The 338501-nt window shown below is 71.6% G+C and carries 295 protein-coding genes and 1 tRNA gene (1 of these 296 cut by a window edge); 109 read left to right on the plus strand and 187 right to left on the minus strand.

The window, feature by feature from the left end; all coding sequences use genetic code 11:
- The 3 genes in view from MTP10_RS07360 to MTP10_RS07370 are tightly spaced (at most 1 nt apart) and all read right to left on the minus strand, a layout consistent with a single transcriptional unit that may run on beyond the window.
- Positions 1-213, minus strand: the start of a protein-coding gene (locus tag MTP10_RS07360; protein WP_310708264.1) for an ATPase, T2SS/T4P/T4SS family. Its footprint begins 1083 nt before the window's first position; 213 of the gene's 1296 nt are visible here — the first part of the coding sequence; its start codon is at positions 211-213; its stop codon lies beyond the left edge, outside the window.
- On the minus strand, positions 210-926 hold the full coding sequence (locus MTP10_RS07365) for a hypothetical protein (RefSeq protein ID WP_310708265.1): 717 nt from the start codon (positions 924-926) through the stop codon (positions 210-212). The genes MTP10_RS07360 and MTP10_RS07365 overlap by 4 nt, the downstream gene beginning before the upstream one ends.
- A 1-nt stretch (position 927) precedes the next feature.
- On the minus strand, positions 928-1593 hold the full coding sequence (locus tag MTP10_RS07370) for a hypothetical protein (RefSeq protein WP_310708266.1): 666 nt from the start codon (positions 1591-1593) through the stop codon (positions 928-930).
- A gap of 569 nt (positions 1594-2162) precedes the next feature.
- On the opposite strand from MTP10_RS07370, the gene MTP10_RS07375 reads away from it, so the two are divergent.
- The gene (locus MTP10_RS07375) at positions 2163-8450 is read left to right on the plus strand and encodes an FtsK/SpoIIIE domain-containing protein (protein ID WP_310708267.1); all 6288 of its coding nucleotides are present in this window, start codon (positions 2163-2165) and stop codon (positions 8448-8450) included.
- A 268-nt stretch (positions 8451-8718) separates the two neighbouring features.
- Here the strand turns inward: MTP10_RS07375 and MTP10_RS07380 are convergent, their stop codons facing one another.
- Positions 8719-10095, minus strand: coding sequence for a hypothetical protein (locus MTP10_RS07380; RefSeq protein WP_310708268.1), 1377 nt, complete (start codon positions 10093-10095; stop codon positions 8719-8721).
- Entirely contained in the window at positions 10095-10391 is a 297-nt protein-coding gene (locus tag MTP10_RS07385; RefSeq protein ID WP_310708269.1) for a hypothetical protein, read from the minus strand. The genes MTP10_RS07380 and MTP10_RS07385 overlap by 1 nt, the downstream gene beginning before the upstream one ends.
- Before the next feature lie 228 nt (positions 10392-10619).
- Between MTP10_RS07385 and eccB the strand changes: the two genes are divergently transcribed.
- Positions 10620-12023 carry a type VII secretion protein EccB gene (gene eccB / locus MTP10_RS07390; protein WP_310708270.1) on the plus strand — a complete coding sequence of 468 codons (1404 nt, stop codon included), beginning with the start codon at positions 10620-10622 and terminating at the stop codon, positions 12021-12023.
- On the opposite strand, the gene MTP10_RS07395 is transcribed toward eccB, so the two are convergent.
- Positions 12013-12516 (minus strand): hypothetical protein, encoded by a 504-nt coding sequence (locus tag MTP10_RS07395; RefSeq protein WP_310708271.1) that lies wholly within the window; start codon positions 12514-12516, stop codon positions 12013-12015. The two genes, eccB and MTP10_RS07395, sit on opposite strands and share 11 nt — an antisense overlap.
- Positions 12509-13015, minus strand: a complete 507-nt coding sequence (locus MTP10_RS07400) for a hypothetical protein (protein WP_310708272.1) — start codon at positions 13013-13015, stop codon at positions 12509-12511. Before MTP10_RS07400 ends, MTP10_RS07395 begins: the two co-directional genes overlap by 8 nt.
- Before the next feature lie 26 nt (positions 13016-13041).
- Here MTP10_RS07400 and MTP10_RS07405 point away from each other — a divergent pair, with 26 nt between their 5' ends.
- From MTP10_RS07405 to MTP10_RS07430, 6 genes are all read left to right on the plus strand, one after another.
- Positions 13042-13905 carry an SseB family protein gene (locus MTP10_RS07405; RefSeq protein WP_310708273.1) on the plus strand — a complete coding sequence of 288 codons (864 nt, stop codon included), beginning with the start codon at positions 13042-13044 and terminating at the stop codon, positions 13903-13905.
- The gene (locus tag MTP10_RS07410; RefSeq protein WP_310708274.1) at positions 13902-14285 is read left to right on the plus strand and encodes a hypothetical protein; all 384 of its coding nucleotides are present in this window, start codon (positions 13902-13904) and stop codon (positions 14283-14285) included. Before MTP10_RS07405 ends, MTP10_RS07410 begins: the two co-directional genes overlap by 4 nt.
- Before the next feature lie 81 nt (positions 14286-14366).
- Positions 14367-14768, plus strand: a complete 402-nt coding sequence (locus tag MTP10_RS07415) for a YbaB/EbfC family nucleoid-associated protein (RefSeq protein ID WP_310708275.1) — start codon at positions 14367-14369, stop codon at positions 14766-14768.
- Positions 14765-15106 (plus strand): hypothetical protein, encoded by a 342-nt coding sequence (locus MTP10_RS07420; RefSeq protein WP_310708276.1) that lies wholly within the window; start codon positions 14765-14767, stop codon positions 15104-15106. Before MTP10_RS07415 ends, MTP10_RS07420 begins: the two co-directional genes overlap by 4 nt.
- 132 nt (positions 15107-15238) lie before the next feature.
- On the plus strand, positions 15239-46537 hold the full coding sequence (locus MTP10_RS07425) for a hypothetical protein (protein ID WP_310708277.1): 31299 nt from the start codon (positions 15239-15241) through the stop codon (positions 46535-46537).
- A gap of 17 nt (positions 46538-46554) precedes the next feature.
- Positions 46555-47115, plus strand: a complete 561-nt coding sequence (locus MTP10_RS07430; protein ID WP_310708278.1) for a hypothetical protein — start codon at positions 46555-46557, stop codon at positions 47113-47115.
- 9 nt (positions 47116-47124) lie between these two features.
- Here MTP10_RS07430 and MTP10_RS07435 read toward each other — a convergent pair whose 3' ends face one another.
- The 8 genes from MTP10_RS07435 to eccD all read right to left on the minus strand — a co-directional run bounded on the left by MTP10_RS07435 (position 47125) and on the right by eccD (position 53563).
- Entirely contained in the window at positions 47125-47916 is a 792-nt protein-coding gene (locus MTP10_RS07435; RefSeq protein ID WP_310708279.1) for a hypothetical protein, read from the minus strand.
- Between the two features lies 1 nt (position 47917).
- Positions 47918-49042, minus strand: a complete 1125-nt coding sequence (locus MTP10_RS07440; protein WP_310708280.1) for a hypothetical protein — start codon at positions 49040-49042, stop codon at positions 47918-47920.
- Positions 49043-50437, minus strand: coding sequence for a hypothetical protein (locus tag MTP10_RS07445; RefSeq protein ID WP_310708281.1), 1395 nt, complete (start codon positions 50435-50437; stop codon positions 49043-49045).
- 14 nt (positions 50438-50451) lie between these two features.
- Positions 50452-50862, minus strand: a complete 411-nt coding sequence (locus MTP10_RS07450; protein ID WP_310708282.1) for a hypothetical protein — start codon at positions 50860-50862, stop codon at positions 50452-50454.
- Between the two features lie 61 nt (positions 50863-50923).
- Positions 50924-51217 (minus strand): WXG100 family type VII secretion target, encoded by a 294-nt coding sequence (locus MTP10_RS07455; RefSeq protein ID WP_310708283.1) that lies wholly within the window; start codon positions 51215-51217, stop codon positions 50924-50926.
- 10 nt (positions 51218-51227) lie between these two features.
- Positions 51228-51575: a WXG100 family type VII secretion target gene (locus MTP10_RS07460; RefSeq protein ID WP_310708284.1), complete on the minus strand. Its 348-nt coding sequence runs from the start codon at positions 51573-51575 to the stop codon at positions 51228-51230.
- A 124-nt stretch (positions 51576-51699) separates the two neighbouring features.
- Positions 51700-52143: a YbaB/EbfC family nucleoid-associated protein gene (locus tag MTP10_RS07465; RefSeq protein WP_310708285.1), complete on the minus strand. Its 444-nt coding sequence runs from the start codon at positions 52141-52143 to the stop codon at positions 51700-51702.
- Between the two features lie 25 nt (positions 52144-52168).
- On the minus strand, positions 52169-53563 hold the full coding sequence (gene eccD / locus MTP10_RS07470) for a type VII secretion integral membrane protein EccD (RefSeq protein ID WP_310708286.1): 1395 nt from the start codon (positions 53561-53563) through the stop codon (positions 52169-52171).
- 408 nt (positions 53564-53971) lie between these two features.
- On the opposite strand from eccD, the gene eccCa reads away from it, so the two are divergent.
- On the plus strand, positions 53972-57949 hold the full coding sequence (gene eccCa / locus MTP10_RS07475; protein ID WP_310708287.1) for a type VII secretion protein EccCa: 3978 nt from the start codon (positions 53972-53974) through the stop codon (positions 57947-57949).
- Here eccCa and MTP10_RS07480 read toward each other — a convergent pair.
- The 5 genes from MTP10_RS07480 to MTP10_RS07500 form a co-directional block, all read right to left on the minus strand.
- Positions 57943-59106: a transglycosylase SLT domain-containing protein gene (locus MTP10_RS07480; protein ID WP_310708288.1), complete on the minus strand. Its 1164-nt coding sequence runs from the start codon at positions 59104-59106 to the stop codon at positions 57943-57945. The two genes, eccCa and MTP10_RS07480, sit on opposite strands and share 7 nt — an antisense overlap.
- On the minus strand, positions 59103-59393 hold the full coding sequence (locus tag MTP10_RS07485; RefSeq protein WP_310708289.1) for a hypothetical protein: 291 nt from the start codon (positions 59391-59393) through the stop codon (positions 59103-59105). Before MTP10_RS07485 ends, MTP10_RS07480 begins: the two co-directional genes overlap by 4 nt.
- A 47-nt stretch (positions 59394-59440) precedes the next feature.
- The gene (gene mycP, locus MTP10_RS07490; RefSeq protein ID WP_310708290.1) at positions 59441-60601 is read right to left on the minus strand and encodes a type VII secretion-associated serine protease mycosin; all 1161 of its coding nucleotides are present in this window, start codon (positions 60599-60601) and stop codon (positions 59441-59443) included.
- A gap of 63 nt (positions 60602-60664) precedes the next feature.
- The gene (locus MTP10_RS07495) at positions 60665-61459 is read right to left on the minus strand and encodes a hypothetical protein (RefSeq protein ID WP_310708291.1); all 795 of its coding nucleotides are present in this window, start codon (positions 61457-61459) and stop codon (positions 60665-60667) included.
- Position 61460: 1 nt separating this feature from the next.
- Positions 61461-61769, minus strand: coding sequence for a hypothetical protein (locus tag MTP10_RS07500; RefSeq protein ID WP_310708292.1), 309 nt, complete (start codon positions 61767-61769; stop codon positions 61461-61463).
- A 141-nt stretch (positions 61770-61910) separates the two neighbouring features.
- Here MTP10_RS07500 and MTP10_RS07505 point away from each other — a divergent pair, with 141 nt between their 5' ends.
- Entirely contained in the window at positions 61911-62489 is a 579-nt protein-coding gene (locus MTP10_RS07505; RefSeq protein WP_310708293.1) for a YbaB/EbfC family nucleoid-associated protein, read from the plus strand.
- Here the strand turns inward: MTP10_RS07505 and MTP10_RS07510 are convergent.
- Positions 62387-64570: a protein kinase domain-containing protein gene (locus MTP10_RS07510; protein ID WP_310708294.1), complete on the minus strand. Its 2184-nt coding sequence runs from the start codon at positions 64568-64570 to the stop codon at positions 62387-62389. The genes MTP10_RS07505 and MTP10_RS07510 overlap by 103 nt on opposite strands.
- 353 nt (positions 64571-64923) lie before the next feature.
- Entirely contained in the window at positions 64924-65196 is a 273-nt protein-coding gene (locus tag MTP10_RS07515) for a WXG100 family type VII secretion target (RefSeq protein WP_310708295.1), read from the minus strand.
- 195 nt (positions 65197-65391) lie between these two features.
- On the opposite strand from MTP10_RS07515, the gene MTP10_RS07520 reads away from it, so the two are divergent.
- A complete protein-coding gene (locus tag MTP10_RS07520; RefSeq protein WP_310708296.1) occupies positions 65392-67140 on the plus strand; it encodes a biotin carboxylase N-terminal domain-containing protein in 1749 nt (582 codons plus the stop codon).
- Between the two features lie 139 nt (positions 67141-67279).
- Positions 67280-68662, plus strand: coding sequence for a hypothetical protein (locus MTP10_RS07525; protein WP_310708297.1), 1383 nt, complete (start codon positions 67280-67282; stop codon positions 68660-68662).
- A gap of 79 nt (positions 68663-68741) precedes the next feature.
- Here the strand turns inward: MTP10_RS07525 and MTP10_RS07530 are convergent, their stop codons facing one another.
- Positions 68742-70397, minus strand: a complete 1656-nt coding sequence (locus tag MTP10_RS07530) for a histidine kinase (RefSeq protein WP_310708298.1) — start codon at positions 70395-70397, stop codon at positions 68742-68744.
- 347 nt (positions 70398-70744) lie between these two features.
- Positions 70745-71341, minus strand: a complete 597-nt coding sequence (locus tag MTP10_RS07535; protein ID WP_310708299.1) for a TetR/AcrR family transcriptional regulator — start codon at positions 71339-71341, stop codon at positions 70745-70747.
- Positions 71342-71458: 117 nt separating this feature from the next.
- On the opposite strand from MTP10_RS07535, the gene MTP10_RS07540 reads away from it, so the two are divergent.
- Complete coding sequence (locus tag MTP10_RS07540; RefSeq protein ID WP_310708300.1) at positions 71459-72280, plus strand: SDR family NAD(P)-dependent oxidoreductase; 822 nt, start codon at positions 71459-71461, stop codon at positions 72278-72280.
- A gap of 74 nt (positions 72281-72354) precedes the next feature.
- Positions 72355-74091, plus strand: a complete 1737-nt coding sequence (locus tag MTP10_RS07545) for an ABC-F family ATP-binding cassette domain-containing protein (protein ID WP_310708301.1) — start codon at positions 72355-72357, stop codon at positions 74089-74091.
- A 66-nt stretch (positions 74092-74157) separates the two neighbouring features.
- On the opposite strand, the gene MTP10_RS07550 is transcribed toward MTP10_RS07545, so the two are convergent.
- The 3 genes from MTP10_RS07550 to MTP10_RS07560 all read right to left on the minus strand — a co-directional run bounded on the left by MTP10_RS07550 (position 74158) and on the right by MTP10_RS07560 (position 79347).
- Positions 74158-75162 carry a LacI family DNA-binding transcriptional regulator gene (locus MTP10_RS07550; RefSeq protein ID WP_310708302.1) on the minus strand — a complete coding sequence of 335 codons (1005 nt, stop codon included), beginning with the start codon at positions 75160-75162 and terminating at the stop codon, positions 74158-74160.
- Positions 75159-78020, minus strand: a complete 2862-nt coding sequence (locus MTP10_RS07555; RefSeq protein WP_310708303.1) for a glycoside hydrolase family 3 C-terminal domain-containing protein — start codon at positions 78018-78020, stop codon at positions 75159-75161. The genes MTP10_RS07550 and MTP10_RS07555 overlap by 4 nt, the downstream gene beginning before the upstream one ends.
- 115 nt (positions 78021-78135) lie before the next feature.
- Positions 78136-79347: an ROK family transcriptional regulator gene (locus tag MTP10_RS07560; protein WP_310708304.1), complete on the minus strand. Its 1212-nt coding sequence runs from the start codon at positions 79345-79347 to the stop codon at positions 78136-78138.
- Between the two features lie 192 nt (positions 79348-79539).
- Here MTP10_RS07560 and MTP10_RS07565 point away from each other — a divergent pair, with 192 nt between their 5' ends.
- Genes MTP10_RS07565 through MTP10_RS07575 form a run of 3 tightly spaced genes read left to right on the plus strand, consistent with a single transcriptional unit; the run spans position 79540 to position 83112 of the window.
- Positions 79540-81219: an extracellular solute-binding protein gene (locus MTP10_RS07565; protein ID WP_310708305.1), complete on the plus strand. Its 1680-nt coding sequence runs from the start codon at positions 79540-79542 to the stop codon at positions 81217-81219.
- Positions 81212-82219 (plus strand): ABC transporter permease subunit, encoded by a 1008-nt coding sequence (locus MTP10_RS07570; protein WP_310708306.1) that lies wholly within the window; start codon positions 81212-81214, stop codon positions 82217-82219. Before MTP10_RS07565 ends, MTP10_RS07570 begins: the two co-directional genes overlap by 8 nt.
- Entirely contained in the window at positions 82216-83112 is an 897-nt protein-coding gene (locus MTP10_RS07575) for a carbohydrate ABC transporter permease (RefSeq protein ID WP_310708307.1), read from the plus strand. The genes MTP10_RS07570 and MTP10_RS07575 overlap by 4 nt, the downstream gene beginning before the upstream one ends.
- A gap of 28 nt (positions 83113-83140) precedes the next feature.
- On the opposite strand, the gene MTP10_RS07580 is transcribed toward MTP10_RS07575, so the two are convergent.
- The 7 genes from MTP10_RS07580 to MTP10_RS07610 all read right to left on the minus strand — a co-directional run bounded on the left by MTP10_RS07580 (position 83141) and on the right by MTP10_RS07610 (position 94873).
- Positions 83141-85813, minus strand: a complete 2673-nt coding sequence (locus tag MTP10_RS07580) for a cellulose binding domain-containing protein (protein WP_310708308.1) — start codon at positions 85811-85813, stop codon at positions 83141-83143.
- Between the two features lie 173 nt (positions 85814-85986).
- A complete protein-coding gene (locus MTP10_RS07585; protein WP_310708309.1) occupies positions 85987-88878 on the minus strand; it encodes a glycoside hydrolase family 3 C-terminal domain-containing protein in 2892 nt (963 codons plus the stop codon).
- A 21-nt stretch (positions 88879-88899) separates the two neighbouring features.
- Positions 88900-89724 (minus strand): carbohydrate ABC transporter permease, encoded by an 825-nt coding sequence (locus MTP10_RS07590; RefSeq protein WP_310708310.1) that lies wholly within the window; start codon positions 89722-89724, stop codon positions 88900-88902.
- Positions 89721-90584 (minus strand): sugar ABC transporter permease, encoded by an 864-nt coding sequence (locus tag MTP10_RS07595; RefSeq protein ID WP_310708311.1) that lies wholly within the window; start codon positions 90582-90584, stop codon positions 89721-89723. The genes MTP10_RS07590 and MTP10_RS07595 overlap by 4 nt, the downstream gene beginning before the upstream one ends.
- Complete coding sequence (locus MTP10_RS07600) at positions 90585-91898, minus strand: extracellular solute-binding protein (protein ID WP_310708312.1); 1314 nt, start codon at positions 91896-91898, stop codon at positions 90585-90587.
- Positions 91895-94192 (minus strand): TIM-barrel domain-containing protein, encoded by a 2298-nt coding sequence (locus tag MTP10_RS07605; RefSeq protein ID WP_310708313.1) that lies wholly within the window; start codon positions 94190-94192, stop codon positions 91895-91897. The genes MTP10_RS07600 and MTP10_RS07605 overlap by 4 nt, the downstream gene beginning before the upstream one ends.
- 129 nt (positions 94193-94321) lie before the next feature.
- Positions 94322-94873: an ABATE domain-containing protein gene (locus tag MTP10_RS07610; protein ID WP_310708314.1), complete on the minus strand. Its 552-nt coding sequence runs from the start codon at positions 94871-94873 to the stop codon at positions 94322-94324.
- 83 nt (positions 94874-94956) lie between these two features.
- Between MTP10_RS07610 and MTP10_RS07615 the strand changes: the two genes are divergently transcribed.
- Positions 94957-95436, plus strand: a complete 480-nt coding sequence (locus MTP10_RS07615; RefSeq protein WP_310708315.1) for a DinB family protein — start codon at positions 94957-94959, stop codon at positions 95434-95436.
- Positions 95433-96608 carry an aminotransferase class I/II-fold pyridoxal phosphate-dependent enzyme gene (locus tag MTP10_RS07620; RefSeq protein ID WP_310708316.1) on the plus strand — a complete coding sequence of 392 codons (1176 nt, stop codon included), beginning with the start codon at positions 95433-95435 and terminating at the stop codon, positions 96606-96608. Before MTP10_RS07615 ends, MTP10_RS07620 begins: the two co-directional genes overlap by 4 nt.
- On the opposite strand, the gene MTP10_RS07625 is transcribed toward MTP10_RS07620, so the two are convergent.
- On the minus strand, positions 96605-97999 hold the full coding sequence (locus MTP10_RS07625; RefSeq protein ID WP_310708317.1) for an NAD(P)H-quinone dehydrogenase: 1395 nt from the start codon (positions 97997-97999) through the stop codon (positions 96605-96607). The genes MTP10_RS07620 and MTP10_RS07625 overlap by 4 nt on opposite strands.
- 72 nt (positions 98000-98071) lie before the next feature.
- Between MTP10_RS07625 and MTP10_RS07630 the strand changes: the two genes are divergently transcribed.
- Positions 98072-98524 (plus strand): gamma-glutamylcyclotransferase, encoded by a 453-nt coding sequence (locus tag MTP10_RS07630; protein ID WP_310708318.1) that lies wholly within the window; start codon positions 98072-98074, stop codon positions 98522-98524.
- A gap of 1 nt (position 98525) precedes the next feature.
- On the opposite strand, the gene MTP10_RS07635 is transcribed toward MTP10_RS07630, so the two are convergent.
- Positions 98526-99827, minus strand: a complete 1302-nt coding sequence (locus MTP10_RS07635; RefSeq protein ID WP_310708319.1) for an MFS transporter — start codon at positions 99825-99827, stop codon at positions 98526-98528.
- Between the two features lie 109 nt (positions 99828-99936).
- Between MTP10_RS07635 and MTP10_RS07640 the strand changes: the two genes are divergently transcribed.
- The 5 genes from MTP10_RS07640 (at position 99937) to MTP10_RS07660 (ending at position 106314) form a co-directional block, all read left to right on the plus strand.
- A complete protein-coding gene (locus MTP10_RS07640; RefSeq protein WP_310708320.1) occupies positions 99937-100917 on the plus strand; it encodes an Lrp/AsnC family transcriptional regulator in 981 nt (326 codons plus the stop codon).
- Complete coding sequence (locus tag MTP10_RS07645) at positions 100914-102254, plus strand: M20/M25/M40 family metallo-hydrolase (RefSeq protein WP_310708321.1); 1341 nt, start codon at positions 100914-100916, stop codon at positions 102252-102254. The genes MTP10_RS07640 and MTP10_RS07645 overlap by 4 nt, the downstream gene beginning before the upstream one ends.
- Position 102255: 1 nt before the next feature.
- The gene (locus MTP10_RS07650; RefSeq protein WP_310708322.1) at positions 102256-103059 is read left to right on the plus strand and encodes a purine-nucleoside phosphorylase; all 804 of its coding nucleotides are present in this window, start codon (positions 102256-102258) and stop codon (positions 103057-103059) included.
- A gap of 14 nt (positions 103060-103073) precedes the next feature.
- Positions 103074-104810, plus strand: coding sequence for a phospho-sugar mutase (locus MTP10_RS07655; protein WP_310708323.1), 1737 nt, complete (start codon positions 103074-103076; stop codon positions 104808-104810).
- A 94-nt stretch (positions 104811-104904) separates the two neighbouring features.
- A complete protein-coding gene (locus tag MTP10_RS07660; RefSeq protein ID WP_310708324.1) occupies positions 104905-106314 on the plus strand; it encodes a DUF234 domain-containing protein in 1410 nt (469 codons plus the stop codon).
- Between the two features lie 38 nt (positions 106315-106352).
- On the opposite strand, the gene MTP10_RS07665 is transcribed toward MTP10_RS07660, so the two are convergent.
- The 8 genes from MTP10_RS07665 to MTP10_RS07700 all read right to left on the minus strand — a co-directional run bounded on the left by MTP10_RS07665 (position 106353) and on the right by MTP10_RS07700 (position 113045).
- Complete coding sequence (locus tag MTP10_RS07665) at positions 106353-106847, minus strand: GyrI-like domain-containing protein (RefSeq protein ID WP_310708325.1); 495 nt, start codon at positions 106845-106847, stop codon at positions 106353-106355.
- Between the two features lie 29 nt (positions 106848-106876).
- Positions 106877-107863 carry a sigma-70 family RNA polymerase sigma factor gene (locus MTP10_RS07670; RefSeq protein ID WP_310708326.1) on the minus strand — a complete coding sequence of 329 codons (987 nt, stop codon included), beginning with the start codon at positions 107861-107863 and terminating at the stop codon, positions 106877-106879.
- Positions 107785-108642, minus strand: coding sequence for a MerR family transcriptional regulator (locus MTP10_RS07675; protein WP_310708327.1), 858 nt, complete (start codon positions 108640-108642; stop codon positions 107785-107787). The genes MTP10_RS07670 and MTP10_RS07675 overlap by 79 nt, the downstream gene beginning before the upstream one ends.
- 67 nt (positions 108643-108709) lie before the next feature.
- Complete coding sequence (locus MTP10_RS07680; RefSeq protein WP_310708328.1) at positions 108710-109318, minus strand: hypothetical protein; 609 nt, start codon at positions 109316-109318, stop codon at positions 108710-108712.
- A complete protein-coding gene (locus MTP10_RS07685) occupies positions 109315-110388 on the minus strand; it encodes an adenosine deaminase (protein WP_310708329.1) in 1074 nt (357 codons plus the stop codon). The genes MTP10_RS07680 and MTP10_RS07685 overlap by 4 nt, the downstream gene beginning before the upstream one ends.
- Before the next feature lie 78 nt (positions 110389-110466).
- On the minus strand, positions 110467-110817 hold the full coding sequence (locus MTP10_RS07690) for a cupin (protein WP_310708330.1): 351 nt from the start codon (positions 110815-110817) through the stop codon (positions 110467-110469).
- A 4-nt stretch (positions 110818-110821) separates the two neighbouring features.
- Entirely contained in the window at positions 110822-111628 is an 807-nt protein-coding gene (locus tag MTP10_RS07695) for a hypothetical protein (RefSeq protein ID WP_310708331.1), read from the minus strand.
- A gap of 55 nt (positions 111629-111683) precedes the next feature.
- Entirely contained in the window at positions 111684-113045 is a 1362-nt protein-coding gene (locus MTP10_RS07700) for an MFS transporter (RefSeq protein ID WP_310708332.1), read from the minus strand.
- 135 nt (positions 113046-113180) lie between these two features.
- On the opposite strand from MTP10_RS07700, the gene MTP10_RS07705 reads away from it, so the two are divergent.
- The gene (locus tag MTP10_RS07705; protein WP_310708333.1) at positions 113181-113567 is read left to right on the plus strand and encodes a MarR family transcriptional regulator; all 387 of its coding nucleotides are present in this window, start codon (positions 113181-113183) and stop codon (positions 113565-113567) included.
- A gap of 43 nt (positions 113568-113610) precedes the next feature.
- Here MTP10_RS07705 and MTP10_RS07710 read toward each other — a convergent pair whose 3' ends face one another.
- The 6 genes from MTP10_RS07710 to MTP10_RS07735 form a co-directional block, all read right to left on the minus strand.
- Positions 113611-114885 (minus strand): thymidine phosphorylase, encoded by a 1275-nt coding sequence (locus MTP10_RS07710; protein ID WP_310708334.1) that lies wholly within the window; start codon positions 114883-114885, stop codon positions 113611-113613.
- Positions 114885-115292, minus strand: a complete 408-nt coding sequence (locus MTP10_RS07715) for a cytidine deaminase (RefSeq protein WP_310708335.1) — start codon at positions 115290-115292, stop codon at positions 114885-114887. Before MTP10_RS07715 ends, MTP10_RS07710 begins: the two co-directional genes overlap by 1 nt.
- Positions 115292-116590 carry an ABC transporter permease gene (locus MTP10_RS07720; protein WP_310708336.1) on the minus strand — a complete coding sequence of 433 codons (1299 nt, stop codon included), beginning with the start codon at positions 116588-116590 and terminating at the stop codon, positions 115292-115294. The genes MTP10_RS07715 and MTP10_RS07720 overlap by 1 nt, the downstream gene beginning before the upstream one ends.
- A complete protein-coding gene (locus MTP10_RS07725) occupies positions 116587-117726 on the minus strand; it encodes an ABC transporter permease (RefSeq protein ID WP_310708337.1) in 1140 nt (379 codons plus the stop codon). The genes MTP10_RS07720 and MTP10_RS07725 overlap by 4 nt, the downstream gene beginning before the upstream one ends.
- Positions 117726-119411 (minus strand): ABC transporter ATP-binding protein, encoded by a 1686-nt coding sequence (locus MTP10_RS07730; protein ID WP_310708338.1) that lies wholly within the window; start codon positions 119409-119411, stop codon positions 117726-117728. Before MTP10_RS07730 ends, MTP10_RS07725 begins: the two co-directional genes overlap by 1 nt.
- Before the next feature lie 140 nt (positions 119412-119551).
- Entirely contained in the window at positions 119552-120625 is a 1074-nt protein-coding gene (locus tag MTP10_RS07735) for a BMP family ABC transporter substrate-binding protein (protein WP_310708339.1), read from the minus strand.
- Positions 120626-120914: 289 nt separating this feature from the next.
- On the opposite strand from MTP10_RS07735, the gene MTP10_RS07740 reads away from it, so the two are divergent.
- Positions 120915-122810 carry a Xaa-Pro dipeptidyl-peptidase gene (locus MTP10_RS07740; protein WP_310708340.1) on the plus strand — a complete coding sequence of 632 codons (1896 nt, stop codon included), beginning with the start codon at positions 120915-120917 and terminating at the stop codon, positions 122808-122810.
- 18 nt (positions 122811-122828) lie between these two features.
- Here the strand turns inward: MTP10_RS07740 and MTP10_RS07745 are convergent, their stop codons facing one another.
- Positions 122829-124058: a M20 family metallopeptidase gene (locus MTP10_RS07745; RefSeq protein ID WP_310708341.1), complete on the minus strand. Its 1230-nt coding sequence runs from the start codon at positions 124056-124058 to the stop codon at positions 122829-122831.
- A gap of 557 nt (positions 124059-124615) precedes the next feature.
- On the opposite strand from MTP10_RS07745, the gene MTP10_RS07750 reads away from it, so the two are divergent.
- The gene (locus tag MTP10_RS07750; protein ID WP_310708342.1) at positions 124616-125998 is read left to right on the plus strand and encodes a peptide ligase PGM1-related protein; all 1383 of its coding nucleotides are present in this window, start codon (positions 124616-124618) and stop codon (positions 125996-125998) included.
- On the opposite strand, the gene MTP10_RS41915 is transcribed toward MTP10_RS07750, so the two are convergent.
- Positions 125910-126161 carry an SCO4848 family membrane protein gene (locus MTP10_RS41915; RefSeq protein WP_397334430.1) on the minus strand — a complete coding sequence of 84 codons (252 nt, stop codon included), beginning with the start codon at positions 126159-126161 and terminating at the stop codon, positions 125910-125912. The genes MTP10_RS07750 and MTP10_RS41915 overlap by 89 nt on opposite strands.
- Before the next feature lie 84 nt (positions 126162-126245).
- Here MTP10_RS41915 and MTP10_RS07755 point away from each other — a divergent pair, with 84 nt between their 5' ends.
- Positions 126246-127364 (plus strand): D-alanyl-D-alanine carboxypeptidase, encoded by a 1119-nt coding sequence (locus MTP10_RS07755; protein WP_310708343.1) that lies wholly within the window; start codon positions 126246-126248, stop codon positions 127362-127364.
- Here MTP10_RS07755 and MTP10_RS07760 read toward each other — a convergent pair.
- Both MTP10_RS07760 and MTP10_RS07765 read right to left on the minus strand, forming a co-directional pair.
- Positions 127353-128300 carry a YihY/virulence factor BrkB family protein gene (locus MTP10_RS07760; protein WP_310708344.1) on the minus strand — a complete coding sequence of 316 codons (948 nt, stop codon included), beginning with the start codon at positions 128298-128300 and terminating at the stop codon, positions 127353-127355. The two genes, MTP10_RS07755 and MTP10_RS07760, sit on opposite strands and share 12 nt — an antisense overlap.
- Before the next feature lie 127 nt (positions 128301-128427).
- Entirely contained in the window at positions 128428-129708 is a 1281-nt protein-coding gene (locus MTP10_RS07765; RefSeq protein WP_310708345.1) for an amidohydrolase family protein, read from the minus strand.
- 60 nt (positions 129709-129768) lie between these two features.
- Between MTP10_RS07765 and MTP10_RS07770 the strand changes: the two genes are divergently transcribed.
- On the plus strand, positions 129769-130275 hold the full coding sequence (locus MTP10_RS07770; RefSeq protein ID WP_310708346.1) for a MarR family transcriptional regulator: 507 nt from the start codon (positions 129769-129771) through the stop codon (positions 130273-130275).
- 78 nt (positions 130276-130353) lie between these two features.
- On the opposite strand, the gene trpS is transcribed toward MTP10_RS07770, so the two are convergent.
- Both trpS and MTP10_RS07780 read right to left on the minus strand, forming a co-directional pair.
- A complete protein-coding gene (gene trpS, locus MTP10_RS07775) occupies positions 130354-131358 on the minus strand; it encodes a tryptophan--tRNA ligase (protein ID WP_310708347.1) in 1005 nt (334 codons plus the stop codon).
- A 14-nt stretch (positions 131359-131372) separates the two neighbouring features.
- Positions 131373-132686: a hemolysin family protein gene (locus tag MTP10_RS07780; protein ID WP_310708348.1), complete on the minus strand. Its 1314-nt coding sequence runs from the start codon at positions 132684-132686 to the stop codon at positions 131373-131375.
- Between the two features lie 89 nt (positions 132687-132775).
- On the opposite strand from MTP10_RS07780, the gene galE (MTP10_RS07785) reads away from it, so the two are divergent.
- The gene (gene galE, locus MTP10_RS07785; protein ID WP_310708349.1) at positions 132776-133723 is read left to right on the plus strand and encodes a UDP-glucose 4-epimerase GalE; all 948 of its coding nucleotides are present in this window, start codon (positions 132776-132778) and stop codon (positions 133721-133723) included.
- A gap of 80 nt (positions 133724-133803) precedes the next feature.
- The gene (locus tag MTP10_RS07790; RefSeq protein WP_310708350.1) at positions 133804-133971 is read left to right on the plus strand and encodes a hypothetical protein; all 168 of its coding nucleotides are present in this window, start codon (positions 133804-133806) and stop codon (positions 133969-133971) included.
- A gap of 103 nt (positions 133972-134074) precedes the next feature.
- On the opposite strand, the gene MTP10_RS07795 is transcribed toward MTP10_RS07790, so the two are convergent.
- The 3 genes from MTP10_RS07795 to MTP10_RS07805 form a co-directional block, all read right to left on the minus strand.
- Positions 134075-135049: a malate dehydrogenase gene (locus MTP10_RS07795; protein ID WP_310708351.1), complete on the minus strand. Its 975-nt coding sequence runs from the start codon at positions 135047-135049 to the stop codon at positions 134075-134077.
- Positions 135050-135103: 54 nt separating this feature from the next.
- Positions 135104-137299 (minus strand): serine/threonine-protein kinase, encoded by a 2196-nt coding sequence (locus tag MTP10_RS07800; RefSeq protein ID WP_310708352.1) that lies wholly within the window; start codon positions 137297-137299, stop codon positions 135104-135106.
- A 144-nt stretch (positions 137300-137443) separates the two neighbouring features.
- Complete coding sequence (locus MTP10_RS07805; protein WP_310708353.1) at positions 137444-137941, minus strand: hypothetical protein; 498 nt, start codon at positions 137939-137941, stop codon at positions 137444-137446.
- Positions 137942-138036: 95 nt separating this feature from the next.
- On the opposite strand from MTP10_RS07805, the gene MTP10_RS07810 reads away from it, so the two are divergent.
- Positions 138037-139872 carry a hypothetical protein gene (locus tag MTP10_RS07810; protein ID WP_310708354.1) on the plus strand — a complete coding sequence of 612 codons (1836 nt, stop codon included), beginning with the start codon at positions 138037-138039 and terminating at the stop codon, positions 139870-139872.
- Entirely contained in the window at positions 139869-140903 is a 1035-nt protein-coding gene (locus tag MTP10_RS07815) for a hypothetical protein (RefSeq protein WP_310708355.1), read from the plus strand. Before MTP10_RS07810 ends, MTP10_RS07815 begins: the two co-directional genes overlap by 4 nt.
- A 7-nt stretch (positions 140904-140910) precedes the next feature.
- Here MTP10_RS07815 and MTP10_RS07820 read toward each other — a convergent pair whose 3' ends face one another.
- The 4 genes from MTP10_RS07820 to MTP10_RS07835 form a co-directional block, all read right to left on the minus strand.
- Entirely contained in the window at positions 140911-141948 is a 1038-nt protein-coding gene (locus MTP10_RS07820) for a polysaccharide deacetylase family protein (protein WP_310708356.1), read from the minus strand.
- 141 nt (positions 141949-142089) lie between these two features.
- Positions 142090-143304, minus strand: a complete 1215-nt coding sequence (locus tag MTP10_RS07825; protein WP_310708357.1) for an NADP-dependent isocitrate dehydrogenase — start codon at positions 143302-143304, stop codon at positions 142090-142092.
- 53 nt (positions 143305-143357) lie between these two features.
- A complete protein-coding gene (locus MTP10_RS07830) occupies positions 143358-143651 on the minus strand; it encodes a DUF3017 domain-containing protein (protein WP_310708358.1) in 294 nt (97 codons plus the stop codon).
- Positions 143648-144769 carry a citrate/2-methylcitrate synthase gene (locus tag MTP10_RS07835; protein ID WP_310708359.1) on the minus strand — a complete coding sequence of 374 codons (1122 nt, stop codon included), beginning with the start codon at positions 144767-144769 and terminating at the stop codon, positions 143648-143650. The genes MTP10_RS07830 and MTP10_RS07835 overlap by 4 nt, the downstream gene beginning before the upstream one ends.
- Positions 144770-144950: 181 nt before the next feature.
- Here MTP10_RS07835 and MTP10_RS07840 point away from each other — a divergent pair, with 181 nt between their 5' ends.
- Complete coding sequence (locus MTP10_RS07840) at positions 144951-145595, plus strand: FHA domain-containing protein (RefSeq protein WP_310708360.1); 645 nt, start codon at positions 144951-144953, stop codon at positions 145593-145595.
- Positions 145596-145600: 5 nt separating this feature from the next.
- Here MTP10_RS07840 and MTP10_RS07845 read toward each other — a convergent pair whose 3' ends face one another.
- Together MTP10_RS07845 and MTP10_RS07850 are read right to left on the minus strand one after the other, a co-directional pair.
- Positions 145601-146701, minus strand: coding sequence for an anhydro-N-acetylmuramic acid kinase (locus MTP10_RS07845; RefSeq protein ID WP_310708361.1), 1101 nt, complete (start codon positions 146699-146701; stop codon positions 145601-145603).
- 19 nt (positions 146702-146720) lie between these two features.
- Positions 146721-148289, minus strand: coding sequence for a family 10 glycosylhydrolase (locus tag MTP10_RS07850; RefSeq protein WP_310708362.1), 1569 nt, complete (start codon positions 148287-148289; stop codon positions 146721-146723).
- Positions 148290-148454: 165 nt separating this feature from the next.
- Between MTP10_RS07850 and MTP10_RS07855 the strand changes: the two genes are divergently transcribed.
- Both MTP10_RS07855 and MTP10_RS07860 read left to right on the plus strand, forming a co-directional pair.
- Positions 148455-149885 carry a glycoside hydrolase family 3 protein gene (locus tag MTP10_RS07855; protein WP_310708363.1) on the plus strand — a complete coding sequence of 477 codons (1431 nt, stop codon included), beginning with the start codon at positions 148455-148457 and terminating at the stop codon, positions 149883-149885.
- Positions 149882-150778, plus strand: coding sequence for a MurR/RpiR family transcriptional regulator (locus MTP10_RS07860; protein WP_310708364.1), 897 nt, complete (start codon positions 149882-149884; stop codon positions 150776-150778). Before MTP10_RS07855 ends, MTP10_RS07860 begins: the two co-directional genes overlap by 4 nt.
- Before the next feature lie 732 nt (positions 150779-151510).
- Here MTP10_RS07860 and MTP10_RS07865 read toward each other — a convergent pair.
- Together MTP10_RS07865 and MTP10_RS07870 are read right to left on the minus strand one after the other, a co-directional pair.
- Positions 151511-152170, minus strand: a complete 660-nt coding sequence (locus MTP10_RS07865) for a Pr6Pr family membrane protein (protein WP_310708365.1) — start codon at positions 152168-152170, stop codon at positions 151511-151513.
- 182 nt (positions 152171-152352) lie between these two features.
- Complete coding sequence (locus MTP10_RS07870) at positions 152353-152700, minus strand: DoxX family protein (protein WP_310708366.1); 348 nt, start codon at positions 152698-152700, stop codon at positions 152353-152355.
- 167 nt (positions 152701-152867) lie between these two features.
- Between MTP10_RS07870 and MTP10_RS07875 the strand changes: the two genes are divergently transcribed.
- The 4 genes from MTP10_RS07875 to MTP10_RS07890 all read left to right on the plus strand — a co-directional run bounded on the left by MTP10_RS07875 (position 152868) and on the right by MTP10_RS07890 (position 157804).
- Positions 152868-153647 carry a MerR family transcriptional regulator gene (locus MTP10_RS07875; protein ID WP_310708549.1) on the plus strand — a complete coding sequence of 260 codons (780 nt, stop codon included), beginning with the start codon at positions 152868-152870 and terminating at the stop codon, positions 153645-153647.
- A gap of 111 nt (positions 153648-153758) precedes the next feature.
- Positions 153759-155381: a thiamine pyrophosphate-dependent enzyme gene (locus tag MTP10_RS07880; RefSeq protein WP_310708367.1), complete on the plus strand. Its 1623-nt coding sequence runs from the start codon at positions 153759-153761 to the stop codon at positions 155379-155381.
- A gap of 56 nt (positions 155382-155437) precedes the next feature.
- On the plus strand, positions 155438-156667 hold the full coding sequence (locus MTP10_RS07885) for an MFS transporter (protein WP_310708368.1): 1230 nt from the start codon (positions 155438-155440) through the stop codon (positions 156665-156667).
- Between the two features lie 93 nt (positions 156668-156760).
- Positions 156761-157804: a zinc-dependent alcohol dehydrogenase family protein gene (locus MTP10_RS07890; protein WP_310708369.1), complete on the plus strand. Its 1044-nt coding sequence runs from the start codon at positions 156761-156763 to the stop codon at positions 157802-157804.
- Here MTP10_RS07890 and MTP10_RS07895 read toward each other — a convergent pair.
- Entirely contained in the window at positions 157794-158954 is a 1161-nt protein-coding gene (locus MTP10_RS07895) for an MFS transporter (RefSeq protein ID WP_310708370.1), read from the minus strand. The two genes, MTP10_RS07890 and MTP10_RS07895, sit on opposite strands and share 11 nt — an antisense overlap.
- Before the next feature lie 54 nt (positions 158955-159008).
- Between MTP10_RS07895 and MTP10_RS07900 the strand changes: the two genes are divergently transcribed.
- From MTP10_RS07900 to MTP10_RS07910, 3 genes are all read left to right on the plus strand, one after another.
- Positions 159009-159749 carry a helix-turn-helix transcriptional regulator gene (locus MTP10_RS07900; RefSeq protein WP_310708371.1) on the plus strand — a complete coding sequence of 247 codons (741 nt, stop codon included), beginning with the start codon at positions 159009-159011 and terminating at the stop codon, positions 159747-159749.
- Positions 159750-159786: 37 nt separating this feature from the next.
- Entirely contained in the window at positions 159787-160344 is a 558-nt protein-coding gene (locus MTP10_RS07905) for a TetR/AcrR family transcriptional regulator (RefSeq protein ID WP_310708372.1), read from the plus strand.
- Between the two features lie 70 nt (positions 160345-160414).
- On the plus strand, positions 160415-162100 hold the full coding sequence (locus tag MTP10_RS07910) for an alpha/beta fold hydrolase (RefSeq protein ID WP_310708373.1): 1686 nt from the start codon (positions 160415-160417) through the stop codon (positions 162098-162100).
- Positions 162101-162198: 98 nt separating this feature from the next.
- Here the strand turns inward: MTP10_RS07910 and MTP10_RS07915 are convergent, their stop codons facing one another.
- Together MTP10_RS07915 and MTP10_RS07920 are read right to left on the minus strand one after the other, a co-directional pair.
- The gene (locus MTP10_RS07915; RefSeq protein WP_310708374.1) at positions 162199-162519 is read right to left on the minus strand and encodes a hypothetical protein; all 321 of its coding nucleotides are present in this window, start codon (positions 162517-162519) and stop codon (positions 162199-162201) included.
- Positions 162520-162626: 107 nt separating this feature from the next.
- On the minus strand, positions 162627-163037 hold the full coding sequence (locus MTP10_RS07920; RefSeq protein WP_310708375.1) for a helix-turn-helix domain-containing protein: 411 nt from the start codon (positions 163035-163037) through the stop codon (positions 162627-162629).
- A gap of 110 nt (positions 163038-163147) precedes the next feature.
- Between MTP10_RS07920 and MTP10_RS07925 the strand changes: the two genes are divergently transcribed.
- Positions 163148-163774 carry an NAD(P)H-binding protein gene (locus tag MTP10_RS07925; RefSeq protein WP_310708376.1) on the plus strand — a complete coding sequence of 209 codons (627 nt, stop codon included), beginning with the start codon at positions 163148-163150 and terminating at the stop codon, positions 163772-163774.
- Here MTP10_RS07925 and MTP10_RS07930 read toward each other — a convergent pair.
- Positions 163769-163963 carry a hypothetical protein gene (locus MTP10_RS07930; RefSeq protein ID WP_310708377.1) on the minus strand — a complete coding sequence of 65 codons (195 nt, stop codon included), beginning with the start codon at positions 163961-163963 and terminating at the stop codon, positions 163769-163771. The two genes, MTP10_RS07925 and MTP10_RS07930, sit on opposite strands and share 6 nt — an antisense overlap.
- Before the next feature lie 305 nt (positions 163964-164268).
- Positions 164269-165189, minus strand: a complete 921-nt coding sequence (locus MTP10_RS07935; protein ID WP_310708378.1) for an RNA polymerase sigma-70 factor — start codon at positions 165187-165189, stop codon at positions 164269-164271.
- Positions 165190-165307: 118 nt separating this feature from the next.
- On the opposite strand from MTP10_RS07935, the gene MTP10_RS07940 reads away from it, so the two are divergent.
- Positions 165308-166051 (plus strand): SDR family oxidoreductase, encoded by a 744-nt coding sequence (locus MTP10_RS07940; RefSeq protein ID WP_310708379.1) that lies wholly within the window; start codon positions 165308-165310, stop codon positions 166049-166051.
- Between the two features lie 27 nt (positions 166052-166078).
- On the opposite strand, the gene MTP10_RS07945 is transcribed toward MTP10_RS07940, so the two are convergent.
- Positions 166079-166936, minus strand: a complete 858-nt coding sequence (locus tag MTP10_RS07945) for a bifunctional methylenetetrahydrofolate dehydrogenase/methenyltetrahydrofolate cyclohydrolase (RefSeq protein WP_310708380.1) — start codon at positions 166934-166936, stop codon at positions 166079-166081.
- Positions 166937-167215: 279 nt separating this feature from the next.
- Here MTP10_RS07945 and MTP10_RS07950 point away from each other — a divergent pair, with 279 nt between their 5' ends.
- The gene (locus MTP10_RS07950; protein WP_310708381.1) at positions 167216-168130 is read left to right on the plus strand and encodes an ROK family protein; all 915 of its coding nucleotides are present in this window, start codon (positions 167216-167218) and stop codon (positions 168128-168130) included.
- A gap of 33 nt (positions 168131-168163) precedes the next feature.
- Here the strand turns inward: MTP10_RS07950 and MTP10_RS07955 are convergent, their stop codons facing one another.
- The 3 genes from MTP10_RS07955 to purN form a co-directional block, all read right to left on the minus strand.
- Complete coding sequence (locus tag MTP10_RS07955; RefSeq protein ID WP_310708382.1) at positions 168164-168346, minus strand: hypothetical protein; 183 nt, start codon at positions 168344-168346, stop codon at positions 168164-168166.
- 82 nt (positions 168347-168428) lie between these two features.
- Positions 168429-169973 carry a bifunctional phosphoribosylaminoimidazolecarboxamide formyltransferase/IMP cyclohydrolase gene (purH, locus tag MTP10_RS07960; protein ID WP_310708383.1) on the minus strand — a complete coding sequence of 515 codons (1545 nt, stop codon included), beginning with the start codon at positions 169971-169973 and terminating at the stop codon, positions 168429-168431.
- Complete coding sequence (purN, locus tag MTP10_RS07965) at positions 169970-170599, minus strand: phosphoribosylglycinamide formyltransferase (protein WP_310708384.1); 630 nt, start codon at positions 170597-170599, stop codon at positions 169970-169972. Before purN ends, purH begins: the two co-directional genes overlap by 4 nt.
- Before the next feature lie 76 nt (positions 170600-170675).
- On the opposite strand from purN, the gene MTP10_RS07970 reads away from it, so the two are divergent.
- Positions 170676-171095, plus strand: a complete 420-nt coding sequence (locus MTP10_RS07970) for a hypothetical protein (protein ID WP_310708385.1) — start codon at positions 170676-170678, stop codon at positions 171093-171095.
- 37 nt (positions 171096-171132) lie between these two features.
- On the opposite strand, the gene MTP10_RS07975 is transcribed toward MTP10_RS07970, so the two are convergent.
- From MTP10_RS07975 to sucC, 3 genes are all read right to left on the minus strand, one after another.
- Entirely contained in the window at positions 171133-172776 is a 1644-nt protein-coding gene (locus tag MTP10_RS07975) for a DUF6350 family protein (protein ID WP_310708386.1), read from the minus strand.
- 172 nt (positions 172777-172948) lie between these two features.
- A complete protein-coding gene (gene sucD / locus MTP10_RS07980; protein WP_310708387.1) occupies positions 172949-173824 on the minus strand; it encodes a succinate--CoA ligase subunit alpha in 876 nt (291 codons plus the stop codon).
- Between the two features lie 3 nt (positions 173825-173827).
- Entirely contained in the window at positions 173828-175009 is a 1182-nt protein-coding gene (gene sucC, locus MTP10_RS07985) for an ADP-forming succinate--CoA ligase subunit beta (protein WP_310708388.1), read from the minus strand.
- A 598-nt stretch (positions 175010-175607) separates the two neighbouring features.
- Here sucC and MTP10_RS07990 point away from each other — a divergent pair.
- Positions 175608-176492, plus strand: coding sequence for a hypothetical protein (locus MTP10_RS07990; RefSeq protein ID WP_310708389.1), 885 nt, complete (start codon positions 175608-175610; stop codon positions 176490-176492).
- Between the two features lie 122 nt (positions 176493-176614).
- Here MTP10_RS07990 and galE (MTP10_RS07995) read toward each other — a convergent pair whose 3' ends face one another.
- A complete protein-coding gene (gene galE / locus MTP10_RS07995) occupies positions 176615-177598 on the minus strand; it encodes a UDP-glucose 4-epimerase GalE (protein WP_310708390.1) in 984 nt (327 codons plus the stop codon).
- A 303-nt stretch (positions 177599-177901) separates the two neighbouring features.
- Between galE (MTP10_RS07995) and MTP10_RS08000 the strand changes: the two genes are divergently transcribed.
- Positions 177902-178909: a L,D-transpeptidase gene (locus MTP10_RS08000; RefSeq protein WP_310708391.1), complete on the plus strand. Its 1008-nt coding sequence runs from the start codon at positions 177902-177904 to the stop codon at positions 178907-178909.
- A 153-nt stretch (positions 178910-179062) separates the two neighbouring features.
- Entirely contained in the window at positions 179063-179989 is a 927-nt protein-coding gene (locus MTP10_RS08005) for a hypothetical protein (RefSeq protein WP_310708392.1), read from the plus strand.
- On the opposite strand, the gene MTP10_RS08010 is transcribed toward MTP10_RS08005, so the two are convergent.
- The 3 genes from MTP10_RS08010 to pcrA form a co-directional block, all read right to left on the minus strand.
- Positions 179990-180343 (minus strand): YbaB/EbfC family nucleoid-associated protein, encoded by a 354-nt coding sequence (locus tag MTP10_RS08010; protein WP_310708393.1) that lies wholly within the window; start codon positions 180341-180343, stop codon positions 179990-179992.
- A gap of 17 nt (positions 180344-180360) precedes the next feature.
- A complete protein-coding gene (locus tag MTP10_RS08015) occupies positions 180361-180714 on the minus strand; it encodes a hypothetical protein (RefSeq protein ID WP_310708394.1) in 354 nt (117 codons plus the stop codon).
- Positions 180715-181371: 657 nt separating this feature from the next.
- Positions 181372-183591 carry a DNA helicase PcrA gene (gene pcrA / locus MTP10_RS08020; RefSeq protein WP_310708550.1) on the minus strand — a complete coding sequence of 740 codons (2220 nt, stop codon included), beginning with the start codon at positions 183589-183591 and terminating at the stop codon, positions 181372-181374.
- 204 nt (positions 183592-183795) lie between these two features.
- Here pcrA and MTP10_RS08025 point away from each other — a divergent pair, with 204 nt between their 5' ends.
- Positions 183796-184515 carry a PIG-L deacetylase family protein gene (locus MTP10_RS08025; RefSeq protein WP_310708395.1) on the plus strand — a complete coding sequence of 240 codons (720 nt, stop codon included), beginning with the start codon at positions 183796-183798 and terminating at the stop codon, positions 184513-184515.
- An 83-nt stretch (positions 184516-184598) separates the two neighbouring features.
- Here MTP10_RS08025 and MTP10_RS08030 read toward each other — a convergent pair whose 3' ends face one another.
- From MTP10_RS08030 to MTP10_RS08065, 8 genes are all read right to left on the minus strand, one after another.
- Positions 184599-185027: a PIN domain nuclease gene (locus MTP10_RS08030; protein ID WP_310708396.1), complete on the minus strand. Its 429-nt coding sequence runs from the start codon at positions 185025-185027 to the stop codon at positions 184599-184601.
- Positions 185021-185212 (minus strand): type II toxin-antitoxin system VapB family antitoxin, encoded by a 192-nt coding sequence (locus tag MTP10_RS08035; protein ID WP_310708551.1) that lies wholly within the window; start codon positions 185210-185212, stop codon positions 185021-185023. The genes MTP10_RS08030 and MTP10_RS08035 overlap by 7 nt, the downstream gene beginning before the upstream one ends.
- Before the next feature lie 163 nt (positions 185213-185375).
- Positions 185376-186080 (minus strand): CPBP family intramembrane glutamic endopeptidase, encoded by a 705-nt coding sequence (locus MTP10_RS08040; protein WP_310708397.1) that lies wholly within the window; start codon positions 186078-186080, stop codon positions 185376-185378.
- Between the two features lie 115 nt (positions 186081-186195).
- Positions 186196-186453, minus strand: coding sequence for a WhiB family transcriptional regulator (locus MTP10_RS08045; protein ID WP_310708398.1), 258 nt, complete (start codon positions 186451-186453; stop codon positions 186196-186198).
- Between the two features lie 67 nt (positions 186454-186520).
- Positions 186521-187171 carry a neutral zinc metallopeptidase gene (locus MTP10_RS08050; RefSeq protein ID WP_310708399.1) on the minus strand — a complete coding sequence of 217 codons (651 nt, stop codon included), beginning with the start codon at positions 187169-187171 and terminating at the stop codon, positions 186521-186523.
- Between the two features lie 39 nt (positions 187172-187210).
- The gene (locus MTP10_RS08055; protein ID WP_310708552.1) at positions 187211-188581 is read right to left on the minus strand and encodes a glutamate--cysteine ligase; all 1371 of its coding nucleotides are present in this window, start codon (positions 188579-188581) and stop codon (positions 187211-187213) included.
- Positions 188582-188734: 153 nt separating this feature from the next.
- Positions 188735-189367 carry a response regulator transcription factor gene (locus tag MTP10_RS08060; protein ID WP_253768218.1) on the minus strand — a complete coding sequence of 211 codons (633 nt, stop codon included), beginning with the start codon at positions 189365-189367 and terminating at the stop codon, positions 188735-188737.
- A gap of 39 nt (positions 189368-189406) precedes the next feature.
- Positions 189407-190615 (minus strand): PspC domain-containing protein, encoded by a 1209-nt coding sequence (locus MTP10_RS08065; protein ID WP_310708400.1) that lies wholly within the window; start codon positions 190613-190615, stop codon positions 189407-189409.
- Positions 190616-190727: 112 nt separating this feature from the next.
- On the opposite strand from MTP10_RS08065, the gene MTP10_RS08070 reads away from it, so the two are divergent.
- The 8 genes from MTP10_RS08070 to MTP10_RS08105 all read left to right on the plus strand — a co-directional run bounded on the left by MTP10_RS08070 (position 190728) and on the right by MTP10_RS08105 (position 200938).
- The gene (locus MTP10_RS08070; RefSeq protein ID WP_310708401.1) at positions 190728-192284 is read left to right on the plus strand and encodes a PspC domain-containing protein; all 1557 of its coding nucleotides are present in this window, start codon (positions 190728-190730) and stop codon (positions 192282-192284) included.
- Positions 192274-192495, plus strand: coding sequence for a hypothetical protein (locus MTP10_RS08075; protein ID WP_310708402.1), 222 nt, complete (start codon positions 192274-192276; stop codon positions 192493-192495). The genes MTP10_RS08070 and MTP10_RS08075 overlap by 11 nt, the downstream gene beginning before the upstream one ends.
- A 112-nt stretch (positions 192496-192607) precedes the next feature.
- Positions 192608-193090: a 2Fe-2S iron-sulfur cluster-binding protein gene (locus MTP10_RS08080; RefSeq protein WP_310708403.1), complete on the plus strand. Its 483-nt coding sequence runs from the start codon at positions 192608-192610 to the stop codon at positions 193088-193090.
- Entirely contained in the window at positions 193087-195498 is a 2412-nt protein-coding gene (locus MTP10_RS08085) for a xanthine dehydrogenase family protein molybdopterin-binding subunit (RefSeq protein WP_310708404.1), read from the plus strand. The genes MTP10_RS08080 and MTP10_RS08085 overlap by 4 nt, the downstream gene beginning before the upstream one ends.
- Positions 195495-196349 carry a xanthine dehydrogenase family protein subunit M gene (locus MTP10_RS08090; RefSeq protein ID WP_310708405.1) on the plus strand — a complete coding sequence of 285 codons (855 nt, stop codon included), beginning with the start codon at positions 195495-195497 and terminating at the stop codon, positions 196347-196349. The genes MTP10_RS08085 and MTP10_RS08090 overlap by 4 nt, the downstream gene beginning before the upstream one ends.
- Positions 196350-196414: 65 nt before the next feature.
- Positions 196415-197107 (plus strand): SRPBCC family protein, encoded by a 693-nt coding sequence (locus MTP10_RS08095; RefSeq protein ID WP_310708407.1) that lies wholly within the window; start codon positions 196415-196417, stop codon positions 197105-197107.
- Between the two features lie 88 nt (positions 197108-197195).
- The gene (locus MTP10_RS08100) at positions 197196-199877 is read left to right on the plus strand and encodes a CDP-glycerol glycerophosphotransferase family protein (RefSeq protein WP_310708408.1); all 2682 of its coding nucleotides are present in this window, start codon (positions 197196-197198) and stop codon (positions 199875-199877) included.
- Positions 199874-200938 (plus strand): glycosyltransferase, encoded by a 1065-nt coding sequence (locus MTP10_RS08105; RefSeq protein ID WP_310708409.1) that lies wholly within the window; start codon positions 199874-199876, stop codon positions 200936-200938. The genes MTP10_RS08100 and MTP10_RS08105 overlap by 4 nt, the downstream gene beginning before the upstream one ends.
- On the opposite strand, the gene MTP10_RS08110 is transcribed toward MTP10_RS08105, so the two are convergent.
- The 3 genes from MTP10_RS08110 to MTP10_RS08120 are packed head-to-tail and all read right to left on the minus strand — an operon-like array spanning position 200928 to position 204431.
- Complete coding sequence (locus MTP10_RS08110; protein ID WP_310708410.1) at positions 200928-201986, minus strand: sulfotransferase; 1059 nt, start codon at positions 201984-201986, stop codon at positions 200928-200930. The two genes, MTP10_RS08105 and MTP10_RS08110, sit on opposite strands and share 11 nt — an antisense overlap.
- Positions 201987-202007: 21 nt before the next feature.
- Positions 202008-202934, minus strand: a complete 927-nt coding sequence (locus MTP10_RS08115) for a CDP-alcohol phosphatidyltransferase family protein (protein WP_310708411.1) — start codon at positions 202932-202934, stop codon at positions 202008-202010.
- 48 nt (positions 202935-202982) lie between these two features.
- Entirely contained in the window at positions 202983-204431 is a 1449-nt protein-coding gene (locus tag MTP10_RS08120; RefSeq protein ID WP_310708412.1) for a glycosyltransferase family 2 protein, read from the minus strand.
- A gap of 154 nt (positions 204432-204585) precedes the next feature.
- Here MTP10_RS08120 and MTP10_RS08125 point away from each other — a divergent pair, with 154 nt between their 5' ends.
- Positions 204586-205095: a GNAT family N-acetyltransferase gene (locus tag MTP10_RS08125; protein ID WP_310708413.1), complete on the plus strand. Its 510-nt coding sequence runs from the start codon at positions 204586-204588 to the stop codon at positions 205093-205095.
- Positions 205092-206141, plus strand: coding sequence for a pseudaminic acid synthase (gene pseI, locus MTP10_RS08130; RefSeq protein WP_310708414.1), 1050 nt, complete (start codon positions 205092-205094; stop codon positions 206139-206141). Before MTP10_RS08125 ends, pseI begins: the two co-directional genes overlap by 4 nt.
- A 24-nt stretch (positions 206142-206165) precedes the next feature.
- On the opposite strand, the gene MTP10_RS08135 is transcribed toward pseI, so the two are convergent.
- Positions 206166-207131, minus strand: a complete 966-nt coding sequence (locus tag MTP10_RS08135; protein ID WP_310708415.1) for a hypothetical protein — start codon at positions 207129-207131, stop codon at positions 206166-206168.
- Positions 207128-207856 carry a glycosyltransferase family protein gene (locus MTP10_RS08140; RefSeq protein ID WP_310708416.1) on the minus strand — a complete coding sequence of 243 codons (729 nt, stop codon included), beginning with the start codon at positions 207854-207856 and terminating at the stop codon, positions 207128-207130. Before MTP10_RS08140 ends, MTP10_RS08135 begins: the two co-directional genes overlap by 4 nt.
- A gap of 104 nt (positions 207857-207960) precedes the next feature.
- Between MTP10_RS08140 and pseB the strand changes: the two genes are divergently transcribed.
- Both pseB and MTP10_RS08150 read left to right on the plus strand, forming a co-directional pair.
- Positions 207961-208947, plus strand: coding sequence for a UDP-N-acetylglucosamine 4,6-dehydratase (inverting) (gene pseB, locus MTP10_RS08145; protein WP_310708418.1), 987 nt, complete (start codon positions 207961-207963; stop codon positions 208945-208947).
- Positions 208944-210068, plus strand: coding sequence for a DegT/DnrJ/EryC1/StrS family aminotransferase (locus MTP10_RS08150; RefSeq protein ID WP_310708419.1), 1125 nt, complete (start codon positions 208944-208946; stop codon positions 210066-210068). The genes pseB and MTP10_RS08150 overlap by 4 nt, the downstream gene beginning before the upstream one ends.
- Positions 210069-210090: 22 nt before the next feature.
- Here the strand turns inward: MTP10_RS08150 and MTP10_RS08155 are convergent, their stop codons facing one another.
- The 3 genes from MTP10_RS08155 to MTP10_RS08165 form a co-directional block, all read right to left on the minus strand.
- On the minus strand, positions 210091-211998 hold the full coding sequence (locus MTP10_RS08155) for a glycosyltransferase family 2 protein (RefSeq protein WP_310708420.1): 1908 nt from the start codon (positions 211996-211998) through the stop codon (positions 210091-210093).
- A 153-nt stretch (positions 211999-212151) separates the two neighbouring features.
- Positions 212152-213843: a hypothetical protein gene (locus MTP10_RS08160; protein WP_310708421.1), complete on the minus strand. Its 1692-nt coding sequence runs from the start codon at positions 213841-213843 to the stop codon at positions 212152-212154.
- Positions 213840-214475, minus strand: coding sequence for a hypothetical protein (locus MTP10_RS08165; RefSeq protein WP_310708422.1), 636 nt, complete (start codon positions 214473-214475; stop codon positions 213840-213842). Before MTP10_RS08165 ends, MTP10_RS08160 begins: the two co-directional genes overlap by 4 nt.
- A gap of 367 nt (positions 214476-214842) precedes the next feature.
- Here MTP10_RS08165 and MTP10_RS08170 point away from each other — a divergent pair, with 367 nt between their 5' ends.
- Genes MTP10_RS08170 through MTP10_RS08190 form a run of 5 tightly spaced genes read left to right on the plus strand, consistent with a single transcriptional unit; the run spans position 214843 to position 219713 of the window.
- Positions 214843-215088 carry an acyl carrier protein gene (locus MTP10_RS08170; protein WP_310708423.1) on the plus strand — a complete coding sequence of 82 codons (246 nt, stop codon included), beginning with the start codon at positions 214843-214845 and terminating at the stop codon, positions 215086-215088.
- The gene (locus MTP10_RS08175; protein ID WP_310708424.1) at positions 215069-215962 is read left to right on the plus strand and encodes an SDR family oxidoreductase; all 894 of its coding nucleotides are present in this window, start codon (positions 215069-215071) and stop codon (positions 215960-215962) included. The genes MTP10_RS08170 and MTP10_RS08175 overlap by 20 nt, the downstream gene beginning before the upstream one ends.
- Before the next feature lie 27 nt (positions 215963-215989).
- Positions 215990-217303, plus strand: coding sequence for an AMP-binding protein (locus MTP10_RS08180; RefSeq protein WP_310708425.1), 1314 nt, complete (start codon positions 215990-215992; stop codon positions 217301-217303).
- Positions 217300-218385, plus strand: a complete 1086-nt coding sequence (locus MTP10_RS08185; protein ID WP_310708426.1) for an acyl-protein synthetase — start codon at positions 217300-217302, stop codon at positions 218383-218385. The genes MTP10_RS08180 and MTP10_RS08185 overlap by 4 nt, the downstream gene beginning before the upstream one ends.
- On the plus strand, positions 218382-219713 hold the full coding sequence (locus MTP10_RS08190) for an acyl-CoA reductase (protein ID WP_310708427.1): 1332 nt from the start codon (positions 218382-218384) through the stop codon (positions 219711-219713). Before MTP10_RS08185 ends, MTP10_RS08190 begins: the two co-directional genes overlap by 4 nt.
- Before the next feature lie 58 nt (positions 219714-219771).
- Here MTP10_RS08190 and MTP10_RS08195 read toward each other — a convergent pair whose 3' ends face one another.
- Positions 219772-220083 carry a helix-turn-helix domain-containing protein gene (locus tag MTP10_RS08195; protein ID WP_310708428.1) on the minus strand — a complete coding sequence of 104 codons (312 nt, stop codon included), beginning with the start codon at positions 220081-220083 and terminating at the stop codon, positions 219772-219774.
- A 57-nt stretch (positions 220084-220140) separates the two neighbouring features.
- Here MTP10_RS08195 and MTP10_RS08200 point away from each other — a divergent pair, with 57 nt between their 5' ends.
- On the plus strand, positions 220141-220467 hold the full coding sequence (locus tag MTP10_RS08200) for a putative quinol monooxygenase (RefSeq protein WP_310708429.1): 327 nt from the start codon (positions 220141-220143) through the stop codon (positions 220465-220467).
- Positions 220468-220656: 189 nt separating this feature from the next.
- Here the strand turns inward: MTP10_RS08200 and MTP10_RS08205 are convergent, their stop codons facing one another.
- A complete protein-coding gene (locus MTP10_RS08205; protein ID WP_310708430.1) occupies positions 220657-221253 on the minus strand; it encodes a CGNR zinc finger domain-containing protein in 597 nt (198 codons plus the stop codon).
- Positions 221254-221343: 90 nt separating this feature from the next.
- On the opposite strand from MTP10_RS08205, the gene MTP10_RS08210 reads away from it, so the two are divergent.
- From MTP10_RS08210 to MTP10_RS08235, 6 genes are all read left to right on the plus strand, one after another.
- Positions 221344-221769: a carboxymuconolactone decarboxylase family protein gene (locus tag MTP10_RS08210; RefSeq protein ID WP_310708431.1), complete on the plus strand. Its 426-nt coding sequence runs from the start codon at positions 221344-221346 to the stop codon at positions 221767-221769.
- A 5-nt stretch (positions 221770-221774) separates the two neighbouring features.
- The gene (locus tag MTP10_RS08215; protein ID WP_310708432.1) at positions 221775-222671 is read left to right on the plus strand and encodes a hypothetical protein; all 897 of its coding nucleotides are present in this window, start codon (positions 221775-221777) and stop codon (positions 222669-222671) included.
- 97 nt (positions 222672-222768) lie between these two features.
- On the plus strand, positions 222769-223470 hold the full coding sequence (locus tag MTP10_RS08220; protein WP_310708433.1) for a polysaccharide deacetylase family protein: 702 nt from the start codon (positions 222769-222771) through the stop codon (positions 223468-223470).
- Positions 223471-223525: 55 nt separating this feature from the next.
- The gene (locus tag MTP10_RS08225) at positions 223526-224971 is read left to right on the plus strand and encodes a hypothetical protein (protein ID WP_310708434.1); all 1446 of its coding nucleotides are present in this window, start codon (positions 223526-223528) and stop codon (positions 224969-224971) included.
- 55 nt (positions 224972-225026) lie between these two features.
- Complete coding sequence (locus tag MTP10_RS08230) at positions 225027-225650, plus strand: TetR family transcriptional regulator (protein WP_310708435.1); 624 nt, start codon at positions 225027-225029, stop codon at positions 225648-225650.
- Positions 225651-225719: 69 nt separating this feature from the next.
- A complete protein-coding gene (locus MTP10_RS08235; protein ID WP_310708436.1) occupies positions 225720-227345 on the plus strand; it encodes an FAD-dependent monooxygenase in 1626 nt (541 codons plus the stop codon).
- Between the two features lie 110 nt (positions 227346-227455).
- On the opposite strand, the gene guaA is transcribed toward MTP10_RS08235, so the two are convergent.
- Both guaA and MTP10_RS08245 read right to left on the minus strand, forming a co-directional pair.
- Positions 227456-229003, minus strand: a complete 1548-nt coding sequence (gene guaA, locus MTP10_RS08240; RefSeq protein WP_310708438.1) for a glutamine-hydrolyzing GMP synthase — start codon at positions 229001-229003, stop codon at positions 227456-227458.
- A gap of 82 nt (positions 229004-229085) precedes the next feature.
- Positions 229086-229928: an SDR family NAD(P)-dependent oxidoreductase gene (locus MTP10_RS08245; RefSeq protein ID WP_310708439.1), complete on the minus strand. Its 843-nt coding sequence runs from the start codon at positions 229926-229928 to the stop codon at positions 229086-229088.
- A gap of 349 nt (positions 229929-230277) precedes the next feature.
- Between MTP10_RS08245 and MTP10_RS08250 the strand changes: the two genes are divergently transcribed.
- The 3 genes from MTP10_RS08250 to MTP10_RS08260 are packed head-to-tail and all read left to right on the plus strand — an operon-like array spanning position 230278 to position 232416.
- On the plus strand, positions 230278-230754 hold the full coding sequence (locus MTP10_RS08250) for an Lrp/AsnC family transcriptional regulator (protein ID WP_310708440.1): 477 nt from the start codon (positions 230278-230280) through the stop codon (positions 230752-230754).
- An 11-nt stretch (positions 230755-230765) separates the two neighbouring features.
- Positions 230766-231509 carry an N-acetyltransferase gene (locus tag MTP10_RS08255; protein WP_310708441.1) on the plus strand — a complete coding sequence of 248 codons (744 nt, stop codon included), beginning with the start codon at positions 230766-230768 and terminating at the stop codon, positions 231507-231509.
- A 43-nt stretch (positions 231510-231552) separates the two neighbouring features.
- A complete protein-coding gene (locus MTP10_RS08260) occupies positions 231553-232416 on the plus strand; it encodes an SDR family oxidoreductase (RefSeq protein WP_310708442.1) in 864 nt (287 codons plus the stop codon).
- A 12-nt stretch (positions 232417-232428) separates the two neighbouring features.
- On the opposite strand, the gene MTP10_RS08265 is transcribed toward MTP10_RS08260, so the two are convergent.
- From MTP10_RS08265 to MTP10_RS08275, 3 genes are read right to left on the minus strand one after another with little or no spacing between them, the layout of a single operon-like run.
- The gene (locus MTP10_RS08265; RefSeq protein ID WP_310708443.1) at positions 232429-233418 is read right to left on the minus strand and encodes a pyridoxal-phosphate dependent enzyme; all 990 of its coding nucleotides are present in this window, start codon (positions 233416-233418) and stop codon (positions 232429-232431) included.
- An 18-nt stretch (positions 233419-233436) separates the two neighbouring features.
- The gene (locus MTP10_RS08270) at positions 233437-234195 is read right to left on the minus strand and encodes an MBL fold metallo-hydrolase (RefSeq protein WP_310708444.1); all 759 of its coding nucleotides are present in this window, start codon (positions 234193-234195) and stop codon (positions 233437-233439) included.
- Positions 234196-234239: 44 nt separating this feature from the next.
- On the minus strand, positions 234240-235778 hold the full coding sequence (locus MTP10_RS08275; RefSeq protein ID WP_310708445.1) for a succinic semialdehyde dehydrogenase: 1539 nt from the start codon (positions 235776-235778) through the stop codon (positions 234240-234242).
- A 75-nt stretch (positions 235779-235853) separates the two neighbouring features.
- Between MTP10_RS08275 and MTP10_RS08280 the strand changes: the two genes are divergently transcribed.
- Together MTP10_RS08280 and MTP10_RS08285 are read left to right on the plus strand one after the other, a co-directional pair.
- Positions 235854-237935: a serine/threonine-protein kinase gene (locus MTP10_RS08280; RefSeq protein WP_310708446.1), complete on the plus strand. Its 2082-nt coding sequence runs from the start codon at positions 235854-235856 to the stop codon at positions 237933-237935.
- A 32-nt stretch (positions 237936-237967) separates the two neighbouring features.
- Entirely contained in the window at positions 237968-239998 is a 2031-nt protein-coding gene (locus tag MTP10_RS08285) for a beta-propeller domain-containing protein (RefSeq protein WP_310708447.1), read from the plus strand.
- A gap of 8 nt (positions 239999-240006) precedes the next feature.
- Here the strand turns inward: MTP10_RS08285 and MTP10_RS08290 are convergent, their stop codons facing one another.
- Positions 240007-240924, minus strand: coding sequence for a TIGR03619 family F420-dependent LLM class oxidoreductase (locus MTP10_RS08290; protein ID WP_310708448.1), 918 nt, complete (start codon positions 240922-240924; stop codon positions 240007-240009).
- Positions 240925-241172: 248 nt separating this feature from the next.
- Complete coding sequence (locus tag MTP10_RS08295) at positions 241173-241481, minus strand: MiAMP1 family antimicrobial peptide (protein WP_310708449.1); 309 nt, start codon at positions 241479-241481, stop codon at positions 241173-241175.
- A gap of 256 nt (positions 241482-241737) precedes the next feature.
- Here MTP10_RS08295 and MTP10_RS08300 point away from each other — a divergent pair, with 256 nt between their 5' ends.
- Genes MTP10_RS08300 through MTP10_RS08310 form a run of 3 tightly spaced genes read left to right on the plus strand, consistent with a single transcriptional unit; the run spans position 241738 to position 245138 of the window.
- Positions 241738-243012, plus strand: a complete 1275-nt coding sequence (locus tag MTP10_RS08300) for an arginine deiminase (protein ID WP_310708450.1) — start codon at positions 241738-241740, stop codon at positions 243010-243012.
- 42 nt (positions 243013-243054) lie between these two features.
- The gene (locus tag MTP10_RS08305) at positions 243055-243720 is read left to right on the plus strand and encodes a MarC family protein (RefSeq protein WP_310708451.1); all 666 of its coding nucleotides are present in this window, start codon (positions 243055-243057) and stop codon (positions 243718-243720) included.
- Between the two features lie 5 nt (positions 243721-243725).
- A complete protein-coding gene (locus MTP10_RS08310) occupies positions 243726-245138 on the plus strand; it encodes a basic amino acid/polyamine antiporter (RefSeq protein ID WP_310708452.1) in 1413 nt (470 codons plus the stop codon).
- Between the two features lie 15 nt (positions 245139-245153).
- Here the strand turns inward: MTP10_RS08310 and MTP10_RS08315 are convergent, their stop codons facing one another.
- Together MTP10_RS08315 and MTP10_RS08320 are read right to left on the minus strand one after the other, a co-directional pair.
- Positions 245154-246890, minus strand: coding sequence for a glycerol-3-phosphate dehydrogenase/oxidase (locus MTP10_RS08315; RefSeq protein WP_310708453.1), 1737 nt, complete (start codon positions 246888-246890; stop codon positions 245154-245156).
- 116 nt (positions 246891-247006) lie between these two features.
- On the minus strand, positions 247007-247777 hold the full coding sequence (locus tag MTP10_RS08320) for a DeoR/GlpR family DNA-binding transcription regulator (protein WP_310708454.1): 771 nt from the start codon (positions 247775-247777) through the stop codon (positions 247007-247009).
- A gap of 133 nt (positions 247778-247910) precedes the next feature.
- Here MTP10_RS08320 and MTP10_RS08325 point away from each other — a divergent pair, with 133 nt between their 5' ends.
- From MTP10_RS08325 to MTP10_RS08340, 4 genes are all read left to right on the plus strand, one after another.
- Positions 247911-248783 (plus strand): SIS domain-containing protein, encoded by an 873-nt coding sequence (locus MTP10_RS08325; protein WP_310708455.1) that lies wholly within the window; start codon positions 247911-247913, stop codon positions 248781-248783.
- Positions 248780-249916, plus strand: a complete 1137-nt coding sequence (gene nagA, locus MTP10_RS08330; protein WP_310708456.1) for an N-acetylglucosamine-6-phosphate deacetylase — start codon at positions 248780-248782, stop codon at positions 249914-249916. Before MTP10_RS08325 ends, nagA begins: the two co-directional genes overlap by 4 nt.
- Entirely contained in the window at positions 249913-250821 is a 909-nt protein-coding gene (locus MTP10_RS08335; protein WP_310708457.1) for a 1-phosphofructokinase family hexose kinase, read from the plus strand. The genes nagA and MTP10_RS08335 overlap by 4 nt, the downstream gene beginning before the upstream one ends.
- A 67-nt stretch (positions 250822-250888) precedes the next feature.
- Complete coding sequence (locus MTP10_RS08340) at positions 250889-251713, plus strand: class II fructose-bisphosphate aldolase (RefSeq protein ID WP_310708458.1); 825 nt, start codon at positions 250889-250891, stop codon at positions 251711-251713.
- A 9-nt stretch (positions 251714-251722) separates the two neighbouring features.
- Here the strand turns inward: MTP10_RS08340 and MTP10_RS08345 are convergent, their stop codons facing one another.
- On the minus strand, positions 251723-252496 hold the full coding sequence (locus tag MTP10_RS08345) for an aminoglycoside phosphotransferase family protein (protein ID WP_310708459.1): 774 nt from the start codon (positions 252494-252496) through the stop codon (positions 251723-251725).
- A 104-nt stretch (positions 252497-252600) separates the two neighbouring features.
- Between MTP10_RS08345 and MTP10_RS08350 the strand changes: the two genes are divergently transcribed.
- The gene (locus MTP10_RS08350; protein ID WP_310708461.1) at positions 252601-253167 is read left to right on the plus strand and encodes a hypothetical protein; all 567 of its coding nucleotides are present in this window, start codon (positions 252601-252603) and stop codon (positions 253165-253167) included.
- Positions 253168-253177: 10 nt separating this feature from the next.
- Here MTP10_RS08350 and MTP10_RS08355 read toward each other — a convergent pair whose 3' ends face one another.
- Complete coding sequence (locus MTP10_RS08355; protein ID WP_310708462.1) at positions 253178-254359, minus strand: alpha/beta hydrolase; 1182 nt, start codon at positions 254357-254359, stop codon at positions 253178-253180.
- Between the two features lie 179 nt (positions 254360-254538).
- On the opposite strand from MTP10_RS08355, the gene MTP10_RS08360 reads away from it, so the two are divergent.
- A complete protein-coding gene (locus tag MTP10_RS08360) occupies positions 254539-255972 on the plus strand; it encodes an MFS transporter (RefSeq protein WP_310708464.1) in 1434 nt (477 codons plus the stop codon).
- 11 nt (positions 255973-255983) lie between these two features.
- Positions 255984-256469, plus strand: coding sequence for a pyridoxamine 5'-phosphate oxidase family protein (locus MTP10_RS08365; protein WP_310708466.1), 486 nt, complete (start codon positions 255984-255986; stop codon positions 256467-256469).
- Between the two features lie 65 nt (positions 256470-256534).
- Here MTP10_RS08365 and MTP10_RS08370 read toward each other — a convergent pair whose 3' ends face one another.
- A complete protein-coding gene (locus tag MTP10_RS08370) occupies positions 256535-257656 on the minus strand; it encodes a GuaB3 family IMP dehydrogenase-related protein (RefSeq protein ID WP_310708467.1) in 1122 nt (373 codons plus the stop codon).
- Between the two features lie 3 nt (positions 257657-257659).
- On the minus strand, positions 257660-259141 hold the full coding sequence (guaB, locus tag MTP10_RS08375) for an IMP dehydrogenase (protein ID WP_310708468.1): 1482 nt from the start codon (positions 259139-259141) through the stop codon (positions 257660-257662).
- A gap of 419 nt (positions 259142-259560) precedes the next feature.
- On the opposite strand from guaB, the gene MTP10_RS08380 reads away from it, so the two are divergent.
- Together MTP10_RS08380 and MTP10_RS08385 are read left to right on the plus strand one after the other, a co-directional pair.
- Positions 259561-260589 (plus strand): helix-turn-helix domain-containing protein, encoded by a 1029-nt coding sequence (locus tag MTP10_RS08380; protein ID WP_310708470.1) that lies wholly within the window; start codon positions 259561-259563, stop codon positions 260587-260589.
- Positions 260590-260625: 36 nt separating this feature from the next.
- Entirely contained in the window at positions 260626-261003 is a 378-nt protein-coding gene (locus MTP10_RS08385; protein WP_175587859.1) for a DUF5319 domain-containing protein, read from the plus strand.
- Here the strand turns inward: MTP10_RS08385 and MTP10_RS08390 are convergent.
- From MTP10_RS08390 to groES, 4 genes are all read right to left on the minus strand, one after another.
- The gene (locus tag MTP10_RS08390) at positions 260964-261206 is read right to left on the minus strand and encodes a hypothetical protein (protein ID WP_310708471.1); all 243 of its coding nucleotides are present in this window, start codon (positions 261204-261206) and stop codon (positions 260964-260966) included. The two genes, MTP10_RS08385 and MTP10_RS08390, sit on opposite strands and share 40 nt — an antisense overlap.
- Positions 261203-261838 carry a sigma-70 family RNA polymerase sigma factor gene (locus MTP10_RS08395; RefSeq protein WP_310708553.1) on the minus strand — a complete coding sequence of 212 codons (636 nt, stop codon included), beginning with the start codon at positions 261836-261838 and terminating at the stop codon, positions 261203-261205. Before MTP10_RS08395 ends, MTP10_RS08390 begins: the two co-directional genes overlap by 4 nt.
- A 634-nt stretch (positions 261839-262472) precedes the next feature.
- A complete protein-coding gene (gene groL, locus MTP10_RS08400) occupies positions 262473-264092 on the minus strand; it encodes a chaperonin GroEL (protein WP_310708472.1) in 1620 nt (539 codons plus the stop codon).
- A 70-nt stretch (positions 264093-264162) separates the two neighbouring features.
- Positions 264163-264477, minus strand: coding sequence for a co-chaperone GroES (gene groES / locus MTP10_RS08405; RefSeq protein WP_253781127.1), 315 nt, complete (start codon positions 264475-264477; stop codon positions 264163-264165).
- Positions 264478-264719: 242 nt separating this feature from the next.
- Between groES and MTP10_RS08410 the strand changes: the two genes are divergently transcribed.
- The 3 genes from MTP10_RS08410 to MTP10_RS08420 all read left to right on the plus strand — a co-directional run bounded on the left by MTP10_RS08410 (position 264720) and on the right by MTP10_RS08420 (position 269591).
- On the plus strand, positions 264720-266165 hold the full coding sequence (locus tag MTP10_RS08410) for a THUMP-like domain-containing protein (RefSeq protein WP_310708473.1): 1446 nt from the start codon (positions 264720-264722) through the stop codon (positions 266163-266165).
- Positions 266166-266359: 194 nt separating this feature from the next.
- Positions 266360-268345, plus strand: a complete 1986-nt coding sequence (locus MTP10_RS08415) for a hypothetical protein (protein ID WP_310708474.1) — start codon at positions 266360-266362, stop codon at positions 268343-268345.
- Between the two features lie 169 nt (positions 268346-268514).
- On the plus strand, positions 268515-269591 hold the full coding sequence (locus MTP10_RS08420) for a serine hydrolase domain-containing protein (protein ID WP_310708475.1): 1077 nt from the start codon (positions 268515-268517) through the stop codon (positions 269589-269591).
- Positions 269592-269644: 53 nt separating this feature from the next.
- Here the strand turns inward: MTP10_RS08420 and tsaD are convergent, their stop codons facing one another.
- The 12 genes from tsaD to MTP10_RS08480 all read right to left on the minus strand — a co-directional run bounded on the left by tsaD (position 269645) and on the right by MTP10_RS08480 (position 280255).
- A complete protein-coding gene (gene tsaD, locus MTP10_RS08425; protein ID WP_310708476.1) occupies positions 269645-270676 on the minus strand; it encodes a tRNA (adenosine(37)-N6)-threonylcarbamoyltransferase complex transferase subunit TsaD in 1032 nt (343 codons plus the stop codon).
- A complete protein-coding gene (rimI, locus tag MTP10_RS08430) occupies positions 270669-271100 on the minus strand; it encodes a ribosomal protein S18-alanine N-acetyltransferase (protein ID WP_310708554.1) in 432 nt (143 codons plus the stop codon). The genes tsaD and rimI overlap by 8 nt, the downstream gene beginning before the upstream one ends.
- An 11-nt stretch (positions 271101-271111) precedes the next feature.
- Complete coding sequence (tsaB, locus tag MTP10_RS08435) at positions 271112-271756, minus strand: tRNA (adenosine(37)-N6)-threonylcarbamoyltransferase complex dimerization subunit type 1 TsaB (protein WP_310708477.1); 645 nt, start codon at positions 271754-271756, stop codon at positions 271112-271114.
- A 44-nt stretch (positions 271757-271800) separates the two neighbouring features.
- Positions 271801-272730: a phosphotransferase gene (locus MTP10_RS08440; protein WP_310708478.1), complete on the minus strand. Its 930-nt coding sequence runs from the start codon at positions 272728-272730 to the stop codon at positions 271801-271803.
- Between the two features lie 56 nt (positions 272731-272786).
- Positions 272787-273320, minus strand: coding sequence for a class F sortase (locus tag MTP10_RS08445; protein ID WP_310708479.1), 534 nt, complete (start codon positions 273318-273320; stop codon positions 272787-272789).
- 13 nt (positions 273321-273333) lie between these two features.
- A complete protein-coding gene (locus MTP10_RS08450) occupies positions 273334-274035 on the minus strand; it encodes a hypothetical protein (RefSeq protein WP_310708480.1) in 702 nt (233 codons plus the stop codon).
- Positions 274036-274217: 182 nt separating this feature from the next.
- Positions 274218-274661 carry a tRNA (adenosine(37)-N6)-threonylcarbamoyltransferase complex ATPase subunit type 1 TsaE gene (gene tsaE, locus MTP10_RS08455; RefSeq protein WP_310708481.1) on the minus strand — a complete coding sequence of 148 codons (444 nt, stop codon included), beginning with the start codon at positions 274659-274661 and terminating at the stop codon, positions 274218-274220.
- 17 nt (positions 274662-274678) lie between these two features.
- Positions 274679-275737 (minus strand): alpha/beta hydrolase, encoded by a 1059-nt coding sequence (locus tag MTP10_RS08460; protein ID WP_310708482.1) that lies wholly within the window; start codon positions 275735-275737, stop codon positions 274679-274681.
- A gap of 16 nt (positions 275738-275753) precedes the next feature.
- Entirely contained in the window at positions 275754-276887 is a 1134-nt protein-coding gene (alr, locus tag MTP10_RS08465; protein ID WP_310708555.1) for an alanine racemase, read from the minus strand.
- 94 nt (positions 276888-276981) lie between these two features.
- Complete coding sequence (locus tag MTP10_RS08470; RefSeq protein ID WP_310708483.1) at positions 276982-278442, minus strand: NAD(P)H-hydrate dehydratase; 1461 nt, start codon at positions 278440-278442, stop codon at positions 276982-276984.
- A 9-nt stretch (positions 278443-278451) separates the two neighbouring features.
- Positions 278452-278802, minus strand: a complete 351-nt coding sequence (locus MTP10_RS08475; protein WP_310708484.1) for a holo-ACP synthase — start codon at positions 278800-278802, stop codon at positions 278452-278454.
- Between the two features lie 34 nt (positions 278803-278836).
- Positions 278837-280255 (minus strand): alkaline phosphatase PhoX, encoded by a 1419-nt coding sequence (locus MTP10_RS08480; RefSeq protein ID WP_310708485.1) that lies wholly within the window; start codon positions 280253-280255, stop codon positions 278837-278839.
- Between the two features lie 227 nt (positions 280256-280482).
- On the opposite strand from MTP10_RS08480, the gene coaA reads away from it, so the two are divergent.
- The 6 genes from coaA to MTP10_RS08510 all read left to right on the plus strand — a co-directional run bounded on the left by coaA (position 280483) and on the right by MTP10_RS08510 (position 286060).
- Positions 280483-281385 (plus strand): type I pantothenate kinase, encoded by a 903-nt coding sequence (gene coaA / locus MTP10_RS08485; protein WP_310708556.1) that lies wholly within the window; start codon positions 280483-280485, stop codon positions 281383-281385.
- Positions 281386-281432: 47 nt separating this feature from the next.
- Entirely contained in the window at positions 281433-282389 is a 957-nt protein-coding gene (locus MTP10_RS08490) for a DUF389 domain-containing protein (RefSeq protein ID WP_310708486.1), read from the plus strand.
- Between the two features lie 10 nt (positions 282390-282399).
- Positions 282400-283305, plus strand: a complete 906-nt coding sequence (locus tag MTP10_RS08495; protein ID WP_310708487.1) for an ABC transporter ATP-binding protein — start codon at positions 282400-282402, stop codon at positions 283303-283305.
- The gene (locus MTP10_RS08500) at positions 283298-284152 is read left to right on the plus strand and encodes an ABC transporter permease (RefSeq protein ID WP_310708488.1); all 855 of its coding nucleotides are present in this window, start codon (positions 283298-283300) and stop codon (positions 284150-284152) included. The genes MTP10_RS08495 and MTP10_RS08500 overlap by 8 nt, the downstream gene beginning before the upstream one ends.
- The gene (locus MTP10_RS08505; RefSeq protein ID WP_310708489.1) at positions 284149-285063 is read left to right on the plus strand and encodes an ABC transporter ATP-binding protein; all 915 of its coding nucleotides are present in this window, start codon (positions 284149-284151) and stop codon (positions 285061-285063) included. Before MTP10_RS08500 ends, MTP10_RS08505 begins: the two co-directional genes overlap by 4 nt.
- A 280-nt stretch (positions 285064-285343) precedes the next feature.
- Positions 285344-286060 (plus strand): ABC transporter permease subunit, encoded by a 717-nt coding sequence (locus tag MTP10_RS08510; RefSeq protein ID WP_310708490.1) that lies wholly within the window; start codon positions 285344-285346, stop codon positions 286058-286060.
- A gap of 76 nt (positions 286061-286136) precedes the next feature.
- Here MTP10_RS08510 and glmM read toward each other — a convergent pair whose 3' ends face one another.
- Genes glmM through rplM form a run of 3 tightly spaced genes read right to left on the minus strand, consistent with a single transcriptional unit; the run spans position 286137 to position 288476 of the window.
- Positions 286137-287483: a phosphoglucosamine mutase gene (gene glmM / locus MTP10_RS08515; RefSeq protein WP_310708491.1), complete on the minus strand. Its 1347-nt coding sequence runs from the start codon at positions 287481-287483 to the stop codon at positions 286137-286139.
- 1 nt (position 287484) lies between these two features.
- The gene (gene rpsI / locus MTP10_RS08520) at positions 287485-288006 is read right to left on the minus strand and encodes a 30S ribosomal protein S9 (protein WP_310708492.1); all 522 of its coding nucleotides are present in this window, start codon (positions 288004-288006) and stop codon (positions 287485-287487) included.
- 26 nt (positions 288007-288032) lie between these two features.
- Complete coding sequence (gene rplM, locus MTP10_RS08525; protein ID WP_310708493.1) at positions 288033-288476, minus strand: 50S ribosomal protein L13; 444 nt, start codon at positions 288474-288476, stop codon at positions 288033-288035.
- A gap of 310 nt (positions 288477-288786) precedes the next feature.
- On the opposite strand from rplM, the gene MTP10_RS08530 reads away from it, so the two are divergent.
- The 3 genes from MTP10_RS08530 to MTP10_RS08540 all read left to right on the plus strand — a co-directional run bounded on the left by MTP10_RS08530 (position 288787) and on the right by MTP10_RS08540 (position 293703).
- Positions 288787-289539, plus strand: coding sequence for a CAP domain-containing protein (locus MTP10_RS08530; protein WP_310708494.1), 753 nt, complete (start codon positions 288787-288789; stop codon positions 289537-289539).
- A gap of 24 nt (positions 289540-289563) precedes the next feature.
- Positions 289564-290481, plus strand: a complete 918-nt coding sequence (locus MTP10_RS08535; RefSeq protein ID WP_310708495.1) for a hypothetical protein — start codon at positions 289564-289566, stop codon at positions 290479-290481.
- A gap of 249 nt (positions 290482-290730) precedes the next feature.
- Positions 290731-293703 (plus strand): hypothetical protein, encoded by a 2973-nt coding sequence (locus MTP10_RS08540; protein WP_310708496.1) that lies wholly within the window; start codon positions 290731-290733, stop codon positions 293701-293703.
- 48 nt (positions 293704-293751) lie between these two features.
- On the opposite strand, the gene truA is transcribed toward MTP10_RS08540, so the two are convergent.
- The 38 genes from truA to rpsL form a co-directional block, all read right to left on the minus strand.
- A complete protein-coding gene (gene truA / locus MTP10_RS08545) occupies positions 293752-294651 on the minus strand; it encodes a tRNA pseudouridine(38-40) synthase TruA (RefSeq protein ID WP_310708497.1) in 900 nt (299 codons plus the stop codon).
- Positions 294652-294791: 140 nt separating this feature from the next.
- A complete protein-coding gene (gene rplQ, locus MTP10_RS08550; RefSeq protein WP_310708498.1) occupies positions 294792-295340 on the minus strand; it encodes a 50S ribosomal protein L17 in 549 nt (182 codons plus the stop codon).
- A 152-nt stretch (positions 295341-295492) separates the two neighbouring features.
- The gene (locus tag MTP10_RS08555; RefSeq protein ID WP_310708499.1) at positions 295493-296509 is read right to left on the minus strand and encodes a DNA-directed RNA polymerase subunit alpha; all 1017 of its coding nucleotides are present in this window, start codon (positions 296507-296509) and stop codon (positions 295493-295495) included.
- Between the two features lie 103 nt (positions 296510-296612).
- Positions 296613-297239, minus strand: coding sequence for a 30S ribosomal protein S4 (gene rpsD / locus MTP10_RS08560; RefSeq protein ID WP_310708500.1), 627 nt, complete (start codon positions 297237-297239; stop codon positions 296613-296615).
- 20 nt (positions 297240-297259) lie between these two features.
- Positions 297260-297664: a 30S ribosomal protein S11 gene (gene rpsK / locus MTP10_RS08565; protein WP_020542285.1), complete on the minus strand. Its 405-nt coding sequence runs from the start codon at positions 297662-297664 to the stop codon at positions 297260-297262.
- 45 nt (positions 297665-297709) lie between these two features.
- On the minus strand, positions 297710-298090 hold the full coding sequence (gene rpsM, locus MTP10_RS08570) for a 30S ribosomal protein S13 (RefSeq protein ID WP_310708501.1): 381 nt from the start codon (positions 298088-298090) through the stop codon (positions 297710-297712).
- Positions 298091-298340: 250 nt separating this feature from the next.
- The gene (gene rpmJ / locus MTP10_RS08575) at positions 298341-298454 is read right to left on the minus strand and encodes a 50S ribosomal protein L36 (protein ID WP_003956441.1); all 114 of its coding nucleotides are present in this window, start codon (positions 298452-298454) and stop codon (positions 298341-298343) included.
- A gap of 25 nt (positions 298455-298479) precedes the next feature.
- Positions 298480-298701 carry a translation initiation factor IF-1 gene (infA, locus tag MTP10_RS08580; RefSeq protein ID WP_012887858.1) on the minus strand — a complete coding sequence of 74 codons (222 nt, stop codon included), beginning with the start codon at positions 298699-298701 and terminating at the stop codon, positions 298480-298482.
- A 452-nt stretch (positions 298702-299153) separates the two neighbouring features.
- Entirely contained in the window at positions 299154-299570 is a 417-nt protein-coding gene (locus MTP10_RS08585) for a hypothetical protein (RefSeq protein WP_310708504.1), read from the minus strand.
- A gap of 100 nt (positions 299571-299670) precedes the next feature.
- On the minus strand, positions 299671-300090 hold the full coding sequence (locus MTP10_RS08590; RefSeq protein ID WP_310708505.1) for a DUF1707 domain-containing protein: 420 nt from the start codon (positions 300088-300090) through the stop codon (positions 299671-299673).
- A 32-nt stretch (positions 300091-300122) separates the two neighbouring features.
- Positions 300123-300932, minus strand: coding sequence for a type I methionyl aminopeptidase (map, locus tag MTP10_RS08595; RefSeq protein WP_310708507.1), 810 nt, complete (start codon positions 300930-300932; stop codon positions 300123-300125).
- Positions 300933-301046: 114 nt separating this feature from the next.
- Positions 301047-301697 carry an adenylate kinase gene (locus MTP10_RS08600; RefSeq protein WP_310708508.1) on the minus strand — a complete coding sequence of 217 codons (651 nt, stop codon included), beginning with the start codon at positions 301695-301697 and terminating at the stop codon, positions 301047-301049.
- On the minus strand, positions 301697-303007 hold the full coding sequence (gene secY, locus MTP10_RS08605; protein ID WP_310708509.1) for a preprotein translocase subunit SecY: 1311 nt from the start codon (positions 303005-303007) through the stop codon (positions 301697-301699). The genes MTP10_RS08600 and secY overlap by 1 nt, the downstream gene beginning before the upstream one ends.
- Before the next feature lie 170 nt (positions 303008-303177).
- A complete protein-coding gene (rplO, locus tag MTP10_RS08610; RefSeq protein ID WP_310708510.1) occupies positions 303178-303633 on the minus strand; it encodes a 50S ribosomal protein L15 in 456 nt (151 codons plus the stop codon).
- A gap of 2 nt (positions 303634-303635) precedes the next feature.
- Positions 303636-303818 (minus strand): 50S ribosomal protein L30, encoded by a 183-nt coding sequence (rpmD, locus tag MTP10_RS08615; protein ID WP_080043226.1) that lies wholly within the window; start codon positions 303816-303818, stop codon positions 303636-303638.
- Positions 303819-303820: 2 nt separating this feature from the next.
- Positions 303821-304450, minus strand: a complete 630-nt coding sequence (gene rpsE, locus MTP10_RS08620; protein WP_049572667.1) for a 30S ribosomal protein S5 — start codon at positions 304448-304450, stop codon at positions 303821-303823.
- Positions 304451-304477: 27 nt separating this feature from the next.
- Positions 304478-304861, minus strand: coding sequence for a 50S ribosomal protein L18 (rplR, locus tag MTP10_RS08625; protein WP_310708513.1), 384 nt, complete (start codon positions 304859-304861; stop codon positions 304478-304480).
- 2 nt (positions 304862-304863) lie between these two features.
- A complete protein-coding gene (gene rplF, locus MTP10_RS08630; RefSeq protein WP_310708514.1) occupies positions 304864-305406 on the minus strand; it encodes a 50S ribosomal protein L6 in 543 nt (180 codons plus the stop codon).
- Positions 305407-305422: 16 nt separating this feature from the next.
- Entirely contained in the window at positions 305423-305821 is a 399-nt protein-coding gene (gene rpsH / locus MTP10_RS08635; RefSeq protein ID WP_310708515.1) for a 30S ribosomal protein S8, read from the minus strand.
- A 189-nt stretch (positions 305822-306010) separates the two neighbouring features.
- The gene (locus tag MTP10_RS08640; protein ID WP_310708516.1) at positions 306011-306196 is read right to left on the minus strand and encodes a type Z 30S ribosomal protein S14; all 186 of its coding nucleotides are present in this window, start codon (positions 306194-306196) and stop codon (positions 306011-306013) included.
- Positions 306197-306198: 2 nt separating this feature from the next.
- Entirely contained in the window at positions 306199-306774 is a 576-nt protein-coding gene (gene rplE, locus MTP10_RS08645; protein WP_310708517.1) for a 50S ribosomal protein L5, read from the minus strand.
- Positions 306774-307067 carry a 50S ribosomal protein L24 gene (gene rplX / locus MTP10_RS08650; protein ID WP_310708557.1) on the minus strand — a complete coding sequence of 98 codons (294 nt, stop codon included), beginning with the start codon at positions 307065-307067 and terminating at the stop codon, positions 306774-306776. Before rplX ends, rplE begins: the two co-directional genes overlap by 1 nt.
- An 11-nt stretch (positions 307068-307078) precedes the next feature.
- Complete coding sequence (gene rplN / locus MTP10_RS08655) at positions 307079-307450, minus strand: 50S ribosomal protein L14 (RefSeq protein ID WP_026214151.1); 372 nt, start codon at positions 307448-307450, stop codon at positions 307079-307081.
- A gap of 183 nt (positions 307451-307633) precedes the next feature.
- Positions 307634-307930 carry a 30S ribosomal protein S17 gene (rpsQ, locus tag MTP10_RS08660; RefSeq protein WP_310708519.1) on the minus strand — a complete coding sequence of 99 codons (297 nt, stop codon included), beginning with the start codon at positions 307928-307930 and terminating at the stop codon, positions 307634-307636.
- Positions 307923-308159 (minus strand): 50S ribosomal protein L29, encoded by a 237-nt coding sequence (gene rpmC / locus MTP10_RS08665; protein WP_080047279.1) that lies wholly within the window; start codon positions 308157-308159, stop codon positions 307923-307925. Before rpmC ends, rpsQ begins: the two co-directional genes overlap by 8 nt.
- The gene (rplP, locus tag MTP10_RS08670; RefSeq protein WP_253768403.1) at positions 308159-308578 is read right to left on the minus strand and encodes a 50S ribosomal protein L16; all 420 of its coding nucleotides are present in this window, start codon (positions 308576-308578) and stop codon (positions 308159-308161) included. Before rplP ends, rpmC begins: the two co-directional genes overlap by 1 nt.
- 2 nt (positions 308579-308580) lie before the next feature.
- Positions 308581-309432 carry a 30S ribosomal protein S3 gene (gene rpsC, locus MTP10_RS08675; RefSeq protein WP_310708521.1) on the minus strand — a complete coding sequence of 284 codons (852 nt, stop codon included), beginning with the start codon at positions 309430-309432 and terminating at the stop codon, positions 308581-308583.
- The gene (gene rplV, locus MTP10_RS08680) at positions 309432-309785 is read right to left on the minus strand and encodes a 50S ribosomal protein L22 (protein ID WP_148036781.1); all 354 of its coding nucleotides are present in this window, start codon (positions 309783-309785) and stop codon (positions 309432-309434) included. Before rplV ends, rpsC begins: the two co-directional genes overlap by 1 nt.
- Before the next feature lie 28 nt (positions 309786-309813).
- Positions 309814-310092: a 30S ribosomal protein S19 gene (gene rpsS, locus MTP10_RS08685; RefSeq protein WP_310708523.1), complete on the minus strand. Its 279-nt coding sequence runs from the start codon at positions 310090-310092 to the stop codon at positions 309814-309816.
- 11 nt (positions 310093-310103) lie between these two features.
- The gene (gene rplB / locus MTP10_RS08690; RefSeq protein ID WP_310708524.1) at positions 310104-310940 is read right to left on the minus strand and encodes a 50S ribosomal protein L2; all 837 of its coding nucleotides are present in this window, start codon (positions 310938-310940) and stop codon (positions 310104-310106) included.
- 106 nt (positions 310941-311046) lie between these two features.
- On the minus strand, positions 311047-311349 hold the full coding sequence (rplW, locus tag MTP10_RS08695; RefSeq protein ID WP_020542309.1) for a 50S ribosomal protein L23: 303 nt from the start codon (positions 311347-311349) through the stop codon (positions 311047-311049).
- Positions 311349-312011: a 50S ribosomal protein L4 gene (rplD, locus tag MTP10_RS08700; RefSeq protein WP_310708525.1), complete on the minus strand. Its 663-nt coding sequence runs from the start codon at positions 312009-312011 to the stop codon at positions 311349-311351. The genes rplW and rplD overlap by 1 nt, the downstream gene beginning before the upstream one ends.
- A complete protein-coding gene (gene rplC / locus MTP10_RS08705) occupies positions 312008-312661 on the minus strand; it encodes a 50S ribosomal protein L3 (protein ID WP_148439698.1) in 654 nt (217 codons plus the stop codon). The genes rplD and rplC overlap by 4 nt, the downstream gene beginning before the upstream one ends.
- A 14-nt stretch (positions 312662-312675) precedes the next feature.
- On the minus strand, positions 312676-312984 hold the full coding sequence (gene rpsJ, locus MTP10_RS08710; RefSeq protein WP_030912931.1) for a 30S ribosomal protein S10: 309 nt from the start codon (positions 312982-312984) through the stop codon (positions 312676-312678).
- Between the two features lie 271 nt (positions 312985-313255).
- Positions 313256-314449: an elongation factor Tu gene (tuf, locus tag MTP10_RS08715; RefSeq protein ID WP_175587904.1), complete on the minus strand. Its 1194-nt coding sequence runs from the start codon at positions 314447-314449 to the stop codon at positions 313256-313258.
- A gap of 166 nt (positions 314450-314615) precedes the next feature.
- A complete protein-coding gene (gene fusA, locus MTP10_RS08720) occupies positions 314616-316664 on the minus strand; it encodes an elongation factor G (RefSeq protein WP_397206438.1) in 2049 nt (682 codons plus the stop codon).
- Positions 316665-316754: 90 nt separating this feature from the next.
- On the minus strand, positions 316755-317225 hold the full coding sequence (gene rpsG, locus MTP10_RS08725; RefSeq protein ID WP_055505082.1) for a 30S ribosomal protein S7: 471 nt from the start codon (positions 317223-317225) through the stop codon (positions 316755-316757).
- 2 nt (positions 317226-317227) lie between these two features.
- Positions 317228-317602, minus strand: coding sequence for a 30S ribosomal protein S12 (gene rpsL, locus MTP10_RS08730; RefSeq protein ID WP_020542315.1), 375 nt, complete (start codon positions 317600-317602; stop codon positions 317228-317230).
- A 467-nt stretch (positions 317603-318069) separates the two neighbouring features.
- On the opposite strand from rpsL, the gene MTP10_RS08735 reads away from it, so the two are divergent.
- The gene (locus MTP10_RS08735; RefSeq protein WP_310708528.1) at positions 318070-318558 is read left to right on the plus strand and encodes a DUF2975 domain-containing protein; all 489 of its coding nucleotides are present in this window, start codon (positions 318070-318072) and stop codon (positions 318556-318558) included.
- Positions 318558-318791 carry a helix-turn-helix transcriptional regulator gene (locus MTP10_RS08740; RefSeq protein ID WP_310708529.1) on the plus strand — a complete coding sequence of 78 codons (234 nt, stop codon included), beginning with the start codon at positions 318558-318560 and terminating at the stop codon, positions 318789-318791. The genes MTP10_RS08735 and MTP10_RS08740 overlap by 1 nt, the downstream gene beginning before the upstream one ends.
- A 129-nt stretch (positions 318792-318920) precedes the next feature.
- Here the strand turns inward: MTP10_RS08740 and MTP10_RS08745 are convergent, their stop codons facing one another.
- The 5 genes from MTP10_RS08745 to MTP10_RS08765 all read right to left on the minus strand — a co-directional run bounded on the left by MTP10_RS08745 (position 318921) and on the right by MTP10_RS08765 (position 328461).
- Complete coding sequence (locus tag MTP10_RS08745) at positions 318921-322796, minus strand: DNA-directed RNA polymerase subunit beta' (RefSeq protein ID WP_310708531.1); 3876 nt, start codon at positions 322794-322796, stop codon at positions 318921-318923.
- A gap of 17 nt (positions 322797-322813) precedes the next feature.
- Positions 322814-326293, minus strand: a complete 3480-nt coding sequence (gene rpoB, locus MTP10_RS08750; protein WP_310708532.1) for a DNA-directed RNA polymerase subunit beta — start codon at positions 326291-326293, stop codon at positions 322814-322816.
- Between the two features lie 437 nt (positions 326294-326730).
- Complete coding sequence (locus MTP10_RS08755; protein ID WP_310708533.1) at positions 326731-327228, minus strand: hypothetical protein; 498 nt, start codon at positions 327226-327228, stop codon at positions 326731-326733.
- 74 nt (positions 327229-327302) lie between these two features.
- Positions 327303-327800, minus strand: coding sequence for a hypothetical protein (locus tag MTP10_RS08760; RefSeq protein WP_310708534.1), 498 nt, complete (start codon positions 327798-327800; stop codon positions 327303-327305).
- Between the two features lie 97 nt (positions 327801-327897).
- The gene (locus MTP10_RS08765; protein WP_310708535.1) at positions 327898-328461 is read right to left on the minus strand and encodes a TetR family transcriptional regulator; all 564 of its coding nucleotides are present in this window, start codon (positions 328459-328461) and stop codon (positions 327898-327900) included.
- Between the two features lie 87 nt (positions 328462-328548).
- Between MTP10_RS08765 and MTP10_RS08770 the strand changes: the two genes are divergently transcribed.
- Complete coding sequence (locus MTP10_RS08770; protein WP_310708536.1) at positions 328549-328941, plus strand: nuclear transport factor 2 family protein; 393 nt, start codon at positions 328549-328551, stop codon at positions 328939-328941.
- 28 nt (positions 328942-328969) lie between these two features.
- Here the strand turns inward: MTP10_RS08770 and MTP10_RS08775 are convergent, their stop codons facing one another.
- The 9 genes from MTP10_RS08775 to MTP10_RS08815 all read right to left on the minus strand — a co-directional run bounded on the left by MTP10_RS08775 (position 328970) and on the right by MTP10_RS08815 (position 336050).
- Positions 328970-330961 carry a glycosyltransferase family 39 protein gene (locus MTP10_RS08775; RefSeq protein ID WP_310708537.1) on the minus strand — a complete coding sequence of 664 codons (1992 nt, stop codon included), beginning with the start codon at positions 330959-330961 and terminating at the stop codon, positions 328970-328972.
- Positions 330962-331153: 192 nt separating this feature from the next.
- The gene (gene rplL, locus MTP10_RS08780; RefSeq protein ID WP_253768422.1) at positions 331154-331546 is read right to left on the minus strand and encodes a 50S ribosomal protein L7/L12; all 393 of its coding nucleotides are present in this window, start codon (positions 331544-331546) and stop codon (positions 331154-331156) included.
- Between the two features lie 69 nt (positions 331547-331615).
- The gene (gene rplJ, locus MTP10_RS08785) at positions 331616-332140 is read right to left on the minus strand and encodes a 50S ribosomal protein L10 (protein WP_310708538.1); all 525 of its coding nucleotides are present in this window, start codon (positions 332138-332140) and stop codon (positions 331616-331618) included.
- Positions 332141-332391: 251 nt separating this feature from the next.
- A complete protein-coding gene (locus MTP10_RS08790; RefSeq protein WP_310708539.1) occupies positions 332392-333216 on the minus strand; it encodes an LppX_LprAFG lipoprotein in 825 nt (274 codons plus the stop codon).
- A 205-nt stretch (positions 333217-333421) separates the two neighbouring features.
- A complete protein-coding gene (gene rplA / locus MTP10_RS08795; RefSeq protein ID WP_310708540.1) occupies positions 333422-334141 on the minus strand; it encodes a 50S ribosomal protein L1 in 720 nt (239 codons plus the stop codon).
- Between the two features lie 59 nt (positions 334142-334200).
- Positions 334201-334632, minus strand: a complete 432-nt coding sequence (rplK, locus tag MTP10_RS08800) for a 50S ribosomal protein L11 (protein WP_310708541.1) — start codon at positions 334630-334632, stop codon at positions 334201-334203.
- A 117-nt stretch (positions 334633-334749) separates the two neighbouring features.
- Positions 334750-335580, minus strand: a complete 831-nt coding sequence (nusG, locus tag MTP10_RS08805; RefSeq protein ID WP_310708542.1) for a transcription termination/antitermination protein NusG — start codon at positions 335578-335580, stop codon at positions 334750-334752.
- Between the two features lie 73 nt (positions 335581-335653).
- On the minus strand, positions 335654-335899 hold the full coding sequence (gene secE, locus MTP10_RS08810) for a preprotein translocase subunit SecE (protein WP_310708543.1): 246 nt from the start codon (positions 335897-335899) through the stop codon (positions 335654-335656).
- Between the two features lie 78 nt (positions 335900-335977).
- A tRNA-Trp gene (locus tag MTP10_RS08815) sits at positions 335978-336050 on the minus strand.
- A gap of 181 nt (positions 336051-336231) precedes the next feature.
- On the opposite strand from MTP10_RS08815, the gene MTP10_RS08820 reads away from it, so the two are divergent.
- The gene (locus MTP10_RS08820; RefSeq protein WP_310708544.1) at positions 336232-337440 is read left to right on the plus strand and encodes a pyridoxal phosphate-dependent aminotransferase; all 1209 of its coding nucleotides are present in this window, start codon (positions 336232-336234) and stop codon (positions 337438-337440) included.
- A gap of 28 nt (positions 337441-337468) precedes the next feature.
- On the opposite strand, the gene MTP10_RS08825 is transcribed toward MTP10_RS08820, so the two are convergent.
- Both MTP10_RS08825 and MTP10_RS08830 read right to left on the minus strand, forming a co-directional pair.
- Positions 337469-337972, minus strand: a complete 504-nt coding sequence (locus MTP10_RS08825; RefSeq protein ID WP_310708545.1) for a hypothetical protein — start codon at positions 337970-337972, stop codon at positions 337469-337471.
- Positions 337973-337999: 27 nt separating this feature from the next.
- On the minus strand, positions 338000-338501 hold a 502-nt coding region (locus MTP10_RS08830), incomplete at its 5' end, for a hypothetical protein (protein ID WP_310708546.1).

The following is a 338501-nucleotide window of genomic DNA, read 5'->3' on the forward strand; positions in this document are numbered from 1 at the left end:
CTCCTCCTCCTCGACGGTGGGCGGGGTGCGGCCGAGGCCGATCTCGCTGCGGGCGTGCTCCTCCAGCACCTGGGAGATGAGGGCGCGGGCGAACTGGCGCTCGTCCTCGCCGGTCATCGGGGTCAGGCCGTTGGCCTGGTCGAGTCGGCGTTGGTGGGCCAGCCGGTCGCCGACGTCCTGCCGGAACCGCTTGACGAGGGTGTGGTCGATCACGGCCGGCTCACCAGCCGTCCCGCGAGGTCGCGTGCCGTACGGATGAGCAGAGAGCGGTCGAGGCGGCCGCCCCACTGGCCGCGCAGCAGCTCGGCGCCCTTGGGGTCGTGGGCGAGGCCGTGCACGAACGCCACGCTCGGGCCGACGATGCGGCGCACGTCCTCGATCGAGGATCGGTAGTTGCGCGGGTCGGCGATCACGACCACGCCGTGGGCCTTGGTGACGGTCAGGCGTTCGCGCAGGTGGGCGACGTGGTCGAGGGTGGCCCTGGTGAGCAGCAGCACGGTCTCCGCCTCGGCGAGCAGGTCCCCGAGCTGGGGATGGCCCCCCAGGCGGCCGCAGTCGGCGATCACGTCGGCCTCGGGTATGGCGGCCAGCGCCCGGCCCAGCGGTCCCCAGAGCCAGGTGAGGCCGGCGGCCTGCTCGCCGTGGGTGAGCCCGGCCAGGACGTCCAGGCCGCCGACGATCTTCTGGGTGTGCTGGTGGATCTGCGCGGGCTCCAGGCCGCGCCGCGCGCCGGCGGCGAGGGTGAGCAGGCCCTTGCCGGGGTTGAGCACGCCGCCGTCGGACGCGGGGAGCCGGTAGGCGATGTCGCCGCCCGCCGGGTCGCACTCGGCCAGCAGTACGGGCCTGGGCCAGACGGCGGCCAGGGCCGTCGAGGCGGTGGTGACTCCGGGCGCGCCCTTGTCGGCGGCCAGCACGATGAGCGCCACGTCAGCGCGCTCCCGGCAGCTCGGCCACCGCGATCTCGCCGCTGGAGGCGTAACGGAGGATCTCCGGCGAGGCCGTGGCGTCGACGATGACGGTGATCAAACCGGTTCCGCCGGTCCTGCCGGGGGCGCCGACGCTGAAGACGAGCGCCTTCTCGGCGAGCACCTGGCTCTCCGTCTGGCTGGTCCGGGCCGGGACGTGGACGACCTGCACCCGGTCGCCCTTCTGTAGCCCGGCCGGCGCCTGGCCGGACTTGAGCGCGAGACCCACCTTGGCCTTGCCCGGGACCAGCTCCGAGCTGGCCCTGACGCCCATGCCGTTGGTGAGCAGCGTGCCGGGCAGGATCGTCACCGCGGCGAAGCTGTCGAGGACCTGCTGCCGCTGTGACCAGCTCACGTAGTCGAGGCCGCTGTCGGCGATCTGCACCTCTTCGAGCGCCTCCGCCGTGAACTGCTGGCCCGCGCCGAGCTGCTGGGTGACGCGGATGGCGGAGATCCGGTCGCCGCTGCGCATGACGAGCAGCGTCGTCGCGAGCGCCCCGCCCAGGATCAGGAGCACCGCGAGGGCGGCCAGCGCAGGCTTCCGCTCGCGTGGAGGGACGGGCAGCTTGCGCGAGGCCGGGCCGGACAACCCCGCCGTGTTGACGGCGGGCTTTTCGCTGGTCCTCATGGGTGGGGGGCTCCCATTAAGTGGAATTGTGGAATTCACGCCATTATGTGCAGCCCGGCCTCGGGGTGGGGCGGGAATGCGAGGAACCATGCTCGTTTCGCAGGTGGGAAGCTGTCAACTCGACGTATTCGATACTCATTGTTTCTACCGAGTTGACGGCATTGCCTTTTTGGAGCTATGTGTCACGACTGTCACATGGGTCCCGTTATGCACGAGCCTTTATGCCACTTCTCAGCGGGCCGGGTGGTGGGCGGCCTGTCACCGGTGCGGGCGGCCGCTGGGCGGATCGCCTCTCGGCCACCGCTCGTGGCATGATCGAGCGGCGCACACGGGCATGGCCCCGGCGAAAAATACGCATCACCCGGCAAGCCGGATAACTGCCCGAAAACCCCCAATAGGACAGAACCCGAATCCCTCGCAACAGAAAACCCGGCGTGTCGTCCACAGGCCATATTCCGAACCACGCGTTATCCACAGCCGGCCGCTTCCATGCCATTGGCGTCAACCCGGAAGCCTAATCTCGCTGCGGGCGCTACCTTGGCGCCGAGATCCGACCGAGGAGACGGCACATGCGGATCATGCTCACCGTGCTCGGCGAACGGGGCGACCGTGACATCGTTCTGGAAGGCGACGACGAGGCCACTGTCGGCGCGGTGAGCGAGGCGCTCGACGGGCGGCAGCCGCTCGCGCAGGTCGTCCGTCTGCCCCGCTCGCGAGCCCCGTACGGCCTCCCCGGCGCGGAGCCTCAGGAAGCGTCTCGCCCGTCATGGGGGCCGGGGCATCCGGCCGAGCCCGGCGGCACGCTGTGGCGCAACGGGCGTGCCCTGGACCCCCGGGCTCCCGCCAGGGCCGTGCTGCGCGACGGCGACAAGGTGACGCTCGAACCGCGCCTGGCGCGGCTGACGATCATCGAGGAGCCCGGCGGGGTGGCCGAGGTCCGCGTGGTGGGCGGACCGGCCGCCGGTGCCGTGCACCGGCTGGGCCTGGGCGTCCACGTCATCGGCTCCGATCCCATGTGCGCGCTCGCCGTGGCCGACCCGGCGCTCGCGCCCGAGGCCGTCGTCCTGCGCGTCACGCCCGGCGCGATCACGGCCGAGCCGATCCGCCGCGCCGCCCCCGGCCAGGCTCCCCGGCCCAAGCTCAAGGGCCGATGGGCCGACGAGGTCGCCGAGATGACCGCGCGGGTGGCGGAGCGGGAGGCCGCGGCGGCTGATCCCGGGTCGTGGCAGCCGCCCGAGCTCGACGGCCGCCCGCTGGCCGGTCCGGCCGACTGGCCTGAGCACGCGGTGCTGACATGCGGGTCCTCCGTGTTCGCGCTGACGGCGATCGAGCCTCAGGACGCACACCTCGATCCCCGGCCCGAGGGTGGCGTCGCCTACAACCGGCCGCCACGGCTGCGCCGCACCGACGGCGAGCGCGCGTTCGAGCGGCCCGCGGAGCCGCGCCGGGCGGAGGGCATGCGGCTGCAGCTGCTCGCCGCGTTCCTGCCTGCCGTCCTCGGCTGCACGCTGGCGTACGTCCTGCACCAGTGGTACTTCCTGCTCATGGCCCTGATGACCCCCGTCATCATGATCGGCCAGTGGTGGAGCGACCGGCGGCACGGCCGCAAACAGCATCGCAAGGCGCTCAAGGAGTTCCAGCAGCGGCTCAGGGAGTACGAAGAGGTCGTGGAGCGGGCCAGGGCCCGCGACGAGGTGACGCGCAGGTCCGACGCGCCCGACCCGGCCGAGGTGCTGCTCACGGCGACGGGCCCGCGCCGGCGGCTGTGGGAGCGGCGCGTCCACGACCCCGACGCGCTCCGTCTGCGGATCGGCCTGGCCGATCTGCCCGCCGACCTCGACCTCACCGAGGAGCAGGGCGGCCCGATCGACCCGCCCATCTGCCGCGCCGTGCCCGTGGCGCTGGCCATGCGCCGGCTCGGCGTCGCCGGCATCACCGGACCCCGCGACGCGGCGACGGGCCTGGCCGGATGGCTGGTCGGCCAGGCCGCGACCCTGCACAGTCCGCGTGACCTGGCGATCGTGGTGCTGTCCGCCCGGGCCGACGGCGAGCGCCGCTGGGGGTGGGTGCGCTGGCTCCCCCACTGCGCGCCCCGCGGCGGCGAGGACTGCGTGGCCCTGGTCGGCACCGACCCGGAGTCCGCCGCCCGGCGCGTCACCGAGCTGGCCACCCTCATCGACGAGCGGCAGAACGCCACGGCCCCCGAGCTGGGCAAGATCCCCACCGGCTGGGGCGACGCCGGCGGCTCGGAGAAGCCGGTCTTCTCCACCTACGACGAGCGTCCGTACGACGTGCTGGTCCTGCTCGACGGCGCCCAGGCCCTGCGCGGCCTGCCCGGCATGCCGCAGGTCCTGCGCCAGGGCCCGCGGGCCGGCGTCTACACCCTGGCCATCGACGAGGACCAGCGGCTGCTCCCCGAGGAGTGCGCGACGGCGGCCGCGTGCGGCACCGACGGGTACGTCCGGCTGCGAGGTGGGGGCCTCGACGTCATCGGGCCGGTTCTGGCCGACCTCGTGTCGCTGATCTGGTGCGATCGGCTCGCCCGCGCCCTGTCCCCCATCCGCGACGTGAGCAGGGACGACCCGTCGGGCAACCTGCCCAGCGCGGCGCGCCTGCTTGATCTGCTCGGCCTCGCCAAGCCCACCGGCCAGGCGGTGGCCGCCCGATGGCGCGGGCGCGGCTCCACCAAGGCGACGATCGGCATCGGGCCGGACGGGCCGTTCGCGGTCGACCTCGCCCTCGACGGTCCCCACGGGCTCATCGCCGGCACCACGGGTGCGGGCAAGTCGGAGCTGCTGCAGACCCTGATCTGCTCGCTCGCCGTGGTCAACCGCCCCGACCAGCTGACGTTCGTGCTCATCGACTACAAGGGCGGGGCCGCGTTCAAGGAGTGCGTACGGCTGCCGCACACCGTCGGCATGGTCAGCGACCTCGACGGCCACCTGACGCAGCGGGCGCTCGACTCGCTGGCGGCGGAGCTCAGGCGGCGCGAGCGCCTGCTCCTCGCCGCCGGGGCCAAGGACATCGAGGACTACACCGGCGATCCGCTGCCGCGGCTGGTGCTGATCATCGACGAGTTCGCGGCGCTGGTGGCGGAGCTGCCCGACTTCGTCACCGGCCTGGTCGACATCGCGCGCAGGGGCCGCTCGCTGGGCATCCATCTGATCCTCGCCACCCAGCGCCCCGCCGGCGTGGTGACGGCCGACATCCAGGCCAACACCTCCCTTCGGATCGCACTCCGGGTCACGGAGCCGATGGAGTCGTCGGACATCATCGACATGCCGGACGCGGCACACATCTCGAAGACGACTCCCGGGCGCTGTTACGTCAAGTCGGGCGCGAGCGCGGCGACGGCCGTGCAGACGGCCAGAGTGGGCGGCCGGAGCCCCCTGCCCCGCCCTCGCCGGCCCCGCCACCTCCTCTCGGCCCCGTCACCCGGCCTTCTCCCGGACCCGACAGCGGATGACGATCATCCAATCCCCGGTGTCCAGCCGGAGAGCGGGACGCGGGCCGAGCCCCAGGCCCCCCACACCCGGCGAGGCCCCGCCTCCGCCCCCCACTCCCCCGGCACCACGAGCTCGCAGCCCTCTCACGCCAGCCCGGACGCCGGTGGACAACCGAACACCCGCTCCCCCCACCCGCGACCCGACGGCCGCCCCTACGACGCCACCGGCTCACCGACGAGTGCCACCCCCACCAACCCCCCACCGGTCAGACCGCACACCGACGGCCGCCACCACGCCCCGTACACCACCCGCACCCCAGACGACCGCCACCATCCCCCCCACACCACCCGAACTCCAGACGACCGCCGCCATGCCCCCCACACCTCACAGAGCCCAGACGGTCGCCCCACCGGCGCAGACGCCGTGCCGACCACTGACGGCTACGGCAGCGGACCACACCCCCTGCCGGACGACTTCGGAGGCGGCATGCCGAAGGGCTCGTCGGCCGCCGGTGGCCCGGCAGACCCGCACGCTCACACGGCTCTGCCCGGCTCCAGCCGGACAGGCGGCGCGGCCCCCGGCACAAGCGGAGCAGGCAGCACTCCGACCGGCACATTCGGCGCAGGCGGTGCTCCGACCAGCACGCCCGCCTCAGGCAGCGCTTCTCACGACCCAACAGCACCAGGCGGCGCATCTCACGGCCTGACGCGACCCGGCGATGCGTCTCGCGGTGCAAGCGGGTCGGGCGGCCCCTCGCCGGGTGACCGGTTCCCGGGCCTGGCCTCGCTGCCCCGTACCGACGGCTTGTCCGTGCGCCGTGGAAAGGCACCCGCTTCAGGAGGCCGCCCGCCCAGAACCGAGAGCTCGCCACCAGACCGGAGCGGCAGCGGCATCCCCGGTTCCCCGCCCCCGCCACTGACTTCCGCGCCTGGGCGGACACCTCCCCATCAGGACCCCGACTACCTCGGCGCCCCTGTTTTCCCCTACGACGGCGGTTCGGCCTTCCCGCACGACCCCCGTTCCGGGGACGACATGCCCCCGCTCTCCCCTCGCCACCCGCTTGCGCCCGACGACGGCTTCCCGGGAGAGCTGGTGTCATCTGGCGACCCCGCTTCGGCTGGAGTGGCCGGCCGTCTCCCCGGTGAAGGTCTCGGGCGGGACGGACTCCATGAGATCTTGAACATTCTCGGCCCCGCCGACCGGGGAGGACCGGCGAGGGGCGGCGACGGCTTCGGGCCCGATGGCACGGGCGGTGGCTCCGTGGTCGATGGCACGGGCGGTGGGTCCGTGGTCGATGGCGGTGGCGGCGGGTTCGGGGCTGCCGACGATGGCCGAGGGAGCATACGGGTCGTCAACGTGGACTGGCGGTCGCTCGGCAAACCCTTGCCCGCGCCTCCGGAGCCTCCGGAGGAGTCGACCGTCACCGACCTGTCCATCCTGGCCGACGCCGTTGTGGAGGCCACCCGGCTGACCGGGGTCCGTCGACAGCCGAGCCCGTGGCTGGAGCCCCTGCCGACACACCTGGTCCTCGACCAGGTCCACCCCATGACCGGCCGTGCGGCACCGTACACCGGACTGAGTCCTCTGCCCGGCTCTCCGGAGACGGACACAGGACAGAGACCCCTGACCGGCCCCCCGCAGACGCACACGGGACGGAAACCTCTGACCGGCCGTGCGGATGCGGAAGCCGGTTCGTACCGGTCCGGTGTGACGGAGGTGGAGCCGATCGCGTTTGGTGTGGTGGACCGGCCGTGGGCGCAGGACCGCCGGGCCCTCGCGCTCGACCTGCGTCAGGGCGGCCATCTGCTCATCGCGGGCTCTCCGCGCACCGGCCGCTCCACCGCGCTCCGGACGATCGCGGGTGCCATCGCCGCCCAGGCGTCTCCGTCCGACGTCCACGTGCACGCGATCGACTGCGGCTCCGGCGCGCTGCTGCCCTTGATGGCGATGCCGCATTGCGGTGCGGTGGTGACACGCGACCAGCTCGACCGCGTCGAACGTCTTCTCGGCCGCCTCCGCGCCGAGGTGGGCCGCCGGCAGCAGTTGCTCGCGGAGGCCGGGCATGCCTCCCTGGCGGAGTTCCGGCTGGCGGGTCATCGTCTTCCGTGGCTGGTGTTCATGCTGGATCGCTGGGAGGGGTTCGTCGCCGCGTTCGAGAGCTATGACTACGGGCGGCTGATCGACGCGGTCCTGCAACTGCTGCGGGAAGGGTCGGCGGTCGGCCTGCGAGCGGTCGTGACGGGTGACCGGTCCTGCCTCATGGGGCAGGTGTCCACGGTGTTCGACGACCGCCTGATCCTGCGGCTCGCCGATCCAGCCGACTACGGGCTGGCCGGGCTGCCGCTCAAGGGGTTGCCGTCGTCCATGCCGCCCGGACGGACCCTGTCGATCGGCGAGCACGGCATCGTCGAAAGCCAGATCGCTCTCCTGACGGCCGACGCCTCGGGCCCGGCTCAGGTGGGAGCCCTGCAGGATCTCGCGCGAGCGGTGTCGGCCGGTGTTCAAGACTCGCCGGAAGCGATGACACTCCACGACCTGCGGCCGGCGAGACCTGGCCAACCGGCGGTACCTGGCCAACCGGGGGCGGGACACGGTCAGCCTGGGAGCGTTGATGGGTTGTCCGGGACGGTCGAGCCGTCGGACGACGGAGGCAGACGCCGCCTGCGGAACGCTGGGCAGGCCGCGTTCGCCCGAGGTGCGTGGCTGTGGGAGGGAGAGCCGCCGCTACGGGTCGACGCGCTCCCCATGCGCATCACCGCCGGCGAGGCCGAAGCCCTCGATCCCGGCTTCAGTCCCCCGTCTCCGCTGTGGGCCCTCGTCGGTGCGGGCGGCGACGCGCTGGCGCCGCTCGGCATCGACCTGTACGCGCAGGGACCGGGCGCGGTGATCGCCGGCCCCTCCCGCTCGGGCCGTTCCTCGGTGCTGGTGACCGCCGCTCACTCGCTCATCGCGTACGGCACACCGGTGGTCGCGATCGCGCCCAGGCGCAGCCCGTTGCGCGACCTGCGGGGCGCCGTGGCGGTCTTGGACGGCAACGCCACCGATCTCCAGGAGCTACTGGCCGAGCACGAGGAGTACGTGGTCCTCGTGGACGACGCGGAGCTGATCAGCCCGGACGGGCCGCTGGGCATGGCGCTGGAGGAGGTGTTGCGGTCCGGACGCGACGGGGATCACGGGCTGATCATCGCGGGATCCACCGGTGATCTGACACAGGCCTACCGGGGGTTCGTGGCGGAGACACGCAAGTCGAGGACCGGGGTGTTGTTGTCGGTGCAGAGTCCGGCGGATGGGGACCTGCTGTCGGTACGGCTGCCGCGTGGCGCCGTAGGAGGGCCGCCAGGGCGAGGGCTTCTCGTCACGATGGGGACCATGACCCCCATCCAGGCAGCCCTCCCGGAGGGGGAGGTGTAAGGCAAGGCACCCGCGCAGGAGCGCCCGTTGACGGCCGCGTGGTCACACCGGCCACCGCCGGGACGGCCGCGTGGTCACACCGGCCACCGCCGGCACACACCCCGGGACACACCACCCCAGGGCACACCACCCCGCGGACCAACCAACCCCGGGGCACACCACCCCGCGGACCTACCACCCCCGGGGCACACCACCCCGGGGACCTAGCGCCCCCGGCACACCACCCCGCGGTCGTCGCTGGAGTGACCCGCCGCTGGACGGCGGACGGTCATGCCTGGTCGTGGCGGAGGGTGTGGCCGGTGGTGTCGTCGGCAGGACCTCCCCATACGTCGTCGACCTCGTGCAGCCAGGTCCCCGCCCCGTCGTTGCTCTCCTCGGGTTGGTGTCCGCTCCCATGCATAGGCGGGTACATCGGCATGCCCGATCCGGCGGCGTCGCCGGCCCTGACACCGGGTGAGAGAAGGCCGGCGTAGCGGCCGTCTCCCGCTCCCGTCGATGCTCCTGGCACCACGGTCGGGGTTGCGAGGCTGCGGATCTCCGCCGGGGACTGGACGTTGGCCGGGGTGTACGGGGTGGCGTTCGGGCTGGTGGGCGTGTCGAACTTGGGCTGCTGGAAGTCCGCGAGCGAGGTGTCGCGCGAGCCCGGGGTGGACGAGCCCGGGTCCTTGCCGGCATCGGCGTTGGGGTCGGGCACCTGCGGCTGCGGCGGCAGGTTCGGTTGGTTCGCGTCAGGGGTGCTCCCGACGGGACTGTTGGGCGTGGTCTGAGGTGGGGTGGCCGGGGTCGGGGACGGGGTGACCCCGCCCGGGTCCTGGACACCCGCCCCGCCGGGACCGCCGGCGCCGACGCCGCCCGGGCCGCCGTCCTGGCCGGAGCCGGGCACCGTGGGGCTGCCGGCAGTGGGCCCTCCGACGCCGGACGGAGAGACCGCGCCAGGGATGGGGCCGACCCCGGCGCCATTAGGGCTGCCCCCTCCGGCGGTCGGGTCGAAGCCGGCGGGGTAGGTGCCGCCGTTCGGGCCGCCGGGCCCTTTGAGGGGATCCGGCTTCCCGAGGCCGAGGTCGGTGGCCGTGCTGGCGTCGATCTTCGGCAGTGTCCTGCTGACGTCGGGGGGAAGCAGGTTGTACCACGTCTCAAGGTCGTGGTTGAGCCTTTGGAGATGCTTCGTGGCGACATCGTTGGCGGAGGCGAACCAACTGGTCCCGCCACCCGAGCCGTTGTCGTACCAGAGGAATTTCATGCCTTGGATGGGGGTCGCGTGGCCCCCCCACCCGTCCCAGCCGCCGGAGTCGCCGTATTTCGGCAGGACGTCACGCCCCAACGACTCCAGGGGGCGGCCCATCATGTTGAAGCGGCCCGACACCTGGTCGATCGACTCGTGCAGGGATTTGAGGGCGAGCTGGGCCTCGACCGAGGCCTTGTCCCCCCAGACGTCCGCCATGCGACGCGCCGCGTCCTCGATCCGCTGCAAGCACGTGGCCAGCACCGATCCCGCGTTGACGTAGGTGTTGCCTGCCTTCTCGATTTCGGGGGCGGCGTCGCGCAGGGCCTTGGAGATCCGCTCCACCTTGTCGGCGGGCTGGGTGCCGTGCACGTAGAAGTCCGCCTTGGCCCGGACCGGGAAGGTCTTCTTGTCGTACTCCATCAGATGCTCGCCGTAAGCCCGGTGTTGCTGGTCTCGACTTCCTTCTGCACGCCCGCGCCGGCGTAGATCAGCTCGATGGCCGTCGCGTACTTCTCGATGATCTCTTGGTAGACGAGACCGAAATACTGCTGGCCGTTCTGGAGCGTCTCGATGAACGCCGCGCCGGGCGCGTAGTCCGGATCAACCATCAAGGTCATCGGGAGGGCATGCTTCGCGAAATCCGTCGGCGTCCCGGCGCCCGTGCCGAGCATTCGCTTCAGGTCGGCTTCCAGGTCTTTCGCGATGCCCTCGAGCACCTTGGCCTCAAATGTGACCTCGTCTGGCTTGGGCTCCAAGCCCGGCCACGGCCTCTGGGGCCCCTCGCCCGGTGGGTAAGCCATCGTGCACCTCCCATAAGATCCACTAAGCCTGCAACTTACCGGAAAAGGTGAGGTTCAGGGGAGAAGTGGACACATCTGGGGCTGCTTCTATGCTGTCCTGATCGCGGGCGAAACGCGGCGGGACGCCGGAGCAACGGGGGTGGCATGCAGACCAGGAAGGATCTGTACCAGGCGCATCGGCTGATGACCCAACGTCTCGGCATGGCGCTGCTACAGGCTCAACCGGACGTGCCCGAATCCCCGATGCGCAGGCAGAACGTGGCCACGTTCGCGGGTGTGCTCATCGCGGTGCTGCTGCTGGCCGGTTTCGGCATCTGGGGGATGCTCAAGAGCGGCGGCGCGACCAAGCTGACGGACCCGGGGCAGCTGCTCGTGGAGGACGAGACCGGGGCCGCTTATGTCTACAGCCAGAAGGAGCGCAAGCTCCTGCCGGTCGCCAACTACGTCTCGGGCAGGCTTCTGCTCGACGTCGCCGACGTGAAGGTACGCAACGTGTCGGCCGCCTCGCTGGCCGACTTCCAGCGGGCCCCCCTCGTGGGCATCCCGGGAGCGCCGAACTCCCTGCCGGCCAAGGACAAGATGGTCCACGGGCCGTGGGCGGCGTGCGTGACCGAGGGCAAGGACGCCGCCGGCGGATCCAAGCCGTACGTCACGCTCGTGGGCGGCGCGGACGTCGGCGGGCGACCGCTCGGCGGCGACGCCATGGCCGTCCTCGACGAGCAGATGCGCGCCTGGATCATCTGGGCGGACCGGCGCATGCGGATCTCCGCCGAGGGGTTGCGGGCGCTGGGCGCGGGCACGCCGCGCAAGGTGCCGGCGCCCTGGCTCAACGCGATACCGCAGGCTCCCGTGGACTTCCGCGCACCCACGATCGAGAACAGGGGCCGGGCGGTGAGCGGCGGCAGGATCGGCCAGGTGTTCACCACCTCCGCGGTCGCGGGCGGCCAGCCCAGGTGGTACGTGCTCGTCGCGGACGGGTACGCGCAGATCACCAGCACACAGGCGACGCTGCTGCTGAGCGACCCGGAGACCAAGAAGGCGTACGGCAGGCGCCGGGCCGACCCCATCCAGACGGACGCGGCGACGGTGAACGCGTCGCCGTCGAAGGCACAGATGATGGGGGGCAACCTGCCGGAGAACCTGCCGAAGGTGGTGCCGATGCCCGTCGGGGCGCCGGTGTGCGCCGTCTACGCCGACACGGCGAAGGGATCGGCGCGGGCCAGGCTGACGGTGGGCGCGACGATCGCCATCCAGACGCCCAGGACGAGTGGCGGGCAGGACAGCTTCGACCAGGTACTGCTGCCGCCCGGCAGTGCGGTGCTGGCGGGGCTGCTGCCCGGGGAGGGGCAGATGGCGGCGATCGGCACGTATTACCTGGTCACCGATCAGGGGCGGAAGTTCGAGCTCAAGTCGGCCGACCTGATCGAGAAGCTGGGGTACGACTCGTCGGTGGTCGCCCCGCTGCCGGCGAACCTGGTGCACCTGATCCCGGACGGCCCCATGCTGGATCCACAGGCGGCCCTGGCCCCGCTCAAGGTCATGCGCTGAGTTCGTCCAGGTTCTCCTGGTAGAAGGCGACGTCGTCCGCCAGCCGCTCCCCCGTGAACCGCGCCGGGTCCTCCTGCCACGCCTGCCTGCCCTCGCTGGTCCAGAACGCCCCCGCCGGGACCTCACCAGCTCCCGGCGGCAGGAACTTGACCACCTCCATGGTGGCGTCCCTGGCGTACTCCCAGTTGAGCCTGGCGTCGTCGGCCCGGTCGTCCTCGCCGGCGGCGACCCCGAGGTCGTCGTGGACGGCCCGGCGCGCGTACTCGAGGGCGATGAGGTACCACTGCCCGGCGTCGATCAGCTCGGACAGGCCGAACCCGAATCGCTCACCGGTCCGGCGGGCCTCCGCCTCGCCGGCGTACGGGATCTCGACCTCGATCTCGCCCGCGGTCATCGTCCACGCCTCGGCGCCCTCCGTCAGCTCCGGCTCCACGTCGCCCGCGGAGAGGTTGACGAAGAGCGCGGCCTCCGTCAGCGTCCTGGCCCTACGCATCGCGGTAGGTGTCCCTCACCACGAGCAGCCGCTCGACCCGGAACCTGCCGGGCTCGGCGGCGTGCACCCGGAGCCCACGGTCGGTCCAGAACGCCTGCTCGGGGACCCTGTCCCGGCCTTCGGGAACGAACTTGAGCACCTCCTCGACCGCGGCGCGCGCCATCGCCAGCGCCCGAGCGCCTTCCTCCGGGTCGGGCGGCACGCTGCTCCCCACCTGATCGGCGACCCACAGCCACTCACCGGCGTCGATGAGCTGGGAGGGCTCCGCCCCGCCGAACGTGGGCCAGCCGTGGGGCGCCGTCTCCTGCTCCGGCAGCCCGAACACGTACTCCCGCTCGGCGCCGCAGTCGGCGCAGATGCCCGCGTAGGCGACGGCGAGCTCCTCCGCGACCCCGACCACGCCGCTCTCCCAGGGGGTCTCCACCGATCCGCATGCGCAGGGGGTGAGGTCGAGGTGGAGCAGGGCCTCGTCCCGGGTGCGCGCCACTGGCAAAGTCACATGGATCAACCTACTAGGGTGACGCCATGCACGTCGCGAGCTCGTTCGAGGAGGAACTCGGCCGGGCACACGCCCGCGGCGATCTGGCCACGTGCTTGTCCCTGCTGCGCACGACCGCCTTCGCCTGCCCGGTCAGCGATGAGCCGGCGGCGGGCGAGACGCCGGTGCCCTGGCCCACGTTCAGCGACGCCGAGCGCACGTGGGTGGTCGCCTTCACCTCACCGGAGGCGATGGGTGAGTCGGCCGGACGGTTCTTCGTCGTGACCCTGCTGGACCTGGTGGCCGGCTGGCCGGACCCGTCCTGGGGGCTGGCCGTCAATCCGGGCCGGCCGGTCTGCTTCTACCTGGAGCCCGGCACCGTGGCGCGACTCGCCGTGCCGTCTCTGCTGGAGGACGTGGCCCTGGGGCGGGCGTCCCGGGTGCCGGTCATGCAGAAGCTGCTCCGGCCGTTCGACGTCCTCGAACTGCTCACCACGGGAAAGCCGAGGGTGTCCGGTTACTGCCACATCGCGGCGGACGTGGCGCACCTCACGACTCCCACGGCACTGACGGAGGCGCTGTTCAGGGACGAGGCGCTGACGCGCGACGGCACGGTGAACATCCTGCGCTGGCCGGCCGTGGGGCTTTCGCTGTATCGCACCCCGTACGGCGGGACGGACGAGGAGAGCATGAAGGCCGTCGCCGGTTGGGTCGTCGAGGAGCCGCCGTTCGGTGGGATGGGGCTCGTGCCCAACGCGCACGAGATGATCCGGGAGTACAAGATCGACGGCATCCTGCTCCCGTACGGGGCGGAGATCGTGGAGCTGGACGCGGACGGCGAGGAGCGGCTGCGCGCCCAGTTCGACGCCGATCGCGGCAAGTGGCTCGTGCACGAAGAGGATCCCGCGTGACCTACCTGGCGTGCTGGGCGGGAGCCGTCTTCGAGGCGGCGCCGCAGCTCGGCGAGGGTGGCCTGTGGATGCGGCTGCGGAGCACGTCGCCCGCCGACGGGTTCGAGCGGCTGGAGGACGACCTGTACGTCCACGCCGTCCCGGCGGCGGAGTGCGCGTGGGTGCGCCACGTCATCACCGTCTGCATGTGGCGGGGAGCGCCCTTCCTGGTGTGCGCGGAGCGGGAGGACGAGTTGCTCGTCGAGTACGTCGGTGCGCATGTCACCGTGGCGAGGGAGCTTGACCTGGACCGGATCGACCGCGGGGTCCACCGGCTGTGGGTGCGCCGGGCCGAGGTTTCGGAGCTGCAGGAGCTGGCTGTGGAGATTGATAACAAGTAACACCCATGTTAAATCTGCCCCTTTTGTGCAGAGTGGTGTTCTTGGTACGTTCACCGAAAGACGCTCTTGGGGGATGTGTCGATGGACGTTGACGCAGCTGGCCTGCAGGCTTACGCCGACGAGCTCCAGGCCCGATTCATGGCGCTGCAGAGCGAAGCGTTGGATCTGCACGAACGGACCCGCGCGGTCGAGGTCACGGAGAAGTCCGCCAACGGCCTCGTCTCCGCCACCGTGGGGGCCGGCGGCGAGCTGATCAGGCTCGACCTCGACCCTCGCGTGTTCCGCGACCCCGACGCCCGAGGGCTGGCCGACACGATCACGGACACCATCCACCGGGCCGCGGCGAAGGCCCAGGACAAAGTGGTGGAGATCTTCGAGTCTGTGGTTCCCGCCGACCAGATGCGCGCTCACCTCGACGGTGACATCGAGACCGTGATGAAGCAGCTGGCCGGGCAGATGGTCGAAGGGGACGAGCGCCGGTGAGGGACGAGGAGGGCGTCGAGATCGCCGAACCCATCTCGACCGGCATCGGGCAGCTCGAAACCATGGCCGGCGACCTGGACACCGACTTCCGGTCGGACGAGGCGACGCTGCGCGGGCTGCTGGCGTCGCGAGTCTGGGGCACCGGGCCGGCCGGCACCGCTTTCTTCCAGGCCCTGCAGGTGTTCGGCGGCCCGGAACGGCTGCTGGACGACACCAAGGAGCTCGTGCGGGAGATCGGCAAGACGCCGCAGAAGTTCCGCAAGGCGATCACCCACTCCCTGAGCACCAACGAGGCTGTGGCGCGGCAGCTTGCCCATACCCTTCTCGGCCGCGACTGACGGGAACTGCGGCAGATGGCTGGCAAAAGGCCGGTAAATCCCAACTACGTGCCCAGCGAGGGCACGTCGGTCAGGCGGGTTCCCACGACCGAGGTCCGTCCCGCATGGGAGAGCTCGGCGTTACCTGGCTGGGTGAACTACACGTTCATCCCGCTGTTCATGGCGGGCGAGCCGTGGCCCGACTCCAAGTCGGTGGAGACGGGCCAGGCGGCCCTCATCCTCGACTCCATCGTGGCCAGCATGGGCGGGGCGGTGGAACGGACCGGCTCGGCCATCAGCACCATCGACGCCGGATACACCACTCCGGCCAAGCCGCCGGCGTTCACCCACATCGCCCAGCAGTTCGGCGACCAGACCGGCGTGGTCGCCAAGGCGAACCTCGCCGCGCAGTTCGCCGAGCGCTTCGGCTACTTCTCGGTGGAGGACGACTACACCAAGCGGTCGATCAACATCGCCTTCTGGGTGTCGGTCATCGCGGCCGCGATCGGCGTCGTGGCGGTCAGCGCCCCGTTCGCCGCGCTGGTCATCCGTCTCGCGGCCAAGATGGGCAACGCCCGGGCCCACCTGCTGATGCAGCGGCTCATGCTCGCGGCCACCCGCATGGGGCCGGTCGTCAACAACGCCCGGAAGACCGAGCTGGCGGCCAACGCCGCCACCCGCTACCTCCACTGGCAGCTCATGACGGAGCTGCCCGAAGAGATCCTCGAAGAGCTGGCCAGCGAGAAAGCCCAGTACGACCAGATCAAAGAGGGCCTGAAGGACAAGTGGGACTGGCAGAAGACCAAGGCCATCCTCGTCGGCACCGTCGTCGGCACCGTGGGCGGTGTCTGGCTCGGCAAGCACATGGGCAAGATCGTCGACGACATGCCGGGCATCCGCTCGCTGAACCGGATGGCGGGCGACCGCACCGGAGTGCTCGCCGCGTTCCAGCGCTATCCGGGGCGCATGATGATGACCGGCCTGCCGAACATGTTCGCCTCGCCCCTCGGCAGCGTCATCGCCAACAAGGCGGTGTACGGCCAGTGGGGTGACTTCACCCTGCAGTCGATGGTGGGCGGCTTCGCTGCCGGCGCCGCCAGGACGGGCACGATCAGCCCGTTCAACGTGGACCATCTGGGCGCGGCGGCGGTGCGCCCGATCACCACGCTGTCGAACTACGCCCGGAGCGTGGGGAGCCACCTGGCGGGCGCCGGGACCACCACCATCGCCTCGAACACCACCGCGGGCGGCGGACCCAACGGATCCGGTCCGACCACGGCCGGCGACCGGCCGTCCACCGGCGGGCCCGGACCGACCGGCCCCGACTCCACATCCGCGCAGCAGCCTGCGCCGCAGCCCGTCATCCCGCACCAGCGGGCGACCTCCGACGTTTCGGCCCCGCCGGCGACGAGCACCCGCGCTGACGCGAGCCAGCAGCGGACCCCCACGGGCGACCAGCAGCGCACGCCCACGGGCGACCAGCAGCGGGCACCGGCAGGCGACCAGCCGGGGGCGCGCCGGCAGACCGCGCCCGACCAGCCGGCCGTCACGGCGCAGGCCGACCGGAGCGGCACGACGCCGGGATCGCACGCGGCGCCGGACCGCGCCACGCCGTCCACCGCGCAGCAGTCGAGCGCCCCGGACCAGCGGACCAACGACCAGCGGACCAACGGCCAGCGGAACCCCGACCAGACGCAGGCCCCAGATCCCGCGGACGCGCACGACCAGCGTCAGGCGGCGCCCCAGGCCCAGGCCGCGCAGCCGCACACGCAGGCCCAGCCGCAGGCCCCGCAGCAGCCGAGCCAGGCGCAGGACACGCAGCAGGGGCCCACCCAGGCGCGGGACACGCAGAACCCGGCACAGGCGGCGCAGCCGCAGAACGCCCAGGACCAGAACGCCCAGCCGCAGACGCAGCCGCAGGCCCAGACCGCCCAGCCGCAGAACGCCCAGACGCAGCCGCAGGTTCAGGCCGCCCAGTCGCCGAACGGGCAGGTTCAGGGCCAGGCCGCCGCGCAGGCGGACACCGTCACCACTCCCGCCGCGTACATCCAAGCCGTGCAGAACGGCCAGGTCGCGCCGGACGCCCGTGCCGCGGCCACCGCCGCCGTCACCGCCGCCACGGCTCCCGCGGACTCCGCGACGCCCAACGGCGCGCCCGCCCAGGCCACCCCCGGCGGGCTCACCGCGACGGGCCCGATCGCGCCGATCCGGGCCGAGTCCGGACGGCGTGCCGACTACACCCTGGTGACGGCCAGGCCCGTGCGCCGGTCGCAGGAGGAGCGGTCGCGGTTCGTGGTCAGGCGGCGGCCCGCCGGCACGCCGAGGATGACCACGGGCGAGGTCCGCGCCCAGTTCCTCACCAACGCGGACCCCTCCGACATCACCGGCGTGCGCGGATGGACGTGGAGCGCCGACGACACCGATCTCGTCGTCCACCACACCACCCTCGGCGACATCCACTTCCGCGTCGAGCGGCCCGGCCGGCTCATGGTCCGCCGCCACGGCATGCGCCTGTTCCGGCCGCTGGCCCGCACCAGGGTCTTCGCCGGCACCGCCGAGCAGCCCCACGCGCTGCGCCCCAACCGGAACGTCGCCTCCGACCAGCTCGCCCGGCTGGTCGTCCACGAGATCTCCGACAGCCTCCAGGCCCAGCAGGCCCGCCAGGCCGGCGCCCACACCCAGCGCCGCCTGCTCGCCCCGCGTACCGGCGGCCACGACTTCTGCCTCGACACCCGCCACAGCGAGTACAGGCTCCTCAGCCGGCAGCTCGCCGAGGCCACCGGCGACGCCCGCCGCGCCGAGCTCCAGCGGGAGATCGACCTTCTTGTGGCCGAGCTCCGCGACCACGGCCACCCCCTGCCCGATGACCGGCAGGACCGGGACGCCATCACGGCCCCGCGCGCGTCACAGCCGGAGCCCGGGGCCGCGCTCGCGGAGCTGCGGTCCCATCTGGAGGGGCAGCAGGCGGCCGTCACCACGGCCTTGTCCGAGCTCATGCAGTCGATGACGGACCGGGCGTCCGCTCTGGACCAGGCCGACATCGATCTGAACAGGATCGGCATCCGCCATTACGAGGCGTCCGTCCAGCTGTCCGAGCAGGCCACGGCAGCCTTCAGGAACGGCGACCTCAGCACGGCCAACGCCCTGATCGCCGCCGCGCGGCAGCGACAGGGGACCGCCGACGCCTACCAGGCGGCGCGGGCCGCCGCGGCGACTGCCCGGGCCGCGCACCGGGCGGCGGCGGACCTGATGACCACCCGCCCGCTCCGCAGCGTGGATCTCGCCGACGCCGTCAGCAAGGCCCAGCAGGCGTACGCCGGCTACCGGCAGGCACTGCAGGACTCGTTGCCGTTCTCGGCACCGTTGCTGGACGTCGCCTCCGGCAACCTGCGGTCGGCCGTGGCCACGCGAGCCGCCACGCTGACCGTGCCCGCGATCGACCTGTACACGGCCGCCAGGGAGAACTCCGACGCGGCGGACCGCGCCTTCGAGCAGGAGCGGACCGCCCGCACCGCCGGCGACACCGCCGCCGCGGAGGCCGCGCACGCGTCCGGGATGCGGTTCCGGCAGGCGGCGACGGCATACGGCGACGCCGCGGCCTCGGCCTACCGGGCCCGCGCGGTGTACCAGTCGCTGCTCAACCGGTTGGGGGTCTCCAACTCCGAGATCGCCCAGGCGCTCCAGCTCGGTCAGACCCTTGAGCGGTTCGCCCTGATGACGGTCGACCTGACCGCCACCACGCCGGACCCCGCGGCATCGCTGGCCGACCTGCGCGCCGCGCTGGAAAGCCGGACCAGGGCGATCGCGGAGCTGCGGCAGACGCTCGGGCGGCACGTCACCGCGCTCGACCTGGCCGCCGCCGACATGCAGGAGGAGTCCGGCCGCTGGACGGACGAGTCGCTGGCGGCCTTCGGCCGGGCCCGCGACGCGATCGCCCGGCAGGAGCTCGCCGAAGCCCTGCCGTGGCAGACGGCCGGCACCGAGCTGCAGCAGGCGGCCGAGGCCCATGACGAGGCCCGCCGGCTGGCTGACCGGGCGCGCAGGGCCTATCAGGCCGCCGCCGACGTCCTGCCGTACGTCAGGGACGAGGGCACGCTCGACGTCGGCGTGCTCGCCGAGCGCATGCGGGAGGCGGAGGAGGAGCACCGGCGTTACCAGGAGGCGGTCGACGCGCTTCCGTCGCCGCAGACTCTCCCCGTAGCACCGGAGCAGCCGGTCGTCAGGGAGTTCGGCGAGCTGGCCGAGCGCCGGGCCGCGGTGCGGGAGCAGATCGCCACGCTCACCCAGGAGGCCGAGCGGCTCGGCCGGCTCGGCACCCTGTACGTGCAGCGGGGCGCGGAGGCCACCCAGGACATGCAGAAGGCCTACGAGGAGGCCGAGAAGGCGGTCGAGCAGCGCGACGACGGGGCCGCCGGACGGCGTGCCGACGCGGAGGCCGAGGCCGAGGGTCAGGCCGAGGTCGCCCGCCGGCAGTTCCGGATCGCCCAGCGCTACCAGGCGGCCGCCGAGGCGGCGCGGGCCGCCGCGCTGGCCCAGACGACGCTGCTGGCCCTGCTGAACGAGGCGACCTCCGCGGGGTCGCTGTCGCCGGAGCTCTCCCGTGGCGTCGCGGACGCCAACAAGGCCTACGAGGACTATCTGAAGGCGGAGGAGACCGCGCTTCCGCCGCGGGCGGGGATGTCCGCCTGGCTGCCGGTGAACGGCCCGATCGCCAATCAGGACAGGCTGGCCGCCGTCCTCAACCGCGAAGGGGATGCCGACTTCAGCCCGGAGGACGCCGCACAGTTGCTGCGCCGCGACTTCGGCGACGTGCTCTCCCCGGACGGGGTCGTGCTGAAGCTGGACAACGGCCGGGAGATCCTGGTCCGGGGACGTGTGGGCCACCTGGCGGAGATCCCCGGGGGCCACACGGAGGCCTCGGAGCTCATGGTCGGCAACTTCGCGGAGGACGGCGCGTCGGTCTCGGCCACGGCGCGCGGCTCCGAAGACGTCACGCCGAAATGGGACGCCGCGGCCGCGGCCAAGCAGTTGCCGTCGGAGCGCGCCCAGGCGGTGGCCGAATTCGTCGTGGCCGAAGGCTCCTACGGGCGGGGCACCAGCGACAGCCAGCGGGCCTCGGCCGGCAACTACGCCCAGCGGGGCTCCGTGATGGACAACCGGGGCCCGTCGACCAGGTACCAGGGCGCCTTGGTCCTGGAGGTGAGCCACCGGACGGCCACGGGCGACTGGGCGCCTCCCACCCGGGTGACGGGCGACGATCTGCAGGACTTCTGGGTACCCGCCCCCCTGACGGAGCCCGCCCCGGACAACCGCGTACGGCTGGACGAGAACGCGGGTCTGGACGGCGCCTTGCCGGGGCACGTCGCGATCGGCTCGACCGGCCTCGCCGAAACGGCGGACGACATGGTCGCCCACCTGGTGGACGCCGGCTACGGGCAGGCGGCCCAGGACCACGTGCGCACCATCATGACCGGGCAGGTCCCGGTGCACTGGTCGGAGGTCACGGGCGCGAACGGCTTCGCACGTCACTTCTCCGACGGCCGCCGGGAGGGCACCCTCCGGGTCCACGGCAAGGTGGTCCTGGAAGAGGTGGTGGGCCCGCCCAGCAACAAGCTGCACCTTGAGCAGGACCTGCCGATCGGTTTCAGCTCGGCCTGGCAGGGCCGCTCGGCGGGCACGTCCGGGCACTTCAACGTCACAGTCGGGGGGAAGCTCCCGCTGTGGAAGTGGGTTCCCAGGCTGACGTTCGGATTCTCGCGGGCCCGGTCGCACTCCGAATCGACGAACGTGGGCGGCACCGCCGTCATGCCCAACGTTCCGCGCTGGGCGGGCCAGGTGCAGTCGTACCGCTTGCGGGTGGTGTACACGGCCGTCCTGGAGCTGCAGGACGCGCCCCGGAAGGGCTTCTCCGGTGAGAGCAGGGCACTGTTCCTGCTCCCGGAGTCGCAGGCGTACCACTACAACCTGCCGGTGGACGCGGCGGCGATCGTGGGGCGGCGGCCCGACGGCACCCCCATCCTGCGCGACGACCCCTCGCCCGAGCCGCCGCCCGGCCGCAAGCTCGAACTGCCCGACCATATGAAGACCGGCAGGGTCCGCGGCGCCGGCCATGCCCGGATCGACGACGTCGCGGGCGCCGACCGGGTGTGGCAGCAGACCATCGAGGAGCTCCGCGACAAGGGGCTGCTGCCCAGACTCGTGAACGGCGTCCGCGTGTACTCCCGCGACGCGCGCACGGAGGCCAGCCAGCGCCGCAACGAGACCCTCATCGAGCAGCAGCTCACCACTCACCGGCTGAAGGAGGGCTACAACCGGGCCTCCCAGCACGGCTACGGCATCCGCCTCACGCTGCAGCGGACCGGCATGGCCACCGAGCACTTCCGGCTGCGCGTCCACGTGGACCAGGACATGGACGACGTGACGCCCGAGGGCGTGGTCCGGGCCCAGCCGGGGGTGAAACTGCCCATCGGCTCGCTCGGCGCCTCACGGACGGAGAGCACTGGCCAGTCCTGGGACGGCTCCGTCGGGGCGGGTCTCGCGGCTCCGGACGACGATGGCGTCGACACCAGCGGTGGCGGGGCGGGGTTCAAGCGCGCCTCCAGCCACGACCTGAGCGTGAAGCAGGGCGTCCAGATCAACGAGGTGGGCCTGGACGAGACCGACTCCGCGGCGTTCCTGATCGGAGGCAGGCTGCGCACCACCCTCGACGGTGAGCGGCTCGCTGAGGACGAGGTCAGCGCCCGCGTGCTCATACCCGTCGCCGAGCTGCCCTACGCCGACGACCGCCCGGACGGGCCGGAGCACCGGACGTCGGTGGAGGCGCTCAAGCGCGGCAGGACCGTCGCCCTGGACCTGGGCGACATAGCGGGCATCGTGGCAGCGGAACTGAAGGTGCCCAGGGAGGCCGTGTCCCTGGACCAGGTGGACGAGCTGTTCAGCGAGCCGGGCATGCTGGCCCATCCGGAGGCGTTCTTCAGCGACCTGCGGGTCGAGGTGATCGTCGACCTGCCCGGGCACGGGAACGTGCGCGTCCCGGTGTCGCTCCGGCTGGAGGCCGGCAAGTCCCGGGTCTTCTCGGCCGGCAAGTGGGTCGGCGGCAACATCCTCATGTCGATGATCGTCTCGGGTACGTCGTCCTCCGCGTCGACCACGTCCAACGTCGACGGCTCGACCGGTCTGCAGCTCCCGGGCACGCCGAGCGGCGAAGCCGGCCTGTCGGGGTCGCGCACCGTCTCGCAGGGACGGGAGCAGACGGTCATCCTCGCGGGCGAGGACCTGGACATCGACACCGGCGTGCAGTACCTGTCGGAGACGGACGTCGTCGCCCACATCAGCATCGGCGCGTCCTCCCTCGGTGCGGCACGCGAGCTTACCGGCGGCGGCACGGCCGTCCGCCGCAACGCCGAGCGTGACGCCCTGGAGCTCTACAGCCAGGGCGAGATGCCGCTCTCCCTGCACCATGCGGCCGACGCGGCCGAGCGGCTGCTGAACGGCACCCTCGAGCTGAACCGCCGCGTCGCGCTCCCGTTCGTGCGCCGCTACCTCAAGGACCTGAAGCAGGCCCGCGGCGAGCTGAGCGTCCGCGAGCGGCTCATGAGCTCGGTCGGCGTGCCGCACGTCCCGCTGACCAGTGAGCACACCAAGCGGCGCTTCGCCGAGCGCATCGAGGAGCTGATCGACAAGAAGGCCACCGCGGAGCTGACCCCGCCCGGCGAGCAGCCGAGCGGCTCGCGCAAGGCGAAGCCGCACCGCAGGCTGCGCGAGATGCTGTCGGACGCGCGTCTGCTGGAGCGGCGGGCGGAGCGCGTGGTGAAGCCCGACGGCTACGACGACGCCATCGGCATGAGCCTCCTCGGCCGCACGCGGCTGCACGCCCCCGGAGAACCCGAGCAGGAGATCGAGCTGCTCGAAGGCGTCACGACGGCCATCGACAAGGTCCTCCCCGGCGTTGTGGAGGGGGACATCGGCCTGTACCGGGAGCTGTTCGCCAGGTACGCCGGCGAGCGCTGGAAGGGCGGCCTGGACGACATGCTCGCCCCGGAGCCGCCGCCCGAGATCCTTGCGGTCAGCATCGGGGGCCGCGCCCAGCAGCTCGCCGTCACCATACGCGCGAGCTTCGGTGAGACCGCCGACCACGGGGAGGTCTACGACAAGGGCTCCATCAAGCAGAGATACCTCTACGGGGAGCTCAACGAGTCCACGTCCGTGAGCTGGAGCGCCGGCGGGAACGTCAAGGGCGCCGACGACGGCAGCATGGCGCTGTCGACCGACCGGGACCATTCCGGCTCCGCCAGCCGGAACAACCAGACCACGCGCATCAACGGCGCGGCCCGCTTCAAGGGCGCGGAGCCCAGCGTCCTGGAGCACCCGACGTTCGTCATCGAGGTCCAGCCCATCATCGACGGCAAGCCCGGGCCGGTGGCGAAGGTGGCGTTGCAGGGCACGATGGAGCGTGTCCTGCTGTCCGGTCTGGCCACCCGCGAGGAGAACGCGCCTTCCCGGGCGCCGGCGCTGCCCGACCCGCGGCCGGTGTCCCTGCCGTCCCTGTCCGGCGGCATGCACGTCGAGTGGGCGCGGGTCGACGGGCTGGCCGAGGCCGTCATCGCGCGGGCGCAGCAGAAGGACGTCTTCGGCAGAGAGCTGACCTTCGCCGAGAAGGCCAAGGTGCGCAAGATGCTCGGTCGCGTAGCCGTCAGGGACAGCCTGGAGGCGATGGCCGGCTCGCGCGGGCATTTCGCCTTCAGCCTCCAACTCGACCCGAACCGGGCGGACCAGGTGGTGGACGTCTGGGTGCAGGCCACCCTGACGGACCAGGACGTCGTGGTCGGCGACCTGGACGACACCGAGATCAGGACCGTGGACCGGCGGCGGGAGAAGTGGGAGGTCTCGGCCACCCGGGGACATCTCGTCCCGGTGGGCGTCTCCCTCAGCGAGGATCACAAGGCATCCGGGGCCGCCGTCAACGTGGCGCTGCACCAGCAGTCCGTCGACAACGCCTCCGTCAGCGGCGGACGCCGCAAGGAGAACAGCGTCTTCGAGAAGGGCGTCGCCTCGTTGGTCGACTTCCGGGTCGACGCCGATGTGCGGCTGGAGGTCCGGAACGTCAGGCGAGACGAGACCGAGCGCACGGTGGAGATGCCGTACGCCGCGACGGGCAGCGCCCGCATCATGCTGTTCAGCCAGTCGCTGGCCGACAACCGGGCCGAGGCGGAACGCGAGCAGGCGCATGCGGCGCGGCCGGCACCGGCTCCCGCCGCCGCCCCGATGTCGCTGGAGCGGCTGCTCAACTCTCCCGCCCCGATGTCGCTGGAGCGGCTGTTCGACCAGGCCGCCCGGCACGCCGGCTTCGACCCGGCCCGGCCGTACGTGGCGGCCGCGCGGACGCTCGAGCCCGGGCGTCCGGTTCGCCTGGTCGCCGACGCCGACCCGACGCGGCCGTACGGGCAGCTCCAGCAGGCTCGGCTGCTCGCCCGGGAGATCGGCGCCGACGTCACGATCGACGTCACGGCACCGGACGGGACCAGGCACACCTACGTCGCCGAGCCGGGCGGCGCGCTGAACGGCGACACGTTCGCCCCCCGGTTCGCCGCCCTGCCGTCCGAGCTGATCCTGGTCGCCGACCAGCAAGGGCTCGACCTGCACGCGCTGCACGATCGGACGGCCGGCCGGGACGGCACGCTGGCCGACCACATCCGGTCGGAGCTGCGCAGGCGCGGCATCCCCGAGCTCACGCCGCCCGCCCCCGCCTGGCCGGTCAAGAGCATCCCCGACGCGGGCGACGAATCGGTGCACAGCGTGCAGCCCGTCACGGTGACCGCCCGGCCCGTGCGCGGGTCGCGGGGTCAGCGGTCGCAGTTCGTGGTCAAGCGGCGTCCCGCCGGCACACCCAGGATGACCGTGGAGGAGGTGATCACGGAGTTCATGAACGGGGCGAAGTCCTCCGACATCGCCGGCGTGGACGGGCGGGTGTGGAAGGGCAGCGGCTTCATCACCCTGCACCACCAGGAGCTGGGCGACGTCCATTTCCAGGTGGTGCCGCCCGGCCGGCTCATGCTGCGCCGCCACGGTCTGCGCCTGTTCCGGCCGCTGGCCCGCACCAAGGTGCGCGCCGGCACCGCCACGCAGCCTCACCTGCTGCAGCCCAACAAGAACGTCGCGCGCGACCAGCTCGCCCGCGTCCTCGTCCACGACCTCTCCGACGCCCTGCAGGTCCAGGAGGCGCGCCAGAACAAGGTCCACACCCAGCGCCGTCTGCCCTTCCGCCGCGAAGACGCTCACGACGTCTGTCTGCAGTCCCGCCACGCCGAGCTGCGCCTCCTCACCCACCAGCTCGCCGAGGCCGACACCGACGCCCGCCGCGCCGACCTCCAGAACGAGATCGACCTGCTCCGGGCCGAACTCCACAGCCACGGCCATCTGGCGCCCGGCGACCAGATCCCGGTCAGGGTGCTCGGCGACGTGCTGGTCGCCGACGACGAGCAGCCCAGGCTGTTCGATCTCACCGTCGATGAGGCCCTCGACGCCTTCAACGCCCGGGTCAGGCCGAGCGACTTCGGCAACCGCGCCTCGGACTGGAGCTGGACCGACGCCACCACCCTGCTCGTCGGCAAGCAGCACATCCGCTTCGAGGTCGGCCCGGTCGACGGCGGCGCGCCCGCCGTGACCCGCCTCGGCACGGGCACCGCCCAGGACCCCCACCTGGCGAGGCTGGCTCCCAGCATGACCCCCGACCAGGCCGCCCTCGCCGTCCTGGGCGCCGCCTCCAACGCCCTCCGGCCCTCCACCGGACACCCCAACGCCACCGACCGCAGCATCTTCCGTCTGCTGTCCCGCGAGTTCCGCTCCACGCAGAGCCCCGTCCTGCGCGCCCAGCTCGACGCCTTCTACACGGCTCTCGCCGAAGTCATGCCCGACGTCGAGCCGGCACGGCCACGCAGCATCGACCTCAACCCCGACACCCGACCGCCGCTGCTGCCGCAGTACGACAACCACACCCTGGCCGCACTGCGCGACCGCAACGCCTACGACATCGACCCGCAGAAGGCGGGCAGAGCGTCACAGTGGGCCAGACTGCGCAACGGAGTCCCAGGGGTCCGCGAACCACTCCGAGGCGACAAGGTCGACACGCGGACCACCTGGAACAAGAACCACTCCACGCTCGAGGTGCGCTCGGTGTGGTTCAACGAGGGCCGCAAGAACCACCGCATCACCGAGTTCACGTTGCGGGTGCGGTACCGCCGCCATCCTGAGCTGAGCGAGGCGCGCCTGCTCACGGAGCTGTCGAACGCCTTCGACGCGGTGGACCTCTACTACAACCACCAGCACCGCCTGCGCGACGGCACCCAGCTGCACGTCCGGCTGGAGTTCGTGGAAGCCAAGAGGGACGAGCCCGCGGTCATGATCCACCCGGACACGGGGGGACGGGCCAACGCCACGAACATCCATGCGGGCGACGGACTCTCCGTCTGGGCCCACGAGCTGGGCCACCATCTGGGCTTCGCCGACGAGTACGCCGAGGCGGCGAAGAGCGATCGGCGCACTCTCGCCGACGCCCTGGTGCAGCGGGACGACTCCATCATGGTGATGGAAGAGCTCCTGTGGACCGATGGGACCGTCCGCGACCTCGGGGGACATCCCTTGCCCGCCCGGGTCGGCCTGCGCGACCGTCACCTCCTGCAGCTGTCCGACCTGGCGGAGAAAAAGCTCGTTGCCGTCCCCGGGCGGCCCGACGACCCGGATCCCCAGGCACGGGTGGACCAGGAGCAGTGGCGGCCACGTCTCCTCTCGACCGTCATGGGTTCGGCGGCACCCGCCGTTCCGTCCGACATCTACCGCCCGGTCATGCCCACGGCGGACAACACGCGACTGCCCGAGCACGTGCGCAGGCTGCTGAAGAGGTTCCCCGTCAGCGGGCCGGAGTTCTTCGAGCACGCGCTGCGCCTCGACCGGATGACCGCCGTGTACAAGGGCACCCCGGTCTCGCGTCTGACCCAGGGTCATCTGGATTACACCGACGCGCTGGTCTCCACCGTGGCCACCGTCTACAGCGCGTCGCCCGACTACCCCTTCACCGGCGCCGATCTCAGACGGATCAAGTCCCTGGTCGACCTGCTCGCCGGCCAGGACGGCCGTCTCCCCACCCCGCATGCCTTCCTCCGCCAGGTGGCGGAAGCCATGGACCAGCACCCCGAGCTGACCGATGTGGAGGGGCTGGCCCGGTTCGCCGAGTGGTACCAGGCGACACGCGGCCGGCGCTTCCCCGGTGAGCAGGGCGTGCCCGCCCTCCAGCGCGCGGCCGCTGAGCTGTTCGGCGATGTGGAAAGCACCGAGGCCGTGGCCAGGGTCGCCCTGCTGTTCGCGAACGCGGCGCACAATTCCGAGCACATCGCGCTCGGGCCCGCGGGTGAGCGGTGGACCTTCGTGGCGGAGAAGATCGCAGAGGCGCTCGCGTCGGGGACCCGCGGGAGCCAGGATTTGACCGACGCGGTGGAGAACGCGTTGAAAGCCGCGAGCGCCGTCGACGTGGACGAGAGCGGCGCCCACTCCGCGCATGAACGCGTCCAGCCCGTCACGGTGACCGCCCGGCCCGTGCGCTCGTCGGGGGGGCGGCAGTCGCAGTTCGTGGTCAAGCGGCGCCCTCCGGGCACGCCCAAGATGACCCCGAACGAGGTCACCAAGGCGTTCTTCGACAACGCGGACACCTTAGACATGCCCGGCCTGACGGGGTGGAGACAGACGCCGGGTGACACCATCGTGCTGTTCACCCTCGCGCACGGCGACGTCCACTTCCGCGTGGAGAAGCCGGGCCGGCTGATGGTGCGCCGCCACGGCCTGCGCCTGTTCCGCCCGCTGGCCCGCACCAAGGTGCGCGCCGGCACCGCCGAAGACCCCCACCTGCTGCGCCCCAACAAGAACGTCGCGCACGACCAGCTCGCCCGCGTCGTCGTCCACGACGTCACCGACACGCTCCAGGTCCAGGAGGCCCGCAAGAACGGCGTTCAGACCCGGCGCCGCCTGCTCTCCCACCAGGAAGACGGTCACGATTACTGCGCGCAGTCCCGCCACGCCGAGCTGAGCCTCCTCAGGCGCCAGCTCGCCAAGGCCGACACAGACGCGCGCCGCGCCGACCTCCAGGGCGAGATCGACCTGGTGGTAGCCGAACTCCGCCCCCACGGCCGCCCCCTGCCCGGCGATCAGGTCCCGGTCAGGGCGCTCGGCGACGTGCTGGCCACCGAGGGGCGGCGGACCGGGCAGGACGACCTCACGGTCGCCGCGGCACGCGCCGCCTTCCAGTCGCGGGTCAAGCGGAGCGACTTCGGCAGCTGGCCCACGCGCTGGACCGACGTCGGCAGGTGGTCCGCGGCGCGGCACTGGAGCGGCGCCGACACCCTGCTCATCCAGCGCCAATGGGTCCGCTTCGAGGTGGGCCCGATCGACGGCGACGCACCCGCCGTGACCCTGTTCGGCACGGGCAAACCGCATGATCCGCACGTGGTACGCCTGTCCCCCCACCTTGCCCCGGACCAGGCCGCCCTTGTCATGCTGGCCGCCGTCTCCGACACCCTCTGGCCCTCCGGCGGCCGCCCCACCACCGCCCACCAGGACGTCTTCCGCCTGCTGGCCCGGGAGTACCTCGCCACGCGGGACCCCGTCCTGCGCACCCAACTCGACGCCATGTGGACCGCGCTCGCCGACGCCTCCCCCGACGCTGAGCGGCGGCCACGCAGCATCGACTTCAACCCCGACACCCGGCCGCCACTGCTGGCGCAGCACGACCACAGATCCCTGGCCGTGCTGCGCGACGGCAACGCCTACGACATCACCCCGCGGAAGGCGCTCACAGCGGCGCAGTGGGCCGGGCTGCGCGCCGAGCTCGAAGGCGACGAGGTCGACACGCGGAAGGCCTGGAACACGGGCAGCTCCACGGTCGAGGTGCGCAAGCTGTCGGCCGCCGAGGTCGACGCGACGGGCGACAGCACGAACCACCAGATCACCGAGTTCACGCTGCGGGTGCGGTACCGGCGCCATCCGGAGTTGAGCGAGGCGGCCCTGCTCGTGGAGCTGTCGAACGCCTTCGACGCGGTGGACGTCTACTTCAACCACCAGCACCGCCTGAGCGACGGCTCCCAGCTGCACGTCCGGCTGGAGATGGTCGAGGCCGCCGAGCACGAGCCCGCGGTCACGCTGCACCCGAACGAAGGGAAGCGGTCCGACTCCCTGAACATCTACGCGGGCCAGGGAATCACCCTCTGGGCCCACGAGCTCGGCCACCACCTGGGCCTCGCCGACGAGTACGCCGAGGAGGCGAAGCGCGATCGGCGCACTCTCGCCGACGCCGTGGTGCATCGGGACGACACCATCATGGCGCGGCGCACGCTTCTGTGGACTGACAGGCTCGTCACCGACCCCCAGGGACGCTTCTTCCCCTCCCTGGTGGGCCTGCGCAACCGTCACCTCATGCAGTTGTCCGACCTGGCGGAGCCGAAACTCGTCTCCATTCCCGGGCGGCCCGACGACTCAGATCCGCAGGCACGGGTGGACCGGAAGCAGTGGCGGCCGGGTCTCTCGAGGATCATGGGGACGGCGGAACCCGCCGTTCCGCATGACACCTACCGCCCGGCCGTGCCCACCGCGGAGAACACGCAACTGCCCGAGCACGTGCGCAAGCTGCTGAAGAGGTTCCCCGTCAGCGGTCCGGAGTTCTTCGAGCACGCGCTGCGCCTCGACCGCATGGCCGCCCTGTTCCAGTACCGCCCCACCTTCCTCATGACCCAGCGTCATCTGGACTACACCGACGCGCTGGTCTCCACCGCGGCCGCCATGTACGAGGCGTCGCCCGACCACCCGTTCACCGGGCACGAACTCAGACGGATCAAGTCCCTGATCGACCTGCTCGCCGGCCAGGACCGCCGTCTCCCCACCCCGCATGCCTTCCTCCGCCAGGTGGCGGAAGCCATGGACCAGCACCCCGAGCTGACCGATGTGGAGGGGCTGGCCCGGTTCGTCGAGTGGTACCAGGCGACACGTGGCCGGCGATTCCCCGGCGAGCAGGGCGTGCCCGCGCTCCAGCGCGCGGCCGCTGAGCTGTTCGGCGACGTGGAAAGCACCGAGGCCGTGGCCAGGGTCGCCCTGCTGTTCGCGAACGCGGCGAGCAATTCCGAGCACATCGCGCTCGGGCCCGCGGGTGCGCGGTGGACCCTCGTGGCGGAGAAGATCGCAGAGGCGCTCGCGTCGGGGACCCGCGGCGGCCAGGATCTGGTCAAGGCCGTGGAGGACGCGTTGACGGCCGCGGGCGCCGTCGACGTGGACGAGAGCGGCGAGCGCGCCGCCGAGTCCGCGCCCCACAGCCCCGCCGACCCGCGGCCTGCGCACACGCCGGCACCGGCGCCGGCACCGGAGCCGGGCGGACGGCAGATCCCGGTCAGGCTGCTCGGGGACGCGCTGCCCGCCGGCGGCCGGCAGGCCGCCCTGGACGACCTCACCGTCGCCGAGGCACGCGACGCCTTCAACGCCCGGGTCAGACCGAGCGACTTCGGCAACCGCCCCGTCACCTGGAGCTGGACCGACGACACCACCCTGCTCATCGACGGCCAGCACGTCCGCTACACAGTCGGGCCCGTCGACGGCGGCGCGCCCGCACTGACCCGCCTCGGCGCAGGCACCGCCCAGAACCCCCACCACGTGACGCTGGCCCCCCGCATCGCCCCCGACCAGGCCGCCCTCGCCGTCCTGGCCGCCGCCTCCGACGCCGTCCAACCCCCCACCGGACACCCCAACGTCTCAGACGAGACCGTCTTCCGCCTGCTGTCCCGCGAGTTCCGCTCCACCCAGGACCCCGCCCTACGCACCCAGCTCGACGCCATCCTGAACGCCCTCGGCTACGGCACCCCCCACCAGGCAGGCGAACAAGCGACACAACAGCTCGGCATCCGCGGCAGGAAGCCCAAGCCCTCCGTGCCGGTCCACGGCGAGCCGGAACAGCCGCGCAGCGCCGACCTCAACCCCGACACCCGGCCGCCCCTGCTGCCACAGCCCGACGCCGAGGCCCGCCAGGCACTGCGGGACGACCACGCCTTCGGCATCGAGCCGCACCAGGCGATCAGAGCATCGCAGTGGGCGCACCTGCGCACGCCGGACGCGGGACTGGAGATCCGCAAGCACGTCGGATCCAGGATCGAGGCGCGCTCGATCCACGTGGTCGACGAAGAGGGCACGACGCACCGGATCACCGAGCTCACGCTCCAGGTGCGGTACCGCCGCCACCCAGCCCTGAGCAAGGCGGGCCTGCTGGTCGAGCAGTCGAACACCCTCGACGCGATGGACGTCTACTTCAACCACCAGCACCGCCTGCGCGACGGCTCCCAGCTGCACGTCCGGGTGGAGTTCGTGGAGGCCAGGAAGAACGAGCCCGCGGTCACGTTCCACCCGAGGATGCCGGGACGGGCCGATCACATCAACATCTACGCGGGCTTGGGACTCTCCCTCTACGCACACGAGTTCGGCCACCACCACGGCTTCGCCGACGAGTACGTCGAGGCGGCGAGGAGTGCTCGGCGCACTCTCACCGGCATGCTGGTCAAGCGCGACGCGCAGAGCGTCATGGCGCTGGACAGGCTTGTGTGGGCCACGACCGGCGACGTACTCGACCTGCAGGGACTGCCTTTCCTCGCTCCGACGGGCCTGCGCGACCGTCATCTCATGGAGCTGTCCGACCTGGTGGAGAGCCGGGCGGCGCACCTGCCGATCACCAGTGGCGCAGCACGGCCCGCCGTGCCGCACGAGATCCACCGCCCGGTCGTGCCCACGGCGGACAACACGCGACTGCCCGATCACGTGCGGGAGCTGCTGAAGACGTTCCCCGTCAGCGGGCCGGAGTTCTTCCAGCACGCCCTGCGCCTCGACCGCATGACCGCCGTGTACAAGGGCACGCCGATCTCGGACCTGACCCGGCAGCACCTGGACTACACCGACGCGCTGGTCTCCACCGCGGCCGCCATGTACGCGACGTCGCCCGAGTACCCGTTCTCCGACGTCGACCTCAGGCGGGTCCGTGACCTGGTCGAGGTGGTCGCCGGCCTGGACGGCGGAGTGCCCAGCCCGCATGTCTTCCTCCGGCAGGTGGCGGAGGCGATGGGCGATCATGACTACTCCGTGCGCGATGTGGACGGGCTGGCACGGTTCGTGGAGTGGCACCGTGCCACGAACGGTCAGCGCTTCCCCGGCGAGCAGGGCGTGCCCGCCCTCCGGCAGGCAGCCGCCGCCCTGTTCGGTGACGCGGAAAGCGCCAGAGCCGTGGTCCAGGTCGCGCAGCTGTTCGCCAACGCGGCCCAGGATTCGGAGCAGATCGCGCTCGGGCAGGCGGGTGAGCGGTTCTCCTTCGTGGCCGACAAGATTGCCCAGGTGCTCGCCTGGCGGTCCCGCGGAAACACGACGCTGAGCGTCGATCTCGCCAGGGAGGTGGAGCGCGCGTTCGAGATCGCGCGCCCCACCGGCCTGCATCAGAGTGCCCCCGACCGTTCGGAGTCCCGCCAGGCCGCCCCGCGACGCGCCGTCCGGCCGATCGGGGACTGGTTCGTCGCCGGCGGCCGGCAGCCCGGCCTGGACGACCTCACCGTCGCCGAGGCGCGGGCCGCGTTCGACGCCGAGGTCAGGCCGAGCGACTTCGGCAGCCCGTCGATGACGTGGAGCTGGGCCGACGACACCACCCTGCTCATCGACGGGCGGCACATCCGCTTCGAAGCCGGGCCGATCGACGGCGACGCGCCCGCCCTCACCCGGCCGGCCTCGGGCACCGCCCAGGACCCCCACCACGTGACACTGGCCCCCCGCATCGCCCCTGACCAGGCGGCCACCGCGGTCCTGGCCGCCGTCTCCGACATCCTCCAGCCGGCCGCCGGACACCCCAGCGCCACCGACCAGAACGTCTTCCGCCTGCTGTCCCGCAAGTACCGCTCCGCGCAGGCGACCGAGGCCGGGGCCGCCCTCCGTACCCGGCTGGACACCGTCCTCACCGGCTTCGCCGCCCCGGAGGGCGAGCAGGCACCGGAGCCGAAATCGCCCGCGCCGGTCGCCGGTGAACCGGCGCGGCCGCGCAACAGCGACCTCAACCCCGACACCCGGCCGCCGCTGCTGCCCCTGCACGACGACAAGACCCTGGAAGCGCTGCGCGACCGCCCGGCGAACGAGCGCCGGCGGGACAACGCCTACGCCATCAAGCCGGAGCAGGCGATCAGGGCATCGCAGTGGGCGCGGCTGCGCCAGTTCGCGGGCGAGGAGGTCACGGAGCGCGATCCGTGGGCGCGGAGCAGGTCACGCTTGGAGGTGCGCTCACTGGGCGTGGTCGACGAGGCCGGCGCGACGCACCGCATCACCGAGTTCACCCTCATCCTGCGGTACGCGGCCCATCCCACGATGAGCCAGGCGGAGCTGCTGGCGGAGCAGTCGCACCTGCTGGACGCGGTGGACGTCTACTACAACCACCAGCACCGCCTCCGCGACGGCTCGCAGCTGCATGTCCGGCTGCGATTCGTAGAAGCCCAGGGGAACGAGCCCAGGGTCACCCTGCACCCCAGGACCCCCGGCTCCCGTCCCAACGCCGAGAACCTCTACGCGGGCTGGGGACTGTCCGTCTACGCCCACGAGCTCGGCCACCATCTGGGCTTCCGCGACGAGTACAACGAGGCTGCGAGGCCGGACCGGCGCACGCTGGCCGGCCAGCTGGTGAAGCTGGACCCGACCCTGATGGGCACGGAAAGACTCCGGTGGGACGGAGACCTCGTCACCGATCTGGACGGGATCCCGTTCCCCGCGCGGGTCGGCCTGCGTCACCGTCACCTCATGCTCCTGTCGGACCTGGCCGAGACCACCGAGGTCCCCGTCCGCCGGCGGGCCGGCGGCACCCCGGATCTCTTCGCGCCGCTGGTGGAGAGGCGACCCCGCCGCCTGCCGGTCGTCACAGGCCCGGCGGAGCCCGCCGGGCCGTACGAGACCATGCGTCCGGCCGCGCCCACGGCGGACAACATCCGGCTGCCCGAGCACGTGCGCGAGCTGCTGGCGAAGTTCCCCGCCCACGGCCCGGAGTTCTTCCGCCACGCGCTGACTCTCGACCGCATGGCCGAGACGCACCGGGAGATCGCGATCCCGGACTTCACCCGCCGGCACCTGCTCTACACCGACGCTCTGGTCTCCACCGCGGCCGCCATGTACGGGACCTCGACGGACTTCCCGTTCAGGAGCGCCGACCTCAGGCGGTTCCGCGCGCTGGTCGAACTCGTCGCGGGCCAGGACGGCGCGGTCCCCAGCCCGCATGCTCTCCTCCGTCAGGTGGCGCAGGCCATGGGCCGTGACCGCCTCACCGTCGGAGACGTGGACGGGCTCGCGCGGTTCGTGGAGTGGTACCGCTTCACCGGCGGCCAGCGCTTCCCCGGCGAGCAGGGCGTGCACGCGCTGCGGCGCGCCGCCGCGGAGCTGTTCGGCGACGTGCGGACCACCAGGGCCGTGGTCGAGGTGGCGGCGCTGTTCTCGGCCGCGGCCGAGAAGTCGGAGAACATCGCGCTGGGGCACGTGGGCGACCGGTTCGCCGAGGTGGCGGAGAAGATCGCGGAGGTGCTCGCCGGACGGGCGCCCGGGGAGTTCGTCTCGGGCTACGACCTCGCACAGGCGGTGGAGAAGGCGCTCGCGGCCGCCTCCACCGACGGTGAAACGCGTGGACAGGAGCCGGCCGCGGGCCGTACCGGCTCGGAGGACGCCACCACCCGGCCGGCCGGCCGGGCCCGGCCGGCCCCGGACACCACCGCGTTCGCGCCCGAGACCCCGATCGACCCGCTCACCGGGACGCGCGTGCGCGGCGCCGCGGGGCGGGCCGGGATCGCCGGGCTGCCGGACGGAGGGGTGACGTTCCACAACGCCCCGGACGCGCCCAACCCGCGCGGGTGGGAGGCCGGCGACGAGGGGTTGCGGCGGGGCCGCCGGGTCGCCGCCGACATGGGCTGGAGCGCGCTGCCGGATCTGCGGCTGCGGCAGGTGGGCCAGATCGACAGCATGTTCGAAGCCTCCCGCGAGGGTTTCCGGGCCGAGCAGAGCGCCCAGTCCCGGCTGGGCGGCAGTCGCGGCGTGTGGGAGACCGCGCTGGAGGCGCTGAACACGGGTGACCCGTCGCTCAGAGCGGCCTTGACCACGGGCGACGTCGACGTGGTGACCGCCGCGCTGGTGAACTACGCCACCGCTGCGGAGCTCCACGCCAGGGAGGGGCACGCGCTGGCCTTCCAGGCGGGGATGGGCGAGCTGTCCGTGCAGGAGCTGCGCTCGATCGGCCTTCTCGCCATGCGGTCCGGACTGCGGACGTGGCGATCGGCGGCCGACCCGATCATTCATCAGCTGGTCCAGCAGCGGGGGCTGCGGGCCACGCTCGAAGCGTTCCTCGATCTGGAGCGCAAGGGCGCGTACGCCGCCATGGACATGGTCCACCAGTCCGCGGACCGGCTCAGGCAGTACATGGACCTGACCGGAGACGATCGGCTCCGGTGGGTGGGGCAGGCCGTGAGCCGCCTCGCCGAGTACCCGAGCGGGGTCTGGCCGGTGCTGGGCCGGCTGGCGGAGGTCGGCGGGCCGGAGCTGTTCGGCGGCCGGCTCGCTCCCGAAGGAGCCACCCCGCTCGCCCGCCTGGTCACCGACAGAGGGCTCAAGCCGTTGGTCGACCTGTACCTCGCCGCGGTCCGCGACGGCTTCCGTCCGGTCATCGACGCGGCCACCCCTGACGAGCTCGCCATCGCGCTGCAGCAGGCGGACGGGCGGGGGGACGCGACGACCGCACGAGGCAGGAAGATCGCGGACCGGCTGGGATGGCGAGGGCTGCCGGAGAGCTCGGCGCGCCGGCTGGGCGAGATGGCGGAGATCTACCACACGACCGGCACGGCCCTGACCACGGAGGGCCATCGTGCGCGGTTGGCCTGGGAACGGGCCGGATACAGCCTCGGCAGTGAACGGGGTGTCTACGCGACCGCGCTGCGCGCGCTGGGCCAGGGCGATGAGGCGGTCCAGGAGGCGCTGGACGGAGGCGACCCCGACACGCTGACCGCCGAGCTGGTGCAGTACGTGGAAGACGTCGACCTCCACCTGGACGCCGGGCGGAGCCTCACCGCCCGCGCGGGGATGCACGGCCTGACCGACCAGGAGCTGCGGGCCGTCGGCCGGCTGCACATGTGGGTCGAGTTCGGTCAGGAGGGCGCCACCGAGCCCGCCATGGACGGGCTGGTCCGGGAGCACGGCCTCCGGTCGACGCTTGAGGCGTACCTGGACCTGGAGCACAAGGGCTCGTATACCTCCGTCGACCGGACCTACGAGCCGGGATTGCGGCTCAAGGAGTACATGGACCGGACCGGAGAGGATCGCCGTCTCTGGCTGGGCGAAACGGTGAGCCGCGCCGTTTTCCTCAACAACCGCAGCTGGGCGGAGCTCGGCCGCCTGACCGAGGTCGCCGGGGCCGACCTGCTCGGCGGCCGGCTCGCCCCCGAGGAGACCACCCCGCTCTCCGCCCTGGCCGCCGCCAAGGGACGTCTGCAGCTGATCGAGCTGTACCTGGAGGCGGTCCAGGACGGCTTCCGGCCGGTCATCGACGCGACCACTCCCGACCAGCTCGCCGCCGCCCTGGAGCAGGCCGAAAGGCGCCACGAGGCACCCGCCGTCGCCCGCTCCGAGAAGACGGCCGATGTCGCCCGCCCCGAGGAGAGGACCGGCGAGCCGGTGGCGCAGGTCGCGACGGCGCCCCGGAGCGCGACCGCGTACGACATCGAGACGCTGCTGACCGAGGGCTACCGCGTGACCGGCTGGCTGGTCAGCGAGCTGTCACTGGCCCATGACCTCATCGAGCCGTTGCTCTGGGAGGCGCACGAACAGGGACAGCTCGTCTGGGAGCCCGAGCCTGGGCAGTCCGACAGGTTCACCAAGGAAGTCGCGCGTGACCTGCTGAAGGGAGTCATAGCGCAGGACCCGGACCGCTGGCTGGGCGAAGCCCTCGCACTCGGGCTCGACCTCCACGGCCTCGAACCCGCCCAGGCCCGCGCCCTGGCATGGGTGCAGCAGGCGTACGGCGGCGGTTTCCAGACGATGGAGGAACTGTCCCGGCAGCTGTTCGACCTCGCCGACACCGCCGGTCTGTACTATCCGCCGAACGTCTCGCGCCAGATTCTCGACGTGATCGCCGACGGGCACCGGCTGGGGCTCATCCCGTCCCGCCCGTCGCGGGACGAGCTCGAAGGGGGCCTGGGTCTCCTCGCGGAGAACGTGGAGCAGCCGGAGAGCACGGACACCGCCCGGACGGCACAGACCGCCCAGACCGCCGAGCGCTCCGAGAGCGCCGACGTCGTCGTGAGCGAGCGTTCCCCGTTCGAGACCGGCCACGCCTGGGTGGACGGGCAGCCGCCGGCCACCAGCGCGAGCACGCGACAGGACGTGCACGAGTGGCTGTCCGTCACCGAGTACGACAAGCTCCGGCGCGAACTGCAGGACATCCAGGCCGCGGACCCCGAGCTGATCCGGCGGCACGCGGCCGGCTTCGACACCCGGCCCGAGGGCGTCGTCATGCTGCGCGCCTTCACCGCCGGACACGACGCGGAGATCAACGAGGCGATCCGTCAGGGGCTCCGCTCCGAGCCGCTGGGCGGCGCGGTCGCGGAGATGTGGGCCGCGTGGCAGGACCTGCCGCGCCCTGCCGCCCCGGTCTCGTACTGGTCGGACCTGACCCCGCAGGAGCTCCGCGCGCAAGTCGCGACGCCGGAGCTCGTGCTGTCGGAGTTCACCCTCGTGACCCCGGAGACGGCGCCTCCCGCGAGCGCCGTGCCCGAGGGCAAGGTGCGCGTCCGGTTCGACTTCGACGTGGCGGAGGCGCGCGAACTCGGGCCCATCACCCACCAGGCGGGCACCCGCCAGGTGCTGGCCGCGCCGGGCACGAGGCTGCGCGTCACCTACGTCGCCGAGGAACGGCGGGTCGTCCTGTCCGACGGCCCCGCCGCGCCTGCGGACGGCCCCGTGGCCGCGCCATCGGTGGCGCCGGAGCAGCCGGACACGCTTCCGGCGGCGCGGAGCGAGACGTCAGGCGACGACCGGCCCGTCCTCACCCCCTTCGACCCTTCCTCGTACGCGCCGATGAGGGAGGACGCGTGGAAGGAAGGCGACGGCTGGGTGGCGTCGACGGAGGGGCGAGGGGAGACGCTCCGGCTCTACCGCCGGCTGACCACCGGCGCCGTCCTCGACATGCACATCGCCGACGGCGTCCTGCACGTGCTCCAGAGCAACGGATGGTCCCGGGTCGAGCAGACGGCCGACGGCCCGCAGCTGCGCAGAGTCGAAGACGCCCACCTCCTCCCGGAGATGTCGGAGATGGCCGCCAGGGCGCAACGATCCGGGTCGCACAGGTACTTCGGAAGCCTTCACAACTTCAACGTGACGGTGCACCAGGAGCCGGGCCTGACCAGCCGGCGCAATGCCGACGCGGACGTCATCGTCACCTTCTCCGGGGGGCACCTCGTCGGCCTCCACGTCCCGGTACGCGACGAACAGCTGACGACACTGCTGACGCCCGCCACCGCCTTGGGCACGCTCACCCACCCGGCGACCGGGCTCAAGGGCGTCAGGGTCGTCAACGGCTGGATGGAGTTCACCGTTCTGGAGGACGGGTCGGTCGTGGGCGCCGAGATCCGGCCCGTGGACCTCGCTCCGGAGCTCGTGGGGCTGGAGCGCACGAAGGTCGTCAGCGAGCCGACCGGGTTCACCGTCGGAGGGACCAACGACGAGGTGACCATCGCACGGCTCCAGGAGTTCGGCGGCGTGCCGAGGACCGAGATCGAGCAGCGGCTGCGTGAGGCCGGGCTGCTCGGCCGCACCGAGGACGTGCGGGACGCGCTGGTCAGGGACAACACCTGGGTGCAGGCCGGGGGGCTGACGCACCACGACGTGGCCCAGCCGCTCCGCCTCGTCGCCCATGTGCTGCGCCACGTCGACCAGGCCCGGATCAGGCTCGGCGGCCACGAGTACGACCTACGGGTGCTGAGCCGGTCCGGCCTGGCGGGTAACCCGTTCGGCGGCGCCGCGCCGGCCACCTCGATCGAGGTGGTCAACGTGGCGACCGGCGAGCGGCTGATCTTCGACGCGGCGATCGCCGAGACGGCCGCCTCGCACGGCTTCTACGGCGGCAGGAGGTCTCCGGCCCGCGTCTCGCCGGAACAGATCGTCGGCGTATTCACGCACCTGAACGAACGCATGCCGGACGATCGGCTGGTGGGGCTCACCGGCTACGCCGACAGGGACCAGGAGCGTCCCGCCGGCGAGGTCGCCGTCGTCGCGGTGCACACGGTGCCGGGCACCCGCGCGCCGGAGCTCCCGGCCCTGCCGGAGGCGGTCGCCGCCCCGCCCGCGGGACTGACCCTCATGGCCGGCAGGTTCGCCGGTAACGACGACGTACTGGTCGAGTCCGGCGACAGCGGGATCCGCTACTACGCCCGGCTGGACAACAAGGGCGGCATCGCCCGCGTCGGTGTCGACGCTCAGGCCGCGGACGAGGTCCTCATCACCGTGGAGGACGACACGCGGCACGTGGCGCGGTGGTCCGTCGGCACGCGCGGAAGGGTGAGCCTGGCCACGGACCCCCACGCGAAGCCCGTGGCCGCCCGGCCGACCGAGAAGCAGCTGCTCCAGTTCGGTTTCACGCTGGTGGCCGAGGACGGCCGGCAGCGGATCATGCGGTTCACGCACGGCGCCACGACGGTCATCGCCGTGCTGGACGGCAAGCGGCGGCTCACCAGCATGTACTGGAACTTCCCCTTCAGCCCCGCCCAGCAGCGGCTGGTCGACGTGGCGACGCTCCGGGCCGACACCAGGAACAACGAATCCGTGCTGGAGGTCAACGGGCTGAGCTTCTCGGTCAGACTGAAAAAAGACCACTACTCAGGGCCCGGCGTGCCGTTCGCGGCCGAGCTCTGCAACACCGACTTGTCGTCGTACGGCGGCGCGGTGTTCGTCGAGCTGCCGCCGGCCTCGTCCGCGGCAACCCGCCACCAGGTGCCCGATGAAGCGGCGCAGCCCGCGCAGTCGCTCCGCCGGTTGACCGCCTCGCCCGCCGCCCTGTCGGGGTTCGGGCAGCTTGGCGCCACGCCGTTCTGGCGGGGCGGGCCGTTCGTGATCCACCAGTCGGCCGACTCGAGCGACGTCCTGTACCGGCAGGTCACCGACGCCACCGCCCAGCCGGAAGAACTCCACGTGGCCCACGACGACGGCGCCGGCATGCGGATCAGGTCGGACGACCAGGCCACCACCCTGGCGATCACGACGGACGGGCAGGCCGAGACCCTGTACCGGATCGCCGCCCCGCGGGGCGCGCACCTGCTCGGCGGTTCCGCCGAGGGCGTGCGGGTGAGCGACACGTGGCTGGAGTGGACGGTCCGGCCGGACGACGCCCACGTCCGCCACGTGCTCGTCCACGCCGACACCGCCACGATCCACGCCATGCTGGACGCCGCGTCGCCCGGCCGGCTCGACGACGTGCGGGCTCTGGAGAAGCAGCTCCCGCACCAGGTCACGGAGGGCTGGCAGGGTGACGTCGCCGGGGTGGTCAGGCACGACGACCACCTCGCGCAGATCGAGGGGACGGGGCACACGGATCTCGCCATGCCGCTGCGCCTCATCAGGATGCTGGACGACCGGTTGCCCGGCTTCGACCGGATCACCATCGGCGGCCAGGAGTTCGAGGTCCGGCGGGAGATGCCGCTGTTCCCCATCCGCTCACCCTTCGGCGACATGCTCGACTACAGCCCCGACTACGTGGTCGTGCACAAGGCGTCCCGGAAGGAGCTGCGCTTCCCCGGCCGGGCAGGCGAGCTGATCGCCGCGCACGGCTTCTACGGCGACAACATCCACATGCCGCGCGTCGACCCGCAGGACATCAAGGTCTTCTTCTCGTCGGTGCTGTCTTCGGACGCGGGCATCTCCGGACTGCTGCCGGGCACGACCACGGGTGCCGTGCCGCGCCACCCCGGCGGAGGCGGCTGGCTCGGCACCAGCCCGTACTGGAGAGGCGTCTCGCGGCTCGTCAGGCGCACCAGCACCGGCGACCCCGTCCTGTACCTGAAGAGGGAGCCCCGGCACTACCGCGGCGTGCGCATCGTCGACGTGGACGCCAACGCTGAAGGCGGCCCCGCGCTGCTGGTGGGCTTCGACGAGGACGACATGCAGGCGTTGCCCATGGGCGACGTGCGGATGCCCGGCAGGTCGGTGGGGGAACATCGCCGTTACCCGTACGGGCGCTGGGAGCAACCTCTGCGGGAGCAGCTGGAGGAGTCGGGTTTCCACCCGGTCCACGACGACGGCGACGTGCGCATCCTGCGCTACGCCTGGTCCGGCGGTGAGATGCTGGCCGTCTTCGTGGGCGACGAGCTCGACGGTTTCTTCAGCCGCGAGGAGAACGACGAGACCGAGCAGGAACTCCCGGCCCTCCAGGCAGCCGAATCCGACGAGACCGAGCAGGACGTGCCTGCCACCCAGGCCGCCGAGGCCGGCGACACCACGCGGACGGCAGCCGCGGCCGACACCGGCAAGCCCCGCCGGTGGTGGCGTCCGGGCACCACCGCGTTCGCCCCGGAGAACCCGATCGACCCGCTCGCCGGGACGCCTGTCCGCGGCGCCGCGGGGCAGCCCGGGTTCGCCGGGCTGCCGGACGGAGCGGTGAGCTTCCATCACCCTGACCAGTCCGACCCCCGAAGCATGCAGTCCTGGCACCCGGAGGTGCAGCGCGGCTCCGAGATCGCGGGCGACGTGGGCCTGCGCGGCCTGACGGACGGCGAACTACGGCAGCTGGCCACGATCGCGGAGGTCTTCGGCGGCTCGGAGACCGCGGCCCCCGCCGCGGAACGGGCCGCCCACGAGCTCGGTGGCCGCAGAGGCGTGTACGGCACGGCGCTGCGCGCGCTGGAGGCCGGACACGCCGGGGTCGCGGAGGCCCTGTCCCAGCGCGACGCCGACGCGTTGACCGCCGCGCTGGGGGACTTCGCCACCACGACCGACCTGCACCTTCGCGAAGGCCGCGCCGTCGCGGCCACGGCCGGGATGGACGGGCTGACCGAGCAGGAGCTGCGCGCCATCGGCCGCCTGCACCTGTGGGTCGACTTCCAGCCGGAGGGGGCGACGGCCGACGCGCACATGCGCGACCTGGTCCGGGAGCGCGGACTCGACGCGACGCTCAGAGCGTTCCTCGACCTGGAACGCAAGGGCGCCTACACCTCCGTCGACCTGGCCGACGCCCCGGGACGGCACCTCCGGCAGTATGTGAGCCTGACCGGGGACGAGCGCCTCCAGTGGCTGGGCGAGGCGGTCAGCCACATCGGGCGCCACCCGCAGGAGACCTGGGCGGATCTCGGCCGGCTGGTGGAACTCGCCGGGCATGAGATGTTCGGCGGCCGGCTCGCTCCCACCGGGCGGACCGCCCTGACGGCGCTGGTCGCCGCGCGGGGGCCGGCACCGCTGCTCGACCTGTACGTCGATGCCGTCCGTGACGGCTTCCAGCCGGTCGTCGCGGCGGCCACCCCCGACCAACTCGCCACCGCTCTGGAGCAGGCCGAGCTGGTCAAGAACGCGTCCCGTCCCGGCCGCAGCGTGGACGAGCTGATCAACAGGCCCGCTGCCCCGAGCCGCGAGGCCGAGCAAACAGCGGAGGATCGTGGCCGGCCGAGCCATGGGCGGCCCGACCCCGGCGCCACCAGCCTGTCGGCGCCGGCCCCGCGGCCCTGGCACGCGCAGGACGGCTTCCGTGAGCCGACGCGGATCGGCCACTGGACCTTCCCCGGCGAACTGGTCCTCGGCCTGCTGTCCGGCGTGAAGGAGAGCGTGCGGCTCAGCGGCGGCCGGATGAACGAGGGAAACGTGTGGAAGCTCGCCTTCCACGACGGCACGGCCGCGGTCCTCAAGGATCTGGCGGAGATCGGGACCTTCAGTCGCGAGGCGTGGCTCGCTCGGCGGCGCGCCGACTCGGAGGAACTCGCCTCACTGGTCTACGAGGTCGTCGGCGCACGGGTCCCCCGCGTCTACCGGATGGGCCCCACTCGTCTGCTCATCGAGCACCTCGACGGGTTCGCGCAGCCGAAAAGGCTCAACAACCAGCGGGACGTGCTGCTGATCGGCCTCGGTGACGCTCTGGTGCTGAACACCGACAGGTGGGGGCCCAACTTCATGGCGGCGCAGGACGGCCGGGTCGCGGGAATCGACCACGAGTTCTGCTTCGCCGAGCCGCACGACAAGCTCGTACCGAGGGGCGCTTCCCTGTGGGCGTCGCCCTTCATCGACCGGACGGAGGTGCTCGGCGAGGGCGACACCTCGTCGTTCGCCTACCACTGGACGGACGGCAACCCGCTGACCGCCGCCGACGTGGCGCGGATCACCTCCAGGCTGCAGGACCTGGAGCAGAACTTCGCGGCCAGAGGCCGGCAGGACTGGTACGCGGCGCTGATGGAGCGCTGGGCGGGCATCGCCGCGCACGCCACCGGGGGCGCCGGGTCGATCGTCGACTCCGCGGCGGGCCACGCCGATCTGGCGGCCACTCCTCTGGCGCAGCTGGCGCCCGAGCTGACAGCCAGGCATCGGGAGCTGATCCTGAAGTTCAGGCACCAGGTGGCGGCGGGCGTGTGGTACCGGGACCCGTCCGTGCCCGTCCTGCCGACGGCCGACCCGCGGCTCCTGCGGCCCACCGCCGGCGTCATCGACGTCGGCATCACGGCCGACGGCACCCACTTCCGCATCGGCGATCATCGGCTCACCGTCGCCGACCTGGCCACCATGCTCGCCCACGACCCGCTCGTGATCGCCTCCCCGGATGCCGTCCTGCGCGTGCTGGGGTGCGATTTCGCCCAGAACCGTGCCCTGCTGCAGGCACTCGCCGACATGACGGGGCACGAGGTGATCGCCGGTGACCGGCTGGTCTACATCGGCGCGGACCGCCAGGCGCACACCGCGTCCGTCCAGGAGTACACCGCCGACGGCCGGCCGGTCTTCCCGGCGAGTGACGACGGCGGCTGGCACCGTGCCGTGCCGAGGGCACGCGTCGCACCGCCCGAAGGCCCGGCCCAGGTTCCCGTCGCCTGGCCGGAGCCGAGACGCGGGCTCACGGACGACGTCATCGCCGCGGCCACGGCCGCTGCCGAGAGCAGCTGGACCACCATCGGCGAAGGCGAGGACGGCAGGGTCGACCTGCTCGTGCTGGACGAGGAGACCAGCGTGGTCAGGAAGGTCATGTGGGCGGGACACGCCCGCCCCCTCCACGCCGAGCTGCTCGCCGCGCTGGTGGGCGAGCGGCTCGGGGCGAACGTCGCGCACGCCCGGCCCCACCCGGCCATGCCCGACGCCGTTCTGATGGAGTACCTGCCGGGGCGGCTGATCATAGGGACGGACGGCCAGTCCAAGAGCGGAGCGCTGCTGATCGAGCTGCTCGACATCCTCGTCATCAACCACGACAGGCTGGGGAACCTGCTGGAGGACGGCGACGACCTCTACGCGATCGACCAAGCGCGGGCGTTCGACATGACGCGCCTCGACCTCGCCTACCATGGTGAACCTTTCGGCGGTAACTTCCTGGACTACGGATCGGACGGCCGGTTCGGCTGGGTCGACAACCCTCTGACCAGGACTGACGTCGACCTCCTCACGGAGCGCCTGCACGCCCTTCGTCCCGAGTTCGCACGGCGTCGCATGCTGGCCGAGTACGACGTGATGATGGACCGGCTCTACCACGTGGGCCTGCACGCGAAGGGCGACACCCCGCTCATCACCTCGGCCCCCGATCCGACCGTCGCCGCCCAGCACCACTTCGGCCCCGGAACCCAGGTGACGGGCACCGTCTACCGCGAGCTGGACCTCCCTGCGCAGCGGACCCGGCCGGGCAGCGAGTCCGAGGCGCCCGACACGATGCTCAGCATGCACGAGTACTTCCCCTTCCATGTAGCGCCCATGGAAGTCGTCATGTACTCGAGGACGGGCACCGACCTCGGCGACGGCCGGGTCAGTCACGCGCCCGGCACCAGGTTCAAGATCCTGGGCGTCCACCAGGGCGCCTACATCGCCCCGAACGGCGTAGGAGGGGACAGGCTCTACACGGTGGAGCTCCCCGCCGAGCCCCTGGCGGTACGGCAGGCACCCGCCCTCGAACCCCGGCACCAGGAGCTCATCCGGCAGTTCAGGCATGAGGTCGCGGCCGGCGTGTGGTATCGCGACGCGGACACCGCGGTGATGCCCACCGCCGACGCGCGGCTGCTGCGGCCCACGACCGGCATCCTCGACGTGGCGATCGCGAGCGACGGCACCCACTTCCTCATCGGAACCCACCGGCTCACCGCCAGGGACCTGGGCATCATGCTCGTGCACGACCCCCGGCTCATCGCGGCCCCGGACGCGGCCCTCAGGGTGCTGAGTGGCGGGATCGGCGCGAATCCGGCACTGCTGCAGGGGCTCGCCGACACGACCGGCCGTGAGATCATCGGGAGTGACGGGCACGTCTTCATCGGCGACTACCTCCAGGTGCACGCGACCACGTCACAGCGCTACACGGACGACGGCCGGCCCAGGTTCCCCGGCCGCGGCGACAGCGCCTGGCGCATCGCCGTCCCCGAGGCCAGGGTGGCACCACCGACGGTCGCCGCCGAGGTCAGCGCGCCCCGGCATGAACCGGCGCCCGTTCCCGAGGCGCTGCGGTCGCTGTTCGGCGCGGAGAACGTCACCTTCGACGATCTCGGCGGCGGCGAGGACGGTGTGGTGGACCTCATCAGGGTGGACGGCCGGCCGCGGGGCGTCAGGAAGACGATGCACCGGTTCGCGCGGCGCGCCGCGCCGCTGGAGGTCGTGGCCTCCCTGGTGGGGCAGGCGATCGAGGCCAACGTGCCCCGGGCGGTCCTGGACCCGGACGACCCCGGCACCGTGATCATGGATTACATCGAGGGCTCCGCCATGCCGGACGACGATTCCGTGCTGCGCGGCCACCGCGGCAGGCGGGATGCGATCCTCATCGGGTTGCTCGACCTACTGACCGGGAACGTCGACCGGCACTTCGGCAACCTCCTGAAGACCGAGGACGGCAGGATCTTCGGCATCGACCACGCCCGTGTGTTCAACCACGACCGGCTCAAGGTCCATCGGATGCAGCCGTTCACATCCGCCTTCGTCGGGCGCCTGCCTGACGGCTCGTTCGGCTGGCTCGCCGCGAACCCGCTCACCAGGCAGGACGTCGAGCTGATCACCGAACGCCTGCACGCCTTGCAGCCCGAGTTCGATCGTCACGGTTTGCAGAGGGAGTTCTCGTTCATGATGGGACGGCTGTACCACGTGGGGCTGCACGCGAAGGGCGAGACATCCCTGATCGCCACGGAGTCCGGCCCGGTGGCGGGCGTCCGTCATCACTTCGGCGCGGGATCGGTCGTCCGGTGACGGGAGGGCACGGGAAGATGAGCACGCTGAAGGTACGGGAAGTCAGGTCGGGCGAGGTGCTCGGCACGATCAGCCGGCATCCTGACGGGAAGCTGGAGTTCAGCTCCGCCGAGATCCGGTCGATGCTGGAGAGGAGGGCCTCCGCCCGCGGCTGGACGATGGAGGAAGCGTTCGACGGGGTGCGCGGGTGGAGCAACGGCTACCTGCAGATCATGCCCGCGATGTCGGTGGCCAGGGTGTTCGACGGCGCGCGTGACGGGGTGCCGTACTTCCTGCCCGACCACCCGCGGGTGGTAGATCCGCGCCTGGCCGCCTACCTGCGGGCGGGCACCCCGGTCCTGTCGACCACCGGCACGGACATCGACCGGATCGACCCCTCGCGAGGCCAGGTGGTGCCGCTCAGCTTCCGCACCGACGGCACCTGGATCTGGACCGACACCGTCACCTACTACCTCGAGGAGCACCAGATCCGCCCCGACGAGGAGTTGTGCGCGCATGTCATCGCCCAGGGCTACAGCTGTCCCGAGGTGGACGCCGCCACCGCCCGTCACGCCGTCGAGGAGCTGCGCGCCGTGTGAGGACCGGGCTCAGGTGGCCACACCGGCGCCGGCGCCGGTCCCGGTCCCGGTCCCGCTGCCGCCCATCATCTTCTTCATCTGGTCGCCCATGATGACCTTGGGCGTCAGCATGCCGGTCGCCTTGTCGTTGCCCAGGCCCAGCTGCGAGAAGTCCGCCGACGCCTGAAGCTGCTGGAGCTTGGCCTGCTGTTTGGCGCTGAGCTGCGTGACGCCCATGAACAGCATGCTGAGCGCGCCCGCGAACATCAGCGCCTTGGTCATGGCGCCGCGGGTGGTGTTGGCTGTCTGGCCCAGCGCCGGTGTCACCGCCACCTCGGCGGCGGCTCGGCCCCACAGCGACACGGTGGCCACCCCCATGAAAGCCGCCCAGGCCACCATGAGAGCACCCACGGCAGCGGCGACGTAGGACAGCGCGTTGTAGAGGTCCTTGGCGGAACGGCATCCGTCGCCGACGCCGTCACGCTGCTTGGCGTCGTTCTCGCACTCCGTCAGGAAGTCGCCCATGACCTTCTCGACCATCCGGAAGGTTTCGCCCTCCCACTTGACCTCTTTCTTGAGGTAGTCGAGCAGCTTGGGGATGTCCTCCTTGACCTTGTCCAGCTCGTCCGTGACGCCACCGGCCACCCTCGTCTTCCACGCGTTGACGGCCTTCGCGAAGTCGTCGGGGTCGCAGATCATCGCGGCGAGCATCGCGGCGATCGAGAAGGCCAGCGGGCGGCGAATGATCAACGAGGCGCCCGCCGCGACGGTCGCGGCGGTGATGTACCGCTCCTTGGCTCCGGTGCTCTCCTCCTCGGCCATGTCACACGTCCTCGTGGCTCAGCACGGCGGGCGCGATGTCCTCGTCGCCCTCCCACACGGCCTCGTCCGCGCGCAGCGCCGTGGAGTCGGACTTCTCCTTCTCGTCCGCCCGGCCGCCCGCCATGCCGCCCGGCATCATGGGCATCATCGGCATGCCGCCGGCACCGGACCCCGCGAGGGCCCGGGCGACGTTGTTCACCCCGGCGGCGCCCGCTCCGACGCCGGCGGACCCGGTGCCGGTGTATCCGGCGCCCGGTGTGCCGTATCCGACGGTGGCCCTGCCTGGGTCGGTCACCCCGCCACCGGGCGGCTGTGTCGTGGGGATCGACGGTACGGACGGCTGGTAGTCCGCGAGCGAGGTCTTGCTCGGGTCCAGCCCGTTCTGGTCGAGGCCCGGGGTGGTGAGCTCGGGACTCTTCAGGTCCGGCTGGTCGAGGTCCGGCTGCTGGAGATCCGGGGTCTTCAGGTCGGGCTGGTTGAGGCCGGGGTTGTTCAGGTCCGGCTGGTTGAGATCGGGCTGCTGCAGATCCGGCGTCTTCAGGTCCGGGGTCTTCAGGTCCGGCTGCTTGAGGTCGGGGCTGTTCAGGTCCGGCTGCTTGATGTCGGGCGTTCCCAAACCCGGATCGTTCAGCCGCGGATCCACGCCGCCCGGCATGCCGAGGCCCGGCGTCTTCAGACCCGCCGTGTCGATCCCCGGCATACCGCCCGCACCGAGTCCGCCCGCGCCGAGCCCGCCCAGCTTAGGAGCGCCCATCTGCGGGATGTCGCTGTCCAGCCCGCCGGCGGCCTTCTTGCTCTCGTCCTCGGCGGCCACGTACCGGGCATCGGCGACCTGGAACGCGTCGTACCAGGACTTCAGCACCTGGCGGGCGACGTTGTAGGTGTCGGTCTTCTGGTCGCGCATCGTGTCGTGCGAATTGTTCAGGCCGTAGCCGCTGGCGCCTGTGAACCCGAGCGTGATGGTGCCGGTGCGATGCAGGAGACCGGACATGTGCTCGCGGTCGCCTTCGATCCTGCCCCCGCTCTTGGCGATCTCGTCCTCGGTGAACGACACCATGGAAGACGGCTGCGGCATGCCCTGCCGCAAGAGCTGCTGGCTGAGCTGCTGCGACGGGTCGGTCCCCATCTAGGCCCTCTCCCCCACCGTCGGCGTGGTCACGTCGAGCTGGACCGCGAACGGGTTGCGGTCCTCGCGCAGGTCCGTGGTGTACTCCTCACCGCCGCCGTCGGCGCCCGCTCCGCCCAGCACCGGCGGGATCATGCCCATGCCGCTCGCCGTCCCGCGCGGGACGGCCGAGGAGGCGGACGCCGCCGCGCCGTACTGGGGACCGCCGAGCACGGACGGCACGCCGTATCCGGGCTGCAGCGCCTGCGGCTGCCCGCCCACGAGGAGGTTGGGCGAGTACTGGGTGGTGGGCGTGGTGACCGGGGTCGTGATGGGGGTGCTGATGGCCGTGAGCGGCTGGTGCTGCGGGAAGTACGAGGCGGAGTCCGTGCTGCGCGGGTCCGGATCCTTGCCGATCACCGCGGGAGTGGTCTCCCTGTCCCCTCGCGCGTCACCCTGCCCGTCCCGGCCGGAGGACTGCTGGTCCTGGCCGGTGCCCGGCGTGTCCGTTCCGGGCGTGCCGTCCGTGCCGTCGCCGCGGTCGCCCGGCTGCGAGCCGTCCTGCCCGTTCGGGCTGTCCTGGCCGTTCCCGGGGTTCTGCCCGTCCTGCCCGGTTCCGGGGTTCTGCGGGTCGCGGGCGTCGGGGGAGCCGCCCGGGTCGCGGGCGTCCGGCGAACCGCCGACCGTGGAGCCGGGGCCGCCGGAGCCGTCGTGCCCGGCCGAGGTCCCGCCGCCGTCGAACCCGCCTCCGCTGTACGAGCCGCCGCCCCCTGACGATCCGCCGAGGCCCGCGCCGAACGGCGTGATGGTCAGATCAGGGCCCTGCTTCGGTCCCCCGGTGTCCGAGGGGATGTCCACCTCAGGCACCTCGTAGAACACGTGCTGGGGGATGTACATCGCCCACAGATCGACGATGCGCTTGTTGAGGTCCTGCAGGACCTTCTGCGCCTCCTTGTCGGGGTCGCGGTCCTCCCCGGTCTCGGAGCGCGGAATCCCGGTGGTCCCGCCGCCGGTGTTCTCCTCCGTGCCAGCGGGCTTCTCGGCAGGTATCGCGGCGATCTTCTGGCGCGCCTGGGGGAGGTATTCGTTCCCGTACAGGCTCAGCGACGTGGACATCAGCCCCATGGCGGAGGCGAGCTCGAGCCCGGTGGCGTTGAGCATCTGCAGGGCCTTCTGCACGTGCGGCGACGTCTCGCCGCCCCACTCGGCCGCGAGCCGCTTGGCGATCTTGGGCAGTTCCTCGGCGGCCTTGCGCACCGCCTGCTCCGCGTCCGCGAAGGTCTGCCCCGCCTTCGTCACCTCGCCAGGCGAGGTGCTCTCCAGCCACGCCTTGATCTGCTCGCGTGGAGCGGCGACCGGCCCGTCCTCGGGGATGCGCGACGCGTCCCTGATGAGGAGCAACTCCGACTTGGCCACGACTTGCCTTCCCCTCAGGACTTAGGCCGGACCCCGTCCGGGTCGTACTTCTCGTAGGTGTCGGCATGCGAGCGCAGCGCTTTCGCGACGTCCTCGATGCCCTTGACCATGAGTCCGTAGACGTGGGCGAGCCCGGCGGCTCCTCGGGGAGCCTGACCGCCTCCGGTGTTGCCGACGCTGTGCGCCAGGTCGCTGGCGGCCTTCCACTTGCCGATCTCGGCCTCGCCGAGCTGGATGCCCCGCACCGTCTCGACCGTGCCCGATCCGCTCTTGAGCGTGGTGAGCAGCGTTTCGAGTTCGCCGGCGAATCCGCGCAGCTTCTCGACGTCGTAGAAGAGGACGTCCTTGTCGACCTTGAGCCCGGGCCAGTCAGGATCGACGTAGAGCTCGTCCTGGCCGCCCTCCATGGCGTCTTTGCTGGTCATGCTCCTCCCCGAAAAGCGCCGGCGGGCCCTGCCCGGCAGTCGGCCCGCCCGTCACGATGTGCTACCTGGTCCAGCTCGCCCGGTTCCTGGCTTCGGCGGCCATGTAGTTCTCCTTGGCGGTCTGCACCGCTGCGGCCGCCTCGCCGAGCTGCCGGCGCATTTCAGCCTCGGACTTGTTCCACATCTCCTGGTTGTCGATGAAGTCGCCCTTGGCGCCACCCTCCCACGCCTCACCGAGGATCTTGGAGAGGTCCGTGATCATCTGGTCGGTCTCCGTGCTGAGGTCGGTGACCACCTTGGCGAGCTGGCCCACCGCCGCTTCCATCAGCGGCCAGTTGGCGTACACCTGCGACATGACGGTCTCCTTACTGCGCGTAGCGGTCGCCGGAGGCGCCCGTGTTGATGAGCATGTCCACCCGGTTCATGGCCTGCTCGACCTCACCGCGCACCTGCGCGTAGGTCTGCGCGTTGGCCCCCATGGCGTCGGCGATGCGCCGCAGGTCGGCCTCGATCTTGCCCGCCTGCGCGTCCCAGTTGTCCATCGCCGTCTTGAACTTGCCTGACGCGGCGCCCCGCCAGGCCGCCACGGTCAGCTCGTCCACCTCCTGCTTGACGCCCTTCCGCATGCCCATGATCCATTCAATGGTCTGGACGACACGGATCTGCGCCTGTTGGATCTGCTCGTCGTTTGCCCCGTAGCCCTGGAGATCCATCGCGTTCCTCCGCGTTCTCTAGCTTCACCACAGCCGCAACAGAGGCGGGCAATCGCGGTGTTCTGACACAAGAGCTTCACCGGGCAATTTAGCACCGTTGACCCCATTGAGGGCAGGTTTACGGTCAAAGATCCAGACGACGGCTGATTGCCGTTAACTCGCCCATAACGCTGTCGAAAGTTCGGTTATAGGCCGCTTCCGCGCTCCGCAGCCGGTCCAGGGCGGCGTCCGGGTCCTTGACGAGGCGCATCGGATTGTCCTCCTCGCCGTAGACCTCCACCATCGCCTCCTCGACGCGTGCCTGGTGGTCGGCGACGGCCGCCTGGATGGTGGCCTTGATCTTCTCGGCCAACTCCTCGGAGCCCAGCCGCATCGCCTTGGGTCGCAGCTCCAGCTCCCGCAGTCCTTGGCCGCCGAACTCGACGTGCACCAGGTTGTCCGCGTCGCTGGCCCGCCCGACGACGGCGGACAGCGCCTTCTGCGCCTCCTCGGCCTGCGCCACCTGCTGCTCAGCGATCTTCAGCAGCCTGTCGACGTCGATCCCGGGGAAGTTCTGGTATTCGTCCACTGACCCTCCTTCGACAACGGGCACCTCAGCCGGACAGGCCGCGGACCCACGCGTACACCTCGAGAACCCCCAGCGCCAGCGGGAACAGGCCGCCGATCAGGATGAGGTCCACGATGTCGCCCGCCCTCCCCCAGAACGGCGAGGGCTTGCTCGTCTGCAGCCAGACGCCGATGCCGGCCGCCATCAGCGCGAGCCACAGCAACCCGGTGGCCACGAGCGCCCCGGTGACTCCGCCGGTGCCCAGGCTCATCGAGACCGCCAGCACGGTCAGCCCGGCCAGGCCCGCGATGTTGAGCCACAGCCGGGCGCCGAAACCGCTGAAGACCCGGGCGCGCATCAGCAGCGTCAGCGAGATCACCACCGACATGATCCTCGCCAGGATCCCGCCGTCCACCACGAGGAAGATCTGGGCGATCACCGCCGTCAGCGTGATGCCCGCCACCATCCCCGTCACGTAGCGCCTGGCCCGGCCGGTGCGCTCCCTGACGCCCACCGCGTCGAGCTGCTGGTTGTCGCTGCGCAGCTCGTCCGCCGTCGTCGGCATGCTCGGCAGCGGCACCCCCGCCAGGCGGAACGCCAGCGTCGGGATGAGCGGGGTGCAGGCCAGCAGCACGGTGACGGTCATCGCCGCGACCCCGGCGGCGGGCAGGGCCGAGAACATCAGGACGGCGGTCATCACCACGCCGGCGACCGCGGCGATGGCCACCCCGAGGAAGCCCGGGCTGCCGTCGGCGATCAGCGTGCCGCCGAACGTGGCGACCAGCGCCGTGCACGCGAAGGCCGCCAGCAGGCTCGGGACCCCGGCGGCGCCGAACCCGGCATCGCCGACCGGGAACAGCAGGCCGGTGAGGAACGCGTACGGCAGCGCGGCGTAGCCCATGGGGGCACCGGAGCCCGCCTGGCCCATCGCCCGCGACATGATCGTGCCCGTCGCGACGAGCAGCAGCGCGAAAACCCCCGCCACGATGACGGTCAGCGGCCACGGCGCCCGCGAGAGCATCAGGGCCAGTGCCCCCGCCGCCAGGAGGGTGCAGGCCGCGCCGAGGCCGAACCGCCGGGTGTGGGACGACAGCCACTCGCCGCCGCCATCCTTCACGCCGGTGGCGACCACGTCGGCCACGTCGTCGAACAGCGCGGGCGGCAGGATCGCGTCGCGCGGCCGCAGGTACAGCACCTCACCGTCGAGCACGCCCACGGCGCCGAGGCTCTGGCCGAGGTCGAAGGGCTGCCCTCCGAGCCGCTGCAGCACCCAGCCGGGCCCCGAAGCCGCGTCGCCGTCCACCTCACCGACCGCGCGCAGCAGGCCGGGCAGGACGTTGGGCAGCGGGATGTCCGCGGGCAGCGCGAGGTCGGCCCGCTTGCGCGGCGCGACGACGGTGACATGGCACAGCGGCGGCAGCGGCGCCGAGACCTGCGGCAACGCTCCCTGCCGCGCCGGTCCGGACGGGGGATGGCCCAGGCCCATGGGTCCCTGCGGGGGCAGGGGGACGGGACCGTGCGGTCCCTGCCCCGGCGGGAGCCCTCCCGGCGGCAGCGCTCCAGGGGGAACGCCTCCGGGAGGAACGGCTCCGGGGGGAACGCCTCCGGGTGGGACGGCTCCAGGGGGAACGGCTCCGGGCGGCACCGGACCAGGGGGCATCGGCCCCGCGTGCGTCGGCCTGGGCATGAAGGGGCCCTGCACCGCCCCCTGCGCGCCCGGTCCCGGCTGTTGCCTCACTGCTCCCCTTTCCCACAACCCCGTGTGGTCACTTATGGAAACATATCGGGCGCACCTCATTCTCGAGTGCCAGGCGAGAAAGTCATCGCGGAACACCAGGAGGCCCGTCCGGTGGGAATCGTCATCGTGCGCCGTCCCGAACGCCGCCCACCGCCCAAGCCGCCGCGCGGCGAGGTGCTGCTGGAGTCTCCACCGGAGATCCCCGAGGTGCAGAGCCAGGGCTTCATGGGGGTCCTCACCTACCTGCCGATGGTCGCGGGCGGCGCCGCCATGGGGCTGATGTTCACCGCGGGCGGCAACGGCAACCCCCTCATGTACGTGGCGAGCGGCCTGTTCGCCTTCTCGATGGTGGGCATGACGCTCGGTCAGATGGGCCGCCAGTCGAGCGACCGCAAGAACCGGCTCAACAACCAGCGGCGCGACTTCTTCCGCTATCTGGGGCAGATCCGCAGGAAGGCCCGCAGCGCCGCGAAGCAGCAGCGCGAGGCCCTGGAGTGGAGTGGGCCCGCCCCCGACTCGCTGTGGTGGGTGGCGATGGGCCCGCGCCTGTGGGAGCGCAGGCCGCGCGACGAGGACTTCAGCACCGCTCGGCTGGGCACCGGCGTGCAGAAGCTGGCCGTCCAGCTGGTGCCGCCGGACTCCAAACCGGTCGAGGACCTGGACGCGCTGACGGCAGGAGCGTTGCGCAGATTCGTCAGGGCCCACTCGACGGTGTCACGGCTGCCCGTCGCGGTGGCCCTCGGCTCGTTCGCCCGCATCAAGCTGAGCGGTGATCTCGCGGCCATGCGGTCGCTCGTCAGGGCGATGGTCTGCCAGCTCGCGGTGTTCCACTCGCCGGACGACATGCGGATCATGGTGTGCGCCGGCGAGGACTCGATGCCCCACTGGGACTGGGTCAAGTGGCTGCCGCACGCCCTGCATCCGGAGGAGGTCGACGCGGCAGGCCCGGTGCGCCTGCTGTCGGACGACCTCTCGGCCCTCGACAGGCTGGTCGGCGGCGAACTCAAGGAACGGGCCCGGTTCAAGCCGGGCGCGCCCGCGGACGCGCTGCCGTACCACGTCGTGATCATCGACGGCGGGCACGTGCCGCACGAGTCGCAGATCGGCGGGGACGCCATCCAGGGACTCACCGTGATCGACCTGTCCGATGCCGCGGGGCACGTCGAGGAACGGATCATGCTGCGGCTCGACATCCAGCACGACGGCTTCCACATGGTCAAGATCGACCACGCGGGCAAGGAGCAGCGGACGCGGCTGGGCGACCCCGACGTGCTCGACTACGCGCGGGCCGAGGGCCTGGCCAGGCAGCTCGCGCCGCTGCGGCTGTCCACGGCGGGCGGCGAGACCCAAGACGTGCTCGCCGTCAACACCACTCTGACGGACCTGCTCGGCGTCGGCGACCCGACCAGGCTCGACCCGGCCGTGACCTGGCGGTCCAGGGCGGGGCGCAACCGGCTGCGCGTGCCCATCGGGCTCGGCGCCGACGGCCGCGTGGTCGAGCTGGACATCAAGGAGTCGGCGCAGGGCGGCATGGGACCGCACGGCCTGGTCATCGGCGCGACCGGCTCGGGCAAGAGCGAGCTGCTGCGCACCCTGGTCCTCGGGCTGGCCGTCACCCACTCCTCGGAGATTCTCAACTTCGTCCTCGTCGACTTCAAGGGCGGCGCGACGTTCCTCGGCCTGGATGCGCTCCCGCACGTCTCGGCGGTCATCACCAACCTGGCCGACGAGCTTCCCCTGGTCGACCGCATGCACGACGCCCTGCACGGCGAGATGGTCAGGAGGCAGGAGCTGCTGCGCGCGGCGGGCAACTACGCCTCGCTGCGCGACTACGAGCGGGCCCGGGAGCAGGGCGTCGATCTGGCCCCGATGCCGACGCTGTTCGTCGTCCTCGACGAGTTCAGCGAGCTGCTGACCGCGAAACCCGAGTTCATCGAGCTGTTCGTGATGATCGGCCGGCTGGGCCGATCGCTCGGGGTGCACCTGCTGCTGGCCTCGCAGCGTCTGGAGGAGGGCCGGCTGCGCGGCCTGGACACGCACCTGTCCTACCGGATCGGCCTGCGCACCTTCTCGGCCATGGAGAGCCGCGTGGTGCTGGGTGTGGCGGACGCCTACGAGCTGCCCTCCGCGCCGGGCAACGCGTTCCTGAAGTTCGACACCACGGGTATGACCAGGTTCAAGGCAGCCTACGTGTCCGGGCCGTACGCGCCCGCCCAGCACCTCACAGCCGGCAGCGGCGGCGGGGGTCCGAGCGACAACATCGTGGAGTACGGCCCGGCGTACGTCCCCCTGCCCGCCGTGGAGGAGACCCCCGAGGAGAAGACCCCGGCCGAGGAGGCCTCCTCTCAGACGAGCCTCCTCGACGTCGTGGTCGGCCGGCTGCAGGGCCAGGGACCGCCCGCGCACCCCATCTGGCTGCCGCCGCTGGGCGAGCCGCCCCTGGTCGGTCACCTGCTGCCCCCGCTGTCGGTCACGCCCGAGCACGGCCTGTCCACCACCGGCTGGGAGGGCCGCGGCCGGATGTGCGCGGTCGTCGGCATCATCGACAAGCCGTTCGAGCAGCGCCGCGACCCCTACTGGGTGGACCTGTCCGGAGCGGCCGGGCACGTCGGCGTCGCGGGCGGCACACAGAGCGGCAAGAGCACCGTGCTGCGCACTCTGATCACCAGCATGGCGCTCCTCCACACACCCCGCCAGGTGCAGTTCTACTGCCTGGACTTCGGCGGCGGGTCGCTGGCGGCGCTGGAGGGCCTGCCGCACGTGGGAGGCGTGGCCAGCCGCCTCGACGGCGACCGGGTGCGGCGCACCGTGGCCGAGATCGCCGGCATCCTCCAGGACCGCGAGCGGGCCTTCACCGAGCTGGGCGTCGACTCGATCGCCTCCTACCGCCGGCTGCTGGCGAGCGGGCAGATCGATGGCGACGGCTGGGGTGACGTCTTCCTGGTCGTGGACGGCTGGCTGACGATCCGGCAGGAGTTCGAGGCGCTGGAGCCGGTGATCACCGATCTGGCGGCCCGTGGCCTCGGCTACGGCATCCACGTGATGGCCGCCACGAACAAGTGGTCGGAGTTCCGGGCGAGCATCCGCGACCTGTTCGGCACCAGGGTCGAGCTGAAGCTCGGCGACGCCTACGAGTCCGAGGTCAACAGGAAGGCCGCGCTCGCCGTGCCCGAGGGCGCTCCCGGCCGGGGACTGACCAAGGAGGGGATGCACTTCCTGACGGCGCTGCCGCGCATCGACGGCGTGCAGAGCGCCGACGACCTGGCCGACGGCCTGCGCGCGCTGGCCGACGCGGTCAGGGAGGCCTGGACGGGGCCGGTGGCTCCGCCCGTGCGGCTGCTGCCGGCCATCCTGCCGGCCGCGCAGCTGCCCGGACCCGACCAGACGGGCAAGCGGATTCCCATCGGGATCGACGAGAACACCCTGTCGCCGGTGCTGCTCGACTTCGACGTGGACCCGCACTTCGTGGTGGTGGGCGACACGGAGAGCGGCAAGTCCAACCTGCTGCGCCTCATCTGCGAGGGCCTGGTGGCCCGGCAGACACCGCACGAGGCCATGATGATCGTGATCGACTACCGCAGGTCATTGCTGGACTCGGCCGTCACCGACCACCGCATCGGCTACGCCGCGTCGAGCACGGCCGCCGCGGGGCTGATCAACGACGCCAAGGCGGCTCTGCTCAAGCGACTGCCCCCGGCCGACCTGACCCCGGAACAGCTCAGGTCGCGCAACTGGTGGCAGGGGTCGGACCTGTACATCGTGGTCGACGACTACGACCTCGTGGCCACCTCCTCCAACCCGCTGCAGCCGCTGGCCGAGCTGCTTCCGCAGGCCCGCGACATCGGGCTGCACCTGGTGCTGGCCCGGCAGATGGGCGGGCTGGGCCGGGCCATGTTCGACCCGGTCATCACGAAGCTGAAGGACATGGCGAGCCCGGCCCTGGTCATGTCGGGCAACAAGGACGAGGGCCAGGTGTTCGGCAACATCAGGCCACACCCGCTGCCCGCGGGCCGCGGGTACTTCGTGGAGAGGCGGACGGGCACCCGGCTCACCCAGAGCGCCTTCCACACGACCGAGGAGGCTCAGTAGGGACGGTAGGGACCGCCGTGCTCCACGGACTCGATGCCGGGGTGGTTCGCCAGGTTGCCGTAGCGGCTGTAGGTGTAGAGCACCCCGGCGATGATGTTGTCCACAGGGTTGAGGATCTCGTTGTGGCCGGGCAGCTTGTGGGCGTTGAACGTGGGCGGGATCGTCTGCATCAGCCCCTGTGACGGCACGCCGTTCTTGGCGTTGATGTCCCAGTTGTTGATGGCGTTGGGGTTGCCCCCCGACTCGTGATGGATGACGGTCCAGATCCGCTGGATGTCCGTGGGATCGTTCGGGTCGAGATCGCTGACGTCGATGCCGCGCTGGGCGAGGACACCAGCCATCTCGGGCGACGTGATGATCTTCAGCGCCTCCTTGATCCAGTCGACGACCTGCGCCTTGGGCGCGGGGGTGCCGCCTCCCGAGGAGGTGCCGCCGTACTCGTAGCCCGGCTCGCCCTTCACGCCCGCCGAGCCGGCGCCGCCCTGGCCTCCGCCGGAGCCGCCGCTGCCGCCGGAGCCGCCGCCCGACGCCTGGTAGCCGGGCGTGCGCAGCCAGCCGTTCGCGGTCGCGGCGAACTGCTCCGGCGTCGGCGCCTTGAAGTCGGAGAAGCTGTAGATCTTCGCGTCGCCGATCCTGGCCCCGATGGTCGTGGCCGCTCTGGAGATCTCGTCGTGGACCGGCTTGAGCTTCGGTTCGGCCTCGTCGGCGGCGTCATTGGCGAGCTTGGCGATGGCCTTGTCGAGCTGTGCCTGGGTGCCGTCGGGATTCTGCTTGTAGAACCGCCGCTGGTAGGCGCCCGCGTCGTCCAGGAGGCGGCCCGCGATGGCGTCGATCTCGCGCTGGGCCGTACGCAGGTCGTCGGCCACCTTCTCCAGGGCGGACGCGCACGCGACGAGCCCGTCGTCGACTCCCTCCCCCGCCCGGCGGAACTTGCCCATGTACGACACGAACGCCTCGGAGGAAGGGCCCTGCCAGGCGTTGTCGACCTTCGTCACCGCGTTGCCGACCCCGCCGACGTAGTCGAGGGCCGTGGCACCGGCGTTGCGCCAGCGGTTGGCGACGTTCTGGATGGCCGTGGGGTCGCCGTCCACCTTGTCGATGATGTCGGCCAGCCTGGCGCCGCCGGACAACTCTCGGATGACCGAACTGGCGATCATGGCGTGTCCGCTTCCTTGACGTTCTGCTCGACCTTGTCCAGCGCCTTCTCCACCGCCCGCAACCGCTCGGCGGCCTCGCCGAACTCCTTCTTGATGGTCTCTTCGTCGACCTTCTTGATCTGGCCGACGAGGGCCCCGGCGCCGTCGAGCTTGCCGAAGAGCTTGGCGGCGTCGGTCTCCGCGGCCGGCTTCAACTCGCCGTAGGCCCGGTCGAAGTCCTTGGCCAGCCTGTAGGCGGCTCTGCCGCAGTCCTCCAGGGCTTTGTAGTGAACATCGAGCACCACCACCGAGCGGCTCCTTCCCTCAGATCGTGATCATGGTGTCATGGCCGGCGCTAGCCCGCGCGCCATCCGCGTCTCCTGCCCCTGGGGCCGAACACCCGCCCCGCCACGGTGAGACCCGCCAGCACGAGGGCGCCGACGGCCACGGAGCTCGCCATCGTGATGGCCCGCTGGTCGACCGGTGGCGCCTTGGTCACCACGTCCGCCGGCAGCGGCGCGGGCTCGGGCGGAGCCAGCGCGATCTGCTCCGACACCAGCACCTGAGTGACCGCGAGCCATGGGTTGACCACCCCGGCCCCGGTGCCGTTGCCGAGAGCGCCGTCCGCCGTCCGCTCGATGCGCCAGCGCACCTGCTGCTGGGTCAGCCGCGGGTGCCGGGCGCGCACCAGGGCCGCGACCCCGGCCACGTACGGTGCGGCGAAGCTGGTGCCCTCCTGCTCCGTCCTGTAGAGGCCGCCCGTCCACGTGGTGACCAGGTTCTGGCCCGGGGCCAGCACCGAGACCTTGCCCTGGGCGTTGGAGAAGTCCGACCGCCTGCCGTCCTCGGTGACCGAACCGACCGACAGCACTCCCTCGTACGCCGCGGGGTAGATGCGCGGTGACTTCTCGCCCGGGTTGACGTTGCCCGCGGCCGCCACCACGACGATGTCCTGGGACAGCGCGTACTGCACCGCCGCCTTCAGGTCCGGCTGGTCGGACGTCTGCATGGAGATGTTGATCACGTCGACGCCCAGCTCGACGGCCTTGACGATGCCCTTGGCCAGGAGCCCCACGTCGCCGGTGGTGCTGTTGGCCTGCTTGATCGAGATGAGCCGGACGCCGGGTGCTATGCCGTAGAACGGGACGCCGGTCCTGGGCCGGGCCGCGATGATCCCGGCGACGGCCGTGCCGTGCCCGACGCAGTCACGGTGTCCCGTGCCGGTCAGGTCGATCTGCTTGCTGACGGCCAGTTGCCGGTGACGTATGTCCACGCCGCTGTCGATGACCGCGACCGTGACGCCCTCGCCCCTCGTCAGCCCCCACACCCTGGTGAAGTCCAGTCGCCGGAGGGCCCATGACTGGCTGATCTTGCCGGTTCCGGCCTCCGGTGTGCATCGCTCAGGGGCTGCGTCCTGTCGCACGACCGCTTTGGCCTGCGGGAGCGGCGCCGCCACCGCGGGGGCGGCGGCGCTGCCCAGGAGGAAGAGGGCAGCCAACCCCACTCGTACGATCATGGCATTTCAGAGTAGCTGCACCATTTGCCCGATGCCACCGAAGGTCGCACTCCAAGACTGCGACTACTTCCCGGGCGCCACCCAGTCGAAGTTCTGGTAACCAGGGGGCAGCTCGCCCGGCCTGGTCGGTTCCTGGTACGACGGGTAGAGCTTGGTGTCGATGGTGGCCTGCTTGAAGTTCACAGCCGCGCCGGCGCCGGGAAAGACGTAGCCGAACTGGTGGTCCTTCTTCATCATGGTGCCGAGGATGTCGCCCGCCGCCTGCATCCCCCCTCGCAGGAGAAGGGTGAACACGGCCACCGCCCCGTTGGTGGCCGTGGCGATGATCTTCTCGTACAGCATGCCGGCGGCCGCCGTGTGCGGCATCCGCTGGAGGAGTTTGGCGGTCAGCAGGGCGGTGACGCAGCCTCCAGCCGTGGCGGCCAGTTTGAGCCAGTAGCCCCGGTAGCCCGCCGCCACCTCGTCGATCATGCCGCCGATCTGCGTGAAGGCACTGCGGAGCGCCTCCATCTCCGTGTCGAACATCCACAGGACCCGCTCGTACTCCCCCCTGTCGGCGGCTATCCAGCTGTTCTTCTGCGCGCTGGCCAGCTGCGACAGCAGCTGCTTCACGCCGCCGTCCATGCGGGCGGCCATCCCGCTCTTCCAGTTGGCCGCCGCCTGCGCCATGCCGGGTTCGTTGGCGATGGCGGTGCTCGCGATGGCGACGCCGGGCAGCAGCCAGAGGGAGATCTTGCCGAGCGCCTTCAGCGCCTCCAGCACCCTGGGCCCGACCGGCTCGACCGGGGGCCGCGGGTACGGGCTGTACTCGCCCAGAATGGGCAGAGGACCGTAGGCGGAGCCGGCGAAGGGTCCCATGTCAGCGGGACTTCACGATGCTGTGGTCCTCGGCCGCCTGCCAGTTCCGCTCGCACACGGTCAGCGCCTCCACCCAGCTCTCGACCGCCTGCTCGGCCTGCAGCAGCACCTCGTCGGCCTGGCGGCACACGCCGCGGTAGGTGTCGCCCAACACCCACTCACCGCAGAGGCCGAAGCCGGCCCCGTCGACGTCGAGCGTTCCGGCCAGGCTCCGGAGGAACTCCACGTGCCCCTTCAGCTCTTTGTCGACCCGTCCACGGATGTAGGAGATCGCCTCTGAGGTGACGTGGATCTGCGTTCCGGGCGCCATGGGTGCTTGTACTGTCACATGTACGAATTCTTCCTGTTTCGCCGCCCGAGATCACCGCCTCGCGGCAAACTTAATGATCAGTTGGCGGATCGGTCAGCCGCCGGTCCCCGCTCGTTAACCGTAGGTCGATGGCGTGATGCCATGGACCACAACCAGCCTCCGTTCGGCGACCCCCGCTTCCAGGAACTCGACCGGCTCGTGCGGGAGAGCGAGCGCTCGATGCGCGAGCTCGAGCTGGCCATGCGCGATCTGCGCGGGCTGACGGGACAGGGGGAGAACCGGGCGGGGACGGTGTCCGCCCGGGTGGACGCCGACAGCCGGCCGGTCGAGGTGAGGATCAGCGCCCGGGCCATGCGGCTGGACCCGGAGGAGCTGGGCCGCGAGGTCGTGGCGGCCGTACGGGCCGCGCAGGAGGACCACGAGCGGCAGACCCAGGAGCGGCTGGCGGGCGTGGCCACCCCCGACGAGTCGCTGCTGAGCACGTTCAAGCGGGATCTGGAGGAGCTGCAGGACTCCTACTCCAGGGAATGGGACGAACGACTCGACGACATGCGCCGCGGGCGGCGCGGCCGGGGGCGATCCCCCGCCGCGCCGCCCGGCGTGCCCGGACGGGCGACTCAGCCGCAGTTGGCCCAGCCGGCGCTGGTGCTGCCGCCGCCGGCGCTGCCGGAGTACTTCACGCACTTGCCCTTGGCCGGGAGATACACCGGGCCGGCGTAGTAGTCGAAGTTGCCGCTGTCGCTCTTGCTGCCGCCGCCCTGCACCTCCAAGGTGGCGCTGACGGGGGTCTTCTTGCCGATGTCCGTGGTCTTGAGCGTGACCACACAGTTCTGCCCGCTGCTGTTGTTGTAGAGCTGGTACGTCGTACCGCCCGCGAACGAGCTGGACCGCTGGACGTAATACCCGGAGCCGCACACCGAGGTGGGGCTGTGGGGGTTCGTCCTCGGAGCCTCGGTGGTCTTGGTCGGCGTCGGCTTCGGAGCCTGGGTCGTCCTCGTCGGCGTCGGCTTCGGAGCCTGGGTCGTCTTCGTGGGCGTCGGCTTCGGAGCCTGGGTCGTCCTCGTCGGCGTCGGCTCGGGCTCCCTCGTCGGCTCCTTGGTGGGCTCCTTCGTCGGTTCCTTCGTCGGCTCCTTGCTCGGCTCGGGCTCCTTGGTGGGCTCCTTGCTCGGCTCCGGCTCCTTCGTCGGCTCCTTGGTGGGCTCCTTGGTGGGCTCCTTCGTCGGCTGGGGGTCCTTGCTGCGCTCGGGCTCCTTGGTCGGCGACTGCTCCTGAGTGGGCCTGGCGGACCGCGACCTGGTCTGCTCCGCGCTCGCCGTGGGCTGGCTGACCGTGGGCTGGCTGACCGTGGGCTGGCCCGTCGGCGGCGTGACCGGCTGCGTGACGACAGGCGCGGGCGTCGGCACCGAGCTCAGCTCCGGCGTGGGCGCGCCGTCCGACGGCCAGTCCGTCGTCAGCTCGATGGGCGCGATCCCCGTCGGATCGGCACTCGGCGTGTCGGCCCAGGGGACCGTCACCTCCGGCTGCGACTGCTGCGGCTCGGGCTGCCCCGGCTGCCCGGGCTGTCCCACCTCCTGCTGCGGCCCCAGCGCCTTGCCCAGGCCGCTCAGCACGTTCTTGTCGCCGGTCGGCGTGGCGGAGCCCGCGGCGACCGTCTGAAGGCGCACGTCCGCGTACTGGCTGGCCCCCCACAGGCCCACACCCGACACGAGCACGACGGCGGCGACCGCCGCGGCGAGCCCGACCGGGAACGGCCTGCGCCGGACGGTCGTCCTCTCCCCCTGCTGCGGGACGCGCCACACCTGCTGCTGGTCCTGCGGCGGCCCCCACGAGGGTCCGGCCTGCTGCTCGGGCGGCGGACCCCAGGCGCCCGGCTGCTGGACGGGCACGCCCTCCAGCGGCGGCTGATGCGCGGAGGGCGGACCCCACGCGCCGGGCTGCTGGACGGGCACCCCTTCGAGCGGCAGCTGCGCGGGCGGCAGGAGCTCGGTCCGCTCCTGCGGCGGCACCGGCGCGACCGGGGCGATGCCGCCCGCCTGCACGGCGGCGCCGTCCTCGCTCCCCTTGTCGCCGAGGAGCTGCAGCAGCGCGGTGTAGGTGGTCGGGCGCTGCGCCACTTCCTTGGACAGCGCCGTCAGCACCACCCGGCGCAGCGGCTCCGGCAGGCCGTCGAGGTCCGGCGCGCCGTTGAGCACCGCCTCCTCCTCGTGGCCGAAGGGAGGCCGGCCGGTGGCCGCGAAGGCGACGACGGCCGCCCAGGCGAACACGTCGGCGTACGGGCCGTACCCCAGGCCCCTGATCTGCTCGGGCGCGCGGTAATCGATGTCACCGGCGGCCTCGCCGAGGTCGACGTCGGTCACCGCCGGGCCGTCCGTGCCGAGGATCACGTTGTGCGGGGTGAGGCCGCGGTGCGTGATGCCGGCCAGGTGGACGGCGGTCAGGGCGGTGAGCACGCCCACCGCGATGCGCTCCAGGGCGTCGCCGGTGATCGGGCCGTCGGCCGCGACGGCCTCGGCGAGGCTGCGGCCCTCGATGTGCTCCCGGACGACGTACGGTCGGTCCTCGTGCAGGCCGGCGTCCAGCACCTTGGCCACGGACGCGGAGGAAATACGCCGGACGGCGGTGAACCGCTGCGCCTGTTCCGGTCCCGCCCCCGGCACGGGGGGCAGCAGCTTGATCACCCGCAGGGACGCGTCGTCGGCCTCCTGGCCGAGGAAGGTGGTACCTCGCGGGCTCCCGTCGAGCCGCCCGATGACGGCGTACTCGCCCAACCGCTCAGGGTCCCCCGGCCGCAGAGGGTGCATCTTACTTCCCTTCAGGTCAAAGCATGACGTGAGGCATATTTAGCCGAATTCTGTCACTTTTGTATCAGTAGTTTCGGTCCGGCGTCCGGCAATCGCCCGCCGACGCTCCCGTCGGCGAGAAGCCCTTCGCGAGGCCACGCGCGGGCGACCTTTCACGGACATCCAGGTGACGGGCCCGGCGGTGCCCGGGTCCGTCACCCTCCCGCGAGATCCAGTGCCCGGCGTTGATGAATTCGTGATCCAGCGGCATCGGGTTCGTTACCGCAGATTCACGGCGGCGCCCCATTCACGCATGCTTCCGTACACAACGAAAAGGCCCCGGCTCGCGCCGGGGCCTTCGCGAAGCTCTTCGTTCAGCGGGTCGCGGACTCGATGTTGCCGCGGTAGGTGTTGATGACCCGGGCGGCCTCCTGCAGCTCCTCGGTCATCCGCTGGAAGGCGGTCCGGTAGTTCTGCCAGGCTCCCTGGAAATGGATGGCACCCTGGCCGGTCCAGGCCGTGCCGACCTTCGCCGCCTCGCGGTCGAGAGCGGTCATCGTGGTGCGCACCGCCTCCGACTGCTGGGTGAACTGCGTCGCCATCGACTGCATTTCCGCGGGGTCGCCACCGAGCAGGTTCTGGCCCATGCATACCTCCTGGATCGTCGTGATAGCGCACTCACCATAGGCGCGCCGCGGGGGCCCATCGCCCCTGTTATGCCGAGCGGCTATGGTCGTCCAGAGGATCATTCGGTTTCCCCGTGCGGCTCGGGGCACCTGGGGGGGAGCCGGTGGCCGGCACCTAGACTCCGTTGAGTGCCCGTCGAGGAAGGACGAACGTCGGTGCAGAAGGTTCTCATCGCCAACCGCGGCGAGATCGCCGTGCGCGTGGCCCGCGCCTGCAAGGACGCCGGCATCGCCGGCGTGGCCGTCTACGCCGACCAGGACCTCGACTCCCTGCACGCCAGAACGGCCGACGAGGCGTACGCGCTGGGCGGCCGGTCCCCCGCCGAGACCTACCTCGACATCGGCAAGCTGCTGGACGTCGCGCGCCGCTCCGGCGCCGACGCCGTCCACCCCGGATACGGCTTCCTGTCCGAGAACGCCGACTTCGCGCAGGCCGTGATCGACGCGGGCCTGACCTGGATCGGCCCGCCGCCCGCCGCCATCGCCGCGCTCGGCGACAAGGTGCGGGCCAGGCACATCGCGCAGAAGGTCGGCGCCCCGCTGGTCGCCGGCACCAAGGACCCCGTCTCCGGCGCCGGCGAGGTCGTCGCGTTCGCCGAGGAGCACGGCCTGCCGATCGCCATCAAGGCCGCGTACGGCGGCGGCGGGCGCGGCATCAAGGTGGCCCGCCGCATCGAGGAGGTCGCCGAGCTGTACGAGTCGGCCGTGCGCGAGGCCGTGGCCGCCTTCGGCCGCGGCGAGTGCTTCGTCGAGCGCTACCTCGACCGGCCCCGCCACGTCGAGACCCAGTGCCTGGCCGACCGGCACGGCGGCGTGGTCGTCGTCAGCACCCGCGACTGCTCCCTCCAGCGCCGGCACCAGAAGCTCGTCGAGGAGGCGCCCGCGCCGTTCCTCAGCGACGAGCAGATGGAGATCCTCCGCTCCAGCTCCAAGGCCATCCTGCGGGAGGCCGGCTACGTCGGCGCGGGCACCTGCGAGTTCCTCGTCGGCCAGGACGGCACGATCTCCTTCCTGGAGGTCAACACCCGCCTCCAGGTGGAGCACCCGGTCACCGAGGAGGTGTCGGGCATCGACCTGGTGCGCGAGATGTTCCGCATCGCCGACGGCGAGCCGCTCGGCTACGACGACCCGGTGCTGCGCGGCCACTCGATCGAGTTCCGCATCAACGCCGAGGACGCCGGCCGCGGCTTCCTGCCCGCCCCCGGCACGCTGACCGTGCTGCGCGCCCCGTCCGGGCCGGGCGTCCGGCTCGACTCCGGCTACGAGGCCGGGATGACCGTGCCCGGCACGTTCGACTCGCTCATCGCCAAGCTGATCATCACGGGACGCACCCGGCGGGAGGCGCTGGAGCGCAGCCGCCGTGCCCTGGCCGAGTTCGAGATCGGCGGCATGCCGACCGTCCTGCCGTTCCACCGGGCGATCGTGTCCGACCCGGCCTTCACCGCCGAGCCGTTCTCCGTCCACACGCGGTGGATCGAGACCGAGTTCGACAACACGATCGCGCCGTACGACGGCGAGCAGGCCGCCGCCGAGCCCGCCGCCCGCGAGAGCGTGACGGTCGAGGTCGGCGGCAAGCGCCTGGAGGTCGTGCTCCCCGCCGGCCTCGGCGCGACCACCACCGCCTCCTCCCCGGCCGCCGGGCGGCGTCCCAAGCGCGGCGGCGGCGCGCAGAAGACGGCGGCGGGCGGCGACGCCCTGGTCAGCCCCATGCAGGGCACGATCGTCAAGGTCGTCGCGAGCGACGGTGACACGGTGGCCGAGGGCGACACCGTCGTGGTGCTGGAGGCCATGAAGATGGAGCAGCCGCTGGCCGCCCACAAGTCCGGCACGATCACCGGCCTCGGCGCCGCAGTCGGCCAGGCGGTCACCTCCGGCGCGACAATCTGCGAGATCAAGGACGCCTGACCTGCGGACCTCCGGGTAGAGGGTCCTGGGAAGGCGCCGTCACGCGGCGCGCCCGTCCGTACGAAACAAGTAACGTGCCCCAGTGAGGAACTTCGCCGATCGCCCGTTCGTCCTCAAGGGCGAAGGAGGCTTGCTGCCCATGACCCATTCGCTGCGCCGAACCGGGGCCGCGATCGCGGCTCTGTTCGCCGGTCTGCTCGTCGTTCTCGCACTCTCCCCCGCGGCAACCGCGGCGGCGGCGCCGCCTGACGCGCAGTCCGTCGTGTCCTACTGGAAGGACAAGAAGGACCCCCTCTACGTGGAGTCCGGCTCGCCGCTGACGTCGGACCAGCAGTCCGCCATCCGCGAGACGCTGAAGGACTCCAAGAGCGACGTCTATGTCGCCGCGCTGCCCGACGGCTCCGTGACCGACCCCAAGGGGTACGTCAGCGGGCTCGGCCAGGCCACCGTTCAGGCCAAGGGCGGCGGCCAGGTGACCGTGGTCGTGCTCGACGGCACCTCGATGTTCGCCATGTCCAACTTCGGCGGGTCCGGCGCCACCGACCGGCTGTCCAAGCTGGCCGTGCGCAACCACAAGGACGACATGGCCGCCGGCATCGACGACTTCGTCTCCCGGGTCAACCTGATGGCCGCGGGCAAGAGGTCCGCACTCGACTCCGGCCCGGTGGGCGGCGACGGCGGCGGCTCCGGCGTGCTCGTCGGCCTCGGCGCGATCGCGCTGGTCGGCGGCGGCGGCTACTTCCTCTACTCCAAGAACAAGAAGAAGAAGCAGGCCATCCAGGACGCCAAGGACCTGGCCGCGGTCAAGCAGACCGTCGAGGAGGACGTCACCAAGTTCGGCGAGGAGATCACCGGGCTCGACACGGACGTCACCCTGGCCGGTCAGGGCGGCGCCAACATCCAGGAGTGGCAGCAGGCGCTCGACGCCTACGAGAAGGCCAAGACGCAGCTCGCCGCGGTCCAGCGGGCCGACCAGGTGCGCGAGGTCACCCAGACGCTGGAGGACGGCCGCTACGCGCTGGCCGTGGTGAAGGCCAGGGTCAACAACCAGCCCGTGCCCGAGCGGCGCGCGCCCTGCTTCTTCAACCCGCAGCACGGCCCGTCGGTGCGCGACGTCCGCTGGGCCCCGGCCGGCGGCGCGGTGCGCGACGTGCCCGCCTGCGCGGCCGACGCCGAGGCCGTCGAGCGCGGCTTCGACCCGCAGATGCGCGAGGTCATGGTCAACGGCGAGCGCCGGCCCTACTACGACGCCGGCCCCGCCTACCAGCCGTACGCCTACGGCTACTACGGCGGCTTCGGCGACATCATGACCGGCATGTTCATCGGCACCATGATGGGCAGCATGTTCCACGGCGGCTTCGGCGGCTACGGCGCCGGCTACTCCGACGGCGGGGGCGACTTCGGCGGCGGTGGTGGCGACTTCGGCGGCGGCGGCGGAGACTTCGGCGGCGGCGGCGGCTTCGGTGACTTCGGCGGCGGCGACTTTGGAGGTGGCGACTTCGGCGGCGGCGGCGACTGGTAAGCCTTCACGTCTCACCGCATGATCGGGCGCGTCCCCTCCGGGGGGCGCGCCCGTCGCGTCTCCACCCTCGCTCCCGCCCTCACTCCCGCCGGCCGACCACGGCCTTGGAACGGAGCCGGTCGCCCGCGAAGCACAGCCGGTAGGCGTCGTCGTCGAAGGCCCGCACGGTGTAGTACACGCAGCTCTCACCGGCCGGGGGCGGCGGGGCGCCGTCGGGTGGGCCGTCCATGGTCACCGCGGGCAGATGTGCCTCCACCTCACCGCGCGTGGCGCCCACCGTCAGCCCGTCGTACGTGCCGCGCGGCAGGACGGACAACGACGAGCTGAGCAGCCAGACGGGGATCATCAGCAGCAGGATGCCGGCCAGCACCGCCAGCGGCACCATCACGGTCTGGGCCAGGCCGCGGCGCACCTCCCGCTCCGCCCGGGCCAGCTCGGTCGCGGACGTGCCGCGGACGGGCTCGGTGGCCGGGCGCGCCGCCGCGTTCGCCTCGGTGGGCAGCTCGGCCACGACCTCGAACCCTCCTCCCGATACGAGACCCGCGCGCAGCGCGCCGCCCGCCAGCCGTACCCGCTCGTCCAGGCCCACCAGCCCGGCACCGCCCGACACGGCGCGCGCCACGGGACCGGAGGCGTCGGCGGGCCCGTTGGCGACGGCCACCAGCAGCGTGCCGCCCTCGCGGGACACCCGGACGCGCACGGGCGCGCCGGGGGCGTGCTTGGCGGCGTTCGTCAGGCCCTCCTGGACGACGCGGTGCGCGGCCAGGGCGGTCATGGGGGGCAGGCCGGCGAGGTCGTCCAGGCGTTCCAGGTCGACGGCGAGGCCGGCGGCGCGGGCCCGTCGGACCAGCGCGAGCGGGCTCCCGGCGGCGGACCGCCCACCTCCGCTCCCGTCGTCCCCCTGCTCGTCGCCCCGCTCGCCGTCGTGCTCGTCGCCCCGCTCGTCGCCCCGTTCGCCGGCGTGCTCGCCGTCGTGCTCGCCGGCGTGAAGCTGATCGTCGCCCGGCCGGTCGTCGTCGGTGCGCAGGACTCCGACGATGTCGCGCAGGCGCTCGGTCGCCTCGGCGGCGGCCGCACGCAGCTCCGCCGCCACGGCCTGGTGCCGGGGGTCCAGCGCGGGGTCGAGCTGGAGCGCGGCGGCCCGCATGGCCATGAGGGTCAGGTCGTGCCCGAGCGAGTCGTGCATGTCGCCCGCGATGCGGGCCCGCTCGCGCATGCGGGCCTGCGCGGCGACGGCCCGCTGCTCGCGCTCCATGCGGTCGGCCAGCCGCCATCCGGCGCGGGCGAGGGCGGCGTACTGCCGGCGGTACCGGCCGAGCTGCCACGGCACCACCACGACAAGCAGCAGGATGATCAGCAGCGATGACCAGCCCCACAGCCGGTCCGGCGACAGGAACGCGCACAGCGGCAGCCCCGCGGCCCCGACGGCGGCGAAGAACCACAGCGCCGGCCGGGCCGCCACCCGGCCGCCGGCCAGGAAGGCGAGGACCGCGAGCGCCGGCCAGTACGGCGCGGCGAGCAGCTCCACGTCGAGCGCCAGCCCGAGCGCGACGGGCACGGCCAGCGCCACGAGCGGCCACCGCCGGCGAACGGTCACGGCGACGCCGAGCAGCGGCAGGCCGGCGGCCGAGACGAGCGCCTCGCGTCCCTCCAGGACGAGGGCACCCGCGAGGGCGGGGACGGCGAGCAGCAGCCACAGGACAACGCCCCGATGCCTTCCGAGCCGGCCCGTCACGCGGCTGACCTGCCGGGACACCAGGCGCCTGACGAGCCGCACCGCCAGGGCGGGCCGCCACGGCCGAGGAGGTTCCGTCCGAGGGAGCCCCGGCTCGGGTTGCCGCGGCTGGGGGAGCACATCACGCACATCAGGCATGCTTGCAGCCCGCCGCCGCCCGCCCGCCATCCGCCCCTCCCCTGGTCATCCCGCTCCCCAGGGACTGTAGAAGGCCGGCCGGCCCGGTGTGACCCTCCCTTCGGCACCCCTTGGCCCTGACCAAAGTCAGGTGCCCGCGCCCCGCGGAAGGACCGGAGTCGCGACCAGAAGGTCGTGCAGGTGGGTCGGTGGCTGCATGGCCGCTCAGGCTACTCGGGGCGGAAGGCGCGAAGGGTGGTCTCCACGAGCGCGTCGGCGTACTCCGGGGTGAGCGGCCCGGAGCGGAGCAGCCAGCGCTGGTAGAGAGGGGCGTACAGCACTTCCAGCACCAGGTCGAGGTCGGCGTCCGCGGCCAGCTGGCCCGCTCGCCGGCCGCTGCGGAGCCGTTCCTTCTTGGCCTCGTCGACGGGGCCGGCCAACTTCTCGCCATACATGGCGGCCAGGGTGGGATCGCCGATGATCTCCATGTTGAGCGCCCTGACGGGTGCTTCGAACGCCGGGTCCGCGAACTCGGCGACGGTCGCCCGCATGACCATCTTGAGGTCGGCCTCGAGGTCGCCCGTGTCGGGCAGCCGCACGCCCTCCCCGCCCTCGCTGAGCGCCAGGAACGAGTCGAAGATCACCGCCCCCTTGGACGGCCACCAGCGGTAGATGGTCTGCTTGCCGACTCCCGCCCGGGCGGCGATGGCCTCGATCGTCACCTTGGCGTAACCGAGCTCGGAGACCAGATCGCGCGCGGCGTCGAGGACGGCCCGCCGGGATCGCTCGTTGCGGCGGGCGGGGTTGGGTGTTCTGGGGTTGGCCACGCCCCAAGCATACCATCGCACGAGACGATACGTTCCGTCTTGACATCGGAGCGTCGCGCCTGCAGACTCTGCTTTCGCGAGGCGAACCGTCTCGTCTCATGAATGCGAGGAGACCACGTGACAACCCCCCGCGTATGGTTCATCACCGGCGCTTCCAGAGGCCTGGGCCGGGCCTTCGCCGAGGCGGCGCTCGCCGCCGGGGACCGCGTCGTGGCCGCCGCGCGCGACCTCGGCCCGCTCGGCGACCTCGCCGCCGCGCACCCCGACAGCCTCGTACGGCTGACGCTGGACGTCTCCGACCGCGCGGCCGTGCGCGACGTGGTGAGCCGGGCGGCGCAGGCGTTCGGACGGCTGGACATCGTGGTCAACAACGCCGGCACGATGCTGTTCGGCATGGTGGAGGAGGCCACCGAGGAGCAGATCCGCGCCCAGTTCGAGGTCAACTTCTTCGGCGCGGTCTGGGTGGCCCAGGCCGTCGTGCCGTACCTGCGGGCGCAAGGATCCGGCCACATCCTGCAGGTCACCTCGATGGGGACCGGCGGCGGGTTCGCGTCCGTCGGTTTCTACGCGGCGAGCAAGAGCGCGCTCGACTCGGTGAGCCAGGCGCTGGCCATGGAGGTGGCGCCGTTCGGGATCAAAGTGACGATCGTGCAGCCGGGCGGGTACGGCACGGACCTGTTCACGCGGGGCACCACGACGACAGAGCCGCTCCCGGAGTACGAGCCGCTGCGCGCCAGGCTGGCCGAGATGTGGGGCGAGGACGCCGGTCCCGACCCGAGCACCGCGGCGCCGGTGGTCATGGAGCTGGCCGGCCTGGCGGAGCCGCCGCTGCGGCTGATCGTCGGCGGCGCCTCCTACGACATGGTCCAGCGGATGGACCAGGCCCGCACGGAGGAGTACCGGGCCTGGGAGCACCTCAGCCGGCAGGCCCCGGGCTGAGGCGGGCGTCAGTCCACGCGTCCGGAACGAGCCGAGCCGTGGACCCGAGGAGTCAACCACGCCGAGAAGAGGAGATGGGCCCCATACGTACCGCCGCCCAACTGGCACTGACCGAGATCACCAAGCGTTACGGCACCCGCGTCGTCCTGGACCGGGTGTCACTCACCATCAAGTCCGGCGAGCGGATCGGGGTGATCGGCGACAACGGTTCGGGAAAGTCCACGCTGATCAGGCTGATGGCGGACGCCGAACGGCCGGACAACGGCGAGCTCGTGGTCGTCGCGCCCGGCGGCGTCGGCCACCTGCCGCAGTCGCTCGCGCTGCCGCCGCACGCGACGGTGGCCGATGCCGTCGACCTGGCGCTGGCCGACCTGCGAGAGCTCGAAGCCCGGATGCGGGCAGCCGAGCGGTCACTCGCGGAGACCGGCACGGAGGCGCGCGCGGACCGGGGTGTCCACGCGGGGGCAGAGGCCCGCTCGGGACTGCCGGCGCTGGACGTCTACGCGCGCCTGGTGGCGGAGTTCGAGGCGCGGGGCGGCTACGAGGCCGACGCCCGTGTGGACGTCGCGCTGCACGGGCTGGGGCTGCCCGGGCTGGACCGGAGCCGCCCGCTGGGCACGCTCTCCGGTGGCGAACGCTCCAGGCTCGCCCTGGCCGCCACGCTGGCATCCGCTCCTGAGCTGCTGCTGCTCGACGAGCCGACCAACGACCTGGACGACCGGGCGGTGGCCTGGCTCGAACAGCGCCTGCGCGCCCACCGGGGCACGATCGTGGCGATCACGCACGACCGGGTGTTCCTGGAGCGGGTGACCACCGCCATTCTGGAGGTCGCCGACGGGCAGGTGCGCCGCTACGGCGACGGCTACACCGGATACCTGGCGGCCAAGGCCGCCGAACGCGCCGCACAGGCGCGGGCCCACGAGGAGTGGAAGACGGAGCTGGACCGGCATGCCACGCTGGTGGCGGCCAACGCGGGGCGACTCGCGGCGATCCCGCGCAGGACGCCCAAGGCGGGCATGGGGACCGGGACCTGGCGGGCACGCTCGCGTACACACGGGGCCGCCGGGCGCATCCGGCAGTCCCAGCAGCGGCTACGGTGGCTCACCGAGCGCCCGGCGCTGCCGCCGCCCGAGCCGCTGCGCTTCACCGCCGCCCTCGCCACCTCGGGAGCCGCTGCCGGGACCGAAGTGGTCACGCTCGACGGCGTGGAAGTGGCGGGGCGGCTCCGCCTGGAGTCCCTGGCCGTCCACGCCGGTGAGCGGCTGCTCGTCACCGGCCCGAACGGGGCGGGCAAGACCACGCTGATGCGCGTACTCGCCGGAGAGCTGCGGCCGGACGCGGGTGAGGTACGGCGGGCCGGCCGGGTCGGGTTCTTCCGGCAGGACGAGCCGGACACCGGCAACGCGCGGCCGGCCGGCCGGGCCAACGGTCTTCGGCAGGACGGGCCGGCCGGGGCGGCGGAGTGGACCGTGCTGCGGGCCTACGCGCATGGACGGCTCGGGAGCCTGGACGAGCACGCGGACGCGCTGCTCGCCCTGGGGTTGTTCCGGCCGTCGGACCTGGGGCTGCGCGTCGGAGAGCTGTCCTACGGGCAGCGGCGCCGGATCGAGCTGGCACGGCTGGTGAGCGAGCCCGTGGACCTGCTGCTGCTGGACGAGCCGACCAACCACCTGTCGCCGATGCTCGTGGAGCAACTGCAGGAGGCGCTCGTCTCTTACGAGGGCGCGCTGGTCGTCGTTACGCACGATCGGCGCCTGCGGGCCTCCTTCACCGGCTCCCGGCTGGAACTGGACGAAGGGGTGGCGGCATAGCCGGCCGGGGCCGTCACGGGGCCGCCGTCCCGGCCGGCCCCCGACCTCGAAGAGCGCCCGGCCTGGTCAGGTGCTGGAGCGGATGGCGAGGTGGGGTGGGAGCAGGGTGGCGTCCGGGACCTCGCGGCCTTCGAGTTTCTCCATCACCAGGCGCACCGCCTCCCTGCCGACCTCCTCCGCCGGGATCAGGACCGAGGTGAGCGGGGGGCTGGCGCGTTCGGCCACGTCGTCCGGGCAGATGGCGACCACGGCGACGTCCTCCGGCACCCGCCGCCCGAGCTGGCGCAGCGCGCCGAGCACGTGGTTGACGGCCGACTCGTTGTGGACGACCAGGCCCGACAGCGCCGGCCGTTCGGTGAGCAGGCGGGTGATGGTCGTGTGGACCTCGTCGAACGTCTCCTCGCACGGCAGCGCGAGCCCGTCCAGCCCGTGCGCGGCGACCGCCTCGGTGAAGCCCTCCCTGGTACGGCGGGCGAAGCCCGTGCCCCGGTCGTAGACGACGTGCGGGGCGCCCAGCAACGCGATCTGCCGGTGTCCCCGGTCCGCGAGGTGGGTGACGCAGCGGGCGCCGGCGGCGGCGAAGTCCAGGTCGACGCAGGTGAGGCCGGCGGGCTCGGCGGGGAAGCCGATGAGCACGCTGGGCTCGGCCAGCTCCCTCAGCAGCGGCGCGCGGCGGTCGTGCAGCTCGACGTCCATGAGGACGAGGGCGTCGACGAGCGCGCTGGCCGCCACCCGCCGGATGCCCTCGGGGCCCTCGTCTGCCGTCAGCAGCAGCACGTCGTGGTCGAAACGGCGGGCGGCCGTCACCACGGCGGTGGCGAAGCGCATGAGGACCGGCACGTGCATGCCGGCTCGTAACGGCAGCACCAGGGCGATCACGTTGGACCGCTTGCTGGCCAGGGAGCGGGCTCCGGCGTGCGGGTGGTAGCCGAGCGTGCTGATGCTGTCGAGCACCCGCCTGCGGGTGTCGGCCGAGATCGTCCGCTTGCCGCTGAGCACGTACGAGACGGTGCTGACGGCGACGCCGGCGTGCCGGGCGACCTCGGCGATGGTGACGGCGCGCCCGCTCAATCGCCCGCTCCGCCGATGGACGGGCCGGCCGGCTCCCAGGTGAGGCCGGCGAGCGTGACGCCGTCGTTCTCGAACACGACATAAACATCGTGGACCCCGCCGGGACCCGCAAGCGGTGCGGTGAGGGTCTGGAGGGCGTGGCGGCCGGTGCGGGGCACGGGGAAGGCGGCCAGCGCCTCGCCGTAGAGGGGGTCACCGAGCCGCAGGGTGATCACTCCGCCCTCGGCCGAGCCGGCCGTCACCGCGCACGAGGCGGCGCCGGCCAGGTCCACCTGCCGGAACGCGATCCAGGCGCCCTCGACCTCCGAGCGGACCGCCTCGCCCTCGACCGGGTCGGCGTCCACGAACGCGACCGCGTCGTACTCGTCGTGGTCCACGGCCCGCAGGGGCCCGGTGCGGGGCGGGACGGTCTCGCCGGGCACCTCGAAGTCGGCGCACAGCCGCAGGTCGGTGGCGCTGCGGCCGACCATGAGCCGGTGCGGCGCGTCCTCCACGACGAGCCGGCCCCGCGTCACGTCCCAGAACGCCAGCTCCTCCACCGGCAGGTGGAGCGTCACGGTGCGGCTCTCGCCGGGCGCGAGCCGCACCTTCTCGAAGCCGCGCAGCCGGCGCAGCGGTTGTTTGACGCGGGAGCGCCGCTGGCGCGTGTAGAACTGGACGACCTCGACGCCCTCGCGGGCGCCGGTGTTGGTGACCGTGACCTCGGCGGTCACCACCCCGTCCACGAGCCGGACGCCCAGGTCGGCGAAGCCGAAGGTGGTGTAGCTGAGGCCGTGCCCGAACGGGTGGAGCGGGGTGCCGCGGAAGTACAGGTAGGTGGCGTCGGCCGTGATGATGTCGTAGTCGAGCAGGTCGGGCAGCTCCTGGGCCGAGCGGTACCACGTCTGGGTGAGCCGGCCCTCGGGGTCGGCGTCGCCGAACAGCACCTCGGCCAGGGCGTGGCCGTACTCCTGGCCGCCGTGGGCCGACCACAGCACGGCGGGCACGTCCGGGGTGGTCCAGGTGAGGGGGTAGCCGCTGGTGACGACCATGACGGTGCGCGGGTTGGCGGCGCGGACGGCGGCGAGGACGGCGTCCTGGGCCGGGGCGAGGGCGAGGCTCGTGCGGTCCTCGGTCTCGCGGCCGTTGACCAGCGGGTGGTCGCCGACCACGACGACGGCGACGTCGGCGCCCGCGGCCAGCTCCGCCGCCTGCCGGGCGCCGCTCCTGATCACGTCCATGGCCAGCCAGGCGGCCCGGTCGGCGTCGTCCACGAGGCGGAGCACGCCGTCGTCGCCGAGGCCGACGTAGCAGCCGGTGGCGATGTGCCGCAGGGCGAGCAGGCCGCGCGGCCGGTCCTCGACGCGGAACGTCTGGCGCACCTCCCAGCCGTTGGGGCCGGGCTGGTCGTTGACGAGCACCCCGTCCTCGGCCGACACGAAGCGGCCGGTGGCGGCGGCCCGCAGCGCGTAGGCGCCGCCGCCCCAGTCGAACACGTCGAACAGGTCCGCCGAGCCTCCGGAGCCGGCCGCGACGCTCAGCGGCCCGCCGGCCGGGTCGGCGGTCACGGGCCCGGCCTCGGCGGTGAGTGTCACCCGGTCCACGCCCTCGCAGAACACGGTCGCGCACCGCTCGGCCAGCCCGGCGCGGGCGGTCACGGAGTACGGCAGCGTGCCGCTGTACCAGTCCTCCATGAGCGTGTCGCCGAGCTGCCCGATGACCGCGACCCTGGTGACGGGTCCGAGGGGCAGCAGCCCGTCGTTGGCCAGCAGCACGATGGAGCGCCGCGCGGCCTCCCGGGCGAGGTCCTGGTGCGCGGGGCAGTTGACGACCTCCTCGGTGACGTCGTCGTACGGCGTGGCGGGGTCGAACTCGCCGAGCCGGAACCGGATCGACAGGACGTGCCGGACGGCCCGGTCCACGTCGGCCTCGGTGAGCAGGCCGCGGCGCACCGCCTCCCGGAGGTGGCCGAGCGTGGCCTCGGGCCGGTCGTCGTCCTGGGTGAAGCTGTCGAGCCCGGCCTTGACGGCGTGCGCGTACGCCTCGGGCAGGGTCTCGTGGTAGCCCTGGACGCCGGTCAGGTTGGCGGGGGCGTAGGCGTCGCTGACCACGAGGAGGTCTTCGGGCGCCCAGGCGCGCAGGACCCGCTCGATCAGTGGGCTGAGGTGCGCGGGCCGGCCGTTGACCAGGTTGTACGACGGCATGACGGCGACGGCGGCGCCGCTCTCGATGGCGGGCCGGAAGGCGGGCAGCTCGTACTCGTGCAGGACGCGCGGCGGCAGGTTGCTGGAGGTGGAGCAGCGGTCGGTCTCGTTGTTGTACGCGAGGAAGTGCTTGAGCGTGGGGGCGGTGCGCAGCACCGTGGGATCGCTCCCACGAAGCCCATGGGCATACGCCTCGCCCATGAGGCCGGTCAGCCAGGGGTCCTCGGAGTAGCCCTCCTCGTTACGGCCCCAGCGCGGGTCGCGCAGCGGGTTGACCACCGGCGCCCAGACGTTGCGCCCGGCGCCGGACGGGTCCTTGTGGTGGAAGGCGAGCACCTCGTCGCCGGTGGCCTCGCCGACCCGGCGCACCAGCTCGGGGTCCCAGGTGGAGGCGAGGCCGATGGCCTGCGGGAAGACGGTGGCGGGGCCGAGCCAGGCGAGCCCGTGCAGCGCCTCGGTGCCGGTGCGGAACGGGCCGAGGCCGAGCCGCTCGACGGGCGCCTGGTACTGGTGCAGCAGGCCGAGCTTCTCGTCGAGGGTGAGCCTGCGGGCCAGGTCGGCGACGCGTTCCGGAAGCGGGGCGCCGGGGTCCCGGAAAACAGAGACATCAGGAGGGAGGTCGTGGGAGACGTCGCGGGGGAGGTCGCGCAAGGGGGCGCGGAAGGGTTCGTGCATGGCCATCCCTCTGAGACTGTCGAAGCGCTTCGACGACCGGCCGGGGAAGTTACGGGGGGATTTCGGTGGGTTCCCTGAAGGGTGCCCGTCCCCGTGACCGAGGTCAAGAGTCAGGTCAGGAGATTCGCGATATTGCGCCGGGCAGCCGGCCCGAGTCGACCGAGTCGAGCACCCGGGCCGCGCCGCCCAGCGCCGCCGCGTCGAGGCCGAGCGTCGAGGCCACGACCTCGCAGCCCCCTCCCCCCGGCGCGATCGCCCGGCCCGACACCTCCTCCCGCACCGCGGGCAGCAGCCACGGCGCGAGCGGCACGTAGTAGCCGCCGAGGACGACGACCTCGGGATTGAGCAGGTTGGCCAGGACGGACACGCCCCGGCCGAGGCCGCGGCCGGCGGCGTCGAGGGCGGCCAGGGTGCCGGGGTGGCCGGCGCGGGCGGAGCGTACGGCGTCCTCGATCTCGACGGGGATCTGGCTCGGCGACAGGTCGCGGCGCAGGATGGCGCCGATGCCGGCGACGGCCTCCAGGCAGCCGCGACGCCCGCAGCGGCACGCGGGGCCGTCGGGGTCGAGCTGCACGTGGCCGATCTCGCCGCTGTAGCCGAGGCCGCCGCGGCGCAGCCGCCCGTCGAGGATGATGCCGGCGCCCACCCCCATCTCGCCGGTCAGGTAGACGAGGTCGGCGGCGCCGGCGCGGGCGCCGAAGCGCTGCTCGGCCAGGGCGGCGAGGTTGGCGTCGTTGTCCACCTGGACGGCGAAGCCGGGATCGCGGAGCGCCTTGGCCAGGTCGCCGGCGAGGTCGGCGTCGCGCCAGCCGAGGTTGGGCGCGATGCGCACGACGCCCTGCACGTCGACCAGGCCGGGCACGGCCACGGCCAGTCCGAGCACCTGCCGCTCCTCGCGGGCCATGCGGGCGACGACGCGCCTGACGATGGCGGCGACGGCGGCCACGTCCTGGCTGGCGGACCCGCCGGCGGCGAAGGCGCGGCGCCAGGTGAGCAGCCGCTCCCCCGCGAGGCCGGTGGCGACCGCGGAGACGTGGTCGACGTTGATCTCGATGCCGATGGCGGCGTACGGCGAGCCGTCGAGGACGAGCATCGTGGCCGGGCGGCCGACGCGGTTCTCGGTGAGGCCGGTCTCCCGCACCAGACGGCGGTCGATGAGGTCGGCGACGAGGCTGGAGACCGTCGCCTTGTTCAGCCCGGTCGAGGCCGCGATGTCGGCGCGCGAGCACGGCGCGTGCTCGCGCACGAAGCGCAGCACCACCGCGAGGTTGGTCGCGCGCACATCGGCGAAGTCGGCCGGCTGAGGGCCGGTCGTGGATGTGATCAAAATCAGCCCCGTTCCCGCCAAGGAGGTGTCCCCAGCATGCCGTATCGCGGGCGCCCTTCACCAACCTGTGACCCGGGCGCTCCCTTGTGGCCGCGGTCACACTCCACTAATTTGTTTGGTCGGAAGACGAACTAATTCTAACCGCGATGTCACCTGCCTCGACAACCCCTGAACAGGCGAAGGGAGCGCGCCGTGACACTTCCCGCTCAAGGCGCTTCGACCACCCGGCGCGGATTCCTCGGACTGGTGGGCCTGACGGCAGCGGGGATGCTGTCGGCCTGCAGCGCGCCCAGCACCCCCCGGCCCGGCTCCGGCGGCGCCACCGCCGCCGCCGGGGACAAGCTCAAGACCCTCACGCCCACCTACGTGCCCTTCGCCGGCGTCAAGCCCGACCTGCCCGGCACCACGTCCAACCTGCCCGGCGTCCCCGACATCAGCGGCGGGGTCAGCTCCTACCCGGCCGACCCGGTGCCCGCGCTCACCCGCAAGGCCGGCAAGGGCGGCAGCTACAAGGCCATGACCCCGCTGTGGGGCCCTCCGCCGCCCGGCCTGGCGAGCAACTCCTACTTCCAGGCGGTCAACGCCGACATCGGCGCCACCGTGGAGTTCCAGATCACCGACGGCGTCACGTACGTCGACAAGGCCATCGCCCGGCTCGCGGCCCGCGACATCCCGGACCTCATGGTCATCCCGAACTGGGAGATCGAGAAGATGGCCGACTTCAACAAGGCCGTCGACCAGGCCTTCGAGGACCTGACGCCGTACCTCCAGGGCGACCGGGTCAAGACGTACGCGCTGCTGGCCAACCTGCCCACGGCCGCCTGGCAGTGGTCGGTGTGGAACGGCAAGCTGATGGCGGTGCCGTACCCCACCGAGCCGTACCCGTACGGGCTGCTCTACCGCAAGGACCTGTTCGACAAGAACGGCTGGAACCAGAATCCCAAGAACGCCGAGGAGCTCTACCAGCTCGGCAAGGAGATCACCGACGCGAAGGCCAAGCGGTGGGCGTTCGGCGACATCCACGAGATGGCCTGGCCGATCTTCAAGGTGCCGCAGGAGTGGCGCTACGAGGGCGGCAAGCTGGTCCACAAGTACGAGACGCCCGAGTTCGAGCTCATGCTCGCCTGGATGCGCAAGCTGTTCGCCGAGGAGCTGATCCACCCGAGCGTCACCAGCAGCAAGGGCGCCAACGAGAAGGAGCTCATCGGCGCGGGCCAGATCGTGATCTACCGGGACGGCTTCGGCGGCTGGAAGGAGCTGCTCCAGCAGCACCGGCCCAAGAACCCCGGCTTCGCGATGGGCGTCTTCCCCCTCTTCTCGCACGACGGCAGCAAGCCGATCATGTACCACAACAACGCGGCCGGCATCTTCACCTTCATCAAGAAGGGCCTGCCCAAGGCGCAGGTGGAGGAGCTGCTGTCGATCCTCGACTGGTGCGCGGCGCCGTACGGCACCAAGGAGTACGAGCTGTCCACCTACGGGGTCAAGGGCAAGCACTTCGAGCTCGGCTCCGACGGCGTGCCCAAGCCGACCGAGCTCGGCACCAAGGAGGTCGCCTACACCTACGGCTTCCTCGGCGGGCGCCCGCTGTACGTGGACTGGCCGTTCCCGGACGCGGTGCGGGCCAACCTGGCCTGGCAGAACGCCTCGTTCCCGTACATCGAGAAGACCCCGTTCGACGGCATCAGGATCCAGCGGCCGGGCAAGTACGCGGGCCTGCAGGTGCCGACGGAGGACAAGTTCACGGACATCATGCGCGGGCGGCGGCCCGTCAGCGACGTCAAGCAGATCGCGGCCGAGTGGCGGCGCGACGGCGGCGACGAGGCCCGCGCGTTCTACCTGAAGGTCCTGCAGGACAACGGTCGTGCTTAGGGACTCCGTAGACTCCGGGGCGGCGGGTGACCTGACCGCGCCCGCCGCCCCGGACAGCACAGCACCGAGCGGCACGGGCGGAGCCCGGCCGGCGACCCTGCGGGCCCGGCTGCGGCGCGACTGGCAGCTCCTGCTGATGACGGTCCCGGCGATCGGGCTGCTGATCGTCTTCCACTACGTGCCGCTGCTCGGCAACGTGATCGCCTTCCAGGACTACTCGCCGTACGTGGGCGTCAAGGACAGCCCGTGGGTGGGGATCGCGAACTTCCAGTGGCTCATGCTGGACGAGAGCTTCTGGGACGCGACGCTCAACACGCTGACCATCACCGCCTTCCAGCTCGTCTTCTACTTCCCGGTGCCGATCATGCTGGCGCTCCTGCTGGACAGCGTCATCCGGCCCCGGCTGCGACTGCTGCTCCAGAGCATCGTGTACATGCCGCACTTCTTCTCGTGGGTGCTGGTCGTGACGCTGTTCCAGCAGATGTTCGGCGGGGCCGGGCTGCTGGCGCAGATCCTGCGCGACCACGGCCGCTCCGGCCTCGACATCATGACAAATCCGGATACGTTCTTGCTGCTCGTCACCAGCGAGACCATCTGGAAGGACGCCGGCTGGGGCGCCATCATCTTCCTGGCCGCGCTCGCCGCGATCGACCAGAACCTGTACGAGGCGGCGGCGGTGGACGGCGCGGGCCGCCTGCGGCGCATGTGGCACGTCACGCTGCCCGGCCTGCGCCCGGTGGTCATCCTGCTGCTCATCCTGCGGCTGGGCGACGCGCTCAACGTCGGCTTCGAGCAGTTCTTCATCCAGCGCGACGCGGTGGGCCGCGACGCGGCCGAGGTGCTCGACACGTTCGTCTACTGGCGCACGCTGCTGACCGGCGAGTGGAGCTACGGCGCGGCGGCGGGCCTGGTCAAGGGCGTGGTCGGGCTCATCCTCATCCTGGTGGCCAACAAGGTCGCCCACCGGTTCGGCGAGCAGGGAATCTACAAGAGATCATGAATGCGGCATCCTGGGCGGAGCGGCCCACCGTGATCGGCCGGACGGGGAAGACGGCCGTGCTGGCCGCGATCGTCGTCGCCGTCGTCTTCCCCGTGTACATGGTGGTGGTGACCAGCCTGTCGACACAGGAGGAGGTCACCCGGGCGGGCGGCCTGGTGACCGTGCCGGGCGAGCTGTCGTTCGCCGCCTACGAGGAGCTGTTCGCGGGCGGCGTGGTGACGCGGGCCGTGCTGGTGAGCCTGGGCGTGACGGTGGTGGGCACGCTGCTCAGCCTGACCGTCACCACGCTCGCCGCGTACGGGCTGTCGCGGCCCGGCTCGCTGCTGCACCGGCCGCTGCTGTTCCTGGTCCTGCTGACGTTCCTGTTCGGGCCGGGGCTGATCCCGAAGTACCTGGTGGTCAGCGGGCTCGGGCTGATCGACTCGTACTGGTCGCTGATCCTGCCGGTGGCGGTCACGGCGTTCAACCTGGTGGTGATGCGGGCGTTCTTCATGAGCATCCCGGGCGAGGTCACCGACAGCGCGCGCATCGACGGGGCGAGCGAGTTCACGATCCTGCGGCGGATCGTGCTGCCGATGTCCCGGGGCGTGATCGCGGTGATCGGGCTGCTGTACGCCGTCGGGTACTGGAACGCGTTCTTCGACGCCGTGCTGTACCTGAACGACACGGCCAAGTGGCCGCTCCAGCTCGTGCTGCGGCAGTACGTCTACCAGGGCCAGTCGATGTTCGTGGGCCAGAGCGCCGACGTGGTGGCCGCCGGGCAGAGCCCGCCGCCGAACCTGGCGATCCAGATGTCGATCGTGGTGATCGCGCTGGTGCCGGTGCTCTTCGTCTACCCGTTCGTGCAGCGGCACTTCACCAAGGGCGTGCTCATCGGAGCGGTCAAGGGGTGACCGGGCCGTCCCGGTCACCCCTGTCAGGTCACGACGCCGCGCAGGCCACGACCGGGTTGGTGTTGGTGCCGGTGAAGGTGGCGTTGAAGCCGAACGAGGTGGTCGCGTTCGGCTGGAGGGCGCCGTTGTAGCCCGCGTTGGTCACGGTGACGGCGGCGCCGGACTGGCTCAGCGTGCCGCTCCACAGCTGGCTGATCTTCTGGTCGCCGCTGTACGTCCAGGTGACCTTCCAGCCGGTGGTGGCCGCGGAGCCGGTGTTCTTGACCGTGACCTCGGCCCCGAAGCCGCCGGGCCACTGGTTGCCGACGGTGTAGGTGGCGGTGCACCCGTTCCCCGTCGTCGGGGTCACGGTCGGGGTGACCGTGGGAGTCACGGTCGGGGTGACGGTGGGGGTGACGGTGGGCGTGGCTGTCGGGGTCGGGCCGGTGCGGTCGCCGTAGATGATCCCGCGGCCGTTCGTGCCCAGGTAGACCCGGCCGTAGATCCTCGGGTCGCCGGTCAGGGCCTCGCCCATGTTGCCGTACTGGTGCTTGTCGTCGTTGATCCGCACCCAGGCCGAGCCCGCGTCGTCCGACCGGAACAGGCCGGCGACGCCGTCGATCGTGGCCACCGCGAACACCGCCGGGTAGCTCTGGCCGGGGGCCGCCTTGCCGAAGCCGACGTTGATCGCGCCGGTGACGTTGCCGAGCCGGGTGAAGGCCGCGCCGCCGTTCGTGGAGTGGAACAGGCCCGTCTCGCCGGCCAGCCACACGTCGCCCTCCTTGCCGGGCAGCGCCTTGACGTGGACCGTGCCGGTGGCGGGCAGGCCGGTCGCGGCCGTGGCGGTGAACGTGGCGCCGCCGTTGGTGCTGAGGTAGAGGCGCCCGCCGCTGTAGCCGTAGAACGTCATCGGGTTGACCCGGTCGGACTCGACGATCGCGCCCGTGGGCAGGCCCTGCGCCTGCTGCCACGAGTTGCCGTAGCCCACCGAGTAGACGGGGGTGACGCCCTTGGGCGCCCACACGAAGCGGGAGCCGTCGGCCGCGGCGGCCACCGTGCCGCCCTCGTCGATCCCGCCGGGCTCGGTGCCCTGGAACCAGTTCGCGCCACCGTCCGTGGAGAAGGCCACGTGGCTGTCGTTGGGACGGTCGGAGTCCTTGAAGTTCCCCGCCCGCACCATGATCGACGGGGACTTCTCCGCGTAGTCCAGGCTGGTGGTCGTGGTGAAGACGGGTGAGGTGAACATCATCGACGGCACGGCGTCCAGGTTGGTGTGCCGGAAGCCGCCGATGTCACCGAGGCCGCTGACCAGTGGGGCGCCGCTGGGCGGGCTGATCAGGTCGAGCACCGCGGTCTCCTCCAGGCCCTTGGCCATGGGCCTGATGGTGAACTGGCCGCCCGAGTCCCACTTGGTGAGGTCCTCGGTGCCGTAGAGCGTCGCGCCGGTGCCGTACATCATGCGGTTGGAGTCGAACGGGTCGATCTCCAGCGACTCGGTCATCCAGCCGAGCTTGGGCGCCACCTCGGGCGGCTGCGGGTTGGCGCCGAAGGTCAGCCACGGATTCTCGGAGATGTCCTGCTTGTAGCGGAAGCTACGACTGGGGTACGAGGTCCAGTCCCACACGCGGGTCCAGGTGGCGCCCGAGTCGGTGGACCGGAAGAAGATCACGTCCGGCCACCAGGAGATCTGGGTGGCGACCATGAGCGTGCCCGGCTTCTGCCGGTCCAGGGTCAGGCCGCTGTAGCCGAAGTAGTCGTCGGAGCTGGACGACGGGATCGGGCTGACCTGGGTCCAGACGCCGGTGGCGGTGGCGTAGCGCCACACGTCGCCCTTGGCCCCGTCGTACGGCCCGCCGGTGTCGCTGGTGGCGATGAACAGGTAGCCGTTGGCGGTGTCGAGCACGCCCTTGTGCGCCAGGTAGCCGGTCGGCTGGCCGGGCACCCGCTGCCAGGTCGCGCCGGCGTCGGTGGTGCGGTAGACGCTGTTGGCCTTGTCGGCCACGCCGACGTAGATCGTCTTGGTGGCGGCGCCCTTGGCGGAGGAGCGCGGGTCGTAGGTCACCCAGACCACGCCCGGCCGGTGGCTCAGGTAGCCGTTGGGGTCGCTCGGGTCCTGGGCGTAGTCGCCGGCGTTGGGGAAGCTCGTCACCTTGGCCCAGGTGGCGCCGTAGTCGGTGCTGCGCCACAGGCCGTTGCCGTTGGGGGTGCCGAGGTAGAGGACGCTGTTCTTGTTCGGGTCGACGGACAGCGCCTCGCCCATGCCGCGGCCCGGCATGTTGCCGCCGAGCTTGAACGGCAGCGGCGTCGCCTGCCAGGTCGCGCCCTTGTCCGCGGAGCGCAGGATCGCGCCGTTGTTCGGGTCCCAGGAGTTGGTGTACATGCCGGCCGCGACGTACACGCGGTTGGTGTCGACGGGGTCGGTGGCGAGGCTGACCACGCCGTTGTAGCCCCACTTGTCCCATCCGGCCCAGTCGAGGAGCGGCGTCCAGGACTTGGTGGACTGGTTCCAGCGGTAGGCGCCGCCGATGTCGGTGCGGGCGTAGAGGAGGTTGCGCTCGGTGGGGTTGAAGACGATGCCGGGGACGAAGCCGCCGCCGTCGATCCTGACGTTCTTGAACGCGTAGGGATCGGCGGCGACGGCGGACACCGGCGCCATCCTGACGACGACCGCCGCGAGGGCGACGGCGACGATCAGGAGCGTGCTGAACAACCGTCTTGGCATGGGGGGTTACCCTTTCCGGGCACGCGTGCCCAAAGGTGCCGCCCGCCCGGATGGCCTCCATGCACGACCAGGTCTGGGGGACCCTGACCGTCGCCTCCGCCTTCGCGCATGAGCCTCGACCTTGAGGCTCACACACGTCTCACGTCAGGTCAATAGTTTGGACTCACAACCAATCATCGGGTGAGGCGCAGGTCCCTGAGCCGCAGGTCGCCCTTGAAGACGACGTACAGGTCGCCCTTGCCGGGCTTCACCGTGGCGCTCGCCGTGCCGTACCGGTAGACGTCGCCGGTCGCCGGCGCCTGGACGGTGCCGAGCAGGGCGCCGGTGGGCGAGCCGAGCCGCAGCTCGACGGAGCCGCCACTCACCGAGGCGACGCCCGCGGTGAGGCGGGACCCCCACGAGGCGCCGGTGAAGGAGATCCAGTCCCCCGCCGAGCCGGCCACGACCTCGCCGCGGACCTTCGACTCGTCGGCGAACTCCACACCGGAGTAGCCGTCGAAGTCCATGGCGCGCGTGGCCTGCGTGAGGTCCCGGACCGGGACGGTCTCGCCGGTCACCTGGAGCGTCGTCCGGGCGCGGACCTGCTCGGACGACGACCCCACGAGCACGTCGTGCGCGGCCGTCTCGACGACCCACCGGCCGCGCGTGTGGTCCCACACGGCCAGGTCGGACCGCTTCAACGGGAACGTCACCGTCCTGCTCTCGCCGGGGCCCAGCGCGACCCGCTGGAAGCCGCGCAACTGCTCGACCGGCTGCGGGAAGCGGGAGCGCCGCTGGTGGGTGTAGAGCTGCACGACCTCCTCGCCCTTCACCTTGCCGGTGTTGGTGACCTTGACGCTGACCTGCTCGCCCTGGACGCGCAGGCCCTGGTAGCCGAAGGTGGTGTAGCTGAGGCCGTGGCCGAAGGGGTAGAGCGGCCGGCCCCGCTGGTACAGGTACGTCATGCCGGTCCTGACCAGGTCGTAGTCGTGGATGCTCGGCAGTTTGTCGGTGGCGTACCACGTCTGGGTGAGCCGCCCGGCCGGGTTGACGTCGCCGAAGAGCACGTCGGCGACCGCGTGGCCGGTCTCGGCGCCGGCGTGGGTGGTCCACAGCAGCGTCGGCGCGTCCACGATGACGGGGTAACTGGTCTCCAGGACGACCACGGTCCTCGGGTTGGCCTTGCGCACCGCCTCGATCAGCCGCCGCTGCCCCTCGCCGAGCTGAAGACTGTCCCGGTCGTGGAACTCGCGGGCCGCCACGAACGGGTGGCTGCCGACCACCACGACCGCCACCTCGGCCTTGCGGGCCTGCTCGGCCGCCGCGGCGACGCCGTCAGAGACGACCTCCTTGGCGAAGCGGGCCGCCTGCGCCTTCGGGGCCAGGCCGGGCGTGCCGTCGGCGTTCACGCTCACGTACGGGTCGGGCAGGCCGTACCAGCTCTCGACGCTCTCGTAGCCGGCGTACCTGATCAGGTAGGAGCCGTCGGCCTGCCGCTCCAGGGCGAACTGCTGCTGGACGTACCAGCCGTCGGGCTCGGCGTCGTCGGTGTCGAGGGAGCGCCAGTCGCCGCCGAGGAGCTTGCCGTTGCCCGCGTTGCGCAGCGTGGACACGCCGCCGGTCCAGTCGGTCAGGTCCCACTGGGAGGCGGGGGTGGGGGCGGTGTCGGTGAGCGCGACGTTGTCGTCCGGGCCGGAGCCGGTGGCGGTGAGGTACCTGCCGGAGCCGAGGTGCTTGAGCGCGATCCGCTCCAGCCCGGCGCCACTCGTGACGTCGGCGACGCGCTCCTTGATCCCGTCGAGCGGGGTCACCTGGTAGGGCGCCTGCCCGCCGTACCAGTCGCGGTAGAGGCGGTCGGCCAGCGGGCCGACGACGGCGGCGCTCTTCGGGCTCGCCAGCGGCAGCACTCCGGAGTTGCGCAGCAGCACGGCCGCCTTGCCGGCGGTCTCGCGGTTCAGCTTCCGGTGCGCGGGGCTGTCGATCACGTCCTTGGTGATCTTCTTGTACGGCCCGCCGTCCGGGTCGAAGTGACCGAGCCGGAACCTGATCGACAGCACGTGCCGTACGGCGTCGTCCACGTCGGCCTGGGTGATGAGGCCGCGGTCCAGAGCGGTCGAGAGGAGCTGGGCGGTCGGCCCCGCGTTGCTGTCGTCCACGGTGTAGCTGTCGAGGCCGGCCTTGAGCACGGCGGCGAACGCCTCGGCCTTGTCGTCGTAGTACTTCTCCTGCTCGGTCAGCGCGTACGGGCCCCAGGCGTCGCTGACGTTGTAGAGCGTCTTGCCCGTCCACGACCTGACGGCCTCGTCCAGGTCGGGGTTGACGTGGTTGGGCCGGCCGTTGACCAGGTTGTAGGAGGCCATCACGCCGGTCGCGGCGTCGGCCGAGATCGCGGCCCGGAACGCCTTCTGGTAGTACTCGTTCCTCAGCTTGGGCGTCAGGTTGGAGGAGGTGACGCCGCGGTTGGTCTCGTTGTTGTAGGCGAGGTAGTGCTTCAGCACCGGCGCGGTCTTCAGGTAGAACGGGTCGTCGCCCTGCAGGCCCTTGCCGTAAGCGGTGGAGATGGCGCCGGTCAGCAGCGGGTCCTCGGAGTAGCCCTCCTCGTTGCGGCCGGCCCGCGGGTCGCGCAGCAGGTCCACGACCGGAGCCCACACCTGGAGCCCCCACAGCGTCGGGTTGACGGCGTTGTAGCCGCGCGCCTCGTCGCCCACGGCCGCGCCGACCCGCTTGACCAGCTCCGGGTCCCACGTGCTGGCCAGCCCGACGGCCTGCGGGAAGACCGTGCCGCTCGCGAACTTCTGCTTCCAGCCGTCGTCGAGGTCGTTGGACCAGCCGACGCCGTGCAGCGCCTCGGTGCCGTTCTTGTGGTACGGGATGCCGAGGCGCGGGATCGCCTGCTGCGACTGGTGCAGCAGGCCCAGCTTCTCGGGCAGGGTGAGCCGGCCGAGCAGGTCGTCGACGCGCTGCTCCAGCGGCAGGGCCGGATCACGGAAGGGCGGCTCGTCTGCCGCCTGCGCGGGCGCGGTGAGGAACGACGCCGCCAGCGCGAGGGCGGCCAGCAGGGGGGTGCGGCGTAAGCGTAGGGGCATGGATTCTCCAGAGCGGGAGGCTCACTTGACGGCGCCGACCGTGACGCCTCGGGTGAGCGTTCGTTGGAAGATCAGGAAGAACGCGACCGCCGGGACGATGCCGAGCAGCGCCGAGGCGCTGGACATGGTGGCGTCCATGTACTTCTCGCCCTGCAGGACGCCGAGGGCGACGGGCACCGTCTGGTTGTCGTTGGAGATGAGGAAGATCAGCGGCAGGAAGAACTCGTTCCACGTCCAGATGAAGAAGAAGATCACCAGAACGCTGAGCGTGGGGCGGCTGATGGGCACCACGATCCGCCACAGGGCCCGGAAGCGGCCCGCGCCGTCGATGGCCGCCGCCTCCAGGATCTCCCTGGGGAACTGGCCGAGCACGGCGCTGAGCAGGTAGGTGCCGAACGCCGCCTGGATCGCGGTGAACACGATGATCACCGCGAGCTTGGAGTCGTAGAGGCCCACCTCCTTCGACAGGTAGTAGAGGGGGTAGGCCAGCGCCTCCTGCGGCAGGGTGTTGCCCACGAGGAACAGCACGAGGATCCACAGCCGGCCGCGCACCCGCCCGATGCCCAGCGCGTACGCGTTGAGCACCGACAGCACGACGGCGAGCACCGCCACCGAGGCACTGATGACGAAGCTGTTCCAGAGCTTGCCGCCGAAGTTCACGCGCTGCCAGAAGTCGGCGATGCCCTGGAGGTACAGCTCGCCCGGCAGGCTCAGCGGCCCCTCCGCGCCGTACTCCGCCGGCGACTTGACCGCGTTGACCGCCACGATGAGGAACGGGAACAGCATGACCGCGGCCAGCAGGACGAGCGCCGCCAGCACGGCCCACCGGCCCGGCCCCGCCCTCATCGCTCACGCTCCTGCACGCGCAGGAACAGGAACGTCACCACGATGATGATCAGGGCCAGCACCGTGGCGATGGCCGAGCCGTACCCGACGTTGCTCTTCTGGAAGAAGTTCAGGTACGAGAAGTACGACGGCACCATCGTGGCGTTGCCCGGACCGCCGCGCGTGAGCACGTAGATCGGCCCGAACACCTTGAGCGCCGCGATCGTGCAGGTCAGCAGAACCACGAACGTCTCCGGCCGGATCTGCGGGATCGTGATGTGCCAGAACCTGCGCCACCACGACGCCCCGTCGATCTGCGCCGCCTCGTGCAGGGCCGGGTCCACCCGCTGGAGCCCGGCCATGAAGATGACCACCGGATAGCCGAGCTGGAACCACACCATGACGGCCATCACCGTGGCCAGCGCGAGGTCGGGGTCGCCGAGCCAGTCCAGCTTGAGGCCGAAGATCTGGTTGACCGCGCCGTACGACGGGTGCAGCATCCACCCCCACACGACTCCGGCCACCGCCACCGGCAGCACCTGCGGCAGGTAGTACGCGGCCCGCAGCGCGGCCGCCGTGCGGGAGCCGAACCTGCGGCCGATGTAGTCGAACAGGACGGCCGCCAGCACCAGGCCGAGCGCCGTCGGGACGATCGCCATGGCCACGATGAGGCCGACGTTGTGCTGGAACGACTGCCAGAAGCGCTCGTCGCCCAGCAGCCGCGTGTAGTTGTCCAGGCCGATCCAGCGCGGCGTGCCCACGCCGGACCAGCGGGTGAAGCTCGTGGCGACGTTCATGAGGAACGGCGCCACGATCACGGCGAGGAACAGGACCAGACTGGGGACCAGGTACCACCAGTAGCCCTTGGTGCGAGCGCGCATCTAGTTGCCGATGTCGGCGAGGTTGTCCTCGTACGGCTTGGCGAGCTCGTCCAGCACCTGGGCGGGCGTCTTGCTGCCGTTGACGAGGTTCTGCACGCCGGCCACCATCACGTCGTAGTAGCCGGGCGCCGGCCAGTCGGGGTAGAAGGCCAGGCCGTCGGCGGAGGTGAGCTTGTTGAAGCTCTCGATCAGCTCCTTGCTCTTCGGGTCGGTGATCGCGGCCGGGTCGGCGGCCACGGGGACGCCGCCGGAGTTGCCGAGCAGGTTCTGGATGTCCTTGCTCATCGTGATGTCGATGAAGTCGTAGGCGAGGTCCTTGTTCTCCGACTTCTCGGGCACGACCCACACGTTGCCGCTGGAGCCGGGCGACATGGTGGCGCCGGGGAACAGGAAGTGGCCCCACTCGAACTTCTTGATCTCGGAGGCGAACCGGCCGTACCACCAGCTCCCGCTGATCATCATGGGGTACGTGCCCTTCATGAAGGCCACGCCCATGTCCTCGGCCTTGAGCCCGGCCGAGTTCTTGTCGAGGTAGCCCTTCTTCACCCAGTCGGCCAGGGTCTGGGCGCCGTAGGTGAGCTCGGGCCCGTGGAAGTCCACCTTGCCCTTGTACGACTGGAAGGCGTCCACCCACGGCCGCTGCGCCTTGGTCAGCGCGAGCTGGTAGAAGATCTGCTGGGCGGGGTACTCGGCGCCGGCCGTGGCGATGGGCGTCACGCCGGCCTTGACGAACGTGTCCAGGGCCGCCGTGAGCTCGTCGAACGTGGTGGGCACCTTGACGCCGTGCTTGTCGAACAGCGCCTTGTTGTAGTAGACCATCACGAACTCGCCGTAGTTCGGCACGCCGTACCACTTGCCGGAGCCCATGACGCCCCGGTCGTCGTACTTCGCGGTCACCTGGAGGCCGCCCGGCAGCAGCTTGTCCCAGCCGCGCTTGGTGGCCTGCTCGCTCAGGTCGGCCAGCAGCCCCTGCTTGGACAGCAGGCCGGCGGTGGCGTTGCCCTTGTTGTACTCCATGACGTCGGGCGCCTCGTCGGAGTTGAGCACCATGCTGGCGGTCTTCTGGATCTGCTCGAAGCCCTTCTCCTCGAACTTCACCGTCACGCCGGGGTGCGACGCCTCGAACCGCTTGACCGCCTCGGCCCACGCCTTGCCCATGGCGCTGTCGGCCGTCTCGTAGTGCCAGAGCTTGAGCACGCGCGGCTGGCCGCTCGCGGCGCTCTTGCCGCCGTCGCCCGAGCCGCCCGAGCCTCCGCAGGCCGCGAGCACCAGCGCCACGGCGGCCAGCGCCGCGACGCCCATCGACTTGTTCATGATCTCTCCTGAGTGATGACGGCCCGACCGGGCGCGCCCTCCACCGGGGCGAACTCGACCGTGGCGATCCGTTTCGGTCCGGTGACGGCAACGCGCAGCGTGTCGCCGTCCCGGGTGGCCACGACGACGGTCTCGCCATCGGTGTCGTGGATCTCTGTACGGCTGTCGCCGCCCCCGAAGGCGACCAGGGTGAGCTCGGCCGGCGTGCCGACCGTGTCACCGGGGACGGTGACCGGGATGAGCGCGCCGTGCCGGACGAACAGCGGGACCTGCTCCAGCGGCTTGGCGACGGGGACGTAGCGGGGGCCGGCCAGCACCTCGCCGGTCCAGTAGTCGACCCACTCGCCACGCGGCAGGTAGACCTGGCGCGTGCCGTCCGGTGAGGTCATGGGGGCGACGAGGAGGTCCCGCCCCAGCAGGTACTCCAGGTCGGCCTGCCAGGCGACCGGGTCGTCCGGGTGGTCCACGCACAGGGCGCGCATCATCGGCGCGCCGGTCCTGGCCGCCTCGACGGCCGCCGAGTACAGGTACGGCATGAGCCGGTAGCGCAGCCGCAGCGCCTCGACCGCGTGCTTCTCGACGGCCGGGAACTCCCACGGCTCGCGGCTGGTCGTGCCGTGCAGGCGCAGCAGCGGAGACAGCGCGCCGAACTGGGTCCAGCGCACGTACAGGTCGTCGGTGGGGCGGCCGGTGAAGCCGCCCGCGTCGTGGCTCCAGAACGGCACGCCCGACAGGCCGTGCGCCAGACCGCCGCGCAGCGTGCTGCCCATGGCCGCGTAGCTGGTGTAGGTGTCGCCGCCCCACTGGGCGCTGTGCCGCTGGCCGCCGAGGAACGACGAGCGCGCCCAGACCAGGCCATGCCCGTGGACCTCGCGGGTGACCTCGGCGACGGCGTCGTTGAACAGCAGCGTGTAGACGTTGTGCAGGTCGGTGCCGGTCATGCCGTTGAAGGCGACGGCGTCGCGCGGCACGCCCTCGGCGAAGTCGGTCTTGAACGCCTGCACGCCCTGCCGCAGGAGCGGGCGCAGCAGGCCCTGGAACCAGGCGACGGCCTCGGGGTTGGTGAAGTCGACGATGCCGCAGGGCGGGAACGAGCCGTGCCAGCAGTCGGCGACGTACGCCTCCCCCGCCGCCGTTTTCAGGAAATATCCGGCGTTGGCCGCTTCCAGGAAGGCGGGACTGAGGTGGGAGATGTAGGGGTTCATCCAGAGGCAGACCTTGAACCCCATGCCGTCCAGCTCCGCGAGCATCGCCTCCGGGTCCGGGAACGTCTCCGGGTCCCAGCGCAGGTCCGACCAGTGGCCCTCGGCCTGCCAGTACGTGTCCAGGTGGAGCACGTCGCACGGGATGCCCCGCTCCCGGATCGTGCGCGCCCGGGCGAGCACCCGCTCCTGGCTGTCCACGAAGAACCCCGAGGAGATCCAGGTGCCGAACGCCCACTTCGGCGGCAGGGCGGGCCGGCAGGTCAGCCGGTCGTACCGGTCGAGCACCTCCGGCGGGGTCGGCCCGGCCAGCACGTAGTAGTCGAGGACGTCGTCGGGCACGAGGACCTGCACGACGCTGTGGGTGGACTGGCACACGTCGAACTCCGCCGGGGCGCCGCTGTCGAGCAGCACGCCGTACCCCCTGCTCGACACGTACAGGGGCACGTTCTTGTACGCGCGCTGCGACTCGGCGCCGAAGGCGTCGAAGTTCCACATGACCGGGCGCTGCCCGCGCTTGTCCAGCGGCGTGAACGACTCGCCGAACCCGGCGAACGCCTCGTCGGGGGCCGCGCCGAAGCTCTCGTGGTAGGCGGCCGGCACGCCGCCCGCGGCGGAGCGGCCGAACGGCAGCGTGCGCATCCGCCCGCTGATGTCGGTGTGGCCCCGGTCCTGCTCGACGAGGGTCCGGCCGGAGGCGTCGGTGAAGCGCAGGTGCCACGGCGACAGGCTGATCTCGGCCCGCAGCGAGCCGGCGTCCACGACGATCGGGCCGCCGGGAACCGCTTCGGCCCGGGCCCCCTCGTACGTGCCGGGGGTGACGAGCGTGATGGCCCGTTCGGAGCGGGGGCGGGCGTCGGCGTCCTCGCTCAGCCGTACCCGGATCACGCCCTCGCCGGCCACGCCGACCTGCACGACCAGGGTCTCCTCGGCGCTGGTGGTCGCCTTCAGCATGACGCCCGCCTCGCCCACGGCGACCGGCTCGGCGGCGGTCACCGCGGACAGGCCGCCCTCTCCGTGCTCGCGCACCGGTAGCTCGGGCGGGTCGGCGACAAAGTACTCGTGCGCGACCAGCGGGGGGCGGTACGGCATGGAGGCTCCTTCCACGGCTTGCGCCAGCTCGTGGATTAGTTTGCTGTCCATACCAACAAACGTCAACGATTCGGGGGCCCGGAATGTACGGTTCGCCGGATGACTACCGGGCGCGCCGCGCTGCTCGAATCAGCGGGCCGTGGACGCCCGGCTCTTGCGGGAGCGGTAGTTCGCCGCCTTGACGCGGTTGCCGCACTCCTCCATGCCGCACCACTGCCGGTTGCCGGCGCGGGAGCGGTCGACGAAGACCCGGGTGCACGCCTCGCGGCCGCACTCGCGGACCCGCAGCGCGTCGATCCCGCCCAGCAGCCGGACCGCCGAGCGGGCCACGTCGGCGGCGACGGCCCCGGCGTCCCCGGTCCGCGCGACGCCGGAGGGGGTCAGCGACATCCGGGCCGGCGCGCCGCCCGCCTCCTCGTTGACCAGGCGCAGGTCGTCGCCGGGCCAGGGCAGCCCCTGCATGCCGTGGGTGGCGAGCCGGTAGACCGCCTCGCGCAGCGCGCGCAGCCGCCGCAGGTCCGCGACGTCGAGGGCGGGCTCCTCGGTGAGCACGCCCGCCTCGACGGCCCATCGCGCCAGGTCGGCGGGGGTCCGCAGGAGCTCCTCGGGCTCGCTCCGCCGCCACTTCAGCGTGCCGGCGAGGTCGAGCGCGAGGTCGCCGCTGACGAAGACGAAGCTCACGTCACCATCTTGACAGGTGACGGCCGAGGGGCGCAATGTTTGCGTCACCTGTCAAGCAGGTGACGCACGGACGAGGAGCCACTTTGATCACCGATGACGACTACCTGTACTTCGCCGACCGGGCCCTCGACGGCATGACCGGCATCGTGGCCGGCCTGGGCGACGAGCTGGCCAACACCAGGCCGGCCCTCCTGGGGGCCAACTCGCCGTACGCGCTGCTCACCCACTGCCTCGGAGTGGTCTCCTACTGGGCCGGCGCGCTGGTCGCGGGGCGTGCGGTCGACCGCGACCGCGACGCCGAGTTCGGCAGCGCGGGCCCGGTGCGCCCGCTGCTCGACCGGGCGGCGGCGGTGCGCGCGCAGCTCGCCGAGGACGTGCGCTGCGCCGAGCCGGACGCGCCGCTGCGGGCCGCCCCGCCGGCCGCCTTCCTCGGCCCCGACCGGGAGCTCACCCAGGGCGCGGCCCTGCTCCACGTCTACGAGGAGCTGGCGCAGCACCACGGCCAGATGGAGATCCTGCGCGACGCCCTCCTGGCCGGCGAGCCGGCGGGACTCCCCCGATGAGCGGGCCGTTCGAGACCGTCGACGTCGCCCGCCTGCGCTCGGGGCACGGCGTGAAGTGGGGATCGCTGCCCGCCGCCACCATCGGCGCGTGGGTGGCCGACATGGACTTCGGGGTCCCGCCCGCCGTGCGCGAGAGCATCGTCCGCGTCACCGAGCGCGAGGACTTCGGGTATCCGTTCTGGCCCGGACAGGATCCGGTGGTCGAGGCGTTCGAGGAGCGGATGGCCGGCCGGCACGGATGGACCCCGCGGCCCGGCCGGACCCGCGTGTTCACCGACCTCATCCAGATCCTCCAGGTCATGATCGAGCACGCCACCGAGCCGGGCGACGGCGTCGCGATCCACGTGCCGTCCTACCCGCCGTTCCTGGCGAGCATCGCCCGCTCGGGCCGCCGGATCGTGCCCCTGCCGATGGTGTGGAGCGAGACGGGCTGGGGCTTCGCGGCCGAGGGGCTGACCGCCCGGCTGCGCGAGCAGGGCTGCAGGATGATCGTCCTGGTCGATCCGCACAACCCGACCGGCCGCGTGTTCACGCGCGCGGAGCTCGCCCCGCTGGCCGAGGCGGCCGAGGAGCTGGACCTGGTGGTCCTGGCCGACGAGATCCACGCCGACCTGGTCTTCTCGCCGCACCGCCATGTGCCGTTCGCCTCGCTCGGCGCGGACGCCGCGGCGCGGACGATCACCGCGACGTCGGCCACCAAGGCGTTCAACATCGCCGGCCTGCGGTGCGCCGTCGCCCACATCGGGCCGGACCGCGTCTGGAAGTCGCTGGCCGAGGCCCCGCTGGACTACTTCGGCACGCCGAGCGTCCTCAGCCGGGTCGCCACCGTGGCCGCCTGGCGGGAGGGGGAGGCCTGGCTGGAGCAGCTCATGCTGACCCTCGACGACAACCGGCGCGCGGTCGCGCGGTGGGCGGCGGCCTCGCCGTGGGACCTGCGCCACCACACCCCGGAGGCGACGTACCTCGCCTGGCTCGACTTCGCCGGCACGCCGCCGGCCGACGGCGGCCCCGCCGCCCTGCTGGAGCGCCGGGCCGGGGTGAAGCTCAGCGAGGGGGCCGAGTTCTCCGAGCACACCGGGGTCGACACGGCCTCGTTCGCCCGGCTCAACTTCGCGACCAGCCCCGCCAACCTCCAGGAGATCCTGTCCCGCGTCGCCTCGCTGTGGGCCTAGATGCCGATGGCGGCCTCGGGCTGCATGAGCCGGCGGGCCGCCTCCGTGATCGACCCCGACAGCGACGGGTAGACCGCGAACGTGTGCGCGAGCTGGTCCACGGTCAGCCGCTGCTGGACCGCCACCGACACGGCGAGGATCAGCTCCGACGCGCGCGGCGCCACCACCACGCCGCCCAGCACGATGCCGGTGTGCGGCCGGCAGAACAGCTTGACGAAGCCGTCGTTGAAGCCCGACATCTTGGCCCGCGCGTTGGTCGCGAGCGGCAGCTTGACGACGTTGGCCTCGATCTCGCCGGCCTCGATGGCCCGCTGCGCCACGCCGACGGCCGCGATCTCTGGGTCGGTGAAGATGTTGGAGGCCACGGTGGCCAGCCGCAGCGGCTGGACGGCCTCGCCGAGCGCGTGCCAGACGGCGATGCGGCCCTGCATGGCCGCCACCGAGGCGAGCATGAGCACGCCGGTGCAGTCGCCCGCGGCGTAGACGCCGGGCGCGGAGGTGCGCGAGACCTTGTCGACCTTGACGAAGCCGCCCCGGTCGAGCTGCACCCCGGCCTCCTCCAGGCCCATGCCGCCCGTGTTGGGCACCATGCCGACCGTCATGAGCGCGTGGGAGCCCTCGGCGGTGCGGCCGTCCTCCAGCGTCACCACGACGCCGTCGGCCGTGCGCTTGACGGAGGCGGCGCGCGAGCGGCCCATGACGTTCATGCCGCGGCGGCGGTAGACCTCTTCGAGCACCTCGGCGCCGTCGGCGTCCTCGTTGGGCATCATGCGGTCGCGGCTGGAGACGAGCGTGACCTCGGCGCCGAGCGAGCGGTAGGCGCCCGCGAACTCCGCGCCGGTGACGCCGGAGCCGACCACGATGAGGTGCTCGGGCAGCTCCTCCAGGTCGTAGAGCTGGCGCCAGGTGAGAATGCGCTCACCGTCGGGCTCGGCGCCCGGCAGGACGCGCGGGGTGGCGCCGGTGGCGACGAGCACCACGTCGGCCCGGATCGTGCGGTCGCCCGCCTTGACCACCTGCGGGTCGACGAGCCTGCCGCGCGCCTTGACGATCTCGACGCCCTCGGCGGCGACGCGTGCCGCGATGTCGGCCGACTGCGCCTGGGCCAGCTCCTTGACGCGTTTGTTGACCAGTGGCAGGTCCACGGTCGCCGCGCCGATGTCGCCGTCGCCGCCGCCGGAGAAGCCGACGCCCAGCGACGGGGCGTCGAGCAGGGCCTGTTTGCGGACGGAGGTCGCGATCAGCGTCTTGGACGGCACGCAGTCGGTCAGCACGCAGGCGCCGCCCGGGCCGTCCTGCTCGACCATCGTGACCTGCGCGCCTAGTTGCGCGGCCACGAGGGCCGACTCGTATCCGCCTGGACCGCCGCCGATGATCACGATCTTCGTCACGTGTACCATTCTCCCGCATCGTCCGGCCCGCCGACGAACGGGGCGGTCCTCACCGCGCTACCCTTGTCAGCTGTGCCTGTCTACGCCGCCTACGGCAGCAACATGGACCCCGAGCAGATGGCCATGCGCGCCCCGCACTCTCCGATCCGGGGCGTCGGCTGGCTGCAGGGCTGGCGACTGACGTTCGGCGGTGAGGACATCGGCTGGGAAGGCGCGCTGTCCACCATCGTCGAGGACCCCGACGAGCACGTCTTCGTCGTCCTGTACGACGTGCCCGAGGTGGACGAGACCTCGCTCGACCAGTGGGAGGGCGCGGTCCGTGGCCTGTACCACAAGGTACGGCTGCGGGTGCAGACCCTGGACGGCGACCTGGTGCCCTGGTTCTACGTCCTCAACGGCTACGAGGGCGGCCTGCCCTCCGCCCGCTACCTCGGCATCCTGGCCGACGCGGCGGAGCGGGCGGGCGCCCCCGACGACTACGTCAAGGGGCTCCGCGGCCGCCCTTGCAAGTCCCTCGGCACCTGAGCTAGGCGAGCGGCTGGTCCTTCGTCTCCTTCAGCGCGAACACGTACACGCAGGTGGAGACCAGCGCCAGCGCCGAGACGTACCACGGGAAGAGGTACATCGCCTTGGCGTCCTGCAGCGCCGTGCCGATCAGCGGCGCCGTGCCGCCGAAGATCGCGACGGTCAGCGAGTACGGGAAGCCCACGCCGGCCGCGCGCACCCGGGTCGGGAAGAGCTCGGAGTTGATCGCGGCCGCGATCGACGTGTAGCAGGCGAGGAAGACCATCCCGAGGCACTGGATGAGCAGCAGGCTGGCGAACGAGTTCGACAGCATGCCGAGCAGCGGCACCGGCAGGATGAGGAATCCCAGGCCGAAGGTGATGAGCATCGGCCTGCGGCCGACCTTGTCCGACAGCATGCCGAGCAGCGGCTGCAGGATCATGAAGAAGAGCAGCGAGATCGTGCCGACCTCCAGCGATGCCGCCTTGTCGAACTTCACGGTGAGCTGCGCGTAGGTGGGCAGGAACGTCGTCCAGGTGTAGTAGGAGACGGTGCCCGCGACCGTGATGCCGACGATCAGCGCCGCCTTGGTCGGGTAACGGAGCAGGAACTCGAACATCTTCGGCCGCTCGACCCTGCCCTGGCGGATGTCCTCGGCGACCGTGCTGGTCTCCTCGGCTCCCTTGCGGATCCACAGGCCCACGAGGCTGATGACGGCGCCGATCACGAACGGGATGCGCCAGCCGTACGAGTTCATGTCGCCGTCGCTGAGCACGTTGGCGAGCACGGCGGCCAGACCTGAGGCCAGGAGCTGGCCGATCGTGGTGCTGACGTACTGGAAGCTGGAGAACAGGCCGCGGCGGCCGGGAGGCGCCGACTCCACGAGGAACGTGGTGGCGGCGGCGAACTCGCCGCCGACCGACAGGCCCTGGATGAGCCGCGCGAGCACCAGGATGATCGGCGCGAGCAGTCCGGCCGCGGCGTACGTCGGCGTGACCGCCAGCAGCAGCGACCCGGCGCCCATCAGGATGATCGTGAACGTCATGGCCGCCTTGCGGCCGAACCGGTCGGCGAAGGCGCCGACGACCAGCCCGCCCAGCGGGCGCATGAAGAAGCCGACGGCGAAGACGGCGAAGCTGCTGAGCAGGGGGACGAGCGAGTCGCCCGTGTCCGGGAAGATCTGCTTGGAGAAGTAGATCGCCAGGAAGCTGTAGGTGTACCAGTCGAACCACTCGACGACGTTCCCGACGCTGGCCGCCATGAGCTGACGGACGCGGCTTCGGGGGATGCCGACAGGGGACGGCGCAACGGGGGAGGTCGCCACAGGGGCTCCTTTGCTGAAAGGTGCGGTATGGCTTACTGTGCAATTGGACGACCGAAACAGTCAAATAGCTAGGCATATATTTACAAACCCGACACAGAAACGGCTCTGAGTGGACGTTCTCGACCGAAGGCTGGTCGCCGCCCTCCAGGTCAGCCCGCGCGCCACGTGGGGTGAGATCGGCAGGGCGGTCGGCGAGCACGAGCGCACGGTCGCGCGCCGGCTGCAACGCCTGATCTCCGACGGCGCGATACGCGTCACCGCGATCTACGACGACCTCCGCTCCGGCCACGGGCGCCCCGTCCACCTGCACGTCCAGGTCCGTCCCGGCACCGCCGCGTCCGTCGCCAAGTCGCTGGCCGACCGGCCCGACACCCGCTCGGTCTACTCGCTCACCGGCGTCGCCGACATCGGCTGCGAGCTCGTGTCGCCGTCGCGCGAGGCGCTGCACGACATCATCTCCGCGCAGGTGCCCGAGATCGACGGCGTCCTCCAGACGCAGACCCAGGTCGTGCTGCACACGTTCCGGACCGTGGCCGAGTGGCACGCGCCGTACCTCACCGAGCAGGAGGTGGCCGAGCTGCGCCCGGCCGCCGCGACCCACCCCCTGCCCGACGAGGACGGCATGTCGCCCCTGGAGCAGGAGATCGCCGCGCTGCTCGTCACCGACGGCCGCATCGCCTTCACCGCCATCGCCGAACGGCTCGACGTCTCCGTCCCCACCGCCCGGCGGCGCGTCGCCTCGCTCCTCGAACGCCGGCTCCTGCTGCTGCGCGCCGAGGCCGAGCCGGCCCTGCTCGACCTGGAGGTGGAGGCCCAGCTCTGGCTCAAGGTCCGCCCCGGCGGGCTGGACGCGGTCGGCCGCACCCTGGCCGCCCACCCCCACGTGCGTTACTGCGCCGCGACGGCGGGCACCCACTCCCTCATCGTGCAGGTGGCGGTGGCCCACGAGGCCGCCCTCTACCGTCTGCTCACGGGTGTCGTCGGCGGCCTCGACGAGGTCACCGGCACCGACGTCACCCTCATCACCCGCGCCTACAAGCGCGGCCACCTCCGCAAGTCCGGCCTTCTCACCCTGGAAAGGACACCATGACTCCCGCCGAGACTCCCGCCGCCACTCCTGCCGCCACTCCCGCCGAGAACGAGGTCGCCGAGCTCTGCTCCGAGCTGATCCGGATCGACAGCAGCAACTACGGCGACGGCAGCGGTCCCGGCGAGCGCGCGGCCGCCGAGGCGGTCATGGCCCGGCTGGCCGAGGTCGGCATCGAGGCCGCCTACATCGAGAGCGAGCCCGGCCGCGGCAACGTGATCACCCGCGTGGAGGGCACCGACCCGTCGCTGCCCGCGCTGCTCGTGCACGGCCACCTCGACGTGGTGCCCGCCAACGCGGCCGACTGGTCCGTGGACCCCTTCGGCGGCGAGGTCCGCGACGGCTACATCTGGGGCCGCGGCGCCGTGGACATGAAGGACATGGACGCGATGATGCTCGCCGTCCTGCGCCAGCTCACCCGCGACGGCCGCCGCCCGCGCCGCGACCTGGTCTTCGCCTGGGTCGCCGACGAGGAGGCCGGCGGCGTGTACGGCGCCAAGCACCTCACCAAGCACCACCCCGAGCTGTTCGAGGGCGTCACCGAGGCCATCAGCGAGGTCGGCGGCTACTCCCTGGAAGTGGACCCGTCGCTGCGGCTCTACCTCATCGAGACGGCCCAGAAGGGCCTCGGCTGGATGCGGCTGATCGCCGACGGCACCGCCGGGCACGGCTCCATGCTCAACTCCGACAACGCCGTCACCGAGATCGCCAAGGCCGTCGCCCGGGTCGGCGCCCACGAGTGGCCCATCACGCTCACCCCGACCGTCCGCACGTTCCTCACCGAGGTCGCCGCCGCCTTCGGCATCCCCTTCGACGAGAACGACCCCGCGCCCGTCCTCGACAAGATCGGGCCACTGGTCCGCTTCGTCGGCGCCACGCTCAACCACACCGCCAACCCCACCCAGCTCGACGCCGGCTACAAGTCCAACGTGATCCCCGGCCAGGCGAGCGCCGTCATCGACGGCCGCTTCCTGCCCGGCCACGAGGACGAGTTCTTCAAGACCATCGACGAGCTCATCGGCCCGAAGGTGCGCCGGGAGTTCGTCCACCACGACATCGCGCTGGAGACGTCGTTCGACGGCGCCCTGGTCGAGTCGATGATCGCGGCCCTGAAGGCCGAGGACCCGACGGCGCGGGCGGTGCCGTACTGCATGTCGGGCGGCACCGACAACAAGACCTTCTTCGCCGACCTGGGGGTGCGCGGGTTCGGCTTCGTGCCGCTGCGGCTGCCCGGTGACATGGACTTCGCGTCGATGTTCCACGGCGTGGACGAGCGGGTGCCGGTGGACGCGCTCCAGTTCGGCGTGCGGGTGCTCGACAGGCTGCTCCTAAACTACTGAGGTGACCAACGACCCGTACAAACTGGCCGGTGAGGCCGCCGCGGCGCTGAAGGCGGCGAGCGGCCTCGACAGCTTCGACGTGGCCCTCGTGATGGGCTCCGGCTGGGTCCCGGCCGCCGACGCGCTCGGGGAGGTCGTGGCGGAGATCCCGCTCACCGACCTGCCCGGTTTCGCGGCCCCGGCCGTGGCCGGACACGGCGGCAGGATCCGCGTCGTCCGCACCGGCGCCGGCCGGCACGCGCTCGTCCTCCTCGGCCGCACCCACCTCTACGAGGGGCGGCCGGTCGACGCGGTGGTCCACGGCGTGCGCACCGCCGCCGCGGCGGGCGTCCGGACGGTCGTCCTCACCAACGCCGCCGGCGGCCTGCGCCCCGAGACGCAGCAGGTGGGCGACCCGGTGCTGATCAGCGACCACATCAACCTGACCGGCGCCAACCCGATCACCGGCACCACCTTCATCGACCTGTCCGAGGTCTACTCCAGGCGGCTGCGGGCGCTCGTCCACGAGGTGGACCCGTCCATCGCGGAGGGCGTCTACGTCGCCTTCCGCGGCCCCACCTACGAGACGCCGGCCGAGATCCGCATGCTGCGCACGCTCGGTGGCGACCTCATCGGCATGTCCACGGTGCTGGAGGCCATCGCCGCGCGGGAGGCCGGGCTGGAGGTGCTCGGCGTCTCCCTGGTCACCAACCCGGCCGCGGGCCTGTCGGACCAGGTGCTCGACCACAAGGAGGTCCTGGAGGTCGGCCGCGCCACGGCCGCCCGCATGGGCGTCCTGCTCGCCAAGGTCGTCGACCGGCTATGACATCGGACCCGCGCATGACACCAGGCCCCCGCCCCACCCCGGAGCCGGGCACGACCCCGGAGCCGGGCACGGCCCCGGGTCCCGCCGCCGGGCCGGATCCGGTCGCCGGCCAGGACCTCGTGGCGGCCGCCCGCGCGTGGCTGCTCCAGGACCCCGACCCCGAGACCCGGGCCGAGCTGTCGGCCCTCCTCGACTCGGGCGACTCCGAGGCGCTGCTCGACCGGTTCGGGCGCAAGCTGGAGTTCGGCACGGCGGGGCTGCGGGGCGAGCTCGGCGCAGGCCCCAACCGCATGAACCGGGTCACCGTCATGCGCGCCGCCGCCGGCCTGGCCGCCGTGCTCGGCCCCGGCAGGCACGTGGTCATCGGCTACGACGCCCGGCACAACTCCGACGTGTTCGCCCGCGACACGGCGGCCGTGCTGACCGGCGCGGGCGTGCACGCCTCGATCCTGCCCTGCCCGCTGCCCACCCCGGTGCTCGCCTTCTCCGTGCTCCACCTGGAGGCCGACGCCGGCGTCATGGTCACGGCCAGCCACAACCCGCCCCGCGACAACGGCTACAAGGTCTACTGGGGCGACGGCTCGCAGATCACCCCGCCGATCGACAGCGAGATCTCCGCCGCGATCGACGCCGTGGGCCGCGTCGACGAGCTGCCGCTCGGCTCGCCGGGCACGCTGACGGAGCTGGGCGAGGACATCGTCGACGACTACATCGACGCGATCACCGCCCTGCCCCTCGGCGACGCCCGTGAGCTGCGGGTGGCGTACACGCCGCTGCACGGGGTCGGCGGCGGCACGCTGACCGACGCTTTCCTGCGGGCGGGGTTCGAGAGCCCGACGGCCGTCGAGGAGCAGCGCAACCCCGACCCCGGCTTCCCCACGGTCGCCTTCCCCAACCCGGAGGAGCCCGGCGCGATGGACCTCGCGTCCGCGCTGGCGGCGCGCATGGAGGCCGACCTGGTGCTGGCCAACGACCCCGACGCCGACCGGTGCGCGGTGGGCGTCCCGCTGCCCGGCGGCTCGGCGCGCATGCTGACGGGCGACGAGGTGGGCGGGCTGCTGGCCGAACACGTGATCACCCACACCACGGGCGACCGCATGGTGGCCACCACGATCGTCTCCTCCACCCTGCTGAGCAAGATCGCCCGTGCCCACGGCGTCCGCTACGGCGAGACCCTGACCGGCTTCAAGTGGATCATCAAGGCGGGGCCGGGGCTGGTCTTCGGCTACGAGGAGGCCCTCGGCTACAGCGTCGGGTCCGGCGCGGGGCTTCCGGTGCGCGACAAGGACGGCATCGGCGCCGCGCTCACGGTCGCGGCCATCGCCGCGGCGGCCCGGCGCGACGGCCGCACGCTCCTCGACCTCCTGGACGACCAGGCCCGCCGCTACGGCCTGCACGCCACGGCCCAGCTCTCGGCCCGGGTCGAGGACCTGTCGCTGATCGCCGGCGCCATGGCCCGCCTGCGGACCCACCCTCCGGCCACGCTGGGCGGACGCACGGTCGAGCGGGCCGACGACCTGAGCCGCGGCGACGGCGGCCTGCCGCCGACCGACGGCCTGCGCTACACGCTGTCGGGCGGCGCCCGCGTCGTGGTGCGCCCCTCCGGCACGGAGCCCAAGCTCAAGTGCTACCTGGAGGTGGTGGTCCCGGTCACGGACGACGTACCGACGGCCCGCACCGAAGCCGCCCACGCCCTCGACGCCCTCAAGTCCGACCTCACCAAGGCATTGGACCTCCCCCGGCACCCGTGAACTCCGGCCCGTCCGCCACTGGACCGGCTACGGTGGGTCCAGATGCGGTTGGCCCAGAATTGACAGGGCCAGATCTGGTCCCATGGGAGGCGGCGTGGATGGATTCATCGGCCGGGAGCGCGAGCTGGCGTCTCTCGGCCGGTTCTTCTCCCGCGTAGGAGCCGGCGACCGCCCTGGCCGCGCGATCCTGATGCGCGGGCGGCGGCGAGTCGGCAAGTCACGGCTGGCCGAGGAGTTCGTCCTCCGGTCAGGCGTACCGAGTCTGTTCTACACCGCCGCGACCGAGCCGCTCACCGCACAGCTCGACCGCTTCGTGGCGGACGCGGCAGCCTCCGACCTTCCTGGCGCCGCCCTGTTCCGCGACGCGAGGCCGGAGTCGTGGGACGGCGCCCTTCGTCTGCTGGCCGAGGCTGTCCCTGGCGAGTCGCCGAGCATCGTCGTCATCGACGAGTTGCCTTTCATGATCGCCCAGGACCCGCACCTGGAAGGCAGGCTGCAACGCCTGTTCGACCGGGAGTTCTCCCGCCGGCCGATGCTCCTGATACTGATCGGCTCGGATTTGTCGATCATGGAAGCGATCAACCGGTACGACCGGCCGTTCTACATGCGCGCCTCGGAGATGGTGGTCGACCCGCTCACGCCCGCGGACGTCGCCCAGCGGCTGAACCTGCCCGCCGCCGAGGCCATCGACGCCTATCTGATCACGGGCGGCCTGCCCATGATCTTGGACGAGTGGCCGGTCGGCGCCACCATGCGCGACTACCTCGCCGAGGCCGTGCCGGAGTCCACGTCGGCCCTCATCGTGAGTGGCGAGCGCGTGATGGCGGCGGAGTTCCCGCCGGACGCCCATGCCCGGGTTCTTCTGACGGCCATCGGCTCGGGGCAGCGCACCTTCTCGTCGATCGCGCGAGCCGCCGGCGGCATGCCGGGTACGTCGCTCAAGCGAGGTCTGCAGATCCTGCTGGACAAGCGGATGGTCACTGCCGAGCAGCCGCTGTCGACACGGCCGTCGCGGGAGACCAGATACCACATCGCGGACACACACCTGCGGTTCTGGATGTCCTTCGTCGCCCCCGGGATGCCGGAGATCTATCGCGGTCGTGGAGATCTCGCCCTCCGGCGCATCGAGCGCTCTTGGACAGCGTGGCGGGGCGCGGCCGTCGAGCCAGTCGTCCGGGAGTCGCTGCGAAGGATGGACGGGCTGCCCGAGGGCACGGGCGCGATCGGCGGCTACTGGACGCGGAGCAACGACCCGGAGATCGACCTCGTGGGCGCCGACCGCGAACCGGTGGCCAAGGAGGTCACCATGGTGGGCTCGATCAAGTGGCTGGAGAGCCGGCCGTTCGACCACCACGACTTGAGCGAGCTCATCGTCCACCGGTCCAGGATGCCGGGGGCCGGTACCTCCACGCCGCTCTACGCGGTGTCCCGCAGCGGGTGCGACGTGGAGGGGGTCAGACACATCACTCCTGAGGAGCTGCTCGACGTCTGGCGGCGCGCGTGACCGCCGGCGCGGCACGTCAGGCCGGGCTTCGTGGCGCGTCAGGCCAGGCGGAACTCCAGGTCGATGTCCCAGTTGTTCGGGTCGGGCTCGATCCGGGGGTCGGTCGGGTAGTGCTCCAGGCGGCAGCCCCAGAGCTCGGCGCCGTCCCGCTCCGTGAGGTCCCACGTCAGGTTCTGCTTGGCCGCCCAGGCCAGCAGGTCGTCGATGACGCCGGCCAGGCGGTCGGGGTGGCCGTGGTGGGAGACGGTGGCGTAACGGCCGGCGGGGAGCACGGCGGCGAAGATCTCCCCCTCCGTCCCGTCGGCCGCCGGCGGCCGGGCCACCGGGACCCCGGCCTCGACCTCCAGGCGGTCCGCGGCCAGGTCGATGGCGCGGTACCTGAGGAACGGGCCGCCGGCCGGCGCGACGCCGCGACGCTCCAGCCAGGCGAACAGCCCCGGGATGCGGTCGGCCACCTCGCCGAAGGTCGTCATGGTGATGGTCTTGCGCACGCCGACGTAGGGACGGTCGGGGTGTTCCACGACACGGGGCATGGTCGCTCCTTATCAGCTGTTCGTCGCTCTCACCCACTGGTACGGAGCGGAGGCGCCGAACTCATCGGCAGCGCGAAAAGCGGGAACAGCCTGTCCCCGAGGTAGGTGGTCGTGCCCGTGACCAGGCCGCCCGACGTCTCGACGAGGAGGAGCGCGAACGGCCGCCCCTCCTGGTACTGGCCGAAGGCCGCCGCCCCGTTCGCCCGTCCCGCCGGGACCAGCCAGGAGCCGCCGCAGGGGGCGCCCGCGGCCAGCATGACCGCCCGGACGCTCTCCCGGCCGCGCAGCCACCACGTGTACGGCGGCATCGACATCGTGGCGTCCTCGTGCAGCAGCGCGACGAGGGTCTCGACGTCGTACCGCTCGAACGCGTCCACGTACCGGCCGAGCAGCTCCTCGTCCACCTCCCCGCCCGCCTCCCCGGACGAGCCGTCCGGCGGGGCGGGCAGGACGGCCCTGGCGCGTTGCAGCGCGCTGTTGACCGCGGCGACGCTCACGCCGAGCAGGACGGACACCTCCGCGGCGCGCCAACGCAGCACGTCGCGCAGGATCAGCACGGCCCGCTGCCGCGGCGGCAGGCGCTGCAGCGCGGCCACGAACGCCAGCCGCACCGTCTCCCTGGCGACGGCCTGCTCGGCCGGGTCGGCGGGCAGCACGCGGCCGTCCGGGACGGGCAGGACCCACCGCTCCTCGGGCAGCGGCGCGCCCAGGCCCGTGCCGGGCGCGGCCGCCGGGGCGAGGTCCATGGCGCGAGCCCGCCGCTGGGGGCCGCGGAGCATGTCGAGGCAGACGTTCGTGGCGATGCCAAACAGCCAGGTCCGGAGGGAGGCGCGGCCCGGGTCGTAGCGGTCGAGGCTTCGCCACGCCTTGACCAGGGTCTCCTGCACCGCGTCCTCGGCCTCGAACCCGGAGCCGAGCATGCGGTAGCAGTGGCCGGTCAGCTCGGCGCGGTGGCGTTCGAGGTCCGCGGGGCCGTGCCCGCCGCCGTCACCTCGATCTGGAGCTCCGTCACCCACGCGTCCTCCTCCTCCGGGCAGTCCAGGTACACCTCCCTGCCGAGCGACAGGGACCGGTAGCCGTTCTCCTCGATCCAGTGCGCCAGCGCCTGGAACGTCGCTCCCACGCCGTCCATGGACCCGTGGTGGATGACCGTGGCCGCCGTCCCGACGCCCGGGAGGGTGACGACCCGCAGATCATGACCGGTCGGGGTCCCGGCCGCGACGGGCACCGTGGCGTGGACCCACACCGTGCCGTCCTCCTCCGGGAGGTAGTACGCGATGCCCGGGCCGGCCGCCGGGACGCCCGCCGCCTCCAGCCGCGCGCCCAGCTCGCGGTAGAGCGGCTTGATGACCGGCCCGATGTGCTCCGGCTCGTAGCTCGCGGCGATCGCGCTCAGCTCCGCCACCCTGGTCGCGGGCACCTTCTTGACCACCACGTCGACGGCTCCCATGCCGCCCTCCTTCTCGATCGCGCGGAGCCTCGCCTCGACGCCGCGCAGCCGGGCCCGGTCGGCGCTGATGCGCGCCTCCAGCTCGGCGCGGCGCAGCCGCACCATGCCGTGCAGCTCCTCCGAGCTCACCGCGTCGTCGAGGATCGCCCTGACCTGCTCCAGCGTGAAGCCGAGGTCCTTGAGCGCGACGACGCGGTTGAGGCGGGAGAGCTGGACCGCCTCGTAGGAGCGGTAGCCCGTGACCGGGTCCACGTGCGCGGGCCGCAGCAGGCCGAGGGCGTCGTAGTGGCGCAGCATGCGCACCGACACGAGCCCGAGCCTGGCGAAGTCTCCGATGCCGAACATGACCTCCCCAGGTGTAGGGCCTCACACGGTGTCAGGGTCAACGCCGGGGCGGCCGTGGGGCGGTCCGTCAGCCCGCGACCACGGCGACGACCACCATGACCAGGGCGACGGCGAGGGCCGCGAACGAGTCGAACGCCCACGACACGCGCACCTGCCCCGCGTCCTGCTCGCGCCGCCTGGCGGACTCGGCGCGCTCGGCGATCTGCTCCCCCACCCAGTCGGCGTGGGTCTTGCCGGCCAACGCCTGCGCCGCGGCCTGCTCCGCCGGGCTCAGCACCGGCTCGGTGTTGAAGCGGCCGCGCCGCGGCGGCGCCGCGCCCCGGCGCTGCGCCTTGGCCCGCTCGCGGGCGCCGCTGATCGGCGTCCACAGGCGCAGCAGCCGGCCGTCGTAGCGGACGTTGATGGAGTGGGAGACGGTGGCCTCCTCGATCGACGCCCACGGCAGGGTGGTCGTGCGCAGCGGGTTGCGGCCGACGAGCGCGGCCTCGGTGAAGAGGGTGACCGGCCTGAGCGCGGCCAGGTACACGAGCGCCGTCAGCACCGCGAGCACGGCCAGCGCGACCAGCGACGCCTTGCCGTTGTAGCGGACGATCAGATCGAAGACGTTCAGCGCGGCGAACGCCACCCACACCCACCCGAGGATGAACGCGGACCTCGACCGGTACGCCTGCCTCACGGCTGCCACTTCAGCCGCGCGAAGCCGGGCTTGATGACGCCGTTGATCAGCGCCAGCCGCTCGTCGAACGGCAGGAACGCCGACTTCATGGCGTTGACCGTGAACCACTGGAGGTCGTCCCAGCCGTAGCCGAACGCCTCGGCCAGCTTGGCGAACTCCTGGGACAGGCAGGTCGAGCTCATCAGCCGGTTGTCGGTGTTGACGGTGACGCGGAAGTAGAGGCGGCGCAGCAGCCCGATGGGGTGCTCGGCGATCGAGCGGGCGGCGCCGGTCTGGAGGTTGGAGGTGGGGCACATCTCCAGCGGGATGCGCTTGTCGCGCACGTACGCGGCGAGGCGGCCCAGCTTGGCGGTGCCGTCCTCGGCCACGGAGATGTCGTCGATGATCCGCACGCCGTGCCCCAGCCGGTCGGCGCCGCACCACTGGATGGCCTGCCAGATCGAGGGCAGCCCGAACGCCTCGCCGGCGTGGATGGTGAAGTGGGCGTTCTCCCGCTGGAGGTACTCGAAGGCGTCGAGGTGGCGGGTGGGCGGGTAGCCGGCCTCGGCGCCGGCGATGTCGAAGCCGACCACGCCGACGTCGCGGTAGCGCACGGCCAGCTCGGCGATCTCCATCGAGCGGGCGGCGTGGCGCATCGCGGTCAGCAGCGTGCCGACGCGGATGCCGCGGCCCCGCGAGCCCTCCCGGAACCCCTCCAGCACCGCCTCCACCACCTGGTCGAGGCTGAGCCCGGCGGTGGTGTGCTGCTCGGGCGCGAAGCGCACCTCGGCGTAGACGACGCCGTCGGCGGCCAGGTCCTCGGCGCACTCGGCGGCCACGCGGACCAGCGCCTCGCGGGTCTGCATGACGCCCACCGTGTGGTCGAACGTCGTGAGGTAACGCTCCAGCGAACCGGAGTCGGACGCCTCCTCGAACCACTGCCGCAGCTCGCCGGGGTCGGTCGTGGGCAGCCCGCCGTAACCGGCCTCGCGCGCCAGCTCCACGATCGTCTCGGCCCGCAGGCCGCCGTCGAGGTGGTCGTGGAGCAGCACCTTGGGCGCCCGGCGGATCTCGTCAATCGTGGGGCTCATCAGGCCATGATATGTGGCCTCTCCCCCGCCTCAGGGAGCACGTACGGCGTGCCCCGCCACGCGGGCGGGACACGGGCCTCAGTCGCGGCCGGCCGTCTCGGGGCTGAAGGCGGGCAGGCAGACCGCGATGTACTCCGCGCCCTCGGGCCCGGCGCTGTAGCGGATCTTCTCGCCCGGCTCCGACACCACGCTCTGCCCGGCCGCCACCTCGATGACGCCCTCGGCGTGCTCGACGAGGACGGTGCCGCGCAGCACGACGGTGTACTCGGTGAACGACGGGGTCTGCGCGGGCTCCTCCCAGCCGGGCGGGGCGACCATGTGGGCGATGGAGACCGCCTCGTCGCCGCTGTTGACCCGGCCGACGTGCTCGTCGATGAGCTTGCCGCCGGGCACCGGGATCCGCGTGGGTCCTTCGATCCTTCTCACCACCGTGTCAGTGTGCCACGTCGATGACCAGGCGGTCGGGACGGGTGTACTCGCGTACCCGGAAGGGGGTCTTCGACGCGGCGACGATCCCGATGCTCACCCGGCCCTCGAAGTCGCCCGCCTTGAGGATGCCGGTGACGTTGCCGAGCGGCTGGTCGATCGGGGTGCCGGTCCAGGTGGGGGTGCCGTCCTCGGTGTGCGCCTCGGCGGGGGTGAGCAGGACGTACAGGCAGGGGTGGCCGCGCAGGGCGAGCGGCTTGCCGGAGCCGTCCTGCTGCAGCTCGTCCACCCAGCGGACGGTGTAGCCGGGCAGGCCGCCCTTGACGTCCACCACGACGCGGTCGAACCCGTCGTGGCGCCCGGTGCGGACGCCGGTCACCAGGGTGGGCTCGCCCCGGTCGCGCTCGACCTCCACGGGGGCGGTGCCGGTCGGGCGGGCCGTGGCGGCGAGCTCGTCGGGGCGCGCGGAGGCGGCGGACGCGCCGGGGGTGGCCGCCGCCGGGCCACCGGTGGTGGGCCGGCCGGGGATCGTGGTGGTCCCACCGGGCCGTACGGGGGCGCCGGGCTCGGGCGAGACGGTCGCGGTCGCGACGCCTCCGGGGCCGGCGCCGCAGGCGGCCGAGGATGCCACGGCGGCCAGGACCGCGAGCCCCCCGAGGACCCGCAGGAGGGGCCGTGGGGAGGACCGCGGGAGGAGCCGCGGCAGGGGCTGCCGGAGGAGCCGCAGGACGGGGTGCGGGAGGAGCCGCCCGGTGACACCCGGCAGGCGGCGGTCTCCCGCCGGGCGCGGCCGGGCCGGGGATGACGTGCTCATACCGTGGGGATTCCCGGCCCGCGCCCCCGCGAAGCCCACCGGGCCACTTCGGCCGTCAGACCGTCTCGTACGCCTTGACCTCGGGCTCCTCCACCAGGGCCGGCCTGGCGGGGCGCAGTCCGAAGGCGGAGATCCCGAGCCCGATCACGGCCAGGACCAGCGACACCACGATCGCGGACCGCAGCGCCCCGATCGACAGGCCGCCGGCCGGGCCGGAGGTGAGGACAGCGGTGACCACGGCCAGCACGATGGCGCCGCCGACCTGGCCGGAGGTGTTGAGCAGGCCGGAGGCCAGGCCCTGCTCGTCGTCGTCCACGCCGTTGGTGGCCTGGATGTTCAGCGACGGGAACGACAGCGCGAACGCCACGCCCAGCAGCAGCATGCCCGGGATGACCAGGCCGCCCAGGCTGGGCCGCTCGTCGATGCCGAGGAACATCGCGTAGCCGCCGGCCAGCGCCGCGGCGCCGATGACGATGAGCTTGCCGGTGCCGAACCGGTCGGCGAAGTCCCCCATCTTGGTGGAGGTCACCGCGACCAGCAGCCCGGCGGGCAGGAAGGCGAGGGCCGTGCCGAGGGCGGACCAGCCGAGCAGGTTCTGGAAGTACTGCATGGCGACGAACTGGAAGGCCACGTACGAGCCCATGAGGATGAGCAGGCCGAGGTTGGCGCGGACGAGCGAGCCGGAGCGCAGGATGCCGAGACGCACCAGCGGGTGGCGCATCCGCAGCTCGGCGAGGACGAACAGGCCGAGCAGCGCGGCGCTGGCCACGAGCGAGCCGATGGTGCGGACGGAGGCCCAGCCGGCCTCGGGCGCCTGCACGACGGTGAAGACGAGCAGCAGCATCGAGGCGGTGATCAGCACGGCGCCGACCAGGTCGTGGCCGCCCTCGGCGCGGTCCTCGGCGACGCGGGGCAGCAGCTTCAACGCCGCGACGAGCGCGATGATCGCGATCGGCACGGGCATCAGCAGGGTCCAGCGCCAGCCGATCTCCGTGAGCAGGCCGGAGATCACCAGTCCGAGGGAGTAGCCGCTGGCGCCGCAGGCGGTGAAGATGCTCAACGCCCTGTTGCGCTCCGGTCCCTCGGGGAACGTCGTCGTGATGATCGACAAGGCGGCCGGGGCGGTGAAGGCGGCGGCCACGCCCTTCACGAACCGGGCCGCGATCAGCAAGGTCCCGTCGTCCACGAGTCCGCCGAGCAGCGAGGCCACGGCGAAGACGCCCAAGGCGACCAGGAACACCCTGCGCCGCCCGAGCAGGTCGGCGGTCCTGCCGCCGAGCAGCAGCAAACCGCCGTAGCCGAGGACGTAGCCGCTGACCACCCACTGCAGCGAGGACGTGGACAAGTTCAGATCGTGCTGGATGGAGGGCAACGCCACGCCGACCATCGACACGTCAAGGGCGTCAAGGAAGATCACAGCACAGAGCACGGCGAGCGCGCCCCAACGAGATGAGGAAGACGACATGAGCCAGAACATTACATGCATCCGCATCTAATGCAAGGGAATTTAATTCCGTTGCATACGATTTCGCGAGGTGGTAACCTCCGCGTCATGGACGAGGAGTTCGTCGTCGGGATCTGGCATGACGTCCTGGCCAAGCACGCCAGGACCATGTGCATGCTGGAGCGCGCGCTGGGCGACAAGCACGGGCTCGGCGCCAGCGAGTTCGAGGTGCTCGACCGGCTCGCCGGTCACGAGCACAAGCTGCGGCTCCAGGAGCTGTGCGACGAGGTCCACCTCAGCCAGAGCGCGCTGTCACGCGTGGTCGCCCGGCTGGAGAAGGCCGGGCTCGTCCTGCGCGGCGCCTGCGACATCGACCGGCGCGGCGTGTTCGTGTGCCTGACCGACGAGGGGCGCACCCGCCACGCGGCGGCGCTGCCGACCCACCGCGCGGTCCTCGCCGAGGTCTTCGCCGGCACGGCCGTCCCCGTCGCCTGAGCCGCCGGGGCTCTGACGGGGCCGACCCCGTGCGGGCGGCGCGTCAGGCCGTGATGCGGTCGATGACCAGCGGCAGGTGCTCCCCCGCCGCCGGCCCGACCGCGTAGCCGCCCTCCAGGGCCGCCAGGGCCCGCTCGAAGCGGGCGGTCTCGTCCGCGTGCAGGGTCATGAGCGGCTGCCCCTCACGGACCACGTCGCCCGGCTTGGCGTGCAGGGTGACGCCGGCGCCGGCCGACACCGGGTCCTCCTTGCGGGCCCGGCCCGCCCCGAGGCGCCAGGCGGCCAGGCCCACCGCGTAGGCGTCGAGGCCGGCCAGCACGCCTGACGCGGGGGCCGCGACGGTCATGGTCTCGGCCGCCCGGGGCAGCGGCGCGTCGGGGTCGCCGCCCTGGGCGACGATCATGCGGCGCCAGTGGTCCATCGCCGAGCCGTCCTTGAGCGCCTGCTCGGGGTCCTTGCCGGCGATCCCGGCGGCCTCCAGCATCTCCCGCGCCAGCCGTACGGTGAGCTCGACGACGTCGGCCGGCCCGCCCCCGGCGAGCACCTCGACCGACTCCTCGACCTCCAGCGCGTTGCCCACGGCCAGGCCGAGCGGCCGATCCATGGCGGTCAGCAGCGCCACCGTGCGCACGCCCGCGCCGGTGCCGAGCGCGACCATCGTCTCGGCCAGCTCGCGGGCCCGCTCCGTGGTCTTCATGAACGCCCCGGAGCCGACCTTCACGTCGAGCACCAGCGAGCCCGTGCCCTCGGCGATCTTTTTGGACATGATGGACGAGGCGATGAGCGGGATCGACTCGACCGTGCCGGTGACGTCGCGCAGCGCGTACAGCTTCTTGTCGGCGGGCGCCAGGCCGGAGCCCGCCGCGCACACCACCGCGCCGGCGGAGCGCAGGACCGCCAGCATCTCGTCGTTGGACAGCGAGGCCCGCCAGCCGGGGATCGACTCCAGCTTGTCGAGCGTGCCGCCGGTGTGGCCGAGGCCGCGGCCCGAGAGCTGCGGCACGTACGCGCCGCACGCGGCCACGAGCGGCGCCAGCGGCAGCGTGATCTTGTCGCCGACGCCGCCGGTCGAGTGCTTGTCGGCGGTCGGCCGGTCGAGCCCGGACCAGTCCATGCGCTCGCCGGAGCGGATCATGGCCTGGGTCCAGGCGGCGATCTCCCCGCGGTCCATGCCGTTGAGCAGGATCGCCATGGCCAGCGCCGACATCTGCTCGTCGGCGACCTCGCCCCGGGTGTAGGCGTCGATCACCCAGTCGATCTGCGCGGTCGTCAGCTCGCGGCCGTCCCGCTTGGCGACGATGACCTCGATGGCGTCCATCAGGAGCTGCGCGACAGGTCGTCGGGGCCGAACGCGTAGGGCAGGATCTCGTCCATCCGCTTCGGTCCGTCCACGGTCTCCACCAGCAGGCCGGCGCCGCCGAACTCGAACAGCAGTTGCCGGCAGCGCCCGCACGGCATCAGCAGCTCGCCGTGCCCGTCCACGCAGGTGAAGGCCACCAGCCTGCCGCCGCCCGAGGCGTGCAGCGCCGACACCAGGCCGCACTCGGCGCACAGGCCGACCCCGTACGAGGCGTTCTCCACGTTGCACCCCGTCACGACGCGGCCGTCGTCCACCAGGGCCGCGGCCCCGACGGGGAACTTGGAGTACGGGGCGTAGGCCCGGTGCATGGCCTCCGTGGCGGCGGCCCGCAGCCCGTCCCAGTCGAAACTCGTGTCGGTACCCATCAGTGTTGCTCCCCCCGGCGGTAGCGCACGCCGTCGGCCTTGGGCATCCGCAGGCGCTGCGAGGCGACCAGGAGCACGAGCAGCGTGAGCACGTGTGGCGTGATGAAGACGAACTCGTTCGGCAGCTTGTCGACCACGATCCAGAGCCACAGGAGCACGACCGCGGCCACCGCGGCACCGGCCAGCACCGTGTAGTCCTTGGGCGTCCGGGTGACGACCACCTCGGCCTGGACCGGTGCGAGCATGGCCCGGATCCGCATGCCGATGTAGATCAGCAGCAGGATGGCGCCGAACAGCAGGATCGAGGTGACGGCATCCGAGCTGCGCAGCTTCAGGCCCTCGGCGTAGCCGAACAGCGCGGCGCCGGCCGCGAGCCCGCCGGGCCGCCAGTTGCCGAAGATCATGGCGGCCAGGCCGATGAAGCCGCGGCCCTGGGTCTGCCCCTCGACGTACTTGGTGCTGATGAAGACCAGGAACACGCCGCCGAGCCCGGCGAAGGCGCCGGAGATGACGACCGCGACGTACTTGATCAGGTAGACGTTCACGCCCAGCGACTCGGCGGCCCACGGGTTCTCGCCCGCCGAGCGCAGGCGCAGGCCGAACGCCGTGTGCCAGAGCACGAAGAACGTCAGCGGCAGCAGCAGCACGGCCAGGATGACCAGCACGTTCACATTGTGCGTCAGACCGCGCAGGATCCCCGCCACGTCCGACACGAGGAACCAGTGGGTGCGCTCCAGACCGCCCAGCCAGTCGGGGCCGGAGGACAGCAGCGGCAGGCTCGGAGTGGGCGCCTGCGACGACAGCGGCGGCGAGGTGGTGATGCCGGCACCCGCCGCGGCCGCCGAGGTGCCCTCCTTGAAGAAGACCTCCGACAGGAAGCGGGTGATGCCGGGGCCGAGCAGGTTGATGGCGACGCCGCTGATGATGTGGTCGACGCCGAAGGTCACGGTCGCGACCGCGTGGATGAGCCCGCCGAGCGCGCCCGCGAGCAGACCGGCGACCAGTGCGGCCCACGGCCCCCACTGGTAGCCCGCCCAGCCGGCGAACCAGGTGCCGAGCACCATCATGCCTTCGAGGCCGATGTTGACCACGCCGGCCCGCTCGGCCCACAGCCCGCCGAGGCCGGCCAGCCCGATCGGCACCGCCAGCATCAGCGCGGCGGCGAACGTGCCGGAGGAGGTGAGGTCGTTCTGCCCGGAGATCACCCGGACGAGCGACATGAGCAGGACGAGGACGGCGACGCCGATGAGCGCCAGGTGGTACTTGCGGATCCGGGTCGAGCCCGCGACGGTCGTCATGCTGCCACCTCAACCGGAGTGTCCCTGCCGAGCTGCCGCGCGGCCCGCCGTTCCTCGCGCCGCAGCGCCATCCTGCTGGTGATCTCGTTGGCGACGACCACCAGGAGCACGATCGCGCCCTGCATGATCGCGATGACCGAGGGCGGCACGTCGGCGAACTGCAGCGGCCCCTGCGCCCGGTCGAGGAAGCCGAACAGCAGCGCGGCGACCGCGATGCCCACGGGCCGGTTACGGCCGAGCAGGGCGACGGCGATGCCGAGGAAGCCGAGGCCGGGGGTGAAGTTCGAGCCGAAGTTGTGCTTGTCGCCGAGGATCTCCGGCAGCCCGATCAGGCCCGCGATCGCGCCGGACAGCACCATCGCGGCGATGACCATCTTCTTCGGATTGACGCCCGAGGCCAGCGCGGCCGACGGGTTGAGGCCGCTCGCCTTGACGTCGAAGCCGAACCCGGTCCGCTCCAGCACCACCCAGACGGCCACGCCGAGCAGGATCGCCACGATCAGGAAGCCCCACAGGCCGCCGCCGCGCGGCGCAGGCAGCCCGAGCAGCTCGAAGATCCCGTTGAGGTTGGGGAACCAGGCCGATTCCGGCAGCGTGGGCGTGCTCGTCGTGAGCTGTCCCTTGGCGCGCTCGCCGGTGAACGGGCCGCGGACGAGGAACGCCGCCAGGTTGATGGCGATGTAGTTGAGCATGATGGTCGAGATGACCTCGTTCACGCCGCGGGTGACCTTCATCACGGCCGGGATCAGCGCGTACAGGCCGCCGACGGCCGCCGCGACCACGATGATCACGAGGATCTGGATCGGGGCGGGCGCGGCGAACTGGGAGCCGACGAACGCGGCGCAGATGGCCGCGATCCGGTACTGGCCCTCGACGCCGATGTTGAAGAGGTTCATCCGGAAGCCGACCGCCACGGCCAGGCCGGCGATGAACAGCGGCACCGAGCGGTTGATCATGGTGGTGATGCCGTTCACCACCGCGCGCTCGGTCTCGCCGAAGTTGAAGAACGCCGCGAACGCCGCCTCCGGGCTCGCGCCCGCCGCGATGATCGCGACGCTGGAGATGGCCACCGCCAGCACGATCGCGGCGACGGCGCCGACGACGGTGAGCAGCGCCCGGTAGAGCCCCGCGGGCATCACGCCTCCTCAGCGCCGGTAAGGGTGCCGGCGTCAGTACGCGCGTCGGTACGCGTCTCATTGTCGTTCTCGGCCCCGGCGGTCCGCGTTCCACCGCTGATCGCGCCGGTCATGTAGCCGCCCAGCCGCTCGGGGGTGACGTCGGACGGGTCGAGCCGGGCGACGAGCCGCCCGCGGTAGATCACGTGCAGCGTGTCGGACAGGCCGATCAGCTCGTCGAGGTCGGCCGAGATCAGCAGCACGGCCAGCCCGGCGGCGCGGGCGGCGCGCAGGTGGTCCCAGATGGCGGCCTGGGCGCCCACGTCCACGCCCCGCGTGGGGTGCGCGGCGATGAGGAACACCGGCTCGCCGCTCATCTCGCGGCCGACGATCAGCTTCTGCTGGTTGCCGCCCGACAGGGCCAGGGCCAGCGTGTCCACGCCGGGTGTCCGGACGTCGTAGTCGTCGATGATGCGCCGGGTGTCGGCCTTGGCTGCGCGCCGGTCGATCCAGACGCCCCTGCGGGCGGGCTTGCGCGTCTGGTGGCCCAGCACCCGGTTCTCCCACAGCGACGCCTCCAGCAGCAGACCCTGCCGGTGGCGGTCCTCGGGGATGTAGCCGATGCCGGCCTCGCGCCGCTTCAGCGTGCTCCAGGAGCTGATGTCGCGGCCGGTCAGCTCGACCGTGCCGTGCACGGCCCGCATGCCCATGACGGCCTCGATCAGCTCCGTCTGGCCGTTGCCCTCCACGCCCGCGATGCCGAGGATCTCGCCCCGGTGGATGTCGAACGACACGTCGTCGAGGAGCAGCCGGCGGCCCTCCGCGCGAAGGTGCGCGGTGTAGTCGGCGACCGAGGCGCCCTTCGGCAGGGGCCGGAACCCGTCGGCCTCCATGGTCAGCTCCGACACGCTCAGGGCGACGGTGTCGGTCACCGTGGACTCGCGCGTCTCGGGCGTGGGCAGCTCGCTGCCGACCATCAGCTCGGCCAGTTGCCGGGCGGTCACCTCGCGCGGGTCGGCGCTGGCGACCGTGGTGCCGCGCCGGATCACGGTGATCGCGTCGGCGATGCTGAGCACCTCGTCGAGCTTGTGCGAGATGAACAGGACGGTCAGCCCGCCCGCCTTGAGCTCACGCAGGTTCTCGAAGAGCTCGTCCACCTCCTGCGGCACGAGGACCGCGGTGGGCTCGTCGAGGATGAGGATGCGGGCGCCCCGGTAGAGCACCTTGAGGATCTCCACGCGCTGCCGGTCGCCGACGCCGAGGTCCTCGACCAGGCGGTCGGGGTCCACCTGCAGGCCGTGCGTGGAGGACAGCTCCTCGATGCGGGCGCGCGCCCGTGCGGTGTCGAGGGCGCCGGCCCTCTTCGGCTCGGCGCCGAGGACGACGTTCTCCAGCACGGTGAAGTTGTCGGCCAGCATGAAGTGCTGGTGCACCATGCCGATGCCCGCGTCGATCGCGTCGCTGGGCGTGCGGAACGACACCTCCGTGCCGTTGATCTTGATCGTGCCCTCGTCCGGCTTCTGCATGCCGTAGAGGATCTTCATCAGGGTCGACTTGCCCGCGCCGTTCTCCCCGACGATCGCGTGCACCGTGCCGGGTTCGACGGTGATGCGGATGTCGTGGTTGGCGACGACGCCGGGAAAGCGCTTGGTGATGCCCTCCAGCTCGACGGCGGGTGGCGCCGTGTCGCGGGCGTCGGCGTTCATTGGTCGCTCACCGTTCCTCATTCGCTCCGCTCCGGGATGGCTGGTTCGCTCCCGCGCCTCCGGGCCGGGTGGAGCGGGCGGAAGAGACCGAAGGCCCGGGTACGGGGTTCCGGGCCCTCGGTCGTCGTCCCTGTCACGCGTTACGGCTTGGCCGAAACCGTGATCTTGCCGTCGACGATGTCCTTCTTGGCAGCTTCCAGCTTGTCCTTGATGTCGTCGATCTCGCCACCGGTGGTGGCCAGGCCCACGCCGTCGACCTTGAGGTCGTACACGGTGTTGCTGCCACCCTTGGCGCCGCCCTGGAACGCCTTGACGAACTCGAACACGCCGACGTCCACGCGCTTGAGCATCGAGGTCATGATGACCGACTGCAGGTCGGTCTCCTTGATGGTCTGGCGCTGGTCGGAGTCGACGCCGATGGCCTTCTTCTTGGCCGCGGCGGCCGCCTGGAACACGCCGAGGCCGGAGTCGCCGGCGGCGTGGTAGACGATGTCGGCGCCGTCCTGGTACATCTTCTCGGCCGCGACCTTGCCCTTGTCGGGGGCCTTGAAGCCGCTGAAGTCGCCGTCGGGCGTCAGGTACTTGACGTCGATCTTGGCGTCCTTCTTGACCGACTTCACGCCGGCCACGAAGCCCGCCTCGAACTTCTTGATCAGGTCGTTCTCGACGCCGCCGACGAAGCCGACGTGGCCGCTCTTCGCCTTCAGGGCCGCGGCGACGCCCGCCAGGTAGGAGCCCTGCTCCTCGGCGAACTGCAGGCCGGTCACGTTCGGGGCGTTGGAGGCCGAGTCGACGACCGCGAACTGGATGTCGGGGTACTCCTCGGCGGTCTTCTTGATGTCCTCGCCGTAGGCGAAGCCGACGCCGATGATCGGGTTGTAGCCGGCGTCCGCGAGCTGACGGAGCAGCTCACCGCGGTTGGAGCCGTCGGAGGCCGGGCTCAGGTCCTTGATCTCCGCGCCGAGCTCGGACTTGGCCTTCTCCAGGCCCGCGTAGGCGGCGTCGTTGAAGGACTTGTCACCGCGCCCGCCGACGTCGAAGGCGAGACCCACCTTGAGCGCGCCCGCCTTGGGCGCGTCGCTGCTGGCGCCCGCGCTGGGCTGGGCGCTCGACGTGGCGTCCCCACCGGTGTTGCCGCCGCAGGCCGCGGCTGCCATGAGCATGGCGCCGGCCATCGTGCCGATCGCCATCCTGCCGAATCGCTTGCCGAGCAAGTCGACTCCCTTCCAATTCCCCGCCGTCAGACTTCATCGCAGGCGCGAAGAAAAGTACGGCAACCCTGCACGGAAGATAGTTGCTTGACCTGGGCGGTCCAAACCGGCACACAGGGTCGCAACCGCTCCGTTATCGACATCTCTCGCGTCCGTGACCTGATCTGGGCAGACAGGGGCGCCGGAGGGCGCGCGGCAAGCTTTGCCGGACTTTGACCGAGGAGGGGCCCTTGCCGCCGCCCCGATCATGGCAGAGATTCGATCAAAGGTGGAATGGTCCTCTGGAGATCTCATGCGCTTTCGCAAGGTTCTCGCCGCGCCCCTGACCGCGCTGCTCACCCTGCCGCTGTGCGGACCGGCCTGGGGCTCCACACCGTCCGCGGCCGACGGCCCCTCGATCGTGGTCGAGAACGGCGCCACGCAGCCGGTCTTCTCCCGCGCCGACGCCATCGCGCAGACGGTGTACGTGGAGGTGACGGGCACCGACAGCGACGGCGACGGCGCGCCCGACCGCGTGGCGGTGGACATCCTGCGCCCCAGGGAGACCGACCACGGGCTCAAGGTCCCTGTGATCATGGAGGCGAGCCCGTACTACGCGGGCGGCAACGACGTGGCCAACCACGTCGTGGACGTCGACGCGGACGGCCACCCCCTGCCCGCCCTCCGCGCCCGCGCGGACAAGCTGACCGCCGAGCCGTTCGACGGCTACTACGACAACTACTTCCTGCCGCGCGGCTACGCGGTCGCGCTGGTGGAGAACCTCGGCAGCGGACGCGCCACCGGCTGCCCGACCACCGGGGACCGCAACGAGACCGCCGGGCCGAAGGCCGCGATCGACTGGCTGAACGGCCGAGCCAGGGGCTTCACCCCCGAGGGCGAGCCCGTCACCGCCTCCTGGGCCACCGGCAAGGTGGGCATGATCGGCGTCTCCTACAACGGCACGCTGGCCAACGCGGTCGCCTCCACCGGCGTCGAGGGGCTGGAGACGATCGTGCCGATCGCCGCGATCTCCTCCTGGTACGACTACTACCGGTCCGGCGGCGGCGTGGTCGCGCCGGGCGGCTTCCAGGGCGAGGACGCGGACGTGCTCGCGAGGTACGTGCTGACCAGGGCCGACGGTCAGCGCGTCTGCGGCCCGGTCGTCGACCACCTGACGGCCGCGCAGGACCGGATCACCGGTGACTACAGCCGCTTCTGGGACGACCGGAACTACCTCGGCGACGTGGACAAGGTGCGGGCCAGCGTCTTCCTGGTCCACGGGCTCAACGACTGGAACGTCAAGACCGGGCAGTTCGCCCAGTGGTGGCGCGCCCTGGCCAAGCGGGACGTACCACGCAAGATCTGGCTGCACCAGGGGACGCACATGAACCCCTTCAGCCTGCGCACCGCGGAGTGGCTGCGGCAGCTCCACGGCTGGTTCGACCAGTGGCTGTACGGCATCGACAGCGGGATCATGCGGGAGCCCCGGGCCGACGTCGAGACCGCACCGGGAACCTGGCAGAGGCACCGGACCTGGCCCGTGCCCGGCACCGTGCCGGTCCGGCTGCACCTCGGCGCGGACGCCAGGCTCGGCGTGATCCCGAGCCCGAAGGCGCCCCGCGAGACGTTCACGGACCAGAAGTCCCGTACCGCCGAGCAGCTCGCCGAGACGGCGCCCGCGCCCGACCCGAACCGCCTGGCCTACCTCACCGCGGCCCTGCCCGCGGACGTGCGGGTCTCGGGCACGCCGTCCGTGACGGTCACGGCCTCGCTGTCGGACGGGGCGTCGCCGTACCTGACGGCGTTGCTCGTGGACTACGGCACGGACGTGCGGCCCACCGGCACGCTGGTGCCGACCGGGGAGACGCTCTGCTACGGGCAGGGGGTGCCCGGCGACACGGGCTGCACGGCCCTGCGCACGCTCGGCACCGCGACGACGCCGTACACGATCGTCACCCGCGGCTGGCTGGACACCCGCAACCGGCACCGCCCGGACGTGACCGAGCCGCTGCGGCCGGGGCGGGAGTACACCTTCCGGTGGGATCTCCAGGCCACCGACCACGTCTTCAGGAAGGGACACCGGCTGGGGCTGGTGATCCTGTCGACGGACCGCGACTTCACGCTCCGCTACCCGGAGGGGACCCGGGTCACGCTCGCCCCGTCGCGCTCCGCCTTCACCCTCCCGGCCTCGGTCCGGCCCCTGCTGTGACGCGGGTCAGGACGGGGGTCAGGCCAGCGAGGTGATGGGGTCGGTGACGGTGACCGGGCCGGACTCCCACAGGGCCGTCAGCGCCGTGGCGGCCATGACCCGGACGCCCATGCCGATCGCCGACTCGTCCACGTCGAAGGTGCCCTGGTGGATGTCGTACGTCTCACCGCCGACGGAGCGGGTGCCGAGGCGGGCGAACGCGCCGGGGACCGACTCCAGGTACCAGGCGAAGTCCTCGCCGCCGAGCGACTGCTGGGTGGGGGCGACGGAGTGCGGGCCGAGGGCCCGCTGGGTGGCCTCGGCGAGCATCTCGACGCTCATCTCGTCGTTGACCACCGGCGGGACCCCGCGGACGTACTCCATCTGCGCCTCGATCCCGTACGCGCCGGCGACGGAGTCGAGCAGGGACTTGATGAGGTCAGGGGCGGCGTGCCAGGCGTTCTCGTCGAGGCAGCGCACGGTGCCCTCGGCGACGCCGTCGTCGGGGATGGCGTTGGCGGCCGAGCCGGCCTCGACCCGGCCCCAGACGAGGCTGAGGGAGCTGCGCGGGTCGACGCGGCGCGACAGGGCGGCGGGCAGCTCGGTGAGCACCTTGGCCAGCGCGAAGACGAGGTCGGCGGTCAGGTGGGGGCGGGCCGTGTGGCCGCCGGGCCCGGAGACGCGCACGACGAGCCTGTCGCAGGCGGAGGTGATGGGGCCGGGCTTGAGCCCGACGTGGCCGACGTCGAGGCGGGGGTCGCAGTGGAGGCCGAAGATCCGGTCGACGCCGGTGATGCCGCCGTGGGCCATGACCTCCAGGGCGCCGCCGGGAAGCTCCTCGGCGGGCTGGAAGATGAGGCGCACGCGGCCGGGCAGCAGCCCCGCCGCGGCCTGCTGGGCGAGGAACAGGGAGGTGCCGAGCAGGATGGTGGTGTGCACGTCGTGGCCGCACGCGTGGCAGGCGCCCGGGACGGTCGAGCGGTAGGACACGTCCTTCTCGTCCTGGAGGCCGAGCGCGTCGATGTCGGCGCGGAGCGCGACGGTGGGGCCGTCGCCGCTGCCGACGTCGCAGATCAGGCCGGTGCCGCGCGGGAGCACGGACGGGACGAGGCCCGCGGCGCTCAGCCGGTCGGCGATGCGCTGCGTCGTGCGGTACTCGGCGAAGGCGAGCTCGGGGTGCCGGTGGAGGTCGCGACGGAAGCCCACCAGGTCCTGCTCGTGCTCGGCCAGGAACGCGTCGAGTTCTCCCCGCAGCTCACGTCCCCGCATCAGTCACCGTCCCGTCCATGCCGTGGGACGTCTTCTGCCCCACGCCCACGGCGCATATCGTCCAATATCGTTACTATCCCGTCCTGGTCTCACAAAGGCAGCTGTCCGGTCAGGGCAGCGACCCGGCGGATCGAAAGCCCGACCCACCGGGCTGGTGCCAGGGGTCGTCGGCAAACGGGCGCGGCCGGAGGACTCCATGTGGAGGACAACCGCGGCAGCCCGGGGAGCACGGTGGGTGACCGTGAGCCCGAGGGCGATGCTTCGACTTTATCGCTCCCGCGCACCTTCCCGCGGACAACTACCCCAAAAATTAGCCGACGGCATGTCCGTAACCCGGTCCTGTCACGGGTTGTGAGGGGGCAAGTGACCTTGAAATAGTCACAACGGATCATTAGATGGTGACCCGTGGACACCCCGTCCAAACGTGCTGGGCGATTCCGAATCCTGTCACCTTCCGTCATGGTCATGACACTGCCACGACGGCTGCTTTCGCGAAAAATGCGTGCTTCACTCGCATTATGATCACTAAAATCCCGTTCGGGGAGAAGTATGCACGGTTGAGCATCTTCGAGCCGAGCGAGGGGACCCTGGTGGTCGTGCCCTCGCTCTCCCTCCCGCAGGACGAGCTGCGCCGCATCACGGCCGCGAGGTGCTACGAGGAGCGGCTGCTCTTCCTCCTCCTCAGCCTCCGCGAGCCCGGGGTCAAGGTGGTCTACCTCTCCTCCGTGCCCATCGACCAGGAGATCGTCGACTACTACTTCGGCTTCCTGCCGGACCCGGAGGACGCGGCCAAGCGGCTCACGCTCATCAGCCTCGACGACCCCCGCACCCAGCCGCTCACCCGGAGCCTGCTCGCCCGTCCCGAGATGGTCGAGCAGGTCCGCGCGGCCATCGACGGCGAGGACGCCTGGATGGTGCCGTTCGTGCTGAGCGAGCTGGAGGAGGAGCTCGCCTCGTCACTCGGCGTGCCCCTCTACGGACCGGCCACCGCGCTGGCCCACTACGGCTCCAAGAGCGGCTCACGCGAGGTCGGGCAGGAGGCCGGCGTGCCGATGGCGCGCGGCTTCGGCGACCTGCGCACCCAGGCGGAGATCCAGGACGCCATCGACGCGCTGCCCGGCGAGCGCGTCATCGTCAAGCTCAACGACGGCTACTCCGGGCTCGGCAACGCCATCGTGCGCAAGCCCGGCGACGACGTGCCCGACGCCTCCCGGTTCAGCTTCTCGGCGGACGGCGAGACCTGGGACACCTTCTCGGCGAAGATCTACGAACGCGGCGCGGTGGTCGAGGAGTTCATCGAGCACCGGCCGCTGTACTACCCGAGCGCGCTGGCCCGGATCACCCCGGGCGGCCACCACGACGTCGTCGCCACCCACGACCAGGTGCTCGGCGGCGCCAACAACGACGTCTACCAGGGCTGCACGTTCCCCGCCGCCCCGGAGTACCGGGCGGAGGTCGGGGCGTCGGCGGCGAAGATCGCCGCCATCCTGGCCGAACGGGGTGTGGTCGGGCTGTTCGGCATGGACTTCTTCGCGCTCAAGGCCGACGCCGGCTACGCCGCGCTGCTGTGCGAGATCAACCTGCGCATCGGCGGCACGACGCACCCGTTCGGCGCCGCGATCCTGACGACCGGGGCCACGTACGACCCGGCGACCGGACTGCTCATGGCCGACGGCCGGCCCAAGTACTACACCGCCACCGACAACTGCTCGGCGTCCTGCCTGCGGGGACGCTCCCCCGGCGAGGTGATGCGGATGGTGGACCGGCTCGGCCTCGGCTTCGACCACGCGGCCCGCAAGGGGAACGTCTTCCACCTGCTGGGCGCGATCCCCGAGCACGGGAAGCTGGGGTTCACCTCGATCGGCGACTCGCGCGAGGAGGCTGACGAGTTGCATCGGCTGACCCGGCTCGCCCTCTGCGGAGCGACGTCCAGCCGATGACGCCCACGACGGCCCCGAGGACGAGGTTGACGGCGATCAGAATGCCGTGCACCACGTAGAACGCGGTCGGATGGCCATCGGCCAGGTTAAACCCAAGATTCACCCACTCGAAGATCATGAAAATCCCGAGAAGAATGAGGAATCCGGCGATCTTTCGCGACATACCCACCCCTCTAGTATCGAGGTAGGACCTTCGGGGGAATGTGTCGCCACATGCGCAAGAACTCGAAGCTACGCTGAGATCGCCATGTGGACGAAACTGGTGCCTGCCACGGCACTCCTCGCCGCGGTCACGCTCACCGGGACCGCCCACGCCACGCCGGCCGAACCGCCGACGAGCCCTGTCGGCGGCGATCGGCTGGGTCACCACGGCCTGGTGGCGCCCGACGGCGTCAAGGAGCCGCCCAAGACCAAGGCCACCGCGTACGTCATCGCCGACGCCGACACCGGCGAGGTCCTCGCGGCGAAGAACCCGCATGTCCGCTACCTGCCGGCCAGCACGCTCAAGATCCTGACCGCCGTGACGCTGATCCCGCTGCTCGACAAGGACAGGACGGTCAGGCCCAGCGACAACGCCGTCAACCAGGAGGGCAGCGCCGTCGGCCTGACCACCAAGCCGATCTACAAGGTCGACGACCTGTTCAAGGCGCTGCTGATGTCGTCCGGCAACGACGCCGCCATGGCGCTGGCCGAGGCCAACGGCGGCCTGGCCAAGACGCTGCGGGACATGAACGCCGAGGCCCACCAGCTCCAGGCCAACGACACCGTGGCCAAGACCCCGAGCGGCCTCGACCAGCCGGGGCAGAGCAGCTCCGCCTACGACCTCACGCTGATCGCCCGCGCCGGCCTCGCCAACCCCGCGTTCAGGCGGTACGTGAGCACCAAGGTCGCCAAGTTCCCGGCGCCGAAGAACTACTACGAGATCAGCAACCACAACAAGCTGCTGTGGCGCTACCCGGGCATGATCGGCGTCAAGAACGGCTGGACGTCCAAGGCGCTCGGCAGCTTCGTCGGCGCCGCCACGCGGAACGGCCACACGATCATCGTCGCGATCATGCGCCACGACGGCTACTTCTGGGAAGAGGTGGCGGGGCTGCTCGACTGGGGCTTCGCCGAGCGGGGCAAGGTGACGCCGGTCGGGCGGCTGGTGGACCCGCTGCCGGCGGCGGTGCCGGTGCGCGAGCAGCAGGCCGCGCCCGCCCCGGCCGCCTCCGCGAGCGCCCGGCCGAGCTCGCTGCTCGGCACGGCCGCCGCCGCGCAGACCGACTCCAGCCGCCGCACCGGCCTGCTCGTGGTCGGCGGCGCGCTGCTGTTCGGGCTGGCCTGGCTCGGCTTCGGCCTGTACCGCAGGCGGTCACGCCTCTGAGGGCAGCCCCGCGGGTGAGCCGCTCGACGGCACCGGCGAAGGCGTGGGCGGCGGGCTGAGCCCGGCCGTGGCCGTCCACGCGGCGACGTACAGGACGAGCCGGGCCGAGAAGTTGATCCACAGCAGCAGCCCCACGATGACCGCGAACGCCCCGTACAGCGGGTTGTTGAGCGTGTGGCTCAGCAGCAGCCCGGCGAGCTGCTTGAGCAGCCCGAAGCCGATCGCCCCGAGCAGCGCCCCCTTGGCGATCACCCGGAACGGCTGGGTGGGCGGGGCGACCCAGCCGAGCACGACGGCGAACAGCACCCAGTCGGCGACCAGGCCGGCGAACAGGCCCGTCAGGAAGAGCCCGGCCTTGTTCACCGGCGTGTCGTCCAGGCCGAACAGGTGCACCGCCCAGGTCGTGGCCTGGGTGGCGAAGCCGCTCCCCACGACGGAGGCGAGCATCGTCACCCCCAGCAGGACGAGCGAGGCGAGGTCGCGCAGCTTGCCGCGGAAGTAGTCCAGCGGCGGCGTCGTGGTCATCGACATCTCCCGCAGCGCCCCGCGCAGCGCGTCCATCGCGCCGAGCCCCGCGTAGAGCAGGCCCAGCAGGCCGATGATCCCGGCCGTGCCCTTGGCCGCGGCGATGCTGGAGACGTCGAGCCGGCCCGAGATGCCGGGAAGCTGCTCCTCGGCGGCCTTGCGCATCGCCTCCATGGCGGCCTGGTCGTTGGCCAGGACGTAGCCGAGCACGGCGAAGCCCAGCGCCAGCAGCGGGAAGAACGACAGGAACGCGAAGTACGTGACCGCGCCGGCCAGCCGGTCGCCCGACTGGAGCTGGTAGCGCTGCACGGTCCGGATCAGGTGGTCGACGGACGGCCTGCGGACCCGCCAGTGCTCCCTCAGGCGGCGCCCGCGCGCCTTCACCGCCTCGATCCGCTCGGACAGGCCCATCGTTCTCGTGCCACCTTTCGCCCCGGTCAGTGGCTCCTGCCCGGCACCTGCCCGTCAAGTCTGCCATCGGGGACTGTTTTCGCCGCTCAAGGCGGTGCCGCGCGGGACGAGAGGCCCGGCGCGGGTGTCAGGCGAGCGCGGCGGTGACGTGGCGCGCCGCGGCGGCCAGCGCGTCGAGCGCCGCGGGCACGTCGTGGCCCACGAGCCGCCCGCCGCGCTTGACCACCCGCCCGCCGACCAGGACGGTGTCCACGGCGCTGGTGTCGGCGTTGAGGACGATCGCGCCGATCGGGTCGTACGAGGCGGCCATGCCGAGCGTGGCCGTGCTGAGGAGCACGAGGTCGGCCTGCTTGCCCGGCCGCAACGATCCGGTCACGTCGCCGAGCCCGGCCACCCGGGCGCCGTCGATCGTGGCCATGCGCAGCACGTCCCTGGTGGTGAAGCCGAGCCCAGCGCCGCCCGGCCGGCCACGCTCCAGCGTGTACGCGGTGCGCATGAGGCTGAACATGTCGCCGGGCGCGCACGTCACGGTGTCGGCGCTGAGCGAGACGGGCGCGCCGGCGGCCTGTGCCCGCCCGGTCACCGGGTAGCCGATGCCGAGCGTCATCTCGTCGATCGGCGATACCGACACGCCGCCTCCGGCGCCGGCGATGACCTTGAGCTGCTCGTCGTCGTAGTGGTTGGCGTGGACGAACGTCGTGCCGGGCGTGAGGTGCCCGTGGGACTCCAGGAAGGCGAGCCCCCTGGCGGCGCTCTCCGGTCCCTGTCCGCCGAGGTGGGCGGTGACGGGCAGCCCAAGCTCGCGGGCGGTCTCCAGCTCCTCCAGCGCGTGGTCCTCGGGCAGGATCTCCGGCCCGAGCGCGGCCATGACCATGCTGACCAGGCCGGGCGCGGCGAAGTGGGCGTCGCGCACGCGGCGGGTCTCCGCGGCCAGCCCGGAGCGCGGCCCGCCGTGGCAGTAGCCGAGGACGGCGCGGACGCCCGAGGCCCGCAGCGCCTCCACGGCGGCGTCGGTGTGCTCGGGCGTGAACTGGATGTGCGACCAGTCCAGCAGCGTGGTGACGCCCGCGTCGAGGCACTCCAGGGCGCCCGCGAGGTTGCCGGCGTGGACGTCCTCCGGCCGGAAGGCCGGGGCCAGCTCGCCGAGGACACGCCCGAGGTAGTCGCCGAACGTGGCGTCGGGCATCGTCGCCCGGATGGCGGCCTGCCAGGTGTGCCGGTGGGTGTCGACGAAGCCGGGCAGCACGATCTTCCCCGTCGCGTCGATGACCTCGGCCCCGTCGGCGGCGGCCAGCCCGGGGCCGACCTCCGCGATCCTTCCGTCCCGGATCCGGACGTCGGCCGGCCCGATGACGACCGGCTCCGGCTCGGTGTCGACGACGATCCCGTTCCTGATCACTGTTTCCATGCCGAAAAGCATAATGAATAGCTTTCTGAAAAGCAATCAGCCCACAAGTATCCTCGTCTCATGAAGCATGACGAGGTGGACGGGCTCGTCCCGCGCTGGCGCGAGGCCGGCATGCCGTCGGCCCTGATCTCCGCGCTGGAGCTCAGCAAGCGGACGTCCCGCCTCGACATGCTCTTCCAGGAGGCCGTCAAGGCGGAGCTGGCCGACCTCGGGCTCACCTACGCCGAGTTCGACATCCTGGCCGCGCTGTGCCGCACGCCGCCGCCGCACCGCATGAAGCCGAGCGAGCTGTCCAAGGCCCTCTTCCTGACCTCCGGCGGCACGAGCAACGTGCTCCAGCGCCTGACGGCCGCCGGCTACGTCGAGCGCGCCGCGGACCCCGGCGACGCGCGCAGCCGATGGGTGCGGCTGACGCCCGAGGGGCTGCGCGTGGCCGACGCCGCGCTGGCGGCCTCGGGCAAGGCGCACACCGAGGTGATGGCGGGCGTCCCCGAGGAGGCCGTGCGGCGGGCCGCGGACGCCCTGCGCGAGGTCCTGCTCGCGGTGGGCCGGCGCAGGGTCCGCTGACGACGCGAAGAGCGCCCGGCCCCTCGGGGGCCGGGCGCCCGATCCGGGCGGCTCGTGGCCGGGCCGGCGTCCGGTCCGTCAGGACCCGGGCAGGAAGCCGATCCTGTCGCGGACCTGCTCCATCGTCTCCTCGGCCACCTCGCCGGCGCGCCGGGCGCCGATCGCCAGCAGGCGATCGAGCTCCGCCTCGTCGGCGAGCAGCTTCTCGGTACGCTCGCGGATCGGCGTGAACGTGTCGACCACGGCCTCCGCCACGTCCTTCTTGAACGTGCCGTAGCCCTGGCCCTCGTAGCGGGCGACCAGCTCGGGGATGGGCGTGCCGGTCAGCGCCGACTGGATGCGCAGCAGGTTGGACACGCCCGGCTTGTTCTCCTCGTCGAACAGCACCTCCGAGCCCGTGTCGGTGACCGCGCGCATGACCTTCTTGCGCAGCGGGCCGGGCTGGTCGAGCACGTCGAGGATGCCCGCCGGGCTGGAGGACGACTTGGACATCTTGGCCGACGGCTCCTGAAGGTCGGTGATCTTCTCGACCTCCTTGAGGATGTGCGGCTCGGGCAGGGTGAACGTGTCGCCGAAGCGGTGGTTGAAGCGCTGCGCCAGGTCGCGGGTGAGCTCCAGGTGCTGCTTCTGGTCCGCGCCGACCGGGACCCGCTCGGCGTGGTAGAGCAGGATGTCGGCGGCCTGCAGGATCGGGTAGGTGAACAGCCCGACGCTCGCAGCGCTCTCGCCGAACTTGGCGGCCTTGTCCTTGAACTGCGTCATCCGGGCCGCCTCGCCCATGCCGGTCAGGCAGTTGAGCACCCAGGCCAGCTCGCTGTGCTGCCGTACGTGCGACTGCACGAAGACGGTCGAGCGCTCCGGGTCGAGCCCGGCAGCGAAGAGCTGGGCGGCGGCCACGCGGGTGCGGCGGCGCAGGTCGGCCGGGTCGGTCGGCACGGTGATCGCATGCAGATCGACCACGCAGTAGAAGGCGTCGTGGGTCTCCTGCATCGGGACCCACTGACGGACCGCACCCAGGTAGTTGCCCAGGTGGAAGGAGTCCGCGGTGGGCTGGATGCCGGAAAGAACACGAGGTCTGGCCATGGCACACAATTGTGTCAGGAATCCTGGTCGGGCGGCGACTCAACCGCCAGGCCGCGCTTCACCCTCACCCTGGCGATACGGCGTCCGTCCAGCTCCGTGACGGTCAGCTCGAAGCCGGGGATCTCCACCGTCTCGCCCACCTCGGGGACGTGGCCGAGCATCGCCATGACGAAGCCGCCGAGCGTCTCGTACGGCCCGCTGGGCAGCCTGATGCCGGTCTCGGTGGCGAAGTCGTTGAGGTTGGTCAGCCCGTCGATCTCGATCTCGCCGGCCGGGAGGATCACGGTGTCGTCCTCGATGTCGTACTCGTCCCTGATGTCGCCGATGAGCTCTTCGACCAGGTCCTCCAGGGTGACGATGCCGGCGGTGCCGCCGTACTCGTCGACCACGATGGCCAGGTGGTGGCCCTCGCCGCGCATCTCCGACAGCGTGGTGAGGATGCGCTTGGAGGCGGGCACGTACTTGACCGGCCTGATCGGCACCAGCTCGCTGATCGGCTCGATGCGGCCGGTCAGCACGGGGTCGAGCAGGTCGCGGACGTGGACGAAGCCGATGACCTCGTCGTACGACTCACGGTAGACGGGGAAGCGCGAGTGGGGCATCCCGGCGGCGAGCACCGCGGCCTCGGCCAGGGGCGTGTCGGCCTCCATGAACTCCACCTCGGTCCGGGGCAGCATCACCTCGCGCACCTGGCGCTTGCCCGCGGCGAACACCTCGGCGATGAGGTTGCGCTCGTCGGTGGTCAGGTCGGTGTGGCCGACCACCATGTCGCGCAGCTCCTCGGTGGTCACCTCCTCCCTGTCGGCATGCGGGTTGCCGCCGAGCAGCTTGACCACGCCGTCGGTGGACTTCGACAGGGCCCAGATCACCGGCCGCGACAGCGCGGCGATCCGGTCGAGGAACGGCGCCACGAACAGTGACAACCCCTCGGCCCGCTGCCGGGCCAGCCGCTTGGGGGCCAGCTCGCCGAGCACCAGCGACACGTACGAGATGGCCAGGGTGACCAGCACCAGGGCGAGCACGGGCGCGACGGCGACCGGCACGCCCCAGCCCTCCAGCACGGGGACGAGCTGGAGGCCGAGCCGGTCGGCGCCGAACGCGGCCGAGAGCATGGTGGCGACGGTCACGCCGATCTGCACGGCCGACAGGAAGCGGTTGGGGTCGAGGGCCAGTTTGGCCACCCGCTCGCCGCGGCGGCCCTGCTCGGCGAGCTTGCGCACCTGGCTCTCGCGCAGGCTGACCATGGCCATCTCCGCGGCCGCGAAGAAGCCGCCCACGAGGATGAAGACCAGGACGAGGGCGATGTTGGCCACGACAGCGTCAAACATGGTGCTTGGCAGCGTACTCAACGCCTTTCGGGCGTATGCTGAACGGCAAGTCGTACATAATCAAACATATTCGCACAGGAGTAGACATCATGAGGCTTCTGGTCACCGGCGGCGCCGGATACGTGGGAAGTGTCGTGGCTGCCCAGCTCGTCGAGGCGGGGCACGAGGTGACGGTGCTGGACGACCTGTCGACCGGCCACGCGGACGCGGTGCCGGACGGCGCCCGGTTCGTCGAGGGCTCGATCACCGAGGCGCACGACGCGCTCGCCGGCGCGGAGGCGGTGCTGCACTTCGCGGCCAGGTCGCTGGTGGGCGAGTCGGTGGAGAAGCCGGGCCTGTACTGGTCGCACAACCTCGGCGGCACGCTGGCGCTGCTGGAGGCCATGCACGAGCAGGGCGTGCGCCGCATCGTGTTCTCCTCGACCGCCGCCACGTACGGCGAGCCGGAGCGCTCCCCCATCCAGGAGAGCGACCCCACGCGGCCGACCAACCCCTACGGCGCCTCGAAGCTGTCCGTCGACACCGCGCTCACCGCCTACGCCGGCCTGCGCGGCCTCGGCGCGGTGAGCCTGCGCTACTTCAACGTGGCCGGCGCCTACGGCCGCTTCCGCGAGCGGCACGCGATCGAGACCCACCTCATCCCGAACGTGCTCAAGGTCGCCACCGGAGAGCGCGAGTCGGTCAGCGTGTTCGGCACCGACTACCCGACGCCCGACGGCACCTGCGTGCGCGACTACGTCCACGTGAGCGACCTGGCCCGCGCCCACCTGCTGGCGCTCGACGCGGTCCGCGAGGGGCGGCACCAGATCTACAACCTGGGCAGCGGCACCGGCTTCTCCGTGCAGGAGGTCGTCTCGGTCTGCCGCGAGGTCACCGGCCACGACATCCCCGCCGTCGTCGGGCCGCGCCGCGCCGGCGACCCGGCCGTGCTGGTGGCCTCCTCGGAGAAGATCCAGCGCGAGCTGGGCTGGAAGGCCGAGCGGGCGTCGATCCGGGACATCGTCTCCGACGCCTGGACGGCGCTTTCCGGCAAATGACGCATGCGGCGGCGCGATATGTGCTGTGATACCGAAATGTGAGGACCTTTTCACCTAGGGTCACGTCTTCGCCCAGGGTCATGAAGCTGCTCTTCGGCTCAGCCGTCGTGCTGGGCAGCCTCTCGGCCGCCGCCGGAGTCGTGTTCGCCACGGCCTCATCAGCTCCTCATGCCCCCTCGGGGATCTCCTGCCCCGGCACGGGCGAGCGGAACACGCCGTCGCCCTCCGCCTCCGCCGTCCTCCCGTGAGCGTCCGCGCCCGCTGTCCCCGCGCAAAGCGAAGCGCGCGCCCCGCGAACGGGACGCGCGCCGATACGGACGGCTCGATGGGACCGGGGGCCGCCGGGGAGGATCAGATGAGGCCGAGGGACCTGACCGCGTCGCGCTCCTCGACGAGCTCCTGCACGCTGGCGTCGATGCGCTCGCGCGAGAACGCGTCGATCTCCAGGCCCTGGATGATCTCGTACCGGCCGCCGGCCGAGCGGACCGGGAAGGACGAGATGAGCCCCTCCGGCACCCCGTAGGAGCCGTCGGAGACGACCGCCGCCGAGGTCCACTCGGCGCCGTTGACCCAATCGAAGACGTGGTCGATCGCGGCGTTCGCGGCCGAGGCGGCGCTCGACGCGCCCCGCGCCTCGATGATCGCCGCGCCGCGCTTGGCCACGGTCGGGATGAACGTCTCGCGCAGCCACTCGGCGTCGACCTGCTCGGCCGCGACCTTGCCGCCCACCTCGGCGTGGAACAGGTCGGGGTACTGGGTGGCCGAGTGGTTGCCCCAGATGGTCATGTTCCTGATATCGGTGACCGGCACCTGGAGCTTGGCGGCGAGCTGGGAGAGCGCGCGGTTGTGGTCGAGGCGGGTCATCGCGGTGAACCGCTCGGCCGGCACGTCCGGGGCGTTCTGCTGGGCGATGAGCGCGTTGGTGTTGGCCGGGTTGCCCACGACGAGGACCCGGATGTCGTCGGCGGCGTGGTCGTTGATCGCCTTGCCCTGCGGCCCGAAGATGCCGCCGTTGGCGCCGAGCAGGTCGCCCCGCTCCATGCCGGCCTTGCGCGGCATGGCGCCGACCAGCAGGGCCACGTTGGCGCCGTCGAACGCCACGTCGGGGTTGTCGGTGATCTCGATGCCGGACAGCAGCGGGAACGCGCAGTCGTCGAGCTCCATCGCGGTGCCCTCGGCCGCCTTCACGGCCTGCGGGACCTCCAGCAGGCTCAGCTTGACCGGCACGTCCGCGCCCAGCAGCTGGCCCGACGCGATGCGGAACAGCAGCGCGTAGCCGATCTGACCGGCGGCTCCGGTGACGGTGACCTTGACGGGCGTGGCCATGGCCTTCCCCTAACTCACAGGACGAATCATTGACTTTGGGATGCTACCCGTTCGTCATCCGCAGGGTTCCATCGCGGGCGGCTTCAGCTCCAAGGTGAAGTCCACCTTTGCGAAATACCGGGTCAGCAGTTGCTTCATGACGCCCGTCCGGTAGAAGTCGGCGATCACGCTCCTGACCGTCTTGCAGGCCCGCACGTCGCCGCCCCGGATGCCGACCGCGTAACGCTCGTTGCTCAGCTTCGCGCCGAGAATCTTGAAGCGGAGGCTCTCACGGCCGGCGAACCCGGCCAGGATCAGATCGTCACCGGGCACGGCGTCGACGCGGCCGCTGCGCAGCAGGTCCATGCATTCGGCGTAGTTGCCGGCCGTGACGGGCTCCACGTCCACCAGGGCCTGCACCTTGCCGACCGAGGGGCTGTTGACCGCGCACACCTTGCGGCCCTTCAGGTCCTCGACCTTCTCGATGCCGGCGCCGTCGTGCACCAGCACGTCCTGGTGCGCCAGGTAGTACGGGCCGGCGAACTCGACGCCGCTGTCGTCGATGGAGTACGTGGCGAGCACCAGATCGACGGAGCCGTCGGCCAGCATGTCGTCGCGGTTGCCGACGGACACCCGGACGAACGTCGGGTTCGCCGCACCCAGCTCGGCGGCGATCCGCCTGCCCAGCTCCACGTCGAACCCCTCGAACCCGCCGTTGCGCGCCAGGCCGATGCCCGGCAGGTCGCCCTTGACGCCGATCACGAGCCGGCCGGTGCCGGCGACCTTGTCGATGACGCTGGCGAAGGTCCGCGACGGCGTGGGCGTGTCGCCGCCGGACGGGCCCAGGCCCAAGGCGCGCTGCGGCCAGCCGTTGGCCAGGGCGACGACGCTCCCGGCCACGACGAGGGCGAGCACGGTGGCCAGGGCGATCCACCACGCCTTGCGGCGGCGGGTCCTCGCCAGGCCGCCGAGCTGGGTGGGCGGCGCGGGCGGCACCCCGGTGTTGCCGACGAGCGCCTTCAGACCCGCGTGCTGATCGCCCGGATGCTGATCGCCGGCGTGCTGACCGATGGACTGGTGATCGCCGGGCTGCTGGTCGCCCGTGTGCTGGTCGGCGGCGTGCTGGTCGCCGGGGGGCGCCTGCTCACCGGCGGTCGTGGCCCGCGCCTCGGCCGGCAGGGCGGAGGCGTGGAAGAACGAGGTCTCCGCGTCGGCGTCCGCGCCGCGATCGGTCCCGCCGCCCGTGTGCCCGGGAATCCCTCCCTCGCGCACCCCGGAGGTCCCTCCGGTGTACGCGGCGGGCGCGCCGCCCGTCGCACCGGCGTCACGCCCGGAGCCACCCGTCGTCGTGCGGGGATGCCCCTGAGGCGCCAGGGTCGTCGAGACGCGCAGGAACGGCGTGGTGTCGTCGGTGGCCACCTGCGCGCCACGGGTGAGGACCGCCGTGGACGCCCCGGCCGTCTCCGGCTGGCCGAGCAGCCGGAGCAGGATCTGGTCGGCCGAGGGCCGCTCCTCGGGCGACTTGGACAGCGCCGAGCGCACCACGCTCCGCAGCGGCTCCGGCATCATGCTCACGTCGACCTCGTGGTTGAGGATCCGGTTGAGCACGACCGCGATCGAGTTGCCCTCGAAGGCGGCCTGGCCGGAGGCCGCGAAGGCGATCGTCGCGCCCCACGCGAACACGTCGGTGTAGGGGCCCACGTCGTCGCCGGCGATCTGCTCCGGCGCCATGTAGGCGGGGGTGCCGATGGCCCGGCTGGTGATGGTCCCGGTCGAGTCGATGATGCGGGCGATCCCGAAGTCGACCACGCGCGGCCCGTCGGCGGCGATGAGCACGTTGTCGGGCTTGAAGTCGCGGTGGATGATCGAGGCGTGGTGGATGGCGGTCAACGCGGTCGCGGTGCCGATGGCCAGCCGGTCGAGCACCGTGCCCCGCAGCGGCCCGTCCGTGTCGACGATGTCACGCAGGGCGCGCCCGTCGATGTACTCGCTGGCGATGTACGGCGCGTCGCCTTCGAGGTCGGCCTCGATGACCCGGGCGGTGCAGAACGACGCCACCCGCTTGGCGGCCTTGAGCTCCCTGGCGAAGCGCGAGCGCGCGATCGTGTCACCGCTGAACTTGACGTGCAGCAGCTTGATCGCCGCCCGCTCGCCCTGCTCGTCGACGCCCAGGTAGACGATGCCCTGGCCGCCCTCCCCGATCCGTCCGGTCAGCCGGAACGACCCCAGCTCGCCGGGGTCGCCGGTCACCAGCGGCGAGATCTGCGGCATTCGTCTTCCCCACACTGTGCTTACGGCCCGACGAGGCAAACTTTACGACGTGCAGGAAGTTCTCAGGGTGGCGTTAACCGTTCGTGATCCACGCCTGGGTCTTCCTGTCCGCAACGGTGACACGCGACCGCGGCGGCGTCACGCTCAGGGGCCGCACACGTCGTCCAGCGCGGACGGGCTGTCCGGGTCCTGCTCGACGGTCCCGGTGGAGGTCCCCCACCAGTGGCTCACCTCGAAGACCAGCTCGACCGGTTCCGTCCGCACGGCCGGGCAGTCCTGGACCTCCCACATGAGGTCCAGCCGCACCTCCGCACCGGGCGCGAGGACGTGCGGGAAGCGGCCGCCGCCGGTCATCGCCGCCGAGCGCAGGACGAGCCCCTCCGTGCGGACGCCCACCCCGGTCAGCGTGACCGGCGTCCATCCTTCGTTGACGAACCGCCGTGTCTCGTGAGTGGTGGCACTCTCCTCGTACGAGTCCACGAAGAACGTGAGGCCGCCCCCACGTCCTCCGTCCCCGAGGCGCGGCACCACGGCGCCGCTCGCCCACAGCAGCGCCAGGAGGGCAGGCACCAGCGCCACCGCGACGGGCGCCCAGCTGAGCCCGCGCGCCCCGGCTCTTCGCGCTGTGGCGGCTTCGGCCACGAGTCGGTCTGCTATTTCACTAGAAAGCACTAAAAATCCCCCAGGCGTGAGATTCCGGATTCTGCTACTTTCTCCGCCGTGACGAAAGCCGATTCTTGTTAGCGGCGGCGTTCCTCGTCGTGCTGGCGGTGACGATCGGGGCCGTCGTTCCCCTCACCCGCGAGCCGGTGCTCGTCAACGAATCGGTGAGATTCGCCCGGCGGCAGCGCCTGACGATCACCCCGTACAACGCGGCCGGCGTCGCCCGCAGACTGCGCGCGGACCGGCGATTCCGCTATGCGGGAGCAGGCGCCGGAGCCGCGGTCGGCCTGGCCGGGATGGTCCAGGAATCGCTCCCGGCTGCGCCTTACTATCCCGTTATCGGGTGGTTTTTCGGCGTAATAGCAGCAGAAATAGCGGGCAGCCGTTCAGTGCCGGACCGTGTCCGGCCCGCGGGCATGCGCCTGGCCCCAGGCGCGCTCGCCGGCATCTGGCGAGTCGCCGCCGTCCTGGCCTACGGGATCGCCCTGAGCACCGTCGCTCGCTCGTTCCGCATGGAGGTCGGTGTCGCCGAACGCCTCGGCGCGACGCTGGCGCTCGCCTCGGTGCCGGCCGTCCACCTGCTGGTCAGGGACCTGCACCGGCGCGCCCTGCCCGCCGGGCCGGTGGACCTGGTCGCCGCCCAGCTGGCGCTGCGGGCGCGGTCGGCGCGCGCGCTTCTCGCGGGTGGCACCGCCGTCGCCCTGTGGACCGCGTCCAGCGGCGGCCTGCCCGACATCCCGTACGTGCTGCGTGACTCCGCCTTGCTCGTCTGCGACGTCCTGCTGCCCCTCCTCGCCCTGATCCACGCGATCAGGCCGTGGCAGGTCACCCCGGAGCGGGCCGCCGAGCGCCCACGAGGGCCGCTGAAGCGCCTGGTGGGCGCGGCCCTCGCCGTCGCGACGACCGTCGGCCTCCTCGCGGGCTGGACCGTCTGGGGGACCGCGCGAGAGCCCCGGTACGGTCCGTATGACGGGGGCGGACAGGACGCCTGGCTGACCGGCCGGACCGTGACCCCCTGGGACTATGTCACGGGCGCGGACGGCTGGGGCGTGCGGCGGGCCGCCGCCGCGACCGCGCCGAGGCCGCCCCTTTCCCCCATCGGCGAACCGCTCCGGTACGCCCGGCTGAACCGGGAGCGGCAGAGGTGGGAGCTGTCCGTCACGCCCAGCGTCCCCCGTGTCCTCGGCCCGGCCGTCGCCCGTCTGACGAGCGGCGGGCCGCGCGGCCGGCCCGCCCCGCTCGCGCTGAGCCGGGACGGCCACCACGTCGCCTACCTCGACGGCGCCTCACGCCGCCTGGTGCTGCTCGACCTCACCACCATGCGCCTGATCCACCTCACCGGCCCGCTGGACGACGAGAACGTGCCCGAGCCGGCCCTCTCCGCCGACGGCGGTCTGGTGGCGCTGACCTCGGCCACCGGCGTGGAGCTGGTCGAGGCGCGGACCGGAGCCCGGTCACACCTGTCCGGCGTGGGCCGCGTCCTCGGTCTGGGGCCCGACGGTGTGGTGGCGACCGCCGGCCGGCGGGCCCTGCCCGGCGCGCCGGGCACCGAGCTCGTGACCCTCGACCGCCGGGGCGCCGCGCTCACCCGCGTGCCCTTCGACCCCACCCTGGACGCGCTGGCCACCCCCGACGGGCGCGCGCTGGCCGTGATCGCCGGAGACGACCTCGTGACGATGGACCCCCGCACCGGCCAGGTGCTCCGGCGCGTCCCGATGCGCCTGCCCGCCCACTACGGGGCCCCGGAGACCGCCGGCTGGTCGGCCGGCGGCAGGCTGCTCGTCAGCGTCGATACACGGGACCCGGGCCAGGCGAGGCATCACCTGGTCGACCCCGCCACCGGCAGGAGCGGCCCGGCCGATGGCCTGCCCGGCGCCCTGGACGACGCGGTGTTCGGCCGGCTCCGATGAGGGGCCCGTGGACGTACGGCGCGGCCGTGCTGGCCGTCGTGGCGGGAGCCTGGGTGACCGCGCCCGTATGGTCGCAGCCTCCCGTCCGGTTCGTCCGCCCTGACCAGGGCCCGGTCGTGCCCACGCCGGGCCCGCGCGAGCTCAGGGGCCCCGCCCCCGCGCCCGTACGGTACGCGTACCGGCCGGCCTGCGACGACGGGGCGGAGACGTGCAAGCACTGGGTGCTCGTCTCCACCCGCGGGGAGCGGTGGTGGCTGCCCTACGCCTTCGGCAGCGGCCCGCTCACCCTCAGCCGGGACGGCACGCGCGCCGCCTACTGGCACCCGAAGCACCGCCGGTACGTCGTCGCGGACCTGCTCAAGGGCACCACCACGCCCCTGCCGGTGAAGACGGGCGAGCCGCCCGAGCCTGGCCTGGGCGGGCAGGAACCGATGCTCTCCCCCGACGGTCGGCGCCTCCTGGTGGCCGACGACCGGGTCGATGACACGGGTGAGGTCGCCCCGGGCATCACCATGATCGTGGACGTGGCGGGCGGCGGGGTCCGTCGCCTGCCGCGGGGCGAGCGGGCCCTCGGATGGACCGACCGCGGCCCGGCCCTGGTGAGCGTCAAGCCCTCCGGCCGCTTCCCCGGGCACGTCACCTCCGGCTCGTACGTCGTCCGGTCGGCGGACGGTGACGTGGTGAGCCGCGCCGAGCTGCCCGGCCACCAGGCCACGACGGCCGTCCCCTCACCGGCCGGGGACACGCTGGCCACGGTCGCCACCGAGTCCACGCCGGGCGGGCCCGTGCCGCGCGGCGTCGTCCTGACCGACGCGCGCGGGGAGCGGCCCGCGCGCACCGTCGTGCCGCGGCTGCCCACCGGGTGGCGCGTCCGCGCGATCCTGCGCTGGGAGAGCGAAAAGGCGCTCGTCACCGAGACCCGCGGCCCCCACGGCGAGGTCGCCTGCCACCTGCTGAGCCCGGCCGACGGGACCGTGACCCCGCTGCGGCTGGACGCGCCGTCGCCGATCGTGGTGGGCACACTGCGATAGCCGGGAGCTAGTACGGCAGGGCGCGGGTCTTGTACGTGGTGCGCAGGAACGGGTCCTTGAACTTGGGGAACGCCACCGTCGTCACGTCGCCGTCCGAGGTGTAACGCATGTCCGGGTTGTTCTTCAGCCAGTCGAGCCACGCCGTGGAGCAGAACTGCGCGCAGTCGCCCTTCTTGTCCATGGCCCGGATGCGCGGGATGCCGAGCGGGTCGAAGGAGCGGCTGAACGGCGACGGCGCCGGGGTGTAGCCGGCCAGGAAGACGCCGGCGTGCTCGTACGACACGTCGCCCAGCTTGCCCCGGGCCGCCCATTCCTTCCGGCTGGGCTGGTTGCCGTACGGCAGGGCCAGCGTGACGGGCTTGACGTAGGCGAGGGCGCCGATCTGCTGGGCGATCGAGCCGATCTGCTCCTCGACCTCCTTCTTCGACTTGCCGCGCAGGTTGACGTGGTCGCGCGTGTGGTTGCCGATGTCGAAGCCGTTCTGCTTGAGCCAGAGCAGCGTCTCCGCCTGCTCCTCGCGCACGGTCTTGCCGAACATGTCGCGCGTCACGTAGAACGTGGCCACCGGCCGGAACCCGGGGTGCCTGGCCGCCACCTCGCGCAGGATCGCGACCGCGGTGTCCGGCTTGGGATTGCCGACCTCGTCCAGGGAGAGCTGCGACGGCGAGGAGTCGTCGAAGGTCAGCACGGCCGGGTGCGTACCGGCGGGGATGTCCATCTTGCCGGTGACGAACTCGGCCGCGGTGACCGGCACGTAGCCGTCGGCGGCGAGCCGTTCGAGGTCGGAGCGGAACTGCTCCGGGGTCCTGTCGTCCGTCGTCGTCGGGTTCTGGATGACCCGGTGGAACATCAGCACCGGCACCTGGCCGAGCTCGTTCGCCTTGACCTTGGCCGCGGCGGCGACCTTGGCCGCCCGGGTCTGTTTGGTCTGGGCCGCCGTGTCGGCCTTGCCGCTGCTGGACGTGGGAGCGGGCTCGCTGCCGCAGCCACCCGCGATCACGACCACCGCCGCCAGGCCCACTCCGCTCAAGACACGCAGTCGCATCCGAACCCCCCGAGACGCGTACGACTCCTTGGGGAGGCTCATACCCTGGTGATCAACTACGCCACGCCCGCCGGAACCCCAAGAGATGGCCCCGAACAGCGAAAAGGGCCGCCCGGAGGCGGCCCTTCCCCAACGGGACGATCAAGCCATCTTCTTCTTGAGGTTCTCGTCCAGCGCGGCCAGGAAGTCCTGGGTGGTGAGCCACTCGGCGTCGCCGCCGACCAGCAGCGCCAGGTCCTTGGTCATCTGACCGCCTTCGACGGTCTCGATGCAGACCCGCTCCAGCGTGTCGGCGAACTCGGTCACCGCGGGGGTGTTGTCGAGCTTGCCCCGGTGGGCGAGGCCGCGGGTCCACGCGAAGATCGACGCGATCGGGTTCGTGGAGGTCGGCTTGCCCTGCTGGTGCTGGCGGTAGTGCCGGGTCACCGTGCCGTGGGCGGCCTCGGCCTCGACGGTGCGCCCGTCGGGCGTCATCAGGACCGAGGTCATCAGGCCGAGCGAGCCGAAGCCCTGCGCGACCGTGTCGGACTGGACGTCGCCGTCGTAGTTCTTGCACGCCCAGACGTAGCCGCCCTCCCACTTCAGGGCCGCGGCGACCATGTCGTCGATCAGGCGGTGCTCGTACGTCAGGCCGGCCTTCTCGAAGTCGGCCTTGAACTCGCTCTCGTACACCTCGGCGAAGATGTCCTTGAAGCGGCCGTCGTACGCCTTGAGGATCGTGTTCTTCGTCGAGAGGTAGACCGGGAAGTTGCGGGACAGGCCGTACCGCATGGACGCCCGCGCGAAGTCACGGATCGACTCGTCCAGGTTGTACATCGCCAGCGCGACACCCGGGCCGGGGAAGTCGTAGACGTCCAGCTCGATCGGCTCGGAGCCGTCCTTCGGGGTGAACGTCAGGGTCAGCGTGCCCTCGCCGGGGACCTTGAGGTCGGTGGCGCGGTACTGGTCGCCGAACGCGTGACGGCCGACGACGATCGGCTTGGTCCAGCCGGGCACCAGCCGCGGCACGTTCGACATGATGATCGGCTCGCGGAAGATGACGCCGCCGAGGATGTTGCGGATGGTGCCGTTCGGCGACCGCCACATCTTCTTCAGGCCGAACTCCTCCACCCGCGCCTCGTCCGGAGTGATCGTGGCGCACTTCACACCCACGCCGTACTGCTTGATGGCGTTGGCGGCGTCGATCGTGACCTGGTCGTCCGTGGCGTCGCGGTGCTCGATGCCGAGGTCGTAGTACTTCAGGTCGACGTCGAGGTAGGGAAGGATCAGCTGTTCCTTGATGAACTGCCAGATGATCCGGGTCATCTCGTCGCCGTCAAGCTCGACGACCGGACCCTCCACCTTGATCTTGGGCATGCGAATGGTTCCCCTTCAATGAATTGATGCGTCGAGGCTATCGGACGGCCAAGTCAGCGTGCGAAAAGGGACATGATGAGGGCCTTGAGCTCGTTGTTCCCCAGCAACAGGGAGGTCAGCACGAGCACGAAGCCGAACACGCCCAGCGTGACGGCGTCCGTCCTTCTGCTACGCACGGCCAGCACGCCGCCGTACCCCGCGAAGCGCAGGGCGGCGGCCACCATCACCGCGCCGCCCAGCGCGAACCCGCCCCACCGCGGGTCCACGAGCAGGGTCACGGCGACGGCCACGACCGCACCCGCCAGGATCAGCGGGTACGGTCCCCAGCTCTCGTCCGACTGAGTCACCTCTCCTCGATCGGCTTCCACTTCTGGTCCCGCTCTCCGATGTACTCGCTGTCGGGACGGATCAGGCGGTTGTCGGCGTGCTGCTCGATCACGTGGGCCGTCCAGCCCGCCATGCGGCTGATCGAGAAGACCGGCGTGAACAGGTCCGTCGGGATGCCGAGGTAGTGGTAGACCGTCGCGGCGTAGAAGTCGACGTTCGGGTAGAGGCCCTTCGTGTCGAAGACGACCTCCTCCATCTCCTTCGACATCCGGTAGTACGTGTCGTCGCCGGACGCCTCCGCCAGCTCCTGCGACATCCGGCGCAGATGCGTGGCCCGCGGGTCCTCCGTCTTGTAGACGCGGTGGCCGAAGCCCATGATCTTCTCGCCCGCGGCCAGCTTCTCGCGGACCGAGCTCGCCACGTCACCGGGCGAGATCGACTCCAGGGTCTTCATGACCTGCTCGTTCGCGCCGCCGTGCAGCGGGCCCTTGAGCGTCCCGATGGCGGCGACGATCGCGGAGTGCATGTCGGACAGAGTGGCGGCGCACACCCGGGCGGCGAACGTCGAGGCGTTCATCGTGTGGTCGGCGTGCAGCACCAGGCAGGCGTCGAAGAGCTCCACCTCCCGGGCGCCGGGCTCGCGGCCGGTGACCTGGAGAAGGAAGTTCGCCGCGATGCTGAGCCCCGGGTCCGGGTCCGGCGCGCTGCCGCCGGTGCGGGCCGCGTGGTAGCGGGCCACGAGCAGCGGCTGCTGGGCGGTCAGACGGGCGGCCTTGCGCAGGTTCGCCTCGGGAGCGATCGAGTCACGGTCGGGATCGTCCGCGGCGGTCAGGGAGACGAGGCTGCGCAGCGCCTCCATGGGTTTCTGCTTCTCGGCGATCTCGGCGATGTTCGCCGCGGCGAGCGCGCCCAGCTCTCGGCCTCGCACCAGCTCGGCCCCGAAGGCGTCGAGCTCCTCCCGGGTGGGCAGCTTGCCCCGCTGGAGCAGATGCGCGGTCTCTTCGAACGTCGCTCTGCCTGCCAGGTCGTGGATGTCGTATCCCCGGTAGAACAGGCGACCGGCCTTACCGTCGATGTCGCTCAACGCTGTGGACGCGGCTACGACGTCGGCCAGGCCTTTCGTGGGCTTGTCCGCCATGAGTCTTTCCTCCGGTTATCTTCGGTGGAAGTCTACCCGTGAGCAGGCAAAACCGTCTGCGAAGGTCCAGACCAATTTCACGCGTCATTCTCCTTATGGCAAAGGCGATTCCCCATCCCCTCGTTTGGGTAAGCCGGAGCTGTAGTAACAGTTACGGCGGGCTACCTGGGGAGGAACTGCCGTGGAGGGGCCGTTCATACGCGTCGAGGACACCGGTGAGGTCGTCCCGTTGCGCCCCGAGATCACGACGGTGGGGAGGGGCCGCGGTGTCGACATCCGGCTGACCGATCCCAGCGTGTCTCGACTCCATGCCGAGTTCGTCAGGCGAGGACCCTACCTGTACGTCGTTGACCTGGGCCTGTCCCGCAACGGCACGCGGGTGAATGGCAGGCCGATCGCCCGGAGGGTCCTGGACGACGGCGACGTCGTCTCCTTCGGAGCGGCGCGCGGTCGCATCGGCGGGGTTCCCCGCGAGGACTTCGCTCCCGAGGTCGAGCTCCGCAGGGCTGCGGCCCCCGAGCTGACCAGACGCGAGGTCGACGTGCTGACCTCGCTCTGCCGGCCGGCGCTGTCCGACGAGGCGTTCGTGGCCCCGGCGACGGCGCGGGAGATCGCCGACGACCTGGTCGTGACGGAGGCCGCGGTCAAGCAGCACCTGCTGCGGCTGTACCAGAAGTTCCGCATCCCGGAGGGCACCAACCGGCGCACCCGGCTGGCCAACGAGGTCGTCGCGCTGGGCCTGGTCCGGCCGACCCCCGTGGTGCCGCCGCAGCGCACGGGCACCCCGGCCGACCAGCCGTCCGCGGCGGGCCGCCGGGCCTCGTAGGTGCTCTAGGCGAAGCGGATCGCGACCGGCGCCTCGGCGAGGGGCGCCGGCAGCGTCAGCGGATCGGAGCCGGGCGTCAGCGTGCCCAGCACCCGTGCCCCGGTGGCGCCCGTGCAGCTCGGCACCGTGGCGGGCAGTCCGTGCGCGGTCAGCCAGCCGAACAGCGAGAAGGCGATCGCCTCCTTGGCCCCGGCGGGAACGCCGAGCTCGTCGCTGGTCACCAGCCGGGCGCCCGGCACGCGGGCGCGCAGCATGCCCATGAGCGTGGGGTTGCGGACGCCGCCGCCCGACACGACCACCGTGTCGAGCCGGTGCCGGCGGATCTCCGCCGCCACGGTCTCGGCGGTCAGCGCCGTCAGCGTGGCCACCAGGTCCGGGAGGGGCAGGTCCGCCTTGACGTAGCCCGGGGCGAACAACTCTTTACCGGTCGATTTCGGCGGCTCCTTGGCGTAGTACGGCTCGGCGAGCAGCTCCGCGAGCAGGCTCTCGTCCACGGTCCCGGCCGCGCCGAGCGCGCCGTCCTCGTCGTACGGCGGCGCGGCCGCGTCGATGAGCGCGCACGCGGGGCCGGTGTCGTAGGCGATGGCCGGCTCGCGCACGGTCAGGTTGGCGATGCCGCCCAGGTTGAGCGCGCCGGAGCGGCCCGGCAGCCCGGCCATGAGCAGCAGGTCGAGGTACGAAACGAGCGGCGCGCCCTGCCCGCCGGCCGCGACGTCGCGCGCCCGCACGTCCGACACGACCGGCAGGCCGGTGCGCTCGGCGATCCAGGCGGGCTGGCCGAGCTGGAGCGTGCCCCTGACCCGGCCGTCCTCGACCCAGTGGAAGAGCGTCTGGCCGTGTGAGCAAATCAGGTCGGCTCGCGGCGCGTGCCCGGCGGCCTCGGCGAACGCCTGGCCGATGAGGGTGTCGAGCGCGCACACCTCGCCCATGTCCACCCGGTTCGGCGGCAGGGCGGCCACGATGCGGGCCCTCAGGCCGGGCTCGTACGGCTCCTCGCCGGTGTGCTCGACCACACCGGTGAGTGTTCCGCCGGACAGCGACCAGTCGACGACGGCGCTGTCGATGCCGTCGTGCGACGTGCCGGAGATGAGGCCGAGAACCCGCATCGCGCTCCTTCAGAATCGGTTAAAGCACCACGAAGCCGTTGCTGGGCTTGCTGGTCCGGTTGACCCGGTCCACGGCCACCACGTGGTAGTGGTCTCCCCGCTTGCCCTCCGGGTCGAGCCAGCGCACCTGCCGGTCGCCGGGGACGACGGCGACGAGGTTGCGCGCGTCGTCGAACGCGCCCGCGGCGGGCCGCCCGGAGAAGCGGAAGATCGCGAACTGGAACGGCTCGTCGTGCCCGGTCGCGACCGCGCGCACCTCGACCCCGCCGGGGCGGCGCAGCGCGTAGGCGAGCACGGGGCGGCGCGGCGGCTCGCCGTCGGCCAGACGCGGCAGCACGGGCGCCAGGGCGGGACGCGTGTAGTGGTTGGTGACCGCCGTGCTGATCGAGCCGATGCGGTCCACGCGCACGTCGTTGGCGTTGTACCAGATGTCGCCCGACACCTGCGGGTGGGCGCGGTTGAGCGTGAGGTGGTCGGACAGCTCCGCCGGGTCCTGCCAGTCGACGGCCTGCGCCGGGTCGCCGGCCTTGTAGGCGGCCTGGCCGATCCACAGCAGCGTGTTCGTGCCGTCGGCCACGCTCGCCCACCACGGCACGAGCTTGGAGTAGTCGGCGGGCGGCTGGCCCATGTACCAGTAGAGCTGGGGCGCGATGTAGTCGAGCCAGCCCTTCTTCACCCAGCCGCGGGTGTCGGCGTGCAGCCCGTCGTACGACTGGCCGCCGTTGGTGTCGGAGCCGAGCGGGTCGCTGGCCTTGTTCCGCCAGATGCCGGACGGGCTGATGCCCCAGGCGACCTCCGGCTTGACCTCGCGTACGCGCTGCTGCATCTCCGAGACCATGAGGTCGACGTTGTGCCGCCGCCAGGTGGCCAGGTCGGGGAAGCCGGCGCCGTACTGGGCGAAGGCGGCGCTGTCGTCGAAGGCCGTGGTGTTGGTCGGGTAGAAGTAGTCGTCGAAGTGCAGGCCGTCGATGTCGTAGCGGGTGAGCGCGTCGAGCATGGCGTCCTGGCAGAACTTGCGGACCTCCGGCAGGCCGGGGTTGTAGTACAGCTTGCCGCCGAACGGCAGGATCCACTCGGGGTGCTTGCGGCCCGGGTGGTCGGGGTGCAGCTTGGCGGGGTCGGTCTGCATCGACACGCGGTACGGGTTGAACCAGGCGTGGAAGCCCAGGCCGCGCTTGTGCGTCTCGGCCACGGCGAAGCCGAGCGGGTCGTAGCCGGGGTCCTGCCCCTGGACGCCGGTGAGCCAGTGCGACCACGGCTCGAACGACGACGGCCAGAACGCGTCGGCGGTCGGCCGGATCTGCACGAACACGGAGTTGAGCCTGCGCTGCACGGCCAGGTCGAGCCAGGCGATGAGCTCCGCCTTCTGCTCGTCGGCGGACAGCCCCTGCTTCGAGGGCCAGTTGATGTTGGCCACCGACGCGATCCACATGCCGCGCATCTGGTGCAGCGGCGGGACGTACGCGGCCTCCGAGGCGGTCGTGGTGGCGGTGGGGGTCGTGGTGGGATCGGCGTAGGCGGGCAGCGGCACCGCGGACGCGGCGGCGGCGAGGGCGAGACCCTTGAGGAGTGTCCTTCTGCTCGGCATGGGGGGTGGCCTCTCGGAAGCGGTTGTGTCGAGGGCGACGATGACAGAAAATTACCTTCAGTTCAATAATCGTGAAGGAAAATGCCGCGCACGCCGTCCCCCGGCGTCACGGGAGATCATCGTCAGCCACAGCCGCCTGGTCCCGGGACCGGCGTAGGAGGTCCCATGAGCACTGACCTGTACGGGCTCGCGTCCGCCGTGCTGCAACCCGGCTACGACGGCGTCGAGGTCCCGGACTGGATGCGCCGGGCACTCGGGGAGGGTCTCGGCGGGGTGGTGCTGTTCGCCCGCAACCGCCCGGACGCCGAGGTGGTGCGGCGCCTGCGCGCCGAGAGCCCCGACGTGGTGGTGGCCGTCGACGAGGAGGGCGGCGCGGTGACCCGGCTGGAGGTCGAGCACGGCAGCTCGTTCCCCGGCAACCGCGCCCTCGGCGTCGTGGACGACGTGCACCTGACCGAACGGGTCGCCCGCCAGATCGGCCGGATGCTCGCCGAGGCCGACATCACGCTCGACTACGCGCCCTCGGCCGACGTCAACGCCAACCCCGACAACCCCGTCATCGGCGTCCGCTCGTTCGGCCCCGACCCGGACCTCGTGGCCCGCCACACGGCCGCCTACGTGCGGGGCGTCCAGGGCGCCGGGGTCGCGGCCTGCGCCAAGCACTTCCCCGGCCACGGCGACACCACCACGGACTCGCACCTGGCGCTGCCCACCGTGCACGTCTCGCGGGAGGTGCTCTCGGAGCGCGACCTGCCGCCGTTCCGCGCCGCGGTCGAGGCCGGCGTCCAGTCGATCATGAGCGGTCACCTGCTCGTCCCGGCGCTCGACCCCGAGAGGCCCGCGACGCTCAGCCGTATCATCCTGACCGACCTCCTCAGGGGCGAGCTCGGCTACGACGGGATGCTCGTCACGGACGCCATCGAAATGCGGGCGGTCGCCGCGATGCACTCCCCCGGCGAGATCGCGGTGCGCGCGCTCGCGGCCGGGGCCGACGCCATCTGCGCCGGCCTGGTCACCGAGCGGGGCCTCGCCGAGCTGCGCGACGCCATCGTGGCCGCCGTCCGCGAGGGCGTCCTGTCCGAGGAGCGCCTGGCGGAGGCGGCGGCCCGGGTGCGCGCGGTCTCCCGCTGGTACGGCGCCCAGGCGGCGGCCCGCGAGAAGGCCGTCGCCGACGCCGACCCCGGCGCGGGGCTGGAGGCGGCCCGGGCGGCGCTGACCACGACCGGCACGGCCCGGCTCACCCGGCCGCCGCTCGTCGTGGAGGTCAACACCCGGCTCAGCCAGGCCGTGGACCCGTCCATGCCGACGGGACTCACGGCGGCGCTGGCCGAGCTGCTGCCCGGGACCGAGCGGGTGCGGATGACGGACGAGGGCACGCTGCCATCGCTCAGCGATCGGCCCGTCGTGCTGGCCGTCCATGACGCGGCCCGGCACGCCTGGGTGCGGGAGCGGGTGGAGCAGGCCGTACGGGTGCGGCCGGACACGATCGTGGTGGACACCGGCATCCCGGGCCCGCCCCAGGGGGCGGCACACGTCGCCACGCACGGCATCTCCCGTGTGTCGGCGCGCGCGGCGGCGGAATGGCTGACCCGATGACCACCGCGCGCAAGGCCGCGACCGCCTCGCCTCCCGAACCCGCCAACCCGTCCGCCGCCGTCCGGGCCGTGCTGCCGTCCCTCACCCCGGCGGCGCGGGCCATCGCGCGCATCATCCTCGACGACCCCGAGCTGGTGGTACGGAGCACGATCACCGAGTTCAGCGTGGTGTCCGGCACCAGCGAGGCGACGATCGTCCGCACCGCCCGGGTGCTCGGCTACAGCGGCTACTCCCAGCTCAGGTTCGCGCTGGCGGCGGCCGTGGCGGTCGCCAAGGAGCCCGAGCGGCTCGTACCCGGCGACCTCGGGCCCGAGGACCCGCTCACCGACGTGATCGCCAAGGTGGCACGGGCCGAGTCGGAGGCCCTGGCGGACACGGCCGCGCAGCTCGACCCCGGCCAGCTCGGCGAGGTGGTGACCGCCATCGCCGCCGCCCGCCGCGTGGACGTCTACGGAGTCGGCGCGTCGGGCCTGGTGGCCACGGACATGTCGCAGAAGCTGCTGCGGATCGGCCTGTCGAGCCACCCGTTCGCGGACGCCCACCTGGCGCTGACCAGCGCCGCCCTGCTCAGGGAGGGTGACGTGGCGGTGGCCATCAGCTGCAGCGGCGAGACGCCGGACGTGCTCGTCCCGGCCCGCACGGCCGCCGAGGCCGGCGCCCTTGTCGTCGGCATCACCAACAACCCGCGCTCGACGCTGGCGGGACTGGCCCACCACACCATGGTGTCGGCGGGCCGCGAGACCGCCTTCCGCCCGGGGGCGCTGGCCAGCCGCATCAGCCAGCTCCTGATCGTGGACTGCGTGTTCGTGGGCCTGGCCCAGCGCACGTACGACACGGCGGACGCCGCCATCCGCGCCACCCGCGAGGCCACGGACCGCTACCGCCTCCGCTGACCCCCACCTCAAGCCCTCAGCCCGAAGCCCCAGAAACCGAAGCCCCAAAGGCATGGCCCTCGCTCCGCTCGGACGCCCCGAGCGGAGCTCCGCCCCGCACCCCGGTACCGGGGGCCCGGCCCCCGAACCCCGAGCCCTTGCCCGTACGGACAGACACCCCGCCGGGGCCGCCAACACTGCAGTAGCCGTTCTGGACCTTGAACAGCGCGCCGATGGCCGCGAGGAACTCGTCGCGCTGTCCGACGGGAACAGGGAGTCGGCCGAGTCGTGGGCCGGCCGGACGCTGTCAAGGTGTCGCGCCGATGGGCGTCCGGGCCGATGCGCCGGGGATCGTCCACCGCTGACACGGCTCACTCCTCCTCCGGGACAGCGGCCAGGGACTCGCGCGTGTGTCCGAAGGCAGCGAGGACTTCATCGAGCGACACCCGCTTTCCCCGTGTCGCTGGCGGCTCGCGCCAGCACGAGCGTCAGATCACGCAGATCAGCCGCCGCCGGCTCCAGCTCATCGAGCCGGCGAATGCTCACCACAGCCCCAACCGGCTGATGCCGACGAGTCACCGCCAGATAGGGCTCCCCCAGCAGAGGACCCTCCGCGGCAAGCAGATCGACTGATGCTATGAACAAGACTTCTGGCGCGCCTTGCGTTCGTCTGAACACGATGGGCGATCCCATGCGCCCTTGGCCACGAGCCACCAAGGGATGAGACACGCGACATCCATCACCGCGACAGCGCTACTCCTCCGACATGCCAGGTCTCATCCGGCCTGATTCGGCGGCCGCGCGGTTGGGACGGTTGGCGAGGCGGTGCAGGGCGATGAGCCCGTAGCCGAGCAGGACGAAGCAGACGGCCAGCCCCACCGCCATGATCGAGACTCCGCCGTAACCGTACGTGTCCACGTCCAGGAACGGATAGGGGTATCTCTTCCATGCGCCCGGGGGTAACAGGGCGCCCCGGACCAGGGCGAAGGCCAGGTACGCCACCGGATAGGCCAGCCACACGGGAGCGGCCGCCCATCTCGGCCGGGCGGCGGTCCGGTCGAAGAGCAGCCAGTCGACCACGGCCATGATCGGTGTCACGTAGTGGAGGAGAAAGTTGCCGAGGCCGAGACCTGAGTGGGACAGGCGCTCGAAGGGGTTGGCCCCGCGCATACGCAGGAAATGCCAGATCAGCCCGGTTATCACGATGTAGAGCGTCACCGCCCCCTTGACCTCGAGGGAAGGCCGCCGCCTGCTCACCACCCGCCAGGCGCAATAGCCCGCGAGCATCAGATTGCTCTGAACGGTGAAGAGCACGAGCGGGTGCAGCGGGCCGGCCAGGGCCATCCACGTGTAGACCATGCCGGTCACCCCGGCCGCGATCAGTACCAAGCGGAACATCGTCGCCAAGACCATGAAGATCACCTTGGCACAGGCGTGAGGATCGCGGGCCTGCCGGGCGGGAATCCTCTCGATGCGGTCGAGCACCTCCCGCACGGGTTCACTCGGGTACCTCGATGCCGGCTTGACACAACCTGTCCTCGATCGCGGGCCGCAGCCTGTTGATCACAGCCGTGGGACTGCGATCCGCGTTGCCGTCAGGCGTTGTATCCCAGCACCAGGGCGGCGATCACCGGGACCATGTACAGCAGGGGGTAGGCGACGGTCGAGTACGAGCGCGCCCGGAGCACGGTGACGACGGCTCCGGCGAAATACAGCACCAGGCCGATCCCGGCCAGGACGCCGACGACCGGGACGAACAGGCCGACCAGCAGGCCCGCGGAACCTGCGGCCTTGGCTGCGCCGAGCCAGGTCCACCAGGACTGGGGGACGCCGTACTCCGTCAGCGGCTTCACCACCCACTCGGCGCGGCGAAGGAGGGAGAAGGCAGAGAAACCCACCCAGAGGGCGGCCAGGACGGTGACGACGGTGGCGGTGGTGGACATGGGGACTCTCCCTGGCTGGTGCTTTCTTGTGAGACCAATCCTGCGAGCCCCGGTTGTTAGATCCGCGATGCGTTCACGATGGGCGGCTTCCCGACACCGCTGCTCACATCCGGCGCGAGAACACGCGGCTTGACCCCCACGCGGCGTGAGGGCGCACAGTGGCGGACATGAACGACAAGGAATACACCGTCGGTGTCGTGGCCGACCTGGCCGGAGTGTCGATCCGTACCCTGCATCACTACGACGAGATCGGCCTCCTGGAGCCTCAGGAGCGCAATGGCGCGGGCTATCGGCTCTACTCCGCCGGCGATGTCCGCAAGCTGCAACGCATCCTGTTCTATCGAGAGCTGGACTTCGACCTGGACACCATCGGCGCCATCCTCGCCGACCCGACGCTCAGCGACGCCGACCGGTTGCACGAGCAACGCCGGTTGCTGACCGAGCGGATCGAGCGGCATCAGACCATGGTCGCCGTGATCGACAAGGAGTTGGCCGCGCGGAGGATGGGCATCGCCCTCACCCCCGAGGAGCGGCTGGAAGTGTTCGGCAGTACACGCCTGGAGGACAACGCCGAACCCGCCGAGCAGCGATGGGGCGACTCTCCACTGTGGCGGCAGCGACATCGACGCACGTCACGGTACTCGGCCGAGGACTGGCGGGAGATCCGTGCCGAGCAGTCCGGAATCCATCAGCGCCTGCTTGAGGCCATGCGTACCGGCATCCCCGCCGACAGCGCGACCTCGATGGACCTGGCCGAGGAGCACCGGCTGCACATGGAGCGCCGGTTCCATGACTGTGACTACGACACCCACCGCGCTCTGGCCGCGTCCTACCTCGCGAACGAGCGGATCGGCCTCAACTTCGACGACGTGGCCCCCGGCCTGTCCCGCTACGTCCACGACGCCATTATCGCCAACGCCGACCGCGCGAAGGCCGACCACTCATGACCAGCGCTCTGCTCCCCGCCGTACGGGACCAACTCCGGACGTGTTCGCTGGTTCGGTTCGGTGAGCCGCGTGGGCATGTCTACGGGCGAAGCCGGCGAGCGAGGGGGCCCGATGAGGCAGCAGGGAGCGGGTGGGGCGGCGACCGTCCGGGAGGCGACGTTCGACGTGCTGAGACGGACCGGGCTGACCACGGTGTTCGGCAACCCGGGGTCCACCGAGGTCACGTTCCTGGGCGGGCTGCCCGACGACCTGAGGTTCGTGCTGGCGCTGCACGAGGGCTCCGTGGTCGGCATGGCCACCGGATGGGCGATCGGGCACGACGCGCCGGCGCTCGCCGTGCTGCACACCACGGCCGGCCTCGGCAACGCGGTGGGGGCCATCGCGACCGCCCGGGTCAACCGGGTCCCGCTGGTCGTCCTCGTCGGCCAGCAGGACCGGCGGCACCTGGCGCTGGAGCCGTTCCTCGCGGGGCGGCTGGCGGGGCTGGCGGGCGACTACCCGGGGCGCGTGGACCAGCCGGTCCGGGCGCAGGACGTGCCGGGGGCCGGGGCCCGGGCGGGCCACGAGGCGGGCACGGTCCGGGGGCCGGCGCTGGTGGTGGTGCCGATGGACGACTGGGACGAGCCGTACGAGGACGAGGTCCTCGCCGCGCCGGGCCGCCTGCTGCGCACCCCCGCGCACGCGACCTCGGGTGGGGCGCCGGCGCCGCTGGCCGAGCTGCTGGGCGGGGCGCGGGCCCCCGTGATCGTGGCGGGGGCGGGCGCGTGCCGGGCGTGGGAGCCGCTGGTCGCGCTCGCCGAGCGGCTCGGGTGCCCGGTGTGGCAGGAGCCGTTCGGCGCGCGGCCCGGCTTCCCGCAGGACCATCCGCTGTTCGCGGGCGTGCTGCCCGCCGACCGGCCCCGGCTGCGGGCCGCGTTGTCGGGGCACGACGTGGTGCTCGCCGTGGGCGCGCCGGTGTTCCGGCAGTACCCGTACACGCCGGGGCCGCTGGTCGAGCCGGGCACGGTGGTGGCGCTGGTCACCGACGACCCGTCGGAGGCCCACCGGAGCCCTGCCGATCTGGCCTGCCTCGCGGACCCGGCCGAGACCTGCGCCCACCTGGCGGCCCTCCTGCCCGCGCGGCCGGCCGGGGACGTCGCCTCCCCGGCGGCCGTGGTGCCGCCGGTGCCCGCGGAGGGGCGGCCGTTGCGGGCCGCGCGCGTGCTCCGGGAGCTCGCCGACCGGCTGCCGGCCGACGCCGTGCTCGTCGAGGAGACCCCGTCGTCCCGGTCGGACCTGCACCGGCTCGTGCCGGCCCGCAACCCTCTGGGGTTCGTGTCGGCCGCGATGGGCGGTCTGGGATTCGCGCTGCCGGCCGCCGTGGGGCTGCGCATGGCCCTGCCCGGCCGGCCCGTGGTGGCGGTCACCGGCGACGGCTCCGCCCTGTACGGCCTGCACGCGCTGTGGAGCGCCGCGCACTACCGGGCCGGCGCGCTGTTCCTGGTGCTGGCCAACGCCCGGTACGCCATCCTCGACCGGCTCGCGGAACGGCACGGCGACAAGGCCCCGTGGCCCGCCTTCGACGAGGTGGACGTGGGCGGCCTGGCCAGGTCGCTGGGCTGCCCGTCCCGGCGGGTGGAGACGTACGCGGAGCTGACCGCCGCGCTCGACGAGGTCATGCCCACGCTGGCCGGCCGCGAGGAGCCACTGCTGCTCGACGTGGCCGTGGCCGTGGACCTCGACTTCCAGCCATGAGCGTTCCCGGACAGGGCCCGTGACGCCCTCTCCGGGACCCGTCGTACCCTTGCCAGATGTCGTCGGCGAGATCCGCACTGCTGGTCAGCGGCTTCGTGCTGGCCGCACTCAACCTCCGGCCGGCGCTCGCCGGCGTTTCCCCGCTCCTCGACGAGATCATGACGGACGTCGGCCTGGCCCCCGCGGGAGGAGGCGCCATCACCACGGTCATGGTGCTGTGTCTGGGGCTGTTCGGCTGGTTGACCCCGTTCCTGGCCCGGCGGATGGGACTCGACCGGACGCTGCTCGCGGGGCTGCTGCTGCTGGCCTGCGGTGTGCTGATCCGCGCGTCGGGCGGCGCGCCCGCCCTCTACCTGGGCGCCGCTCTGGCCGGTACGGCCATCGCCGTCATGAACGTCGCCATGCCCGGCGTGGTCAAGCAGCACTTCCCCGACCAGATCGGGCCGTACACGTCCGTCTACGTCTCCGGCCTCGTCGTCGGCGCCGCCGCCGCGTCGGCGCTCATGGTGCCGCTGGAGCATCTCACCGGGTACGGCTGGCGCGGCGTGTCGGCGCTGGCGGCGGTGCCGGCGCTGGCCGCCGCGCTGCTCTGGCTCCCCCAGGCCCTGCCCGGGCGCCGGGCCGCGGACGCCCCCGGCCCGGACTCCCCCGGCGGCGCCGGCGCGGGGACGGGGGCAGGGACGGGGACGGCGGTGCGGGCCAGACCGTTCGCCGCGGTGCTCAGGAGCAGCGTGACGTGGTGGGTGACGGCCTTCATGGGGTTCCAGTCGCTGACGTTCTACATCGTGCTGGCGTGGCTGCCCACGATCTTCCAGGAGTCCGGCGTGCCCGCCGACCGCGCCGGATACCTGCTCGGCCTGACCAACCTGGCCCAGGTCGGCGCCACCCTCGCGGTGCCCGTCCACGCGGGGCGCCGCGCGTCGCAGGTGCCGCACGTGGTGGTGGCGTCGGTGCTCACGATCGCCGGGTACGTCGCCCTGCTGGTCGCGCCGACCACCGTGCCGTGGCTGTGGATGATCGTGCTGGGGCTCGGGCAGGGCGCGTCGATCGCGCTCGCGCTGCTCATCATCGCCCTGCGCGCCCCCGACCCCGCGTCGGTGACGGCGTTGTCGGCGGTGGCGCAGTCGTGCGGCTACGTGCTGGCCGCCCTGGGGCCGCTGCTGATCGGGCTGCTGCGGCAGGAGTCGGGCGGCTGGACGGTGCCGCTGCTCGCCGGCCTGGCGGCCTGCCTGGTCCAGACCGTGGCCGGCGTGTACGCGGCCCGCCCCCGCCTGTCGCGTCCCTGACCCGGATTCCGGACGATCAGCGACCCCGCAGGTCAGCGGGGATGTCGTCGTTTGATACACAGGAAGGGAAGGCCAACGGCGACAGGAGTGGCCATGCGCGCGACCGTTCTGCACGCGCCCCGCGACGTCCGCATCGAGGACGTCCCCGACCCTGTTATCCAGCAGCCCGGTGACGCCGTGGTGCGCGTCGTGCTGGCCTGCATCTGCGGCAGCGACCTGTGGCCGTACCGCGGCGAGGCCGAGCGGCAGCCCGGCGGGCGCATCGGGCACGAGTTCCTGGGGATGGTGGAGGACGCCGGCTCCGAGGTGTCCGGCATCCACCCCGGTGACCTGGTCGTGGCGCCGTTCAACTGGTGCGACGGCGTCTGCGACTTCTGCGCCGAGGGGTTGACGAGCTCCTGCGTGAACGGCGGCTTCTGGAGCGTGCCCGGGTCGGACGGCGGCCAGGGCGAGGCCGTTCGGGTTCCGTTCGCCGACGCGACCCTGGTCAGGCTGCCCGCCGAGGCGGCGTCCGACCAGCGGCTGCTGACCGCGCTGCTCACGCTGGCCGACGTGCTGTGCACCGGCCACCACGCGACGCTCGCGGCGAAGGTCCGGCCGGGCGTCACCGCCGCCGTGGTCGGCGACGGCGCCGTGGGGCTGTGCGCCGTGCTGGCCGCGAAGCGGCTGGGCGCCGACCGGATCGTCATCCTCGGCCGCCACACCTCCCGCACCGACCTGGCCCGCGTGTTCGGCGCGACGGACGTCGTCGCGGAACGCGGCGACGCGGCGGTGGAGGCCGTCCTGGAGCTGACCGGGGGCGAGGGCGCGCACGCGGTGATCGAGGCGGTCGGCACCGAGCAGTCCATGCGCACCGCCGTCCACGTCGCCCGTCCCGGTGGCGCCATCGGCTACGTCGGCGTCCCGCACGGCAGCGGCAACGGCCTGGACATGGAGGTCATGTTCACCCGCAACCTCGCCGTGGGCGGCGGCGTGTGCCCCGTCCGGCCGTACATCTCCGAGCTGCTGCCCGACGTGCTGTACGGCGACGTGGACCCGTCACCCGTGTTCGACCTGACCGTCGACCTCGACCACGTGCCCGACGGGTACCGGGCGATGGACCAGCGGACCGCCACCAAGACCCTGGTCACGCTCTGACCTCGCCCCGCGTCGGCGTGGCCGGCTCGGGGAGCGTCCGGAACAACAGCCAGCTCAGGAAGGGCAGCACGACCAGCGGGGCCAGGGCGGTGCGCAGGGAGGTGGCGTCGGCGACGGCCCCGATGACCGGGCCGGCCAGGCCGCCGACGCTGACGGTCAGCCCGAGGGTGATCCCGCTGGCGGTGCCGACGCGCGTGGGCAGGTAGTCCTGGCCGAGGGTGACCTGGAGCGAGAACGGGACGTAGAGTGCGGCGGAGGTCAGCGCCACGAACACGTAGATCGCCGGGCCGGGGACGAACACGGTGCCCGCCACCGCCGCGACGGTCACCAGGTACGCGCCCCGCACGACCGTCACCCGGTCCCGGCGCTCGGCCAGCCTTCCGCCGAGCACGGTGCCCGCCGCGCCGCCGAGGTAGAGGACGAACAGCGCCGCCGTGCCCGCCGCCGTACCGCCGCCGGTGCGCTGCTGGGCGTAGAACGAGATGAACGTGCTGAGCCCGACGAACACCACGGACCGGCACACCACGGCCAGCGCCAGCTTCACGAACGACGCCCTGTCGTCGGCCCCCACCGGGACCGCGGCGCCGGAGCGGGCGCGTGACGTCCGCTCCAGGGCGCGCAGGACGGGCAGGCACAGCACGCTGCCGGCGAGCGCGGGCAGCACGAGCAGCGGTGTGAGCCGCAGGCCGCCGGTGGCGACGACCGCGGCGACCATGACGGGCGCGACGGCGAACCCGATGTTGCCGCCGAGCGAGAACCAGCCCATCGCGCTGTGGCTGCCCTCGCCGGCGAGCCGGGCGACGCGGGCCGACTCGGGATGGTACGCGGCGACCCCGATCCCCGACACGGCCACGAACGCCAGCGTCAGCGCGTACGAGCCGCTGAGCCCGCTCAGGCCGATCCCCAGGCCGCCGAGCACCGTGCTCACGGGCAGCAGCCAGGGCATCGCCCACCGGTCGGTGAACGCCCCGAACAGCGGCTGCGCCACCGAGGACAGCAGCGACGCGGCGAGCACGACGCCCGAGGCGGCGGCGTAGGTGTAGGCGCGCTCGGCGACGAAGAAGGGCACGAGCGCCGCCACGGCGCCCTGGTAGACGTCCACGCAGGCATGCCCGACCGACAGCAGGATGATCGCTCTGTTCCTTGGCACATGCCCATGCTTCCGGCCGGGCTCCCTGTCGTGCTTCCGATAACCTGCCAATCGATGACGAGAATCCGCCACCAGCCGACGGCGCCGACCCGCGCGCAGTGGCTGGCGTCCGGAGCGGCCATCGACGCCCACCGCCATGACGACCACCAGATCGTCTACGCCGCCCGGGGGGTCCTGGCCATCACCACCGGCGCGGGCTCGTGGGTCGCCCCGGCCACCCGCGCCATCTGGGTGCCGGCCGGGACCGTCCACGCCCACCAGGCCCACGGCGAGCTCGAACTCCACTTCGTCGGCCTGCCCGCCACCGACAACCCGCTCGGCCTGGACGGGCCGACGGTGCTGAGCGTCGCCCCTCTGCTGCGCGAGCTGATCCTCGCCTACACCCGGGCCCCGCACGACGACAGCCCCGAACGCGGGCGGCTGCGGGCCGTCCTGCTCGACCAGCTCCGGGCCTCGCCGCAGCAGCCCGTACACCTGCCGAACCCCACCACCCCACGGCTACGGGCCCTGTGCGACCTCCTGCGCGCCGACCCGGCCGACAACCGGACGCTGGCCGTCCTGGGCCGGCAGGTGGGCGCGAGCGACCGTACCCTGTCGCGGCTGTTCAAGGCGGACCTGGGGATGAGCTTCCCCCAGTGGCGCACGCAGCTCCGCCTCCACCACGCCCTGGTCCTGCTGGCCGAGAACACGCCGGTGACGGCGGTGGCGCACCAGTGCGGCTGGTCCTCGGCCAGCGCGTTCATCGACGTGTTCCGCCGCGTCTTCGGCCACACCCCGGGCGCGCACCGGCCCTGACCTTGCGAGAATATGTAGACCGGTCTAGTTTGTGCGCATGGGACAGAAGGGCGCCGAGACGCGGGACCGGCTGCTGGACGCGACGCAGGAGCTGGTCGAGATGGGAGGATACTTCGGCGCGGGGCTCAACCAGGTGATCGCGGTCAGCGGCGCGCCCAGGGGCTCGCTCTACTTCCACTTCCCCGACGGCAAGGACCAGCTCGTCGGCGAGTCCGTACGGCGGGCCGGGGAGACGATCGGCGCCGCCCTGGAGGAGCTGGCCGGCTCCAGCTCGTCACCGGCCGAGTTCGTCCGCGACGTGCTGCGGCATCTGGGCGACCGGCTGGAGGAGTCGGGCTGGCGCAAGGGGTGTCCGGTGGCCACCGTGGCACTGGAGATGGCGGCCACCAGCGACCCGCTCCAGGAGGCCTGCTCGGACGTCTACGCCTCCTGGGAGTCGGCCCTGCGCTCCCGGCTGGCCGGTCACCCGGACGCCGACGACCTCGCCGTCACGGTCCTGGCCATGATCGAGGGAGCGCTGCTGCTGGCCAGGACCCACCGCAGCAGGGAGCCGCTGAGCCGGGTCGCCCGCCAGATCACCGCCCTGCTCCGCTGACCCGGCCCGCCGCACCGGCGGGCCTTTTTCGGCCCGCAAAATATGTAGACCGATCTATTTTTGGAGTCTCATGGACGCGATCGTCTTCGGCGCCACCGGCTTCGTCGGGCGTCACCTCGTCGCCGAGCTGCTCGGCCGTGGGCAGCGGGTGGCGGCAGCCGTGCGAGCCGACACCCTCACCTCCTGGCTGACCTCCCGAGGCGTCGGCACCGGCCGCCTCACCGTCGTCACCGCCGACATCACCCGACCGCTCGACGGCCTGCCCGAGGCGCGCGACGTCTACAACACCGCCGCGCGGTACGCCTTCGGCCTCGGCGTGGAGGAGGCGCGGGCGACCAACGTGACCGGAGCGGTCAACGTGCTCGACTGGGCCGCCGGGCTGCCCGCGCTGCGCAGGGTCGTGCACGTCAGCGGGTACCGGGTGAGCGCGCCCGGCGGCCGGCCGGACTACGCCGGGCTGGGCGCCTACGAGGCGTCGAAGGTCGAGGGCGATCTCGCGGTGCGCGCCCGCGCCCGCGAGCTGGACGTCCCGCTGACCATCTCCAACCCCAGCACCGTCATCGGGCCGGGCCAGTACATCGGGCTCGCCGCCCTGGTCAAGGACCTGTGGAACGGCAGGCTCCCCGCACTCCCCGGCGGACGTGACGTCTTCGTGCCGATCGTCACGATCGACTACTTCACGCGGTTCCTGGCGGAGATCCCCGCATTTCCCGCCGGTGAGCACCACTGGGTGCTCGACGACGCCACCCCCCTCCTGCCGGAGCTGATCAGCACGATCGCCGGCCACGTGGGCGTGCCCGCGCCGCGCCGTACCGTCCCGGTCGGCCTGCTGCGGCGCCTGCCGCCCAAGCTCACCGGCGCCGACCCCGAGACGCTGTCGTTCCTGTCGGCCGACCGGTACCCGACCGCCTCCGCCCGCGCCCTGGCCGCGTCCGCCGGCCTGGAGATGCCTCCGGCCGCCGACGCCCTGCGCGCGTGGGCCGACGACCTGGTCGCCTCCCGCTTCGGCGCCGCGTCGCCCTGGCTACGCCCGTACGGCTACCGCGACGTGGCGGGCAGCCGTACCTGGGTGGTGGGAGAGCTCCACCATCCGGCCCACGTCCTGCTCCACGGGCTGCCGATGAACGCCGACCTCTGGGCACCGCTCGTCGCCCACCTCGACGGCCCCGTACTGGCCCCCGACCTGCCCGGCATGGGCCGCTCGGCCCCCACCGACCGGCCGCTGGACGCCTGGCTGGCGGACCTGCTGCGCCCGGTACGGACCCGCCCCACGCTGGTCGCCCACTCGATGGCCTGCGGGCCCGCGCTCCGCTTCGCCGACGAACACCCCGACCGCGTCGGCAGGCTCGTCCTCGTCTCCCCGGCGTTCCTGCAGGCGCCCGGCCCCCGTCTCACCCGCTCGATCCTGGCCGTGCCGACGATGCGCCGGATCTCCGCCGAGCACCTGGCCCGCGCGCTGGGCGTCCCGGAGGGGCCCGAGGTGGCGAGCGCGGCGGCGGACCTGCACCGTCCCGGGGTGGCCCGCCGGGTGGTCGCGGCCCTGCGCGAGGACTTCGCCGGCCGCGAGCGGTCACGGGCCCTGCTGGCCCGGGTGCGGATCCCCGTCGAGATCATCGTGGGCTCGGCCGACCCGCCGGCCGTGGGCGCCGGCTTCCCGGCGCACGAGATCAGCGGCGCCGGTCACTACCCGCAGCTCACCCATCCGGCCCAGGTCGCCCGCCATCTCAGCGCGGTACACGGCCCGATCGGCGGATGACTCCGGTCGGCGGCCCGGCAGGTGGAAGCCACGGGGACCTCCGGGAGATCAGGCCGATCGTTCCGTTCCCAGAGGTCCCCGTTGAGCGGGCCGCGCTGTCAGCTGATGAGCTTGACGGTGTAGTCCAGCGTGGTGCCCTGAACCTCGAAGGTCGCGGTCTGGCCGTTCTGGGCGTACTGGACGAGCGTGTCGCCGGACTCGTTCTCGCCCCCGTCAGCGTGGACCCGCGGCCTCACCGATGCGCCCACCGGGACCTGGGTCGAGTCGAGCGAGATCGTCCGGGTCTGGTTGATGGGGTAGTTGCCGGTGTCGGGCGGGCTCTCGGCGAACTGGCCGGTGTTCGGGTCGAGGAACTCCACATTGAAGTACATGACGAAACCGGCGTTGTTGACACAGGCGATGTTCTCTACCTGAAGCACTATGCCCCCTTGATCTGCGTGAACGTGATCGCGTTCCTCTCCGTGATTCCCCCCGCGTGTGTGGACCCTGTCCGGTTTTCGGCGACCAATTCGCCAAGACTTGTGCATCAAGATCCGGTGATGGCCGCCCGCGGTGAGCCGGCCGGCGAGCGGGCCGTGTACCGCTCCTGTGCGTCAAGCAGCTCGTCCCAGTGCTCCGCCGCCCACGCGCACGCGGCATACAGCGGCTCCAACATGCTGCGGCCCAGCGGCGTCAGCGCGTACTCCACCGCCGGTCTGGGATCGGCGCGCACCGTGCGTGAGACGAGTCCCCCTCGCTCCAGGCCACGTAGCGACTGTGTGAGCACCTTCGGGGTGACGCGGTGCAGCGGCACCCGCAGCTCGGAGAACCGGCGGGGGCCGTCTTCCAGGCAGCGCATGACCAGAGCCGCCCACTTGTCGCCGAAGCGGAACGGCACCATTGAGGACGGACACAGTTCGTCGAACATGTCCGGAGGCAGCGGCTCGCGGTGCGTCATGCTCTCTCCTGCCTGTCGGCTGGGACCGGTGATCGGTCTCGGTATCCAGGAGGTAACCGCTCTCGCGGCTACCTTTCGGGAGCATCGAGTCAACAGGAGGTATTCCGACGATGAGCAGGTTCGTGATTTTCGGAGCTGGTGGCCGGGCCGGCCGGCAGGCCGTCGCTGAAGCGCGCCGGCGTGGACACCAGGTCACCGCGGTGGTCCGCGACCCGTCCCGCTACGGCGGCTTGGCGGACGACGGCGTACGGGTCGCCGCCGGGGACGTCACCGACGTGGCGGACGTCGCCGCCCTCGCGGCCGGACACGACGCCGCGATCAACACGGCGGCGGAAGTCGGGCCGGATGACTTCTTCACCAACGCCGCACACGCCCTCATCAAGGGCCTGGGACAGGCCGGGGTGGACAGGCTCGTCGCGGCCGGGCTCGCGCCGCTCCTGCCCGGCCCCGACGGGACCCGCCTGCTGGACCAGCCCGGTTTCCCCGCCGAGTACCGGCCCTTCTGCCTGGCGCACGCCGACGGTCTCGCGGCTCTTCGCACCCAGGGAGGCACGCTGGACTGGGTGTATGTCAGCCCGGCCGGCGACTTCGACCATGAGGGGGAGCGCACCGGCCGTTACGAGATCCGCGAACACGTCGACCCGACGGCGCACATCTCCTATGCGGACTTCGCCCTCGTCCTGCTCGACGAGGCCGAGACCCCACGACACCACCGCATCCACCTGGCCGTGTCATGACGGCATGGCGACACCCTTGGACGCGGTTCCCTGGCGGCGCAGCAGGCCACGTACCTCCGCCAGCAGGTCGACCTGTGCACGCCAGTCACCGCCCGATATCCCGATGACCGCATGCCTCGCCCCGGCCTCCCGACAGGCGTTCAGCTTCTCGGCGGCCTCGTCCGGCCGCCCGGTGAGCGGGATCGGCATGACCTCCTCCAGCGGGCGGCCGTAGGCGCCGCTGATGCCGGTCGCGATCTCCGTCCGGGACGGGACGCCCGGTCCGGCTCCCAGGGCGGCGACCCCGCCGATCGCGATGACGGGGGCCGGCCGGCCGTGCTCCGCGGCCAGGTCCCGCTCTGCTGCACGGCGACGCCGGGGAGGATGACGCCGATCTCGAAACTGTCCATGGCGCCAAGCCTGCAACCTCAGCCGCGGTCGAGGTCAACCGGCGAAGGCGGTCGTCGCGCGGGTCAGGTCGCGCGGGTCAGGTCGCGCGGGTCAGGTCGCGCGGGTCAGGTCGCTCGCCGGCGAGTTTCGTTCTTCTCGCGGATGATCGCGTGGAGGTCTGCGACGGGGCCCAGGTGCCCGAGCTTGTCCGGGTTGATCACCGAGCGGATGGTCTGGATGCGTCCGTCGAGGATGTCGAGCACCCAGGTGTTGATGACCCTGCCGTCGCGGTCGCGAAGGATCGCGCCGGGCTGACCGTTCACCTCGTGCATCTCCAGCGCGGCGCCGATCCGGATGAACGGCGGCGCGGTGGCGGCCAGCGCCCGAGCGATCTTGTCGACGCCGTGGACGGGGATCCTCCCCCCGACCTTGCCGCCGCCGTCATTGACCAGCTGAGCGTCGGCGGCGAGGAGCGCGCGCAGCCCGGCGACGTCCCCTTCCCTGAACGCGTCGAAGAATCGGCCGGCGAGTTCCGCGCGCTTCCTCCGGTCGGCCTCGAACCGGGTCCGGCCGTCCTGCATGTGGCGGCGTGCCCGTGACACGAGCTGGCGGCATGCCGCCTCGGAGCGATCCACCGCCGAGGCGACCTCCGCGAACTCGAACCCGAACACCTCCCGGAGCACGAACACGGCGCGTTCGAGCGGGCTCAGGCGCTCCAGCAGCAGGAGTGCCGCCATCGACACCGAGTCGGCCAGCTCCACGGAGCGTTCCGGGTCCTGGTAGGGGTCGGCGAGCAGCGGTTCGGGCAACCACGGCCCGACGTACTCCTCCCGGCGAACCCGGGCCGAGCCCAGCACGTCGATCGAGATCCTGGTGACTGTCGTCGAGAGGAACGCCTTGACGGAACGCGGTTGCGTCGAGGTCTTCGCGTAGCGCAGCCAGGTCTCCTGGACGGCGTCCTCGGCCTCGGTCACGCTGCCCAGGATCCGGTAGGAGATCGAGAACAGCAGCGGCCGCAGCTCCTCGAATTCCTGCTCTCGCGTCATCCCAGCCCGTCCTCGAAGCCCCGACGCCAGGAAGGCTAGCGCAGCCCCCGGCCGAGCCGGTCACCAGCCCGCGCCCGTCCCATGTCACAACCGAGCGGGCTACGTCGTCTCAGAGGGCATGACGAACTCGCAACACACCTCGGTGCTGATCACCGGAGGCAACAAGGGACTCGGCTTCGAGGCGGCCCGCCGGCTCGGCGAAGAAGGCTGGACGATCTTTCTCGGCTCGCGCGACGAAGGCCGCGGACGGGCCGCCGCCGACAAGCTGACCGCCGGCGGCGCGAACGTGGTCCTGGTCCCGCTGGACGTGACCTCGGACGAGTCGGTGGCCGACGCCGTACGGCTCGTCCGGGAGCACACCGACCGGCTGGACGTGCTGATCAACAACGCCGGCGCGCCGGGACACGTCGTCGCGCCCGCGGACGCGACGGCCGAGGAGATCCATTCCGTCTACGACACCAACGTGTACGGACCGATCAGGGTCACGCACGCGTTCCTCCCCCTGTTGCAGGCGGCGGACCATCCGCGGGTGGTGATGGTGTCCAGCGGTGGCGGCTCCTTCGCGGTCGTGACCGATCCGGAGCAGCCCGTCTCGAAGATGCACGAGCTCGCCTACAGCTCGTCGAAGGCGGCGCTGAACATGATCACCGTCCGGTACGCCCAGGCGCTCCCGGACATCAAGTTCAACGTCGCCACCCCCGGAGAGGTCGCCAACCGCAAGTTCGCCGCCACGGACATGAACCGTCACACCGGCGAGCTGACGGTCACCGAGGGCACCGACTCGATCGTGAGACTCGCGATGATCGCCCCCGACGGACCGACCGGGACCTTCATCGACCGCCTCGGCCCTGTCGCCTGGTGACCGCCGGGGCCTGACCGCGCCGGAACGTCACATCCCGGCAAGGGCCTTCTCGGCGGCCTCGACCACGTTGGACAGGAGCAGGGCGCGGGTCATGGGGCCGACTCCGCCCGGGTTGGGGGTCAGGAAGCCCGCCACCTCCTCCACGTCCGCCGCCACGTCCCCCGCGATCTTGCCGTCCACGCGGGAGACGCCCACGTCGAGGACCGCCGCGCCCGGCTTGACCATGTCGGCGGTGATGAGGTCGGGCACGCCCGCCGCCGCGACCACGATGTCGGCCCGGCGGACGTGGCCGGCCAGGTTCTGGGTGCCGGTGTGGCAGAGGGTCACCGTGGCGTTCTCGCTGCGGCGGGTGAGCAGGAGGCCGAGCGAGCGGCCCACGGTGATGCCGCGCCCGACCACGGCCACCTCGGCGCCCTTGATCGGCACGCCGTACTCCTGGAGGAGCAGCACGATGCCGTGGGGCGTGCAGGGCAGCGGGGCCTCGACCATGTGAACGAGGCGGCCGAGGTTGACCGGGTGGAGGCCGTCGGCGTCCTTGGCCGGGTCCATGCGCTCCAGCAGCGCCATCGTGTCCAGGTGCCTGGGCAGCGGGAGCTGGACGATGTAGCCGGTGCAGGCGGGCGAGGCGTTGAGCTCGTCGATGGCGGCCTCGACGTCGGCCTGCGTGGCGGTGTCGGGCAGGTCGACGCGGATGGAGGCGATGCCCACCTCGGCGCAGTCGCGGTGCTTGCCCGCCACGTAGATCTGGCTGCCCGGGTCGTCGCCGACGAGGACGGTGCCGAGGCCCGGTGTGACACCTCGCTCCTTGAGCGCGGCCACCCGCGTCGTGAGGTCGGCCTTGATGCGGGCGGCGGTGGCCTTGCCGTCGAGTTTCACTGCGCTCATGTCAGCCCATCCTTCCACGTCCGGCCGAGGCCCGAGCACCCCGCCCTCGACCCCGTTGACATCGTTGTCATCGCCGGGGCGGACGGCATAGTGTGACGTCGCCAGCCTCGCGCCCCCTCGTCGATTCCCGTACCGAACAGAACTCCACGCCGCCGAGGCGGCGCGGCGCCGGGCGTTCGCCCGGTGGCTCGACCAGCAGCGCGCCGAAAGGATCCGACTCGTGCCCGGTCTCGAACACCCTGGCGACCCCCGCCGGCCCGACAACCACCACAAGCACTGATGGGCCACGTACTCGCGATCGACATCGGCGGCACCAAGCTCGCCGCCGCCCTCGTGGACCGGGACGGCTCCGCCGCCCGCTCCGCGACGCGCCCGACGCCGCGTACGGACGTCATGGCCGCCCTGACCGCGCTGATCGGCGAGGTCGCCGGCGACGGACCGGCGCCGCTCGCGGTCGGCATCGGCTGCGCCGGCCCGCTCGACCTGGCGGCCGGCACCGTCAGCCCGGTGAACATGCCGAGCTGGCGCGGCTTCCCGCTGCGTGACGAGGTGCGACGGCTCACCGGGGCGCCCACCGTGCTCGCGGGCGACGCCCAGTGCTTCGCTCTGGGCGAACACTGGCTCGGCTCCGGACGTGGCAGCTCAGCGCTGCTGGGCATCGTGGTGTCCACCGGCATCGGCGGCGGCCTGGTGATCGACGGCGTGCCGCTGCTCGGCCCCACCGGCAACGCCGGGCACGTCGGTCACATGACGATCGACCCGTACGGCGAGCTGTGCGAGTGCGGCGGACGCGGCTGCGTCGAGCGGTACGCCAGCGGCCCGAACCTGGCCCGCTGGGCGCTGGCCAACGGCTGGAAGGTCCCGGAGGGCGAGCCGGCCGACGCGCGGACGCTCGCCGCGGACGCCGCGAAGGGCGAGCCGGTCGCGGTGGCCGCGTTCGAACGGGGCGCGCGGGCGCTGGCCGGCATGATCGCCTCCACGGCCGCCGCCACCGAGGTGACCAGGGTGGTCATCGGCGGCGGCGTGTCGGGAGCCGGCCCGGTGCTGTTCGAGCCGCTGGCGCGGGCTCTCGACGAGGTGGCCGGGCTGGCGTTCGTCAGGGCCGTGGAGGTGCAGCCGACCACGCTGGGCGTGCGGGCCGCGCTCGCGGGCGCGGCCAAGCTCGCGTGGGACCACTCCGCCGAAGCCGGCTGACCGCGGCGGAGGTGCCGGGGCGCGGCCGAGCGGCTACTCGGCCTCGCCCGCCGCGGCGTTGCGCCGCTCGATGATCCTGCGGGTGAACGGGATGATCTCAACGACGCGGGCGCCGAGGTAGGCGCCCACGAACGCGAGGGCGATGAGCACGAAGGGGCTCGTGGACATGCCGTTCAGCGTCACGAAGGCGTACAGGATCGAGTCGAGCAGGGCCATAGGGGCACTCCCAGGCGAGGTTTGAGGCGGCGACCACAGGGTAGCCGCACTCGTTTGATGCTCGGGGCCCTTCTGACGCGGTTCAGTGGAAGAAGTGGCGCGTTCCGGTGAAGTAGAGCGTGATGCCCGCCTTCTCCGCCGCGTCGATGACCTCCTGGTCGCGGATGGATCCGCCGGGCTCCACGACGGCCTTGACACCGGCCTCGATCAGCACCTCCAGCCCGTCAGCGAACGGGAAGTAGGCGTCGGAGGCCCCGACCGCGCCGGCGGCCCGCTCGCCCGCGCGGCCCACGGCGAGGCGGCAGGAGTCGACCCGGTTGACCTGCCCCATGCCGACGCCCACGGTGGCCCCGCCGGAGGCCAGCAGGATGGCGTTGGACTTGACCGAGCGGCAGGCCCGCCAGGCGAAGGCCAGGTCGGCCAGCACCTCGGGCGAGGCGGGCGTACCCGTCTTCAGCTCCCAGCTCTCCGGCGCGTCGCCCGGCGCGTCCACCTTGTCCACGAGCTGGACCAGCAGGCCGCCGTCGATCTGACGCGACTCGGCCGGCCGCGACGGCCCCTGCGGGCAGAGCAGCAGGCGGATGTTCTTCTTGCGCGTCAGCACCGCGATCGCCTCCTCGGCGAACGCGGGCGCGACGACGACCTCGGTGAACACCTCCGCGATCTGGCCCGCCAGCTCGGCGGTGACCTCGCCGTTGACCGCGATCACGCCCCCGTACGCCGACACCGGGTCGCAGGCGTGGGCCTTGCGGTGCGCCTCGGCCACGTCGGCCCCGACCGCGATGCCGCACGGGTTCTGGTGCTTGATGATCGCGACCGCGGGCTCGGCGAAGTCCCACGCCGCCCGCCAGGCCGCGTCGGCGTCGAGGTAGTTGTTGTAGGACATCTCCTTGCCGTGCAGCTGCTCGGCGTTGGCCAGGCCGCCCCCGCCCTCGGTGTAGAGGGCCGCGCGCTGGTGCGGGTTCTCGCCGTAGCGCAGCGGGTGCTTCAGCGTCCACGTCTCACCGGCGAACTCGGGCCAGGCCTCGTCGCGCTCGGCGGCGCCGGCGGAGAACCAGTTGGCCACGGCCACGTCGTAGGAGGCGGTGTGGGCGTAGGCGATGCCCGCCATCCGCCTGCGCTCCTCCAGCGTGAAGCCGCCCTGGGCGAGCGCGTCGACCACGCCGCCGTAGGAGGACGGGTCGACCACGACCGCGCACGTGCTGTGGTTCTTGGCGGCACCGCGGATCATCGCCGGGCCGCCGATGTCGATCTGCTCCACGCACTCGGCGTCGCTCGCCCCGGAGGCGACCGTCTGCTCGAACGGGTAGAGGTTGACCACCACGAGCTGGAACGGGTCGATCTCCAGCTCGTCCAGCTGGGCCACGTGGTGCGGCTTGGTGAGGTCGGCCAGCAGCCCGGCGTGGACGCGCGGGTGGAGCGTCTTGACCCGGCCGTCGAGGCACTCGGGGAACCCGGTGAGCTGCTCGACCTTCGTCACGGGCACGCCGTACGACGCGATCGCGGCGGCGGTGCCGCCCGTCGACACGATCTCCACGCCCGCGCCGTCGAGCGCCCTGGCCAGCTCCTCCAGGCCCGACTTGTCGTACACCGCGATCAGCGCGCGCCGGATGGCGATGCGAGTCACTTGGATTCCTCTCCTGTTGCGTTCCCGATGCGGACAGTGCGTCCGCTGACCGTCCAGCCCTCACGGACCAGGCGGCCGACGATCTCCACGAGCAGGCGGCGCTCGACGACCTTGATGCGCTCGTGCAGCACCGCCTCGTCGTCGTCGGGCAGCACCGGCACCGCCTCCTGCGCGATGATCGGCCCCGAGTCGACGCCCGCGTCGGCCAGCATCACCGTGCACCCCGTCACCTTCACCCCGTGGGCCAGCGCGTCGCGCACACCGTGGGCCCCGGGGAACGACGGCAGCAGCGCGGGATGGGTGTTGAGCACCGGATGGGCGCCGAGCGTCGGCGCGCCGAGGATCTTCATGAAGCCGGCCGACACCACCAGGTCCGGCTCGTAGGAGGAGATCCGGGCGGCGACCGCCTCGTCCCACGCCTCCCGCGTCGGGTGGTCGCCCAGTCTCTCCACGAAGGTCGGCACGCCGGCTCGGGCCGCGCGGGCGAGGCCCTCGATGCCGTCGCGGTCGGCGCCGACGGCGACGATCTCCGCGCCGTACGCCGGGTCGGCGGAAGCGTCCAGAAGGGCCTGTAGGTTGGTTCCAGAGCCGGAGACGAGGACGACGAGCCGCCCAGCCTTTGACACGCGCACTCCAAGAGAGAAAACCGGGGTGGGGCTGCCAGCGTATCCGCTCCTCGCCCGGGCACGCAGAGGAGGTCAGGTGTCGACACCGGTGCAGGCGCCGGCGGGTCAGCAGCCCGCGGATTCCGCGGGCCGCCGCGCGATCTGGTTGTCCATCGCAGCGCTCGCCATGACGTTCATGCTGCCGCTCGCCGGGCTGGTGATGGCCGCGTTCGCGCTCATGGCCGGCATCCGGGCCCTGCCCCGCCTGAAGGAGGCGGGCCGGCCCACGGGCACCGCGGTGGGCGGCATCATCGTGTCCGCGGTCGCGCTCGCGCTGTCGGCCATGGCGACGGCGATGCAGCTCTACCTGATGGACGAGTACTCCGCGTACCAGGAGTGCATGAAGGGGGCTGGCACCGTCTCCTCGCAGGGCGAGTGCTTCACCCAGTTCAGGGACGCGGCGCAGCGCAAGCTGCCGGCGGACGTGCTGGACGTCCTGGGCGCCGTCCAGCCCTGACGATCCGCCGTCGTCCCGACGCGGTCGCCGCGGCGCGCTACTCCCGGGCGTCGCGGTCGTCGCGGTCCCAGGCGTACGGGTCGACGTAGATGACGTGACCGCCGCGGTCGTCCGACACGTCCACGATGTCCGTACGCCGCAAGCGCCCCTGCCCCGTCCCCGTGTGAGGGCGCGCCTGGGCCCTGGTCTCCGCCTCGGCCGAGGCGTGCTCGTCCGTCCAGTCGTCGCGGATGACCGGGATGGGCTGGGTGTCGGCCTCGGTGGCGTCGAGCCAGTGGCCGGGCAGCGGCTTGGCGTCGGACTCGGCCAGCCCCACCCTGCTCGCCGCGCGGGCGATCGCGGCCCCGGCCTTGCGCACGGGCTCCGCCGCCTTGTCGAGCGGCGCGCGGGCCCGCCGGTTGAGCAGCAGGATGTTGGTGATCCCGGCCGAGATGCCCGCGGCCACGCCCACCTCCAGCGCGACCGACAGGGCCACCTCCCACGGCGACGGGCCGACGGCCGCCAGCCGGCCGCCGCCGATCGGGCCGCCGGACAGGGTCGCGAGCAGCGCCGACACCAGGCCGGTCGTGACGCCGGTCAGGAAGCCCCACAGCGGGGCGGCCTCGTACGACGGCGAGGGCGAGATGCGCGCGACCACCACGCCCGCCAGCGCCCCGGCCGCGAACGGCAGCGCGACGACGGCCATCATCCAGGCCGGCACGGTGCCGCTGTCGGGCAGGGCGCCCAGCAGCGGCAGGCTCGGCACCGTGCCGAGCTGCACACCCGTGGGCGCGACCAGCGTGCCGGTGCCGATGGCGAAGCCCGGCCCGGCGATGTACGACAGCGCCCAGATGACCACGTTCAGCAGGTACAGGAGCTGGACCAGCAGGAGCAGCAGCCCGCCCACGAACCCAGGCGAGAGCACGTTCGTCAGCTCGCGCACCTGGCCGAAGTTGAGCACCACCGCCACGAGCACCAGCGCGAACCCCGCCACCAGCAGCACCGCCGTGGCCACCGCCGTGCCGACGGTCAGCGCCCGCACCCGCTCCGGCAGCAGCCTCAGCATCGCCCGCCACGGCCCGATGGTGCGCGCCGTCGCCACCGAGCCGGCCAGGAACGCCAGCGTGAAGTGGCTCAGCAGCGCCTCACCGATGAAGGGCTGGGTGACGTCGTTGCGGGCGACGAGCGCGATCAGGCCCGCCAGCAGCGCGTACGGCGCCGCCAGCGAGACCCCGGCCTGGGCCACCAGCACGAGCTGCGCCCGCCGCCGGGCGTTGGCCTTCTCGCGCGGGCTGTTCTTCGGCAGCCGGGCCGGGAGCCGCAGCCGCAGGTCGGCGTCGCGGGCCATCCAGCGGGCGGCGCGGTAGAGCAGGATCGCGGGCAGCACCACCAGGCCGAGCGGCAGCAGCCCGACCCGGCCGCCGGGCATCGCGAAGCCGGCGTGGTGGGCGGCCAGCCAGATCTGGGCGGCCGTGCGGAACACCCCCGGCAGGCCGGAGCCGAGCGCGCCGCTGGGCGCGGCGATCCAGCCGACCAGGGTGAGCGTGGTGAGCGCCGCCAGGCCGACGCCGAGGGTGGCGGCCGCGGCGAGCATCCCGGAGACGGGCAGCGGACGCCGGGACTCGTCGTCGTCCGAGACCCCGGGAATCTTGCCGAGGACCGAACGGGGGGCCGTCCGCAGCTGGTCGAGAAGCGCCGTCACAGTAGGCGATTTTCTCAAGCTTTCGCGACCGGCGCTTGGTTGACGCGCCGCAGGCGGCCAGCTTTATCCGGCTCTGCCGGGCTTTCCGGCCGTACCCGGGGCATCCGGGTGAACGCGGAAGGCCCCGCACGGCCGGAGCCGGTGCGGGGCCTTCCGCGGAACGTGCGCCGGGTCAGCGCGCCTGCATGATCTCGCGCATGAGGCGGGCCGTCTCGGAGGGGGTCTTGCCGACGCGGACGCCGACCTTCTCCAGGGCCTCCTTCTTGGCCTGCGCGGTGCCGGCCGAGCCGGACACGATCGCGCCGGCGTGGCCCATGGTCTTGCCCTCGGGGGCGGTGAAGCCCGCGACGTAGGCGACGACCGGCTTGGTGACGTGCTGCTCGATGTAGGCGGCGGCCCGCTCCTCGGCGTCGCCGCCGATCTCGCCGATCATCACGATCGCGTCGGTGGCGGGGTCGTCCTGGAACGCCTGGAGGGCGTCGATGTGGGTGGTGCCGATGACGGGGTCGCCGCCGATGCCCACCGCGGTCGAGAAGCCGAAGTCACGCAGCTCGTACATGAGCTGGTAGGTCAGCGTGCCCGACTTGGAGACCAGGCCGATGCGGCCCGCCGTCGTGATGTCGGCGGGGATGATGCCGGCGTTGGACGCGCCGGGCGAGGCGATGCCGGGGCAGTTCGGGCCGATGATGCGGGTCTTGTTGCCCTTGGCCACCGCGTACGCCCAGAACTCCGTGGAGTCGTGGACCGGCACGCCCTCGGTGATCACCACGCAGAGCGGGATCTCCGCGTCGATGGCCTCCTTGACGGCGTCCTTGGTGAACGCCGGGGGCACGAAGATGACCGACACGTCGGCGCCGGTCTTCTCCATGGCCTCCTTCACCGTGCCGAACACGGGCAGGCCCTCGTGCGTGATGCCGGCCTTGCGGGCGTTGACACCACCGACCACGCGGGCGCCGGAGGCGAGCATGCGGCGGGTGTGCTTGGTGCCCTCACCGCCCGTCATGCCCTGAACGATGATCTTGCTGTTCTCGGTCAGCCAGATAGCCATGTCTCACGCACCTACCGCAGCGAGCTCGGCGGCGCGCTTGGCCGCGTCGTCCATCGTGTCAACCAGCTCGACGCGCGGGAGCGCGGCGTCGGCCAGGATCTGTCGCCCGAGCTGGGCGTTGTTGCCGTCGAGGCGGACCACCAGCGGGTGGGTCACCGCCTCGCCGCGGCTCTCCAGGAGCTTGAAGGCCGCCACGATGCCGTTGGCGACGGCGTCGCAGGAGGTGATGCCGCCGAAGACGTTCACGAAGATCGACTTCACCGACGGGTCGGAGAGGATGATCTCCAGGCCGGCGGCCATGACCTCGGCCGAGGCGCCGCCGCCGATGTCGAGGAAGTTGGCCGGGGACGGCTTGCCGGGGAACGCCTCGCCGGCGTAGGCGACCACGTCCAGGGTGGACATGACCAGGCCCGCGCCGTTGCCGATGATGCCGACGTCGCCGTCGAGCTTGACGTAGTTGAGGTCCTTCTCCTTGGCCCGGGCCTCCAGCGGGTCCTCGGCGGCCTTGTCGGCGTACCCCTCGTGCTCCGCCTGGCGGAAGGAGGCGTTGTCGTCGAGCGTGACCTTGCCGTCGAGCGCCTTCACCTGGCCGTCGGCCGACAGGATCATCGGGTTGACCTCGACCAGCGTCGCGTCCTCGTCGACGAAGCAGCACCAGAGCTTCTCGATGAGCTCGGCCGCGCCGTCGAGCGACTGCTCCGGCAGACCGCCGGCGACCGCGATCTCACGGGCCTTGGCCCGGTCGATGCCGTCGAGGGCGTTGACGGGCACCTTGGCGACCTTCTCGGGCGAGGTGTGGGCCACCTCTTCGATGTCCATGCCGCCGGCGGCGGAGCAGATCGCGAGGAAGGTACGGTTCGCGCGGTCGAGCAGGAAGGAGAAGTAGTACTCCTCCGCGATCGCGCTGGCCTCCTCCACCAGAACCTTGTGGACCGTGTGGCCCTTGATGTCCATGCCCAGGATGGCCGTGGCCTTCCCGACGGCGTCGGCGGCGTCGTCGGCCACCTTCACGCCGCCGGCCTTACCGCGCCCGCCGGTCTTGACCTGGGCCTTGACCACGACCCTGCCGGTGAGTTGCTCGGCAGCCGCGCGCACCTCCTCCACGGTGTGGGCGACGATGCCCTTGGGCACCGGGATGCCGTAGTCCGCGAAGAGCTCCTTCGCCTGATGTTCGAACAGGTCCACGAGGGTCCGTCCTTGCTTATCCGACTGATGTTCGACGGCCCGGGCCACCCCGTACGTGCCGGGCGTTTCCGCCAGTGAAGCCTAGCCCCAAGCTTGACGTCCCCTGGTCACCGGGTCGCGGATATGCCGTGATGTGACGGTGATCTCACTTCGGCCGCATGTCGCCTCGCATCCGAAGAGGGATGAACTGCGGCCCCCGAAGCACCCGTATGCCGCTATCTGCCGACAAACCCCCGCAAAATGGCCTGGAGGGGCGGGCACCGGCGGGACGGTTGGAGCACCGAGCTGGAGGAGGACCAGCCAGTTGGATCATGGCTTCTCCGTGCGGCCGGGAAAACAAATGAGAATGAACGCCAGTGGGGTCGCCCTCACCCTCGCCACCGTGCCACCGGAAGACGACGACGGTCACGTACGGAAGCGGAACCCGTTCTTCAGCGGTGACGCGCCGCTCACGGGCCGTCGTTTTCTCGCGCGAAATCCAGACCTGCACGAGAAATACACATATTTCCCTCTACAGCGCCCCTCTCCTGAGATATCCTCGTGATCTTTCTTTGCCATGATCCTCCAGCATCCAAATGAGAAACGACAAGGATAGAGAATGAAGCGAATCCTCACCGGCGTCGCCCTGGCGTCCGCCGCCACGCTCATCGCGGCCGCCCCGGCCCAGGCCGCGCCGGTGAACCCGGTCGCCGCGGTCCAGAAGCAGTTCGTGGCGGGCAAGGGCGTCAAGTTCGTCGAGCAGGTCAAGATCGCCAGCGGAGGTGTGCGGCAGATCAGCCTCCGGCGTGCCGGCACGCTGCAGTTCGGCGCCTCCGGTGTCGTCGCCTCCGACCTCACCGGCCAGTTCAACATCAAGAGGGAGGACGCCGAGAAGTTCGCCAAGGAGCTGGGAGCGGATGAGCTCGGCCTCGACCTCGTGACGGCGCTGACGATGCCCGAGCGGATCGTCACGAAGGGCCGGTACACCTACCTCACGGGCGGCCTGTGGAGCGCGGTGTTCAACGCCGGCAAGTCCTGGATCAGGGTTCCCGGCACCCAGCCCATCGGCATGACCGCCATGTACGGCCAGCCGCTGAACATCCTCGCCGAGCCGGCCACGCTCAAGACCCTCCTCAAGGGCGCCAAGGCGACGAAGGACGGCTACACCGGCAAGGTCGCGGCCAAGGATCTGCGCAAGACGTCCCCCGGATTCGCCGCGACCCTGGGGCTGGCTTCGGCCAAGTCCGTGAAGGGCTCCATCGGCTGGAAGCTCACCGTCGACGCCAAGGGCCTGCCGGTCCGGCTGGTGTCGGTCATCCCGGCGGAGGCGCTGGGCGCGGTTGACGCGAAGGGCGCGACCGTGAGCGTCGAGACCACCTTCAGCGACTGGGGCACGCCCGTCACCGTGACGGCCCCGCCGGAGCTGGAGGTCGCCAAGACCCTGGACGAGGCGATCCAGATCCCGGGCCCCAAGACCATCCCGCTGAGCGCCATCGCCCACTGAGAGACCGGGTCATAGCCCGCTGAGAACGGATCGCGCCCGTCTCCCCCGCATCGGGTGGAGGCGGGCGCGACGCCTGTCCGGGGCCCTGTCGGGGGCTCTGCCCGGGACGGGCTGACGTCCTCCTAGGACAGCCTGGAGTCGCGGACGGCCGCCCAGGCGAGGGAGTGCCTGATGCCCTCCTCCAGCGAGTAGCCCGCGCGCCAGCCCAGCAGCCGCTCGGCGAGGTCGCTGCGCGTGTAGGCGCCCACCACGTCGCCCGGCCGGCGCGCCGTCTCCACGACCTCCACCGGCCGGTCCGCCACGCGGTTGAACGCGTCGGCCAGCTCCCGCACCGTCGTGCCCGACCCGGTGCCGAGGTTGATGATCGAGCCCTCCGGGAACAGCCCGTCGAAGCGCCGCAGCGCCTCCACGTGGGCCTGCGCCAGGTCCCAGACGTGGATGTAGTCGCGGATGCCGGAGCCGTCACGGGTCGGGTAGTCGGTGCCGGTGATCTGGAACGGCGTCCCCTCCTCGTACGCCTCGATGAGCTTGCCGAGGGCGTGGCTGGGCCGCCGGAGCTGGAGCCCGGTGCGCATGCTCGGGTCGGCGCCGATGGGGTTGAAGTAGCGCAGCGACAGCACCTTGACGGGCTGGGTGGCGGCGATGTCGGCGAACATGGCCTCGCACACCGCCTTGGTACGCGCGTACGGGCTCTGCGGGTCGAGCGGTGAGCGCTCGTCGACGGTGTGGTCGTCCCCGGCGCGGTAGATCGACGCCGACGAGCTGAAGATCATCCGCTCGCACCCGTTGCGCAGCAGGTGATCGACGAAGTCGAGGCTCTTGGCGACATTGGCCCGGTAGTAGCCGACGGGGTCGGCCACCGAGTCCGGCACGACGATGAGCGCCGCGCAGTGGATGACGGCCTCGATGTCGGGCCGCTCCGCGAACACCTTGTCGACCAGCGCGCCGTCGCTGATGTCGCCCTCGTAGAAGGCCCGCCCCTCGGTGAACTCGCGCCGCCCGGTCACGAGGTTGTCCAGGATCACCGGCTCGATCCCGGCGTCCAGGCACGCCGAGGCCACCGTGCTCCCGATGAACCCGGCGCCGCCGGAAATCAACACGCTCATGCCAGCCCCCTGCTCCTCACCATCACCGCCCACCGGCCTGCCCGGTCGAGCTCCCCACCACGTCCGCCGGCGCCTGCCGGCGGACCTCGCGGCCCGGCGGGCCGCCCGGCCCCGGAACGCCGTGCCCGACCATCCTCGGTCACCACGCGGGGCGCTCGTGACCATTGGCGAGGCCTCGGTCGTGTCGCTCCACCGACGGCCCAACGGCGTTATGTGATCGTTACAACTTACGGCCCTCAGAACGCCGGTTTCGTTTGTCTACCTATGAGACGCATGCGAAGCACATAAGTTCTGGAGTGACCCGTGAATCCCCTCACCCGGTTGCCGGCCCTGATCGCCATGGCGGCTCTGGTCTCGATGACGGCCTGCGCCGCCGAGAGCGCGCCCGCCACGCGGGCGCAGCCGACGCCGGCCGCCGGCGCACCCACCAAGAGCGCCACGGCCGCACGCAAGCCGCTGGCCGCCGGCGCCGCCAAGCAGGCGGCGCCGAAGAAGCCCAAGCTGGATATCGCCGACATCACGCCCATGGGCGAGACCACGGAGAAGGTCGGCGTCGGCTTCCCGATCATCGTGACGTTCGACCGTGACGTACGGGACAAGGCGGCGGCCGAGGCGGCGCTGGAGGTACAGGCGGACAAGCCGGTCGACGGCGCGTGGCGCTGGGTCTCCGCCCGCAAGGTCATCTACCGGACGAAGACGTACTGGAAGCCGCACCAGAAGGTGCTGTTCACCGCACACCTCAGCCAGATCCCGGGCAACGAGGCCGCCAAGGACGTCTCCCGCCGCTTCGCCGTGGGCACCGCCAACATCTCGGTGGTCGACACGCGCCGGCACGTGATGAAGACCTACCGCGACGGCAAGCTCGCCAAGCGGATCGCGATCAGCGCCGGCCGCGGCGGCCTCGTGCGCAACGGCGTGGACGTGTACCTGACGACCAGCGGCACCCACCTGACCATGGGCAAGAAGCGGGTCGAGACCATGACCTCGTCCTGGATGGGCGTCACGGACCCCAAGGACCCGCAGTACTACAAGGAGGAGATCCCCTGGGCGGTGCGGATCTCCGACAGCGGCGAGTACGTCCACCAGAGCGCCGGCTACTACCAGTACCTCGGCCGCTCCAACCAGAGCCACGGCTGCGTCCGCGCCACCCCCGAGGGCGCCCGCTGGTTCTACACGATCGCCCAGCGCGGCGACGTGGTGAAGATCACCGGCACCAAGCGCAAGCTCGACTGGCGCAACGGCTGGAGCTACTGGCAGCTCAACTGGACCGAGTGGAAGAAGGGCAGCGCCCTGACCGCCGCCAAGAGCTGACCCGCCGACGGTCCGGACCCGGCCGGTGAGCGGGCGCGTCGTCTCACCGGCCGCCGTCCGGCACGCGGTCGCCGGGCCGTGGGGCTGGTGTGGCAGCCGATAAACCTGGGATGATGGGATGCCTCGTCCCGCGGTGGAGAAAGGGTCCGCTACGTGAGTCCGTCCCCCAAGTTCCTCCCGCAGGCGGGGTTCCTGTTCTCCGCCGCCGGTGTCGCCGGCGTGGTCCTGCAGATGCTGAAGGTCGCCTACCCCGACGGCGACCCGGCCAAGGCGCGCGAGGTCGCGCAGCTGTTGCGGCAGCTGGCCGCGCGGACAGATGTCAGCCTGGACGACATGGAAGAGGTCGCGGGCAGGCTGTGGCGGCCACCGAACTCCGGCGCGGGCCTCGATGCCTTCAGGACCTACTTCACCGAAGAGATCGCGCCCTATCCGCCGCTGGTCTCCGCGTACATCCGCGGGTTCGCCGACGCGATCGACGACTACGCCGACATGCTGGAGCAGACCCAGCACACGCTCCGGACGATGGCCATGATCCAGTGGATCGAGCTGCTGATGTTCTTCTGCTGGCCGGCGATCGACAAGAAGGTCCAGGTGCTGATCAACTGGGCGATGCGCAAGCGGCAGGCACGACTGCTGCTCAGCATGTTCGAACACGCCGTGGGCAAGCGGTTCATCTACGCCGTCGGGGGCAGCCTCGCCTACACGGCCCTCGACCAGGCGATCGTCGACGGGTTCAAGCTGGCGAGGGGCGAGGACATGGGCTCGTGGGACGACCGCGGCATGTACATGTTGAAGAACTTCGCGGCTTGCATGGTCTTCTACCATGTGGATCCGGCCAATTTCGGCAAGGTCGCGAAGCTGCTGCCGCAGAACCAGGCGGCGCAGAACGCCATCGTGTTCCTGACCGGGTCCAGCATCTTCACCACCACCGCGAACGCGCTCAACAGGCCCGGCGACGTGGTCGACGATCCCGCCAGTCTGCTGCCCACCTGGGAGCAGATGCTCGCGAAGCTGGGTGTCGCCGCGGGCCAGGACCAGTTCAGGCGCTGGCGCGGGTATTACCCGGCAGTGGCCAGGTAGTCAGTCCTGGTCGAAGCGCCTGATCTCGTCGGCGAACGGGTTCAGGCCGTCCGTCATCAATCCCGCCATCTGCGCGGTCAGATCCGCGGTGGCGTCGTTCGCGGCGGCGAGCACGGCCTCCGCCAGCGCGTCCGCGCCGAGCCGCATCGCCCGCGGGTCGATCCGCAGGCTGCCGAGCGCGCCGCTCGGCAACACCTCGGCCCGCACCAGGCCGTCGGCCGCCTCGCCGCGGCCGCGAATGGCATCGAGCCTTTCCCGCAATTCTTCCAGCGGCGCGGTGTCGGCCTGGAATTGGGAGAGAAAGCGGCTCATCTCTTCGTCGAGGAAGGGGGCGCCGTCGTCCGGTGTGGTCATCAGGTCTCCAAGAAACGTCAGGGCTTGAGCTTCCCGTCCGACTCCGAGAACTTCGGCGGGTCGGACACTTTTGGCAGGGATTCGATGACGGCCCAGTTCGCGACGTCGAAGGTGGTCCTCATACCGGCCAGCCTTTCGGCGATCTCCGGATAGACGTCGCTCAGCGCGTTGACGTACGTCGATACTTTCTTCAGCGCGGTGGAATAGCCCTGCCTGAACGTCTTCGCCGTGTCGTCCGTGCCGGCGAAGTCACCCAGCGCGGCGATGGCGTCGAGAATCCGGCGGGTGTCCCCCGCGAGGTCGTCGTGCTCGGTGACGAACGCGCCGGCCGCCTTCGTGAAGTTGCTTCCGTAGAAGTCGGTCGGCGGCATGGCCGGGGTCCCATGGCTCGGCGAGGCCGGCGACGGATCGAACGGCGGGGAGGTGGTGCCGGGGGTGACCGACGGGGAAGCGGAGGGAGCCGGCCACGCGGGAGGCGCTCCGGTCGGCGTCGGTGCGGGGCTCGGAGTCGTGGGGCTCGGCGTGGGTGTGCCGGACGGGCTCGGCGTGGGCGTGCCGGACGGACTCGGTGTCGTCGGGCTCGGTGTCGTCGGACTGGGCGTGGCCGTGGGGCTTGGGTCCGTCGGGCTTGGCGTGGGGGTGGGCGTGCCGGACGGGCTGGGCGTCGTCGGGCTTGGGGTGGGCGTCGGCGACGTCGTGGCCGTGGACGACGGCGTGGGCGAAGGTGACGGAGTGGAGTTATCCCCTGAAGACATGACATCCTCCTCTGGGTGTGCCTTATCGCGTTGGCGCAGGCCACTGGCCGCCTTCACCGATTGCCGATATTACCTAGAGGTAAAGTGTACTTTGGGCCGCAGGGGTGCGCCGCCAAGGCCGGTACGAACGCGGCGGCGGCGCGACGGCGGTCACCGTGGATGTCCTGACCGGTACCGCCGTCACGCCGCCTGCCGGAGCGGCAACCCGTTTCCGGGAAAGGCCCTACAGATCCTGCGCGGGCATCATCCGCGCACCTGCTCCCGGAATCTCGCTCAGAGCTTCTCCAGCGGCGCGTACGCGAGCAGAAGGGTCTTCTCGCCCCCGCTCCCGAAGTCGATCTTCACCTTGGTCTTCTCCGCCTGCCCGTCCACCGACACCACGGTCCCGAGCCCGAACGCGTCGTGCGACACCCGGTCGCCGGGGGTCAGCGACGGGACGGCCCGGCCGCCCTTCTTCGGCGTGGCGGGCGCGGCCGGCTCGCGGCGCGTCGCGGCATTCCAGGCCGTCTTCTCCGGCGGCGTGCGCCAGTCCATGAGCTGCCCCGGCACCTCGCTGACGAACCGCGACGCCGGGTTGAACGACGGCGCGCCCCACGAGCTGCGCACCGCCGCCCGGGTGAGGTACAGGCGCTTCTGCGCCCGGGTGATGCCGACGTAGGCCAGCCGGCGCTCCTCCTCCAGCTCCTTCGGCTCGCCCAGCGAGCGCACGTGCGGGAAGACGCCGTCCTCCATCGCCGTCAGGAACACGACCGGGAACTCCAGCCCCTTGGCGGTGTGCAGGGTCATCAGCGTCACCACCCCCTGGCCGCCGTCGGCGTCGGGGATCTGGTCCGCGTCGGCCACCAGCGACACCTGCTCCAGGAACTCGACCAGCGTGCCCTCGGGGTTGGCCTCCTCGAACTCGGAGGCGACCGAGATCAGCTCGTTGAGGTTCTCCAGGCGGGACTCGTCCTGCGGGTCCTCCGACGCCTCCAGCTCGGCGCGGTAGCCGGTGGCGACCAGCACCTCCTCCGCCAGCGCGGACGGCGGCACGCCCTCGGCCTTGGCGATCAGCTCCTCCAGCATGGCGACGAAGTCGCGCACCGCGTTGAGCGAGCGGGTGGCCATGCCCGGCGCCTCGTCGGCCCGGCGCAGCCCCTCCCAGAACGTGACGCGCTCCCGCGCGGCGAACGCCTCGATCATCGCCTCGGCCCGGTCGCCGATGCCGCGCTTGGGCACGTTGAGGATGCGCCGCAGTGACACCACGTCGGCCGGGTTGGCCAGCACCCGCAGGTAGGCCAGCAGGTCCTTGACCTCCTTGCGCTCGTAGAAGCGCACCCCCCCGACCACCTTGTACGGCAGGCCGGTGCGGATGAAGATCTCCTCGAACACCCGGGAGGCCGCGTTGGTGCGGTAGAACACGGCGACGTCGCCCGCCCTGACGCCCTCCTCGTCGGTGAGCCGGTCGACCTCCTGGGCGACGAACATGGCCTCGTCGTGCTCGTTGTCGGCGACGTACCCGACGATCTTGGGGCCGTCGCCCTGGTCGGACCAGAGGTTCTTCGGCTTGCGCGACTCGTTGCGGGAGATGACCGCGTTGGCGGCGGCCAGGATGTTCTGGGTGGAGCGGTAGTTCTGCTCCAGCAGGATCGTGCGGGCGTCGGGGTAGTCGCGCTCGAACTCCAGGATGTTGCGGATCGTCGCGCCGCGGAAGGCGTAGATCGACTGGTCGGCGTCGCCGACGACGCACAGCTCCGACTGGTCGGCGCCCGACCTGACCAGCTCACCGTCGGTGGTGCGCAGCTCGGGCCGGCCCACCAGCTCCCTGATCAGGATGTACTGGGCGTGATTGGTGTCCTGGTACTCGTCCACCATGACGTGCCTGAACCGCATCCGGTAGTGCTCGGCCACCTCGGGGAAGAGCTGGAAGAGCGTCACCGTGTTCATGATGATGTCGTCGAAGTCCATCGCGCCGGCCTCGGTGAGCTTGAGCTGGTAGCTCCTGTACGCCTGGGCGAGGACCTTCTCCAGGTGGGAGCCCGCCCTGTCGGACGCGGTCTCGTAGTCGACCAGCTCGTTCTTGAAGTTGCTCACCTGCGCCGAGAACGACCGCGGCGGGTAGCGCTTCGGATCGAGGTCCATCTCGCGGCAGACCATCGCCATGAGCCGCTGCGAGTCGGCCTGGTCGTAGATCGAGAAGCTGGAGGGGAAGCCGAGCCGCTTGGCCTCGCGGCGCAGGATCCGCATGCAGGCGCTGTGGAAGGTCATCACCCACATCGCCTTGGAGCGCGGGCCGACCAGCTTGTCGACGCGCTCCTTCATCTCGCGGGCGGCCTTGTTGGTGAAGGTGATCGCGAGGATCTCGCCCGGGTGGACCTCGCGCTCGGCGAGCAGGTAGGCGATGCGGTGGGTCAGCACCCGCGTCTTGCCCGACCCCGCCCCCGCCACGATCAGCAGCGGGCTGCCGTGATGGATCACGGCCTCGCGCTGCTGCGGGTTGAGGCCGTCGAGCAAGGGGTGGTCAACAGAGACGTGGGTCGGCACCCACCTAGGTTATGACTCCCCGCCGACAAACGGCGCCCGGAATGACGGCCCCGGACCGCCGGTTGTCACGGGAGGGGAGATCCTGGGACCGTCGGCCGTACGGCAGGATCGGCCCCGCGGTGATCACGCGGGTGATCGGCCGCGCGGGAGAGATCGGAATGGGAGAGGACGACCATGCTGGCCGAGAGCGAGATCAACCGGGTGCTCACCGTCACGGCGCACCCCGACGACGTCGACTTCGGCGCGGCGGGCACCGTGGCGCTGTTCGGCGACAGGGGCGTCGAGGTGACCTACCTGGTCGTGACGGACGGCGACGCCGGAGGCAACGAGCGGGAGCTGGACAACTCCGGCATGGCGGAGCTGCGCCGGGCCGAGCAGACGGCGGCCGCCAAGGCCGTGGGCGTCACGGACGTGCGCTTCCTCGGCTACTCCGACGGCACCGTGGTCCCGTCGCTGGACCTCAGGCGGGACATCGCGCGCGTCATCCGCCAGGTACGCCCCGACCTGGTGATCACCCACCACCCCGACCGCAACTACCAGTTCATCGCGCCCAGCCACCCCGACCATCGCGCGGTCGGCGGCTCCGCCCTCGACGCGGTCTATCCGGACGCCCGCAACCCGTACGCGTTCCCCGAGCTGCTGACGGAGGAGGGGCTGGAGGCGTGGACCGTGCGCGAGGTGTGGCTGACGGGCGGCTCGACGCCGGACCACTGGGTGGACGTGACGGACGCCATCGACCGCAAGCTGACGGCGCTCCAGTCGCACGTCAGCCAGGTGGCGCACGTGGAGGGCTTCGCCGACTTCGTCAAGGAACGCTTCGCCTCGTGGGGGAAGCGGGCCGGCTTCGGCGAGGGCCGCTACGCGGAGGGCTTCCAGGTCGTCCAGACGGCCTGACGCTCATGGCTCCCGCCCCCGGGCGAGAGCCATGACCACGCGGACGTGGATCCGCACGGCGCGGAGCGGCACCGTGAGCCGGCCTACGACACGGACCCGGGCGGCACGACCCAGAGCGACGGCTGCCCGGTGACCTCGGCGATGACGTCGAAGTCCCGGTCGTAGTGCAGGATCGTGGCACCGTGCACCTCGGCACAGGCCGCGATCAGCAGGTCGTTCGCGCCCACGCCCCTGTGCTGCGACCTGCGCGCCAGCATGGCCTGCACGTGCAGCGCGCGGATCTCCACATCCGCGTTGACGGGCAGGTGGCGGAAGTCGTCGCGGAGGTGCTGAGCATCGAGCTCATATCCGGCCGGATCGCGAGCGCTGAAGAGGACCTCGAGTTGCGTGACCGTGCAGACGGCCAGCATCTTGTCGAGCATGAGCGGCTCCAGCGCCCGCGCGACGGCGGGGCGGGGCATCCGCGCCAGAGCGCTCTTGTCGATCAGGTAGACCACGCCGGTGGCTACCACGCACGCTTCATGAGCTCCGGATCCAGTAGATCCGTATTGTCCTTCGAGGTCCAGTATTCGAATGCTTCGCGCCGCTTTGCCCTTTCGGCGATCTCCGTCAGGGCGGCGTGGACCGTCTCCTTCATGTTCTTCGTGCCCAACTCCTCCTGGGCTATCTCCAGGAGCTCCTTGTCGATATCGATCACCGTACGCAAGGGACATCACCTCCGCTACCTCCAGGGTATATCACAGATCGTGATCTTGATATACGCACTCACCGTGAATGCACGGGCACGGAAAGGCGTCGCGGAGACGCTAGGGCATCGCGGCCGGCCGTTTCAGCACCCCTGTGACACCGGTGGAGGATTCTCACCCCTCAGGTGAAATCGCCGATCGGCGCCGTCCTGCGAGGCGGGCGAACAGGTAGCCCAATGAGTTGGTCGCCGTGTGCAGCATGGACGGCGCCAGCAGACCGGCCCGGCGGCGCAGCTCGCAGAACAGCACTCCGGCGACGCCCGTCGACACCACGCTGCCCGCCACCACCCGCGCCGTGTCGAGCCGCCCAGGCCGCTCCCCCGCCGTGAGCGCGCCGAGGGCCGGGTTGGCGCGGGCCATGTCGATCGCGGGCAGCACGTGCCAGAGCCCGAACAGCGCCGACGAGACCGCCGTGGCCGCCGCCGTGCCGTGGTCGCGGCGGAGCATGCCGTACAGAGCGCCCCTGAACCCGGCCTCCTCCAGCAGCACCGTGCCGACCGGCACCTGGAGCAGGGCCTCCTCCAGGGCGCGGGCCGGCGTGAGCGACAGGGCCCGCTCGTCCTGGAACAGCGGCCTGGTACGGGGCACGGCGACGCCGGCCGTGTAGACGACCGCCACGCCCGCGGCCAGGACGGCGCCGGTCAGGGCGCCCCGGCGCGGATGCTCGAACCCCAGCTCGGCCCAGGAGGCCCCGGACCGGCGCGCCATCGCGACCAGCGCGGCGGTGGCGGCGGTGGAGGTCAGGGGCGCCAGGCGGGGGGCGACCCGGTTGTTCAGCACGTTGGCCGCGGCCAGCACGACGATCGACGCGATCAGCATCCCTGCAGGCTACGTCCCGCCCGCACGGTGTCAGGCGGTGGCACGTGTCAGGCGGTGGCGCGGGTCGGGAGGTGACACGTGTAGGGAGGTGGCGCGGGTCGGGCGGCGGCGCGGGTCAGGCGGTGGCGCGGGTGCGCCAGCCGGCGGGGAAGCGGGAGCGGCGGCGTTCCTCGGGGGTGAGACCGCCCCAGATGCCCTCCGTCTCCCCCGCCCGTATGGCGTAGGCCCGACACTCGGACAGGACCTCGCAGCGGGCGCACACCGCCTTGGCGCGTCGCTCCTGGGCGGCTGAGGGCGCCAGCGGGAAGAAGAGCTCAGGATCGCTGGATCTGCAGGCGCCCCCGCGCAGCCAGCCGGTCTCCTCCAATGGCATGGCGCCCACGGTATGCCGGGTACATGATCGATCGCATCATCCTGTGGGTTGACCTTCGCCTACATCCTCAGCAGGCGTCGACGCCCCCGTTGTACCCCGTCGCGAAGGAGCGCTGGCGTTGCGCGGCCGTGCCGTGGGCGGCCGGGTCGAGCCAGTCGTCGGTCGGGTCACCCGCCGCCTCCAGGTTGAGCAGCAGCTCGTCCTCGTCGCCCGGCTCCGCCCGCAGCGCGCCCGAGGAGACCAGGCCCGACAGGGTGCCGCCCGCGTAGCAGTCGGCCTGCAGCTCCGCCTGGATGTTGAGCCGGAAACTGGACTGGAGCTGGGCCTGCACCGCGTGCCCGAACTCGTGCGGGATGATCAGGTACACCGACCCGTCGCCCATGTTGTTCCAGAGTCCCTCCAGCCAGTCCCGGTCGTAGGCGATGAAGTGGCCGTCCGGGCAGTAGAAGGCGTTCTGCGGCACGGCGGGCTCCCCGGCGCAGCTCGGCCCGGACCGCCCCGAGTACGGGATGAAGCGGGTGATGGGCTGGTAGGTGCGGCCGGCGGCGGCGAACCGCTGCTGCCAGAACGACTCCGTCAGGGACCGGGCCGCCCGCACGTCGCTCTCGAAGCTGTCGTCGCCCTGGACGTTCCGCGACGGGGCGGTCGTCAGCCCGCACGCGGAGACCAGTCCGCAGGACAGCAGGAGCGCGAGGGCCAGCGCGAGGGGGCGTGTCACGCGGTCACACTTCCCACGCGCGCACGGGTTCATTCGCGGTCAGACTTCCCACGTGTGCACGGGTTCGTTCGCGTGCATGTGCTGGGCGTACTCCAGCGTCATACGCCGCAGCGCCTCGTGCCTGTCGCCGCCCAGCGCGCTGACCTTGTCCACCTGCCAGCTCGCCCCGGTGCGCCCGGTCAGGCAGCGCGCCTCGATGATCCCGAGCATCCGGTCGGCGACGGCCGTGTCCACGCCCCACGCGGCGAGCCCCTCGTACGCCATCGGGAGCAGGCGGCGCAGGATCAGCTCACTCGCGGACACCTCGCCCAGTCCCGGCCAGTACAGGCGGGCGTCCAGGCCGCTCCGGGCGGCGGCGTTGAGGTTCTCCTCGGCGGCGGCGAAGGACATCCGGCTCCAGACGGGCCGCTCGATGTACGGCAGGACGCGCATGAGGCCGTAGTAGAACGCGGCGTTGGCGGCGATGTCGGCCACGGACGGGCCGGCGGGCAGCACGCGGTTCTCGACCCGCAGGTGCGGACGGCCGTCGACCACCGCGTACACCGGCCGGTTCCAGCGGTAGATGGTGCCGTTGTGCAGGGTCAGCTCGGGCAGCTCGGGGACGCGGCCCTGCGCCAGCACGTCCTTGGGCTCCTCCGGCTCGCACAGCGGCAGCAGCGCCGGAAAGTATCGGACGTTCTCCTCGAACAGGTCGAAGACGCTGGTGATCCACCGCTCGCCGAACCACACGCGCGGGCGTACGCCCTGTGTCTTCAGCTCGGCCGGCCGCGTGTCCGTCGCCTGCTCGAACAGGGTGATCCTGGTCTCGCGGTGCAGCTCCTTGCCGAACAGGTACGGCGAGTTGGCGGCGACCGCGACCTGTGCCCCGGCGATGGCCTGGGCGGCGTTCCAGTGGGCGGCGAACGCCTCGGGGCCGACCTGGAGGTGGAGCTGCACGCTGGTGCAGGCGGCCTCGGGCGTGATGCTGTCGGCGTGCGTGTCCAGGGTCTCGACGCCCTGGATGAACAGGTGCAGGTCCTCGCCCCGGGCGGCGAAGATCTGCTCGTTGAGCAGCCGGTAGCGGGGGTTGGCCGACAGCGTGCCCTCGCCGATGTCCCGCTCGCGCAGCGTGGGCAGGATGCCGATCAGGACGAGGTGGCCGCCCTGCGAGCCGGCGCGCTCCTCGGCGTGGTTGAGGCGGGCGCGGACGTCGTCCTCCAGCCTGGCCGCGCCGTCGCCGGCCAGGTCCTGGGGCTCGATGTTGATCTCGATGTTGAACTGGCCCAGCTCGGTGGCCCAGTCGGGCCGCTGGATGGCTTTGAGCACGGCGGCGTTGCACATGGCGGGCTCGCCGTCCGCGTCGACGAGATTGAGCTCGATCTCCAGGCCGGCCAGTGGCCGCTGGTCCTCGAAACGGGAGTCGCCGAGCATCTGGGCCAAGACATCAAGGCATCGTCGTACCTTTTCGCGATATTGCCGCCTGTCGTTCCGACTGAAAACGACGACCGGCACATCCCTCCCCATATACCGAAATTTCCCCAACGCTGCCCTTTTAGGCCAGAAATCCCGGACTTAAGAGAGGAATCAAACGAGGCGGCGCGCGGTGGCCCAGCGGGACAGCTCGTGCCGGTTGGACAGCTGCAGCTTGCGCAGCACCGACGACACGTGCGTCTCGACCGTCTTCACCGAGATGAACAGCTCCTTCGCGATCTCCTTGTACGCGTAACCGCGCGCGATCAGCCGCAGCACCTCGCGCTCCCGCTGCGTCAGCGAGTCGAGCTCCGGGTCGATCGACGGCGCCTCCGACGAGGCGAACGCGTCCAGCACGAACCCCGCCAGCCGCGGCGAGAACACCGCGTCGCCGTCGGCCACCCGGCGGATCGCGTCGGTCAGCTCCCGGCCGCTGATGTTCTTGGTGACGTAGCCGCGCGCGCCGCCCCGGATCACGCCGATCACGTCCTCGGCCGCGTCCGACACCGACAGCGCGAGGAAGCGCACCTGCGAGCCCGAACCGAGCACCCGGCGCAGCACCTCCTGCCCGCCGCCGCCCGGCATGTGCACGTCGAGCAGGACCACGTCGGGCTGGAGCTCGGCGATGGCCTTCACCGCCGTCTCGACGTCCTCAGCCTCGCCGACCACCTGGATCGAGTCGCCCAGCTCGGCCCGCACCCCCGACCGGAACAGCCGGTGGTCGTCCACGATCAGTACGCGCGTCATCCGCCTACCCTCAGTCATTTCCTCGCGAGCCAACCAGCTTCAGTCCTTCGCGACCTTCATCGTCAGCATCACTTCCGTCCCCTCATCGGGCTCGGTGCGCACCCTGGCGGACCCGCCATGGCGCTCCATCCTCCCGATGATGGACTCCCTGATGCCCATCCTGTCGAGGGGGATCGCGTCCAGATCGAACCCCTTACCGCGATCCTTCACGAAAATCGTGGCCTCGTCACCCTCGACTTCGGCGTACACCGAGATGGTAGAGCTTCCGGAGTACTTGGCCGCGTTGACCATCGCCTGCCGCGACGCCTTCAGCATGGCGGCGAGCCTGCCGCCCGCGTCGAGCTCCATGTCGCCGACGCAGACGACCTCGATGGCCACGCCGTGCGCGTCCTCCTCCTCGGCGGCGATCCGGCGGACGGCCGCGGCCAGCGTGGCGTCCGCGTCCTGCGCCGGCTGGTACAGCCAGTTGCGCAGGTCGCGCTCCTGCGATCGGGCCAGGCGCACCACCTCGCGCTGGTCGTGCGCGACCCGCTGGATCAGCGTCAGCGTGTGCAGCACCGAGTCGTGGACCATCGCGGCCACCTCGGCCCGCTCCTCCTGGCGGATGCGCTCACGCCGTTCGAGCTGGAGCTCCTTCCACAGGCCCGCGAGCCACGGCGCGGCGATCACGGCGAGCCCGCCGACCACGACCCCGGTGAACAGCAGCCCCGGCCGCGCCTCGGCCAGCCTGCCCTCGACGGCCAGGAAGCCCACCGCGCCGACGACCACGAGCGCCACGCCGAGCAGCGTCCGCACCCGGTTGGCGCGAATGCTCTTGGTGGCCCCGCTCACCCAGCCCTTGCGCCGCTCCGGGTCCGCCTGCTGCCACAGGATGAGCGCGCCGATGCCGCCCACCGCGAACGGCAGCATGCCGATGCCGCCCTTGGACGCGCCGCTCAGCCAGCCGAACGCGAGCAGCGCCACACCGATCGCGCTGAACGCGGCGAGCTGGCTCCAGTCGCGGGCCGGCGGCGGTCCCTCGTACGGCTCGCGCGGCGCGATCATCCAGAGCACCGCGTAGGCCACTCCGCCGACCCCGCCCACCACGGTCAGCAGCACGAACGTCAGCCGGATCACGACCGGATCCAGCTTCAGCTGCGCGGCGAGCCCCTGCGCCACACCTCCGAGGAGGCGGCCCTCCATGGGCCGCGTCATCCGGCGGTAGGGCGCATCGCCACCGGGCTCGGCAAGAGTCTTCTGGTCAGCCATAACACCGTCATCGTCACACGGAGCGGGCGAAAGAGGCATCAGGGAACGACCCCCGGGTCCCGTCAGGGGTGTCCCGGATGCGGCGCGCCACGCGCCGGGCCACGATGGTGTCATGACAGAGGCACCGCCGAAGGCACCCGCCGCGCCTCCCCGCGAGCTGCGCCGCAGCTCCGAGGGACGCTTCCTGCTGGGCATCTGCGCCGGACTGGGACGGCAGACGGGGATCGACCCCGTGGTGTTCCGCGTGGCCTTCGTGGTGCTGCTGTTCGGCTCGGGCATCGGCATGTTCGTCTACATCGCGGCGTTCCTGCTCATGAAGGAGCCGAACGGCCGGCCCGGCTACATCGAGCAGTGGACCCGCCGTGACTTCGACGCCGACACCGTGATGGCGCTGCTGACGGCGGTGCTCGGGTTCGGCCTGGCGATCAACCTGACGACGGTCTGGCTCGACACCGGCACGCTGGTGGTGGGGCTGCTGCTGGCGATCTCGCTCCTCGCGGCGCACTCCAGGGGCGTGGACCTGCTCGGGCTGCTCCGCTCGATGCCGGAACGTCTCAAGCGCCGTCCGACGCCGGGCGCCTACCCGCCGCCGCCGGTCTACCCGCCGGCCCCGCCCGCCGCCCGCCCGTTCCCCACGGGGCCGCCCGCGCAGGGCGTTCCCCGTACGTACGCCCAGGGAGCGGCACGCGCGTACACCCGGGAGACGCCCGCGCCGCAACCGGAGCCGGCGGAGGCCGCGGCCCATCAGGAGACGGCGCCCCCCGAGACGGCGGCGGCCCACGCCGACCAAGGTCTCACGGGCGGCACGAGTCCTTCGCCGTCAGGTGAGCCGTTCGCGCCCCGCGGCCCGTACCAGCCGCCGAGCGGACCCTTCGCCCCGCGCGGCCCGCACCAGGCGACGGGCCCGCGCCGGCCCGAGGGCGCCTACGAGCCACGCCCCCCGTACCCGAGCGACCGGCCGTACCAGCCGCTGGACCCGCGCAGGCGCGCCGGCTACTCCCCCTACGACCCCGTCCTGTACGGCCGGCCCGTGCGGCGGCCCCCCAGGCCGCGGCGGCCCCCGTCGTTCATCGGCCCCATCACCTTGCTGCTGGCCTTCGTCATTGGAGGGATCACCGTGGCCGTCCAAGCCCGCTCGGGCACGGCAGTGAGCCCCGCCCTCGTCGGCGGCGCCGTGCTCGTCACGATCGGCGCCGGCCTGCTGGTCGCTGCCTGGTGGGGCCGCGGCGCCGGGCTGGTCGCCGTGGGCACGGGCGTGGCCGTCCTGCTGGCGTTCGGCCTGATGATGGGCGGCGTGCCACGCAACGTCGGCGACTTCGTGTGGACGCCTCTCACGGTCGCGGAGACGAGCCACGGGTACGAGGTGGGGCTGGGCGACGGCAGGCTGGACCTGTCGGAGCTGAAGATGACGCCCGGCACGAGCGTGACCCTGAACGCGAGGGTCTCCATCGGCGAGCTCACCGTGATCGTGCCGCCGGAGGCACGCGTGGAGGTGCACGCGAGCAACAAGGTGGGCGACATCCAGATCGACCAGTCGATCAGAGGCGGCATGGACATCCGCTTCGACAAGGTGCTGGAGCCGGACACGACCCCCAAGGACGCGGTGTCCACCATCGTGCTGAACCTGCGGGGCGGCGTCGGGGACATGGAGGTGCGCCGTGCCGCGTGAGCGTGAGCCGGGCGAGGAGATGGAGCCCGCCCGCCGGACCCACCGTACGGACTGGATGGCGCTGCTCAGCGGCATGCTGTTCGTGGCGCTCGGCGTGCTGGTGCTGACGGGCTCGCTGAAGGATCCGCTGGCGCTGGTGGGGCTGGTCGTGGTGGGGCTGGGCTTCTCGGGCCTGGTCGCGGTGGTCGCCCGAGTGGTGCGGGGCCGCTGAGCGATCGCCTGGGGCGTACGGGTGGTGCGGGGTACAGAACCCTTGACCGGGAAAAACCTCGGCGTAATTTGGCAACTATCCACTTATTCCCCCCTGCTTCGAGGGAGGACGTATGCCCCGCATCACCATCACCGTCGATGGGGTCAGGTACGAGGAGGACGTGGAGCCACGGCTCCTCCTCGTCCACCTCCTGCGAGAGCGGCTGGGTAAGACCGGCACCCCCATCGGCTGTGACACCAGCAACTGCGGCGCCTGCACCGTGACGCTGGACGGCAGGAGCGTCAAGAGCTGCTCCGTGCTCGCCGTCCAGGCCGACGGCTGCGACGTCGTCACGATCGAGGGACTCGGCTCGGCCGGGTCCATGCACCCGATGCAGCGGGCCTTCCACGAGGAGCACGCGCTGCAGTGCGGCTACTGCACGCCGGGCATGGTCATGGCCGCGATCGACCTCCTCAGGGACGATCCCGACCCCTCGGAGGAGACCATCAGGCACGGCCTGGAGGGCAACCTGTGCCGGTGCACCGGCTACTGCACCATCGTGCGCGCGGTGCGGCGGGGCGCCCAGGAGATGGGGCAGGCGGTGAGGACGCCATGACCGAGCTGGACCCCGGCCTGGTCGGCGAGCAGATCGCGGAGAGCGGGCAGATCTCGGAGCCGGTCGGCGGCAGGGAGGTCGGCCGGGCCCGGCGGCGCAAGGAGGACGCCCGGCTGCTCACCGGGCACACCCGGTGGACCGACAACCTCCAGCAGCCGGGGATGGTGCAGGTCATGTTCCTGCGCAGCCCGATGGCGCACGCCAGGATCACCCGGGTGGACGTGTCGGGCGCGCGCGGGCTCCCCGGGGTGCTGGCCGCCTTCAGCGGCGAGGACTTCGCGGCCGAGCAGGGCAGCCTGCCGTGCGCGTGGCCGGTGAGCGAGGACATCGTGATCCCCGACCACCCGCCGATGGCGGTGTCGGAGGTGAGGTACGCCGGCGAGGCCGTCGCCTGCGTGGTGGCCGTCGACCGCTACCGGGCGGCGGACGCGCTGGAGGCGATCGAGATCGACTACGAGCCGCTGCCTGCCGTCACGGACATGCGCGACGCGCTTACCCCGGACAGCCCGAAGGTGCACGAGGGCGGCAACAAGGCGTTCAGTGCCAGGATCACCTCGGGTGACGTGGAGGCCGCGTTCCGGGACGCCCCGGTGGTCATCGACCGGACGTACGTCCAGCAGCGGCTGATCCCGAGCGCGATGGAGCCCCGCGCGGTGCTCGCGAGCACCGACGGCGACACGTTCACGCTCTGGTCGTCCACGCAGATCCCGCATGTGCTGCGGGTCATGCTGGCGGTCACGACCGGCATCCCCGAGCACCGGCTGCGGGTCATCGCGCCGGACGTGGGCGGCGGGTTCGGCTCGAAGCTCCAGGTCACCGCCGAGGAGGTGCTGTGCCTGCTGCTGACGCGCCGGCTCGGCCGGCCGGTCAAGTGGAGCGAGTCGCGCTCCGAGGGCAACCTGACCGTCCACCACGGCCGCGACCAGATCCAGCACATCCGGCTGGCGGCCGAGGCCGACGGTCGCATCAGGGGGCTCCGGGTGGAGCTGCTGGCCGACATGGGCGCCTACCTCATGCTGGTCACCCCAGGGGTGCCGATGCTGGGCGCGTCGATGTTCAACGGGATCTACAAGATGGACGCCTACGAGTTCACCTGCACGGGCGTCTTCACCACGAAGATGCCGACCGACGCCTACCGGGGCGCGGGCCGTCCGGAGGCCACGTACGCCATCGAGCGCGTCATGGACGAGCTGGCCGCCGAGCTGGGCATCGACCCGCTGGAGGCGCGGCGGCGCAACTGGATCAGGCACGACGAGTTCCCGTACACCACGGTCTCCGGGCTGACCTACGACTCGGGCAACTACGAGGCGGCCACGGAGCGGGCGATGGCGCTGTTCGGCTACGACAAGCTGCGGGCCGAGCAGGCGGACCGGCGCGACAGGGGCGACCCGGTGCAGCTCGGCATCGGCGTCAGCACCTACACCGAGATGTGCGGCCTGGCGCCGTCGCGCATGCTCGGCATGGCCAACTACGGCGCCGGCGGCTGGGAGCACGGCTCGGTGCGCATGCTGCCCACCGGCAAGGTGGAGGTCGTCACCGGCACCTCGCCGCACGGGCAGGGGCACGTGACGTCGTGGAGCCAGATCGTGGCCGACGCGCTCGGCGTGCCGTTCGAGGACATCACGGTGCTGCACGGCGACACGGCCGTCGCGCACAAGGGCATGGACACCTACGGCTCGCGCTCGCTGGTCGTCGGCGGCATGGCGGTGCTCCGGGCGTGCGAGAAGGTCAAGGACAAGGCCCGCCGGCTGGCCGCGCACCTGCTGGAGTGCTCGCCGGACGATCTGGAGTTCGAGGCCGGGGCGTTCAGGGTGCGGGGCACCGGGGCGAGCCGAACCATCCAGGAGCTGGCGTTCGCCGCGTTCACGGCGCACGACCTGCCTGAGGGCGTGGAGGCGCGGCTCGACTCCGACGCGACGTTCGACCCGGACAACTACTCCTTCCCGCACGGCACCCACCTGTGCGCGGTCGAGGTGGACACCGAGACCGGCATGGTGAAGATCCGGTCATACGTGGCGGTGGACGACGTCGGCAAGGTCGTCAACCCGCTGATCGTCGAGGGCCAGATCCACGGCGGCATCGCGCAGGGCGTCGCGCAGGCGCTGTTCGAGGAGGCGGTGTACGACGTGGAGGGCAACCTGCTGACCACGACCATGGCCGACTATCTGCTGCCGTCGGCCGCCGACCTGCCGTCCTTCACGACGGACCGCACCGAGACGCCCGCCACGGGCAACCCGCTCGGCGTCAAGGGCGTGGGCGAGGCCGGCACCATCGCCTCCACGCCGGCCGTGGTCAACGCGGTCGTGGACGCGCTGCGCCCGCGCGGGATCGACGACGTACGGATGCCCTGCACGCCGGAGCGCGTCTGGCGGGCGGTGCGGGGGTCCCGGGAAGGAGCACGGTCATGATCCCTGCGCAGTTCGACTACGTGCGCGCCGGCTCGCTGGAGGAGGCGTGCCGGGCGCTCGCCGCCGACGAGGACGCCAAGGTGCTGGCGGGCGGGCAGTCGCTGCTGCCGCTGCTGCGGTTGCGGCTGTCGTACCCGACGACGCTGGTCGACGTCGGCCGGTTGCCCGAGCTGTCGGGCGTCGAGGACCGCGGCGACCACGTCCACATCGGCGCGATGACCACGCACGACGAGGTGATGCGCTCGCCCGTGGTGGGCGCGGCCTGCCCGCTGGTGGCGATGGCCACCGCGACGGTGGCCGACCCCGCCGTGCGGCACCGCGGCACCTTCGGCGGCTCGCTGGCGCACTGCGACCCGGCCGGTGACCTGCCGGCCGTGGTGCTGGCGCTGGACGGGGTGTTCGTGGCCCGGTCGGAGGGGGGCGAGCGGGACATCCCGGCCGCGGAGTTCTTCGTGGACTACCTGGAGTCGTCGCTGCGTCCGGGCGAGATCCTGGCCGGGCTGCGGATCCCGAAGCTCGGCGAGGGCTGGGGCTACCACTACGAGAAGTTCCACCGGACCGCGCAGGCGTGGGCGATCGTCGGCGTGGCCGCGGCCGTCAAACGCTCCGACGGGGCGATCCAGGAGGCCCGGATCGGCCTGACGAACATGGGCTCGACGCCGGTCCGGGCGCACGCGGCCGAGGAGGCGCTGCGGGGCGTGGAGCTCGGCGACCGGGTACGGGCGGCGTGCGAGGCGGCGGCGGAGGGCACCTCGCCTCCGGCCGACCTGCACGCGCAGCCGGACTACCGCAGGCACCTGGCCAAGGTGCTGACCTACCGCGCGGTCGGCAAGGCCGCCGGGGTGCCCTGACGCGGGCGGGCGTCCCTTCCGGGGCGCCCCTCTCGGACGTAGTGTCGATGGTGAGGAGCGATCCGATGGCGATGCGGTTCGAGCACGAGTTCACCGTCCCGGTCCCGGTCGAGCAGGCGTGGGCGGTGCTGCTCGACGTCGAGCGCGTGGCGCCGTGCCTTCCCGGGGCGTCGCTCGACGCGGTCGAGGGTGACGAGTTCACCGGCAGGATGAAGGTCAAGGTGGGGCCCATCACCGTGACCTACCGCGGCTCGGCCCGGTTCGAGGACGTGGACAAGGACTCCCACACGCTGACGATGCAGGCGTCGGGCAAGGAAGCGCGCGGGCCCGGCACGGCCTCGGCCACCGTGCGGGCCCGGCTGACCGCGGCCGCGGCCGGCACGACGGCCGTGGCGGTGGAGACGTCGTTCCACGTGACCGGGCGGCCCGCGCAGTTCGGGCGCGGGGTCATGACGGAGGTGGGCGGGCGGCTGATCGACCGGTTCGCGGGCAACCTGGCCGACCTGCTGGCCGAGCCCTCCCACGAGCCGCCCGCCGCACCGGCCCCGCAGGCACCGGCCGCGCAGGCGCCGGCCCCGCAGGCGCCGGCCCCGCAGGCGCCGGCCGAGGAGGCGGTGGGCGAGAAGCCGCCGGCCGAGGAGGCCCTGGACCTGCTGGAGCTCGCCGGCGCCCCGCTGCTGAAGCGGCTCGCGCCCGTCGCGGGCGTCCTGCTGGCGCTGGCGTTCGCGGCCTGGCTGATCAGGCGGCTAATGCGATAGATACCGCAAAATCACCCTAAAACGGGACAAGGTGCACTGAAGTTCGGGAATCCCCTCCCCACGTGACGCACTCGCGGGGGGAGCCGGCATGCCGGACTGCACGGTCGTCGTGATCACCTACAACGACGCGGCCCGCCTGCCCAGGGCCGTGCGATCGGTCCTCGGCCAGACGCTGCGCGACCTCGAAGTGATCATCGTGGACGACGCGAGCACGGACGCCACCCCTGACGTGGCCGCGGACCTCGTACGGGCCGACTCCCGCGTGCGCCACCTGCGCCGGGGGCTGAACAGCGGCGGCTGCGGCGCGCCCCGCAACGACGGGCTCGACGCCGCGGCCTCGCCGTACGTCATGTTCCTCGACAGCGACGACGAGCTGCCCCGGCACGCCTGCAAGAGCCTGCTCACCGAGATCGAGCGCACCGGCGCGGACTTCGTCTCCGGCCAGATCTCCCGCCTGTACGAGTGGAACGGCCGGTCGGAGCCCTACTACCCCGAGCTGTTCGCCCGGCGGAGGGTCGTGGAGGGCATCCGCAAGGAGCCCCGGCTCTTCCTCGACTCGTTCACCACCAACAAGCTCTACCGGATGTCGTTCCTGGATGAGCACCGGCTGCGCTTCCCCGAGGACATCCACTACGAGGACCACGTCTTCGCCACCGAGGCGTACGCCGTCTCCCGCCGCTTCGCCGTCGTCCCGTGGCCCGTCTACCTGTGGCACCGGGCGCGCGGCGGGTCCTCCATCTCGCTCCGCATCGAGGCGATGGAGAACGTGCGCCACCGGCTCGTCGCCGCCTGGCGCAGCGACGACGTGCTGCGCCGATACGGCGTGGACGATCTGGTGCCGGACCGGCAGGAGCGGTTCCTGCGCCAGGACCTGCGTGTCTACCTCAACCCGCTGCCCCGGCGCGACCGGGTGTGGGCCAAGGAGTTCGCCGCGCTCGTCCGGCCGTACCTGGAGCGGATTCCGGCCGAGGCGGTCGACCGGCTCGACCCCATGATGCGGGTGTGCTGCCAGCTGATCCTGACGGACCGGATCGACGACCTGCTGGTGGCCGCCGCCTCGCTGACCGGCGACCACGCCCCGCCGCGCGCCGCGGTCCGGGCCGGCGGGCGCACGTACTGGGGCACCACGGTCTCCCCCGGCATGGACATCACCTCGCTGCGGCTGGCCGAGCTGCCCTTCAGCGCCAGCCGGCTGCGGCACGAGGTGACGGAGCTGTCCGCCGACGGCGAGCGGGTCCGCATGACCGTGCGCACGTACGACCCGTTCGGCGCGCTGCCGCCGGAGTGGCGGGCGCGCCCGCGGCTCGGCGGCGAGAGCGTCCCCATCCGGCCGCTGCCGTCCGGCGAAGGCGGCTACACCACCGAGGTGGCCTTCACGGTGCGGCGGGGCTGCGAGCCGAGGATCGCCTTCACCAGCGTCGCGACCGGCCACACCACCTCCGACCGGCTCATGCTCCACCCCGGCGCGGAGCCCGTCGAGCTGCCCCGGGTACGGCTCGAACCGTCCGGCCACGCGGCGTACCTGCGGGTCCGCGAGCGTCCGAGCCTTCGCTCGCTGCCGCGCCGGCTCGCCCGCAGAGCGATCAGGATCGCCGGCCGGCCGCGCCACAAGCTGCTCGCGTACCGTGTGCTGATCAGCGTCCTGCGCCCGCGCCGGGACCTCGCGCTGTTCGAGTCGGACGTCGGCAAGGGCTGCACCGGCAGCCCGCGCGCCGTCCACGACGAGATGAGGCGGCGCGGCCTGCCCGTCGAGACCGTGTGGTCGGTGGCCCGGGGCCGTGGCGACGTACCCGCCGGGGCCCGCTCGGTGCGCCGCGGGAGCTGGCGCTACGTCTGGACGCTGGCCCGCGCCGGGATCTGGGTGGACAGCCACGGCTTCCCCCTCGACTACCCGAAGCCGCGCGGCACCCGTTACCTGCAGACCTGGCACGGCCAGGGCATCAAGTCGATCGGCTTCGACGCGCCCGACCTGCGCGCCGACTTCGACCGGCCGCGCGAGGTGTGGCGCGCCGCCGTCGCCCGCTGGGACGCGCTCGTCTCGCCCAGCGAGGAGTTCTCGCGGCTGTTCGCCGGCGCCAACGGCTACACCGGCCCCATCCTCAGGTACGGCACGCCGCGCTGCGACGCGCTGGTCCACGGGGTGTCCGGGACCGACGTCCGCGCCCGGCTGGAGATCCCGCCGGATCGCAAAATCCTGCTGTACGCGCCCACCTACCGCGACAGCGCCAAGGGCGAAGGCGCGTCGGTCCGGGCCGACCTGGAGCTGATGGCCGAGGAGCTGGCCGGCGAGTGGGTCGTGGTGCTGCGCACCCACCCGGTCGAGCGGTACACGGTGCCCGGGCACCTGCGGCACTTCGTCCGGCCGGCCGGGACGTACCCCGAGGTCAACGACCTGATGCTGGCCTCCGACGCGCTGCTGACGGACTACTCCTCGGTGATGTGCGACTACGCGATCACCGGCAGGCCGATGCTGTTCCTCATCGACGACTGGGACGACTACCGGCTGCGTGAGCGCGGCGTCTACCACGACCTGCCGGCGATCGCCCCGGGCCCGTGCGTGCGGACGACCGGGGAGCTCATCGACCGGCTGCGCGACCTGCCCGCCGTCCACGCCTCCTACGCGCGCCGGTACGCGGCCTTCCGCGCCCTGTGGTGCGCCGAGGAGCGCGGCGACGCCTCGGCGCGGGTCGTGACGGCCTTCTTCGGCGACTCCCCCATGGAAGGGAAGCACGTGGAAGGGAAGCACGTGAAAGGGAAGAGGGCGGCGTGAACGTCGTCTTCGCGTGCCTGGACGCCGACACGCTGGGCGGGATCCAGCGGGTCACGCACACCCTCGCGCAGGGCCTGGCCGAGCGCGGCCACGCGGTCCGGGTGGTCGGGCTGCACCGCTCCGCCGCGCCGTTCCGGTACGTGGCCGAGCCGCGCTACCGGCGGCACGTGGTCGGCCGCGCCCCGGCCGGCCGGGCGGGCCGGACGGCGCGGGCGCGCGCCGACCGCCGCCTGGCCCGGCTGCTGCGGGCCGCCTCACCCGGGTTCGCGGTGCTGACCTCGCCGAGCGTGGTGGCCCGGCTGGCGCCGCTGCTGCCCGCGTCGCTCCGCTCCATCGGCCAGTACCACGGCTCGTACGAGCACGCCGGCGGCTGCTGGCACCTGAGCTCCATCCGCAGGCACTACCCGGAGCTGGACCAGGCGGTCTTCCTCAGCGAGGACGACGCCTGGCGCTTCTCCGAGAACGCGCTGCTGCCCAACGCGTGGTCGCTGCCGAACCCGTTGCCCGCCTGGCCCGAGGAGGTCTCCCCGCTGGAGGCGCCCCGGGTGCTGGGCGTGGGGCGGCTGGAAGGGGTCAAGCGGTTCGACCGGCTGATCAGCGCGTTCGCCGCCTCCGGCGCGCCGCGGCCGTGGGAGCTGCACCTTGTGGGCGACGGCTCCGAGCTGGACCGGCTGCGCGCGCACGCGGCCCGCGAGGGGGCGGCGGACCGGGTGGTGTTCAGGGGGCGGGTGCCCGCCGAGCTGATGCCGGCGGAGTACCTGGCGGCCTCGCTGGTGGCGGTGACCAGCGAGCACGAGGGGCTGCCGCTGGCGCTGCTGGAGGCCGCGGCCCACGGGGTGCCCGCGGTGGCGTTCGACGTGTCGGGCGGGGTCCGGGCGGCGGGCCCGGTGCTCGTCCCGCCCGGCGACACCCGCGCGTTCGCGCTGGAGCTCGGCCGGCTCACCGGCTCCTCCCGTGAGCGGCGGCGGCTCGGCGCCGCCGCCCGCGCCGGGGCTGAGGCGTTCCGCCTCGACCGTGTGCTGGACGCGTGGGAGACCCTCTTCGCCCACGTCACCCGCTGACGTCGGCGCGGGCCTTCTCCGAGGATCCGGTGGCCTGTTGCGGCGGCAGACCGGCCAGCTCCCGCTGGCGCGAGGTGAGCAGGGCCGCGACCGGTCCCGGCTCGCGCAGCCGCTGGAAGCGGTCGCGCAGGCGCTTGCGCGTACGGGCGGCGCGGCGCTTCTGCATGGTGCGCTGGAGGGTCGCCAAGTGCTCCTTCGAGGGCGCGGGCGCGCCGCTGAGCTCGTACCCGTTGGCCATCAGCCGATCCCCGAGGACCTGCTCGGCGAGCGAGATCTCCCAGTCCTCCAGCCGGTTGGCCCAGCTGCCCACGCGCGAGCGGGTCACGTCGCCGTGGGTGTTGCTGTGCCAGACCTTGTGGACGGGTACGGCCACGCTGGCCGCCTCGCGCGGCGAGACCATCGCCGGGTCGAAGTCCTCCTCCAGGAAGAGGCAGAGCTTCTTCAGCTCGGTCGAGGGGTCGTCGGTCAGGTCCTCGTACCGCAGCTCGTAGTAGGTGTCGGCGGGCAGCGTGCGCCGCAGCTTGACGCCCGCGTCGATGGCCTCGGCCCAGGTGGTGATGGCGTGGAAGGAGTTGAGGGTGTACCAGGGCATCTCCTTCAGCGAGGAGACGCAGTCGCGGCCGTCCCTGATGAGGTGGATGAACTGGGCGTCGGGGAAGAGCCTGCGCAGGATCTCGACCTGCTTGACGTAGCTGGGCCGCTTGTCGCCCCAGCGCGGCTTGCCGAACCGCTCGGCGTACATGCGGAACGTCGTGCCGATGACCGAGCCGAGCGAGCCGGGACCCTCGATCGCCTGACGGATGAACTCGTCCTTGTCGATCTTGAGTTCCTTGAACTTCGTGGTGCGGTCGGTCGCGATCCACTCCGCGAGGGCGGCGCGGCGCTGTGCGAGGCGCATGTCGCCGAACGAGCGGCGGCGAACGTAGGCGGGCACCAGGTACCGCGTCTCGGGCGGCACGGCCATGCGCGGGTGGGAGTGCAGCATAAGCTGCAGCATCGTGGTGCCGGAGCGTGGGCAGCCGACGACAAAGACGGGCCGATCGGACATTTCGTTCTAACCCCCGAAAATTTAGACGAGAACGCGCTCTCGGCTCTCCTGCCGGGAGGACACGGTGTGCCTGCGCGTGAAGAGCCACATCCGGTAGACAAGGAAGATCTCGTTGGCGAGCAGCAGCACCCCGGCGACGGCGGACACCGGCACCAGCGCGGCCACTCCGACGAGGGGCGCGACCACGAACACCGCGGCGTGGAACTCGATGCCGCTGATCAGGTGCGAGCGGACGCGGCGGCGGGCGAGGTACCTGTTGAGCCGCCTGGAGAAGGTGCGGTTGCGGCCACGCCTGCGGCTCACGGTGACGACGTGCTCCACGGCGTCGTCGTCGTCGACGACCTCGCCGTCGTCCGCCTCTCCCAGGCTCGGGAGGGGCACCATGAGGACCGGCTCGCTGACGACCGCGGCCTGCTCCCGGTTCCAGACGCGGGCCGCCTCGCGCAGCTCGGCCGCCTCGGCCCTCGCCTCCCTGATGATCTCGCGTACCCGCTTCATCTGCGGCGCGTTGACGTACCGGAAGAGGTCGAGCACGGCGATCCCCGCGCCGAGCACGATGAACTGCACGTCACCGGTGAGGGCGTACTGCCCGTACGCCAGACCGGTGGCGCAGAGGACCACCCGCACCCGGTCGCCCACGTAGTCCAGCCAGAGCCCGAAGGGCGTCCCCGTGCCCTTGAGCCGGGCGATCTTCCCGTCCACGCAGTCGACCATGAAGCTGAGATAGAACGCCGCCGCGCCCGCGACCAGCAGGTCCAGGGCGAAGCAGAGGGCCGAGACCAGGCCGATGACCAGCGACAGCACGGTGAGCTCGTTGGGCGTGATCCGCGACCGGTTGGCCACCAGCAGAGCCGTCCGGCACGCCAGCGGGTCCACGAGGTACACGGTCCACCAGGAGTCTCTCCGCTTGCGTGTCGCATGGACGTCATCGAGCGAATAGGTCCTCATGGATTCCAGCATGACCACCCGCCGTGAGTGAGTGACTACACTCTGGAACTACTGGGTGATGTCCATGCCCGTTCTTGACCATCCCGGCACGGACAGCCGCCACGTCCGATTGCCGTCCCCGTCGCGGAAGCAGCCTTCGAGCACCAGCCCACGCGTCTCCACCTGGGCGTACAGGCGCCACGTCGGCCCCCCGCGCCGCAGCCGCCGCGGGTCGATCTCGGCGAGCAGCCGCCCGGCCCCCAGCCGGCGTGACGGCAGCGGCACCTTGCGGCTGCCGTCGCTCAGCCACACCTCGATCTTGCGCGGCCGGCGCTCCACCCGGTGCAGGGCCACCTCCCCGACCACCGCGAAGGCCTGGCCGTTCCACCGGCACTCCTCGACCTTGGCCAGCACCTTGATCTCCTCCCGGGCGTCGTACACCTCGTCGGGGATCCGCAGCGAGCGGTCGCGGAAGTACGGGTAGTCGCCGTACCAGTTGGCCCGGCGCAGCCCGCGAGGGACGATGCGGGCCGCCTCGGCGGACGACCTCCTGAACTCCCGGACGGTGCGCAGCTCCCTGATCAACCCGCGCTCCACCAGATACAGCTCCAGCCGCCGCAGGGACGGCGCGGTGGCCAGCACGCCCGGGTTCAGGACCGCCAGCCACTGCCGGGCGAGGTCCAGCAGCGCCTCCAGGTCGTCGCCCGCCGCGTGCTCCAGCGCCTGGAACAGGAAGACGATGTCCTTCTCCAGCACCAGGCCGTCGAAGGAGCGGGTCAGCTCCGGCGCCTCCTCCTGCAGGAACGAGCGGACGGCCCGGATGGCCTCCAGGCGGTCGGTGAGGTTCGGCAGCTCGGCCCGCCGCTGCGTGATCGAGGTCTCCCCCGACTCCCGCTTGCGCCAGTGGTAGACGACGTCCGGCAGCAGGTCCACGCTGGCGGCCAGCACGTGGGCGCGCATGCTGAGCGGCACGTCCTCGTAGATGCCCTGACGGAACCGCAGCCGATGCTCGTACCAGAAGTCCTTGCGGTAGAGCTTGTTCCACACCGTCCGGTCCCTGACCAGCACCCGCCGGTCCATGATGTGGGTGCGCCGCACCGCCCGCCGGAAGATCTTGTCGTGCAGCGACGACGACGACAGCTCGCCGTCCGCCATGCGCCGCACCCCGCCGCACGCGAGGTCGGAGCCGGTCCGCTCCAGCGAGGAGACCAGCAGCTCGTACGCGCCGGGCGGCACGACGTCGTCGCTGTCGGCGAACGCCAGGTACGAACCGCGGGCCCAGCGCACACCCTCGTTGCGGGCCGGACCGGGACCCCGGTTGGGCTGGCGCACCACGACGAAGCGCGGGTCACGGGAGGCGAACCCCTCGGCGATCCGCCGGCTCCCGTCCACCGACCCGTCGTCCACCAGGATGACCTCGATGTCGGCCAGCGTCTGGGCCGCCAGCGACTCCAGGCACTCGGCGATGTACTGCTCCACGTTGTAGAACGGGACGACGACGCTGACCAGGGGCGCCATGCCGGGCTCCTTGAGTGGGGGACGGGTCCGAGGGCAGCATGCCGCCGCCATGGCCTCTCGGCGGTGACCGATGCTCCACCCTGATCAGCTCTTTACCAGGCGCATAGTCCGCTACGGTGTGGACGTAACCAGGCACGGAGCGTGAGGGGGTCCGATGCTCAGACACGTCGACCACGGCGATCTGCCCGTCATGCGCCGCTGGCGCAACCATCCGAAGGTCCGCGCGGCCAGCTTCACCACCCACGAGATCGGCGAGGACGAGCACGCCCGGTGGTGGGCCGGGGTGCGGACCGACCCGGCCAGGCAGGTGCTGGTCTACGAGCACGGCGGGGTCGCCTCCGGGGTGGTGACGTTCTCCGGGCTAGCGCCGGGCGCGCCGATCGCCCACTGGGGCTTCTACCTCGACCTCGACCGCCTGGAGCGCTCGGGCGAGCTGCTCGCCGCCTGGTTCGGGCTCGAACGCGCCGCGATCCGCCACGCGTTCGGCCCGCTCGGGCTGACGACGCTGCGGGGCGAGGTGCTGGCCGCCAACAAGCCCGTACGCCTGCTGCACAGCCGCTTCGGCTTCACCGAGATCGGCGGCTACCGGCGGCTGCTCGACGGCGAGAGCGTGGACGTGGTGCTGATCGAGTTCACCCGCGCCGCCCGGAGGGACGAGTCATGACGTCGCTGTCGATCGCCGGCCGCCGCGTCGGCCCCGACCGGCCGCCGTTCGTCGTCGCCGAGATGTCCGGCAACCACGACGGGAGCCTGGAGCGCGCCCTCGCCATCGTCGAGGCGGTGGCCGCGAGCGGCGCCCACGCGCTGAAACTCCAGACCTACCGGCCCGACACGATCACCGTCGACGCCGACGGCCCGGCCTTCCGCCTCGGCGGCGGCCACGAGCTGTGGGGCGGCGAGCGGCTCTACGACCTGTACCTGCGGGCCCACACGCCGTGGGAGTGGCACGAGCCGATCTTCGCCAGGGCCCGGGAGCTGGGGCTGGTGGCGTTCTCCTCGCCGTTCGACCCCACGGCGATCGAGCTGCTGGAGAAGCTCGGCGCCCCCGCGTACAAGATCGCCTCCTCGGAGCTGGTGGACCTGCCGCTGATCCGGCTGGCCGCCGCCACCGGCAAGCCGCTCATCCTGTCCACGGGCATGGCCACGGCCGGGGAGATCGACGCCGCCGTACGGGCGGCCCGCGACGCGGGCTGCGCCGAGCTGGCCGTCCTGTCCTGCACCGCCTCCTACCCCGCCTCGCCCGCCGAGAGCGACCTGCGCGGGCTGCCGCTGCTGGCCGGGCTCACCGGCGCGGTCGTCGGCGTCTCCGACCACACGCCGGGCATCGGCGCGTCGCTCGCCGCGGTGGCCCTGGGGGCCTGCCTGATCGAGCGGCACGTCACGCTGGACCCGGCGGGGGGCGGCGTGGACGCGGCGTTCTCGCTGGAGCCGGCCGAGCTGGCGGCGCTGGTCGTGGAGAGCGAGCGGGCCTGGCAGGCGCTCGGCGAGGCCCGCATCGGCCCCAGCCCGTCGGAGCGGGAGGGGCTGCGCTTCCGCCGGTCGCTGCACGTGGTGGCCGACGTGCGGGCGGGCGAGGAGGTGACCGGGCGCAACGTACGCTCGATCCGGCCGGCCGGCGGGCTGCCGCCCGCGGCGATGACCGACGTGGCGGGCCGCCGCTTCACCCGGGACGCCGCGGCGGGCACACCGCTCACCTGGGACCTGGTCTGACCCTTTGGGACCTGGTCTGAGCCTTCACCGCAGAGAGAGCAGCGCGTCGGCGACGCGTTCGCGGCCCTTGCCGTCGACGAGGCCGCTGCCCCGCCGGCCGTACTCCTCGCGCAGCCCCGCGTCGCCGAGCAGGCGGGCCAGCACCTCGACGGCGGCCTGTCCGGGGTCGGGGCCGAGCGCGGCGGCGATGCCGCCGGCGGCCAGCGCCTCGTAGCCGATGAGCTGGTTGGCGGCCACCCAGGTCAGCGCCGCCGGCACGCCGAGATAGAGCAGCTCCCAGATGGTGGAGCCGGCGGCGGTGAGCACGAGGTCGGCCTCGGCCATGAGCTGCGGCAGCCGGTCGGTGGGCGGGATGACGGTGATCGGCCCCTCCACCGCGAACAGCCGGGGGCTCACCACCGTCGCGTGGAACGGCAGCCCCGTGGCGTTCAGCGCGCCCGCCCAGGCCGACGTCACGCCGGCGCTGTCGGTGCCGCCGAAGAAGCACAGCACGCGGGGCACCTCGCCGCGTGGGCCGGGCGCCCGGCGCAGCCGGCGGACGCTGTCGCGCAGCAGCGCGTAGCGGACCCCGGCCAGCCGCTCGGCGAGCAGCGGGAAGGGCCGCAGCTCCGCGCCGAGGTTCTGGTCGAGGTAGAGGTCGGCCTCCTGACCGAGCGGGTCGCCGTCCACGATCGCCAGCACGGCCGCGCCCGTCGCCCTGATCCGGGCGCCCGTGCCCGGAGCAAGGTCGTACGAGTCGAGCACCACCACGTCGAGGCGCAGGTCGCGCACCAGCTCCGCGAGGCGCTCGGGGTCGGCCGGGGCCGGGACGAGCGGCAGGCCGCGCGCCAGGAGCTGCGCCCGCGCCCACGCCGAGCCGGCCAGGTCGCCCAGGAAGCCGACCTCGACACCGCGCCCGCGCAGCTCCTCGGCGAGCGCCACGCAGCGCACCAGATGGCCGACGCCCCTGCCGGCGCCGGCGTCGCAGCGGACGCCGACCCGGCCGGTCATGCCTCCTGCAGCGCTTTCTGCTGGACGTGCGCGTTGAGCCTGAGCACCTCCGGCCGGGCCCGCAACCAGCCCACGAGCGTCGCGTACGGCAGGCACCGGTCGCCGAGGGCGGCCACCACCCGCGAGATCAGCCGCCAGTCGTCCTCGGTGTCGAGGGTGACCCGCAGGTCGGCAGCCGCCGGGGCGTAGGCGAGGCCGAGCAGCCGCGACGCGCCCGGATGCGTGTAGAGGTAGGAGGTGACGTGGACGCGATGGTGGGCGGCGGCCTCCCGCCCGGCCCGCGCCAGCGCCTCCCGGCTCGCGATCTCGACGTCGAGGCCGCGCGGCAGGGTACGGGTCAGGCTCGTGCTCAGGTAGTCGAGGCCCGGCACAGCCCGGTAGACGAGCGCCGCCTCGCGGACGATCGCGGGGTCGAGCAACGGGCAGTCGGCGGTGAAGCGCATCACCGCGTCGGCCGGGTGCAGCTCCAGCGTCTGCTGGAACCGGGTGAGCACGTCGTCGACCGGCCCCCGATGCCAGGCGACGCCCAGCCGCAGGCACTCGGCCACCACGGCCTCGTCGGCGGGCTCGGTCGTGGTGGCCACCACCAGCTCGTCCACCGCGTCCGCCTGGCGGACGGCCCGCACCACCCAGCCCAGCACGGACCTGCCGCCCAGGTCGCGCAGGACCTTGCCCGGCAGCCGCGTGGACCCCGTCCGCGCCTGAATGACTCCGACAATCCGCACTGAAGCCCCATTCCCCCGTGTGACCGTGCGTTGCTGGTCGATCGCGCTATGCTACCGGCTCAGCTCCGGCGACTACAGGGCGTGAACACGATTCAGGGGGTCACGTGAGCATTCTGAGCGGCTCATCCGTTCTGATCACCGGCGGCACGGGGTCCTTCGGCAAGGCGTTCATCCGCCACGCGCTGGGCGTCCTCGACGTGCGCCGCCTGGTGGTCTTCTCCCGCGACGAGCTCAAACAGTGGGAGGCGCGCCAGGTCTTCGGCGACGACAAGCGGCTGCGCTGGTTCATCGGCGACGTGCGCGACCGCGACCGGCTGACCCGCGCCATGCACGGCGTCGACTTCGTGGTCCACGCCGCCGCGCTCAAGCAGGTCGACACCGCCGAGTACAACCCGTTCGAGTACGTCCGCACCAACGTCACAGGCTCGCAGAACGTCGTCGAGGCCGCCATCGACAGCGGCGTGCGCAAGGTCGTCGCCCTGTCCACCGACAAGGCGTCCGGCCCGGTCAACCTCTACGGCGCGACGAAGCTGGTCGCCGACAAGCTGTTCGTGTCGGCCAACCACTACGCCGCCGGCCACGCCACCCGCTTCGCCGTGGTCCGCTACGGCAACGTGGTCGGCAGCAGAGGCTCGGTCGTGCCGTTCTTCCAGCGGCTCGCCGCCGAGGGCGCCAGCCTGCCGATCACCGACAAGCGCATGACCCGGTTCTGGATCACCCTCGACCAGGCCGTGCGGTTCGTCGTCGACTCCTTCGACCTCATGCGCGGCGGCGAGCTGTACGTGCCGCGCATCCCCAGCATGCGCATCACCGACCTGGCCGAGGCCGTCGCGCCGTGCGCCACCGTCCACGAGGTCGGCGTCCGGCCCGGCGAGAAGCTGCACGAGGAGATGATCGGCTCCGACGACGGCCGCCGCGCGCTGCGGCTCGGCGACCGCTACGTCGTGCTCCCGGCCATCGCCACGTGGGGCTACGAGCCGCCGCCCGCGGGCGAGCCGCTGCCCGACGGCTTCGCCTACCGCTCCGACACCAACGACCTGTGGCTGTCGGCCGAAGACCTGCGCCGCATGCTCGCGGACGGCCGCTGGTGATCCCGTACGGCCGGCATTCGGTCGACGAGGACGACGTCCGGGCGGTCGCCGAGGTGCTGCGCGGCGACTGGCTCACCACCGGGCCGGAGGTGAGCCGGTTCGAGGCGGAGCTGGCCCGGTGGACCGGCGGCGTGCCGTGCCTGGCGGTCACCTCCGGCACCGCCGCGCTGCACGTGGCCTACGCCGCCGCCGGCATCGGGCGGGGCGACGAGGTCGTCACCTCGCCGCTGACGTTCGTGGCCACGGCCGCCGCGGCCGCGCTGCGGGGCGCCCGGGTCGTCTTCGCCGACGTGCAGGACGACACCGGCAACCTCGACCCCGACGCGGTCGCCGCCCTGGTCACGGGCCGCACACGGGCCGTGACCGCCGTCGACTACGCCGGCCACCCCGCCGACTACGACGAGCTGCGCGGCGTCGCCGACCGGGCCGACGCGACCCTCGTCGGCGACGCGGCCCACTCCCTCGGCGCCTCCTACAAGGGACGGCCCGTGGGTCTGCTGGCCGACATCACCACGTTCTCGTTCTTCGCCACCAAGACCGTCACCACCGCCGAGGGCGGCGCGGTGGCCCTGCCCCACGGCGAGCGCCACACCCGCGCCGCGCGCTTCCGCAACCACGGCCTGGTACGCGACCCGGCCGAGCAGCGCGACCCCGGCCACGGCGGCTGGCACCAGGAGGTCCACGACTTCGGCCTCAACTACCGGCTGCCCGACGTGCTGTGCGCGCTCGGGCTGAGCCAGCTCCGGCGGCTGCCGGCCTTCCTGGCGCGCCGGGCCGAGCTGGTGGCGCGCTACGACACGCTGCTGGCCGGGACGCCCGGACTGCGGCTGCCGGGGCGGCGCCCGTACACCGAGCCGGCCTGGCACCTGTACCCGGTGCGGGTGCTCGACGGCCGCAGGCGGGAGGTCTACGACCGGATGCGGGCGGCGGGGATCGGGGTGCAGGTCAACTACATCCCGGCGTACTGGCATCCGGTGTTCGAGGACCTCGGCTACCGGCGCGGCATGTGCCCGCGGGCCGAGGCGTACTACGGGGAGGAGCTGTCGCTGCCGCTCTACCCCGGCCTGACCGACTCCCAGCAGGACCAGGTCGTGGAGTCGCTGCTCACCGTCCTCCACTGACGGCGCGGCCTCGCGGGGCCGCTCAGCCGGGCGGGCACTGCTCCACCAGCATCAGGCAGCCGTCGTCGCCCCGGTCGGCCACGAACCTGCGGCCCGCCACGGTCGCCGCCGGGCGGGCCCGCGTCCGCACCAGCGGGCGGATCTTCCTGCCCTGGTCCAGGACGACGTCCCAGCGCGGCTGCCGGCCCACTGGCTCGTCGATGTCGACGAGCCGGATCCGGCCGCTGAAGACGTGACCGTCCAGGGTGGCCGGGAAGTACACCTCCTCGCCGTCGCTGCGGCGGATCAGCCGGAGCACCGGATCCTCGTCGCCGGGGTCGGCCAGCTCTCCCGCCACCAGCAGGTCGCCGCCCTCGATCCGGCACTCGCCGATCAGCGCCTCCGCCCGGCGCACCCGCAGCCCCCACACCCCTCTGGCGCCGCGTACGGGCACCACCCAGGAGCCCGCCCTGCGCACCGGCACCGGTACGGCCGGGGGCAGCCACCGGGGTCCCGCCACCTTCGCCTCCAGCCGCAGCCCCGTCGCGCGCAGCTCGACGCGCAACTCCCAGTGACCGCGCCGGGCCAGCCGGGCCGGTGTCAGCGTGGCGGGGTCGAAGGCGAAGCCGAAGGGGAAGCCGTGCTCCGCCGCCACGCCGCCGTCCTCCTGGGCGAGGCCGAGGCAGGCGGGCATGACCCTGTCCTCCGAGAGCGGCACGGTGTCGGAGGTGCCGCGCTCCTGGAGCCACACGCGTACGCGGACGCGCCCCAGCCCCCGCACGTCGAACCGGCCGACCGACACCCAGCCCTCGCCGTGAAGCACGCCGTCCCGCCAGCCGGCGGACAGCAGGCGCGGCAGCAGGGCCAGCTCCTCGGTGACCTCCGACAGGTCCTGCGGCAGGGCGGGATGCCGGCCGTACCAGCGCCTGCGTCCCAGCCCGAGCCCCCTTGCGAGTCCCTGGGGGACGAGGGGCGGCCACAGCCGGCCCTCGTCCCACTCCGCGAACACCGCCGCCAGCTCGTCCGGCCGCCTCCGGTGCAGCAGGTGCGTCAGCAGCCTGCGCGGGAACGGCAGGCTCAGCCAGTCCTCCGGGGCTACCCCGTCGAGGTAGCGGGCGGCGAGGTCCAGGATCTCCGGGTCCGCCGCCGCGCCCATGACCGCCACCGCCTCCACGGCCACACCCATGTCGATGTCGAGGGTGTCGCGGTCGAAGCGCGGCTTGACGGCCGGGGCCCGGCGGGCCAGCAGCGTGGCCGTCTCCAGCACCGACAGCAGGCGGTCGCGTACGTTGTCCGGCTCCATGCGGCGGTCCGTGACGGACTCCTCGCGCCTGCGCCAGTGGTAGACCACCGCCTTCAGCACGTCCACCGAGGCCGCGCCCACGTGCGCCGCCATGGCCACGGGCTGGTCCTCGTACAGCCGCTCCGGGAACGTCAGGGCCAGCGCGTCCCAGGAGGAGCGCCGGTAGACCTTGTTCCACAGCATGCGGTCGCGGACCAGCAGCGGGTGGCGGGTGATGTGGGTGCGCTCCAGCCGCCTCGCGAACGCCTGGCGGTGCGCCCACGAGGGCACGAGCTGGTTCCGGTGGATGCGCATGACGTTGCCGCAGGCCAGGTCCGAGCCGGTGGACTCCAGCGACGCCACCAGACGGCGGAACGCCTCACGCGGGACCAGGTCGTCGCCGTCCACGAAGGCCAGGTAACGGCCGGTCGCGTGCCGCACCCCGGTGTTGCGCGCCCGCCCGACGCCGCCGCCCGTCAGCCTGACCAGGCGCACGCGCGGGTCGGCCGCCTGCCGGGCCTCCACCACGGCCCGCCCGCCGTCGCGGCTGCCGTCGTCGACGCAGATCACCTCCAGGTCACGCAACGTCTGCGCGAGCAGGGAGTCCAGGCAGGAGCCCAGGTACTCCTCGACGTCGTGGAACGGGACGATCACCGACAGGATCGGCACGAAACCACCCTCTCTTCCTCAGCTTCGTCGTCTTCGCCGGGCCTTCGCCGGGCCTTAGCCGGGCCTTCGCCGACCTTCGCCGGCCTTCGCCGGGCCTTACAGCGGGCCTTACAGCGGGCCTTACGGCGGGGCCGGCGGCTTCGCGGGCCGGGCTCAGCGGGACAGCAGGCGCAGGACCTTGCGGGCGGCCCGGCGGGGGCGCGACAGCCGGCGGGCCAGGCGGAACCCGAGCGACCTGCGCAGGGAGGCCGCCTTGCGCTGGCTCCTGCGCAGCTTGGCGCGGGTGCGTACCAGCTCGCGCTCGCGGTAGGTCAGCTTGGTCTCCAGACGCGCGATCCGGGCCAGCGACGCGGTCAGCTGATCGGTCAGCCGGTCGCGGGCGCTGAGCAGGTCCCGGTACGTGGGCGCGGCCCCCGCCAGCTCGGCCGTCCCCGGCGCCTGCCCGAGCTCGGCCTCCAGCTTGCGGGCCCGATCGAGGCCGTCCTGGTCGCACGGCTGCCCCGCCATGCCGCACAGCGTCAGCGCGAGCTGCCCGGCGTCCAGCGGCCACGGCCACGGGTGGTGGTGCCCGGCCGCCAGCAGCCGTACGGCGAAACGCCACAGGATCCGGCAGAGCACCACCTGCGCGGGCACCGGACCGCCCAGGGCGGGGACCGGGATGATGGCGGTGAACCGCTCGCCGTCCCAGACGAGGTTGTCGGCGGCGGCGTCGCCCCCTTCCGCGACCCACGCGGCCAGCCCGGCCAGCAGGTCGCGCACGGACCGCACGTCCTCGCGGGCGCACGCCTCGACCAGGACCTCCTCGACGATGCGCCCACGCGGGATGGGCCGCACGGCACCTCCGGGCAGCCTTCTGGTGGAGGTGGCGGTGACCTCGTGCACGGCCCGCCCGACCTCGACCAGCCCCTCCGGCAACGGCTCACCGCCCGCGCTGTCGTCACCGGCACGGACCTCGGCCGGATCGTTCCCGGAGACCGGGCGGGTGGCGACCGTGAGCCACAGGGGCGCCAGGTGCTCTCCCAGCCCGTGACGGAACGCCAGCCGGGTCAGCCGCAGCGGGTCGGCCACCAGCATGGTGTCGCCGCCGGGCGCCGTCAGCGGCACGGTGAGCGCCTCGGGCAGGTTCTCGCGCAGCAGCTCCCGTCCGAACAGGGCACGCGGGGCGCTCCTGGCCGGGTAGGCGGCGTAGCACCGCTCGACCACGAGCCCGGCCGCCTCCAGCGCCGCGTCCAGGGCCTCCGGTCCGCCGGGGTGGCTCGGGTCGAAGCCGTGCGGCTCCCAGTGCCCGTCCGCGCCTTCCCGGTCCGGCGGCCGGGCGTCCACGAACCGGTCGATCCCGAGGTCGTTCGGCACCGCCAGGACGAGCCGGCCGCCCGGCGCCACAAGTGCGGCGAGGGCGTCCAGCGAGGCACGCCACGGCGGGGCCGGCTCCTCGGCGGAGTGCGTGCGTTCCAGCCCGTCGAGCGCCAGCACCAGGTCGTACGGCTCCGCCACGCTCAGCGCCCGGAGCCGCCCGCAGTGGACGTCCAGCGCCTGGTGACGCTCGCCGAGGGCGCAGGCGTCGGGGTACGACCGCACGAGCACGGCCACTGACGACGCGCCACCGGACATCTCGTCACCGGAGCCGGCGCCACCGGAGAACCCACCGCGAGAGTCTTCGCCACCGGCGAGCGCGGCGATGAGGCTCTTCGGGTGCGGGCCGGCCAGCAGCACGCGGCCGGCCGATGGGACCAGCCGGCGGACCAGCTCCAGCCCCGCGCCCCGCCAGTCGGTGGCCGCGTCGGCGTCGGACCACAGCAGCATCTCGCCGCCGATCAACCGGACGTTGCCGGGCGCCTCCGTCATGCGCATCGCACCCGCTTCCAGCCGAACATCCGCCGTAGCTCCTCAGGTGTCGCCTGACATTCGAAGCCCAGCTCCCGCCGGGCGGCCTCGGCGGCCAGGCCGCGGTCCACATGCTCGCCGTGCAGCTCGGGCCAGAGCCGCATGCGGCGGGCCGTGCCTCCGTATTCGGGGCGTTCGCCCTCGAACTGCATCGGATCGCCGTACACGGCGATGTCGCAGCCCACCGAGGCCCCGTAGAAGAGCGCGCTGCCGAGCCGGTTGGACGCCACCCTGCGGTGGCGGCGCAGCTCGGTGAGCTGGCGCCGGAGGAAGTCGCGTCCGGAGTCGTCCCAACGGGAGCCGCGCTCGCCGTGGCAGATGACCCGGAATCCGGCCGACTCGTACGCCCGCCGAATACCGATATTTGCGAATTCGAGCCAGTAAAGGCATACGGTCACCGGGCCGGTCTCCACCTCGCGGATCCGCGCGGCGAGTTCGCCGTGATCGCCGGTGACCGCGTTCTTCTCCCAGCCGTGGAAGGGGTACCAGATCGTGCCCTCCCGCTCCTCCTCCGGCACCCGGCCGAGATCGGGCTCCAGGTCGAGGAGGTAGATCCACGGCGCGCCGATGAGGTAGTGGCCCCGGCGCCCCATCGACCAGCCGCGCCGCCGGAGTACGTCGGCCCAGATGAAACGGGGATATCCCGGTGTGCACCAATGGTCGTTCGGCGGATATCCGTGCAGATAATTCCAGCCGTGCTGGAGAAATCCCTGTATACGCCGGGGAACGTCGTCCGGGAGCCCGCAGTATCCGGCGAGTATGCGGGAGTGCCCGTACCAGTGATTGGATTCGTCCATCATTCCCCCTGTAGCGGTTGGCGCGCCCCAAGGGACATTCGCAGCATCGCCGGTACATCACCCGGCTTTATACGGTTCCATTACCCGCGACTGGGTCTCGGTTTGAGCCATGGAGGATCACCGATACACTACGTTCTGGTTCGACCACGGAGAGTGAGGGAACATGACCCACCTCGACCGCCTGCGCGGGGTCTTCCGCGCCGCGCTGAGCCTTCCGGACGACGCCGACGTCGACGAGCTCCAATACCGGGCGATCCCGCAGTGGGACTCCCTGGCCCACATGGCGCTGGTCGCCGCCATCGAGGACGAGTTCGACATCATGATCGACACGGACGAGATCATCGACATGAGCTCGTTCGCCGAGGCCGCGCGGCTGCTGGAGAAGCACGGTGCCGGCGCCGCGTTCTGACCCACACCCGTCCCCGGCCGGCGCCCCCGGGGACGGGGCCCTGGACCGCGCGGCCGGTGACACGGCCACGGACCGCGCCACCGACGACGCGGCCCCTGGAGCCGCCGGCGACACGACCGCGGACCTCGATCCGGCCCCGCGCACGCGGGTGGCGCTGGTCACCGGCTCGACCTCGGGCATCGGGCGGGCCGTCGCCGTGGCGCTCGCCGCGGCCGGTGACGAGGTGATCCTGCACGGGCGCGACGCCGAGCGGGCCGCGAAGGCCGCGGCGGAGGTGGCCGCCGAGACCGGCGGCCGCACCTGGTCCGTCCACGGCGACGTGGCCGACCCCGGCGCGGTCTCCGCCATGATGCGCCACGTCCGGGAGCGCCACGGCCGCCTCGACGCGCTCGTGGTCAACGCCGGCACCCACGACGCGGCCCTGCTCGGCCTGCTGCCGGGCATGGCGGTGTCCCGGCTCTTCGACGTCAACGCGGTGGGCGCCGTCCACACGCTGCAGTCGGCGGTCCGGCTCCTGCGCCGGGGCACGAGCCCCGCCGTGGTGATGGTCTCCTCGATCATGGGTCGCCGCGGGTCGGCGGGCCAGGCCGTCTACTCCGCCACCAAGGCCGCGCTGCTCGGCCTGACCGTGTCCGCCGCCAAGGAGCTCGGCCCCGCCGGCATCCGGGTCAACGCGGTGGCGCCCGGCTTCATCGAGACGGCCATGCTCGCCACGCTCGACGACCGGGCCCGCGCCGCGACGGTCGCCGCGACCCCGCTCGGCCGCGTGGGCCTGCCCGGCGACGTGGCCGCCGCCGTGGCGTTCCTGCTCTCCGGCCATGCCTCGTTCGTCACCGGCCAGGTGCTCGGTGTCGACGGCGGGCTGGTGCTGTGAGGTTCCGACACGATGGATGGACGTCCCATGGATCGTTTCCCGCACCCTGACGCGCGGCTCGTCGTCGCCGGAGAGCCGGGCGGGCTCACGGGCGACCTGCTGGCCGCCCGGGTCGAACGCGCCGCGCAGGTGCTCGCCGGCCTGCCGCCTGGCCCCGTGTTCTGCGGCATGCGCAACGACCTGGCGTCCGTGGTGCGTTACCTCGCCGCGTGGCGGACCCGCAGGCCGGTGGCGCTGCTCGACCCGGACCTGGCGGCGGGGGCGCTGACCGGCCTGATCAGGAGGTTCCGGCCGGTGGGGATGTTCGGGTTCGCGCATGCCGTGGAGGCCGCGCCGCGCGGGCGCCGCGACGCCGGCGACCCGCATCCCGACCTGGCCGTGCTGCTGGCCACGTCCGGATCGACGGGCAGCCCCAGGCTCGTGCGCCTGTCGCGCCGGGCCGTGCTGTCCAACGCCACGGCCATCGCCACCGTCCTGGCCATCGGCCCCGGCGACGTGGCACCGACCAGCCTGCCGCTCTACTACAGCTTCGGCCTGTCGGTGCTCAACAGCCACCTGGTGGCCGGCGCCACCGTGGTGCTCACCGACGCGGGCCTGCTGGAGCGGTCGTTCTGGACCCACCTCGACGGCCACGGCTGCACCTCGCTGGCGGCCGTCCCGTACCAGTACGAGATGCTGCGCAGGCTCGGCTTCGAGCACGCCGAGCACCCCACGCTGACCACGCTCACGCAGGCCGGCGGGCGGCTGCGGCCGGAGCTCGTGACGCGGTTCGCGGCCATGACGGAGCGGTTCTTCGTCATGTACGGCCAGACGGAGGCCACCGCGCGCATCGCGGTCCTGCCGCCGGACCGCCTGGCCGACAAGCCGGGCTCGGCCGGGACCGCCGTCCCGGGCGGCCGGCTCAGCGTGGACGGCGGGGAGGTGATCTACGAGGGGCCCAACGTGATGATGGGCTACGCGGAGACGGCCGCCGACCTCGCCAGGGGCGACGACCTGGGCGGCGTGCTGCGCACCGGCGACCTCGGCCACCTCGACGACGAGGGCTTCGTCTTCCTCACCGGCCGCATGAAGCGCATCGCCAAGATCTTCGGCGTACGGGTCAGCCTGGACGACGTCGAGGGCCTGCTGCGCGACTGCGGCCCGGTGGCGGTGACGAGCGGGGACGACCGGGTCACGGTATGGGCCGAGGGGCTCGACCGCGACGCCTGCGCCCGCCTGGCCCGCCGCCTCGGCACGGAGCTACGGCTGCACTGGAGCGGCTTCGACGTCCGCGCCGTGGACCGCCTCCCGCTGCTGACCACGGGCAAGGTCGACTACCGCGCCCTGGAGGCCCGGACATGAGACGACCGGACGGGCCGAGGGCCACGACGGACCCGGCAGACCGGGTGGGTGTCTTCACGTTGGGACAGACCGAGCGGGAGCGGGTGCTGCTGCCGCGGCTGGCCGAGCTGACGGAGCGGCACCGGCACGCCTGCCCGCCGTACGCGCGGATCCTGGCGGCGATCGGGTCGCACGGGCCGTACGCGCGCGTGGCGGAGCTGCCGTGGCTGCCGGTGCGGATGTTCAAGACGCACGAGCTGCGCAGCGTGCCCGAGGAGGAGGTGTTCCGGGTGCTCACCTCCAGCGGCACCACGGGGCAGCGGCCCAGCCGCGTCCACCTCGACCGCGCGGCGGCCGCGGCGCAGCCACGCATGCTGGCGGCGACGCTCCGGGCGGTGCTGGGCGGGCGGCGGCTGCCCATGCTGATCGCCGACACCCGCTCGGTCGCGCGGGCCACGACGCTGAGCGCGCGCGGCGCCGGGGTGCTCGGCATGATGAACCTCGGCCGTGACCACACCTTCGTGCTGGACGAGGGCGGCGAGGTGGACGCGGCGGCGGTGCGGGGGTTCCTGGCGCGGCACGGCCGGGAGCCGTTCCTGATCTTCGGGTTCACGTACATGGTGTGGCTGCACCTGCGCGGGCTGGGGCTCGACCTGTCGCAGGGGGTCCTGATCCACTCCGGGGGGTGGAAGAGGCTGGCCGACCAGGCGGTGGACGCTGCCGAGTTCCGCCGGCGGCTGGCGCGCGAGTGCGGGCTGACCCGGATCCACGACTTCTACGGCATGGTGGAGCAGATCGGCACGATCTTCCTGGAGGGTCCGGAGGGCGGCGGGCTCTACTGCCCGGACTTCGCCGACGTGGTGATCCGCGACCCGGAGACGTGGGAGGAGGCTCCACCGGGCGTGCCGGGGCTCATCGAGGTGGTCAGCACGCTGCCGACGTCGTACCCGGGGCACGTGTTGCTGACCGAGGACCTGGGGGTCGTCCACGGGGTGGACGACGGCACATGGCCGGGCAAGCGCTTCTCGGTGCTGGGTCGGCTGAGCCGCGCGGAGGCACGCGGGTGCAGCGACACGCTGGGCGGGATGGGGGCGGCCGCGTGACCGGCCCCGTCCACGTCCCGCGGTCGCCGTCCGAGCGGGCCGCCGGTGAGGGGCAGCCGGTACGGGTCCGGTTTCCGGTCGAGGGGGCCATGGGGGTCGGGGATCTGGTTCGGGACGTGACCGGGGGGCCGGGGCTGAGCGTCGGGGACGATCGCGTGCGGGAGTTCCTCGTGGCCGTCGGGCGCGGGCTGCTCAGGCCCGCCGTGGCGCGGCGGCATCCCGAGCTGGCGTCCCTCGGGTTCTTCCTGCGGCCCCGCGAGCTGGAGCGGGCTGTCGGCCCGGCGTCCGGGGAGCACGTGCGGGTGCCGCGTGGGCTGGTGTTCCACGTTCCCCCGGCGAACGTCGACACCGTCTTCGTCTACTCCTGGGCCCTGTCGGCCCTCATGGGCAACCGCAACGTCGTCCGTCTGTCGGCCCGTGCCGGCGTCGTGGCCGAGGTGATCCTCGGCGTGCTGCACGAGGCGCTCGACGGCGCCGACCCGGTGGTGGCCCGCACGCAGCGCGTCGTCTCCTACGACCGTCCCGGGCGGGAGAGCGCGGGCGGCCGTCCCCTGCGAGAAGGCGAGGGACAGGCCCCCGACCCCACCGCCGAGCTGTCGGCGGCGTGCGATCTGCGGGTGATCTGGGGCGGCGACCGTACGGTGGACGAGATCCGCCGGCATCCGCTCGCGCCCCATGCCCGCGACCTCGCCTTCCCCGACCGGTCGTCGTTCGCGGTGGTCCGGGCCGCGGCGTGGCTGGCCGCCGAGCCGGCGACGCGGGCGGCGGTGGCCGACGGGTTCGCCACCGACGCGTACTGGTTCGACCAGGCCGCGTGCTCCTCCCCGAGCACCGTCTTCTGGGTGGGCTCCCCGGGCGAGTGCGCGGCGGCCCGCGACGGGTTCACCGCCTGCCTGGCGGAGGCCGTGGCGCGGCGCGGGTGGACGGTGGACGCGGCGATGGCGGTCGAGAAGCGGGTGGCCACCTACGGGCTGGCGGCCGACGGCGTGGCGAGCTCGGTCGAGTTCCGCGGCAACGCCCTGGCCCAGGTTGTTCTGACGGCGCCGGACCGGGCTCCGCGGCGGTGGCTCGGCACGGGGACGTTCGCGCACGCCCGGCTCGGCACTCTCGGCGAGCTGGCGGGCGTGGTGCGGCGGAAGGACCAGACGATGACGCACTTCGGCTTCGGCCGCGAGGAGCTGGCCGAGCTGGCCGGGGCGTTGGGCGGGCGCGGGGTGGACCGGATGGTGCCGGTCGGGACCGCGCTGGGGTTCCACCGGGTGTGGGACGGCGTGGACCTGCCGGCCGAGTTCACCCGGCTGGTGGCCGTCACCGCCTCGCCCTCGTAGCGGACCTGCCCGCCGCGTCCACCCGGTTGATGGCCGCTACCGCGTCGTCCCGGTGGCTCTACTTCGCCCCATCCTGCTCCGGCTCGCCGCCGGACTCCAACTCCTCGGTCAGGAGCGCCAGCAGGCCGGGCAGGTGACGCTCGATGTCCTGCCTGGGCAGCGAGACCGCGCTCCCGTTGCCGTGGTCGCGCTGCACGATCAACCCCGCCTCACGCAGCACCCGGAAGTGATGCGTGCGCGCGGCCTTCTTCACCGGCAGGTCGAAGGAGCCGCACGCGCGCTCGCGGTCCCCTGGATCGGCCGCGAGCTCGGCCACCACGCGGCGGCGGGAGCTGTCGGCCAGGGCGCCGAACACCTTGCCCAGATCCATGAATCTCCCCTAGGTACGATTTGTTTCGTACCTGATAGATGTCTACCATTATCAGGTATGAAGATTATCGTACCTGAAGGAGACGGGGCGGTCGGCCTCTACGGCTTCGCCCGGCCGAAGCCCGAGCGGGCCGACGAACTGGAACGACTGCTGCTGTCGTTCGTCGAACCGACCAGGGCCGAGCCGGGCTCGATGCAGTACCAGGTCCACCGGGACGCGGCCGACCCCGGCACGCTGGTGTTCTACGAACTGTGGCGGTCGGCCGACGACCTGCGCGCCCATCTCGCGCGTCCCGAGCTCGCGGACTTCCAGCGGCACCGCATGGACTACCTGCTGGAAGACCTGGAGATTCACTGGCTGACGCCTCTCAGCGCGACCCCCTGACCCCTCGGCGGACCGCCAACGGCCGCCCGCCCCCGGCGCCAGGGGCGGGCGGCCGTCGCCGCGATCATCGGGAGACAGCTCGCGCACGGGATGCCCACTTCCGGCGCCGAGGCGGGGGAAGGCCGGCGCCAGTACGTGACACCCCGTGACGCCCCCGAATGCGCCGGTGGCGGCAGCGGGGCTCGCTCGTCACTGTGCCGGCGAGTGATCCTCGTTCGGCCTGGTGGCGGTGGCGTCGCGGCGGGCGCGGAGGGCGCGGACCCTGCCCCGGCTCGCGCACGCCGGGGACGGGCACCAGCGCCGGCGCCCGGGCGGATCGATGAAGACGCCCCTGCAGTCGCGCTCCGGGCAGCTCTTGAGAGCCAGCCGGTCCGAGCCGGTCATGTGGTCCGCGGCCTGGCGGGCGACCCTGGCGAGGGCGCGTGCCGTCGTCGCCGGCGGTTCGCGGCGCAGCCGGTCCTCCGCGACCAGCCGGACCGGATCGTCGTATGCAGCCAGGAACGCGGCCAGCTCCGCCACGGCATCCGCGGGCGGGGGGCGCTCGTCGACAGTGGCCAGGGCGAGCGCACGGAGGGTCTCCCGGAGTTTCCGCGCCTGGTCCACATCGTCTTCATCAGGCGGTAGAGCCGGGGACAGCTCGCAGCGCTCCAGCCACTCGGCGAGGCGGCCGGGCGTGCCCAGCCGCTCCACCGGGTCCGCGCTGAACGTGCGGCCCCTGGTGGCGAGGAGGTTCAGCCAGACGGCGCCGCAGTCGAAGCGGAAGGCGAACGGGTCCTCTTTGCTCATGGGTCCATGGTAACGCTCAGACCGTTACATCTGTTACCGTCCAGACTGTAACGTTCAAGGCGTTACAAGGACGGACCGGGAGCAATGGGCATGACGACGAATCGAACGCTGTCGGAGCAACTGACGCAGGCGCGGCTGGACCGGGAAGAGGGGTACCGGCTGCTGGACGTTCTCCAGGACGAGGCCACCCAGCAGGCGCTGCCCGGCATCGAGCAGATCGTCCCGGGATACGCCGACTGGATCATCACAGCCCTCTTCGGTGGCACCTACCTGCGCGAGGGGTTGTCGCTGCGCGACCGGCAGCTCGTCAACCTGGCCGCCCTGACCGCGCTCGGCGGCGTGGACCCGCAGCTGGCCGGCCACGTCAAGACCTCGCTGCGGGTCGGGATGACCCGCGAGGAGGTGCTTGAGGTCTTCGTGCACCTGGCGCCCTACATCGGCGTGCCCAAGGCACTGGCCGGGCTGCGCGTCGCCGCTGCCGCGCTCGCCGACGCGGAGCAGGAGGGCGGACAGTGAGCGCGATGGTCCGTACTGTGCTCGGGGACGTCCCGCCCGAGGAGCTGGGCGTCTGCGACGCCCACGACCACCTGTTCATCAGTACGCCGGCGCTGCCGGGGCAGGAGCTGGACGACGCCGAGGCCGCGCTCGCCGAGTTGACCGCCTTCGCCGCGCTCGGCGGAGGCGCGGTGGTCCAGTGGACGCCGTGGGGAATGGGGCCACGGGCCGAAGAACTGCCCCGCCTGTCGCGGCAGTCCGGCATCCACGTCATCTCCGCCACCGGGATGCACCAGGCCAAGCACTATGACCGAGGCGAGCTGGAGCGCGTCCGTGGCCGGCTGGCAGAGTTGTTCATCCGCGAGCTGACCAGCGCTCCCGTGCAGGCGGGAATGATCAAGGTCGCCGGCGCCTATCACCGCCTCGACGAACACGCCCGGAATGTCATGGCCGCCGCCGCCGAGGCCCACCATGCCACCGGCGCGCCCATCGGCGTCCATCTGGAGGCCGGAACCGCCGCCCTGGACACGCTCGACCTGTTGTGCCGGACGCATGGGGTCGCCCCGGACCGTGTGATCCTCGGACACCTGACCCGATTCCCGGACACGAGGATTCACCGGCAGGTCGCCGAAGCCGGTGCGTTCCTGGCCTTCGACGGCCCGTCGCGAGCGCATCAGGCCACCGACTGGCGCCTGCTGGACAGCCTCGCGGCCCTCGCCGGCGCCGGCCACGCTCACCAGCTCCTGCTCGGGGCCGACACCGTCACCGCGACGGCCCGGTCCGGTGCGGACGGCCCTGGCATGCCGTTCCTGCTCGCCGGCCTGCGCCCGAGGATCGAGCGTGAGCTCGGCACGGACCTCGCCTGCGCGATCTTCACCGGGAATCCGGCCCGCGCCTTCGCGGTGCGATGGCGCCGGCCATGACCTGAACCCTCCGAACGCGCGCCGGCCGGTGGCACGCTCCAGGAAGGCGGGGCGACCCGTCACGCGGGTGGGGATGTTTGGCTTTAAGGTGGCACCTGTGGTGATTCAGGGCTTGCTGGCGGCCGCACTGGTGATGAGCGGCGCCCCGGCTGCGGGCACGGGGACGAGCGCGGGAACGGGCACGGCGGCGCGGGTCGACTGCGCGAAGGTCAAGTGCCTGGCGCTGACGTTCGACGACGGCCCCGGCAAGTACACCGGCACCCTCCTCGACGTGCTCGAACGCGAGCACGTGAAGGCGACGTTCTTCCTCATGGGCAAGCACGTGGAGCAGATCCCGGCGGTCGTCAGGAAGACGGTGGCCGAGGGGCACGCGATCGGCAACCACACCTACTCGCACCCGTCGTTACCGACCCTGCTCGACCAGGAGATCATCGACGAGATGCGCCTCACCCAGGACGTCGTCCAGAACGTGACCGGCCGCCGGCTGCGGATGTTCCGGCCCCCGTACGGGCACACCGACGCCCGGGTGCTGGGGCTCGCCGGCTCGCAGGACCTCTCCCAGGTGCTGTGGACCGGCACGACCCTCGACTGGAAGCTGCGCGACCCGGCGAAGATCAAGGCCGCGGTGCTGCGGCTGGCCAAGCGCGACGGTGTGATCCTCATGCACGACACGGTCCCGCAGACGGTCCGGGCCATGCCGGCGATCCTCAAGGAGCTGAAGAAGCAGGGGTATCACCTGGTGACGGTTCCGACCCTGCTGGGCGGCAGGACTCCGGACGCCGGTGTGAGTTTTCCCTAGTTCGCGGTAGGAAGCACGTCGGGGCGACCGCCCCGGTAGCCGGGACGGGGAGTGCATGCTGACGGAGACCGCGAAGCCATCGCGCTGGGCGACGCTCGCGACCTTCCTCGCCATCCAGGCCGTGCTCGCGTGCTGGTGGGCCGCGTACTATCCGGGCCTGTTCAGCCGCGACTCGGTTCTGTACCTGAGCCACACCATGGTCGGGCCGTGGGTGAGCGACCACTCGGTGACCTACGACGCGCTGCTGTGGCTGAGCGTGCGCCTGACGGGCGACATCGGCGCGGTCACGCTGCTGCAGACGACCGCCATGGCGGCCACGCTCACGTACCTGGCCGCCGCGCTGAAGGCACTCGGCGCGCCGCGCAGGACGACGACGGCCGTGGCCGTCCTGCTGCCGTTCCTGCCGCCGGTGGGCGCGTTCGCGGTGGCGCTGTGGAAGGACGTGCCGTTCACGCTGTGCGCGGTCGCGATCGCGGCGTCGTGCGCCGGGCTGGCGGCGACCCGCCGCCTGACAGCGTGGCGGCTCGCGGGGCTCGGGACGCTCATGCTGGCGCTCGGGCTGTTCCGGGCGAACGGCTTCCTCGTGGTCGGCGTCGCCGTGGCCGTGCTGCTGGTCGTGGTGCGGGGCGCGAGGGTACGGCTGGCGCTGGTGGGGCTCGTCGCGGCGGCCGTCCCCCTGGTGCTCAGCAACGTCGTCCTGCCGCGCGTGGGCATCGCCGCCCCGTCCAGCACGTACGTCTACCACACGGCCTTCGGCGACATCGCGGTCCTGTACCGGGACCATCCGGAGCTGTTCGACGACCGCGACAGGACGCTCATGACCGCCGTGGCCCCCCTGTCGCGGTGGAACGAGGGCGGCACCTGCCACACCATCAACCCGCTGATCTGGCGGCGCGACTTCAGCTGGCAGCAGGCCGACGCGCACGCGAGCGAGCTGCTGGAGCTGTGGCGGCGGCTGCTCACGGAGCGGCCCGTGGACGTCGTGGACGCCCGCCTGTGCCGGGGCTCGATCGCGTGGAACCCGGTGCAGGACGAGTGGGCCGTGGGCGGGCAGACGTACCACTTCTCGCGCCGGCCGAGCGCCGAGACGTACGTGGGCCCGAACAAGGTGCCCGACTACCCGCAGCGGTGGATGTTCTCGCTGCGGCCGAAGTCGGCGGAGCTGTACCGGGTGGCCGACTCGTGGCTGCTCGCCTCGGCGGAGCCCGGCTATGACTGGCTGCTCTGGCGGGGCGCGACCTGGGCGTACCTGTCGTACCTGACGGCGGGGCTGGCGGCGTGGGCGCTGCGCAACAGGTACGTGCCGGCGGTCGTGGCGGTGGTGGCGGGGCAGCAGCTCGCCGTGCTGGCCAACATCTCGGCGCAGGACTACCGGTACATGGCCACGCCGCTCTTCGTGGGGATGATGATGGCGCCGCTGCTGGTCGGCAGCCTGGTGCGGGTGCTGCGCGGGGCCCGGCGGCCGGCCGGCGAGCCGGTCCCGGGCCCTGAAGCCGGCTAAAACTTGCGGACCACGCATCTTTGCAGAATCCGCAAGTTTATGTATCGTGGTGGCTGTGGGAAGTGACGACCGTGAGCGTTCGGGGCTGCGCGAGCGCAAGAAGCGAGAGACGCGCATCGCGCTGAGCTGGGCCGCCATCCGGCTCACCGTGGAGCGCGGGTGGGACAACGTACGGGTGGAGGACATCGCCGCCGAGGCGGGCGTCTCCCCCCGCACCTTCAACAACTACTTCTCCAGCAAGGGCGAGGCCATCGCGGCCCGGCACGTCGAGCGGGCCCACGCGATCGCGGAGGACCTGCGCGCCCAACCGGCGGACAAGCCGCTGTGGGAGGCGATCACCGACGCGGCGCTCTCGCAGTTCGCGCTCGGCCTCGACGCGCGGCCGGAGGCGTCGGACGAGCGGACCGCCGGGCTCCGCCTGATGGTGCAGGAGCCGGCGCTGCAGACCGAGTTCGTCAAGGCGAACATGGCCGCCGAGGCCGAGTTCGCCGCGGTGATCGCCGAGCGCACGGGCACCGACGTCACCCGCGACCTGTACCCCAACCTCGTCGCCGGTGCCGTGAGCGCCGCCATCGTGGCGGTCACCCAGCAGTCGCTGCGCCCAGGACCGCCGGTCTCGGTACAGGACTTGCTGCGCGAGGCGTTCGGCCGGCTCTCCCAGGGGCTCACCACCCCGTAGCCCCACCCCCACAACCGCACACGGTACGAAGCCCGGCGCCGCCGGGCCGATGCGTCATGCCCTTTTCCGATGACCAGGAGGATCACCGTGTACACCGACATCTCCCCCGAGACCACCCCCGGCACGCCCGTCGACGTCGTCATCGCGGGCGGCGGCCCGAACGGGCTCATGCTGGCCTGCGAGCTCGCCCTCGCCGGGGTGCGGCCCGTGGTGCTGGAGCGGCTGGCCGCCCGCACCGAGGAGCCCCGCGCCAACGGCCTGGTCGGCCAGGTCCTCCGGGTGCTCGACCGCCGGGGCCTGTACGAGCGCCTGACCGGCGACCCCGAGCCGCCCCGGCCCGTCCCCGGCTTCGTGTTCGGCGCGCTGCCGCTGAACCTGGCCGGCGTGGAGGACAACCCGCTCCACATCATCCAGGTGCCGCAGCGCCGCGTCGAGGAGGTGCTGGAGGAACGCGCGACCGAGCTCGGCGTCGAGATCCGGAGGGGACACGAGCTGACGGGCCTGTCCCAGGACGCGGACGGCGTCACCGCCGAGATCGCGGCGCCCGGCGGCCCGTACACGCTGCGCACCGGTTATCTGGTCGGCGCGGACGGCGGCCACAGCGTCACGCGCAGGCTGTCCGGCATCGGCTTCCCGGGGATCACCAGGGACGACACGATCTCCCGCACCGCGAACGTGTCCATGCCGGCCTCGCTGATCGACCCCGCCACCGGCGCGTTGAACGTGCCCGGTTACGGCCTCGTGCCGCCGTTCATGCACCATCGCACCGAGCACGGTCTGATCGCGTACGCCCCGTTCGCCGGCCGCCTGCCCGTGCTGACCACCATGGAGTGGGACAGCACGGAAGAGGGCACGGAGCCGCCGCCCATGTCCCTGGACGAGCTGCGGGCGAGCGTACGCCGGGTGCTCGGCGTGGACCTGCCCTTCGGGCCGCCGGAGGGCGACGGGCCGCACCTGCTACGCCGGCTGACCAGCGGTAACACCCGGCTGGCCGACCGGTTCCGCGACGGCCGGGTGCTGCTGGCCGGCGACGCCGCCCATGTGCACAGCGCGATCGGCGGCCCCGGCCTGAACCTGGGCCTCCAGGACACGGTCAACCTGGGCTGGAAGCTGGCCGCCGTGGTCCGGGGCCGGGCCTCCGAGGCGCTGCTGGACACGTACGAGAGCGAGCGGCGTCCGGCGGCCGAGCGGGTCGTCATGCACACGCAGGCGCAGTCCGCGCTGATCGCGCCGGGCGGCGAGGTGACGGCGCTGCGCGAGCTGTTCGCCGAGCTGCTCCGCGATCCGGCCAACGCCCGCCACATCGCCGCCACGATGGCCGGGTCCGACGTCCGCTACGACATGGGCGGCGGGGACGCGCACCCGCTGACCGGCCGCCTCGCCCCCGACCTGACGCTGGACACAGGCGGCGGCACCGGCGGCGGCTCGCTCCGGCTCGCCGAGCTGACCCGGACGGCCCGGCCGCTGCTGCTGGACCTGACCAGGGGCACGTCACCGGCCAAGGAGGCGTCCGGCTGGCACGACCGGGTCGACACGCTCACCGCGCACTCCTCCGGGGCGTCGAGCGAGGTGAGCGCGCTCCTGATCCGGCCGGACGGCTACGTGGCCTGGGCGTCGTCCTCGCCGGACCCGGACGAGGGCGAGCTGCGGGCCCTGCGCGCGGCGCTCACCCGCTGGTTCGGCGAAGCCGCCTGACCCTCACCCGCCCGGCCCTCGCGGGAATGCCCTCGCGGGGACGCCCTCGACCAGCAGCTCCAGCTCGGCCAAGCGAACGCGTCAGGAAGAGATCCCCCGGAACGGGGGCGTCACTCCCACTCGATGGTGCCCGGCGGCTTGCTCGTCACGTCGAGCACGACCCGGTTGACCTCCCGCACCTCGTTGGTGATGCGGGTGGAGATGCGCGAGAGCACGTCGTACGGCACCCGCGACCAGTCGGCCGTCATCGCGTCCTCGGAGGTGACGGGGCGCAGCACCACCGGATGGCCGTAGGTGCGGCCGTCGCCCTGGACGCCGACCGAGCGGACGTCGGCCAGCAGCACCACGGGGCACTGCCAGATGTCGCGGTCGAGGCCGGCCCGCGACAGCTCCTCGCGGGCGATGGCGTCGGCCTCGCGCAGCAGGTCGAGCCGCTCGCGGGTGACCTCGCCGACGATGCGGATGCCGAGGCCGGGCCCGGGGAACGGCTGGCGCCACACCATGGCGGGCGGCAGGCCAAGCTCCTCGCCGGCCCGGCGCACCTCGTCCTTGAACAGCGTGCGCAGCGGCTCGACCAGGGTGAACTGGAGGTCCTCGGGCAGGCCGCCGACATTGTGATGGGACTTGATGTTGGCGGTGCCGGTGCCGCCGCCCGACTCGACCACGTCGGGGTAGAGGGTGCCCTGCACCAGGAAGTCGACCGGGCCGTCGGCCATGATGGCGCGCTGCTCGTCCTCGAAGACGCGGATGAACTCACGCCCGATGATCTTGCGCTTCTCCTCCGGGTCGCTGACCCCCTCCAGCGCCTTGAGGAAGCGGTCGGCGGCGTCGACGACCCGCAGCTTGACGCCCGTGGCGGCGACGAAGTCGCGCTCGACCTGCTCGGCCTCGCCCTTGCGCAGCAGGCCGTGGTCGACGAAGACACAGGTCAGCCGGTCGCCGATGGCGCGCTGGACCAGGGCTCCGGCCACGGCGGAGTCGACGCCGCCGGACAGGGCGCAGATCGCCCGCCCGTCGCCGACCTGCCTGCGCACCGCCTCGACGGAGTCTTCGACGATGTTGAGCATGGTCCACGTCGGGCGGCAGCCGGCCGCGTCGAGGAAGTGCTTGAGCACCGCCTGGCCGTGCTCGGAGTGGAGCACCTCGGGGTGGAACTGCACGCCGTACAGGCCGCGCTCGGGGTGCTCGAAGGCGGCGACCGGCGTCTCGCGCGTGGAGGCGGTCACCGCGAAGCCGGCGGGGGCGGCCTTGACGCTGTCGCCGTGGGACATCCACACCTTCTGCGTCGCGGGCAGGCCGGCGAAGATGACGCCCTCGGTGACGACGTCGAGCTGGGTGCCGCCGTACTCCGCGACGCCGGTGCGGGCGACGTCGCCGCCGAGCGCGCGCGCCATCGCCTGGAAGCCGTAGCAGATGCCGAACGTGGGCACGCCCGTCTCGAACAGGCCGTGCGGCACGGCCGGCGCGTTGTCGGCGTAGACCGACGAGGGCCCGCCGGACAGGATGATCGCCTTGGGCCGCTTGGCCAGCATCTCCTCGACGGGCATCGTCGACGGGACGATCTCGGAGTAGACGTGGCATTCGCGCACCCGCCTCGCGATCAGCTGCGCGTACTGCGCGCCGAAGTCGACCACGAGAACTGTGTCGAACTCAGACACCGAAGAAACCCCCCAGAGGCGAATGCGGTGTCCCCAGTCTATCGGCAGCCCGCCTTCGGCCCGGACCGGCCGCCCGTCCCGCTCACTCCTCCCCGGGCGCCGCCTCCCGCAGCGGGGGCAGGCCGCCGGCCAGCAGGGTCTCGGTCTGCCGGCGCATGCTCCTGCCGAACTCCGGATGGGTCAGCAGCAGGAAGCGCTCCTCGCGTACGGCGTCGACGACCATGTCCGCGACCCGCGCCGGGTCGATGCCGCCGGCGACGCCGGCGTCCACCCGCTCCTGGGACTCCAGCTCGTCGGAGCTGCGGGCGACGGACAGGTCGAACGGGCGCACACGCTCGGAGCGGTTGATGCGCGTCCGGACCGCTCCAGGGCACAGCGCGGTGACGCGGAGCCTGGAGCCGGACGCGATCAGGTCCTGGGCGAGCGCCTGCGAGGCGGCGAACGCGGCGTACTTGCTGACGGCGTAGCCGCCCGCGTGCGGCCCGGCGGACAGGCCCGCCACCGACACCGTGTTGACGATGTGCCCCTCGGTGTCCTGCTCGATCATGCGGGGCACGAACGCGTTGATGCCGTGGAGCACGCCCCACAGGTTGACGCCCAGCACCCAGGCGAAGTCCTCGCGGGTCCGGGTCCACAGGTGGCCGCCCTGGTAGACGCCCGCGTTGTTGCACAGCAGATGGACGGCCCCCAGCTCGCCGAAGGCCCGCTCCGCGAGATGGTGCACGGCGGCCTCGTCGGACACGTCGGTGATCTGCGTGAGGACCTTGGTGTCGCCCGCCAGCGTCGCGGTCTCCGCGAGCCCGCCGGGATCGACGTCGGCGAGCATCAGGGACATGCCCTCGCTCGCGAACCTGACGGCGAGTGCCCGGCCTATGCCGCTCGCCGCACCCGTGATCACCGCGACCTTGCCGGAGAGTTCCCGCACCGAAGCCTCCTAGCGCTCGCCTCGACGCTACAGGAACTCGCCGGTCAGTCCATGGCGTTCCGGAAAAGTCGTGCCTATGACGGAAAAGCGGAGGAATTCGCGGGAAAGACCGCGCCACGTGGGCGAGCGCCACGCCCGCCGGCGGTTCCCGTGCACCCATTCTCACCATCAAAAGGAACAATCGGCGAGCGGCAGAAAGGGAAACTCCTGCCGAGAAGAGAAATCTCCTGGCAATTGGCGATACAGCCGAGCGGCATTCTCCGCGCCGCCATCCGGCCGTGGCAGTGACGCCGGACCCGGTGGTCGATACGGCGGCGAAGGTCTACCCTCGCCGAACAGGAGGATGACGATGAGGCATGACGCCGCACTCGATGCGATCGATCTCGCGATCCTGGCCGAGTTGCAGAACGACGCGCGGCTGCCCAACAAGGAGCTCGCCGACCGCCTCGGCGTCGCCCCCTCCACCTCGCTGGAGCGCGTGCGCTCGCTGCGCCGCCGGGGCGTCATCACGGCCTTCCGCGCCTCGGTCGACACCGCGCGCCTCGGGCGGCCGCTCCAGGCGCTGCTCGCCCTGCGCGTACGGCCCCACACCAGCCAGCTCGTCGACCCGATGCGGGCGTTCGTGCTGACCCTGCCGGAGACGATCACGCTGTTCCACGTGGCCGGGCCGCAGGACTTCCTCGTCCACGTCGCCGTGGCCGACGCCGACCACCTGCACCGGCTGGTGCTGGAGAAGTTCCTGACACGGCAGGAGATCGTCCACCTGGAGACGACCCTGATCTTCAAAACCGAGCATCAGCCCGTGCAACGGCCGTCCGAGATGTGACAATGATCCGCATGTCGCTGCGGATCACCACCCTCGCCGAGCGCCCCGAGTTCGCCACGGGGCTGTGGGACATGGCCCACGCGTGGGCGGGGTTCATGATGAACGACCCGGTCGCGGACATGTTCTACCCGGCCGCGACGACCACCTTCGCCGACTTCGTGCTGGTGGCCGACGACGACGCCGAACCCGGCCGGCTGGTGGCGCGCGGGTGCATGATCCCGTACCCGGCCAAGGACGACCCGCTGCCCGACGGCGGCTGGGACACGGTGATCCGCCGGGGCAGGCTCGCCCGCGAGTCGGGCGCCACGGCCGACAGCATCAGCGCCCTGGAGATCACGGTGCGCAGCGACCGGCTCGGGTCCGGGGTCTCGCCGCGCATGGTCGCCGCGATGCGCGAGCACGCCGCCCGGCTCGGCTTCCGGGAGCTGGTCGCGCCGGTCCGGCCCAACCAGAAGCACCTGGAGCCGCACACCCCCATGGCCGAGTACGCCTTCCGCACCCGCGCCGACGGCCTCCCCCACGACGCCTGGCTGCGCGTCCACGTGCGGGCCGGCGGGCGGATCGTCCGGGTGGCGTCCCGCTCGATGGTGATCGCCGGGTCGCTGGCCGAGTGGCGCGAGTGGACCGGGCTGCCGTTCGACCGCACCGGGCCGGTGGAGGTGCCCGGCGGCCTCACGCCCGTCCACTGCGACGTGACCCACGATCACGCCGTCTACGTGGAGCCCAACGTGTGGGTCAGCCACCCGCTCGGCTGAGGCTCCGACGTTAGGCTTCGCCGGTTGCGGGCAAGCGCTCCGCATGGCCGAAGAATCGAACAGCACACCACCTGGGCAGACACAGGAATACCCGGGCCGCAGCGGCGAGATGACGCCCGAGCCGCGCGACGAGATGCGTGACTACGCGGGCCGCGACCTGCTGGCCGGCAAGCGCGCGCTGATCACCGGGGGCGACTCCGGGATCGGCCGGGCCGTCGCCGTCGCCTTCGCCAAGGAGGGCGCGGACGTCGCGATCGCGTACCTGACCGAGCACGAGGACGCCAACCACACCAGGAAGCTCGTCGAGGAGGCCGGGCGGCGCTGCGTGCTCATCCCGGGCGACCTGAGCGACCGCGACCACTGCGCGTCGGTCGTCGAGCAGGCGGTCCAGGAGCTCGGCGGCCTGGACGTCCTGGTCAACAACGTGGCCTACCAGTCACCGGTCGAGGGGCTGGAGGAGCTGAGCGACGAGCAGTGGGAGCACACGTTCGCCGTGAACATCCACAGCTACTACCGCGTCACCAAGGCCGCCCTTCCGCACCTGCGCGAGGGCAGTGCGATCATCAACACCTCGTCCATCAACGGGCTGCGCGGCAACAAGACGCTGCTCGACTACGCCGCCACCAAGGGCGCGATCAACGCCTTCACCTACTCCATGGCGCAGAACCTGGTGGACCGGGGCATCCGGGTCAACGCGGTGGCGCCCGGTCCGGTGTGGACGCCGCTGATCCCGGCCACGTTCCCGGAGGAGAAGGTCGGCTCGTTCGGCAAGCAGGTGCCGATGGGGCGCGCGGCGCATCCGGACGAGATCGCGCCGTCGTACGTCTTCTTCGCGGCGAACCGGCTGTCGTCGTACTACACGGGCGAGGTCCTCGCCCCGATCGGCGGCGAGACGCTCCCGGGCTGAGGCGCCACGGGCTCAGGAGGTACGGCGGAGCAGCTCCTCGTCGTGGGCCCGCCGGTCGAGCCCCCTGGCCGCGGCCCACGCGTCGTCGTGGACGGTCGCCAGGTGCCTCGGGTGCGCGTCGCCGATGACGGACACCACCGTGCCGCTCTCCCCCCGCCCGGCCATCCGCCCGGCGAGCTCCAGCGCGGCCCAGAGCGCGGTGCCGGTCGAGCCGCCCACCGGCAGCCCTGTGACCGCGCGCACCCGCCGGGCCGCCGCCACGGACGCGGCGTCGGGCACGGGGATCACCAGGTCCACCAGGTCGGGCCGGAAGCCGGGCTCCATCCTGGGCCGCCCGATTCCCTCGATCCGCGACGGCATGCCGGTGGCGTAGTCGGGAGCGTCGAGCGTCCAGCCGGGGAAGTACGCGGAGTTCTCGGGATCGGCCACCGCCACCCGGATCGGCCGTCCCTCGGCCGCACGAGCCGCGCGGCCGAGGGTCGCGGAGGTGGCTCCGGTACCGGCTCCCACCACGACCCAGTCGGGGCGTTCCTCCGCGAGCAGCTCCCCGGCGAGGTCGTGCTCGGCCGCGCGGCCGAACTGGTCGAGGAAGTGGCCGCCGCTCTCGCGGGCCGCCTCGCGCGCCGCGTCGTAGATCGCGAGCGGCGGCGTCACGAACCGGCAGGCGCCGCCCAGCTCCTCCACCGGCCGCGCCCGCGCCTCGCTCCGCTCTCCCGGCATGACCACCAGGTACGGCAGGCCGAGCCGCCGCGCGAACCACGCCTGCGCCACGGCCGCGTTGCCACCGGTCGCCTCCACCACGGGCGTGCCCTCGGCGACCAGCCCGTCCAGGACCGCCCGCCGGAACAGCGCGCGGGCGTGCCGGTGGCGCAGGCTCCCGGTGGGGTGCTTCGACTCGTCCTTCAGCAGCAGCCGCACCCCTGGCGCGGCGACCGGGAACTCGATGAGCGGCGTCGGCTCGCCCGGCTCCAGCAGGGCGAGCGCGTGTTCCGTCCAGGTCACCGGATCATGGTCCCACGCTCAGGGGAGGGTGACCCGCTCCCCAGGGGCGAGCAGGTGCGCCCTGTCCCCCAGCGGGGCCAGCGCGGCCGCGAGCGTGTCGCGGCCCTGCGAGAAGTGCGCCCAGTGCTCGAAGTGCAGCGGCACCACGTGCCCGGCGCCCAGCAGGTCGGCGGCCTTGACCACGTCGTCGCTGGTCAGCGTCAGGTACGCGCCGTCCGCCAGCGCCGTGCGGGCCGCGCCCGCGAAGAGCACGGCGACGTCCACGGGGCCCACCCGGCCGGCGATGGAGCGCACCACGTCCAGCGACGCGTTGTCCCCGCTCACGTACACGGTCGGGAGACCGTCGCCGCTCAGCACGAACCCGGTCACCTCTCCCACGAGGTGCTCGCTCCCGTCGGGGCCGTGCTGCGCCGGCACACCGGTGATCCGCAGCACGCCGCCGCCGGGCCGGGGCAGCTCGACGTGGCTCCAGTTGGGCAGGGCGCGCACGGGCGGGCCGACGCGCTCGGCAGCCGATCCCGTCGAGAGCGCGAGGGGCGCGCCGGCCAGGTAGGCACGGCCCGCGCGGTCGAGGTTGTCGGGATGCTGGTCGTGCGAGAGGAGCACCGCGTCCACCGGCCCCACCTCGTCCGGGCCGAACGCGGGGCCGCCGGTCTTGGTGAGCGCGCGCTGCCCGATCGGGTAGTCGCCGGGCGCGTCGAAGGTGGGGTCGATCAGCAGGCGCACGCCGCCGATCTCCAGAACGGCGGTGGGACCGCCCGCGTAACGAATCTCCATGCTCGGCTACGACACGGCCGGCGGACGGGATATTCCCCCCGTTCTCACTTGAGCCGCAGCCTGCGCATGGTCTTGAGCGTGGTCGCCAGCACGCCCGCCCACTTCTCGTACGGCATGCCGCCCGGCGGCTCGAACCCCAGCCACGGCGCCTGCGCGGCCACGGTCTGCGCCTCGGTGTAGCGCAGCAGGCCCTCGGCGCCGTGCCTGCGGCCGAGACCGGACGCCTTCATGCCGCCCATCGGGGCGTCGTAGGAGGCGTACGCGGCGCCGTACCCCTCGTTGACGTTGACCGTGCCGGCCCGGAGACGGGCGGCGATCGCGCGGCCGCGAGCCGGGTCGGAGGTCCAGACGGAGGCGTTGAGCCCGTAGACGGTGTCGTTGGCGAGCGCGACGGCCTCGTCGTCGGAGGTGAACGGGTGGAGGGCGACGACCGGGCCGAACGTCTCGTCGCGGCACAGCGCCATGTCCTCGGTGACGCCCGTGAGGACGGTCGGCTCGTAGAACAGCGGTCCGATGTCCGGCCTGGCCCTGCCGCCGGCGAGCAGGGTGGCGCCCTTGGCCAGCGCGTCCTCCACGTGCGCCGTGACCGTGTCGAGCTGCCGCCCGGACGTGAGCGAGCCCATCTCGGCGGACCAGTCGTGCCCGGCGGCCAGGCGGAGGCCGCGCGCCTGGGCGGCGAACCGCTCGGCGAAGGCGTCGAACACGCTCGCGTGGACGTACAGCCGCTCGACCGACAGGCAGAGCTGGCCGGCGTTGGTGAAGCAGGCGCGGACGGCGCCCTGGACGGCGAGGTCGAGGTCGGCGTCGTCGAGCACCAGCATCGGGTTCTTGCCGCCGAGCTCCAGCGAGCAGCCGATGAGCCGCTTGGCCGCCTCCTCGGCGATCTTCCGGCCGCCGCGGGTGGAGCCGGTGAAGGCCACGTAGTCGGCGCCGTCGAGCAGCGCCTCGCCGATCTCGGCGGGCTCGCCCAGCACCACCTGCCAGATCTCGCGCGGCATGCCCAGCTCGGCCAGCAGCTCGATGGTCCACAGCGTGGACAGCGCGGTCTGCGTGTCGGGCTTGTGCACGATCGCGTTGCCCGCCAGCAGGGCCGGCACGGCGTCGGTGACGCCGAGCGAGAGCGGGTAGTTCCACGGCGAGACGAGCGCCACCACGCCCTTCGGGGAGCGCAGCTCGCTCACCCGGGTGGCCACGGGGAAGACGCCCTGCCGGCGGCGCGGCGCGAGCAGGCGCGGGGCGCGCCGCGCGTAGTAGAGCGCGCAGCCCGCGACGTCCAGCACCTCCTCGAAGGCGTGCTTGCGGGCCTTGCCCGTCTCGTCCTGCACGATGTCGAGGATGTCGGAGCGCCGGTCGAGGATCGCGTCGTGCAGCCGCAGGAACGGGCGCACGCGCTCGGCGACCGGCCGGGCGGCCCACTCGGCCTGGGCCGCGCGAGCCCGGGCGTGGGCGCGGGCGACGTCGTCGGCACTGGAGAGGGGCAGCCGGGCCAGCGGCTCGCCGGTGAACGGGGTGCTGATCTCCCGCGTCTCCCCGCTGGACGTCACGTGGACCGTGGTCACGCGCTCGGGCGTTGTCACGTGCATGGTCAGAAGGATATTCCGGAACTGCTACCGACCGGTAGTTTTTGTGGATGCGCGGCTACGGGCCACAATCCCCTCATGCCATCCATCGCTCCGCTCAGGCCCGGCGATCCGCGACGCCTGGCGGGCCTGGAGCTCGCCGGCAGGCTCGGCGAGGGCGGCCAGGGCGTCGTCTACCTGGCCAGGGACGCCTCCGGCACGCCGCTGGCCGTCAAGTGGCTGCGCCACGACCTGGCGGCCGACCGGGTGAGCGTCGAGCGGTTCCTGCGCGAGGCGCAGGTGGCCCAGCAGATCGCGCCCTTCTGCACCGCGGCCGTCCTCGGCTCGGGCGTCGAGCAGGAGCGGCCGTACATCATCAGCGAGTTCATCGAGGGGCCGTCGCTCCAGCGGATCGTCCAGGAGGAGGGACCGCGCGCCGGGGCGTCCCTGCACCGGCTGGCGATCGGCACGGCCACCGCGCTGGCGGCCATCCACCAGGCGGGCATCGTCCACCGCGACGTCAAGCCGGCCAACGTCATCCTCGGCGCCGACGGGCCGCGCGTCATCGACTTCGGCATCGCCCGCGCCCTCGACGCCACCTCCACGATCAGCGGCATGCCGGTGGGCACGCCGTCGTACATGCCGCCCGAGCAGATCCTCGGCCACCCGGTCGGGGCGTCCGCGGACATGTTCTCGTGGGCCGGCACGATGGTGTACGCGGCGTCCGGCCGGGCGCCGTTCGGCAGCGACACGATGCCGGCCGTCATCAACCGGGTGCTCAACAACCCGCCCGACCTCGGCGTCCTGGACGGCCCGCTGCATGAGCTGGTGGCCGCCTGCCTGGACAAGGACCCAGCGCGGCGGCCGACGGCCGAGCAGGTGCTCATGCGGCTCATCCAGCAGCCGGGCCAGCCCGCGGCCCCCTTCCGGCAGCCGGGCCCGCCCGCGCCGCCCTTCCGACAGCAGCCGGGCCCGCCCGCGGCTCAGGCCCCCTTCCAGCAGCCTCCGCCGCCGTGGGCGCCGCCCCCGCAGGGCCCGCCGTCGGGACCCGTGCCGGGGCCCATACCGATGTCCACCGGCTTACCCCCGCGCCGCAGGAGCCGCGCTCCGGTGATCGTCGGCGCGACCGCGGCCGTCACGCTGCTCCTGCTGACCTGCGTCGCGCTGGTCGTGACGCAGCGTAAGACGACGACGGCCTCGTCCCGCGCCACGACGACCCCCACCGCCACCGGCCGCACGCCCACCACCGGGCCCACGCCGACCCCCGTCAGGAAGAGGCTGCCGGGCGGCACCATCGACCTGTACGAGCTGCCGACCGACCCGGTCACGCTCACCTCGTACGAGGTCTACGACAAGCGCTCCGACGACTGGGTGGACTACGCCCGGCAGTCGCTGCGCGGCGGGTTCAAGAAGTACGCCGGCAACTGGGAGACGCTGGTCTCCCCCGACGGCCGCCGCATCGCCACGCGCGGCCGCAAGTACACCGCCGACGGCTACGACTCGGTCATCGTCACCGACCGCGGCACGGGCGCGACGTCCACGGTCAAGACCGTCCGCAAGCCGCTGATCAGCAGCATCCGGTCGTGGTCCCGCGACGGCTCCAAGCTGCTGCTCAACATCGAGAAGGAGACCAAGGACACGCGCGGCAAGGAGGACTGGGTGTACCCGGGGTTCGTCCTGGTGGACGTGGCCGAGGCCAAGGCCGGCGTGGTGCGGCTGCCCGGCGGCGCCGCCCCGCCCGACACCGGGTTCGGCTGGGACCCCGGCCAGCGGGGTGTGGTCAACCTCTACGGCTCCGGCAAGGGACTGCGGTTCTACGACGCCGCCGGCAGGACCGTCCGCGACGTGCCGGGTGTCGGCTCGCTCGCGTCCGGCACGCAGGACCTCTTCTCCCCGTCGGGCAAGACGTTCGTGACGAACTGCCCCGGCGGCGACGACGGCGACCACTGCGTGTGGGACTCCGACACCGGCAAGCGCGTGCGGCAGTTCACCTCCGACTGCGACAAGGTGCTCGGCTGGTACGACGAGACGCACCTGTACTGCTGGGAGCAGGACAACGCCTCCACCGACCAGATCCAGGTGGTCGGGTTCGACGGGCGGCTGGTGCGCAAGCTGCTGGAAGTCCCCGACAATCTGGATTTCAGCCCGGTCTTCACCGTCAACCCCGTCAAGGGCGACTGAACCATCGGGTTCGGCCATCCGTGATGGTGGTCATGAAGACCCTGACCCGTACGGCGACGGCCGCCCTCGCCCTCGTCACGGCCACCGCCGCCTGCACCGCCACGCAGCCCGGCGGCACGGCCCCCGCCAGGCAGCGGCTCGGGGCCGTGCGCCTGGTGGCGTACAACGGCTGCGACGACATGCTGGCCGGCCTGCGTGAGCACGCCGCGCGCAACGTCGGGCCGTGGGGCTTCGGCGGCCCCATGCTGATGGCGCGGCGCGACACCGCGACGGCCGTTCCCGAGGCCAAGTCGACGATCACGCTGGAGCACTCCACCACCAACACCCACGAGGCGGGTGTGGACGAGCCCGACCTGGTCAAGACCGACGGCGCCAGGGTCGTCACGGTCACCGGGGGCGTCCTGCGGGTCATCGACGCCGCGACGCGGAAGGTCACGGCCACGCTGAAGCTGACCGGCGGCGACGAGCCCGGCTTCGTGCCCGCCGACCTGCTCATGTCCGGCGACCGGGCGCTGGTGCTGCTGCGCGGCGGCGACATCATGTTCAAGTCGATCCGGCCCATGACCAGCGACACCAGATACGTCCTCGTCGACCTGGCCGGCCAGCCGAAGGTGCTGTCCACGATCAGGCCGCGCGGGCGGTACGTGGACGCGCGGATGGTCGGCTCGGTCGTCCGTCTCGTCACCCGCAGCGAGCCGGACATCCAGCTGCCGCAGCCCAAGGACGACGCCACGGACAAGGACCGGCGCAGGCTCAACCAGGAGGCGGTGCGGCGGGCGCCGATCGAGGCGTGGCTGCCCAAGGTGGAGATCACCGACGCCTCCGGCGCCAAGCGCGAGCTGAGCGTGCCGTGCGAGCGGGTCAGCCACCCCGCCGACTACACCGGCGCCTCGCTGCTGGCCGTCCACACCATCGACCTGGCCCAGGGGGTGACCGACGCGGGCACCGACCCGATCGCCCTGGCGGCGGACGGCGACATCGTGTACGGCACCGGTCAGAGCCTGTACGTGGCGAGCAACCCGCGCTGGTGGCCCGTCGACCCGGCGGTCATGGAGGACGCGGCGCCGGTGCCGGACCCGCCGAGCGGCACCGCCCAGGCCCCCGCCGACGAGCCCACCCCCACCGAACCCACCCCCACTGCGCCGCCCACCGAGCCCACCCCCACCGAACCCACCGTGAGCGTGACCCCGGCTCCCGCCCGCACCCCGGTGGTCCCCCCGGAGGAGACCGAGGTGCACCGCTTCGACATCGGGCGTCCCGGCGCTCCGGTCTACGCTTCGTCGGGCAAGGTGCCGGGCCGGCTGCTGAACCAGTACAGCCTGTCCGAGTACGACGGCCACCTGCGGGTGGCCACCACCGTGACCTCCGGCGACGGCGAGAGCAGCGTCAGCGGCGTCCACGTGCTCAGGACGTCCGACATGGCCGAGACGGGCCGGGTCGGCGGCCTCGGCAAGGACGAGCGGATCTACTCGGTCCGCTTCATCGGCCCGGTCGGCTACTGCGTGACGTTCAAGCAGGTGGACCCGCTCTACACGCTCGACCTGCGCGACCCGGCGGCGCCGAAGGTGACCGGCGAGCTGAAGATCACCGGCTACTCGGCGTACCTGCACCCGGCCGGCGACGGCCGGCTCATCGGCATCGGGCAGGAGGCCAGCGACAAGGGCCGGACGCTGGGCACACAGGTGTCGCTGTTCGACGTCGGCGACCCGGCCGCCCCGCGCCGCCTGTCGCAGCTCTTCCAGAAGGACTCCGGCTCGGAGGCCGAGTGGGACCCGCACGCGTTCCTGTACTGGCCCAAGACCGGCATGGCGGTCCTCCCGCTCAACACGTACGGGCAGGACGCCGAGCGGAACGGCGCGGTGGTCCTGAGGATCACCGACTCCGCGATCACCCGGGTGGGCATGATCGAGCACCCGAGGAAGCGGCAGTCGGACATCGTCTACCAGCCGGGGATCCAGCGCTCGATGGTCATCGGCGACGCCATCTGGACGCTCTCCGACACCGGTGTCCAGGTCAACGACGCCGCCTCGCTGGCGCGGCGGTCCTGGATCCCGTTCGGCTGACCGACCCGTCACCCCGCCCGCAGGACCCCGATGAGATCGTGCGCCACGTCCAGGAACTCCTCCCGCGAGGACGCCGTCGGCTGCACGTCCACGAACGTCTCATGGGCGCCCAGCTCGGCCAGGCTCAGCACGTAGTCGCCGATCTGGCATACGGTCCCGGCGCGCGGCACCCGCTCGGCGGGTGCCGGCGCCCGGGTGATCTCCGGGTTGACGCGCACCACCATGCGCAGGGCGGACGGGTCGCGCCCCGCCCGCTCGGCCGCCCGCAGCGCCACGTCCCACAGGGAGATCAGGTAGGCGGGCGGCATCGCCGCGCCGAGCCAGCCGTCGGCCCGCCTGCCGACCCGCTCCAGGGCCGCCGGGGTGAAGCCGGCGAGCAGGATCGGCGGGCGCGGGTGCTGGAACGGCTTCAGGTCGACGTGGGACGGCGGCACCCGCCACAGCGGGCCCTCGTGCTCCACCACCTTCTCCGACCAGGCGGCCTCCATCAGGTCGAGCGTCTCCTCAAGCCGCTGCCCCCGGCCCCGCCACGGCACCCCGGCGGCGGCGTACTCGTCACGCAGCCAGCCGAGGCCGATCCCCACGTCCAGGCGTCCGTGGCTGAGCAGGTCGAGCGAGGCCAGGGCGCGGGCGAGCACGACCGGCGGCTGCCACAGGGCATTGAGGGCGCTGGTCCCGAGTCGCACGTCCCGCGTGCCGACGGCTGCCAGGGTCAGCGCCGCGAGCGGGTCGAAGAACGTCCTGAACGCCGAGGGGATCTCACCGTCGCCTCCCGGGTACCGGTCGCTGGGCTCCAGGGGCACCAGGACGCGGTCGCCGGCCCACAGGCTGTGGTAGCCCATGGCCTCCAGGTCCACGGCGGCCTGCCGGATGAAGTCCGGATCGGCGAAGACGCCGTACTGGGGGACCGCGAATCCGATCTGCATGAGACGTTCCTTCGGGGCTGGGCGGCCGCGACGCCGGATTGCGGCCGTTCGCCCATGATCATGCCGTGGGAGCCCGTGACGCGCATGCGCACAGGGCGCCCCCCGAGCCGTTGCCCGGCGGACGCCCTGTGCCCCCGAAGGGCCCGCCCATGCGTGCGGCGGGGTCAGCGCACGATTGTCAGCGCACGATTGTCAGCGCACGATTGTCAGCGCACGATTGTCAGCGCCCGATTGTCAGCGCCCGATTGTCAGCACACGATGAAGATGCTCTGCCAGCCGACGGAGGTGTGCTGCTCGGCGTTGCGGTTGGAGGCGAGCTCGAAGTGCATCGGGCCCCGCGCGTTGGGCTGGTTGTACATGCGGCCGCTCTGGCCGTCGCCGAACCACTTGTAGGACCCGTGATAGACGATGTTGGACACCCCGCAGGCGTCGATGAACTGCGTCCGGCCGGTGAAGCCGGGGCCTTCGTAGGCGATGTACTGCGAGGCGTAGGCGGCGCTGCCCATGATCGCGACCATGGCGGCCGCGAGGACGGGGACGAGGGCGATTCTCTTCACGATGATCCTCCCGATGCGACTCTCTCTTCACGGAGAGTATTCATACGGTAACCGTGTGCACAATGAAGAGGCAAGGGACGCCCCGGCGACGCCAAGAAGGTAACGCCCAGGTCAGGGCACCGCGCCGGCACCCGCCGACGCGCCTCGAAGGGAGATCGCCGCACCCCCAACCTTTGACAAAACACTCACCGTCGACGATTGACCCCAAATCCGTAGTGGAAGGAAGCGGGTTGGTCGACCTGGACGGGGGAACGTCGTGAGCACCAGATATGGGGTCCACTCCGAGGTGGGCGCGTTGCGGCAGGTCATCGTGCACCGGCCGGACCTCAGCCTGAAGCGGCTGACGCCGGCCAACAAGGACGAGCTGCTCTACGACGACGTGCTGTGGGTCAGCCGCGCCCAGGTCGAGCACGACGCGTTCGTGGAGCTGATGCGCGGTCGCGGCATCGAGGTGTTCCACCACCAGCAGCTGCTCGCCGAGGCGCTGGAAGCCGCTCCCGAGGCGAAGAGGCACGCCGTCGAGCGCACCGTCACGCACCTGACGGTCGGCCCGCAGCTCGTCGACGAGATCCGCGCGGAGCTCTCCTCCTGGAGCGGGGAGAAGCTGGCCGAACACCTGGTCGGCGGGCTCACCAAGGACGAGTTCGTCGCCGAGACGCGGGCCAGCCGGGAAGGGCTCGACGCGCGCTCCCTGGTCACCGCCATGGCCCGGATCGGATCGTTCATCCTGCCGCCGCTGCCGAACTCGCTCTACCAGCGCGACCCTTCGGCCTGGCTGTACGGCGGGGTCTCGCTGAACCCGCTCTACTACCACGCCCGCCGCCTGGAGACCATCAACCAGAGCATCGTCTACCACTTCCACCCGATGTTCGCCGACGACGGCTTCGCGTACTGGTATCCGCCGATGGGCGACGACGGCGGCTTCGACGAGGAGGACTTCGGCCGGGCCTCGCTGGAGGGCGGCGACATGATGCCCATCGGCAACGCCACCGTCGCCATCGGCGTCAGCGAGCGCACCAGCCCGATCATGATCGAGCACCTCGCCGGGGAGCTGTTCGCCGCGGGGGCGGCCACCAGGGTGCTCGCGGTCAACATCCCGCCGCACCGCTCCTACATGCACCTCGACACCGTGTTCACGCTGCTGGACGTGGACAAGGCCACGGGGTACCCGCCGGTCGTCGAGAACGCCGCCGTCTACTCGCTGCGGCCTGGCGACAAGGAGGGCACCCTGGACGTGCACCGCGAGCCGAACCTGGCCGCCGCCTTCGAGGACGCGCTCGGCATCGGCAAGCTCGACATCATCCCCACGGGCGGGGACGACTACCAGCGGGCCAGGGAGCAGTGGGACAGCGGCAGCAACTTCGTCGCCCTGGAGCCGGGTGTCGTGGTCGGCTACCACAAGAACGAGTTCACCAACCGGAAGCTGCGCGAGCACGGCGTGGACGTCATCGAGATCGAGGGCTTCGAGCTGGGCAAGGGCCGGGGCGGCGGGCATTGCATGACCTGTCCCATCCTGCGTGACCCGGTCTAGAGCCCTTCGCGACCGCAGCGGCTTCCCGGCGTAAGGACTCCGATGACCCATCCGGCACTGATTCTCTTCCTGGCGCTGTTCGGGCTCTACAGCCCGGTCGCGGCACTGGCCTCGTACCTGCCGATCGTCCGGCCGTACACCCACAAGCAGGTCAACCGGCTCGCGATCGGGCTCGGCGTCAACGTCGCCGTCTTCGTCCTGGCGGCGTTGTGGATCGGCGAGCCGCTGCTCAAGCTGCTCGGCATCAGCACCGCGGCGCTGACGGCCACCGGCGGCATCGCCCTGGCGTACGCCGCCATTCCGCTGATGCGGGGCCAGGCCGGCGCGGTGGAAGAGCTGGAAAGGCTGGACGAGGAGCGGCAGCCGGGCGCCACCCCCTCGTCCGAGCCGGTGCCGGAGCCCAAGTCGGTCCTGTTCACCCCGCTCAGCTTCCCGCTGACCGTCGGCGGCACCACCTTCGCCTTCTGCGTCGCCGCGTCGGCGGCCGCGACCACCCTGCAGGACAAGCTCGCCCTGTCGCTGGCCGTCCTGTGCTTCGCCGTGGTCACGGGGGTGACGCTCTACCTGTCCGGCCACGTCCAGCGGCGCATCTCGCTCAAAGGGGCGATGATCCTGGATCGCGTCGCGGGCATCCTGCTGACCGCGATCGCCGTCATCCTGCTCGCCAACGGCTTCACCGACCTCGTCACCGCTCGCCTGGCTCACTGAAGCCCATGAGCGCCGACGACAGCAGAGCGACGGACGCCAGGACGACTGCCCAGAAACTGTCGCTGCCGACGCTGACCGCCATGGTCGTCGGCTCGATGGTGGGCGCCGGCGTGTTCTCGCTGCCGCGCAACTTCGCCCAGGCCACCGGCGTGTTCGGCGCGGTGATCGCCTGGGTGGTCGCCGGTGCGGGCATGCTGATGCTGGCCTTCGTCTTCCAGTCGCTGGCCGTGCGCAAGCCGGACCTGAACGCCGGCGTCTACGCCTACGCGAAGGCGGGATTCGGCGAGTTCCCCGGCTTCTTCTCCGCGTTCGGCTTCTGGGCCAGCGCCTGCGTCGGCAACGTCTCCTACTGGGTGCTGATCAAGTCGACCCTGGGCGCTGTCATCCCTGGCTTCGGCGAGGGGAACACGCCACTGGCGGTGGCGGTCTCCGTGGTGTGCGTGTGGGGCTTCCACCTCGTCATCATGCGCGGGGTCAAGGAGGCCGCCGGGATCAACAGGATCGTGACCGTGGCCAAGCTCGTGCCGATCCTGCTGTTCGTGGCGATCCTCGCGCTCACCTTCGAGGCGGACACGTTCAGCGCGAACCTGTGGGGCGACGGACCGCTGTTCGACCAGGTCAGGGCCACGATGCTGGTCACCGTCTTCGTGTTCCTCGGCGTCGAGGGCGCCAGCGTCTACTCCCGCTACGCGCGCAGGCGCGAGGACGTGGGCCGGGCCACGCTGCTCGGCTTCCTCGGCGTCCTCGCCCTGTTCGCCTCGGTCACGCTCCTGTCCTACGCCGCTCTGCCCAAGGCGCGCACGGAGGCGTTGCGCCAGCCGTCCATGGCGGGAGTGCTCGAAGCGGTCGTCGGCCCCTGGGGCGCCGTCCTCATCAGCGTCGGCCTCGTCGTCTCGGTGCTCGGCGCCTACCTCGCCTGGACGCTGATGGCCGCCGAGGTGCTGTTCGTGGCGGCCCGCGACGACGACATGCCCGCCTTCCTGCGGCGCGAGAACCGCCACGGCACCCCGTCGGCCGCCCTCGTGCTGACCAGCGCCCTCATCACCGCCGTGCTGCTCGTCACGCTGCTGTCGGAGGACGCGTTCACCTTCACGCTCAAGCTGACCAGCGCGCTGGCGCTGGTGCCGTACCTGCTCGCCGCCGGCTACGCGCTCAAGCTGGGCGGCCCTCGCACGCAGGTGCTGGTGGCCGCGCTCGCCGTCCTCTACACGGCGTTCCTGATCTTCGCCGCGGGGCTGAAGTTCCTGCTGCTGTCATGCGTCGTCTACGCGCCCGGCACGATCCTGTTCGCCCTCACCCGCCGCGAGCACGGCAGACGCCTCTTCTCCTCCCCCGCCGAGGTGACCCTGTTCGCCGTGGTGGCCGTCGGCGCCGTCCTGGGCGTCATCGGCCTGGCCACCGGCTTCATCACCATCTAGGTCCCACGGAGGGCGTCAGGGGTGTTCAGGTGAGACGACCGGGACGATCTCCGGCGCGCCCAGCCTGATGGCGTCGGCGTCCTGGTCGGTGTCCTGCTCCTGGGAGAGCCGCTCGGCCTCCACCCGCTTGGTGTAGTACTCGACCTCCGCCTTGACCTGCTCCGCGTCCCAGCCGAGCGGCCCGGCCATCAGCTCCGCCGCCTCCCGGGCGACGGCCTTGCCCCGGTGGAACGTCTCGATCGAGATGCGGGTGCGGCGGGTCAGCGCGTCGTTCAGGTGCCGCGCGCCCTCGTGGGTGGCGGCGTAGACGATCTCCGCGCGCAGGTATTCGTCGGCGCCGTCGAGCGGCCTGGCCAGCGACCGGTCCTCCCGGATCAGCTCCAGCACCTCGTCGATCATCGAGCCGTACCTCTGGAGGAGGTGCTCGATGCGGGCCACGTGCAGGCCGGAGTCGTGGGCGATCCGGTGCCGGGAGTTCCACAGAGCCTGGTAGCCCTCGGCGCCGGCCAGCGGGATGCGGTCGGTGCACGACCGCGGGACGCGCTGGTCGAGGCCGTGCGCGACGGCGTCCACGGCGTCCTTGGCCATGACCCGGTACGTCGTGTACTTGCCCCCGGCGACCATCACCAGGCCGGGCACCGGGTGGGCGACGACGTGCTCGCGCGACAGCTTCGAGGTCTCGTCGGACTCGCCCGACAGCAGGGGGCGCAGCCCCGCGTACACACCCTCGACGTCGTCGCGGGTCAGCGGCACCGCCAGGACCGCGTTGACGTGGTCGAGCAGGTAGTCGATGTCGGCGCGGGAGGCGGCGGGGTGGCTCTTGTCCAGGGTCCACTCGGTGTCGGTGGTCCCGACGATCCAGTGCCGGCCCCACGGGATGACGAACAGCACCGACTTCTCGGTACGCAGGATGATCCCGGTGCTGGAGTGGATGCGGTCGCGCGGCACCACCAGGTGGATGCCCTTGGAGGCGCGGACATGGATCTGCCCCCGGCCGCCGACCAGCTCCTGGATGTCGTCGGTCCACACGCCGGTGGCGTTGACGACCTGCTGGGCGCGGATCTCGAACTCCTCGCCGCTCTCCAGGTCGCATACCCGCACCCCGGTGACCCGCTCCCCCTCGCGCAGGAACCCGACGACCTGGGCCCGCGGCGCGACGTGCGCGCCGTAGCCGGCGGCCGTGCGCAGCAGGGTCATCACGTAGCGGGCGTCGTCGACCTGGGCGTCCCAGTACTGCACGGCGCCGGTGAACGAGGTGCGCTTCAGCGCGGGCGCGAGCCGCAGCGCCTTGGACCGGGACAGGTGCCGGTGGCCCGGCACGCCCCGGGTGAGCCCGGAGGCGAAGCCGAGCATGTCGTAGAGCGCGACCCCGGCCCCCACGTACGGCCGCTCCCACCCGAGGTGCGTCATCGGGAAGAGGAACGGCACCGGCCGCACCAGGTGCGGCGCGATGCGCTGGAGCAGCAGGGAGCGCTCCTGCAACGCCTCGCGGACGAGCTCGAAATTCAGCTGCTCCAGGTAGCGGAGCCCGCCGTGGATCAGCTTGGAGGAGCGGGAGGACGTGCCGGAGGCGAAGTCACGCGCCTCCACCACTCCCACGTCGAGGCCGCGGGTCGCGGCGTCGAGCGCGATCCCCGCTCCGACCACACCACCCCCCACCACCACGACGTCCAGCTCCTCGGCGCTCATCCGGGCGAGCGCCGCCGTCCGCTCGGCGGGCCCGAGCCGGGCCACGCCTCTTCCCGCCGTCATTAGCTCTCCCTGGTGTACGGCCTGCATCCATTGCGCTCCCATACCTACCCGCCGGGCGACGGGCATGTAACGCCGGGGAAAGTTGCCCTCGCCACACCGGCCGCCCGCTGGGAGCGCTAGGCGCGGACGACCTTGACGCCCGCGTCCGTGAGCCGCGCGGCCTGGTCGTCGGGGAGCCCGTCGTCGGTGACGAGCGTGTCGATCTCGCCGATGGCGCAGATCCGGGAGAACGCCCGGCCGCCGACCTTCGAGGAGTCGGCCACGGCCACCACCTGCTGGGCGCGGCTGATGAGCAGGTGATTGACGCTCGCCTCGCCCTCGTGGTGGGCCGAGGCCCCGAGCTCGACGTCGATCGCGTCGACGCCGAGGAAGGCCACGTCCAGCGTCACCTGCTCCAGGACGCCGGAGGCAAGCGGCCCGATCAGCTCGTACGACTGCGGCCGCGCCACCCCGCCCGTGACCACGATCTTGACGTGCCGGCGGACGGTGAGCTCGGCGGCGATGTTGAGCGCGTTGGTGACGACCGTGAACCCGGACTCCAGGGCGGTGCTGGTGGCCAGCGCGCGGGCCAGCTCGGAGGTGGTGGTGCCGCCGTTCATGCCGACCACGGCGCCGGCGGAGACGAGCGAGGCCGCGGCGGCCGCGATGCGGTGCTTGGCGTCGGCGTGCCGGGCGGTCTTGTAGCGCAGCGGCAGGTCGTAGCTGACGCTCTGCGCCACCGCGCCGCCCCGCGTGCGCATGAGCATCTGCTGCAAGGAGAGCTGGTCGAAGTCGCGCCGGATGGTCGCCGCCGAGACGTCGAGCGCCTGGGCGGCCTCCTCGACGGACAGGCGGCCCTCCTGAGCGAGCAGCTCAAGAATGGCGTTCCACCGGTCGTATCGGGACACGCGCGCCTCCTCCGGGCTCCGTCAGCAGCAAGGGTGGCACACCAGAGCCGACGCAGCCACACCTGCACAATTGTGCTCCTTTCTGCTATAAAAAGCACAGGAACACGCAAACCCCGCACCCGGGAGGTAACTGGTGACCACCCACACCGAAGCCGAGATCGCCTCCCAGCCGGAGTGCTGGCGTCGCGCCGTCGCCGACGTGCCCGCGGACGCGCTGCCCGTCCCCGGCGAGCGCGTCGCCGTCGTCGGGTGCGGCACCTCCTGGTTCATCGCCATGGCGTACGCGGCCCTGCGCGAGCGGGCCGGGCAGGGCGAGACCGACGCGTTCGCCGCCTCCGAGGCCCCCACCGGCCGCCGCTACGACCGCGTCATCGCGCTGAGCCGCTCCGGCACCACGACCGAGGTCCTGGAGTTCCTGAACCGGACCGGCTCGCCCACCACGGCCATCACCGCCGACCCCGACACTCCCATCATGACCGCCGCCGGCCAGGTGATCGTGCTCGACTACGCCGACGAGCGGTCCGTCGTGCAGACCCGGTTCGCCACCACCCAGCTCGCGATGCTGCGCGCCAGCCTCGGCGAGGACCTCGGCCCGGCCATCGCCGACGCCGAGCACGTGCTGGCGTCGCCCCTCGACCCCGCGCTCGTGGCGGCGGAGCAGTTCAGCTTCCTCGGCGCCGGCTGGTCGGTCGGCCTGGCCCAGGAGGCCGCGCTGAAGATGCGCGAGGCGTCGCGCTCCTGGACCGAGGCGTACCCGGCGATGGAGTACCGTCACGGCCCGATCAGCATCGCCGGGCCCGGCCGCGTCACCTGGATGCTCGGCAAGGCGCCCGACGGGCTGCGCGAGCAGGTGGAGGCCACCGGCGGCGCGTTCCACGAGAGCGGGCTCGACCCGATGGCCGAGCTGGTCCGCGCGCAGCGCGTCGCGGTCGCCCGCGCCACGGCCCGCGGCCTCGACCCGGACGAGCCCCTGCACCTCACCCGATCTGTGATCCTTTCTTCATGAGCCTCACTCTCGCCGACGCCCGCGTCGTCACCCCCGAAGGCATCCACGACGGCTGGCTGGCCATCGAGGACGGCCGCATCACGCACGTCGGCCATGGCCGCGCGCCGCGCGCCGGCCACAGCCTGGGCGGCCGGTACGTCGTCCCCGGATTCGTCGACATCCACAACCACGGCGGCGCGGGCGGCTCCTTCCCCACCGGTGACCAGGACGGCGCGCGGGCCGCCGTGGAGCTGCACCGGCGCCACGGCACCACGACCCTGGTGGCGAGCCTGGTCACGGCCGCCGTGGCCGACCTGGAGGCCGCCGCGTCGTCGCTGGCCGACCTGTGCGACGACGGCCTGCTCGCCGGCCTGCACTTCGAGGGCCCGTACATCTCCAGGGCACGCTGCGGCGCGCACGACCCGGCGCTGCTGCGTGAGCCGTCGCCGCGCGAGTTCGAGCGGCTGGTGAAGGCCGGCCGCGGCCACGTCCGCATGCTGACGATCGCGCCGGAGCTGCCCGGGGCGCTCGACACCGTGCGCGCGGCCCGTGACCAGGGCGTGCTCGCCGCCCTCGGCCACAGCGACGCCACCTACGAGCAGACCCTCGACGGCATCGACGCCGGGGCGAGCGTGGCCACCCACCTCTACAACGCGCTGCCGCCGCTCGGACACCGCTCCCCCGGCCCGGTCGCCGCCCTTCTTCAGGACGAGCGGGTGACGGTCGAGTTGGTCAACGACGGCGTCCACGTGCACCCGGCCATGCTCCGCCTCGCCTGCTCGGTGGCCGGGCCGGGCCGGACGGCGCTGGTCACCGACGCGATGTCGGCGGCCGGGATGGGCGACGGCGACTACGAGCTCGGCGCGCTGCGCGTGACCGTGTCCGGCGGCGCCGCCCGGCTGGCCGAGGGGGGCACGATCGCGGGCAGCACGCTCACCATGGACGTCGCCTTCCGGCGCTCCGTCACCGAGGTGGGCCTGACGCTGTCCGAGGCGTCCGTGGCCGCCTCCCTCACCCCGGCGCGCGTGCTGGGGCTCGACGGTCAGATCGGCTCCATCGCCGCCGGCAAGACCGCCGACCTGGTCGTGCTGACCGACGAGCTGGAGGTGGCCGGCGTGATGAGGCGCGGCGCCTGGCTGACGGAGCCCCGATGATCCTCACCGTGACGCTCAACGCCGCCCTCGACGTCACCTACCAGGTGCCCGAGGTCGACTGGGCCGGGGTCAACCGCGTGCAGGCCGTCCACCGGCGGGCCGGCGGCAAGGGCGTCAACGTGGCCCGCGTCCTGCGCGGCCTCGGCCAGGAGGTGCTGGTCACCGGCCTGGCGGGCGGCCCTGTCGGGCGTGCCGTCGAGGCTGACCTGGAGGCCGCCGGACTGCCCCACGCGCTCGTCCCCATCGCCGCCGAGTCCCGTACGACGCTGGCCGTCACGGGCGGCCCCGGCGGGGCGGCGCTGTTCAACGAGCCCGGCCCTGAGGTGTCGGCGGCGGAGCTGCGGGAGTTCGGCCGGGTGTACGCGTCGCTGCTGGAGCGGGCCGACGCCGTGGTCCTCTCGGGCAGCCTGCCCCGTGGCGTCCCGGCCGGCACGTACGCGACGCTGGCCGCCCTGGCCGCCGAGCACGGGGTCCCCGCCATCGTCGACGCCGACGGGGAGGCGCTCCGCCACGCCCCGGCCGGCCGTCCCGCGATCGTCAAGCCCAACGTCCACGAGCTGGCCCGGGCCGTGCCGCCGCACGACCACCCGGTCGAGGGAGCCGAGCACCTGCGGGCCCGCGGGGCCGAGGCCGTGGTCGTCTCGCTCGGCGAGGAGGGCGTGTACGCGGTCACCCCCGAGGGCACGTTCCGGGCCCGCATGCCGTACCGGGTGGAGGGCAACCCGACGGGCGCCGGTGACTCGCTGGTGGCGGGGCTCGCGCTGGGGCTGGTCGAGGGCGCCGCGTGGCCCGAACGGCTCCGCACGGCCGCGGCGCTCGGCGCGGCCGCCGTGGCCGCCCCGGTGGCCGGCGACTTCGACCGCGACGTCTACGCCAGGACGCGCCCGCTCATCGAGATCACCTGAATCGCCTGAAGCAGCAGATCACCTGAACCGTCGAGATCACCTGAGCCTGATCCAGGAGGAGCCCGCCATGCCTCTCGCCACCACCGGCGACATCGTCCGCGCGTCCCCCGCGGGGGTGGGTGCCTTCAACGTCATCCAGCTCGAACACGCCACCGCGATCGTCGCCGGAGCCGAGGCCCTCGGCCTGCCCGTGGTGCTCCAGATCAGCGAGAACTGCGTCCGCTACCACGGCGCCCTGGAGCCCATCGCGCTGGCCTCGCTCGCGGTCGCCCGCCGCGCCGCCGTGCCGGTGGCCGTCCACCTCGACCACGCCACCGACCGGGCACTGGTCGAGGAGGCGGTGGAGCTGGGCATCGGGTCGGTCATGTTCGACGCCTCGGCGCTGCCCGACGAGGAGAACGTGGCCGCCACCGCCGCCGTCGCCGCCTGGTGCCACGAGCGCGGCGTGTGGGTGGAGGCCGAGCTGGGCGAGGTCGGGGGCAAGGACGGCGTCCACGCCCCGGGCGCCCGCACCAAGCCGCACGAGGCCGTGGACTACGTGGCGCGCACCGGCGTGGACGCCCTGGCCGTGGCCGTGGGCACCTCCCACGCCATGACCACCAAGGACGCCGTGCTCGACCTGGACCTCGTCGCCGAGCTGCGCGACGCGGTGCCGGTGCCGCTGGTCCTGCACGGCTCGTCGGGGGTGCCCGACGACACCCTCCAGGCCGCCGTACGACAGGGCATGAAGAAGATCAACATCGCGACGCACCTGAACAAGGCGTTCACCGGCGCCATCCGCGACCACCTGACGCACGACGCGAAGGTCGTGGACCCCCGCAAGTACGTGCGGGCGGGCCGCGACGCGGTCACCCGCGAGGTCATCCACCTGCTGGGCGTCCTCGGCGAGTGACCCCGCGGCTCAGCCGCCCAAGCAGCGCAGCACCCGTTCGGCCTGCCGCCGGAACGTGCCGGGCGGGTTGCGCGGCCCTTCGGGGGACAGCAGGAACAGCCACATCAGCGCGTGCAACCGCCGGCACCCGGCCAGGCGCCGCTCCTCGGCCGGGGACAGCTCGACGTGGGCCAGGACGTCCACCTCGCCGTCCACCCACATCGACACGTGCTGGGAGATCTCGGACAGCTCGAAGGCGCGGTCGCTCCGCCCCGACTCCTCGAAGTCGACGATCCGCACCCGGATGCCGTCCCACAGGAAGTTCGACAGGTTGCCGTCGCCCGCGCCGAACACCGGCGTCACGCCCTCCTCGCCGGGGCGCCACCGCTCCAGCCACCGCGCTCCCTCGCGGACGGCCTGATCGGCGAGCGGCTCGCGGGGGGTCCAGCGGGCGCACCACTCCCGCACCTGGGCGGCGAGCGGGGCGAGGTGCCAGGGACGTTCGGGCAGGCGGGCGAGCACGTCGCGCGGCACCGCCGCGTGCAGCCGGTCCGCGGCCCGCGCCAGGTGCCCCGCGTACGCCCCGGCGCCCGGCACCGACCGCAGCGGAATCCCGGCGAGGCGCGACATCGTCACCGAGCCGTCGAACGCGATCGGCGCCGGCGCCAGCCCCGGCGCGTGCTCGGCCAGCAGCGTCAGCGCCCGCCACTCCCGCTCCCCCGCCTCCGGGTCGTCGCCGGTGTACCGCTTGACGACCCGGTCACCCAGCAGCTCCACCTGATGCGTCCACTGAAGATCCGCCACACCCGGATGTTAGGCGACGGAGCCGCTCGCGGCGGGCCGCCCGGAGCTCGGCGGGAGACCGGGGCCGGGGAGACTGGAGGAGGGGGCCGAGCGAGGAGGGCGCCATGACGACGTACGACCGGCTTCCCGGGGACGCCGCGCGCGCCGTGGACGAGATCGCCGCCGCGGTCGGGAGCGTGCCGGAGGCCGAGCTCGACGCGATCGCCGGGGAGCTGCTCGCGGCGCGCCGGGTCGCCTGCTACGCGCCCGGCCGGGAGGGCCTGGCGCTGCGCGGGCTGGTGATGCGGCTGTTCCACGCCGGGCTCGACGCTCACTACGCCGGCGAGATGACCTGCCCGGCCGTGGGGAAGGGGGACGTGGTCGTCCTGTCCTGCGGCCCCGGCCGGCTGTCCACGGTGGAGGCGCTGGCCGGCGTGGCCGTGCGGGCGGGCGCCCGCGTGCTGTACCTGACGGCCCAGCCGCGGAACCCGCCCGCCGGCCGGGCGGATCGCGTCGTCCGGATCAGGGCCCAGACCATGGCCGACGACCGTGACTCGACGGCCGTGCTGCCCATGGGGAGCGCCTACGAGATCGCCCTCTTCGTCCTGGCCGACCTGATCACCAACCGGGTCCGGGCACACCGGTCGGAGCCGGCGGAGATGTCGCGATCACGCCACACGAACCTCGAATGAGCTCGGACGCTCAGGCGCAGGTCTTCGTCTCCGGGGCGCAGAACTTGACCTCGGGGTAGCGCGCCGACGCCTTGTCGAGCAGGGGCTCCCGCTCGCCGCGCAGGTGACGGTCGAAGAAGGCCCCGACGTAGGCGCGCGTGACCTTCATCGAGCGCGCCCCGGACAGGTCGGCTCCGATCTCGATGCCGAACTGGTCGGCCAGCAGCCCGACGTCGGTGAAGGACTCGTGCACCGTACCCGTCACCAGCAGCCAGCGCTTCCACCCGGTGAGCAGCTTCCAGTCGTTCTCCCATGAGGCGGCGGGGGCGCCGGATCCCGGCGTGTACGTCGCCGGCTTGCCCAGGAACAGGAACGGGCGCGACAGCCCGCCCTCCGGGATCGAGCCCTCCGTGGTGCCGTCGATGTCGATACCGGCGCGCAGCCGGGAGTCCCGCACCATCGCGTCGAGGGTGCTCGCCCCTCCGGCGGAGTGCCCGGCCATCGCGATCCTGGACGGGTCGACGAGGGCGGCGAGCTTGCCGCCCTTCCCGGTCAGCTCGTCGAGCACGAAGGAGACGTCGGCCGCCCGCCCCTTGCCCAGCTTCTTCCAGAACGCCGGGTCGTGGTCGCCCTCACAGGCGACGCAGGTGGTGACCCGCCCGTCGGGGAAGGTCGTGGCGACGTTCTCGTACGTGTGGTCGATCGCGGCGACCGCGTAGCCCCTGCTGGCCAGGTCCTCGGCCAGGCCGGTGAGCGTGGCGCGGGGCTTGGTGAAGCCCGGCGAGAGGACGACGAGGGGCAGGCCGTGGCCGCGCCGCGCGGGCCGGGCGTCGGTGAAGGCGTTGGTGCGCGTCCTGCTCAGCACGTCAAGGGGCACGCCGGTGATCCCGCCGTCCTTCAGCAGGGCCTCGGACTCCTTCGCCGTCATGTACGACGCCCGCCGCTTGCCCGGCGACGCGGCCGGATACCACAGCGACACCATGAGCTCCCTGGCCTTCGCCGTGGGGACCCAGGGATCGGGACGCGAGGTGTCCTTCAGGTACAGGGACGTGGTGCCGACCGCGTGCGACCCGGTCGGCTTCGGCAGGGCGGGCGTGACCGCCCGGACGCCGGTCGCCGGCGTGGCCGCGGTCGTGGACGGTGCCGCGTTCGCGGGGGACGTCAGGCAGGCGGACGTCACCAGGATCAGAACCCCGGCCGCTAAGCCGGACATGCGAGACATATTCATACGCACAGTGTATATACCCGGTGTATATACGCGGCACATAAGCAGGACGGAAGCGGTGACTTCGCGGTAACCGAGTGAGGTGAAAGTGCCGTCTTCCCTGCATGCCGCCGGTGACGAAAGATGCTCCTAGTTACCAGAAAGAACCAAAAGTGCGGAAGGCTCTCATGTCCTCATCCACCGAACGCATGGACGCGCGCTCCTGGGGCGTCCTGCTCGTCCTCGCCGGCGCCGTCTTCCTCGAAGGCATCGACGTGGCCATGCTCAACGTGGCGCTGCCCGCGATCCGGGCCGACCTCGGCCTGTCCACGGAGGTGCTCAGCGGCGTCGTCTCCGCGTATGTGCTGGGCTACGGCGGGTTCATGCTGCTCGGCGGGCGCGCCGCCGACCTGCTGGGCCGGCGCCGGATGTTCCTGACCTGGCTCACGGTCTTCCTGGCGTTCTCGGGGCTGGGCGGCCTGGCCACCGAGGGATGGACGCTGCTGGTCGCCAGGTTCGTCACGGGGGTGGCGGCCGCGTTCATGGCGCCCGCCGGGCTGGCGCTGCTCACCGGCAACTTCCCCGAGGGCCCCCGGCGCACCAAGGCACTCGGCGTGTACGCGGGCATCGCCGCGGGCGGCTTCTCCCTCGGCCTGGTCGCCGGCGGGCTGCTGGCCGCGCTCGGCTGGCGGTGGGTGTTCTTCGCCCCGGTCGTCCTGTCCGCGCTGATCCTGGCGGCGGCCGTCCCGCTGGTCAAGGACTCTCGCGAGCGGCAGCGGGGCGGCTTCGACCTGGCCGGCGCGTTCACCATCACCGGGTCGATGCTGCTGCTGGTCTACGGGGTGATCCGGCTGGAGCATCCCGGCCAGGGGCTGTGGGTCACCGTCGCGGTGTTCACGGCGGGAGTGGCGCTGCTGGCGGCGTTCGTCGTGATCGAGCGGCGTTCGGCCGACCCCCTGGTGCGGCTCGGCATCCTGCGATCGGCGCCGCTCGTCCGCGCCAACCTCGGAGCGCTGCTCTTCCTCACCTCGTTCGCGGGGTTCCAGTTCCTGGCCACCCTCTACCTCCAGGAAGTACGCGGCTGGAGCACCATCCAGACCGGGCTCGCCATGCTGGTGATCGGCATCGACACCGTCCTGGCCCCGACCGTGACACCGTGGCTGGTCAACCGGTTCGGCAACGCGCGGGTGCTGTTCGGCGGGCTGGCGCTGGCCGCCGTCGCGTACGCGCTGTTCCTGCCGGTCGGGAACGACTGGACGTACGCCGCCATGTTCCCGACCATGCTGCTGCTCGGGCTGTCGTTCTCCCTGGCGTACGGGCCGCTGACCATGGCCGCCACGGAGGGCGTGGACGAGCACGAGCACGGCCTGGCCGGCGGCCTGCTCTACACCGCCTTCCAGTTCGGCACCGCGCTGGGGCTGGCGGCCGTCACCGCCGTGAGCGTCGCCGCGCTCGGCGACGCCACCGGCTCCGAGGCCAGGCTCGACGCGATCCGCGCGGCCCTCGTCGTCCCCGTGGCCGCCGCGGTGCTGGCCGTCCTGGTCACCGCCTTCGGCCTGCGCGGCGCCCGCCGGCCCGCGCCCGAGACCGCCGAGCCCGCCCCCGCGCGGGCATCGGCCTGAGGAGGATGGCGATGGCCTCCAGGACACGGTCGTTCGCGACGATCGAGCCCCGGTTCAACGCCTACATCGGCGACATCGTCTACGCCACGATGACCACCGTGGACGCCAGGGGACGGCCCCGGGCCCGGGTGCTCATCCCCGTCTGGGAGGTGGTGGACGGCCGCCCGCTCGGCTGGCTGGCCACGTACCGGACGCCCGTCAAGGCCGCCCACCTGGCGGGCAACCCGCACACCACGTTCTCGTACTGGAGTCCTCGCCAGAACGCGGTGAGCATCGACGCCGTCGCCGAGTGGGTCGTCGACAGGGAGGTCGGCCGCCACGTCTGGGACCTGTACGCCGACGGCAGCCCGCCGGGCGCCGGCTACGACCTGGGCGCCTTCTGGAAGGGCGTCGACGACCCGAAGCTCCATGTGCTGCGGCTGACGCCGTGGCGGGTCCAGGTCATCCGGGGCACCGACCTGCACAGCGTGATCTGGCGGGACGACCTCCCGGGATGACGTGACCGGTCAGGCCACCCCGGGAGGACCGCCCGGCAGGTGAACCGGCGGGGAAGGCGGGCGCGTCAGGGCTGGATCGGGGCGACGACCACCTCGACGCGCTGGAACTCCTTGATGTCGGAGTAGCCCGTCGACGCCATCGTCCGCTTGAGCGCGCCCATGAGGTTCATCGACCCGTCGGCGACACTCGACGGCCCGTGCAGGATCTGCTCCAACGTGCCCACCGTGTCGAACCTGACGCGGCGACCGCGCGGCAGGTCGGGGTGGTGCGCCTCCGAGCCCCAGTGGTAGCCGTGGCCGGGCGCCTCGGAGGCGCGGGCCAGCGGCGAGCCGACCATGACGGCGTCGGCGCCGCAGGCGATGGCCTTGGCGATGTCGCCCGAGGTGCCCATGCCGCCGTCGGCGATCACGTGCACGTAGCGGCCGCCCGACTCGTCGAGGTAGTCGCGGCGGGCCGCGGCGACGTCGGAGACGGCGGTGGCCATCGGCACGGCCACGCCCAGCACGTTGCGCGTGGTGTGCGAGGCGCCGCCGCCGAACCCGACGAGCACGCCCGCCGCGCCCGTGCGCATGAGGTGCAGCGCGGCCGTGTACGTGGCGCAACCGCCCACGATGACCGGCACGTCCAGCTCGTAGATGAACTGCTTGAGGTTGAGCGGCTCGGCCCGGCCCGACACGTGCTCGGCGGAGACCGTGGTGCCGCGGATGACGAAGATGTCGACGCCCGCGTCGATCACGGCCTTGTGGTACTGGACGGTGCGCTGCGGCGAGAGCCGCACGGCCGTCGTCACGCCGGAGGCGCGGATCTCCTCGATGCGCCGGCCGATCAGCTCTTCCTTGATCGGCGCCGTGTAGATCTCCTGCAGCCTCTTGGTCGCCGCCTCGGCGTCCAGCCCGGAGCACTCCTCCAGCAGCGGCGCCGGGTCCTCGTAGCGCGTCCACAGCCCTTCGAGGTCGAGCGGGGCCAGGCCGCCGAGCCGGCCGATCTCGATCGCGGTGGCGGGCGACACCACGCTGTCCATGGGGGCGACCACGACGGGCAGCTCGAACCGGTAGGCGTCGATCTGCCAGGCGATCGAGACCTCCTCCGGGTCACGCGTGCGCCGCGAGGGAACGAGGCCGATCTCGTCGAGCGCGTACCCCCGCCGTCCCGTCTTCCCCCGGCCGATCTCCACCTGCTGAGTCATGGATTACCTTCTGTGATAGTTCGGAGCTTCGACGGTCATCTGGATGTCGTGCGGGTGGCTCTCCTTGAGGCCCGCCGCGGTGATCGGCATCAGCTGGCAGTCGGTGTGCATCTGCCCGATCGTGCGGCACCCCGCGTACCACATGCCCTGCCGCAGGCCGCCGATGAGCTGGTGCGCCACCGCGGCGACCGGGCCGCGGAACGGGACCTGGCCCTCGATGCCCTCGGGGATGTACTTGTCCTCGCCGCCGACCTCCGCCTGGGCGTAGCGGTCCTTGCTGAAGGAGGTGCCGCCGCGCTCGCGGTTGCGGACCGCGCCGAGCGAGCCCATGCCCCGGTACGACTTGAACTGCTTGCCGTTGATGAAGATCAGCTCACCCGGCGACTCCTCGCAGCCGGCGAGCAGCGAGCCGAGCATGACCGTGTCGGCGCCCGCGGCGATCGCCTTGACGATGTCGCCGGAGTACTGCAGGCCGCCGTCGCCGATGACCGGCACCCCGGCGGGGCCGCAGGCCAGCGCCGCCTGGTGGATCGCGGTCACCTGCGGCGCGCCGACCCCGGCGACGACCCGCGTGGTGCAGATGGAGCCCGGCCCGACGCCCACCTTGACGGCGTCGGCGCCCGCGTCGACCAGCATCTGGGCGCCGGCCCTCGTGGCGACGTTGCCGGCGATGACGTCGACCCTGCTGTTGGCCTTGACCTTGGCGACCATGTCGGCCAGGCCCTTGGAGTGGCCGTGGGCGACGTCGACCACGATGACGTCGACGCCCGCCTCGATGAGCGCCTTGGCCCGTACCTCGGCGTCGCCGCCGACGCCCACCGCCGCGCCGACCACGAGCCTGCCGTCGGCGTCCTTGGTGGCCAGGGGGTACTGCTCGCTCTTGGTGAAGTCCTTGACCGTGATGAGCCCGCGCAGCCGGCCGTCGGGGTCGACGAGGGGCAGCTTCTCGATCTTGTTCTGCCGGAGAAGGGTGAACGCGTCGTCGCGGGAGACGCCGACCGGGGCGGTGACCAGCGGCATCGAGGTCATCACCTCGCGCACCGGGCGCGCCTGGTCGGTCTCGAACCGCATGTCGCGGTTGGTCACGATGCCGACGAGGATGCCGTCGCGGTCGGTGACGGGCACGCCGGAGATCCGGTACGTGGCGCACAGCCGCTCGACGTCGGCCAGCGTGTGGTCGGGGGTGCAGGTCACCGGATTGGTCACCATGCCGGCCTCGGACCGTTTGACCAGGTCGGCCTGCTGGGCCTGCTCCTCGGCCGCCAGGTTGCGATGGAGGACGCCGATGCCGCCCTGCCGGGCCATGGCGACCGCCATGCGGGCCTCGGTGACCGTGTCCATGGCCGCCGAGACCAGCGGGATGGACAGCGTGATGTTGCGTGACAACCGCGAACTGGTGTCGGCCTCACCCGGCTGGAGATCCGAATAACCCGGCACGAGCAGCACGTCGTCGAAGGTAAGACCCACCTCGGTGAACTTGGACATGCTGCGGCCCCCTCCTGCCGTTGCGCGTGATGGGGACAAGTCTAGGGCCTGGGTCCAAACAGGAAGGATGCCGGGAGGACGATGACCCCCACGGCCCGTCGTACTCCCGGCATCGAAAAAGGGCCGGGGGACGGGACGGTCGGTGATCCGTCCCGTCCCCCGGCCACCGGCGGCCCGGGCCGGAGCGCGCGTCGCGCCACCGGACCCCCCTCCGTGCCCTGATGGCCTGCGCTCCGCGGCCCGCTGGTCCGCCGACTCTCCGTCAAGCCTGCGTCACCCAGCGGCACGCCGCAATGTGCAAACGTGCAATTGCACGAAGTTGCACCGATGCCGCGTCATCCCGCGCAAGGGGGCGGACATGGCGAGGATGCCGCGTTATCCTCGCGGCACCCCCGGTCCCCCGTACGGAGCCATCCGCCATGCGCAACGAGTCACCCGACGTGCCCGATCCTCTCGCGGCGCTGGGCCTCGACCCCGCTCAGTCGGCCCTCTACACGGCGGTGCTGCGCCTGCACCGCGCCACGCTCACGGAGCTGGCGGAGGCGATGGGCGGGCCGTGCGACAAGGTCGGCAGGCAGCTCGACGACCTCGTACGGCTGGGCGTGGTCGACGAGCACTCGGGCGAGTACCTGGCCCGTCACCCGGCGGGCGCGCTCGGGCGGCTGATCGCGCAGCGGCTCGACCGGCTCGCCGAGGAGAGCAGGCGCATCGACTCGGCCCTCGGGTCGATCCGCGGCCTCATCCGCGACTACGACGCGGGACGCGACTACCAGAGCGGGCCGTTCCCGGTGGAGCTGGTCAGCGGGGCGGACGTGCTGTACGAGAGCGTGGTCGGCATGGCCGTGCAGTCGCCGCCGATGACGGTGCTCACCGCCATCCCGGACGAGCGCACCATGAGCGACTTCGCACGGAAGTTCGCCGATCCCTGGATCGACGCGCAGCAGCGCGGCCTGCTCACCGTGCGCGCCGTCGTCCCCGTCGAGACCCTGGCCATGCCCGGCGTACGCGACCGGCTCGGCCGCCTGCTGGAGACCGGCGGCGGGGTCCGCACGCTCGACCGGGTGCCGAGCTGGTTCATGACCGCCGGCGACGAGGCCGCCGGCCTGCCCGCGCTGTGGGGCGGCAACCTGCCCGACCACGCCTACAACTTCTATCTGTTACGCACGCCGATCGTCGTGGGCGTGCTCACGTCGCTGTTCGAGGAGTGGTGGGGCCGGTCCGTTCCCATGCCGTGGGGCCACCGCTCCGACGGCACCGTCCAGGTGATCCGGCTGGCCGCGCAAGGCATGTGCGACGAGTCGATCGCCCGGCACCTCGGCGTCTCCGTCCGCACCGTACGCGCCAGATTCGCCGACGCCATGACGCGACTGGGCGCGCAGTCCCGCTTCCACGCGGGTGTGGAGGCCGCCCGGCGCGGATGGCTTGGCCAGGCCACTGACGACCGGTGACCACCACCGGGGCCGCATCGGTCATATGGTGGGAAGGTGCTGGAAGACGTCCCCCGCGACCCGTTCGCGGACGATCCGAACGACCCCTCCGCCGCGATGGGTGAGCTCGACGACGCCGAGCCGCTCACGGCCGCCGAGCGCGACGAGGCCATCACGGACCTCGCCGACGTGGAGGTGTTCCGCTCCCTGCTGGAGCCGCAGGGGGTGCTCGGCCTGGTACTCGACTGCCCCGAATGCGGCGAGCAGCACTTCTTCGACTGGGACCTGCTGCGCGGCAACCTACGCCAGATGATCGAGAAGGGCCGGCCACAGGTGCACGAGCCCGCCTTCCACCCCGACCCGGCCGACTACGTCACCTGGGAGTACGCCAGGGGCTACGTCGACGGCGTCATCGACACCGAGGAACGCCGCTGACCGACGGGCTCCGCACCGCCCTCAGGGGCGCCACCGTCCTCGTCGTCGGTGTCGGCCCGCAGGACGGCCAGCAGCCGCGCGGCGGGATCGTCATGAGGGGGCGGCTCCCCACGGGCGAGGGCATCGAGCAGCGCGTCGCTCCCGTCCTCCGGAGCCGCGACGAAGCCGGGAGCCGGTCCGGCCGCAGCGCACTCCTGCGTCAAGCCGACTCCAGCTCGGCCATCTGCCGCAACCTCGCGAGCGCCCGGTGCTGGGCGACCCGGACCGCACCTGGTGACATGCCCAGTACATTACCGGTCTCCTCAGCAGACAGCCCCGACACCACCCGCAACAGCAGCAACTCACGCTGGTTGTCGGGCAGCCTGGCGAGCAGCCGGCGGGCGTGCTCGACCTCGATGTAGCGGACCACGGTCTCCTCGGGCCCCGGTCCGTCGTCGGGCCCGTCGGGCAGGTCCTGCGTCGGCACGGCCGAACGCACGGAGCTGCGCAGCGCGTCGGCCACCTTGTGCGACGCGATGCCGAAGACGAACGAGGCGAACGGACGGCCCATGTCGCGGTAGCGCGGGAGCGCGGACAGCACCGCGATGCACACCTCCTGGGCCACGTCATCGGCAATGTGATATTGCCCTGAAACCCTGCCCAGCCTGGCGCGACAATAGCGCACCACCATCGGACGCAACTCGGCGAGCAGGGATTCGATCGCACCGCGATCTCCCTGCACGGCGAGACTGGTCAGTTCCCTAAGGTCGGAGTCATCCGTCCGTGCCGGAAGTCTCGACGCGAGCCTTACCCCAATTTTGGCGTCGGCGACGCTTCCCTCGCTCACGTTAGGCATGATGCCCGCACTGATCGGGCCTGTCGTCATCGCGAACGGCTACGGATTGGTCACATTGAAGAGACGGCGACGGCCCGTGATCGAATGACGACAGTAAGGCTTTCGCACTGGAGGAATATTTCACCCCATAAGGCGAAATGCGCGGAATTCGTCAGCGGTGCAGCCCGGACAGCATGGTGCGACAACACGGTGCGACAACACGGCTCAGACAACGCACCGAGGCGAGAACATGTCAGGCACACGACGCTTTGCCGGCACCTTTGGTTTACCGCGATAAGTCACTATTTTCAGGTACATGGCGGCTCGCTGCGTTGTATCTATTGGTACCACGTCACATCTCATTAGCCGCCTTATCAGGACGAGTCATCCGGGTGCCTCGCCCGTCCGGCCGCCGGCCGCCTCCCGCAGGAGAGCCCAGCACGACCCCACCCCCGGAGGCCCGGACACGCAGGCCCATCCCGCCAGAGGCCGAGCACCCGCCCACCCCACGCCGCCTAAGGCCGGGCACCCGCAGCCCCCGCCGGAGGCCGGGCACGCGAACGGCCCGCCCCCGGGAGTGGGGGCGGGCCGTTCGTGAGCCGTGGTGTCACCGGCCGCGCGGGCCGAAGCCCGTCAGCCGGTGACCCTCAGGTCGTCAGTGGCCGTGACCGTGGCCGTGGCCCTGGCCGGCGGCCGGGGCCTCCTCCTCGGGCTTGTCCACGACGAGCACCTCGGTCGTGAGCAGCATGCCCGCGATCGAAGCGGCGTTCTGGACGGCCGAGCGGGTGACCTTGACCGGGTCGATGACACCCTGCGCGATCAGGTCGCCGTACTCGCCGGTCGCGGCGTTGAGGCCGTGGCCGGCCTCCAGCTCGGCGACCTTGTGGGTGACCACGTAGCCCTCGAGACCGGCGTTCTCGGCGATCCAGCGGGCCGGCTCGACCAGCGCGCGGCGCACGACGCCGACACCGGTGGCCTCGTCGCCCGTCAGGCCGAGGTCGTCCAGGTCCTTGGAGACGTGGATCAGGGCCGAGCCACCGCCGGAGACGATGCCCTCCTCGATCGCGGCGCGCGTCGCGGAGATGGCGTCCTCGAGACGGTGCTTCTTCTCCTTGAGCTCGACCTCGGTGGCCGCGCCGACGCGCAGCACGCAGACGCCGCCGGCCAGCTTGGCCAGCCGCTCCTGCAGCTTCTCGCGGTCCCAGTCGGAGTCGGACTGCTCGATGGCGAGCTTGATCTCCTTGACGCGGTCCTCGATGGCCTGCTGGTCACCGGCGCCGTCGACGACGGTCGTGGCGTCCTTGGTGACGACGATGCGACGCGCCTGGCCGAGCACCTCAAGGCCGACGTTCTCCAGCTTGAGGCCGACCTCTTCGCTGACGACCTGGCCGCCGGTGAGGATGGCCATGTCCTGCAGCATCGCCTTGCGGCGGTCGCCGAAGCCCGGCGCCTTGACGGCGACGGAGGTGAACGTGCCACGGATCTTGTTGGTGACCAGGACGGCCAGGGCCTCGCCCTCGACGTCCTCGGCGACCACGAGCAGCGGCTTCTTGGTCTGCGCGACCTTCTCCAGCATCGGCAGGAAGTCGGCGATCGAGGCGATCTTGCCCTGCGTCAGCAGGATGTAGGCGTCCTCGAGGACGGACTCCATGCGCTCGGGGTCGGTGACCATGTAGGCCGACAGGTAGCCCTTGTCGAACTGGAGGCCCTCGGTGAACTCGAGCTCCATGCCCATGGCGTTGGACTCTTCGACCGTGAGGACGCCGTCCTTGCCGACCTTGTCGAACGCCTCGGCGATCAGCTCGCCGATCTTGGCGTCCTGGGCGGAGATCGTCGCGACGTTGGCGATCTCCTTCTTGTCCTCGACCGGGCGGGCGCTGGCGAGCAGCTTGTCGCTGATCTCCTTGGCCGCCTTGTCGATGCCGCGCTTGAGCGACAGCGGCGAGGCGCCGGCCGCCACGTTGCGCAGGCCTTCGCGGACCATGGCCTGGGCCAGGACCGTCGCGGTGGTGGTGCCGTCACCCGCGATGTCGTTGGTCTTGGTGGCCACTTCCTTGGCGAGCTGGGCGCCGAGGTTCTCGTAGCGCTCCTCCAGCTCGATCTCACGAGCGATGGTCACACCGTCGTTCGTGATGGTCGGAGCACCGAACTTCTTGTCGATGACGACGTTGCGGCCACGGGGGCCGAGGGTAACCTTCACGGCATCCGCGAGGGCGTTGACGCCACGCTCAAGAGCGCGACGGGCGTCCTCGTCGAACTCCAGGATCTTCGCCATTTTGCTGAAAGTCCTCTCCTAGTGTCGAAGGCCCCGGCCGCTCACGCGCCCGGGGCCCGACACCACCGGCTTACTTCTCGATGATCGCGAGAACGTCGCGGGCGGAGAGCACGAGGTACTCCTCGCCGCCGTACTTGACCTCGGTGCCGCCGTACTTGCTGTAGAGGACGACGTCGCCCTCACTGACGTCGAGCGGGATCCGCTTCTCGCCGTCCTCATCCCAGTTGCCCGGGCCCACCGCGAGGACCTTGCCCTCCTGCGGCTTCTCCTTGGCGGTATCCGGGATGACCAGGCCGGAAGCGGTGGTCTGCTCAGCCTCAAGCGGCTGCACCACAATGCGGTCGCCGAGCGGCTTAACGGGAACCTTGGTGGCGGTCGTCACGATCGGACCTCCCCTTCAGATTTGAATGATCTAGAAGAGGCGACCAGCGGGGCCTGCCGTCGCGGGTGCCAGACCTGCCTCGTCGCACGTTGGCACTCTCAAGGGGAGAGTGCCAAAAGGAAACATATGCAAGAGGGGCTTGACAGTCAACACGAACACGTCTGCTGAGAGCGATAACCCATCCTCGCAGGTCGTGACGGGGTCCCGGATCGGGGGCCGCACGGGAGGCGCTAACGTCGTACGGCGTGGACCTGGACGCCTTCACCGAGCTGCTCACTCCGCGCGGACAGCGCGCGCTCGCGGAGGCGGGCGAGCTCCAAGGGGGCGACCCCGTGGCGGCCGCGACGAGCCTGCGCCGGACCTACGACGCCGCGCTCGCCTCGGCGGCGCTCACCCAGGCGCGGCTCCGGGACCGGGCGCGCGCCAAGTTCGGCGCGGACGCCGAGCTGATGTACTTCACGCCGCACGGCCTGGAGCAGGCCACCCGGGCCGAGGTCGCCGCCCACCGCGCCGCCCGGCTCACCGCGCTGTGGCACGACTCACACCGTTCGCAGGGCCCGCGAACGCGCCAGGGAGCGGCGGCTCGGGAGGACGACACCGTCTCGGGGACGCGCCCGCAGGGCCCGCACGACTCCCGTCCTCATGACTCGGGTCCTCATGACTCCGGCCCGCACGGCTCCGGCCCGCACGGCTCCAGCCCGCACGGCTCCGGCCCGCAGGACTTCGGTCCGCCCTGCTCGGGCACGCCCGGCTCGGGCACGCAGGGGGCGGGGCCGAGGGTCGTGGACGCGTGCTGCGGCATCGGCGGGGATCTCCTGGCGCTGGCCCGGGCGGGCTGTGTCGTGGACGCCGTCGACACCGACCCGCTGACCGTGGCCGTGGCCAGGGCCAACGTCGAGGCGCTCGGACCGGCCGGACGGGTCACGGTCCGGGTGGCCGACGCCGCGTCCGTGTCGCCCGAGGACTACGACGTGCTGTTCGCCGACCCGGCCCGGCGCACCTCCAGGGGCCGCACGTTCGACCCCTTGGCCTACTCCCCGCCGTGGCCCGTCGTGCTCGACCTGGTCGCCCGGGCCCGGTGGGCCTGTCTCAAGGTCGCCCCGGGCATCCCGTACGAGTTCATCCCGGAGACGGCCGAGGCCGAGTGGGTCTCGTACAAGGGCGAGGTGAAGGAGGCCTCCCTGTGGACGCACCCCGGCGCCCGCACGACCGACAGGCCGGACACGACGGCGGGCGGCGGGCCGGTCCGGCTGGCCACGTTGCTGCCCGGCGGCCACGTCCTGCGTGACACCGGCGCCGTCGCCCCCGTCGGCCCGCTGGGCCGCTACGTGTACGAGCCCGACGGCGCGGCGATCCGCGCGCACCTGGTCGCCGAGGTCGCCGAACTGGTGGACGGCCGCCTGCCCGACCCGATGATCGCCTACATCACCGGGGACGACCCGGTCGACACATCCTGGGCGTCCCGGTACGAGGTGGAGGAGGCGCTGCCGTTCTCGCTGAAGCGCCTGCGCGCCGCTCTCCGCGACCGGAAAATAGGAAATATCACTATTAAAAAGCGCGCCTCCGCCGTGGACATCGAACGCCTTCGCGGAGATCTGCGACTTTCGGGCAGTGAATCCGCCGTGGTCATTCTGACCCGGATCATGGGTAAGCCGTCCGCCCTGATCTGCCGCCCATGCCCACCTGCGTAAATAGCAAAGCAGGGCACTTGTGCGGCAACCACGATATTTTCCCGCACCACTGACGTGGCTTGATCGAGAGGCTAAGGTGGGCGGGCGGGAGTTCTCCCCCCTGTAGCGGTTTACCGCGTTCTCCTTCTTCCATCTGCAAACCGGACCTATCCCACCGCTGCGCGATGAACCGTCGGCGAGTGAAGGAGCTTTCGGTGGATCATTCCAACCACACCACCCTCCTGCAGACAGGGGGGCACAGCAAGGTCCCGGAGAGAATGCGGGAGCTGCTGGCCCGCGCCGCGCAGGATCATGTGTACGAGCAGCGCACGCAGGGGGCCGTCCTCGACGAGATCCGCCAGCGGCTCGAAGGCATGGAGTGGCTGCTGCGCGAGGTGCGCGAGCGGGAGCTCGGTGGGTTGAGCGGGACGCTGGAGACGGTGAGCGGGCGCCTTGACGACATGGCCGCCAAGCCGCCCATGTGGGCCGAGGGCCTCGCCCAGCACGTCGAGGCGGTCCGCGACCACGTGGACGCCGTCGGCTCGCAGGTGGGCTCCGTGGACGCCCGGGTGGAGTCGGTCCACCAGCGCGTCGCCCCCGTGGTGGAGCTCCCGAACATCTGGGACGATCTGACGACCATCGGCGGCGGCGTCGAGGAGACGTTGAAGCGGCTGCAGTCGGTGCTGGACGGCGGCGAGGGCATCGCCAAGCGGATGGGCGAGTTCGCGGCCGTCATGGCCCAGCTCGGCTCCAGCATGGAGGCCGCCGCCAGCCGCTTCACCCGGCTCGACAGGTCGCTCGCCGAGCTGACGGCGCGCACCGACCGGGTCGAGAACGTGGTGGCCGAGCTGTCCAGCGGGATCGCCTCGGGGCTGTCCAGCGGGCTGGACGGCCGGCTGGCCGCCGCGGCCGAGCAGGCCGGCACCCGGGCCGCCGCCGTCGGCGAGCAGGTCAACGCGCACGTGGACGCCGTGGCCGAGAGGCTGACCGCGCACGTGGACGTGCTCGCGGGCCAGGTGAGCGCCGTGACCGACCGGCTGACGACCGCCGAGCAGCGGCTCGCGGCGCGGGTGGAGGAGTCGCGGCAGGAGCTGGCCACCTGCCTGGAGGAGACGCAGCAGCAGGTCGCGGTGCGGCTCGACGAGCTCGACGCGCGCATGGAGGGTGTGGACGGCCGCCTGGCCGGGATGGACTCCCGACTGGGGTCCGTCGACAAGCGGATCGTCTCGCTCGACGGGCAGCTCGGCGCCCTGGACGGCCGGATGGACGGCCGCTTCACCGCCCTCGACGGCCGCCTGACCACGCTGGACGAGCGCGCGGTCGCCGCCGGCGAGCGGCTGGGCGCCGTGGACGAGCGCGTGGGCGGGGTCGAGCAGCGGATGGCGGCCGTGGACCAGCGGATGGCGACGGTGGACCAGCGGGTGGCCGGCGTCGACCAGCACCTCGGCGAGAACGCGACCCGCAACGAGGCCCGCTTCAACCACCTGGACAACGACCTTGAGTCGCTGGACGAGCGGCTGAGCGAGGTCGAGGAGCATCTGACGACCCGGTTCGACGCCGTCGACAGCACGGTGACGGGCCGTTTCACGACCGTCGACACGAAGCTGGCGGCCGGGTTCGACGGGGTCACGAGCCGCCTCGACCGCAGCGACAGCGCCATGGCCGCCCATTTCGCCACGGCCGACGCCAACCTGACCGCCCGCTTCGACACGGTGGACGGGCTCGCCACCCGCCTCGACGCGGTGGACACGGACATGGCGACGCGGTTCGACCAGGTGGGAAACGCCATCCAGACGGCCATCCAGGCGAGCATGCAGACCCGCTTCGACGGCGTGGACCGGCATCTGACGGACCTCGCCACCCGCGCCGAGCAGGCGGGCGAGCAGCTGGAGACGGTGGACGACCACCTGGAGGCGGTCAACCAGCGGGTGAGCCAGCTCCCGGTCACGCTGGGCATCGGCGAGCGGATCGAGGAGGCGATCGCCGCCCGCGCCGCCGACGAGGCCGACCGTCTGACGGCGGCGGCGGGCGCGCTCACGGAGCTGCTCCAGGCGCGGCCCGACCGCGAGGAGCTGACGCGCACGGTGACGGGCATCGTCACGCCGGCCACGGCGGACCTCACCAAGCGCCTGGGCTCGCTGGAGGAGACCATGCTGGCCCTCGCCGAGGCCCTCCTCCGTCCCACCCGGCCGAAGGACTGACCCGCCGTTCGGATCGGCACCATCCGCTACGGCAAGGCCGACGCCCACGTGGTCACGAGTGAGCCCGGCCGCGCGGGGTGCCGGCTCCTGAGCTGCTGCGGTTTTCCACAGGTGGAGTCGGCGGAGCACCGCATTCCGCCGCACCGCCGATCTCCCTAGCGTTGCGCACATGATGCAGATGATGATGAACGTGCTGGTCGCGACGGCCGTCACCGCGGGTGGCCACGGCGTGGACGTACGCTCCGACCTGGAGAAGATCGTGGCCGGCGGCGGGGCCACGGCCGCCCTGGCGCGGGTCTCCGACGGCGGACACACCTGGTCGGGCGCCGTGGGTGTGCGCGACATCGAGCGCGAGGGACGGCCGTCGCCCAACGGGTACTTCCGGATCGGCAGCGTCACCAAGACCTTCGTCGCGACCGTTGTGCTCCAGCTCGTGGACGAGGGCAGGATCCAGCTCGACGACCCCGTCGACCGGTACCTGCCCGGCCTGGTGCCGGGCGGCGCGCAGATCACCGTCCGCCGGCTCCTCAACCACACCAGCCACCTGTACGACTACATGAGCGAGCCCGGATACTCGACCAACCGCTGGCGCGGCGACGCCCGGTTCCGCTCCTACCAGCCGCGTGAGCTGCTCGAAGTGGCCTTCGCCAAGAAGCTCCCCGACGACGGGAAGTGGCACTACTCCAACACCAACTACGTGGTGCTCGGGCTGCTGGTGGAGAAGCTGACCGGCCACCCGTACGGCAAGGAGGTCACGCGCCGCATCCTGCGGCCGCTGGGGCTGCGCCACACCGTGGTGCCGGGCGACCGGGCGGGGCTGCCGGCGCCGCACGCCAAGGGATACGAGCCGCTGCCCGGCCTGGTGGACGCCACGCGGATGAACCCCTCGCTGGACTGGGCCGCAGGAGAGATGATCTCGACCGCGGCCGACCTGGAGCGGTTCATGTCGGCGCTGCTCGACGGCAAGCTGATCAGCAAGACATCATTGCAGGCGATGCGCACGACGGTCGAGACCGGAGCCGGGTTCGGCTACGGGCTCGGACTGCAGGCCTACCGGCTGCCGTGCGGCACGGTGTGGGGACACAGCGGCGAGCTGATCGGATACCTCACGTTCGCGTTCCGCTCGGACTCCGGCAAGTCGATGACCCTGTCGATCAACCCCTCGACCCGCAACCCGTCCACCGAGGAGGTCATGGGCATCGCCGTCAAGGTGTTCTGCGGCTCGGCGGTTCAGCGGCGCGACTGACGGTCCCGGCCACCCCGGCGGGGCCTGGACCACCGTGACCGACGCCGCACACGTCACACATGAACCGTCGTGATCGGCATCGACGAGTCGGCCGGGATCTCCAGGGCGGACGGGGTGATCCCGGCGGCCACCAGGTCGGAGCCCAGGGCGGCCACCATGGCGCCGTTGTCGGTGCACAGGCCCGGCCGGGGCACGCGCAGCCGCACGCCCGCCGCGTCGCACCGCTCCTGGGCCAGCGCGCGCAGCCGCGAGTTGGCCGCCACGCCACCGCCGATGAGCAGGTCGTGCACGTCGTACTTGCGGCACGCCTGGAGCGCCTTGCGCGTCAGCACGTCGACCACGGCCTCCTGGAACGACGCCGCCACGTCCGGCACGTGGATGGACTCGCCGGCCGCCTCGCGCGCCTCGACCCAGCGGGCCACGGCGGTCTTGAGCCCGGAGAAGGAGAAGTCGAGCGTGCCGTCGTCGATCTTGCCGCGCGGGAACGTGATGGCCGCGCCGGAGCCCGAGGTGGCCGCCCGGTCGATGTGCGGGCCGCCGGGGAACGGCAGCCCCAGCACCCGCGCCACCTTGTCGAACGCCTCCCCCGCCGCGTCGTCCACCGTCGAGCCGAGCGAGATGACGTCCTGGGCCACGTCGGGCACCAGCAGCAGCGACGAGTGGCCGCCCGAGACGAGCATGGCGATGCACGGCTTGGGGAGCGGGCCGTGTTCGAGCTGGTCCACGGCGACGTGAGCGGCCAGGTGGTTGACGCCGTAGAGCGGGACGCCGAGGCCGAGGGCGTAGGCCTTGGCCGCGGCGACGCCCACCAGCAGCGCCCCGGCCAGGCCCGGCCCGGCGGTCACCGCGATCGCGTCGATGTCGGAGAACCTCAGGCCGGCCTGCGCCAGCGCGGCCTCCACGGTCGGCGTCATCGCCTCCAGGTGGGCCCGGGAGGCCACCTCGGGCACCACGCCGCCGAAGCGGGCGTGCTCCTCCATGCTGGACGCGATGGTGTTGGCCAGCAGCGTGTGGCCCCTGACGATGCCGATGCCGGTCTCGTCGCAGGAGGTCTCGATGCCGAGGACCAGTGGTGCGTCAGCCATCCAGCTTCTTCCTCATCATGATCGCGTCGGTGCCGTCGTCGTAGTAGCGGCGGCGGATGCCGATCTCCTCGAACCCGAAGTGCTCGTACACGCCGCGGGCGCGCGGGTTGTCGTCGCGCACCTCCAGGAACATCTCGCGGGCGCCGCGCCCGCGCGCCTCGCGCAGCAGCTCGGCCAGCATCGCGCCGCCGACGCCGGTGCCCTGGTGGGCCTGGAGCACCGCGATGGTCTGCACGTCGGCCTGGTCGGCCGCGGCGGCCATGCCCGCGTAGCCGATGATGACGTCGTCGACCAGCGCCACCACGTAGTGGCGGGTGCGGGGCTGGTCGGCCAGCTCGCCGCGCATCATGCCCTCGCTCCACGCGTCGAGCGGGAACGTGGCGCGCTCGATCGCCATGACCGCGGGCAGGTCGTCCTCGGTCATCCGGCGCAGCCTCACGCCGTCACCCTCTTGGGCGCGCCGGGCACCACCGCGTCGGGACGGCGCAGGTAGATCGGGCGGGGCGGGTCGAGCGGGACGCCGGCGGCCAGGCGCTCGACGGCGAGGGCGGCCAGCGAGCCCGCGTAGGGGTAGGGCGGGTCGCCCGGCTCGCCGAGCACGTCGGGGTAGAGGGCGGCGCCGGCCCCGACGACCGGCAGGCCGTCCGCGGGCACGTCGGCGGGCCGGTCGACGGCCGGGCCGCTCACCCTGGTGCGCAGGTCGGCGTACCGGGCCCAGAACACCTCCTTGCGCCGCGCGTCGGTGGCGGCGATGAACGGCTCGTCGCGGCCGCTGCCGTAGGCGACGGCGTCGAGCGTGCAGATGCCGTACGCGGGGACGCCCAGCGTCGTGGCGAGCGCCTGGGCGGTCATCAGCCCGACGCGCAGCCCGGTGTACGGGCCGGGACCGCTGCCGGCGACGACGGCCGTGACGTCGCGCAGCGCGGCGCCCGCCTCGCCGAGCACGATCTGGATGGTGGGCGCGAGCAGCTCACCGTGGCGCCGGGCGTCGATCGTCGTCGACTCGGCGAGAACCCGCTCGCCGTCGTGGAGCGCGGCGGTGACCGCTGGGGTCGCGGTGTCAAAGGCGAGGACCAGCACGACTGAATAGCCTACCCGCCACCCGGCTCACTCCCTGCCGCTCGTCAGGACCAGCCGGTGCGCCGCCTGAGCCAGTCGAGGGCCACCGCGCCCTGGGCGAGTTGGAACGCCCGGAGCGTGGGCAGACCCGGCGGCGCCGGCTGACGGCCCTGCCGGACGAAGTAGCCGGCGAACGCGGCGATCACCGCGGTGATCGCCGGGTCGGGGTCGGTGACCAGCTCGTGCGGCGGCGGCCCGCCCTGCATGCCGACCGACGGCAGCAGCGCCACCCGGTCGAACCAGGGCGCGCCGACGCACGCCCACGGCCAGTCCACGACGTAGACCCGGTCGCCGGCGAGCAGGATGTTGTCGGCCCGCAGGTCGGCGTGGAGGAGCGTGTCGCCGGCGGCGGCGCGGGCCCAGCCCGACTCCAGCTCCGCCAGGCCGTCGAGGTGGCGCAGCGCCCACGGGTCGAGGCCGGTGGTGTCCTCGCCGAGGAGGCTGCGCCAGCCGCGGAAGGAGTCGCCGAACAGCTCGCCCGCGGACGGGGCGACGATGGGCGCGGGAGTGAGCGCGGCGGACATCCGGTCGACGGCCGCGAGCACCCGGTCGAGCTCGTCGCGCCGCCACGGCATCGCCGGGTGGCGGCCCTCGATGTCCTCGAAGACCAGCACCACCCACCCCTCGGCCTCGAACGTCGTCAGCAGCCGGGGCGCGGGCACGGACGCGGGCAGGGCGGCGGTGATCGCGGCCTCGGCGCGGTAGATGCCCACGGCCTCGGCGTTCGGCTCGGGGCCGACGGCCTTGACGAACGCGCGGCGCCCGTCCGCGGTGCGCAGCCGCACGGCGGCGGCGGGCGAGAAGCCGGTGTCCTGCGTGACCGCCTCGGCCACGGGACCGCCCAGGAACTCCTCGACGCCGGCGCGGGCGGCCGGGTGCACCCGCTCCCACGGGACGCGGCTGCCGGTGGCCGGCGGATTGGTCTCCACACTCATGTCCCCATCATCCGGGGCCGGGCAACCGGATTTTCCCCGTGCCGGGAGGGGACGGCTCAGGCTCGGGAGGCGTAGACGATGATGTTGTCCACGTACTCGCCCTTGGCGTAGTCGAAGGTTCCGCCGCAGGTCACCAGCTTGAGCCCGTCGTCCACGTACACCTTCCTGGCCGGGAACCGGTCCTTGTGGACCTGCTCGACGGCCTCCACCTTGTACGTCGCGACCTTGCCGTCGCTGCGCTCCACCTTGACCAGCTCGCCTTTGCGGACCTTCCTGAGCTTGTAGAACACCGCGGGCGCCGTCTTGGTGTCGACGTGGCCCACGATCACCGAGGCGCCCTTCTCGCCGGGCACCGCGCTGCCGGTGTACCAGCCGGCCACCTTGGGCTTCTCGTACGGCGGCAGCTCCACCTCGCCGCCCTTGGTCAGCCCGAGCTTCATCAGCGGCGCCTCGACGTCGATGGACGGGATGTCGATGCTCTCGGGCACCACCTTGGCGGCCTGCTGGGTGCCGATCTGGGTCTTGCCGAACATGACCAGCAGCAGTCCCGTGGCGGCCCCGGCGAGCACCACGCGTCCCGGACGTGCCATGGCGTCGTCCTCGTCAGGCTCGGTTGCGGCGCTTGAGCGCGATCCCGACGCCGGCGGCCAGGGCGAGGCCGAGCAGCACCCCGGCCGGGGCGAGTGGCAGGCCGGAGCCCTCGTCCACGTCCTTGCCGAACGTGCCGCCGCCGCCCGCGCGGGGGGCGCGGGTGGGCACGTGGCTGGGCAGCGGGTCGGCTCTGACGACGCGCAGGGTGGCGCGGCCCGTGTCGTTGGTGCCGTCGCACTTGACGTCGACCCGGTAGGTGCCCCGCGCGATGGTGCCGGACACCTGGGCCTCGCCCCGCACCCAGGGGCCGGGGCTGGGCGTGGTGGTTGCGCCGGCGGCGGGGGTCGGGGTGGCGGGGTTGAGCGGGACGCCGCTGACGAACGCCCGCGAGGTGGCGGTGCCGGTGTGGGCGGGGCCGCCGGTCGGCACGGGGCAGTTGGCGAGGATCCACACCCGCGACGTCTCTCCGGCGGTCACCCGGTCGGGGTTGAGCTCGACCTTGATGGAGGGGCGGACGGCCGGGGCCGTGGCGGTCGTGGTCGCGGTGCTGGTGGCGGTCGTGGTCGCCGTTGCGGTCGGTGTGGCCGTGGGGCTGGTCTCCGCCTGGGCCGAGCAGCCCAGCGCGCCGATCATCAGGATGGCTCCCGCGGACGCGAATCGCCTGACACCGAGCACCAGCGCACCCCACTTCGCCGTCTTCCACCAAGCATCCATCAAAAAGACGGACGCTGCCCCTCCTGATACCCAGAAATTCTGGGGGAATCCATCGCCAACGATCATGTTTTCCGTGAATTGGCGAGATATGCCAAGGGTGACAGCATTGCCGGGCGTTGACCCGCGTTTTACTCTTCGGGCCGCTCGAACGGCGTGTCGCGACGGGGTGAGAGAGCGGCCCCTCAGCCGGACCAGCGCGCGCCGACGCCCCGCAGCGTCACGAGGCGGGCGTCGTCGCCGGTCTCACGGTCGATGTGGATCTCCAGGCGGTCCTCGGACAGCCCCTCGACCAGCCCCTCACCCCATTCGACGACGGTGACCGAATCCTCCAGCGAGGCGTCCAGGTCGAGGTCGTCCACCTCCAGGTCGCCGCCGAGGCGGTAGGCGTCGGCGTGGACCAGCGGCGGGCCCTGGCCCAGCGACGGGTGGACCCTGGCGATGACGAACGTGGGCGAGGTGATCGGCCCCCGCACCTTCAGGCCCTCGGCGATGCCCTGCACCAGCGTCGTCTTGCCGGCGCCCAGCGGGCCCGACAGGACCACCAGATCGCCGGGGCGCAGCCGGGCCGCGAGCCGGGCTCCGTAGGCGCGCATGTCGTCGGCGGTCGGCAACCGCTCCGCGTTCACCGCGTACTCCCCACTCTCTACAGCTCCACTCTCTTGATCAGGTCGCGCAGCACGTCGTTGACCGCGCCCGGCCGTTCGAGCTGGACCAGGTGGGAGGTGTCGGGCACCTCGGTCAGCTGGGCCTTGGGCAGCGCCGCGGCGATGGCGCGGCTGTGGTCGGGCGGGGTCAGCCAGTCCTTGTCGCCGACGATGATCGCGGTGGGCACGGGGTCGAGGACGTCGAGCGCGGACAGCTTGTCGTGGTTCATCAGCGCGGGGTAGAAGTCGGCGATCACCTCGGTCGGCGTCGCCCTGATCATGGACTCGGCGAAGTCGACCAGGGTGGGGCTGACGTTCTTGGAGTCGCCGAAGCCGACGTAGCGGGTGATGAGGAACGCGATGTCACTGCCGGCGTTGCGGGTGCGGTCGACCAGCGCGCCACGGCGTCCGAGCATGGACACCGCGCCGGGTGCCACCTTGTGGACGACCTTGGACACCAGCGCGGGCAGGCCGAGCGTGATCTCGGCCAGCTTGCCCGCCGAGGTGCCGATGAGCGCCACGCCCTTGATCCGGTCGCCGAACAGCTCGGGCCGGCGGTCGGCCAGCGCCATGATCGTCATGCCGCCCATGGAGTGGCCGACCAGGACGCAGGGGCCGGGCACGAACGTGTCGAGCAGCTCGGCCAGGTCGTCGCCGAGCCGGTCGATCGTGGCGTCGCCGGCCTCAGCGCGCTGGGAGCGGCCGTGCGAGCGCTGGTCCCACAGCACGACGCGGTGGCTCTCGCGCAGGTCGCGGCGCTGGTAATGCCAGGACTCCAGGCTGAGACAGTAACCGTGGCAGAAGACGACCGTCAGCGGCGCGCCACTCCCGTCCTCCGGCCCGTCGATCTCGACGTGCAGCGCCACGCCGTCCGAGGTGGTCAGCGTGCGCTCCCGGCCCCGCAGCTCGCCGAACGGCTCGGCCAGCTCGGCGTCGGGACGCACCCTGATCCGGCCCACCGCGTAGCGCTTGGCCAGTGTCGCCGCAGCGACCCCCGCCGACGCGGCACCGACGATGGCTCCGGCGATGCCGACCCTGCGGCGTGTCGTCGTGGTCATGGCCCCGTGCCCCCTCTCACTCCTGGCTGTCGCGCACGTGGACTCGCGGCACCCGCGCGCCGATCCTCGTCACGATCTCATGCGTGATGGTGCCGAGGTTATCCGCCCACTCCTGAGCGGTGGGCTCGCCCCTACCCCCGGATCCGAAGAGAACGACCTCCTCGCCCTCGGCCAGGGCGTCGTTCCCGAGATCGATCATGAACTGGTCCATGCACACACGCCCGGTCACGGGCCTGCGCCGCCCTCCGGCCAGCACCTCGGCCCGGCCGGTCGCGTGCCGGAGCACGCCGTCGGCGTAGCCGAGCGGGACCAGGCCGAGCCAGGTCTCACGCTCGGTGACGTGCAGGTGCCCGTACGAGACGCCGGAGCCGGCGGGGACCCTCTTGACCAGCGACAGCCGGGCGAGGAGCGTCATCGCCGGCCGCAGGCCGAAGTCGCCCAGCTCGGGGACGGGGCTCAGCCCGTACATCGCGATGCCGGAGCGGACCATGTCGAAGCGGGCCCGGGGCAGCGTCATGATGGCGGCGGAGTTGGAGAGGTGCCTGATGACGTGGGAGCCGCCCGCGCCCGACTGCTCGGCCAGCTTGAGCGCCTCCTCGAACGCGTAGAGCTGCGCGTCGATCGACGGATGGCCGGGGATGTCGGCGCAGGCGAAGTGGGACCAGAGGCCGACGATCTCGACGGCGCCCTCGGCCTGGAGGCGGACCGCCTTGGCCAGCAGTCCGGGCCAGGCGGCGAGCGGCGCGCCGCCCCGGCTCATGCCGGTGTCGGCCTCCAGGTGCATGCGGGCGGTGCGGCCGGTGCTCCGGGCGGCGGCGGCGATCTCGTCCAGGATGGTCTCGTCGGACGCCGACAGCTCGACGTCGGCCTCCAGGGCCTCCGCGACGGGCTCGCCGGGGCCGATGATCCACGACAGCACCGGCGCTGTGACGCCGGCCGCGCGGAGCTCCAGCGCCTCCCTGATGTACGCGGTGCCGAGCCTGCTCGCCCCGCCCGCCAGGACCGCCTCGGAGGACGGCACGAGGCCGTGCCCGTAGGCGTCCGCCTTGACGGCCCCCATCAGCTCGGCGCCGCCGGCACGCTCCTTGAGCAGGGCCACGTTGTGCTCGATCGCGGCCAGGTCCACCCGCGCCTGCGCGGGCGTCGCCATCGGGAATCCCATCCCCCCAGTTTGGCAGCTCACCCAGGTGACTGGGCGCGGTTCACCGGTGAACCGCCGCTCGCCCGGGTGCGCCGGGCGCGGTTCAGCGGTGAACCCGCGTCGAGCGGCCGACCTCGCGGATCGCCTCCGGGACCGCCGCCGCCACGCCCGCCGCGTGCAGCGGCGCGCCCGAGGCGGCGATCCTCCCGGCCAGCCCGTGCAGGTACGCCCCGCACGAGCCCGCGTCGTAGGTGCCGAGCCCTTGCGCGAGCAGCGCACCGGCCACGCCGGACAGCACGTCGCCGGTGCCGCCCGTGGCCAGCCACGGGGTGCCGGTGCCGTTGACCCGCACCGGCCTGCCCTGCTCGGCGACGACCGTGGTGGACCCCTTGAGCAGCACGGTCGCGCCCAGCTCGGCCGCCGCGCCCCGGGCGTGCGCCAGCCGGTCGGCCTCGATCTCGTCCCGCCCGGCTCCCGTGAGCCGCGACAGCTCGCCGGCGTGCGGGGTGACCAGCACGGGCGCCGTACGGCCGAGCAGCGCGCGCTCGCGGGCGACCACCGTGAGCCCGTCGGCGTCGACCAGCACGGGCACGTCGCTCGCCAGCACCTGCGCCAGCAGCTCCCGCGCCCAGTCGCCCGTGCCGAGGCCGGGCCCGATCACCCACGCCTGCACCCGGCCGACGCCGTCGAGCGAGGGCCGGTCCAGCTCGGTGATGACCGCCTCGGGCCAGTGGGCCCGCACCTGCGCGACCGGCTCGCCGGGTCCGGCGTAGCGGACCATGCCCGCGCCGGCCAGCAGCGCGCCGCCCACGGCCAGCACGGCCGCCCCGGTGTACTGGTCGCTGCCGGCGATGACGCCGACCACTCCTCTGCGGTACTTGTCGCTCTCGGCGGCCGGGCGCGGCAGCAGGGCCGCCACGTCGGCGCGGGACAGCCCCGCCACGTCGGGGTCGGGCAGGAACGGGCCGAGCCCGATGTCGACCAGCTCCACCTCGCCCGCGAGGGCGGCACCCGGGTCCACCAGCAGGCCGGTCTTGCGGGCCCCCATGGTCACGGTCAGCCGGGCCTCGACGGCGGCGCCCTCCACCCGGCCGCTGCTCGCGTCCACCCCGCTGGGCACGTCCACGGCGACCGTCGGCGCCGCCGCCGCGTTGGCCGCCCGGACGAGCTCCCGGTACGGCTCCCGCAGCGCCCCGGACGCCCCGATGCCGAGGAGCCCGTCCACGATGAGATCGGCCCGCCCGACCGCCTCCGCGCCGGCCACCCGGCCCCCCGCCAGCAGGAGCGCCTCCAGCCCCGCCTCGTGCGTCCTGCCGCCCGCGAGCACGGCCTCGACCCTGGCGCCGCGCCGGGCCAGCCGAGCCCCTGCGTACAGGGCGTCGCCGCCGTTGTCGCCGCTGCCGACGAGCAGGGCCACGCGGCTGCCGTACACCTTGCCGAGCAGCCCCGCGCACGCGGCGGCGAGCCCGGACGCGGCCCGCTGCATGAGCGTGCCGTCGGGCAGGCGGGCCATCAGCTCCCGCTCGGCGGCTCTGATCTGGTCGGCGGTGAAGGCGGTGCGCATGATCCGAAGCTATCCCTCCGCGATCACGTAGGCCACGGCGACGCCCGCGTCGTGGCTGAGTGACAGGTGCCAGCGCTTGACGCCGAGCTCGTAGGCGACCTCGGCGGCGCGGCCGGTCACGTGCAGCTCCGGCCTGCCGTTGTCGCCACGCCGCACCTCGGCTTCCAGGTGGCCGAGCCCGGACGGCGCGCCGAGCGCCTTGGCCACGGCCTCCTTGGCGGCGAAGCGGGCGGCCAGCGACCGCGCCGGCAGGTCACGCTCGGCCTCGGTGAACAGCCGCGCCCGCAGCCCGGGAGTGCGCTCCAGCGTGGCCTCGAACCGGGCGATGTCGACCACGTCCACCCCGATGCCCAGGATCATCCCCCCAGGCTAACGGCGCCTCCACGCCGCGGGCTCAGAACGCGCCGCGCTGCCACGGCCCCCAGATGGCGAACGACATGCCGTGCGTGGACTGGATGTTGACGTACAGCGTGTGGCCGCCGGGGCCGAACGTGGACCCGGCGAACTCCGCGCCCGGGTCGCCCGCGACGGGCTCCATCCGGCAGAAGTCGAACAGCTCGCCGTGCCGGGTCAGGCCGCGCAGGTAGTTGTCGCCGTCGCCGTCCTCGCACAGCACGAGGGTGCCGCGTGGGCTGGCCGTGACGTTGTCGGGCAGGTCCAGCACCGTGGAGCGCGGTGACTCGTACACGAGCTTCAGCTTGCCGCTCCACGTCTCGTACGCCCACACCTGCCCGCGGCCCTTGCCGAACCCGGAGGGGGCCGTGTCGCCCGAGGCGGTGGCGCCGCCCTGGGTGGAGACGAAGTAGATCGTGCCCTGGTGGTGGATCGCCCCTTCGAGGCGGGAGAAGATCGCGGCGCCCTTGGCGCGGCCCTGCTTGCCGACGGCCTGCACGGCCTCGTCGTTCGGCGGCCTGCCGGTGAAGTCGGGGTCGGGCTCGTCGATGTCGACCCAGGCGGTGGTGTACGCGGCTCCGGCGCGCTGGCCCGCGGACAGGTCCTCGCGGGGCGAGCCCTTGACCGCGAGCATCTGGAGCCGCCCGCCGTCGAGGAGGCGCCCGGCCTTGAGCGGGTGCTTGGGCGGCAGGTAGCGGTAGAGGCCGGAGGCGAAGCTGAAGCAGTCCTCTGTCAGGTAGAGCGCGCCGGACCGGGGGTCGAAGGCGGCCGACTCGTGCGCGAACCGCCCCGCCGATCTGATCGGCGTGGCCGTCGCGGAGCCGGTCACGGGCACCTCGAAGATGTAGCCGTGCTTGCGGGTGAGCTTGGAGTTGTCGCCGCCGGAGAAGTCGTCGCCCACGTCGGGCCCGTTGACGGTCTCCTCGCAGCTCACCCACGCCTTCCACGGCATGGGGCCGCCGGAGCAGTTGAGCATGGTGCCGTTGAGCGACGGGCCGGCCTTGAGCACCTCGCCGTGGCCGGTGACCTGGAGGGTGACGGTGCCGCCGCCCGCCATCCGGTCGTAGGCCTTCTCCTTGTCGCCGAACGCGCCGACGGGGCCGCCGACCTCGTGGTTGCGCACGAGGTACGTGGTGCCGCGCGGTCCGGCGAACGCCGCCATCCCGTCGTGGCGGCCGGGCACGGTGGAGCCGTCGGGGAACTTTCCGCCCGCCTCGTTGAAGGAGCGGTAGCTGAAGCCGTCGGGCAGGTGGAGGCGTACCTGGCCGTCGCGTTGGTCGCGGACGGCGCGCAGCGGGCCGTAGCCCCGCACCCGGGTGACCCCGCCGCGCTCCGACGCGCAGGCGACGCCCGCGAACGGCCCGGCGATGCCGGCGGCGGCCGCCACGGCGGCCCTGGCCAGGAAGCGACGACGGTCCATGAACCCTCCCGGGGACACTGGCTTCCCCGAACAGTAGCCGTCCCGGATCCGCGGCACTCCCGGTTTCGGGGAGATGACGGCAGGGGGACGGTGCAGGGGACGGCGCCTTTCCCCGAACTGAATGTCGAGAACTCCACAGGTTCATCCACAGGCTGTGGATAACCTGCCGACCCGCCGGGACTCGCCCGCGGCCGCGTCGCTACGCTGCCTAGGTGAACAACGGCTACGTGGAACTGAGCAGGGAGCAGTGGAGCGACCTCCGCAAGAACACGCCCTTGACTCTCACCGCAGAAGAGCTGGAAGAGCTGCGCGGCCTCGACGACCCCATCGACCTGGTCGAGGTCACCGACATCTACCTCCCTCTGACCAGGCTGCTGAACCTGCACTACACGGGGTCCAAGCAGCGCAGCAGCGTGCTGAACGCCTTCCTCGGCCATCCCGAGCGGCGTGTGCCGTACATCCTGGGCATCGCGGGCAGCGTCGCGGTCGGCAAGTCGACGACGGCGCGGCTGCTGCACACGCTGCTGGCCCGCTGGCCGGAGCACCCGCACGTGGAGCTGATCACCACCGACAGCTTCCTCTACCCGAACGCGGTGCTGGAGTCCAAGGGCATCATGCACCGCAAGGGCTTCCCGGAGAGTTACGACCGCAGGGCGCTGGTCCGGTTCGTGGCCGAGGTGAAGGCGGGGACGGCCGAGGTGAAGGCGCCGATCTACAGCCACCTGGAGTACGACATCGTCCCCGGTGCCACCCAGAGCGTGAAAAGTCCGGACATCCTGATCATTGAGGGGCTGAACGTCCTCCAGCCGGCCCCGCTCACCTCGCTCGCGGTCAACGACTACTTCGACTTCTCCATCTACGTCGACGCCAAGGTCGAGGACATCCGCACCTGGTACGTCGAACGCTTCCACAAGCTGCGCCGCACCGCCTTCGAGGACCCCAAGTCGTACTTCCGGCACATCGCCGAGCTGTCGCACGACGAGGCCACGAAGTTCGCCGTCAACGTCTGGCGCGACATCAACGAGCGCAACCTCGTCGAGAACATCGCCCCCACCCGGGGCCGCGCCGACCTCGTCCTCCACAAGGACGCCCAGCACTCCGTCCGGCGGGTGCGCCTGCGCCGCACCTGACCTCCCGGCTCCGACTACCCGGCTCCGACTACCGCGAGAATGGCCCGATGCTCCACCTGCGACTGATCAGCCCCTCCTCCCGCACCGCCGAGGTGACGGCGGTGCTGGAGAGGTGCACCGGCGCGACCAACATCATCGTCCTGCCCGACGCCGCCCGGACGCCCAAGGGTGACGTCGTGCTCGCCGACGTGGCGCGCGAGTCGGCCAACGAGGTGATCAGCGACCTCGGCTGGCTGCGCGAGGAGGGGTCGATCGCCGCCGAGAACATCCAGCTCACGTTCTCCAGGGTCGCCGACGAGGCGGTGGCGGAGGCGCCGGGCGACCCGGACGACGCGGTCATCTGGGAGGAGCTGGCGCAGCGCGTCCACGCCGAATCCCGCATCACCTGGGCGTACCTCGCCTTCCTGGCGATCGCCACGCAGATCGCCGCCATCGGCGTGCTTCAGAAGTCGATCATCCTGATCGTCGGCGCGATGGTCCTCGGCCCCGAGTTCGGCGCGATCGCGGCCATCTGCTTCGGGCTGCTGCGCGGGCGCTGGCACCTGATCGCCGGCGCCTTCAGGACCCTGGTGGTGGGCTTCGCCATCGCCATCGCCGTGACGGTCGCCTGCGCGCTCGTCTCGCGCGGGCTCGGCTGGATCGATCCGTCGCACCTGCGCGGCAACAGCGAGGTGCAGTTCATCGTCAAGCCGGACCGGTGGTCGTTCATCGTGGCGCTGCTCGCGGGCGTGGCGGGGGTGCTGTCCGTCACGGCGGGCAAGTCGTCGGCGCTCATCGGCGTCTTCATCTCGGTGACCACCGTGCCCGCCGCGGGCTACGCGGCCGTGGCGATCGCGCTCGGCGACTGGCCCGAGGTCGCGGGCTCGGTCTCGCAGCTGTCGGTGAACGTCGCCGGCATGGTGATCGCGGGCACCGCCACCCTCGTGGTGCAGCACAGATTCTGGCCTCAAGTAGGACGCGCGTCCTCCGTACGGCCGATGCGGCGGCAGCAGGGCGGCGGGTAGTGTCCCGATCATGCACATCCTCGACACCGAGGGGCTGACCAAACGCTTCCCGACCGTCACGGCGCTCGACGGGCTGACCGTCACCGCCGGACCCGGCGTCACCGGCCTGGTCGGGGCCAACGGGGCGGGCAAGTCGACGCTGATCAAGATCCTGCTGGGGCTGCTCCCGCCCACGGCCGGCGGCGCCCACGTGCTCGGCCTCGACGTCGCGACGCGGGGGGCCGACATCCGCCGGCTCGTCGGCTACATGCCCGAGCACGAATGCCTGCCGCCCGACGTCTCCGCCACCGAGCTGGTCGTCCACCTCGCCCGGATGTCCGGGCTCCCCCGCACGGCCGCCCGCGAGCGGGCCGCCGACGTGCTGCGCCACGTCGGGCTGGCCGAGGAGCGCTACCGCGCCGTCGGCGGCTACTCCACCGGCATGAAGCAGCGCGTCAAGCTCGCCCAGGCGCTCGTCCACGACCCCAAGCTCATCCTCCTGGACGAGCCGACCAACGGCCTCGACCCGCGCGGACGCGACGAGATGCTCGCCCTGATCCGGCGCATCGGCACCGAGTTCGGCATCAGCGTGCTGGTCACCTCCCACCTGCTGGGCGAGCTGGAGCGGGTGTGCGACCACGTGATCGTCATCGACGCCGGGCGGCTGCTGCGCTCGTCCGCGATCGGCGAGTTCACCCAGGCGACGCGCAGCGTCACGGTCGAGGTCGACGAGGGCACCCAGGCCCTGGCCGACCGGCTGACCGAGCTGGGCCACGGCGTCGCGCCCCACGGCCGGATGCTCCTGGTGGAGGTGTCCGGCCCCGAGACGCTGGACGCGATCCGCGACGCGACCGCCGACCTCGGCCTCTGCCTCATCCGGCTCGAACGCGGCCGGCACCGCATCGAGGACGTCTTCAAGGAGGCCGCCGGTGTCTGAGATCTACGACATCGGATACCGCCACTACGACGGCCCCCGGCTCGGCCGCGGCCACACCACGCTGGCGCTCACCGTCCACAGCCTGCGCGGCGTCTTCGGCCTCGGCCGCCCGGCGCGCGGCAAGATCGTGCCGTTCGCGCTGGCGGCCATCATGATGCTGCCTGCCGTCGTGTCGATCGCGATGATGGCGCTGCTGCGGCAGCGCGGCATGAGCTACAGCGGCTTCGCGGTCTTCATGCAGGCCGTGCTGGCCATCTTCCTGGCCGCGCAGGCGCCCACGGTCGTGGCCCCCGACCTGCGCTTCCGGGTCCTGCCGCTCTACCTGTCGCGCCCGGTCACGATCACCGAGTACGTGGGCGCCAAGGTCGTCGCGATGACCCTCGCCCTCTACGCGCTGCTCGCGGTGCCGATGACGGTCATGTTCCTGGGCGAGCTGCTCGTGGACCTGCCCGGGGCGCCGCGCACCAAGGAGTACGCGGGCGCCATGGTCACCGGGCTGCTGCTCGCACTGCTGCTGGCGGCCTTCGGCCTGGCGATCGCCTCGCTGACGCCGCGGCGCGGGCTCGGCGTCGCCTCGGTCATCGCCGTCTACCTGCTCGCCTCGGCCTCCGTGCCGATCCTGTACGGCACGCTGTTGTCGGCCGGCAACGACGACGCCGCCCGGTGGGCCTGGCTGATCAACCCGTTCTGGCTGGTGGACGCCGTCCAGGTGTGGCTGTTCGGCACGACGCCGAACTCGGAGGGCGGCTATCCCGGCGGCCCTGTGTCCTTCGTCATCGTGGTCCTGCTCATCGCCGCCGCGGCGGCGGCCCTCGCGCTCCGCTACCGGAAGGCGGCCTCGCGGTGAACATCGAGCTGGCGCAGGTCTCGCGCTGGTACGGCAACGTCGTCGCGGTCAACGACGTGACCATGACCATCAAGCCCGGGGTCACCGGGCTGCTCGGTCCCAACGGGGCGGGCAAGTCGACGCTGCTGCACATGATGGCGGGGTTCCTCGCCCCGTCGAGCGGCACGGTCACCCTGGACGGCACCCGCGTCTTCAAGAACCACCAGATCTACCGAAATATCGGTCTCGTCCCGGAGCGGGAGGGCGTGTACGGCTTCCTGACCGGCTGGCAGTTCGTGCTGTCGGCCGCCCGCCTCCACGGCCTGCCCGACCCCGTCGAAGCCGCCCGCAAGGCGCTGGCCACGGTCGAGATGGAGGAGCCCAAGGACCGGCGCGTCGAGACGTACTCCAAGGGCATGCGCCAGCGCGTCAAGGTGGCCGCCGCCCTCGTCCACGACCCGCCCGTGCTGCTGCTCGACGAGCCGTTCAACGGCATGGACCCGCGCCAGCGGCTGCACCTCATGGACCTGATCCGCTCGATGGGCGCCGCCGGCAAGACCATCCTGTTCAGCTCCCACATCCTGGAGGAGGTCGAGCGGGTGGCCCAGCACATCGAGGTGCTCGTCGCCGGCCGGCACGCCGCCTCGGGCGACTTCCGCGAGATCCGGCGGCTGATGACGGACCGGCCGCACCTGTTCCGCATCCGCAGCAGCGACGACCGGCGGCTGGCCGCGGCCCTGATGCGCGACGACTCGGCCGGCGGCGTCTCCCTCGGCTCCGACGGGCTGGAGGTGCGGGCCGTGGAGTTCCGCGGCTTCGCCCGCCTCCTGCCCCTGGTCGCCCGCGCCGAGGGCATCCGCCTGCACGAGGTCTCCCCCGCCGACGAGGACCTCGAAAGCGTCTTCTCCTACCTGATCAACCGGAGCACCTGAATGAACCCGCGAGGGACACCAGCGACCGAGCCGCCGAACGGAGTGAGGCCATGAGCCCGCGAGGGAGCGCCGGCGTCTGGACCCGCGAGGGAGCGCCGTTGCCTGGACTGAGGAGCGGCGGGAGCGTAGCGACCAGAGCGACGAGGGAAGGCGACGGGTATGAGCGACCGAGCCGCCGCACCGAGTGCGGCATGAACAGGGAGCGGCGGGAGCGTAGCGACCAGAGGGACGAGGGAAGACGCCGGACACCAGCGACCGAGCCGCCGAACGGAGTGAGGCCATGAACACCGTGGTCGCAGGTATCACGTACCGGGCGCTGCTGGGGCGGCGGCGGATCGTGCTGCTTCTGCTGTTGCCCCTGGCGCTCCTGGCCCTGGCCCTGCTGCTGCGCCTGGCCGGCAGCGACGACCAGCGCTCGGCCATGCTGCTGATGCAGAACTTCGCCATCGGCACCATGCTGCCCCTGCTCGGCCTCATCGCCGGCACCGGAGTGATCGCCCCCGAGATCGACGACGGCACGATCATCCACCTGATGTCCAAGCCGATCTCCCGCCCGGCCATCGCCCGGACCAAGTTCCTCGTCGCGGCGTCGCTGCTGGCGCTGTTCGCCTCGGTGCCGACCTACGTCGCGGCCTGGCTGCTCGTGGGAAACGAGGACGGGATCGCGTCCGGGTTCGCCGTGGGCACGCTGGTGGCGGGCATCGCGTACGCGGCGGTCTTCCTGCTGCTCGGCGTGGTGACGCGCCACGCGGTGACGATCGGCGTCGTCTACGCCCTGGTCTGGGAGGGGCTGGTGGGCGGCTTCGTCCCCGGTGCCCGCAAGTTCTCGGTCCAGCAGTGGGGCCAGTCGATCGCCGACCAGATCTCCACCTCGCCGTTCCTCAAGGCCGACGTGACGCTCGGCTTCGCCGTACCGGCCCTGGTGATCGTCACGGTGCTGGCGGTCCTGTGGGCGGGGCAGCGGCTGCGCGTCTTCTCCCTCACCGGCGACGAGTGAGCGGCCTCAATAACGAGAAACACGAGAAAGGGGTACGGCGCATGCCGTACCCCTTTCTGCTGCCTTGCCGTCCGGATCAGGCGCAGACCACCCGGACCACGTCGGCGAGACGCTCGGCCACCTTGGTGGCCTGATCCTCCGAGGAGGCCTCGACCATCACGCGGATCATCGGCTCGGTGCCGCTCGGCCGGATCAGGACCCGGCCGGTGTCACCCAGCTCGGCCTCCGCGTCGGCGACCGCCGACACGAGCTCGGCCTCCTTGGCCTTGGCCTTGTCGACGTCCTTGACGTTGATGAGCACCTGCGGCATCGGCGTCATGATCGAGGCCAGCTCGCGCAGCGGCTTGCCCGAGGACGCCACCACCGCCAGCAGATGCAACGACGTCAGCAGCCCGTCACCCGTGGTGGCGTGGTCCAGCATGATCACATGGCCGGACTGCTCGCCGCCGAAGTTGTAGCCGCCGGTCTTCATGCGTTCCAGCACGTAACGGTCGCCCACCGCGGTCTCCACCACGGTGATGCCCGCCTCGCGCATGGCCAGCTTGAACCCCAGGTTGGACATCACGGTCGCGACCACGGTGTCCTTGGCCAGCGTCCCCTCGGCACGCATGGCGGCCGCGAGGATCGCCATGATCTGGTCGCCGTCGACGACCGCGCCGGTGTGGTCCACCGCGAGGCAGCGGTCGGCGTCGCCGTCGTAGGCGATGCCGACGTCGGCGCCGCGCGAGATCACCACCTGCTGGAGCTTGTCCAGATGGGTGGAGCCGTGGCCGTCGTTGATGTTGAGACCGTCGGGGCGCGCCCCGATCGCCTCCACCTGGGCGCCGGCCCGCAGCAGCGCCTCGGGCGCCACCATGTGCGCGGCCCCGTGGGCGCAGTCCACGACGACGCGCAGGCCGTCGAGCCCGCCCCGCATCGTGGCCAGCACATGGGTGATGTACCGGTCGGCCTCACCGTAGGCGTCCCGCACCCGGCCGACGGCCGAGCCGACGGGGAAGCTCCAGTCCTCGCCGAGCCGCCGCTCGATCTCGTCCTCGACCGAGTCGGACAGCTTGAAGCCGCCCCGGGCCAGGAACTTGATGCCGTTGTCCGGCGCGGGGTTGTGCGAGGCCGACAGCATGACGCCGAGATCGGCGCCGAGTGCCGCGGTGAGGTGGGCGACGGCCGGGGTGGGCAGCACGCCGAGGCGCAGCACATCCACTCCGGACGACGCCAGGCCGGCGACCACAGCGGCCTCGAGGAACTCCCCCGAGGCACGCGGGTCCCGGCCCACGACCGCTATCGGACGACGTCCGGTAGCGGCGAACGCGCCCGCATCGCCGAGGACATGAGCCGCCGCGACCGAAAGGTCCATGGCGAGCTCCGCCGTGAGGTCGCGCCCCGCGACCCCACGGACCCCGTCGGTGCCGAAAAGGCGCGCCAACTCAGCGCTTGCTGTACTGCGGAGCCTTGCGGGCCTTCTTGAGGCCGTACTTCTTCCGCTCCGTGGCGCGGGCGTCACGGGTGAGGAAGCCGGCCTTCTTCAGCGGGGGCCGGTTGACCTCGACGTCCAGGATCGACAGCGCGCGGGACAGGCCCATGCGCAGGGCGCCGGCCTGGCCGGTCACGCCACCGCCGTCGATGCGCGCGATGACGTCGAACGCGTCCTCGGCGCCGAGCACCACGAAGGGCTCGTTGACGATCTGCTGGTGGACCTTGTTGGGGAAATAGACGTCCAGAGAACGCCCGTTGATCGTCCACTTGCCGGTGCCGGGGACGATGCGCACGCGGGCGATCGCCTCCTTGCGGCGGCCGGTGCCGTACGAGTTGCCCGTGGTGACGGGCTTGCGCACGGGGGCGTCAGCGCTGGCAGCGGACTCGGTGGTGTACTCGGAAGGGAACTCCTCGCTGGAGAAGTCTTCCACCTCGGCCTCGACGGCCGTCTCGACACCGGTGGGCTCAGCCACGGTTCTCCTCTAACTCTTTTGAAGTGCTACTGGGCGATCTGGGTGATCTCGAACGGCACCGGCTGCTGGGCCTGGTGCGGGTGCTCGGACCCCGCGTAGACCTTCAGCTTCTTGGCCATCTGCCGGCCGAGGGAGTTCTTCGGCAGCATGCCCCTGACGGCCTTCTCGACCGCCTTGTCCGGCCGCTTGTCCATGAGCTCGCCATAGCTGACGGAACGCAGACCGCCCGGGTAGCCCGAGTGGCGGTAAGCCTTCTTCTGCTCACGCTTGTTGCCGGTGAGCGCGATCTTGTCGGCGTTGATGACGATGACGAAGTCACCGGTGTCGACGTGGTTGGCAAAGATCGGCTTGTGCTTGCCGCGGAGCAGGATCGCGACGTGGCTGGCCAGCCGGCCCAGCACGACATCGGTCGCGTCGATGACGTACCACTGACGCTGGACGTCGGCGGGCTTCGGTGAGTACGTGCGCACGGTCGTAGCCTTCTTTATGCTCGCGTCTTCGGCGCGCTGCCGGATGCGACAGCGCTGGGTTCGGTCGGTGCGGGCACACGACGGCCCGGACCTTCCGTCTCCACATAGATGGGAGATGACGCCGGACGCGCCGCGCATCGGTCACGCTGGACCTATGCACACAACGAACGATTAGGCTACCCGCCCCAGGGGGCGCAGGTCAAAAGACCGGTAACCTCGCACGATTCTACCCGACCACAGAACGGTTCTATTTCGGTTCCCGGCAATCCCTTCTTTACCATGAGCCGACATCTCTATCGTTGGTGGCCGTATGTGGCAGAGCTCTCACACCCGGCACACCCAGCGGAGCGCACGGCGCCGGAGTCACCTGGGCGTGCTGGTCTGCCTCATGGCCGCGCTGTTCTTCACGGGAGTGCTGCTGGGCCGGATGAGCGACGGCGCCGAGCCGACCGGCCACATCTACCTGAGCGAGACCGCCCCGCCCGTCACCCCCAAGGCGACGCCGACGCCCAAGCCGGCGCGGCCCCGCGCCGACCGGATCGCGCGGGCGACCACGACGGCCACCGCGCTCCCCCGCGGGCGCAGCCGGGTCCAGCCCACCAGGACGCCGACCGGTGACCTCATCCCCGGCTACACCGCCGGTGACCCGACGCGCGTCCTCGGGGAGGAGGTCCTGCAGCTCTCGCCGGCCATGGCGGCCAAGGTCGTCAGCCTCACGAACTCCGCCCGCCTCAAGCGCGGCTGCGGCCCGCTGCGCGTCGACGCCAGGCTGACCCGCTCGGCCCGCGCCCACTCGATGGAGATGGCGAAGTACGGCCGCCTCGTCCACGAGTCGCCCGACGGCGGGTCCCCGTGGGACCGCATGGAGCGGGCCGGATACCGGGCCGGCGCCGCCGAGAACATCGGCCGCGGCTACGCCTCCCCGGAGGAGGCCGTGCAGGGCTGGCTCGACAGCCGTGACCACCGCCAGAACATCCTCAACTGCCGCATCCGCGCCATCGGCGTCGGCGTGGTGTCCGGCGCCGGCGGCCCGTGGTGGACCCAGGACTTCGGATATTCCTGACAGCCTCGCGGTAATCTCGCCCGCATGGGTTTCCCCGACGACAGCGAGAGCAGCACCCAGCGCATCGCCAGCCGCTTCCGCAGGAAGCGTGACGACGCCCCCGAGACCGGGGCCTCCCCCGCCCCCGAGCCCAGCGCCTTCGCCCGTCCGCCGTACCAGGATCGCCCGCAGAAGGCGCCGGTCGCCGAGGAGGCCCGCCCCGAGCGGCGCGAGACGTGGAGCCCGTACGCCGAGGGCAAGAAGTCGCGCGGCCCGCTGTGGTTCACGCTCGGCGGCCTCGCGGTGCTGGCCGTGCTCGTGGTCGGTCTGACCATGATGTGGAAGGCCGGAAGCTCCGATTCCGCCGCCACCGCCCCGCGCCGCACCTCCGCCCCGCTGCCGTCCGCGCCTCCCGGCAAGTACGGGTACGCGGCCCAGCGGGCCACCGACCCGGATCCGCTCACGGTCAAGGAGCTGTTCCCGAGCAAGAAGTTCGCCGTGTCCGGACGCTCGTACGAGATGACCATCACCAGCAAGCTCAAGAAGTGCGGTGACGGCGCGCTCGGCAGCAAGCTGCAGAAGGCGCTGACGGCCGGCAAGTGCACCCAGCTCATCCGCGCCAGCTTCCGCGACAAGGCCGGCAAGGTCATCGGCACGGTCGGCGTGGCCAACCTCAAGACCGGCAAGAACGCCACCAAGGTCGCCTCCGCCGGCAGCGACACCAACTACGTCAAGCCGCTGCCCGGCAAGGACGCGGTCACCAAGCTCGTCGGCTCCGGCAGCGGCGGCGCCCAGGTGTGGACGCACGGCCACTACGCGGTCATGATCTGGTTCCAGAACAAGGACGGCAGCAAACCCGACAAGAAGAGCCAGAAGACGATCATGCGGACTGCCGACGAGATCGCCAAGGCGACCGTCTTCAAGGCACTCGACACGCGCTCGCTGACCGGCCACCCCGCCTAAAACGCTCCTTTCACCCAACAAGGTCACAAAGCACTCACCTGATGCCGCCGGGAACGCCCATACCGCCATGACGATCTTCCGACTCTCGCTAGGCTCGCCCTTATGCGTGGCCAGGAACCTGGGTCTGAGCACGATCGTGGAGACGCCGACGGCGCGGCGGCACCGGCGACGCCACCGCCGAGCTTCGGCCGGCCCGCTGAGCGACATGCCCCGCCGCCGTCCGCTCCGTCCTCTGCCGAGCCGTCCGACGTGACGGGGCGCGAGCGTCCCCCCTACACCTGGGGCCCGCCGCCCGTGCCCCCGTCCACGCCCGCACCACCGCCCGAACAGGACATGCCGCCGTACGGCACGTCGCCTCAGGACATGCCGCCCCACGGCACGTCACCCCACGGCACGTCGTCGTACGGCATGTCGTACGGCAGCGGCGAGCACGCGGCCGCACCGGGCCAGGGCGGCAGCGGCCTCCCGGCGGACGCGCAGCCGTGGGAGGTGCCGGGGCGAGACGCCGCGCCGTACGACTGGTACGCGGACGCCCCGTACACCCACGCGACCATCTCCCACCTGCCGCAGGGGGACACCGGGTCCGCGCAGGGGAACGCCGGGCCCCCGCAAGGGCCCGCCGGATCTCCGCAAGGACACACCGGGTCCACGCAGGGGCCCGCACCGGCCGACGCCGCCACGCCGTGGGCCTCGCCAGAGCCGGACTCGTGGGCGACCGACCCGTCCGCCCCTTGGCCCCCTCCCGAGCCGGGCCCCTGGCACGTGCCCGCCGCCCAAGCCGCCGCCGAGCCCCCGGGACAGGCTTTCCCGCCGGCGCCACCGACCGGCTCGCCCGAGCAGCCCCCGCCGTGGGCCGCCGGCCCGGTGGTGCCCGGCGCGCCGCCCTGGGAGCCGCCGCCCGCCTTCACGGCCGCAGCCGCGGGCATGCAGGTGTGGCCCGCACCCGTCGTCGACCCGCCCGCCATGCCCCCGTGGCCCGCCGCCACGGGCGAGCCCGTCCCCGGCCTGGACAGCGACGCGGCCCTCACCACGGACCACCTGGCCCCGGACGCCAGGACGCACGCCGACCCCAACACCACGGCGCCCCACGCGTTCCCGTCCCCTTCGGCGGCCCCGTACGGATCCGCCCACCACACCGCAGGTCCTCACCAGGCACCGGGACCCGAGACCGCGCACACCTCGCCTCCGCGCGGCTTCGACCCCAACGCCACACTGCCTGACGTGCTCGATGCCGACTCGACCGCCTCTCATCCCATCGAGACGGGCCGCCCACCCCGCGCCGCCGCACAGCCGCCCGCCTCGGGCGCCACCGGTGCGGGCCGGCCCGCACCCGACGCGAACGACACCCTCCCCGCCGGGGCACAGTGGTCCGGCCCCGGAGACACCGTTCCGCACCTGCCCCGCCCGGCCACGGCCCCCGGCACGTCACCGCACGCCCAGCAGCATGCCCCGACCGGTCCCCAGCCCGCCGCACCCAGCGGCTCCCCTGAGCACCCGCACGGCGCACGCCCCCCTGAGCCCAGCGACGTCCCGGTCTGGCCGCCCGCCGAGGCCCATCCCCACGCCCAGGGGCCCACCGCCCCACAGCCGACCACCCCCGCCCACACCGGCACACCTCACCAGGACGCACCCCACCAGGGCACGCCTCAAGCGAGCGCACCCCGGGAAGGTGCTCCCCAGGCGGGTGTGTCCCAGGGAGACACCGCCCACGTGGGCGCGCCGCAGACGGGCACGTCCCAGGGAGGCACGTCCCAGGGGGACACGCCCGACCCGGCCACCGCGGCACCAGGCACCTCTCACCCGGCCGCCGCGCCACCAGGCGCCCCTCACCCGGCCGCCACCTCACCGGGCGCACCACAGCAGGACGCGACCGCACCGCACCAGACCGCCGCTTCCGCCGCCCCGGGTCATCCCACCGCCGCTCACCCCCCGAACGGCCGGCCCGCGACCGGCCCCTCGAACCCGGGCCAGCCCACGGCCCCCCACCCCGCCCCCGGTCAGCCCATGGCCGGTCCGCCGAACCCGGGCCGGCCCACGGCCCCCCACCTCGCCGGCCACAGCGCCCCCGGCCAGGCCCAGCCCGGTCACCCCGTGCCCGGCCAGACCACTGCGCCCCACGCCGCCCCGGGACAGAACCCTCCCGGACAGAACGGGCCCGGACAGAACAAGCCAGGCCCGGTCGGGCCAGGACAGAACGGGCCAGGCCCGGTCGGTGCCAACGGCCCTCAGGCCGGGCGTCAGTCCGGTGCCTGGCCGCCCCCTCCCCAGACCGAGGAGCAGCGTCAGGAGGAGCAACTTCCCGAGCTGCCCTTCAGCCGCGAAATCTGGGGCAAACCGAGCACCCCGCCGCCCCGCTCCCCCCTCTCGCCCGCCGCGTTCGACCTGCCCACCCCGCCCCCGGGCGGCGTCGGCGGTCACCCGATGGGCGCGTTCAAGCAGCCACCGGCCGCCCCCACCCCGCCGGCCGCCCAGCCGAACAAGGCCAGGCGGGCCGTCCTGGCCGTTCTCGGCGTGGTCGTCCTCGGAGGCGTGGCCACCGGCGGCTTCTTCGCCTACAAGTCGCTGAGCGCGCCGCCGCCCACGGCGGCCACCCGGCAGCCGACGGCGCCCACCACCGCCCCCGCGCCGTCCGCGTCCGCGCCCTCGGCCGTGTCCCCCACGGCCGGCGCGCCGTCGAGTGCCCCGGCGGCGGCCGTGCTCGACTCCGAGGAGACGGACAAGCGCAAGCTGTCGCTGACCGAGGCGTTCCCGGAGAAGAAGGTGGACGCGGCCGGCGCCGCGTTCTCACGGGTCGTGACCGACATGGAGGGCGACTGCCGCAAGGCCGCCGCGGGGCCGTTCGCCGAGGCGCTGCACGACCAGAAGTGCAGCAGGGTGCTGCGGGCGACGTACGTGGACAGCAAGCGCCGCTACGCGGTGACCAGCGGCATCGCGGTGCTCCCCACCAAGGACGCCGCCATGCGGGCCGACCAGGCCAAGAACCTCGCCCGCAACCTCTGGTTCCGCGCCCTGCCCGGTCCCGCCGGCTCGGGCGGCGAGCGCGTCGACATCGCGGGCGGGTACGCGGCCGGCCTCGTCTGGGGTCGGTACATCGTGTTCAGTTACGCCACCTACGCCGACGGTCACACCCCGGCGGCGAAGGACCGGACGCTGGGCAAGGTCAGCGACGCCTTCCGCGACGAGATGTCGCTCGTCCTGGAGCGCCGCATCTCCAACGACTGACCCGGTGGACGCACCCCGGCAACACGCACGCCAAGGACTTGGCAGAGGTCAGAGGGAGCGGACGCGTCGCGTCGCGGCGGCGCGTACCGCCAGCTCTTCCGCCGGCGGGTAGCGGACCTCCTCCAGGCACAGGCCGTGCGCGGGCGCGACGTGCACCCCGCTGTCCCGTACGGCGCCCCCCAGCACCTGGGCCGGCCACGGGATCGGCCGCCGGCCGTCGCCCACGGCCAGCAGCGCCCCCACCAGCGCCCGCACCATCGAGTGGCAGAACGCGTCGGCCACCACGGTCGCCACCAGCAGCCCGTCGTCCTGACGCACCCACTGCAGCCGTTGCAGCTCGCGGATCGTGGTGGCGCCCTCGCGCTTCTTGCAGAACGCCGCGAAGTCGTGCTCGCCCAGCAGTCGCTCGGCGGCGGTGTTCATGCCGTCGAGGTCGAGCGGGCGGTTGTGCCACACGACCTCCCGGCGCCGCAACGGGTCGCCCCCTCCGGGCGCGTCGCTCACCCGGTACGCGTAGCGCCGGGACAGAGCCGAGAACCGGGCGTCAAAGCCCTCAGGAGCCACCGAGACGCGATAAACCCGTACATCCTGCGCCAGTACCCCCGCCAGCCGTCGCACGAGCGTAGCGAGCCGCTCATCGACGTCCAGCGGCAAGTCCTCCGTGGATGCGCCTGCGGAGGGCTGCTCCTCCTGTGAGGCGGACGCGCGGCGGTTGCGGTCGAGCTCGGACAGCGATCCCACCGCGACGTCGACGTGCGCCACCTGGTGCCGGGCGTGGACGCCCGCGTCCGTCCGCCCCGCCACCGTGAGCGCGGGCGGCTCCTCCAGCCGCAGGATCCGGCCGAGCGCCTGCTCGATCTCGCCCTGCACGGTACGCCGGCCCGGCTGGCGGGCCCAGCCGGAGAAGTCGGTGCCGTCGTACCCGAGGTCGAGGCGGAGCCGTACCACGAGCTACCTCCCAGAGCCGTGCACGAGCACGGCAGATGCCAGCACAACGAAAACCACCACAGCGAAAACCACCACAGAACGCGAAACGGGCCCGGCACCCCGTGAGGGGGCCGGGCCCGCGACGCCTGGGACCTGAAAGATCAGGCCTCGTCCTTCTTCGCCTCGGCCGAGGCGTCGGCCTCGTCAGCCTGAGCGGCGGGCGCCTCGTCGGCGGCCGCTGCCTCAGCGGCCGGAGCCTCGGTCGCCTCAGCCGGAGCCTCGTTCTCCTCGGCCTGGGCCGGCGCCGCGGCGGCGGCCGGAGCGGCGGCGCGGGAGACGCGAACCGGGTTCAGCGGCTCGGTCACCAGCTCGATGACGGCCATCGGAGCGTTGTCACCCTTGCGCGGACCCACCTTGGTGATGCGGGTGTAGCCGCCCGGACGCTCGGCGAACGTGGTCGCGAGGTCCGTGAACAGGTGGTGGACGACGCCCTTGTCCTTGACGACCGCGAGGACCTGGCGACGGTTGTGGATGTCGCCCTTCTTCGCCTTGGTGATCAGGCGCTCCGCCACCGGGCGAAGGCGCTTGGCCTTGGCGACCGTGGTGCGGATCTTGCCGTGGCGGAACAGGTCCGTGGCCAGGTTGGCCAGGATCAGCTTCTCGTGCGCCGGGCTGCCGCCAAGACGTGCACCCTTGGTGGGCTTGGGCATGGGGATCTCCTTGTGAGTTAACCCGCCCCGGCCGTGCCAGGTACCGGAGTCGGGCCGGTCGCAGTCGTTCGATGCGATCCGTTATCGTCGCCCGCGCCAGGCGGCTGGGCCGCCCGGCGCGAGGGTTCGCGAGGAAGAGCCCTCGCGATGGTTCAGTACTGCTCGGTCTCGACGTACGCGCTGTCGTCGTCGTCGTAACCGGCGCCGGCCACCGCGCTCGGGTCGAACCCGGGCGGGGAGTCCTTGAGCGCCAGCGACATCTCGTGCAGCTTCTGCTTGACCTCTTCGATCGACTTGGCGCCGAAATTCCTTATGTCCAGCAGGTCCTGCTCGCTGCGCGCGACCAGCTCACCCACGGTGTGGATGCCCTCGCGCTTGAGGCAGTTGTAGGACCGGACGGTCAGGTTGAGCTCCTCGATCGGCAGCGCCAGGTCGGCCGCCAGAGCGGCGTCGGTGGGCGACGGGCCGATGTCGATGCCCTCGGCCTCGACGTTGAGCTCACGGGCCAGGCCGAACAGCTCGACGAGGGTCTTGCCGGCGGAGGCCACCGCGTCGCGGGGCTTCATGGCCGGCTTGGTCTCGACGTCGAGGATCAGGCGGTCGAAGTCGGTGCGCTGCTCGACTCGGGTCGCCTCGACCTTGTAGGTGACCTTGAGCACCGGCGAGTAGATGGAGTCGATCGGGATGCGACCGATCTCCTGGCCGGGCTGCTTGTTCTGCGCGGCGGAGACGTAGCCGCGACCGCGCTCGACGGTCAGCTCCATCTCCAGCTTCGCCTTGCCGTTCAGCGTGGCGATGCGCAGCTCGGGGTTGTGCACCTCGACACCGGCCGGAGGCGCGATGTCGGCGGCGGTGACCTCACCCGGGCCCTGCTTGCGCAGGTACATCACGACCGGCTCGTCGTGCTCGGAGGAGACGACCAGCTCCTTGAGGTTGAGGATGATGTCGGTGACGTCTTCCTTGACCCCGGGAACGGTCGAGAACTCGTGCAGCACGCCCTCGATCCGGATGCTCGTCACGGCCGCGCCCGGAATGGACGACAGCAGCGTGCGGCGGAGCGAGTTGCCGATGGTGTAGCCGAAGCCCGGCTCCAGCGGCTCGATGATGAACCGGGACCGGGTCTCGTCGATCGACTCTTCGAGAAGAGTCGGGCGCTGAGCGATCAGCATGCGGGTTCTCCCCTTGTCGTGTGGCGACCGCTATATGACGCCACTCCGCTATACAGCCTAAATGGCGTACGGGCGGGCCGTACGCCATCAGGCAGACGAGTTGCTACTTGGAGTAGTACTCGACGATCAACTGCTCCTGGACCTGGGTGTCGATCTGCTGCCGGACGGGCAGCTGGTGCACCAGGACGCGGAGCTTCTCCGGCACGACGCCCAGCCAGGCCGGGACGGTGCGGTCGCCGGCGGTGGCGCGAGCCACCTCGTACGGCAGAAGGTTGCGCTTGGTCTCGCGCACCTCGATGATGTCGTGCTCGCGCACGCGGTACGACGGGATGTCGACCTTCTTGCCGTTGACCAGGATGTGGCCGTGGCGGACCTGCTGGCGGGCGGCGTCACGCGACTGGGCGAACCCGGCGCGGTACACCACGTTGTCGAGGCGGCTCTCCAGGATCTGGAGGAGAACCTCACCCGACTTGCCGCTCTTGCCCGCGGCTTCCTCGTAGTAGTTGCGGAACTGCTTCTCGAGGACGCCGTAGATCCGGCGGGTCTTCTGCTTCTCGCGAAGCTGAAGCTGGTACTCGGACTCCTTGGGACGTCCGCGACCGTGCTCACCCGGCGGGTAAGGGCGAATCTCGATGGGGCACTTGGCGGACTCGCACTTGCTGCCCTTGAGGAAGAGCTTGGTCTTCTCGCGACGGCAGAGCTTGCAGTCCGCGCCCGTGTAACGAGCCATTTCTCAATATCTCCTGGGGATCAGACGCGGCGGCGCTTCGGCGGACGGCAGCCGTTGTGCGGCACCGGGGTGACGTCCTGGATCGAACCCACCTCGAGGCCGGTGGCCTGGAGGGAGCGGATCGCGGTCTCGCGACCGGAGCCGGGGCCCTTCACGAAGACGTCGACCTTGCGCATGCCGTGCTCCATGGCGCGGCGAGCGGCGTTCTCGGCAGCCATCTGGGCGGCGAACGGGGTGGACTTACGGGAGCCCTTGAAACCCACGTGGCCGGCGCTGGCCCAGGAGATCACGTTCCCGTTGGGGTCCGTGATCGAGACGATCGTGTTGTTGAACGTGCTCTTGATGTGGGCGTGCCCGTGAGCGACGTTCTTCTTTTCCTTGCGGCGCACCTTCTTGGGCGCACCCTGACGGCTCTTAGGAGGCATCCTTTGCCTTCACTCCTGAGGTGTTCGGTCCCGCGGCTGCGAGGACTACTTCTTACCGGGCTTCTTCTTGCCGGCCACGGTCTTCTTCTTGCCCTTGCGGGTGCGCGCGTTGGTCTGGGTGCGCTGGCCGTGGACGGGCAGGCCCTTGCGGTGCCGGATGCCCTGGTAGCAACCGATTTCGATCTTGCGACGGATGTCGGCCTGGACCTCGCGACGCAGGTCACCCTCGATCTTGAAGTTCGCCTCGATGTAGTCACGCATCGGGACGAGCTCGTTGTCGCTGAGCTGGTGGACCCGGAGGTCGCCGCTGACACCGGTCGCCTCGAGGATCTCCTGGGCGCGGGTGCGGCCGATTCCGTAGATGTAGGTGAGAGCGATCTCCAGCCGCTTTTCGCGGGGGAGGTCGACGCCAACCAGGCGGGCCATGGTCGGGCATTCTCCTTCGTGGTGGCGGAGGTCTTACGCCTCATCTCCCCTCCCCATGCCCGGGGTGAGGGCCCCGGCCTCCGACCGGGGGTCTCCTGAGTGGTCCGGCCTTCCGTGCGCGTCCCGGAGCCGAAGCCTCGGGGCGGCACGCCGCCTGCTCAGGTGTGAAGCGTTACTACAGTCCCAGGCTTCTCATGCGTCGAGCCCGCTCCCTGAAATCGGGGCGGACTCGGAGAAGCCTTTGCGGCGACTAGCCCTGACGCTGCTTGTGGCGCAGGTTGTCGCAGATCACCATGACGCGACCGTGCCGGCGGATCACCTTGCACTTGTCGCAGATCTTCTTGACGCTCGGCTTTACCTTCATTGTCCTTCGTGTTCCTCAGACGTCTTCACTTGTATCGGTAGACGATCCGCCCACGACTGAGGTCGTAGGGGCTCAGTTCCACGACCACCCGGTCGTCGGGGAGAATTCGGATGTAGTGCATCCGCATCCGTCCGCTGATGTGGGCCAGGACCTTATGGCCGTTGTCGAGCTGCACCCGGAACATGGCGTTCGGGAGCGACTCAACCACAGTGCCCTCAATCTCGATGGCGCCGTCTTTCTTGGCCAAAATCCCTCGCGTTTCACTGATCGATCGTCTGAGGCTCCGGTTCACTAAGCAGCCGCGACTTCACGCTTCGAAGAGAGCGACGGCCGGCAAGGACCGCCGACGCGTGATAGTCATAGTGAGCCGACTAAGGAGTGTACGACACCTGAGCCTAAAACGCGAAACGCGTGCCAGGTGTCCTGACACAACCACGAGACAGTTTACCCCACACCCAAGAGCGCGTGACCCACCCCGGCGGCCGCACCCCTTCCGGGGGCACGCCCTTGGCATGCGTGAGGCCCGCCGGCGGGATGCCGGCGGGCCTCGGAGCCGGAGCCGCGGGAGCCCGGACGACGTGCGAGGTGGCGCCGAAGGCGACGCTCGTGGTGACCGCGCCCGTGATGGCCGCCCCCGTGGTGACCGCCCCCGTGGTGACCGCCCCCGAGATGGCCGCGTCCGTGGAATGCGGTGGAGCATCAGTAGATGCGGTAGACCTTGCCGCAGTCGTTGAACTTGCCGCCCCAGCAGGTGTACGTGTAGACCCGGGCGAGCCCCTTCTTCGACCAGGTCTCACTGCGCGAGCCGTCCCACTGTCGGACGAACTTGCCGCCGCCTCCGCCCTTGACCTCGTACCGGAACCAGATCCAGCCGGACTTGGGCGTGGACTCCTTGCCGTACCACTTGGTGTAGACCCGGCCACCGGACTTCCAGGTGTAGCCGTAGCTGTGGGCCCTGTGGCTCTTGGAGTAGAACGTGCCCCACTTGTGGACCGGGGCACTCCGGGCCGCGCCGGCCGTGGCGGTGGTGGTGGCCGCCTGGGCGGCGGGGGCGGCCAGGGCGAGCCCGGTGGCGAGGGAGCCGGCGAGGGTGGCCGCCGCGATGAGCTTCTGCATGTCTTCCTCCGGTGAGTCGGTGCTTCTCGATGCGACTCACGTTAGGAAGATTCGACTGTCCGATCTGTGGAGGAATGCGCAGAGTGCACTAGTGCACACTTCAGCGCTTCTTCGATGATCCCCCGGACCCGAAGATCGTGCTCATCAGCAGGATCACACCCCACGGGCCCATGACCCACAACGGCCACGGGTAGATGAGGTGCTCGGCCGTCACGCTGACGATCAGCCAGATGATCCAGTTCACGGAGCTGGCCATCGCCCACGAGGCCCACGCGGCCCGCATGCCGGCGTGCGCCTTGGCCTGCTTGGCCGCGGCCTTGTCGGTCTTCTTGGCGAGCTGCCGGTGGCGCAGGTCCACGTCGGGCAGGTCCGAGGTCAGCCGCTGGAGCTCGCCGTAGGTCTTGCTCTGGTAGAGGTGCTCCAGCCGCTCGTTGAACTCCTCCATGGTGATCCGGCCCTGGGCGGTGTGCTCGCGGAGCACTGCGGCCACCCGGTCGCGATCGGCATCGGAAGCACGCATTTCGGGGCTCTGTGCCATCCCACCACTCCCGGTCAGTTGTGCGGCTGCGCCAGGCGCGATTCGCCCCCGTCTAGAGCGGTAAGCACCCAAGGTCCATTATGTGTCACGGCGACGCTGTGTTCGAAGTGCGCGGACTGCTTGCCGTCGATGGTGACGACGGTCCAGTCGTCGGCCAGCACGCGGGTCCGGGGCGTGCCGAGGTTGACCATCGGCTCGATGGCCAGGCACATGCCCTCCTCCAGCAGCGGGCCCTTGCCCGGCCGGCCGTGGTTGGCGATCCACGGATCCATGTGCATCTCGGTGCCGATGCCGTGGCCGCCGTACTCCGGCGGGATGCCGAACCGGCCCTGCGACCGGACGTAGCGCTCGATCTCGTAGCCGATGTCGGACAGGTGGCGGCCGGGAGTGAGCGCGGCGATGCCGCACCACATGGCCTCCTCGGTGATCCGCATCAGCTCCGTGAGCTCCGGGGCCACCTCCCCCACGGGAACCGTCACGGCCGAGTCGCCGTGCCAGCCGTCGAGGATGGCGCCGCAGTCGATCGAGATGATGTCGCCCTCACGCAGCTTGCGGGCCTTGGTCGGGATCCCGTGGACGACCTCCTCGTTGACCGACGCGCAGATCGTCGCGGGAAAGCCCTGGTAGCCCTTGAACGACGGGACCGCGCCCTCTTCCCTGATCGCCTTCTCGGCGATGACGTCGAGGTCGAGCGGCGTCATGCCCGGCTCGACCGAGCGCTTCAGCAGGTCCAGCGTGCGCCCGACGACGAGACCGGCCGAGCGCATCTTCTCCAGCTGCTCCGCCGACTTGATCTGAATTCCATGCCTGTTCTTCTTGAACACGTTTCGGCACCCCTAGGGTTGGCAACGAGCGGACGCGGGAGCCCAATTCCCCCCACAATAGCCGCGAGGTGGCACGAAGAAATCTCGTGCCACCTCGTCAGTCCGTCAGCAGAGCTATCCCGTGAAAGGGCGGATCGCCTCCATGGCACGCTCGGTGACCTCCTCGACCGGGCCGGTCGCGTCGACACCGACCAGGATGCCCTCGTCGGCGTAGTAGGCGATGAGGGGTGACGTCTGCTCCTGGTAGACCTCCAGGCGGTGCCTGATGGTCTCCTCCTTGTCGTCGTCACGCTGGAACAGCGCGCCGCCGCAGACGTCGCACCGGTCGTCCTTCTTGTCGTCGAACTCCACGTGCCAGATGCGGCCGCACTGGCTGCATGTGCGACGGCCGGCGAGGCGGCGGACCACCTCGTCGTCGTCGACCACGAGCTCCAGTACCAGGTCGAGCGCCAGCCCCCAGTCCTTGAGCATGTCGCGCAGGATCTCGGCCTGCGGGACGTTGCGTGGGAAGCCGTCGAGCAGGAAGCCGTCCTGCGCGTCGTCCTCGGAGAGACGGTCACGGACCATGGCGATGGTCACCTCGTCGGGCACCAGGTCGCCGCGGTCCATGTACGTCTTGGCCAGCTTGCCGAGCTCCGTGCCGCCCGAGACGTTGGCACGGAAGATGTCACCTGTCGAGATCTTCGGGATGGACAGGTTGGATGCGATGTACTGGGCCTGCGTCCCCTTTCCCGCTCCGGGGGGCCCTACCAGAACGAGACGCACTACCGCAGGAAGCCTTCGTAGTTACGCTGCTGCAGCTGGCTCTCGATCTGCTTCACCGTGTCCAGGCCGACACCAACCATGATCAGAATGCTCGTCCCTCCGAACGGGAAGTTCTGGCTCGCACCGGCGACCGCCAGCGCGACGATCGGGACCATGGCGATCAGACCCAGATAGAGCGCGCCGGGCGCGGTCAGACGGGTGAGCACGAAGTTCAGGTATTCAGCCGTCGGCCGGCCCGGGCGGATGCCCGGAATGAACCCACCGTACTTCTTCATGTTGTCGGCCACTTCAGGGGGGTTGAAAGTGATGGACACGTAGAAGTACGTGAAGAACACGATCAGCACGAAGAACGTGATCATGTACGTGGGGGTGGTGCCCCCGGCCAGGTTCTGCGCGATCCACTGGACCACCGCGTTCGGGTTGGCGGTGTTGGCGAACAGCGACGTGATGAGCTGCGGAAGATAGAGCAGCGACGAGGCGAAGATGACCGGGATGATGCCGGCCTGGTTGACCTTCAGCGGGATGTAGGTCGAGGTGCCGCCGTACATCCGCCGGCCGACCATCCGCTTGGCGTACTGCACCGGGATGCGGCGCTGAGCCTGCTCGACGAAGACCACCGCGGCGATCATGAAGATACCGACGATCATGACGACCGCGAAGGTGAACTTGTTGGCCTGGAAGATGCTGGCCAGCTCCGACGGGAACACCGACACGACGGAGGTGAAGATCAGGATCGACATGCCGTTGCCGACGCCGCGGTCCGTGATGAGCTCGCCCAGCCACATGATCACGGAGGTGCCGGCCGTCATGATGACGACCATCGTGATGATCTGGAAGATGTCGTTCGGGTTGAGCAGCACGTCCTGCTGGCAGTTCGGGAACAGCTGACCGGAGCGCGCGAGCGCGATGAAGGCCGTGGACTGGAGGACGCCGAGGCCGATCGTCAGATAACGCGTATACTGCGTGATCTTGGTCTGGCCTGCCTGCCCCTCCTTCTTGAGTGCCTCAAGACGAGGAATCACGACAACGAGCAGCTGCAGGATGATGCTCGCCGTGATGTACGGCATGATGCCGAGGGCGAACACCGACAGCTTCAGAAGCGCGCCGCCACTGAACAGCTGCACCATTCCATAGATGTTGCCGGAGGCTCCGTTACGCGCCTCCTGGAAGCAGTTCGCCAGATTCTCGACGTGAACGCCCGGAGTCGGAAGAACCGAGCCAAGACGGAACAGCGCGATGATGCCCAGAGTGAAGAGCAACTTCTTGCGCAGGTCCGGCGTCCGGAACGCCCGGGTAAACGCGGTCAGCACGGTCCCTCCTGCGCGCCTATAAGGCGATGTGAGTATGCGATGGTGCGGGGATCTGCCATCTGAAGTCTCAAGTCAAACGAGCCGGACAGAAGCCTGCCGTCTCGCGAACTCTAACGCACTACGGGCGTGGGAGCCCATTGTCAGGGCCCCCACGCCTCGTCATAGCGTATTTACAGCTCGGTAACGGAGCCACCGGCAGCAGCGATCTTCTCCTTGGCGGCGGCCGAGAAGGCGTGAGCCTGCACGTTCACCGCGACGGAGATCTCGCCGGTGCCGAGCACCTTCACGAGCTGGTTCTTACGGACAGCACCCTTGGCGACCAGCGTCTCCACGGTGACCTCGCCACCGTCGGGGAACAGCTCGCCGATCCTGTCCAGGTTGACGACCTGGTAGGACGTCTTGAACAGCGCGTTGGAGAAGCCCTTGAGCTTCGGCAGACGCCTCTGCAGCGGCACCTGGCCACCCTCGAAGCCGAGGGGCACCCCGGTACGGGCCCGCGAGCCCTTGGTGCCGCGACCGGCCGTCTTGCCCTTGGAGCCCTCGCCACGACCCTTGCGGACCTTGGACTTGTTGGCGCCAGGAGCAGGACGCAGGTCGTGAATCTTCAGCGGAGCCTTGTCAGTCATGACTAGTCGACCTCTTCCACCTCGACGAGGTGCGTCACCACGGAGACCATGCCACGAATCTCGGGCCGGTCCTCCTTGACGACGACGTCGCCGATTCGCTTCAGGCCAAGCGAACGCAGCGAGTCACGCTGGTTCTGCTTGCCACCGATCTTCGAGCGAACCTGAGTGATCTTCAGGCGTGCCATGACTAGCTCACCGCCTTCGCCGCGGCGGCCTCCGCGATGCCCTCGCGCTGAGCCTTGAGCATCCGGGCCGGAGCGACATCCTCGATCGGCAGGCCACGACGGGCGGCGATCTCCTCGGGCCGGGACAGGCCCTTCAGAGCAGCCACGGTGGCGTGCACGATGTTGATCGGGTTGTCGGAGCCGAGCGACTTGGAGAGCACGTCGTGGATGCCCGCGCACTCCAGGACCGCGCGCACCGGGCCACCGGCGATGACGCCGGTACCGGCCGAGGCGGGACGCAGGAAGACGACGCCGGCCGCCTCCTCGCCCTGCACGGTGTGCGGAATCGTGCCCTGGATGCGAGGCACCTTGAAGAAGTGCTTCTTCGCCTCTTCGACGCCCTTGGCGATGGCCGCGGGCACTTCCTTTGCCTTGCCGTAACCGACGCCGACCAGGCCGTTGCCGTCACCGACGACAACGAGGGCGGTGAAGCTGAAGCGACGACCACCCTTCACGACCTTGGCCACTCGGTTGATCTTCACTACGCGCTCGATGTACGAGACGCCCTTGTCGGCGGCGCCACCGCGGCGATCGTCACGACGGTCCCGCCGCTCGCCACCGGTGCCGCCACCGCGACGCGGAGCTGCAGCCATCAGTGGTTCCTCATCTCAGTAGCCATATCAGAACTCGAGCCCGCCTTCGCGGGCGCTGTCCGCCAGGGCGGCGATACGCCCGGCGTAGCGGTTGCCACCGCGGTCGAAGACGACAGCGGTGATCCCGGCTTCCTTGGCCCGCTGAGCGAGGAGCTCGCCGACCTTCTTCGCCTTCTCGGTCTTGTCCGCCTCGAGCGTGCGCAGCGAGGCGTCCATGGTGGACGCGCTCACCAGCGTGTGGCCGGCGGTGTCGTCCACGATCTGGACGAACATGTGACGGGTCGAGCGGTTGACGACCATGCGGGGACGCGCAGTCGTGCCGACGACGTTCTTGCGGACGCGGCGGTGACGGCGGGCCCGCGAGACGGTGCGGGCAGCCGTGTGCTTGCTGAACGCAGTCTTCGGAGCCATGCCTACTTACCAGCCTTTCCGACCTTGCGGCGGATCTGTTCGCCCTGGTAACGCACGCCCTTGCCCTTGTACGGGTCAGGCTTGCGCAACTTGCGGATGTTGGCGGCGACCTCGCCGACCTTCTGCTTGTCGATGCCGTCCACGTGGAACAGGGTCGGCTTCTCGACGCGGAAGGTGACGCCCTCGGGGGCGTCGACGATGACCGGGTGACTGAAGCCCAGTGCGAACTCCAGCTGCGTCGGGCCCTTGGCCTGGACGCGGTAACCGACGCCCACGATCTCCAGGGTCTTGGAGTAACCCTGCGTGACGCCCTGCACCATGTTGGCGATGAGGGTGCGAGACAGGCCGTGCAGCGCGCGGACCTTGTTCTCGTCGTTGGGGCGGGTGACGGCGACAGCGCCGTCGTCGTCCCGAGCCACCGAAATGGGCTCGGCGACCGAGTGAGTGAGCGTGCCCTTCGGTCCCTTGACCTGGACATCCTGGCCGGTGATCGTGATGTCTACGCCACTGGGCACAGGGATGGGCAGCCGTCCGATTCGCGACATGCTGTGTTACTCCCTTCTACCAGACGTAGGCGAGGACTTCCCCGCCCACACCACGCTTGCCGGCCTGCTTGTCGGTCATGAGGCCGGCGGACGTCGAGATGATCGCGACGCCGAGCCCGCCCAGGACCCGAGGCAGGTTGTCCTTCTTCGCATAGACCCGCAGACCGGGCTTGGAGACCCGGCGCAGGCCCGCGAGCGACCGCTCACGGGTCGGCCCGAACTTGAGCTCCACCACGAGGCTCTTGCCCACCTTGGCGTCCTCGACGGCCCAAGACTGGATGTAGCCCTCCTGCTGGAGGATCTCGGCGATGTGCGCCTTGATCTTCGAATACGGCATAGTCACACTCTCGTGGTACGCCGAGTTCGCATTGCGCAGACGCGTCAACATGTCTGCGATGGGGTCGGTCATCGTCATGGCCAGTGGCCTTCCTCGCCGCGGTTTCCAGTCGGCGAAGCATCGAGTGCTTCTGCACCGCTCTGCCGGTGGACCTTCGGCGTGGTCATGGGTGCTCTCGGCGAGAGCGCCCTGGGTTTGTCAGCGTTTCGCTTGCTATGTACGGCCGGCAGCCCGCGGGGGCGACGTCACGCCGCCCCCACAGGGTAACTACCAGCTGGACTTGGTGATGCCAGGCAGCTCGCCCCGGTGCGCCATCTCACGGAAGCAGACGCGGCACAGGCCGAACTTCCTGTAGACGGCGCGGGGACGACCGCAGCGCGTGCACCGGGTGTAGCCCCGGACCTCGAACTTCGGCTTGCGATTAGCCTTGGCGATCAGCGACTTCTTCGCCATGATCAGGCCTCCTTGAAGGGGAAGCCGAGGAGCTTCAGCAGCGCCCGGCCCTGGTCGTCGGTCTTCGCGGTGGTCACGATCGTGATGTCCATGCCCCGCGGCCGGTCGACCTTGTCCTGGTCGACCTCGTGGAACATGACCTGCTCGGTCAGACCGAACGTGTAGTTGCCGTTGCCGTCGAACTGCTTCGGCGACAGGCCGCGGAAGTCACGGATGCGGGGCAGCGCCAGCGACAGCAGCCTGTCGAGGAACTCCCACATGCGGTCGCCGCGAAGCGTGACGTGCGCGCCGATCGGCATGCCCTCGCGCAGCTTGAACTGGGCGATGGACTTGCGGGCCCGGACGACGGCCGGCTTCTGGCCGGTGATCACGGTGAGGTCGCGAACGGCGCCCTCGATGAGCTTCGAGTCGCGAGCCGCCTCGCCGACACCCATGTTGACCTTGATCTTCACCAGGCCGGGGATCTGCATGACGTTCTCGATGCCGAAGTCCTCGCGAAGCTTGGCCGCGATCTCCTCGCGGTACTTCGTCTTGAGGCGCGGCGTCGGACGCTCGGTCTCAGTGGTCGTGGCAGTCATCAGCTGTCCTCACCCGTCTCGTCGGCCTTCTTCTCGTCGGCCTTCTTGTCGGCGGGCTTGTCGTCCTTGAGCTTCTTCACGTTGCTCACGTGGATGGCGGCCTCCATGGTCTGCACGCCGCCGGTCTTGGCGCCGCGCGGACCCTGGTGGGTCTCCTTCGTGTGCTTCTTGATCATGTTGACGCCCTCGACCACCACGCGGTCCCTGTCCGGGAGGGTGGCGATGACGTGACCCTTGGCGCCCTTGTCCTTGCCGGCGATGACCTGGACGAGGTCACCCTTCTTCACGTGCAGCTGCTTGGGCATTACAGCACCTCCGGCGCGAGCGAGATGATGCGCATGAACTTCTTGTCGCGCAGCTCACGGCCGACCGGGCCGAAGATACGAGTGCCGCGAGGGTCACCGCTGTCCTTGATGATGACGGCGGCGTTCTCGTCGAAGCGGATGTAGGAGCCGTCGGGCCGGCGGCGCTCCTTGACAGTGCGGACGATGACGGCCTTGACCACGTCGCCCTTCTTGACGCCCGTGCTGCCCGGCAGCGCGTCCTTGACAGTGGCGACGATGACGTCGCCGATACCGGCGTAGCGTCGGCCCGAACCGCCGAGAACGCGGATGCAGAGAATCTCCTTGGCACCCGTGTTGTCGGCGACCTTGAGCCGCGACTCCTGCTGGATCACGATTACTCCTGTTAGTCGCGCCGGTTCTCATTGCTGAGCCTGGCGGAACCCGTCGGTTTCTTGGTCCTCCGGCCACAACTCCGCAGAGCCGCACCGCAGGCGACGCGGGAAGCTCCCACGTCCTTGGACACCGTCATGGGGGGTGTCTCCACCCCCCACGAGGCGCGGTATATCCGAGAAGGGTTACTTGGCCTTCTCGAGGATCTCGACGACCCGCCACCGCTTGGTGGCGGAGAGCGGACGAGTCTCCATCAGAAGCACACGGTCGCCCACGCCACAGGCGTTGGACTCGTCGTGCGCCTTGTACTTGGTCGTACGGCGGATGACCTTGCCGTACAGACGGTGCTTGACGCGGTCCTCGACGGCGACGACGACGGTCTTGTCCATCTTGTCGCTGACGACCAGGCCCTCACGGACCTTGCGGAAGTGCCGCGAGTCGTCGTTCGTCTCGGTGGTCTCGGTGGTCTCGGTCTCAGCCATCGCTCGTCTCCTTCTCGACCGTGACGATGCCGAGCTCACGCTCGCGCATCACGGTGTAGATACGGGCGATCTCGCGGCGGACAGCACGCAGCCGCCCGTGGCTCTCCAACTGACCGGTCGCCGCCTGGAAGCGGAGGTTGAACAGCTCCTCCTTGGCTTCCTTGAGCTTCTGGACCAGGGTGTCCTGGTCCTCCACCCGCAGCTCGCCGGCGGTCAGGCCCTTAGCCATCACGCCTCACCCACTTCACGCTTAACGATCTTGCACTTCATCGGGAGCTTGTGGATCGCGCGCTGAAGCGCCTCGCGCGCGACCGGCTCCGCCACGCCGGACAGCTCGAACATCACGCGTCCGGGCTTGACGTTGGCGATCCACCACTCGGGGGAGCCCTTACCGGAACCCATGCGGGTCTCGGCCGGCTTCTTGGTGAGCGGACGGTCGGGGTAGATGTTGATCCACACCTTGCCGCCACGACGGATGTGGCGGGTCATGGCGATACGAGCCGACTCGATCTGGCGGTTGGTCACGTAGGAGTGCTCAAGCGCCTGAATGCCGAACTCGCCGAACACGACCCTGGTGCCGCCCTTGGCGGCTCCGCTGCGGTCAGGCCGGTGCTGCTTGCGGTGCTTGACCCTGCGCGGGATCAGCATGGTCAGCTCCCTTCAGCACCCGGCTGCGCAGCCGGGCCGGTCTCGGGGGCAGCCTGCGCGGCCGCCTCAGTCCTGGGGGCACGGTCACCACGGCCGCCACCACGGCGGGCGCCACCGGCGCCACCACCGCGACGGGGACGGTCGCCGCCGCCGCCACCCCTACGGTCGTCACGCTCGCGACGCTGGCCGGCGCGGGCACCGGCAGCAGCCGCCTCGCGCTCGGCGCGGCTCGTCGGAGCCTCGCCCTTGTAGATCCACACCTTCACGCCGATGCGGCCGAAGGTGGTACGGGCCTCGTAGAAGCCGTAGTCGATGTCCGCGCGCAGCGTGTGCAGCGGCACACGACCCTCGCGGTAGAACTCCGACCTCGACATCTCAGCGCCGCCCAGACGGCCGGAGCACTGGACACGGATGCCCTTGGCGCCGGACTTCATGGCGGACTGCATCGCCTTGCGCATGGCACGGCGGAACGAGACACGGCTGGACAGCTGCTCGGCCACGCCCTGCGCGACGAGCTGCGCGTCGATCTCCGGGTTCTTGACCTCGAGGATGTTGAGCTGGACCTGCTTCTTGGTCAGCTTCTCCAGGTCGCCACGGATACGGTCCGCCTCGGCGCCGCGCCGGCCGATCACGATGCCGGGACGCGCGGTGTGGATGTCCACCTGCACGCGGTCCGTCGTGCGCTCGATCTCGACCTTGGAGATGCCGGCCCGCTCCATGCCCTTCTGCAGCATGCGGCGGATCGCCACGTCCTCGGCGACGTACGACTTGTACAGCTTGTCGGCGTACCACCGGCTCTTGAAGTCGGTCGTGATGCCGAGGCGGAACCCGTGCGGGTTAACCTTCTGGCCCACTATCGGGTCCTTCCCTTCGGCTCGCGGGACTCCACGATCACAGTGATGTGGCTCGTCCGCTTGTTGATCCGATAGGCGCGACCCTGTGCACGCGGACGGAACCGCTTCAGCGTCGGGCCCTCGTCGACCCACGCCCGGCTGACGACGAGCGTCTGCGGGTCGAGGTCGAAGTTGTGCTCAGCGTTCGCCACGGCGCTGCTGAGCACCTTGTAGATAGGCTCGCTCGCCGACTGGGGAGCGAACTGCAGCACGGCCTGCGCCTCCGAAGCGGGCAGCCCGCGAATAAGGTCCACCACGCGGCGGGCCTTCTGGGGCGTGACGCGGACGAACCGCGCCTGAGCCCTGGCTTCCATCGCTTACTCCTCTTACTTCTGAAGGCTGCTATCGCCGGCTGCGGCGGTCTTCCTTGACGTGGCTGCGGAAGGTGCGCGTCGGGGCGAACTCTCCCAGCTTGTGGCCGATCATCGCCTCGGTGACGAACACCGGCACGTGCTTGCGGCCATCGTGAACGGCGATCGTGTGCCCGAGCATGTCAGGCACGATCATGGAGCGCCGCGACCACGTCTTGATGACGTTCTTGGTGCCCTTCTCGTTCTGGACGTCGACCTTCTTCTGAAGGTGCTCGTCCACGAAGGGACCCTTCTTAAGGCTACGTGGCATTTCGGCTGCTCCTACCGCTTCTTCCTCTTGCTCCGACGACGGATGATCAGCCGGTCGCTGGACTTGTTGGCCTGGCGGGTGCGGCCCTCGGGCTTGCCCTTGGGGTTCACCGGGTGGCGACCACCAGAGGTCTTGCCCTCACCACCACCGTGCGGGTGGTCGACGGGGTTCATCGCGACACCGCGGACGGTCGGGCGCTTGCCCTTCCACCGCATACGGCCGGCCTTGCCCCAGTTGATGTTGGCCTGCTCGGCGTTGCCGACCTGGCCGACCGACGCCCGGCAACGCACGTCGACCATGCGCATTTCACCGGACGGCATACGCAGGGTGGCGTACTGGCCTTCCTTGGCGAGCAGCTGGATCTGGGCGCCCGCGGAGCGGCCGAGCTTGGCGCCGCCGCCCGGACGGAGCTCCACCGCGTGGATGAAGGTACCCGTCGGGATGTTGCGCAGCGGCAGGCAGTTGCCCGGCTTGATGTCGGCAGCGGGGCCGTTCTCGATGCGGTCGCCCTGCTTCAGGCCGGTCGGCGCGATGATGTAGCGCTTCTCGCCGTCGGCGTAGTGCAGCAGAGCGATGTTGGCGGTGCGGTTGGGGTCGTACTCGATGTGAGCGACCTTCGCCGGAATGCCGTCCTTGTCATGCCTACGGAAGTCGATGATCCGGTAGGCGCGCTTGTGACCGCCGCCCTGGTGGCGCGCGGTGACCCGGCCGTGTACGTTGCGGCCGCCCTTGTTGTGAAGGGGCGCAAGCAACGACTTCTCGGGCGTGCTGCGCGTGATCTCGGAGAAGTCCGAGACACTCGAGCCGCGGCGACCCGGGGTCGTCGGCTTGTACTTACGGATGCCCATCTTTTTCGTTCATCCTTCGTCGGTTACATGGGTGAGCCCGCCGCACCGAAGTGCGACGGTCTCAAGCCCTTCACGGGCCTCGCGACCCGCTCTCTTTCTGTGGCTGCTAGCCGATCTGACCGAAAATGTCGATCCGATCGCCCTCGACCAGGCTCACGATCGCGCGCTTGGTGTCGGGACGCTTGCCGTAACCGGTGCGGGTGCGCTTGCGCTTGCCCTGCCGGTTGATCGTGTTCACGCTGGTGACCTTGACCCCGAAGATCTGCTCGACGGCGATCTTGACCTGGGTCTTGTTCGCGGTCTTCTTCACCAGGAACGTGTACTTGTTGTTCTCATCGATCAGGCCGTAGCTCTTCTCGGAGACGACCGGCTTGATGATGACGTCGCGCGGGTCGGCGATCTTCTCCATCAGGCGTCTTCCTTCTCACTCTGAGCTGCCGCCTGAGCCGACAGCCGCGCCACGACCTGGTCGTAGGCCTCACGGGTGAAGACCACGTCGTCGTTGCAGAGCACGTCGTAGGTGTTGAGCTGCCCGGCGTCCAGCAGGTGGACCTCCGGGGCGTTGCGCAGGCTCAGCCAGGTGCGCTGGTCGGCCTCGTCCACGACGAGGAGGACGGACCTGGCCTGCGTGATGTTACGCAGGGCCTGCAGCGCCGCCTTGGTCTTCGGGGTCTCCCCGTCGACCAGGCCGCTCACCACGTGCACGCGACCGCCGCCGGCCCGGTCCGAGAGGGCCCCGCGCAGGGCGGCGGCCTTCATCTTCTTGGGCGTGCGCTGCGAGTAGTCGCGCGGCACCGGACCGTGGACGACGCCACCACCGGTGAACTGCGGGGCGCGGGTCGAGCCCTGACGGGCGCGGCCGGTGCCCTTCTGGCGGTACGGCTTCTTGCCGCCGCCGCTGACCTCACCACGGGTCTTGGCCTTGTGGGTGCCCTGCCGGCGAGCGGCGAGCTGGGCCACGACCACCTGGTGGATCAGAGGAATGTTGACCTTGGCGCCGAAGATGTCTTCGGGAAGGTCGACGGTGCCCGCCTTGGCGCCGCTGGCGTCGAGGACGTCAATGCTGGTCACTTGGCAGCCCCCTTCTTTGCAGCGGTGCGGACGAGGACCAGGCTGCCGTTGGCGCCGGGGATCGCACCCTTGATGAGGATGAGTCCCTTCTCGGCGTCGACGGCGTGAACCTTGAGGCTCTGCACAGTGGTGCGGACGTTACCCATCCGACCAGCCATGCGCAGACCCTTGAACACGCGGCCCGGGGTGGCGCAGCCACCGATGGAACCCGGCGAGCGGTGCTTGCGCTGCGTACCGTGCGACGCGCCCAGACCACCGAAGCCGTGCCGCTTCATGACACCGGCGAAGCCCTTGCCCTTGCTCTTGCCCGTCACGTCGACGAACTGGCCGGCCTCGAAGGTGTCGGCCAGCAGCTCCTGGCCCAGGGTGTAGTCGCTCGCGTCGTCGGTGCGGATCTCCGCGAAGTAACGGCGCGGGGTGATGTCGTGCTTGCGCAGGTAGTCGCCGAGCGGCTTGTTGACCTTCCGGGGGTCGACCTGCCCGAAGCCGAGCTGAACGGCGGAGTAGCCGTCCTTCTCCGCGGTGCGGACGCGGGTCACCACACACGGACCGGCCTCGACCACGGTGACCGGTACGAGCCGGTTGTCCGCGTCGAAGACCTGGGTCATGCCGAGCTTCTTGCCCAGGACGCCCTTGATCGTCTTAGCCATGTCAGTGTGATCCCTCAGAGCTTGATCGAAATGTCGACGCCCGCGGGGAGGTCGAGCCGCATGAGCGAGTCGACGGTCTTGGGCGTCGGGTCGATGATGTCAATCAGCCGCTTGTGCGTGCGCATCTCGAAGTGCTCGCGGCTGTCCTTGTACTTGTGCGGCGAGCGGATGACGCAGTACACGTTCTTCTCGGTCGGCAGCGGCACCGGGCCCGCGACCTTCGCACCAGTCCGCGTCACCGTCTCGACGATCTTCTTGGCCGAAACGTCGATGACCTCGTGGTCATAGGCCTTGAGCCGAATGCGGATCTTCTGTCCCGCCATAGTGGCCTCGGTGTCCTTCGCTGTCGTCTGAAAAAGTATCGTGCGGCCTGTTGCCGCTGATCGGTCGCGGGCGTGAACCCGCATGGCCCCACGTGACAGACGCAGATGATCTGCCGTTTCTTCCGTGATCCGGCAGTTACTTCGGTCACTGCCGAAGCCACTGCGAGATCACGGCGTTGCGTGGGACCTGGACGGAGCCTCACGGCTCCGGCCTGTCGTGGTGCGGCGGCCGGCCCCTGATAGGAGGGCCGGCCACCGCCCCGCGATCGCGCTACTTGATGATCTTCGTGACCCGACCGGCGCCGACGGTGCGGCCACCCTCACGGATCGCGAACTTCAGGCCTTCCTCCATGGCGATGGGCTGGATCAGCTCAACGCGCATTTCGGTGTTGTCGCCCGGCATGACCATCTCGGTGCCCTCGGGGAGGTGCACGACACCGGTCACGTCAGTCGTACGGAAGTAGAACTGCGGGCGGTAGTTGTTGAAGAACGGCGTGTGGCGGCCGCCCTCGTCCTTGGACAGGATGTAGACCTGGCCCTCGAACTCGGTGTGCGGGGTGGTCGTGCCCGGCTTGATGATGCACTGGCCGCGCTCGACGTCGTCGCGCTTGATGCCGCGGAGCAGCAGCGCGGCGTTGTCGCCCGCGTGACCCTCGTCGAGCATCTTGTTGAACATCTCGATGCTGGTGACGGTGGTGGTCGTCTTCTCCGGCTTGATGCCGATGATGTCGACCTGCTCGTTGACCTTGACGATGCCGCGCTCGATACGGCCGGTGACGACCGTGCCACGACCGGTGATCGAGAACACGTCCTCGACCGGCATGAGGAACGGCTTCTCCGTCTCACGGGGCGGCTCGGGCACGTTCTCGTCGACGGCGTTCATCAGCTCGATGATGCTGTCGGCCCACTTCTCGTCGCCCTCAAGAGCCTTGAGCGCGGAGACGCGGACGACCGGCAGGTCGTCGCCGGGGAACTCCTGAGCGGACAGGAGCTCACGAACCTCGAGCTCGACGAGCTCCAGGATCTCCTCGTCGTCCACCATGTCGGACTTGTTGAGGGCCACGACGATGTAGGGGACGCCGACCTGGCGGGCCAGGAGGACGTGCTCCTTCGTCTGCGGCATCGGGCCGTCGGTGGCGGCGACCACGAGGATCGCGCCGTCCATCTGAGCGGCACCGGTGATCATGTTCTTCACGTAGTCGGCGTGACCGGGGCAGTCCACGTGGGCGTAGTGGCGCTTCTCGGTCTGGTACTCGACGTGCGCGATGGAGATCGTAATGCCGCGGGCCTTCTCCTCAGGCGCCTTGTCGATCTTGTCGAACGGCGTAGCCTGGTTCAGCTCGGGGTAACGGTCGTGGAGCACCTTGGTGATCGCCGCGGTCAGCGTGGTCTTACCGTGGTCGATATGCCCAATGGTGCCGATGTTCATGTGCGGCTTGTTCCGCTCGAACTTGGCCTTGCCCACTGGCTTCTCTCCTTGAGAATCTGACTGACTTTCGTCTGCACACTCGGGCCCGGGTCTTCCCGAACCCCTAGGCGGCGGGGCGGCTCGCACCACCCCGCCAGAGGCCGAGGCCTCTTCAACGGCCGGACGCCGGCGAACCGGCGCCCCGCCTGGTGGGGTCCCGGGACTATTCGCCCCGGGCCTTCGCGACGATCTCCTTGGCGATGCCCGGAGGCACCTCCGAGTAGGAGTCGAACTGCATGCTGTAGCTCGCGCGCCCCTGCGTCTTGCTACGCAGGTCACCAACGTAGCCGAACATCTCAGACAGCGGCACGAGCGCCGTGACGACGCGGGCGCCGGCCCGCTCGTCCATGGACTGGATCTGCCCGCGGCGACCGTTGAGGTCACCGATGACGTCACCCATGTAGTCCTCGGGCGTGGTGACCTCGACGGCCATCATCGGCTCGAGGAGCACGGCGTCCGCCTTGCGCGCGGCCTCCTTGAAGGCCATCGAGCCAGCGATCTTGAACGCCATTTCCGAGGAGTCGACGTCGTGCGCGGCACCGTCGGTCAGCGTCACCTTCACGCCCACCATCGGGTAGCCGGCCAGCACGCCGAACTCGGCGGCCTCCTGAGCGCCCGCGTCGACCGAGGGGATGTACTCCCTCGGGATGCGACCACCGGTGACCTTGTTCTCGAACTCGTAGCCGTCGTTGCCTTCGCCCAGCGGTTCGAGGTTGATGATCACCCGCGCGAACTGACCGGAACCACCGGTCTGCTTCTTGTGGGTGTAGTCGAGCTTCTCCACCTTGCGGCGGATGGTCTCGCGGTAGGCGACCTGAGGACGGCCGACGTTGGCCTCGACCTTGAACTCGCGGCGCATCCGGTCGACCAGGATCTCCAGGTGCAGCTCGCCCATGCCCCAGATGACCGTCTGACCGGTCTCCTCGTCACGGCGGACCTGGAAGGACGGGTCCTCCTCGGCCAGCCGCTGGATGGCGGTGGAGAGCTTCTCCTGGTCGCCCTTGGTCTTGGGCTCGATGGCGACGTTGATGACCGGAGCCGGGAACGTCATCGACTCGAGCACGACCTGGTGGGTCGGGTCGGACAAGGTGTCGCCGGTGGTGGTGTCCTTCAGACCCATCACGGCGACGATCTGACCAGCGATCGCCGTCGGGCGCTCTTCGCGCTTGTTGGCGTGCATCTGGTAGATCTTGCCGATCCGCTCCTTCTTCCCCTTCACAGAGTTGACAACCTGTGAACCGGTCTCGAGCGTGCCCGAGTAGATGCGGATGTAGGTGAGCTTGCCCAGATGCGGGTCGCTGGCGATCTTGAAGGCCAGAGCGGAGAACGGCTCGGTCGGGTCCGCGTGACGCTCGATCACCTCTTCCTCCTTGCCGACCGCGTGGCCCTTGAAGGCCGGGATGTCGGTCGGGGCGGGGAGGTAGGCGACGATCGCGTCGAGCAGGGGCTGCACGCCCTTGTTCTTGAACGCGGTGCCGCAGAGAACCGGGTTGATGGCGCTGGCCAGCGTGGCGCGGCGGATGGCCGCGATCAGCTGCTCCTCGGTGGGCTCGGTGCCCTCGAGGAAGAGCTCCATCAGCTCGTCGTCGTTCTCGGCGACGGTCTCGATGAGCCGGTCGCGCCACTCACGGGCGGCCTCGGCGTGGTCGGCCGGGATGTCGACGGTGTCGTACATCTCGCCCTTCGCCGCCTCGGCGCTCCAGATGAGGGCCTTCATCTTGATGAGGTCGATGACGCCCTTGAAGTCGGCCTCAACGCCCCACGGAAGCTGGATGACCGCCGGGGTGGCGCCCAGACGGTTGACCATCATGTCGACGCAGCGGTGGAACTCCGCGCCGACACGGTCCATCTTGTTCACGAAGCAGATGCGGGGAACTTCGTAGCGGTCAGCCTGGCGCCACACCGTCTCCGACTGCGGCTCGACACCAGCGACACCGTCGAACACGGCGACCGCACCGTCGAGGACGCGGAGCGAACGCTCCACCTCGATGGTGAAGTCGACGTGACCCGGGGTGTCGATGATGTTGATGGTGTGACCGAGCCACTCGCAGGTCGTCGCGGCCGACGTGATCGTGATGCCGCGCTCCTGCTCCTGCTCCATCCAGTCCATCGTGGCAGCGCCCTCGTGGACTTCACCGATCTTGTAGTTGATGCCGGTGTAGAACAGGATGCGCTCGGTCGTGGTGGTCTTGCCCGCGTCGATATGGGCCATGATCCCGATGTTGCGGACCTTGGCCAGGTCAAGAGCGGTCGTGGTGGCCACTTCTCTCGCGTCCTCGTCGTCTCGTCGAACCCGCCGGGGTTACCAGCGGTAGTGGGCGAAGGCCTTGTTGGACTCGGCCATCTTGTGGGTGTCCTCGCGCTTCTTCACGCTCGCCCCGAGGCCGTTGCTGGCGTCGAGGAGCTCGTTCATGAGGCGCTCGGTCATGGTCTTCTCGCGGCGGGCGCGGGAGTACTGCACCAGCCAGCGCAGGGCCAGGGTGGTGCTGCGCGCGGCGCGCACCTCGACCGGCACCTGGTAGGTCGCGCCACCGACGCGGCGGCTGCGGACCTCGAGGGTCGGCTTGACGTTGTCGAGCGCGCGCTTGAGGGTGACGACCGGGTCGTTGCCCGTCTTGTCCCTGCAGCCCTCGAGGGCGCCGTAGACGATCGACTGCGCGATGGAGCGCTTGCCGTCCAGGAGCACCTTGTTGATCAGGGCGGTGACCAGCGGCGAACTGTAAACCGGGTCAGCCATGAGCTGACGACGGCCAGGAGAACCCTTGCGAGGCATTGTTAGCTCTTCTCCTTCTTCGCGCCGTAGCGGCTACGGGCCTGCTTGCGGTTGCGGACACCCTGGGTGTCAAGCGAGCCGCGGATGATCTTGTAGCGAACACCCGGCAGGTCCTTCACACGACCGCCACGCACGAGCACGATGGAGTGCTCCTGCAGGTTGTGACCCACACCGGGGATGTAGGCCGTGACCTCGATGCCGTTGGTGAGCCGAACACGGGCCACCTTGCGCAGTGCCGAGTTGGGCTTCTTCGGGGTCGTGGTGTACACGCGCTGGCAGACGCCGCGGCGCTGCGGACTCCCCTTGAGGGCAGGAGTCTTGGTCTTTGAGACCTTGTCCTGCCGGCCCTTGCGGACCAACTGCTGAATAGTGGGCACTGCCACTCCGTTTCGTGCCTTGGCCGGTGTACGTCAAGTTGTGCGATTCGCAGGTACTGCCGGTGTCATGACCTGCTGTTTTAGCCTCCCCCCGCGCCCCCGCGGTCGGGCGTGTCGCGCTGTTCGCACAGACACATCCCCGTGGGTTACGAGCCAGGAAGCCGTCCCGCGCTCCCGAAACGAGCGCACGGTCGAGAGCCCGCATAGTAACGGGCACGATGCTCAAGACTACCTAGGTCGCTGCGACACGTCAAAACGGCGCGGCAAACCAGACAAGGCTTGCCACTCCGGATCGCAGCGGCCATCTCATCAAGGCCCGGACTACTGCTCCGCAGCCATGATATCCGCCCCGCGCCGTGCTTCGTCGCGCTTCCCCTCACACCGACCACCGGAATTCCGTTGACTTCGTATCGATAGTCGATAGCATCGGCTTTCGATACTATCGAACAACGATATGGAGCGGCTTCATGCCTTCCCAAGAAGCGTCCCATCTGCGGTGGACGGCGATCACGGTGCGCGTCCTGCTCGCGCTCCTCGCCGCCGTGACGGCGTACGAGATCGGCCGCGCGGCCGTGACCGGCGGCGCCCAGCTCCTGTACCAGAGCTCCCGGTTCGCCACCACGATCGTGCTGCTCGCGGCGCTCCTCCTGCTCGAACGGCTGATCCGGGCGGCCCGGCGGGAGGGCGGGTTCGACGAGGCGGTCGTCAGGCGCCTGCGGTTCCTCGGCGTCTTCCTGGCCGCCGGTACGCTCGTGTCGTCGCTCTACACGACGATCGCCGAGACCGGCCTGGCCCAGTCGATGGTGGCCGGCGCCCTCAGGAGGCCCTGGGAGCTCGCCCTGGTCAACTGGGCCTTCCCCTGGGCGTACCTGGTCGCCGGGGTCGGCCTCGTCGTGATGGCGAAGGTCGTCCGCGTCGGAGCGTCCATGCGCGAGGAACTCGAAGGAACCGTCTGATGCCACCTGAGGACAGCTCCGAGCACGCCATCGAGGTCCACCTGGACCGGCTGCTCGAAGAGCGCGGCATGACGCTGGTGGAGCTGGCCGACAAGGTCGGGATCACGAACGTGAACCTGTCGATCCTCAAGAACAACCGGGCCAAGGCCATCCGCTTCTCGACCCTGGCCAAGATCTGCGAGGTGCTCGGCTGCCAGCCGGGCGACCTGCTCTCCTTCACCCCGCCCCGGTAGCTCCGCCCACCGCCCTTATCCGCGGGGGCGGGAGCGGCCGCGGGCATGAGACACCCCCCTGAAACGCGGGCGCGCCCGGGGCCTCCAGTGGAGGCGCCCGGGCGCGTCACGTACGGGACGGGTCCCGAACTACCGGTTGTACTGGCCGAAGTCGTACTCCTCCAGCGGCACGGCCTCGCCACTGCCGGTGCCGAAGGTGTAGTCGGCCGCGGAGCCGTCGTAGCCGCCCACGGTGTACATGGCGGCCTTGGCCTCCTCGGTCGGCTCGACCCGGATGTTGCGGTACTGGGGCATGCCCGTACCGGCCGGGATGAGCTTACCGATGATGACGTTCTCCTTCAGGCCCAGGAGCGAGTCGGACTTGGCGTGGATCGCCGCGTCCGTCAGGACCCTGGTCGTCTCCTGGAAGGAGGCCGCCGACAGCCACGACTCGGTGGCGAGCGACGCCTTCGTGATGCCCATGAGCACCGGACGGCCGGCGGCCGGCGAGCCGCCCTCCGCCACCGTCTCGCGGTTCATCAGCTCGAAGCGCGGGCGCTCCACGAGCTCACCGGGCAGCAGGTCGGTGTCACCGGACTCCAGCACGTTCACGCGCTTGAGCATCTGCCGCACGATGATCTCGATGTGCTTGTCGTGGATCGACACACCCTGCGACCGGTAGACCTGCTGGACCTCCGCCACCAGGTGCAGCTGCACGGCCCGGGGGCCGAGGATGCGCAGCACCTCGTTGGGGTTGACGGCACCGGCGACCAGCTGCTGGCCGACGCCGACGCGCTGGCCGTCGGTGACGAGCAGGCGCGAGCGCATCGAGACCGGGTAGGCGATCTCCTCCGAACCGTCGTCCGGCGTGATGATGAGCTTCCTGGCCTTGTCGGTCTCGTCGATGCGGACCCGGCCCTCCGCCTCGGAGATCGGGGCGACACCCTTGGGGATGCGCGCCTCGAACAGCTCCTGGACTCGGGGCAGACCGTGCGTGATGTCGGCACCGGCCACACCACCGGTGTGGAAGGTACGCATCGTCAGCTGCGTGCCCGGCTCACCGATCGACTGGGCGGCGATGATGCCGACCGCCTCGCCGACGTCCACCAGCTTGCCGGTGGCCAGCGACCGGCCGTAGCAGGTCGCGCAGACACCGATCTTCGCCTCGCAGACGAGCGCGCTGCGGGTGCGGACGGTCTCGATGCCGGCCGCGACCAGCGCGGTCACGTGGTTGTCGTTGATGTCGACACCCTCGGCCGCGATGACCTTGCCGTCGACCACGACGTCCTCGGCCAGGATGCGGCCGTGCACGTTGGACTCGGCGTTCTCGGCCTTGACCAGGTTGCCCGACGCGTCGCGCTCGCCGACGTGCAGCGGGACCGCGCGGTCGGTGCCGCAGTCGATCTCGCGCACGATGACGTCCTGCGCCACGTCCACCAGACGACGGGTCAGGTAACCCGAGTCGGCGGTCCGCAGGGCGGTGTCGGCGAGACCCTTCCGCTGACCGTGGGTGGAGATGAAGTACTCCAGCACCGACAGGCCCTCGCGGAACGAGGCCTTGATCGGACGCGGGATCGTCTCACCCTTGGTGTTGGACACCAGGCCACGGATGCCGGCGATCTGACGCACCTGCATCTTGTTGCCTCGGGCGCCGGAGTTGACCATCATCCAGACCGGGTTGGTCGCCGGGAAGGCGTTGACCATGTCGGTCTCGACGTCGGCCGTCGCGTGCGTCCAGATCTCGATGAGCTCCTGACGGCGCTCCTCGTCGGTGATCAGACCACGCTCGTACTCACGCTGCACCTTGTCGGCGCGGCGCTCGTAGTTCTCCATGATGTCGGACTTGTTCGGCGGCGCGACGACGTCGTCGATGGCGATCGTGACGCCGGAACGGGTCGCCCAGCGGAAGCCCGCGTCCTTGAGCGCGTCGAGCGAGTTGGCGACCTCGACCTTGGGGTAGGTCTCGGCCAGCTCGTTCACGATCGTGGACAGCTGCTTCTTGCCGACCTGGAAGTTGACGAACGGGTAGCTCGCGGGCAGCGTCTGGTTGAACAGGCACCGGCCGAACGTCGTCTCCAGACGGATCGGGTCGCCCTGCTCCCAGCCCTCCGGCGCGACCCACTCACGCGGCGGAAGGACGTCCTTCAGCCGGATCTGGATCTTCGCCTGGATCTCCAGCTCGCGACGGTCGAAGGCCATCTGCGCCTCGGCGATCGAGCCGAAGACCCGGCCCTCGCCGACCGCGCCGTCCTTCTGCGTGGTCAGCCAGTACAGGCCGATGACCATGTCCTGGGTGGGCATCGTCACGGGCTTGCCGTCGGCCGGCTTGAGGATGTTGTTGGTCGAGAGCATCAGGATGCGTGCCTCGGCCTGGGCCTCGGCCGACAGCGGCAGGTGCACGGCCATCTGGTCGCCGTCGAAGTCCGCGTTGAACGCGGTGCAGACGAGCGGGTGGATCTGGATGGCCTTGCCCTCGACCAGTTGCGGCTCGAACGCCTGGATGCCGAGACGGTGCAGCGTCGGTGCGCGGTTGAGCAGCACCGGGTGCTCCGTGATGACCTCTTCCAGCACGTCCCACACCACGGGGCGGGCGCGCTCGACCATCCGCTTGGCCGACTTGATGTTCTGCGCGTGGTTGAGGTCCACGAGCCTCTTCATCACGAACGGCTTGAACAGCTCCAGCGCCATCTGCTTGGGCAGACCGCACTGGTGCAGCTTCAGCTGCGGGCCGACGACGATGACCGAACGGCCGGAGTAGTCGACTCGCTTGCCCAGCAGGTTCTGGCGGAAGCGGCCCTGCTTGCCCTTCAGCATGTCGCTGAGGGACTTCAGCGGACGGTTGCCGGGACCGGTGACCGGGCGACCGCGACGGCCGTTGTCGAACAGCGCGTCCACGGCCTCCTGGAGCATCCGCTTCTCGTTGTTCACGATGATCTCGGGCGCGCCGAGGTCGAGCAGACGCTTGAGGCGGTTGTTCCGGTTGATGACCCGGCGGTACAGGTCGTTCAGGTCGGAGGTCGCGAACCGGCCACCGTCGAGCTGCACCATCGGGCGCAGGTCCGGCGGGATGACCGGGATGCAGTCGAGCACCATGCCGCGCGGCGAGTTGGTGGTGTTGAGGAACGCCGACACGACCTTGAGCCGCTTGAGGGCGCGGGCCTTCTTCTGGCCCTTGCCGCTGCGGATCGTCTCGCGCAGGTTCTCGGCCTCGGCGTCGAGGTCGAAGCTGATCAGGCGGTCCTGGATCGCCTGCGCGCCCATGCCGCCCTTGAAGTAGCGGCCGAAGCGGTCGCGCATCTCGCGGTAGAGCAGCTCGTCGCCCTCGAGGTCCTGGACCTTGAGGTTCTTGAAGCGGCTCCAGACCTCGTCCAGCCGGTCCAGCTCGCGCTGGGCCCGGTCGCGGAGCTGACGCATCTCGCGCTCGGCGCCCTCGCGGACCTTGCGGCGCTGGTCGCCCTTGGCGCCGGCGGCCTCCAGCTCGCCCAGGTCGGACTCGAGCTTCTTCTGCCGGGCCTCGACGTCGGCGTCGCGGCGCTGCTCGATGTGCTGCCGCTCGACGGAGATCTTCGCCTCCAGCGAGGGCAGGTCACGCTCACGCATCTCGGTGTCGACCTGCGTGATCATGTACGCCGCGAAGTAGATGACCTTCTCCAGGTCCTTCGGGGCGAGGTCGAGCAGGTAGCCGAGGCGCGACGGGACGCCCTTGAAGTACCAGATGTGCGTGACGGGGGCGGCCAGCTCGATGTGGCCCATCCGCTCACGGCGCACCTTGGCCCGGGTCACCTCGACGCCGCAGCGCTCACAGATGATGCCCTTGAACCGGACGCGCTTGTACTTACCGCAGTAGCACTCCCAGTCGCGGGTCGGACCGAAGATCTTCTCGCAGAAGAGCCCGTCCTTCTCCGGCTTGAGGGTGCGGTAGTTGATGGTCTCCGGCTTCTTGACCTCGCCGTGCGACCACTGGCGGATGTCGTCGGCCGTCGCCAGGCCGATCCTGAGCTCGTCGAAGAAGTTGACGTCTAGCATTGTGTGCGATCTCCCCCTCAGACTTCTTCCACGCTGCTCGGCTCACGCCGGGACAGATCGATACCGAGCTCCTCCGCGGCGCGGAAGACGTCCTCGTCGGTGTCGCGCATCTCGATCGACATGCCGTCGCTGGACAGCACCTCGACGTTGAGACAGAGCGACTGCATCTCCTTGATGAGCACCTTGAAGGACTCGGGGATGCCGGGCTCGGGAATGTTCTCGCCCTTGACGATGGCCTCGTAGACCTTCACGCGGCCGAGGACGTCGTCGGACTTGATGGTCAGGAGCTCCTGCAGGGCGTAGGCGGCGCCGTAGGCCTCCAGCGCCCACACCTCCATCTCACCGAAGCGCTGGCCACCGAACTGGGCCTTACCGCCGAGCGGCTGCTGGGTGATCATGGAGTACGGGCCGGTCGAACGGGCGTGGATCTTGTCGTCGACCAGGTGGAGCAGCTTGAGGATGTAGATGTAGCCGACCGAGATCGGGTACGGGAACGGCTCACCGGAGCGGCCGTCGAACAGGCGCGCCTTGCCGCTCGCCTGGACCATCCGGTCGCCGTCGCGGTTGGGCACGGTGGCGCCGAGCAGGCCGACGATCTCCTCCTCGTGGGCGCCGTCGAAGACCGGGGTGGCCATGTTGGTGCGCGGCTCGATCTGGGCGAAGCCCTTGTCGCGCAGCCGCTCGGCCCAGGCCTCCTGGATGCCGGAGATGTCCCAGCCCCTGGCGGCGATCCACCCGAGGTGGGTCTCCAGCACCTGGCCGACGTTCATCCGGCCGGGCACGCCCAGCGGGTTGAGGATGATGTCGACGGGGGTGCCGTCCTCAAGGAACGGCATGTCCTCGACCGGCAGGATCTTGGAGATGACGCCCTTGTTGCCGTGCCGGCCGGCCAGCTTGTCACCGTCGGTGATCTTACGCTTCTGGGCCACGTACACGCGGACCAGCTCGTTGACACCGGGCGGCAGCTCGTCGCCCTCCTCGCGGGAGAACACGCGAACGCCGATGACCTTGCCCTGCTCGCCGTGGGGCACCTTCAGGGAGGTGTCACGGACCTCGCGGGCCTTCTCACCGAAGATCGCGCGCAGCAGCCGCTCCTCGGGGGTCAGCTCGGTCTCGCCCTTGGGCGTGACCTTGCCGACGAGGATGTCGCCGGGGACGACCTCGGCGCCGATGCGGATGATGCCGCGCTCGTCGAGGTCGGCCAGGACCTCCTCGGAGACGTTCGGGATGTCCCGGGTGATCTCCTCGGGGCCCAGCTTGGTGTCACGGGCGTCGACCTCGTGCTCCTCGATGTGGATCGAGGACAGGACGTCGTCCTGCACCAGCCGCTGGGACAGGATGATCGCGTCTTCGTAGTTGTGACCCTCCCACGGCATGAACGCCACGAGCAGGTTCTTGCCCAGCGCCATCTCGCCGTTGTCGGTGCAGGGACCGTCGGCGATGACCTGGTTGACCTCGACCCGGTCACCCTCGGCGACGATGGGCTTCTGGTTGAACGAGGTGCCCTGGTTGGAGCGCTTGAACTTGGCGATCCGGTAGGTGGTGCGCGTGCCGTCGTCGTTCATGACGGTGACGTAGTCGGCGGAGACCTCCTCGACCACACCGGCCTTCTCGGCGCTGATGACGTCACCGGCGTCGGTCGCGGCACGGTATTCCATGCCGGTGCCGACCAGCGGCGCCTCGCTCTTGAGCAGCGGCACCGACTGGCGCTGCATGTTGGAGCCCATGAGCGCGCGGTTGGCGTCGTCGTGCTCGAGGAAGGGGATCATCGCGGTGGCCACCGACACCATCTGGCGCGGCGACACGTCGATGTAGTCGACCTCCTCGGCGCGGGCCAGCTCGGTCTCACCGCCCTTGGTGCGGACCAGGACGCGCGCCTCGGCGAACGTGCCGTCGGCGTTGAGCACCGTGTTGGCCTGCGCCTTGACGAAGCGGTCCTCCTCGTCGGCGGTGAGGTAGTCGATCTGCTCGGTCACCTTGCCGTCGACGACCTTGCGGTACGGGGTCTCGACGAAGCCGAACGCGTTGATGCGGCCGTAGGAGGCCAGCGAGCCGATCAGGCCGATGTTCGGGCCTTCAGGGGTCTCGATCGGGCACATGCGGCCGTAGTGGGACGGGTGCACGTCACGGACCTCGAAGCCGGCCCGCTCACGGGACAGACCACCGGGGCCCAGCGCGGACAGACGCCGCTTGTGCGTCAGGCCGGCCAGCGGGTTGGTCTGGTCCATGAACTGCGACAGCTGCGAGGTGCCGAAGAACTCCTTGATCGACGCCACGACCGGGCGGATGTTGATCAGGGTCTGCGGCGTGATGGCCTCGACGTCCTGCGTGGTCATGCGCTCGCGGACGACGCGCTCCATGCGGGCCAGGCCCAGGCGGACCTGGTTCTGGATCAGCTCGCCGACGCTGCGCAGGCGGCGGTTGCCGAAGTGGTCGATGTCGTCGATCTCCACGATCACGGTGTCGATCGGCGCACCCTCGGCCGCCGGCATCGACTCCTCGCCGGCGTGCAGCCGGACGATGTACTCGATGGTGGCGACGATGTCCTCTTCGGTGAGCGTGCCCTGGGTGATCTCGCTGGCGACCCCGAGCTTCTTGTTGATCTTGTAACGACCCACCTTGGCGAGGTCGTAGCGCTTGGGGTTGAAGTAGAGGTTCTCCAGCAGGGTCTGCGCCGACTCCTTGGTCGGCGGCTCGCCCGGACGGAGCTTGCGGTAGATGTCGAGCAGCGCGTCGTCCTGGCCGGCCGTGTGGTCCTTCTCCAGGGTGGCGCGCATCGACTCGTACTGGCCGAAGCGCTCGAGGATCTGGTCGTTGGTCCATCCGAGTGCCTTGAGAAGCACGGTGACGGCCTGCTTGCGCTTGCGGTCGATGCGCACACCGACGCTGTCGCGCTTGTCGATCTCGAACTCGAGCCAGGCGCCCCGCGACGGGATCACCTTGCACCCGTACAGGTCCTTGTCGGACGTCTTGTCGACGTTGCGCTCGAAGTACACGCCCGGAGAGCGCACGAGCTGGGAGACCACGACACGCTCGGTGCCGTTGATGATGAAGGTGCCCTTCGGGGTCATGAGCGGGAAATCGCCCATGAACACCGTCTGGCTCTTGATCTCACCGGTGGTGTTATTGATGAACTCCGCCGTCACGAACATCGGCGCGGAGAAGGTCATGTCCTTGTCTTTGCACTCATCTACTGAGTACTTGGGCGGTTCGAACCGGTGGTCGCGGAACGACAAGGACATGGTCCCCGAGAAGTCCTCGATGGGACTGATCTCTTCGAAGATCTCTTCGAGGCCCGACTGGGTCGGGACGTCCTTGCGCCCGGCCTGGCGAGCCGCCTCAACCCGGGCCTTCCACTTCTCGTTGCCGAGCAGCCAGTCGAACGACTCGGTCTGCAGGGCGAGAAGGTCAGGAACTTCGAGGGGCTCCTGGATGCGCGAAAAAGAGACGCGACGGGGACCGGCGGGTACGGCGGAGGCGTTGCGCGAGGCTGCCAACAGATGTCCTTCCGAGGGCTCGCGGCGGACTGACTACACGCACGCCAGACAACCTCGCAACGTGAGCAAGCGGAGCGGGTCGTCAAAGGGCAGCGCAAAGGGGCAGTGTAGCCGAACGGCACACGCCTGTCCACTTTGCTCTCGCTGCATGCTTCACGTTGGTCGCAGCATCGCCCGTTCGAGCGAAAACGTCAAGCCCACAAGCCGGACTTTCCGCCGACCCAGGGCCCGGACGCTGGGTTTTCTCCCCTGCGTGATCGGACGCCTACCGTCAGGCCCAAGACGATACCCGCGAACGGGGACGGTTAACGCTCCGTCACGCCGAGGGACGAACCCATGCCGGCGACCGGTGTGGTCGTGAAGGAGTTACCCCGTTCTTGGCCTTCGCCAAACCAATTTTTTAGTGACAATTGACCGACCTGCCGCGCCCGGACCACTCACGCTGTCCCGATCAGCGTGGACAGGTCCGCCGCGAGCCACCCTGCGTCACCGCGGACCATGACCAGCCTGACCCGGTTCTGGCTGATCTGCCGCTGGGGGGCCGCCTCCCCCGGAACCTCCCTGACCGTACCGGTGTTCACGAACAAGAGCACCTCGACCCGCCCGGGCTCGGCCCGTTCGACTCCGGCAGCGGCCACGGAGGCCGTCTGCACCGTCTTCTGCGCCTTCGCCTTGCCGGTCAGGGACTTGGCCAGCTCGCCGTAGTAGCCGGCCAGCGCGCCGGTGGTGCGCGTCCTGGCCCGCGCCAGGTCGCGCTCGACCGTGCGGTAGTCGTACGACATCAGCTCAGGGGCGGCCGTACGGGCAGCCGCCACGGCCTCCACGGCGTCCGCGTCGGCGTCGTTGAAGGCCCGCAGATCCGCCCACATCACGCCGACGACCGCGCCCAGCACGAGCACCGCGACGGCCAGCACAGCGGCCATGACGACCCTCACACCCGCCTCCTTCACACCTGCAAGGCCTTCGGCGTCCGCCTCACGCCCCTGCGGCTCTCACACCTGTACGGCTTTCACACCTGTACGGCCTTCGACACGAGCCAGACCCCGCCGACCTTGGTGAGATCCATCGACCACCGGTAGAACCGGTCCTGGGGCGGCGTCTTCGACCCCTCCCAGCGGATGTCCACGTCGGCCACCACCAGCACCTTCGCCGCCGAGCCGGTCAGCGACACCAGCCCGGTGGCCCGCAGCACGCCGTCCTGCACCACCTTGTTGGCGACCGTGGTGCTCTTGAGCCGGCCCAGGTTCGCCTCGTACTCCTCGCGCGCCGCCCCGGTCGAGGTGTCCAGGATGCGCCGCGCGTCCGCGTCCACGGTCTTGTAGTGGAGCGACAGCAGGCTCACCGCGTGCGCGCCCGCGGCGTCGATCGCGGCTCTCCGCTCGTCGGCCCTGGCCTGCGCGTCCCGCTCCTGCGCGCCGATCCACAGACCCGCGACGGCCAGGACGACGAGCAGCCCGGCCAGCACGAGGATCAGCGGGCGGCCGAGCCGGAGAGAGAGATTCGTCACGTCCGCTCGCCCCTTTCGCCGGTCGCCGGATCATAACGCGGGGGTCACCGCGGCAGGACGGCAATCGGCCGGACAGGCACGAGACGGTATGGATCGGTCAGTGAGTCCCGGGGGCGGCCAGGGCACGCAGCGCGGGACGGAGAGCGGCGACGATCTCCTCGCGGGACGCCTCGCGCAGCTCCTCCAGCTCCAGAAGCTGGTGGCCCACGGTCAGCCCCAGCATGATCGTCGTCATCAACGCCGCCCGCAGCCGGGCGTCCTCTCCGGGCAGCGACGCGCTCACCTGCTCGACCTGCCGGCTCAGCGACTCGCGAGCCGTCGCCGCGGCCTCCGGGTGCGTGAGCATCGATCGGAGCATCGCCAGCGAGGCGGGCGGCAGCCTCATCTTCACGCCCAGGGTGCCGAGCAGGTGCTCGACGGCCTCGTCGGGGCCCGTCGCGGGCTCGGCGGGACGGGTCATGCGCACGGCCTCGCCGAAGAGCCGCTGCTTGTTGCCGAAGTACTGCATGACCAGCGCGGGATCAACCTCGGCGGCCCCCGCCACGGCGCGGATCGTGGTGCGCTCGAAGCCGCGCTCGGCGAACAGCTCGCGTGCCGCGTCGAGGATGCGCCGCTCGGTCCTGCGGCGGCGCTCGGCGCGCGTGAGCGCTGGCTCGGTCACGGCTCCGACTCTATACGTGTTGACCCACTCCGCCCTTTCGCTCTACGCTCGTTGAGTCAACGTCCGTTGAGGGAATGGGGTACACCTGTGTCCACCGAAGAGATCGTCGCCGCCTACCACCGGGCCATGCTGCGCAAGTCCGCCGACGAGCTGGCGGACCTGTACGCCGAGGACGGCCTGCACGAGTTCCCGTTCGGTGGCCTGCCGCCGTTCAGGGGGCGGGAGGAGGTCCGCGCCGGCTACCGCGCCAGCTGGTCCACGACCCCCGCCGAGGTCGAACGGGTCCGCACCGTGGCGCTGCACCCCGGGGCCGACGCCGAGGTCGTCGTGGTGGAGCAGGAGGCCGACGTGACGGTCAACGGCCGGCCGATCACCGTCCCGGGCCTGCTGGTGCTGCGGATCAGGGACGGGCTGATCGTCCACACCCGCGACTACATGGACGCCGGCGCCATCGGCCGCGTACGCGCCGCCGCCGCGTGATCCGGGACGGCGGCGAAGGGTCAGCCGGTCAGCGGGCCGTCAGGTCGAAGACCGTCACGCCGCCCACGGTGGTGGCCGTGAACGTCTCCTGGACCCAGGCCCCGATCCGGGCCGCCTCGTCGCTCCCCCCGCTGCCCGAGGCGCCCGCGCGGCCGCCCGTCCCCATGCCCGAGCCCACGAAGTAGTGGATCTTCTTCTCGGCCACGTACCGCTGGAAGCGGGGGAGCGTCGGCGCGGGGTCCGTGCCGTTGAACCCGCCCACCGCCATCACCGGCAGGCCGGTCGCGAGCTGGTACCCGGCGGCGTTGTTCGAGCCGACGGTCGCGGCGGCCCACGTGTAGGCGGCGGCGCCGCTCTTGAGCAGCGTGGTCAGCTCGGCCGACGGGGCGGGCGCGTCGAGCAGCCCGCCCATCCCGCCGGCCCGGCCGCCCATGCCGCCCCCCACGCCGTCGCGACCCGCGCCGCGTCCCATGCCCTGCGGCGGCGCTCCCCCGGGCCGGCCCGTGCCCGGCTGGGGGCCGGTCGGGCTCATGCCCAGCGCCCGGCCGCCCCGGAACCCGCCCGGACCGAGCCCGCCGGTGGACGGACCGGCCGTCGGGATGGCTCCGGTGTGCGGGGAGGCCGCGGTGTCCACCGCGTAGGCGGCCGGGCCGGCCAGGCACACCGCGATCGCCCCTGCGACGACCGCGCCCCACCACCGCGGCATCCGCCGCCGTACGGGCTCCAGGGCCTTCGCCTCCGGGTCCGGGGCCCGGCGCCGGGCGGTGAAGCGGCTGCCCGCCGGCAGAGCCACCGCGAGCCCCAGCCCGGCCACCAGCACCGCCGGCCCCAGCCACGGGTTCCAGTCCCCGTCACGCGTCAGCAGCACGTACGACCACAGCGCCGTCACCCCCGTGACCGCCGCCGGCAGGAACGGCTCCCGGCGCTCCCACAGCAGCGCCGCCCCCGCGCCCACCAGGCCCGCGATGGCCGGCGCCAGCGCGACCGTGTAGTACGCGTGGAAGATCCCCTGCATGAGGCTGAAGACCAGCCCCGTGACCGCCAGCCATCCGCCCCACACGCCGAACTGGGCGCGGGCCCGATCCGTGCGGAACGCCCCCCGCGTCAGCCACGGTGCGGCCGCCAGCAGGATCAGCGCGGCGGGCAGCAGCCACGAGATCTGGCCCCCGGCCTCCGTGTCGAACAGCCGCAACGGCCCCGCCTCCTGGTTGAGGTTGCCGAGGCCGCCGTAGTCGGCGCCGTTGAGCCGCCCGATGCCGTTGTAGCCGAGGGCCAGCTCCAGCACGCTGTTGGTCTGCGAACCGCCGATGTACGGCCGCTCGGACGCCGGCACCAGGGCCACGGCCAGCAGCCACCACCCGGCCGACACCACCATGGCCACCCCGGCCAGCGCGAGCTGCCGAACCCGCCGCCACACCTTCGTGGGGGCCATCATCACGTACACCAGCGCGAACCCCGGCAGCACCAGGAACGCCTGCAACATCTTGGCCAGGAACGCGAAGCCCAGGCACACCCCCGCCAGCACCAGCCAGCGGGTGACGGCCCGCTCCTGCGCCCGCACCACGCAGTACGCCGCGAGCGTCAGCAGCAGCACCAGGAGCGCGTCCGGGTTGTTGAAGCGGAACATCAGGACCGCCACCGGCGTCAGCGCCATCACGGCTCCCGCCAGCAGCCCCGCCCAGACCGGGAAGCGCCGCCGCACCGTGGCGTACACCACCGCGACGGTGGCGACCCCCATGAGCGCCTGCGGCACGAGGATGCTCCACGAGTTCAGCCCGAAGAGCCGCGCGCTCAGCTCCATCGGCCACAGCGACGCGGGTGTCTTGTCCACGGTGATCGCGTTGGCGGCGTCGGAGGAGCCGAAGAAGAACGCCTTCCAGCTCTGGCTGCCGGCCTGGACGGCGGCCGAGTAGAACGAGTTCGCCCAGCCGGAGGAGCCGAGCCCCCAGAGGTAGAGCGCGGCGGTGGCGGCGAGCAGGCCGGCCGGCGCCCATCGCGTCCTGGCATGCGTAGTGGTCACACCCGCAGGCTAGGAACGGTCTCTCGGCCGGCGATGAGACGAGCATGAGAATCTCGTTAGCGCAGGGCGGTCGCCTGGTCGCGCCCGGGTCCGGACACGCAGAAGGGGCGGCACACCCGGCACCAGGGTGTGGCCGCCCCTTCTGGACGAACGACCTCCGCGAGGCGCCCCGAGGGCGCCCGGAGAGGGGTGTTACTTGACGGTGACGGTGGCGCCGGCGCCCTCGAGGGCAGCCTTGGCCTTCTCCGCCTGCTCCTTGTTGACCTTGCCGTCGAAGACCGGCTTGGGAGCGCCGTCCACCAGGTCCTTGGCCTCCTTCAGGCCGAGGGACGTGAGGGCGCGGATCTCCTTGATGACCTGGATCTTCTTGTCGCCGGCGGCCTCGAGGATGACGTCGAACTCGTCCTGCTCCTCGACCTCGGCGGCGGCGGCACCGCCACCGGCGGGGGCGGCGGCGGCGACGGCCACGGGGGCGGCGGCCTTGACGTCGAAGACGTCCTCGAACTGCTTCACGAACTCGGAGAGCTCGAGGAGGGTCATCTCCTTGAACGCGTCGAGCAGCTCGTCGGTGCTGAGCTTCGCCATGATGGTTTCCTCCGTATGAGACTTGCGAAATTTAGGAACGGGACCGCGGGTGGTGCGGCAATCCCCGAGTTACTCGCCCGCCTCTTCGCGCTTCGCGCGAAGGGCTTCGGCCAGCTGAGCCATGTTGGTGGGCAGCGCGGCGAACATCGCGGCAGCAGCGCTCTGCTTCGCCTTGATCGCGCCGGCAAGCTTCGCGAGGAGAACCTCGCGGGACTCGAGGTCGGCGAGCTTGGTGATCTCAGCGGCGTCGAGGGCCTTGCCCTCGAGAACGCCACCCTTGATCACCAGAAGGGGATTGGCCTTGGCGAAGTCACGCAGACCCTTGGCCGCCTCGACGACGTCGCCCTTGACGAAGGCGACGGCGGTCGGGCCGATCAGCAGGTCATCCAGACCCGTCACGCCGGCCTCGTTGGCCGCGATCTTGGTCAGGGTGTTCTTCGCCACGGCGAACTTCGCATTCTCACCAAGAGCAACGCGCAGCTGCTTGAGCTGGGCGACGGTGAGACCGCGGTACTCGGTCAGAACGGCGGCAGCGCTGCCTTCGAACTCGTTCTTGAGCTCGGCAACCGCTGTCGCCTTATCCGCCCTCGCCATGGGCCTCCTTCCAGATGTGCCACCGGTGAAGGCACCCCAGAAAAGAGAACAGCCCCGGGCGCAGGGCGCACACGGGGCTCACACATGGATCACCATGCGGGAAACTCGCATCACACCTGCGCGGGCCGTCCGCTTGAGCGGATCCTTCGGTCGTCAGGTCTTGAGGCACCTGACGACAACCGGCGGTCTTCGGCAACGACCAGAGTACGTGCTGGTCGCCGAGTTTCCAAATCGCTCTCTGAAACCGTCGCTCAGTTGGTGGTGGGCTTGGGCATCTCGCCGACCTGGTCGGCGGGCGGCGCGTCGATGTTCACGGGCTCGTTGAAGCCCTTGAACAGCAGCGTCGCGTCGAGCGTGGTGCCCTGCTCCTTGCCGTTCAGCGCGAGCTTGCGCGGCAGGCCGTCGGAGCCGACCCAGACGTCGAACTTGACGTCCTTGAGCTCGGCCAGGCCCCTGCGGGCCTGCTCCTGCTCGTCGGCGGGCAGCTGCTTGACGGCCACGTCCGTCGGGAACGTGCCGCTGTAGTGGGTGGCGTCCGTGCCGTCCACGGTCTCCGTGCCGACGGACTTCACGTCCTTGGACGTGGTGACCATCTTGGTGACGTTGGCCAGGTCGAACTGCTGGATCTGGCCGAGCGTCTGCTTGACCTGGTCGGAGCCGCCGATGTCGTTGAGCGAGACCTTGATCCACGGCTTGGTGGCGCCGACGAGCTCCTTCAGCGCCTCGACCTTGACGTAGACGGTGTCGCCCTGGAGCACGGCCCGCACCCCGCCGGGGAGCCCGCGCTCGCCCAGGTCGACGGTGTCGAGGGTGAGGTCCACGGCGAGCTGCGGCTTGCTCTGGTAGAGCATCCGTCCCTGCACCTTGCCCTTGTCCTCGGGGCTCGACACGTCGACGACGGCGTCGACGGTGTAGCTGGTGACCTCCGCGGTCTTCTGCGCGGCCTGCGCCAGCACTTCGGAGGCGGCCAGGTTCACCTGGATGGGCTGCGCGTTCGAGCCGCAACCGGTGAGCGTGACCGCCACTAAGGCGGCACCCGCCGCGGTAGTGGCGAGAGAAATCCTGCGCTTCAGCATGTTTTGACCCTACGTGTCAGTAGCCGGAATTGCCGACTTCCCCGGAGATCTCGGGGAAAACCCAGGGTCGTCCCGGACAGGCTCTTTGCCGCCGGCCTCTCATCACCGCGGCGTATCCCGGGTCGGCACATCCGCACAACGCGAACGGCCCCCGCCCGGTGGGGGCGGGGGCCGTTCGGTGCGCGCCTGGCGCGGAGGTCGTCGCCTACGCGTCGAGCTCGGCCGTGAGGCCGCGCGTGGCGTTGGGGTCAACCGGGACGCCGGGGCCCATGGTGGTCGAGAAGGTGACCTTCTTGACGTAGCGGCCCTTGGCGGCCGACGGCTTGAGCCGGAGCACCTCGTCGAGCGCGGCGGCGTAGTTCTCGATGAGCTTGCGCTCGTCGAACGACGTCTTGCCGATGATGAAGTGCAGGTTGGCCTGCCGGTCGGTACGGAACTCGATCTTGCCGCCCTTGATCTCCGTCACGGCCTTGGCGACGTCGGGCGTCACCGTGCCGGTCTTGGGGTTGGGCATGAGACCACGCGGGCCGAGGACGCGGCCCAGACGGCCGACCTTGCCCATGAGGTCCGGGGTGGCGACCACGGCGTCGAACTCGTTGAGCCGGTTGCCCTTGGCGATCTCGTCGATCAGCTCGTCGGCGCCGACGATGTCGGCGCCCGCCTCGCGGGCGGCCTCGGCACGGTCACCGGTCGCGAAGACCAGGACCCGGGCGGTCTTACCGGTGCCGTGCGGAAGGTTGACCGTGCCGCGCACGATCTGGTCGGCCTTGCGAGGGTCGACGCCGAGCCGCACCGCGACCTCGACGGTCGCGTCGAACTTGGTGGTCGACGTGTCCTTGGCGATCTTCGCCGCCTCGGCCGGGGAGTAGAGCTTGTCGCGGTCGATCTTCGCCGCGGCGTTCTTGTGCGCCTTGCTGCGCTGCATGATGTCTCCTTGTGGTCCGCGGGCCAGCTCCGGGCCCTCCCACGGGGTAGGGAAAGGTCTCAGTCGGCGACGGTGATGCCCATCGACCGGGCGGTGCCGGCGATGATCTTCTCGGCCGCCTCGATGTCGTTGGCGTTGAGGTCGGGCATCTTGGTCTCGGCGATGCTGCGGAGCTGCTCGCGGCTGAGCTTGCCGACCTTGTCCTTGTGCGGGACCGCGCTGCCCTTGTCCAGTCCCAGAGCCTTCTTGATCAGCTCGGGGGCCGGGGGCGTCTTCGTGATGAAGGTGAAGCTGCGGTCCTCGAAAATGGTGATCTCAACGGGGATGATGTTGCCCCGCTGAGCCTCCGTCGCAGCGTTGTACTGCTTGACGAAGTCCATGATGTTGACGCCGTGCGGACCGAGGGCGGTACCGACCGGCGGGGCGGGCGTGGCCTGGCCAGCGGGAAGCTGGACCTTGACGAGCGCCGCGATCTTCTTCTTCGGAGGCATGAGTCCTTCTCCGGGTCCTGATCGTGATGCTGTCCGGGCGCGGGTGCGGCCGGACATGTCGGAAGGCCGCCCTTCGCGAGAGGCGGCCGGCCGAACGTCTAAGTGTAAGTGATCGTCTTAGATCTTCGAGACCTGGTTGAACGACAGCTCAACCGGGGTCTCACGACCGAAGATGGAGACGAGCACCTTGAGCTTCTGCGACTCGGGGCTGATCTCGCTCACCGAGGCGGGCAGCGTGGCGAACGGGCCGTCCATGACCGTGACGGACTCGCCGATCTCGAACTCGACCGTCGGGCCGCTGCTGGTCTTGGCGGCGGCCTTCTTGCTCTCCTCGGTGGGCTCCGGGGCGAGCAACTTGGCGACCTCGTCCAGGCTCAGCGGGCTCGGCTTGTTGGACAGGCCGACGAAGCCCGTCACGCCGGGCGTGTTGCGCACGGCGGCCCAGGACTCGTCGGTCAGCTCCATGCGCACCAGCACGTAGCCGGGCAGCACCCGCTCCTTGACCGGGACCTTCTTGCCGCTCTTGAACTCCTGGACGGTGTGCGTCGGCACCTCGACCTGGTAGATGTAGTCCTCCATGTTGAGCGACACGTTGCGGCTCTCGATGTTGGACTTCACGCGGTTCTCGTAGCCGGCGTAGGAGTGGATCACATACCACTCGCCGGGCTGGCCACGCAGACCGCTCTTGAACTCCTCGACGGGATCGACGTCAGGCTCTTCGACCTCGGACTCGGCGATGTCGACCTCGTCGGCATCGTCCTCGTCGTCGTCATCGTCGAACTCAGCGTCACCGTCTTCGTCGGTCGCGGACGCGACCTCGTCGTCGGCGGCCTCGTCGCTGTCAGCGAGCTCGGCGCCGGAGGTCTCCTCAGCGGCCTCGACGGCCTCTTCCGGCTGGTCGCCCCACTCGCTGCGGGGCTCCTCCGCCGGCACTGAAGACTCGGACACGGTGACTTTCCTCTTCCGTCGAATTTCGTCGAATCGTATGGCGACTCCGTCAGGTGCTACCGGCGGCGTCGGATCAGGCTCCACCGAAGACGCGGAGGATGGCCCAGCCGAGGGCGCTGTCGAGCCCGTACACGATCGCGACCATGATCAGAACGAATACCAGAACGACCGTGGTGTAGGTGATGAGATCCTTGCGTGTCGGCCAGATGACCTTGCGGAGCTCATTGACGACCTGCCGGTAGAAAAGGGCAGGCGTAGTGCGAGACTTCTTCTCACCACTGGGCTTGCCTGCGGTCTCGCCGCGCGTGTCGATCGCCACAGTCCTCACCTGAATCTGTCGTATCCAACGCAGTTTGCGGCGCGCATTACACGCCCATTATTGCGCGGACCGCACTCGCAGGGCACGAGGGACTCGAACCCCCAACCGCCGGTTTTGGAGACCGGTGCGCTACCAATTGCGCCAGTGCCCTATGTCGCCAACCACACTACCCTGATCGGCTCACTGCCTGGACCGAACCGCACATCGACATGCGGCGGCACGACCAGGCGAAAGTGTATCGGTGGATCCCTGTTCCGTCGAACCCGTTCCGATCTCGCAGGTCAGAGCCCCGCCAACGGTCCAGGACGGGGAGGAGATGGGAGCATGGACCCATGTCCATGCGACCTCGCATCTCCACGCGGATCTCCGCGATCTCCGAGTCAGCCACGCTCGCCGTGGACGCCCGGGCCAAGGCGATGAAGGCGGACGGCCGCCCGGTCATCGGCTTCGGCGCCGGCGAGCCCGACTTCCCCACGCCCGAGTACATCGTCGAGGCGGCGATCGAGGCGGCGCGCGATCCCCGTTTCCACAAGTACACGCCGGCCGGCGGTCTGCCCGAGCTGAAGCTGGCGATCGCCGACAAGACGCTGCGCGACTCCGGCTACCGGGTGAACCCGACGCAGGTCCTGGTCACCAACGGCGGCAAGCAGGCGGTCTACGAGGCGTTCGCCACGCTGCTCGACCCGGGCGACGAGGTCCTGGTAGTCGCGCCGTACTGGACGACGTACCCGGAGGCGATCAAGCTGGCGGGCGGCGTCCAGGTCGACGTCGTGACCGACGAGACGACCGGCTACCTGGCGAGCGTCGAGCAGCTGGAGGCGGCGCGCACGGAGCGCACCAAGGTCCTGCTGTTCGTCTCGCCGTCCAACCCCACGGGCGCCGTCCACACGCGCGAGCAGACCGAGCAGATCGGCCGCTGGGCCGCCGAGCACGGCCTGTGGGTGGTCACGGACGAGATCTACGAGCACCTCGTGTACGGCGGCGCGGAGTTCACCAGCATCGCCACGGCCGTCCCCGAGCTGGCCGACCGGGTGGTCGTGCTCAACGGCGTGGCCAAGACGTACGCGATGACGGGCTGGCGGGTGGGCTGGCTGATCGGCCCGCCCGACGTGGTGCGCGCGGCCACGAACCTCCAGTCGCACGCCACCTCCAACGTGGCGAACGTCTCGCAGATGGCCGCGCTGGCGGCGCTGCGGGGCGACCTGTCGGCGGTGGAGCGGATGCGCGAGGCGTTCGACCGGCGCCGGCGGACCATGGTGCGGATGCTCAACGAGATCCCGGGCGTGGTGTGCCCGGAGCCGAAGGGGGCGTTCTACGCGTACCCGTCGATCAAGGAGCTGGTCGGCAAGGAGCTGCGCGGGCGGCGGCCGGCGTCGTCGGCGGAGCTGGCCGAGCTGATCCTGGAGGAGGCGGAGGTCGCGGTGGTGCCGGGCGAGGCGTTCGGCACGCCGGGCTACTTCCGGCTGTCGTACGCGCTCGGCGACGACGACCTGGTCGAGGGCGTCAGCCGGATCGCCAAGCTGCTGTCCGAGGCGCGCTGAGGCCCTTTCAGGGCGCTGTCGCGGCCGGTCAGCCGTCCGGGACGATGCCGGCCGCGACCTCGCCGACCTCGTCGGCGAGGCCCGGCGTCGTGGCGACGTACAGCGCGACGCCGGGCCGCTGGAGCCACATGAAGTTGCGCATGTCGCCGCGGGTGCGCCAGCGCAGTGCCGGCATGCCCTGGTACGCGCCGAGCCCCGACCTGGTGACCAGCGTGGCGAACGTCTCGGCCGAGCGCACGCCGCACACCACGGCCACCAGCAACTGCTCGCCGCCGCTGCCGCGCCAGGACAGGCCGCGCACGTCGAGGCGCCGGGTCAGCGACTTGATCCGCTCGAACGCGGGCCCGGGGTCGAGCCCGGACGGCACGTAGGTGATCGTCAGCGGGCCGTCACCGCAGGTGAGGCTCGGGTGTGGCGTCTCGTGGGCGGTGGCGCCGCCGGGCGTGGTGTGCGCGGTGTGCGTCACGGGCGCGCCGGAGCCGCAGCCGGCCACTGCCAGCATGATGATCGCCGAGGCCAGGCGGCCGCGCATCCATCCCCCATGACTTCTTGTGGAGACTCAGGGAAAACCTCCCCAGTCTCCTACAGGAGTGCGCGCGGAGGCGGCAACAGCAAGCAGCTCTCCGGCCAGAGGTTCGCCGGCCCGGACGCGGACGCCGGTGCCCGGCCGCTCCAGCCACACGACGGTCCGGCCGCCGCGCGGGTCGCGCCCGATCATGGCGGGCCGCCCGCGGACCGTGGTCTCCCGGGCGCCCGGCGGGGCGGTGCGCCGATAGACCGCCCAGCCGGCGGCGACGGCGCCGTAGTCGACGCGGGCCTCCACGAACCTGTCGCCCGAGCCGAAGACGGCCTGTACCGCCCGGGAGCCGGGCCCGGCCTCGACCGCTCTCCCTCCGCTCCGGGCCAGGCCCGGGGGCAGGTGGGTGAGCCAGAGGTCGTCGGAGACGACGGCTCGACCGACGGCAGCGCGGAGCTGCTCGACCTCTACGCCGCCTACCACAGGGCCAGCGTCCGGATCGTGCGCCTGGAGGGCGCGGGAGGAGGGGCCGGGCGCCCGCGCA

Origin of the sequence: Nonomuraea sp. 3-1Str (assembly GCF_031570565.1) — a bacterium.
Classification (GTDB): Bacteria; Actinomycetota; Actinomycetes; order Streptosporangiales; family Streptosporangiaceae; genus Nonomuraea.

Coding starts and splice junctions, on each gene's coding strand:
- MTP10_RS07370 (WP_310708266.1), bottom strand. CDS start 1,593: ATGAGGACCAGCGAAAAGCCCGCCGTCAACACGGCGGGGTTGTCCGGC.
- MTP10_RS07375 (WP_310708267.1), top strand. CDS start 2,163: ATGCGGATCATGCTCACCGTGCTCGGCGAACGGGGCGACCGTGACATC.
- MTP10_RS07380 (WP_310708268.1), bottom strand. CDS start 10,095: ATGGAGTACGACAAGAAGACCTTCCCGGTCCGGGCCAAGGCGGACTTC.
- eccB (WP_310708270.1), top strand. CDS start 10,620: ATGCAGACCAGGAAGGATCTGTACCAGGCGCATCGGCTGATGACCCAA.
- MTP10_RS07395 (WP_310708271.1), bottom strand. CDS start 12,516: ATGCGTAGGGCCAGGACGCTGACGGAGGCCGCGCTCTTCGTCAACCTC.
- MTP10_RS07405 (WP_310708273.1), top strand. CDS start 13,042: ATGCACGTCGCGAGCTCGTTCGAGGAGGAACTCGGCCGGGCACACGCC.
- MTP10_RS07415 (WP_310708275.1), top strand. CDS start 14,367: ATGGACGTTGACGCAGCTGGCCTGCAGGCTTACGCCGACGAGCTCCAG.
- MTP10_RS07430 (WP_310708278.1), top strand. CDS start 46,555: ATGAGCACGCTGAAGGTACGGGAAGTCAGGTCGGGCGAGGTGCTCGGC.
- MTP10_RS07435 (WP_310708279.1), bottom strand. CDS start 47,916: ATGGCCGAGGAGGAGAGCACCGGAGCCAAGGAGCGGTACATCACCGCC.
- MTP10_RS07440 (WP_310708280.1), bottom strand. CDS start 49,042: ATGGGGACCGACCCGTCGCAGCAGCTCAGCCAGCAGCTCTTGCGGCAG.
- MTP10_RS07450 (WP_310708282.1), bottom strand. CDS start 50,862: ATGACCAGCAAAGACGCCATGGAGGGCGGCCAGGACGAGCTCTACGTC.
- MTP10_RS07455 (WP_310708283.1), bottom strand. CDS start 51,217: ATGTCGCAGGTGTACGCCAACTGGCCGCTGATGGAAGCGGCGGTGGGC.
- MTP10_RS07460 (WP_310708284.1), bottom strand. CDS start 51,575: ATGGATCTCCAGGGCTACGGGGCAAACGACGAGCAGATCCAACAGGCG.
- MTP10_RS07480 (WP_310708288.1), bottom strand. CDS start 59,106: ATGATCGCCAGTTCGGTCATCCGAGAGTTGTCCGGCGGCGCCAGGCTG.
- mycP (WP_310708290.1), bottom strand. CDS start 60,601: ATGATCGTACGAGTGGGGTTGGCTGCCCTCTTCCTCCTGGGCAGCGCC.
- MTP10_RS07495 (WP_310708291.1), bottom strand. CDS start 61,459: ATGGGACCCTTCGCCGGCTCCGCCTACGGTCCTCTGCCCATTCTGGGC.
- MTP10_RS07500 (WP_310708292.1), bottom strand. CDS start 61,769: ATGGCGCCCGGAACGCAGATCCACGTCACCTCAGAGGCGATCTCCTAC.
- MTP10_RS07505 (WP_310708293.1), top strand. CDS start 61,911: ATGGACCACAACCAGCCTCCGTTCGGCGACCCCCGCTTCCAGGAACTC.
- MTP10_RS07510 (WP_310708294.1), bottom strand. CDS start 64,570: ATGCACCCTCTGCGGCCGGGGGACCCTGAGCGGTTGGGCGAGTACGCC.
- MTP10_RS07515 (WP_310708295.1), bottom strand. CDS start 65,196: ATGGGCCAGAACCTGCTCGGTGGCGACCCCGCGGAAATGCAGTCGATG.
- MTP10_RS07525 (WP_310708297.1), top strand. CDS start 67,280: ATGACCCATTCGCTGCGCCGAACCGGGGCCGCGATCGCGGCTCTGTTC.
- MTP10_RS07545 (WP_310708301.1), top strand. CDS start 72,355: ATGGGCCCCATACGTACCGCCGCCCAACTGGCACTGACCGAGATCACC.
- MTP10_RS07555 (WP_310708303.1), bottom strand. CDS start 78,020: ATGCACGAACCCTTCCGCGCCCCCTTGCGCGACCTCCCCCGCGACGTC.
- MTP10_RS07575 (WP_310708307.1), top strand. CDS start 82,216: ATGAATGCGGCATCCTGGGCGGAGCGGCCCACCGTGATCGGCCGGACG.
- MTP10_RS07580 (WP_310708308.1), bottom strand. CDS start 85,813: ATGCCAAGACGGTTGTTCAGCACGCTCCTGATCGTCGCCGTCGCCCTC.
- MTP10_RS07585 (WP_310708309.1), bottom strand. CDS start 88,878: ATGCCCCTACGCTTACGCCGCACCCCCCTGCTGGCCGCCCTCGCGCTG.
- MTP10_RS07590 (WP_310708310.1), bottom strand. CDS start 89,724: ATGAGGGCGGGGCCGGGCCGGTGGGCCGTGCTGGCGGCGCTCGTCCTG.
- MTP10_RS07595 (WP_310708311.1), bottom strand. CDS start 90,584: ATGCGCGCTCGCACCAAGGGCTACTGGTGGTACCTGGTCCCCAGTCTG.
- MTP10_RS07600 (WP_310708312.1), bottom strand. CDS start 91,898: ATGAACAAGTCGATGGGCGTCGCGGCGCTGGCCGCCGTGGCGCTGGTG.
- MTP10_RS07605 (WP_310708313.1), bottom strand. CDS start 94,192: ATGCCGTACCGCCCCCCGCTGGTCGCGCACGAGTACTTTGTCGCCGAC.
- MTP10_RS07620 (WP_310708316.1), top strand. CDS start 95,433: ATGAGCGGGCCGTTCGAGACCGTCGACGTCGCCCGCCTGCGCTCGGGG.
- MTP10_RS07645 (WP_310708321.1), top strand. CDS start 100,914: ATGACTCCCGCCGAGACTCCCGCCGCCACTCCTGCCGCCACTCCCGCC.
- MTP10_RS07655 (WP_310708323.1), top strand. CDS start 103,074: ATGACACCAGGCCCCCGCCCCACCCCGGAGCCGGGCACGACCCCGGAG.
- MTP10_RS07665 (WP_310708325.1), bottom strand. CDS start 106,847: ATGCCCCGTGTCGTGGAACACCCCGACCGTCCCTACGTCGGCGTGCGC.
- MTP10_RS07675 (WP_310708327.1), bottom strand. CDS start 108,642: ATGTTCGGCATCGGAGACTTCGCCAGGCTCGGGCTCGTGTCGGTGCGC.
- MTP10_RS07685 (WP_310708329.1), bottom strand. CDS start 110,388: ATGAGCCCCACGATTGACGAGATCCGCCGGGCGCCCAAGGTGCTGCTC.
- MTP10_RS07695 (WP_310708331.1), bottom strand. CDS start 111,628: ATGAGCACGTCATCCCCGGCCCGGCCGCGCCCGGCGGGAGACCGCCGC.
- MTP10_RS07705 (WP_310708333.1), top strand. CDS start 113,181: ATGGACGAGGAGTTCGTCGTCGGGATCTGGCATGACGTCCTGGCCAAG.
- MTP10_RS07710 (WP_310708334.1), bottom strand. CDS start 114,885: ATGGACGCCATCGAGGTCATCGTCGCCAAGCGGGACGGCCGCGAGCTG.
- MTP10_RS07715 (WP_310708335.1), bottom strand. CDS start 115,292: ATGGGTACCGACACGAGTTTCGACTGGGACGGGCTGCGGGCCGCCGCC.
- MTP10_RS07720 (WP_310708336.1), bottom strand. CDS start 116,590: ATGACGACCGTCGCGGGCTCGACCCGGATCCGCAAGTACCACCTGGCG.
- MTP10_RS07725 (WP_310708337.1), bottom strand. CDS start 117,726: ATGCCCGCGGGGCTCTACCGGGCGCTGCTCACCGTCGTCGGCGCCGTC.
- MTP10_RS07730 (WP_310708338.1), bottom strand. CDS start 119,411: ATGAACGCCGACGCCCGCGACACGGCGCCACCCGCCGTCGAGCTGGAG.
- MTP10_RS07740 (WP_310708340.1), top strand. CDS start 120,915: ATGCGCTTTCGCAAGGTTCTCGCCGCGCCCCTGACCGCGCTGCTCACC.
- MTP10_RS07745 (WP_310708341.1), bottom strand. CDS start 124,058: ATGCGGGGACGTGAGCTGCGGGGAGAACTCGACGCGTTCCTGGCCGAG.
- MTP10_RS41915 (WP_397334430.1), bottom strand. CDS start 126,161: ATGTCGCGAAAGATCGCCGGATTCCTCATTCTTCTCGGGATTTTCATG.
- MTP10_RS07755 (WP_310708343.1), top strand. CDS start 126,246: ATGTGGACGAAACTGGTGCCTGCCACGGCACTCCTCGCCGCGGTCACG.
- MTP10_RS07760 (WP_310708344.1), bottom strand. CDS start 128,300: ATGGGCCTGTCCGAGCGGATCGAGGCGGTGAAGGCGCGCGGGCGCCGC.
- MTP10_RS07765 (WP_310708345.1), bottom strand. CDS start 129,708: ATGGAAACAGTGATCAGGAACGGGATCGTCGTCGACACCGAGCCGGAG.
- MTP10_RS07770 (WP_310708346.1), top strand. CDS start 129,769: ATGAAGCATGACGAGGTGGACGGGCTCGTCCCGCGCTGGCGCGAGGCC.
- trpS (WP_310708347.1), bottom strand. CDS start 131,358: ATGGCCAGACCTCGTGTTCTTTCCGGCATCCAGCCCACCGCGGACTCC.
- MTP10_RS07780 (WP_310708348.1), bottom strand. CDS start 132,686: ATGTTTGACGCTGTCGTGGCCAACATCGCCCTCGTCCTGGTCTTCATC.
- galE (WP_310708349.1), top strand. CDS start 132,776: ATGAGGCTTCTGGTCACCGGCGGCGCCGGATACGTGGGAAGTGTCGTG.
- MTP10_RS07790 (WP_310708350.1), top strand. CDS start 133,804: ATGAAGCTGCTCTTCGGCTCAGCCGTCGTGCTGGGCAGCCTCTCGGCC.
- MTP10_RS07795 (WP_310708351.1), bottom strand. CDS start 135,049: ATGGCCACGCCCGTCAAGGTCACCGTCACCGGAGCCGCCGGTCAGATC.
- MTP10_RS07800 (WP_310708352.1), bottom strand. CDS start 137,299: ATGCCGCAGATCTCGCCGCTGGTGACCGGCGACCCCGGCGAGCTGGGG.
- MTP10_RS07815 (WP_310708355.1), top strand. CDS start 139,869: ATGAGGGGCCCGTGGACGTACGGCGCGGCCGTGCTGGCCGTCGTGGCG.
- MTP10_RS07820 (WP_310708356.1), bottom strand. CDS start 141,948: ATGCGACTGCGTGTCTTGAGCGGAGTGGGCCTGGCGGCGGTGGTCGTG.
- MTP10_RS07825 (WP_310708357.1), bottom strand. CDS start 143,304: ATGCCCAAGATCAAGGTGGAGGGTCCGGTCGTCGAGCTTGACGGCGAC.
- MTP10_RS07835 (WP_310708359.1), bottom strand. CDS start 144,769: ATGGCGGACAAGCCCACGAAAGGCCTGGCCGACGTCGTAGCCGCGTCC.
- MTP10_RS07845 (WP_310708361.1), bottom strand. CDS start 146,701: ATGCGGGTTCTCGGCCTCATCTCCGGCACGTCGCACGACGGCATCGAC.
- MTP10_RS07850 (WP_310708362.1), bottom strand. CDS start 148,289: ATGCCGAGCAGAAGGACACTCCTCAAGGGTCTCGCCCTCGCCGCCGCC.
- MTP10_RS07855 (WP_310708363.1), top strand. CDS start 148,455: ATGAGCACTGACCTGTACGGGCTCGCGTCCGCCGTGCTGCAACCCGGC.
- MTP10_RS07860 (WP_310708364.1), top strand. CDS start 149,882: ATGACCACCGCGCGCAAGGCCGCGACCGCCTCGCCTCCCGAACCCGCC.
- MTP10_RS07865 (WP_310708365.1), bottom strand. CDS start 152,170: ATGGTCTTGGCGACGATGTTCCGCTTGGTACTGATCGCGGCCGGGGTG.
- MTP10_RS07870 (WP_310708366.1), bottom strand. CDS start 152,700: ATGTCCACCACCGCCACCGTCGTCACCGTCCTGGCCGCCCTCTGGGTG.
- MTP10_RS07875 (WP_310708549.1), top strand. CDS start 152,868: ATGAACGACAAGGAATACACCGTCGGTGTCGTGGCCGACCTGGCCGGA.
- MTP10_RS07880 (WP_310708367.1), top strand. CDS start 153,759: ATGAGGCAGCAGGGAGCGGGTGGGGCGGCGACCGTCCGGGAGGCGACG.
- MTP10_RS07885 (WP_310708368.1), top strand. CDS start 155,438: ATGTCGTCGGCGAGATCCGCACTGCTGGTCAGCGGCTTCGTGCTGGCC.
- MTP10_RS07890 (WP_310708369.1), top strand. CDS start 156,761: ATGCGCGCGACCGTTCTGCACGCGCCCCGCGACGTCCGCATCGAGGAC.
- MTP10_RS07900 (WP_310708371.1), top strand. CDS start 159,009: ATGACGAGAATCCGCCACCAGCCGACGGCGCCGACCCGCGCGCAGTGG.
- MTP10_RS07905 (WP_310708372.1), top strand. CDS start 159,787: ATGGGACAGAAGGGCGCCGAGACGCGGGACCGGCTGCTGGACGCGACG.
- MTP10_RS07910 (WP_310708373.1), top strand. CDS start 160,415: ATGGACGCGATCGTCTTCGGCGCCACCGGCTTCGTCGGGCGTCACCTC.
- MTP10_RS07920 (WP_310708375.1), bottom strand. CDS start 163,037: ATGACGCACCGCGAGCCGCTGCCTCCGGACATGTTCGACGAACTGTGT.
- MTP10_RS07925 (WP_310708376.1), top strand. CDS start 163,148: ATGAGCAGGTTCGTGATTTTCGGAGCTGGTGGCCGGGCCGGCCGGCAG.
- MTP10_RS07930 (WP_310708377.1), bottom strand. CDS start 163,963: ATGCCGATCCCGCTCACCGGGCGGCCGGACGAGGCCGCCGAGAAGCTG.
- MTP10_RS07935 (WP_310708378.1), bottom strand. CDS start 165,189: ATGACGCGAGAGCAGGAATTCGAGGAGCTGCGGCCGCTGCTGTTCTCG.
- MTP10_RS07940 (WP_310708379.1), top strand. CDS start 165,308: ATGACGAACTCGCAACACACCTCGGTGCTGATCACCGGAGGCAACAAG.
- MTP10_RS07945 (WP_310708380.1), bottom strand. CDS start 166,936: ATGAGCGCAGTGAAACTCGACGGCAAGGCCACCGCCGCCCGCATCAAG.
- MTP10_RS07950 (WP_310708381.1), top strand. CDS start 167,216: ATGGGCCACGTACTCGCGATCGACATCGGCGGCACCAAGCTCGCCGCC.
- MTP10_RS07955 (WP_310708382.1), bottom strand. CDS start 168,346: ATGGCCCTGCTCGACTCGATCCTGTACGCCTTCGTGACGCTGAACGGC.
- sucD (WP_310708387.1), bottom strand. CDS start 173,824: ATGGCTATCTGGCTGACCGAGAACAGCAAGATCATCGTTCAGGGCATG.
- MTP10_RS07990 (WP_310708389.1), top strand. CDS start 175,608: ATGAAGCGAATCCTCACCGGCGTCGCCCTGGCGTCCGCCGCCACGCTC.
- galE (WP_310708390.1), bottom strand. CDS start 177,598: ATGAGCGTGTTGATTTCCGGCGGCGCCGGGTTCATCGGGAGCACGGTG.
- MTP10_RS08010 (WP_310708393.1), bottom strand. CDS start 180,343: ATGACCACACCGGACGACGGCGCCCCCTTCCTCGACGAAGAGATGAGC.
- MTP10_RS08015 (WP_310708394.1), bottom strand. CDS start 180,714: ATGCCGCCGACCGACTTCTACGGAAGCAACTTCACGAAGGCGGCCGGC.
- MTP10_RS08025 (WP_310708395.1), top strand. CDS start 183,796: ATGCTGGCCGAGAGCGAGATCAACCGGGTGCTCACCGTCACGGCGCAC.
- MTP10_RS08040 (WP_310708397.1), bottom strand. CDS start 186,080: ATGCTGATCGCGTCGATCGTCGTGCTGGCCGCGGCCAACGTGCTGAAC.
- MTP10_RS08045 (WP_310708398.1), bottom strand. CDS start 186,453: ATGCCATTGGAGGAGACCGGCTGGCTGCGCGGGGGCGCCTGCAGATCC.
- MTP10_RS08055 (WP_310708552.1), bottom strand. CDS start 188,581: ATGCTCGGCGACTCCCGTTTCGAGGACCAGCGGCCACTGGCCGGCCTG.
- MTP10_RS08060 (WP_253768218.1), bottom strand. CDS start 189,367: ATGACGCGCGTACTGATCGTGGACGACCACCGGCTGTTCCGGTCGGGG.
- MTP10_RS08065 (WP_310708400.1), bottom strand. CDS start 190,615: ATGGCTGACCAGAAGACTCTTGCCGAGCCCGGTGGCGATGCGCCCTAC.
- MTP10_RS08070 (WP_310708401.1), top strand. CDS start 190,728: ATGACAGAGGCACCGCCGAAGGCACCCGCCGCGCCTCCCCGCGAGCTG.
- MTP10_RS08080 (WP_310708403.1), top strand. CDS start 192,608: ATGCCCCGCATCACCATCACCGTCGATGGGGTCAGGTACGAGGAGGAC.
- MTP10_RS08085 (WP_310708404.1), top strand. CDS start 193,087: ATGACCGAGCTGGACCCCGGCCTGGTCGGCGAGCAGATCGCGGAGAGC.
- MTP10_RS08090 (WP_310708405.1), top strand. CDS start 195,495: ATGATCCCTGCGCAGTTCGACTACGTGCGCGCCGGCTCGCTGGAGGAG.
- MTP10_RS08095 (WP_310708407.1), top strand. CDS start 196,415: ATGGCGATGCGGTTCGAGCACGAGTTCACCGTCCCGGTCCCGGTCGAG.
- MTP10_RS08100 (WP_310708408.1), top strand. CDS start 197,196: ATGCCGGACTGCACGGTCGTCGTGATCACCTACAACGACGCGGCCCGC.
- MTP10_RS08110 (WP_310708410.1), bottom strand. CDS start 201,986: ATGTCCGATCGGCCCGTCTTTGTCGTCGGCTGCCCACGCTCCGGCACC.
- MTP10_RS08115 (WP_310708411.1), bottom strand. CDS start 202,934: ATGAGGACCTATTCGCTCGATGACGTCCATGCGACACGCAAGCGGAGA.
- MTP10_RS08120 (WP_310708412.1), bottom strand. CDS start 204,431: ATGGCGCCCCTGGTCAGCGTCGTCGTCCCGTTCTACAACGTGGAGCAG.
- MTP10_RS08125 (WP_310708413.1), top strand. CDS start 204,586: ATGCTCAGACACGTCGACCACGGCGATCTGCCCGTCATGCGCCGCTGG.
- pseI (WP_310708414.1), top strand. CDS start 205,092: ATGACGTCGCTGTCGATCGCCGGCCGCCGCGTCGGCCCCGACCGGCCG.
- MTP10_RS08135 (WP_310708415.1), bottom strand. CDS start 207,131: ATGACCGGCCGGGTCGGCGTCCGCTGCGACGCCGGCGCCGGCAGGGGC.
- MTP10_RS08160 (WP_310708421.1), bottom strand. CDS start 213,843: ATGACGGAGGCGCCCGGCAACGTCCGGTTGATCGGCGGCGAGATGCTG.
- MTP10_RS08165 (WP_310708422.1), bottom strand. CDS start 214,475: ATGGGGCGCCGGGGCCACTACCTCATCGGCGCGCCGTGGATCTACCTC.
- MTP10_RS08170 (WP_310708423.1), top strand. CDS start 214,843: ATGACCCACCTCGACCGCCTGCGCGGGGTCTTCCGCGCCGCGCTGAGC.
- MTP10_RS08180 (WP_310708425.1), top strand. CDS start 215,990: ATGGATCGTTTCCCGCACCCTGACGCGCGGCTCGTCGTCGCCGGAGAG.
- MTP10_RS08185 (WP_310708426.1), top strand. CDS start 217,300: ATGAGACGACCGGACGGGCCGAGGGCCACGACGGACCCGGCAGACCGG.
- MTP10_RS08195 (WP_310708428.1), bottom strand. CDS start 220,083: ATGGATCTGGGCAAGGTGTTCGGCGCCCTGGCCGACAGCTCCCGCCGC.
- MTP10_RS08200 (WP_310708429.1), top strand. CDS start 220,141: ATGAAGATTATCGTACCTGAAGGAGACGGGGCGGTCGGCCTCTACGGC.
- MTP10_RS08205 (WP_310708430.1), bottom strand. CDS start 221,253: ATGAGCAAAGAGGACCCGTTCGCCTTCCGCTTCGACTGCGGCGCCGTC.
- MTP10_RS08210 (WP_310708431.1), top strand. CDS start 221,344: ATGACGACGAATCGAACGCTGTCGGAGCAACTGACGCAGGCGCGGCTG.
- MTP10_RS08215 (WP_310708432.1), top strand. CDS start 221,775: ATGGTCCGTACTGTGCTCGGGGACGTCCCGCCCGAGGAGCTGGGCGTC.
- MTP10_RS08225 (WP_310708434.1), top strand. CDS start 223,526: ATGCTGACGGAGACCGCGAAGCCATCGCGCTGGGCGACGCTCGCGACC.
- MTP10_RS08235 (WP_310708436.1), top strand. CDS start 225,720: ATGACCAGGAGGATCACCGTGTACACCGACATCTCCCCCGAGACCACC.
- MTP10_RS08250 (WP_310708440.1), top strand. CDS start 230,278: ATGAGGCATGACGCCGCACTCGATGCGATCGATCTCGCGATCCTGGCC.
- MTP10_RS08255 (WP_310708441.1), top strand. CDS start 230,766: ATGTCGCTGCGGATCACCACCCTCGCCGAGCGCCCCGAGTTCGCCACG.
- MTP10_RS08260 (WP_310708442.1), top strand. CDS start 231,553: ATGGCCGAAGAATCGAACAGCACACCACCTGGGCAGACACAGGAATAC.
- MTP10_RS08270 (WP_310708444.1), bottom strand. CDS start 234,195: ATGGAGATTCGTTACGCGGGCGGTCCCACCGCCGTTCTGGAGATCGGC.
- MTP10_RS08275 (WP_310708445.1), bottom strand. CDS start 235,778: ATGCACGTGACAACGCCCGAGCGCGTGACCACGGTCCACGTGACGTCC.
- MTP10_RS08280 (WP_310708446.1), top strand. CDS start 235,854: ATGCCATCCATCGCTCCGCTCAGGCCCGGCGATCCGCGACGCCTGGCG.
- MTP10_RS08285 (WP_310708447.1), top strand. CDS start 237,968: ATGAAGACCCTGACCCGTACGGCGACGGCCGCCCTCGCCCTCGTCACG.
- MTP10_RS08290 (WP_310708448.1), bottom strand. CDS start 240,924: ATGCAGATCGGATTCGCGGTCCCCCAGTACGGCGTCTTCGCCGATCCG.
- MTP10_RS08305 (WP_310708451.1), top strand. CDS start 243,055: ATGACCCATCCGGCACTGATTCTCTTCCTGGCGCTGTTCGGGCTCTAC.
- MTP10_RS08310 (WP_310708452.1), top strand. CDS start 243,726: ATGAGCGCCGACGACAGCAGAGCGACGGACGCCAGGACGACTGCCCAG.
- MTP10_RS08315 (WP_310708453.1), bottom strand. CDS start 246,890: ATGACGGCGGGAAGAGGCGTGGCCCGGCTCGGGCCCGCCGAGCGGACG.
- nagA (WP_310708456.1), top strand. CDS start 248,780: ATGAGCCTCACTCTCGCCGACGCCCGCGTCGTCACCCCCGAAGGCATC.
- MTP10_RS08335 (WP_310708457.1), top strand. CDS start 249,913: ATGATCCTCACCGTGACGCTCAACGCCGCCCTCGACGTCACCTACCAG.
- MTP10_RS08340 (WP_310708458.1), top strand. CDS start 250,889: ATGCCTCTCGCCACCACCGGCGACATCGTCCGCGCGTCCCCCGCGGGG.
- MTP10_RS08350 (WP_310708461.1), top strand. CDS start 252,601: ATGACGACGTACGACCGGCTTCCCGGGGACGCCGCGCGCGCCGTGGAC.
- MTP10_RS08355 (WP_310708462.1), bottom strand. CDS start 254,359: ATGTCCGGCTTAGCGGCCGGGGTTCTGATCCTGGTGACGTCCGCCTGC.
- MTP10_RS08360 (WP_310708464.1), top strand. CDS start 254,539: ATGTCCTCATCCACCGAACGCATGGACGCGCGCTCCTGGGGCGTCCTG.
- MTP10_RS08365 (WP_310708466.1), top strand. CDS start 255,984: ATGGCCTCCAGGACACGGTCGTTCGCGACGATCGAGCCCCGGTTCAAC.
- MTP10_RS08370 (WP_310708467.1), bottom strand. CDS start 257,656: ATGACTCAGCAGGTGGAGATCGGCCGGGGGAAGACGGGACGGCGGGGG.
- guaB (WP_310708468.1), bottom strand. CDS start 259,141: ATGTCCAAGTTCACCGAGGTGGGTCTTACCTTCGACGACGTGCTGCTC.
- MTP10_RS08380 (WP_310708470.1), top strand. CDS start 259,561: ATGCGCAACGAGTCACCCGACGTGCCCGATCCTCTCGCGGCGCTGGGC.
- MTP10_RS08395 (WP_310708553.1), bottom strand. CDS start 261,838: ATGCCTAACGTGAGCGAGGGAAGCGTCGCCGACGCCAAAATTGGGGTA.
- groL (WP_310708472.1), bottom strand. CDS start 264,092: ATGGCGAAGATCCTGGAGTTCGACGAGGACGCCCGTCGCGCTCTTGAG.
- MTP10_RS08420 (WP_310708475.1), top strand. CDS start 268,515: ATGATGCAGATGATGATGAACGTGCTGGTCGCGACGGCCGTCACCGCG.
- tsaD (WP_310708476.1), bottom strand. CDS start 270,676: ATGGCTGACGCACCACTGGTCCTCGGCATCGAGACCTCCTGCGACGAG.
- rimI (WP_310708554.1), bottom strand. CDS start 271,100: ATGACCGAGGACGACCTGCCCGCGGTCATGGCGATCGAGCGCGCCACG.
- MTP10_RS08440 (WP_310708478.1), bottom strand. CDS start 272,730: ATGAGTGTGGAGACCAATCCGCCGGCCACCGGCAGCCGCGTCCCGTGG.
- MTP10_RS08445 (WP_310708479.1), bottom strand. CDS start 273,320: ATGGCACGTCCGGGACGCGTGGTGCTCGCCGGGGCCGCCACGGGACTG.
- MTP10_RS08450 (WP_310708480.1), bottom strand. CDS start 274,035: ATGGATGCTTGGTGGAAGACGGCGAAGTGGGGTGCGCTGGTGCTCGGT.
- MTP10_RS08460 (WP_310708482.1), bottom strand. CDS start 275,737: ATGACCACGACGACACGCCGCAGGGTCGGCATCGCCGGAGCCATCGTC.
- alr (WP_310708555.1), bottom strand. CDS start 276,887: ATGGCGACGCCCGCGCAGGCGCGGGTGGACCTGGCCGCGATCGAGCAC.
- MTP10_RS08470 (WP_310708483.1), bottom strand. CDS start 278,442: ATGCGCACCGCCTTCACCGCCGACCAGATCAGAGCCGCCGAGCGGGAG.
- MTP10_RS08475 (WP_310708484.1), bottom strand. CDS start 278,802: ATGATCCTGGGCATCGGGGTGGACGTGGTCGACATCGCCCGGTTCGAG.
- MTP10_RS08480 (WP_310708485.1), bottom strand. CDS start 280,255: ATGGACCGTCGTCGCTTCCTGGCCAGGGCCGCCGTGGCGGCCGCCGCC.
- MTP10_RS08490 (WP_310708486.1), top strand. CDS start 281,433: ATGCTCCACCTGCGACTGATCAGCCCCTCCTCCCGCACCGCCGAGGTG.
- MTP10_RS08495 (WP_310708487.1), top strand. CDS start 282,400: ATGCACATCCTCGACACCGAGGGGCTGACCAAACGCTTCCCGACCGTC.
- MTP10_RS08510 (WP_310708490.1), top strand. CDS start 285,344: ATGAACACCGTGGTCGCAGGTATCACGTACCGGGCGCTGCTGGGGCGG.
- MTP10_RS08530 (WP_310708494.1), top strand. CDS start 288,787: ATGTGGCAGAGCTCTCACACCCGGCACACCCAGCGGAGCGCACGGCGC.
- MTP10_RS08535 (WP_310708495.1), top strand. CDS start 289,564: ATGGGTTTCCCCGACGACAGCGAGAGCAGCACCCAGCGCATCGCCAGC.
- rplQ (WP_310708498.1), bottom strand. CDS start 295,340: ATGCCCAAGCCCACCAAGGGTGCACGTCTTGGCGGCAGCCCGGCGCAC.
- MTP10_RS08555 (WP_310708499.1), bottom strand. CDS start 296,509: ATGCTGATCGCTCAGCGCCCGACTCTTCTCGAAGAGTCGATCGACGAG.
- rpsD (WP_310708500.1), bottom strand. CDS start 297,239: ATGGCTCGTTACACGGGCGCGGACTGCAAGCTCTGCCGTCGCGAGAAG.
- rpsK (WP_020542285.1), bottom strand. CDS start 297,664: ATGCCTCCTAAGAGCCGTCAGGGTGCGCCCAAGAAGGTGCGCCGCAAG.
- rpsM (WP_310708501.1), bottom strand. CDS start 298,090: ATGGCCCGCCTGGTTGGCGTCGACCTCCCCCGCGAAAAGCGGCTGGAG.
- rpmJ (WP_003956441.1), bottom strand. CDS start 298,454: ATGAAGGTAAAGCCGAGCGTCAAGAAGATCTGCGACAAGTGCAAGGTG.
- MTP10_RS08585 (WP_310708504.1), bottom strand. CDS start 299,570: ATGCAGAAGCTCATCGCGGCGGCCACCCTCGCCGGCTCCCTCGCCACC.
- MTP10_RS08590 (WP_310708505.1), bottom strand. CDS start 300,090: ATGCGTGCTTCCGATGCCGATCGCGACCGGGTGGCCGCAGTGCTCCGC.
- rplO (WP_310708510.1), bottom strand. CDS start 303,633: ATGACTGACAAGGCTCCGCTGAAGATTCACGACCTGCGTCCTGCTCCT.
- rpmD (WP_080043226.1), bottom strand. CDS start 303,818: ATGGCACGCCTGAAGATCACTCAGGTTCGCTCGAAGATCGGTGGCAAG.
- rpsE (WP_049572667.1), bottom strand. CDS start 304,450: ATGGCTGCAGCTCCGCGTCGCGGTGGCGGCACCGGTGGCGAGCGGCGG.
- rplR (WP_310708513.1), bottom strand. CDS start 304,861: ATGGCTCCGAAGACTGCGTTCAGCAAGCACACGGCTGCCCGCACCGTC.
- rplF (WP_310708514.1), bottom strand. CDS start 305,406: ATGTCGCGAATCGGACGGCTGCCCATCCCTGTGCCCAGTGGCGTAGAC.
- rpsH (WP_310708515.1), bottom strand. CDS start 305,821: ATGACGATGACCGACCCCATCGCAGACATGTTGACGCGTCTGCGCAAT.
- MTP10_RS08640 (WP_310708516.1), bottom strand. CDS start 306,196: ATGGCGAAGAAGTCGCTGATCGCCAAGGCTAATCGCAAGCCGAAGTTC.
- rplE (WP_310708517.1), bottom strand. CDS start 306,774: ATGACTGCCACGACCACTGAGACCGAGCGTCCGACGCCGCGCCTCAAG.
- rpsQ (WP_310708519.1), bottom strand. CDS start 307,930: ATGGCTGAGACCGAGACCACCGAGACCACCGAGACGAACGACGACTCG.
- rpmC (WP_080047279.1), bottom strand. CDS start 308,159: ATGGCTAAGGGCCTGACCGCCGGCGAGCTGCGGGTGGAGGACCAGGAC.
- rplP (WP_253768403.1), bottom strand. CDS start 308,578: ATGCTGATCCCGCGCAGGGTCAAGCACCGCAAGCAGCACCGGCCTGAC.
- rplV (WP_148036781.1), bottom strand. CDS start 309,785: ATGGAAGCCAGGGCTCAGGCGCGGTTCGTCCGCGTCACGCCCCAGAAG.
- rpsS (WP_310708523.1), bottom strand. CDS start 310,092: ATGCCACGTAGCCTTAAGAAGGGTCCCTTCGTGGACGAGCACCTTCAG.
- rplB (WP_310708524.1), bottom strand. CDS start 310,940: ATGGGCATCCGTAAGTACAAGCCGACGACCCCGGGTCGCCGCGGCTCG.
- rplW (WP_020542309.1), bottom strand. CDS start 311,349: ATGGAGAAGATCGCCGACCCGCGCGACGTCATCATCAAGCCGGTCGTC.
- rplC (WP_148439698.1), bottom strand. CDS start 312,661: ATGGCTAAGACGATCAAGGGCGTCCTGGGCAAGAAGCTCGGCATGACC.
- rpsJ (WP_030912931.1), bottom strand. CDS start 312,984: ATGGCGGGACAGAAGATCCGCATTCGGCTCAAGGCCTATGACCACGAG.
- fusA (WP_397206438.1), bottom strand. CDS start 316,664: ATGGCCCATATCGACGCGGGCAAGACCACCACGACCGAGCGCATCCTG.
- rpsG (WP_055505082.1), bottom strand. CDS start 317,225: ATGCCTCGCAAGGGTTCTCCTGGCCGTCGTCAGCTCATGGCTGACCCG.
- MTP10_RS08735 (WP_310708528.1), top strand. CDS start 318,070: ATGCCTTCCCAAGAAGCGTCCCATCTGCGGTGGACGGCGATCACGGTG.
- MTP10_RS08740 (WP_310708529.1), top strand. CDS start 318,558: ATGCCACCTGAGGACAGCTCCGAGCACGCCATCGAGGTCCACCTGGAC.
- MTP10_RS08745 (WP_310708531.1), bottom strand. CDS start 322,796: ATGCTAGACGTCAACTTCTTCGACGAGCTCAGGATCGGCCTGGCGACG.
- rplL (WP_253768422.1), bottom strand. CDS start 331,546: ATGGCGAAGCTCAGCACCGACGAGCTGCTCGACGCGTTCAAGGAGATG.
- rplJ (WP_310708538.1), bottom strand. CDS start 332,140: ATGGCGAGGGCGGATAAGGCGACAGCGGTTGCCGAGCTCAAGAACGAG.
- MTP10_RS08790 (WP_310708539.1), bottom strand. CDS start 333,216: ATGCTGAAGCGCAGGATTTCTCTCGCCACTACCGCGGCGGGTGCCGCC.
- rplA (WP_310708540.1), bottom strand. CDS start 334,141: ATGCAGCGCAGCAAGGCGCACAAGAACGCCGCGGCGAAGATCGACCGC.
- rplK (WP_310708541.1), bottom strand. CDS start 334,632: ATGCCTCCGAAGAAGAAGATCGCGGCGCTCGTCAAGGTCCAGCTTCCC.
- MTP10_RS08820 (WP_310708544.1), top strand. CDS start 336,232: ATGTCCATGCGACCTCGCATCTCCACGCGGATCTCCGCGATCTCCGAG.
- MTP10_RS08825 (WP_310708545.1), bottom strand. CDS start 337,972: ATGCGCGGCCGCCTGGCCTCGGCGATCATCATGCTGGCAGTGGCCGGC.